Origin of the sequence: Nocardia rhizosphaerae, assembly GCF_042650365.1 — a bacterium.
Lineage (GTDB): Bacteria > Actinomycetota > Actinomycetes > Mycobacteriales > Mycobacteriaceae > Nocardia > Nocardia rhizosphaerae.
Window position 1 is genome coordinate 665 of the sequence record NZ_JBHSBA010000007.1, and the last position, 461,373, is coordinate 462,037.

Annotated in this window: 402 protein-coding genes, 3 tRNA genes, 2 pseudogenes and 1 riboswitch; of the genes and pseudogenes, 262 read left to right on the forward strand and 145 right to left on the reverse strand. The window is 69.0% G+C overall.

Going from position 1 to position 461,373, the window contains the following annotated elements; translation table 11 throughout:
- Positions 1 to 319: 319 nt before the first annotated feature.
- The 4 genes from ACFOW8_RS14890 to ACFOW8_RS14905 all read right to left on the reverse strand — a co-directional run bounded on the left by ACFOW8_RS14890 (position 320) and on the right by ACFOW8_RS14905 (position 2,585).
- On the reverse strand, positions 320 to 727 hold the full coding sequence (locus ACFOW8_RS14890; protein WP_378552010.1) for an FkbM family methyltransferase: 408 nt from the start codon (positions 725 to 727) through the stop codon (positions 320 to 322).
- Positions 634 to 1,008 (reverse strand): FkbM family methyltransferase, encoded by a 375-nt coding sequence (locus ACFOW8_RS14895; RefSeq protein WP_378552012.1) that lies wholly within the window; start codon positions 1,006 to 1,008, stop codon positions 634 to 636. The genes ACFOW8_RS14890 and ACFOW8_RS14895 overlap by 94 nt, the downstream gene beginning before the upstream one ends.
- A 311-nt stretch (positions 1,009 to 1,319) precedes the next feature.
- The gene (locus ACFOW8_RS14900; RefSeq protein ID WP_378551210.1) at positions 1,320 to 1,853 is read right to left on the reverse strand and encodes a hypothetical protein; all 534 of its coding nucleotides are present in this window, start codon (positions 1,851 to 1,853) and stop codon (positions 1,320 to 1,322) included.
- A gap of 30 nt (positions 1,854 to 1,883) precedes the next feature.
- The gene (locus ACFOW8_RS14905) at positions 1,884 to 2,585 is read right to left on the reverse strand and encodes a hypothetical protein (protein ID WP_378551211.1); all 702 of its coding nucleotides are present in this window, start codon (positions 2,583 to 2,585) and stop codon (positions 1,884 to 1,886) included.
- Between the two features lie 115 nt (positions 2,586 to 2,700).
- Between ACFOW8_RS14905 and ACFOW8_RS14910 the strand changes: the two are divergent.
- Positions 2,701 to 4,340 (forward strand): annotated as a pseudogene (locus ACFOW8_RS14910) (IS1634 family transposase).
- Between the two features lie 994 nt (positions 4,341 to 5,334).
- On the opposite strand, the gene ACFOW8_RS14915 reads toward ACFOW8_RS14910, so the two are convergent.
- The 6 genes from ACFOW8_RS14915 to ACFOW8_RS14940 all read right to left on the reverse strand — a co-directional run bounded on the left by ACFOW8_RS14915 (position 5,335) and on the right by ACFOW8_RS14940 (position 13,056).
- Positions 5,335 to 6,759 carry a cutinase family protein gene (locus ACFOW8_RS14915; RefSeq protein WP_378551212.1) on the reverse strand — a complete coding sequence of 475 codons (1,425 nt, stop codon included), beginning with the start codon at positions 6,757 to 6,759 and terminating at the stop codon, positions 5,335 to 5,337.
- Between the two features lie 28 nt (positions 6,760 to 6,787).
- On the reverse strand, positions 6,788 to 7,792 hold the full coding sequence (locus ACFOW8_RS14920; RefSeq protein WP_378551213.1) for a C40 family peptidase: 1,005 nt from the start codon (positions 7,790 to 7,792) through the stop codon (positions 6,788 to 6,790).
- A gap of 7 nt (positions 7,793 to 7,799) precedes the next feature.
- Positions 7,800 to 8,816, reverse strand: a complete 1,017-nt coding sequence (locus ACFOW8_RS14925) for a replication-relaxation family protein (protein WP_378551214.1) — start codon at positions 8,814 to 8,816, stop codon at positions 7,800 to 7,802.
- A gap of 64 nt (positions 8,817 to 8,880) precedes the next feature.
- Positions 8,881 to 11,361 carry a type IV secretory system conjugative DNA transfer family protein gene (locus ACFOW8_RS14930; protein ID WP_378551215.1) on the reverse strand — a complete coding sequence of 827 codons (2,481 nt, stop codon included), beginning with the start codon at positions 11,359 to 11,361 and terminating at the stop codon, positions 8,881 to 8,883.
- Complete coding sequence (locus tag ACFOW8_RS14935; RefSeq protein WP_378551216.1) at positions 11,358 to 12,365, reverse strand: TRM11 family SAM-dependent methyltransferase; 1,008 nt, start codon at positions 12,363 to 12,365, stop codon at positions 11,358 to 11,360. Before ACFOW8_RS14935 ends, ACFOW8_RS14930 begins: the two co-directional genes overlap by 4 nt.
- 49 nt (positions 12,366 to 12,414) lie before the next feature.
- Positions 12,415 to 13,056: a hypothetical protein gene (locus ACFOW8_RS14940; protein WP_378551217.1), complete on the reverse strand. Its 642-nt coding sequence runs from the start codon at positions 13,054 to 13,056 to the stop codon at positions 12,415 to 12,417.
- A 475-nt stretch (positions 13,057 to 13,531) separates the two neighbouring features.
- Between ACFOW8_RS14940 and ACFOW8_RS14945 the strand changes: the two genes are divergently transcribed.
- From ACFOW8_RS14945 to ACFOW8_RS14960, 4 genes are read left to right on the forward strand one after another with little or no spacing between them, the layout of a single operon-like run.
- Positions 13,532 to 14,458, forward strand: a complete 927-nt coding sequence (locus tag ACFOW8_RS14945; protein WP_378551218.1) for a hypothetical protein — start codon at positions 13,532 to 13,534, stop codon at positions 14,456 to 14,458.
- A complete protein-coding gene (locus ACFOW8_RS14950; protein ID WP_378551219.1) occupies positions 14,455 to 14,853 on the forward strand; it encodes a pilin in 399 nt (132 codons plus the stop codon). Before ACFOW8_RS14945 ends, ACFOW8_RS14950 begins: the two co-directional genes overlap by 4 nt.
- Positions 14,854 to 14,888: 35 nt before the next feature.
- The gene (locus ACFOW8_RS14955; protein WP_378551220.1) at positions 14,889 to 16,739 is read left to right on the forward strand and encodes a hypothetical protein; all 1,851 of its coding nucleotides are present in this window, start codon (positions 14,889 to 14,891) and stop codon (positions 16,737 to 16,739) included.
- Positions 16,736 to 19,576, forward strand: a complete 2,841-nt coding sequence (locus ACFOW8_RS14960) for a TraG/VirB4 family ATPase (RefSeq protein WP_378551221.1) — start codon at positions 16,736 to 16,738, stop codon at positions 19,574 to 19,576. Before ACFOW8_RS14955 ends, ACFOW8_RS14960 begins: the two co-directional genes overlap by 4 nt.
- A 151-nt stretch (positions 19,577 to 19,727) precedes the next feature.
- On the opposite strand, the gene ACFOW8_RS14965 is transcribed toward ACFOW8_RS14960, so the two are convergent.
- The gene (locus tag ACFOW8_RS14965) at positions 19,728 to 20,108 is read right to left on the reverse strand and encodes a hypothetical protein (RefSeq protein WP_378551222.1); all 381 of its coding nucleotides are present in this window, start codon (positions 20,106 to 20,108) and stop codon (positions 19,728 to 19,730) included.
- Between the two features lie 568 nt (positions 20,109 to 20,676).
- Here ACFOW8_RS14965 and ACFOW8_RS14970 point away from each other — a divergent pair.
- Together ACFOW8_RS14970 and ACFOW8_RS14975 are read left to right on the forward strand one after the other, a co-directional pair.
- Positions 20,677 to 21,201, forward strand: a complete 525-nt coding sequence (locus tag ACFOW8_RS14970) for a hypothetical protein (protein ID WP_378551223.1) — start codon at positions 20,677 to 20,679, stop codon at positions 21,199 to 21,201.
- 209 nt (positions 21,202 to 21,410) lie between these two features.
- Positions 21,411 to 22,718 carry a serine/threonine-protein kinase gene (locus tag ACFOW8_RS14975; protein WP_378551224.1) on the forward strand — a complete coding sequence of 436 codons (1,308 nt, stop codon included), beginning with the start codon at positions 21,411 to 21,413 and terminating at the stop codon, positions 22,716 to 22,718.
- A 193-nt stretch (positions 22,719 to 22,911) separates the two neighbouring features.
- On the opposite strand, the gene ACFOW8_RS14980 is transcribed toward ACFOW8_RS14975, so the two are convergent.
- Both ACFOW8_RS14980 and ACFOW8_RS14985 read right to left on the reverse strand, forming a co-directional pair.
- Positions 22,912 to 23,454, reverse strand: a complete 543-nt coding sequence (locus ACFOW8_RS14980; protein WP_378551225.1) for a hypothetical protein — start codon at positions 23,452 to 23,454, stop codon at positions 22,912 to 22,914.
- A gap of 367 nt (positions 23,455 to 23,821) precedes the next feature.
- Positions 23,822 to 24,796 carry a hypothetical protein gene (locus ACFOW8_RS14985; protein ID WP_378551226.1) on the reverse strand — a complete coding sequence of 325 codons (975 nt, stop codon included), beginning with the start codon at positions 24,794 to 24,796 and terminating at the stop codon, positions 23,822 to 23,824.
- A gap of 305 nt (positions 24,797 to 25,101) precedes the next feature.
- Between ACFOW8_RS14985 and ACFOW8_RS14990 the strand changes: the two genes are divergently transcribed.
- Positions 25,102 to 25,446 carry a helix-turn-helix domain-containing protein gene (locus ACFOW8_RS14990; RefSeq protein WP_378552013.1) on the forward strand — a complete coding sequence of 115 codons (345 nt, stop codon included), beginning with the start codon at positions 25,102 to 25,104 and terminating at the stop codon, positions 25,444 to 25,446.
- Between the two features lie 69 nt (positions 25,447 to 25,515).
- Complete coding sequence (locus tag ACFOW8_RS14995) at positions 25,516 to 26,769, forward strand: hypothetical protein (protein ID WP_378551227.1); 1,254 nt, start codon at positions 25,516 to 25,518, stop codon at positions 26,767 to 26,769.
- Between the two features lie 423 nt (positions 26,770 to 27,192).
- On the opposite strand, the gene ACFOW8_RS15000 is transcribed toward ACFOW8_RS14995, so the two are convergent.
- Together ACFOW8_RS15000 and ACFOW8_RS15005 are read right to left on the reverse strand one after the other, a co-directional pair.
- Positions 27,193 to 27,423, reverse strand: a complete 231-nt coding sequence (locus ACFOW8_RS15000) for a hypothetical protein (protein WP_378551228.1) — start codon at positions 27,421 to 27,423, stop codon at positions 27,193 to 27,195.
- Complete coding sequence (locus ACFOW8_RS15005) at positions 27,420 to 28,079, reverse strand: class I SAM-dependent methyltransferase (protein WP_378551229.1); 660 nt, start codon at positions 28,077 to 28,079, stop codon at positions 27,420 to 27,422. Before ACFOW8_RS15005 ends, ACFOW8_RS15000 begins: the two co-directional genes overlap by 4 nt.
- Before the next feature lie 87 nt (positions 28,080 to 28,166).
- On the opposite strand from ACFOW8_RS15005, the gene ACFOW8_RS15010 reads away from it, so the two are divergent.
- The gene (locus tag ACFOW8_RS15010) at positions 28,167 to 28,799 is read left to right on the forward strand and encodes a TetR/AcrR family transcriptional regulator (RefSeq protein WP_378551230.1); all 633 of its coding nucleotides are present in this window, start codon (positions 28,167 to 28,169) and stop codon (positions 28,797 to 28,799) included.
- A gap of 324 nt (positions 28,800 to 29,123) precedes the next feature.
- On the opposite strand, the gene ACFOW8_RS15015 is transcribed toward ACFOW8_RS15010, so the two are convergent.
- Positions 29,124 to 29,555: a hypothetical protein gene (locus tag ACFOW8_RS15015; RefSeq protein WP_378551231.1), complete on the reverse strand. Its 432-nt coding sequence runs from the start codon at positions 29,553 to 29,555 to the stop codon at positions 29,124 to 29,126.
- A 197-nt stretch (positions 29,556 to 29,752) separates the two neighbouring features.
- On the opposite strand from ACFOW8_RS15015, the gene ACFOW8_RS15020 reads away from it, so the two are divergent.
- The 8 genes from ACFOW8_RS15020 to ACFOW8_RS15055 all read left to right on the forward strand — a co-directional run bounded on the left by ACFOW8_RS15020 (position 29,753) and on the right by ACFOW8_RS15055 (position 37,662).
- On the forward strand, positions 29,753 to 31,006 hold the full coding sequence (locus ACFOW8_RS15020; RefSeq protein ID WP_378551232.1) for a helix-turn-helix domain-containing protein: 1,254 nt from the start codon (positions 29,753 to 29,755) through the stop codon (positions 31,004 to 31,006).
- A 381-nt stretch (positions 31,007 to 31,387) separates the two neighbouring features.
- Positions 31,388 to 31,972 carry a toll/interleukin-1 receptor domain-containing protein gene (locus tag ACFOW8_RS15025; protein WP_378551233.1) on the forward strand — a complete coding sequence of 195 codons (585 nt, stop codon included), beginning with the start codon at positions 31,388 to 31,390 and terminating at the stop codon, positions 31,970 to 31,972.
- Positions 31,962 to 32,306 (forward strand): hypothetical protein, encoded by a 345-nt coding sequence (locus ACFOW8_RS15030; protein ID WP_378551234.1) that lies wholly within the window; start codon positions 31,962 to 31,964, stop codon positions 32,304 to 32,306. The genes ACFOW8_RS15025 and ACFOW8_RS15030 overlap by 11 nt, the downstream gene beginning before the upstream one ends.
- A gap of 32 nt (positions 32,307 to 32,338) precedes the next feature.
- Positions 32,339 to 32,623: a LuxR C-terminal-related transcriptional regulator gene (locus ACFOW8_RS15035; protein ID WP_378551235.1), complete on the forward strand. Its 285-nt coding sequence runs from the start codon at positions 32,339 to 32,341 to the stop codon at positions 32,621 to 32,623.
- 93 nt (positions 32,624 to 32,716) lie between these two features.
- Positions 32,717 to 33,397, forward strand: a complete 681-nt coding sequence (locus ACFOW8_RS15040; RefSeq protein ID WP_378551236.1) for a vWA domain-containing protein — start codon at positions 32,717 to 32,719, stop codon at positions 33,395 to 33,397.
- Positions 33,397 to 34,389 (forward strand): protein phosphatase 2C domain-containing protein, encoded by a 993-nt coding sequence (locus ACFOW8_RS15045; protein WP_378551237.1) that lies wholly within the window; start codon positions 33,397 to 33,399, stop codon positions 34,387 to 34,389. Before ACFOW8_RS15040 ends, ACFOW8_RS15045 begins: the two co-directional genes overlap by 1 nt.
- A 10-nt stretch (positions 34,390 to 34,399) precedes the next feature.
- Complete coding sequence (locus ACFOW8_RS15050) at positions 34,400 to 36,421, forward strand: hypothetical protein (RefSeq protein ID WP_378551238.1); 2,022 nt, start codon at positions 34,400 to 34,402, stop codon at positions 36,419 to 36,421.
- Between the two features lie 14 nt (positions 36,422 to 36,435).
- Complete coding sequence (locus ACFOW8_RS15055; protein WP_378551239.1) at positions 36,436 to 37,662, forward strand: serine hydrolase domain-containing protein; 1,227 nt, start codon at positions 36,436 to 36,438, stop codon at positions 37,660 to 37,662.
- Here ACFOW8_RS15055 and ACFOW8_RS15060 read toward each other — a convergent pair.
- A complete protein-coding gene (locus ACFOW8_RS15060) occupies positions 37,629 to 38,861 on the reverse strand; it encodes an acyltransferase family protein (RefSeq protein ID WP_378551240.1) in 1,233 nt (410 codons plus the stop codon). The two genes, ACFOW8_RS15055 and ACFOW8_RS15060, sit on opposite strands and share 34 nt — an antisense overlap.
- 5 nt (positions 38,862 to 38,866) lie before the next feature.
- Complete coding sequence (locus ACFOW8_RS15065; protein ID WP_378551241.1) at positions 38,867 to 39,727, reverse strand: SGNH/GDSL hydrolase family protein; 861 nt, start codon at positions 39,725 to 39,727, stop codon at positions 38,867 to 38,869.
- Between the two features lie 846 nt (positions 39,728 to 40,573).
- Here ACFOW8_RS15065 and ACFOW8_RS15070 point away from each other — a divergent pair.
- The 3 genes from ACFOW8_RS15070 to ACFOW8_RS15080 all read left to right on the forward strand — a co-directional run bounded on the left by ACFOW8_RS15070 (position 40,574) and on the right by ACFOW8_RS15080 (position 42,293).
- Positions 40,574 to 41,008, forward strand: a complete 435-nt coding sequence (locus tag ACFOW8_RS15070) for a hypothetical protein (protein WP_378551242.1) — start codon at positions 40,574 to 40,576, stop codon at positions 41,006 to 41,008.
- Between the two features lie 294 nt (positions 41,009 to 41,302).
- Positions 41,303 to 41,449, forward strand: coding sequence for a hypothetical protein (locus ACFOW8_RS15075; protein WP_378551243.1), 147 nt, complete (start codon positions 41,303 to 41,305; stop codon positions 41,447 to 41,449).
- Positions 41,442 to 42,293, forward strand: a complete 852-nt coding sequence (locus tag ACFOW8_RS15080; RefSeq protein WP_378551244.1) for an RNA polymerase sigma factor — start codon at positions 41,442 to 41,444, stop codon at positions 42,291 to 42,293. Before ACFOW8_RS15075 ends, ACFOW8_RS15080 begins: the two co-directional genes overlap by 8 nt.
- Positions 42,294 to 42,341: 48 nt before the next feature.
- On the opposite strand, the gene ACFOW8_RS15085 is transcribed toward ACFOW8_RS15080, so the two are convergent.
- On the reverse strand, positions 42,342 to 42,548 hold the full coding sequence (locus tag ACFOW8_RS15085) for a hypothetical protein (RefSeq protein WP_378551245.1): 207 nt from the start codon (positions 42,546 to 42,548) through the stop codon (positions 42,342 to 42,344).
- 374 nt (positions 42,549 to 42,922) lie between these two features.
- Here ACFOW8_RS15085 and ACFOW8_RS15090 point away from each other — a divergent pair, with 374 nt between their 5' ends.
- Positions 42,923 to 43,228, forward strand: a complete 306-nt coding sequence (locus ACFOW8_RS15090; protein ID WP_378551246.1) for a hypothetical protein — start codon at positions 42,923 to 42,925, stop codon at positions 43,226 to 43,228.
- A gap of 175 nt (positions 43,229 to 43,403) precedes the next feature.
- Complete coding sequence (locus ACFOW8_RS15095; protein ID WP_378551247.1) at positions 43,404 to 43,826, forward strand: hypothetical protein; 423 nt, start codon at positions 43,404 to 43,406, stop codon at positions 43,824 to 43,826.
- Between the two features lie 37 nt (positions 43,827 to 43,863).
- Here ACFOW8_RS15095 and ACFOW8_RS15100 read toward each other — a convergent pair whose 3' ends face one another.
- Positions 43,864 to 44,208: a hypothetical protein gene (locus ACFOW8_RS15100; RefSeq protein WP_378551248.1), complete on the reverse strand. Its 345-nt coding sequence runs from the start codon at positions 44,206 to 44,208 to the stop codon at positions 43,864 to 43,866.
- Positions 44,209 to 44,530: 322 nt separating this feature from the next.
- Here ACFOW8_RS15100 and ACFOW8_RS15105 point away from each other — a divergent pair, with 322 nt between their 5' ends.
- Genes ACFOW8_RS15105 through ACFOW8_RS15115 form a run of 3 tightly spaced genes read left to right on the forward strand, consistent with a single transcriptional unit; the run spans position 44,531 to position 45,700 of the window.
- Positions 44,531 to 45,001, forward strand: a complete 471-nt coding sequence (locus ACFOW8_RS15105; protein ID WP_378551249.1) for a polymorphic toxin type 33 domain-containing protein — start codon at positions 44,531 to 44,533, stop codon at positions 44,999 to 45,001.
- Positions 44,998 to 45,396, forward strand: a complete 399-nt coding sequence (locus ACFOW8_RS15110) for a DUF4279 domain-containing protein (protein WP_378551250.1) — start codon at positions 44,998 to 45,000, stop codon at positions 45,394 to 45,396. Before ACFOW8_RS15105 ends, ACFOW8_RS15110 begins: the two co-directional genes overlap by 4 nt.
- Positions 45,397 to 45,406: 10 nt before the next feature.
- Entirely contained in the window at positions 45,407 to 45,700 is a 294-nt protein-coding gene (locus ACFOW8_RS15115; protein WP_378551251.1) for a hypothetical protein, read from the forward strand.
- A gap of 164 nt (positions 45,701 to 45,864) precedes the next feature.
- Here the strand turns inward: ACFOW8_RS15115 and ACFOW8_RS15120 are convergent, their stop codons facing one another.
- Positions 45,865 to 46,581, reverse strand: coding sequence for a histidine phosphatase family protein (locus ACFOW8_RS15120; RefSeq protein ID WP_378551252.1), 717 nt, complete (start codon positions 46,579 to 46,581; stop codon positions 45,865 to 45,867).
- Positions 46,582 to 46,812: 231 nt separating this feature from the next.
- On the reverse strand, positions 46,813 to 48,135 hold the full coding sequence (locus ACFOW8_RS15125; protein ID WP_378551253.1) for a lactonase family protein: 1,323 nt from the start codon (positions 48,133 to 48,135) through the stop codon (positions 46,813 to 46,815).
- Between the two features lie 77 nt (positions 48,136 to 48,212).
- On the opposite strand from ACFOW8_RS15125, the gene ACFOW8_RS15130 reads away from it, so the two are divergent.
- The 4 genes from ACFOW8_RS15130 (at position 48,213) to ACFOW8_RS15145 (ending at position 57,002) form a co-directional block, all read left to right on the forward strand.
- Entirely contained in the window at positions 48,213 to 49,097 is an 885-nt protein-coding gene (locus ACFOW8_RS15130; protein ID WP_378551254.1) for a LysR substrate-binding domain-containing protein, read from the forward strand.
- An 89-nt stretch (positions 49,098 to 49,186) separates the two neighbouring features.
- The gene (locus ACFOW8_RS15135; RefSeq protein WP_378551255.1) at positions 49,187 to 49,408 is read left to right on the forward strand and encodes a hypothetical protein; all 222 of its coding nucleotides are present in this window, start codon (positions 49,187 to 49,189) and stop codon (positions 49,406 to 49,408) included.
- 363 nt (positions 49,409 to 49,771) lie between these two features.
- Positions 49,772 to 50,713 carry a methionyl-tRNA formyltransferase gene (locus ACFOW8_RS15140; protein WP_378551256.1) on the forward strand — a complete coding sequence of 314 codons (942 nt, stop codon included), beginning with the start codon at positions 49,772 to 49,774 and terminating at the stop codon, positions 50,711 to 50,713.
- A gap of 73 nt (positions 50,714 to 50,786) precedes the next feature.
- Positions 50,787 to 57,002 (forward strand): amino acid adenylation domain-containing protein, encoded by a 6,216-nt coding sequence (locus ACFOW8_RS15145; RefSeq protein WP_378551257.1) that lies wholly within the window; start codon positions 50,787 to 50,789, stop codon positions 57,000 to 57,002.
- Here the strand turns inward: ACFOW8_RS15145 and ACFOW8_RS15150 are convergent.
- Positions 56,942 to 58,024, reverse strand: a complete 1,083-nt coding sequence (locus ACFOW8_RS15150; protein ID WP_378551258.1) for a GlxA family transcriptional regulator — start codon at positions 58,022 to 58,024, stop codon at positions 56,942 to 56,944. The two genes, ACFOW8_RS15145 and ACFOW8_RS15150, sit on opposite strands and share 61 nt — an antisense overlap.
- A 340-nt stretch (positions 58,025 to 58,364) precedes the next feature.
- On the opposite strand from ACFOW8_RS15150, the gene ACFOW8_RS15155 reads away from it, so the two are divergent.
- From ACFOW8_RS15155 to ACFOW8_RS15175, 5 genes are all read left to right on the forward strand, one after another.
- Positions 58,365 to 59,900, forward strand: coding sequence for an MFS transporter (locus tag ACFOW8_RS15155; protein WP_378552014.1), 1,536 nt, complete (start codon positions 58,365 to 58,367; stop codon positions 59,898 to 59,900).
- A 48-nt stretch (positions 59,901 to 59,948) separates the two neighbouring features.
- The gene (locus tag ACFOW8_RS15160; protein ID WP_449289772.1) at positions 59,949 to 60,971 is read left to right on the forward strand and encodes a fatty acid desaturase family protein; all 1,023 of its coding nucleotides are present in this window, start codon (positions 59,949 to 59,951) and stop codon (positions 60,969 to 60,971) included.
- Positions 60,972 to 61,207: 236 nt separating this feature from the next.
- Complete coding sequence (locus ACFOW8_RS15165; RefSeq protein ID WP_378551259.1) at positions 61,208 to 61,591, forward strand: DUF1304 domain-containing protein; 384 nt, start codon at positions 61,208 to 61,210, stop codon at positions 61,589 to 61,591.
- Between the two features lie 419 nt (positions 61,592 to 62,010).
- Positions 62,011 to 62,475: a hypothetical protein gene (locus ACFOW8_RS15170; protein WP_378551260.1), complete on the forward strand. Its 465-nt coding sequence runs from the start codon at positions 62,011 to 62,013 to the stop codon at positions 62,473 to 62,475.
- 214 nt (positions 62,476 to 62,689) lie between these two features.
- Entirely contained in the window at positions 62,690 to 63,379 is a 690-nt protein-coding gene (locus tag ACFOW8_RS15175) for an LppP/LprE family lipoprotein (protein WP_378551261.1), read from the forward strand.
- On the opposite strand, the gene ACFOW8_RS15180 is transcribed toward ACFOW8_RS15175, so the two are convergent.
- Positions 63,360 to 64,481, reverse strand: a complete 1,122-nt coding sequence (locus ACFOW8_RS15180) for a metallophosphoesterase (protein ID WP_378552017.1) — start codon at positions 64,479 to 64,481, stop codon at positions 63,360 to 63,362. The two genes, ACFOW8_RS15175 and ACFOW8_RS15180, sit on opposite strands and share 20 nt — an antisense overlap.
- A 139-nt stretch (positions 64,482 to 64,620) precedes the next feature.
- On the opposite strand from ACFOW8_RS15180, the gene ACFOW8_RS15185 reads away from it, so the two are divergent.
- On the forward strand, positions 64,621 to 65,481 hold the full coding sequence (locus ACFOW8_RS15185) for an extracellular catalytic domain type 1 short-chain-length polyhydroxyalkanoate depolymerase (protein WP_378551262.1): 861 nt from the start codon (positions 64,621 to 64,623) through the stop codon (positions 65,479 to 65,481).
- A gap of 323 nt (positions 65,482 to 65,804) precedes the next feature.
- Positions 65,805 to 66,956: an alpha/beta hydrolase gene (locus tag ACFOW8_RS15190; RefSeq protein WP_378551263.1), complete on the forward strand. Its 1,152-nt coding sequence runs from the start codon at positions 65,805 to 65,807 to the stop codon at positions 66,954 to 66,956.
- Between the two features lie 237 nt (positions 66,957 to 67,193).
- Here ACFOW8_RS15190 and ACFOW8_RS15195 read toward each other — a convergent pair whose 3' ends face one another.
- The 3 genes from ACFOW8_RS15195 to ACFOW8_RS15205 form a co-directional block, all read right to left on the reverse strand.
- Positions 67,194 to 71,057 (reverse strand): arabinosyltransferase domain-containing protein, encoded by a 3,864-nt coding sequence (locus ACFOW8_RS15195; protein WP_378551264.1) that lies wholly within the window; start codon positions 71,055 to 71,057, stop codon positions 67,194 to 67,196.
- 178 nt (positions 71,058 to 71,235) lie between these two features.
- Positions 71,236 to 72,126, reverse strand: coding sequence for a serine hydrolase (locus ACFOW8_RS15200; RefSeq protein WP_378551265.1), 891 nt, complete (start codon positions 72,124 to 72,126; stop codon positions 71,236 to 71,238).
- Positions 72,123 to 72,998, reverse strand: coding sequence for a LysR family transcriptional regulator (locus ACFOW8_RS15205; protein WP_378551266.1), 876 nt, complete (start codon positions 72,996 to 72,998; stop codon positions 72,123 to 72,125). Before ACFOW8_RS15205 ends, ACFOW8_RS15200 begins: the two co-directional genes overlap by 4 nt.
- A gap of 281 nt (positions 72,999 to 73,279) precedes the next feature.
- Between ACFOW8_RS15205 and bla the strand changes: the two genes are divergently transcribed.
- The 8 genes from bla (at position 73,280) to ACFOW8_RS15245 (ending at position 79,992) form a co-directional block, all read left to right on the forward strand.
- Positions 73,280 to 74,146: a class A beta-lactamase gene (bla, locus tag ACFOW8_RS15210; protein WP_378551267.1), complete on the forward strand. Its 867-nt coding sequence runs from the start codon at positions 73,280 to 73,282 to the stop codon at positions 74,144 to 74,146.
- A gap of 102 nt (positions 74,147 to 74,248) precedes the next feature.
- Entirely contained in the window at positions 74,249 to 74,461 is a 213-nt protein-coding gene (locus tag ACFOW8_RS15215) for a hypothetical protein (protein ID WP_378551268.1), read from the forward strand.
- A gap of 223 nt (positions 74,462 to 74,684) precedes the next feature.
- Positions 74,685 to 76,115, forward strand: a complete 1,431-nt coding sequence (locus ACFOW8_RS15220) for a sensor histidine kinase (RefSeq protein WP_378551269.1) — start codon at positions 74,685 to 74,687, stop codon at positions 76,113 to 76,115.
- Positions 76,112 to 76,522 carry a roadblock/LC7 domain-containing protein gene (locus ACFOW8_RS15225; protein ID WP_378551270.1) on the forward strand — a complete coding sequence of 137 codons (411 nt, stop codon included), beginning with the start codon at positions 76,112 to 76,114 and terminating at the stop codon, positions 76,520 to 76,522. The genes ACFOW8_RS15220 and ACFOW8_RS15225 overlap by 4 nt, the downstream gene beginning before the upstream one ends.
- Complete coding sequence (locus ACFOW8_RS15230; RefSeq protein WP_378551271.1) at positions 76,519 to 76,863, forward strand: DUF742 domain-containing protein; 345 nt, start codon at positions 76,519 to 76,521, stop codon at positions 76,861 to 76,863. The genes ACFOW8_RS15225 and ACFOW8_RS15230 overlap by 4 nt, the downstream gene beginning before the upstream one ends.
- Entirely contained in the window at positions 76,844 to 77,458 is a 615-nt protein-coding gene (locus tag ACFOW8_RS15235) for a GTP-binding protein (RefSeq protein WP_378551272.1), read from the forward strand. Before ACFOW8_RS15230 ends, ACFOW8_RS15235 begins: the two co-directional genes overlap by 20 nt.
- Entirely contained in the window at positions 77,455 to 78,699 is a 1,245-nt protein-coding gene (locus tag ACFOW8_RS15240) for a cytochrome P450 (protein WP_378551273.1), read from the forward strand. The genes ACFOW8_RS15235 and ACFOW8_RS15240 overlap by 4 nt, the downstream gene beginning before the upstream one ends.
- Before the next feature lie 69 nt (positions 78,700 to 78,768).
- Entirely contained in the window at positions 78,769 to 79,992 is a 1,224-nt protein-coding gene (locus tag ACFOW8_RS15245) for a cytochrome P450 family protein (RefSeq protein WP_378551274.1), read from the forward strand.
- 116 nt (positions 79,993 to 80,108) lie between these two features.
- Here ACFOW8_RS15245 and ACFOW8_RS15250 read toward each other — a convergent pair whose 3' ends face one another.
- The 3 genes from ACFOW8_RS15250 to ACFOW8_RS15260 form a co-directional block, all read right to left on the reverse strand.
- Positions 80,109 to 81,254 (reverse strand): acyl-CoA dehydrogenase family protein, encoded by a 1,146-nt coding sequence (locus tag ACFOW8_RS15250; RefSeq protein ID WP_378551275.1) that lies wholly within the window; start codon positions 81,252 to 81,254, stop codon positions 80,109 to 80,111.
- Positions 81,255 to 81,271: 17 nt separating this feature from the next.
- Positions 81,272 to 81,877, reverse strand: coding sequence for a QsdR family transcriptional regulator (locus ACFOW8_RS15255; protein ID WP_378551276.1), 606 nt, complete (start codon positions 81,875 to 81,877; stop codon positions 81,272 to 81,274).
- 118 nt (positions 81,878 to 81,995) lie between these two features.
- A tRNA-Glu gene (locus ACFOW8_RS15260) sits at positions 81,996 to 82,068 on the reverse strand.
- Positions 82,069 to 82,305: 237 nt separating this feature from the next.
- On the opposite strand from ACFOW8_RS15260, the gene ACFOW8_RS15265 reads away from it, so the two are divergent.
- Both ACFOW8_RS15265 and ACFOW8_RS15270 read left to right on the forward strand, forming a co-directional pair.
- Positions 82,306 to 83,256, forward strand: coding sequence for a DNA polymerase domain-containing protein (locus tag ACFOW8_RS15265; protein WP_378551277.1), 951 nt, complete (start codon positions 82,306 to 82,308; stop codon positions 83,254 to 83,256).
- Positions 83,257 to 83,341: 85 nt separating this feature from the next.
- Positions 83,342 to 83,926 (forward strand): hypothetical protein, encoded by a 585-nt coding sequence (locus ACFOW8_RS15270; protein ID WP_378551278.1) that lies wholly within the window; start codon positions 83,342 to 83,344, stop codon positions 83,924 to 83,926.
- Positions 83,927 to 83,950: 24 nt separating this feature from the next.
- Here the strand turns inward: ACFOW8_RS15270 and ACFOW8_RS15275 are convergent, their stop codons facing one another.
- On the reverse strand, positions 83,951 to 84,511 hold the full coding sequence (locus ACFOW8_RS15275; protein ID WP_378551279.1) for a GlcG/HbpS family heme-binding protein: 561 nt from the start codon (positions 84,509 to 84,511) through the stop codon (positions 83,951 to 83,953).
- 214 nt (positions 84,512 to 84,725) lie between these two features.
- On the opposite strand from ACFOW8_RS15275, the gene ACFOW8_RS15280 reads away from it, so the two are divergent.
- The 3 genes from ACFOW8_RS15280 (at position 84,726) to ACFOW8_RS15290 (ending at position 87,013) form a co-directional block, all read left to right on the forward strand.
- The gene (locus tag ACFOW8_RS15280) at positions 84,726 to 85,892 is read left to right on the forward strand and encodes a sensor histidine kinase (protein WP_378551280.1); all 1,167 of its coding nucleotides are present in this window, start codon (positions 84,726 to 84,728) and stop codon (positions 85,890 to 85,892) included.
- 163 nt (positions 85,893 to 86,055) lie between these two features.
- Positions 86,056 to 86,688: a response regulator gene (locus tag ACFOW8_RS15285; protein ID WP_378551281.1), complete on the forward strand. Its 633-nt coding sequence runs from the start codon at positions 86,056 to 86,058 to the stop codon at positions 86,686 to 86,688.
- A 70-nt stretch (positions 86,689 to 86,758) separates the two neighbouring features.
- Positions 86,759 to 87,013, forward strand: a complete 255-nt coding sequence (locus ACFOW8_RS15290; RefSeq protein WP_378551282.1) for an anti-sigma factor family protein — start codon at positions 86,759 to 86,761, stop codon at positions 87,011 to 87,013.
- Between the two features lie 8 nt (positions 87,014 to 87,021).
- Here ACFOW8_RS15290 and ACFOW8_RS15295 read toward each other — a convergent pair whose 3' ends face one another.
- Entirely contained in the window at positions 87,022 to 87,528 is a 507-nt protein-coding gene (locus tag ACFOW8_RS15295) for a DM13 domain-containing protein (protein ID WP_378551283.1), read from the reverse strand.
- 418 nt (positions 87,529 to 87,946) lie between these two features.
- Here ACFOW8_RS15295 and ACFOW8_RS15300 point away from each other — a divergent pair.
- A pseudogene (locus ACFOW8_RS15300) lies at positions 87,947 to 88,270 on the forward strand (transglycosylase family protein); the annotation flags it as partial.
- A 91-nt stretch (positions 88,271 to 88,361) separates the two neighbouring features.
- Here ACFOW8_RS15300 and ACFOW8_RS15305 read toward each other — a convergent pair.
- Both ACFOW8_RS15305 and ACFOW8_RS15310 read right to left on the reverse strand, forming a co-directional pair.
- Positions 88,362 to 88,856: a DoxX family protein gene (locus ACFOW8_RS15305; protein ID WP_378551285.1), complete on the reverse strand. Its 495-nt coding sequence runs from the start codon at positions 88,854 to 88,856 to the stop codon at positions 88,362 to 88,364.
- Between the two features lie 145 nt (positions 88,857 to 89,001).
- Positions 89,002 to 90,243, reverse strand: coding sequence for a PucR family transcriptional regulator (locus ACFOW8_RS15310; protein ID WP_378551286.1), 1,242 nt, complete (start codon positions 90,241 to 90,243; stop codon positions 89,002 to 89,004).
- Positions 90,244 to 90,434: 191 nt separating this feature from the next.
- Between ACFOW8_RS15310 and ACFOW8_RS15315 the strand changes: the two genes are divergently transcribed.
- Both ACFOW8_RS15315 and ACFOW8_RS15320 read left to right on the forward strand, forming a co-directional pair.
- On the forward strand, positions 90,435 to 91,595 hold the full coding sequence (locus ACFOW8_RS15315) for an esterase/lipase family protein (protein WP_378551287.1): 1,161 nt from the start codon (positions 90,435 to 90,437) through the stop codon (positions 91,593 to 91,595).
- Positions 91,592 to 92,914, forward strand: coding sequence for a lipase family protein (locus ACFOW8_RS15320; RefSeq protein ID WP_378551288.1), 1,323 nt, complete (start codon positions 91,592 to 91,594; stop codon positions 92,912 to 92,914). Before ACFOW8_RS15315 ends, ACFOW8_RS15320 begins: the two co-directional genes overlap by 4 nt.
- Before the next feature lie 467 nt (positions 92,915 to 93,381).
- On the opposite strand, the gene ACFOW8_RS15325 is transcribed toward ACFOW8_RS15320, so the two are convergent.
- Both ACFOW8_RS15325 and ACFOW8_RS15330 read right to left on the reverse strand, forming a co-directional pair.
- Positions 93,382 to 94,359, reverse strand: a complete 978-nt coding sequence (locus tag ACFOW8_RS15325) for a cation diffusion facilitator family transporter (protein WP_378551289.1) — start codon at positions 94,357 to 94,359, stop codon at positions 93,382 to 93,384.
- A gap of 171 nt (positions 94,360 to 94,530) precedes the next feature.
- The gene (locus ACFOW8_RS15330) at positions 94,531 to 94,857 is read right to left on the reverse strand and encodes a hypothetical protein (RefSeq protein ID WP_378551290.1); all 327 of its coding nucleotides are present in this window, start codon (positions 94,855 to 94,857) and stop codon (positions 94,531 to 94,533) included.
- A 222-nt stretch (positions 94,858 to 95,079) separates the two neighbouring features.
- Between ACFOW8_RS15330 and ACFOW8_RS15335 the strand changes: the two genes are divergently transcribed.
- The 3 genes from ACFOW8_RS15335 to ACFOW8_RS15345 all read left to right on the forward strand — a co-directional run bounded on the left by ACFOW8_RS15335 (position 95,080) and on the right by ACFOW8_RS15345 (position 98,615).
- Entirely contained in the window at positions 95,080 to 95,607 is a 528-nt protein-coding gene (locus ACFOW8_RS15335) for a sigma-70 family RNA polymerase sigma factor (protein ID WP_378551291.1), read from the forward strand.
- A 177-nt stretch (positions 95,608 to 95,784) separates the two neighbouring features.
- Entirely contained in the window at positions 95,785 to 97,491 is a 1,707-nt protein-coding gene (locus ACFOW8_RS15340; RefSeq protein ID WP_378551292.1) for an N-acetylmuramoyl-L-alanine amidase, read from the forward strand.
- 92 nt (positions 97,492 to 97,583) lie between these two features.
- Complete coding sequence (locus ACFOW8_RS15345) at positions 97,584 to 98,615, forward strand: CobW family GTP-binding protein (RefSeq protein ID WP_378551293.1); 1,032 nt, start codon at positions 97,584 to 97,586, stop codon at positions 98,613 to 98,615.
- Between the two features lie 3 nt (positions 98,616 to 98,618).
- On the opposite strand, the gene ACFOW8_RS15350 is transcribed toward ACFOW8_RS15345, so the two are convergent.
- The 3 genes from ACFOW8_RS15350 to ACFOW8_RS15360 are packed head-to-tail and all read right to left on the reverse strand — an operon-like array spanning position 98,619 to position 101,288.
- Positions 98,619 to 99,050: a molybdenum cofactor biosynthesis protein MoaE gene (locus ACFOW8_RS15350; protein ID WP_378551294.1), complete on the reverse strand. Its 432-nt coding sequence runs from the start codon at positions 99,048 to 99,050 to the stop codon at positions 98,619 to 98,621.
- Positions 99,043 to 100,086, reverse strand: a complete 1,044-nt coding sequence (gene moaCB / locus ACFOW8_RS15355) for a bifunctional molybdenum cofactor biosynthesis protein MoaC/MoaB (protein ID WP_378551295.1) — start codon at positions 100,084 to 100,086, stop codon at positions 99,043 to 99,045. The genes ACFOW8_RS15350 and moaCB overlap by 8 nt, the downstream gene beginning before the upstream one ends.
- Positions 100,083 to 101,288 (reverse strand): molybdopterin molybdotransferase MoeA, encoded by a 1,206-nt coding sequence (locus ACFOW8_RS15360; protein WP_378551296.1) that lies wholly within the window; start codon positions 101,286 to 101,288, stop codon positions 100,083 to 100,085. The genes moaCB and ACFOW8_RS15360 overlap by 4 nt, the downstream gene beginning before the upstream one ends.
- 142 nt (positions 101,289 to 101,430) lie before the next feature.
- Between ACFOW8_RS15360 and moaA the strand changes: the two genes are divergently transcribed.
- From moaA to ACFOW8_RS15375, 3 genes are read left to right on the forward strand one after another with little or no spacing between them, the layout of a single operon-like run.
- Positions 101,431 to 102,489 (forward strand): GTP 3',8-cyclase MoaA, encoded by a 1,059-nt coding sequence (moaA, locus tag ACFOW8_RS15365; RefSeq protein WP_378551297.1) that lies wholly within the window; start codon positions 101,431 to 101,433, stop codon positions 102,487 to 102,489.
- Positions 102,482 to 102,724 (forward strand): MoaD/ThiS family protein, encoded by a 243-nt coding sequence (locus ACFOW8_RS15370; RefSeq protein ID WP_378551298.1) that lies wholly within the window; start codon positions 102,482 to 102,484, stop codon positions 102,722 to 102,724. The genes moaA and ACFOW8_RS15370 overlap by 8 nt, the downstream gene beginning before the upstream one ends.
- A gap of 4 nt (positions 102,725 to 102,728) precedes the next feature.
- The gene (locus tag ACFOW8_RS15375; protein WP_378551299.1) at positions 102,729 to 102,908 is read left to right on the forward strand and encodes a hypothetical protein; all 180 of its coding nucleotides are present in this window, start codon (positions 102,729 to 102,731) and stop codon (positions 102,906 to 102,908) included.
- Positions 102,909 to 102,911: 3 nt separating this feature from the next.
- Here ACFOW8_RS15375 and nadE read toward each other — a convergent pair whose 3' ends face one another.
- Together nadE and ACFOW8_RS15385 are read right to left on the reverse strand one after the other, a co-directional pair.
- Positions 102,912 to 103,736: an ammonia-dependent NAD(+) synthetase gene (gene nadE, locus ACFOW8_RS15380; protein ID WP_378551300.1), complete on the reverse strand. Its 825-nt coding sequence runs from the start codon at positions 103,734 to 103,736 to the stop codon at positions 102,912 to 102,914.
- A 6-nt stretch (positions 103,737 to 103,742) separates the two neighbouring features.
- On the reverse strand, positions 103,743 to 104,390 hold the full coding sequence (locus ACFOW8_RS15385; RefSeq protein ID WP_449289773.1) for a TetR/AcrR family transcriptional regulator: 648 nt from the start codon (positions 104,388 to 104,390) through the stop codon (positions 103,743 to 103,745).
- 93 nt (positions 104,391 to 104,483) lie between these two features.
- Here ACFOW8_RS15385 and ACFOW8_RS15390 point away from each other — a divergent pair, with 93 nt between their 5' ends.
- The 4 genes from ACFOW8_RS15390 (at position 104,484) to nrdE (ending at position 108,315) form a co-directional block, all read left to right on the forward strand.
- Entirely contained in the window at positions 104,484 to 105,053 is a 570-nt protein-coding gene (locus ACFOW8_RS15390; protein WP_378551302.1) for an NAD(P)H-dependent oxidoreductase, read from the forward strand.
- A 393-nt stretch (positions 105,054 to 105,446) separates the two neighbouring features.
- Positions 105,447 to 105,680: a redoxin NrdH gene (locus tag ACFOW8_RS15395; protein ID WP_378551303.1), complete on the forward strand. Its 234-nt coding sequence runs from the start codon at positions 105,447 to 105,449 to the stop codon at positions 105,678 to 105,680.
- A 23-nt stretch (positions 105,681 to 105,703) separates the two neighbouring features.
- A complete protein-coding gene (gene nrdI / locus ACFOW8_RS15400) occupies positions 105,704 to 106,174 on the forward strand; it encodes a class Ib ribonucleoside-diphosphate reductase assembly flavoprotein NrdI (RefSeq protein ID WP_378551304.1) in 471 nt (156 codons plus the stop codon).
- Between the two features lie 59 nt (positions 106,175 to 106,233).
- On the forward strand, positions 106,234 to 108,315 hold the full coding sequence (gene nrdE, locus ACFOW8_RS15405) for a class 1b ribonucleoside-diphosphate reductase subunit alpha (RefSeq protein ID WP_378552018.1): 2,082 nt from the start codon (positions 106,234 to 106,236) through the stop codon (positions 108,313 to 108,315).
- A 51-nt stretch (positions 108,316 to 108,366) separates the two neighbouring features.
- Here the strand turns inward: nrdE and ACFOW8_RS15410 are convergent, their stop codons facing one another.
- Positions 108,367 to 108,816 carry an RDD family protein gene (locus ACFOW8_RS15410; RefSeq protein WP_378551305.1) on the reverse strand — a complete coding sequence of 150 codons (450 nt, stop codon included), beginning with the start codon at positions 108,814 to 108,816 and terminating at the stop codon, positions 108,367 to 108,369.
- A gap of 130 nt (positions 108,817 to 108,946) precedes the next feature.
- Positions 108,947 to 110,413: an endoglycoceramidase I gene (locus ACFOW8_RS15415; RefSeq protein WP_449289774.1), complete on the reverse strand. Its 1,467-nt coding sequence runs from the start codon at positions 110,411 to 110,413 to the stop codon at positions 108,947 to 108,949.
- A 258-nt stretch (positions 110,414 to 110,671) separates the two neighbouring features.
- On the opposite strand from ACFOW8_RS15415, the gene ACFOW8_RS15420 reads away from it, so the two are divergent.
- From ACFOW8_RS15420 to ACFOW8_RS15435, 4 genes are read left to right on the forward strand one after another with little or no spacing between them, the layout of a single operon-like run.
- Positions 110,672 to 111,211 (forward strand): redoxin domain-containing protein, encoded by a 540-nt coding sequence (locus ACFOW8_RS15420; protein ID WP_378551307.1) that lies wholly within the window; start codon positions 110,672 to 110,674, stop codon positions 111,209 to 111,211.
- 9 nt (positions 111,212 to 111,220) lie between these two features.
- The gene (locus ACFOW8_RS15425; RefSeq protein WP_378551308.1) at positions 111,221 to 112,111 is read left to right on the forward strand and encodes a cytochrome c biogenesis CcdA family protein; all 891 of its coding nucleotides are present in this window, start codon (positions 111,221 to 111,223) and stop codon (positions 112,109 to 112,111) included.
- Between the two features lie 12 nt (positions 112,112 to 112,123).
- Positions 112,124 to 112,441: an alkylmercury lyase gene (locus ACFOW8_RS15430; RefSeq protein WP_378551309.1), complete on the forward strand. Its 318-nt coding sequence runs from the start codon at positions 112,124 to 112,126 to the stop codon at positions 112,439 to 112,441.
- 60 nt (positions 112,442 to 112,501) lie between these two features.
- On the forward strand, positions 112,502 to 112,705 hold the full coding sequence (locus ACFOW8_RS15435) for a hypothetical protein (protein WP_378551310.1): 204 nt from the start codon (positions 112,502 to 112,504) through the stop codon (positions 112,703 to 112,705).
- Positions 112,706 to 112,707: 2 nt separating this feature from the next.
- Here ACFOW8_RS15435 and ACFOW8_RS15440 read toward each other — a convergent pair whose 3' ends face one another.
- On the reverse strand, positions 112,708 to 113,373 hold the full coding sequence (locus ACFOW8_RS15440) for a TetR/AcrR family transcriptional regulator (RefSeq protein ID WP_378551311.1): 666 nt from the start codon (positions 113,371 to 113,373) through the stop codon (positions 112,708 to 112,710).
- A gap of 86 nt (positions 113,374 to 113,459) precedes the next feature.
- On the opposite strand from ACFOW8_RS15440, the gene ACFOW8_RS15445 reads away from it, so the two are divergent.
- The 3 genes from ACFOW8_RS15445 to ACFOW8_RS15455 all read left to right on the forward strand — a co-directional run bounded on the left by ACFOW8_RS15445 (position 113,460) and on the right by ACFOW8_RS15455 (position 115,665).
- The gene (locus ACFOW8_RS15445) at positions 113,460 to 114,437 is read left to right on the forward strand and encodes an NAD(P)-dependent alcohol dehydrogenase (protein ID WP_378551312.1); all 978 of its coding nucleotides are present in this window, start codon (positions 113,460 to 113,462) and stop codon (positions 114,435 to 114,437) included.
- 94 nt (positions 114,438 to 114,531) lie between these two features.
- Entirely contained in the window at positions 114,532 to 115,053 is a 522-nt protein-coding gene (locus ACFOW8_RS15450) for a helix-turn-helix domain-containing protein (protein ID WP_378551313.1), read from the forward strand.
- Positions 115,054 to 115,062: 9 nt separating this feature from the next.
- A complete protein-coding gene (locus tag ACFOW8_RS15455; protein ID WP_378551314.1) occupies positions 115,063 to 115,665 on the forward strand; it encodes a PIN domain-containing protein in 603 nt (200 codons plus the stop codon).
- Here ACFOW8_RS15455 and ACFOW8_RS15460 read toward each other — a convergent pair.
- Positions 115,608 to 116,600 carry an LLM class F420-dependent oxidoreductase gene (locus ACFOW8_RS15460; protein WP_378551315.1) on the reverse strand — a complete coding sequence of 331 codons (993 nt, stop codon included), beginning with the start codon at positions 116,598 to 116,600 and terminating at the stop codon, positions 115,608 to 115,610. The two genes, ACFOW8_RS15455 and ACFOW8_RS15460, sit on opposite strands and share 58 nt — an antisense overlap.
- On the opposite strand from ACFOW8_RS15460, the gene ACFOW8_RS15465 reads away from it, so the two are divergent.
- Both ACFOW8_RS15465 and mgtE read left to right on the forward strand, forming a co-directional pair.
- On the forward strand, positions 116,587 to 117,192 hold the full coding sequence (locus ACFOW8_RS15465; RefSeq protein WP_378552019.1) for a TetR-like C-terminal domain-containing protein: 606 nt from the start codon (positions 116,587 to 116,589) through the stop codon (positions 117,190 to 117,192). The genes ACFOW8_RS15460 and ACFOW8_RS15465 overlap by 14 nt on opposite strands.
- A 115-nt stretch (positions 117,193 to 117,307) precedes the next feature.
- Positions 117,308 to 118,768 carry a magnesium transporter gene (mgtE, locus tag ACFOW8_RS15470; protein WP_378551316.1) on the forward strand — a complete coding sequence of 487 codons (1,461 nt, stop codon included), beginning with the start codon at positions 117,308 to 117,310 and terminating at the stop codon, positions 118,766 to 118,768.
- Between the two features lie 31 nt (positions 118,769 to 118,799).
- Here the strand turns inward: mgtE and ACFOW8_RS15475 are convergent, their stop codons facing one another.
- Positions 118,800 to 119,744, reverse strand: a complete 945-nt coding sequence (locus tag ACFOW8_RS15475) for a peptidase (RefSeq protein ID WP_378551317.1) — start codon at positions 119,742 to 119,744, stop codon at positions 118,800 to 118,802.
- A 237-nt stretch (positions 119,745 to 119,981) separates the two neighbouring features.
- On the opposite strand from ACFOW8_RS15475, the gene ACFOW8_RS15480 reads away from it, so the two are divergent.
- Together ACFOW8_RS15480 and ACFOW8_RS15485 are read left to right on the forward strand one after the other, a co-directional pair.
- Entirely contained in the window at positions 119,982 to 121,526 is a 1,545-nt protein-coding gene (locus ACFOW8_RS15480) for a sodium-dependent transporter (protein WP_378551318.1), read from the forward strand.
- Entirely contained in the window at positions 121,526 to 121,627 is a 102-nt protein-coding gene (locus ACFOW8_RS15485; protein WP_378551319.1) for a methionine/alanine import family NSS transporter small subunit, read from the forward strand. Before ACFOW8_RS15480 ends, ACFOW8_RS15485 begins: the two co-directional genes overlap by 1 nt.
- A gap of 5 nt (positions 121,628 to 121,632) precedes the next feature.
- On the opposite strand, the gene ACFOW8_RS15490 is transcribed toward ACFOW8_RS15485, so the two are convergent.
- A complete protein-coding gene (locus ACFOW8_RS15490; protein ID WP_378551320.1) occupies positions 121,633 to 122,580 on the reverse strand; it encodes a hypothetical protein in 948 nt (315 codons plus the stop codon).
- Between the two features lie 123 nt (positions 122,581 to 122,703).
- The gene (locus ACFOW8_RS15495; RefSeq protein ID WP_378551321.1) at positions 122,704 to 123,702 is read right to left on the reverse strand and encodes a hypothetical protein; all 999 of its coding nucleotides are present in this window, start codon (positions 123,700 to 123,702) and stop codon (positions 122,704 to 122,706) included.
- Positions 123,703 to 123,994: 292 nt separating this feature from the next.
- Here ACFOW8_RS15495 and nrdF point away from each other — a divergent pair, with 292 nt between their 5' ends.
- Complete coding sequence (nrdF, locus tag ACFOW8_RS15500) at positions 123,995 to 124,987, forward strand: class 1b ribonucleoside-diphosphate reductase subunit beta (RefSeq protein ID WP_378551322.1); 993 nt, start codon at positions 123,995 to 123,997, stop codon at positions 124,985 to 124,987.
- A gap of 234 nt (positions 124,988 to 125,221) precedes the next feature.
- A complete protein-coding gene (locus ACFOW8_RS15505; protein ID WP_378551323.1) occupies positions 125,222 to 131,134 on the forward strand; it encodes an amino acid adenylation domain-containing protein in 5,913 nt (1,970 codons plus the stop codon).
- A gap of 60 nt (positions 131,135 to 131,194) precedes the next feature.
- Here ACFOW8_RS15505 and ACFOW8_RS15510 read toward each other — a convergent pair whose 3' ends face one another.
- Positions 131,195 to 132,781 carry an AMP-binding protein gene (locus ACFOW8_RS15510; RefSeq protein WP_378551324.1) on the reverse strand — a complete coding sequence of 529 codons (1,587 nt, stop codon included), beginning with the start codon at positions 132,779 to 132,781 and terminating at the stop codon, positions 131,195 to 131,197.
- Positions 132,782 to 132,831: 50 nt separating this feature from the next.
- On the reverse strand, positions 132,832 to 134,109 hold the full coding sequence (locus tag ACFOW8_RS15515) for a lipase family protein (RefSeq protein ID WP_378551325.1): 1,278 nt from the start codon (positions 134,107 to 134,109) through the stop codon (positions 132,832 to 132,834).
- A 95-nt stretch (positions 134,110 to 134,204) separates the two neighbouring features.
- Between ACFOW8_RS15515 and ACFOW8_RS15520 the strand changes: the two genes are divergently transcribed.
- Complete coding sequence (locus ACFOW8_RS15520; RefSeq protein ID WP_378551326.1) at positions 134,205 to 134,882, forward strand: TetR/AcrR family transcriptional regulator; 678 nt, start codon at positions 134,205 to 134,207, stop codon at positions 134,880 to 134,882.
- A 9-nt stretch (positions 134,883 to 134,891) separates the two neighbouring features.
- Here ACFOW8_RS15520 and ACFOW8_RS15525 read toward each other — a convergent pair whose 3' ends face one another.
- From ACFOW8_RS15525 to ACFOW8_RS15560, 8 genes are all read right to left on the reverse strand, one after another.
- Positions 134,892 to 136,568, reverse strand: a complete 1,677-nt coding sequence (locus ACFOW8_RS15525; RefSeq protein ID WP_378551327.1) for an outer membrane protein assembly factor BamB family protein — start codon at positions 136,566 to 136,568, stop codon at positions 134,892 to 134,894.
- A gap of 268 nt (positions 136,569 to 136,836) precedes the next feature.
- On the reverse strand, positions 136,837 to 137,928 hold the full coding sequence (locus ACFOW8_RS15530; protein WP_378551328.1) for an iron-siderophore ABC transporter substrate-binding protein: 1,092 nt from the start codon (positions 137,926 to 137,928) through the stop codon (positions 136,837 to 136,839).
- A 49-nt stretch (positions 137,929 to 137,977) separates the two neighbouring features.
- Positions 137,978 to 138,790: an ABC transporter permease gene (locus tag ACFOW8_RS15535; RefSeq protein ID WP_378551329.1), complete on the reverse strand. Its 813-nt coding sequence runs from the start codon at positions 138,788 to 138,790 to the stop codon at positions 137,978 to 137,980.
- Positions 138,787 to 139,605 (reverse strand): ABC transporter permease, encoded by an 819-nt coding sequence (locus ACFOW8_RS15540; protein ID WP_378551330.1) that lies wholly within the window; start codon positions 139,603 to 139,605, stop codon positions 138,787 to 138,789. Before ACFOW8_RS15540 ends, ACFOW8_RS15535 begins: the two co-directional genes overlap by 4 nt.
- Positions 139,606 to 139,756: 151 nt before the next feature.
- Positions 139,757 to 140,746, reverse strand: a complete 990-nt coding sequence (locus tag ACFOW8_RS15545; protein ID WP_378551331.1) for an ATP-binding cassette domain-containing protein — start codon at positions 140,744 to 140,746, stop codon at positions 139,757 to 139,759.
- Positions 140,743 to 154,149, reverse strand: a complete 13,407-nt coding sequence (locus ACFOW8_RS15550) for an amino acid adenylation domain-containing protein (RefSeq protein WP_378551332.1) — start codon at positions 154,147 to 154,149, stop codon at positions 140,743 to 140,745. Before ACFOW8_RS15550 ends, ACFOW8_RS15545 begins: the two co-directional genes overlap by 4 nt.
- A gap of 147 nt (positions 154,150 to 154,296) precedes the next feature.
- Complete coding sequence (locus ACFOW8_RS15555; RefSeq protein ID WP_378551333.1) at positions 154,297 to 154,695, reverse strand: AMP-binding protein; 399 nt, start codon at positions 154,693 to 154,695, stop codon at positions 154,297 to 154,299.
- Between the two features lie 183 nt (positions 154,696 to 154,878).
- Complete coding sequence (locus ACFOW8_RS15560; protein WP_378551334.1) at positions 154,879 to 155,682, reverse strand: VOC family protein; 804 nt, start codon at positions 155,680 to 155,682, stop codon at positions 154,879 to 154,881.
- 318 nt (positions 155,683 to 156,000) lie between these two features.
- Here ACFOW8_RS15560 and ctaD point away from each other — a divergent pair, with 318 nt between their 5' ends.
- The 9 genes from ctaD (at position 156,001) to ACFOW8_RS15605 (ending at position 165,070) form a co-directional block, all read left to right on the forward strand.
- Positions 156,001 to 157,743 carry an aa3-type cytochrome oxidase subunit I gene (ctaD, locus tag ACFOW8_RS15565; RefSeq protein WP_378551335.1) on the forward strand — a complete coding sequence of 581 codons (1,743 nt, stop codon included), beginning with the start codon at positions 156,001 to 156,003 and terminating at the stop codon, positions 157,741 to 157,743.
- Positions 157,744 to 157,830: 87 nt separating this feature from the next.
- Positions 157,831 to 159,060: a phosphoserine phosphatase SerB gene (gene serB, locus ACFOW8_RS15570; RefSeq protein ID WP_378552021.1), complete on the forward strand. Its 1,230-nt coding sequence runs from the start codon at positions 157,831 to 157,833 to the stop codon at positions 159,058 to 159,060.
- Between the two features lie 62 nt (positions 159,061 to 159,122).
- Positions 159,123 to 159,905 (forward strand): peptidyl-tRNA hydrolase, encoded by a 783-nt coding sequence (locus tag ACFOW8_RS15575; RefSeq protein WP_378552022.1) that lies wholly within the window; start codon positions 159,123 to 159,125, stop codon positions 159,903 to 159,905.
- A 139-nt stretch (positions 159,906 to 160,044) separates the two neighbouring features.
- A complete protein-coding gene (locus ACFOW8_RS15580) occupies positions 160,045 to 160,203 on the forward strand; it encodes a hypothetical protein (RefSeq protein WP_378551336.1) in 159 nt (52 codons plus the stop codon).
- 18 nt (positions 160,204 to 160,221) lie between these two features.
- On the forward strand, positions 160,222 to 161,055 hold the full coding sequence (locus ACFOW8_RS15585; protein ID WP_378551337.1) for an ABC transporter ATP-binding protein: 834 nt from the start codon (positions 160,222 to 160,224) through the stop codon (positions 161,053 to 161,055).
- Between the two features lie 175 nt (positions 161,056 to 161,230).
- Positions 161,231 to 162,037, forward strand: coding sequence for an NUDIX hydrolase (locus tag ACFOW8_RS15590; protein WP_378551338.1), 807 nt, complete (start codon positions 161,231 to 161,233; stop codon positions 162,035 to 162,037).
- Between the two features lie 9 nt (positions 162,038 to 162,046).
- Positions 162,047 to 162,823, forward strand: a complete 777-nt coding sequence (locus ACFOW8_RS15595; protein ID WP_378551339.1) for an enoyl-CoA hydratase-related protein — start codon at positions 162,047 to 162,049, stop codon at positions 162,821 to 162,823.
- 87 nt (positions 162,824 to 162,910) lie between these two features.
- Complete coding sequence (locus tag ACFOW8_RS15600) at positions 162,911 to 163,888, forward strand: class I SAM-dependent methyltransferase (RefSeq protein ID WP_378551340.1); 978 nt, start codon at positions 162,911 to 162,913, stop codon at positions 163,886 to 163,888.
- Positions 163,889 to 165,070 carry a THUMP-like domain-containing protein gene (locus ACFOW8_RS15605; RefSeq protein ID WP_378551341.1) on the forward strand — a complete coding sequence of 394 codons (1,182 nt, stop codon included), beginning with the start codon at positions 163,889 to 163,891 and terminating at the stop codon, positions 165,068 to 165,070.
- Positions 165,071 to 165,183: 113 nt separating this feature from the next.
- Here the strand turns inward: ACFOW8_RS15605 and ACFOW8_RS15610 are convergent, their stop codons facing one another.
- From ACFOW8_RS15610 to ACFOW8_RS15620, 3 genes are all read right to left on the reverse strand, one after another.
- Positions 165,184 to 165,852, reverse strand: coding sequence for a Uma2 family endonuclease (locus tag ACFOW8_RS15610; RefSeq protein WP_378551342.1), 669 nt, complete (start codon positions 165,850 to 165,852; stop codon positions 165,184 to 165,186).
- 47 nt (positions 165,853 to 165,899) lie between these two features.
- On the reverse strand, positions 165,900 to 166,439 hold the full coding sequence (locus ACFOW8_RS15615; RefSeq protein ID WP_378551343.1) for a DUF1697 domain-containing protein: 540 nt from the start codon (positions 166,437 to 166,439) through the stop codon (positions 165,900 to 165,902).
- Between the two features lie 69 nt (positions 166,440 to 166,508).
- A complete protein-coding gene (locus ACFOW8_RS15620) occupies positions 166,509 to 167,246 on the reverse strand; it encodes an acyltransferase (RefSeq protein WP_378552024.1) in 738 nt (245 codons plus the stop codon).
- 146 nt (positions 167,247 to 167,392) lie between these two features.
- Between ACFOW8_RS15620 and ACFOW8_RS15625 the strand changes: the two genes are divergently transcribed.
- Positions 167,393 to 168,685, forward strand: a complete 1,293-nt coding sequence (locus ACFOW8_RS15625; RefSeq protein WP_378551344.1) for an outer membrane protein assembly factor BamB family protein — start codon at positions 167,393 to 167,395, stop codon at positions 168,683 to 168,685.
- A 2-nt stretch (positions 168,686 to 168,687) separates the two neighbouring features.
- Here ACFOW8_RS15625 and ACFOW8_RS15630 read toward each other — a convergent pair whose 3' ends face one another.
- Positions 168,688 to 169,689, reverse strand: a complete 1,002-nt coding sequence (locus tag ACFOW8_RS15630) for a polysaccharide deacetylase family protein (RefSeq protein WP_378551345.1) — start codon at positions 169,687 to 169,689, stop codon at positions 168,688 to 168,690.
- Positions 169,690 to 169,806: 117 nt separating this feature from the next.
- On the opposite strand from ACFOW8_RS15630, the gene ACFOW8_RS15635 reads away from it, so the two are divergent.
- On the forward strand, positions 169,807 to 171,147 hold the full coding sequence (locus ACFOW8_RS15635; RefSeq protein ID WP_378551346.1) for a putative glycoside hydrolase: 1,341 nt from the start codon (positions 169,807 to 169,809) through the stop codon (positions 171,145 to 171,147).
- Between the two features lie 2 nt (positions 171,148 to 171,149).
- Here ACFOW8_RS15635 and ACFOW8_RS15640 read toward each other — a convergent pair whose 3' ends face one another.
- The 4 genes from ACFOW8_RS15640 to ACFOW8_RS15655 all read right to left on the reverse strand — a co-directional run bounded on the left by ACFOW8_RS15640 (position 171,150) and on the right by ACFOW8_RS15655 (position 175,283).
- Positions 171,150 to 171,512, reverse strand: coding sequence for a SpoIIAA family protein (locus ACFOW8_RS15640; RefSeq protein ID WP_378551347.1), 363 nt, complete (start codon positions 171,510 to 171,512; stop codon positions 171,150 to 171,152).
- A 179-nt stretch (positions 171,513 to 171,691) separates the two neighbouring features.
- Positions 171,692 to 172,945: a glycosyltransferase family 4 protein gene (locus ACFOW8_RS15645; RefSeq protein ID WP_378551348.1), complete on the reverse strand. Its 1,254-nt coding sequence runs from the start codon at positions 172,943 to 172,945 to the stop codon at positions 171,692 to 171,694.
- Entirely contained in the window at positions 172,942 to 174,498 is a 1,557-nt protein-coding gene (locus tag ACFOW8_RS15650) for a 1,4-alpha-glucan branching protein domain-containing protein (RefSeq protein ID WP_378551349.1), read from the reverse strand. Before ACFOW8_RS15650 ends, ACFOW8_RS15645 begins: the two co-directional genes overlap by 4 nt.
- Complete coding sequence (locus ACFOW8_RS15655; RefSeq protein WP_378551350.1) at positions 174,495 to 175,283, reverse strand: class I SAM-dependent methyltransferase; 789 nt, start codon at positions 175,281 to 175,283, stop codon at positions 174,495 to 174,497. Before ACFOW8_RS15655 ends, ACFOW8_RS15650 begins: the two co-directional genes overlap by 4 nt.
- A gap of 195 nt (positions 175,284 to 175,478) precedes the next feature.
- Between ACFOW8_RS15655 and ACFOW8_RS15660 the strand changes: the two genes are divergently transcribed.
- Together ACFOW8_RS15660 and ACFOW8_RS15665 are read left to right on the forward strand one after the other, a co-directional pair.
- A complete protein-coding gene (locus tag ACFOW8_RS15660) occupies positions 175,479 to 176,264 on the forward strand; it encodes an electron transfer flavoprotein subunit beta/FixA family protein (RefSeq protein WP_378551351.1) in 786 nt (261 codons plus the stop codon).
- A gap of 41 nt (positions 176,265 to 176,305) precedes the next feature.
- Positions 176,306 to 177,262, forward strand: coding sequence for an electron transfer flavoprotein subunit alpha/FixB family protein (locus ACFOW8_RS15665; RefSeq protein WP_378551352.1), 957 nt, complete (start codon positions 176,306 to 176,308; stop codon positions 177,260 to 177,262).
- 126 nt (positions 177,263 to 177,388) lie between these two features.
- Here the strand turns inward: ACFOW8_RS15665 and ACFOW8_RS15670 are convergent, their stop codons facing one another.
- A complete protein-coding gene (locus ACFOW8_RS15670) occupies positions 177,389 to 177,832 on the reverse strand; it encodes a GNAT family N-acetyltransferase (protein ID WP_378551353.1) in 444 nt (147 codons plus the stop codon).
- Between the two features lie 84 nt (positions 177,833 to 177,916).
- Between ACFOW8_RS15670 and ACFOW8_RS15675 the strand changes: the two genes are divergently transcribed.
- Positions 177,917 to 179,062, forward strand: coding sequence for an aminoglycoside phosphotransferase family protein (locus tag ACFOW8_RS15675; protein WP_378551354.1), 1,146 nt, complete (start codon positions 177,917 to 177,919; stop codon positions 179,060 to 179,062).
- On the opposite strand, the gene ACFOW8_RS15680 is transcribed toward ACFOW8_RS15675, so the two are convergent.
- Positions 178,959 to 179,813: a LysR family transcriptional regulator gene (locus ACFOW8_RS15680; protein WP_378551355.1), complete on the reverse strand. Its 855-nt coding sequence runs from the start codon at positions 179,811 to 179,813 to the stop codon at positions 178,959 to 178,961. The genes ACFOW8_RS15675 and ACFOW8_RS15680 overlap by 104 nt on opposite strands.
- Positions 179,814 to 179,946: 133 nt before the next feature.
- Between ACFOW8_RS15680 and ACFOW8_RS15685 the strand changes: the two genes are divergently transcribed.
- The 4 genes from ACFOW8_RS15685 to ACFOW8_RS15700 all read left to right on the forward strand — a co-directional run bounded on the left by ACFOW8_RS15685 (position 179,947) and on the right by ACFOW8_RS15700 (position 189,847).
- Positions 179,947 to 181,254 (forward strand): NAD(P)/FAD-dependent oxidoreductase, encoded by a 1,308-nt coding sequence (locus ACFOW8_RS15685; RefSeq protein WP_378551356.1) that lies wholly within the window; start codon positions 179,947 to 179,949, stop codon positions 181,252 to 181,254.
- Between the two features lie 271 nt (positions 181,255 to 181,525).
- Positions 181,526 to 182,344: a GNAT family N-acetyltransferase gene (locus tag ACFOW8_RS15690; RefSeq protein ID WP_378551357.1), complete on the forward strand. Its 819-nt coding sequence runs from the start codon at positions 181,526 to 181,528 to the stop codon at positions 182,342 to 182,344.
- A 5-nt stretch (positions 182,345 to 182,349) separates the two neighbouring features.
- Positions 182,350 to 183,297 (forward strand): lysophospholipid acyltransferase family protein, encoded by a 948-nt coding sequence (locus tag ACFOW8_RS15695; protein WP_378551358.1) that lies wholly within the window; start codon positions 182,350 to 182,352, stop codon positions 183,295 to 183,297.
- Positions 183,298 to 183,760: 463 nt separating this feature from the next.
- Positions 183,761 to 189,847: a non-ribosomal peptide synthetase gene (locus ACFOW8_RS15700; protein WP_378551359.1), complete on the forward strand. Its 6,087-nt coding sequence runs from the start codon at positions 183,761 to 183,763 to the stop codon at positions 189,845 to 189,847.
- Positions 189,848 to 189,892: 45 nt separating this feature from the next.
- Here ACFOW8_RS15700 and ACFOW8_RS15705 read toward each other — a convergent pair whose 3' ends face one another.
- The 6 genes from ACFOW8_RS15705 to ACFOW8_RS15730 all read right to left on the reverse strand — a co-directional run bounded on the left by ACFOW8_RS15705 (position 189,893) and on the right by ACFOW8_RS15730 (position 198,550).
- Positions 189,893 to 190,744: a 3-hydroxybutyryl-CoA dehydrogenase gene (locus ACFOW8_RS15705; protein ID WP_378551360.1), complete on the reverse strand. Its 852-nt coding sequence runs from the start codon at positions 190,742 to 190,744 to the stop codon at positions 189,893 to 189,895.
- Positions 190,745 to 190,909: 165 nt separating this feature from the next.
- The gene (locus ACFOW8_RS15710) at positions 190,910 to 192,403 is read right to left on the reverse strand and encodes an APC family permease (protein WP_378551361.1); all 1,494 of its coding nucleotides are present in this window, start codon (positions 192,401 to 192,403) and stop codon (positions 190,910 to 190,912) included.
- Positions 192,400 to 193,491 carry a Glu/Leu/Phe/Val dehydrogenase dimerization domain-containing protein gene (locus ACFOW8_RS15715; RefSeq protein WP_378552026.1) on the reverse strand — a complete coding sequence of 364 codons (1,092 nt, stop codon included), beginning with the start codon at positions 193,489 to 193,491 and terminating at the stop codon, positions 192,400 to 192,402. Before ACFOW8_RS15715 ends, ACFOW8_RS15710 begins: the two co-directional genes overlap by 4 nt.
- 99 nt (positions 193,492 to 193,590) lie before the next feature.
- Positions 193,591 to 197,067: an indolepyruvate ferredoxin oxidoreductase family protein gene (locus tag ACFOW8_RS15720; RefSeq protein ID WP_378551362.1), complete on the reverse strand. Its 3,477-nt coding sequence runs from the start codon at positions 197,065 to 197,067 to the stop codon at positions 193,591 to 193,593.
- Between the two features lie 199 nt (positions 197,068 to 197,266).
- Positions 197,267 to 197,752: an Lrp/AsnC family transcriptional regulator gene (locus tag ACFOW8_RS15725; RefSeq protein WP_378551363.1), complete on the reverse strand. Its 486-nt coding sequence runs from the start codon at positions 197,750 to 197,752 to the stop codon at positions 197,267 to 197,269.
- 114 nt (positions 197,753 to 197,866) lie between these two features.
- Positions 197,867 to 198,550 (reverse strand): TetR/AcrR family transcriptional regulator, encoded by a 684-nt coding sequence (locus ACFOW8_RS15730; protein WP_378551364.1) that lies wholly within the window; start codon positions 198,548 to 198,550, stop codon positions 197,867 to 197,869.
- Between the two features lie 101 nt (positions 198,551 to 198,651).
- Between ACFOW8_RS15730 and ACFOW8_RS15735 the strand changes: the two genes are divergently transcribed.
- Complete coding sequence (locus ACFOW8_RS15735; protein WP_378551365.1) at positions 198,652 to 200,217, forward strand: MFS transporter; 1,566 nt, start codon at positions 198,652 to 198,654, stop codon at positions 200,215 to 200,217.
- On the opposite strand, the gene ACFOW8_RS15740 is transcribed toward ACFOW8_RS15735, so the two are convergent.
- Entirely contained in the window at positions 200,188 to 201,375 is a 1,188-nt protein-coding gene (locus ACFOW8_RS15740) for a PucR family transcriptional regulator (protein WP_378551366.1), read from the reverse strand. The genes ACFOW8_RS15735 and ACFOW8_RS15740 overlap by 30 nt on opposite strands.
- A gap of 286 nt (positions 201,376 to 201,661) precedes the next feature.
- Here ACFOW8_RS15740 and ACFOW8_RS15745 point away from each other — a divergent pair, with 286 nt between their 5' ends.
- Both ACFOW8_RS15745 and ACFOW8_RS15750 read left to right on the forward strand, forming a co-directional pair.
- Positions 201,662 to 203,377 carry an aldehyde dehydrogenase family protein gene (locus tag ACFOW8_RS15745; protein ID WP_378551367.1) on the forward strand — a complete coding sequence of 572 codons (1,716 nt, stop codon included), beginning with the start codon at positions 201,662 to 201,664 and terminating at the stop codon, positions 203,375 to 203,377.
- A 22-nt stretch (positions 203,378 to 203,399) separates the two neighbouring features.
- The gene (locus ACFOW8_RS15750; protein ID WP_378551368.1) at positions 203,400 to 204,974 is read left to right on the forward strand and encodes a GMC family oxidoreductase; all 1,575 of its coding nucleotides are present in this window, start codon (positions 203,400 to 203,402) and stop codon (positions 204,972 to 204,974) included.
- Positions 204,975 to 205,061: 87 nt separating this feature from the next.
- Here ACFOW8_RS15750 and ACFOW8_RS15755 read toward each other — a convergent pair whose 3' ends face one another.
- The 9 genes from ACFOW8_RS15755 to ACFOW8_RS15795 all read right to left on the reverse strand — a co-directional run bounded on the left by ACFOW8_RS15755 (position 205,062) and on the right by ACFOW8_RS15795 (position 214,270).
- Positions 205,062 to 206,366: a wax ester/triacylglycerol synthase domain-containing protein gene (locus ACFOW8_RS15755; protein ID WP_378551369.1), complete on the reverse strand. Its 1,305-nt coding sequence runs from the start codon at positions 206,364 to 206,366 to the stop codon at positions 205,062 to 205,064.
- A 113-nt stretch (positions 206,367 to 206,479) separates the two neighbouring features.
- Entirely contained in the window at positions 206,480 to 207,517 is a 1,038-nt protein-coding gene (locus ACFOW8_RS15760; protein WP_378551370.1) for an NAD(P)/FAD-dependent oxidoreductase, read from the reverse strand.
- A gap of 94 nt (positions 207,518 to 207,611) precedes the next feature.
- The gene (locus ACFOW8_RS15765; RefSeq protein ID WP_378551371.1) at positions 207,612 to 209,051 is read right to left on the reverse strand and encodes an amidase; all 1,440 of its coding nucleotides are present in this window, start codon (positions 209,049 to 209,051) and stop codon (positions 207,612 to 207,614) included.
- A 308-nt stretch (positions 209,052 to 209,359) separates the two neighbouring features.
- Positions 209,360 to 209,899 (reverse strand): cupin domain-containing protein, encoded by a 540-nt coding sequence (locus tag ACFOW8_RS15770; protein WP_378551372.1) that lies wholly within the window; start codon positions 209,897 to 209,899, stop codon positions 209,360 to 209,362.
- Positions 209,900 to 210,039: 140 nt separating this feature from the next.
- Positions 210,040 to 211,449, reverse strand: a complete 1,410-nt coding sequence (locus tag ACFOW8_RS15775; RefSeq protein WP_378551373.1) for a cytochrome P450 — start codon at positions 211,447 to 211,449, stop codon at positions 210,040 to 210,042.
- Between the two features lie 10 nt (positions 211,450 to 211,459).
- Positions 211,460 to 212,653 carry an MAB_1171c family putative transporter gene (locus tag ACFOW8_RS15780; protein WP_378551374.1) on the reverse strand — a complete coding sequence of 398 codons (1,194 nt, stop codon included), beginning with the start codon at positions 212,651 to 212,653 and terminating at the stop codon, positions 211,460 to 211,462.
- Position 212,654: 1 nt separating this feature from the next.
- The gene (locus tag ACFOW8_RS15785; RefSeq protein WP_378551375.1) at positions 212,655 to 213,167 is read right to left on the reverse strand and encodes a hypothetical protein; all 513 of its coding nucleotides are present in this window, start codon (positions 213,165 to 213,167) and stop codon (positions 212,655 to 212,657) included.
- Positions 213,168 to 213,176: 9 nt separating this feature from the next.
- Positions 213,177 to 213,596, reverse strand: coding sequence for a hypothetical protein (locus ACFOW8_RS15790; RefSeq protein WP_378551376.1), 420 nt, complete (start codon positions 213,594 to 213,596; stop codon positions 213,177 to 213,179).
- Between the two features lie 5 nt (positions 213,597 to 213,601).
- Entirely contained in the window at positions 213,602 to 214,270 is a 669-nt protein-coding gene (locus tag ACFOW8_RS15795) for a hypothetical protein (RefSeq protein ID WP_378551377.1), read from the reverse strand.
- A 311-nt stretch (positions 214,271 to 214,581) separates the two neighbouring features.
- Here ACFOW8_RS15795 and ACFOW8_RS15800 point away from each other — a divergent pair, with 311 nt between their 5' ends.
- The 6 genes from ACFOW8_RS15800 (at position 214,582) to ligA (ending at position 221,375) form a co-directional block, all read left to right on the forward strand.
- Positions 214,582 to 215,235, forward strand: coding sequence for a hypothetical protein (locus tag ACFOW8_RS15800; RefSeq protein WP_378551378.1), 654 nt, complete (start codon positions 214,582 to 214,584; stop codon positions 215,233 to 215,235).
- 195 nt (positions 215,236 to 215,430) lie between these two features.
- Positions 215,431 to 216,657 (forward strand): cysteine desulfurase family protein, encoded by a 1,227-nt coding sequence (locus ACFOW8_RS15805; RefSeq protein ID WP_378551379.1) that lies wholly within the window; start codon positions 215,431 to 215,433, stop codon positions 216,655 to 216,657.
- Complete coding sequence (mnmA, locus tag ACFOW8_RS15810) at positions 216,657 to 217,751, forward strand: tRNA 2-thiouridine(34) synthase MnmA (protein ID WP_378551380.1); 1,095 nt, start codon at positions 216,657 to 216,659, stop codon at positions 217,749 to 217,751. Before ACFOW8_RS15805 ends, mnmA begins: the two co-directional genes overlap by 1 nt.
- Positions 217,752 to 217,771: 20 nt before the next feature.
- Positions 217,772 to 218,029: a hypothetical protein gene (locus ACFOW8_RS15815; protein ID WP_378551381.1), complete on the forward strand. Its 258-nt coding sequence runs from the start codon at positions 217,772 to 217,774 to the stop codon at positions 218,027 to 218,029.
- 83 nt (positions 218,030 to 218,112) lie between these two features.
- Positions 218,113 to 219,144 carry a methionine synthase gene (locus ACFOW8_RS15820; RefSeq protein WP_378552028.1) on the forward strand — a complete coding sequence of 344 codons (1,032 nt, stop codon included), beginning with the start codon at positions 218,113 to 218,115 and terminating at the stop codon, positions 219,142 to 219,144.
- 113 nt (positions 219,145 to 219,257) lie between these two features.
- Positions 219,258 to 221,375, forward strand: coding sequence for an NAD-dependent DNA ligase LigA (ligA, locus tag ACFOW8_RS15825; protein ID WP_378551382.1), 2,118 nt, complete (start codon positions 219,258 to 219,260; stop codon positions 221,373 to 221,375).
- 8 nt (positions 221,376 to 221,383) lie between these two features.
- Here the strand turns inward: ligA and ACFOW8_RS15830 are convergent, their stop codons facing one another.
- On the reverse strand, positions 221,384 to 221,737 hold the full coding sequence (locus ACFOW8_RS15830) for a hypothetical protein (RefSeq protein ID WP_378551383.1): 354 nt from the start codon (positions 221,735 to 221,737) through the stop codon (positions 221,384 to 221,386).
- Positions 221,738 to 221,976: 239 nt separating this feature from the next.
- Between ACFOW8_RS15830 and ACFOW8_RS15835 the strand changes: the two genes are divergently transcribed.
- Genes ACFOW8_RS15835 through ACFOW8_RS15845 form a run of 3 tightly spaced genes read left to right on the forward strand, consistent with a single transcriptional unit; the run spans position 221,977 to position 224,136 of the window.
- Positions 221,977 to 223,158, forward strand: coding sequence for an AAA family ATPase (locus ACFOW8_RS15835; RefSeq protein ID WP_378551384.1), 1,182 nt, complete (start codon positions 221,977 to 221,979; stop codon positions 223,156 to 223,158).
- 52 nt (positions 223,159 to 223,210) lie between these two features.
- Positions 223,211 to 223,558 (forward strand): hypothetical protein, encoded by a 348-nt coding sequence (locus tag ACFOW8_RS15840; protein ID WP_378551385.1) that lies wholly within the window; start codon positions 223,211 to 223,213, stop codon positions 223,556 to 223,558.
- 59 nt (positions 223,559 to 223,617) lie between these two features.
- Positions 223,618 to 224,136, forward strand: a complete 519-nt coding sequence (locus ACFOW8_RS15845) for a GNAT family N-acetyltransferase (RefSeq protein WP_378551386.1) — start codon at positions 223,618 to 223,620, stop codon at positions 224,134 to 224,136.
- Here the strand turns inward: ACFOW8_RS15845 and ACFOW8_RS15850 are convergent.
- Positions 224,129 to 224,779: an amino acid-binding protein gene (locus ACFOW8_RS15850; RefSeq protein WP_378551387.1), complete on the reverse strand. Its 651-nt coding sequence runs from the start codon at positions 224,777 to 224,779 to the stop codon at positions 224,129 to 224,131. The genes ACFOW8_RS15845 and ACFOW8_RS15850 overlap by 8 nt on opposite strands.
- Before the next feature lie 300 nt (positions 224,780 to 225,079).
- Here ACFOW8_RS15850 and gatC point away from each other — a divergent pair, with 300 nt between their 5' ends.
- Positions 225,080 to 225,376 carry an Asp-tRNA(Asn)/Glu-tRNA(Gln) amidotransferase subunit GatC gene (gene gatC, locus ACFOW8_RS15855; RefSeq protein WP_378551388.1) on the forward strand — a complete coding sequence of 99 codons (297 nt, stop codon included), beginning with the start codon at positions 225,080 to 225,082 and terminating at the stop codon, positions 225,374 to 225,376.
- Complete coding sequence (gene gatA / locus ACFOW8_RS15860) at positions 225,373 to 226,860, forward strand: Asp-tRNA(Asn)/Glu-tRNA(Gln) amidotransferase subunit GatA (protein WP_378551389.1); 1,488 nt, start codon at positions 225,373 to 225,375, stop codon at positions 226,858 to 226,860. The genes gatC and gatA overlap by 4 nt, the downstream gene beginning before the upstream one ends.
- Positions 226,861 to 226,917: 57 nt before the next feature.
- Here the strand turns inward: gatA and ACFOW8_RS15865 are convergent, their stop codons facing one another.
- Positions 226,918 to 227,352 carry an SRPBCC family protein gene (locus tag ACFOW8_RS15865; RefSeq protein ID WP_378551390.1) on the reverse strand — a complete coding sequence of 145 codons (435 nt, stop codon included), beginning with the start codon at positions 227,350 to 227,352 and terminating at the stop codon, positions 226,918 to 226,920.
- A gap of 40 nt (positions 227,353 to 227,392) precedes the next feature.
- Positions 227,393 to 228,133, reverse strand: a complete 741-nt coding sequence (locus ACFOW8_RS15870; protein WP_378551391.1) for a hypothetical protein — start codon at positions 228,131 to 228,133, stop codon at positions 227,393 to 227,395.
- A 166-nt stretch (positions 228,134 to 228,299) separates the two neighbouring features.
- Here ACFOW8_RS15870 and ACFOW8_RS15875 point away from each other — a divergent pair, with 166 nt between their 5' ends.
- Positions 228,300 to 229,463, forward strand: coding sequence for a sensor histidine kinase (locus tag ACFOW8_RS15875; RefSeq protein ID WP_378551392.1), 1,164 nt, complete (start codon positions 228,300 to 228,302; stop codon positions 229,461 to 229,463).
- Positions 229,464 to 229,541: 78 nt separating this feature from the next.
- On the forward strand, positions 229,542 to 230,207 hold the full coding sequence (locus ACFOW8_RS15880; protein ID WP_378551393.1) for a response regulator: 666 nt from the start codon (positions 229,542 to 229,544) through the stop codon (positions 230,205 to 230,207).
- A gap of 10 nt (positions 230,208 to 230,217) precedes the next feature.
- Here ACFOW8_RS15880 and ACFOW8_RS15885 read toward each other — a convergent pair whose 3' ends face one another.
- Complete coding sequence (locus tag ACFOW8_RS15885) at positions 230,218 to 231,114, reverse strand: hypothetical protein (RefSeq protein WP_378551394.1); 897 nt, start codon at positions 231,112 to 231,114, stop codon at positions 230,218 to 230,220.
- Between the two features lie 196 nt (positions 231,115 to 231,310).
- Here ACFOW8_RS15885 and ACFOW8_RS15890 point away from each other — a divergent pair, with 196 nt between their 5' ends.
- Positions 231,311 to 234,322 carry a protein kinase domain-containing protein gene (locus ACFOW8_RS15890; RefSeq protein ID WP_378551395.1) on the forward strand — a complete coding sequence of 1,004 codons (3,012 nt, stop codon included), beginning with the start codon at positions 231,311 to 231,313 and terminating at the stop codon, positions 234,320 to 234,322.
- A gap of 44 nt (positions 234,323 to 234,366) precedes the next feature.
- Here ACFOW8_RS15890 and ACFOW8_RS15895 read toward each other — a convergent pair whose 3' ends face one another.
- The 3 genes from ACFOW8_RS15895 to ACFOW8_RS15905 are packed head-to-tail and all read right to left on the reverse strand — an operon-like array spanning position 234,367 to position 237,932.
- Complete coding sequence (locus ACFOW8_RS15895) at positions 234,367 to 236,859, reverse strand: FtsX-like permease family protein (protein ID WP_378551396.1); 2,493 nt, start codon at positions 236,857 to 236,859, stop codon at positions 234,367 to 234,369.
- The gene (locus ACFOW8_RS15900) at positions 236,856 to 237,548 is read right to left on the reverse strand and encodes an ABC transporter ATP-binding protein (RefSeq protein WP_378551397.1); all 693 of its coding nucleotides are present in this window, start codon (positions 237,546 to 237,548) and stop codon (positions 236,856 to 236,858) included. The genes ACFOW8_RS15895 and ACFOW8_RS15900 overlap by 4 nt, the downstream gene beginning before the upstream one ends.
- A gap of 60 nt (positions 237,549 to 237,608) precedes the next feature.
- A complete protein-coding gene (locus tag ACFOW8_RS15905) occupies positions 237,609 to 237,932 on the reverse strand; it encodes a hypothetical protein (protein WP_378551398.1) in 324 nt (107 codons plus the stop codon).
- 157 nt (positions 237,933 to 238,089) lie between these two features.
- Between ACFOW8_RS15905 and ACFOW8_RS15910 the strand changes: the two genes are divergently transcribed.
- The 10 genes from ACFOW8_RS15910 to gatB all read left to right on the forward strand — a co-directional run bounded on the left by ACFOW8_RS15910 (position 238,090) and on the right by gatB (position 251,967).
- Positions 238,090 to 239,403, forward strand: a complete 1,314-nt coding sequence (locus ACFOW8_RS15910; RefSeq protein WP_378551399.1) for a sensor histidine kinase — start codon at positions 238,090 to 238,092, stop codon at positions 239,401 to 239,403.
- Complete coding sequence (locus tag ACFOW8_RS15915; RefSeq protein ID WP_378551400.1) at positions 239,400 to 240,089, forward strand: response regulator; 690 nt, start codon at positions 239,400 to 239,402, stop codon at positions 240,087 to 240,089. The genes ACFOW8_RS15910 and ACFOW8_RS15915 overlap by 4 nt, the downstream gene beginning before the upstream one ends.
- A 91-nt stretch (positions 240,090 to 240,180) precedes the next feature.
- On the forward strand, positions 240,181 to 243,609 hold the full coding sequence (locus tag ACFOW8_RS15920) for a serine/threonine-protein kinase (protein WP_378551401.1): 3,429 nt from the start codon (positions 240,181 to 240,183) through the stop codon (positions 243,607 to 243,609).
- 222 nt (positions 243,610 to 243,831) lie between these two features.
- Entirely contained in the window at positions 243,832 to 245,016 is a 1,185-nt protein-coding gene (locus ACFOW8_RS15925; RefSeq protein ID WP_378551402.1) for an FUSC family protein, read from the forward strand.
- A 9-nt stretch (positions 245,017 to 245,025) separates the two neighbouring features.
- On the forward strand, positions 245,026 to 245,934 hold the full coding sequence (locus tag ACFOW8_RS15930; RefSeq protein ID WP_378551403.1) for a LysR family transcriptional regulator: 909 nt from the start codon (positions 245,026 to 245,028) through the stop codon (positions 245,932 to 245,934).
- A gap of 130 nt (positions 245,935 to 246,064) precedes the next feature.
- On the forward strand, positions 246,065 to 246,874 hold the full coding sequence (gene fdhD, locus ACFOW8_RS15935) for a formate dehydrogenase accessory sulfurtransferase FdhD (RefSeq protein WP_378551404.1): 810 nt from the start codon (positions 246,065 to 246,067) through the stop codon (positions 246,872 to 246,874).
- 109 nt (positions 246,875 to 246,983) lie between these two features.
- The gene (locus ACFOW8_RS15940) at positions 246,984 to 247,865 is read left to right on the forward strand and encodes a hypothetical protein (protein ID WP_378551405.1); all 882 of its coding nucleotides are present in this window, start codon (positions 246,984 to 246,986) and stop codon (positions 247,863 to 247,865) included.
- Positions 247,866 to 247,893: 28 nt separating this feature from the next.
- Positions 247,894 to 248,928 carry an ATP-dependent 6-phosphofructokinase gene (locus ACFOW8_RS15945; RefSeq protein ID WP_378551406.1) on the forward strand — a complete coding sequence of 345 codons (1,035 nt, stop codon included), beginning with the start codon at positions 247,894 to 247,896 and terminating at the stop codon, positions 248,926 to 248,928.
- A gap of 30 nt (positions 248,929 to 248,958) precedes the next feature.
- Positions 248,959 to 250,338, forward strand: a complete 1,380-nt coding sequence (locus ACFOW8_RS15950; protein ID WP_378551407.1) for an alpha/beta hydrolase family protein — start codon at positions 248,959 to 248,961, stop codon at positions 250,336 to 250,338.
- A 117-nt stretch (positions 250,339 to 250,455) separates the two neighbouring features.
- A complete protein-coding gene (gatB, locus tag ACFOW8_RS15955; RefSeq protein ID WP_378551408.1) occupies positions 250,456 to 251,967 on the forward strand; it encodes an Asp-tRNA(Asn)/Glu-tRNA(Gln) amidotransferase subunit GatB in 1,512 nt (503 codons plus the stop codon).
- 19 nt (positions 251,968 to 251,986) lie between these two features.
- On the opposite strand, the gene ACFOW8_RS15960 is transcribed toward gatB, so the two are convergent.
- On the reverse strand, positions 251,987 to 253,111 hold the full coding sequence (locus ACFOW8_RS15960) for a PQQ-dependent sugar dehydrogenase (RefSeq protein ID WP_378551409.1): 1,125 nt from the start codon (positions 253,109 to 253,111) through the stop codon (positions 251,987 to 251,989).
- Between the two features lie 179 nt (positions 253,112 to 253,290).
- On the opposite strand from ACFOW8_RS15960, the gene ACFOW8_RS15965 reads away from it, so the two are divergent.
- The 6 genes from ACFOW8_RS15965 (at position 253,291) to ACFOW8_RS15990 (ending at position 257,295) form a co-directional block, all read left to right on the forward strand.
- On the forward strand, positions 253,291 to 254,139 hold the full coding sequence (locus ACFOW8_RS15965) for a DoxX family protein (protein WP_378551410.1): 849 nt from the start codon (positions 253,291 to 253,293) through the stop codon (positions 254,137 to 254,139).
- 926 nt (positions 254,140 to 255,065) lie between these two features.
- Positions 255,066 to 255,518, forward strand: coding sequence for a hypothetical protein (locus ACFOW8_RS15970; RefSeq protein WP_378551411.1), 453 nt, complete (start codon positions 255,066 to 255,068; stop codon positions 255,516 to 255,518).
- 30 nt (positions 255,519 to 255,548) lie between these two features.
- Entirely contained in the window at positions 255,549 to 256,214 is a 666-nt protein-coding gene (locus ACFOW8_RS15975; protein ID WP_378551412.1) for a phage tail tube protein, read from the forward strand.
- Positions 256,215 to 256,237: 23 nt separating this feature from the next.
- Positions 256,238 to 256,390 (forward strand): hypothetical protein, encoded by a 153-nt coding sequence (locus tag ACFOW8_RS15980; RefSeq protein ID WP_378551413.1) that lies wholly within the window; start codon positions 256,238 to 256,240, stop codon positions 256,388 to 256,390.
- Between the two features lie 105 nt (positions 256,391 to 256,495).
- Positions 256,496 to 256,846, forward strand: coding sequence for a hypothetical protein (locus tag ACFOW8_RS15985; protein ID WP_378551414.1), 351 nt, complete (start codon positions 256,496 to 256,498; stop codon positions 256,844 to 256,846).
- A gap of 167 nt (positions 256,847 to 257,013) precedes the next feature.
- The gene (locus ACFOW8_RS15990) at positions 257,014 to 257,295 is read left to right on the forward strand and encodes a hypothetical protein (RefSeq protein ID WP_378551415.1); all 282 of its coding nucleotides are present in this window, start codon (positions 257,014 to 257,016) and stop codon (positions 257,293 to 257,295) included.
- An 8-nt stretch (positions 257,296 to 257,303) separates the two neighbouring features.
- On the opposite strand, the gene ACFOW8_RS15995 is transcribed toward ACFOW8_RS15990, so the two are convergent.
- The 3 genes from ACFOW8_RS15995 to ACFOW8_RS16005 form a co-directional block, all read right to left on the reverse strand.
- Positions 257,304 to 257,615, reverse strand: coding sequence for a hypothetical protein (locus ACFOW8_RS15995; RefSeq protein ID WP_378551416.1), 312 nt, complete (start codon positions 257,613 to 257,615; stop codon positions 257,304 to 257,306).
- A gap of 364 nt (positions 257,616 to 257,979) precedes the next feature.
- The gene (locus ACFOW8_RS16000; RefSeq protein WP_378551417.1) at positions 257,980 to 258,888 is read right to left on the reverse strand and encodes a hypothetical protein; all 909 of its coding nucleotides are present in this window, start codon (positions 258,886 to 258,888) and stop codon (positions 257,980 to 257,982) included.
- Positions 258,889 to 259,482: 594 nt separating this feature from the next.
- Positions 259,483 to 260,616 (reverse strand): hypothetical protein, encoded by a 1,134-nt coding sequence (locus ACFOW8_RS16005; protein WP_378551418.1) that lies wholly within the window; start codon positions 260,614 to 260,616, stop codon positions 259,483 to 259,485.
- A gap of 1,338 nt (positions 260,617 to 261,954) precedes the next feature.
- Between ACFOW8_RS16005 and ACFOW8_RS16010 the strand changes: the two genes are divergently transcribed.
- Genes ACFOW8_RS16010 through ACFOW8_RS16055 form a run of 10 tightly spaced genes read left to right on the forward strand, consistent with a single transcriptional unit; the run spans position 261,955 to position 271,621 of the window.
- Positions 261,955 to 263,268, forward strand: coding sequence for a hypothetical protein (locus ACFOW8_RS16010; RefSeq protein ID WP_378551419.1), 1,314 nt, complete (start codon positions 261,955 to 261,957; stop codon positions 263,266 to 263,268).
- A gap of 30 nt (positions 263,269 to 263,298) precedes the next feature.
- On the forward strand, positions 263,299 to 264,177 hold the full coding sequence (locus tag ACFOW8_RS16015; protein ID WP_378551420.1) for a phage tail protein: 879 nt from the start codon (positions 263,299 to 263,301) through the stop codon (positions 264,175 to 264,177).
- A complete protein-coding gene (locus ACFOW8_RS16020; protein WP_378551421.1) occupies positions 264,174 to 265,841 on the forward strand; it encodes a Gp37-like protein in 1,668 nt (555 codons plus the stop codon). Before ACFOW8_RS16015 ends, ACFOW8_RS16020 begins: the two co-directional genes overlap by 4 nt.
- Positions 265,842 to 265,865: 24 nt before the next feature.
- A complete protein-coding gene (locus tag ACFOW8_RS16025; protein WP_378551422.1) occupies positions 265,866 to 266,282 on the forward strand; it encodes a phage gene 29 protein family protein in 417 nt (138 codons plus the stop codon).
- Positions 266,279 to 267,826 carry a hypothetical protein gene (locus ACFOW8_RS16030; protein ID WP_378551423.1) on the forward strand — a complete coding sequence of 516 codons (1,548 nt, stop codon included), beginning with the start codon at positions 266,279 to 266,281 and terminating at the stop codon, positions 267,824 to 267,826. The genes ACFOW8_RS16025 and ACFOW8_RS16030 overlap by 4 nt, the downstream gene beginning before the upstream one ends.
- The gene (locus tag ACFOW8_RS16035) at positions 267,823 to 269,469 is read left to right on the forward strand and encodes a hypothetical protein (RefSeq protein WP_378551424.1); all 1,647 of its coding nucleotides are present in this window, start codon (positions 267,823 to 267,825) and stop codon (positions 269,467 to 269,469) included. Before ACFOW8_RS16030 ends, ACFOW8_RS16035 begins: the two co-directional genes overlap by 4 nt.
- A complete protein-coding gene (locus ACFOW8_RS16040) occupies positions 269,466 to 269,657 on the forward strand; it encodes a hypothetical protein (RefSeq protein WP_378551425.1) in 192 nt (63 codons plus the stop codon). The genes ACFOW8_RS16035 and ACFOW8_RS16040 overlap by 4 nt, the downstream gene beginning before the upstream one ends.
- Positions 269,658 to 269,659: 2 nt before the next feature.
- The gene (locus ACFOW8_RS16045) at positions 269,660 to 269,989 is read left to right on the forward strand and encodes an LtfC-like domain-containing protein (RefSeq protein WP_378551426.1); all 330 of its coding nucleotides are present in this window, start codon (positions 269,660 to 269,662) and stop codon (positions 269,987 to 269,989) included.
- Between the two features lie 53 nt (positions 269,990 to 270,042).
- Complete coding sequence (locus ACFOW8_RS16050; protein WP_378551427.1) at positions 270,043 to 270,405, forward strand: phage tail fiber protein; 363 nt, start codon at positions 270,043 to 270,045, stop codon at positions 270,403 to 270,405.
- A 16-nt stretch (positions 270,406 to 270,421) separates the two neighbouring features.
- Positions 270,422 to 271,621 carry a hypothetical protein gene (locus ACFOW8_RS16055; RefSeq protein ID WP_378551428.1) on the forward strand — a complete coding sequence of 400 codons (1,200 nt, stop codon included), beginning with the start codon at positions 270,422 to 270,424 and terminating at the stop codon, positions 271,619 to 271,621.
- Between the two features lie 154 nt (positions 271,622 to 271,775).
- Here the strand turns inward: ACFOW8_RS16055 and ilvD are convergent, their stop codons facing one another.
- Both ilvD and ACFOW8_RS16065 read right to left on the reverse strand, forming a co-directional pair.
- Positions 271,776 to 273,617, reverse strand: coding sequence for a dihydroxy-acid dehydratase (gene ilvD / locus ACFOW8_RS16060; RefSeq protein ID WP_378551429.1), 1,842 nt, complete (start codon positions 273,615 to 273,617; stop codon positions 271,776 to 271,778).
- Between the two features lie 211 nt (positions 273,618 to 273,828).
- A complete protein-coding gene (locus ACFOW8_RS16065) occupies positions 273,829 to 274,584 on the reverse strand; it encodes a PH domain-containing protein (RefSeq protein WP_378551430.1) in 756 nt (251 codons plus the stop codon).
- Between the two features lie 319 nt (positions 274,585 to 274,903).
- On the opposite strand from ACFOW8_RS16065, the gene ACFOW8_RS16070 reads away from it, so the two are divergent.
- From ACFOW8_RS16070 to ACFOW8_RS16095, 6 genes are all read left to right on the forward strand, one after another.
- A complete protein-coding gene (locus tag ACFOW8_RS16070; RefSeq protein ID WP_378551431.1) occupies positions 274,904 to 276,841 on the forward strand; it encodes an acetolactate synthase large subunit in 1,938 nt (645 codons plus the stop codon).
- Positions 276,838 to 277,341 carry an acetolactate synthase small subunit gene (gene ilvN, locus ACFOW8_RS16075; protein ID WP_067493262.1) on the forward strand — a complete coding sequence of 168 codons (504 nt, stop codon included), beginning with the start codon at positions 276,838 to 276,840 and terminating at the stop codon, positions 277,339 to 277,341. Before ACFOW8_RS16070 ends, ilvN begins: the two co-directional genes overlap by 4 nt.
- Before the next feature lie 76 nt (positions 277,342 to 277,417).
- Positions 277,418 to 278,419, forward strand: coding sequence for a ketol-acid reductoisomerase (gene ilvC, locus ACFOW8_RS16080; RefSeq protein WP_378552030.1), 1,002 nt, complete (start codon positions 277,418 to 277,420; stop codon positions 278,417 to 278,419).
- A 231-nt stretch (positions 278,420 to 278,650) separates the two neighbouring features.
- Complete coding sequence (locus tag ACFOW8_RS16085) at positions 278,651 to 280,015, forward strand: DUF2252 domain-containing protein (RefSeq protein ID WP_378551432.1); 1,365 nt, start codon at positions 278,651 to 278,653, stop codon at positions 280,013 to 280,015.
- 55 nt (positions 280,016 to 280,070) lie between these two features.
- Entirely contained in the window at positions 280,071 to 280,952 is an 882-nt protein-coding gene (locus tag ACFOW8_RS16090) for an AAA family ATPase (protein WP_378551433.1), read from the forward strand.
- Positions 280,939 to 282,351: a vWA domain-containing protein gene (locus tag ACFOW8_RS16095; protein WP_378551434.1), complete on the forward strand. Its 1,413-nt coding sequence runs from the start codon at positions 280,939 to 280,941 to the stop codon at positions 282,349 to 282,351. The genes ACFOW8_RS16090 and ACFOW8_RS16095 overlap by 14 nt, the downstream gene beginning before the upstream one ends.
- A 333-nt stretch (positions 282,352 to 282,684) precedes the next feature.
- Here ACFOW8_RS16095 and ACFOW8_RS16100 read toward each other — a convergent pair whose 3' ends face one another.
- Together ACFOW8_RS16100 and ACFOW8_RS16105 are read right to left on the reverse strand one after the other, a co-directional pair.
- Positions 282,685 to 283,122, reverse strand: coding sequence for a nitroreductase family deazaflavin-dependent oxidoreductase (locus ACFOW8_RS16100; RefSeq protein WP_378551435.1), 438 nt, complete (start codon positions 283,120 to 283,122; stop codon positions 282,685 to 282,687).
- Positions 283,123 to 283,157: 35 nt separating this feature from the next.
- Positions 283,158 to 283,613 carry a carboxymuconolactone decarboxylase family protein gene (locus tag ACFOW8_RS16105; RefSeq protein WP_378551436.1) on the reverse strand — a complete coding sequence of 152 codons (456 nt, stop codon included), beginning with the start codon at positions 283,611 to 283,613 and terminating at the stop codon, positions 283,158 to 283,160.
- A gap of 175 nt (positions 283,614 to 283,788) precedes the next feature.
- On the opposite strand from ACFOW8_RS16105, the gene ACFOW8_RS16110 reads away from it, so the two are divergent.
- Complete coding sequence (locus ACFOW8_RS16110; RefSeq protein WP_378551437.1) at positions 283,789 to 286,290, forward strand: tetratricopeptide repeat protein; 2,502 nt, start codon at positions 283,789 to 283,791, stop codon at positions 286,288 to 286,290.
- Here ACFOW8_RS16110 and ACFOW8_RS16115 read toward each other — a convergent pair.
- Complete coding sequence (locus tag ACFOW8_RS16115; protein WP_378551438.1) at positions 286,253 to 286,780, reverse strand: DinB family protein; 528 nt, start codon at positions 286,778 to 286,780, stop codon at positions 286,253 to 286,255. The two genes, ACFOW8_RS16110 and ACFOW8_RS16115, sit on opposite strands and share 38 nt — an antisense overlap.
- A gap of 89 nt (positions 286,781 to 286,869) precedes the next feature.
- Here ACFOW8_RS16115 and ACFOW8_RS16120 point away from each other — a divergent pair, with 89 nt between their 5' ends.
- Positions 286,870 to 287,829: a helix-turn-helix transcriptional regulator gene (locus ACFOW8_RS16120; protein WP_378551439.1), complete on the forward strand. Its 960-nt coding sequence runs from the start codon at positions 286,870 to 286,872 to the stop codon at positions 287,827 to 287,829.
- Positions 287,830 to 288,193: 364 nt separating this feature from the next.
- On the opposite strand, the gene ACFOW8_RS16125 is transcribed toward ACFOW8_RS16120, so the two are convergent.
- Together ACFOW8_RS16125 and ACFOW8_RS16130 are read right to left on the reverse strand one after the other, a co-directional pair.
- Positions 288,194 to 289,468, reverse strand: coding sequence for a hypothetical protein (locus ACFOW8_RS16125; protein ID WP_378551440.1), 1,275 nt, complete (start codon positions 289,466 to 289,468; stop codon positions 288,194 to 288,196).
- Positions 289,465 to 289,680, reverse strand: coding sequence for a hypothetical protein (locus ACFOW8_RS16130; RefSeq protein WP_378551441.1), 216 nt, complete (start codon positions 289,678 to 289,680; stop codon positions 289,465 to 289,467). Before ACFOW8_RS16130 ends, ACFOW8_RS16125 begins: the two co-directional genes overlap by 4 nt.
- A 248-nt stretch (positions 289,681 to 289,928) precedes the next feature.
- Between ACFOW8_RS16130 and ACFOW8_RS16135 the strand changes: the two genes are divergently transcribed.
- Both ACFOW8_RS16135 and ACFOW8_RS16140 read left to right on the forward strand, forming a co-directional pair.
- The gene (locus ACFOW8_RS16135) at positions 289,929 to 291,455 is read left to right on the forward strand and encodes an ATP-binding protein (RefSeq protein ID WP_378552031.1); all 1,527 of its coding nucleotides are present in this window, start codon (positions 289,929 to 289,931) and stop codon (positions 291,453 to 291,455) included.
- The gene (locus ACFOW8_RS16140) at positions 291,452 to 294,388 is read left to right on the forward strand and encodes a Z1 domain-containing protein (RefSeq protein ID WP_378551442.1); all 2,937 of its coding nucleotides are present in this window, start codon (positions 291,452 to 291,454) and stop codon (positions 294,386 to 294,388) included. Before ACFOW8_RS16135 ends, ACFOW8_RS16140 begins: the two co-directional genes overlap by 4 nt.
- Positions 294,389 to 294,541: 153 nt before the next feature.
- Here ACFOW8_RS16140 and ACFOW8_RS16145 read toward each other — a convergent pair whose 3' ends face one another.
- The gene (locus ACFOW8_RS16145; RefSeq protein ID WP_378551443.1) at positions 294,542 to 295,192 is read right to left on the reverse strand and encodes a hypothetical protein; all 651 of its coding nucleotides are present in this window, start codon (positions 295,190 to 295,192) and stop codon (positions 294,542 to 294,544) included.
- Positions 295,193 to 295,590: 398 nt separating this feature from the next.
- Between ACFOW8_RS16145 and ACFOW8_RS16150 the strand changes: the two genes are divergently transcribed.
- From ACFOW8_RS16150 to ACFOW8_RS16160, 3 genes are all read left to right on the forward strand, one after another.
- Positions 295,591 to 296,265: a hypothetical protein gene (locus tag ACFOW8_RS16150; protein ID WP_378551444.1), complete on the forward strand. Its 675-nt coding sequence runs from the start codon at positions 295,591 to 295,593 to the stop codon at positions 296,263 to 296,265.
- Between the two features lie 105 nt (positions 296,266 to 296,370).
- Positions 296,371 to 297,753, forward strand: a complete 1,383-nt coding sequence (locus ACFOW8_RS16155) for a transcriptional regulator (RefSeq protein ID WP_378551445.1) — start codon at positions 296,371 to 296,373, stop codon at positions 297,751 to 297,753.
- 50 nt (positions 297,754 to 297,803) lie between these two features.
- Positions 297,804 to 299,591 (forward strand): DEAD/DEAH box helicase, encoded by a 1,788-nt coding sequence (locus ACFOW8_RS16160; protein WP_378551446.1) that lies wholly within the window; start codon positions 297,804 to 297,806, stop codon positions 299,589 to 299,591.
- A 14-nt stretch (positions 299,592 to 299,605) separates the two neighbouring features.
- Here ACFOW8_RS16160 and ACFOW8_RS16165 read toward each other — a convergent pair whose 3' ends face one another.
- Positions 299,606 to 300,382 (reverse strand): NgoMIV family type II restriction endonuclease, encoded by a 777-nt coding sequence (locus ACFOW8_RS16165; RefSeq protein WP_378551447.1) that lies wholly within the window; start codon positions 300,380 to 300,382, stop codon positions 299,606 to 299,608.
- 64 nt (positions 300,383 to 300,446) lie between these two features.
- Positions 300,447 to 300,833, reverse strand: a complete 387-nt coding sequence (locus ACFOW8_RS16170) for a very short patch repair endonuclease (RefSeq protein WP_378551448.1) — start codon at positions 300,831 to 300,833, stop codon at positions 300,447 to 300,449.
- Between the two features lie 183 nt (positions 300,834 to 301,016).
- On the opposite strand from ACFOW8_RS16170, the gene ACFOW8_RS16175 reads away from it, so the two are divergent.
- Positions 301,017 to 302,357: a DNA cytosine methyltransferase gene (locus ACFOW8_RS16175; RefSeq protein ID WP_378551449.1), complete on the forward strand. Its 1,341-nt coding sequence runs from the start codon at positions 301,017 to 301,019 to the stop codon at positions 302,355 to 302,357.
- A gap of 359 nt (positions 302,358 to 302,716) precedes the next feature.
- Here the strand turns inward: ACFOW8_RS16175 and ACFOW8_RS16180 are convergent, their stop codons facing one another.
- Together ACFOW8_RS16180 and ACFOW8_RS16185 are read right to left on the reverse strand one after the other, a co-directional pair.
- Positions 302,717 to 303,361, reverse strand: coding sequence for a hypothetical protein (locus ACFOW8_RS16180; protein ID WP_378551450.1), 645 nt, complete (start codon positions 303,359 to 303,361; stop codon positions 302,717 to 302,719).
- 166 nt (positions 303,362 to 303,527) lie between these two features.
- Positions 303,528 to 304,823: a hypothetical protein gene (locus ACFOW8_RS16185; protein WP_378551451.1), complete on the reverse strand. Its 1,296-nt coding sequence runs from the start codon at positions 304,821 to 304,823 to the stop codon at positions 303,528 to 303,530.
- 228 nt (positions 304,824 to 305,051) lie between these two features.
- Between ACFOW8_RS16185 and ACFOW8_RS16190 the strand changes: the two genes are divergently transcribed.
- Positions 305,052 to 305,255, forward strand: coding sequence for a cold-shock protein (locus ACFOW8_RS16190; protein ID WP_378551452.1), 204 nt, complete (start codon positions 305,052 to 305,054; stop codon positions 305,253 to 305,255).
- On the opposite strand, the gene ACFOW8_RS16195 is transcribed toward ACFOW8_RS16190, so the two are convergent.
- Positions 305,252 to 306,034, reverse strand: a complete 783-nt coding sequence (locus ACFOW8_RS16195; RefSeq protein ID WP_378551453.1) for an MHYT domain-containing protein — start codon at positions 306,032 to 306,034, stop codon at positions 305,252 to 305,254. The two genes, ACFOW8_RS16190 and ACFOW8_RS16195, sit on opposite strands and share 4 nt — an antisense overlap.
- A 393-nt stretch (positions 306,035 to 306,427) precedes the next feature.
- Between ACFOW8_RS16195 and ACFOW8_RS16200 the strand changes: the two genes are divergently transcribed.
- Positions 306,428 to 306,631: a cold-shock protein gene (locus ACFOW8_RS16200; protein ID WP_019048280.1), complete on the forward strand. Its 204-nt coding sequence runs from the start codon at positions 306,428 to 306,430 to the stop codon at positions 306,629 to 306,631.
- A gap of 237 nt (positions 306,632 to 306,868) precedes the next feature.
- Here the strand turns inward: ACFOW8_RS16200 and ACFOW8_RS16205 are convergent, their stop codons facing one another.
- The gene (locus ACFOW8_RS16205; RefSeq protein ID WP_378551454.1) at positions 306,869 to 307,678 is read right to left on the reverse strand and encodes a nucleotidyltransferase domain-containing protein; all 810 of its coding nucleotides are present in this window, start codon (positions 307,676 to 307,678) and stop codon (positions 306,869 to 306,871) included.
- A gap of 134 nt (positions 307,679 to 307,812) precedes the next feature.
- Here ACFOW8_RS16205 and serA point away from each other — a divergent pair, with 134 nt between their 5' ends.
- The 3 genes from serA (at position 307,813) to ACFOW8_RS16220 (ending at position 311,348) form a co-directional block, all read left to right on the forward strand.
- Positions 307,813 to 309,411, forward strand: coding sequence for a phosphoglycerate dehydrogenase (gene serA, locus ACFOW8_RS16210; protein WP_378551455.1), 1,599 nt, complete (start codon positions 307,813 to 307,815; stop codon positions 309,409 to 309,411).
- 119 nt (positions 309,412 to 309,530) lie between these two features.
- A complete protein-coding gene (locus ACFOW8_RS16215) occupies positions 309,531 to 310,538 on the forward strand; it encodes a 3-isopropylmalate dehydrogenase (protein WP_378551456.1) in 1,008 nt (335 codons plus the stop codon).
- A 207-nt stretch (positions 310,539 to 310,745) separates the two neighbouring features.
- Positions 310,746 to 311,348, forward strand: coding sequence for a Uma2 family endonuclease (locus ACFOW8_RS16220; RefSeq protein WP_378551457.1), 603 nt, complete (start codon positions 310,746 to 310,748; stop codon positions 311,346 to 311,348).
- 40 nt (positions 311,349 to 311,388) lie between these two features.
- Here ACFOW8_RS16220 and ACFOW8_RS16225 read toward each other — a convergent pair whose 3' ends face one another.
- Positions 311,389 to 312,522, reverse strand: coding sequence for an MFS transporter (locus tag ACFOW8_RS16225; protein ID WP_378552033.1), 1,134 nt, complete (start codon positions 312,520 to 312,522; stop codon positions 311,389 to 311,391).
- A gap of 331 nt (positions 312,523 to 312,853) precedes the next feature.
- On the opposite strand from ACFOW8_RS16225, the gene ACFOW8_RS16230 reads away from it, so the two are divergent.
- From ACFOW8_RS16230 to ACFOW8_RS16245, 4 genes are all read left to right on the forward strand, one after another.
- Positions 312,854 to 313,627 (forward strand): fumarylacetoacetate hydrolase family protein, encoded by a 774-nt coding sequence (locus ACFOW8_RS16230; protein WP_378551458.1) that lies wholly within the window; start codon positions 312,854 to 312,856, stop codon positions 313,625 to 313,627.
- Between the two features lie 18 nt (positions 313,628 to 313,645).
- The gene (gltX, locus tag ACFOW8_RS16235) at positions 313,646 to 315,121 is read left to right on the forward strand and encodes a glutamate--tRNA ligase (protein WP_378551459.1); all 1,476 of its coding nucleotides are present in this window, start codon (positions 313,646 to 313,648) and stop codon (positions 315,119 to 315,121) included.
- Positions 315,122 to 315,309: 188 nt separating this feature from the next.
- A tRNA-Gln gene (locus ACFOW8_RS16240) sits at positions 315,310 to 315,381 on the forward strand.
- Positions 315,382 to 315,409: 28 nt separating this feature from the next.
- Positions 315,410 to 315,482 (forward strand) — tRNA-Glu (locus tag ACFOW8_RS16245).
- A gap of 43 nt (positions 315,483 to 315,525) precedes the next feature.
- Here ACFOW8_RS16245 and ACFOW8_RS16250 read toward each other — a convergent pair.
- Positions 315,526 to 316,227: an IclR family transcriptional regulator gene (locus tag ACFOW8_RS16250; protein ID WP_378551460.1), complete on the reverse strand. Its 702-nt coding sequence runs from the start codon at positions 316,225 to 316,227 to the stop codon at positions 315,526 to 315,528.
- Positions 316,228 to 316,290: 63 nt separating this feature from the next.
- Between ACFOW8_RS16250 and leuC the strand changes: the two genes are divergently transcribed.
- The 3 genes from leuC (at position 316,291) to ACFOW8_RS16265 (ending at position 319,189) form a co-directional block, all read left to right on the forward strand.
- Positions 316,291 to 317,715, forward strand: coding sequence for a 3-isopropylmalate dehydratase large subunit (leuC, locus tag ACFOW8_RS16255; protein WP_378551461.1), 1,425 nt, complete (start codon positions 316,291 to 316,293; stop codon positions 317,713 to 317,715).
- Positions 317,716 to 317,745: 30 nt separating this feature from the next.
- The gene (gene leuD / locus ACFOW8_RS16260; protein WP_378551462.1) at positions 317,746 to 318,354 is read left to right on the forward strand and encodes a 3-isopropylmalate dehydratase small subunit; all 609 of its coding nucleotides are present in this window, start codon (positions 317,746 to 317,748) and stop codon (positions 318,352 to 318,354) included.
- Positions 318,355 to 318,511: 157 nt separating this feature from the next.
- Positions 318,512 to 319,189, forward strand: coding sequence for an HU family DNA-binding protein (locus tag ACFOW8_RS16265; RefSeq protein WP_378551463.1), 678 nt, complete (start codon positions 318,512 to 318,514; stop codon positions 319,187 to 319,189).
- A gap of 125 nt (positions 319,190 to 319,314) precedes the next feature.
- Here the strand turns inward: ACFOW8_RS16265 and ACFOW8_RS16270 are convergent, their stop codons facing one another.
- The 3 genes from ACFOW8_RS16270 to cofC all read right to left on the reverse strand — a co-directional run bounded on the left by ACFOW8_RS16270 (position 319,315) and on the right by cofC (position 323,174).
- Positions 319,315 to 320,235, reverse strand: a complete 921-nt coding sequence (locus ACFOW8_RS16270; RefSeq protein ID WP_378551464.1) for an NUDIX hydrolase — start codon at positions 320,233 to 320,235, stop codon at positions 319,315 to 319,317.
- 17 nt (positions 320,236 to 320,252) lie between these two features.
- Positions 320,253 to 322,421, reverse strand: a complete 2,169-nt coding sequence (locus tag ACFOW8_RS16275; protein WP_378551465.1) for an RNA degradosome polyphosphate kinase — start codon at positions 322,419 to 322,421, stop codon at positions 320,253 to 320,255.
- A gap of 72 nt (positions 322,422 to 322,493) precedes the next feature.
- Complete coding sequence (gene cofC / locus ACFOW8_RS16280) at positions 322,494 to 323,174, reverse strand: 2-phospho-L-lactate guanylyltransferase (protein ID WP_378551466.1); 681 nt, start codon at positions 323,172 to 323,174, stop codon at positions 322,494 to 322,496.
- A gap of 31 nt (positions 323,175 to 323,205) precedes the next feature.
- On the opposite strand from cofC, the gene ACFOW8_RS16285 reads away from it, so the two are divergent.
- Together ACFOW8_RS16285 and ACFOW8_RS16290 are read left to right on the forward strand one after the other, a co-directional pair.
- Positions 323,206 to 324,201, forward strand: a complete 996-nt coding sequence (locus ACFOW8_RS16285) for an NAD(P)H-dependent glycerol-3-phosphate dehydrogenase (protein WP_378551467.1) — start codon at positions 323,206 to 323,208, stop codon at positions 324,199 to 324,201.
- 43 nt (positions 324,202 to 324,244) lie between these two features.
- On the forward strand, positions 324,245 to 325,339 hold the full coding sequence (locus tag ACFOW8_RS16290; RefSeq protein WP_378551468.1) for a D-alanine--D-alanine ligase family protein: 1,095 nt from the start codon (positions 324,245 to 324,247) through the stop codon (positions 325,337 to 325,339).
- A 79-nt stretch (positions 325,340 to 325,418) separates the two neighbouring features.
- On the opposite strand, the gene ACFOW8_RS16295 is transcribed toward ACFOW8_RS16290, so the two are convergent.
- Positions 325,419 to 326,159, reverse strand: a complete 741-nt coding sequence (locus ACFOW8_RS16295; RefSeq protein WP_378551469.1) for a DUF3515 domain-containing protein — start codon at positions 326,157 to 326,159, stop codon at positions 325,419 to 325,421.
- Between the two features lie 96 nt (positions 326,160 to 326,255).
- Between ACFOW8_RS16295 and ACFOW8_RS16300 the strand changes: the two genes are divergently transcribed.
- From ACFOW8_RS16300 to ACFOW8_RS16310, 3 genes are read left to right on the forward strand one after another with little or no spacing between them, the layout of a single operon-like run.
- The gene (locus ACFOW8_RS16300; RefSeq protein WP_378552034.1) at positions 326,256 to 327,260 is read left to right on the forward strand and encodes a thiamine-phosphate kinase; all 1,005 of its coding nucleotides are present in this window, start codon (positions 326,256 to 326,258) and stop codon (positions 327,258 to 327,260) included.
- 11 nt (positions 327,261 to 327,271) lie between these two features.
- A complete protein-coding gene (locus tag ACFOW8_RS16305) occupies positions 327,272 to 327,955 on the forward strand; it encodes a uracil-DNA glycosylase (RefSeq protein WP_378551470.1) in 684 nt (227 codons plus the stop codon).
- A gap of 49 nt (positions 327,956 to 328,004) precedes the next feature.
- Positions 328,005 to 328,256: a hypothetical protein gene (locus ACFOW8_RS16310; protein WP_378551471.1), complete on the forward strand. Its 252-nt coding sequence runs from the start codon at positions 328,005 to 328,007 to the stop codon at positions 328,254 to 328,256.
- A 116-nt stretch (positions 328,257 to 328,372) separates the two neighbouring features.
- On the opposite strand, the gene ACFOW8_RS16315 is transcribed toward ACFOW8_RS16310, so the two are convergent.
- From ACFOW8_RS16315 to rpmB, 3 genes are all read right to left on the reverse strand, one after another.
- Positions 328,373 to 329,161, reverse strand: coding sequence for an enoyl-CoA hydratase/isomerase family protein (locus ACFOW8_RS16315; protein ID WP_378551472.1), 789 nt, complete (start codon positions 329,159 to 329,161; stop codon positions 328,373 to 328,375).
- Between the two features lie 9 nt (positions 329,162 to 329,170).
- The gene (locus ACFOW8_RS16320; protein ID WP_378551473.1) at positions 329,171 to 329,644 is read right to left on the reverse strand and encodes a GNAT family N-acetyltransferase; all 474 of its coding nucleotides are present in this window, start codon (positions 329,642 to 329,644) and stop codon (positions 329,171 to 329,173) included.
- Between the two features lie 69 nt (positions 329,645 to 329,713).
- A complete protein-coding gene (gene rpmB / locus ACFOW8_RS16325; protein ID WP_011210730.1) occupies positions 329,714 to 329,905 on the reverse strand; it encodes a 50S ribosomal protein L28 in 192 nt (63 codons plus the stop codon).
- A 287-nt stretch (positions 329,906 to 330,192) separates the two neighbouring features.
- On the opposite strand from rpmB, the gene ACFOW8_RS16330 reads away from it, so the two are divergent.
- Together ACFOW8_RS16330 and recG are read left to right on the forward strand one after the other, a co-directional pair.
- Entirely contained in the window at positions 330,193 to 332,034 is a 1,842-nt protein-coding gene (locus ACFOW8_RS16330) for a DAK2 domain-containing protein (RefSeq protein ID WP_378552036.1), read from the forward strand.
- On the forward strand, positions 332,035 to 334,299 hold the full coding sequence (gene recG, locus ACFOW8_RS16335) for an ATP-dependent DNA helicase RecG (RefSeq protein ID WP_378551474.1): 2,265 nt from the start codon (positions 332,035 to 332,037) through the stop codon (positions 334,297 to 334,299).
- Between the two features lie 38 nt (positions 334,300 to 334,337).
- Here recG and ACFOW8_RS16340 read toward each other — a convergent pair whose 3' ends face one another.
- Complete coding sequence (locus ACFOW8_RS16340) at positions 334,338 to 335,762, reverse strand: short-chain fatty acyl-CoA regulator family protein (protein WP_378551475.1); 1,425 nt, start codon at positions 335,760 to 335,762, stop codon at positions 334,338 to 334,340.
- Between the two features lie 156 nt (positions 335,763 to 335,918).
- Positions 335,919 to 338,189 carry a 5-methyltetrahydropteroyltriglutamate--homocysteine S-methyltransferase gene (gene metE / locus ACFOW8_RS16345; protein ID WP_378552037.1) on the reverse strand — a complete coding sequence of 757 codons (2,271 nt, stop codon included), beginning with the start codon at positions 338,187 to 338,189 and terminating at the stop codon, positions 335,919 to 335,921.
- A 131-nt stretch (positions 338,190 to 338,320) separates the two neighbouring features.
- Positions 338,321 to 338,518, reverse strand: a riboswitch (cobalamin riboswitch).
- A 251-nt stretch (positions 338,519 to 338,769) separates the two neighbouring features.
- Here metE and ACFOW8_RS16350 point away from each other — a divergent pair.
- The 3 genes from ACFOW8_RS16350 to coaD are packed head-to-tail and all read left to right on the forward strand — an operon-like array spanning position 338,770 to position 343,216.
- Complete coding sequence (locus ACFOW8_RS16350) at positions 338,770 to 342,168, forward strand: pyruvate carboxylase (protein ID WP_378551476.1); 3,399 nt, start codon at positions 338,770 to 338,772, stop codon at positions 342,166 to 342,168.
- Positions 342,165 to 342,728, forward strand: coding sequence for a 16S rRNA (guanine(966)-N(2))-methyltransferase RsmD (gene rsmD / locus ACFOW8_RS16355; RefSeq protein WP_378551477.1), 564 nt, complete (start codon positions 342,165 to 342,167; stop codon positions 342,726 to 342,728). Before ACFOW8_RS16350 ends, rsmD begins: the two co-directional genes overlap by 4 nt.
- 2 nt (positions 342,729 to 342,730) lie before the next feature.
- Positions 342,731 to 343,216, forward strand: coding sequence for a pantetheine-phosphate adenylyltransferase (coaD, locus tag ACFOW8_RS16360; protein ID WP_378551478.1), 486 nt, complete (start codon positions 342,731 to 342,733; stop codon positions 343,214 to 343,216).
- A gap of 10 nt (positions 343,217 to 343,226) precedes the next feature.
- Here coaD and ACFOW8_RS16365 read toward each other — a convergent pair whose 3' ends face one another.
- A complete protein-coding gene (locus ACFOW8_RS16365; RefSeq protein ID WP_378551479.1) occupies positions 343,227 to 343,691 on the reverse strand; it encodes a GtrA family protein in 465 nt (154 codons plus the stop codon).
- 299 nt (positions 343,692 to 343,990) lie between these two features.
- Here ACFOW8_RS16365 and ACFOW8_RS16370 point away from each other — a divergent pair, with 299 nt between their 5' ends.
- From ACFOW8_RS16370 to ACFOW8_RS16415, 10 genes are all read left to right on the forward strand, one after another.
- Positions 343,991 to 344,764 (forward strand): DivIVA domain-containing protein, encoded by a 774-nt coding sequence (locus ACFOW8_RS16370; protein WP_378551480.1) that lies wholly within the window; start codon positions 343,991 to 343,993, stop codon positions 344,762 to 344,764.
- Positions 344,765 to 344,851: 87 nt separating this feature from the next.
- Positions 344,852 to 345,535, forward strand: coding sequence for a YceD family protein (locus ACFOW8_RS16375; protein WP_378551481.1), 684 nt, complete (start codon positions 344,852 to 344,854; stop codon positions 345,533 to 345,535).
- A gap of 2 nt (positions 345,536 to 345,537) precedes the next feature.
- Positions 345,538 to 345,720 carry a 50S ribosomal protein L32 gene (gene rpmF / locus ACFOW8_RS16380; protein ID WP_067988453.1) on the forward strand — a complete coding sequence of 61 codons (183 nt, stop codon included), beginning with the start codon at positions 345,538 to 345,540 and terminating at the stop codon, positions 345,718 to 345,720.
- 3 nt (positions 345,721 to 345,723) lie between these two features.
- Positions 345,724 to 346,455: a ribonuclease III gene (gene rnc / locus ACFOW8_RS16385; protein ID WP_378551482.1), complete on the forward strand. Its 732-nt coding sequence runs from the start codon at positions 345,724 to 345,726 to the stop codon at positions 346,453 to 346,455.
- Between the two features lie 31 nt (positions 346,456 to 346,486).
- Positions 346,487 to 347,347 (forward strand): bifunctional DNA-formamidopyrimidine glycosylase/DNA-(apurinic or apyrimidinic site) lyase, encoded by an 861-nt coding sequence (gene mutM / locus ACFOW8_RS16390; RefSeq protein ID WP_378551483.1) that lies wholly within the window; start codon positions 346,487 to 346,489, stop codon positions 347,345 to 347,347.
- Between the two features lie 63 nt (positions 347,348 to 347,410).
- On the forward strand, positions 347,411 to 347,992 hold the full coding sequence (locus ACFOW8_RS16395; RefSeq protein ID WP_378551484.1) for a dihydrofolate reductase family protein: 582 nt from the start codon (positions 347,411 to 347,413) through the stop codon (positions 347,990 to 347,992).
- 3 nt (positions 347,993 to 347,995) lie between these two features.
- On the forward strand, positions 347,996 to 349,033 hold the full coding sequence (locus ACFOW8_RS16400; RefSeq protein ID WP_378551485.1) for a PHP domain-containing protein: 1,038 nt from the start codon (positions 347,996 to 347,998) through the stop codon (positions 349,031 to 349,033).
- A 90-nt stretch (positions 349,034 to 349,123) separates the two neighbouring features.
- Complete coding sequence (locus tag ACFOW8_RS16405; protein WP_378551486.1) at positions 349,124 to 350,728, forward strand: PstS family phosphate ABC transporter substrate-binding protein; 1,605 nt, start codon at positions 349,124 to 349,126, stop codon at positions 350,726 to 350,728.
- 284 nt (positions 350,729 to 351,012) lie between these two features.
- Positions 351,013 to 352,182, forward strand: a complete 1,170-nt coding sequence (locus tag ACFOW8_RS16410; protein ID WP_378552039.1) for a glycosyltransferase family 4 protein — start codon at positions 351,013 to 351,015, stop codon at positions 352,180 to 352,182.
- Positions 352,179 to 354,320: an amylo-alpha-1,6-glucosidase gene (locus tag ACFOW8_RS16415; protein ID WP_378551487.1), complete on the forward strand. Its 2,142-nt coding sequence runs from the start codon at positions 352,179 to 352,181 to the stop codon at positions 354,318 to 354,320. Before ACFOW8_RS16410 ends, ACFOW8_RS16415 begins: the two co-directional genes overlap by 4 nt.
- 56 nt (positions 354,321 to 354,376) lie before the next feature.
- On the opposite strand, the gene ACFOW8_RS16420 is transcribed toward ACFOW8_RS16415, so the two are convergent.
- Genes ACFOW8_RS16420 through kdpF form a run of 4 tightly spaced genes read right to left on the reverse strand, consistent with a single transcriptional unit; the run spans position 354,377 to position 359,155 of the window.
- Complete coding sequence (locus ACFOW8_RS16420; RefSeq protein ID WP_378551488.1) at positions 354,377 to 355,246, reverse strand: potassium-transporting ATPase subunit C; 870 nt, start codon at positions 355,244 to 355,246, stop codon at positions 354,377 to 354,379.
- 2 nt (positions 355,247 to 355,248) lie between these two features.
- Positions 355,249 to 357,396: a potassium-transporting ATPase subunit KdpB gene (gene kdpB / locus ACFOW8_RS16425; protein WP_378551489.1), complete on the reverse strand. Its 2,148-nt coding sequence runs from the start codon at positions 357,394 to 357,396 to the stop codon at positions 355,249 to 355,251.
- The gene (gene kdpA / locus ACFOW8_RS16430; protein WP_378551490.1) at positions 357,396 to 359,069 is read right to left on the reverse strand and encodes a potassium-transporting ATPase subunit KdpA; all 1,674 of its coding nucleotides are present in this window, start codon (positions 359,067 to 359,069) and stop codon (positions 357,396 to 357,398) included. The genes kdpB and kdpA overlap by 1 nt, the downstream gene beginning before the upstream one ends.
- A complete protein-coding gene (gene kdpF / locus ACFOW8_RS16435) occupies positions 359,069 to 359,155 on the reverse strand; it encodes a K(+)-transporting ATPase subunit F (protein ID WP_378552041.1) in 87 nt (28 codons plus the stop codon). The genes kdpA and kdpF overlap by 1 nt, the downstream gene beginning before the upstream one ends.
- A 371-nt stretch (positions 359,156 to 359,526) precedes the next feature.
- Between kdpF and ACFOW8_RS16440 the strand changes: the two genes are divergently transcribed.
- From ACFOW8_RS16440 to smc, 10 genes are all read left to right on the forward strand, one after another.
- Entirely contained in the window at positions 359,527 to 359,682 is a 156-nt protein-coding gene (locus ACFOW8_RS16440) for a hypothetical protein (RefSeq protein ID WP_378551491.1), read from the forward strand.
- On the forward strand, positions 359,679 to 362,210 hold the full coding sequence (locus tag ACFOW8_RS16445) for a sensor histidine kinase (RefSeq protein ID WP_378551492.1): 2,532 nt from the start codon (positions 359,679 to 359,681) through the stop codon (positions 362,208 to 362,210). The genes ACFOW8_RS16440 and ACFOW8_RS16445 overlap by 4 nt, the downstream gene beginning before the upstream one ends.
- Positions 362,197 to 363,018: a response regulator gene (locus ACFOW8_RS16450; protein WP_378551493.1), complete on the forward strand. Its 822-nt coding sequence runs from the start codon at positions 362,197 to 362,199 to the stop codon at positions 363,016 to 363,018. Before ACFOW8_RS16445 ends, ACFOW8_RS16450 begins: the two co-directional genes overlap by 14 nt.
- A gap of 93 nt (positions 363,019 to 363,111) precedes the next feature.
- A complete protein-coding gene (locus ACFOW8_RS16455) occupies positions 363,112 to 363,540 on the forward strand; it encodes an OsmC family protein (protein ID WP_378551494.1) in 429 nt (142 codons plus the stop codon).
- 61 nt (positions 363,541 to 363,601) lie between these two features.
- The gene (locus ACFOW8_RS16460; RefSeq protein WP_378551495.1) at positions 363,602 to 363,883 is read left to right on the forward strand and encodes an acylphosphatase; all 282 of its coding nucleotides are present in this window, start codon (positions 363,602 to 363,604) and stop codon (positions 363,881 to 363,883) included.
- A 31-nt stretch (positions 363,884 to 363,914) separates the two neighbouring features.
- The gene (locus ACFOW8_RS16465) at positions 363,915 to 364,616 is read left to right on the forward strand and encodes a hypothetical protein (protein ID WP_378551496.1); all 702 of its coding nucleotides are present in this window, start codon (positions 363,915 to 363,917) and stop codon (positions 364,614 to 364,616) included.
- Complete coding sequence (locus tag ACFOW8_RS16470; RefSeq protein WP_378551497.1) at positions 364,616 to 365,779, forward strand: glutathionylspermidine synthase family protein; 1,164 nt, start codon at positions 364,616 to 364,618, stop codon at positions 365,777 to 365,779. Before ACFOW8_RS16465 ends, ACFOW8_RS16470 begins: the two co-directional genes overlap by 1 nt.
- A 31-nt stretch (positions 365,780 to 365,810) precedes the next feature.
- Entirely contained in the window at positions 365,811 to 366,266 is a 456-nt protein-coding gene (locus ACFOW8_RS16475) for a DUF350 domain-containing protein (protein WP_378551498.1), read from the forward strand.
- A gap of 33 nt (positions 366,267 to 366,299) precedes the next feature.
- Positions 366,300 to 366,848 (forward strand): DUF1707 SHOCT-like domain-containing protein, encoded by a 549-nt coding sequence (locus tag ACFOW8_RS16480; protein WP_378551499.1) that lies wholly within the window; start codon positions 366,300 to 366,302, stop codon positions 366,846 to 366,848.
- A gap of 218 nt (positions 366,849 to 367,066) precedes the next feature.
- Positions 367,067 to 370,693, forward strand: coding sequence for a chromosome segregation protein SMC (smc, locus tag ACFOW8_RS16485; RefSeq protein ID WP_378551500.1), 3,627 nt, complete (start codon positions 367,067 to 367,069; stop codon positions 370,691 to 370,693).
- A 59-nt stretch (positions 370,694 to 370,752) separates the two neighbouring features.
- Here the strand turns inward: smc and ACFOW8_RS16490 are convergent, their stop codons facing one another.
- Positions 370,753 to 371,142, reverse strand: coding sequence for a DUF2237 family protein (locus tag ACFOW8_RS16490; protein WP_019048221.1), 390 nt, complete (start codon positions 371,140 to 371,142; stop codon positions 370,753 to 370,755).
- A 155-nt stretch (positions 371,143 to 371,297) separates the two neighbouring features.
- On the opposite strand from ACFOW8_RS16490, the gene ftsY reads away from it, so the two are divergent.
- From ftsY to ffh, 6 genes are all read left to right on the forward strand, one after another.
- Positions 371,298 to 372,833 (forward strand): signal recognition particle-docking protein FtsY, encoded by a 1,536-nt coding sequence (gene ftsY, locus ACFOW8_RS16495; protein ID WP_378551501.1) that lies wholly within the window; start codon positions 371,298 to 371,300, stop codon positions 372,831 to 372,833.
- Positions 372,834 to 373,126: 293 nt separating this feature from the next.
- Entirely contained in the window at positions 373,127 to 374,431 is a 1,305-nt protein-coding gene (locus tag ACFOW8_RS16500; RefSeq protein WP_378552042.1) for an ammonium transporter, read from the forward strand.
- 4 nt (positions 374,432 to 374,435) lie between these two features.
- Entirely contained in the window at positions 374,436 to 374,774 is a 339-nt protein-coding gene (locus ACFOW8_RS16505; RefSeq protein WP_378551502.1) for a P-II family nitrogen regulator, read from the forward strand.
- Between the two features lie 85 nt (positions 374,775 to 374,859).
- Positions 374,860 to 377,304, forward strand: coding sequence for a [protein-PII] uridylyltransferase (locus ACFOW8_RS16510; protein ID WP_378551503.1), 2,445 nt, complete (start codon positions 374,860 to 374,862; stop codon positions 377,302 to 377,304).
- A 136-nt stretch (positions 377,305 to 377,440) separates the two neighbouring features.
- Positions 377,441 to 377,755, forward strand: coding sequence for a hypothetical protein (locus ACFOW8_RS16515; protein ID WP_378551504.1), 315 nt, complete (start codon positions 377,441 to 377,443; stop codon positions 377,753 to 377,755).
- 55 nt (positions 377,756 to 377,810) lie between these two features.
- Positions 377,811 to 379,373 (forward strand): signal recognition particle protein, encoded by a 1,563-nt coding sequence (gene ffh / locus ACFOW8_RS16520; RefSeq protein WP_378551505.1) that lies wholly within the window; start codon positions 377,811 to 377,813, stop codon positions 379,371 to 379,373.
- A 53-nt stretch (positions 379,374 to 379,426) separates the two neighbouring features.
- Here ffh and ACFOW8_RS16525 read toward each other — a convergent pair whose 3' ends face one another.
- The gene (locus tag ACFOW8_RS16525; protein ID WP_378551506.1) at positions 379,427 to 380,218 is read right to left on the reverse strand and encodes a 3-oxo-5-alpha-steroid 4-dehydrogenase; all 792 of its coding nucleotides are present in this window, start codon (positions 380,216 to 380,218) and stop codon (positions 379,427 to 379,429) included.
- Positions 380,219 to 380,323: 105 nt separating this feature from the next.
- Here ACFOW8_RS16525 and ACFOW8_RS16530 point away from each other — a divergent pair, with 105 nt between their 5' ends.
- The 7 genes from ACFOW8_RS16530 (at position 380,324) to trmD (ending at position 385,342) form a co-directional block, all read left to right on the forward strand.
- A complete protein-coding gene (locus ACFOW8_RS16530; RefSeq protein WP_378551507.1) occupies positions 380,324 to 381,139 on the forward strand; it encodes a nuclear transport factor 2 family protein in 816 nt (271 codons plus the stop codon).
- Between the two features lie 224 nt (positions 381,140 to 381,363).
- Positions 381,364 to 382,458: a metal-dependent hydrolase family protein gene (locus tag ACFOW8_RS16535; RefSeq protein ID WP_378551508.1), complete on the forward strand. Its 1,095-nt coding sequence runs from the start codon at positions 381,364 to 381,366 to the stop codon at positions 382,456 to 382,458.
- 205 nt (positions 382,459 to 382,663) lie between these two features.
- Positions 382,664 to 383,248, forward strand: coding sequence for a Uma2 family endonuclease (locus tag ACFOW8_RS16540; RefSeq protein WP_378551509.1), 585 nt, complete (start codon positions 382,664 to 382,666; stop codon positions 383,246 to 383,248).
- A gap of 205 nt (positions 383,249 to 383,453) precedes the next feature.
- Positions 383,454 to 383,891 carry a 30S ribosomal protein S16 gene (gene rpsP / locus ACFOW8_RS16545; RefSeq protein ID WP_378551510.1) on the forward strand — a complete coding sequence of 146 codons (438 nt, stop codon included), beginning with the start codon at positions 383,454 to 383,456 and terminating at the stop codon, positions 383,889 to 383,891.
- Positions 383,891 to 384,133 (forward strand): RNA-binding protein, encoded by a 243-nt coding sequence (locus tag ACFOW8_RS16550; RefSeq protein WP_019048210.1) that lies wholly within the window; start codon positions 383,891 to 383,893, stop codon positions 384,131 to 384,133. The genes rpsP and ACFOW8_RS16550 overlap by 1 nt, the downstream gene beginning before the upstream one ends.
- A complete protein-coding gene (gene rimM / locus ACFOW8_RS16555; protein WP_378551511.1) occupies positions 384,134 to 384,655 on the forward strand; it encodes a ribosome maturation factor RimM in 522 nt (173 codons plus the stop codon).
- Positions 384,656 to 384,658: 3 nt separating this feature from the next.
- On the forward strand, positions 384,659 to 385,342 hold the full coding sequence (gene trmD, locus ACFOW8_RS16560) for a tRNA (guanosine(37)-N1)-methyltransferase TrmD (protein WP_378551512.1): 684 nt from the start codon (positions 384,659 to 384,661) through the stop codon (positions 385,340 to 385,342).
- Between the two features lie 3 nt (positions 385,343 to 385,345).
- Here trmD and ACFOW8_RS16565 read toward each other — a convergent pair whose 3' ends face one another.
- Positions 385,346 to 385,714 carry a VOC family protein gene (locus ACFOW8_RS16565; protein WP_378551513.1) on the reverse strand — a complete coding sequence of 123 codons (369 nt, stop codon included), beginning with the start codon at positions 385,712 to 385,714 and terminating at the stop codon, positions 385,346 to 385,348.
- A 315-nt stretch (positions 385,715 to 386,029) separates the two neighbouring features.
- Positions 386,030 to 386,881 (reverse strand): helix-turn-helix transcriptional regulator, encoded by an 852-nt coding sequence (locus tag ACFOW8_RS16570; RefSeq protein ID WP_378551514.1) that lies wholly within the window; start codon positions 386,879 to 386,881, stop codon positions 386,030 to 386,032.
- Positions 386,882 to 386,976: 95 nt separating this feature from the next.
- On the opposite strand from ACFOW8_RS16570, the gene ACFOW8_RS16575 reads away from it, so the two are divergent.
- From ACFOW8_RS16575 to ACFOW8_RS16645, 15 genes are all read left to right on the forward strand, one after another.
- Positions 386,977 to 388,605, forward strand: a complete 1,629-nt coding sequence (locus ACFOW8_RS16575) for an AMP-binding protein (RefSeq protein WP_378551515.1) — start codon at positions 386,977 to 386,979, stop codon at positions 388,603 to 388,605.
- Positions 388,605 to 390,218 (forward strand): AMP-binding protein, encoded by a 1,614-nt coding sequence (locus ACFOW8_RS16580; protein WP_378551516.1) that lies wholly within the window; start codon positions 388,605 to 388,607, stop codon positions 390,216 to 390,218. Before ACFOW8_RS16575 ends, ACFOW8_RS16580 begins: the two co-directional genes overlap by 1 nt.
- Positions 390,219 to 390,265: 47 nt before the next feature.
- A complete protein-coding gene (locus ACFOW8_RS16585; RefSeq protein WP_378551517.1) occupies positions 390,266 to 392,638 on the forward strand; it encodes a Tex family protein in 2,373 nt (790 codons plus the stop codon).
- A 22-nt stretch (positions 392,639 to 392,660) separates the two neighbouring features.
- Positions 392,661 to 393,551 (forward strand): hypothetical protein, encoded by an 891-nt coding sequence (locus ACFOW8_RS16590; protein ID WP_378551518.1) that lies wholly within the window; start codon positions 392,661 to 392,663, stop codon positions 393,549 to 393,551.
- Positions 393,552 to 393,715: 164 nt separating this feature from the next.
- Entirely contained in the window at positions 393,716 to 394,057 is a 342-nt protein-coding gene (gene rplS / locus ACFOW8_RS16595) for a 50S ribosomal protein L19 (RefSeq protein ID WP_378551519.1), read from the forward strand.
- Between the two features lie 85 nt (positions 394,058 to 394,142).
- The gene (lepB, locus tag ACFOW8_RS16600; protein WP_378551520.1) at positions 394,143 to 394,916 is read left to right on the forward strand and encodes a signal peptidase I; all 774 of its coding nucleotides are present in this window, start codon (positions 394,143 to 394,145) and stop codon (positions 394,914 to 394,916) included.
- Between the two features lie 28 nt (positions 394,917 to 394,944).
- Positions 394,945 to 395,649 (forward strand): ribonuclease HII, encoded by a 705-nt coding sequence (locus tag ACFOW8_RS16605; RefSeq protein WP_378551521.1) that lies wholly within the window; start codon positions 394,945 to 394,947, stop codon positions 395,647 to 395,649.
- Between the two features lie 46 nt (positions 395,650 to 395,695).
- Positions 395,696 to 396,001: a DUF2469 domain-containing protein gene (locus ACFOW8_RS16610; RefSeq protein WP_011210678.1), complete on the forward strand. Its 306-nt coding sequence runs from the start codon at positions 395,696 to 395,698 to the stop codon at positions 395,999 to 396,001.
- 111 nt (positions 396,002 to 396,112) lie between these two features.
- Complete coding sequence (locus ACFOW8_RS16615; RefSeq protein WP_378551522.1) at positions 396,113 to 396,469, forward strand: YraN family protein; 357 nt, start codon at positions 396,113 to 396,115, stop codon at positions 396,467 to 396,469.
- The gene (locus ACFOW8_RS16620) at positions 396,469 to 397,977 is read left to right on the forward strand and encodes a YifB family Mg chelatase-like AAA ATPase (RefSeq protein ID WP_378551523.1); all 1,509 of its coding nucleotides are present in this window, start codon (positions 396,469 to 396,471) and stop codon (positions 397,975 to 397,977) included. The genes ACFOW8_RS16615 and ACFOW8_RS16620 overlap by 1 nt, the downstream gene beginning before the upstream one ends.
- Entirely contained in the window at positions 397,974 to 399,134 is a 1,161-nt protein-coding gene (gene dprA, locus ACFOW8_RS16625; RefSeq protein WP_378551524.1) for a DNA-processing protein DprA, read from the forward strand. Before ACFOW8_RS16620 ends, dprA begins: the two co-directional genes overlap by 4 nt.
- A gap of 150 nt (positions 399,135 to 399,284) precedes the next feature.
- Positions 399,285 to 400,208, forward strand: a complete 924-nt coding sequence (locus tag ACFOW8_RS16630) for a tyrosine recombinase XerC (protein WP_378551525.1) — start codon at positions 399,285 to 399,287, stop codon at positions 400,206 to 400,208.
- A gap of 244 nt (positions 400,209 to 400,452) precedes the next feature.
- Complete coding sequence (locus ACFOW8_RS16635) at positions 400,453 to 400,818, forward strand: YidH family protein (RefSeq protein ID WP_378551526.1); 366 nt, start codon at positions 400,453 to 400,455, stop codon at positions 400,816 to 400,818.
- Positions 400,815 to 401,123: a DUF202 domain-containing protein gene (locus ACFOW8_RS16640; protein WP_378551527.1), complete on the forward strand. Its 309-nt coding sequence runs from the start codon at positions 400,815 to 400,817 to the stop codon at positions 401,121 to 401,123. Before ACFOW8_RS16635 ends, ACFOW8_RS16640 begins: the two co-directional genes overlap by 4 nt.
- A gap of 190 nt (positions 401,124 to 401,313) precedes the next feature.
- Positions 401,314 to 401,682 (forward strand): hypothetical protein, encoded by a 369-nt coding sequence (locus ACFOW8_RS16645; RefSeq protein ID WP_378551528.1) that lies wholly within the window; start codon positions 401,314 to 401,316, stop codon positions 401,680 to 401,682.
- A gap of 78 nt (positions 401,683 to 401,760) precedes the next feature.
- Here the strand turns inward: ACFOW8_RS16645 and ACFOW8_RS16650 are convergent, their stop codons facing one another.
- The 3 genes from ACFOW8_RS16650 to ACFOW8_RS16660 form a co-directional block, all read right to left on the reverse strand.
- On the reverse strand, positions 401,761 to 402,273 hold the full coding sequence (locus tag ACFOW8_RS16650; RefSeq protein ID WP_378551529.1) for a DUF1990 family protein: 513 nt from the start codon (positions 402,271 to 402,273) through the stop codon (positions 401,761 to 401,763).
- 62 nt (positions 402,274 to 402,335) lie between these two features.
- Entirely contained in the window at positions 402,336 to 402,821 is a 486-nt protein-coding gene (locus ACFOW8_RS16655; RefSeq protein WP_378551530.1) for a M23 family metallopeptidase, read from the reverse strand.
- A gap of 235 nt (positions 402,822 to 403,056) precedes the next feature.
- Positions 403,057 to 403,458, reverse strand: a complete 402-nt coding sequence (locus ACFOW8_RS16660; RefSeq protein ID WP_378551531.1) for a hypothetical protein — start codon at positions 403,456 to 403,458, stop codon at positions 403,057 to 403,059.
- 406 nt (positions 403,459 to 403,864) lie between these two features.
- Here ACFOW8_RS16660 and rpsB point away from each other — a divergent pair, with 406 nt between their 5' ends.
- From rpsB to ACFOW8_RS16685, 5 genes are all read left to right on the forward strand, one after another.
- Positions 403,865 to 404,728, forward strand: coding sequence for a 30S ribosomal protein S2 (gene rpsB, locus ACFOW8_RS16665; protein WP_378551532.1), 864 nt, complete (start codon positions 403,865 to 403,867; stop codon positions 404,726 to 404,728).
- A gap of 252 nt (positions 404,729 to 404,980) precedes the next feature.
- Entirely contained in the window at positions 404,981 to 405,805 is an 825-nt protein-coding gene (gene tsf / locus ACFOW8_RS16670; RefSeq protein WP_378551533.1) for a translation elongation factor Ts, read from the forward strand.
- Between the two features lie 194 nt (positions 405,806 to 405,999).
- Positions 406,000 to 406,728 (forward strand): UMP kinase, encoded by a 729-nt coding sequence (pyrH, locus tag ACFOW8_RS16675; RefSeq protein WP_378551534.1) that lies wholly within the window; start codon positions 406,000 to 406,002, stop codon positions 406,726 to 406,728.
- Between the two features lie 50 nt (positions 406,729 to 406,778).
- The gene (frr, locus tag ACFOW8_RS16680; RefSeq protein WP_378551535.1) at positions 406,779 to 407,336 is read left to right on the forward strand and encodes a ribosome recycling factor; all 558 of its coding nucleotides are present in this window, start codon (positions 406,779 to 406,781) and stop codon (positions 407,334 to 407,336) included.
- Between the two features lie 110 nt (positions 407,337 to 407,446).
- Positions 407,447 to 408,343, forward strand: coding sequence for a phosphatidate cytidylyltransferase (locus tag ACFOW8_RS16685; protein WP_378552044.1), 897 nt, complete (start codon positions 407,447 to 407,449; stop codon positions 408,341 to 408,343).
- A gap of 1 nt (position 408,344) precedes the next feature.
- Here ACFOW8_RS16685 and ACFOW8_RS16690 read toward each other — a convergent pair whose 3' ends face one another.
- On the reverse strand, positions 408,345 to 408,713 hold the full coding sequence (locus ACFOW8_RS16690) for a LapA family protein (protein ID WP_378551536.1): 369 nt from the start codon (positions 408,711 to 408,713) through the stop codon (positions 408,345 to 408,347).
- A 113-nt stretch (positions 408,714 to 408,826) separates the two neighbouring features.
- On the opposite strand from ACFOW8_RS16690, the gene rlmN reads away from it, so the two are divergent.
- Positions 408,827 to 409,936 carry a 23S rRNA (adenine(2503)-C(2))-methyltransferase RlmN gene (rlmN, locus tag ACFOW8_RS16695; RefSeq protein ID WP_378551537.1) on the forward strand — a complete coding sequence of 370 codons (1,110 nt, stop codon included), beginning with the start codon at positions 408,827 to 408,829 and terminating at the stop codon, positions 409,934 to 409,936.
- A gap of 216 nt (positions 409,937 to 410,152) precedes the next feature.
- Here the strand turns inward: rlmN and ACFOW8_RS16700 are convergent, their stop codons facing one another.
- Positions 410,153 to 410,956 carry a transglutaminase-like domain-containing protein gene (locus ACFOW8_RS16700; protein WP_378551538.1) on the reverse strand — a complete coding sequence of 268 codons (804 nt, stop codon included), beginning with the start codon at positions 410,954 to 410,956 and terminating at the stop codon, positions 410,153 to 410,155.
- 139 nt (positions 410,957 to 411,095) lie between these two features.
- Between ACFOW8_RS16700 and ACFOW8_RS16705 the strand changes: the two genes are divergently transcribed.
- The 4 genes from ACFOW8_RS16705 (at position 411,096) to ACFOW8_RS16720 (ending at position 415,557) form a co-directional block, all read left to right on the forward strand.
- Positions 411,096 to 411,518: an uL11 family ribosomal protein gene (locus tag ACFOW8_RS16705; RefSeq protein WP_378551539.1), complete on the forward strand. Its 423-nt coding sequence runs from the start codon at positions 411,096 to 411,098 to the stop codon at positions 411,516 to 411,518.
- A 122-nt stretch (positions 411,519 to 411,640) separates the two neighbouring features.
- Entirely contained in the window at positions 411,641 to 413,266 is a 1,626-nt protein-coding gene (locus ACFOW8_RS16710) for a protein kinase domain-containing protein (RefSeq protein ID WP_378551540.1), read from the forward strand.
- 97 nt (positions 413,267 to 413,363) lie between these two features.
- Complete coding sequence (locus ACFOW8_RS16715) at positions 413,364 to 414,539, forward strand: protein kinase domain-containing protein (protein ID WP_378551541.1); 1,176 nt, start codon at positions 413,364 to 413,366, stop codon at positions 414,537 to 414,539.
- Positions 414,540 to 414,582: 43 nt separating this feature from the next.
- The gene (locus ACFOW8_RS16720; RefSeq protein WP_378551542.1) at positions 414,583 to 415,557 is read left to right on the forward strand and encodes a LysR family transcriptional regulator; all 975 of its coding nucleotides are present in this window, start codon (positions 414,583 to 414,585) and stop codon (positions 415,555 to 415,557) included.
- A gap of 72 nt (positions 415,558 to 415,629) precedes the next feature.
- On the opposite strand, the gene ACFOW8_RS16725 is transcribed toward ACFOW8_RS16720, so the two are convergent.
- The gene (locus ACFOW8_RS16725) at positions 415,630 to 415,899 is read right to left on the reverse strand and encodes a DUF2631 domain-containing protein (protein ID WP_378551543.1); all 270 of its coding nucleotides are present in this window, start codon (positions 415,897 to 415,899) and stop codon (positions 415,630 to 415,632) included.
- Between the two features lie 134 nt (positions 415,900 to 416,033).
- Between ACFOW8_RS16725 and dxr the strand changes: the two genes are divergently transcribed.
- The 5 genes from dxr (at position 416,034) to ACFOW8_RS16750 (ending at position 422,538) form a co-directional block, all read left to right on the forward strand.
- Positions 416,034 to 417,176 (forward strand): 1-deoxy-D-xylulose-5-phosphate reductoisomerase, encoded by a 1,143-nt coding sequence (dxr, locus tag ACFOW8_RS16730; RefSeq protein ID WP_378551544.1) that lies wholly within the window; start codon positions 416,034 to 416,036, stop codon positions 417,174 to 417,176.
- Between the two features lie 112 nt (positions 417,177 to 417,288).
- Positions 417,289 to 418,485 carry a M50 family metallopeptidase gene (locus ACFOW8_RS16735; protein ID WP_378551545.1) on the forward strand — a complete coding sequence of 399 codons (1,197 nt, stop codon included), beginning with the start codon at positions 417,289 to 417,291 and terminating at the stop codon, positions 418,483 to 418,485.
- Positions 418,486 to 418,603: 118 nt separating this feature from the next.
- Positions 418,604 to 419,758 (forward strand): flavodoxin-dependent (E)-4-hydroxy-3-methylbut-2-enyl-diphosphate synthase, encoded by a 1,155-nt coding sequence (gene ispG, locus ACFOW8_RS16740; protein WP_378551546.1) that lies wholly within the window; start codon positions 418,604 to 418,606, stop codon positions 419,756 to 419,758.
- A 71-nt stretch (positions 419,759 to 419,829) separates the two neighbouring features.
- On the forward strand, positions 419,830 to 420,684 hold the full coding sequence (locus ACFOW8_RS16745) for a GNAT family N-acetyltransferase (protein ID WP_378552045.1): 855 nt from the start codon (positions 419,830 to 419,832) through the stop codon (positions 420,682 to 420,684).
- Positions 420,685 to 420,747: 63 nt separating this feature from the next.
- Complete coding sequence (locus ACFOW8_RS16750) at positions 420,748 to 422,538, forward strand: penicillin-binding transpeptidase domain-containing protein (RefSeq protein WP_378551547.1); 1,791 nt, start codon at positions 420,748 to 420,750, stop codon at positions 422,536 to 422,538.
- On the opposite strand, the gene ACFOW8_RS16755 is transcribed toward ACFOW8_RS16750, so the two are convergent.
- Both ACFOW8_RS16755 and ACFOW8_RS16760 read right to left on the reverse strand, forming a co-directional pair.
- Positions 422,532 to 422,723, reverse strand: a complete 192-nt coding sequence (locus ACFOW8_RS16755) for a hypothetical protein (RefSeq protein ID WP_378551548.1) — start codon at positions 422,721 to 422,723, stop codon at positions 422,532 to 422,534. The two genes, ACFOW8_RS16750 and ACFOW8_RS16755, sit on opposite strands and share 7 nt — an antisense overlap.
- Positions 422,724 to 422,982: 259 nt before the next feature.
- A complete protein-coding gene (locus ACFOW8_RS16760) occupies positions 422,983 to 423,480 on the reverse strand; it encodes a peroxynitrite isomerase (RefSeq protein ID WP_378551549.1) in 498 nt (165 codons plus the stop codon).
- A gap of 163 nt (positions 423,481 to 423,643) precedes the next feature.
- Between ACFOW8_RS16760 and ACFOW8_RS16765 the strand changes: the two genes are divergently transcribed.
- The 3 genes from ACFOW8_RS16765 (at position 423,644) to ACFOW8_RS16775 (ending at position 426,556) form a co-directional block, all read left to right on the forward strand.
- Positions 423,644 to 424,906 carry a TIGR03118 family protein gene (locus tag ACFOW8_RS16765; RefSeq protein ID WP_378551550.1) on the forward strand — a complete coding sequence of 421 codons (1,263 nt, stop codon included), beginning with the start codon at positions 423,644 to 423,646 and terminating at the stop codon, positions 424,904 to 424,906.
- Positions 424,907 to 425,066: 160 nt separating this feature from the next.
- A complete protein-coding gene (locus ACFOW8_RS16770) occupies positions 425,067 to 425,549 on the forward strand; it encodes a hypothetical protein (RefSeq protein WP_378551551.1) in 483 nt (160 codons plus the stop codon).
- Positions 425,550 to 425,602: 53 nt separating this feature from the next.
- Positions 425,603 to 426,556, forward strand: a complete 954-nt coding sequence (locus tag ACFOW8_RS16775) for a thioesterase domain-containing protein (protein ID WP_378551552.1) — start codon at positions 425,603 to 425,605, stop codon at positions 426,554 to 426,556.
- Positions 426,557 to 426,666: 110 nt separating this feature from the next.
- Here the strand turns inward: ACFOW8_RS16775 and ACFOW8_RS16780 are convergent, their stop codons facing one another.
- Positions 426,667 to 427,548 (reverse strand): helix-turn-helix domain-containing protein, encoded by an 882-nt coding sequence (locus ACFOW8_RS16780; protein ID WP_378551553.1) that lies wholly within the window; start codon positions 427,546 to 427,548, stop codon positions 426,667 to 426,669.
- A gap of 364 nt (positions 427,549 to 427,912) precedes the next feature.
- Here ACFOW8_RS16780 and ACFOW8_RS16785 point away from each other — a divergent pair, with 364 nt between their 5' ends.
- Positions 427,913 to 428,272: a DUF4254 domain-containing protein gene (locus tag ACFOW8_RS16785; protein ID WP_378552047.1), complete on the forward strand. Its 360-nt coding sequence runs from the start codon at positions 427,913 to 427,915 to the stop codon at positions 428,270 to 428,272.
- 4 nt (positions 428,273 to 428,276) lie between these two features.
- On the opposite strand, the gene ACFOW8_RS16790 is transcribed toward ACFOW8_RS16785, so the two are convergent.
- Positions 428,277 to 429,002 carry a GntR family transcriptional regulator gene (locus ACFOW8_RS16790; RefSeq protein WP_378551554.1) on the reverse strand — a complete coding sequence of 242 codons (726 nt, stop codon included), beginning with the start codon at positions 429,000 to 429,002 and terminating at the stop codon, positions 428,277 to 428,279.
- A gap of 97 nt (positions 429,003 to 429,099) precedes the next feature.
- Here ACFOW8_RS16790 and ACFOW8_RS16795 point away from each other — a divergent pair, with 97 nt between their 5' ends.
- The 6 genes from ACFOW8_RS16795 (at position 429,100) to ACFOW8_RS16820 (ending at position 435,218) form a co-directional block, all read left to right on the forward strand.
- A complete protein-coding gene (locus ACFOW8_RS16795) occupies positions 429,100 to 430,227 on the forward strand; it encodes a TIGR03364 family FAD-dependent oxidoreductase (RefSeq protein WP_378551555.1) in 1,128 nt (375 codons plus the stop codon).
- Between the two features lie 8 nt (positions 430,228 to 430,235).
- Positions 430,236 to 430,919 carry a phosphonatase-like hydrolase gene (locus ACFOW8_RS16800; protein ID WP_378551556.1) on the forward strand — a complete coding sequence of 228 codons (684 nt, stop codon included), beginning with the start codon at positions 430,236 to 430,238 and terminating at the stop codon, positions 430,917 to 430,919.
- 93 nt (positions 430,920 to 431,012) lie between these two features.
- Positions 431,013 to 432,059 carry a 2-aminoethylphosphonate ABC transporter substrate-binding protein gene (locus tag ACFOW8_RS16805; RefSeq protein WP_378551557.1) on the forward strand — a complete coding sequence of 349 codons (1,047 nt, stop codon included), beginning with the start codon at positions 431,013 to 431,015 and terminating at the stop codon, positions 432,057 to 432,059.
- Between the two features lie 27 nt (positions 432,060 to 432,086).
- Positions 432,087 to 433,277, forward strand: a complete 1,191-nt coding sequence (locus ACFOW8_RS16810; RefSeq protein ID WP_378551558.1) for an ABC transporter ATP-binding protein — start codon at positions 432,087 to 432,089, stop codon at positions 433,275 to 433,277.
- 253 nt (positions 433,278 to 433,530) lie between these two features.
- Entirely contained in the window at positions 433,531 to 434,418 is an 888-nt protein-coding gene (locus ACFOW8_RS16815; RefSeq protein ID WP_378551559.1) for a 2-aminoethylphosphonate ABC transporter permease subunit, read from the forward strand.
- A gap of 2 nt (positions 434,419 to 434,420) precedes the next feature.
- On the forward strand, positions 434,421 to 435,218 hold the full coding sequence (locus ACFOW8_RS16820) for an ABC transporter permease (RefSeq protein WP_378551560.1): 798 nt from the start codon (positions 434,421 to 434,423) through the stop codon (positions 435,216 to 435,218).
- A gap of 21 nt (positions 435,219 to 435,239) precedes the next feature.
- On the opposite strand, the gene ACFOW8_RS16825 is transcribed toward ACFOW8_RS16820, so the two are convergent.
- Entirely contained in the window at positions 435,240 to 435,713 is a 474-nt protein-coding gene (locus ACFOW8_RS16825; RefSeq protein ID WP_378551561.1) for a winged helix-turn-helix transcriptional regulator, read from the reverse strand.
- 53 nt (positions 435,714 to 435,766) lie between these two features.
- Between ACFOW8_RS16825 and ACFOW8_RS16830 the strand changes: the two genes are divergently transcribed.
- From ACFOW8_RS16830 to ACFOW8_RS16840, 3 genes are all read left to right on the forward strand, one after another.
- Positions 435,767 to 436,570 (forward strand): acyl-CoA thioesterase, encoded by an 804-nt coding sequence (locus ACFOW8_RS16830; protein WP_378551562.1) that lies wholly within the window; start codon positions 435,767 to 435,769, stop codon positions 436,568 to 436,570.
- 16 nt (positions 436,571 to 436,586) lie between these two features.
- Complete coding sequence (locus ACFOW8_RS16835; RefSeq protein WP_378551563.1) at positions 436,587 to 438,011, forward strand: DHA2 family efflux MFS transporter permease subunit; 1,425 nt, start codon at positions 436,587 to 436,589, stop codon at positions 438,009 to 438,011.
- A 389-nt stretch (positions 438,012 to 438,400) separates the two neighbouring features.
- Complete coding sequence (locus ACFOW8_RS16840) at positions 438,401 to 439,000, forward strand: DUF4126 domain-containing protein (protein ID WP_378551564.1); 600 nt, start codon at positions 438,401 to 438,403, stop codon at positions 438,998 to 439,000.
- Positions 439,001 to 439,182: 182 nt separating this feature from the next.
- On the opposite strand, the gene ACFOW8_RS16845 is transcribed toward ACFOW8_RS16840, so the two are convergent.
- Positions 439,183 to 440,193: an LLM class flavin-dependent oxidoreductase gene (locus tag ACFOW8_RS16845; protein ID WP_378551565.1), complete on the reverse strand. Its 1,011-nt coding sequence runs from the start codon at positions 440,191 to 440,193 to the stop codon at positions 439,183 to 439,185.
- A gap of 260 nt (positions 440,194 to 440,453) precedes the next feature.
- Here ACFOW8_RS16845 and ACFOW8_RS16850 point away from each other — a divergent pair, with 260 nt between their 5' ends.
- The 4 genes from ACFOW8_RS16850 to ACFOW8_RS16865 all read left to right on the forward strand — a co-directional run bounded on the left by ACFOW8_RS16850 (position 440,454) and on the right by ACFOW8_RS16865 (position 446,441).
- Positions 440,454 to 442,739 (forward strand): FdhF/YdeP family oxidoreductase, encoded by a 2,286-nt coding sequence (locus ACFOW8_RS16850; protein WP_378551566.1) that lies wholly within the window; start codon positions 440,454 to 440,456, stop codon positions 442,737 to 442,739.
- Positions 442,740 to 442,796: 57 nt separating this feature from the next.
- On the forward strand, positions 442,797 to 443,660 hold the full coding sequence (gene map, locus ACFOW8_RS16855) for a type I methionyl aminopeptidase (protein WP_378551567.1): 864 nt from the start codon (positions 442,797 to 442,799) through the stop codon (positions 443,658 to 443,660).
- 91 nt (positions 443,661 to 443,751) lie between these two features.
- Positions 443,752 to 445,482, forward strand: coding sequence for a cobyric acid synthase (locus ACFOW8_RS16860; protein ID WP_378551568.1), 1,731 nt, complete (start codon positions 443,752 to 443,754; stop codon positions 445,480 to 445,482).
- Positions 445,483 to 445,877: 395 nt separating this feature from the next.
- Positions 445,878 to 446,441 carry an alpha/beta hydrolase gene (locus tag ACFOW8_RS16865; RefSeq protein WP_378551569.1) on the forward strand — a complete coding sequence of 188 codons (564 nt, stop codon included), beginning with the start codon at positions 445,878 to 445,880 and terminating at the stop codon, positions 446,439 to 446,441.
- A gap of 20 nt (positions 446,442 to 446,461) precedes the next feature.
- On the opposite strand, the gene ACFOW8_RS16870 is transcribed toward ACFOW8_RS16865, so the two are convergent.
- Positions 446,462 to 447,505: an alpha/beta hydrolase gene (locus tag ACFOW8_RS16870; RefSeq protein ID WP_378551570.1), complete on the reverse strand. Its 1,044-nt coding sequence runs from the start codon at positions 447,503 to 447,505 to the stop codon at positions 446,462 to 446,464.
- A 230-nt stretch (positions 447,506 to 447,735) separates the two neighbouring features.
- On the opposite strand from ACFOW8_RS16870, the gene mqo reads away from it, so the two are divergent.
- The 7 genes from mqo (at position 447,736) to ACFOW8_RS16905 (ending at position 457,474) form a co-directional block, all read left to right on the forward strand.
- The gene (gene mqo / locus ACFOW8_RS16875; RefSeq protein WP_378551571.1) at positions 447,736 to 449,265 is read left to right on the forward strand and encodes a malate dehydrogenase (quinone); all 1,530 of its coding nucleotides are present in this window, start codon (positions 447,736 to 447,738) and stop codon (positions 449,263 to 449,265) included.
- A gap of 12 nt (positions 449,266 to 449,277) precedes the next feature.
- Positions 449,278 to 449,727: a GNAT family N-acetyltransferase gene (locus tag ACFOW8_RS16880; RefSeq protein ID WP_378551572.1), complete on the forward strand. Its 450-nt coding sequence runs from the start codon at positions 449,278 to 449,280 to the stop codon at positions 449,725 to 449,727.
- A gap of 188 nt (positions 449,728 to 449,915) precedes the next feature.
- Positions 449,916 to 452,051 carry a magnesium chelatase subunit D family protein gene (locus tag ACFOW8_RS16885; protein ID WP_378552048.1) on the forward strand — a complete coding sequence of 712 codons (2,136 nt, stop codon included), beginning with the start codon at positions 449,916 to 449,918 and terminating at the stop codon, positions 452,049 to 452,051.
- A gap of 466 nt (positions 452,052 to 452,517) precedes the next feature.
- Positions 452,518 to 453,132, forward strand: coding sequence for a cob(I)yrinic acid a,c-diamide adenosyltransferase (cobO, locus tag ACFOW8_RS16890; protein WP_378551573.1), 615 nt, complete (start codon positions 452,518 to 452,520; stop codon positions 453,130 to 453,132).
- A 103-nt stretch (positions 453,133 to 453,235) separates the two neighbouring features.
- Positions 453,236 to 454,765 (forward strand): cobyrinate a,c-diamide synthase, encoded by a 1,530-nt coding sequence (locus ACFOW8_RS16895; RefSeq protein WP_378551574.1) that lies wholly within the window; start codon positions 453,236 to 453,238, stop codon positions 454,763 to 454,765.
- 277 nt (positions 454,766 to 455,042) lie between these two features.
- Complete coding sequence (locus tag ACFOW8_RS16900; protein ID WP_378551575.1) at positions 455,043 to 455,480, forward strand: cobalamin biosynthesis protein; 438 nt, start codon at positions 455,043 to 455,045, stop codon at positions 455,478 to 455,480.
- Between the two features lie 398 nt (positions 455,481 to 455,878).
- Positions 455,879 to 457,474, forward strand: a complete 1,596-nt coding sequence (locus ACFOW8_RS16905) for a TROVE domain-containing protein (protein WP_378551576.1) — start codon at positions 455,879 to 455,881, stop codon at positions 457,472 to 457,474.
- Between the two features lie 89 nt (positions 457,475 to 457,563).
- Here ACFOW8_RS16905 and ACFOW8_RS16910 read toward each other — a convergent pair whose 3' ends face one another.
- Together ACFOW8_RS16910 and ACFOW8_RS16915 are read right to left on the reverse strand one after the other, a co-directional pair.
- Positions 457,564 to 458,673 carry a hypothetical protein gene (locus ACFOW8_RS16910; protein WP_378551577.1) on the reverse strand — a complete coding sequence of 370 codons (1,110 nt, stop codon included), beginning with the start codon at positions 458,671 to 458,673 and terminating at the stop codon, positions 457,564 to 457,566.
- A 12-nt stretch (positions 458,674 to 458,685) separates the two neighbouring features.
- Entirely contained in the window at positions 458,686 to 459,798 is a 1,113-nt protein-coding gene (locus ACFOW8_RS16915; protein WP_378551578.1) for a phosphotransferase family protein, read from the reverse strand.
- A 193-nt stretch (positions 459,799 to 459,991) separates the two neighbouring features.
- Here ACFOW8_RS16915 and ACFOW8_RS16920 point away from each other — a divergent pair, with 193 nt between their 5' ends.
- The gene (locus tag ACFOW8_RS16920) at positions 459,992 to 461,344 is read left to right on the forward strand and encodes a DoxX family protein (RefSeq protein WP_378551579.1); all 1,353 of its coding nucleotides are present in this window, start codon (positions 459,992 to 459,994) and stop codon (positions 461,342 to 461,344) included.
- Positions 461,345 to 461,373: the final 29 nt, after the last annotated feature.

Below are 461,373 nucleotides of genomic sequence, written 5' to 3' on the forward strand. Positions count from 1 at the left end.
GTTTCTGTGCGTATGGGGGCTACTTGGTGCGGTCGATGGCCTGGATGATCCAGTCGATCAGCACGGCGACGGCCTGTCGTTGCCGCTGGCGTCGAACCGGGCTGTGTGACTGTTCTGGGAGCCCGTAGAGGCGGTGCCCGTGTGGTGTCCGGTGCGCCTGCCCCGGCTGTAGCGGAGTAGTTCTGGGTCAAGTTGGGGACCGCACCACCGACCACGTGCGGGCGGCTCGGTGCTGCGTATTACAGGGCTCGGTCCGGTGACCGTGGTGGGCGAGCGCGGTTGCTCGGCGAAGAACGTCGCGGGACTCGGCCCGGCCACGTCACGCGGTGAGGCGGCCGGCCTCGCGGGTGAGCAGCACATCTGTTTGGGCGGTGATCGGTTCGACCAGCGGCGCGAGCCGACGCGGGTGCGCGAGAAACGCCACCACATCGGGCGGATCATAGGGATTCGGGATCACGAATCCGCGAAAACCCTTGTGTAGAAACGGAGCAAGCAACGCGGCGATGGTTGCCCCGGGAGAACGCCCGGCCGGGGTGAGCTCCACCAGTCGCTCGCAGCGAGGGTGTAGGCGCGGGATCAGAGCCGCGATGTAGGCGAGCACGATGTGCTCGGCGCCTTCGACATCGATCTTGATCAACCCCGTTCGGGCCACTGTGTCCTCGTCGAGGATCTGGGCGAGCGGCAGCCCGTCGACCTCGTAGCGCGAGCTGTGTGACGCGGGGCGGATCGTGGTGGTCGCTGCGGCGTTTCCCTGGTCCGGGTCCACAACGTCGCCTGACCCGCAGCCTCGGTGACCGCTGCCGCGATCACCGACATAATCTCAGTGTGACCGTTGAACGCGAGGTTGCGTGCGCGCAGGTCACGAGCTGGAGGCGCGGGTTCGACGGCCACGACTCGCCCGGTCGGGCCGACCACGCCCGCGGCGAGGACGCTGTTCCAGCCTCCGGCGGCACCGATGTCTACGAATACCTCACAGGGGGCGAGGTCTTCGGTGATGACCCGCGAGATCTCCGGCTCTCACACTCCGTGGCAAGTAGATGGTGCTTGCGATGAAATCGAGAGTGTCGTCCACGTGAAAACGGCCGCCGTCGCGGGTTGCGAGGACCAGGTTCCTACGAGGACGCTGGCGTAGGTCGACATTGAGCCGTTGCCGCACGAGTCGGCGGTTGAGCGCGGCGCCCGGTCCATTGCGGACCTTCGGCAGGTCGCGAGCAGCAACACCTTTCAGGGTTGGCGACGCTAAACTGTGTGCTGCTAGAGATTCTGGGGGTGCGGACGCGGCTCAGCGCTCCTCCAGGTCGAACTAGGGCTGCTCGATTTCATCTCGGTAACTGTTTCAGGGCTGCAACTGACCAAACCTCGATATTCTTCAGGTAGGCTTTATCTGGATTATTTCGCTCTGCCTTCTCCTTGGCGGCGGAATGGTCGGTGAGGAATCTGGTGAGGTGTTCTACAGAGGCGTCGTCGCGAAGTTGCGCGCGCAGGCATCCGAACCGCGTGTTTTCTAGCTCCATTGCAAGGTTGCTCCAGTCGTAGACACGTTGGTCGGCCTCCTGCGGGGCGACATCCATCCCAAATTTTACCTTTGCAACTTCCGTGCGCAGTGCAATTACTGATCCAAAGCAGGTGGTCTGTGCTTGCCTCGCGTTGTTTGCCGAGTTTATCGACCATGGCAGGTATATTCCGGCCCCGATGAGTGCGGCCAATGCGACGGCCAAAGTGGCGGCGACTTCTGTTGCTGGCCCGACAGTGGCTCCGAATTTTGATTCAATTGCTTTTATGGTAGCGAGAAGGAGGGCGAAAGCCGCGACAGTTGAGGCCAGTGTAATCGAGACCCAGAGGGCTATTTCCAAGGTAGGTTTTCCTTTGGCGCTGAGCGCGAGCTATTGATTTGGCCCGAGGACTGCAATGCTTAACGGCTGGCCCGAAATGCTGCCATTCTGTGTATCGACCTTTACTTGAAGGTTGGGACTGAGAAACAGCCTTCCCTTCTCCCAGTTGTGCGGATAGGTAGCTTCGAGTGATGGCCGGTCGCAGACCTTGAGCTGGAATTTCAAGTATGCGGTGCCGTCAGGGGCAAAAGCGCCGAGATTGAGTAGCTGTCGCGTACTGGCTACCCTTTCCCATTTCCCGTCGGTAGCGCTGGTGGCGACCTCCACGCTTCCGGGAACTAATGAGGTGCATCGAGGCAGGGCATCGAATCGGAACAGAACATCATTTTGCTGCACACTCCCAGTGTTCTTATATTTAGCTTTTACGGTGACAACTGATTCTGGTTTGACGTCGGCGCGTATCTTCGGCTCTGTGTTGCGATCTGGGTCGCTTATCCAGTTCTCGGCCGTGAAACGTGGCTGATCGGCGACGAAGTCGAAGGATACAGTCCTGTAGCAGGCTGTTCCTTCCAGCTCCCCATCTAGTTCATCGCAGCCGAGAAGCGCGCCATCGGTGCCAAGTTCGGCGATGTCCAGCTTCCTGCCGTTGGCTTTTCCTGGCGTGTGCAGAACTGCGGTTTCCGGGATGAACCGAAGTGCGATGCCGGTCTTTTCTGTAGGTAGAGTCAACACAACGGTATCCCAAACTTCCATCGGACCTGAGTTGGCTCACGTCATCTCGGTTGGCGGGTTTGCGGGTCGCTGACCTGGAGTGATGTTGATGGTTGGTGCCTGTTTCAGGCACTAACGGGGTCGGTAGTCTCGGGTGGTGGCGTGGATTCGGCGGGTGCGGACGGGTTCGGGTGCGACGGCGGTGCAGATCGCGGAGTACTCCGGCGGCCGGCGGCGGATCGTGGCTCATGTGGGGTCGGCCCATACCGAGGCCGAGCTCGGGATCCTGCTGGAACAAGCCCGTGACCTGCTAGAAGACGCTGCGCAGGGAGTGCTGGACCTGGGGGTCGATCCCGCCGCGCGGGTCACCGCGCTCGCGGGTCGGCGTGAAGACGGCATGCTGTTCGATGCCGGCGGCGCTGACGGGCGGCCCGCCGAGATGGTGGCGGCGGGCCGGGTGACGGGCACGAGTTCACAGATACTGTTCGAGGCGCTGGCCGGGGTGTATGACTCGTTGGGGTTCGACACGGTGGCCGATGCTGTGTTCCGGGACTTGGTGATCGCCCGGGTCGTGGAACCGACGAGCCTGCTCGACACCGGTCGTGTCCTGAAAGACCTTGGGCAACAACCGGCTTCCTACGCGACGATGAAACGCACCCTGGCCCGCTGCGCTGGTGGCCGCTATCGTGACCAGCTCGCCGATCTCTGCTTCCGTCACGTATTGACCAGCGGTGATGTGTCGCTGTGTTTGTATGACGTGACCACCCTGTATTTCGAGGCGGAGAAAGAGGACGGCCTGCGCAAGGTCGGCTATTCCAAGGAACGCCGCGTCGACCCGCAGATCGTGGTGGGCCTGCTGGTCGACCGGCACGGGTTCCCCCTCGAAATCGGTTGCTGGGAAGGCAATAAGGCCGAGAAGCACACGATCGTGCCGATCATCACCCAGTTCCAGGCCCGGCATCGGATCGAAAGCATCGTCGTGGTCGCCGACGCGGGCATGTTGTCGGCGGAGAACCTGACTGCGCTCGACGAGGCGGCTATGCGGTTCATCGTCGGCTCACGGGTGATCAAGGCCCCGATCGATCTGGAGTCCCATTTCCGCTGGCATGGTGAAGTATTCACCGATGGTCAGGTCATCGACACCCTCACCCCGAAACGCGGCGCCAACCTCGATAACAACACCGCGGTCCGAGCCGAACCGGTCTGGGACCCCGACACCCATCCCGGATCATGGCGGGCGGTCTGGGCCTACTCGACCAAACGCTACGTCCGAGACAACCGCACCCTCAACGCCCAGGAAGCCCGAGCTCGCGAAGTGATCGACGGGACCAAAAGCGCTCGGACTCCACGGTTCGTCACTACCAGCAAGGGCCACACCGCCCTCGATGAGGCGCCGCTCTGACCCGCGCCCGCCGCCTGGCCGGTCTGAAAGGCTACGTCACCAACCTGCCTGCACACCTGATGCCCGCCGGCCAGGTGATCGCCAGCTATCACGACCTCTGGCACGTCGAGCAGTCGTTCCGGATGTCGAAGACCGATCTTGCTGCCCGGCCGATGTTCCACCGCACCCGCGACGCGATCGAAGCACACCTGACCATCGTGTTCACCGCCCTGGCCGTCGCCCGCACTGCTCAATCCCGCACCGGCGCAAGCATCCGCGCGATCGTGCGGCAACTCCGCGTCCTACGCTGCGCCACCATCGCCATCAACGGGACCGAGCAAACCTTCCCACCAGCCATCAACCCCGAACAACAGGCACTCCTCAACGCCCTCACCCACCACAACGTCAGGCACTAACCGAATGAGCCAACTCAGGTCGGATACGAATTGTCGGCCGAGAGTCGAACGGGCAATTGTGCCGATCCTACTACCGTTGACGGAAATTGCAGCTTCAATCTCAAATTCTTGGTCTTCGAATCAGTGCCGCCGGGTTGGGCGGAGTTGCTGAAATGGACCAATCCGGTCAGCCTCTCCATGCCTTCAATGTCCAAGGTATCCGTAAAGGCCGTGTGTTGATCCTGTGTCCGTTTAACTTGGAAGAAATTTCGCTCGTCACCGTAATGTGGATGGTTCGAGAAGGAATTGAGCGATACGCGTTGACCAGGATTCTCGTAAGAAAGCATGGTCCGGTCCGGCCCCCATGCATTTTGGGCTTGATACGGCCTTTGGTCGGGATCCCCGATTGCGTGATTCTCTGGTGCGTTTCTGCTACAAGCGGCACTATATAGTAGCGCAGCAACAACTGCCAGGATGAATATCTGGACTTGAGCTGTCCTTCTCATTCGAATCTCCGATCGTGGCGAACTCGCCTGTGCCGCAAGGGATCCATCCCGCAACGCTGCGGGATGACAGTATCAGTCCGCGCTCTTCCTGAGACCGTGTTGCGAAGACGCAGCTCCGACATGGGGCGAAGGTGTCCTGCCAGCATGATGAAGTGACGGTGCCCGGGTTATCGGACTGGAATCAGCGAGTGTGGGCGAGGTAGCCAGAGTCGTTGCCACCGTGACTGCAAGCCCTCAGCGCGCAAATCGCCGTCCCGCAGGATCTTCCAGGTCTTCGCCTGGGTACAGCGCGTTCCGCGCGAGCACAGACCTTGTGATGGGACTCCCTGTGTACCTGTCCTATTCCGGCAGCTCGACGCCTGTCCGGTTCCGCCGCATCAGCACCCTGGCCGCATCGACCGCACCCGTTGTGCCGCCGCTCATTTCCTGCCCCACCTATCTACTGAAACGGCCGGTGGTGCCGAGCAATCCGCTGACATCACCGGCCGTTCGGGCACGCACAGGCTCGGCTAGCTGGTGTGGTCGATGGTCTGCGTGATCCAGTCGGTCACCACAGGGGCGGCGGTGTCGTAGCCGGTGGCGTCGAACGTGGCTGTGTGGCTGTTCTGGGGAGCCGGATCGGTAGTGCCCGTGCCGGTGTCTATTCCGGCGGTGGTGGCGGTGTAGGTCTGGGCCAGGGTGGGGAACGTGGTGCCGGTGAACGCGGTGGCGGTGGTGGCGAGGAGGTCGGCGGCGATCGGGGCCAGCCCGGTCAGTGCCAGCACCGCCGCGACGGGGTCGCCGTAGGCGAGGGTTTCCACGGCGGTCCAGGCGATCTCCTGAGCGCGCCCGGCGTCGGTGGCAATGCGGGAGATGTCGAGTCCGGCCAGGACACCGACGATCTCGGCAGCGACCAGCGCGACCCCTGTGGTGTCGAAGGGCGCGGCCAACCGCAGTGCCTGGGACACCAGGCGCAGGTCGAGTCCGTCGACCATTTCGACCAGTGGGTTGAACTGGTTGTTCAAGTCACCCGAGACACGGTGCACGCCCTTCAGGTCCCCGGCGGTGATCAGGCCGGGTAGCTGGGCGAGGCCGTCGATGATGGCGGGCACGTTCGCGGTGAAGCTGGCGAGCCCGCGCAGGACGGTGACGACCTGGGCGAGGACCTGGGAGGCACTGATCGGCCCGATCGAGGCCGAGTCGATGGTGGTCGGAGTGGTTGTGGTGGTGGGTTGCGCTGTGGTGGTGGGCGAGGCTGTGCTGGCCGGAGCCGGGATGGAGGTGGTGGCCGAGGTGGCGGTGGTAAGAGCGCGGCTCACCGCGGCGAGGACCGGAGAGGATTCGGGGGTGGTCGAACAGTAGCTGTCCCCTTCGAGGCACAGCGTGCGGACTCGGTCGGCCAGTTCGCCGAAGCCCTGCGAGCGTGGCCCGGTGACACCCTGCCCGGAGACCGGGGTGCCGAGCTGGGCGGTGGCCGGGTCGCGGCGCGGGTCCGAGACGAGCGCGACGGCGACGACGCGGGAGGCCGGGATCGGGCCCCTTCGGTTGCCGAGGGTGGTGGCGAGGTCGCCGGTGACCTCGGCGCTCTGGCCGTAGCCGGCCAAAACGACTCGGGTGTCCGAGCACAGCCCCTTCACCGCCGCGGTGAGGTCGGCTTGGCTCACCGACCCCTCGCCGGAGGAAGGCACGAGGGTGCGGACCTCGATGTCGGAGCCGTATCGGGCGGTGAGCGATTCCCCGAGCTGGGTGAGGATCCCGTTCGTGGCCTGTCCGGTGGTGGGCGTTGTCTCGTAGGTGCCCGGTGCCAGTAGTGCGGTCCAGCGCGGGCACTGGGTAGCGGTGCGGTCGGGTGTGGGTTCTGCGGCGGCGACACCGGCCGTCACGGTGGTCGCGGCGATGGCCGCGCACAGTGCCGCGCGGGCGGTGCGGTGGAGCGGGGAGTTGTTGCGGTGCATGGGGTTCTCCGTTCGGGCGAGGGGTTGATCAGGAGGCGGCGCGGGTGTCGTCGTGGGCGGGTGTGGGTCTGCGGGCGGCGTAGTAGTCGTCGCCGTTCCACCGGTAGGGCGAGACTTGGACTGGCTGGTTGAAGGTGGGTGCGTGCACCATCTGGCCAGCGCCGAGGTAGATCCCGACGTGGTGGACGTCAGCGCTGGTGCCGTAGAAGACGAGGTCGCCGGGAGTGAGCTGGTCCTCGGACACCGGTGTGCCGGTGTGGATCTGGTCGTAGGTGGTGCGGGGGATCGAGATCCCTGCGGCGCGGTAGGCGGCCTGAGTGAGTCCCGAGCAGTCCCAGCCGCCGTTCACCTCGGGCCCGTTGCCGCCCCACACATACGGCAAGCCGAGCTGCGCGCAGGCGAACGAGATCACCTGCGCCGCAGCGGAACTCGGAGGGGAGGCGGTGGTGCAGTCGCCGCCGGAGGTGTCGGGCATGGTGGCTCGATAGCGGGCGGCCTGGTCCAGGACGTCGCGGACATACCAGTCGGCGTGGTTGTAGGCGAAGATCGCGCTGTACATGTCAGCGGGCGCACCCGAGTCGCACAGATAGAACGCGGCAGCGTGTACCGCGTCGGAGGCGTTGTAACGCGAGGGCGGGCTCGCCCCACCGGCGGGCAACGGATGCCGGGAGACGACGGAGTCGAACGTCGGGGCCAGGAATTGCATCGGCCCACCAGCTCCGGAAGCGTTCTCACTCGAGGAGACGCCCGGCAAGGTGGAGCGGCCGTGGTCGGTCTCGATCTTGCCGATCGCGGCGAGCACCGACCAGTCCAGACCGGGACAGTCCCCGGCGGCAGCCTGGTAGAGCACGAGCATCTCGGCCGGGATGTCCTGCTGGGCTTCGGTACTCGGGGTCGAGCCGGTGCCGGTCGAGCCCCCTGGGGCGGGAACGAGCGCGCTATCGAACACGACCACGGCGCTGACCACCGTCGCGATGACGACGGTGAGGAACACGAACCCCGCGAAGCCCGCCCCGAGGGACTTGACCAGCATCGCTACCTCACCACGACTCGGAAACCGGCGGCTGGGGTGGCGGTGGGGCGAGGGTGATGATGCCGCCCAACGCAGTCGGTTCCGGGTCGATCTCCTCGGCCGGTGGCGTGCGTCCGGGCCACAGGTCGGCGAGGTGGTGCAGGCGTTTGCGTTCGGTGTCGGTGCCCAGCGGCAGCCACACCTGCTCGGCGGGGCTGGCCTCAGTGCTGGGGGAGACGAGTTCGGCGGCAGCGGTCGCCACCGGCACGGCCTCCGGGTCGGGCAGCCGCTCCCACGTCCGGCGCAGCGCCGCGCGGGTTCTTGTCTCGCGGGCGAGGGTCGGTACCCAGAACAGGACCGGGGTGATGACGCCGGTAGTGCGGGCCAGCTCAGCGAAGCCGTTCAGTTTGGCCGCGACCTTGGACAACCCTCGGGTGGTGTCGAGGTCGTATTCGAGAAAGAAATCGAGGGTCGTCTCGGCGTAGGTGTAGCGGCCGAAGGCGTCGGGGTGGGCGAGGTCTCCCCACAAGCGCTCGCAGCGGGTCTGGGACCACCACGCCCGCACCTGGGAGGGTTCGCCGCGCTGGTCGTGGGCGGGGTAGGCGATCAGGGCGGTGAACCAGTCGGCCACGCCGAGGGTGTGGGCCAGGTGCAGGCTGTGGGAGACGGCCAGGGCGCGCTGGTGGTTGTAGCCCAGCTCGCGCACCGTGATCCCGGCTTCCGCGGCGAGCACCCCGGCACCGGCTGGGGCGAGTACCCAGTGCATCGGGGCGCTTCCCCGAGTCCGCAACGGCCGGAACCTGTCCACAACGCCGTAGCGGTGCAGCAGAGTCAGACGCCGCAACGCGATGGCAGGGGTCGGGAAGGCGAGGGCGGCGAGCTGGTTGGTGGTCAGGACACGGTGCTCGTGCAGCATCCGCAGGATCCACCGGTCCCGCTCGGTCAACTTCCCGACGAGCGCGGTCAGGTCGAGCGGTCGGGGGCGGGGCCGGTTGTCGGGTCGGGGTCGGCGGCTGTCGGCTTGCTGGGCGGGGCGGGAAAGCATCTGTGGCACTGCCTTTCTCGGTACAGATGGAAGGGGGTAAGGGTTGGGTGGCGGGAGGGCTGAGTCAGTCGGTGGGCGCGGGGCCAGGCGTGGATGCTGGGGCGGCCAGGCGGGCACGGGCGGCGGCAGCGATCTCACGAGCACGGCCCGGGATCGGCGGGTCGAGCGGGCGGGTGGTGAGGGTGAAGGGGCGGTCGTTGCGGCCGTCGACCAGCAAGCGGGCGGCGGCGTGGAAGGCGTCCAGATGCGACAGGTCGTGCTCGGACAGCCACGGATCGGTGTGACGGGCCAGATCGCGCGCGTCATCGGGTGACACGGCGAAGATCACCTTGTTGCGGGCGTTGGCCGAGATGCCGTCACGTAGCTCCCGGGAGAGCTGGCCGAGGTTCTGGTGTGCCAGCAGAAGCGATAGGCGTAGTCCTCGGGCTTCGGCGAGCATGTCCTCGATCGGCGTGCTCAGGTTCAAGAAGTTCTGAGCCTCGTCGAGCACGAGCGCGGCGTCAGGCCGATCGGCAGAGGGCACCCGGGCTCGTGCGGTCACCGCCTGCCAGGTCCGTGCCACCAACAGCGATCCGACCAGCCGTGAGGTTTCTTCTCCGAGCGAGCCTTTGGGCAGGCGCGCGAGGCAGATGCCGCCGTTGTCGAGGATGTCGGCGAACTCGACGGTGCTGGGGCCGCCTGCGATGGCCGACCGCACGAACGGGCGTAGCAGGAACGCGCGCAGCTTGTTGAGCAGGGGGCCGGTGAGTTGGGCGCGGCCGGTGTCGGAGAGTTGCTCGTAGGCGTCCCAGAACCCGCGAAGCACAGGGTCTTTGGTGGTGCGGGTGACTCGGGATCGGAACGCGGACTCGGTGAGCAGGCGGGGTAGGTCGGCCAGGGTCGCGGTGCCTGGTTGGGCGCAGAGGGTGAGCAGGCTGGCGCGCATGATGTCGTCGGTGCGTGGTCCCCACCACTGGTGAAAGATGCGGTGGAAGACGGTGACGAGGTTGTCGACCGCGAGATCGGTTCCCGCGCGCCCGATCCGGCCGATGTCGAGGGGATTCACACACGGCGGAGGGGCCGAGGAGTCGGCATCGAAGAGCACCACTCGATCGGCCATGCGGGAAGGCAGCCGGGACAGCACGTCGGTGACGAGGTCGCCTTTGGGGTCGATGACGATCACCCCGCGCTCGGCCTCGGCGTCATCGAGGATCGTGCGCGCGAGCAGGGTGGATTTGCCGACGCCGGTGGGGCCGAGGATGTGCAGGTGGTGGCGAGCGTCGGAGATCTTGACCGCGACCGGGCGGCGAGTCCCGGTGTCGGCCATCCCGAGTGGTTTCGTGAACTCGCCGCCGACCGGGATCTCCGGGGCAGGCGACAGGGCGCGGGCTCCGGCGCGTTGCAGGCCGGGTAGTCCGTCGTCGGTGGGTAGATGCGCGATCGTGGCCAGTTCGGGTACCGACAGCACGTCCCCACGTCCGAGACGCCGCTGCCGGATCAGCCGTTCGAGGCGGAAGGGTCGACGGCGACGCCGGTAGTAGTTGTGGTCGGTGCAGGCCCCGAACACCGTGGCCAGCGCATCGGCGCGCCCGCGCGCCACCGCCCGCGCTTCGCCGTTCGAGTTGATCTCGTCGGGGTCGGTGGAGACCGGGATCGAGGCGGCGTAGCGGACCACCGTTTCCCAGTGCGCCCCTCGGGCTTTCGCGGCTGCCGCGCGGGCGGCTGCGCTGTACTCCAGCGACATCGGGCGGTCGGCGGCCTGCCCACCACCCACTCCGCCGGTGGCGGAGCGGGAATCGCGTGCCGATCCCGTGCCTGGCGTGAGCAGGTTCAGCGCCTCACGCAACAGACCCACCACGATCCCGGCGCGGCTGCTGGTGCTCGCCGCGGCGCGGGTGGCTCGGGCGACGCGGCGGCCGGTGACCGGGCGGGCGAGGACCTGCACGCACACGGCCTGGCCGGGGGCGAGGTCGTCGGCGGCGGTGATCAGGTTGCGCACCAGATCCCCGGAGTGATCGGTACTCAACGGGAGCCCCTCGCGGCGCCCGAGACGTAGCTCGCCTCCGGCGACAACCCGCCGCACGCCTTTCACCGGGGTCGGCAGCGGGGGCCGGGCCGGTTCGACGGTGTCGGTGTGCGCGCCGGGCCACGCCGAGGCGATGGCGCGTTCGATGAGTCCGGGTGGGATCGCGCCGGGAACCCAGAGCCGGATCGCGGCCCCGCCCTCGGGGGTGACGGTGTACTCGAACCCGAGATGCGGTTGCCCCAGCAGGGTTCTCGCCCAGGCGGGTCGGAGTTGCCCGATGAGGTGGGCCCAGAAGCTGAGTGCGCCTTTGGCGTCGACTTCGGGTGGGGTGAGCACGGTGATCTGGCGAGCACGCGCACTCAGCCGGCCTCGCCGCCACCGAACCGCGAGCCGTACTGCGGCGAGCACCGCGACACCGGCCGCGAACAGAATCAAGGCGTCGGTAGACACGAGTGCGTGTTCGAGGGTTTCGCGGAGGTCGGCCAGGGCCCGGCCGGGCGCGAGGAGCGCCCGGCCGAGCCATCCCTGCTCGGGATTCACGCGGCCACCGATCCCGGGCCGGTGACCTCGGTGTTCGGCAGAGTCGCCGCGCTGCCGAACGGAAACCGGCCCACGCGGCGGCGTTCGCTCGCCTCGTCGGTTTCGGGCTTGCGCAGGATGATGACGTCCTCGTGGGCGATCAGGTGCATCGGCAGCCCGGCCGCGCGTTGCTTGACGATGAAGTCGCGCTGGAAGAACGAGCTGCGGGCGATGAGTTCGCCCTCGCACAGGCGACCCAGCAACGCCACGCACCGCTCCACCGGCACGAGTCCGGCCAGTTCGCCGCAGGTGTAGAGGTGGGCGGGCAGTGGCACGAGTTCGGCGTGCTGCCGCCATGGTCGCGCGGTGATCACCACATGCCCGCCGGGAGCGAGGTATTCGGCGGCTCCGGCCAGGATCTTGGTGAACCCCGACAGCAGGCGGCCGAGGCCGACGTTGGCGAGGTTGCCGCGATCCAGCACCGCGCCGTAACGGTGGTTCCTTTTCAGCACGGGATCTTTGCGGTTGGCGCGCACGTGCCCGTGCAAGCTGTCGCCGTAGGGCGGAGAGGTGATGACCAGCTTCGCCTGACCACGTAGATCGGCCGGGATCAGCTCGCCCAGCTTGCGGGCGTCGCCGTGGTAGACGTCCGCGGCGAGATCGATCCCGGCCTCCCGCGCGAGCTCGATGTTGGTGCGCGCCAGCTCCGCCCACCGTCCCTCGTACTCCACACCCACCGCGCGGCGACCCAGGTGCAGGGACTCGACCAGGGTGGTGCCGATCCCGCACATCGGGTCCAGCACGAGGTCCCCGGGGCTCGTGTAGGTCGCGACGGCGTGGGCGACGATGGCGGGGAACATCTTCGCGGGATGGGCGGTGCTGTCAGGGTGATAGCGGCCCCGACGCTGCGCGGTGGGCGCGGTCTGGGCCGTCGCCCACACCGACACCGGCGCAGGGGCCAGGACCGGCTGTGCGGGGGTGCCGGAGGCGACGTCGGTGGCGGTGGCGGTCGGTTCGAGAGTCATTCGGGTGTCCTTCGCGTGAGAGTTCCGGTGGGGCAGCGGGTGTGCGGGGTCAGCCATGTGCGGGCTGGAGGAAGACGAAGACGTCGGTGTGCGCGACGGTGTGACGCGCGTTGCCCGAGGGGGCCGGGGTGGGAGTCGCGGTGATCTGGTGGCCGGAGATCGGGGCGGCGATGATGTGCTGGAGGTAGAGCAGATCGGCGGCTTGGGCGGCGGCCACGACTGATCCGGCAGGGTCGAACAGGGCCCCGGAGTCGCTGTGTCGGCAGCGAGAGAAAACGACCAGCAACCCACCCATCGCCAGCACCTCGGTCGCGAGCGCGGTGATGTGTTCGGCGGCGGCGATCGGGTCGAGATGATCGGCGAGCAGACTCGCGACGACCAGATCCACCGGCTCACCGGCCCACGTCCGGTCGGTGGGTGTGTCGAGTCCGTGGCGGCCCAGATCCCCGATCGTGGACAGGGCGGCGGCGGTGTCGGGCTCGATGATCCGCAACGCCCCTCGCGAGACGGGGGCGGGCCAACTCAGCAGCATCACCCGTGCGCCGGGGGCGGAGAATTCGGTGATCGTGTGGACCAGAGCCCGGTCGGGCCAGCGGTCGTCGGGATCGAGGGGCTCGGTCCCCAGCGCCCACAAAGTGGAGGGGACGCGCACGGCGGTGGAGGTGGAACGGCGTCGGGAAGTGGCGGGCATTGCGGCCTCCTGAGCGAGAGAGCGGTGTACTCGCTTACTTCCGCCAAAAGCCCGAAATCGGGACACGGCCGTCCAATATTTTTTCTGAGAATTTCCTGAGGCCGAAAATATGCCCGGAGGCGGCTGTCGGTTTCGTAGAGGTGGAAGAACTTTTTTTAGAATTATTTTCGCGAGGTTGCCGACGCTGTTCACCCGCTCTATCCGGAGACTATCTGAAACATATTCGGTTCATATCCTGGGGATATCCGCGACTTCACAAGCGCAGGTAGGCACGTATATCTGCGTGGATATCCTGCGGCTCGGTGGCGGTGCTACGCGGGGTTGCGAAATATTCGCCAATCCACCCAGGATATGACTTGGATATGTTTCAGATATGGTTTGGGTGTGGTTTGGATAGGGTTTGGGTGCGTTTCGGATATGGGTGCGAGGTGTCCTTGCGAGGTCGGAAGTTCTCGATCGAACAAGGAGATCTGTAGTGACGAATTCACACGTCGCGACATATGTGGGACCGGGCGGAAAGCCGGACTCGCCGCTGGCAGTGGTGTGGGCGGGCTTCGACCGGATGACCGACGAGAACCTGCCCGTCGACCCGGGCCCGGTGCCCGCATCCCAGTCCGGACCCACCGTCCCGGTGTCGACGTGGGGGCAGTTGCGTGAGCGGCTGTGGCACCCGGCGACCCCGATGGCGGAGATCGACGCGATCTGGGCGTGGCTGCTCAACCGAGTCCGCGCCCAGGAAGCGGACGCGATGCTCGTCTGCGCCGGGCTGGCGGCGCCGATGCTGTCGCGCACCGCCAGCGAGTGCGTCACCTCGATCCACACCGCCCGCCATGACATCGAGTCCGAAATCCTGACCGCGTTTCTGACGCACCTCCCGCGCGTCGGCTTGGACGAGCCAGGGGTGTGGCATCGGCTGCGTTGGGGTGCTTACCGCGCGGCTCTCGCATCGGCAAATGGTCAGCGAACCGGCGTGACCCTGGTCGGAGACCTCGACCGTGACCTGGCCCCACTGGGGGAGCGGGGGCAGGCGATGATGTCGGGGCCGGGGCATCCGGAGACGGTGCTGGCCGATGCCGTGGCCGCTGGAGTGATCTCCGCTGACGCGGCCGAACTCATCGCCGCTTCGCGGTGGGAGGGCCGGTCGCTGACCGCGCTGGCGGCCGAACGTGGTGTGTCGCTGTGGAAGTTGCGCAAGCAGCGGCCCCGCGCCGAACGCGCTCTGCTCGCATGGCTGAACGACCGTGCTCGCGACCTCGACCCGGAGCGGACCAGCCCGGTCGAGATGGCGGCGGTCACTGGCCTCGCACCACCGGATCGGTCACCGCGGCGAGGTCGCCGACCACACCGGCACTCGGTCACCCCGGCACCGTCGAGCACCGAGCACGGGCAGGTGGCGGCATGAACACCAACCAGGGACATCGCACCCACACAACGCCACCGTCGGCACGGCGCGCCCGGCACTGGATGCGGGTGCTCGCGGCGACGGCGACGAGCGTGGTGCTGCTGGTACTGCTCGCCGGATCGGCCTCGGCCGCACCACCACACACCGACGTGCTGGCGGTCGCCTCGTCGCTCGATGAGGTGATCGACAACGCGCGCAACTGGATCGTGGGCATCCTGGCCGGGTTGGCGACGTTGTTCTTGACCATCGCCGGGGCCCGCTATCTGCTCGGCGGCGGCGATCCAGCCGAGGTCGAGAAGGCCAAGACCGCGTTCCGCGCCGCCTGCCTCGGCTACGCGTTGGCGATGCTGGCACCGGTCTTCGTCGCCATCCTCAAGTCCATCATCGGAGCCTGACCGTGAACACCCCGGCCCAGGCCCCACTCGCATCCGTGCCCGTCAAGTTCTCGCCGCTCGCGCGCACCGCTGCCGCGAGCGCGGCGGTGGTGCTCGCCGCGGTTCTGATCGCGCTTCTCGGCGTGGTCGGTGCCGCCGCCCAACCCGAGACGCCGACACCGACCGTGCCGGTCACCCCGACCTCCGGCGCGCCTGAGCCGCCGACCCCACCTCCGGCCACGACTCCGCCGAGCCGGTGGGTGACCCCACCTTCCACCACCGCTCCGAGTCCGGCCTCACCCACCCCGACCACACCCGGCACCCAGACACCGACGCCTGGTTCGGGGTCTGGGTCGGCCGAGTGCGGGGTGACCAACATCAACGGGTGCGTGGAGAACGCGGTCGACGGGTTCTTCCGCCGGGTGATGGAGACCTCACTCAACCCGCTGCTCGAGCTGCTGTCGAAAACTCTGCTCACCACACCGGAGCCGGGGCAGATACCCGAGATCGGGGTGCTGTGGAATCAGTCGTGGCAGATCGTGCTCGCCGTCTACGTCCTGGTAGTCATGGCCGCCGGGGTGCTGTTGATGGCACGCGAGACCCTGCAGACCCAGTGGTCGATCCGCGAACTCGCGCCCCGCTTGGCGGTCGGGTTCGGTGCCGGGGGACTGTCGATGATGATCGCCACGGCCGGAATCGGTTTCGCCAACGCCCTCGCCGGTGCGCTCGCCGGAGACGGTGTCGACTCCGGATCGGCCGCCAACGCTCTGACCGAGCTCGCGGTCCACAGTCCCCAGAGCGTCGGTGTTCTCGTGCTGTTGCAGCTGGCGCTGGCGGTGATGCTGCTCGTGCTCATCATCAGCTACGTCGTGCGAGTCACGATCACGATCCTGTTGATCGTGGGCGCACCACTGGCATTGATGTGTCACGCGCTGCCGGGCCTGGACGGCATCGCCCGCTGGTGGTGGCGATCCTTCGCCGCGTGCCTGGCGATCCAGGTCGTGCAATCACTGATCCTGGTGACCGTCCTGCGGGTCCTGCTCACCCCCGGCGGATGGCGCATCTTCGGCCCCGACGCCAACGAGATCGCAGACCTCACTGTCGCTTTGGCGTTGATGTTCGTATTGATCAAAACACCGATGTGGCTTCTGTCGGTCCTCAAGATCGGGCAAGGCCGCAGCTTCGCCGGGTCGATCGTGCGGGGGTTCATCGCCTACAAGACCCTCGGGCTGTTGAAGGGTGCGACCACGAGCAGCGCCCGAACCGCCGCCTCGGCCGCACCTTTTCACCGAGCGCCGCGACCCGCGCGTGCCCCGCGCGCGCAGCGCACCGCCACTAAATCCGGACCTGCTGACCCTTACGCGCGGGTCCGCTCGACGCGAGACGGGCAGTTGATGCTGCCGCTGGAAGGTGTGCGCCGGGTCGCGCGGCAACCCAGCCCGACACCGGCCGAGACGACAGGTACCCCGCCGCCCCGCCCCGCCCGCAGACCAAGGGGACGCCAGCTCGCGTTCGACTTCACGCCACCGGACCCCTACCGGGGCATCCGCGCTGGGGCCGGAGGCCAGTACCCGCTCCCGATACCGGTGCGCCGAGTCCGCCCGACACCACCGGCACCAGTGCCCCCGCCCGAGCGTTCCGGCCGCCGGGCAACACCGCAACAGCTCGCCTTCGATTTCACCGAGCCCGCCCCTGCCGACCCCTATGCGCGTCTTCGGCCGAACCGCAGCGGCCAGTACGCGCTGCCGTTCCCCGTCACCCGGGTCAAACCTGTTCCGCCCCCGCCGAACCCGCCACAGCCACCCGCACCGGCGCGCCCGGCGGAACGGCAGCTGCACCTGCCCATGCCCGACCTACCCGTGCGCCGCCGCGCACCCCGCACACCGAGAGGAGGCACCCCGCGATGAGCACCATCGTGCGCATCCCCGCCGACGTCGACCGCTCCGACCGACTGCTGGGACCGTTCACCGCCCGCCAACTCGCCGTCCTGGCCACCACCGGACTACTGCTGTACTCGGCCTGGACTGCCACCAGAACAGTGATCTCCCCGCCGGTGTTCGCCGCCGTCGCGGCCCCGGTCTTCGTCGTGGTCGTGGTCGCGGTCCTGACTCGCCGCGACGGCCTGTCGGCCGACCTGTTGCTCGTCGCCGCTGTTCGCCATCGCCTGCGCCCACGCCACCTCGTCCGGTCACACGGCAATACCCGGGCTCAGGCACCGCGCTGGATCACGACTCGCACCAAAGGTCGACGTCCTCGGTCGCCGGTGCCTTCAGAACTGTCGGCGAGCCAGGCGCGGTTGCCCGAGTCGGTGTCGAGCAGTGGCAGCGGCGGGGTCGGGGTGATCGACCTCGGCGCCGAGGGCCTCGCCGCCATCGCCGTCGCGGGCACTCTCAACCTGTCGTTGCGGACCCCGGCCGAACAAGACAGCCTCGTCGGCCAACTCGCGGGCTGGCTGCACACCCTGCGCCAACCCGTCCAGATCCTCATCCGCTCGGCCCGCCTCGACTTGACCGAACACATCACCGGCCTGCACACCGCCGCGCAACAGATGTCACCCGACCTCGCCGCGGCAGCACTGGACCACGCCGACCACCTCACCGAGCTGGCCGGCCGCGAGGACCCAGTCCACCGGCAAGTGTTGCTCGTGTGGCGTGAACTTACCGAGGCTCTGCCGACCAGCGGGCTGCGTGCCCGGTTACCCGGGGGGCGCCGAGCGCGGTCCACGCTGTCGGGTGGTGTGCGCCGGGCGGCGGAGTCCCGGTTGCTGCGCCGGATGAACGAGGCCGCCGATGTGCTGTCCCCGCTGGGGATCTTGGTGACCGCCCTGGACCACGACGCCGCCACCGCTGTGCTGGCCAGCTGCACCAACCCCGAGGCACTGGTCTCCGCCGCCGCCGACATCAGCACGGCCGACACCGTCATCACCACCGACCCCGACACTCGAACACCGAACCCGTTCGCCGGAGAGGGGCTCGACCGGTTCGCCCCGGAGTCCCTCACCATCGGCACCCGGCACCTCGAAATCGGGTCCGACTGGAGCGCGACCCTCGCGGTCACCGGCTACCCGCGCGAGGTGACCGCCGGCTGGCTCGCGCCCCTGCTGTCCCACCCCGGCAGAGTCGAGGTCGCCGTCCACGTCGAGCCTGTCGACCCGGCCACCGCCGCGAGCCGGCTGCGGCGCCAGCAGGCCCGCCTCGAGTCCTCCCGAATGCACGACCTCGGCCGAGGCCGTCTTACCGATCCGCAGGTCGACGTCGCGGTGGAGGACGCCGCTGACCTGTCGGCTCGCGTCGCGCGGGCCGAGGCCAGGTTGTTCCGCGTTGGGGTCTACCTCACCGTGCACGCCGGGACGGAATCCGAGCTGGCCGACGAGGTCGCCGCTGTGCGGGCGTTGGCGGCGAGTCTGCTCGTGGACACCTGCACTCTGTCTTATCGGGCGGCGCAGGCGTGGGTGACGACCCTCCCGCTCGGTGTGGACCTGATCCGGGTCCTGCGTACCTTCGACACCACCGCCCTCGCCGCGGCGTTCCCCTTCGACTCACCCCAACTACCCGCCGCCGACCCCGCCCGAGCCGATCGGCCCCAGGGTGTTCTCTATGGCCGCGACGCCGCCTCCGGGTTGTTGTTCGTGGACCGGTTCGGCCCCGAGGCCCACAATCACAACCTCGTCGTGCTTGTCCGCTCCGGCGCGGGCAAGTCCTACCTGGTCAAAACCGAGATCCTGCGGGCGCTGTATCGCGGGATCGAGCAGGTCATCATCGACCCCGAGGACGAATACCGACGCCTGTGCGAGGCCGTAGGCGGTGCCAACATCCGTCTCGGCGCACCGAATGTGCGGCTCAACCCGTTCGACCTGGAAGTCCACACCCGAGCCGACGGTCACCGCAGCGCCCCCGCCGACGCCCTCGTCCGCCGCAAGCTGTTCCTACACACCCTGATCCAGGTCCTGTTGGGGGACCAGACCGCCGCGCAACGGTCCGCGCTGGACACCGCCCTGGCCGCCACCTACACCGCCGCCGGGATCACCGACGACCCCGCCACCTGGACCCGACCCGCGCCCACCCTGAGCAACCTGCGCGACCAGCTCAACCAGTCCGGCACAGCCGCCGTCGAGCTGGCCGCCGGACTACACCCCTACACCGGCGAGGGAGCCTACGCCGGGCTGATCGACGGGCCCACGACCACCGAGCCCGAGGGCGGGATGATCGTGTTCTCGCTGCGGGAACTCCCCGACGAGCTGAAAACCATCGGCACCCTGCTCGTGTTGGACGCGACGTGGCGGCGGGTATCCAATCCTGGTCAGCGGCGGCCTCGCATGATCACCGTGGACGAGGCATGGCTGCTGCTGCGCCAGCCCGCCGGAGCGGCGTTCCTGTTCCGGGCGGCCAAGAGCTTCCGCAAGCACTGGGCGGGACTGACTGTCGCCACGCAGGACTGCGCGGACGTGTGCTCCACCGAGCTGGGGCGCGCGATCATCTCCAACGCCGCCACCCAGATCCTGCTGCGCCAGGCACCTCAGGCCATCGACGAGGTCGCCACCGCCTTCCACCTCTCCGACGGCGAGCAACAGTTCCTGCTCTCCGCCGCACGCGGTTCGGGATTGCTCGCCGTCGGCGGCACCGACCGCGCGGTGTTCGGATCTCTCGCCTCACACACCGAGAACGCACTCATCACCACTTCTCCTGAGTTCCTCGCTTCTGTCGAGAATCCCGACGAGAACTCCGTGACGGTCGAGGTGCTGTGATGGGAACACCTATCCCGGAGTTCGTTGAACATCGCTGAACGGTCAGCGGCCGTCGTTGTCCAGACGGCTGAGGGCGGGGTGGTCGAACACCGTCGTGCAGCAGAAGGCGCCAGCGATGGAAAGGCCGGATAGGTCGCTGAGGCGTCGAAGGTCACCGCCGGTGGCGTGGGCTTGATCGAAGACGCGGTCCACGCGGATCGACTGAGCGAGCATACCGAGCCGTTTGCGGGTCCAGCACGGTGTCGTCGAGGTGGTGATGTGCGCGATGCGGTAGTGAATGAACAGGTGCGGATTCGCCGTGGCGGGCCCAGCTCTGCTGCCGATAGTCGAGGTAGGCGTTCATGCGTTGGCGGACCGGTTCGGCGAGGGGAACAACCCGGTCGGACAAGTCCAGGCGGCCGTCGTGAACGTCGGTCAGTTGTAACGCGATCAGTTGGCGTACGCGCACGGCGTGGAAGGCCAGCACCCCGGCCAGTACCGCGCATGCAGGATCGGGCCTGTCCACCGCGCACCGCTGCTTGTCGAGGTCCATCGGGCTAGGCGCGCTCGGGTGGGGCGTCGCGACGCTGACACGAGCGGACGGGTTGACGAAAACGATCTTGCGCCTTGAGGATTCGGAAGATCAACCGCAATCTTTTCAGCACGTGTGCACGGGCTCGCGCTTCGACGGTCAGGGCAGCGAGCACGTCGTCGCGACCGATTTCTCGCAGCGGTTCGTGCGCGGTCGCCCAGGAGCGCAGCGTCGGCAGCGCGGACCCGAGCTCGGTTTGACAGTGGCAATGTCAAGGTTCTGGCGGCGCTGAGCTGGTCACAGATCGCTGCGCCAGCTGGGAAAGCGCGACCCCGTGCGCGACTCGAATCAATTGAACACCTACGGATTCGCGCACACACTACGGCCGATTCTGCGCGCGAGTAGGCCCGGGAATCGCCTACCGGTGACGCACCAGACACAAGATCTGGGGAGAATTCGCCATCTAGCTTCAACATCTTGCCTTCAAGCAATGCTGAGCAGTGCTTCGAGGTGGATTGGGCGAATCCAAACGAATCCAAACTTGACATGGGTTGCTACGTTTCCGTCTCGATGTGCTACGATGTTGCCCATGCCCGAAAGTAAGGTGGACGCGATCGTGGAGGAGCTGCGCGAGTATCAGCGCTGGCTCGCCTCCGAGACTCGGCGCGTAGACCGAGCGCTCCGCGCGTTATCTGACGATGACGACGACGAGTCTCGGTCTACAAATGAGATGCTGCTCGATGCCTTCTTGAAGGCGAAGAGGCCGCTCAGTATTCAGGATGCTCTGGCGATGGTGCGGAAGGCGGGATGGACGACGGACTCCAAAGATCCGGCGAACGTGATCCGGGCCGCGCTGGCTCGCATGGCGTCGAACGGCGAGTTGCGACGTGTCTCGGACAAACGCGGCATCTATGCGCTTCCGTCGGACGATCCGTTCGCGGACGAACCACCGGACTCGACCTTCGACGACGCACCGCCTTGGGAGTCCAAAGTTCAGGACGATTCTTGGGGCTCTTCGTCGAGGGCGAATCCGTTTGAGAGCGGCAAAAAATCGCCCGGCACCTTCACCCGGCCGAAGACTCGACCAAGAGAGGAGGACGAACCGCCGTTCTGAAAGAACAAGTCTCGGAACTGCACAAACTTGGCGGTTACGACAGCTCCGAGACTTCACCATTTGCGCCCTGACGGGCGCATCAGGCTGTACAAGAGAGCCTATCCGAACTGTGCCAATTAGCAAGAGTGACACGGATGACAGCGCTCCCAGACAGCCATCGAAAGCACTACCAATTGGGGCAGGTGGCTGTCCAGGAATGAGCTATCACTGTGCGTTACAAGTGTATTCGGCAGCTTGACTGCCACAACAACGGCCAGGGCGTCATCTGGGAAGCCCGCACTGACCCCGGCGGCGAACGCGTTGCGCTCAAGTTCATGAAGCATGACCCCAATGATCCTGATCCCGTCACCACGATGGCCCGGTTCCTGCGAGAGATCCGTTGCCAGAGTCTCCTTCTGCATCCGAACATCGTGAGTGTTCTTGGGTCCGGCACGAACGAACAGCGCGGCCCCTGGTATGCGATGGAATGGGCGGACGAGTCTCTGCGCGATATCCTCGTGAAGAACCCTGGCGGACTGTCGGAACAGGAAGTCAATCGAATCTTCACTCCGATCGTCGAGGCGATGGCGTACGCCCATCAGGAGGGCGTGCTTCACCGCGATCTGAAGCCCGAGAACGTGCTGTTCTTCAATGGTGTTCCGCGCCTTGCCGACTTCGGGTTGGGGCTTCGGCTGACGAGCAACAGTCTCCGGATCACGCAGTCCCACCTTGGCCTGGGCACTCTGGCGTATATGGCACCCGAGCAGTTCAGCGACGCGCACACCGTCGGGCCTGCGGCCGATGTCTTCTCACTGGGCAAGATCCTGTTTGAACTGATCACCGGGATTTTCCCCAACTTCCTTCCGGATCTCAGCAAGGCGCCTGGCAAGTACCGGTACATCTTGCACAAGTGCCTCGAGCAGGACCCCGCCAAGCGGTATGTAAACGCGGGTCAGCTCGCACAGGCGCTCTCGCTGGTCAGCGCTGAGGAGACGCTTCTCTCTCCGCCTGAAGGGCAGGCCGAGCAAGCCCTCGCCCGAGTCCTCGCGGGTGACGAGTCGGGACTTCACGAACTCGCCGAGGTGCTGATGCGGAACCCCGCCGACGCCAAGTTGTACCTGCAGTTCGTCCCACTGCTCCCGGCTAACGTCGTGAAGGCGCTGGGAAAGAACACGCCTACGGAGTTGGCACAGATCCTGACGAACTTCGATGAGTTCGCATACAGCAACCATCCGTTCTCGTTCTGTGACACGCTCGCTGACTTCATGGCCGTTGCATACGACTCCACGACGGACCTCGCGAGCCGCCGTTTGTTGCTTGCGCGGCTGCTGGAGCTGGGCGTGAGCCACAACAGGTACTACGTGCGCGACGTCTTTGTGAGCGTCGTCGTGAAGGCAGTCAAGGCACCCGGCTACGCGCAGGTTGTCGCAGACGTCCTGCGCGCTAGCGGGAGCGAACGCGATTTCGTGAAGAATGCTCTTCGGCAGCAGTCTATGCCGCAGATCGTTCTCGACGCGCTCGAGGCAGACGCCGCGTAAGGCTTTCCGAGAGCCGTGGCCCGGTCGTCCGCAGCGGGCGACCGGCCAAGACCGTTTCGTAGTCCACTACGCCGAGTCACCGCGCAGCGAGGCCCGCGACTGCCACTCTCCGCCGGGACGACGATAGGCTGCGGTAAAGGCGGCGCGTGGTCTCGCGGTCGATCAGTCGGCAGGCACGGGCAAGGCCTGGGTTCTATTCTCGACGGCAGCGGCGAACTCGCTCTTCGCTCCACCCGACCAACTCTGCGATGTCTTGGTCGGAGGTCAAGGTCGAACCGATCCAGTCGGCCAGCGCCTCTCCAAGACTCTTCGGGATCCCTGCGGTTACGGGGAGCGGTGGAACCTCAGGGCATACGTGGTCGATGTGGAACCAGGTGTCATAGTCGTCCAGGCGCTCGACGGCTGCATCGTAACCTTCCAGTCCATCGGAGCCGCTAGCGATGATCTCACCTGTTCGCCAGTCGGTGATGTCCCATTCGTGTTGGGAGATCTGGCCGCCGCTAACGATGCGGTGCCCTTGTTTCTCCAGCTCCTCGATACGTGCGTCTCGCCCCTTCGCGTCATCGTCCAGGTCCGACAGCAACGCTCGAAGGTGTGAGCGGACCAAGTCGGTGCTGTTGTGGCTGGTCCGAGACTCCGCGCTGCCTGTCTCGCGTGCAGCGCGCGTGTAGTTCGTGTTGTTCTCGGCCATGTACTGGCGCACTGCACGATTGCGCGCCCTGTTCGATTTGGTCATTGATGTACTCCCGCCAGGACTCCCACGCTGCCCATCGGAGGTCGACAACACCGGATGGCACGCTGCGTCGGAGACTGCTTGTCCTCGGTTGCTGGTACGGCGTGGGCGCGTCAGCAAGGAGTCGGGCAGGCGGACCACCACGCGACATGCTACACCGATGCGTGCCGACACCGGTTGCTCACCAGGGGGACTCGCTTGGCGCCGGTGCCCGCCAGCGGACCAATGATCTGCCTGTAATCAAGAGCCTGGTGACAGGCGTCGATGTCTCTGCACCGGGCAATGGCAACTGCCACATCTCTGTCACGATGCCATCCGTACGGCCTCAAGAGGTGCGGTTAACGCGCCCCGCCGACGTTGTACTCGGTGATCAACGCGAGGGCCCCGCGGTTGAACCTGGGTTACGCCACGGTGATTGTTGTCTGTCGTGGTGGACACCGTCGGCGGCGAGGAAGCAGACCAGCCGGTGGTCGTTCACGTGGAACTTCGCTGGGTCTGTGGGGTTCTGGTTGCCGAGGAAGAAGGCCCAGCAGCCCGCCTGGCTGCCCGGTGAGTATCGCTGCCTGCCCTCGCTGCGAGCATGCGTCACTTCCCGGGTGACTGAATTGCGTTGGCGGGGACTCCATTGCTTCCAGCCGATGATGAGTTGATACGGATTAACCAGTCCGAGTAGCCCGCTGGGGTCGTTGTCACCGCAGTACAGGTCGATAGTGAGTGCTCGAGGTGTTTCGACAGGTTCTGCTGACCACCGGATGGGCGCGTAGAAGATGCGCTGTTCGGTATAGCGACGGACCTCGAACCGCTCCAGGCGACGGAACCCGGTCGCGTACCGGGTGGCGTCAACGCCGGGGACGTCGAGTCGCATAGCTGCCCGCAGCTCCGGCGGGTTGTGCAGGAACGTGCTGCACAGGGTGCGAATCGTGCGGCATGTCCCGAGCCTCATGGCTCTTTGATCGGTGACCGGGGTCGACGGTGGCTCGGAGACTGACTCCAATTCATCGGAGTCGGCCGGCGGTTGCGGGGACTGGATACGACGAACATCGGACAAGACCAGCTTGGCCACATACCCGGCGACGACCTCGAGGGGTTCGGGATCGTCGGACCGCTCCGGCGGATCCACCAGCTTGACCCGGCCGTCGACGTCGCACCCGGCGGCATGACCCCATCTGGCGGAGAAGTACGGCCTCACCTTCTGGCCAGGACGCCACGCGCACGCGGCGAGCTTCGCACTGCACAGAGTTGACGGGCACGTGAAGTCGGAGCGCTCGACCAGAGCTGCATCCCACGCCAAAAGATCTGTCGCATCCACGATCTCGTCGGTCGCCGCGATCCGAGCCTGGTCCATCAGTCCACCCCTCCCTGCGAAGCGACGCAGTCCACCCCTGGCCTGGTCGCTACCACTCCAGGGTAGGGGCAGCCCCCGACAGGGGTGGTCGATAGCGAGGTGTGACGGATTGCACACGGCGGCGGTGTCCTGAATCGGCGGTTTTTCCGGAAGTAGGTGAGTACACCAGTCCGTCTGCGCAGTCTGGAGTTACCGCGATGACCCGACCTCCTGCCGAACCCTCCCAGCCCCCGCAATCCTGTGACGGCACGAGCTCGTCGAACACGACGCCAGTCAGCACCGGCCAAGCGGGCGGCGCACTACCTATGCGCCGGACATGCCGATCGCCTGCCGATCACAGCACCGGCAACACCGGAAATGTCGGCAGATCCAAAAACAACTCGACCAAACCGCTTGACCGTGAACCGGATTCGAGCGTGAATGTAGTCCCGTCGCCAGGAAATGTACGAATTCAGAATTCGGTGGCGGACCGTTGGTTCAGCACGCAGGAAGTATCTCAACGATTACAAATCCCTGAGAAAACCCTTGCGAACTGGGCCTCGCTCGGAAAAGGTCCGCGCTTCGCTCGAATGGGCAGATATCGGAGATACCGATTCAGCGACCTCCTTGCCTGGGAGGAAGCCCAAATCGGCCTCGGGAAAAGCGCGTGAGCCGACTGAATCGAAATCGAAGAACAGATATAGAAAGGTGCTCGAGAGATGCCTCGGCAGGCGTTGGTCATGGGAACGCACGGCAGGATCAGCTGCACGAAACTGGGAACACGGCAATACCGGGCGCGAGCCCGATACCGCTCCTACAGTGGGGAAACCGTCCGGATCGAGGGATGGGGAACCAGCAAGTCCGGCGCAGAGAACCGGGTCAGAGAAGTCGTTCAGGAACGGGTCAAGTCAGAGGGGCGTACGAACAGCGGCGCTGTCACTCGATACACGCTGATTCCCGCCCTGGCGGACCTCTGGCTCGAAGAACTGGAACTAGACGAGACAACGCTCCCGCAAACGCTTCAATGGTATCGAGAGGAGATCGAACCATCCGATGATCCACGTGCCCGCAAAGACACTGTGAAGATCAAGACGGCGATGAGCGGCGTACGGCTGTTCGAGGCAGACACTTCCTACCTCGACGCTCACCTGAAGATGATCCAGAAGAACGGGCACACCCGTAAAGCGCAGTGCCACAAGATCATCCTCACCGGCATGATGAGCCTCGCCGTTCGCCACGGGGCAATTCGCGAGAACCCGATGCGCGAAGTCGGCAAGATCAAGCGCAAGAAGACGAAACCGAAAGCGATGGACGAGACCACCCGCAACGGGCTACGCGCCCAGCTCGAAACGTGGCTCGCAGGAGAAGCGATCCCCGGCACACCCGCCTACACACGCGGCCCGGCACGCGACCCCGACATCCTCAACGCCGCCGACATACTCCTGGGCACCGGAGCCCGGCCTGGCGAATGCCTCGCGTTCCGTCGCTGCGATGTCGACACCTCCTCGACCCCGTGGGAGATGACCATCAGCGGCACCATCGTCCGCGTGACCGGAGTCGGTCTATACCGGCAGGAGTGGACGAAAACCGATGCCGGGTACCGCACCGTCGTGCTGCCGACCTTCACTATCGAGACTCTGCGGGCACTCGGCGCCGATGACTGGGATCCCGACGACGAAACTCCACTGTTCCCCTCACGGCGCGGTGGGTGGCGCGACCCCCACAACTTCGGCCGCACCTGGCGCTCCGCGCGCGGCACCACCTACGCCTGGATCACCCCCAAGACTTACCGCAAGACGAACTTGACGGCTGTGGCCGAAGAGTTCGGAGCCGATCAGGCCAAGCGGCAGGCCGGGCACCGCAACAGCGCCACTACCGAACAGCACTACATCGACCGGCCCGCGCTGGCGCCCGATTCCACCGCCGTTCTCAACCAACTGGCACCACCGGTCTCCGGCACCGGCCAGGACAACCGTGGGAACCGCGATGGTTAGCAACCCGCGAAAACCGAACAAACGTCGCGCTGCCGGGCACACGGGGCGGCACACGCCCCACAGTGCAACGGGGCCGTACGGCGCACGCCGCAGGGCAGCGTGCAAATTTGACCAGCCCCGCACTAACCCCCCGGTTTGAACGGGTGACCACGGGAATCAATGGGAAGCGACGGGACGAACGTCCGCGCCGATGTCGCAGTTCACGGGCTATTTCGGGAAGTGACGGGAACCACGAGAGATCTAGAACCCCTGCGTGGGGGTCAGGGGTTCGAGTCCCCTTAGCTCCACTTAAATAGCAGGTCAGTCCCGGTCAACGACCGGGACTGACCTGTTTTCGGTCGTGGCCCCCGTAAGCCCCGTTTGATGGATGCCCTGTCTTTCCCGGGGACATGGGCGGATTGGCGTAGTACGCCACGTGTTGAGTCATCGTTCCGGCTGACGGCTGGCTGGGCTCGCAGGCTCGGCCCCGGGTGTCGAGCGTCGGTCGCGGTGCCGCAGCCAGCGGCTGCCGAGTGCGGCGACGGCGACGTGGACGCCGAAGCCGATGCCCGCGACAGCGAGTCCGGCCATGCTGCCCAACCACAGGTGCGCGGCGATGCCGCCGACGATCAGGGGCAGGGCGAGGATCCGCAGCGGGCCGATCGGGTGATTCATTCGGCCGCTCCGGGCTTCGCGGCGGTGACGCAGCGGATCCACGGGTGCATGTCGGTGGATCCGACCCGCTCGAATCCCGCGTGTGTCACCATCGGTGCCAACTCGTCGATTGGATTGTGCGCCATGGCCGGACCGGTCAGTACCCTGACGAGATGGCGGCCGATCGGATTCGCCGGAGGTCGGAACTCGCCGATAAGGAGCCGGCCGCCGGGCCGCAGCACCCGCCGCATCTCGGCCAACGCGGTCGCGCGCAGCTCGTGCGGCAGGTGATGCAGCATCAGGCAGTTGTCCACCACATCGAACGAATCATCCTCCGCGCTCAGTGATTCGGCGACACCCACGGTGTAGGTGCAGTTCGGTTCGCCGGTGATCCGGCGGGCGCGGTCGAGCACGATGGCGGACGGGTCGAGTCCGACCACGGTGCCCGTGCCGACGAGCGCGGCCATTCGGCGCGTCAGATAACCGGTGCCGCAACCGATGTCGAGCACCTGGTCGCCAGGCTTCGCGCCGCTGAGTTCGGCGAGCCTGCGGTAGACGCGGTCGCGGCGACCGCCGAAGAACACCGCGCCGAATGCGTCGTAGCTACCGCCGTGGTCGATGGTGAGCCCTGGGGTGCCCGGGGTGGAGTTGTGATGCAGCAGATGTCCGAGGCCCATGGCCCACTCCATAACTTAGTGATGACTAAGATGTGTCTAACTTAGTAGCAACTAAGTTAGAACTCAAGGGTGGATACGATGGTGGGTATGGTTCACGCATCGCCCGCCGACTCACGGCGAACCCGTATGCGCGCCGCGGACCGGCGGGCGGCCATCATCGACGCCGCCACCGCCGTGTTCGCCGAATCCGGGTTCCAGCGCGCCACGATGGCCAAGATCGCGGCGCGGATCGGGGTCACCGAACCCGTGCTGTTCCAGAACTTCGGGTCCAAGCCCGCCCTCTATGCTGCCGTCGTCGACCACGCCTCCGCGCAGATGACCACCATGCTGCGCACCTTTGCCGCCGAGGCCGGCTCCACCGCCGCCTTTCTCGCGCACCTGCTCAGCCCTGGCCACGTCGAGGAACTGCACGCGCCCGGCTCACTCGGCGTGATCTTCGCCGACGCGATGACGCTGACCGCGGAACCCGCCGTCGAGGCGGCGGTCCGTGAACATATGGGCGAACTCGCCGACGCACTGACCGAGATCGTCACCCGAGGGCAGCACGCTGGCGAGCTGCGCGCCGATCTCGACCCGCAAGCCGCCGCCTGGATGATCCTGTCGTTGCTGTCCGCACACCGCTTCCGCAGCGCCGTCATGCCCGACCGCGCACGCCTGGAAGACCACATCGGCGCCATGACATTGCGTGCGCTCGTCGAACCGGCGCCACCTGCGCCCTGACCGGAACCGGTCCCGATCCGGCGATCTACCGCGACCGCAACGCGGTCGGCGGAACGTCGACTCGGTCGTCCATTGCGGCGGTGCCGCGACCGCTCTCCCACCGCAACTGTCCACCACGGCATAGGTCCCTGACCCGTGGCCGCACGCAGGCGGTCAACGGTTCCGATTCGACGCGACTGCGCACCGCACGTGTCGATGGGGTGATCGTCGGCGCGCTGACGCTGAACACGTGGCCAGAGGTCCGGCCCTGGCCCTTGTGATCCTCACCCCATGAGCCGCGACGTAGCCACGAGTTGTAGAAGAGGAAGACGGCGTGGCCGCCTGTCAACCTGTGACGACGAGGAATGTCCAGTATCCGAGAATCAACGCCGTGAGGACTACGGGGATGGCCGCGACACTCGGGGCGGTGGCCCCACGAACGAGGTCGCGCAGCGGGTGGGTGGACTCGGCCACCATGTCGAACGGGAGTGGCCCGGAGTCCGACGGGGTCTGCAGTTGTCGTGCCACCGAGGCGAACAGGCGCCGGTAGCGGCGTTCCAGATTCAGGTAGTACCCGTCGAGCCCCCAGAAGATCCACGTCGGTGCCAGAGCCAGCAGGATCAACTCGGATCGGTGCTGGGACTGAGCGCTCAGCAGTGCGAAGATCACCGACACGAGGGTCACCGACCACCCGCGTACAGTGAAGGACTGCTGACTCAGTCGCGCGATGATCGATTGCAGCATCTCGAGATGTTTGATTCGGTAGTCGGTAGTCATACTGGGTCGATCACTCTCTTGCACAGGGATATTCGATCGAGTTCGAATGCCGGGGGCGGGATTCGTCGGTACACTCACGGAAACCGGGTAGTTGCTGAGTGCGGCACTCTCGGGCATGTCCGGGCGGCGCGGCTCGAACTTAGGTTGTTGTCGTGCAGGAAGTTCCGCGGCCGGAGACGGTGGTTCTGGGGAAGATCATGACACGAGCTGAATTCGGTGGCGAGCTGCGCCGACGGCGAATCCGACAGGGGTTGACCCTCGGCCAGCTGGCCACGCTCGTGCACTACAGCCGTAGCCATCTGAGCAAGATCGAGAACGGGCACAAGACTCCCTCCGTGCAACTGTCGCGCAAGTGCGATGCGGTGCTGTCCGCAGGAGGTGAGCTGCACGCGCTGGTGTCGGTGTCCTCCGGGGCGGACTACGATGCCGGTTCCGGGCTCGTCGCCGGCGAGGATCCGTTCCCGAATTGGAATCTCCGTTTGCGCTCCGACGGATCCGGAGCATTCGAGATCGGCGAAACCGGCACGCCCACGGTGACCGAACTGCCGCAGTCCGCCGCGCCGTCCGCGGACACTCTGCCCGGACTGGCCGCCCTGTTCGAGGAGACGAAACGACTCGGCCGCACCAGCAGTCCCAGCATGGTGCTGCCGGTGGCGATCACCCAGGCGCACGTGGCGATCTCCGCTGCTGGGCTGAGCGCAGGCCGCGATCGGCGGGACATGCTGCGGCACGCTGCCCGCACCGCCGAGTTCGCCGGATGGATGGCACAGGAGGGCGGTGACGACCGGGGATCGCTGTGGTGGACCGACCGCGCGGTCAAGTTGGCCTCGGCCGCAGGCGACGAGGAGATGGCAAGTTACACACTCGTCCGCCGTGCGGTGGTGAGTCTGTACCGCGGCGACTCCTCCGCGACAACAGGATTCACCGAGACGGTGCTGACCGACGACACCATCCACCCCCGTATCCGCTGGCTGGCCGCACTCGGTGCCGCGCAGGGGTACGCGATCGGCCTGGACCACGCCGGTGCGATGCGTGCCCTCGACACCGCGGCGAGCCTGTACGAGCAGGCGCGCGGTCTCGAAGGGGAGGCGCATCTGGGGCCCTCGGCTCTGCATGGTCGACCCCTCCTCATCGAGGCGTGGTGCCAGTACGACCTGGGTAATCTCGCCGCGGCTGCGGCGCTCTTCGAGCGGGCGATGTCGCTGCCGCTGCCCTCGGATCGCGATCGCGCGCGATTCGGTACCCGTCGCGCGCTCGTCCATGCCGCGCTGGGTGATCCGGACCGGGCGAGTGAGCTCGTCGGGCCGCTGCTCGACATCGTGTGCTCGGTCGATTCGGCGACGATCCGCGCCGACCTGCGCGACTTCGCGCGCACGATCACTCGTTTCCGTGGACACCGCGGGGCGCATGAGATCCAGCCTGCCCTGATGGCGGCGCTGACGAAGCGCTGAACCACGTGTTGTCCGTTGTCGGCTGACCAGACAACGGACAACCGGTTCCGGGCTACGGTCGATTGCCGGATGCTGGAAAGTGAGTTTCGGCGGGCGAGTGACCTGCTTCCGTACATAGGAGTTCGCCGAGCTCTGCCCGGAGTTCAGTGCCCGAATACGAAACAAATTTGTTCGACACACGAATTGATGTACGTACCAGTAAGGATGCTATTGAATGAATGGCGGCGGCATCGGTGACCATGTTCGGTCGGCAAAATATTGGCTACTGGTGCAGAATGGTCTGGAAGCGAACCACTTCGAGAGGTAGCGAACTGGTCGCCCGCTCAAATGCGCGGGAGGTTTTCGCGCGGAAAGATGCCGTCCCGAGGGGTTGCCCGCTAGATGAGAATATTCCTGAACTACCGCACTATCGACAGCGTGTATGCCGTCGGCCAGATCTCGAAGCAGATGGCGCGCCATTTCGGTCGGGTGCACGTCTTCCGCGATCAGGACTCGCTGTCGCTGGGCGCGCTGTACGCCCGGCGTATCCGCGCCGCACTCGATGAGAGCGACGTCGTGGTGTCGGTGATCGGCACGCACTGGCTCGATGCTCGTGACAAACGAGGGGTACGGTGCATCGACAACGAGCGTGACTGGGTGCGCATGGAACTGCGGATCGCGTTCGAGCGTGGGATCCCGGTCGTCCCAGTGCTGTTGGACGATACGATGCTGCCGGTGCCGGACAGTCTGCCGGACGATATCCGCGGCCTGACGCTGTCGCAGGGCTGGCGTATCCGGCACCAAACGCTCGAAGACGACATCGACGGGCTCATCCGGCGGCTCACGCCTGGCGCGACGAAGCCTGGTTCGTCGGCAGGCGCGCAGCCGGCGGCGACGCAGCGCAATTCCGCGACCGGTCACGGAATTGTGGTTGCGAACCAGAACGGAACCCAGAATGTCACGCTGAACGATCCGCGTGGGAGGTGACGTGCGCCTCTTCCCTTGGTCGAACCGAAGTTATTCTGGGCAGAATCAACTGAACATCGCGAAACGCGGCGGTACGGTGGTGTCCAATCAGAACGGATCCCAAACCGTCAACATCGTCCAGCAGCAGGCAGTTCGGCGGGTGCGTCTCTGGTACGTGCTGGCCGCTCTCATCCTGGTCGACATCGTCTTCATCTGGTATGCGCAGGCCGTCTACACGGCGGTGCCCGGCGACGGTGGCGATCAGCTCCGTTCGGCGACCGGTCTGCTGCTGCTCGCGGCCACGTTCATTCTGGCGCGGCGATGTATTCGCGACCTGCTCGGCCAGTGGAAATAGACGCGAATTTTTCTTCCCGAAGGAATTAGTTCATGAGCATCACGTTCGATCACGAGGACGAGCTGCAGACCACTACGAGCGTAGCACCTGGACGACCGGCGCTGAGTAGTCGCGAGATCGAGGTACTGCTGGCCTGGCTGGCTTCGGACTCGAAGGTGGAAGTCGGTCAGCGCCTGTACATCTCGCCGGGCACGGTCAATACGCATCTGGCCCGGATCAGGGACAAGTACGCGGCCGTCGGCAGGCCGGCGTCGACCAAGGCCGCACTCGTCGTCCGTGCGCTACAAGACGCCCTCATCGGTATCGATGACCTGTAGTTCTCGGTGGGCTGTCCGTCGAATGGCAGACAGTGAAATCCATGGGCGGACTGTAGCGTTCGATGTGCTCGGGCGAAGCGAAAACGATGAGGTGTGAGCTGGATGAACGAACCAAAGGCAACTGTACTGCCGGTCTATTTCGTCGCGGATGAATCGTATTCCATGGTGAACGACGTGGCAGATCTGAACACCGGGCTGGTCACCCTGTTCGACACCCTTCAGGGTGAATCGATGGCCGCCGCGAAGGTCCGGTTCTGCGTCATCGGATTCTCCGACGACGCGATCTGCTATCTGGAGCCGAGCGACCTGCGGCAAGTGGATGGCGTACCACAACTGCGCGCCCGCGGTTCGACGTCGTTCGCCGCGGCGTTCGCGGAATTGAGCAGCCGGATTCCGAGCGATATCAAGTCGTTGAAGTCCGAAGGCTATCTGGTGAATCGCCCCGCGGTCTTCTTCCTGACCGACGGCGCCCCCAATCCCGGCGATGGCTGGGAAGCGGCACACTCGCAGTTGATGAGTTTCCCGGCACGCCCGAACATCCTGGCCTTCGGTATCGGGCAGGCGGACGCCGACGTTATTCGCCGGGTGGCGACCAACCCGCAATACGCGTTCATCACGGCGGCGGGAACCGATACCGGCGGCGCGATCTCGAAGTTCGTCACCGCGCTCACTCAATCGGTGATCAACTCGGGCACTGCGCTCGCGACCGGGCAGGCGTCGTTGCAGGTGGAAAAGCCCGCCGATTTCGTCTGCCTCGATGTGGACACCGTCTGATGCGCTGGACGACCCGGCGGGACAAGAACACCGAACCCGACGATGGCACCACGTCACCGGCGGCGTCCGCGCCCGGTGCCGACTCGGCAGAACTCGGGTCGACGACCATCGGGTGGCCGCCCGGTGCGCCGATCGTCGTGGGGACGCCGACACCGGTGTTCGAACCCAAGGTAGTGGACCGGGAGTTCGGCAAGGTGCCCTACCGGCCCGACACCGTTGTCGACGGGTGGTCCAGCGGCGCATTCACGGTCCGGGCGGCCTCGGTGCGCGGATATCTGCACCGCTATGGTGGGGCGCCGCGCCAGGACGATTTCGCTCTCGCTGTCGACGCGGAGCGCGACCGGCTTACAGTCGCTGTGGCCGACGGGGTTTCGTCGGCCAAGCACTCCCATATCGGATCCTCCACGGTGGTCCGTTACGCCACCCAGTGGCTCGACGAGGCCCCGGAGTCGCTCGACGACGGCGGTTGGCACACCCTGTTCAAGAGCGCGGCGTGGACGCTGACCCAGCATGCCGCGACGGTGCTGGCGTTGCCGGAAGCCGATGCCGAGCAGGCGGAGCGGATGCTGGCCACGACTTTGACTTGCGTGGTGTGCACGCCGCTGCCCGATGGCGGTTTGTCGGCCGTCGTCGCCGGAGTCGGCGATTCCGGTGCTTGGCTGCTGGCCGACGGGAAGTTCGTCCCGGTGCTCGGCGGCAAGCAGGCCTCAGCCTCCGGCCTGTCCTCGTCGGCCGTGGTCGGCTTGCCGAGGGTGCCGAATACCGTGACGCCATTCCCGGTCATCGTCGAGCCCGGGCAGGTGCTGCTGGTCGGAACCGATGGGTTCGGGGATCCGCTAGGCGGCGGCGAAGGGAGCGTCGGGGCGTTGTTCGCGGAGCTGTTGGGGGATCGGGTGCCCTCGCAGCTCGAGTTCGCGCACGCATTGGACTTCTCCCGGGAGACCTTCGACGACGACCGCACCCTGGTGGCCATCTGGCCACGGAACAGCTGATGGAGCCGCGGTGGCGCAGCAGCGTTTGAAACGTGGCCGCCTGGGAGTCACGACGAAGTTGGCGGCGGGTGGCCAAGGCGTCGTCTATCTCGCCCCGCGTGCGCAGATGCCGCACGCACGGGCAATGGTGTTCAAGGAGTACAAAGCTCAGGTCCTGCCCAGCGTCCGGGTTGATGTGCTCGAGGAAATGCCCGCCTACCTGGAGTCGCTGCCGGGTGTTGATGGGATGGAGTTGCTGAATCGGGCGGCCTGGCCGTGCCGGTTGGTCGAGGAAGACCACTCGACCACCGTGGTCGGTTTCGTGATGCCGTCCATTCCAGGCGAGTTCTTCATCGACATGACGATGACTTCGTCAGTACAGCGCAAGACTGCGGAGTTTCAGCACCTCCTCAACGACGATGTCTTCCTGGCCAAGCGCGGGATCCCACTGTCGGATCGGTACCGCTACGAGCTGCTCTCCGATGCCGCGGCAGCGCTGGCCCTGCTGCATCGCCACGACATCGCGGTCGGTGACATGTCGCCGAAGAATCTCCTCTTCTCGCTGCGACCGCGGCGGCAGGTGTACTTCATCGATTGCGATGCCATGCGGTTGTGCTCCCGATCAGTCACCGACCAGGTCGAGACACCTGATTGGGAAGTCGTGACAGCCCATCCCGGTGAGGAATTGGCCACTGCGCAGTCCGACGCCTACAAGTTCGGGCTGTTGACGCTGCGCCTACTGGCTGGTGATCAGGCCACGCGGGACCCGAGCAAGCTTCCAGCGGCTGTGCCAGGTCCGGTCCGGCAGCTCGTCCACGCTGCGGTGTCCGCTCCGGCCGGGCAGCGCCCCGCTCCGGCGGACTGGATCCAGGCGTTCGACGACGCCGCGACGGCTGCGGGTACGCGCGCTCCGGTGGCTCCGGCGCGTCGAGCGCCTGTCCCGACCGTGCCGACCCGGACACAGCAATCGGTCGGCGGGCACCGTCCCTGGCGGCAGCGAATCCCGCTGCGTCTCCGGGTCATCGGCGCTGTCGCCGCTGCGTTGATCGTCGCCGGAATGCTGATGAGCACGACATCCGGCGATGACGAGTCGACCCCTTTCGCCGGGTCGGTGTCCCGGACTGCGCCGAGCACGGTGAGCACGACGATCCCGGTCGGCGCGCAGCCGTGGGGGGTGGCCGCCGACGCGGCGACCGGTAGCGTGTTCACTACCAACAGCCTGGCCAACTCGGTGTCGGTGTACGACATCGAAACCGGCGCGACCACGTCGATCGCCTCGCCGGATCTCTCGAAACCAACTGCAATAGCGGTGGATTCGGCATCGGGCCTGGCGTATGTCACCAACGCGGGAAACAAGTCGGTCTCGGTCATCGACACGCGTGGCCGGGTCATCGTCGACCGGATCGCAGTCGGCGCCGGACCCTACGGGATCGCCGTCGACCCGGCCGGGCACACCGCTTATGTGACGAACTTCGAGGCCGACACGATGTCGGTGGTGAACCTGCGCGCGAGGGACGTCGTCGCGACGGTTCCGGTCGGTAGTCGCCCCTACGGCATCGCTCTCGATCCGGCAACTGGCAGCGTATTCGTCGCGGTCGCGGGACTTCCCGAGGCACCCGATCGCCGGGTGGCCGTGGTGGACACCGGCACGCTGTCGGTGGTGTCCATGATCAGGGTCGGCAATCAACCGTGGGGCGTGGCGGTCGACACCGACACCGAGACGGCCTATGTGACCAATCACGCGGACGGCACGGTGTCGGTGATCGACACGCGGACGCGCGCGGTCACCGCGACCGTGCGCGTCGGCGTGGGTCCGGTCGGCGTCGCGGTGGATCGGGTGAGCCGGACGGTGTACGTCACCAATCACGGGCTCGACGATGCGCGATCCGGCAATTCCGTCTCTCTGATCGACGCAGATACGCGCGTGGTCACCGCGACGGTCCGGGTCGGCGTCCGGCCGCATGGAGTCGCGGCGGGTCCGGTCGCGGGTGAGATGTATGTATCGAACTTCAACGGTGGAACCTTGTCCGTTATCGGGAACAGGGGCACATGAGCTTGTCTCGCTACATGACACGACAGTGGACGCGGTTGGGAGCTGTCGTCGTCGTGTGCTCGGTGTTGGTGTCCGGTGGCGGCACCCCACCCGACCGGACCTCCGCCGGTCCGGCCGCGATCGACCGGACCGCCGAGTTGTCAAGGGCGCTCGGTCGACTTGCGGAACCGGTGGTGCGCGAGATCCTCGACGCGATGCTCGTTCCCGGGGCGGTGGTGTACATCCGGACTCCGGATGCCCACTGGCAGTGGGCATTCGGTACTCGCGTACTCGGGCAGGACGATCCGGTGCTGGTGGAGGACTTCTTCCGCGTCGGCTCGACCACCAAGACCATGGTGGGCACTGTCGCGCTTCAACTGGTCGGACAGGGCAGGCTGGCACTCGACGACCCGGTGTCGCGCTACCGCGCGGGTGTTCCGAACGGCGACGACATCACGATCGCCGACCTACTGAACATGCGTAGTGGTCTGTTCAGCTACAACGAGAATCCGTCGTTTGCCGCGACGATGGACGACGATCCAGGCCGCGTGTGGAAACCGGACGCCCTCCTGCGGGTCGGATTCGCCACCGAGCCGCACTTCGCGCCGGGCGCCGAATTCCGGTACTCGAACACGAACACGATTCTGCTGGCCGCCGTTCTCGAGCAGATCACCGGGCAGGACGTCGGATCGCTGCTGGCGAATCGGATCTTCCGCCCGCTCGGTCTGTCCAAGACGTTCTATCCCGAACCCGGCGATGCCTCGTTGCCCGCGCCGTCACCGCGCGGCTACCTCTACGGGACCAACACCTCGGCCCTCACTTCGGCGGTTCTGCCCGCCGCCCAAGTCGCGGCAGCGCGCACCGGCGAGTTGGTGCCCATTGATGTGACGAACCTCGACCCGTCCTGGATCGGCGCGGCGGGCGGCGTGATCTCGACCGCGCAAGACCTCGCGACCTACGTTCGCGCCCTGGTCGGCAGCGACGAACTGATCGGCTCCGAGCTGCAGCGGGAGCGCCTCGCCAGCGCGGCCCCGCTGGACCGGCGTGACCCCGCCGGTATCCGCTACGGACTCGGGCTCGAGTCGTTCGGCCCGATGCTCGGCCACGACGGTGCCATTCCCGGCTTCCAGACCTTCATGGGGTACGACCCCACCACCGACATCACGATCGTGGTGCTCTGCACGCTGCGCGACGGTCCCGCGGGCGGGCGGCCGGCGAACGAGATCGCCTACGGCTTGGTCAGGGCATTGATCGCGGAATGACCCTCGCGCGGTGCGGTCCGCCGGTCCGGCGGTGGGCGGTGCGCGAACCGACGCATGAGCGGCTTGTCGATGCCGTGGTAAATGGCGGCCGCGGCGAGGATCGAAGCGGCGAGGCTGACGGTGGTCCACAGTGCCCAGCCGCCGACCGAGTACTGCCGACCGCCGATGAACAGCCGGGTGACTATCACCATCACCGGGAACTGGATCATATAGAACGCGAAGGAGATGTCGCCGAGCCAGATCATCGGCCGGGTGCTGTTGATGCCGCTGATCCCCGCGAGATCACGGGTGGCCAGGGTCGCCACCACGGCGGCCATCGGGGCGATCAGTAGCGCCGACATCTTGTAGTTGATCGGCACGAGCCAGGTCGCGGCATAGCAGAGCGTCAGCGCTGCCAGCGGTGTGGCCAGTCGCGTATTGCGCCACACCCCTTCTGCGACCATTCGAGCCGCGAGCACGCCGACGTAGAACTCGGGGAGCCGGGACAACGGAAACAGGTAGCTGAGCCAGTACGACGCCGGGATGGGGATGTCGGACTGCGCGAACCACTGTGGTGAGACGTGTATTTCGAACTCGGGCGAAACCGCGCCTGGCAGCAGTCGGACCGCGAAGACGTTGGCAGTGTCCTTGGGTCCTTCGGTCCACAGATGAAAGCCGGTGTGCAGCAACAGGATAGCGATTATCATGCCGACGATAGCCCACCACAGTCGATGGCGGGGGATTCGGGCCAGCAGTGGCAGCGCGAGCGGGAAGCTCAGGTAGAAGAGCAATTCCGCGCACAGCGACCACGACGGCACATTGAGCCCGCCCAGTGTGGTCCATCTCGGCACCCAGGTGTGCACGAGCATCAGATTCGGCAACCACGCCACCGGCCGGGTCAGTGGTACGGCGACCACGAGAATCAGCACGAGGGCGGCGACCAGGTGGGTGGGATAGATCTTGAGCAATCGTCGCAGGTAGTAGCCACGCACGGACATCCCGTGGCGGAACGACCAGCAGATCACGAAACCGGACAGGACGAAGAAGAAGGTCACCCCCGCCGCGCCCTGCTGCATCGGCACGAGATCGTGGATGACGCGGAACAGTTCGGACTTCTGGAAGGGATAGACCGGCAGAAACACCAGCGCGTGCAGGACGAAAACCGCGGCGGCCGCCCACCATCGGGCACCGGTGAGCGCGGGCAGCTTCGTGGTGGGCACCGTTTTCAGAGCCCGAACCGCTCGCGCACCTGCGCTGCGACAGCGCCGTTGCCCTGGGCGTTCGGATGGATGGGAGCACCGTCGAACAGCGAGGTCGCTCCGTCGAGTCCGCTGACCCACGGCTGGTCCGTGCAACTGCCGTGTCCTGTGGTGACCGCCCGGACATCGACGAACTCTGTTCCGAGCAGGTGGGCCGCCTCCCGCTGCGCTTCCTGGATCCGGTCGAGGTAGGCGATGTAACCTTCCGCACGTGGCTGCACGATCCGGCCGACGCCGGCCAGGTCCATGCAGGCGGTCGGCTGGCCGGACGGGAACACCTCCGGGTAGCCGACGAAGGCCACCCTCGCGCCCGCCGCGTAGTACCGGACAAAGGTGACGACCTCGCGTACGCGGTCGGCGTAATTCGCTCCGCTGACGGCGCGATAGTCGGGCAGGCGGTGTTGCTCGGTGGCATCGAATCCGCATCCAGCGACTACGTTGAGCAGGCAGTCTGTGGATGGGAACGCTGTCCCGGTGGATGCGCCCCACACGTCGTTCAGTCCCACCTGGATCAACACAACGCGGGTGCCCGTGCCGAAGGCCCCCAACGCGGATGCCTTGCGTGCTTGGTGGACCAGTGTCCAGCCGTCCCCGGTATCGATCGTGCCGCCGTTACAGGACACATCGACGAACTGCGCAGACCCGGCAAGGCGGGTGTCGCGCGCGAGCTGATTCGGCCAAGATGACGGTGAACGGGTGCACCCGTCGTCAGCGTGCCCGAGGACGGGTGCGGTCGCGGTGAACGAATCCCCCAGGACGACCACCTTCGCGCCGGTCGGGGGGTTGGCCGCCACCGGCGCGGCCATCGGCGCGGCGGCCAGCACCATCGCGGTCAACGCCACAGTAGCCGAGGAACACGCCCGGCGGAATCTCATGGGTCTCCAATCACTTTATGGCACAAGATGGTTCAGTTGCTAGACAGCTCAGTATTGCGCCGCGACGACGGTGACGGTGTCGGTCGAACGGATGACGGCGGCCCTTCTGGCACGCGACTACTCTTACGCCGTGCCCGTTATAAGATGTCGAAGTCGCTGGGTCGCGGTCACGCTCGGCCCGGCCGTTCTGGTGCTGATCGGCTGCGGTGGGAGTCCCGAATCGGCGCCTACGGGATCGCCCGCGGACACTACGAGTCCGGCTGTCAGCGTGACGCCGATACCGGTCGCGACGGTGGCGCCGCAGCATGCACAGTCGATCGTCACGGCCGTGCCGGAAAGGCCGACGGCGACCCCGGAATCCGCAGTGCCGGATAGTGGTGCCGCGGCTCCCACAGGAGTGCCGTTTCCGGCACCGCGCAGTGTTCCGCAGCAGCAGGCGCCGACGGTGCAGCCGGCTGCGCCGCCGGAGCTGCCCGACCCTGGCTTCGAACCGCGCGCCGGTTACTGAGAGCCGAGCCTGAGCCGCGACAGCGGCGGCTCATTCCACAGATGTGGTCCGGGAACCCCGACTGGCGGTTTATACCCATCCGTCGAAGTAGGCGTTGTCTTTCATCGTCGGAAAGGTGCGAGTGGTGGCTCGCCGCAAGAGAAATCGAACGCTCGCGAACTTGCTGCGCTGGTTGGATCCGGTGCTGTGAGGCTGGTGAAACTACTTCCTTTCACGGAGTGTCGTCGCGACCTTCGGCTACATCGATCACTACGCCGTTGGCGGATCATCGGCTGGCTCCGCAAACGTCGGTGTTCGATGTCGCGCTTGCTCGCACGTACGCCGAGAGCGGCGACCATCGCGCCGCCCGGGAGACGCTGCGCAGGGTAGAGCCGTGGCTGACGGCGGCCACGACGACGGAGTTACCACGCTGGCTGTCGCTGTTCTGCCCGAACAAAGCGCCTATCGGCCGCCAGGCGTCGAAGGCGTTCGCCGCACTCGGTGACCTGAGCGAGGCCGAGCGACACCTACACCTGAGCGCGGCAGCCTGGAACCCCGAGTCACACACCCGCATTCGGGCGCTGAGTGAAATCGAGACCGGGCTACTGCGCTGGAAACTCGGACAGCATGAGGACGCCGCCAAGCTGTGGCGGTCGGCGCTGCCGGTGGTGGCCGGTGTCGACTCGGACCGCACCCGCAAGGCTGTGGCGAAGGTGGCCGCCGTCGCGCCGGAGATGGCCGTCTGACGACGAAACGACCCCGGCCCTGCGCGCTGGGGTTCCAGGTGTTGCCAAGGAGTGGCGGGAGTCACAGCGATCGGGTTGTCACACTCGTGCCACTGCGGGTCTCTCACCTGGTGTCGAAATCATCAGATCACTGGAGGAGATCCGAATGACAGTCATGGAGTTGGCCCGTTTCACCGTCGATCCGGCCGATGCCGAGGCGATGCTGGCCACCCGTCCGGCGATGCTGACCGCATTGCGCGCCGCCTTCGACGGTTTCGTTCGCTGCGCCTGGTCCGCATCGACGAATACACCTGGATGGATGTGGTGCAATGGCGGGACCGGGCCGCCGCCGACACCGCGGCCGCGGGTATCGGCGCGGTGCCGGAATGCGCCGCGTCCTTCGCGTTCATCAAGGAGATGGTGTCGATGGAACACGCGACCGTCGAGTTCGCCGATGCCTGAGGCGACCGGCAGGCCAGACCTCGAAGGTCTGGCCTGCCGCGCCGTCGCCGGTGAGGTGGACGCGCTCGATCAGTTGTGCCGCGCGCTGCGCGATCACATCTACCGGCTGGCGCTGCGGTTCAGTTCCGATCCCGAGGCCGCGGCCGACGCCACCCAGGAGATCCTCATCCTCGTGGTGACCCACCTGTCCGAGTTCGAAGGCCGCTCGAAGCTGACCACCTGGGTGTACACCATCGCCTCGCGCCATCTGTTGCGCACCGCGCGCGGGCCGGTGGAGCGCAGCGTGGCGGGGCCGGAGCCGTTCGCGGACTGGATCGACCGCAATCTCGCGCCCGCCCCGCCGGATCGCTTCGACGAGGCGGAGTTCCGCGTGCTCGCCGGGGAGGTCCGGCTTGCCTGCACCTACGGCATGCTGCTCGCACTGAGCCGGGATCTTCGCATCGCCCACCTACTCGGCGATCTCGTCGGCCTGCCCGACTCCGAAGGCGCACAGGCACTGGCGATCACCCCCGCCGCGTTCCGGCAACGGCTCGCCCGCGCCCGCCGCACCATGCGCGCGATCATCGCCGACCGCTGCGGGCTGATCGACGGTCGCAACCCCTGCCGTTGCGACCGCCAGATCGACGCGAGCATCGCCTACGGCATTCTCGACCCGACCCAGCCGGTATTCAGCCGCCTGGCCGGAGCGGGCCCGCCGATTCCGACGGGCACGATCGACGCGGCGGCCCGACAACTCGACACCGCGACCGCGATCGCCGAGATCTATCGATCCGATCCCGAATTCCATGCACCGCACAGCATTTGGGAGACTTTGCAACGCGAGTGTCCCGCCCTGACCCGCTGAAGTCCACCAGCGGTCGAGATTCGCTCAGCACAGCAAGCACGCTGGCGTTCAGCTGTGCTGAGCACACCACCATTTGGCGAGGTCGAGCGCTTCCAGGTCGGTGAGGTCACCGTGAACTTCACCATTGGACAGTCGCACCGCGAACAAATCGAACTCGATCTCGGTAGACCGGCCATCCTCGTCCACGATCGCTACTTCGATACAGGCCGGGCTCGGCTCGATGAGAGCGAACCGGTTGTCGATCGTCAGGTTCATCCGCTGAACCGCGCGGGCAACCCGAACCACCTGAGCTCGATCTTGTTCTGCCACCGCAGGAACGCTAGTCCCGCCGGTGCGGCTTGCCGAGTGATTCGGCCGATGCTTGCCCGCAGGACCAACAAACCGGCACTGTGAGGCAAAAGCCTTTCACGAACGCGCGAGCCCATCGAATCGCAAGACCTCCCGCGGGCTGATCAATGATCAGCCCGGACCTCGACGGTGTGCGCCGCGAGGAGAGTCGTCACCGGCAGCGTCACGCCGGGATTCAACGGCGTAGTTCGGACCGGTTGGTCCGAACTGGATCGCTACGATCTGGGTAGCGCCGCTGGCACCGAGGTGGCGCCGGGTAAGGAACACGCGGAGGGGACGCTGTGGCGAGAGCGTGGGTCATCGCGCAGGTCGTGCATTACGACGAGAAGACGTTGCGAGAAATGCCGGATTCGCCGGGTGGGCGCACGCTCAAGCAACTTCGAGAGCAGTTCGGTGGGGACACCGGCACGATCACGACAGGCAACGGCCGTACCATCGAGTTCCCGCTCACCCCACTCGAGGGGCTGTCCGAGTACTCCTATATCAGCATCGGCTTCCTCGCCTCACAAGACGACAGCATTCCCCGGACGGTACTGGGTGATGAGGTGCATCTGCTCGTCGAGATCGATGGAGACGCGGGATTCTGACCCCGATTCGGTCCGGCTTGTCGACGATCTCCAGCCCCGACATGGATGGTGGGAACCAGGGGCAAGCCCTGGATTTTCGGGGTACCAGGCCTGCGAAGACTCTGGAACACTACGGCTCACGAGCGGTCACGGCCGAGTGCCGGGCCCACCACATCGAGGTAGGGATCACCGACCCATGCGATTCGCAGGACTGACCGCTCTCGCGGCGGGCGCACTCGTTCTCCCGGCCATCCTGGCCCCCACCGCCTCGGCGGAGGTGGAGGACATCACCATCTACGCCTGGGGTAACAGCGAAATGCCCGTCGCCTGTGACTACGTGGGCGCCAACTGCACCGTCATGGCCCGGATGTTCGGCGCCGACTATGCCCTGCCCGCCTCCCTGACGATCAATGGCGCCGAGCTCGCCTCGGCCGAACGCCTGGACTACCCGGACCGCGAGCGCAGCGCGCTGCGCGGCACCTGGCGCCCACCGGCCAAGGGCACCTACACGATCGTGGCCACCCAGGGCTCGTCCACGAAAACCCTCGTCATCGAGGTCACCGGTGACGCGCAGCTCGGCAGCGGCTCGGCGGGCCTGCTGCCCGGCAGTTCCAGCTAGCCGCCACGCAGAATCGTTGCGACGCAGGAAGTCGATTTCAATCGAAGTCGAGCAGGAAGTCTCCGATGCCGTGGACAGCGGCCACCGGGGTACCGGCGGCCACGAGAGCAGCCATCCCGGTACCGGTGCGGTGGGCAGTCGCACCGCCGAGCGCGAGCCAGGGCGCATAGATCGTCTCGTGTTCGGCCACTGGCGCGCCTGCTATCCGGGATACCCCGTGCGCCACGCGCTCGATCGCGCCGACGCCGCCATCCGAGACAGCTGCTTGCGAGCGACACCGGTAGTGGCAGCCTGAGGGGTCGTGAACAGCCTGAGCGGTCGTGAACAGGCCCCACCGCTGCTCCGCGATGACACTCAGCCGCTCTAGTGGCGCATCCGCCACGACAACGATCGTTCCCCTTCAAGGGGACAAACGTTGTCACCGATCTCCTGTGTAGCCACATGCGCTGCCACGGTCTGTCTCGCCAACGCCCTACGCCGCTACGGCGATGTGCTCGAGGCGACCGGCTACAACTGGTGGCATTCCAACCGCACCACGGCCTCGGGCAGCGCACCAGCACGTCCCAGCGAGTCTGAACCGCTCTACGGCTCGGGCATGGCATTGCCGGTGACCGCCAAAGGCGACAACGGTGCCGGTCTGACCGAGGAAGGCGCGGTCGGCCTGCTAGAGCGAGTCAGCGGGTGCCGCAGCGGGTGGTGCGGTGGTGACGGTCGAGATCGTCGCGGCCACTGCGGTTGTCATCAGAAACGCGGTATCGACGAGCCGACTTGTCATGGGCATCTTCGCGGCGGCGACGGCGGCGGCAGCTATTGGCGCTGCTACCAAGGACGGCCCGTTCGTCGCCGTCCCCGATCTTACCGAGGCGGGTTCAAAGGCTGCGGTCACCGCGATCGCGGCGATGGCGGTGTACGTCGTGGCAGAGGAGGCAGGGGAGGCCGCTGACGACGAACCCGTCTGGGATAGCACCGAAGAACGTAGCCGCAACCCTGCACAAGATAAGATCCTCACCGACAAGGACATCAAAGAACTGAAGTCCCGTGGACACGATCCACACGATATTAAGCCGGAACCACCTTCCCGCTATGACCTATACAAAGATGGAAAGGGAAACGTGTATATCAAGCCTAAAGGCGGAAAGGGTCCTGGTGATCCGACGGGGATTAGGCTGCAATGACGATTGGCGAATATTTCGAGGTCGCTGTGTCGCTGCGGTTGACAGGCGCGTTCGAACCAGACAATGTGACAGCGGCCCTTGGTATAGCCCCGTCCACGCAGTGGCGGACCGGGCAGCCCGGCGCGGCTCCCAAGCTTCGGAGAAGTTCCGACGGATGGGTTCTGAAGCTAGTGGACAATGTTGGGCGAGTTGATGATTCGGTGCACGAGGCCATTGGTCGACTCGAGGAGATCGATGGGCGGCTGCGGCCGATCCTCGCTGATCCGAATATCTCTGGCTTCCTAGCCGTCTCCGTCGACGCCCCAGCGAACTGCTGGCCGTCGATCTCTCTTTCCAGCTCGACGCTGAGCTTCCTTGCGGACACGGGACTTTCGTTTGATATCGACGTCATGTAGGAGCAATTCGTTGGAAGAGCAGAACGACGACCCCACACCTGAGATTCGGTGCGAAGCAGGAGGGTTCGTTAGCATCACATCGACTTGGGATCTCGATGCGGCACTCGATGCGTTCCTCGATGGGCTGGGGGCTGCCGCGCGACAGACCGATAGTTCGAACCGGGATGTTGTCGTAACGGCGGCATTAGCGGATCGTAGTTTTCCCTCCATGCACTTCGACTCGCGTATTTTAAACCGTCTCGCGGTAGCGGGCGTGTCGCTTCGAATCGTGACGGGTCCGCGCACAACACTCGAACTTGAATGAACCCCAGCGAAGGCAGCATCCGCTTCGATCGCCTAGGACTGGGTCTGACCAGCGAGTTCTGCGCTCCGTCGCGAGGCGTTCATGCGCGCGACCGCGCTCCGATCGGAGCGCGGTCGGCGATGTAGGCCGGATTTCCGACGACCGGGCGCTACCCGGCTGCCCGCTCAGGCGACGGCATGTCCGTCCCAGGAGACGAGCTTCCAGCCCTTGGCCGGGCTGCCCTTCACGACCACTCGGCCGGTGTTGTGCAGCGGATCGTTCTGGATCTTGCTCATGTCGGGGTTGCCGACCGACATCAGCGCCCAGATCATGATGGCGCCGCCGTGGGAGAAGATCACCGCGCGCTTGTCGCCGCGGTCCTTGACGTCCTGGATGGAGTCGTCCATGCGCTTCTTGAACTCGTGGCCGTTCAGGGAGCCGGGGATGCGGGCGTCCAGGTTGCCCTGCAGCCACTGGATCGGTGCGGCGAGGTAGCCCTCGCGTGCGTCGGCCTCCGGCGTGCCCTCGTAGATGCCTGCCTCGATCTCGTGGAACCCCTCCTCGACGATGGTGGGAAGACCGCACCGCTGCGAGGTCGGCGCCGCCGTCTGCTGGGTACGGACCATGGTCGAGGCGTAGACCCCGTCGAACTTGCAGTCGGCGAAGAACTCGGCCACCGCGGCGGCTTGCTGCTCGCCCTTGGCGGTCAGATCGGGGCCGGGGACGGAGGTGTCGATCAGGCCGGAGGCGTTGCCTGCCGATTCGGCGTGGCGGACGAACGTGAGGAACATTTCACCGGTCTGCGGGGCGGCGACCGCGCTCCCCCCGCCGGCGGCGATGAGCGCCACCACCGCGATGATCGCTCCGATCACCGCGGAGAGGCGAGACTTCATCAGACGCATAAGGAACTCCTTCGTGGCTATGCATGTGAGCCGGGACACTAAGCTCGACCCGACCCCGCTCCGCCACGGTCTCCCGGTGACCGGGACACCTCACCGCCGTTCCTTTCTGTACCCGGCGAAGTCTGCTACCCGGTGTGACGAGACCGGCGTCTCCTCGCACGGAGGCGCGAATTCCGGCAGTTCACGCGGCAGCCGAGATGGCGTCGGAACACCGGCGATCGCACCTTCGCATCACCCCACCGCCACGTGGTGCACACCGTGCGGTAGCGGGACGCGGTGGATGGGGGTCAGGCCGGGGTTTTCGTCGGGGCCCACGCGGAAGATCTGGAGGCCGGCGCCGGGGGTGTCGGGGGTGCGGGCTTCGAAGACGGTGGCGAGGAAGTAGGTGCCGGAGGGGTCGAAGGAGCCGCCTTCGGGGAGGATGCCGTCGAGGGGGTAGTCGCCGATCTTGGTCAGGGTACCGGTGTCGGGGTCGAGGCGGAGCAGGGTGACCGTGGCCGATTCGGCCTGGCCGGGGGTGCCGGGTGGGAAGACGGTGCCGCGCATGTTGACGGTGGCTATGTGGCGGCCGTCGGGGGAGATGGCGATGCCTTCGGCGGAGATGTCGGATTCGGCCGGGGTGAGGGAGCGGTGCCCGTCGGGGCTGTCGAGGTCGGCGAGCCGGATGACGCCCACCGTCGAGCGGGTCGACGGCAGGCGTTCGGCGAGGTCGGTGGTGTGCAGGTTCCGGCCCCAGTCGGAGGTGACGTAATGCCTGCCGTCCGGGGTGAATCGGCCGACGAAGGGATCGGTGCCGGTGGGGACCGGCGCGCCCCACGGACGGACCTGCGGCGCGCCCGACGGTGTGATGTCGACGCGGAAGAACGCGACCCGGTCCTGCGTGGTGATGTTCACCGCGAGCGCGCGGCCGCTCGGATGCCACTGCACATTGGTGGCGAGGACGCCGCCGCGCGGGCTGTCGAGCTCACCGGTGATGCCGAGGGCGGCGAGGTCGTAGCGTGCCGGATCGCCGAATTCCGTGCCGTCCCACGGAACGAGCTGCAGCACACTGGCTTCCGGCGGGTTGGCGACCACGGCGACATGCGATCCGGCCGGGTGGACCGCGAGTGCCTCGGGGGTGGTGGCGATGGTCGCGGTGTCGATCAGGGTCGGCTCGCCGGATTCCGGCAGTGCGAGGGCGAAGAGCCGATCGCCCGGCGCCAGGTCCGTGGCTCTGGTGTCGCCGGGTTCGCGTTGCCGGAGTCGTTCGGTGACGAACGCGGTGCCGCCGTCGGGCGCCAGGGCGAGCACCTCGGGTGCCGACGTCACCGAGTTCGATACCTCCGCATGCCGGATTTCCGCTTCGCCGTTGCGGATCCGGATCGTGCTGAGCAGGTCTCGGTAGTGCGCGTCGGCGGGCGCGAGGGTCGAGTCCCGGTAGGTGCTCGCCAGATAGTCGCCGTCGGAGATGGTGACGATGCCGTCGATCGTCAGGCCGGTATCGGGTTCGGGCGCACCGCACGCGGCCAGAAAGGTGACCGCCGCACACGCCGAGATTGTTCGCAATCCGCTCATAGGGCCAGTTTCGGTGCGCGGGTGATCGTGGATCAATCGGTATATCGGAGGCTGTGATCGCGAAGTACGATCACCGGGTGGACCTGCGCTCGATCGAATGCTTTCTCCGCGTGGCCGAAACACTGCATTTCGGCCGCGCGGCGGAAGAACTGCATCTGAGCCAACCGGCGCTGAGCCAGCGCATCCGCACGCTGGAACGCGATGTCGGTGCCGTGCTGCTGGAGCGCAATCGTCGCGGGGTCCGGCTCACGGCGGCGGGCCGCGCGTTCCTCGCACCGGCCCGCGCCAGCATCGCCCATGGCGAACAAGCCGTCGAACAGGCCCAGCGCGCCGCGCGCGGGTTGCACGGCAGGTTGCGGCTCGGCTTCACGGTGGTCGCCTCCTACACCGCGCTTCCCCAGGCGGTGCAGGAGTTCCGCAGTCGCTACCCGGAGGTGGTGGTTGACCTCACCGAAATCAACTCTCCGGCAGTGGAAGACGCACTCGATCGAGGCGAGATCGATCTGGGCGTTCTGCATCCGCCGCTGGAACGCGCCCGGCTGCACACCATGGCATTGCCCGCCGAGCCGTTGCTGCTGGCCGTGCCGGTCGGCCACCGGCTCGCCGCCGAGTCGAGCGTGGCCTTCGCCGACCTGGCGGGCGAGTCGATGCTCGTTCCGCCGCGTAGCGTGGGGCCGGTCCTGTTCGACAAGCTGCTGGCCTGCTTCCGCGAGGCGGGTGTCGAACCGCGCGTGGTGCAGGAGGCGACGCCGGTGACCACGGTCGCCGGTCTGGTGGCCGCGGGCGCCGGCATCGGTTTCGTCAGCCGCGGTGTCGCCGACTCCACCCGGCCGGGCGTGGTGTTTCGCGAGGTCCCCGCCGCGCCCGCCATTCCGATGGCGGCGGCCTGGTTGCCACCGGGTCCCGAACCCACCGGGCGTCGATTCCTCGAGCTTCTCGGCGCGCACCTCGGGAGGAGTTGAGGCCCCCTGACATTGGGGGCTCGGCAGGGTCTGCGCCGTAAGTACGCTGACCTCGGGGGCGAACCGGATCCCCGAGGGAGGAGTATCAGATGAACAAGGCACTCGCTGTCGGCGTGCTCGCGCTGGTTGTAAGTGGGATCTTCGGGGCCGCGCCGGCGATGGCGTCGGCGGGGCTTCCGCTACAGCCCGCACAGCCCGAGTCTATCGTCGAAAGTCCGGCGGGACAGCCGGTCTCGACACCGCAGGGTATCGCGGGTCTGCTGGGTTCGCTGTCGGCCGAGGGGCCGTGGGACGGCGGCATCGACTTCTGAGGAACCGATCCGAAGGCCCGGTCGAAGCGCCGGGCCTTCGGTCGTTGTGGCCCGGTCCAGGGGGTGCCGGAGTGGAGCGCGGCCGACTATCAAGTGGTCGGTGACGCCCAGCCGTGGTCGCGCAGCAGAGAGACGGCGAGTTCGGCGAGCGCGGCGGTCCGCGGGTGTGGGCAGGGAGATGTCGAGGAGTGCGGGGGAGGCTACCCGCCAACCTTACGAGTGTGAACCGATGCGGGTCGGTGCGTGCGAACGGGGCTGGGCACCGTGATGTCGGTTATCGGGCGCGCGGTAGGGGCCGGGCCGGTTAGCACATTTCCAGCTATGTAAGGTAAGCCTAAATATAGGCTAGGTGAGGGTAGGTCCATGCGTATCGTGTCGTTCGGTTTTCAAACGTGGGGTCGCAAGACCTTGCAGGCTCTGATCGACTCGGAGCACGAGGTGGTCCTGGCGGTGACGCATCCGGCGGCGGAGTCGTCCTACAAGGCGATCTGGAACGACTCGGTCGAGGAACTGGCCACGGCGAACGGGATTCCGGTCCACCTCACCGAGCGAGCCGACGCGGCCACGATCGACCTGGTCAAGCAGGCCGAGCCGGACGTGATCGTGGTCAACAGCTGGTACACCTGGATGCCGGCGGAGCTCTACGACATGCCGCCGCACGGCACCTTGAACCTGCACGATTCGCTGCTGCCGAAGTTCACCGGATTCTCGCCGGTGCTGTGGGCGCTGATCAGCGGCGCCGAGGAGTTCGGGCTCACCGTGCACCGCATGGACGAGCAGTTGGACACCGGCGACATCCTGGTCCAGAAGCGGCTGCCGATTCCGCCCGGCGCTACCGGCACCGAGCTGGTCCTGGCCGGGATGGAGCTGATCCCGGGCGCCGTACACGAGGCGCTCGCCGCGCTGGCGAACGGCACCGCGGTGTGGACGCCGCAGAACAAAGCCGAGCGCACTTACTTCCACAAGCGCTCCGATCGGGACAGCCGCATCGACTGGTCCCTGGACGCGGTCGATCTCGAACGGTTCGTGCGGGCGCTGTCCGAGCCGTATCCGCGCGCCTACTCCTACTATCGCGGTGAACGCGTCGAGATCCTCGACGCGGTGATCTCCGAGGCGCGCTACGGCGGCACTGCGGGCCGGGTCATCGTGCAGGAAGGCGGTGGTGCGGTGGTGTGCGGTGCGCAGTCGCATCGCGGTGAAAACCACGCATTGGTCATCACCCGCGTCCGTACCGCGGCCGGTGACGAGCACACCGGGGCCGAGTTCTTCTCTCGCGGTGGCTATCTCACCGACGCTGCCGCCTGAGGCGGCATGACGCGGCGCCCGGCCCTGCCGGGCGCCGATCAGCCTTTCTCCCTTTCTCAGCTTTCGAGGCACCATGACTTCCCAGGGTTCGACCACTGCTGTCCGTCCGCTCACCGCGGCACAACGCGAGGTGTGGTTCGCGCAGCAGCTTCTCGGGCCGGTGCCGCTGACCACCGCCCAGTACGTCGACGTGCGCGGACCGCTCGACCTCGAGCTGTACGGGCGCGCGGGCAGGCGCGCGGCGCGTGATCTGGGCGCCTACATGCGTTTCCACAGCGTCGACGGACAGCCGGGTCAGGTGCTCGACGACGAGATCGACGACCACATCGCCGTCGTCGACTGCGGAGGGGAGGCCGACCCGGCCGCCGCGGCTCTGGCGTGGATGCGGGCCGACCAGGTCACGCCGTTCGAGCTGGGCGCCACCCCGGCCATCGTCAGCACGATCCTGCGGCTGAGTCACGACCATCACCTGCTGTATACCCGCGCCCACCACCTCGCCCTCGACGGGTTCGGTGCGATCCGCATGTACCAACTGCTCGGCGAGCATTACACGGCGTTGCTGGCGGGGGACGAAATATCCTCTGCGCCAGTCGATTCGACGGCTGTGCTGGCCGCAGCCGAAGCGAGCTACCTGAGTTCGCGGCGCGCGGAGACCGACCGCGAGTACTGGCGTGCGCGGCTCGGCGCGCTGCCCGACCCGGTCACCCTCGCGACGCGTCCCGGTGATCCCGATCCGCTCCCCATCCACGCGCGCGCCGAACTGCCGGAAACGCTTGTCGCGCAGTTGCGTTCGCGGGGGGAGTTCCCCGGTATCGCACCGGTCCTGGTGGCCGCGTTCGCGGCGTTCCTCGGCAGGCTGACCGACACCGACACGGTCGCCCTGAGCCTGCCGGTCACCGCCCGCACCAGCGCCGCGCTGCGTGCCTGCGCCGGGATGACCTCGAATATCGTGCCGCTGTGCTGCGGCGGCGAGACCGTCGGCACCGCCATCGCCGGTGCCCGCGCCGAGCTGAGCGGCGCGCTGCGGCACCAGCGCTATCGTGGCGCCGACATGGTCCGCGACAGCGGTCGGCAGGCGCAGTCGCTTGGCTTCGGACCCGCGGTCAACATCATGAACTTCCACACCGAACTGGCGCTCGGGCAGGCGCGCGGCACCATTCACTTGCTGTCCACCGGACCGGTGGACGATCTCGCGCTCAATGTGTATCCGGTGGCCGAGACCGGGTTGCGGATCGAGTTCGAGGCCAACCGCAACCGCTACACCGAGGCCGAGGTCACCGCGCATCTGCACCGGTTCACCGGGTTCCTCGCCGCCTTCGCCGCCGCGGACGACGAGGTTCCGGTCGGGCAGCTGCCCGCGCTCACCGAAACCGAAGCGCAGCTGCTTGTGCCGTGGCGCGGACCGCGGGCCCATACCTCGGCCACCCTGGCCGAGCTGATCGCCGCGGCGGTGGCGGCGAATCCGGACGGAACTGCCGTCGTCTACGGCGAGAAGCGCTGGACCTACCGCGAATTCGACGCGTGGACCGACCGGCTCGCCGGTGCCCTCCAGGCCGCGGGCGCCGGTCCGGAAACACTGGTGGCGATGGTGATGGAACGGTCAGCCGCCTCGGTCGGCGCGATCTGGGCGATCGCCAAGACCGGCGCCGGTTTCGTGCCGATCGACGTGGGCTATCCCGCCGAGCGCATCGGCCACATCCTCGGTGACTGCGGCGCCACGCTCGGCGTCACCGGCGTCGACCATCCCGCCGACCTGCCGGACTCGGTCACCTGGACGGTCGTCGACCCCGACGCGCCGCCGGTCGCGGAGCTGGCACCGGTCCCCGCCAGGCCCGCGCACCCGGCCTACCTCATCTACACCTCCGGGTCGACCGGTGTCCCCAAAGGCGTGCTGGTGACCCACGGCGGCCTGGCGAACCTCGCCGCCGAACGCCGGGACCGGTACGCGCTGCGGCCGGGCGCGCGCACCCTGCACCACGCTTCACCGGGCTTCGACATGGCGGTGGGGGAGATCCTGTGTGGGCTCGCCGGTGCGGCGACGCTGGTGGTGGCCCCGCGGTACGTGATGGCAGGGCCGGATCTGGCCGAGCTGATCCGGCGCGAACGGCTGACCAACGCCATCATCACCCCCGCGGTGCTCGCCACGCTCGACCCGGAGACACTGCCCGAGCTGCGTGTCCTCGGTGTCGGCGGGGAGGCGATCCGCCCCGACCTGGTCGCGGCCTGGTCGCGAACCCGGTTGATGCGCAACGGATACGGCCCCACCGAGGCCACCGATATCGCGACCATCGCCGAGCTGACGCCGGACCGTGCGGTGACCATCGGCGCACCGCTGCGCGGATTCCACGCGCTGGTGCTGGACGCGCGCTTGCGTCCGGTTCCGCCCGGTGTCATCGGCGAGCTGTACATCGGCGGCCCCGCGCTGGCCCGCGGCTATCACGGACGGCACGCGCTGACGGCGGGCAGGTTCGTCGCCGATCCGTTCGGCCCGCCCGGCGGGCGGGTGTACCGCACCGGCGACCTGGTGACCATCACCCCCGGCCCCGACCCGGAGCTGATCTATCACGGCCGCAGCGACTTCCAGATCAAGGTGCGCGGCCACCGTATCGAGCCGGGCGAGATCGAAACCACCCTCACCGGGCTTCCCGGCGTCGACCAGGCGGCCGTCATCGCCCATCAGGACGCGCGGGGCACCCACCTGGTCGCCTATCTGGTGCCGGACGGACACCTCGACGTGGAGCGGGTGCGCGGCCGGCTCGCCGATCTGCTGCCCGCGTATCTGCGGCCGAGCGCCTACGTCGTCCTCGACACCTTGCCGCTGACCCCCAACGGCAAGCTCGACACCCGTCGCCTGCCCGCACCGGTCTTCGGCCACCAGGGGTCCCGGCCCGTCGCGACCGACGCCGAACGTACGGTCGCCGCCGCCTTCGGCGACCTGCTCGGGACCGACGTGACCGGCGCCGACATGGACTTCTTCGAACTTGGCGGCACCTCGCTCACCGCGACCGCGCTGGCCGCGCGCCTGGGCGTCGGTGTGCGCACCGTCTTCGACGCACCGACCGTCGCCGCCCTTGCCTTGCGGCTCCCAGAGGCCGGTGACCAGGACGCACCGGCACCACAGCCACGGCCCGCACGGCTGGCGCCCGCACCGGCGCAGCTGCGGATGTGGCTGCTCAACCAGCTCTATCCGGACTCCGCCGCGTACCACCTGCCGATCGCGTTGCGGCTGTCCGGACCGCTCGACGTGCCCGCGCTCGCCGCCGCCGTGCGGGACGTGGTGGACCGGCACGAGGTGCTGCGCACGGTGTACCCGGACACCGGTGCCGGGCCGCAGGTGCGCATCATGACGGCCGACGAAGTCCTCGGCAGCACACCACTGTCCGCTCGTGCGCTCGACGCGGAGGCGGCCGTGGGGGTTGCGTCGGTGTCTGCTTGTGCGCTCGACGCGGACGTGGCTCTCGGTGATGCGTCGGCGTCCGCTGGCGCGCTCGACCCGGAAGTGACGCTCGGTGATGTGCCGTCGTCCGGCCGCGTACCCGACCTCGCCGCGGAACTGGCGGCGCTGGTCACCGCGCCGTTCGACGTCACTGCCGATGCGCCGATTCGCGTGGCGCTGTGGCGATTCGGAGCCGATGAGCACGTGCTCGCGCTGGTCGCGCATCACATCGCCGCCGACGGCTGGTCGCACGGTCCGCTGATGGCGGACCTGTCCGCGGCGTACACCGCGCGGGCGGACGGACAGCGCCCCGGCTGGGAGCCCCTGCCGCTGCAGTATGCCGACTACACCCTGTGGCAGCACCGCCGACTCGGCGACCGGCATGATCCGGAGTCGACGGCGGCCCGGCAACTGGCGCACTGGGTGCGCGCGCTCGACGGCGCGGCCGACCGGCCGCCGCTGCCTGCCGATCGGGTCCGCACTCCCGGTTCCGGCGGGCCAGGTGGTGGTCGGGGCGCGGTGGTCGAGTTCGAGATCGCCGCCGAGACCGCTTCGGCGCTGGCCACGCTGGCCCGCAGCCACAACGCGACCCCGTTCATGGCCGGCTACGCGGCCTTCACCGTGCTGCTCGGCGCGTTGGCCGGGACCACGGACGTGACGGTCGGAACCCCGGTCGCGGGCCGCGGGCATCCCGCGCTCGACCGCCTGGTCGGCATGTTCGTCAACACCCTGCCGTTGCGCCTGACCTTCGATCCGCAGGACCGGTTCGCCGCACTGCTGGCCCGAGCGCGCGAGGTGTCGCTCGCCGCGCTCGACCATGCCGATGTCCCGTTCGACCACATCGTCGAAGCGGTGAATCCGCCACGCGACACCACCAGACACCCGCTGTTCGATGCCGTGTTCTCTTACGAGAACCTGCCGGACGTCCCAGCGCTCGAGCTCGGCGAACTGACCGTCTCCACGCTCGATATCTCCTGGGAGAGCACGCATTTCGACCTCGCGCTCACCCTGCGCGAGCAGCCGGGAACCGGCGGTCTCGCCGCGAGCCTGCGCTATGCGACCGACCTCTACGACGCGGCGACCGTCACCGGCGTCGCCGCCCGGTTCCGCGACCTGCTCGCCACTATCGCGGTGCGGCCCGAAGCAACCATCGCGCAGCTCTCGGAGACAACTGGGCGCAGCCGGTCCGATGCGACGGCTGCGGGGGTCTCGGACATTGCCGGGCACTTGCGGTCCGACACAAACGTCGCGCAGCACTCGGAGCCGACGGGGCACTTCCGGTCCGAGGTAGCCGCTGCGGAGGTATCGGACGCGACCGGGGTCTCCCGGCCGGATGCGACTGCCGCCGAATCGCCGGTCGCGCCCGAATCGTCCCGGCCCGATCAGCCCGTGCCGGATATCGACATCAAGGGCGACGATGCCGAGGCGACCGTGCGTGAACTGGCGGTCGCGCGGGTATTCGCCGATGTGCTGGAACGGGATTCGGTCGAGGTCGACGACAGCTTCTTCGAGCTCGGCGGAACCTCGCTGCTGGTCTTCACGCTCCGTGCCGAGCTGCGGACCCGGCTCGGCATCGACGCCGATCCGCGGCTGCTGTTCGAGGCGCCAACCCCGCGGGCAGTCACGGCGGCGGTCACCGCCGAAGCCGGTGCCGCGGCGGCCGGGAACTGGACCGCGATGCTCACCGCCGACGCCGTGCTCGATCCCGCGATCACGGTGCCCGCGGACTTCCCGGCACCGCCGATCGCGGCGACCGAGGTGTTTCTCACCGGCGCAACCGGTTTCGTCGGCATCCACCTGCTGCGCGAACTACTCGACCGCACCTCGGCGCGGGTCTGGTGCCTGGTCCGCGCCGAGGATGCCGACGCCGTGCGCCGCCGTCTCGGCGCGACGCTGGAGCGGTACGGGCTCGGTATCGACGGTCTCGCCGACCGAGTCGTGCCGGTGCCCGGCGATCTCGCCGCACCCCGCTTCGGGCTCACCCCGGAGGATTGGACCGAGCTGGCCGTGCGGATCGAGGCGATCTACCACAACGGCGCCAAGGTGAATCACCTGGATTCCTACGAGTCGCTGCGCCCGGCCAATGTCGCGGGCACCGTCGAGATCCTGCGGCTGGCGGTCGAGACCAGGGTGAAAGCCCTGCATTTCGTGTCCACCGTGTCGGCGGCGGTCGGGGCCGGGCATACCGGTGTCGTCACCGAGCAGTCGGCGATCACCGCCGCCGAGGTGCCACGCAACGGCTACCTGGCCACCAAATGGGTTGCCGAGCAACTGGTCCTGGCTGCCGCCGGACGCGGACTTCCGGTCGCCGTGTACCGGCCGGGGCTGGTCGCCGGATCCATCGGCGGCGGCGCGATCAGCGCCGACGACGCGTTCTGGACCCTCATCCGCTCGGCCGCCCATCTCGGTGTCGCACCCGATATCGAATCCGCCGACGTCACCTTGGCTCCGGTCGACTACGTGGCAGGCGCGCTGGTGGTGCTCGCCACCGGACGGCACCCGGACTCCGCGATATACCACCTGGTCAACAGCGCGCCCACCAATGTCGGCGACATCTTGAACATTCTGCGGCGCAGTGGTTTTCCCGTGGAAACGGTGTCGGTGGCCGAGGCAGCCGATCGGCTCGCCGGGCAGATCGCCGCGCACGCCGACCTCATGCGCGCCGCCCTCGTCGCCGACAACTACCTCAACGGCGGCGGTGACGCCCTCCTCGTCGACGACACCGGCACCCGCGCTGTGCTCGCCGCATCCGGCGTGCACTGCCCGCCGATCGATGACGCCGTCCTGCAACGCTATATCGACGGCTTCATCACCGCGGGCCTGCTCCCCGCCCCGGTACCCGACCGCGCCTGACCGGATCGGGAGCGATCGCCCTCGGTCCGGTCTCGCCGAGGTTCGTCCTGGGCCGACGGCGCCGCGGCGGTTCGCGCCGTGAATCGGGTGCGGTAGCGGTGCGGGGAGATGCCCACTTCCTGGGTGAAGGTGGCACGGAAGGTGACCGGGGAACCGAAGCCGACCTCGGTGGCGATGTGGTCGATCGGGTGATCGGTGGCCTCGAGGAGGGCCCTGGCGGCGGCGATGCGTTCGGCGGCGACCCAGCGCATCGGTGTGGTGCCGACATCGCGGGCGAAGCGGCGGGCGAGGGTGCGGGGTGCGGCGTTGGCGGCGCGGCCGAGGTCGCTCAGGGTGATCGGGTCGGTGAGGTGGGCGCGCAGCCAGGTGCGCAGGTCGTCGAGCCAGGACGCGGCGTCGTCGAGCGGGTCGGCGTGGACGTACTGGGCCTGATCGCCGTCGCGGTGGGCGGCGATCACCAGATTGCGGGCGATGGTGTTGGCGGCGCGTTCGCCGTGGTCGTGGCGGATCAGGTGCAGGCAGAGATCGAGGCCGGCGGCCGAACCCGCGCTGGTGAAGACGCCGTCGTCCTCGAGGTAGATCGCGCGGGCGTCGACATCGATCTCCGGATACATCCGCGCGAGCAGCGGGGCGTGCCGCCAGTGCGTGGTCGCCCGGCGACCGTCGAGCAGTCCCGCCTCGGCGAGGGCGAACGCGCCGGTGCACATGGCCGCGATCCGCGCACCACGCTCGGCCGCGCTGCGCAGTTCCCGCACGAGCGGTTCGCCGACCGGGCGTCCGGGCGGCACTGCGGGCACGAGCACCGTGCCCGCCGTCGACAGCGCGCGCAACGGCTGTTGTGGCCGCAGCCGGGCACCGGTGTGGGTGCGCACGCCGCGCAGGTCACCGCACAGTGTCACGTCGTAGAGCGGCGGGGCGCCCCGGTCCCAGTCATAGCCGAGCGCTTCCAGCGGCATGCCGATCTCGAAGAGTGTCATCCCGTCGATCAGCGGGACGGCGACGGTGTGCCGAGACGAAACCACGATGGCAAAATCCAATCGGTTTCTGTCGATCCTGCCACTCCCGTCGACGCTTGTCCACTGCGATCGTTGAGCCATGTCAGTCATCGCGCAGCCCGGCTCCGCGCCCCGCGGTCGGGCACTCCGGTCCTTCGTTCGTCAACTCGTCGGCGGTGTCGACGCGTTCTCGCGGCTGCGGCACGGAGTGCCGGTCCCGCCCGGCCACCCGTCCCGCTGGCGGCAGGCCATGTCGGATGGGTGAACATCGGCCGTATCGCCGTTGACAACTTGCCTTTTCGGGCGGCAGGCACAGCGAGGTTCGGCGGTGGAACCGACGCGCCAGTAACCTGAGGCCGTGGTTCAGATGGACAAGGCGCCGGCCCGGCCGGGAGTCGCCCTTGCGGCCGTTGTCACCGTGGTGTTCGTGACCTTCCTCGACACCACCGTGGTCAGCGTCGCGCTCGGTGACATCCGCAGCGAGCTCAGCACCGATGTCACGCTGCTGCAATGGGTGGTCAACGCCTACACGGTGGTGTTCGCCGGGCTGATGCTGGCAGGCGGTTCACTCGGCGACCGGTGGGGCCGCAAGCGAGTGATGATGGTCGGGCTGGTGATCTTCTGCGCCGGGTCGGTGGTGTCGGCCATGGCGAGCAGCGTGGCCCTGCTCATCGCCGGTCGCGCGATCATGGGGCTCGGTGCGGCGGCCTCGGAACCGGGCACGCTGTCGGTGCTGCGGCACGTGTTCCCCGGCGAGCGGTCGCGGGCCAAGGCGGTCGGGGTGTGGGCGGCGGTCTCGGGGCTCGCGCTGGCCGCGGGTCCGGTGCTCGGTGGTGTGCTGGTCGACGCCTGGGGCTGGCGTTCGATCTTCTGGTTCAACCTGGTGATCGGTGCGGTCGCGCTGGTGGTGGCGCTGTGGTCGGTACCGGAGAGCGCCGATCCGCAGCCGGAGCCGTTCGACTGGGCCGGAGCCGTGCTCGGCGCAACGGCTTTCGGGCTGTTGGTCTACGCCGCGACTGCGGGCCAGGACCGCGGCTACACCTCGGTGCCGGTGCTGCTGATGTTCGCACTCGGCGCAGTGGCCATGGCCGCGTTCGTCGCGGTGGAACGGCGGGCACGCGCGCCCATGCTCGACTTCACCTACCTGCGGTTACCCGCGGTCCGCAGCGCGCTGGTGGTGGCCTTCGCCGTCTACTTCGGTATCTTCTCGATCTTCTTCTTCACCGCGCTGTATCTCCAAGTGATGCAGTCGTATTCGGCCGCGCGCACCGCGGCGGTCTTCGCGCCGATGGCGGGCGCGATCGTGCTCGGCTCGCTGGTGGCCGGGTTCTGGGTGAGCCGCAGGGGCGCGCGCATACCGTTGATCCTCGGCTGTGTCCTCGGCGCGGGCGGCATCCTGCTGACCCGCCAGGCGCTGTCGGGGACCCTGCACGATCCGTGGCTGGCCGCCGCGATGGCGGTGGCCGGATTCGGGTTCGGCGTGTCGGTGGTGCCGTTGACCTCTGCCGTGATGTCGGGTGTGCCCGCCGAGCATTCGGGCATGGCGGCGGCGGTGACGAACACGATGCGGCAGGTCGGCTCGGCCTTCGGTGTCGCGGTACTCGGCGCGCTGGTGAGCGCGTTCCTTTCGGCGGACCTGAAGGCCAGGATGACCGAACTCGGTCTGCCGACCACCCTGCAACCCGACGCCATCGGGGCGGTGGAGCGCGGCCGCATCCCCGAAGGGGTCGATATCGGCCCGTACCTGCGGTACCTGTCGAAGGTGAACGAGGTGCTCGCCACCGGCAAGACAGCCTTCCACCACGGGCTCGACGTGGCCCTGCTGGTCTCGGCGATCCTGATCCTCGCCGCTGCCGCGTTCACCGCCCTCGACACCGAACGTCGTGCGGCGAAGGTGAACTAGTTCGGTCGAGTTCACCTGGTGGTGGCTTCGGCCAGGCATGCTGGACGGGTGGCAGTCGCTGATGTCGCGCCGGTGCGCGGCAGTGAGTTCTCGATCCTGATGCGCCGGGTGCGGGCGGCGGGTCTGCTCGACCGCCGGGTGCGCTACTACGTGTGGGCGAGTGCGCTCACCGCGGCCGCGTTCGTGGCGGGCTGGGTGGTGTTCGTGCTGCTCGGCGATACCTGGTGGCAGCTGGCTGTCGGCGCCTTCCTCGCCCTGGTGTTCGCGCAGATCGCGTTCCTCGGCCACGACGCCGGGCACAAGCAGATCTTCGCGTCCCGCCGGGCCAACTACCGGTACGGGTTGATCGCGGGCAATCTCGCGATCGGGCTGAGCATCGGCTGGTGGACGAGCAATCACAATCGGCACCACGCGCACCCGAACACCGAAGGCGCCGACCCGGACGCGATGGGCGTGCTGGCCTTCTCCGGGGAACGGGCAAGGGCCGGACGGGGAATCCGGCGCCTGATCTTCCGGTATCAAGCCTGGCTGTTCTTCCCGATGCTGTTCCTCGAGGGCGGCAGCCTGCACCGGGCGAGTGTGCGCGCGGTGCTGCGCTGGCCGATCCCGAATCGGGTGCTCGAGGGCGCGTTGCTCGCGACGCACGCCGCCGCCTATCTCGGAACCGTGTTCCTGGTGCTGCCGCCGGGAAAGGCGTTGGCGTTCATCGCCGTTCAACAGGGGCTGTGGGGGTTCTACATGGGGTGCACGTTCGCGCCGAACCACAAGGGGATGGCGGTGCTGCCCGAGGGCGACAACACCGACTTCCTGCGCCGCCAGGTCCTCACCTCCCGCAACGTCCGCGGCGGCGCCATGACCGATCTCGGGCTCGGCGGCCTGAACTACCAGATCGAGCACCACCTCTTCCCGTCCATGCCGCGCCCCAATCTCGTTCGCGCCCAGCCGATCGTGGCCGGGTTCTGTGCCGAGATCGGCGTGCCGTACCACGAGACCGGCCTGTTCGAGTCCTACGCGGAGGCCATGGCCCACCTCGACGAGGTGGGCCGCCAGGCGAGCCTGCGACCCGCCTGAGTCACAGCCGCGGATCGGTGGGAACCGACTCCATCGCCAGGAACCCCAAGTCGGTCGCGGGAGTGTGGGTGGTGGAGATCGTCAACAGCCCCCGTCGATCCTGTCACGGCCCCGCCGGCGATTTTCCGCACCGCCCGCGGCGTTCGATTCCGCGCGTCCTGCGTCACAGTGGGGCGCCGCGGCGGATAATCGCGCCACCGACCCGGCGACCGCCGGGCGCTTCGAGAGGTGCCGCCATGACGGTGTTCGCGCTGGTGTTCGTCGGGATCGCTGTGCTGTTGCACGGGTACATCTTCGTGCTGGAGTCGTTGTGGTGGACGCGGCCACGGACCAGGGCGACGTTCGGGACCTCCGTGGCGGCAGCCGCCGCCACCGAGGAGATGGCCTTCAATCAGGGGTTCTACAACCTGTTCCTCGCGATCGTGGCGGCGGTCGGCATGGGGTTCGTCGGGTTCGGTGACCCGGGGATCGGCGTGGCGCTGGTGCTGGCCGGGGCCGGATCGATGGTGGCGGCGGGGACCGTGCTGCTGATCTCCGCGCCGGACAAGGCGCGGGCCGCGCTCATCCAGTTGGTTCCGCCGCTGATCGGCTGCGTGGCGCTGCTGCTCGCGCGGCCATGAGCCGCCGAAGATCGGACCGGTCGTGAGCACGCCCGCCGCGGCCCAGGTGCCGCAGACCGGGGCGTAGCGGGTCTGCCAGGGTTCCAGGTCCGCGAAACGGTGTGTGCCGCGCAGGAATCCGGCGCCGAGGCGGGCCGACCAGACGAGGTTCACCAGCAGGATCACGTTCAGGCCGAGTGCGACGATCTTGTTGGGCGACGACCCGCATCGCACTCCTGTACCTAGAACCGCTAGGTCATAACCCAGCGGAGCTAGGTATGAGAGGTTTGCTTACTTCCGGTAACGATGTGTGCCGGTGATCGATACGGTGAGTGGAGGGCGCGCCGGTTGTGGCGCGCACATTCCCGGGCTTCCCGGTGTCCGGCGGTGCGTTGCGCGGATTCGTGGGGCTCGGGTGTTACCAGTGGAAGGGGATCTATATGACTGTGCGTGCGAAGGTCGCGGGCATCGCGGCCGGGGTGGCCGTGGCGGCCGGGACGATGGTGGCCGGCGCCGGTACGGCGAATGCCCTGCCGAGCTATCTGGTGGGGATCGACTGCATGGGGATCAGCCCCAATATCGTCGACGTGCCCTACAGCAACCAGGTGATCGTGTCCTACCTGTACGACCGCTCGGGGCTGCCGACCTTCACGGTGCACTCCGGCGCCAGCATCTGGGGCTACCAGAGCAGTCCCACGCTCACCTGGACCAATCTGGCCACCGGTGCCTCGGGTTCGCTGACCGGGCACACGAACATCTCCTCGATGTTCGGCACCGGCGGCACCGTCTACTTCACCGATGTGCCCACCGGGGCCGGGCCGGTGCGCATCGACCTGTCCGTGGTGAACACCGGCCTGGTGCCGGTGCCGCCGGTGACCTGCTCGGGAACCACCGACATTCACTGAGCTCGGACCGCCGATCCGGCCGGGTACGCGTGGCGTACCCGGCCGAATTTCGTATCTGGTTGGGGCACAAGGCATTTCGTTCTGATTGCGGAAGGGTGTGAATATTCCACACCTAGGGTGATGATTGCCGGAATACGCCTAACGGCCGTTTCGGCGACCCCGATGGACTGAGCAGAACGCGCGACCGGCGCGGGGGACAGGAATCGAGGAAGTCATGAAGAACGTAGTGCGGATGAGTGCGCTGATCGCCGTCGCCGCGGCCGCGGTGGTCGGCTGCACGGGCGACGGCGGTTCGACGGGCTCCGCGCCCACGTCGGCGACCACCTCGGTCACGGCGGGCACCCCGGCGCCCACCGGTGGACAGCAGCCCGGCGGCGAGCAGGAGACGCCGGGCCAGGGGTCGACGGACGGACAGGGGTCGACCGGCGGTCAGGGGTCGACCGGCGGACAGACAGCGGTGACGCAGGAGCCGACCACGCCGGCGGGCGACGACCTCAGCGGACCGGGCAAATGCATCGACCCGAGCTCGACCGGCGTGCGGAATGCGCTGGCCCGGCTCGGCGACGGCTGGCATGCCCAGCGCGCGTCGAACGATATCCCCGGCCAGTGCGCCGAACTGCTCTGGGTGCAGGCGGTCGGCGGCAATTCCGCGGGGGCGCCGATCCACGTGCTGTTCTTCCACGACGGGCAGTGGCTCGGCACGGCCACCGCCGAGCCCTACGCGTTCACCTCGGTGGTGGGCTACACGAAGAACGAGGTGAGCGTGGAGTACAAGTGGCTCGCCGGTGACGAGCCGTTCGCCACGCCCCAGGGCGGTCCGGTGGCCATTCACTACACGTGGAACGGCTCCGAGGTCGTGATGAGCGGACCGCTTCCGGACGAGGTCACCCAGCCGCACCGCTAGGGCGCAGCACCAGCACGGTGACCTCGCTCGGCGCGAACACCCGCAGCGGCGGGCCCCAGAAGCCGGTGCCGCGACTGGTGTAGAGCTGGGTGCCGTTCGCGTGGCGGCTCAGCCCGGCGACCACCGGCTGATCGAGCCGGACCAGATAGTGGAAGGGCCAGATCTGGCCGCCATGGGTGTGGCCGGAGATCTGCAGCGCCACCCCCGCCGCCGCGCTGTCGGTGATCTGCTTGGGCTGATGGGCCAGCAGCAGCACCGGCAGCGTGGGGTCGGCGCCCGCCAGTGCGGCGGGCAGGTCGGGGCCGTGACCGGGCAGACCGACGCCGGTCGGGTCGTCGATGCCGGCGACGACGAGCCGGTCGCCGTCGCGGTCGACGGTGCGGTGCGCGTTGTGTAGCGGCTGCCAGCCGAGCCCGGCCATATGGTCGATCCAGCCCTGTGCGTCACCGAAGTACTCGTGGTTGCCGGTGATGTAGAAGCGGCCGAGCGGGGCCTGCACCCGGGCGAGCGGGTCGACCTGGGCGCTGCGCCTGGCCACCGATCCGTCGGCGAGGTCACCGGCGTGACAGGCGATATCGGGACGCTGGGCATTGACGAGGTCGACCACCCGCTCCGACCAGCGTTGCCGGTTCAGCGCGGCGTAGTGCGTATCGGTGACGACCACCACCCGCAGACCGTCCAATCCCGGTGCCAGGCCACGGATCCCGACGTCGACGGTGCGGACCCGTGGCAACCGGCGCGCCTCGTAGTACCCCCAGCCGATCAGCGCGACCGAGATCACCAGCACCCCGAGCGCGACGATCCGCGCGGCGACGGTGCCGTCGACCCCGGCCACGGCCAGCGCACCACGGGCGACGAGGCCGAGCGACGACCAGGAGAAAACCACCCACAGGATGCCGAGCACGGCGTCGCCGACGATCACCGCCGGATCCGATTGGGTGGGGCCGTGGCCGAGGAACAGCGCGGCGGGCAGGCTCAGATAGCCGAGCGCGCACACCGCCGTGCCCACCCAGAACAATGTGCCGGTGCCGCCGGTCGGTGCGGCTACCAGCGTCCACCAGGGCAGGGCGAACAGGACAGCCGGAATCAGCAGGATCACTATCAGTCGTACGGCGAGTCTCAACGGGTTCCGTCCTGCGCAGGGCCATCCGGTGCGGTGGCCACGAATCGGCCATCCAGCCTAGCGCGACCACCGCGACGAACCGCTTGCCCCGCGGTGGAAGGTCCGGTTCACTGGTGCCATGCGGATCGCCCTGCTCGCCGCGGCAGCTGTCCTGCTCGTCGGCTGCGTGGCGGCGGGCGACGAGCAGGCCGGCGCCACGCCCCAGGTCGGCACGAGCGAGTGGACCCTCGACCACGACGGGCACGCCCGCACCTATCGCCTCTACCGGCCCGCCGCACTCGACGAACCGGCGCCGCTGGTGGTGGTGCTGCACGGTGCGCTCGGTACCGGCGCGCAGGCGCAGCGCGCCTACGGGTGGGACGCCATGGCCGATGCCACCGGTTTCGCCGTCGCTTATCCCGACGGCGTCGACCGCGCCTGGAACACCGAGGGCGACTGCTGCGGCACCCCAGGCCGCACCGGCGTCGACGATGTGGGCTTCCTCGCCGCCATGATCAATGAGATCGGTGCCGCGGTGCCCGTCGACCGCGACCGGATCTATCTCACCGGAATGAGCAACGGCGCCATGATGTCCTACACCATGGCCTGCCGGACCTCGGTCGCCGCCGCGATCGGCCCGGTCGCGGGAACTCAGCTGGGCGACTGCGCCGATCCGGCGCCGACCTCGGTGATCCATGTCCACGGCAGTGACGACGCGAATGTCCGCTACGACGGCGAGCCCGGCATCGGCATCGCCCGCATCGACGGACCACCGGTGCCGGAGCTGCACGATTTCTGGCGCGCCGTCGACGACTGCGCGGCATCGGAATCGACGACCACCGGCCAGGTCACCGTCGCCGCCGCGAACTGCCGCGACGGACGCGCGGTCCGGCTCGTCACTGTCGCCGGTACCGGGCACAGCTGGCCTGGCACCCGGTCCGGCGATCCCCTCGACGCGACAGCGGTCATCTGGGAGTTCTTCGCCACCAGGCAGCGCTGATCCGCCCCAACCCAATTCTGCGGCAGTGGAATCGGACTATCCACTGCTGTGCGCGGTACCGAACCGGCGATCGTGTCGGCGGGGGAGTGGGTGCTTCGCGGAGGAGGTCGTCACCGTTCGCTGCGTCACCAGGGTCGACCCCGCTGTCTGAGCGAAGCGAACTGGCTCACATCGGTTTTCGGTATGCCCGCCGTCGCCCCGGCAGGCTATGCTGCCCGGCAGGAGCCGCCCGCAGGCTGTGAGTGCCGCGGTCGGGTGGAGTGGGGACGCGGCGGCAGCCGCACAACGGAAAGGCCTGAACAGCGATCATGCGTGGGGTAACCATGGGAGGGGCGCTGCGGCGCCGACACGGGTCGAGCCGGATCCGGCGCGGCATGGCGGTGGCGGTCGCCGCGGCGGTGCTTCCGCTGTGCGTGTCGGTGGCGCCCGCGGCCGCGGACGAGAATCCCGATGCGATCGACTTCCGCGTCGATTCGTCGATGGGCACCATCAACACCCGCATCCTGCGGGCGGCCGACGGCAACACCGACCGGGTGGTCTATCTGCTCGACGGCGAGCGCGCCGAGAACGACCTCAACGGCTGGGAGAAGCACACCGATATCCCGGCCGAGATGGCGAAGTTCAACATCAATGTGGTGATGCCGGTCGGCGGCCAGTCCAGTTTCTACGCCGACTGGGACCAGCCGAGCAGTTTCAACGGCTTCAACCCCGACGGGTCGGCACTGCCGAGCGCGGACTCGGGCTCGGCCGTCGGCGGCTGGGAGGACACCAACGGCAAGACCACCACCTACAAGTGGGAAACCTTCATCACCGAAACCCTGCCCGCGGCACTGAAGTCGCGGCTCGGGTTCAGTGACACCCGCAACGGCGTGGTAGGCCTGTCCAGCGGTGGCGGCGCGGCGCTGATGATGGCGGCCTACCATCCGGAGCAGTTCACCTACGCCGGTTCGCTGTCGGGCTATCTGCACATGTCCATGCCGGGGATGCGCGAGGCGCTCGGCGCGGCCATGATCGCCAGCGGCGGCTACAACATCGAGGCGATGGCGCCCGCGGGCAGCGAGAAGTGGCAGCGGATGGACCCGTACGGGTTCGCCGAGACGCTGGTCGCCAACAACACCCGGCTCTACATCTCCGCGGGCAGCGCGACGCCCGCCGACCAGGACCTGTCCTCGGTGGACGCGATCACCCAGGGCATGCCGCTCGAGGCGATCGCGCTGGCCAATACCCGCTCCTTCGAACAGCGGATCACCGAGCTCGGCTACACCAACGTCAGCTACGACTACCCCGAGATCGGCATCCACAACTGGGGCACCTGGGAGCAGGTCGCCATCCGGCTGATGCCGGACATGGCCCGCAATATCGGCAAGCCGCTGCCCCCCGGCGCCACGCCGCCCGCCGGGGGTGAGCCGCCCGCCGGTGCGCCGGGCCAGCCGCCCGCCGGTGAGCAGCCGCCCGGTGGCGAGCCGCCGAAGTAAGTCCGCGCCGCTGAGACCGCCGCTTCCCGTTGGGGGCGGCGGTTTCGTTTGTTGTGCTGCCGGTCGCCGGTCGCCGGGGGTCGGCGCCGCCCGGTGGCCCGCGGCCGGGTGGCTCGGTCCCCGCGCCACGCTGCGTGTCCACCTATCTCAGTTGTTGTCGTGATTCGTGCAAGTGCGGCGAAAAGTGTGTGGTCGGCGCGGGGCCGGACACCCCACACTTGCTGGGTACGGGGGTGCTCAGCCTGTCCTGATCGGGCTTTCGCCGGTCCAGCCCCACACACTGGCCCTGCGGACCTCGAGCTCCGCCGGGGGTGCGGTGATCAGGCGGCTGAGGCGCTGGAGCTCACCCCAGTCCCTGGTCCAGTCGTCGGCCAGGTAGGCGGGGATCGTGCGGCTCCGCATGAGCAGGCCGGTCCAGCCGAGCGGGCCGCCGCCGGTCTCGCCCTGCCAGGTCTCGGAGACCTGCGCGTTGAGCTTGTCCGGCTGGATCCGCCACAGCGGCATCTCGGCCACCCCGGAGCGGTGATCGAACGGACGCTGACACGGGAACGCCAGCCCCACATGCCAATCCGCGAGCACCGGATCGCGGGTGCCGACCACGGTGTTCAGTGTCGACAGTTTCGGCAGACGTGGGGGTGTGACGGCCAGCCATTGCATGGGGTCGGGTTCGCCCTCGGCGATCAGGCGCACCGCCGTCGTGCCGGTGGGCAGGGTGTCCAGCGCGAGCGGCAGATTCCGCCAACCGGGTGCGCCACCCACGTTCGGCGGCACGAGTTCGCCCAGCGGGGTGAAGGTTCCGTCGTCGCCACGGCGCGCGGACTCCACCCGCAACCGCTGCCCCGGCATCCGCGTGCCGTCCGGTGCCACCGACTCGATCCGGCCCGCGACGGTGAGCACCACCACTCGATACGCGGGATCCCGCTGCGCCGCTGCGAGATCCAGGTCGTACCACTGCGTGGTCAGCCGGGTGCGTTGCGGTGCGCCGGTCGAGTAGCTGCCGAGCACCGGCGTCCGCTCCGGGACCAGCCCGAACGGCAGCGCTGCGGTGCTCCCGTTGACACCGGTCGCGGCGGCAGGCCCGCCAGGCCCCGGCCCGCCCTGCCCTTGACTCCCGCCGGGAGCCGAGCCGCCCGGCCCGTTCCCGGACCTGTCACCGGGTACGGTGCCACCGGGGGCGGCAGAATTCTGGCCACCCGGAGAGTTTGGGGCCGATCCACCAGGTGTACCGGAACTGGATCCACCGGGCGGTGTGCCGTTGTTTCCCGGTGCGCCGCCGGGTGTGCCGAGGCTCGATCCACGGGGACCCGTGCCGTCGGTTCCCGGTGTGCCGGAGCTCGATCCGTCTGAAGGGCCGCCGCTGTGATGCAGTCCTCCGGGGGCGGTCGACGGGGTGGCACCGGGGCCCGCGCCGCTGGGAGGACCATCAGGGAGCGCGCCGTTCGGGGGGCCGCCGGGGCCCGCGCCGCCGGGGGCAGGGCCGGAACCCGATGGTGGGGCGGCGGATCGGCCGGGGCCAGGGTCCGGGGCGAGGCTGCCGATGCCGTTCGGGGTGAAGCCGGTGTTCTCGGCGGCGAGCCCGTCGGCGACGGCGCCGGTGACGGGGATGAGCAGCGAGTTGGCGGTGTTGGTCTCGACGAGCACGTCATCGGCCATGGCGCAGCGATCCCCGGCCAGGGTTCGCAGGTTCGACAGGCCGACCGAATACGCCGGATACTGCGAGATCGCCGCCGAGGCCAGCGATCCCACCTCGAACAGCACCATCGCGGCCGCGGCCAGCGTGAGCGGCGTGACCACCGGCAACCGGTATCGCCGCGACACATCGTCGACAGGGATCTGCCCTGTCCTAGCCGTGTCGCGCTCGCCGGTGGTGGCGGCGATGTCTGCTGTTGCAGAGCCGGTGGTGTCCGCCGGCCCTGCGCTGGTGCTGTTCGTCCGCTGCCGCCGCAGGGTATTCGGCGCGCGGTAGTACTGCGACAGGGCGATGAGCAGGGTGAGAGCGGTGGCGGCGAGGAACAGGGCCGAGACGTCGACACCGCCTACGGTGGGGGCGCGGTCCGGCCAGGGGACGCCGTAGCCGGAGACGTACCAGTAGCCGTTGGATCCGGTACAGCAGACGGCGAGCAGGAACAGGACCGCCGCGCCGAAGAGCGACCGGAGCCAGGGAGCACGGAGTGTGCCGCGGCGCAGGGCGATCGCGGTGACGGCGGCAAGGGCGGCGGCGAGACCGGCGTAGACGCCGAAGTGATGGGTCCACTTGGTGGGGGTGAACATCATCAGCAGCAGGGCAAGGAATGTCACCGCGAGCATCCGCGTCACCGGGCCGCGTGCGGTTGCGGCGATCCGGCCCGCGCCACGCACGGTCGCCAGCACACCGACGATCAGGCACAGCAGCATCGCGAGCACACCGAACCGGCGGGTCAACGAACCGTCCGGGTTCACCGAGAGCAGTGAGTCCCAGCGGGTGCGCTCCTCGAACCAGGACAGGTCGGGGCCGACGAGCCGGCGCACCCGGGTGGCCTCCAGCACGCTCGCCCAGCTCTGGTCGGCGAACACGACGACGAGTACCAGCGTGCCCGCGGCCGCGATCGGTGCCAGCACCGCCGCGTACCGCAGCACCGCGGCGCCGGCGCCGGTGCGCGCGCGGGCGATGATCGTGTGCACGACCGGGCGCGAACCCGCGAGCAGGGCACCCACACAGATCAGGCCGGTGGGTCCGGCGGCGAGGCAGAACGCGGCGATCAGCACCGCCAGCGCGGCGGGCAGCAGGCGCCGGGTGGCGATGGCGCGTTCCATCGAGCACCAGGTGAGCAGCACACCCATCGCGATCAACGGTTCGGGGCGAAGGCCGTTGTTGTACGGCAGCCAGATCGCGAGGAACACCAGTGCGGCGGTCCAGCGCGCAGGCGAGCTCGCCGCGACACCGGAACCCAAGCGCGGCAGCACTTCCCGGCTCAGCACCAGCCAGCACACCAGACCGGCGAGCAACGCGGGCAGCCGCATCCACAGTCCCGCCTCGCCGAACCTGGTCAGCAGCGCGAGTACCTCGTAGGGCCAGCCGAACGGCGCCTCGGCGACCTGGAACCACCGGTAGTAGTTGGCGGTGTACCCGGCCTCCCGCGCGGCGCGGGCCATGGTGAGGATGTAGCCGTCGTCGGAGCTGTTCGCGCCGACCACATGCCACACCAGCAGGGTTGCGGCGACCGCGCCGTCGAGACCGGTGAACCGCCACCAGCGCGCGGGCAGCACGCGCCGCGACCGGCGTCCGTCCCTGATATCGCCGCGGTGCAGGCAGCTCAGGGCGACCACGGTGCACAGCACCGCACCGAGAATGCCCGCCAGCTTCCAGCCGGTCGGGCTCGACGCGAACCGCGCATCGATCTCGGCCCGCAGCCACGCATCGCCCATCCGCTCGCGATCCAGCTCGGAGTACACGCCGACGAGCTGCGGGCGCACATCACCGTCGACCGTCGTCCGCATCGGCGACCCGTCCGCCGCGGTCAGGCCCACGAGTTCCGCGGTGGTACTCGTGGCGGTGGAGGTGATGGTCAGTGCGGTGCACGCGGCAGCGGGCGTGTCCGCGCCTGCGGGAATCCCGGTGCCCGGCGGTGGTGCCGATGAGCCTGGCGGCCCATCCCCGCCTCGTCCGGGAGGCGAACTATCCGGTCTCGCGGGTACCGGGCCACCGGGGGACGGGATACCCGCGCCGGCCGGTGGGGCCCCGATGTCGGCGACCGGGACGCTGAGCAGCAGCCGATCACGCAGGACGACAGCGAGAGTGCGTCCGGTGTCGGGGCGGTCTTCGATCCGGGCGACCAGGCCCTTCGAACCGGCGCGTGGGGCCTGCGGGGGCACGGTCGACAGCACGGTGCCGCCGGTCGTGTCGCGCAGCGCGGTACACGGCACGTGCGCATCCAGGGTCAGCGGCACATAGTGCACCAGCGGCGCACTCAGTTGCAGCGCCTGCGGTTGCGGCCAGTTCAGGCTCACCCGTTCCTGGCTGACCGGCAAGAACGGCGTCGCCACCGCCAGCACGATCCCGAGGACCCCCGCCACCACACCGATCAACCGCACCCGGCCGAAACCGGAAGAATCTCCACCCACGAGCACCGATGCTAACCATCACCACCCGGTTCGGGCGCGTCGGTGTGGGAACCCGATTCTCGCGCATCGTGTTCGGCGGCATGCGTCCACTCGGCCCTGGCCTCGGCGGCGTGCTGGAGCGGCACCATTCGCGATCCACCCCAGACGGTCGCCACACACGACCGGGTGGGTGGTCCGATCACCGTGGGCGGCGCAGTTCGGTGACCGCGATACGGGCTGCTTCGCCGATCGCCGCATCGACCACCGGCAGCGTGGGATCCGCGCGCGCGGCACGGGTGAACACCGCGACAGCGACCGAGGTTTCGCCGGGGAACTCGATCACCGCCACCTCGTTGCGGATCACGCCGATGGTGCCGGTCTTGCCGGCGACGAGCACACCACGGTGCGGGAACCCGGCGGCGATCCGGTGTGGCCAGAGCTGCTTGCTCATCACCGCGCGCACGAATTCGGTTCTCTCTCTGGATAATACGGTCCCAGACCAGAGCAGCCGCAGGAATCTGGTCATCTCCTCAGGGGTGGTGGCGCTGGCGTAGGACGGGTCGTAGGCGGAGACGGTCCAGGCCTCGTCGTTGTCGGCCAGCGCGGCGAAGGCTTCCGCGGTGGTGTGGGTGTCGGTGTCGCGGACCAGGCTGCGGTGCTGGTCGGCGGTGCCACCGACGACGCGCGTCGCGGTGAGGCCGAGTTCGGCTACCAGATCGGTGACGGCGGCCAGCCCGAGTTCCCCGAGCAGCACATCGGCGGCGGCATTGTCCGACACCGTCATCATGGAGGTCGCCAGGTCACGCCTGCTCAGCGTGACCGGATCGTGCAGGGCGGCAAGCCCGGTCGGTCCCGGCGTGCACTCGGTGGGGTCGACGGTGATCCGGGTGCCGGGATCGAGGCGGCCGTGGTCGACCTCCCGGCAGAACGCCGCGAACAGCAGCAGCTTGTACACCGACGCGATGACCACCCGCTCGTGCCCACCGACACTCACCTCGGCGGCGGACTCATCGCAGCGGCGGGCATGCAGCCACCCGGTGCACCCGGCATCGGCGAAAACCGCGCGAATGCGGTCCACCGTCGGACTCATCGCAGTCGTTCCCGGTAGAGCACACGGTCCAGCGCTGCGGCTCGGTCGGCGGCATCTTTGCGGCGAATGACCCTGACCCGCAACGCCACCGACCGCGGCGCCAAGGTGAGCCAGGCAACGCCGGGCGTCGGGATCGGTGGCGTGGTGGTGAGGCCGAAACTGGTGCCCGCGGCGACCGCGGCGAGCAACGCGCGGTCATCGGGCGCCGCCAGCACCGGGACGTCGAGTCCCCGTTCGCGCAGCAGGTCGAGCACGGTGTCGAACGCCGGTGGGTTGGCCGCCCGCGCGGGATGGGCGAACTGGAGTCCGGCCAGCATCGGAAAGGTGGGGCGTTCGGTGGTGGTGGTGCGATGCTCCGCGGGCACGACCAGCCAGCGGGGCAGCTTCAGTACCGGTCCAGCGTCCACTCCGTCGACCAGCGCGGGATGTTCGATCACCGCCACCTCGCATACCCCGGCCCGCACCTGTGCCACGACATCGACGGTCGATCCGAGCACGGTGGCCACTGCGGCACCAGGCGTGCGCAGCGCCGTGACACACGCGGCGACCAGCCGATCCGGCAGGGCCACGGTCGCCGCGAACCGCACCGTCCCACCGCGCTGCCCGATCCGCTCCGCTTCCGCCCGTAACCGGTCGGCATCGTCGACGAGCAATCTGGCCCGCGGCAACAACTCCCGCCCCGCGGCCGTGAGCAGCGCGCCGTGACTGGTCCGGTGGATGAGCTCGAGCCCGAGGTGCCGCTCCAGCCGCCGCAACCCCTGCGACAGCGGCGGCTGCGTCATCTCCAGTACGGCCGCGGCCCGCCCGAAATGCCCCTCGTCGGCGACCGCGACGAAGAACCGAAGATGGCGCAACAGATCCATGTCGGCCATTGAACCAGCGCCACTCACTCCCACACCCCCTCTCTGCCGCAACTCGCGCGCGGACCCCTGGCGGGCCGGAGCGAACGATCACGCAGCGCATCGGGCTGGTCGGAGCGGACGACGGGGCAGCTCGAACTCCCGGAATGTGGGCGCTTGCGGCGCGCTGAACTGCGTTGATATCGATGGCGACTGGAGCGGGCCCGGCGCGGGTATTGGCGGTGCGGTCGGGGCGGTGGTGTTCTGCGGTGGTGACCGCCCTTCCGATACCGCTTCGCCACCGCATCGCCGCTGTGGCGATTGTCCTGTTCGCCCTTCCTGGCTGCTCGAACGCCGGGCAGGCAGTCGACCCGCCCGCACCGAGCGCGGCCGAGGTATCGGCGCCCCTCTTCGCCGATCTGGCGGCGAAATATGATGCTCGGCTTGGTGTTTCGGTGATCGATACCGGGTACGGAGCGACGGTGGACTACCGCGCCGACGAGCGGTTCCCGATGGCATCGACCTTCAAGGGGCTCGTCTGTGGCGCGTTGCTGCGGGATCATCCGCTCGACACCGGGTACTTCGATCAGGTCATCCACTACACCGCGGCCGACCTCGTGGTGTACTCCCCGGAAACCGAGAAGCACGTCGACACCGGGATGACCGTCGCCGCGCTCTGCGATGCCGCGATCACCCTGTCCGACAACACCGCGGGCAATCTGCTGCTCCGGCTGGTCGACGGCCCGGCGGGATTCACCGCCTTCCTGCGCGAGATCGGCGACTCGGTGTCTCGCCTCGATCGTTGGGAACCGGAACTCAACACCGCCGTACCCGGCGATGAACGCGACACCACCACCGCCGCCGCGCTGGCCGCCGACTACCGTGCCCTCGTCCTCGGCGACCTGCTCGGCGAGGCGGAACGCGCCAAGCTGGCCGCCTGGCTGCAGGCCAACACCACCGGTGCGAAGCGCATCGCGGCCGGGCTGCCCGCGGACTGGACCGTCGGTGACAAAACCGGCACACCCGCGTACGGCTCCGCCCTCGACGTCGCGATCGCCTGGCCCCCGAACCGCGCCCCGCTGGTCCTCGCCGTGCTGACCACCAAGACGACCGCGGACGCCGACCCGTCCGACGAACTCGTCGCCGAGGCCGCGAAACACGCGGTGGCCGCCCTCAACTGACCCGCCAACCCGCCGCCACCGACCGCGCACACCGCACCGGTTCGTCGCCCGCAGCCACGAACAGTGCGGTGGGAATCGGGACACCGTTGCCGAGCGCGGTCGGTGGCAGCGGGCGGTCGCGACCGGGTCACGCACCGGATCGTCGGTGTCGGGGACCTCGCCCAGCCGCGTTGCCGGCCGGGTGAACCCCTCCTGCCTGACCGCGCGCTCGATCAGCATCGACCGGACCGCCGGATCTTCACTCTGCTCGGTGTCGCCGCGCTCGGCGAACCGGATCTGCTGGTCGAGGTCGAGGCGACCGCGGTGCTCGACTGACCTGACTGTGCCCTCGCCCGGACGCCTGCGAGATACAGAGCGTATAACCGCAGTTCGATTCCTTGACGGCATCCCGATTGGGTAACGAAATGCATACGAACAGATCATGAAAACCTCGCTGCTCGAGTGGCAGCAGTAGCGAGGGCTCGATATGCTCCCCTGCGTAAATCGAAACGGGCTCTCGTGCCGTGTGATTGGTTCGACGATGGGTGGTTGGGGGCCGGTGAGTACTGCGGAAGTCGAGCCGAAGGCGCAGGTCGCGCCGGATAGCGGCACCCCCGAATCCACCGCGGAGAGCGCCGGATACGTGGTGCTCGGTGTGGGAATCGCCGTCGCGGTGATCGCGGGTATCGCCGTGGTCATGGCGCCGCCGCTGATCGGGTTCCCGGTGCTCGCGGGAGCGCTCACCTTCACGCTGGTGGCCTGCCCCGCGATCTTCGTCGCGCTGCGGCAGCGGGCCGCGGCCAGGAACGCCGCCGAGGTCACCCGACGCGCCGAACAGCAGGTGGCCGCGACCATCGCCGAGGCGAGTCAGCGGATCGCCCAGGCCGAGGACCACGCCACGCACTACGCTTGGGAGGCACAGGAGAACGCTCGCCGCGGCGCCGCCGCGCTCGCCGCCTTCGCCGGTGCCGCGGGCCGCATCCAGGCCATGACCACCTCGATGCTGGCCGAACTGCGCGAGATGGAACACCGCCATGCCGACCCGCGCGTGCTCACCGACCTGCTCCACATCGACCACCGCACCGCCCAGACCGGGCGACTCGCCGACAGCATCGCGGTGCTCAGCGGTGCCCGTACCGGTCGCCGCTGGGCCAAACCCATTGCGATGGAATCGATTCTGCGCGGCGCCATGGGACGCGTCGCCGGCTACCAGCGCGTGCGGCTGCGGGCCGTCGCCGAGGTCGGCATCGTGGGGCACGCCGCCGAAGGCGTGATGCACACCCTCGCCGAACTCCTCGACAACGCCTGCAACTTCTCCCCGCCCACCACCGAGGTGCACGTCTACGCCGCGGAAGTGCCCGCGGGCGTGGTGATCACGATCGAAGACAGCGGCCTGGTGATGAGCGAGTCCGCGCTGCGCCGCGCCGAAGCCGCCGTGAGCGGACGCGACCACAAGGGCAAGGGCACCGACCTGACCTCGTTGTCGGGCACCCGGCTCGGCCTCGCGGTGGTCGGCCACCTGGCCCGCAAACACGAACTCACCGTCTCCTACCGGCCGTCGGCGATCGGCGGCACCGCCGTCGTCGTCGTGGTCCCGCGCGAGCTCACCGCCCGCGCCGAACGCCGCAGCCGTGGAACCACCGGAATGTCAGCGCCGACACCGCGTTCCACCGAACCTCAGCTCACCACGCTGAACCCGTTCGACTCCCTGAGCCAGTTCGACCCGCCGACCCCACGCGAGCGACACGCCAGGACCGCCGACACCAGGGGAGCGCACGCGGCCGACACCGCCGCGCCCACGGTGTCCACCTCACCCGCTCTGCCCAAACGACGCAGAGGCGACACGCTGGCCAAGGTCCACCCCGACGGGCTGTCCACCACCCCGGTCGCCGACACCGCGCCGGCCAAACCGGCTGCCCTCGGTGCCTTCCAGCGGTCGGCGCCGAGCCGAGGGCAAGCCCCAGCTCCCCACCCAACGGAGGACCGATGACCACCATAGCCTCGACGAATCTCGGCTGGCTGCTCGAGAAGCTGATCGCCCGCACCCCACGCGCCAGGCACGCGCTGCTGCTGTCCGGCGACGGCCTCAAGATCTGCCACACCCCCGAACTCGACATCGATCGCGCCGACCAGCTCGCCGCGATCGCCGCCGGGTTCCAGAGCCTGGCGCACGGGGCCTCCGTCGAGTTCGGTGACGGGCGTGGCGGTGTGCGCCAGTCGATGACCGAGTTCTACGGCGGCATCCTGTTCGTGGTCGAGGCGGGGCGCGGCGCGCACTTGGCGGTCGTCACCGCCGAAGACGCCGACGCGGGCCTGGTCGGGCACACCATGCACGAGCTGGTCGAACAGCTCGGCGAGCATATGGCCGCCCAGCCGAGACGCGGAGCGCCGAATTGACCAGGCCCGGCCGCGACGACGACCCCGACCGGTTCTATACGCTGACCGGCGGCCGGGCACCCGCCACCGACGAATTCGACCTGGTCACCCTGATCGTCACCGAATCGGGTCCGTCGGCGGGGATGTCCTCGGAGCAGGTCGCGATCCTGGACATGTGCCGGGCACCGACCGCGGTCGTGGAGATCGCGGCGGAGCTGCGGGTGCCGGTCGGGGTCGCGACGGTACTGCTCGCGGACCTGCAGCACATGGGCAAGATCACCGTCCGGCCCCCGCTGTCGGCGGCGATGTCGCTGAATGCCTCCACCCTCGAGAAGGTGCTCGTTGGACTTCGCAAGCTCTGATTCCGCGCCGGAGCGGTCGCTGGCACCGCTGCACAGCACGGCACAGCACGGGTTGAAGATCGTCGTGATCGGCGGATTCGGCGTCGGCAAGACGACATTGGTGCGGTCGGTGAGCGAGATCCGGCCGCTCGACACCGAGGCGACGATGACCGATATGTCGGTCGGTGTCGACGATGCCGGTGCGGTGCCTGGCAAGTCGAGCACGACCGTCGCCTTCGACTTCGGCCGCATCACTCTCGACGACGAACATGTGCTGTATCTGTTCGGCGCGCCGGGGCAGCAACGGTTCTGGTTCCTGTGGGACCGGCTGTTCACCGGCGCGCTCGGCGCCATCGTGCTGGTCGATCAGCGCCGGATCAGCGACTCCTGGTACGCGATCGACCGGCTCGAACATCAAGGCACCCCGTTCGTGGTGGCCTGCAACGACTTCGGTGACTCGCATCCGCCGCAGCAGGTGCGCGATGCGCTGGATCTCGATCCGGCGGTGCCGCTGCTGATGTGTGACGCGCGTTCGCGCGAATCGAGCAAACAAGTGCTCATCGCGCTGGTAGAACACCTGTATTCCGCTGTACCGCAAGGGGAGACCATCGCATGAGTACACCCACCGGTGCCTGCCCGATCACCGGCGCCGTGCCGTTGAGCGGACCCGAGTTCCATATCGAACCGCACGAGGTCTATCGCCGGATGCGGCGCGAGCACGGCCCGGTGGTCGCGGTGGAACTGCCGGGCGGGTTCCCCGCATGGCTGGTCATCGGCTACCGCGAACTGCATCAGGTGACCAGCGATCCGCTGCTGTTCCCGCGCGATGTGTCGCTGTGGAATCAGTGGGGGCGGGTGCCGGAGGACTGGCCGCTGCTGCCGATGGTCGGGCGTCCGATGCCGTCGATCTACTTCACCGCCGGTGCCGAGCATCGCAGGCACCTGGCCATGGTGGAACCGGCACTGGACGCGGTCGATCACTTCGAATTGCGCCGCGCCTGTGAGGAGCTCGCCGACGGGCTGATCGATCGCTTCTGCGGTCGCGGCACCGCCGACCTGGTCGCCGAATTCGCCGAGGCGCTGCCGGTTCTCGCGCTCAGCCGGATTCTCGGCCTCGCCGATGCCGACGCCGCCGACCTGGTCCAGGTCATGAAGGCACTCGCTGACGGCGGCGCCGACGCCCACCTCGGCCACGCGCGATTCGCCGAACACATGGCGCGCCTGGTCGCGGTGAAGAAGGCGCGTCCCGCAGGCGATCTGGTGTCGCTGATGCTCGCCGATCCCGAGTCGTTCACCGACGAGGAGTACATGAACGACCTGATGGCGATCATGGCGGCGGGCCAGCTTCCGACGGCGGACTGGATCGGCAGCGCCATGCGGCTGATGCTGGTCGACGACCGCTTCGCCGCCGCCCTCGGTGGGGGACGGCGCAGCGTCGGTCACGCCATGAGCGAGGTCCTCTGGGAAGAGGGCCCCACCTCGATCCTGGCGGGCCGGTGGGCCGCCCGCGACACCAGGCTGGGCGACCAGACCATCCGCGCCGGTGACATGCTGCTGCTCGGCCTGGCCGCCGCCAATCTCGACCCGCACGTCCGCCAATCGTTCGCCGACGGCGACACGGTGCCCACCGGCAACAACGCCCACTTCGCGTTCAGCTACGGCGAATACCGCTGCCCGTTCCCGGCGCAGCAGATCGCCGAGATCATCGCGCGGACCGGAATCGAGGTGCTGCTCGACCGGCTCCCCGATGTCGACCTCGCGGTGCCCGTCGACCAGCTCACCCGCCGACCTTCGGCTTTCCTGCGTGGCATGACCGCGCTGCCCGTTCGTTTCACCCCGGTCAGACCTGTCGGGTAGGCAGTCGTGAAGAGGCCGCACTGCCAGGCAGTTTCGTTGCACACCAGTTAGACCCGTCGGAGGTTCCTCGTGAGTTCGCAATGCCCATTCGCCATCGATCCCATGGTCGGTGACCTCGACGGGGAGACCGCGCGGCTGCGCGCCCAAGGCCCGCTCACCACGATCGACCTGCTCGGTGTGCCCGCGTGGACCGTCACCGATCACGCCATCGCCCGGCAGCTGACCACCGACACCAGGCTGGTCAAGGACATCAACGCCTGGAAGCTGTACACCGACGGCGTGGTCACCGACCAGTGGCCGCTGATCGGCATGGTCGATGTCGATCGCTCGATGTTCAACGTCGACGGTGCCGAGCATCGCAGGCTGCGCCTCAAAACCGCGCAGGCGCTGGCGCCGCGGCGGCTGGAGGAGCTACGTCCGAGCATCGAGCGGCTCACCGCCGAACTGCTCGACGATCTCGAAGCCGCGGGTGCGGACGGCACGCCGGTCGACCTCAAAGCGGTCTTCGCCTATCCGCTGCCGATGCGCGTGGTCGGTGACCTGATGGGCGTCGCGCGCGAGGATCACGCGCAGCTGCTCGACTGGTACAAGAAGTTCTTCTCGGTGATGACGCCGCAGGACGAGCGCCTGCGCGTGATCGGCGATCTCGACGTGTACTTCACCGATCAGGTGCGCCGCAAGATCGCGAACCCCGGTGACGACCTCACCTCGGCGTTCGTCGTCGCCGACGCCGAAGGTGGTGAGCCGCTCACCGAGGAGGAGGCGATCGGCAATATCAAAGCCCTCGTCGCCGCCGGGCACGAAACCACGGTGAGCCTGATCGTCAATACAGTGCGCGCACTGCTCAACGAACCCGAGCAGCTGGCGAAAGTCCTCGCCGGCGATGTGGAATGGAAGCAGGTGATCGAGGAGTCGCTGCGCTGGGACGGCCCGGTCTCGCACCTGCTGATGCGCTTCGCCACCGAGGACATCACCGTCGGCGACACGGTGATCGCCAAGGGCGACGGTGTGGTGATGTCCTACCGCGCCATCGGCCGCGACACCGCCGTGCACGGCGACACCGCCGACGAGTTCGACGTGACCCGCCCGACTGCCAACCGGCACCTGGCCTTCGGCTACGGCCCGCACATCTGCCCAGGCGCCGCGCTGTCCCGGCTCGAGGCCGCCATCGCGCTGCCCGCGCTGTTCGCCCGCTTCCCGAACCTGCGGCTCGCCGTGCCCGACAGTGAGCTCGGCAATCTGCCGGTGCTCACCCAGAACGATCTGGCCGCGCTGCCGATCATCCTGAACTGACCGGCGTCGCGTCGCGCCCGGTGGTCTACTCGCCGGGCGCGACGCACTACCTCGACGCGCGCCGACTCCCGGTGGCCCTGCGCGGTCACGCGTGGGGCCACCGGGTCGGCGGCGTCCTAGAGGCCGAGCTCGCGGCCGATGAGTTCCTTCATGATCTCGTTGGAGCCCGCCCAGATCTTGGTGACGCGCGCGTCCATCCACGCCCGCGCGACCCGGTACTCACGCATGTACCCGTAGCCGCCGTGCAGCTGCACGCAGGCGTCGAGGATCTCGTTCTGCACCTGCGCCGACCACCACTTGGCCTTGGCGGCGTCGACCGCGGAGAGCTTGCCTTCGGCGTGCGCGGCGATGCCCTGATCGACGAACGCCTGGGTCACTTCCAGTTTCGTGACCAGTTCGGCGAAGAGGAACTTGTTGTACTGGAAGCTGCCGATCTGCTGTCCGAACGCCTTGCGCTCCTTGGCGTAGGCCAGGGTCTCGTCCAGGATGGCCGCCGCGTGCGCGGTATTGGAGATCGCGGCGCCGATGCGTTCCTGCGGCAGGCGTTCCATCATCGCGATGAAGCCGCGGTCGGTTTCGCCGATCCGGTTGGCGTCGGGGACGCGGACGTTGTCGAAGAACAGTTCGGCGGTGTCGGATTCGGGCTGGCCCACCTTGTCGAGCTTGCGGCCGCGGGTGAAGCCGGCCATGCCGGTCTCGACCGCGAACAGGGTGATGCCCTTGGCCTTCTTCTCCGGGCTGGTGCGCGCGGCGACGATCACCAGGTCGGCGTTGAAACCGTTGGTGATGAACGTCTTCGAGCCGTTGATGATCCAGTCGTCGCCGTCGCGCACCGCGGTGGTCTTCAGCGCGGCCAGGTCGGATCCGCCGGACGGTTCGGTCATGCCGATGGCGGTGACGAGCTCGCCGGTGCAGAACTTGGGTAGCCACCGCCGCTTCTGCTCGTCGGTGGTGAGTTCCACCAGGTAGGGGGCGCAGACGTCGTAGTGGATGCCGAACGAGGATGCCACCGCGGCGCTCGCCTTGGCCAGTTCCTCGCCCAGCACCGCGGCGAAACGGTAGTCGCCGGCGTCGCTGCCGCCGAACTCCTCCGGCACACCGAGCCCGAGGTAGCCGAGTTCGCCTGCCGCCAGCCAGGTTTCGCGATCGATCGCCCGTTCCTCGATGAACCGTTCGGCGTTGGGCTCGATCGAGCGCTTGACGAATTCGGCGACGGAGGCGCGGAAGGCCTCGTGGTCCTCGGAGAAGATGGTGCGCTGCATGGTTTTCCTTTCGGTTCCTACCGGTCGGGCCGTTCGCCCAGCAGAACCAGCGACGCCTGGACGACCTTGGCCGCGTCGGGTTCCTCGCCGCTGATCACATCGGCGTAGATGAAGGTCTCGGAGATCCGCGCCAGCAGCAGCGCCGCTTCCGGCACCGGCAGCGGCGGATCGAGGGTGCCCGCGGCGATCTCGGCGGTGAGCAGGTCGGCGATGAGCACGACGAAGCGGCGCTGCACCGACCCGGCCTGGGTGGTGAGCAGCCGCAGCGCGCGTTCGGGCTCGCGGCGCAGGAATTGGCGGAACGCATCGGAGGTGTTGACCGCCTGCGCGAAATCGCCTAGCACAGCGGCGATCCGGTGGGCGCCGTGTCCGGGGTTGGCGGCGATCGCGCGGCGCAGCGTGGGCTCGGCGACCGACCAGATCACCTCGGCGAGCAGTTCGTCGCGTCCGCCGACCCAGCGGAACAGCGTCGCGCGGTTGACCCCGAGCTCGTCGGCGAGCTCCTTCATCTCCAGCCTGCGGCCCGCGAGGAACCCCGATCGGGCGGCCTTGAACGCGGTGATCGCGTCGGGGCGGGCGGCCAGATCGTCGAGCCGCTTGCCCAGCGGGGTCTGCTCGGTCATGACACCTCCCTGCTGCAACGTTTCCCACAGTGTATGGAGAACGCAACATCTGTCAATATGTTGCATGGGCGCGGACATGAAAAAACTCCCCGGTCACGATGACCGGGGAGTTTCGACGTAGCCCCGACGGGATTTGAACCCGCGCTACCGCCTTGAGAGGGCGGCGTCCTAGGCCGCTAGACGACGGGGCCAGAACTGCGATCCACTGGGTGAACCGCGCCGTCATACGATAGCCGACGACCGGGCGTTCAACCAAAACGGCTGGTCACCGGCTGTCGGTGAGCGGATCGCGCCGCCGCTGCGCTGACCTCGGGTCGCGTCGGTCGACCGTGGGCGCGGCGGTCGATCCGCTCGAACGGGGAACCCGCTGTTGCGCTCCAGGCGGGTGACGACCTCCCGTGCCGCCGGGATCGGACTACGGTGGAGCGATGGCGGGCGAACTGCGGCACGGTGTCGAACTGTCCAATCTCGAGCAGCCGTTGTTCGACGGTGCCGAGGCGACCAAGCGCGATCTGATCGACTACCTGGAGTTCGTGGGGGAGCGGTTGCTGCGGGTGCTGCGGGGACGGCCGCTGTCGGTGGTGCGGGTACGGCCCGGCCAGGAACCGTTCGTGCAGAAGAATCTGCCGAAGTACACGCCGGAATGGGTGCCACGCACGACCGTGTGGGCGGAGAGTTCGCGGCGCCGGATCACCTATGCGCTGTGTGACGACCTGCCGACCTTGATCTGGTTCGGCAATCAGCGCGCGGTCGAATATCACCCGACGCTGTACCGCGCGGAGTCCGCGCCCGAACCGACCCATCTGGTCCTCGATCTCGATCCCGCGCCGGGGCAGACCTTCGCCGACGCCGTGGCCGGTGCCAGGTTGATCCAGGCGGCGCTGGCCGCCGATGGACTCTCCGGTGCGGTGAAAACGAGTGGTTCCAAGGGTTTACACGTCTTCGTCCCGGTGGTGCCCGGCACCGATGTGGAAGACGCGGCCGCGGCCACCCGCGCGGTGGCGGCGCGGGCCGAGCGGATCGATCCGTCGGTCGGCACCACCGCGTTCATCCGGGAAGACCGGCACGGCAAGGTCTTTCTCGACGCCACCCGCGCGGGCGGCGCCACCGTCGCCGCGGCCTACAGCCCACGCGTCCGCCCCGGCGTCACCGTGTCCTGCCCGCTGCGCTGGGCGGATCTCGATGACGTGACCCCCGCCGATTTCACCGTGCGCACCGCACCGGACCTACTGGGCGGTGCCGACCCATGGGAGTCGGAAATGCCCGCACCACAGCGGCTTCCGGCTGACCTGGTAGCGGAGGGGCATACCATTCCGGTCGCACGAGTGCAGGCCATGCACGAAGGCAAGCGGCGGGCTCGCGCGCGACGAGCGGAATAGCGGACGGGTCGCGTGGCGATGGATTTCGGCAGCGAAACGATGGTGGAACCGATAGGATTTCGGGGTCGGACACTGGAGGGGAAACTTGAACTCGGCCGAATCGTCTGCAGCGCGAACCCCGAAACGTCGAAATCTGTGGATCCTGCTCGGTAGCGCGGCCGGTGCGCTGATCGGACTGACGCTGGCCGGCGGTGGCCTCGCGCATCTGTGGACACCGTCCGGTACCGAGAGCCGCGCGGTGCGATTGACCGAACCCGATGCGCTCCAAGGTATTCCGCGGATCTCCGATCCGGCCACGCTCGGTGAGCTGGCGGCCGTGCAGCGCGGCTACGGCGAAGACGTCGATTCGGTGGTCGCCATCTACGGGCACTCGCGTACGCAACCCGAGCTCCTGGTGCACGTGGTGGCCTCGGGTTTGAAGAATCCCGAGTCCAATGTGGAGCTGCTGCTGTCGGACACGGTCGGGACGACACCGCAGGACGTGACGTCGATCGATGCGGGACCGCTCGGCGGCATCGCGCGGTGCGCCACAGCGGTCACCGATCAGGGGCCGTCAGCTCTGTGTTCCTGGGTTGCCGACAACAGCTTCGGCAAGATCGTCTGGGTCGGCGTGACCAAGGCCGACATCGCCCGCGACTTCGTGGCGATTCGTAGCCAGCTGGAAAGCTGACCCGCGGCGCGGGCACCGGCCGGGCTACTCGCCGAGGGCGGCCACACCCGCTTGGGCGAACTTCTCGTCCAGATCACCGCTGGGGGCGCCTGCCACGCCGATGCCTGCGATCGGGGCGCCATCGGCCTTGACGGGGGCGCCGCCGCCGAGGAAGAGGGTGCCGTCGATGTCGGCCAGCTGGGGGGCCGACTCGAGGCGCTTGGCGAGTTCGGTGGTCGGGGTGTTCCAGGAGACGGCGGTGTAGGCCTTCTGCTGGGCGGCGTCGTAGGACTGCGGGCCCGCGCCGTCGCCGCGCAGGGTGACGATGACATTGCCGTTGCGGTCGACCACGGCGACGCTCACGCGCTGGTTCTCCTTCGCCGCGGCGTCCAGGGCGGTCTGGGCGGCCTTGGTGGCGGCCGCGATCGACAGGTGGGTCGACTGGGTCAGGTTGGCGTCGGCGGCATCGGCCACCACGGGGGTGCGGGTGGCGGGGTCCGGGTTCTGCGCCTGCACGGTCACCACGCCGACGACGCCTGCGGCGATCACACCGGTGGCGGCGCCGGCGACGATGAGGCGGTTGCGGGTGCTCGGCTTGGTGGTCATCTGCTGCTCCTGATCGGATCTCGGCCGGCTCGGTGCCCTGGCCTGTCGATATCCATCCTGTTCGGCCGACGGCTGCGGCGAATCGACGAAGTGGCTGTACTTCTGCGGCCGGATCGGATCACCCGGGTGTCGACCGATCGGATGACCCGCGGCGGCCGGCCGGCGGGAGAGAATGGGGCGGTTTGCCGATCGCGAACATGGACGGAGGTAGCCGATGCGCAGCACGCTCGGCGAGCAGCCCGACGACACCCGGCTGCTCCCGGTCATCGTGTACAGCGCGTTCTACGTGCTGCTGAGCGCCTCGCTCCTGCGCTGGCTGATCCGGCACGGCGAGACCAGCTCGACCCCGCTGGTCGTGTCCCTCGCGCTGTCCCTCGCGGTGCTGTACGCGATGAGCGAGCTGCGGCATTCGCATCGGATCGTGTGGTTCGCGCTGCTGGTGGCCACCTGGTCGGTGCTGGTGGTGCTCGCGCCGAGTTTCGCCTGGTGCGCGGTCCCGCTGGTGTACACCGGGCTGCGGATCCTGTCGGTGCGGGTGGCGGTGACGCTGGTCGTGGTGCTGACCGCGCTGGTCGTGGTGAGCCAGGTGCGCATCGCGGGCTGGCTCGACCCGAACCTGGTGCTCGCCCCGCCCGCGGTCGCCGCGGTGACGACGGTGCTGTTCATCGGGATGCGCAGGCAGACCGAACGACAGGCCGCGCTCATCGACGACCTGGTCCGCACCAGACAGGAACTGGCCGACACCGAACGCAGGGAAGGCACCCTCGCCGAACGCGAACGACTCGCCATGGAGATCCACGACACCCTCGCGCAGGGCCTGTCCAGTCAGCGCATGTTGTTGCAGGCCGCCGACCTGGTGTGGGACACCGATCCGGAGCTGGCACGCACCCATCTGCGCTCGGCCGCCGAGATAGCCGAACGCGACCTCGCCGAGGCCCGCCGTTTCGTGCACGACCTGGCACCCGCCGACCTGGCCGCAGGCGGCTCGCTCGCCGCGGCACTCGGTGCTCTCGCCGCCCGCGAGACCACCGACCGGCTCACCGTGCGCTGTCACGTCGAGGGCGTGCCGGGCCCGCTGCCGCAGCGAGTGGAAGCCACGCTGCTGCGGGTCGCGCAGGGTGCGCTGGCCAATGTGCGTGAACACGCCGAGGCGACGATCGCCACCATCACGCTGACCAGCCTCGACGACCAGATCGTGCTCGACGTGGCCGACGACGGTCGCGGCTTCGACCCCGCTCGCCGCGCCACGCCCGCCGGGCACCGGGGCCACGGGCTCCCCGCGATCCGGGCCAGGGTTCACCAGCTCGGTGGTAGCTGCGCGATCGAATCGGCTCCGGGTGACGGCACCGTGCTGTCGGTCGCGATCCCACTCGGGGGATGAACCGCGGCCACACCGGCCGCTCTGCCGGTGGTAGGGAGCGTGTCGGGCCCCGCTCGCCCGGTCGGTCGACGTCGTGAGCGGCGCGGGCCGTGGCCGAGCGCAGGCCGGTGGTGCCGTGCCGGGTGGCCGGGAATCATCGGTGGGCGCGCTAGCATCGGCGCTTGTGAATCCCCCCGTGCGCCTGGTGATCTGTGACGATCATGCCGTCGTCCGTGCCGGACTGCGCGCACTGCTGTCGAGCGCACCCGAGATCGAGGTGCTCGGTGAGGCGGCCGACGGCCCATCGGCGGTCGCGCTCGCGGCGAGCCTGCGGCCCGATGTGGTGCTGATGGATCTGCAGCTCGGCGGTGACATGGACGGCGTAGAGGCGACCCGGCGGATTACCACCCAGCCCGCTCCCGCACCGCACGTGCTCGTGCTGACCACCTATGACACCGACGCGGACATCACCCGCGCGATCGAGGCGGGCGCCACCGGCTATCTGCTCAAGGCCGAACGGCCGGAGGAGCTGTTCGCGGCCATCCACGCCGCCGCGAGTGGGCAGACCACGCTGTCGGCACCGGTCGCGGCGAAGGTGATGGCCAAGATGCGCAATCCGGGCCCCACCCTCACCGCTCGCGAGCGCGACATCCTCGGCCAGCTCGCCCAGGGCCTCGGCAATCGCGAAATCGCTCGCGCATTGCACATCAGCGAAGCCACGGTCAAGACCCACCTGGGTCGCATCTACGACAAGCTCGGCGTCGACACCAGGGCGGCGGCGGTCGCGGTGGCCACCGAACGGCGCCTGCTGGCCTGACCGCGTAACACCGTGGCGGCCGCGGGCTCTGAAAGGACGAGGCCACAGCGTGGATATGCTGGGTGAAGCGATGCGAGAAGGGCTGGTTGGCATGGATTGCGACGAATTCGTCGAGCTGGTCACCCGCTTCCTCGACGGCGTCCTCGACGACGAGACCGAGCGGCGGTTCCGCACCCATATCGGCGAGTGCGACGGCTGCGAGGTGTACCTGGAGCAGATCCGCCGCACCAGCCGTGAGCTGGGTGGGCCGGCGCCCGAACACCTCACCGGTGAGATGCGTGCCACCCTGCTCACGGCGTTCCGGGACTGGCACCGTCCCGCCTGAATCCCCGCTCAGGCCGTGGTGAGGGTGGCGGCGCCGAACGACACGTGGAAGCGCGCGCACCAGATGCTCACCGACTTCAGCGTCGACAGATCGGTACCGGCGGGCAGTTCGTAGTTCTGGTTGCCCACATTGCCCTTCAGAGTGCCCAGGTCGACGTACGCGCCGTCGTCGAAGTTGTGCCAGTCGTCGGCGATCACGGGCTGATCGGTCAGCCAGACCCGCAGCGCCGGTCCGTCGGAGGTGCGCAGATCGCTGATCCGCAGCACCAGGGTGCCCTCCGCGGTGCGCTGGATCTGCACCGAACCGGAGGTCTCGTGCTCGTGCGAAAGGAACTCGCCGGTCGCCAGCACGGGGGCGGGGGTACCGCCCACCGCGGTCGCGATCGGTGCCTCGTCGACGGTGGTCGTGGTGAACAGCCGCCACGGCTGGAACAGGTACAGCCCGACCGCGAGCGCGGCGACGAGCCCCACCGCGAGTACGCCGAGCACGGTCCTGCGGATACGACGCTGAGCCATGGTTGTCTCCTTCTCTCCCATATGCGGATCGTTCCCCGGCCCCCGGCAGGCGTTACACCCGCAGGCGGTGCCCGAATTGCCGGAAACAAAACGTGACTGGAGCCACTATTTCTGGGTGATCCCAGTCACATTACGGCACTATAACGACAGTAATGTCATTACGGATTTGTAACGGCAGACCTGCGCGGAACAGTGTTCGTTTGGGCAATGGTTGCTACAGAACGCTGCGTGATCAGGATGTGATCTCGGGTCGTGGACCCGCTACATTCGTTCACGGCTTGCACAACAACCGAGCCGAATCGAATCGACGAACACCGGAAAGCCTGCTCCGCGATTCGAGGATCCCCGACATTCCTGAGGGGCAGGGACGCGGTGGTATTTCGGACACCGAGCCGGTGGGCACAGGCAGGAAAAGCTTATGTCTTTCAACCGCAAGTTCACCCGTACCCTCGGTTTCGCCGCTGTCGCGGGCGCCATGATCGCCGTTCCGGCCGGTCTGACCACCGCCACCGCGTCGGCGAACAACTGGGACGCCGTGGCGCAGTGCGAGAGCAGCGGCAACTGGAGCATCAACACCGGTAACGGCTACTACGGCGGCCTGCAGTTCTCGCAGAGCACCTGGGAGGCCTACGGCGGCACCGGCTACGCGCACAATGCGAGCCGCGAGGAGCAGATCCGCGTCGCCGAGAACGTGCTCGCAGGCCAGGGCCCCGGCGCCTGGCCGACCTGTGGCGCCTACCTGTAAAGCGCGCCGCGTCCAGACTTTCCTTGTCGGGAAACGGAATACCCGCTATTCGGAGCACACGCCGAATAGCGGGTTTTTTCGTTGTCCGTCAATTACGGATGAGCAATGTGATACCGGCCGCGACAAAGGCGAGCACAATGGCGCCGACGCCATAAGCGAGCTTGTAGTCGCGCAGCCCGAGGAACCGGTCGAACGCGAAACCGCCTGCGCCGGTGAGGGCCAGACCGCCTGCTGCCGTAGCGAGGACCACTTCGTACTCGATACCTTTCGGCAGGAAGAAACCGGCGCCCCATTTCACCGACATCGCGTTGAGCATCACGCCGAGGATCGCCGCCGCGGCGAGCGGGGTGAACAGGCCGAGAATCAGCCCGATGCCGCCGAGCGTCTCACTCAGCCCGGCCAGTACCGGGAAGAACTTGCCCGATGGGTAGCCGCTCGCGGTGAAGAAGCGGTCGGTGCCGTCGAGGCCGCCGCCGTCGAACCAGCCGAACAGTTTCTGGGTGCCGTGCGCGGCCATGGTCGCGCCGACGCCGACGCGCAACACCAGCAGGCCCGCGTCGGTGGGGAGGGTCGATGTCGTCATGGCGAGTCCTTTCGCGGCGGTGATCACCCGCACGTGGTGGAGGAAACCCGCCGCCGTCGACGACGACGCGCTCGGCGCGCAGCGGGCAGCAACCGGCCCGCCTCCATCAGGTCCCGCGGCTCCAGTGTAGGACTCCGCGGACCGGCTAGTCCTGCTCGTCGGGTCGCGGTGCCGCGTCGAGCCGATGCACCGTGAGCGCGGCCGCCAGCATCCGTGAATCCTTCGGATCGGCCGGATCCAGGCCGGTGAGCTCGGCGATCCGGCGCAACCGGTAGGTGAAGGTGTTGGGGTGCACGTGAATACGCCGCGAGGCTGTCTTGCGGTCGGCGCCGTGCCGCAGATGCGCTTCCAGTGCCTCGATCAGGTGTGGGCTGCCGAGCAGCGGAACGACCCGCTGTGCCAGGCGTACGCGCGCCGGGCCGGGGCGCGTGAGCTGGTATTCGAGCAGCAGGTCGTCGAGCCGATAGCAGCCGCCTGGCCTGCCGCGCAGACGAGCCAGCTCGGTCAGTTCGATCGCGTCCTTCGCGGTGGCCGGAATCGTCTCGCGGGCCACGCCGGAGAACTCGGCCAGATACACCGGAACGCCGAACTGCTCGGCCAGCCGGGCGGCGAGCTCGTCGAACCGCGCCGGGTCGAGCACATCGGTCTCGGAGCTGCTGCTCAGCAACGCGATGCCGTTGGACCCGTCGAAGGTGGCCGGGGTGGTGGTGCCGGTGAGTTCGTCGAGCGCGCGCTGCAGCACCCTGATCCGGCGCCTGGTCACCAGGTTGGCGGCGGATCCGGTGCGGGCCGGCTCGCTGAGATGGATCGCCAGCACCGTGTACTGGTCGGCGAGCACGGTGTCGGCGCGGGCGGCGAGCTCCTCGGCGGGTAGCCCGCGAACCAGGGCCGAACACAGCTCCCTGCGTGCCTCGCGCTCGGCGTGATAGATCGACTGCTCGACTTCGGTGTAGGTCTCGACCACGGTCATATTGATGTGGCGCAGCAGTTCGAGCAGCCTGCTGCCCACCAGGATCAGCTCGTCCATCTCGGTCGGCTCGGCCAGCGCCGACGCCTCGGCCAGCACCGACTGCGCCGATCCGTGGATGGCGCCCATCAACATCGGCAGCGGCAACCGGTCCTCGGCGTGCCGCTCCGCGACCGGCGCGACGAAGGTCGCGACCTCGGCCTGAGTGAACTCGCGTTCGGCGGCGATCGCCTCGAGCACGGCCCGGCCACACGCGTAGATGGTCGGCAGTACCTCCGCGGTGAAATGGCCAGGTGGCAGCTCGGCGGGTGCGGTCGCGCCGAGGCCATCGGCGAGCATGCGTTCGGCGATCTGGGGCCAGCGGGTCAGCAGTCGAGCGGTCAACGCGGGTGGTGCGGAAACGGGGTGTTCGGCGAGCATGACTCGATTGTGTCCGAGAACAGGGCCCGATGGGCGACTCCGGTCGAGAACGCACAGAACTTGGTTCCCGCGCCAATCGCCCGCCCGTTTTCTCGGTGCAGCGTGCAGTGACAGTGGTGTGGCGCCGGTCATAGATTCGCAGAGCGCGTCCGTGCCAACGCCGGCCGACGCGGTTCGACGGAAGTGAACACATGATCGCAACGACGCATCCGCTGCGCCGCACCCTGTGCGGACTCGGCATCGCCGCGGGACTCACCGTGGCCTCGGTCATCGGGACCGGCACCGCCGCCGCGGAGCCGACCCTGGAACCGACCATCGCCTCCATGGCCGAATACCTCGACGCCACCGTGACCGCGACGCCGGACGGCCGCAGGCCCACCGTCATCGCCGATACCGGCAGTGCTTCCGGCTCCAGCTCGGGTTCCGCGGGCAGCCGCGCCTCCGATGCCGTCGGGGAGGGGCCGGAGATGTCGGCCTATCTGCCTGCCTTCGCCTACGGGCTGTTGCACCCCGACGCGGCGCCGCCCGGCGCCAACCGCTGGAACTGTAAGCCGAGCGCCGAACATCCGCGTCCGGTGGTGCTGCTGCACGGCACCTGGCTCAACGCCTACGACACCTTCTCCTATCTTTCCCCGCGGCTGGCGCAGGCCGGGATGTGCGTGTTCACGCTGAACTTCGGTAAGTCCGGGTTGCTGGAGGGCGGTGGGATCGGTGCGGTGCTGCCGGGACGTTACGGAGTCGGTCCGATGGCCGATTCCGCGGGGCAGGTGGCGGCGTTCATCGAACGTGTGCGCGCCGCGACCGGGGCCGAACAGGTCGACATCGTGGGCCACTCGCAGGGCGGCACCATCGCCAACCACTACCTCAAGTTCGGGGGCGGGCAGGACAAGGTGGGCAAGCTGGTCACCTTCGGCGCCACCCACCACGGCACCTCGCTGCTCGGCATGGCCACCCTCGGCCGGATGATCAACAACGCCGGCATCGACATTCTCGGCTTCTACCGGCCGATCGTCGGCGTCGCCAATATCGAGCAGGCCGTCGGCTCGGAGTTCTACACCACCCTCAACGCCGCGGGCGACACCGTGCCCGGCGTCGCCTACACGGTGGTCGGCTCCCGCTATGACGAGGTGATGAACCCGCTCGAACTCGGATTCCTGCACGCGGGGCCGGAGGCGACCGTCGACAACATCACCCTGCAGGACGGCTGCGAGCAGGACATCTCCGACCACCTGACCATGATGTACTCCCCGCGCGCTGTCTCGCTGGCGCTGCGCGCGCTCGACCCGGAAGGCGGCCACGCCGTGACGTGCACATTCAATCCCTGGTTCTTCGGTGGTGGCGGCAGTCTATGACCATCGCCGCCCCCGCGCTGACGCACTGGAGTCGCGCGCCGCTGCTCCCGCCCGACGACGCGTTCTACCGCACCCCGCCGGATCTGGCCGAGCTGGCGCCGGGCACTGTGGTGCGCACCCGCCCGGTCGAGCTCGCGCTGTTCGGCCTGGTGCCGCAGCGGATCACGGCCTGGCAGCTGCTGTACCGGACCTGTGATCTGGACGGGGAGCCGGAGGTGGCGGTGACGACGGTGCTGCTGCCGTGGGGCGCCGACCCCACCCGGCCGCGGCCGCTGGTCTCCTTCCAGTGCGCGATCGACGCGGTGGCGCCGCAGTGTTTCCCGTCGTACGCGCTGCGGCGCGGAGCGAAGACCGCAGGGTCCATCGCGCCGCTGGAACTGCCGATCATCGCGATGGCGCTGCGGCAGGGCTGGGCGGTGTCGGTGCCCGACCACGAGGGCCTCGGCGGCCGGTTCGGCGCGGCGCGGGAGCCCGGCTATCGCGCGCTGGACGGGATCAGGGCCGCGCTGGGTTTCGCGCCGCTCGGCCTGTCGGCGGCGGCCGCGGTCGCGCTGTGGGGGTATTCGGGGGGTGGACTCGCCACCGCGTGGGCGGCGGAACTGGCGGCCGAGTACGCGCCGGAACTGAATATCGTCGGGGCCGCGGCCGGATCGCCGGTCGGGAACCCGGCCGCGGCGTTCGTGCGGCTCAACGGCGGCTGGTTCGCCGGGTTCCCCGCGGCGTTCGTCGCCGGGTTGCGGCGCGCCTACCCGGAGCTGGACGCGGTGCTGAGCGCGCACCTGGACGCCACCTATCGCGCCCTGCTCGGTGAGGCCGAGGAGCGCACCACCTTCGCGCTGCTGTGGCGGTTCGCGCGGCGCGATGTGGCCAGGCACCTGCGCGAAGGCATGGCCGGGCTGCTCGCCGAACCCGAGCTGCGCCGGATCCTGGCCGATATCGAGCCGGGTACCAGGGCGCCCGCTGCGCCGCTGCTGGTGGTGCAGGGCGTCCGGGACGAGGTGATCGCGGTCGCCGATATCGACGGCCATGTCGCGCGCTACCGGGCGGCCGGTGCCACCGTCGAGTATCTGCGGGTGCGCCGCGGCTCGCATCTGCCGCTGGAGTTCCTCGTGGTGCCGGTGGTGCTGGACTGGCTGAGCGACCGGTTCGCCGGGCGGCCGGTGCGGCCGGGCACCAGCACCGTGGTCTCGGTCGCCCGCAGCGCTGCCGCGCTGCACGCGCACCTGGACTTCCTCGTGCTGGTGGCGCGGATGGTGGCTGGGCGGCCGGTCAGCGGCACGGAAATAGGTGAGACCGTAAGTAACATTATCAATCCGTGATTGGTATTCGCCTTCTCCTGGTATCGGAAATCCTGGCTTATCGGATGGCTCAGTATATTTCTCACGGAGTTCTCAGAATTTCCTCAGGACTATCGGGTAGGAGGGTATAACCGCAGGTAGTGATAGGTTTATCCGAGTTACTGTTAGCGCTGTCACTAATGCGGAATTTCCGTAACCCGAGGCGATCGGGTGTCGATACCTCCTCTGTAAGCCAGCTCCGGCTGGGACCGAAGAGATTAGAGGAATTCTTATGATCCCCGTTATCATCGACACCGGTAGCGCCGCCCTGAACGGCCTTTTCGACACCCTGGGCGCCGCCCTGCACGGGCTGGTCGACACCCTGTGGACCGGTTCCTTCGGCGGCTGAACAAGCCCCATCGGTCGATGAGACGACCGGGTCTGCGCTGACGCGAGACCGACGAGAAGGCCCCGCACCGTTCGGTGTGGGGCCTTCCCTCCTCTCCGGGTCAGTGCGTGTGCGCGGCGTGCGTCCTGGGTACGTGCCGAGGCCCGTGCGCCTCGCCGCAGTGGTTCTCGGGCTCGGTGGCGCCGATCCCGATGACGGTCGGCCTGGCGTGGTCGACCTGCAGGGTGACGTGCTCGATGTGGTGCTCGTGGTCGAGCATGTGCGCGACATCCTCGCGCACCGCGTGGCAGTCGTGATCGGGCTCGACCAGCACGTGCGCCGAGAGCGCGGGGGAGCCGGAGGTGATCTCCCAGATGTGCAGGTCGTGCACCTCGGTGACGCCCTCGCGGGCGGCCATGTCCCGGCCGACCTGCTCCGGGTCGAGGTAGTCCGGTGCGGCCTCGAGGAAGATCCGGCTCGACGCGCGGATCAGCCCGATGCCCGCCTTGACCATCAGGGCCACCACGATCAGGGTGGCGACCACGTCGGCCTGCACCCAGCCGGTCAGGATGATGACCAGGCCGGCCACGGCCGTCGCGATGAAGGCGAACAGGTCGTTGAGGATGTGCTGATAGGCGCCCTCGATATTGAGGCTCGACCGGTCGGCGCGGCTGATCATCCAGGTGGCGAGCACGTTCACCGCGATGCCGATCAGTGCCGTGATCAGCACCAGCGCGCCGTGCACCTCCGGCGGTTCGAACAGCCTGCGGATCGCCTCGTAGCCGAGCCAGGCGGCCAGCAGTAGCAGTGTCAGGCCGTTGGCCTGGGCGGAGAGGATCTCCACCCGCTTCCAACCGAAGGTCATCCGGCCGGTGGCCGGCCGTGCCGCGAGCCGGATCGCGAGCAGGGCGAGCACGATGGACGCGGCATCGGTGGTCATGTGCGCCGCGTCGGAGAGCAGGGCCAGCGAATCGGCCACGATGCCGACGATCACCTCGCCGATGAGGAAGGTGACGATCACCGCCAATGCGCCGGCCAGCCAGCGTCGATCGCTGTCGGCCGACACCTTGTGGTGGTCGTGTCCGTGCCCTGCGCCCATCGCGTCATCCCTATCCGTGCGGTTCGATCCGTCGCAATAGTATGCACACATCGCTATGTATGCAATTCGTTCTTGATCACTCCGTGCGAGAAGGGGGTTGTGGCTGGTCAACGGCCTGCGCCCCGCTCGGCCCCCAGCCTAGACGCGCGAGCGGCTCCGTAGGGATGCTGCCTATTCGTCCTGCTCCGGCCAGCCGTCCGCGACCACGACCCGCCGGGCGGCGTACAGCTCGGCGATCACCGCGCAGGGATAGCTCGGCCAGAACGACACCGCGCCGGTCGCCCGGTCGATGACGTACACCGAGCCGCCGACCGGCTGCGCCCGGCCCGCCGCGGCGCGCTGCGGCCTGGCGTCGTACACGACGAAACCGGTGTCGAACTCGGCGACATGTCGCTCGGTCCACGGCGCAGGCGCCGGTAGCTCGGCCGCGGCGAGGCGGGTGGCCTCGGTCTGATCGACCGGCGTGCGCGCGTCGGTCGGATATGCATGGATGTCCATGTTTCTCGCTCCTCGCCCGCGATTGTCGTCGCCTGAGGGCCGCCCGCGTCGTGGATCGGCCGAGATCAGGAAAATGAGCGAGCCCGGCGGCCCTGCTCCCCCCTCCTGGAGCAGGCCCTGGCCGGGCTCGCGAAAAGAGTGTCGCGTGGCGGGCCAGCAGGATCCTGAAGAGTCGCTTAAGGCCACTGTTGTCATCGGGGTGGTCGTGCGCGATGTCCCCATATGACCGACGAAACCTGCGGTGCGCACTGTGCGCGACTGTGTACCACCGACGGATTGGCCAGGGTGCTGGCCGCCGACCGCGGGCTACTGCACTGGCGGGCGCTGCGTGGCCTCGGCGATCCCGGCCTCGCCGAGCATGCCGTACAGGAGACATTGCTGCGTGGCTGGCGCGCGTGCGGTGATTTCGACGAGCGCAAGGGCAGTGTGCGGACCTGGCTGCTGGCGATCGAACACAATGTCGTCGTCGATATCGTGCGGGCGCGCGCGGTCCGGCCCGGTGATGTCGGCTGGGACGAGCTCGTCGAGGTGGGGTGCCGCGATTTCGTGGACGGGCTCGTCGACGGGCTGCTCGTCGATCAGCTGCTCGCCCGGCTCTCCGAGGCGCACCGCGCGGCGGTGGTCGAGGTGATCCTGCGCGATCGCGGGTATCGCGAGGTCGCCGCCGATTTCGGTGTTCCGGTCGGCACGGTGAAGACTCGGGTGCACTACGCGCTGCGTTCGCTGCGGCAACTGCCCGACGTCGCGTGACCGGCCCTTCTCCCGCTCATTTGGGCACCTGACCAGCGCTGATGCCGCACCGGACCTGCCGTCACAGTTCGATAACGGCGCTTGCTCTGCGATTGCTCGTGTTGCAAGAGTGAACCACTGGGTTTGGTGTTACCAATGGGAAGGGAGGGGCGCCCCGTTCCGGAGCGCCGACCGAACATGCAACCAAACATCATCAAGGCCGGTCTCTGCTCCACCGTCTCCGCCGCGGTCGTCCTCTCGCTGACGGGTCTCATGCCCCAGCAGGCCGCGGCCGCGCCCGAACCGGCGGGCAATCAGCTCGCGGGCAAGACGATCTTCCTCGACCCAGGTCACCAGGGGCCGGGGCATTCGGAGAACCTGGCCCGCCAGGTCGACAACGGTCGCGGCGGCACCAAGGACTGCCAGACCACCGGCATGGTGTCGCGCAACGGCGTGCCAGAGCACACCATCAACTGGCAGGTCAGCGAGCTGGTGCAGGCATCGCTGCAGGCCCTCGGCGCCGATGTGGTCCTCAGCCGCGCCGACGACACCGGCTGGGGCGGCTGCATCGACGAGCGCGCGCAGGCCGCCAATGCCTCCGGCGCCGCCGTCGCGGTAAGCATCCACGCCGACAGCGCACCCGCCGACCAGCGCGGCTTCCACCTGATCGTGCCCGAACTGCCGATCCCCGATCCCGCCGCCGACGCCGCCCAGTCCGGCGCGGGCCGCGCGGCCTCGGCCGCCGTCCGCGACGCCTACCTCGCCGCGGGCTTCCCCGCCGCCACCTACGCCGGTGTCAGCGATGGGCTGCAGACCAGGGCCGATGTCGCGGGCCCCGCCCTGACCAAGGTTCCGCTGGTGTTCGTGGAGATGGGCAACGGCGCCAACCCCGAGGACGCCGCCCTCCTCGAATCCCGCGAGGGCCAGCTCGAACACGCGATCGCCATCACGACCGGCGTCGTCGGCTTCCTGCTGAACAAGCCGGTCGTGGCCACCGGGGACCGGCCGGTCGACGCGGCGGACACCACCGGAACCCCCGAACCGGCCCAGGCCGTCGACCCGAACGTGCCTGCACCCATGTACTCCGGGTCGGCCGGCGACCGGCCCGCCGTCTTCGCGCCCGCCCCGGCCGAGTTGCCGGTGTCACCACCCGGCCCCGTCGACCCGACGACGGAGCCGACCCCTGTCCCCGCCGAACCGGCCACAACGGGGGAAACCACGCCGACTCCGGCGCCCACCGAGTCTGCTGGATCCGGTGACCCCACGCCGACCCCCGCACCCGCCGATCCGGCCGCAACGGATGGCGCCACGCCCACCCCGGCGCAACCACCGGAGCCCGACGGCGCGGTGGCTGATTCGTCCACCTCGCCGACCGGCACTCCGGCGCCGACCACAACGGCTCCAGCCGCAGGCGACTCGAGCAGGCAGGGCCCGGCGTCCCAGGAACCCACCACGCCACAACTCGTGGCCCCGGCGGGAACCCCGGTGTCCGCCGATCCCGGACTGCCGAGCGGGTCGAGCGGGCATTTCACCATGCCGGGCGGTGAGCCCGCGCCGGCCGATCCCGAACCCGCCCAGCAGCGACCGGCCGCACCCATGCCGCCGACCGGTTCGGGCGCTCACCTGACCTTCCCCGACGTCACCGAAGTGCGTACCGCGCCGCCGGGAGCGGCTGAGGCCCCCGCGCCGCGCAGCCGCACCGTGGAACCCGAGGTCGAGTCCCCGGACGAACCGGAACTGGATCTCGGTTCGCTGAGCAGCGCGATGGGCGGCCCGGTGCGGTTGGTCATGGAACTGCTGATGCCGCTGGCCCAGGCACTCGGCGCGGACGACACCGTCATCACCAACCAGCTGATCAATCTCGCGTACACCCTGGTCGGCCTGGTCTTCGGCCCGGCGGAGTAGCGCGGCGGTACCGGAGCCGCCCGGCGCGACCGGGCGGCTCCGTCGTGTGCGGAGCCGGGGGCCCGTGCGGCCCGTCGTCGCGGCGAGGCAAGATGGCAACGGTGATTCCTGTGGTGATCGTTGCGGGGTTTCTCGGGGCGGGGAAGACGACCCTGCTCAACTATCTGCTGCGCAACAACCGGGGTACCCGGATCGGGGTGGTGGTCAACGACTTCGGTGCGGTGAACATCGACGCGATGCTGGTGGCGGGGCAGGTCGACGCGATGGTGTCGCTCGGCAACGGATGCGTGTGCTGCGCGGTCGACGTGTCCGAACTCGACGACCTGTTCGGGCGCCTCGCCCAGCCGCGCAGCGCCGTCGACGTGATCGTGGTCGAGGCCAGCGGCCTGGCCGAACCACGGAATCTGATCCGCATGGTGATCGCCAACCCGAATCCACGCATCGCCTACGGTGGGCTGGTCGAGGTGGTCGACGCCGAGCTGTTCGGCGAAACCAGCGAGCAGCACCCGGAACTCGTCACCCACCTGCGGTTGGCTGATCTGGTGCTGGTGAACAAGGCCGACCTGGTGCCCGCCGCGGAGCTGGCCGCGCTACGGGCGCGGATCGGCGAGTGGGTCGGTCAGGTCCCGGTGTACGCGACCACGCACGGCCGCGTCGATCCAGGGCTGCTGTTCGACGAACGTGTGCGCGCGGAACCGAAGGTCGCCCAGCAGCTGAGTTTCGACGCGCTGCTCGACGACCACGACCACGACGACCCCGACCACCGGCACCTGCACGACGAGTACGTCTCGGTGTCGTTCACCAGCAAACGCCCGCTCGACCCGCGCGCCCTGATCGGCTTCCTGGAAGACCCACCGACCGGCCTGTTCCGGGCGAAGGGTTGCGTCGCGTTCGCCGTGGCGGGGGAGCGGCGCAAGTTCGAACTGCACCTGGTCGGCAGGCATGTGGTGTTCACCGCCGGACCATGGGCGCGCGGGGAGGAACGGGTGTCGAACCTGGTCCTGATCGGCGCAGGTCTCGATCAGGACGCGGCGCTGGATCGGCTGCGCGGCACGGTCTTCGACGGCGACGAGCCGATGGATGAGCAGGCGATGCTCGGCGTCTGGCGCTACACCACGGAGTGAGGCTCAGCCGCAGGCGTTGACCCATTCGGAGAGCCCGTCGGCGAACAGCTGCCGCTTCCAGATCGGCACTTCGTGCTTGATCCGGTCCACCAGTTCGGCACACACGGTGAAGGCCTCGGCCCGATGCGGTGCCGCGACCGCGACCACGATCGCCAGATCGCCGATCGTGAGCGAGCCGATCCGGTGCGTGGCCGCCACCGGGAGTCCGTGCGCGGCAGCGACTTCGGCGCAGACCGCCTGCAGGAACCGCTCGGCCTGCGGATGCGCCGAGTACTCCAGCGCGGTCACCGCCTGCCCGTCGTCGTGGTTGCGTACCTTGCCGGTGAACACCACGACGGCACCGAATTCCGGTCCGTCGACGGCATTTTCGACGGCGACCGGGTCGAGATCCCGGTCGCTGATCGCGGTCAGGCGCACCGCGCCGTTGTCACTCATGATCGCCGCCTCCGGCTACTTGCGCGAGCAGATGGTTCAGCAGAGGTTCCAGGACGGCGATCCCGTCCTTCACCCCGCCCGGCGAACCGGGCAGATTCACCACGATGGTGGACCCGGCCAGGCCGGCCACCCCCCGGCTCAGGGCCGCGAGCGGGAACTTTGCGGTGCCGCGCTGCCGGATCGCGTCGGCGACGCCGGGCAGTTCCCGATCGAGCACAGCCCGTGTCGCCTCCGGGGTGGAATCGGTGGGCGAGGCACCGGTGCCGCCGGTGGTGATCACCAGCGCGGGGCCGTCGAGCAGCGCGTCGGCCAGGCCGGTGCCGATCTCGGCATCGGGGTACACCAGGGGGCCGCGCACCGAGAAACCCTGGGCGGCAAGCCATTCGGTGATAGCGGGACCGGTGGTGTCGGCGCGGGTGCCCGCCGCGGCACGGGTGGACGCGACAAGGACCACGGCGGAGCGCGAATCGCGATCCGGATGAGGACGCGGCGCGGCCACCGGCGCGCCGTCGCTACCCGAGGTCGGGTCAGCCGCGGCGCGCCCGGCCGCGGTGCTTTCCACGTGCTCCGGCCGCGTCCAATGCCCGTGTTTGCCACCCTCTTTGGTGAGCAGCCGCACATTGTTCAGCACCGCCGCCGGATCGACCGCCTTCACCATGTCGTGCAGCGTGAGACCCGCCACCGCCACCGCGGTGAGCGCCTCCATCTCCACCCCGGTCTGCCCGGTGGTCTTCGCGCTCGCCTCGATGGTGATCGCGGTATCGGTGAATCCGAACTCCACCTTCACCGACGACAGCGCCAGCTGATGACACAGCGGGATCAGCTCGGAGGTTTTCTTGGCGCCGGAGATCCCGGCCAGCCGGGCCGTGGACAGCACGTCGGCCTTGGGCATGTCGTCGGCCCTGACCAGCGCGATCACCTCGGCGGTCGTGCGCAGTTCGCCCGCGGCCACCGCGATCCGGGTGGTCTCGGCCTTGGCGCTCACATCGACCATGCGGGCCCGGCCTTCGCGATCGACATGCGACAACTCACTCATAGGGTCAAGATTCGCACAGTGGCACCGGCGGGCAGCGCGGTGACCTCGGCGGGCACGTCGACGAGCACATCGGCCCAGGCCATCCCGGCGATGAGATGCGAACCCGGGCCCGAGATCACCTCGACGCCGTCGTCGGTGCGCAGCCCGCGCAGATACTGGCGCCTGCCCGCGGGGGAGCGCACCGGCGTGCGCAGGATCACCTCGGCGGTGTCCGGGGCCGGCAGCCCGCCCAGCGCACGCACCACCTCCCGCGCGAACACCACATACGACACCGTGGTGCTCACCGGATTCCCCGGGAAACTCAGTACCGGCACCCCGTCGACGACGGTGTACCCCTGCGGCCCGCCCGGCTGCACCGCGACCGCGCCGAACACCCCACCCAGCGGCTGCAACACCTCCTTGACGACCTCGAAGTCGCCCTTGGACACCCCGCCCGAGGTGAACACGAGGTCCGCCGCCGCCACCGCGGCCCGGAGCACCAGGGTGAACTCGTCCGCGTCGTCGCTGCTGTGCGCGACCTCGACCACTTCCACCCCGTCGGCCCGCAGCGCGGCCGCCAGCGCGATCCCGTTCGAGTTGTAGATCTGTCCCGGCGCCAGCTCGGCACCGGCGGGACGCAGTTCGTCACCGGTGGTGAGACAGACCGCGCGCAGGCGGCGCAGCACCGGCACGGTGGCCAGCCCGACCGCGGCCAGCGCCGCGATATGCCGGGGCGCGAGCACGGTCCCGGCCCGCGCGACCAGCGCGCCGGCGCGCACGTCGGTGCCCGCCTCGCGCACGAACTCACCCTCTGCGCGTCCGCGCTCGACCACGATGCGGTCCTGGTCGGCCCGCACGTCCTCGACCGGAACCACGCAGTCCGCGCCCGGCGGGATGGGCGCACCGGTCATCACCTTCATCGCCGACCCGGCAGGCAGCGGCGTCGTGCCCGGCCTGCCCGCCGCGACCACGCCGGCGACCGGCAGCGTCACCGGTGTGACGGCCACCTCGGCGGCGCGCACCGCGTATCCGTCCATCGCCGAATTACGGAACACCGGCAGATCGATCGGTGAGCGCACCTCGGTGGCCAGCACCCGGCCCAGCGCGTCCGGGACGGCCACCGATTCGGCGGGGCGGTCGGCGAGCGGGGCCAGCAGCGCGGCGACGGTGTCGCGGTAGTCGTCGACGCTGCGCGCCGACGCGGTGGCGTGCCGGTGGTTCATGGTGTCAGCCTAATGGCGTCGTCCCTGCCGCGAGCGCGCCGCACGGCTCACCGCCGCCACCCCGCCACGGTGAGCTGACGAGCTGGTGACGGATCGGCGATCCGGGCCGTGCCCGACCGCCCGTCCGGGGCATACTGAAGGGGTGACGCTGGTCGAAATGGGGATTCCCGCTGTGCGATCGGAGCGGCCTTCCCTGGACGGCCGGCCCGAGACGCCGTTCCTCGTCGACCGCTTCGGCCGGATCGCCCGCGACCTGCGCGTCTCGATCACCGAGAAATGCTCGCTGCGCTGTACCTACTGCATGCCCGAGGAGGGCTTGCCGCCGATTCCCCGCGACGAGCTGCTCGGTGCCGACGAGATCATCCGCCTGGTCACCCTCGCGGTGCGTGAACTCGGAGTACACGAGGTGCGCTTCACCGGCGGTGAGCCGCTGATGCGCCGCGAGCTCGAGCAGATCATCGCGGGCTGCCACGCCGCGGTGCCCGATGTCCCGCTGGCCATGACGACCAACGCCGTCGGCCTCGAACACCGTGCCGCCGCGCTCGCCGCCGCCGGACTGTCCAGGGTCAATGTCTCCCTCGACACCGTCGACCGGCTCGATTTCGCCCGCCTCACCCGCCGTGACCGGCTCGAGTCGGTGCTGCGCGGCATCCGTGCCGCCCGCGACGCCGGCCTGGCCCCGGTGAAGGTGAACGCCGTGCTGATGCGCCAGAACCTGGCAGGCGCCGCCGATCTGCTGGCCTGGTGTCTGGCACACGAGTGTGAGCTGCGGTTCATCGAGGAGATGCCGCTCGACGCCGACCACGAATGGGCGCGCGAGAACATGGTCACCGCCGCCGATCTGCTCGAGGTGCTCGGCGAACGCTTCACCCTCACCGCGGCCGGTCGCGCCGACCCCTCGGCGCCCGCCGAGAAATGGCTGGTCGACGGCGGCCCGGCGACAGTCGGCATCATCGCCACCGTCACCCGCAAGTTCTGCGACAGCTGCGACCGCACCCGGCTCACCGCCGACGGCATGCTGCGCTCATGCCTGTTCAGCGACCAGGAATTCGACGTACGGACCGCGCTGCGGGCAGGCGCGGGTGACGACGAGATCGCCGAGCTGTGGCGCGGCGCTATGTGGCAGAAATGGGCGGGCCACGGCATCGACGCCGCCGGCTTCGTCCCCCCGGAACGCACGATGGGAGCCATCGGTGGTTGAGGTCCGCTATTTCGCCGCCATCGCCGACGCGGTCGGCAAGAACACCGAAGCGCTCGACCTGCCCCCCGGCGCGACCGTCGCCGACCTGCGCGCCACCCTCGCCACCACCTACGGCCCCGAGGTCGACTCGCTCGTCGGCGTCTGCGCCTTCCTGATCGGCGACGAACTCACCCGCGACCCGTCGACCGCGCTGCGCGACCGCGTCGACGTGATGCCCCCGTTCGCGGGCGGGTAGCCCGATGGTGCAGAGCGCGGCTCTGCTGCGCGCCGATGTCCGCGACGCCTTCGCCGATCGGCTGGCGAGCCACGACATGGGCAAGGGCTGGCTGCGTTTCCGCGACCCGGCGAAGATCGACTACGACCTGCTCCGTGACCTGTCGCGCGCCACCGCGTTCGGCGACGGCGCCGTCATCTGCTGACGCTCAGCGCCACCAGGTGTCGAGCGGGGTGACCGGCACCGTGCGCTTGTGCCTGGTGTTGGTGAAGATCGACTCCACCTTCGCGGCGACCTCGGCGGTGACCTGCTTGCCCTCGAGGTAGTCGTCGATCTCGGCGTAGCGAAGGCCGAGTGCTTCCTCGTCGGGCAGTGCGGGACGGTCGTCCTCCAGATCGGCGGTGGGGACCTTGGACCAGATGCTCGACGGCGCGCCGAGTTCCTGCAGCAGTGCGGCGCCCTGGCGCTTGCTGAGGCCGGTGAGCGGGGTGAGGTCTACGCCACCGTCCCCGAACTTGGTGAAGAACCCGGTGACCGCCTCCGCCGCGTGATCGGTGCCGACGACCAGCAGATTCTCCTGCCCGGCCAGGGCATACTGCGCCACCATCCGCTCGCGGGCCTTGATGTTGCCGCGCACGAAATCGCGCAGCCGCTCGTGATCGAGCGCGCCCGCGACCTCGACGGCCATCGCGTCGGCGCCGGGGCGCACGTTCACCACGACCGACCGGTCCGGGTCGACGAAGTTCAGCGAGACCTGCGCGTCGTGCTCGTCGGCCTGCACGCCGTAGGGCAGCCGCACCGCGAGGAAGCTCGCCTCGACGCCCTCGGCACGCAACTCCTCGACGGCGAGCTGGCACAGCCTGCCTGCCAGCGCGCTGTCCTGGCCGCCGCTGATGCCGAGCACGAAGCCCTTGGCCGGGGTGGACTTCAGGTAGTCCTTGAGGAAGTCGACGCGGCGGCGGACCTCCTGTTTCGGCTCGATCTCCGGCAGCACGCCCAACTCGGCGATGATCTGTTCACGCAGTGTCCCCATGCCGTCTCACTCTACTTGCGCGGCAGGCGAAACGACCCGGCGAACGAGCCATTCCCAGTTGTCGCCGAGCTGAGCGCGGGTGTAGCCGAGGATGTCCACCTGATGAATGACCAGTGCCGCCGACAGCGCCGACATCAGGCTGTCGGCGATCAGCGGCAGGTTCCCGTCGACGCCTGCGGCCCGCAGCAGCAGGGTGATGTGCGACTTGTGCAGGGCATAGGGCCCGGCGCCGAAGCGGCCCTTCTCCTCGGCGGCCCGGTGCAGGTCGCCCTCGATCTCGATGTCGAGCAGCCGGGTCCGCCCGAACGCGATCAGCCGCTGGACCGGGTCGGCCTCCGGTCCGAGTGGACCGGGCCCGAACATGAACGCGGCCTGGAACTTCTGCTCGGAGTGGTCGAGCAGCGCCAGCATCAGCCCGGTGCGGTTGCCGAACCGGCGGAACACGGTGCCCTTACCGACTCCGGCCCGCTTGGCGACCGCGTCCATGGTGAGCCCGGCGACGCCGTGCTCGCGCACCAGCTGCTGGGCGGCGTCGAGCAGCAGTGCGCGATTGCGGGCGGCGTCGGCGCGTTGCGTCGGCTCGGCGGTACTCGGCTGCGTCGGCCCGATACGCAGCAGCGGGGCACCGTCCGGGCTTGGTGTGCTGTAGCTCACGCCGTTCACACGTCCTCTGTGGGAAGTAATCGGACTGCAGTCCGGTTGTCGTATTCGAACTTCGATACCCCATTGAGTACACCAGGAGACGACATGACCGAGACCCGCATCCTCACACTCGTCGGTAGCCTGCGCGCGGGCTCGATCAACCGCAGGCTGGCCGAGACCGCGGCGCAGACCGCGCCCGCCGGTGTCGACATCGCTCTCTACGAAGGCCTCGCGGAGATCCCGTTCTACAACGAGGACCTGGATGTGCCCGGCTCGGTGCCCGCGCAGGCAGAGGCGCTGCGCGCCGCCGTCGCCGCTGCCGACGCCGTGCTGCTGGTCACCCCCGAATACAACGGCACCCTGCCCGCTGTTCTGAAGAACGCCATCGACTGGGCCTCGCGTCCGTATGGCGCCGGTGCTGTCAAGGGTAAGCCCGTCGCCGTGGTCAGCGCTTCGATCAGCCCGCGGGCGGCCGAGTGGGCCCATGGCGACGCGGTCAAGGCCGTCGGTGTCGCCGGTGGGGTCGTGGTGGAGTCCGCGCACGCGCGTTTCGGCACCATCGGTGAGCGTTTCGGTGAGATCCACCCGGCCCAGGACGCCGAGGCGCTGACCCAGCTCGGTGCCACCGTGCACGAGCTCGTCGCCGCGGCGAACGGCACGCTCGTCACGGCGTAAGCTGGTCACCGGCACCCGAAGGGGCGTCGCTTCCGAGGTGGAGGCGACGCCCCTTCCGCGTGTCGTCGAAGGTTTGCTGGAGACTCGCCGGGATGCAAAATCGTGATCTGGGCCACTATTTCCCCAGCGTGTCGAGCGTGCGTCCTGGGACTTACCGCGTCGGAATTACATCTGTGCGACTCGCAACACCTTGTGTTGTTCCCATCTGTCGGCCACTAGGTGTAGTGTCTTCGGTACTGGAAGACGGTGTGGAGCCACCACTGATCGGACCCAAGGGAAGGGGTTACGAGCAGGGCTTTCTTCGCCAGATCCAGGAGTTTGCGCAGCAACACCGTTCGTGCACTGCATACGGATCACAGGCTGTGGATCAGGCATAGGAGAGAGGGACTCTAGATGACCATCACCGTGTACACCAAGCCCGCTTGCGTCCAGTGCAATGCCACCTACAAGGCCCTCGACAAGGCCGGGGTGGACTACGACATCATCGACATCTCCGAGAACGCCGAGGCGCGCGACTACGTCATGGCGCTCGGATACCTGCAGGCGCCGGTCGTCGTCGCCGGTGACGATCACTGGTCGGGCTTCCGTCCCGACCGCATCAAGTCGCTCGCGGTCGCCGCGGCCTAGGACGTCGCCGGAAGGAGGCACCCGTGCCCGAGCGGATCACTCCGGGCGGGCTGGTCTACTTCTCCAGCGCTTCGGAGAACACTCATCGTTTCGTCGAGAAGCTGGGTCTCCCGGCTACTCGGCTTCCACTGCACACCGCTGACTCGCTGCGCGTCGACGAACCCTACGTGCTGATCACCCCCACCTACGGGGGTGGTCGGCACGTCATGGGTGGCCAGCGGTCCGACAAGGACCTCGTCCCGCGGCAAGTCGCCAAGTTCCTCAATGACCCGCACAACCGCGCGCTGCTGCGCGGGGTGATCGCGGCGGGCAACACGAACTTCGGCGACACCTATTGCGCCGCAGGGGAAATCATCTCGCGCAAATGCGGGGTGCCCTACCTGTATCGCTTCGAACTCATGGGAACCGCTTCCGACGTCGCGCGCGTCCGAGAGGGATTGGGATTGTTTTGGCAACAGCAACCACCGCACCGGCCGGTAAGTCTGCCCGCCTAGAGCAGGCCGCCGCACGCGGCGAAGCGGGCGAGGTCCTCGACTACCACGCCCTCAACGCGATGCTGAACCTGTACGGCCCCGACGGCAAGATCCAGTTCGACAAGGATCGCGAGGCCGCCCACCAGTACTTCCTGCAGCACGTCAACCAGAACACCGTCTTCTTCCACAATCTGGACGAGAAGCTGGACTACCTGGTCGAGGAGAACTACTACGAGTCCGAGGTGCTCGAGCAGTACAGCCGCGAGTTCATCAAGAGCCTGTTCCAGCAGGCCTACGCCAAGAAGTTCCGGTTCCCCACCTTCCTCGGCGCGTTCAAGTACTACACCTCCTATACCCTCAAGACCTTCGACGGTAAGCGCTACCTGGAACGGTTCGAGGACCGCGTCGTCATGGTCGCGCTCACCCTCGCCGCAGGCGACGAGGTGCTGGCCCGTCAGCTGGTCGAGGAGATCATCGACGGCCGCTTCCAGCCGGCCACCCCCACCTTCCTCAACTCGGGCAAGAAGCAGCGCGGCGAGCCGGTGAGCTGTTTTCTTTTGCGCATCGAGGACAATATGGAATCCATTGGGCGATCCATCAATTCGGCGTTGCAGCTGTCCAAGCGTGGTGGCGGTGTCGCGCTGCTGCTGAGCAATATTCGTGAGCACGGGGCGCCGATCAAGAAGATCGAGAACCAGTCCTCCGGTGTCATCCCGATCATGAAGCTGCTCGAGGACTCGTTCTCCTACGCCAATCAGCTGGGGGCGCGGCAGGGTGCGGGCGCGGTGTATCTGCACGCGCACCACCCCGACATCTACCGCTTCCTCGACACCAAGCGTGAGAACGCCGACGAGAAGATCCGGATCAAGACCCTCTCGCTCGGTGTGGTGATCCCCGACATCACCTTCGAACTGGCGAAGAAGAACGAGGACATGTACCTGTTCTCGCCGTACGACGTGGAACGCATCTACGGCAAGCCGTTCGCCGATATCGACGTCACCGAGAAGTACTACGAGATGGTCGACGACAAGCGCATCCGCAAGTCGAAGATCAAGGCGCGCGAGTTCTTCCAGACCATCGCCGAGCTGCAGTTCGAGTCGGGGTACCCGTACATCATGTTCGAGGACACGGTGAACCGGGCCAACCCGATCAAGGGCAAGATCACCCACTCGAACCTGTGCTCGGAGATCCTGCAGGTCTCCACGCCGTCGGAATTCAACGACGATCTGTCGTATTCCAAGGTGGGCAAGGACATCTCCTGCAACCTGGGTTCGCTCAATATCGCCAAGGCGATGGACTCGCCGGACTTCGGCCAGACCATCGAGACCTCGATCCGCGCGCTCACCGCCGTCTCGGACCAGACCCACATCTACTCGGTGCCCTCGATCGAGCAGGGCAACAACGAGTCCCACGCCATCGGCCTCGGCCAGATGAACCTGCACGGCTACCTGGCGCGCGAGCGGGTCCACTACGGGTCCGAAGAGGGTGTCGACTTCACCAACATGTACTTCTACACCGTGGTCTACCACGCGATCCGGGCCTCCAACCTGATCGCGAAGGAGCGCGGTACCGCCTTCGGTGGGTTCGCCGAGTCGAAATACGCCAGCGGCGAGTACTTCGACAAGTACACCGAGCAGGTGTGGGAACCCAAGACCGACAAGGTCCGTCAGCTCTTCGCCGACGCAGGCGTGCACATCCCCACCCAGGACGACTGGCGCGAGCTGAAGGCCGCGGTGCAGGAGTTCGGCATCTACAACCAGAACCTGCAGGCCGTCCCGCCGACCGGCTCGATCTCCTACATCAACCACTCCACCAGCTCGATCCACCCGGTGGCGTCGAAGATCGAGATCCGCAAGGAAGGCAAGATCGGCCGCGTCTACTACCCGGCCCCGTATCTCACCAACGACAACCTCGACTACTACGAGGATGCCTACGAGATCGGCTACGAGAAGATCATCGACACCTACGCCGCCGCCACCCAGCACGTGGACCAGGGCCTGTCGCTGACCCTTTTCTTCAAGGACACCGCCACTACCCGTGATCTGAACAAGGCCCAGATCTACGCCTGGCGCAAGGGAATCAAAACGCTCTACTACATCCGGTTGCGTCAGATGGCGCTGGAAGGCACCGAGGTGGAGGGCTGTGTCAGCTGCATGCTATGAGCTTGGCTAACGATCGGTGGTGGTCTCCCGCGGGGGACCACCGCTGTCGTGTCAGTTGAGGCCGCCGAAGATGTCGAAGCAGGACCAGCCGCTCTGGAACCACTGGACGATCAGTCGCCACGTGGTGGGGTAGGTGCCGTCGGGGTGGCGGAGCCGGAGGCCGAACGAGCATTTCCCGATCGTGGTCCTGGTGAAGCGCTGCACGACCACGCGGTGCAGAAATGACGCCGACAGCCAGGCGAGCAGACCGAACCCGACGGCGGTCGGGCCAGGGGCCAGGTGCCACACGGTGGCGCCGATCGCCAGATGCAGCGACATGTCGACGAGGAAGGCCGCGATGACCCCGGCCTCCGAGCCGTCGGCAGTGCGTCCGATGAGCGGATCGCCGCGCTCGGGTGTGGGATCGCCCTTGTCGAGGGAGGCCGATGTCGGGTGACCGTCGGCGTCGCGCTCGTATCGGCCGTTCGATGCGGCGCGTCGGGGCGGTGCTGTGTAGGTCATGTGGATCAGGGTGGGGGACAGTGCTTAACAGACACCTGGTGTCGCGGTTGTGGCGAGGTTTTGCTCGGGCGCGGACCGGCGCAGACCACCGAATGCGCGCAGGCAGCGCTACGCCAGGCCTGCCCGAACCTCAGCCCGCAGACCCGGTGGACCAGGGGAAGCCGGATGCCGATCCGGTGCCGGACCCACTCCCGCTACCGGAGGGCAGGTCGGCGCCGGCCGATCCAGGCCGGTGGATGTGGACGGTGACGGGTTCGGTGCTGTCGGCCACCACGGTGACGATGCGCGCACCCGGGGCCGACGTCACCCGTCCACCAGTCACCCGGACCTCGTAGTCGTCGGGATGGAACAGGTCGGAGACGTAGATCTCGGTCGGCGCCGAGGCGGCGCGTGGCCGGTAGCGGTAGGCGAAATCGCCGGTGCCGGAATCGAAGATCATCGCCTCCGGGGTGCCCGCCGTGGCTCGCGGGTAGGTGCGGACCAGTTCCCGGCCGAGGTCGCCGCGGAACGGGTCGCCCTCGCCGGCGCTGTAGTGCCAGTAGTGCCAGCCGATGAACCGTTCGTCGGCGCGGGTGGTGGTGTTGCGCAGCACGGTCGGGTCGCCGTCGCCGAATTCGGTGACGAGGGTGGGGATGTCGGTGCGGTCGGTGAACGCGTCGATATTGGCCCAGGTCTTGTCCTGCTGCACCGGGCAGACCGCGCGCAGTTCCTCCGGCAGGTCGAGGTAGATGGCGAGCTGGCTCGGAATGCAGTAGTCGTGTGGTGAGAACACGATATTCGGGCTGGTGATGGGTGGATTCTTGCCGAGGTGGCTCGGCATGGTCTCGTTCCAGGTGACGTTCGGTTCCCAGAACACCGGCACGGTCGCGTTGCGGGCGCGTACGGCGTCGGTGAGCTTCTGCAGTGCTCGTTGGTATTTTGCGTCGAAGTCGGGGCACCCGTTCGGAAAGCAGGTGAGAAACGGAGTGCCGGGCCACGGTTCGTTGAGCAATTCGATCCCGAGCACGCCTGCGCGTCCGTTCATCCGCTCGGCCAGGGCACCGAGCGCGTTCCCGAGGTGATCCAGTACGCCGTACGTGTCGTTCCACACCTCGTCCCAGCCGGCGTTCATGCTGGGCATCAGGTAATAGAGCGGAAAGCCCGGATTGGGCTCGTCGTCGCCCGGTCTCGCCCGGATCGCCCATTCGGGAAAACCGTTGCCGCCCCAGATCTTCGAGAGCCCGTCCTGGTGATTGTCGAGCAGGGTGTAGATCCCGTGGGCGGCGAGGGTGTCGACGACGGCTTCGACGCGGTCAAGATAGCCGGTGTCGACCACGCCTTCGGTCGGCATCAGCCCGTCGAACGACACGCCGAGCCGGACCGTGTTGAACCCGTGCCGGGCCAACACCGCGGCCGAGGCGTCGGTGAGGGTGAACCCGTCACCGGGCGTCAGGTAGGGCGCGTCCTTGTCGACATTGTTCACTCCGTGCAGCAGCACGGTTCGTCCGAAGCCGTCGACCAGGGCGGCGCCCTCGGCTCGCAACGGAGTCAGATCGGTCCCAGGATCGGCGCCGACCGTTCCGCCGGCGGCCGCGATACCGACGATCAGCGCCGACACCGCCAGCCATCGTGCCGCTCGACTAGCCTGACGTGGTCGCCCCGACCGAATCCCTGTGCCCGCCATGTGCTTCCCTCGATCCGCAGGTGGACGAACGTCCATTTGAACGTGTGTCCAGATCTGTTGGCGAGAGACCATAGCGGGCGTGATGTGGTGTGGTCAAGGACACATGCTGCTGGAACGTGGGCCACCTGCCAGAGTGAGCGGAGTACAGATCGATCCATCGAGAATCGGAGGTGGCCGATGCGGATCGGCCGGATGATCACTGTTGTGTGCACGACCGCACTGCTCGCCGTCGGCTGCGGTGGCACCGACGAAGCGGCCCCGCCTGCCGCGACGACAACGATGTCGGTAACCGCGGCCGAGGCGCCCCCGCAGCCCGGTGCGCCAGTACCCGAGCAGCTGAACTTCACCGCGCGGACCGTCGACGGCGCCGAGTTCGCCGGGGCGAGCCTGGCCGGAAAGCCTGCCGTCCTGTGGTTCTGGGCGCCGTGGTGCCCGACCTGTCAGCGGGAGGCGCCCGGCGTCGCCGCGGCGGCGCGGGCGAATTCCGACGTGCGGTTCGTCGGTGTCGCCGCCCTGGATCAGGAACCGGCGATGCGCGCGTTCGTCGGTGACTACGACCTCGGCTTCTTCCCGAACCTGGCCGATGTCGACGGGCAGGTGTGGCAGAAGTTCGGGGTCACCGCGCAGCCCGCCTACGCGTTCGTCGGTGCCGACGGCGAGGTCGAGGTCTGGCGCGGCACCCTCGACGAGGCGGAGCTCGCGTCGAGGATCGCGCAGCTCGACCGTGGCTGACCTGATCGGATGAACAGTCAGACACTGGGATTCGCGCTGGCGGCCGGGCTGGTCGCCGCGCTGAATCCCTGCGGTTTCGCCCTGCTGCCCGGCTATCTGAGCCTGGTGGTGTTCGGCACCGACGGCGTCCGCACCCGCACCGCCGCGCTCGGCCGCGCGCTCGCCGCCACCGGAGCCATGGCGGCCGGATTCCTGCTCGTGTTCGGGATGTTCGGGCTGGTGATCGCCCCGCTCACCAGCGCGGTACAGCGCTACCTGCCCGCGATCACCGTGCTGATCGGGATCGCCTTGATCGGACTCGGCGCGTGGCTGCTCACCGGCCGCGAACTCACCGTGCTGCTACCGAAATCGGGTCGCGGTGCGCCGACGGCCCGGCTCGGTTCGATGGCAGGCTATGGCGTCGCCTACGCGATCGCCTCGCTGTCGTGCACGATCGGCCCGTTCCTCGCGGTCACGAGTTCCACCTTCCGCAGTGGTTCCGTGCTCGGCGGCGTGGCCGCCTACCTGGCCTACGCCGCCGGAATGGCACTGCTCGTCGGCACGTTGGCGATCATCGTCGCCCTCGCCGGGGCTGGTGCGATGACGACGATGCGCAGGGTGCTGCCGCACGTGTCCCGGATCAGTGGCGTTCTGATGGTCCTGGCCGGCCTCTATGTCGCCTATTACGGCGTGTACGAACTGCGCCTGTTCTTCGGTGACGGTTCGGCCGACGACCCGGTCGTCGACGGCGCGGGACAGGTGCAGCAGGTCTTGCAGCGCTGGGTCGACGAGCTCGGTGCGGGTGTGCTGTTCGGTGTCGGCGTGCTGCTGATCGCGGCGGTCGTCGGTGTCGGCGCCTATCGCCGCAGGCGCGCGGCGCAGGTCGAGCGCAGACTGGATAGCACGGATCTCGCGGAGTGAGCGGAGTGGCCGATGAATACCTCGCAGGGTCGCCGGGCCGGTGCGGTCCGGCATCCGTCGATCGAGATTCTCGGCGTCGCGGATTGCCCGAACGTCGCGGCGGCGGCGCGCAGGGTGGCGCGCTGTCTGGATCGGCTCGGTCTCGCGATCGCCGTCGAGCACCGGATCGGTGACTTCCCGTCGCCGACAGTTCTCGTGGACGGGGTCGATGTCACCTCGGCGCCGGTCTCGGCGGTGGCGGCTTGCCGTCTCGACCTGCCGACCGAGCAGATGATCGCGACCGCGATCGAGCGCGCCGCCGGGATCGACGTGTCGGCGCGGCACCCATGATCCGGCCGGCCCGACGGCAGGGACGGCCCACGTGGCGCACGAACTGGATACGCTGCGGACATGACGCGATTGAAGGTCGGTGACCAGGTGGCACCGGAGGTCCTGACGGCCATCGATGGGCGCACAGTGGCGCTGGGCGACTCGCCCCGCCCGGTGCATCTGCAGTTCCGCCGGTTCGCCGGCTGCCCGATCTGCCATCTGCACCTGCGGTCGGTGGTGCAGCGCCACGACGAGATCCTCTCGCCGGCAGCGGAATCGGACTGACGCTAGCGCCCGTCGCGCAGGCGCTCCAGCCCGTCGAGGAGCAGATCGAGCGCGAAGCTGAACTCGTCGCCGCCGCCGGGATGGTCGAGGTGATGGCGGATGTGGGCGGCCAGGTCGGGGTATTGCTCGGTGGGGAACCCGCGTAGGTAGCGTGCGCCGAGTTCGGCCAGGTCGGTGGGGTCGAGCGGGAGACCGAGGGCTTGCATGGCGTGGCCGACGATGTGGTTCTCGATGGCGTGATAGGTGCGATCGAGCAGGTCGCCGGTGAATCCGGCTTCGCGCAGGCTGCGCAGGGCGCGATCCATGTACCGCATGCGTGCGGGGCCGAGGTCGAGGCGCGCGGTCCACATGGCGGCGGCCCATGGGTGGCGCAGCAGGACGGTGTGGGCGGACACCGCCCGTCGCCGGGTGTGCAGGCGCCAGTTCGGGCCGGGTTCGCTCGTGGGGAATTCGATCTCGTCGGCGATGTGGTCGAGCATGCCGTCGAGCAGGTCGTCCTTGTTGGCGATGTGGTTGTACAGCGCCATCGCCTCGACGCCGAGTGTGCTGCCGAGCTTGCGCATGGTGACGGCGGCGATGCCATCGGCGTCGGCCAGCGCGACGCCCGCGTCGAGCACGCGGGCGCGCGTGAGCGGAATGCGGGTCTTCGACTGATCGGGCTCCGGCAACCCTGGGCTCCTTCTGTTGACGAACAGCTCGTGGCATCGTAACTTACGTCGTATATTTACTTTGTAAGTCAATCCTGGGAGTGGAGATGAAAGCCATCGTCGCGCGGCGCTTCGGGGCGCCGGAAGAGGTGCTCGAGATCGCCGAGGTCGAACGGCCGCGACCCGGCATGGGAGAGGTGCTGCTGCGGGTGTGCGCGTCGTCGGTGAACCCCGCCGATCTGCTCGGCCTCGCGGGGCGGCCGTATGTCATGCGGCCGGTCATGTTCGGTTGGCGTAAGCCCAAGTATCCGATTCCCGGGCATGACGCGGCGGGCATCGTGGCAGAGGTCGGTGCCGGGGTGACGACCTTTCGCCCCGGCGACGAGGTGTACGGCGAAGTGCCCGGCGGGGCGTACGCCGAGTATGTGACCGCGTCCGCGGACAAACTCGCGGCCAAGCCCGCGAGTGTCGGATTCGCCGAGGCGGCGGCGGTTCCGATCGCGGGAGTCACCGCGCTACAAGGGATTCGGGATCGAGGCGAGGTCGACGCGGGGCAGCGGGTGCTGATCAACGGCGCTTCCGGTGGTGTCGGCACCTTCGCGGTCCAGCTGGCCAAGGCGCGCGGGGCGCACGTGACCGGTGTGTGCGGAAGCCGCAATATCGAGGTGGTGCGCGCCGCCGGGGCCGACGAGGTGATCGACTACGCCGTCACCGACTGCACCCGCGGCCCTGATCGCTACGACGTCGTGTTCGATCTGGCGGGCAACCACCCGAGTTCGGCGTATCGGCGGGTGCTCGCGCCCGGCGGCACCTACGTCAGCGGCAGCGGCAAGCCGGGCGGTCCCGTCCTCGGGCCACTGCCCTTCATCCTGCGCGTGCTCCTCGGCGGGTTCCGCCCCGGCCCCCGCATGAGGGTGCTCGCCGCGGCACCGAACCCCACCGACCTCACCGAACTCGCCGAGCTCATCGACGCGGGCAAGGTGACCCCCATCATCGACCGGACCTATCCCCTGGCCGACGCACCCGCCGCCCTCGCCCGCCGCGCCGCGGGCGAGGGCCACGGCAAGACGATCATCACCTGCTGACCGAGCGACCTGCGGGGGCAACCCCGCAGGCCTTCCGTTCAGCGCCTGGCATCGACGAATGCGCAAAGGATGTCGGATCGCAGTCGTCGGATAGTTGCTCGAAGAACGCACGTTCCTTCCCGACGACGGCGGTCGGCTTGCCCCGGTGATGAGCTTCCTGGAAGCGCATGAACGACGGTGGGGGGCGGCCGCCAAACCCAGCTATGCGCTGGTCGGCACCGACGAGGGTGACCGGATCGAATTGCCTCCCGATGTGCACCAGGCGTTGAAGCAGGTAGTCGCGGCATTGCTGGCCGGTCGGGCGGTCACCATCGCGCCGCGCAGCCTGACTTTGACGTCTCAACAGGCCGCGGACCTGCTCGGTGTGAGCCGTCCGACGGTCAAACGGTTGATCGAGAAGGGTGAGCTCCCAGCGCAACGAATCGGCACGCGGCACCGGCTAGCGCTCGATGATGTCCTGGATTATCGCGAAGTCCGTCGCCGCCGTCAGTACGACGCGCTGGCGGAGACCGCAGTGGACTTCTCGATCGCTGACGATCCCGCAGATGTCGATCGTCACCTGCGCGAGGCTCGGCGGGTGGCGGCAGAGCGGGCCGAAGGTAGGCGTGACAACTGAGGGGGTTCGGTGTTCGCGGTTCTGCTCGATACATGTGTGCTGTGGCCGAGCCTGCAACGAGACTTCCTGCTGTCCCTTGCGGTTGAAGGACTCTATCGCCCGATGTGGTCCGATCGAATCCTTGTCGAACTGGAGATCGGTGAACGTGCGAAGCTCATCGCGCGTGGCGACGACGAGGTCGACGCTACGAATCGAGCACATCGGCTCGTCAGCGTTCTGGCCACGCGGTTCGATGATGCACTGGTGCGGAACTGGGAACCCCACGAGGGCACGTTCGGTCTCCCCGATCCCAACGATGAGCACGTCGTCGCGGCAGCTGTTGTCGGTGGGGCCGGAGCGATAGTCACGAACAACCTCCGTGACTTCCCACATGACCGTGTGTCGGATTGCCTGGTAGTGCGCACCGCGGCGCAGTTCGCCGCCGACACGGTATCGGTGTCACCGGATGCGGCGGTACTCGCGCTGCGGACGATGCTAGGTCGCTCTGACCGAGCAATTGCGGCAGACCCTGCCGAACCCGGCCTTCCGGTCGGCAGGGTGGTCTGGCAGTTCGGTCAGCGCAGGGCGGGGATGACTTCGCGTTCGAAGAGTTCGATGCCGGAGGTGTCGTAGGCGGCTTCGGGGAAGTTGAGGATGGCGTAGGCGAGGCCGAGGTCGCCGAGTTCGGTGAGGCGTTCGACGATCTGTTCGGGGGTGCCGACGGTGGCGCTGGTATCGAACTGTTCGTGTAGATGGGCCTTGGCCTCGTCGGCGCCGAGGTAGGGGGTGTAGCGGTCGATGATGGTCGAAAGACGTTCCTGGACTTCGGATTCGGTGCTGCCGACGATGGTGTTGAAGTTGGCGCTGCGGGTGATGGCGGCGAAGTCGGTGCCCACCTCGGCGCAGTGCGCGCGCAGGATCTCCGACTTGCGGGTGAACTCCGTCGGCTCACCGGAGAAGTTGGTGTAGTCCGCGTATTTCGCGGCGATGCGCAGGGTCTTCTGTTCGCCGCCACCGGCGATCCAGATCGGGATTCCGTTCTCCTGCAGCGGTTTCGGTGCGACGATGGCGCCATCGACCTGGTAGTACCTGCCGTCGAGCGTGGCCCGGCCGGTCTGCCAGGCCTGACGGAAGATCTGCACGCCCTCGTCGAGACGGCCGAGTCGCTCCCCGGCAGACGGGAAGCCGTAACCGTAGGCACGCCATTCGTGTTCGTACCAGCCGCCACCGATCCCCATCTCCACCCGCCCGCCCGAGATCAGGTCGACGGTGGCGGCCACCTTGGCCAGGTAAGCGGGGTTGCGGTAGCTCATCGCGGTGCACATCTGGCCCAGCCGCACGCGCGAGGTGCCGGCCGCGAACGCCGACATCAACGTCCACGCCTCGTGGGTCGCCTCGTCGGTCGGCACCGGCACGGTGTGGAAATGGTCGTACACCCAGATCGATTCCCAGTCGGTCCCCGCGTCGAACCGCTGCGCCAGTCCGCGCATCACCGACCACTGGTCCACGGGGTCGATGCCGACCAGGTCGAGCCGCCAGCCCTGGGGGATGAAGATGCCGAAGCGCACGAGTTTCTCCTCGGGGTGTCGACCTGCCGGAACCCCACGAACGATAGCTCTCGCGGAGCCGGGGTGGTTCGCCGTCGCCTTCTTCGGCGCGGGTGACGCCTCGCCGGAATCGGTCCGCGACTCGCCTGCGTATCTGGCCCTGGCCGACGCGCTCGACATGATGTTCCACATCGGTGACCTCGATCCGGCCGCGCGGCAGGCCGCGACCTGGAGTTGCTGGTCGACTGTGCACGGCTTCGCCGAACTCGCCCTGCGTGGACCGCTGCGGCACCTGGCTCACGCCGAACTCCAGCCCCTACGCCGAGCAGGCAGTGGACACCATCGTGGCGGGGCTTCCCCGTGTGATGTGATCGAGGTCACTGTGACCAGTGGTACGCCCGGTAAAGATGAAACCTCGGGGGACCGCATGTATCCTGCAGGTGGAAGGGTGTGCCCGAGTGGGTACTCCATACGGTCTGCATCGGCGATGACCTGCAGCGACGACGAGGAGGTGGTGTTGCCATGCGCAGCGAACCCCCCAGTCGAAGGCCGCGCGGCGTCGCCCCTTCGTCCTCGCACTGATTTCCGGCCGACGAGTTCCGGCCGTGCGTGACGGTCGTCGTGGTGGACGCCCGCGGTGTGCCACACCGTTTCCCGATCCACTCTCGTAGCATCCGCGGCCCTGCCGCGGCTATGCGTACGACGCACTCGCGCCAGAGGACCGTTCCATGTCGCAGATCGATCTCATCGAAGCACGTCACGTCACCGCCGACACCGCAGCGCCGACCGGCGAACCGCCGCGTCCCGATCCCGCTCCCGTTGTCGCCGAGGATCATTCGGTGACCGAGGCATTGGAGATCCTGTCGGATTCGGTGCGCGACATCGTCGAGACCCATCGGGTCGACGGCGCCATGGACTGGCTCGACAACCGTCCGCCGCACGTCATCGCCGATGCCCTGGCCCGGATGGACGCCATGCAGGCGGGCGTGGTGTTCCGGCTGCTCGACAAGGATCGTGCGATCACCGTGTTCGAGGAACTCGAGCCGGTGGATCAGCAGCAGATCCTGCAGGGACTGCGCGAGAAGAGCTTTCGCGATCTGGTCGAGGCGATGGACCCCGACGACCGCGCCCGCATGCTGCACGAGGCGCCGGCCAAGGTGGCCAAGAAGGTACTGGCCGGGCTGAGCCCGCGCGAGCGCCGGATGACCGCCGCGCTGCTCGGCTACCCCGAGGGGTCGGTCGGCCAGTACATGACGCCGGAAGTCGTTGCGCTGCCGGACAATCTGACCGTCGCCCAGGCACTCACCTGGGTTCGGGCCAAGGGTGCCAACGCCGAGACGGTCTACACGCTGCCGGTGGTCGACGGCGGCCGCAAGCTCACCGGCATCGTCGAACTGCGCGAACTGGTGCTGCACGCGCCGGAGGCGATGGTGTCGGAATTGGTCGTCACCGAGCCCGCGTTCGTGCGCGCCACCGATTCGGCCGAGAAGGCCGCGCGCCTGATGAGCTCGACCAACGACATCAACCTGGTCGTCGTCGACAGCGAGGACCGGGTGGTCGGACTGCTCACCATCGACGACGCGATGGAGGTGCTCGAGGCCGCCGACAGCGAGGACGTGGCCAAGCAGGCCGGTTCGGCGCCGTGGGAAGGTCACTACATGGCCGCCAAGGTGTTCCAGTTGGCGCGCTACCGGGCGCTGTGGCTGATGCTGCTGCTGTTCGCGGCCACTCTCACCGTGAGTGTCACCGATGTGTTCTCGGCGACGCTCGAGCAAGCGGCGAGTCTCGCGCTGTTCATTCCGCTGCTCATCGGCGCCGGTGGCAACGCGGGCGCCCAGGCGGCGACGGCGTGTGTGCGCGCGCTTGCGGTCGGCGAGGTGCGGGTGTCGGATCTGTTCAAGGTGATCTGGCGGGAATGCCGGGTGGGGCTGGTGCTCGGCAGCATGCTCGCCGTGGCCGGGCTGGCCATCGGCACCCTGTTCGTCGGCCCGAAGGTCGCGATCGTCGTTGCCGTCACCCTCGTCGTCATCTGCGGCTGGGCGGCCACCATCGGCGGCACGATGCCGCTGCTCGCCAAGAAGTTCCGGATCGACCCCGCGGTGGTGTCGGCGCCCATGGTGACCACGCTGGTCGATGCCACCGGGCTGATCATCTACTTCACCACCGCCAAGGTCGTACTGGGAATCTGACGGAACCAGTGCCTGCGTCGAACCCGGCATCTCACGGCGGCCCGAACAGCACCAGGATCTGTCCCATCACGTCGCGGCCGACCTCGTCGGTGGCCGCGGTCACCTCGACGATCGGCACCCGCGCGCCGAAAACGGTACTTCCGGAGGGTAGTTCGGGGCCGACCGCGACCGTGTACATCGGGATGCTGCTGTCGTAGACCGAGACCGACCGATGCACGGTGCGGTCACCGAACTTCTCCTCGGTGCTGCGCGCGGCCAGATACTCGGGCACCCGGTACTCGTAGCTCACGGTGATGCCCTCGCCGCGATACTCGAACAGGCACTGCGTGAGCCGTTGCGGCCGGGTCTCGACCGTGCCTGTCAGCAGCGACCGGACCTCACAGGGGTCGGCGCCGAGCAGCACCGTGCCGACGGTGTCGGGCGAGGTGCCCTGTGGCGGTGCTTCGCGCCATCGCGCCAGCATTCCTGGCAGCAGCCCATCGGCCACCACGCACGGGTCCTGCTCGGGTGGGGTCGACAAGCCGAGGTAGAAGGCGGCACCCGCCGGGAACCGCGCCGTCGCTCCGCAGGCCCGCGGCGGGCCGTCGTCGCGGTCCGGAATCAGGCGCACCTCGACGTCGCCGACCTGCTTGTGCACGCCGCGGCCCTGGGTCAGCGGGGGCAGCAGGGTGGCGTGCCAGGTGAGCGTGGTGCCATCACCGGGTGTGTCGCTGCCGAGCACGGCGCGACACGAATCCAGGCCCACCGTCACGCCCTTCACCTCGGCGATGTCGTCGAGCGTGTCGCGGGGCAGCAGGGCGCACACATCGATCTGCCTGGTCGCTTGCGCCACGGTTGCCCGCTGCTGTTCGGTCTCGGCGGGGGCCGACCAGAATTCCGGGGGCGGGGCGGGGATCGACGGGGTGGGCGGCGTTGGTCCGGTCGGCTCGGATTCGCTGTCGCCGCAGCTCAGCGCGGCCAGCAGGGGGACGGTCATGAGTGCGAGCCAGCGATACATTCTCACCCCTGCCCTCGAGGTCGCGGGCGGTGTCGGCGCCCGGGCAATCGAGTCTGCCCGTAAGGCAACTGCCGCGCAAACACCCGCCGACGTGGAGTGCGGGGAAATCGGGTCCCGATCGTCATCGGGGCGACATCTTTTCGGACGGGCCAACGCTGTCCGATTCCTACACTAAGATCATCGCGCAATCGGACGAGCGAGCGGATGGAGAGTGCGATGACAGCACCGCCCCGGGAACAATGGGGGACCAGGGCGGGCTTTCTGCTCGCCGCGATCGGCTCAGCCGTCGGGTTGGGAAATATCTGGCGCTTCCCCTACATCGCTTACGAGAACGGTGGCGGCGCGTTCCTGCTGCCGTATCTGATCGCGCTGCTGTCCGCCGGTATTCCGCTGCTCATCTTCGAGTACACGATCGGCCACAAGTTCCGTGGCTCACCGCCGCTGGCGCTACGCCGGCTCTCGCGACCGACCGAGGCCATCGGCTGGTGGCAGGTGGCCATCTGTTTCGTCATCGCCGTGTACTACGCGGTGATCATCGCCTGGGCCATCCGCTACGTCGGATTCTCGGTGGATCAGCAGTGGGGTGCGGACGCCGAGACGTTCTTCTCCAACGATTTCCTGCACGTCGCCGAGCAGCCCGGGTTCGCCGCGCCGTTCGTGCCCGGTGTGCTGTGGCCGCTGATCGCGGTGTGGGTGGTGACGCTGGTCGTGCTGGCGCTCGGTGTCCGTAAGGGCATCGAGATCGCCAACAAGGTCTTCATCCCGCTGCTGGTGGTGCTGTTCCTGGTCCTGGTGGTGCGGGCGCTGTTCCTGCCCGGTGCCGCCACCGGCCTCGACGCGTTCTTCTCGCCCGACTGGTCGAGTATCACCGACGGCAAGGTGTGGGTGGCCGCCTACGGGCAGATCTTCTTCTCGTTGTCGGTCGGCTTCGGCATCATGATCACCTATGCCTCCTACCTGCGGCGCAAGGCCGATCTGGGTGGATCGGCGCTGGTGGCCGGCTTCGCCAACAGCTCGTTCGAGATCCTGGCAGGCATCGGCGTGTTCGCCACCCTCGGCTTCATGGCCCACCAGACCGGGGTGGCGGTGAGCGAGGCCGCCACCGCGGGCCCCGGTCTGGCATTCGTGGCGTTCCCGACGATCATCTCCGAATTGTCCAGCGGCGCGGCCTGGTTCGGCATCCTGTTCTTCACCTGCCTGGTGCTGGCCGGGCTGTCCTCGCTGATCAGCATCGTCCAGGTCATCATCGCCTCGGTGCAGGACCGTACCGGGATGGCGCGGGTGCCCGCGGTGCTGATCGTCGGCGGACTCACCGCGATCGTGTCGATCGGGCTGTTCCCGACCCGTAACGGCCTGTACCTGCTCGACGTGGCCGATCACTTCATCAACCAGTACGGCATCGTGCTGGCCGGCTTCGTCGCGGTGGTCGTCGTCGCCTGGGTGCTGCGCAAGCTGGGCATGCTGCAGGAGCACAACGACACGGTGGCCAACTTCAAGGTCGGCAAGGTGTGGCTGGTGCTGCTCGGCGTGGTCACGCCGCTGGTGCTGGTCTGGATGATGATCGACAGCCTGCGCCAGGAATTCGCCGAGACCTACGGCGGATACACCACCGGCTACGTGCTGGCCGCCGGCTGGGGTGTGGCCGGTGCGGCGATCCTGTTCGGTGTGATCATGGCGTTGCTGCCGTGGCACCCACCGGCCCTGCCCGATGACGAGGACGGCGCCGCCCCGGCGCAGTCGACCGAGGAGGTGAAGTCCTGATGTCGGCTGGTGCGATCACGATGCTGATCATCTCGATCGTGGTGGTGTGGGGTGGGCTGCTCGCCTCGATCCTGCTCTTCCGCAGGCATCCCGAAGACTGAGGGTGCTATGGCACCAGCGGCAGCGCCGCGCGCATGACCTGCTCGGCGACCGCGGAGCCTGCGGTGACCGACACCGTCGGCACCCGCGGCCCGAGCATGGCATCGGCCTGGCCCGGCGCCATGTTCGGGCCGACCACGGCCGACAGGGTGGCGATCCCGGACGGACCGCCACCGTCGAACCGGTACACCTGGCGATCCTCGACCGTGAAGGCCGGGGTGTCATCGGTGATCGTGGCCGCCACGTTGTAGTCGTAGGTGACGATCGCCTGCTGACCGTCGACGGTCAACCTGCAGGTGGTGATTCCCTGGTCGGCCGCGGGCACGCGCACCCCGAGCAGCGGCGCGACCGCGCACGGGTCACCGCCGGTGATCACCGTGTTGTCCGAATCCGGCGAGGTGCCCTGCGGTGGCTCCGCGCGCCATTCGACCAGCGCGATCCGCAGCAGCGACTCCGCGGTCGCGCAGGCGTCGCCGGGTGCCCGCACGCTCAGTGACAGATCGGCCCCGCTGGCGAAACGCGCCCAGGCCTGGCAGCTGCCGCGCACCTGCGGATCGTCCGACGTGCGCGGCTCCTCGTCGAGCAGCACGCGGACATCGCCCATGGTCAGCTCCCGGACCGGCGCGTCCATGGGCGGCTCCCCGGAGAACATCACCCCGGTGCTCCAGGTCGCGTCGATGCCGGTCAGATGGCCGTCGACGGCGATATCGAGCCTGCACCGATTCGGATGCACGTTCTCGATATCGCGCACCTTTCCCAGCGCCCCCAGCGCCACTCGCGGCATCAGCGCGCACACGTCGAGCGTGCGAACCTTGCGCACCACCGTGATCCGGTCCTGGTCCGAGACCGCCTCCGTCGACCAGAACCCGCCGCGTGGCATCGAATCCGAGGCGGGTGCGCTCTGGCACGCCGACAGGGCGAGTGCCACGGCAACGAACGGCAGCGCGCGTCGCACGGCGCCTCCTTCCTGAACGGGGATGCGGGGGGAGAAGGCCGTCGACGACACCCACCACCGCGTCCACGGTACCGCCGCCGCGCCGGTCTCCTGCGGGGAGGAAGGGTGTCGCGGTGGCTGACGCTAGGTTGCCGGGAACAGGCCGGTCGCGGTCCGCAGCACTTCCGTGAGCACGGCCCGGTCCGTGCCGAAAACATCGACAGTCGGGATATCGGCGCCGAGGAACCTTTCCGGGTCGGCGCCGGGCAGCGCGGGACCGACCGCCGCCGTGAAGAACGCCGATTCACCGTCGTTGTCGTCCCCGTAGGCGTGGTGGCCGTTGACGGTGAAGATCGGCTCACCCCGGCGCACGAGTTGCTCGCTCTGGTAGTCGTACTGCACCTGGACCTCGTCACCGCGGAAGGTGAACCGACAGGTCCAGACCCGGCGCTCGATGGCAGGGGCGTCGGCGCCGAGAACCTCCGCGACCTCGCACGGATCCTTGCCGAGCAGTGCGGTGGGCGGCGTGTCGGGTGAGGTGCCGCGCGGCGGTTCGACGGCGAGATTTGTCATCGCCCTCGCCAGCGCCGCTTCCGCGATCGGGCACGGTTCGGTGCCGAGCGGGGTGTTCACTGTCACCGGCAGGGTCGTGGTGTTGCCGAAGGCCGCGACGGCCAGGCAGGTCCGATGCGGCGGGCGGCTTTCCGTGGGATTCGCGGAGTCGGCGTCGCTTACCGTCCCGATGGTGATGCCGTCGACCGTTCGGCGTTTCGCCGCACCCCAGGTGTAACCCTGCGGTGCGGCGCCGAGAGACCAGCTGATCGATGTGCGCTCCTCGATCTCGGTGGACCCGAAGGTGGCCTCGCACCCTCCCGGCTTGGAGTTCTCGACGCGCAGTGGCTCGCCGAAAGCAGCGAGAGCGGCGCGGGGAATCAGCGCGCAGGGATCGACCGCGCGCAGGCGGGCGAGGAGTTCGATCCGCGCGGTGTCGGAGGCGGGAGCGGTCTTCCAGTACGTGGGCACGGCGGCCGCGGCCTCGGCCGGCGCTGCCGGTTGCGCGGCAGGCGGCTGTTCCTGGCAGGCGGTGGGAGCCAGCACGGTGACGGCGAGTCCGGCCAGTACCACGACGCGACTGATCCGCATGACGATAGATCCCCCCTCGGTGGCTGCCCCGATGGCGTGGCCAGGTTGTCCGATGCACAGTGTGCCGGAGGCCGGTGGTCGGCGCGATCGCCGGGTGCGCGTGACGCGTCGACGCGGAATCACGGGCGATGCGATGCGATGCGGGGCCGGGGGCCGGTGTGGCGCACAATGGGTGCCGCGTAGGTGGCGTGGATGGCCGGTCGAGGTGGCCGGACTCATCGCGTCGCAACACAAGCTGTTGTGCTCCGCCGGGTTGTCACCCACTACGAGTAGTGTTCAAGGCGAAGCGGTCATGGATCTGGCGGAAAGGTGTGGAGGCGGAATGAAGCTCATCGATCGGGTGTCGGCCATCAACTGGAATCGGGTAACCGATGAGAAGGATGCCGAGGTCTGGGATCGGCTCACCGGCAACTTCTGGCTGCCGGAGAAGGTGCCGGTGTCCAACGACATCCCGTCGTGGAACACCCTGACCGCCGACGAGAAGCAGCTCACCATGCGGGTCTTCACCGGCCTGACCTTGCTCGACACCATCCAGGGCACCGTCGGCGCGGTCTCGCTCATTCCCGATGCGCTCACCCCGCACGAGGAAGCGGTGCTCACCAACATCGCGTTCATGGAGTCGGTGCACGCCAAGAGCTACAGCTCGATCTTCTCCACCCTGTGCTCCACCAAGGAGATCGACGAGGCCTTCCGCTGGTCGGAGGAGAACCGCAATCTGCAGCGCAAGGCCGAGATCGTCCTGTCGTACTACAACGGCGAGGACCCGCTCAAGCGCAAGGTCGCCTCGACGCTGCTGGAGAGCTTCCTGTTCTACTCCGGCTTCTACCTGCCGATGCACTGGTCCTCGCGGGCCAAGCTCACCAATACCGCGGACATGATCCGGCTGATCATCCGCGACGAGGCGGTGCACGGCTACTACATCGGCTACAAGTACCAGAAGGGCTTGGAGCTGGTGTCGCAGGCCGAGCGCGACGAGCTCAAGAACTACACCTTCGAGCTGCTGTTCGAGCTCTACGACAACGAGGTCGACTACACCCAGGACCTCTACGACGAGGTCGGCCTCACCGAGGACGTCAAGAAGTTCCTGCGCTACAACGCCAACAAGGCGCTGATGAACCTCGGCTACGAGGGTCTGTTCCCGAAGGACGAGTGCGAGGTGAATCCGGCGATTCTGTCGGCCCTTTCACCCAATGCCGACGAGAACCACGACTTCTTCTCCGGTTCGGGCTCCAGCTACGTCATCGGCAAGGCCGTCAACACCGAAGACGAGGACTGGGAGTTCTGATCGGTCGGTGCCCGGCGCGCCGGGCACTCACGCCGCCCGTCCGTTGTGCTGCCGGTTCCTGGTGCGCGGCGGGCGGGCACCGTCGTTTCGGCGGGCCATGAGTGCGGGCGGCACCATCGGCCTCGGCCAGTTGTCGACTGACGCCGCGCACGAGCCCGCAGAGCGACTGATTCCCCGTTCTGCCCCTGGAAATCGGGCTTTTCCGATCCGCGGCGGTCCCGATCTAATCGGAGCATGACCGTGATCCGACAGCAGGCCACCTTCGGCGACATCCTCGGTCGTGGCGGCGCCGGGAACGGGATCGCGATGGTCGAGGGCGACCGGAGCTGGACGTACGCCGACACGGCCGCGGCGGTGCACCGGCTCGCCAGGGAACTGGTCCGCTGCGCGGTGGGACCGGACACGGTGGTGGCGCTCGCGCTGCCGCGCTCCGCCGAACTCGTGCGCGCGGTGTGCGCGGTCGCCGCGACCGGGGGCGCGGTGCTGCCGGTCGATCTGCGCCAGCCGCCGTCGCGCCGTCGCTATCTGCTTGCCGATGCCACCGCGACGGTCGGCGTCACCACGAAGACCATGCGCGCCGAGCTGCCGGACTGGATCACCTGGCTGGTCCTCGATGACGGCGAGTTCGCGCACCGGTGCGCCGCCAACGATCCGGCCCCGCTCACCGATGCCGACCGCCTCGCCCCCGTGCATCCCGACCAGCTCGCCTACGTGCTCTACACCTCCGGGTCCACCGGCGCCCCGAAGGCGGTCGAGGTGACCCACCGTGGCCTGGAAGCCCTGCTCACCGGGGTGTCGGCCCACCTCGCCGTGGGGCAGGGGGCGCGGATAGCGCAGCTGGCCGCACCGGGTTTCGACCTGTTCGTCGGCGAACTGCTGCTGGCGTTCGGCACCGGTGCCACGCTCGTGCTGGTGCCGCCGGAGATCACCGGCGGCGCCGAACTCGACGAGCTGATCGCGGGCATGGCGGTCACCCACGCGGTGATCACGCCCGCCGTGCTGGCGACGCTCGACCCGCACCGGCACCCCGGGTTGCGCGGACTCGTGGTCGCCGGTGACGCCTCCGACCCGGCGCTGGTGGCCAGATGGGCGGCGGGCCGGACCTACCTCAACGGCTACGGCCCGACCGAGGCGACCGTCCTGGTGAGCGCGGCGCCCCTGACCGCAGGGGGTCCGGTGGTGCTCGGGACGGTATTCGACGGGTGGTCGGCGCTGGTGCTCGACGACCGGCTGCGCCAGGTGGCGGTGGGAGAGCCCGGCGAGCTGTACCTGTCCGGGCCGGGTGTCGCGCGCGGATACCGGGCCGCGGCGGGGGCGACGGCGGCGAGGTTCGTCGCGGCTCCGTCGGGTGCGCGGATGTACCGCACCGGTGATCTCGTGCGGGTATGTCCCGGTGCCGGACGCGGCGCCGCCGGTGGGCAACCCGGTGTCGGCCCTGGCACGCTGGAGTTCCTCGGCCGCACGGATTTTCAGCTCAACGTACTTGGCGTCCGGGTGGATCCGGGGGAGATCGACGCGGTGCTCACCGCGCACGACGACGTCCGTTCCGCGGTGACGGTCGGTCGGCGAAACCTCGCGGGCAGGCTCGTCCCGGTGAGCTATGTCACCGCGAAACCAGGCCGGGCCGTGGTGGTTTCGGTCCTGCGGGCCGCGGTGCGTGACCGGCTCGCCGCCCACGCGGTGCCCGCCGTCGTGACGGTGCTCGACGAACTGCCGTTGACCCCGGTCGGCAAGATCGACCGGGCCGCACTGCCGGACCCCGTGTTCACCACCCGCGGTGGTCGAGCTCCGGTCGATGCCGTGGAGCGCCTGGTCGCCACGGTGATGTCCGGGCTGCTCGGCGTGGATTCGGTGGCCGCCACCGACGACTTTTTCGCCCTCGGTGGAAACTCGCTGCTCGCAGCACAACTCAGCGCCCGACTCGGTGCGGCGACCGGAAAGCACATCCCGGTGCGCGTCCTCTTCGAGGCCCCCACCGTGACACGGCTCGCCCAGGCGATCCGGCAGCTGCCCACCACCGCGCCGCAGCCCGTGCTGCCCCGCCGTCCCCGGCCGGAACCGTTGCCTCTCGCCCCGGCCCAGCGCAGGCTGTGGGTACTCAACCGGATCGATCACCGGTCCCCGGCGGACAATATCGTGCTGGCGGTGCGATTGCGCGGGCCGCTCTCGGTCGCCGCGCTGCGGGCGGCCGTCGCCGATGTGGTCGAACGGCACGAGCCGCTGCGCACGGTATACCCGGAAGTGGACGGCGTCGGGGTGCAGCGAGTGATCCCGGTCGAAGTGGCCGGACCCGCTGACGTGGCCCCCGCGGTATCCGCGTCTGCCGTGGTGGGCCGTGGTGTGTCGGATGAACCTGGCGTCACACTGACGACTGTGGCGGTCTCCGCCGGCGAGTTGCTCCATGCGGTAGCGGAATTCGGTTCCGTGGGTTTCGATCTCACGGCCGAGCTGCCGGTGCGTACCCGGTTGTTCGCGCTCGGCGGTGACGATCACGTGCTTGCCGTGGTCGTGCACCACATCAGTGCCGACGGCTGGTCGCTCCAGCCGCTGTTGCGAGATGTGCTGGCCGCCTACACCGCCCGGCGCCGGGGCCAGGTGCCCGAGTTCGCGCCGCTCACCGTCGCCTACGCCGATTACGCACTCGCCCGGTGCGAGACAGGCGAGGCCGACGCGAGGTCGGAAGGGCAGCTGCGGTACTGGCGGGCCAGGCTGGCCGGACTGGCGCCGCGGATCGAGCTGCCGGTGGACCGGCCGTATCCGGCGGTCGCCTCGGGGCGGGGCGCGATGCTGCGGTGCGGATTCGATGCCGAGCTCACCGCTGGGCTGCGCAGGCTCGCCGCGGCGCACGGCGCGACCCAGTTCATGGCGGTGCACGCGGTGCTCGCCGTGGTGCTTGCCCGGTCAGGGGCCGGAACGGATATCGTCGTCGGCACCCCGGTCGCCGGTCGTGGTGGTTCCGAACTAGACGAGCTGGTCGGCATGTTCGTGAACATGGTCGTTCTGCGCGCCTGGGTCGAGCCGGCGGATTCGTTCACCACATTGCTCACCCGCGTCCGCGACCTCGACCTCGGTGCGCTGGCGCATTCCGAGCTGCCCTTCGAACGGGTCGTCGAGGCAGTCGATCCGCCGCGTAGCCGGGCACATCACCCCCTGTTCCAGGTGGTGCTCACCGCCGCCACCTGGATCGGACCGATCGAAAGCACGCAGAGCGAATTGGCGGTCGAACCCGTCGAGCCGCGAACCTGCCCGGCGAAATTCGATCTGCAGCTGACGATGTCGGATCCGGCCGCGGCCACGATCGACCTGGCGATCACCTACGCCACCGACCTGTTCGACGCTGCCACCATCGAACAGCTGGCGCGGGGAATGGAGACGATCGCGCGTGCGGTGGTCGCCGACGCCTGTTGCCCGGTCGGCGATATCGGGCTCGCCGCCACGGCTCCGGCACCACGCGCGCGCCCGGACAGCCGCACCCTGGCCGACCTGTTCGAGATTGCCGCACATCGTCATTCGTCCGCGGTGGCGGTGCGCGCGGGCTCGACCTCGCTCACCTACCGCGACCTCGACGAGCGCAGCGCGCGCCTGGCCGCGGAACTCGTCGCCGCCGGAGCCGGACCCGAACGCCGGGTCGCGGTGTCGCTGCCACGATCGGCCGACCTGATCGTCGCCATCGTGGCCGTGATCCGCAGCGGGGCCGCGTATGTCCCGGTCGATCCCGCCTACCCGCGCGAGCGTATCGAATACCTGCTGGCCGACGCGCGGCCGGTGTGCGTCATCGGAGCGGAGCTGACGGTCCGGTCGGCCCGCGCGGCGAGCACCGGTCCGGCCGGGGCCGCGCCATCGGTCGCCTGCGGTTCCGATGGATCGCCGCGCGGGCCGCTGCGATCAGTAGCGCGCCGGCTGGTCGGGCGGGAGGGCGCCCGCGCGGAGAACGTCGCGTACGTGATCTACACGTCCGGCTCGACGGGCGCACCGAAAGGTGTCGCGGTCGAGCATCGCCAGGTCGTCGCCTTGGTCGAACAAGCCCGCCGGACTCTGGCCACCCGGTCCACCGATGTGTGGGCGCTGTTCCATTCCACCTCGTTCGACTTCTCGGTGTGGGAGCTGTGGGGTGCGCTCGGCGCGGGGGCGACCCTGGTCGTGGTCGACGACGAGACCTCGCGTGCCCCCGAACAGCTGCGGGAACTGCTCGTCCGGGAACGGGTGTCGATCCTGGGCCAGACGCCGTCGGCGTTCGCCGGACTCGACGACGCCGACGCGATCGCCACCGACGCGCCACTCTCCTTGCGCCGCATCGTCTTCGGCGGTGAGCCACTCGAGCCGCGCACGCTCGCCCGCTGGTTGGAGCGGTACGGCGCGTCCGGACCCCGGCTGGTCAACATGTTCGGCATCACCGAGACCACCGTGCACGTCACGCACGCCACGATCACCGACGCCGAGCACACCAGGGCGGGCAGCCCCATCGGGGAGCCGCTCGACGGTCTCGCCGTGCGCGTGCTCGACCGCCGATTGCGGCCCGTCCCACCGGGTGTCGTCGGGGAGATCTATGTGGCGGGCGCGCAGGTGTCTCGGGGATACCTGCACCGGTCCGGCTTGACCGCGACCCGGTTCGTCGCCGATCCCGGCGCGATCGGCGGCATCATGTACCGCTCGGGTGATCTCGGGCGCTGGACCAGGGCGGGCACCCTGGAACACTTCGGGCGCGCGGACCGGCAGGTGAAGATCCGCGGCTACCGGATCGAGCTCGCCGAAGTCGAAGCGGCCCTGCTGGATTGCCCCGGCGTGGTCGCCGCGGCCGTAGTCGTCCGCGATGGTCCGGTAACCGGCACCCAGCTCGTCGGCTATGTCGTGCCCGCCGTCGCAGTCATGGGCACCCCGGCCCGGCATCATCCTGCCGGTCCCGCGAATTCCGGCGCCCGCCCGCTCACCGGTACGCGCGTGCGCACACGGCTGCGTGCTCGGTTGCCCGGCCATCTCGTTCCGGCGGCGGTGGTCGTGGTCGACGCGCTGCCGCTCACGCCGAACGGGAAGCTCGATCCGGCCGCGCTGCCCGATCCGAGCTTCGGTTCGAGTCAGACCTACCGTGCGCCGGACGGCCCGGTGCAACGGCGGATCGCGGCGGTGTACGCCGATGTGCTCGGGGCCGACCTGGTCGGTGCCGACGACTCGTTCTTCGATCTCGGCGGAAATTCGGTGGTCGCCCTGCGGCTGGTCGCGCGGCTGCGCACCGAACTCGCCGTCGAGATACCGCTGACCTGGCTGTTCAGCGACCCGACGCCCGCCGGCCTCGCCGCCCGCGTCGCCGCGGGTGGGGGTGAGGGTTCCAGCCTGGCGCCGGTGCTCACCCTGCGTGCGGACGGGCACGGCGCGCCGCTGTTCTGTGTGCCGCCCGTGGTCGGCCTGTCCTGGAGTTTCGCCGGGCTGGCCGCCGCGCTGGACTGTCCGGTCTACGGTCTGCAGTCACCGGCGATCACCGAGGACGCTCCGCACCCGGAATCGCTCGACGCCCTGGCGGCCGACTACGTGGCGCGGATCAGGGCGATCCAGCCACACGGCCCGTACCGCCTGCTCGGCTGGTGCGTCGGCGGTGTGGTGGCGCACGCCATGGCGGCTCAGCTGCAGGAGCTGGGAGAGCGGGTGGAACTGCTGGCCATGCTCGATTCCTTCGTCGGTGCGGTGGGGTACGTCAGCGAAACGCCGGTCACCGTCGGCGATCTGCTCGGCCAGTTCGGCACCGAACACGAACTCGCCACTCCCATCACCGAGTTCACCGCCGACGATGCGGTCGATCTGGTGTCGAATCTGTCCGGTCCGTTCGAGGAGCTCGGCGAAGAGCGGGTGCGTCGCCTCTTCGACGGCATCATGCACACCCAGGTGATCGGCGCCGCCCACCGAGTCGGGGTCGTCGACGGCGACCTGCTGTTCTTCACCGCCGACCGCGACGATCGCGGCGCCGGGCGCGCGGCCGCCGCCTGGCGCGACCACCTCACCGGCGCGGTCCACAATGTCGCCGTCGATGCCACGCACTGGGAGCTCACCACGCCCACCGCGGTCGCCACGATCGGTCCGGCGCTGGCCGCGGCCCTCGCAGGCCGGGAGCTCGCGCCGTGGGCCGTGACCCTGCCCGCGGTCTCGAGGTCTCGCTGATCGATGTGCAGTGCGCGACCGGTGCGACGGCGGCGACTCCGCACCGCCGCCGTCGCGCGGTCACCGCAGCGCGGCCAGGCCGCGCCGGTCGATCTTGCCGGTGGGAGTGCGCGGGAGCTCGTCGACGAACACCACCTCTCGCGGTGACTTGAACCGGGCGAGGTGGGCTTTCACGTAGTCCTGGACCGCCGCCGCGTCGAGGTGGTCCGCGCCGACCACGAACGCGGCCAGCCGCTGCCCGAATTCGTCGTCGGGGACGCCGATCACGGCGGCCTCGGTGATCGCGGGATGCCGGTACAGCAGGTCCTCGACCTCGCCGGGGAAGACGTTCTCGCCGCCGGAGACGATCATGTCGTCGTCGCGGCCGTCGACGAAAAGCCGACCTGCCGTGTCGAAGTGGCCGAGATCGCCGGTGCTCATCAACCCGCCGCGCAGCTGCTTGGAGCCGCCGCCGGAGTAGCCGTGGAAGGCGATGGCGTTGCCGACGTGCACGGTGCCGACCCGGCCCGGCTCGGTGACCAGGTCGTCGCCGTCGTAGAGCGCGACGGTGATGCCGACCGGTGGCTTGCCGACCGTGCCCGGCGCGGCCAGCCAGTCCGCGGGGGTGGCGACGGTGGCGGTGCCGGTCTCGGTGCAGCCGTAGAAGTTGTAGAGCACCGGACCGAAGACCTCGATCGCCCGCGTTCCCAATGCCGACGGCAGCGCCGCGCCCGCGGTGAACACGATCCGCAGCGCGCTGGTGTCCGCGTCGGCCAGGACAGCGGGCCCCAGATCCAGGATGCGGCGCAACATCGTCGGGACGAGCACGATCATGTCGGCCCGGTGTTCGGCCAGCTGGGCGAGGGCGCGCGCCGCGTCGAACTTCCCGTGCAGCACCACCGTCGACCCCAGATTGAGCGCGAGGACGAACTGCGACAGCGCGGTGCCGTGGAACAGCGGCGCGCACAGCAGCACCGTCTGCTCCCGTCGCAGCGGCACCCGATCGACGAATTGCGCACCGGCCAGGGGTGATTCGACCCGACGCGGTGCTCCTTTGGGTGTTCCGGTCGTGCCACCGGTGAGCAGGACGAAGCCGCCTTGTTCCGCAGGGGCGGGCAATGATGTTGCGGGACAAGCTGTCTCGCTCCGTCGTCGGGTGCGCGATCGGATGCCGAGCCGGTCGACATCGGGGGATGGGCTCGGGTCGAGCAGAGTGATCGCCGTCGGCAGGGTGTCGGTCGGCGGTGACGTCGCCGGGTCGAGGACGAGGGCGCCGACCTGCTCGCGGAGCAGTACATCACGCAGCTGCGCGGCACCGAAGCCGGTATTGAGCAGCACCAGCCTGCTGCCGAGTTTGGCCGCGGCGGCCATGGTTTCGACCAGCATCAGCCCGTCGGGCGCGAGTACCCCGATGGTATCCCGAGCGCGCAGGCCCTCGGCATGCCAGCGCGCGGCGATGGCGTCGGTGCGCCGGTCGAGCTCGCGATAGGTGACCCGGCGCGCGCCGTCGACGAGGGCGACGCGATCCGGTGTCCGGCGAGCGGTGGCGCGGATGCCGCCGGCGATCGGTCCGAGGGCACGCATCGTGCGCGCGGTGCGCAGGACCAGGTCCGGGCGTCGCAGATCGATCAGCCCGGCCCGTTGCAGGACGGCGAGCTGGCGCGACATCGTCAGCGCCGAACGGATTCCGGGCGATCCCGTCCGGGAGAAAGCGTCGCTCAACATACCCGCGGCCCCGGATCGGCACCGGCGGTCACCGCGAGCAGCCAGGCCACCGTGCCCAGTTCGGGCACGATCTCGGCGCTGATGTGCTCCGACATCGGTACCCGGAACATGCGCAGGTTCACCCCGCGCGCACAGTAGGCGGCGGCGATCTCGTCGATGGCCAGCTCGGCGGGCAGCAGCTGATCGGTGGTGGAATGCCACATGAGCAGCGGCATGTCGGGCGTGTTCTCGGGACGGCCGAAGCTCGCCGCCGACAGCGCCTCGTGCGCGGCGGCCAGCCCGGCCTGCGGATCGGTCAGATAGTCGGCGACCGGCCGCAGCAGCGTGGTGGCGACCGCGGTGTAGAGACACCGGTTCGCCAGATCGGCGGCGACTCGCTTGCCCTCGGGCGTCAGGTAGCGCTGCAGCGCCTGATCGAACTCGGGATATTCGCGGGCGAGACCGAGAATGGCGAGCCAGCCGGTGAAGTTGGCCTGCGGCTGCTGACCGGAGATGGCGAACGGCGCGATGGCCACCTTGTCGCCGGGAATGCCGCCCTGCGCACTGCCCTTGATGTCGAGTTCGGGGGCGTAGTGCTGGCGCTGTTCGGCCGCCGACGCCGAGGAGTTGCCGCCGCCGGAATAGCCCCACAGCCCCACCGGCGCCGCCTCGAGCCCCAGCCCTGCGCGTTTGGCGGCGCGGATACCGTCGAGCACCATCCGGCCTTCGGCGGGCGACATGATCGTATTGCGTTTGCCGTCGAAGTCGGTGACCACCACCGCGGCACCAGCGGACAGGAACTGCCCCATCAGCGCCACTTCCTTCTGGATGCCCGCTCGCAGCGTGTACGAGGGATTGCACTGCTGGCCGAGGCTGTCGATCGCCTCCTGATACGAGATCAGCGGGCGCGGGCCCGGACCGAGCCACGGAATGCCGGGCACCAGCACGGTGGTCGCGGTGACCAGCGGGTTGTCGTGCGCGTCGGTGCTGCGGAACAGCAGCTGGGTGGTGTGCACCGGGACCGGGATGCCGAGCGCGTAGGTCTGCACCTCGCGGCGGCGGATCACATCGCCGTTGCCGTAGGCCGCGAAATCGGCCGGATCGGCGTACCAGGGATCCTGCTGCGGGGTCGGCAGCGGGACGACCGCCGGATAGACCTGCTCCTCGTTCGGCAGGGGCGGGAGCTCGAGATCGGCCGTGGCCGGTCCGGCGGTGAATGTCAGCACGACGGCGCTGAGCAGGGCGGTGGCGCCGAGGCGCCGGGGTCGTTGGGTGGCCGTGCCGCGGTGCATGGCATCTCCTTCGGTAGGTGATCCTGATTACAGCAGGTTCTCTTGTTAGTAACAAGAGCTCTTGTTGTAAATGGGTGATCGGTACGCTGAGCTGCGTGACGTCGACCGACAAGAGTTCTGTGCGCGCCCGGCGCATCCAGGGGCTGGACGCCGAACAGCGCCGTGCCCGTCGCCGCGAGCAGATCCTGGCCGCCGCGTTCGAACTGATCGCCGCCGAGGGCTATGTCAACACCGCGATCGAGCAGATCTGCCAGACCGCGTTCGTCGGCAACAAGGCCTTCTACGAGCTGTTCGACAGCAAGGAGGACTGCTACCTGGCGCTGCTGCAGCAGCTCAGCGAACGCGCGCAGGCCGAGGTCGCCGCCGCGCTGGCAGGCGCGGGTGAGGACCGCGACGAGGTGGTGTCCACCGTGCTCGCCGCCTTCGCGCACGCTCTCGTCGACGATCCCCGCGTCGCCAAGGTGACCTTCGGCGAAGCCAGCGGCATCTCCGCCCGAGTCGAACAGCAGCGCCGCACCAACCGCCGCTGGGCCGCCCAGTTCCTCGAAACACTATGGCGTGACTACGGATTCGTACCAAGCGGCGGAACCGTCGTCGACCTGCACGCGCTCGCGGTCGCGACGATCGGGGGATTGTTCGACACGGTGGCCGATTGGCTGCACCGCACCGACGCCGGCACCACCGGTGAGATCGACACGCTCGTCCGCGATCTCACCGGCTTCACCCGGATCGTGCACCTGGGGTTGGCGGCCGCGGGCGACACGAACTGTTGAGCGCGGCCGTCACGGGCGGAACACGACGATCGTCTGCATGCTCCCCGCACCGGTGCCGCAGACGACGAAGGTCCGGCCCGCCGCGCGGACGAGCCGGGTAGGCGTGCACGACACCAGACGGCGCGCGGCGGTCGTCTCCACGAGATCGGCGCGCCGCCAGGTACGGATGACGTCGGTATCGATCGTCATGATCTCGTCGGCTGTGAGGATGGGCTTCCCGGCGTAATCCCAGTTCCGCTGCCAGCCGGGGATCTCGCGGACGAGGTTCGCGGCGGGCTCGTGGAGAACTAGCGTCTGGCCGCCTGCGGGACGGCTGATGGTGTCACCGTCAGCGGCGGCGACCACGTGCACCCGTTCGGTCAATGCCGCGCTCTCGAGCTGCCGCACCGAGCCGAATCGCAGTTGGCTCGGCTCGTCGGAACCGAGAGCCCAGGTGATCGCTACTGCGTCATCGACAACAGTGACCTGCGGGGGTGTCCGCGCCGGTACCGCGATTTCCCTCCTGGCGAGTGTCTCACCGGTGGCGGGTGACATGGCCAGCACAACAGTCACCACCTCGTCGCCGGGGCAGTGCGCCACCAGGTAGACCGCCGTCGGCGTCATGGCGAACGTCGGGATCGACGAGCACGGGCTATCGGCCTTCGTCACCTGCCACAGGCGCTGCCCGGTGCGGGCGTCGTACCGGGCGAGAACTCCGTCTTCGCCACGCGCCGGAAATGGTGCGCCGAACTGGTCGGGCAGTACCCGGCCGAATCGGCCACTGTCCCTGCTGAATTCCGACTCGGTCCACAGCACTCGACCGGTCGAGGTGTCGAAGGCCTTCCAGCCGAGTCGATGCCAGTAGGTGAGCAGCACGTTCTCCGCCGGGAAGTGCCGCATCGAATCGGTGTTGTGCCCGACAGTGTCCTCGGTGGCGTCCGGACGCAGATGGTGCCAACGCGGGGTGCCGTCGGCGTTGTACGCGGTAACGCCTTTCGACGAGCCGACGAAGTATCCGTGGCCGCCGAAAATCACCCGGTCGTCGGCGGCGACGGTGAACCGGGAGCGCTCGGTCCCCAGTCGGTGCGGTGCGGACGGCGCCACCGCGTCGGCCGCCGTGCTCGCGTCGACGAAGCGGCTGTCGTCACCGAGATAGAGCGCGGATGCGGCCACGACCGCACAGACCAGCACGCCGCTCCCTGCGGCGATGGCGGCGGGCCTGCGTTCGACCGTCCACACACGCGGTGGTGCCAGCGCGGTGCCCAGGCAGAGGACGGTGCCGACGAGGACCAGGATCCACGCGGCGACGGCGGTGGGGAGCTGTGGGAACGCCGCGTGGGTTTCGATGAGTCGGCTCGCTGTGCTCAGCACGCGCAGCTTCCAGGTCACCACTACCCAGGCGACCAGCAGCACCGGTGACAGCACCGCGGCCGGATTGCCGAGACCAGCGGCTCGCGCCCGCCGCGACCAGCACAGCGTTGCCTGCAACAGCAGGACCGCCGTACCGAATCCGATCGCGAACCGGCCGAGGGTGCCAGGCAGATCGGCATCCGAACCTGTTGGCAGGTAAGGATTCCCGGCCGCGACGAACACGCTGTAGGCCCCGAGCAGCACGCCGCCGAGGAGCAGGACCACACCCGGTATGGCGGCAAGGGTCACCGGCCGCGAGTAGTCGGGCAATCGCGGCAATGGCGCGCTGCTGGTCATCGACCCCCCAAGCTCGAGTATCGCGATTCGTCGTTCCACGACCGCGACGACGATAGCCGATGCGGTAGGCATCCGCGATGCCTCACGCCGCCGCGGACAGGTCGGCGCTGTGGGTGGGCGCCGTCGGGCCGACTGCCAGGAAAGCCGGTGCCGGACTGGGTGTTCGGACTGCGACGGCGTTCAGTACCGGTCGGCGTCTGGCCGGTGCTCGATGTCGTCGCTGATCACGACGCGGTGTTCGGGGCGTCTGCGGTGACGATCGGCTGGATCAGTCGGTGACGTAGCCGTTGAGACTGTTGCGCAGGTCGGTGAGGACGGCGCGGGCGGCGGTGAGGCCGGTGGTGTGCCAGATGGTGTCGTCGACGGCGAAGACGCGGCGGTCGGTGGCGGCGCCGAGGGCTTCGAACTCGTCCGAGCGCATGATCTGCCTGCCGTGGTCCTCGCCGGTCTCGCCGGCGAACATGACGTAGACGATGTCGCCCTCGGCCAAGGTGGCGAGCTCGTCGGTGGCGACGTCGAAGGACGTGCCGCGCTGGGCGGTCGGGCGTTGCACGCCGACATCGGCCAGGATCTGGCCCGCGAAGGTGTCGGAGCCCTGGACCCGGGTGGTGTCGGCGGTGAAGCGCAGGACCGATGCCTGGGACTGACCCGCGTTGAGGGCGGTGCCGAGGTCGCGGGCTTCGGTGCGGTAGTTCCGCAGCGCCGATTCGGCGGCGTCGCGCCGGTTGAGCCCGGCGGCGTAGGCCATGAAGTCGGACTGCCAGCTCGCGCCGGACCCGATCAGCACGGTGGGCGCGATCGCGCTCAGCGCCGCGTAGTCACCGCCCGCGGGCGCGACATCACCGAGGATCAGATCGGGCTTCAGCTCGGCGACGCGCGCGGGATCCGGTGCGCCGATCGGGCCGATGCTCGGCACCTCGAGCACGCCGTAGCCGAGGTACATCGGCTGTGGGCGCGGGCCGTCGAGGGTGACCGCGCCCGCCACCCGCTCCCACAGCCCGACCGCGCACACCGCGTCCAGCGCCGAACTGGTGAGCACGACGATGCGCTGTGGATCGGCGGGCACCTCGGTGACCCCGGCGACGTGGGTGACCGAGCGGGTGGCGCCCGCGCCCGCATCGGGTGCGCTCGGTTGCGGGCAGGCGGTGGCGGTGTCGCGATCGGCGCCGACCACTCCGGCACCCGCGATATTCGTGGTGGTGCGGACGATGCTGCTCGCGTCGTCGGTCTTGTCCGCACAGCCCGCGGTGACCAGGGCGGCGCACAGCAGTGCGGCGACGGCGACGGCCCCGCGCGAGCGGGCGGGGCCCGGCTCGGCGGTGCGACGGAATCGGGTGCGATCGGGGGCGCTCACCGGCATGCGCACGAGGGTACTGCGTGGCCTCCGGCGTGCGGGTCGCGGGCCGAGCTCATCGGCGGCTGGCCCGCCGGAAGCCGATGGCGGCGGGGATCGCGAACAGCACGACCGCGCCCGCGCACCAGATCAGGGTGAGGGTGAGCGGCCGGGCGACCGGTCCTGAGTCGGCGAGCCCGCGCATGGCGTCGACCGCCACCGACATCGGCTGGTTGCGCACCACCGGCTGGATCCAGGTCGGAAACGCGACCAGCGGCACGAAACCGGTGCTGAAGAACATCATCAGCGAGGTGATGATCGTGATGCCCTCGACCAGGGTGGCCTTGGCGGTGTAGACCGCGACGGCGGTCACGATGGTGGCGAAGGCGAGCCCGAACACGACCGGAACGACCAGGAACACCAGCGCGGCGACCGGGCCCTGATGGAAACGGAAACCGAGCACGAAGCCGACGAGCACCACGGCGATGGTGCCGAGGAAGATCCGGCAGCCCTCGGCGAGGATGCGCGCGGCCAGCCCGGAGGCACGGTGCACCGGCAGCACCCAGAACCGGGCGAGCAGCCCGCTGTCGCGTTCCCTGCCGAGCAGCACACCACCGGCGACCGCGCCGGACAGCGCACCGACGATGGCCACCATCGGCACCGAGCCGTACAGGGCGTCCTCGCCGGTGAAACGCTGGATCTGGCCGCCGACCACGATGTCGAGCATGAGGAGCAGCAGGCAGGGGATGAGCAACGTTTCCAGCAGCGTGATCGGGTTGCGGGCCCAGCGCACCAGCAGCCGCTCGGTCTGGATCGCGGTGTGGCGCACCAGGGCACGCGGGGAATTCTCCGGCTCGGGCGCGGTGCGCGCGGCGAACAGCGTCATCATGCCCTCCGCGCACTCAGCCGCACGGCCAGCGGCGCGCACAGCACCAGGATGCCCAGCGCCCACAGCAGCGGCGGGCCCATCAGCGACCAGCTCACCGTGCCCGCGTTGCCCGCGGTGTCCCCGGCGAGCGCCCGCAGCCCGATCGCGAACTGCGAGACGGGCTGATTGCGGACGAACCACTGGATCCAGCTGGGGAACTGGCCGGCCGGTGCCAGCCCGGTGGACAGCATCCCGAAGATCAACGGCGGCAGCACCAGGGCCTGGGAGGTGGCTTCCGGGCTGCGCGAGACCGTGCCGATCACATCGGCGCCGAGCGTGAGTGCGATGCCGATGAGCAGCGCGAAGGCGAGGAACCCGAAGGTGTGCACGGCATCGAGGCGGAACCGGAACCCGATGACGTACCCGCTGACGAGCGCGGCGGCAAGGGCGATGAGCAGCCGGAAGACATTGGCCGACATGCGCGCGCCCACCGGAACCAGCGGCCGTACCGGCATGGCGCCGAACCGGCGGTTGAGGCCGGCGACCGAATCGGTGGCCGCCCGGAACGCCGCCGAGATGGCGGTGAACGCGCAGGCCTGCAGGATCACCAGCGGCATCATGTACTGGGCGTAACTGCTGAAACCGTTGCCGGAGAACATCATCACCGTCTTCAGCGGGATGTAGAAGCTGGCGGTGAACGCGGCGGGCGCCACCACCGAGGCCAGCACCTCCCCGGATTTCACCGACGGCACGATCAGCCGGGTGGTCAGCACCCACCACTGCTGCACGGTGTCGGGAGCAGCCCTGACGTGTGTCTGCCAAGTAGCCGCGGTCATGCTGTGCCTTTCTGCGCATGCCCGCTCGGCCCTCCGTGGTGACGCGGGCTGCCTCCTCCGGGCCGTGACGCGGTCATGCTGTGCCTTATTGCGCATGCCCGCTCGGGCCCTCCGTGGTGACGCGGGCTGCCTCCTCCGGGCCGTGACGCGGTCATGCGAAGGCCTTCGACGGCTCGGTCTCCGCGGTGGCCAGATGGCCGGTGAGCTGGAGGAACACATCGTCGAGCGAGGGTCTGCGCAGGGCGATGTCGACCAGGTCGATCGCTGCGTCGTCGAGCCTGCGCAGCGCCTCGGCCAGGGTCTTGGCGCCATCGGGGGCGGGGATGGCGATCCGGTCGGACTCCGGGGTCAGCGCCGCGAGCTGATCGGCGGGCAGCAGCGGACCGAGCGCGGCGACGATGGCGGGCAACTGCTCGAGATCCAGCGGCACGATCTCGCAATAGCTGCCGCCGGTGCGCTGTTTGAGCTCGTCGGCGGTGCCGGAGGCGATGACGACACCGTGGTCGATGACGATGATCCGGTCGCTGAGCGCGTCGGCCTCCTCCAGATACTGGGTGGTGAGCAACGTGGTGATGCCCTCGCCCGCGAACCCGCGCACCAGATCCCAGACACCCTGCCTGCTGCGCGGGTCGAGGCCGGTGGTCGGTTCGTCGAGAAACACCACGTCGGGCCGAACCACCAGCCCGCAGGCGATGTCGATGCGCCTGCGCATGCCGCCGGAATAGGTGCCGACGCGGCGGTTCGCGGCGCGCTCCAGATCGAACACGGCCAGCAGTTCGCGTGCCCTGGTCTTGGCGACGGGTTTGCGCAAGCCCATCAGCCTGCCGAACATGACGAGATTCTCGTAGCCGCTGAGCATGTCGTCGAGCGCGGCGTACTGGCCGGTGAGCATGATGGCCGCGCGCACCGCGGCCGGATCGGCGACGACATCGTGTCCGGCCACGACCGCGCGGCCGCGGTCGGGGGTGATGAGTGTCGACAGCACGTTCACCATGGTGGTCTTGCCCGCGCCGTTGGGGCCGAGGATGCCGAGTACGGCCCCTGGCGCCGCCTCGAAATCGACGCCACGCAGGGCGTGGACCTCGCCGAAGGACTTCTCGATACCTTCGACGAGCACGCCGCCGGAGTTCTCTGCGCTCATAGCCGGTCTCCTGCTTCCATCTGGTCGTCGAGCACCGGCGAGATCACCGACAGTGCATGGGGATTGGTCATGTCGTCGTGCCGGACGTCGACCTCGCAGGTGACGATCTCGCCGGTCACGTACGGGCGCCAGCCGTCGGGCCCCATCCACTCCGAGGGGTCGACGGTGGCGGTGAAGTACAGAATGTCGCCCGCGTACACCGGGCGCCGGTAGCCGGTGCGGGTGCCCGCCGAGGCGTTGTAGGAGGCCGCCATGCGTGCGATGGTGGCGGCGTCGACGAGTTCGACGCCGCCCATCGTCGCGCTGATCAGTGCCGCCGCCTCGTCGGCGGTGGCGTCGGCGGGGACGTTGTCGATGCCGAAGATCGAGCCGAAGGTGTTGATGAACGCGCCGGGGGTGAGCCGCTCGATGGTGGCACCGTCGATATCGGCGGTGTCGGTGTCGAGCAGCGCCACCACCCCGACCCGTTGGCCCGCCGCGGTCAGCTGCACGGCCATGGCATGGGCGATCAGCCCGCCGAACGACCAGCCGAGCAGGTGGTAGGGGCCGGTGGGCTGGACGGCGCGGATCTCGCGCACATACCGCCGGGCGAACTCCTCGATCGACCCCGCCGAGGGCTCGCGGCCGCTGAGATCGGGTGCCTGTAGCCCGTAGATCGGGCGATCCGGCCGCAGCTTCTCGGCGAAACCCAGGTAGCTCCAAGACATGCCGGAGGAGGAGTGCACACAGAACAGGGCGGGTCGGTGGCCGCCGGGCCGGATCGGCAGCAGGACGTCGAGGCCGAGTCCGGCCGGTCCGGCGGCCGGTGCGGCAGCGGCGGCGGCCAGTGCGGCGGTTTCCTCGGCGGCCGCGGCGCCCGCGGCCGGGCTGTCGGCGAACCGCGCGGCCGCGCCGAGCGCCTCGGCCCACAGCTGGGCGAGTTCGGCGACATCAGCGCGGTCGAGCAGCTGCTCCGGGTAGCCGAAGTCGGCGCGCAACCGGTCGCCGACCACGACGGCGTGGATGTCGATCGCCTGCGTGACGGGGACGTCGGGATGTTCGTCGGCGGGCAGGTCGCCCAGATCGTCGGTGGGCAGCCAGCCGAGCCCTTCGAGGCCGGGTGGGACCTCGGCGGTGGTGTGCCTGCCGAGGTAGTTCAGCAGGATCTGACCGGGAATACGTTGCGGCAGTATTGGATTCAGCGCGCGCAGCAGACCGTAACCGATGCCCTTGTCCGGTACCGCGAGCAGCTGGTGTTTGACCGTGCGGATCGCGGTGCCCATGGCGGGGCCGCCCGCCAACGCGTCGTCGACATCGATGCCGGCCAGGTCGAGTCGCACCGGGTACAGCGAGGTGAACCAGCCGATCGTGCGCGACAGGTCGGCGCCGGGCACGATGTCCTCCTGCCTGCCATGGCCTTCCAGTCGCAGCACGGCGCAGCGTTCGTCCACCTGGCGCCGGGCCCGCCAGCGCAGCAGCGCCAGCGCCGAAGTGGCGAGCAGGGCATCGGTCACGCTGCCGTGGAACAGCCGGGGCAGGGTGGTGAGCAGCGCGTCGGTGACCTCGGCGTCGACCTCGACAGCGAGGCGGCGCACGGTGCCCATCCGGTCGATCGCCGGATCCAGATCCCGGTCGCCGAGCAGCGGGTCGGGGCTGTCGATCACCTGTTGCCAGTACCCGGCCTCGGCAACCCGTCGCGGCGTATGCGCCTCGTCGGTGAGCGCGTGCGACCAGCGCCGCATCGATGTGCCGACCTCGGCGAGTACCGGCGTAGTGTCCGTCGACACCTGCGCCCACGCCGCGATCAGGTCAGGCACCAGAATTCGCCACGACACGCTGTCGATGCACAGATGGTGGGCGACGACGATCAGCAGGCCGGGCCTGGTGCGCGTCCCGGCCTCGCCGATCGGGTCGAGCCAGACGAACTGCAGCACGACCCCGGCGGCCGGGTCGAGCCGGTTCATGGCGGCGTCGAGTTCGATCCGGGCGTATTCGCGCAGCTCGATCGTGTCGGGGGTGCTGAACTCGGTCCGGTGCACGAGGGCGTCCACATCCACCGAGCCGGGGTCGGCCACCCGGATCAGCCACCGGTCCGCGTCCCGGCACAGGCGGGAGCGGAGCATGTCGTGCCGGTCGACGACGGCGGTGAGCGTGTCGACGAGCTGCTGCCGCTCGATGCCGGCCGGCAGTCGCAGTACCGCCGTCTGCGCGAACCGGTCGAAGGTGCCACCGCGGTCGATCAGGTACCGCACGATCGGGGTGATCGGCAGCTCGCCGACACCACCGCCGGGCAGTTCCTCGAGCACCGCGACCGTGTCCGTGGCGTCGACCGCCGCCGCGAGCGCGGCCACCGTGCGATGCTCGAACACCTGCAGCGGTGTGCAGTGCACCCCGGCCAGTTTCGCCTGCGTCACCAGCTGGATGGCCAGGATGCTGTCGCCGCCGAGCGCGAAGAACGAATCGTCGACGCCCACCGTCTCGCGACCGAGCAGTTCGGCGTAGATCGGGGCAAGGAGCTGTTCGGTCGGTGTCGACGGCGCCCGATACGGGGTCTCCTCGACCGCGAACACCGGTTCCGGTAGGGCTTTGCGGTCCAGTTTGCCCACCGCGTTGATCGGGATCTCGTCCAGCACGACGAAGGCCGCCGGCACCATGTAGGCGGGCAGGATGTCGGCGACCTCGGCCCTGATCCGGGCGATATCGAGCTCGGCGCCGGGCACCCGCACCAGATAGGCGGCGAGCGCGGTCGCCCCGGTGGGGTTGCGAACACCCAGTGTCACCGCGACATCGACGCCGTCGAGGCCACTGAGCGCGGCATCGATCTCGCCGAGCTCGATGCGCTGGCCGCGGACCTTCACCTGGAAGTCGGTGCGCCCCAGGTATTCCAGCGTGGTGCCGTGCCGGGTGCTGTCGGTCCAGCGCACCAGATCGCCGGTGCGGTAGAGGATCTCGCCCGGCGCGCCGAACGGGTCGGCGACGAAACGGGCCGCGGTCAGGCCGGGACGCGCGTGATAGCACCTGGCGGTGGCCGTACCGGTGAGGTAGAGCTCCCCGGCGACCCCGACCGGCACCGGCCGCAGCCGGTCGTCGAGGACGAGGGCGGCCGCACCCCGGATCGGCGTGCCGATGGTGACCGGCTCATCGGCGGACAGCGGCGCCGAACCGGTGGCCCAGATGGTGTATTCGGTCGGCCCGTACAGATTGACCATCGTGCGTCCCGACGCGCCGCCGCACCACCGCGCCACCAGATCGGGGCCGACCGCCTCGCCCGCCACCGCGAGCACCCGCACGCTCGACACCTCGGCCGGGTCGATGGTGGCCAGCGCCGACGGGGTGATCACCATGTGGGTCACCCCGTGCGCGGCGATCAGCTCGGCCAGCGGCGCGCCGCCGAAGACCTCGGGTGGCGAGATCACCGCGGTGCCGCCGCAGCCGTAGGCCATCAGCGCCTCGAAGATCGACGCGTCGAAGCTCGGTGACGCCACCTGCAGCACCATGGCCTGTTCGTCCAGGCCGAGGTCGGCGCGCTGGGCGGCCACCAGATCGGCGAGGCCGCGGTGGGTGACCGTGACGCCCTTCGGCGTGCCGGTCGACCCGGAGGTGTAGATCATCCAGGCGGGCTGGGTCAACCGGATCGGTGTCGGCAGGTCGGCCGGGGTGAGCGGCGTGTCGTCGGTGGCCCGCAGCTGTTCGGCCGTGCCCGCGTCGTCGAGGACGATCCAGTGCGTGCTTCCGGGCAGGTTCGCCCGGAACTCGGCGAGGGTGATCCCCACGCGCGCACCGGAATCGGTGAGCATGTGGTCGATACGGTCCACGGGGTGTTTCGGGTCGACCGGCAGGAACGCCGCGCCGGCCTTGGCGGCGGCCCACAGGCTCAGGTGCAGGTCGGGGCAGCGGGGCAGGCCGAGCGCCACCACGGACTCGGCGCCCGCACCGGCGGCGAGCAGGAGCCGGGCGAGCTGATTGGACCTGGCATCGAGGGTCCGGTAGGTCATCGAGCCGGTGCCGTTCGACTCCGGCCGCGGCATCGTCGAGCGCGGTACCGGGCGTGCGGTGTCACCGGACACGACGGCCGTGCGGTCAGGGAAGGTAGCCGCGGTCCTGGTGAGCAGCGCGGACAGTGTCGTCGACCCGGCAGTGGCCGGGCCGGACACCGGAACCAGTTCCGCGCGTTCGGATTCGGTGAGCAGGTCGACATCGGCGATGCGGCGTCCCGGCTCGGCGAGAACCGCTGAGAGCACCTGCCGCCACCGGCGCGTGAGCGCATCGGCGGTGGATTCGTCGAACAGGTCGGTGGCGTAGGTGAGGACGCCGTCGATCCCGGCGGGGCCCGCGTCGCTGAACCGCTCGCGCAGGTCGAGGGTGAGATCGAAGGCGGAGGCACCGCGCTCGAAATCCTCGACCTCGATCCGCAACCCTGGCAGTTCGAGCACTGGTGGCACGAAGTTCTGCAGCGACAGCGAGACCTGGAAGATCGGGTGGTGCGCGGTCGAACGGGCCGGGTCGATGGCCTGCACGAGCTGTTCGAACGGGACATCGGCATTGGCGAAGGCGTCCAGGTCGGTTCCGCGCACCTCGGCGAGCAGGCCGCGGAAGTCCGTGCCGGGGTCGACGCGGGTGCGCAGGGCCAGCGTATTGACGAACATGCCGACCAGCTCGTCGAGTGCCGCCTCACCCCGCCCTGCCACCGGGGTGCCGATCACGATGTCCTCGGTGCCGCCGAGCCGGGCCAGCAGCATCGCGAGCGCGGCGTGCACCACCATGAACACGCTCACCGCGTTCGCTCCGGCGAACTCGACCAGCTCCCGGTGCGTCCGATCGTCGATCGCGAAGCGCACCTCGGCGCTGCGCATCGACTGCACCGCGGGCCGCGCCCGATCGGCGGGCAGTTCGAGGACGTCCGGCGCGTCGGCCAGGACCGCACCCCAGTGCCGGATCTGCCGCGCGGCCACCGAGTCGGGATCGGTCGCGGCACCGAGCAGTTCGCGATGCCACAGCGCGAAATCGGTGTACTGCACGGGCAACGCCGCGCGCTCGGCCACCGTTCCCGCCGCGCGCGCCGAGTACGCGGCGACCAGATCGGCCGCCAGCGGCGCCATGGAGGCGCCGTCGGCGCTGATGTGGTGCACAACGAGGACGATCACGTGCTCGCGGCCCGCGCTCGAATCGGCGCAGGCGCCATGGACTCGGCCGGGGCCGGTGGCAGGGTTCTGCGGCGTGCTGGCGGGCGGTACCCCGCCGGTGGGGCAGGCACCCAACCGGAACAGATGGACGCGCAGCGGGGCCTCGCGGGTCAGATCGAACCCGCTGTTCGCCAGCGCGGTGATCCGATCGCGCAGCGGGGCGCCGTCATCGGTGTCGGTGACGGTGAAATCCGGTGTGGCGGTGGCGGTGTCGAGGACTACCTGGCGTGGGCCGTCGGCATCGGCCGGGTAGCGGGTGCGCAGGGTCTCGTGGCGGTCGACCACATCGGCGACAGCCTGGCGCATGGCCGCGATATCGAGGTCGCCGGTGAGGCGGAGGGCGACGGCGATGTTATAGGCCGAGGATTCGGGGTCGAGCTGGTTGAGGACCCACATGCGCTGCTGGGCGGGGGAGAGCGGGACGCGGTCGGGGCGCAGCCGTGGTGCGAGGGCCAGGCGAGCCGGCCCGCTCTCGGCGGTGGTGACACGGGCGGCGAGCTGGGCGGCGCTCGGCGCGTCGAACAGGTCGCGCAGCGCGATGGTGGAGCCGAGCGCCGAATTGACCCGTGCGACCACCTTGGTGGCGCTGAGCGAATTGCCGCCGAGCTCGAAGAACGACTGGTCGACACTCACCCGCTCGCTACCGAGCACCTCGGCGAACACCACGGCGACGGCGTCCTCGGCCTGCGTGCGCGGCGCGAGATACGGCCGCTGCGCAGCCGAGAAATCGGGGACAGGAAGGGCTTTGCGGTCCAGCTTGCCGACCGGAGTGAGTGGAACCTCGTCGAGCACGACGACATAGCCGGGCACCATGTAGCCGGGCAGTTCGGCGGCCACCGCGGCCCGCACCCGCTCGGTATCCAGCTCGGCACCCGGCACCGGCAGCACGTACGACACCAGCACGGTCGCTCCTGCCGGCCCGGCGCGGCCGATGGTCACCGCGTAGTCGATGTCCGCGCTCCGGGTGAGTACCGCGTCGATCTCGCCGAGCTCGATTCGCAGCCCGCGGATCTTCACCTGGAAGTCGCTGCGCCCCAGGTATTCCAGCGCGAGACCGTCCGGGGCCTCGACCCAGCGCACCAGGTCGCCGGTGCGGTACATGCGTTCCCCGTTCGCGCCGAACGGGTTGGCGACGAACCGGCTCGCGGTCATCGCGAATCGGTGGAAGTAGCCGCGCGCCAGCGCCGGTCCGGCCAGGTACAGCTCACCCTGAATCCCCATCGGGACCGGCCGCAGCCAGGTGTCGAGCACCACGACCGCGGCGCCGCGGATCGGTGCGCCGATGGTGATGGGCCTACCCGGCACGAGCTCGGCCGGACCCGTCGCCCAGATGCTGAACTCGGTGGGGCCGTACAGGTTCACCATCCGCCGTCCCGGTGCCCACTTCTCGATCAGCTCCGGGGTCGCGGCCTCACCGGCCACCGACAGCACCCGCAGCGCGTCGAGCCCGTGCGGTTCCATGGTGGTCAGCGCCGACGGCGTGATCACCGCGTGCGTGACCCGCTCCGCGCGCAGCAGTTCCGCCAGCTCGCCGCCGCCGTACACCTCCGGCGGCGATACCACCAGCCTGCCACCGGCGGCGTGCGCGGTGAGCATCTCGAACACCGAGGCGTCGAAACTGGGCGAGGCCACCTGCAACGCGCTCGCCGACGGGTCGAGCGAGAGAGTCTCCTGTTGGGCGGCGGTGAGATTGGCGACGCCGCGATGACTCAGCAGCACCGCCTTCGGTTTGCCGGTGGAGCCGGAAGTGTAGATCAGGTAGGCGGTGTGGTCGAGGTCGATCGGGCCGCCGCGTTCGTCATCGGTGATCGGCGCGTCCGACACGAGCATGGCGCGGCGCAGGGTGTTCAGGTCGTCCAGCAGTAGCCAGTCGATGGTGCCGGGCAGGGTCTCGCCGATCGCCGTCACGGTCACCCCGATCGGCGCCTCGGAGTCGGCGAGCATGTGCTCGATCCGTTCCACCGGGTAGCTCGGGTCCAGCGGCATGAACGCCGCGCCCGTCTTCACCAGTGCCCACACCGCGACCACCGACTCCAGCGAGCGGGTGAGCGCGAGCACCACGAACACCTCCGGCCCGATCCCACGCCGCAGCAGTACCCTGGCGAACCGGTTGGACCAGGCATCGAGTTCGCGATACCGCATGCTCAGCTCGCCCGCGGTGATCGCCACGGCGTCCGGGTCGATGCGCGCGCCCGCCGCGAGAATATCGGGCAGCGTCCGCATCGGCAGTGCCGCGGGCCCGTGCACCGGCGCCAGCGCGGCCAGTTCGGCGTCGTCGCACGGCCGCACCCGCGACACCGGCGCGTGTGGGTGCTCGGCGAGCTGACCGAGCATCCGGATGAACCGCTCGAGCAGCGCCTGTGCCGCGGGCGGCGCCAACTGGCCGGGCAGGAACTTCACGGCGATTCGCAGCGAATCGCCCGCCGGGCCGCGCACCGGGATCACCATCAGATTCAGCGGATACGGTGTCGCGTCGGTGCCCTCGACATCGAGCACCCGCATGCCCGCGATGTCGAGCGCCTGCGACAAGGCCTCACGGTCGATCGGGTAGGACTCGAAAACGGTGAGGGTGTCGAACAATTCGGCCAGCCCGACCGCGCGGTGGATCGCGGCGAGCCCGACATGCTGGTGATCGAGCAGCCGGGCCTGCTCGGCCTGGACCCTGGCCAGTAGCTCGCTCACCTTCTCCGCCGGGTCGAGCGTCACCCGTACCGGGACGGTATTGATGAACAGGCCGACCATGTCCTCGACGCCCGCCAGCTCCGGCGGGCGCCCGGACACGGTGGCACCGAACACCACGTCGGCCCGGCCGGTGAGCACGGCAAGCAGCAGCGCCCACGTCACCTGGATCAGGGTGTTCACCGTGGCGCCCGCTTCCCGTGCCGCCGCCTCGAGCACGGCGACCCGCTCGGCGGGCAGTTCGTCGCTGAGCATCGCGGTTTCCGACGACTCGATGCCGGCCAGGGTCGGGACCGCGCGCGTCGGCGTGTCCACCCCGGCCAGCGCCTGTTGCCAGGCCGCGACGGCGGCCTGATCGTCCTTGGCGTCGAGCCAGGCCAGGAACTCCCGATACGACCGCGCGGGCGGCAGTACCGACGTGTCGCCCTCGGTGACATAGAGCGTGAGCAGCTCACGTACCAGCAGCGGCGTCGACCAGCCGTCCAGGATCAGGTGATGGTTGGTCATGATCAGCCGGAACTCGCCGGGCGCGGTGGTGACCAGGGTGAAGCGCAGCAGCGGCGGCCTGGTCAGGTCGAACCGGGTGCGCGCGTCGAGCGCGATGACCCGGTCGAGTTCGCGCGCCGACGCGGCCGGATCGGTGATCCCGGCGAGATCGATGTCCTGCCAGCGGATCTCGGCGGCGGCGAGTACCAGCTGGCGCGGTCCGTCGTCGGTCTCGACGAAGGCCACCCGCAGGTTCTCGTGCCGGTCGATCAGGCCTTGCGCCGCGCGCCGTAGCCGGGCCGCGTCCACGGTGCCGGCGAGGGTGAGCAGGGACTGGACCGTGTACCCGTCGGCGGTGTCGGAGTCGTAGAGCGCGTGGAACAGCAAGCCGTACTGCAGCGGCGACAGCGGCCAGACGTCGGCCAGGTCAGAATAGGTGTGTTCCCAGCGGTCGAGCTGCGTTTGCGCGACGGCGACGAGCGGGAAGTCCGACGGGGTGTGGCCACCGGCGTCGGTGCGGCTCGCGTGCGCGACCAGCGCGTCCAGGGCCAGCGCCCACAGCTCGGCGAGCTCGCGCACCTGTGCGGCATCGAGCAGCCTGCTCGCGTAGGCCCAGGTGACCTCGAGACCGGCGTCGGTGCGCACCGCGTTGATATCGAGCACCGCGGCCAGCGGCGCGAGGTCGTCGTTGGTGGCGGCGAACCGGCGTGGCACCCACGCCCCGTCCGCGCCTGTCGCCGCGCGGCCGAGATAGTTGAAGCTCAGCTGCGGCACCGGCGCGGCGACCAGGGTTTCGGCGGCCGCCCCACCGAAGTAGCGGAGCAGACCGAAGCCGATACCGCGGTCGGGCAGCGCGCGTAGCTGCTCCTTGGTCGTCTTGATCGCCGAGCCGGCCGCGGGGCCGGCGGCGAACGCGTCGTCGAGGTCGAGGCCCGCCAGGTCGACCGCCACCGGGTAGACGGTGGTGAACCAGCCGACCGTCCGGCCGATATCGGCGCCGGGCAGCAGCGATTCGCTGCGCCCGTGCCCCTCCAGCGTCAGCAGGGCCGCCGTGCGCGCGCGCCACCGGCACACCGCCATGGTGAGGGCCGTGAGCAGCACATCGTCCGCCCCGCAATGGAACAGCTCGGGCAGCGTGGTGAGAACGGTATGCGCGGTGTCGGCGGGGACGATCGCGCGGTGCTCGGCCATGGTGGCGACCGTGTCGAGCGACGGATCGAACGGCGCGCGCCCGAGCGCAGGGTCCGGCGTCGCGAGAATCCGCTCCCACACCGGCAATTCGGCGATCCGGTGCCGCGCCCGCGCGGGCTGGTCGTGCGCCCACCGGCGGAACGAGGTGCCCACCGGCTCCAGCGCGCCGCCGTACGCGGCGGTGGCGAGGTCGGGCAGCAGGATGCGCCACGAGACACCGTCGGTGACCAGATGGTGCAGCACCAGCCAGCACAACGGTGGGCCGTCCTTGCGCTCGATCAGCACGTAGCGGGCGACCACACCGGAGGCGGGGTCGAGCTGGTCGGCGGCTTGCGCGAGCGCCCGGTCGAGCACCGCGTCGGGTGGGGTGGTCGCGGTGCGGTCGGGTTCGTCGGGGCGCGGGTCCGCGGTGGTCCGCGCCGAGGTGCCGTGGTCGGGTGCCGGTGCCGCCAGGGCAAGGCCGGACTCCGCCCTGGTCACGTCGATCAGGTTCGCCGCGTCGACCGACCCGCGGTCGGCGACCACCCATTCCCAGCTGCCATCCCGCTCGCGCAGGGTGGAACGGAGCAGGTCGTGGTGGTCGGTGACCACCTGTACGGCCACCGCGAGAGCTGACTGATCGGTGCCGTCGGGCAGCTCGATCAGGACCGCTTGCCCATAGCGTCGCCACGGCTCGCCGTGCTCGAGCATGGCACGCACGATCGGGGTCAGCTCGACGGGACCGACACCCCCACCGGGCAATTCGTCGACCACGGTGGCCGCGGTGTCGGTGGCGACGGCCGCGAGCGCCGCGACGGTCTTGCGTTCGAACACGTCCCTGGCGGTGAAGGCCAGACCGGCCGCCTTGGCGCGGGAGACCAGCTGGATGGAGACGATGCTGTCCCCGCCGAGGGCGAAGAAGCTCTCGTCCACACCCACCGCGTCGAGGCCGAGCACCTCGGCGAACAGCGCGGCGATGGTCTCCTCCCGCGGCGTGGACGGTGCGCGCACCGCGGCCGGGCGAGCGCTGAAATCCGGTGCGGGCAGCGCCTTGCGGTCCACCTTGCCCAGCGGAGTGAGCGGCACCCGGTCGAGCACGGTGACCACCGCGGGCACCAAGTAGGCCGGCAGCCGTTCCCCGACCGCGGCTTTCACCGCCTCCGGGTGCACTTCGGCGCCGGGTGCCGCCGTCACGTAGGCGGCCAGCGCGGTCGCGCCGGTGGGGGAGTCGACACCGAGGGTGAGGGCGAAATCGACCTCGGGCAGGGCCTGCAGCGCGGCGTCGATCTCGCCGAGCTCGATCCGGAACCCGCGCACCTTCACCTGGAAGTCGCTGCGGCCCTGGTACGCGAAGCCGACCCGCTCGCCCGCGCTGGTCCAGCGGACCAGGTCACCGGTGCGATACATCCGCTCGCCGGGCGCGAGCGGATTCGCGACGAACCTGCTCGCGGTCAGGCCGCTGCGCCGGTGATAGCCGCGCGCCACCCCCGGCCCGGCGAGGTACAGCTCGCCCAGCGTGCCCGGTGCGACGGGCCGCAGCCACGGATCGAGCACCAGCCCGGTGACCCCGCGCACGAGACTGCCGATCGTGACCGGCGCACCGGGGACCAGTGGGTCGCTCAGGGTGGTGGTGATCGTGGTCTCGGTGGGGCCGTAGCCGTTGAGCAGTACCCGATCCGACCACGTCGACACCAGCTCCGGCGGACAGGCGTCACCACCGACCACCACCGTGCGCAGCTGCGGTAGCGACGCCGGATCCAGCGAGCCGACCACCGCGGGGGTGACATCGAGGTGGGTCACCCGATGCGTGCGCAGCACCTGCGCCAGCTCCTCGCCCGCGTACGCCGACGGCGGAACGATCGCCAGCGTGGCACCGGCGGCGAGGGTCACCAGGATCTCCTCGACGGAGATGTCGAAGCTCGGCGATACCGCGTGGGCGACAACGGAATCCGAGTCGATGCCGAATCCCGCCCCCGAGCTCGCCACCAGATTCGCCAGGCCGCGATGCGAGACGAGCACGCCCTTGGGCAGGCCCGTCGATCCCGACGTGTAGATGACGTAGGCCACCTGATCGAGCCGGACGGCGCCGCGTCGCTCGGCGTCGGTGATCGGGTCCGCCTGCTGTTCGGCGATCCGCCGCATCGTGGCCTCGTCGTCGAGGCACAGCCAGGAAACGCTGTCCGGCAGCGACTTCCGTGATCCGCTCACGGTGAGCCCGCGGCGCACCTCGCTGTCGGTGACCATATGCTCGATCCGCTCCGCGGGATAACCGGGATCGATCGGCACGAACGCGGCGCCGGTCGCGGCCACCGCGATGGTCGCCAGTACCGACTCCACGGAACGGGGAATCGACAGCGCCACAAGCTGTTCCGGACCGGCACCGGCCGCGATCAGCACCCTGGCGAGCCGATTCGAGTACTCGTGGACCTCCTGGTAGCTCAGTGTCCGGTCCGTACCCCACCGCAGCGCCACCGCGTCCGGATCCAGCGCGGCACCCGCGGCCAGGATCTCCGGCAGGGTCAGCGGTTCGACCCCGGCGGGTCCGCGCACCGGCACCGACAGCCGCTGCTCGGCGGGCGTGAGCACCGGCACCGCCGACAGCGGCGCCTGCGGCCCGGCGGCCAGGAAGCGGTGCAGAAACCGCAGGAACCGCTCGTGGTGCGCCGCCAGATCCGCCGCACTGTACAGATTCCCGTTGCCCTGCAGGTCGATGTGAGTGCTCTCGCCACCGACACCGGGATACAGATTGACGAACAGATCGTCGATGAGTCCCGAGGTGAGCACATGCAGCCGGCCGACGACCTCGCCGAGCGCGATCCTGGTGTCGACCATCATCAGGTTCACCGCCGGACCGAACGACACGGCCTCGTCCATCGACCGGCCCAGATCGCGGACGATGTCCTCCTGCCGGTACCGCTGGCGGCGCAGCGCCCCGGTCAGTTCGCCCTGCACGGCCAGGATCGCCGCGCCCACCGTCGTCGCCGGGGTGAGCGAAATCCGCAGCGGCACGACATTGGCGAGCATGCCACCCGAGCGGCGCAGCGTCGCCGAGGTCCGGGCCGAGACCGGCAGGCTCAACACCACCTCCGCGGCGCCCGTCATGGCGGCCAGATAGGCGCCGAACGCGGCGACTACCGTCGGCGCGACACCCGAATTGATCTCCGCCGCAACGGTATCGAGCAGATTCGCGGTGTCGGCGGGCAACGCGCCGGAAACCCGGACCGGATGCGCGTCCACCGGTGCCGCGCGACCGGCCAGCGTCACCGGATCGGCCATCCCGGCCAGATGCGCACGCCAGTACGCGCGGTCGGCCTCGAAGCGCGACGAGGTCCGATACGCCAGATCGGCGTCGACGATCGCGGCCAGCGGCTCCGCCTTCGCCGGCGACGGCTCCCGGCCCGCGACCGCCGCGTCGTACAGCTCGCCGGTGCGCTGTACCAGTGCCAGCGCGCCCATCCCGTCGAGCACGATGTGGTGCATCCGCGAGTACCAGAACCAGCGCCGCTCGCCCACTCGCAGCATCGCCACCCGGACCAGCCGGTCGCGCATCATGTCCAGTGGGGCGGAGTACTCGGCGCGCATCCACGCGTGGGCGGCCGCCGCCGGATCCGGTTCGGCCCGGAAATCCAGCTGGTCGACGGTGTCGTCGAGCGTGGGATCGACCAGTTGGTGCGGCGCGCCGTCCACCTCGACCAGTCGCACGTATCCGGTGCCGAACTCCCGGCCGGTGCGGCGCACCGCCTCGGTCAACGCCGCGTGATCGACCGGCCCGGTCAGTTCGACGTACTGGGCGATGGAGATGGGGACCTCGCCCGCGATGTGCTGGGCGAACCAGATGCCACGCTGTGCGGCGGAGAGGGGAAAGGTGGCGTCGACCGCCGACGCACGCGAGGAAGTCTGAGTCATGAGCAGACCTGTGTTCTCATGTCTGGAGCTCGGTATTCACCATGGGTCCCCGACCGTCGGGTCGCTACCCGCTCGGTAGTTACCCGCCGCTGCGTACTGGGTTGTCCATTCATTCTGGACCCGCGGGGACCGGACCGGAATACGTCTTCAGGAAACCGCGCGCAGATCCGTGTCGGACAGCGGCGCGTCGGAGCTCACCAGGTAGTGGCGCAGGGTCGAACGGTCGTCGAGCACCAGCCAGTCCACCTCGGCATCGAGATCGGCAAGGCGGGCCCTCGTGGTGATCCCGACCGGCGTTCCCTCGGCCGACCGCACCGGGATCGCGCCGATCTTGCGCACCGCCGCCGCGGCCACGATCGCCTCGGTCCGCGGCTCGACCGCCAGCGCGATCCGCATTCCCGCGGTCGCGCCGCGCTCGAGCAGCAGGCGCGCCAGCCGGTTGGCCCAGCGGTCCAGATCGGGGTCGGACAGCTGCCCCGTCGGCAGGATCCGCCCATGCAGCGGGATGACGGTGGCGGTGGCGGTCGCGGTGCGCTGGGAGGTCATGTCGGTGATCCCTTCTCGGCCGGTCGGCGGGGTTTTTCGATACCTCCAATCTCGTCGCCGACCAGGCGATTCACTAGCGACCCCAGCGTTGGCCCCCGCACTCCGAGGGTGCTCGATCTTCACCCAGGGGTGGTGCACCGGCGCGCCGGTGGCGGCTCAGGCCGTGGCCACCACCGCGCCCGGTCAGCGGGCGTTGCCGCCGATGCTGAAATGCGCGCCGGTCGGGTCGGTCAGACCGGCGAGACGCCCGTACGGGGTGTCCATGGGCTCGAAGACGACCCCGCCGCCGAGCGCCTTCGCCTGCTCGACGGTCTTGTCGACGTCCTCGGCGCCGAAATACACCGTCCACGCGCCGGGCACCCCCTCGGGCAGATGCCCGGAACCGTCCATGACACCGCCGAGCATGGGCGAGGTGGCGTGGATGGTGGTGTAGCGGAACTCGGGGGTGTCGCCCACGGTGAAGGTGTCGTTCCAGCCGAACACCTCGCGGTAGAAGGTCAGCGAGGACTCGTAGGCGCGGGTCATCAGCTCGAACCACGACGGCAGCCCGGCGTGGTCGGTCCAGGTGCCGTCGGCGACGTGGCCCATCGCCTCGAAACCGGGGAACCGGTCGGCCTGCCATACCCCGACGCCGACGCCGCCGACGTCGGCCAGCACCGCCATCGTGCCCAGATCGCCGACCGCCATCGGTTCGACGAACACGTTCCCGCCCCCGCTGCTCGCCCGCTCGACGGTCGCGGCGGCATCGGGGGAGGCGAGGTACACCGTCCAGCGATCGGGGTAAGGATCGCCGGGATCCGGCATCCGGCTCATCGCGCCGGCGACGGCTTTCCCGTCCTTGAACAGCGTGGTGTACCCGCCGAACTCCGGGCCGCCGTGTTCGGCGGTCCAGCCGAACAGCTCGCCGTAGAAGGCGATGGCGCGGTCGAGATCGGCGGTGTAGAGATCGACCCAGGTGGGATCACCGGGCCGGCGTGGTACGGACATGACGACTCCTCGGCTGTGTGGACTGGCGCGACAGAGGCGGTGGCGGACACGCCCACCGTCATCGATCATGACGCCCCGATGGGCCGAAAGTCATCGCCGACAACCGTTGCACCCGCGCGACCTGCGGAGGAAGATCGACAGCGGTGTCGGTTCGACACGCCGTGAGATGTCTACGGCGCGCTGAATACGACACAGAGTAGGACCCGCGCGTGCCGCTGCGGCAGCACGGTTTACGATTCACTCCAGCGCATGTCTGCTGCCCTTCACCGAGGCGCGGTCGGCTCTGCGAGTGACGTACAGGCATCTTCAGGAGGATCAGTGACTGCGGTAGAGCCCAGGCCAGTCCCTCAGTTGGAAGCGACTCGACCGTATCCTGCTCGGACCGGGCCCAAGGGCTCGTTCCTGTACAAGGCGGTCACCACCACCGACCCCAAGGTGCTCGGCACCATGTACCTGGTGACGGCGATCAGCTTCTTCCTGGTCGGCGGCCTCATGGCGCTGCTCATGCGCGCCGAGCTGGCGCGCCCGGGTCTGCAGTTCCTCTCGCCCGAGCAGTTCAACCAGCTGTTCACCATGCACGGCACGATCATGCTGTTGTTCTACGCGACGGCGATCGTGTTCGGCTTCGCCAACATCATCCTGCCGCTGCAGATCGGCGCCCCCGACGTCGCCTTCCCGCGACTGAACGCGTTCAGCTACTGGCTGTACCTGTTCGGCGGCACCATGGCGACCGCGGGCTTCGTGACCCCCGGTGGCGCGGCGGACTTCGGCTGGACGGCGTACGTGCCGCTGACCGACATCCTGCATTCGCCCGGTGTCGGCACCGACCTGTGGATCCTCGGCCTCGCCGTCTCGGGTCTGGGCACCATCCTCGGTGGCGTCAACATGCTCACCACCGTGGTCTGCCTGCGCGCGCCCGGCATGACCATGTTCCGCATGCCGATCTTCACCTGGAACATCGCGGTGACCTCGGTCCTGGTGCTGCTGGCCTTCCCGCTGCTCACCGCGGCGCTGTTCGGTCTGGCCTACGACCGCCACCTCGGCGGCCACATCTACGACCCGGCCACCGGCGGCATCCTGCTCTACCAGCACCTGTTCTGGTTCTTCGGCCACCCCGAGGTGTACATCATCGCGCTGCCGTTCTTCGGCATCGTCTCCGAGATCTTCCCGGTCTTCAGCCGTAAGCCGATCTTCGGTTACACCACGCTGGTCTACGCCACCCTCGGCATCGCCGCGCTGTCCATCGCGGTGTGGGCGCACCACATGTACGCCACCGGCGCCGTGCTGCTGCCGTACTTCTCCTTCATGACCTTCCTGATCGCGGTCCCGACCGGTGTGAAATTCTTCAACTGGATCGGCACCATGTGGAAGGGCCAGATCACCTTCGAATCGCCCATGCTGTGGTCGATCGGCTTCCTGGTGACCTTCCTCTTCGGTGGTCTGTCCGGCGTCATCCTGGCCTCGCCGCCGCTGGACTTCCACGTCACCGACTCGTACTTCGTCGTCGCGCACTTCCACTACGTGCTCTTCGGCACCATCGTGTTCGCCACCTTCGCAGGCATCTACTTCTGGTTCCCGAAGATCACCGGCCGCATGATGGACGAGCGCCTGGCGAAGTGGCACTTCTGGACCACCTTCGTCGGCTTCCACACCACCTTCCTGGTGCAGCACTGGCTGGGCGCCGAGGGCATGCCGCGTCGCTACGCCGACTACCTGCCCAGCGACGGTTTCACCACGCTGAACACCATCTCCACCATCGGTGCCTTCATCCTCGGCTCGTCGATGCTGCCGTTCGTGTGGAACACCTTCAAGAGCTACCGCTACGGCGAGGTCGTCACGGTGGACGATCCGTGGGGCTACGGCAACTCGCTCGAGTGGGCCACCACCTGCCCGCCGCCGCGGCACAACTTCTACGAGCTGCCGCGCATCCGTTCGGAGCGTCCCGCGTTCGAGCTGCACTACCCGCACATGATCGAGCGCATGAAGGCCGAGGCGCACGTGGGCTGGGGCTCGGGTAAGCACGCCACGCACGTCAGCGAAGGCGCGCTGGCGAAGAAGTAGAGTAGAACCGCCGTATACAAGGGGTGTGCACCAGCTGGGTTCACCAGCAGGTGCACACTTCTTTTTGTGGGTAATCGAACGGAGCAGATCGACTTGGCCGACACCACAGTTCTCGTGACCGTGACGGGTCCCGACCGACCCGGCGTCACGTCCGTGTTGCTGACGGCACTGTCCAAGCATCAGGTGCACCTGCTCGACGTGGAACAGGTCGTCATCAGGGGCCGCCTCACCCTCGGCGTACTGGTGTCGTGTCCCAACGACCCCGAGGCGCTGCAGGACGACCTCGAAGAGGCGATGAACACCGTCGGCATGCAGGTCGACGTCTCCGTCGACGCGCAGATCGGCAAGCCGCCGATGTCCACGCACGCCGTCGTCGTGCTCGGCGCCCCCGTGACCGCGCACGCCTTCAGCGCCATCTCGCGCATCCTGGCCGCCCTCGGCGCCAATATCGACACCATCCGCGGTATCGCCGACTACCCGGTGACCGGCATGGAACTGATGGTCACCGCGACCGACACCGGCGCCGACACCGACTCCCGGCTGCGCACCGCCCTGGCCGACGTGGCCGTCGCCGAACAGGTCGACATCGCGGTCGAGCGGGCAGGCCTGGCTCGCCGAGCCAAGCGGCTCATCGTGTTCGACGTGGACTCCACCCTCATCCAGGGCGAGGTCATCGAGATGCTGGCCGCGCACGCGGGCGTCGAGGACCAGGTTCGCGAGGTCACCGAGGCCGCGATGCGCGGCGAACTAGATTTCGCTGAGTCGCTGCGCCAGCGGGTCGCCACTCTGGAAGGTCTCGACGAATCGGTGATCGAGGAGGTGGCCGAGCGCATCGAGCTCACCCCCGGCGCCCGCACGACCATCCGCACCCTGCGCAGGCTCGGTTTCCGCTGCGGTGTCGTCTCCGGCGGGTTCCGGCAGGTCATCGAGCCGCTCGCGCACGAACTCGAACTCGATTTCGTCCAGGCCAACACTCTCGAGGTGGTCGACGGCAAGCTCACCGGCCGGGTGCTCGGCGAGATTGTCGACCGGGCCTTCAAGGCCACCGCGCTGCGCAAGTTCGCCGCCGAGGCAGGCGTGCCGATGGAACAGACGGTCGCCGTAGGTGACGGCGCCAACGACATCGACATGCTCAATGCCGCGGGGCTCGGCGTGGCCTTCAACGCCAAGCCCGCGCTGCGCGAGGTGGCCGATACGGCGCTGTCGCACCCGTACCTGGACGCGGTGCTGTTCATCCTGGGTGTCACCCGCGACGAGGTCGAGGCCGCCGACGCCCGCGACGGTGGCGTACGCCGGGTGCCGCTGCTCGGGCGGTAGTCCACCGGCGCCGACTAGGCTTGGCCGCTGTGGTGGCGTCGAGCGAATCGGGTGTGGTCGGCATGGGTAGCGCGGAACTCAGCGGCGTGGGGACCGATCCGGAGATCCGCGATGACCAGGCCGCCTTCGCGGCCCGCCACGCCGAGCTGGCCCGCGGCTACGGCGGCAGTGGCGATCCCGACGACCCGGCCATGGTGCAGGCCATGCAGATGGTGCTGCACATCCCGAAGTCCGACCCGCCCGCCCGTAGCGCGCTGCTGGAAGCGGCGGCCGCCGCCGCGGTGGCGGTCTGTCTCGATCCCCGTTCCGGTCCCGGCGGCGAGTGGGAATCGCGGTATCTGGCGTGGAAACGCGCCAGGATCAGGAAGGTGGCCCGGCGAGCGCGCGGGGCACAGTGGGTCGGCGCGGGCGAGGTCGACGGGGTGACCGTCGACGTCGACGGCGCGCAGGCGCGTGCCTTCGTTCCCGGCCCGGTCGGCGCGATCGACCAGCGGATCCGCAAACTCCAGATCGGCGGCACCGATCTCGAGCACGACGAACCCGGACCGCCCGACCCCGACCTGCCGGTGCTGTGGGTGAACGCGGCGCTGGAGATGTCGGTCGGCAAGGCCGCCGCCCAGGTGGGGCACGCGAGCATGCTGCTCGCCGGTGCGCTGCCGGTCGCCGCGGCCGCACGGTGGGCCGAGCGCGAGTTCCGGTGCGCGGTCCGCGATGCCGAGCCGCGGCAGTGGTCCCACCTGGTGGCCGAGGTGGCGGCCGGGCGCGCGGTGGCCGTGCGCGACGCGGGTTTCACCGAGGTCGCGCCCGGCTCGATGACCGTGATCGCGGTGCCCGCCCCGCGGTGACACCCGCGCCACGCGCGCCCCGAATCCGACGGTTTCGTTGCGGTTTTCCCGATCCACGAGGATAAAGGAGTATCGAAGGAGAACCCTGGGGTACGGGTATTCCGATGGCTGGGGCATCGACGCACAGGGAGGTTCCGCGATGGTGACGACGATTGTGGTGATCCTGATCGTGTGGGTGGTGCTGTCGATCCCGGTGTCCTTCCTCGCCGCCAGGATGCTGCGCGACGAGCCGGGGCAAGGCCGGGAACACCTGCCGACCAGCCGCGACGAATCCCATCGGGGCCGGTCGTTCCACTGACGGCCCCGGTGGGCCAAGATGGAGCGCGTGTCGCAACCCGATCCCGATCTGCTCATCGACTTCTCCGAGGTGACCATCCGCCGTTCGGGCCGAACGCTCGTCGGCCCGGTCACCTGGCAAGTCGAACTCGACGAACGCTGGGTGGTGCTCGGCCCGAACGGGGCGGGCAAGACCTCGCTGCTGAGAATGGCCGCCGCCGAGGTACATCCGACCTCCGGCGCGGCGAACCTGCTCGGCGAAACCCTCGGTCGCGTCGACGTCACCGAACTGCGGCCCCGCATCGGGCTGTCCTCGGCAGCGGTGGCCAGCCGCATTCCCGTCGACGAGAAGGTCAGTGACCTCGTCGTCTCGGCGGGCTACGCGGTGCTCGGCCGATGGCGCGAACGCTATGACGACATCGACACCGAACGCGCCATCGACATGCTGGAAACCCTGGGCGCCGAACACCTTTCCGACCGCACCTACGGCACCCTGTCCGAAGGTGAGCGCAAGCGGGTGCTCATCGCACGCGCCCTGATGACCGACCCGGAACTGCTGCTGCTCGATGAACCGGCCGCCGGGCTCGACCTGGGCGGGCGCGAGGAACTCGTCGAGCGGCTCGGCTACCTGGCCGCCGATCCCGACGCGCCCGCCATGGTCCTGGTGACCCATCACGTCGAGGAGATCCCGCCCGGCTTCACCCACGCCCTGCTGCTGCGGGAGGGCGAGGTGGTCGGTCAGGGGCTGCTCGAAGACGTGCTCACCGCCGAGAACCTCAGCGCCGCCTTCAGCCAGTCCATCGCGCTGGACCGGGTCGACGGGCGCTGGTTCGCCCGCAGGGCCCGCAGAGCGGGACAGCACCGGCGCGCCTGATACCCGCTCAGCGGGAACCAGCGGCGCCGCCGGGGTGATTGTTTCCCTGGCGAACCAAGCGGGCGTTAGGGTGCTGACAGGCCGGGTGACTACCGCGACGGTGCGGGAGTGAGCGGCCTGGTGGCTCGGCGAGCCGCGGGTCAGCGGTGTTCGCCTGGTGGTCGAGAGGAACGGTATGAGTGAGTCCGGGGTGCCCGTGCGGGCCGCGTCGACGGTGATCCTGATTCGCGACGGCGAGTCCGGTATCGAAGTGTTCCTGCAGCGCCGGGTGCGTGGGATGGCCTTCGCCGGCGGCGTGACGGTCTTTCCCGGCGGTGGCGTCGATACCGCCGACGGGGTCGCCGACATCGCCTGGTCGGGTCCAGAGCCTGCCTGGTGGGCCGAGCGTTTCGCGACCGACGAGCAGTCGGCGCAGGCCCTGGTCGCCGCCGCGGTGCGGGAGACCTTCGAGGAATGCGGTGTGCTGCTGGCGGGTCCGACCGCCGATACGGTCGTCGCCGACTCGTCCAGGTACCACCGAGCCAGGGGCAGGCTGGAGCGCCGTGAACTCTCGCTGGCCGAGTTCCTCGCCGCCGAGGGGCTGGTACTGCGCGCCGACCTGCTGCGCCCGTGGTCGAACTGGATCACCCCGGCAGCCGAACCGCGCCGCTACGACACCCACTTCTTCGTCGCGGTGCTGCCGCAGGGCCAGATCGCCGACGGCGCCACCTCCGAGGCGGCCCAGGTCGGCTGGGCGACACCGGCGGCGGCGCTGGCGAGCTGGCGCGCCGGCGAGCACATCCTGATGCCACCCACGTGGTCGCAGCTCGACGCGCTGCGTGGATTCGTCGACACGGCGGCCGCGCTGGCCGCCGAACGCGTCATCACGCCGATCATGCCGAAATACTCACCCGGTACCGAAGGCAGGCCGCTGTCGGACTTCCCCGACAACGAACGGTACTTCGCCGATCTCCCGGCGCACGCCGGATTCGGCGGCCGGTAGGTTGGCCGCATGGCCGAATTCGTCACCGTCGAGCTGCCCGCGCAGGCGTCCACCCGCGGCGTCGCGCTGCTGCGCATCGATCGTCCGCCGCTGAACCTGGTCGACGCCCAGCTGGCCCGTGAGGTCGCCGCCGCGGCGGCCACGGTGGCCGCGCATCCCGACGTCGCCGCGCTCATCGTCTACGGCGACGAGCGGGTGTTCAGCGCGGGCGACGAGATGCGCGAACTCGCCGAACTCGATGCCGGGCAGGCCGCCGCGATGGCCGCCGATCTGCAGGCCGCTCTCGGCTGCCTCACCAAGGTGCCGCAGCCGACGGTCGCCGCGATCACCGGCTACTGCCTCGGGGCTGGCCTGGAGCTGGCGCTCGGCGCCGACCACCGGATCGTCGGCGACAATGTCAAGCTCGGATTGCCTCAGATCAAGGCGGGGCTGATCCCGCTCGCCGGCATCCGCAGGCTGTCGCAGCTGATCGGCGCGAGCCGCGCCAAGGACCTCGTCTACAGCGGACGCTTCGTCGACGCCGAGGAAGCCGCCGGACTCGGCCTGGTCGACGAGGTCGTGGCGCCCGACGACGTGCTCGCCGCCGCCCGCCGCTGGGCCGAGCAGTTCGTCGGCGCCGCCCCACGGGCACTGGCCGCCGCCAAGGCGGTCTTCGAGGCGGGCCCACACGGGCACTCCACGGCCGTCACCGAATGGTCGGCCCTGTTCGACACCGACGACGCCCGCACCGGCACCCGTGCTTTCGCCGCGGACGGTCCGAACAGCGCGGTTTTCACCGGACGGTGACCCGAGACCGGTCAGCCGACCAGTTCTCGCGGGCCGAAACAAGACCGCCCATTGCGTGCTGAGGGTCTCCTATTACTCTTGGCGGTTATGACGGTCTACCCCGATGACCCGGCGCCGAACCCGCACGCCACCGAGGCCGAGGTCGAAGCAGCGCTCGAGGACACCAAGCTCGCCCAGGTCCTGTATCACGACTGGGAAGCCGAGACCTACGACGACAAGTGGTCGATCTCGTACGACGAGCGCTGTATCGACTATGCCCGTGGCCGGTTCGACCTCGCCGTCGGCCCGGCCCCGCTGCCCTATGAGCGGGCCCTCGAGCTCGGCTGCGGTACGGGGTTCTTCCTGCTGAACCTGATGCAGGGTGGGGTCGCGAAGACCGGCTCGGTCACCGACCTCTCGCCGGGCATGGTGAAGGTCGCGCTGCGCAACGCCGAGCACCTGGGTCTGGACGTCGACGGCCGGGTCGCCGACGCCGAGACCATCCCCTACGAGGACGACACCTTCGACCTGGTGTGCGGCCATGCCGTGCTGCACCACATCCCCGACGTGGAGCTGGCGCTGAAGGAGTGCCTGCGGGTGCTCAAGCCCGGCGGGCGATTCGTGTTCGCCGGTGAACCGACCACGGTCGGCAACTTCTATGCCCGCAAGCTCGGCCAGGTGACCTGGAAGGTGACCACCGAGGTCACCAAGCTGCCGTTCCTGTCCGGCTGGCGGCGTCCGCAGACCGAACTGGACGAGTCCTCCCGCGCCGCCGCGCTCGAGGCCGTCGTCGACCTGCACACCTTCGACCCGAGCGAGCTGGAGAAGATGGCGTCCTCGGCGGGCGCGGTCGATGTGAAGGCCACCACCGAGGAGTTCGCGGCCGCCCTGTGGGGCTGGCCGGTGCGCACCTTCGAAGCCGCTGTACCCGAGGAGAAGCTCACCATCGGGTACCGCATGGCCCAGTACAAGGCCTGGCTGGCCCTGAGCCGCCTGGACGAGACGGTGCTGCGCCACATCGTGCCGCGCCAGTTCTTCTACAACGCGATGATCACCGGCGTGAAGCCGGGCGCGGCCAAGAAGTAGGTGGGCTACCGCTTCGGCCGTGACGACGTCGCCTATCTCGGCAGCGCGGCAGGCCGTGCCGCGCTCGCCGAGGTCGACCGGCTGGAGTTGACTCCCGCGACGCACCTGCGCGATCTCGAGCAGGTGCGTCGGGCGCATCCCGAACATGCCGCCGCGTTGATCGAAACCGTGCGGCTGCGGCGCAAGGCCGTGGCGAAGCTGCCCGCGGCCGCCGGGTGGCTGTTCACCGACGACGCGCTGCAGCAGGCGACGCCCGCCTTGGTCGCGCGGCATCGGGCCGCACGCCTGGCGGGCCGCGCGGTGCACGATGTCACCTGTTCGATCGGCGCCGAGCTGGCCGAGCTGTCGGCCGTCTGCCCGGCTGTGGTCGGCAGCGACCTCGACGAGGTCAGATTGGCGATGGCCGCCCATAACCTGGTCGCGGCGCCGCTGAGCGAGCGTCTCGTCCTGCTGGCCAGAGCCGACGCGCTCGTCCCGATCACCCGCGACACCGTGATCATCGCGGACCCGGCCCGCCGCGCCGACGGCCGCCGCACCTACGATCCAGCGAAGCTCCAACCCCCGCTGCCCGACCTGCTGGCCGCCTACGCGGGGCGCGATATCGCCGTGAAGTCCGCACCCGGCCTGGATTTCGACCGCCTCGGCTGGGACGGCGAGGTGGAGATCGTCTCCCTCGACGGCGCGGTCCGCGAAGCCTGTCTCTGGTCACCCGGGCTGACCGACCCCGGCATCACCCGCCGCGCCACCGTCCTCGATTCCCGCGGCGGCGCAACCACTCTCACCGACGCCGACCCCGACGACATCCCCGAGCGCGCCCCCGGCACCTGGATCATCGACCCCGACGGCGCTATCGTCCGCGCCGGCCTGGTCCGCCACTACGCCGCGAAACACGGTCTCTGGCAACTGGATCCACACATCGCCTACCTCACCGGCGATACCGTCCCGCCGGGTATTCGCGCCTTCCGCATCGAAGACCGGTTCGACCTGCGCGAGAAGACCCTCCGCCAGGAACTTGCCCGCCGCGACTGCGGCTCCCTGGAAATCCTGGTACGCGGCATCGACATCGACCCCGACGCCCTGCGCAAGAAGCTCAAGCCGCGTGGTTCCACCCCGTACACCCTGGTGATCACCCGCATCGGCCGCGTGGGCGTCGTCTTCCTGTGCACGGCGGTGGCGCCGTAACCCACGACCACCAACTCGCCGAGAACGCTCACGAAATCAGCAGGCCGCGAATCGCGGTCGCTGCCGTGATCCGGTCGACGATCCGTCACTCCGTAGGTCCCTGATCCGGAGCGTCAGAACGCCAGATCGGTCCAGGGGATGTCGATCGTGAACGGGTGCGTCGTCTGCACTCCGGTGTGCTCGTCGGCAATCCACTCGCCGGTCAGGATGTAGTTGGCTCGCCGTAGCGGAGTCACCCCCTGCGGCAGCCGGACCTCGTCGGTCGACAACGCATAGGCACGCACGACGGCAACGCGCCGGGGGTTCGGCGCGAGCTCCACCTCCCAGTACCAGGCAATCCCGCCTTCGGCGTAGCGACGCTTCTTCTCCTCGATGGATTTCGGTGTGTTCGCGGGCGACAGCACTTCACCGGCGAGCAGGACATCCTCGGCGAACACCCAGCCGAATTCGTCACGCAGACAGCGGAAGATCATGAAGTCAGGAGTGAGGAAGCTCGACTTGTCCGGTCGGAAGAAGACATTCGTCTCCTGATCGACCTGCCAGCAGACATCGTGATCGGTGGACATGTGGGCCCGGGCTTCCCGTTCGAGCGCATTGGCGAAGCGCCGGCTGTAGCGCTGATGTTCGGCCGGGCCGTGGCGAAGCAACACCTCGTCGGCGATCCACACCGGGGTTCCGTCACGCAGCTCGACGAAGTCGGCGACCTCCGGCGGCAGTTGCCCGAGTTCCTCCCACGTCATCGTCGACGGGAGCTCGGGGCGTTCGACATGCGGGGTCGGCATGGTCCAATGCTAGCGATTCAGCATGTCAACGGTCTGCGGCTGCGCTGCTACGCCTCCATCTTCTTCACGACCCGCTGCACCGTGAGCCAGGTGCGGGTGGTGATGTCCTTGCCGTAGGTCTTCTCGAGGCGGGCCATGAAGTCGGGTGTGGAGCCGGTGCTGTTGTCGATGACGGTGAGGAACGCGCGGGCGTCGTGGTCGAAACCGATGACGCGGGTCAGTGGGTCGTCGTCGAACGAACCCAGGTCGGCCTCGCGGATCTCGTGCTTGAAGAAGGTGACCGTGAGATACGAGCCGCGTTCGTGGGTGAGGCCTGCGAACGGGTCGCGGTCGAGCAGGGCACGCAGGGTGGCGTGGCCGCGGATGATGGTGCCGCCAGGAATGCCGAGTTCGGCCGAGAGCGCCTCCTGGATGCGGTCCTCCAGGTCGGCGGGGTCGTCAGCGGTGCGGAACACGATATTGCCGCTGGTCAATGCCGAGGCGACTCGCTCGAAACCGAGCCCGTCGAATACCGCGCGCAACTTCTCGTTCCGCATGTTCGGATTGGTGGGCATGATGCCCCGTAGCAGTGCCGCATAGCTCTCCACACAGCCGACCGTACCGGCAGGCACCGACACGCTGCCGCCGAACCGCGCCGGTCCGGCGGCCGAGGAAGATCACGCCTGCGCGGCGGCGTTCTTCTTCCGCTCGATATCGGCCAGCGCGGCCAGGTACGCCTCGCGCTCCTCGGCGCTCGCGTCCCAGGCGACCTTGCGGTTCTTCACGACCTTGGCGGGCGCGCCGACCGCGATGCTGTAGTCGGGCACATCGCCGCGCACCACCGCATGCGCGCCCAGCACGCAGCCGCGGCCGATCCTGGTATCGCGCAGCACGGTCACCTTGGCAGCGATCCAGGTATCCGGCCCGATCCGCACCGGGCTCTTCACGATGCCCTGATCCTTGATGGGCAGGGTGATGTCGTCCATCTTGTGGTCGAAGTCGCAGATGTAGCACCAGTCGGCGACCAGGGTGGACTCACCGATCTCGATATCGAGATAGGTGTTGACGACGTTGTCCTTGCCGAACACCACCTTGTCGCCGATGCGCAGCGAACCCTCATGGCAGCGGATGGCGTTGCCGTCGCCGATATGCACCCAGCGGCCGATCTCCATCCGGGCCAGCTCTGGGGTCGCGTGGATCTCCACATCGCGGCCGAGGAACACCATGCCGCGCAACACGATGTGCGGATTGGCGAGCCGGAACTTCGCCAGCCGGTAGTACCGCACCAGGTACCACGGGGTGTAGGCCCGGTTGGCGAGCACCCAGCGCAGCGATTCCCTGGTCAGAAAGCGTGCCTGTTGCGGATCGCGGCGGCGGGATCCACGCCAGCGCGCGCTCAGCGGCGCGCCCCACATGCTCGTCACGAACTACTCTCCCGTCGTGAACCGCCGGGCCTGGCACCCGGGGAGTCGGTCATCGGGTAAACAGAGTACTTTCGGAGCGCACAGTAACCGTGCGATACCCCGAACCTCGGCCTCGAACATCACAGGGAGAACAGCAGGTGCGAACTCGGACTCGGATCGCGGCCGCGTTCGCCGCCGCCGGTGTGGTGGCACTGGCCGGTTGCGGTACCGACGTCGACGACATCACCGTCGGCGACGGAAAGGGCTGGCCCGCAGCGCATCACGACGGCCGCAACGGCGGAGCAAGTCCGGTGACCGGCGCCGACGCGGTGACGTTGAGCTGGTCGCGTCCGGTGGGCGGGCCGATCGCCCAGCCGCTGACCATCGGCCCCGACGGCCAGATGTTCGTGACGACCAGCGTGGGCAACTGCGCGATCTTCTCCTTCCAGATGCCGACCGGGCGCAAACGCTTCTGCAACCAGCTCGGGCCCTCCACGATCGAGGCGCCGACCGTGGTCGACGGGACCACCAACGTCTACGTCGGCGACGACGGCGCGGTGAACTCCTTCAACTACCTCGGCCAGCCGCGCTGGCGCACGCCGGTGGCCGGGGTACCGGTGGCGATCCAGTTCACCGGCGACGGCAACGTCCTCACGATCACCCAATCCGGCCAGGTCGACGTGCTGAGCAGGCAGACCGGCGGCCGCGAGGTGCCGACCCTGCAGCTGCTCGGCGAGCCCGACTTCCTGAAATACCCCGGCCTGACCAGGCCCGCCTCCGGCGACGGCCTCGCCGACTGCGCGACCGGCGGCCCGCGCTGCGCGGTCGCCAACTCCACCGCGGTCGACCCGGAGACCGGCCGGTTCTTCGTCACCGTGTGGGAACCGGGCAAGTCCGCCGCCTCGCTGCGCGCGCTGCGCTACGCCGACGGCGCCGTCACCCCGCTGTGGAGTGCCGATCTGCTCACCGGCGGCAGCGCCACCAGCCCCACCCTGTCCGACGACGGCGCCACCGTCTACGTGGGCGACAACAGCGGCAGGCTGATCGCGGTGAACGCCGAGGACGGGCGGACCCGCTGGACCTACGCGCTCGGCTGGACCCCCGACGGCGCCATCTCCCTCGTCGACGACTTGATCATCCCCGCGGGCGACGACGGCTACCTGATGGCCCTGCGCGATGGCGGCGACCGCCCCGAGACCGCGTGGGAACGCAAGGACCTCGCGCTGCGCGGTACCCCGGCCCAGACCGCGGGCGGGATCGGCTACACCACCGCCGCCATCGGCGCAGGCCTGAGCCTGATCACCTTCGACACCGCCACGGGCAACACCATCGACTCCGATCCGCTGCCCGGCGCCACCGGAACCACCACCGGTACCTCCATCGGCCCGGAAGGGGAGGTCGTCGTGGCCACCCGGCTGGGGGAGATCTTCACCTTCGCCCCCGAGCGCTGAGCTCAGTAGGGGAAGGCCCGGTCCGACCAGCGCGGGGCGAGCTCGGCCGCCAGCCGGCGGGGAAACGAGACGCGGGTCGGGTCACCGTCGGCGGTGTAGCGCTGCGTGGGATCCGCGGCCAGTGTGTCGAGCCAATAGCCCGAGTCGAACCGAACCTGTCCGCGGCCCGACCGGATGCGCGGCACCCCGGCGGGATCGACCGCGGCGAAGGGCGAAGGGGCCGGATTCGCGCCGACCAGCATGACGGCTTCGAAGCGGTATCCGGTGCCGTCCCAGCTGCCCGCGGTGGCGAGCGCGCGATCGCGGGGCGCGATCCCGAGCGGGAGCGCCATGGTGCGCACGGTGGTGCCGGGCGCGGCCGCGGTCACCGCGCGCACGTTCTGCACCAGCTCGCGCTGTACCCCGTCGGCGTCCAGGCTCGCCAGGTGGGCGTGGGTGGCGGTGTGCGCGCCGATCTCGTGGCCGTGGGCGAGTAGCCAGGGAAGCGCGCGCGGGTCGCCACCGAAGGGCTCGTTGTTGACGTAGAACGTGGCGACCGGCCGGAAGTCCGGATAGCGGGAGCCGAACTCGGCGAGGATGCCCGCGGCGCTGTCCGGCTCGACCGCACCGGCATCGGTGAACGAGAGCTGGCTGCGGGTGGAATCGTCGAAGGTGAGCACCACCGGGTGGGTGCCCGCGGGCAGATCCAGGTCGCCGGAGATGTATTGGGCGGCGGTCACCGGCCGGTAGCCCTCCCGGTACAGCCGTTCCAGTTCGTCGCGGAACTCCGCCGGTGTCTGGTCGTACTCGCCCGCGGGATCCGGGGCGATCTGGTGATACATCAGGATCGGCACGAGGCCGAGTTCGTTGGCGCCCACAGCCGCCGGATCCGGCGGTGCCGCAGTGGTTGTCGCTGTCGGCGCCGCCACCGGAGGGGTCGGCTCCGCCGCCGCGCAGGCCGTGAGCGCCACGGCGAGCACCAGCGCGGGCACGAGTGGTGACACTGCCTTCGAACCGCCTACCATCGCGGCAATGTTACGCGGCGGCATAGGTTTTCCGTCGATCTTGCGATAATCGGCAGTCCACCCGCACCGACTGCGCCATAGTTGCCTGGCAACACGTAGTGGAAGTTGGTGCGGGCGTTGGGATTGCGGATTCAGTCGGGCGATCGGCGGCGGTGGGCGACGATCGCCGCCGGTGCCGCGGTCGCGGTGGTGGTAGTGGCGCTGGTGGCGGGGTTCGCGCTCAGCCGATCCGCGGGGGAGGCGTCGGTGGCCGATACCGTGGCGCCGGTGCTGCGGATGACCTCGCCGGAGCCGGTGCGCTCATACCGTGATCCGGTGGTGTTGCGCGGCACCACCGTCGACGCCGTGTCGGTCTCGGTCGGCACCGACACGGTGACACCGGCCGCTGACGGCTCCTTCGAGCTCTCGGTGCCGTGGGCGCCCGCCGTCGAGGTGGTCGCGGCCGACGCGGCGGGCAATCTCAGCAGCGTCGTCGTCGTCACCTCGTTCGCGTTACCGCGGATGCGGGCCGTGCACGTCACCGCGCACGCCTGGTCACACGACGGCCTGCGCGAAGCCGTGCTCGATCTGGCCCGCGCGGGGCGCATCGATACCGTGCAACTCGACATCAAGGACGAGGACGGTGTCGTCGGCTACGACTCGCAGGTGCCGCTGGCTCGCGAATCCGGCGCCGCCGCCGGGATCTACGACGCACCGGCGGCGCTGCGCCAGCTGCACGAGCTGGGGTTGCGGGTGGTCGGTCGCATCGTCGCCTTCCGCGATCCGGCGCTTGCCTCGTGGGCCTGGCGGTCCGGTCGGACCGACTGGGTGGTCCAGAACCCTTCCGGGCAGCCCTATTCCAGCCACTACGGTCCGATCGCGTTCACCAATGTCGGCCATGCCGACGTGCGAAGATACAACATCGACCTCGCGGTGGAGGCGGCTCGGCTCGGCTTCGACGGGGTCATGTACGACTACGTCCGGCGGCCGGACGGCAGCCTGTCCAGCATGCATTTCGCCGGCCTCGCCGGGACGCCGACCGACGCGGTCGCCGGGTTCCTCGCCGAGAGCCGCTACCCGGTGCACCAGGCCGGAGCGCACCTGAGCGCCGCGGTCTACGGCATCGCCGCCACCCGCCCCGACCAGATCGCCCAGGACATCCCCAGGATGGCCCGCAACGTCGACTTCGTCGCCCCGATGCTCTATCCCTCGCACTGGAACTCCGGCGAGTACGGCGTCGCCGACCCCAACGGCCAGCCCTACGACATCATCTTCCGCTCACTGCAGGACTTCGCGACGAGCACCGCGGGCACCACCGCCCAGGTGGTGCCCTGGCTACAGGACTTCTCCCTCGGCGTCACCTACGGCGACGCCGAGGTCCGCGCCCAGATCGACGCCACCCGCGACGCGGGCATCGACAGCTACTTCCTGTGGAACGCCGCCACCCGCTACCACGGCGGCGGCCTTCCCGCCGGGTGATCTCACCCCGCCCAGGCGATGGCGTCGGATTCGGCGGTGACCGGGAAGACGCGGACTTCGGCGGGGATGAGGAAGCCGAAGAGGTGGACGGCTTCGCCGAGGGCTTTGTGGTCGGTGACCAGCGCGATGCGGCCCCATGCGCTGCGCGGGACGGTGACCAGTTTCAGGTCCTGCCACATGGCGTCGAGCGAGTAGCGGTCGAAGTCGGGGCCGAGTACGTAGACCACGTTGACCGGCTGCTGGTGTTGCAGGGCCGATTCGATCGCCGGGTTCAGCTGCTGGGTGTAGTCCTCGGCGGTGACGGTTCCCGAGGCGCGGAAACCGATGGTGGCGGCGGGCAGGTCGGGGATCGGCTGGAGAGGCATGGTGCGCTCCTTCGTCGTCGGTCTCGGGGACGGTCGGTCGACCGTCGCGGAACCCCAAGCGACGCTATGGCGTCCGCGACCGGCGCGCTTCACACGTTCAGGGTGAGACGCGGCGAATCCGGGGTCGAGCCGGTGCCACGCGAACGTGCCTGTTCGATCTCGTTGATGCGGGTCTCCGGCTACTTCGGGTCGCGCTCCGGCAGCGGGCGTTCGACGATGTCGGGGCGGCCGAGGGAGGTGCGGACGCGGCGTTTGGCGGCCGAGTAGACCTGGGCGGTCTCGGCGGCGACCACGTCCCAGGAGAAGTCGGCGGTGAGGCGTTCGCGGGCGTTGTAGGCGCGGTCCTGGGCGGCGGCCGGGTCGTCGAGGACGGCGCGGGCGGCGTCGACCAGGCCGTCCACATCGGCCGGTTCGAAGGAGGCGCCGGTGACGCCGTCGATGACGGCCTCGCCGAGTCCGCCTGCCGTGGAGGCGATGAGCGGGACACCGGCGGCCGCGGCCTCGAGTGCGACGATGCCGAACGGCTCGTAGCGGCTGGGCAGTACGATCGCGTCGGCGCCGTGCAGCCAGCCGAGCAGCTCCGTGTGTCCGAGGCTGCCCACGAAATGCACGGCCCTGGCCACCCGGTGCACCCGCGCCCGCTCCCGCAGCCACTCGAACTGGGTGCCGACACCGGCGACGGTCAGCGTGGTGCCGGGGTGGGCGCGGCGGATGCGGGGGAGCGCGGCGATCGCGTCCTGCACGCCCTTCTCGTATTCGAGCCGCCCGACATAGAGCAGCTTCGGCGGCCCGCTGCGCGGGGCACGCGGCCGGAAGGTCCATGCGCTGACATCGATGCCGTTGCGGATCACCGTCACCGGTGCCAGCTCGGGCCCGTAGAGCCGCTCCACCTCGTCCTGCATCGAGGTCGAGCAGGCGATGAGCTGGTCGGCCTCGTTGCTCAGCCACCACTCCACCGAATGGACCTGCTTGTTGACCCGCCCCGAGACCCAGCCGCTGTGCCGCCCGGCCTCGGTGGCATGGATGGTCGCCACCAGCGGCACGTCGTAGAACTCGGCCAGCGCGATCGCGGGGTGCGCGACGAGCCAGTCGTGCGCGTGCACCACATCCGGCGTCCAGCCCTCGCCGACACCGGGCTTGCCCAGTGCCACCCCGGCGCGGACCATCGCGTGACCCATCGCCAGGGTCCAGGCGAGCATGTCCTCGCCGAAGTCGAAGCAGGGCGGATCCTCGGCCACCGCGACCACGAGTACGCCCTCGGCGATGTAGGAGTGCGTGGGATGGGTGATCGAGTCGGTGCCCGTCGGCCTGCGCGCCAGCACGACGACCTCGTGCCCGGCCGCGGCCAGCTCGACGGCCAGGTGATGGACATGCCGACCGAGCCCGCCGACCACCACCGGCGGGTACTCCCACGACACCATCAAAATCTTCATGCGAATCCTTCACGGGCAGCCGACGGGACAGCGGTCGGCAACCGCCGCGCGTCCAGACCAGGGAAGAATCCGTCGGCCGCGTTCCATCCTGCCGCGAGACGGGCCGCTTTGGCGAACTGTCCGGCCCCGATCGCCTCGGCGAGTTCGCGTACGGCATGGGCGTGCTCGTGCGCGCGGTCGCGAGCGTAGCCCGCCGCGGAGTCCTTGCTGACCATGAACGCCCAGTCGCTCGACACGGTCAGGATGGCCTCGCGCAACAGCTGATCGGCCACCGGATCGCGCAGCGAACCGTCGCGGCGCACCTTGTCCAGGGTGTCCAGCGCCAGCCGGACGACGTCGGCGTTGAGCGCGACGAGATCGGCGACCTGGTCGCCCGCCCACACCCGCCAGTCCTTGCCCGAACCCCACGACGAGTCGTTGAGCTGCACGGGTTCGCCCACATACCCGTTGTCGCGGGCGTCGGCCAGGGTGCCGACGCGCACGCCCGCCTCGGGCAGGGCGCGCAGCACCTGCTCCAGCCACTGCGGTCCCTCGTGCCACCAGTGCCCGAACAATTCGGTGTCGAACGCGGCGACGACGAGGGCGGGCCGCCCGATCCGCGCGGACTCCTCGAGCAGCCGGGCGCGCACCGTCTCGACGAAGTCGGCGACATCGCGGGTGACCGCGGCCGCGGCGAGCTCGGGATCGTAAGGGGCCTTGTCAGGGCCGGCGACGGTCTTGCCCGTCACCCGCGCGGGTTTGAGGCCCGTCGCATGGTCGTAGTGATGGAAGTCACGGTAGGCGCTCTGTCCCGGGTAGCCCTGCTTCGGCGACCAGACCCGGTAGCTCACCTGCAGATCGCGTCCGAACGCGACGACATCGGATTCGCGTACCGGTCTGCCGAGGGTGGTGTCACCACGCAGCGAGGGGCCGTCGACCATGAAATGCGTCACACCAGCGGCGGCGTAGTTCCGCTCCATGCCGGGGGTGTAGCCGCACTCGGGTGCCCAGATCCCGGTGGGGGTGGTGCCCCAGCGCAGCCGTGCGTCGGCAAGGCCCTCGGTGAGCTGGAACTGGCGCAGCCGCTCGTCCAGCAGGGGCTGGAACGGATGGGCCAGTGGGCCGCCGAGCAATTCGATCGCGTCGGCGTCGATCAGCGAGCGCCACACCGGCGCGCTGCCGTGCCGCCAGTCGCGTTCGAATTCGCGTAAAGCTGTTGCGGCGAGCCGATGTTCGTGGCGGCCGAGGGGCACATTGCCCGCCATCGCGGCCTCGTCGGCACGCAACTGCCAGTTGCCGAGCCAGTGGTGCATGCCCGCCAGGCTGTGCGGATCGTCGAGCTGGGCCGCGAGCACCGGGGTGATGCCCAGGCTCAGCAGCCGGGTACGGCCTTCGGCCGCGAGATTTTTCAGTACCCGGACCACGGGCAGGTAGGACGCTGCCCAGGACTGGTAGAGCCACTCCTCGCCGACCGGCCAGCGCCCGTGATGGGCCAGCCAGGGCAGGTGGGAGTGCAGAACGAGCGTGAACTGGCCCGGCACGGAACCGGACCGGGCGGAGCGGGAATCTGTCAACGCCGTGCCTTCTGCGCGATCGCGACCAGGTCGAGGCTCGCGTCGATATCGCCTTCGCGCAGGTCGAAATCGTCGATGGTGACCGCGGCGACGTCGGCGGTGAGGTCGGCGGGCCATGGCTCACCGGCCAGCGCGCGCTCGATCTGGGCGTCGATGAACGAGCCGCCGTGCTTGGCATCGAGCGCGCGCAGGCTCGCGCCGTGGTGCACGCCGAGCATCTCGGTGACCTCGAAACCGGCCTCGATCAGGAGTTCGGTGAGCTCGGCTGCGTTGAGTTCGCGGGTGTGGAACGGGTTGAGCGGAGTGTCGCGGCCGGGGGAGAAGGTGATCCGGTTCGGGGTGCTGATCAGCAGCTCGCCGCCGGGTCGCAGCACCCGCAGGCATTCGCGCAGGAACTGCGCCTGATCCCAGAGATGTTCGATCACCTGGAAATTCACGACGACATCGACGGAGGCGTCGTCCAGCGGCAGCGCGGCGAGGTTGCCCTGGATCATCTCCACTCGCGGGTAGCGCGCGCGCACGTGCGCGACGGCGCTCTCGTCGTAGTCGACCCCGATGACGTGCGCGGCGACACCGGCGATCATGTCGGCGCCGTAGCCTTCACCCGACCCCGCCTCAAGCACGGTCTTTCCGGTGCAGCGCTCGAGCAGGCGGGCATAGGCGATCTCGTGCCTGCGGAACCAGTAGTTCTCCTCGGCGATGCCGGGCACGGTCCGCTCACCGGTCAGCGGCAGTGGTTCATGTGTGGCGGCCACGGGTGCGGCAGGGATCACAGCCTCGCTCATTGTTCCGACGTTACTGGTACCGCCGGTTCGGCACGGTGCCGGGGACCGGTTGGGAAGGTCTTGCGCGAGTAGGTTACCCACGAGTAACTTAGCGTAGGGTAGTGTTCCGCCCTGAGCAGTTTTCTCACCCGGACGTACGGCTCCGCTCGTGCGGCCATCACACACGTGTACTCAGAAGGAGGTCGACGGAGACCGATGCCGAACATCGTCGTACTCATCAAGCAGGTTCCCGACACCTGGTCCGAGCGCAAGCTCTCCGATGGTGACTTCACCCTCGATCGCGAGGCCGCCGACGCCGTCCTCGACGAGATCAACGAGCGCGCCGTCGAGGAAGCGCTGCTGATCAAGGAGGCGCAGGGCGGCGAGGTCACCGTGCTGGCCGCCGGTCCGGATCGGGCCACCGAGGCCATCCGCAAGGCGCTGTCCATGGGTGCCGACAAGGCCATCCACATCAACGACCCGGCGATCCACGGCTCCGACGCCGTGCAGACCGCATGGGTGCTCGCGGGCGCGCTCGGCCAGGTCGAGGGCGTCGAGCTGGTCATCGCGGGCAACGAGGCCACCGACGGCCGCGCCGGTGCCGTTCCGGCGATCATCGCCGAGTACCTCGGCATCCCGCAGCTGACCCACCTGCGCAAGCTGACCGTCGACGGCGACAAGATCACCGGCGAGCGCGAGACCGACGAGGGCGTGTTCAAGCTGGAGGCCTCGCTGCCCGCCATCGTCTCGGTCACCGAGAAGATCAACGAGCCGCGCTTCCCGTCCTTCAAGGGCATCATGGCCGCGAAGAAGAAGGAAGTCACCGTCTTCACCCTGGCCGACCTCGGCATCGACCCGTCGACCGTCGGTGTCGCCAACGCGGGCACCCAGGTCACCGGGTCCACCCCGAAGCCGCCGCGCACCGCGGGCGAGAAGATCGCGGACGAGGGCGAGGGCGGCAACCAGATCGCCACCTACCTCATCGGTCAGAAGATCATCTGATCCGGCCCGAGCCTGCTGAGACTTTTCGAGGAGAAAGAACAATGGCTGAAGTACTTGTGCTCGTCGAGCACGCCGACGGTGCCGTGAAGAAGGTCAGCACCGAACTGCTCACCGCCGCCCGCACCCTGGGCGAGCCCGCCGCCGTCGTCACCGGCCCGGCCGGTACCGCCGAGAAGCTGGCCTCCGCGCTGGCCGCCGCGGGCGCCGAGAAGATCTACGTCGCCGAGTCCGACGACGTCGACGGCTTCCTGGTCACCCCGAAGGTCGACGTGCTCGCCGGTCTGGTCGAGTCCGCCTCGCCCGCCGCCGTGCTGGTCGCCGCCACCGCCGAAGGCAAGGAGGTGTCGGGCCGCCTCGCCGCGCGCATCGGCTCCGGCCTGCTCGTCGACGTCATCGGCGTCAACGCCGACGGCTCGGCCGTGCACTCCATCTTCGGTGGCGCGTTCACCGTCGACGCCAAGGCCACCGGCGACGTGCCGGTGATCTCGATCCGCCCCGGCGCCGTCGAGGCGGCCGCGCAGGCCGGTGCGGGCGAGCAGGTCGCCGTCGCCGTGCCCGCGCAGGAAGAGGGCGTGGTCAAGGTCGTCTCGCGCGAGCCGATCGTCGCCGGTGACCGTCCGGAGCTCACCGAGGCCGGCATCGTGGTCTCCGGTGGTCGCGGTGTCGGTTCCGCCGACAACTTCGCGGTCGTCGAGGCGCTGGCCGACTCGCTCGGTGCCGCCGTCGGCGCCTCGCGTGCCGCCGTCGACTCGGGCTACTACCCGGGCCAGTTCCAGGTGGGTCAGACCGGTAAGACGGTCTCCCCGCAGCTCTACATCGCCCTCGGCATCTCCGGCGCCATCCAGCACCGCGCCGGCATGCAGACCTCGAAGACCATCGTCGCGGTCAACAAGGACGAAGAGGCCCCGATCTTCGAGATCGCCGACTACGGCATCGTCGGCGACCTGTTCAACGTCGCCCCGCAGCTGACCGAGGCGGTCAAGTCCCACAAGGGCTGATCGGTCTTTCGCGCCGGATCCGGGCCGGTCGTGCGGCGAACGCCGCGCGACCGGCCCGCGCCGTTGCGGGACGGCGGTTGCTCGCCGCGATGAGCGACCGCTGATACTCCGCCGCGGCGACCGGAACTATTCGCGCGCCTTGATCATCCAGATATCGGTGGACTCCGGACGTCGGAAGCCGAACTTCGCGTAGAGGCCGTGAGCGTCGGCCGTCGCCAGCATGACGCGGCGCAGGCCGAGCGGCGCCAAGTGCGCGTCGACGGCGGCGATCAGCGCGGTGCCGAGGTTCTTGCCGCGGACCGCGCGGTCGACGTAGACGTCGCAGAGCCAGGCGAAGGTGGCGGTGTCGGTGACGACCCTGGCATAGGCCACCTGAGTTCCCGAAACCTGCTCGTACAGCCCGAAGTTGAGCGATTCGGCGATGGCGCGGTCTTGGCGGTCCCTGGAGATGCCACGTGCCCAGTACGAGTCGGTGGACAACCACGCGTGCACGCGGGCGGCATCGATGCGGTGAGGATCGGTGGAGACCTCGTAGCCGTCGGGGCAGGTGTGGGGATCCTGGGCGGTCATCTACGTACGCTCGCAGGTCCGGTGGTCGGCTGTCCAGTGGATATGGCGTTGCGGACCGCGGCGGCCTCGGGGCAGGGTGGGCTGATGTCGCTGGGACGGATGCCGGTGGTGCTGCCGGACACGGTCGAGGAAACGGTGCGCGAGGTGTTCGGCGCCCAGGGGCAACAGTGGATCGGGGAGTTGCCCGAGCTGGTGATGGGACTGGCGCAGCGGTGGGGACTCGCCGACTTCTCCGCCCCGTTCCACGGCGGCACCCATGCGTATGTGGCCCGAGTACGCCGCGGCGACGGGTCGGGTGCGGTGCTGAAGGTGCCGATGGTCGACGAGGAGAACGTCGCCGAGGCCACCGCGCTCCACCTGTACGCGGGCTACGGTGCCGTCCGGCTGTACGAGTACGCCGCCGACAGCGGTGCGATGCTGCTCGAATGGGCCCGTCCCGGCACGGAACTGCTGACCCAGCCGGGTTTTCCGAGCCTGGAGGGCCTGCCCGAACACGCGGACAAGGTGGCTTCGGCCGGTGCGCTGTACCGCCGACTCCGCCGCCCGGTCCCGGAGGCACCGCCCGGATTCCCACCGCTGCCGCTCGCCACCGGCATCCCGCTCGCGCTCGGCGCGCGCCTGCGCGACCCGGAACCCGAACTGGCAGCGCTCCTTTCCCCCGCCCTGCGTGACCGCGCCGAATCCTGGTGTGCGGCACTGGCCTCCACGGACGGCCCCGCGCTGCTGGTGAACCGCGACACTCACCTCGGCAATATCGTCGCCGCCGAACGGGAACCGTGGCTGCTGATCGACCCGAAACCCTGCCTGGGTGAGGCGGCATTCGACGCGGGCTTCCTGCTGATGATCCAGACTCAGGTCCAGCCGACGCGCGAACACGCCGACACCGTGGTCGCCGCCACCGCGGCGGCCCTCGACGTCGACCCCGAGCGCGCCCGCGGCTGGGCACTCGTGCGCGCGGTCGAGGAGATGACCTGGGCGATCGAGGACGAGGATCCCGAGATGCTCGCTCTGCACACCGCCGTCGCCTACGCGCTGGGGGGGGTGACTGCCCACGCTGAGCCTTCACACACCGCGCTCGTGGCAGGAAAATCGACTGTTCGAGCGATATGTGGCGGTTCAGCGTGGCCTACCGCCGGTGCAGCGCGTCCAGCAGGGTCTTCACGATGGGATTCTCGCGCGCGTCCTCCCGGAGCACGGCCGAGACCGGGATGCGCAGGCGGTGATCGGTGAGGTCGAGCGTGAGCAGCCCTCTGGTCGGGCCCTCGTAGAGGATCGTCCAGGATTCCGGCCGGTTGAGCAGCTCCATGGTGGCGGTGTGGTCGGGCGGGATCGGCGGGCCGAAGGTGGGCCCGGTCGGCAGGTCGGCGAAGGCGGTGCGGATCAGGGTGTGCAGCAGGACCTGTTCCTGTTCGGGCGGGAGGAGCAGGGGGTAGGGCGCGAGGTCGGCGAGGGTGACCGCGCCGCGTCCGGCCAGGGGATGACTGCTCGAAATGGCGATCACCAGGTCCTCGACCCAGAGCTGCTCCACGGCCAGGCCTGGCTGGTCGACGCTGCCGCGGATCAGCGCCAGATCGCAGTCGCCGTCGGCGACCGCCGTGATCCGCTGACGGAACGGTTTGATGACGTACTCGATCTCGGCATCGGGGTGCGCGGCGCGCGCGGCGGCGATCGCCGAGAGCGAGCGCGCCGCGAAGGACATGTTCGCGGCCAGTCGGATGCGTGGCCCGGTGGTGCGCACCGCGGCCCGGATCGCCGATTCCAGGCTCAGCATCTGCTTGGCCAGCGGTAGCAGCCGAAGCGTGGCGTCGGTGGGGACGACGGCTCTGGTGGTGCGCTCGAACAGCTGGGCGCCCAGGTCACGTTCGAGTCTCGCGATCTGGTGGCTGATCGCGGATTGGGAGATGAAGCAGCGGCTCGCGGCACGGCTGAAACTGAGCTCCTCGCAGACCGCCACGAAATACGCCAGCTGGCGAAGTTCCACCAGGTCCCTCCTATTTATTAGTCATGCAGATAAGAGTCATCTTCAGTATGCGCCCAAACACTGGAAACATCTGCGTTCCGCATCGCGTTTACTCATATGAAAGGACTCATTACCGATCTTGGAGCGCGCGATCATGGAACACACGGATGTCGTCATCGTCGGTTCGGGCTTCGGCGGACTCGCCGCTGCGAAGCAACTGAGCAAGTCACGAATCAACTACGTCCTGATCTCGAGCACGCCCGAGCACCTGTTCCAGCCGCTGCTGTACCAGGTGGCTACCGGCGTGCTGGCGCCCGAGGAGATCGCCCCGCCGATCAAGAACGTACTGCGCCGCTACCCCGGCGCCGACGTCCGGCTCGGCAAGGTCACCGGTATCGACGCCGAGGCCGCCGTCCTCACCTACGAGACCGCCGAGGGTACCCGCCGGATCGGCTACGGTTCGCTGATCGCGGCCACCGGCGCCAGCCAGAGCTACTTCGGGCGCGACGACTTCGCCGAGAAGACCTTCTCGCTCAAGACCATCGACGACGCGCAGCGCCTGCGCGACCAGATCGCCTCGGTATTCGCCGCCGCCGCGAAGGCCGACCCGGCCACCAGGCAGAAGCTGCTCAGCTTCGTCGTCGTCGGCGCGGGCGCGACCGGCGTCGAGGTGGCGGGCCAGATCAAGGAGCTCGCCAAGCGGCACTTCCACCAGGCGGTCTCGGTCACCCTGGTCGAGGGGGCGGGCGAGGTGTTGCCCCCGTTCGGCGGCGGACTCTCGGAATACGCGAAGCGTTCGCTCACCGACAGCGGCGTCGAGGTGCTGCTCGGTACTTTCGTCACCGATATCGACGAGGGCAAGGTGACCGTGCGCGACGCCGATGGCATCGAGCGCGGTATCGCCGCCGAGACCGTGGTGTGGTCGGCCGGCGTGCAGGTGGGCGGGTTCGCGAAGCTGCTGGCCGAGGCCACCGGTGCCGAGACCGACCGCGCGGGCCGCCTGCTGATCAACCCCGACCTGACCGTCGGCGGCCACGCCGACATCTACGCCATCGGCGACATGACCTCGCTCAACGGCTACCCCGGTCAGTCGCCGGTGGCCATGCAGGAGGGCCGCCACGCCGCCGACATCATCCGCCGCAAGAAGGACGCGGGCACCCCCTTCGTCTACTGGGACAAGGGCAGCATGGCCGTGATCAGCCGGTTCAGCGCGGTGGTGAAGCTCAACGAGCGCATCACCTTCCGCGGCACCATCGCCTGGGCGATGTGGCTGGCCGTGCACCTGCTGTACCTGGTCGGCTTCCGCAACCGCTTCGCCGCGGTGGCGTCGTGGCTGGTCGCCTTCGCCGGTACCGCGCGCCCCGGCTTCGACGAGGCCGAGCGGGTTCCGGTCGGGGCCGAGGCTCCGGCACCCGCGGGCGAGGTGGCCGAGCCACCCGTCCGCGAGCGAGCGGCCGGCTGAGATTTCCTGTCGACCCGCCGCCCGCGCGGCGGGTCGACGCGCGTCACGTGGCGCGCTGGAAGAGACGCGAAACGTGGTCCGCCGAAACGGATCACACGGACTGATCAGGCCCCGTTCTCGGTGTTGTCCGGCCGGAAACCCGCAGGTGAGCGAACGATGGGCGGCGCCGCGGTAAACGCGTGGTGTGACGGGTATCTCGTTCACCGAACGGGCATCGACCCGTCACCACGGTGTCGCTCCGATGCCAGCTCGGGCTGGCTTCATCAGCGGTATGAGAAATACGTCCGTGTTGACCGCCCCGGCGCCGGACACCGGGGTGGGGAAGTCTCGGTACTCCTTGGTCGTGGCCTCCGACGCCGATCATCGCGAGGCCGCGCAGCGTCTGCGTTTCCAGGTCTTCGCGTCCGAGCCGGGCTTCCAGATCCCTGACACCGGCACCGGTCTCGACGCCGACCGTTTCGACGAGCACTGCGACCACCTGCTGGTGCGCGACGAGTTCACCGAGCAGTTCGTCGGCTGCTACCGGATGCTGCCGCCGGACAAGGTGGCCGCGGCGGGCGGGTACTACACCGCGACCGAGTTCGATCTCGCCCAGCTCGACCCGGCGGGCTACCGGATCGTCGAGATGGGCCGCGCCTGCGTGGTTCCCGATCACCGCAACGGCTCGGTTCTCACCCTGATGTGGGCGGGGATCCTGCACTACATCCAGCTCACCGGCTACGACTGGGTGATGGGTTGTGTGTCGGTGCCGATGCAGGACGGTCCGGCCGACCCGGCGGGAGTGAACGTGCGCGGCGTGCGTGACATGTTGCTCGGCCGCCACGCGTGCGACCCGGAACGCCGGGTGCACCCGTACAACCCGGTGGTCGTCGACGGCATGACCCTGGATGAGCTGACTCCGCCGAGCCGCCCCAAGTTACCGCCGCTGCTGCGCGGCTATCTGCGGCTCGGCGCCGAGATCTGTGGCGAACCGGCGCACGATCCCGCGTTCGCGGTCGCCGACTTCGTCGCTCTGCTCGGCATGGAAACCATCAACACCCGGTACCTGGAGCGGCTGCAGAGCGCGGCCGCCAATCTCGACGGGAAGTAACCGCCATGGTGTTCGACGCGCCGCCCGCCACCCATTCGCACTCGTGGATGCCGTCGAGCCCCTGTGGTTCCGGCTGCATCGAGCCGATCGACAAGGTCGGCACCGCCAGGATGTACGCCCGCCTGGCGGGCATGCTCGGACTGGTCCTGAGCTTCCCGGTGTTCACCGCGGCCACCCCGAAATCGCGGCGGGAGAACCTGCAGCGCCGCTATGCCAAGGCGGCGCTCGGCTGCCTCGGGATGCGCCTGCGCATCGTCGACAACCGGCCCGCCGAGCAGGCGGCGACGGCCGGATTCGCCGATCCCGGGTCGCCGGTGCTGGTGGTGACCGGGCATATCGGCTGGTCCGATGTGGTGGCATTGGCCGCGGTGCAGCCGGTGAGTTTCGTGGCGAGGGCCGATATGCTCGAGTGGCCGGTGCTCGGCAAGCTGGCTCGGCTCACGCGGGTGATCCCGATCGAGCGGGCCAACCTGCGCGAATTGCCTGGTGTGGTCGGGCAGGTCGCGCAGCGCCTTGCCGACGGGAACCGGATCGCGCTGTTCCCCGAGGGCACCACCTGGTGTGGCCGCGCCTACGGTTCGATGCGGCCTGCCATGTTCCAGGCCGCGATCGACAGTGCCACCCCGGTGCAGCCGGTGCGGCTGCGCTACCTGGACCGGCATGGAACGCCCTGCACGGTGCCGGGTTTCGTCGGCGAGGACACCTTCGCCGATTCGGCCGAGCGGGTGCTGCGCAGCAAGGGTATGGTCGTGGAGATCGTGCTGGAACCGCTGGAGCAGCCCGGTTCGGACCGCCGCGAGCTGGCGCGCCGGTGTGAGGCCGCGGTGCGCGGCACCGACCGTTCCCGGCACGGTGTGCTCGATACCGAATGGATCGAAGCGGGCGCCACTCGCGTCCAGGATCCCTCGCTCGATCGGCGCCAGGACGAGGTCGTCGCGGCTACCGCCTGGTAACCGATCCCGCAGTTCCACTCCGCCGACCGGAGGCCGCCGATGCGGTCTCCGGTCTTCGCGTTTTCCCCAGGGGTAGCGGTGAATTCGCAGGTCACCGGTACCGGTGCGGATTGCGGAAGAATGTGAAACACCTCCATCCAGCAGAAGCATCGTTTGTCCTGCATATGGCCTGCGTATGACCGGGATTACAGACCGAGCAGTTGGCTATTCCCGGAAGGTCGCTGGTCAAACCATCGAGTTGGCTATGTTCCGGAATTGATGCGATATTTCCGGTACCGTCACGCGGGATTTTCCCGATACTCCTGGCAGGTCGCGAGTCCCAGCGACGGTCGTGCAGTGCGATATGCATGGGTTTCCATGGTGAAGGGGAGCGTTAACGGTGTCCGAGCAAGCTTCTGGCGTCCATCCTCGTGCCCAGCGCCGTCCGCGGCGAAAGATTTTCACCACGCTCCCGAATCTGCTCATGGCCGCGGTCGAGCGCGCACCCGAGGCCGAGGCCGTCCGCTTCTCGGGCCGTTCGCTCACCTACACCGAACTCGACCAGCAGTCCTCCCAGCTCGCGCGGCTGCTGATCGGACGCGGTGTCGGGCCGGGCGATCGGGTGGTCTTGGCGCTGACCCGGTCGCTCGACTCGATCGTCGCGCTGTGGGCCGTCGCCAAGACCGGCGCCGCCTTCGTCCCCGTCGACCCGCGCTACCCGGCCGAACGCGTCGCGCACATGCTCACCGATTCCGGGGCGGGCTTCGGCATCGCCCTCGCGACCGACACCGAACGGCTCGGCGCCGGGCTGTCCTGGCTGGCGCTGGATTCCGAGCCGACCAGGGCGGAGTTGGCCCAGCTCACCGACACCCCGGTGACCTCCGCCGACCGCACCCGCCGACTCTTCGGCGCCGACCTCGCCTACCTCATCTACACCTCGGGCTCGACCGGCATGCCCAAAGGCGTCGCGGTCACCCACACCGGCCTTTCCGGGCTGTGCACCGAGCAGATCCGCCGCTTCGGGATCACCGGCACCTCACGCACGCTGCACTTCGCCTCGCCCAGTTTCGACGCCAGCATCCTGGAACTGCTGCTGGCCGTCGGCGCCAGCGCGACCATGGTGATCGCCGCGCCCGACGTGTACGGCGGCGACGAGCTCACCGACCTGCTGCGCACCGAACGGGTCACCCACGCGTTCATCACCCCCGCCGTGCTGGCGGCCGCCGACCCGTCGGCACTGCCGGATCTCACCGCACTCGCCGTCGGCGGCGAGGCGCTGCCACCGGACCTGATCAGCCGCTGGTCGCCCGGCCGCCGGTTCCACAACGTATACGGCCCCACCGAGACCACGGCCATCGTCACCATCAGCGACCCGCTCACCCCCGGCGACCCGATCACCATCGGCGCGCCGATCGCGGGCATGAAGGCCGTCGTTCTCGATCACCGGTTGCGGCCGGTCCCGGACCGGGTGCCCGGCGAGCTGTACCTGGCCGGGCCGGGCATGGCCCGCGGCTACCACGCGCGGGCCGGGCTCACCGCGGCCCGCTTCGTCGCCGATCCGGTCTCGGGTGGACGCCTCTACCGCACCGGTGATCTCGTCCGCTGGGAGCGGGCGGGCCGCGACGAACCGCAGCTGGTGTTCCTCGGCCGCACCGACTCGCAGGTGAAGCTGCGCGGCTTCCGCATCGAGCTCGGCGAGATCGACGCGGTGCTGGCCGCGGACGAATCCGTGCGCAGTGCCACCACGCTGGTGCGCACCCTGCCCAGCGGCGCCGACGCCCTCGTCGCCTACGTGGTGCCGGTGCCGGGCGCGCGGATCGACCAGGACGCCCTGACCGCCCTGGCCGAACGACAGCTGCCCCGCCACGCCGTGCCCGCCGCGATCGTCGCGCTCGACCGGCTGCCGCTGACGCCCGTCGGCAAGGTCGACCACCGTGCCCTGCCCGAACCCGAACTCACCGCTCGCGCGTTCGCGCCACCACGACCGGGCACCGAGGAAACCGTGGCCGCCGTGTTCGCCGAACTGCTCGGCACCGCGCTCGTCGGCCGCGACGACGACTTCTTCGCCCTCGGCGGCAATTCGCTGCTCGCCACCCGGCTGGCCGGGCGGCTCGGTGCCGAGATCGCCGTCCGGGTCCCCGCCCGCACAGTCTTCGAACACGGCACGGTCGCCGACCTGGCCGCCGCGCTGGACGCCCTGGCAGGCGACGCTGCCGCGCGGGTGCCGCTGACCCGGCGTGCACGCGGTGAGCGGGTGCCGCTGTCGCTGGCCCAGCAGCGGATGTGGTTCATGGCGCGCCTGGATCCCGGTGCCGCCACCTACAACGTCCCGGTCGCGTTGCGGCTGTCCGGGCAGCTCGACACCGCCGCGCTCACCGCCGCCCTCGACGATGTGCAGCGGCGGCACGAGGTCCTGCGCACCGTGTACCCCGAACACGACGGCCAGGGATGTCAGCGCGTGCTCGAGGTGGCCGAGGCCGGCCTCGACGTGGCCGTCACCGCGATCGCCGAGCACGAACTGCGCACGGCACTGGCCCGGCTCACCGTCGGCGGCTTCGACGTGTGTGCCCGGGTTCCCGTGCGGGCGGCCGTGTTCCAGCTCTCGGCGACCGAACACGTGCTCGCGGTGGTGGTGCACCACATCGCTACCGACGGCTTCTCGCTCGGCCCGCTCACCCGCGACCTGATGACCGCCTACGCCGCCCGCGCCGCGGGGACCGCGCCGCAGTGGACGCCGCTGCCGGTGCAGTACGCCGACTACACCCTCTGGCAGCAGGAGGTGCTCGGCGCGGCCGACGATCCCGGCTCGCTGCTGGCCACCCAGCTCGGCTACTGGCGCGACACTCTCGCCGGTGCCCCCACGCTGCTGGAACTGCCGACCGACCGGCCGCGTCCCCCGGTGGCGGGCAGCCGTGGCGCCCTGCGGCACTTCACGCTCGACGCCGACCTGCATCGGGAACTGGAGGAGCTGGCGCGCGCACACAACGCCTCGCTGTTCATGGTGGTGCGGACCGCGCTGGCGGTGCTGCTGGCCCGGGTGGCAGGCACCGCGGACGTCACGATCGGCGCCCCGGTCGCGGGCCGCGGCGAACCCGAACTCGACGATCTGGTCGGCATGTTCGTCAACACGGTGGTGCTGCGCACCCGGATCGACGCGGGCGAATCCTTCGCCGCGCTGCTGGAGCGGGTGCGTGAATCCGATCTGGCCGCCTTCGCCAACGCCGATGTGCCGTTCGAACGCCTCGTCGCCGAGCTCGACCCACCGCGTACCCAGGCCCACCACCCGCTGTATCAGGTGGCGCTGTCGTTCCAGAACTTCGGCGGCGTGCGGCTGGAACTGCCCGGCCTCGTGGTGTCGGCGGTCGACCTGGGCGAAGAGGTCGCCCCGGTGGACCTGCAGCTCACCGTCGTCCCGCACGAGGATACCGACGGCCCGGCCGGGCTGCGCTGCTCCTGGCGCTACGCCACCGACCTGTTCGACGAGTCCACGATGGCGGCCCTCGGCCTGCGCCTGACCGGCCTGCTCGCCGCGGCCGCCGCCGCGCCCCGCAGACCCGTCGGTGACCTGCCGCTGCTGATCCCGGCCGAGCGGACCGAGCCCGCGGGGCACCAGCGCCCGGTGCCCGACCCCACCCTGCTCGATGCCTTCGCGGCCCAGGCACGCCGCCGCCCGGACGCACCAGCGGTCACCTTCGGCGAGCGCACCCTCGGTTACGGCGAACTGGCGAGCCGGGTGAACCGGCTGGCCCGCTTGCTGGTGGCCACCGGTGTCGGTCCCGGCAGTACGGTCGGGGTGGCGATCCGGCCCTCGATCGACCTGGTCGTCGCGATGTACGCGGTGTTCGCCGCAGGCGGCGCCTACGTGCCGATCGATCCGGACGCGCCCGCCGAGCGCCGCGCCGACATCGTGGCGGTGGCCGCGCCGGTCTGCGTGCTCACCACCGCTGCCGACACCGTCGCGGTCGAAGGGCCGCCGGTGATCGCGGTGGACCTGGTGTCGAGTTCCGGTGCGCTGCAAGCCTTCCCGGACACGTGGCTCACCGATTCCGATCGCCTGCGGCCGTTGCGCGGCCAGGACCTGGCCTACGTGATCTTTACCTCCGGCTCCACCGGCAAGCCCAAGGGTGTCGGGGTACCGCACGCGGCGATCGTCAACCAGGCGGCCTACATGGTCGGCGAGTACGCGGTCACCGAGTCCGACACGATCCTGCAGTCGATCCCGTTCACCTTCGACGCCTCGATGATCGGGTTCGCGACGCCGTTGCGCGCGGGCGCGCACATGATCGTGGCCGCGTCCGCGCGGCTCACCGATCCGGGCTACCTGGCCGGGCTGATCGCCCGGCACCGGGTCACCGGCACCACCATCGTGCCCTCGGTCCTGCAGTTGCTGCTCGACGCGGCGCCCGCGGGCAGCCTGCGCTCGGTGCGCGCGGTGTGGGTCGGCGGCGAGGCGCTGCCCAACGCCACCATCGCCCGCTTCACCACCGCCACCGCGGGCAGGCTGCACAATCTGTACGGGCCGACCGAGGCGACGGTGTCGATCACCGCGGCCGATGTGACCGAGGTGGGCGACGGGATCGTCCCGATCGGCACGCCGCACTGGAACTCCCGCGCCTACGTCCTCGACGCCAGGCTGCGGCCGGTGCCGGTCGGCACGCCCGGCGAGCTGTACCTCGCCGGTGCCCAGCTGGCGCGCGGCTACCTCGGTAGCCCGGACAAGACCACCGAACGTTTCGTGGCCGACCCGGCCGGTCCGCCCGGCGCGCGGATGTACCGCACCGGCGATCTGGTCCGCAGGCTGGCCTCGGGCGCGCTGACCTACCTCGGCCGCACCGACGTGCAGCTCAAACTGCACGGCCTGCGCATCGAGCCGGGTGAGATCGAGGCGGCGCTGCGCGCCCATCACGGGGTGGCGGGTGCTGCGGTGACGGTGCACCACGAACAGCTCGTCGGTTACGTCATCGCCGCGACCGACCGGACCGTCGATGTCGCCGACGTGCACGCGACGATCCGCACCCTGTTGCCGCCGTACCTGATTCCGCATCGTCTGCTGGTACTCGACGAGTTCCCGCTCGGCGCCACCGGCAAGCTCGACCGCAAGGCGCTGCCCGCACCCGAGCTGGAGGTGCGCGAGTACCGGGCGCCCGCGACCGCCGACGAACAGGCGGTGGCCGAGGTCGTCGCCGACGTGCTCGGCCTGGACCGGGTGGGGCGCGACGACGACTTCTTCGTCCTCGGCGGCACCTCGCTCTCGGCGATCCGAGTGCGCGCGGCCCTGGCGCAGCGCCTCGGTATCGAGGTTCCGCTGCGGCTGCTGTTCAGCTATCCGCTGGTCAGTGACCTCGCGCTGGCGGTACGCGACGAGTCGGCGGCCGCGGGGGCAGGCCCCGACCCGGCGGCCGACACCGTGCTCGATCCCGCCGTCGACCCGGCGGGCTGCGCGCCGGGCAGGCAGGGCGAACCGGCCACGGTCCTGCTCACCGGCGCCACCGGTTTCCTCGGCAGCTTCCTGCTGCGTGAGCTGCTGCGCCAGACCGGAGCCACCGTGTACTGCCTGGTCCGCGCCACCGATGCGGCAGGCGCGGTGGATCGCGTCCTGGCCACCGCGGCGTCCTACCACCTCGACCTGCGCCCGTACCTGTCCCGGATCGTCGGTGTGCCAGGCGATCTCGCGCAGCCGCGGCTGGGGCTCGAGCCCGCGCGATTCGCCGAGCTCGCCACCGAAATCGACGCGATCTATCACAACGGCGCGCTGGTGAATCACCTCGAGCCGTACGCCAGGATGCGCGAGGCGAATGTCGGCGGCACCACCGAGGTGCTGCGGCTGGCGACCACCGGCAAGCTCAAACCGGTCCACTACGTGTCCACGCTGTCGGTGCTGGCCGGCATCCCGCAGGCGGACGGGGTACCGGGTGGGCTGCCCGGCTACGCGCTGACCAAATGGGTCGCCGAGCAGCTCGTACGGGCCGCGATCGAGCGCGGCGTGCCGATCGCCGTCTATCGTCCCGGCCTGATCACCGGTGACTCGCGCACCGGCGTCGCGCCCGCCGAGGACGCCTGGTGGACCATGCTGCGGGCCATGCTCGTGCTCGGTGTGGCCGTGGATGTGCGCACGATCGGGGTGGCCATGGCGCCGGTCGACCAGGTCGCCGCCGGGATCGTCGGCCGCTCGCGCGAGGTGGACGCGCTCGGCGGCATCCACCGGGTCGCGGGGGCGGAAGTGTCGCTCGAGCTGGTGCATGCGGAAATCGTCCGTCGCGGTTACCGATTCGACTTCGTCGACCCGATGGAATTCGGCATCGCACTGAGTACGGCGGCCGAACTCGCCGACGCGGACCCGATCCTGGCGCGTGCTTCCGCGCTGAGCGGCAACTACGCGGCCGCCGTCGCCGCGGCCTCACCGGCCACGGTGCTCAGCGCGGTGGAGTCCAGCGCCCCGGCGGCACCGGATCGGGGGCGGCCGATCCGGTTCCCCGCGGTGGATGCCACGGTCATCAGCCGGTATTTCGATCACTACATCGAGGTCGGCTTCTTCCCCGCACCCGGTGCGGGCCAGCTCACCCCGGCGTGAGGCGTCGCCGTGGGAGCCGGGTGCTCGCTCCCACGGCGTGCTCGCTCAGCTCGCGTAGTCGTAGAAGCCGCGGCCGGTCTTGCGGCCGAGGCGGCCCGCGTCGACCATGCGGCGCAGCAGTGCGGGCGGTGCCAGGTGCGGCTCGGCGAACTCGGCGTACAGCGACTCCGAGGCGGCCAGCGCGATGTCGAGGCCGACGGTGTCGAGCAGGGTCAGCGGGCCCATCGGGTAGCCGCAGCCGCCCTTCATGGCCGCGTCGATGTCCTCGGCGGTCGCGTAGCCGGACTCGAGCATCCTGATCGCCGAGCACAGGTACGGGATGAGCAGTGCGTTGACGATGAAGCCGGAGCGGTCACCGGCCTGTACGGTCAGCTTGCCGAGGGTGTTCTTGGCGTAGTCGGTGACGGCGGCGGCCGCCTCCGGCGCGGTGACCAGCGTCGAGATGATCTCGACCAGCGGCATCACCGGAACCGGGTTGAAGAAGTGCACGCCGACGACCCGCTCGGGCCGCTCGGTGGCACCGGCCACCTTGATCACCGGGATCGAGGAGGTGTTGGTGGCCAGAATGCCCTCGGGCTTGACGATCTTGTCCAGCTTGCCGAAGATCTCGTACTTCACCGACTCGATCTCCGGCGCGGCCTCGATCACCAGGTCACGGTCGGCGAACTCGTCGATGTCCAGGGTGACCCGCACGCGCGCGATCGCCGCGTCGGCCTCCTCTTGGGTGATCTTGCCGCGGGCGACGCCCTTGCCGATGGATCCGGCGATGCGCTGCTGCGCGGCATCGGCGAACTCCTGCTTGGTCTCGAGCACGAGCACCGAGCTTCCGGCCTTGGCGCACACCTCCGCGATACCGGCACCCATGGTGCCGCCACCGATCACTCCGATCAACTCCACTGCAGTACTCCCAACATCGCCTTGCCCTGGTTGTCGGAGGGAATTATTTCACCCGATCTGGCACTGAGTGCCACGGGCTGCCGTAAGCGCTGGTCGGCGCCTCGGTCGGCCCAGGCCAGGCGGGCCCCGCTCGACCGCGGAGCGGGGCCGCCCAAGGGATCTCGGCTACCGTGCCGTCGTCAGCTCCGGCTCGGCCACCGGCTCCCGCCGTCGACCGAGCACCGAGTGCGCGCGGCCGTAGGCGAAGTAGACGACGACACCGAGGGCCATCCAGATCACGAACCGCAGCCAGGTCTCGATCGAGAGGTTGAGCATCAGCCACAGGCAGGACAGCGCACCCAGGATCGGGACCACCGGGACGAACGGCACCCGGAAACCGCGGGGCAGGTCGGGGCGGGTCCGCCGCAGCACCAGCACCCCGACCGACACCAGCACGAACGCGACCAGGGTGCCGATATTGACCATCTCCTCCAGCGTGCCGAAGTCGACGAACCCGGCGAGCAGCGCGCACACCACACCGACGAGCACGGTCAGCCGGACCGGCGTGCCCTTACCGCTGGTCTTGGCCAGCCCGCGGGGGAGCAGACCGTCGCGAGCCATCGCGAACAGCACCCTGGTCTGCCCCAGATACATCACCATGACCACCGTCGACAGTCCGGCCAGCGCCCCGACGGCGATCACGTTCTTCACCCAGGTCGCGCCGTTGAGCGCGAAAGCCGTGGCCAGGGTGGCATTTCCGCCTGCCAGCTCGGTGTAGTGCACCATGCCGGTGAGGATCAGCGAGACCGCGATGTAGAGCACCGTCACGATGGCCAGTGACCCGAGGATGCCGCGCGGGATGTCGCGCTGCGGGTTGCGGGTCTCCTCGGCGGTGGTGGCCACCACATCGAAGCCGATGAACGCGAAGAACACCAGGCTGGCCGCCGCGAGCAGGCCGTACCAGCCGTAGCTGGTGCCGCCGGATCCGGTGAGGAACGCCAGCAGCGACTGCCGCAGTCCCTCGGCCTGCTCCGACGGTTGCGCGGGCGGAATGTAGGGGGTCAGGTTCGACGCCTTGAAGTAGGTCGCGCCGACCACGAGCACCAGGGCGATCACGCCGAGCTTGATCGCGACGGCGATCGCCGACACCCGCGACGACAGCTTGGTGCCGGTGGCCAGCAGCACCCCGACCACCGCGATGATCGCCACCGCGCCCCAGTCGAACCGTACCGAGCCGAATTCGAGCACCGGCGCGGAGGTTCCGAGGAGATCGCCGAGATACTGCGACCACCCCTTGGCGACCACCGAGACCGCGAGCGCGAACTCGAGGATCAGATCCCAGCCGATGATCCAGGCGATCACCTCGCCGAAGGTGGCGTAGGCGAAGGTGTACGCGCTGCCGGCCACCGGCACGGTGGAGGCGAATTCGGCGTAGCACAGCGCCGTGAGCCCGCAGGCGACGGCGGCGAGCACGAAGGCGAGCGAGACCGACGGTCCGGCCACCGAGCCCGCGGTGCGCGCGGTGAGCGTGAAGATGCCCGCACCGATCACCACCGCGACACCGAAGACGGTGAGATCGCGGGCGGTCAGATCCTTGCGGAGCTTGGCATCCGGTTCGTCGGTATCGCGGATCGACTCCTCGACCGATTTGGTACGGAACAGGCCGTTCGTGCCGATCATCGGTGCGACCTCGGAATCGCGTCGAGACGGCGCTCGGCGAACCGGTTGGCGGCGGCGCCGGTCCCGATCCCCTCGGTCACGCCGTCGGCGATGATCTCGCGGCAGCGCCGGTAGATCTCGGTCACCTCGGCCTCGACCTCGGCCGGGCCGGCGCCGCGCAGCTCGCCCGCCACCTGGATGAGACCGCCGCCGTTGGCGACGAAATCGGGCACCCAGGTGATGCCACGCTCGGTCAGCGCCTGCTCCACGTCGGGGGTCGCGAGCTGGTTGTTGGCCGCGCCGCAGATCAGCTTCGCCTCGATCGTCGCCGCGCTCGCCGGGGTGAGCGTGGCTCCCATCGCGCACGGCGCGTACACGTCGACCGGCGCGGTGGACACGGTCGACAGCAGCCGCACGGCCGGCTGTTCTTCGGCGATGCGGCGCAGCGCCACCTCGTTCACGTCCGTCACGCAGACCTCCGCGCCGTCGGCGAGCAGCAGCGCGGTGAGCTCGCGGCCGACCTTGCCCACCCCCTCGACACCGACCGTGCGACCGGCCAGGGTCGGCGCGCCCCAGACGAATTCGGCACCGGCTCGCATGGCGTGGAAAACCCCGAGCGCGGTCAGCCGGGCACTGTCGCCGCTGCCACCCACGGCGACGCTGCGGCCGGTGACATGGCGGGTGTGCTTGCCGATGACGTCCAGATCGTCGGTGTCGGTGCCAACGTCACCCGCGGTGATATAGCGGCCGCCGAGGGTGTCGACGAAGCGCGCGTAGGCGGCGAGCAGCTCCTCGCTCTTCATGGTCGCGGGATCACCGATGATGACCGCCTTGCCGCCACCGAGGTCGACCCCCGCCGCCGCTGCCTTGTACGTCATGCCCCAGGACAGCCGCAGCACATCCTGCAACGCCGCGGACTCATCGGCGTACGGGTAGAAGCGGGTTCCGCCTAGTGCCGGGCCGAGCGCGGTCGAGTGGATGGCGATGATCGCCTTCAGCCCCGACCTGTCGTCCTCGCAGAACACCACCTGCTCGTGGGCGCGGGCGCTCAACTCGTGCGATCGGCCGAAGACGCCTGCCTCGGAGTGCGCAAGGGTCACTGTCTCGATTCCTTTCCGGTGGCCGCCGCGATCCGGGTTGTGCCAGGGGCGACGGTGTGGTGCCGCGGATGTGCGGCGGATTGTGGTGTGCCGCGGGGGTGCGGCGGGTCAGCCGGCGAGGCCGAGCTCACGCAGCCGGGCGCGGTACAGCTCGACATTGCCGAGTTTCACGTCCTCGTAGCCGCGCACCACATCCGGCAGCGCGGCGGCTTCGACGGCCGTGTCGTAGTTCTGCGGCCGCAGGTCCCCGGCCAGCCTGCGCACCATCGCGGTGTAGTCGGCCAGCAGTTCCCGCTCGACCTTGCGCACATGGGCGTAGCCGAAGGGGTCGAGCTTGGTGCCGCGCAGCACCTTGCCCTTGGCCAGCACCTTCAGCGCCAGGTGCGAGCGCGGGCCGAGGCCGATCTTCTTGCGCCTGCCCATGGCCCGCAGGATCGGCGGGTGCAGCTTGTAGGTCAGTTTCTCGCCGCCGGGAACCTGTGCCTGCACCTCATCGAGGAAGGCCGGGTCGACCAGCAGCCGGGCCACCTCGTATTCGTCCTTGTAGGCAGTGAACTTGTACAGCCCGCGGGCAACCGCCGCGCTGAAGTCCGTGCGGTCGGTGACCGAACGTTCCGCCGCCCAGGCGAATTCGACGGTATCGACGTAACGCCTGGCCACCTCGAGGTTCTGGTAGTCCACCAGGTTCGCCGCCCGCAGCTGCACCAGCCGCCGGACCTCGCCCTCGAAGCCGGTGTGCGCCAGCAGTTCCGCGGGGACCACCGGCGCGCGACGGCGGGGCTGTCCCGCGGTCACCGCCGCGGCGAACGTGGTCGGGTCCGCGACGGCGAGCCGCCCCCAGCGGAAGGCGGCGATATTGGCATCCACCGCGACACCATTGATCCCGATCGCCTCCTCGACCGCGGCGACCGGCAGGCGCAACCCACCCGACTGCACGGCCGCACCGACGATCAGGAAGTTGGCTGTCGCCGTATTGCCGAACAGAGTCTGTGCCGCCGCGAGCGCGTCGAAGTGCTCGACGGTCCGCGAGACCGCCGCGACCCGGTCCAGCAGCAGCCCGGTCTCCGGGTAGCTGGTCGACTTGTCGTAGACCATGTCGCCGGTGGGGGTCTGGCTGGTCGAGGCGATGGTCACCGTGCTCGCCGCGTCCCCGTAGGGCAGATAGCGGGGATCCGCGGCGGTGAGCAGGTCGATCGCGAGCACGCAGTCGGCGCTGCCAGGGGTGAGCCGGTTCGACGGTTCCAGCGCGCCGCAGGCGAACCGCAGATGTGAGACCACCGGACCGGCCTTCTGGCTCATGCCGATCTGGTCCAGGCTCTCCACCTCGTATCCGGCGCGCAGCGCGGCGGTGGCCAGCACTTGGTTCACGGTCACGATGCCGGTGCCGCCGATGCCTGCGATCAGCACATTCTGGGTGCGCCGCGGTGTGCCGAAACCTGGATCGTCCACCGACGGCGGCTCGATTACCGTGCGGCGCTTGACTTTCGGTGACTTGCCCGGAACGGTTTCGACGGTCACGAACGACGGGCAGTCACCGTCCAGACAGCTGTAGTCGGTATTGCAGGAGGTCTGATCGATGCGGGTCTTGCGCCCGAACTCGGTGTCCACCGGCTGCACGGACAGGCAGTTCGACTTGGTGCCGCAATCGCCGCAGCCCTCACACACGGCCTCGTTGATCACCACCCTGGTATTACGGACCGGCAGCGCGCCCCGCTTGCGCTGCCTGCGCGCGTCGGCGGCGCAGTGCTGGTCGTAGATCAGTACGGTGACGCCCTCGATCTCGCGCAGCAGGCGCTGGGCCTCGTCGAGCCGGTCGCGATGCCACAGCAGGGTGCCCTTGGCCAGCGCGCGCTTGCGGTGCCGTTTCGGCTCCTCGGCACACACGATGATCTGCCGCACGCCCTCCAGGGTGAGCTTGTGGGTGAGCTCCGCGACACTGAGAATGCCCTTCACGTCTTGGGCGCCGGTCATCGCGACGACCTCGTTGTAGAGCAGTTTGTAGGTGATGTTCACCCCGGCCGCGACACACGCCTGCACCGCGAGCTGCCCGGAGTGGAAGAAGGTTCCGTCGCCGATGTTCTGGAACAGGTGCGGCACGTCGGTGAACGGCGCCTGTCCGATCCACTGGCTGCCCTCGCCGCCCATCTGGGTGAGTCCGGTGACCGCGCTGTCGGCGCGGCCCGACAGGGTGACCAGTGTGTGGCAGCCGATCCCGCCGCCGCCGATCGAGCCCTCCGGCAGCGCGGTGGACCGGTTGTGTGGGCAGCCACTGCAGAAGTACGGGGTCCGTTCGGCGGACAGCACCTCCAGCGGAAGTGCGGGCGGCGCAGCCCTTTTCAGCTCCACTCGGTCGCGCAGCACCCGGCGCAGTGGGCCGAGCAGACGGCCGGGGGTGAGTTCGCCGTCGGCGGGCATGAGCCTGCCCCCGCGCTCGTCGTGCTTGCCGAGGATGCGCGGCGCGTTCGCGGTGCCGTAGAGGATCTCGCGGATCTGGGTCTCGACGAACGCGGTCTTGTCCTCCACCACGATCAGCTGCTCGAGTCCGCGCGCGAACTCGGCCACCTTGGCCGGTCCGACCGGATACGGCATTCCGATGCGCAGCAACCGGATTCCGGCACGGTGCATGGCCGCGTCGTCGACACCGAGGTCGAGCAGGGCTTGCCGGACCGCGTCGAAAGTCGTTCCGGTGGCGGCGATCCCGACCTTCGCTGTCGCGGGGTCCACCTCGATGACATCGAGTGCGTTGGCCGCGCCGAAGGCCCGCACCAGCTCCCACCGCGGCCCGTACAGATCGGCCTCGGCGATCACGCTGTCACCCGGTGCCGCCATCGGCCGCTGCCGGTAGACGAACGGCTTGCCCTCCCACCGCACTTCGGGCACGGTGAGGGAGAGTTCGGCCACGCTGCCGTCCACGGTCCATGCGCCGTCGGCGACATCGGCCACGATCTTCAGCGCCACCACACAGCCCGAGGCCCGCGACAGCGCGATGCCCCGCATGCCCAGCGTGACGACCTCTTCGGCATTGCGCGGGAACAGCACCGGGACGCCCATCGCGGCCAGTGAACGCTCGCTCACCGCTGGCACCGTCGACGACTTGGAGGCCGGATCGTCACCGACCAGCAGCAGGACCCCGCCGCGCGGATTCACGCCGTACATGTTGGCGTGGCGGATGGCGTCGGTCGCCCGGTCGACACCCGGCCCCTTGCCGTACCAGACGCCGACCACACCGTCGTGGGTCGGCCGTCCAGCGGGCAGGTCGGCCTGGCTGCCCCACACCGAGGTGGCGGCCAGTTCCTCGTTGAGGCCGGGCACGAAGGTGATGTCGTGCTCGGTGAGCACCGCGGGCATGTCCAGCAGCATCTTGTCCACGCCGCCCAGCGGGCTGCCCTGGTACCCGGAGACGAAGGTCGCCACCCGGCGACCGGCCCGCAGATCGCGCACGTGCTGCTCCACGAGCAGCCGGGCGATGGCCTGCACCCCGGTGAGCAGCACCGGGCCTGCGCCGGAGCGGTAGCGATCGGCCAGATCGTAGGGCGCGACCGGCTCGGCCTGCGGTCGGGAGGTTGGACAGACGACGGTGGTCATGGACGCCTCACCACACTTTCCACAACCCAGATCGTGAGCTGCGCAACGAAGGAACTTGCTCTCGGTGCTGCGAAATGTGCCGTGAAGTGGCAATCGGTGTCAACAGTCGGTCAAAACATTGATCAGACTGCTCAAAAGTGATCTGGACCACTGCGGTGGATGCGTCAATCTGCTCGAGTGGGCAGAGACCTGCGTCACATCAGGGTGCGGGTGGCTGGGTCGTCAGATGCTCGACCAGGGGGAGGCTGCGATATCCGATCGGGGTGGCCAGCGCGAGCATGGTCTCGGTGTGATTCACCCCGTCGATGGCGTGCACCCGCTGGATGATCTCCAGCAGATCCTGCTGCGAGCGCGCCGCGACCCGGACCAGCAGATCGGCCCGCCCTGTGGTGGCGTGCACCTCCAGCACATGCGGAAACCCGCGCAGTGTCTCGATGATGGGGTCCATCTTGTTCTGATCGAGTTCGATTCCGAGAAACGCGTGCACCGCGAGCCCGATCGCCTGCAGATCGATATCGGGCGGATACCCACGCACCGCCCCCGACGACTCGAGCCGTTTCATCCGCGCCTGCACCGTATTGCGCGCGATCCCGAGCCGCTGCGCCAGCTCGAGAATCGGCACCCGCGGATCCTGGGCCAGCTCGGCCAGCAGGGCGGCATCGAGTGCGTCGAACTTGATGGTCATCGGCGCATTCTGGCACGTCGGAACCCGGCCGTACCGGCTCCTGGTGGGGAGTTGATTCCGTGCCGCCCTTCGCTTGCCCGCGCCGGGTGGGTGGGCGGCTCGCCGGCGCACGGACTATCGCGGTAGGTCGTGCGGCTCGCCGAGGCGCACGTGGTGGGTACCCGCCTCGTCGATGTGGTCGCCGTCCATGGCCAGGCTGTGTGCGAGCAGCGCATCGTAATCCACCGCGGCGCCGCGCATGACGGTCTCGATCGCGCGTTCGGCGTCGTCGTCGTCGAGGTGCTCGCCGAACAGGGCGCGGTAGTGCACGAAGGCGGCGACGATGTCGAGCAGTTGATCGATATCGGCGTCGTCGCGGAGATCGCCGCGGTCGACGGCGCGGCGCAGCATCGCGCCGACTGCCGTCCGCGACGGTTCGATGACCGCCTCGCGGTAGCGCCGGTGCAGCGCGGGGTCGGTGACGCATTCGGCGTACAGGGCGCCGAATACCTCCGGCCGGATGGTGCGATACGCGCCGAGGAAGATGGCCAGGCCCTCGGCCATGTCGCAGAGCGTGCACCCGGTATCCGGTGGTAGCGGAGTGTCGAGGCGGCTTTCGACGGCGGCCAGGACGAGCGCGGGTCGACCGGACCAGCGCCGGTAGATCGCGGGCCGGGAGGTGTGGGCCCGGCGGGCCACCTCGCCGACGCTCACCGCCGGGTAGCCGCCCTCGGCCAGCAGATCGAGTGTCGCCGCCGTGATCGCGGGGTCGAGTCCGGTGTCGCGGGGGCGTCCGCCCGGCCGGTGCGCATTCGGCATGTCAGCCATTCTAGACAAACGTTACGTTCCGTCCTGTAACTGCAGCTGCTACGCTCGATCTCGCATAACGTGACAGGCTGTAACGAATCTCGGGAGTCATCGTGGATACCGCCACACCGACTGAAACCATCCCAAGGGCGACCGTCCGCGAGTGGCTGGGGCTCGGCCTGCTCCTGCTGCCGATGCTCGCGCTCGCCACCGACCTGACCGTGCTGTTCTTCGCTCTGCCCGCCATCAGCGCCGACCTGCACCCCAGCGCCTCCCAGACGCTGTGGATCACCCACGTCTACGGCTTCCTGATCGCCGGATTCCTGGTCACCGCGGGACGTCTCAGCGACCGCATCGGCCCGCGAACGCTGTTGCTGTTCGGGTCGGCCGGATTCGCGCTGCTGTCCGCGGTGGCTGCCTTCTCGACCTCGGCCACCGGCCTGATCCTCGCCAGGGCGGCGCTCGGCATCGTCGGCGCGACCCTGATGCCCGCACTGTTCTCGTTGCTGCGCACCATGTTCCGCGACGACACCCAGCGCCGGATGGCCATCGCGATCGCCTTCAGCGCCTTCACCGTCGGTGGTGCCGTCGGCCCGGTACTCGGCGGTCTGCTGTTGGAGTACTTCTGGTGGGGCGCGGTGTTCCTCGTCAATGTCCCCCCGTTGGTCCTGCTGGTCGTCGCCGGTCGGTGGGTGCTGCCGGAACGGGTGGAACGCAATCGGCTGCGCATCGATCCGATCAGCGTCGCGCTGTCGGTGGCGGGCATGCTGGTGATCGTCTACGGATTGCAGGACCTGGCCGCCGGTCACGCCGCGGACGGTGGCGCGGCCTGGCCGCCGGTGCTGTGCGTGCTGCTCGGCCTCGGTGTGCTCGCGCTGTTCGCGCGGCGCCAGGCGCGCATCCCGGAGCCGCTGTTCGACCTGCGGCTCCTCGGCCACCGTCCGGTGCGTGTCGCGCTGCTGACCCTGCTGCTCATAGGCGTCGCGGTGACAGGGATGTTCTACCTGTTCACGCAGTACCTGATGCTGGTCGGTGGGCTCTCACCGCTCGTGGCCGGCTTGTGGACCCTGCCCTACATTCTGCTGAACGTCGCCGGTGCGATGTCGGCGCCCGGACTGGCCCGCCGGTGGCACCCGGCCAGGGTGGTCGCGGGCGGAATCGCGGTCGCCGCGGCCTTCGCGCTCGTGCTGGCCGTCCTGGCGGGCGCGCAGGCGCCGCTGCCGTTCGTCGTCGCGACGATCGCCCTCGTCGGGCTCGGTCAGGGACTGGCGGGTGCCCTGGTGAGCGATCTGATCATCGCGAGCGCGCCAGAGGAGAAGACCGGGTCGGCCGCGTCCGCGCAGGAGGTCGGCGGTGAGCTGGGCGCCGCCCTCGGCATCGCGGCGGCGGGGGTCGTCGGCATCCTCGCGTACCGGCATCGGCTGTCGACGCATCTGCCGGACACACTCGACGATTCGGTCGGTGCGGCGCTGCGGGCCGGCATCCATGAGGGGGTCGCTTTCGCCGACAGGCTCTCGGTCACCGATGCCACGGTCTCGGCGACCGTGCACCAGGCGATCGGTGCCGGGATGCTGGCCTACGCCGGTCTCGGTGCTGTCGTCTTGGCCGTGACCGCCGTGCTGGTCGTGCGCTCCGGCGCGGACCGGACCTCAGTGGTCGAGCAGGGTGACCGCGCGTAGGGCCAGGTGCAATTCGGCGGACTGTACCGGGTCGGCGGTGTCGCGGCCGGTGAGGTCGCGGATCTTACGTAGCCGGTAGCGCACGGTATTGCGGTGGCAGTGCAGTTCCGCCGCGGCCGCTGCGGTGGATCCGTGGCAGTGGTACCACGCGTCGAGGGCCGCGAGCAGGTCCGCGCGTTCGGGTGTGGGCAGCCGGAGCACGGGGCCGAGGATCTGCCGGGTGGCACGCTGGGCGGCCTCGGGCACGGTCACGAGCAGGTGGGCGAGCGGCTGGCTCCCGAAACGGATCGTCGTGCGGGTGCCGGGGCGCGCGCTGCGGGCGGCCAGCCTGGCCTCGGTGAGCGCGCCAGGGATGGCGGCGGGTCCGGTGAAGGGCGTGCTCAGGCCGATCCGGCCGTCGACGAGGCCGGTGAGCTCGGCGGCGGCTCGTTCGAGTGCCGCCGGGTCCGCCGCGGACAGGAGCCCGGTGTGTGAGTCGATCTGGGAATCCCACACCGACCTGGCGCCGAGATCGAGCAGGCCGCCGGTCAGGGTGCTCGGCAGCGTCGTGCCGGGTTCGGTGGGCTCGATCGAGACCACGGTGAAGGTGCCGGATTCGGGCAGCCCGAGCAGGCGCAAGGCGGTCAGCGTGCGGACGGGATTGTCGGCGTGATCGTCGAAAAGCGTACGGATCAAACGATTCTGGGCTTGCGCGTCGACCTGGGCGAGCAGGACCTCGGTCTCGCGATAGGACTCTACCGCCGCATCGGAGAACGTGTCGATGAGTTCCCACAGTCCGGTGGCGAGCGCGTGCAGCCGCGGGTCACCGGGGCCGCTCGACCGTGCGGTGAGCTCCTCCCAGAGCAGTCGTCCGCCGAGCCGGAAGGCGTGCAGCAGCGCGGCGATCGGCACGCCGCGTTCGGCTTTGAGCCGTCCGACCGCCCGCGCGGGCTGGAGCCGGGGTGACCCCCCGTCGGCGAGGGCGCTGATGATCGCGGTGAGATTGGCCAGGCACGCCCGGTGCAGCTCGTCGGCGGTGAGCAGCCCCGGATCGGCGTAGGAGCGGTCCGCGTCGGTGATGCGGGCGACCAGTTCGGTGGTCAGCGCCTCGACCACGTCGAGCAGGCCCGCTGTCGGTTCGGCAGGCGTCGAGGTGGTTGTCGTCGGCCGGGCGGTCACCACCACAGCGTAGATCCTGGACGTGAGCCACGCCACCCTTAGGTTGTGCGCGGACACATTGCTGATTCCTGGGTTGTCTCCATAGGCTGCGGAAGCAGGGGTGTTGACGCAGGTTCGACGGTGCTGCTGATCGCGCGAGCGAAGCTGCTTTGTGCTCGAGCACAACGACGCCCCGGGTCAATCCACAACCCGCGCACATGGTGCCCGGTGTGACCTGCGCGACAGAATCGAGGTGGACGCCCGTGGTTCCGGCGTCGCCAGTCCGGACAGTTGTGGAGGATCGAACGTGGTGACCAAGAAGGCCCCGTCCGCGCAGACCGCGGTCGACGTCGCATTGGCCGAGCTCGTCGAGGGCGAGCGCAGGTGGGCGGCCATCCCGCTGTCCGGGCGGCGCGCCCTGCTCGACCAGGTGCGCGCGCTGACCGGACGGCACGCACAGCGGTGGGTGGACGCCGCCGCCGGGATCAAGGGGCTCGCGCCGTCGTCGCCGCTGATCGGTGAGGAATGGCTGTCCGGCCCCTACGTTTTCGCCGCCGGACTCGGTGCGCTGTCGGCCACCCTCGAGGTGCTCGAGCGCGGCGAAAGTCCGCTCGACAAGGCGCGATTCGGTCGCGCGGGCGACCGGGTGACCGTCGATGTGCTGCCGACGAGCCCGTTCGACATGTTGCTGCTCAACGGGTTCAGCGCCGAAGTGTGGCTACGCCGCGGCGTCAGCCCCGCCGCGGCGAAGGCGAATGCCGGACTGGCTCAACGGGAACCGAGCCGGACCAACGGAGTCGGCGCGGTGCTCGGCGCGGGCAACATCACCTCGATCGCCCCACTGGACGTGCTCTACGAACTGATCGCCCACAACCGGGTCGTGGCGCTCAAACTCAATCCGATCACCGATCCGCTCCTGCCGGTGCTGGCCGACATTCTGGCCCCGCTGGTCGAGGTCGGCGCGGTGCGACTGCTCACCGGCGGCGCCGAGGTTGGTGGCTATCTGGTCGAGCACAACTCCGTCGACCACGTGCACATGACCGGAAGCGCCCGCACCCACGACGCGATCGTCTGGGGCACCGGCGCCACGGCGGCCGAACGCAAACTGGCTGGAACACCGAAGCTGACCAAGCCGGTCACCAGCGAACTGGGCGGTGTCTCGCCGACGATCGTGCTGCCCGGACAGTGGAGCGCGGCCGACATCGCCTTCCAGGCCGAGCACGTCGCGACCCAGCGCCTGCACAACGGCGGCTACAACTGCGTCGCCGCGCAGGCCGTGATCGTCGCCGCCGACTGGGCGCAGAAGGACGAGTTCCTCGCGGCCCTACGCGCCGCACTCGCACAGGCGCCCGCCCGCCACGCCTACTACCCGGGCAGCGACGATCGGGTGGCGCAGGCCGCCGAGGCCTATCCGCGCGCCGAACGCCTCGGGCCGACCGGCGAACGGTTGCTGATCACCGGGATCACGCCATCGCCCGCCGAACCGCTGCTCGCCGAGGAGTCCTTCGCGCCGGTCCTCGGTGTGGTGGAGCTGCCGGGAACCGGCGCGGAGTTCACCGCCGCCGCGGCCACCACCGCCAACGAGGCGTTCGCCGGGACACTCGGCGTCAATATCATCGCCGCGCCCGCCACGATCACCGAACTCGGCTCGGCCTTCGACGAGCTGGTCGAGAACCTGCGCTACGGCACGGTGGCGATCAACGCCTGGACCGGCGTCGGCTACCTCACACCCACCGCCGCGTGGGGTGCCTACCCCGGCCACACCATCGCCGATGTGCAGAGCGGCATCGGCGTGGTGCACAACGCCTGGCTGATCGACCGGGTGGAACGCACGGTGGTGCGCGGCCCGTTCCGTCCGGCACCGCGCGCGCTGTTGCACGGCGAGTTCGCCCTCTCCCCGAAGCCACCGTGGTTCGTCGGCAACAAGACCGCCGCGAACACCGGCAGGCTGCTGGCCGGCTTCGGCGCCGACCCCGGCTGGCTGCGGCTGCCCGCGATCTTCGCCTCGGCTCTGCGCGGCTGAACCCGAAACCCAGGAGATTTCGATGAACGACACCATCGCCGATTACGTCGTCGTCGGCACCGGCTCGGCGGGCGCCGTGCTGGCCGCGCGGCTGAGCGAGCGTTCCGGCACCAGCGTCATCGCGCTGGAAGCCGGTCCAGAGGACAAGAACCAGGCCGTGCACATCCCGGCGGCGTTCTCGAAGCTGTTCCAGACCGACCTCGACTGGAACTACCTCACCACCCCGCAACCCGAACTCGGCGACCGCCAGATCTTCTGGCCACGCGGCAAGATGCTGGGTGGATCCTCGTCGATGAACGCCATGATGTGGGTACGCGGTTTCGCCGCCGACTACGACGCCTGGGCCCGCGCGGCCGGGGACGGCTGGTCGTTCGCGAACATGGTCGAGTACTTCCGCCGTATCGAATCGGTCGAGGACGCGGCCGAGCCGGACGAGGGCCGGTCCGGGCCGCTGCGGATCTCGCATCAGCGCAGCGCCCGCCGCTGGACCGAGGACTTCCTCGCGGCGGCCGAACACGCCGGGTTCAAACGTGAGCGCGCCAATCTGCCCGAACCCGAAGGGTTCTCGCAGACCATGGTGTGCCAGCGCAGAGGCGCGCGCTGGAGCACCGCCGACGCCTACCTGAAGCCCGCGCGTTCGCGGTCGAATCTCACCGTGCTCACCGGCGCGCAGGCCACCAGGGTGCTGTTCGACGGCACCCGCGCCGTCGGTGTCGAGTACCTGGCCGGCGGCACCACCCACACCGTGCGTGCCCGTGCGGAGGTGGTGCTGTGTGGCGGGGCGATCAACAGTCCGCAGCTGCTGCAGCTGTCCGGGATCGGTGATCAGGAAGAGTTGCGCCGCCACGGCATTCCGGTCGTGCACCACCTGCCGGAGGTAGGCCGCAACCTCACCGACCACCTGATCTCGCTGCTCGGTTTCGCCGTCGACGGCGACACGCTGTTCGCCGCCGAGAAGCCGACCGAGCTGCTCAACTATCTGCTCCGGCGCCAGGGCATGCTCACCTCCAATGTCGGTGAGGCGTACGGCTTCGTGCGCAGCAGGCCCGAACTGGAACTGCCGGATCTCGAGATCATCTTCGGCCCCGCCCCGTTCTACGACGAGGGAATCGGCGTCCCGCCCGGCCACGGCATCGCGCTCGGCCCGATCCTGCTCCAACCCCACAGCCGCGGCACGATCACCCTCGCCTCCGCCGACCCCACCGCCAAGCCGCTGATCGACCCCAGATACCTCTCCGATCCCGAGGGCGCCGACCGCGCCGCGCTACTGGCCGGTCTGCGCATCGCCCACCGCATCGTCACCGCCGCACCGCTCGGCGCCCGGATCGGGCACTTCCTGCAACCCAAACGCGAACAGCCGACCATCGAGGAAACCCTCGCCGACGCCCTCACCTGGCACTCGCACACTCTCTACCACCCGACCAGCACCTGCCGGATGGGCACCGACCCCGCCGCCGTCGTCACTCCCGACCTGAAGGTCCGCGGCGTGGCGGGCCTGCGCGTGGCCGACGCCTCGGTGATGCCGACCATCATCCGCGGCCACACCCACGCCCCATCGGTGGTCATCGGGGAGAAGGCGGCCGATCTGCTGCGCTGAGCCCCGGCACCGACCTGGCCCTGGTGCCCGCGCTCACCTGGCGGGCACCGAGAGTGGGTCATCCGGGCCTGCCGGGCACCAGGCGGCTCATCCGGGTCCTTCGGTTCCCGGTGCCGGCACTGCCCCGCTGAGGACTGCATCGAAACCCCCTGCGACGCAATCACTGAGCGTGCGCACGTCGGGGACCGCCGCGGTGTCGGCGTTGAGGCCGATGCAGCAGGTTCCGGCGTGGGTGGTGAGGGTGACATTGAACGAGGCGCCCAGGGTCGGGCTGAACGCGTACAGTCGCTCGATCCGCGCGCCGGCGAGATATTGCGGTAGCGGCGAGCCGGGAACATCCGAGGCGACGAAGTCGATGTGTTCCAGCATGCCGGAGATCAGGGGGACCGGGACCCGGCTGAGCACGGCGGCGACGGCACCGGAGAACGGAATGGCCGGTTCGTTGCGCTGGGCGCCGACCACCGTGTCCACCGCGCGCATCAGGGCCGTCGGGTCGGCGATATTCAGTGGAACGACGAAGCGGGCCAAGCTGATCCGGTTGCCGCCGAGCGGATCGTCCGCGCCGCGCAAGCTGATCGGCATGGTCACCCGCAACCGATCGACGGACGCGCCGTGCCCGAGGTGATAGCGGCCCAGACCGAGCAGGACCGCGGTGAGGAAGGCGTCGTTCATCGTGCACCCGGCGGCGTGCGCGCTGTGCCGCAGCCGGTCGGCGGGGATGTCGAGCACCGCGAGCGCGCGCCCGACACCACGTTCGGTCATGACCGGTGACAGCGTCGTGACAGCCGGCCGCACCAGCCGGGCCAGCGAGCCCACCGTGGCGGCACCGCCGCGCACCGACCGGAGCGGACGGGCCGGGGCGGCGCTGCTCGGCGCGGGGTTGTGGCGGCGTTCGCCGGGCGGCGCGGGTGCGGTGCCCGCGCGGCCCTCCGCGCACATCGTCGCGAGCATCCGGATGCCGCCGACACCGTCGGTGAGGCAGTGATGGACCGTCAGCACCAGCGCGGCGCGCCCGCCACCGCGGCTCGCGAGCAGCCGCGCTCGCCACAGCGGACGGCCGGGATCGAACGCCGTCATGGCCTCGACGCCGGCGAACTCGAGCACCGAGGTGAGCTCCACCGGGCGAGCCTGCTCGTCGCATCGCACATGCCAGGCCAGGTCGAACGCCCGGTCCGGCACCCAGCGTGGCGGGCGAAGACCGGCACGTCCCCCGACCAGCAGACCGCGGAACTCCGGCACCGCGCGGGTGCCGCGCTCGATCGCGGCGGCCAGACGATCTCGATCGGGGGCGGCGTCGAGCAGCAACACCGCGACGATCGTCGGCCGCAGGATCGGGTTCCGCTGGAGCCGCCAGGTGAGGAAGTCGGTCTGGGAGAGTCGGGATCCGCGCATGGGCGTCTTCTGTCGTCGTTTCGGGTCGATCACCCGAGCCTCGTCGCTCCCTGGGCGAACAGGCCAGGGCCGCAGGTCCCGTCCGGTGAGGACTTCCGTCGGCGGACGTCGAGCTACAGGCCGTGGCGGGATTCGGCACCGACGGCGTCGTGCACCCTGCGTTCGGTGGCGGCGTCGAAGGGCGGGTGGGTGTCGTGGTGCCGCGCCGCGGTCGACAACGCCCGCTCGACGTCCCGGTCGAGGAGGTAGCCGTTGATGGCGATCGCCGCCGCCGAGCCCGCGCCGGCAGCGGTGATGACCTGGGCTCGGGGATCGACCACATTGCCCGCCGCCCAGACGCCGGGGACGCTGGTGCGGCCTGCGGCGTCGACCGCGACCAGGCCACCGGGAGCGACATCACAACCCAGCTGCGTGAGCAGCGCGTCGTGCGGGACGAAGCGCGGGGCGACGACGAGCGCGGCGCGCGGCACGGAGCGGCCGTCGGCGAGTTCCACTCCCGCGAGCCGGTCGCCCGCGATGGCCAGCGATGTCACGGTGCCGTCATCGATCACGACTTCGCGGGCCGCGAGTTCGCGGCGTTGCCGGTCGGTGAGTTCGTTGCCGTTGGCGAACAACACGACGTCGCCGGTCCATTGCCGCAGCAGCAGCGCTTGATGGACCGACATGGCCGGGTTGCCGCTGACCAGGACGCCGAGGGGTTGGTCGCGGACCTCGTAGGCATGGCAGTAGGGGCAGTGGAAGATGTCCGCGCCCCAGCGCTCGCGGATGCCGGGCAGTTCCGGGAGTTCGTCGTGGAGACCGGTGCTGACCAGGATGGTGTCGGCGAGCAAGGCGGTGCCGCCGTCGAGTTCGACGGTGAATCCGGCCTCGGCGCCGCGCCAGCGCACCGAGTTCACCACACTGTCGACGAACTGAACTCCGTAGTGGGCGGCTTCCGCGCGGCCGGTGGCCAGCAGCTCGGCCGGTGCCATCCCGTCGCGGGACAGGAAGCCGTGCATGTGTGCCGCCGGGGCATTGCGAGGACGGCCGCTGTCGACGACGACGACATCGCGGCGTGCGCGACCGATTACCGTCGCCGCGGTCAATCCGGCCGCGCCGCCGCCGATGACGATGGTGTCGACGACCGTGGGTTGGTATTCGAGTGAGGACATACCCAGAGAGTGCCGATCGTTCTGCGGCGGCGGCAACTATCGTTGCCGATTCCGCAACGACAGCGCGCGTCCGGGGCGACGTTCTTCGATGCCGTCAGGCGAAATGGGTGGTGGTCGACGGTGACTCGGCATCGATGCCTGCCCACGGTGCCGCCTGTTCGAGCTCGAAGGCCAGCTCCAGCAGCGTGCGTTCGTCGCCGACCGCGGCGGAGAAGTGCGCCGCCAGGGGAAGCCCGGACCGCGTCCGGTGCAGTGGTAGCGCGAGAGCGGGCGTGCCGGCGATATTGTCCAGCGGCGCGAAACAATCGTAGGCGGCCAGTCGTTCGCGCCATGATTCGTAGGATTGACCGGGGGCCAGGTGCCCGAGTGCCGGTGTCGGGTGCGCCACTACCGGTGCGAGCAGCACATCGAACGTGTCGAACACGGACCTGAACCGGTGCTGCACCTGCCGAAGGCGATGGAGGACCAACGGGGTCAGGGCCGCCGCGCGCAGGTACTCGTCGCGGAGGCCACGGGTCGTCGCCTCCAGGTCACGCGGGGTGGGTCCGGCGGCGCCCCTCGTCATCGCGCCCGCGGTGATCGCGGTGACCAGCAGACCCATGTAGCGCAGATAATCGTGCAGGTAGTCCCGCGATACCGGGAGCCTCGCCTCGGTGACCCGGTGCCCCATCGACTCCAGCAGCTCCGCGGTGGCACGGACCGAATCCTGGGTTTCGGTGCCGATCGGCGTTCCGGTCGGCGAGTGCAGCAGCACGCCGATGTCCAGCCGGGTGCTGCTGGGCCCCAGCACCTTCCGGATGGGGCGAAGCCGAGGGTTTCGGTGGCGACGCTCGGCCTCGAACAGCAGGTGGGCGGTGTCGCGAATCGATCGGGTGAGTACACCTTGAACGGCGATGCGGTGCGGCATCACCTTTTCCGCGACATCCTGGACGATCCTGCCGCGGGACGGCTTGAGTCCGACCAGCCCGCACGCCGCCGCCGGGATGCGGATGGATCCACCGGCGTCGGTGGCGTGGGCGATCGGCACCACACCCGCCGCGACCAGCGCCGCCGCACCACCCGAGGATCCGCCTGCGGAGTAGTCGAGGTTCCACGGATTCCGGACCGGCTCCTCGAGCGTGTACTCGGTGGTGACGTTGAAGGCGAACTCGGGCAGGCGGGATTTCCCGATGGGGACCATGCCCGTATCCAGCATCTGCTCCACGAACCGTCCGTCGGCGGTGGGACTGGCGAGCGAGGACGACGAATGACCGAATCGCATCGGCAGACCTGCCAGCGCGGTGTTGTCCTTGATCACCGTCGGTACTCCCGCGAACGCGCCGTCGCGGCAGGCCGCGCCGGCCGACAGCGCGCGATCGAAGTCCGTGCAGGCGAGCCCGTGCACCACCGGATCGAGTTCTCGGGCTCGTTCGATCGCTGCCCGTACGGTCTCCTGCGCCGAGACCTCGCCCGCGGCGACGCGGTCGGCGACCCCACAGGCATCCAGTCGACCGAGTGCGTCGTCCCGGAACGTGTGCACGCGTTGTGTCTTCATCTCTCGAGCCTCATCTCGCGCCGTGCGCGTTCCGTCCGCGGGGCCGACGTGAACTCGCTTGTGGAGCAACTCCTTCGGGTGTTGCTTGCGAGAATGGTGCAGGGGAGGACCGGGCAGGACAATTAAGCTTGCCGTTTCCGGGACGGGTGGGCCGCGAGGGAGAAACTGCCGGACGGGGCGAGGGGCCGAGCCTCGCAGCCGCCGGTCGGCTGCGAGGCTCGGCCCCTCGGTTCGTACAGGTGGTCAGCGAGGCGCGCGCGGCAACGGTTCGTGCTGTCGCGGCACCTGATCATCGGCCGCCCGGACTGTCACCTGGGCGGCAGATCATAGGGCAGGACGCTGATTCCGTAGCTTTCCGCGAGGATCGGGCATTCGCCACCTCCGGGCGGCGCCTCCTGTGCGGGATCCTCGAGGACTATGCCGTCCTCGAGGAACATCTTCTCCAGGCCCGACGGCGCCTCGAGGATCAGCATGCGAGCATCCCGCTCGGTCTCGTTGCGGAACCCACGAACCACACCCGTGGAGGCATTCACGAAAGTCCCGGCCACGGCCGGGACTCGGCCGGATTCGGTGTAGAAGGCGACTTCGCCGTCGAGGACGAAGAACCCCTCTTCCTCGCGGCTGTGCACATGGAACGGCGCTCCTTCGCCGGGGCGCAAGGTGGCCTCGAACAACGCGTACTTGCCATTGGTCTCGGACCCGGTCGCCAGGTAGCGGTACACGATTCCGCCGGAAGCGACGCGAAGTCCTTCCGTCGACGTGCACACTGTGGGAAGCCGTAGCTCCTCGGCTGTTGTCGTTCCTTCGCTGGAGCCGGGCAGTTCATGGAAGCTGTCATCTGGTCGCATGGGTCGAGCGTGTCGGCGCCGACGTGCCACCGGCAACTTTCCTTGCCGTTTTCGGGACGGGCCGAGCCGGTGGTTTGCCGCTGTGTGGACGGCCGGGTCGCGGGCGACGGTGGCGAATCCAGCGTGTCGAGCGGTGGCGACTACCCGCGACGGGCCACCCGGAGCCGGAAACCTCGCGGCTTGAGGGTGATCTGCTCGGCGATGTCGAGCTCGTAGCCGGGATCGTGCTCGAAGTCGAACTGGTGCAGGAGATAGGTCAGCGCGAGCATGATCTCGTGGTAGGCGAATTGGCGGCCGATGCAGGCGCGCAGACCGGTCCCGAAGGGTTTGTAGACGCGGCGGTTGTCGGTCTCGGCGAGGTTGGTTCTGAGCCAGCGGTCGGGCTCGAACCGGTCGGCGTCCGCACCCCACGCTCTCTTGTCGCGATGGGCCTGCAGCGTGAGGACGAAGACCCACTCGCCGGGCTTGAAGTGGTACCCGTCGCCGATCGTGACATCGGTGACCGCCTCGCGGAAGTACCCGGGCGCCACCGGCCAGAGCCGGAGCGTTTCGTCGACGACGCGGCGGACCGAACGCAACTTGGCCACGTCCTCGAAGGCGATGTCAGGCCGGTCGCGGCCCGGGAATCGCTGGTCTATCTCGGCGCGTACCTTCGCCGCGGCGTCCGGGTTTCGCGCCAGTTCGTAGAGCGCGAACGCGAGGATTCCGGCGCTGGTCTCATGACCCGCGACGAGGAACGTAAAGATCTGGTGCCGGATATTGGCATCGGAGAGCCGCTCGCCGGTATCGGGATCGGCCACGGTGAGCATGCGATCGAGCAGGTCGCCGTGCGAGCCGACGGTGCCGCCGGCTTTGCGGGCCGCGATCACCTCGTCGACGATCCGCTGGGTGGTGGCGATATCGAGTTTGTGCTGCGCGGCTGCCCTGCGCCCGACTGTCTTCTCCAGGAACATCGGCAGATTGGCATAGCTGTTGATGTAGCGCAGTGAGCGCAGCATCGCCGCGACGAAGGGATGGGGGGTATCCCGGCCGAAGGATTCGAAGTCGTAGCCACCGAAACCGGCGCGCGCGATCACCTCCAAGGTGAAGCGGTTCATGTCCTCGGCGATGTCGATCCACTCGCCGGTCCGATCGCCCCAGTGGTCTAGCAGTTCGTCGGCGACCCCGCACATCGTGTCGTGATAGCCGCGCATCGACTGCGCCGTGAAACTCGGTGCCAGGATATTGTGCGCCTTGTGCCAATTCGGCTCGTGGTTGTAGGCCGTGAACAGACCGTCCCGAGCGATCGGCCGGAGCTTCTTGAACAACACGCCGACGTGTTTGGTCCAGTTCTTCTCGTCGTTGACCTCGTTGATCAGATCGGTGCCCGACACGACGACCATCGGCCAACCCATGATCCTGCGCTCGAAGATGTCACCGAGGTTCCGCGCGTCACGCCACGACATCTGAACAGGTTTGACCGGATCGGTGGTCAGCAGGTCGCCGAACCACGGCAGCCGGAACTTCGGGTGGGGCAGGGCACGGCGGGGCACCGAGGTGGTGTCGACCATGGGGTAGCTCCTATCTGGCCACAGACCGGTCGAGACGGCTGTGGTCGTGGGTGGTGAGCAGGCTGCGGGCGCGTGGCCATTCGTCGGCCAGCGCTAGCAGTTCCATCAGCTCCGCGGTGAGATCGTGTGCTCCCAGGCGGATTTCGGTGCGGGGGGACGTGCGGTTGATCCGCGGCGTGCGGCCACCTGCTTTGGCGGCGATCGCCGCCGCGATCCGCCGCGCGTTGTCCACCGCGCCGCCGCCGGCAGGCCGAAGTTCCTCGCCTGCACCGGTGTAGCGCTCGAGGTCGAGCAGGCTGTCGCGGATCTCCATGGTCATGCGGTGTAGCAGGACCGCCGGGTCGATCTCGCCGCCGCGACCGCTTGGCAGATCGAGCACAACCTGGGGCACCGCGGCAGTCAGATCGGCCCACAGCGGGTGGAGGCGCCGCCGGTACCGGCTGACGCGGTCCCAGCCGAGCCTGACGAGAAGAGCACCGGCCAAGGGGATGACTGTGATGCCGACGAGCAGGACCGTCGCGGCGACGAACGTCACTGCGTCTCTCCGCATCTCGGGATCAGAGATCGGCTGTTCGGTCAGGACACAGGTGACCGCTTCGACAACGCTGAAGGTCATGTCGGCACAAAGTCCGACGCCGGTGAGCACGATGACGGCGAAGACCGCGCGTTCGTGGCGGGTCGCGTCGCGCTGACGCATCTCCCGGATACAGATCCGCATGAGCAACGTCATGGCGGCCGCGATGGGGAGGCAGTACACGATCAGGAAGACCACCGCGGGCCAGCCGAGGAACTGATCGATGAGCAGGTTCGCCCGCCGCGCGGGTGTCCCGGCGATCAAGAGGATTACGGTGCAGGCGACAACGAACAGGTCGTAGCGGCGTTGCCGTCGCCAGGCTGTCGCGGTGTCAGCGCCTCCCCACAGCTCGGCTATCCCGTAGAGGCTGGACACGATCAGCAAGACCGGGCCGTGCGACACCTGGCGGGCCAGGTTCACGACATTGTCGTCGTCGCCGGGCAGGATCCAGGCCAGGCCGTGCTGGAACCATGACTCGCGCAACAGCATGCCGACCAGCGCGGCGGCGATCGCGCGGTTGATCAGCCGGTCCACCGTGGTCTCGTTCAGCAGCAGAGTGCGCCCGGTGAGGGTGACGATGATGCCGACGATGATCGGCACACTCAGCGCAGTCGGAAGGTGGGAGGTCATCTCACCGATGCCGAGACCGGAAGAACGTCGAACGGATTCGGCTCGGTGTTCGTTGGGGGAGCATGGCGTGGACCATCAGGAGGTCGGCGAAGGTCTCGGCATCGCGCTCGCGGTCGGTGCTGTAGTCCTGTCGTCGGAGCACGCTGCGGATGCTTTCCGTCGACAGGGAAGGCATCAAGTCGTGCAACGGCAGCGCGTCGGTCGCCTCGATCGAGCCGGTTGCGGCCTGGTCGTGCCCGAGCAGCATGTGCCCGATCTCGTGGGCGATGATGTGGTAGGCATGCGACTCGGTCGCGCCGCCGTACATGACGACGTCGTCGTGTTCGCGGGCGATCCACAACCCGCTCCCGGTTCCACATCCGGTACCGGCCAGCGCCTGTGGGTCGATCGGGCACAACACGATCGGGCGCCCGCGGTGCTCGGCGACGCGATTGACGTACTCGACCGGATCCCAGGGGTAGGGGATCGGTGCCGCGCGCGTCAATTCCTCGAACATCTGCTGGTCGATCGTCACTCGGGCCGCCTACCGCTTCTCGTCGAGCTCGGCCAGCCGCGCCAGCACTGCGGTGAGCTGCCCGGAATCGACGCCGGCGCCCCTGAGCGCGAGGTGCTTGACCCCCGCATCACGCGCCGCGGCCAGCAATCGCAGGTCCTGATCGATACCGGCCACGACCTGCGGCTCGGTATTGCCCAAATAGATGCCCGGCACCGAGAAATGCTGCGCGACACCGGAAAGGAGGTCCGGGTCGGCGGTGCCGTCGTCGTGGTCGCCCGCCCGCAGGCGGATGAGCTCGACGTCCTCGACGTCTCTACGGATGAGGTCGCTGACAGACCGCGCGACGAACTCCACCGATTGTTCGGGTTCCGATCCCGAATGGAAGGTCCTGAACAGCTGGTCGACCCTTGCGCTCAAGGGAGGTAGCGATGCGCTGTCACCCGGCATGCCTCTCACCTCCTGTGCTGCTCGGCCCGACGCTCGAACATCTGCCGCAAGTCCGCCGAGAGACCGTCGGCGAATCTACCACCGGCGAGGTAACGCCGGTACAAACGATCCTCGACGTTCGGGTCGTCGCTCGCAACGGGAGCCGACAACGATTCCCCGAGAACGACTTCCAACCCAGTATGGATGGCACCCTGAGATCGGTTACGCGCCATGATATCCGAGATCCATTGCCCGACAATCAGGTTGACCTCGTTATCGAGACGCGCAGCGACCTCGCGCAGAACGGCGGGTTCGGAGCCGCCGTCGAGTGCGGCGTGGAGATCGGCTTGGATCTCCATCAGTCCCGAGATCCGCTCCAGCGGAACCTCGATGGCGCCGCCGGTCAGTCGCAGCGGCTCGCTGCCTCGCCGCTCGTCCTCCAGCCGGACCGGCTCGGCTGCCTGCCAGTAGGCGGCCGCTGCCGAGCCGGATGCCCACCGCAGCGATCTGTCGAGGCGGTCGAAGGTCGTCGTCTTGGGGTTGCTGATCTTGCCCGCCTCGATCTTGACCATCGTCGGCTTCGACGGCCCACCTGCTGCCGCGACAGCGGCGAAGGACATGTTGAGCTGTCGCTCGCGGCGTTCCCTGACGAACCCCGCGAGGATCTCGGCATGTCCTCCTGGCATGGGCCACATCGTAGCGATAATTGACCGGTTTCTTGCCAATCCCACCCATCGGCTCCCGTTGGATGAAGAGTTTACGGTCATTTTTAACCAAAAATTATTGCCCATGGCCGCTGCGGTTGGCTAGGCTCGGCCGTGTCGCCCGCGGCCGGCTAGGCGGATCGTGGACACCGAAGGGGGGTGTCCACGATCCGGACTGTCGAGAGCGTCTCGGAGTTGGTTGTCCTTCGCGACCCCTACGATCGATGCACACGACATGATCACGGAGATCACGTCATCGCACTGCGCGGGCGTCGCGGTCCGCAAGAAGGGGGAACGATCGTATGGTGCGCTCTGCCCTCGAGATGCACGCGTACTTGATCGGCCAGGTCAACAGCATGGTGCGCCGATTGGGCATGTACGGCGGGGAGCCTGCTTTGTGGACACTCTTCGACCACCTCTTCTATCTCGAGGACGACGGCCAGGGGATAGCGGATATCTATCAGTCGTGGCGCGATCGAAACGCCTTCACTCCCACGGGTGCCCAAGGAGCCCTCAGGCGCTTGCTACCGCACGACCTGAAGTCGGCATTGCCGTCAATGTATGCCGAAGCCGCCCGGAACCGCGGCTGGCTCAGACTGGATCGGACGTTGACGCAGGACGAGTACGCCGAGGTGCGCACTTCGATCGAACCCTTCGCCGAGAGAGACCGCACCTGGAGCGATATCGTCGACGCCTTCGGTCGACCCAGCGTGCTGTTCGGTGGGACGAACCCGCTATACGAGAAGACGCTTGCGTACGCGACCGCTGACTCGTCGGACCCGATGGTGATCTTCCATCTGTGGAACGGTGTCGACACCGACACACAACCACGTTGGCCGCCGAAGTACGCCGACCCGATGCTGCTCGCGATCCGCTGCGGCACCGGTTCGCTGGCCGATTCCTTCGTCTTCACCCCCGAAGGGAACCGGCGTCGTCCCGCGGAGCATGTGGCCTGAACTCGGCGTAGCGCGCTAGTGTCCGGCCCGGTCGTCCAGACGGGACGGTGAGCGCGGAACGTGGGGGATGTTCCGCTCGGGAACCAGGAATACGGAGAGATGATCCACGTGTTGACCCTCCTGGGTTCGATCGTGTGCAGGCGGCGGTGGACCCCGAAGATGTGCAGGTCAGCGGTGGGATAGGCTTATCCGGTCATGAAGTCGGCTTATACGGGCCCGGTCAACGGTGCGCCCAGGACGGTCTACCTCGACCACGCGGCCACCACTCCGATGGTGCCCGCCGCGGTCGAGGCGATGACGGCTGCGCTGATGACGGTGGGTAATGCCTCGTCGCTGCACGGGTCGGGGCGGGCGGCGCGGCGGGCGCTGGAGGAGGCGCGGGAGTCGATCGCGGCCGATCTGGGGGCGCGGCCGTCGGAGGTGATCTTCACGTCCGGGGGCACCGAGAGCGACAATCTGGCCCTCAAGGGCATCTTCTGGGGGCGCAGGGCCGATGATCCGCGTCGTACCAGGATCGTCACCAGCGCGATCGAGCACCACGCCGTGCTCGACGCGGTGGAATGGCTGGAGAAGCACGAGGGCGCGCAGGTGAGCTGGCTGCCCGTCGACGCCGCGGGGATCGTGTCGCCGGACGCGCTGCGCGCCGAGCTGGCCGCGCATGCCGACGAGGTCGCGCTGGTCAGCGTGATGTGGGCCAACAACGAGGTCGGCACCGTCCAGCCGATCACCGAATTGTCCGCCGTGGCAGCGGAATTCGGGATTCCCATGCACAGTGACGCGATCCAGGCGGCGGGGCAGCTGCCACTGGACTTCGCCGCGAGTGGCCTGGCCGCACTCAGCGTCGCCGGGCACAAGACCGGCGGGCCGCACGGTGTCGGGGTGTTGCTGCTCGGCAGGCAGGTGCCGTGTGTGCCGCTGGTGCACGGCGGCGGGCACGAGCGCGACCTGCGCTCGGGTACCTCGGATGTGGCCGCGGCGGTCGGCATGGCCGCGGCGCTGCGCGCGGTGACCGCCGACCTGGCCGCGCGGGCCGAACAGCTGCGCGTGCTGCGTGACCGGCTGATCGCGGGGGTGCGGGAGGTGGTGCCCGACGCGGTGCTCAACGGCCCCGCCGACTCCCGCCGCCTGCCCGGCAACGCCCATTTCACCTTCCCCGGCTGCGAGGGTGACTCGCTGCTCATGCTGCTCGACGCCGCCGGCGTCGAATGCTCCACCGGCTCGGCCTGCAACGCGGGCGTCGCCGCACCGAGTCATGTACTGATCGCGATGGGTGTGGAGCCGTGGCTGGCCCGCAGCTCGCTGCGGTTCTCCCTCGGTCACACCTCGACCGAGACCGATATCGAAACATTGCTGACCGTGTTGCCGCAGGTCATCGAACGGGCCAGGGCCGCGGGCCTGGCCGGCGCTAGAGGAGGTGCCTGATGCGAGTACTCGCCGCGATGAGCGGTGGCGTCGATTCGGCGGTGGCCGCGGCGCGGGCCGTCGACGCGGGTCACGACGTGGTCGGGGTGCACCTGGCGCTGTCGGCGAACCCGGGTACGTTGCGCACCGGGTCGCGCGGCTGCTGCTCCAAGGAAGACGCCGGGGACGCCCGCCGCGCCGCCGACGTGCTCGGCATCCCGTTCTACGTGTGGGATTTCGCCGACCGCTTCAAGGAAGACGTGATCGACGACTTCGTCGCCGCCTACGCGGCGGGCGAGACGCCGAACCCGTGCCTGCGCTGCAACGAGAAGATCAAGTTCTCCGCGCTGGCCGATCGAGCCGCCGCGCTCGGCTTCGACGCCGTGGTCACCGGCCACTACGCCCGGCTCGAAGACGGTGTGTTGCGCCGCGCGGTCGACGCCGACAAGGACCAGTCCTATGTGCTCGCGGTTCTCACCGCCGAGCAGCTCGCGCGGGCGATGTTCCCGGTGGGTGACACCCCGAAGCCGCGGATCCGCGAGGAGGCCGCCGAGCGTGGTCTCGCCGTGGCGAACAAGCCCGACAGCCACGACATCTGCTTCATCCCCTCCGGGGACACCCGTGCCTTCCTCGGCGCCGAGATCGGCATCCGCCCCGGCGCGCTCGTCGACTCCGACGGCACTGTGCTCGGGCAGCACGAGGGTGTGCACGGATTCACCGTCGGCCAGCGCAAGGGCCTCGGTCTGACCCACACCGCCGCTGATGGCAAACCACGCTATGTCACCGGGATCGATCCCGATTCGGGCACGGTCAAGGTGGGCTCGGTCGAGGACCTGCAGGTCGACGTCGTCACCGCTGATCGTGCCATCTGGACCTCGGGCGTGCGCCCGGACGGCCCGGTCGACTGCGTGGTGCAGGTCCGCGCCCACGGCGGCACCGCACCCGCGGTGGTCGAACCGGTCGGTGACGGTCTCCTCGCCCGGCTGCGCGAACCGCTCACCGGTGTCGCCAAGGGCCAGGCGATCGTGCTGTACCTGCCCGATCCCGAGGCAGGCGACACCGTGATCGGCAGCGGCACCATCAGCGGCACCGACCGCGCCGCGGCCAACGCCTGAACCGGCCGGAGGGAGACGGCGTGACCGGTCGGCCCGAGCTGTGGGAGGTCCGGCTCGGCATCGTGGCGACCGAGGCCGACCTGCGACGGGTGACCGCGGCGATCGAGACGTTGCTGTGCCCCGACCCGGAGCACGCGCCGCCGTGCCCGATTCCGTGGGCACTGAGTGTCTGCGCGGGCGACGACCTCGATGACGCCGAGCGCGCCACCTACGACGATGTCGTCGAGCAGTACCGGATCGAAGCCGGTTCGACGAGTGGAGAGGAACCGAGCCGATGACGCGGTGGCCGAATGCGGGTGATGCTTCGCCGGAACTGGTGGTGCCGGTGCGGGGTCCGTCTCCCGATCAGGGGAAGACGGTCGTGCGGGGCGAGCTGCTCGTCGGCGGCGTCGCCACGGGCATCGGTTCCTGGCCGGGGACCGACCCGCGCGAGGCCGCCGCGACGATCATCGGCGAGCTGCCCGATCTCCCGCATCTGGTCGAACTGCCCGAGCGTGGTGTCGGGGCGGACATGATCGGGCGGGTGTCGGCGCTGCTCGTCGACCTTCGATTCGATTCAACGACACGTGGATACCGGTTGGCGGCGCGGCCGGGCGCGGTGTCGCGGCGGGCAAGGGATCTGCTGCGGACCGACCTCGACGCGATCGAAGAAGCTTGGGAGACAGCGGGTCTGGCTGGTACCGGTCGGGTGGTCAAGGTTCAGGCGGCGGGGCCGCTGACCCTGGCCGCCGAGGTCGAGCTGCCCGGCGGGCATCGCCTTCTCACCGATTCCGGTGCGGTGCGCGATCTTTCGGAATCACTCGCCGAAGGGTTGGCCCGGCACGCCGACGAGGTTCGCCGACGGCTCGGTGCCGAGGTCGTCGTTCAGCTCGACGAACCACTGCTGCGCGCGGTACTCGACGGTTCGCTGCGCGGTCCGAGCATCCTGAACACCATCGCCGCGCTGCCGGAGCCGGAGGCACTGCACATCCTCGATACGGTGATCACCGCCCAGTCCGGTCCGGTCCTGGTCCACACCTGTGCCGCGCGCCCCGCGCTGGCCACCCTCGGCCGCACGGCCGCGGCGGGGATCGCGTTCGACGCGTCGACCGTCACCGCCGCCGACTTCGACGCGCTCGGCGAGATCGTCGACCGCGGCACGAAGGTCGCGCTGGGACTGACCCCGACCACCGCACCGGCGACCCCGCCCACCTGGCGCGCGCTCGCCGAACCCGGTGTTCGCCTGATCGACCGGCTCGGCTTCCCGCGCCGGGTGCTCGCCGAGCAGGTTCTGGTCACCCCGGCCTGCGGTCTCGCGGGTGCGCCGCTGTCCTGGGCGCGCCGGGCACTGGCGCTCGCGGTCGAGGCCGCGCGAGCCATCGCCGAGGAACCGGAGTCGATCACCGTCGAGTGACAGGAGCCCGCGACGGGTCAATCCCCCGGCTCGAGCTCATCGCCCCGGAATGAGCCCGCGACGTGCGGGAACGGTCGCAGGAAGTGTCGGCGGGCTCGACTACCCTTCGTCAGGTGAGTGACAGCGTGGTTTCCGGGAGCGCCGAGCAGGCGGGCGCGACCCCCGAGCAGCGGGTGCGGTGGCAGCAGCTGGCGGACGAGGTGCGCGAGCACCAGTTCCGCTACTACGTGCGCGATGCGCCGATCATCTCCGACGGCGAGTTCGACACCCTGCTGCGTGGGCTGGAAGCGCTCGAGGATGCCCACCCCGACCTGCGCACCCCCGATTCGCCGACCCAGCTCGTCGGCGGCGGCTTCGCCACCGACTTCACCGCCGTCGACCATCTCGAGCGCATGCTGTCGCTGGACAATGTGTTCGACTACGACGAACTGCGCGCGTGGGCGAGCCGGGTCGAGGCTGAGACGGGCTCCGCGTTGCACTACCTGTGCGAAGTGAAGATCGACGGTGTGGCGCTGAATCTGGTGTACGAGCGGGGCAAGCTGGTCCGCGGCGCCACCCGCGGCGACGGTCGTACCGGGGAGGACGTCACCCTCAACGCCCGCACCATCACCGACATCCCGGCCGAGCTCACCCCGAGCGCGGAATTCCCCATCCCGGAACTGCTCGAGGTGCGCGGCGAGGTGTACTTCCGGCTCGCGGACTTCGAAAGCCTCAACGCCCAGATCGTGGCCGAAGGCAAACCGCCGTATGCCAATCCGCGCAACACCGCGGCGGGCTCACTACGCCAGAAGAACCCGGCCGTCACCGCGCAACGCAGGCTGCGGATGATCTGCCACGGCTTCGGCCGCATCGAGGGATACCGGCCGGAATCGCTGCACGAGGCCTACCGCGCCCTCGCCGCGTGGGGCCTGCCGGTATCCGCACACACCCGGCTGGTCGAGGGCATCGACGCCGTCATCGAACGGGTCGGCTACTGGGGCGAGCACCGCCACGACATCGAACACGAGATCGACGGCCAGGTGATCAAGGTCGACGAGACGGCGCTGCAACGCCGCCTCGGCGCCACTTCCCGTGCGCCGCGCTGGGCGATCGCCTACAAATACCCGCCGGAAGAGGCGACGACCACCCTGCTCGATATCGAGGTCAATGTCGGCCGCACCGGCCGGGTCACGCCGTTCGCGGTGATGGCGCCGGTGTCCATCGCCGGTTCCACCGTCGCCATGGCCACCTTGCACAACGCCTCGGAGGTCAAGCGCAAAGGCGTGCTCATCGGCGACACCGTCACCATCCGCAAGGCCGGTGACGTGATCCCTGAGGTGCTCGGTCCGGTCGTCGACGCGCGCACCGGCGCCGAACGCGAGTTCGTGATGCCGACCCACTGCCCCAGTTGCGGGACCGAACTCGCGCCGGAGAAGGAAGGCGACGTCGACATCCGCTGTCCCAACCAGCGGCACTGCCCGGCGCAGCTGCGCGAGCGCGTCTTCCACCTGGCCGGTCGCGGCGCCTTCGATATCGAGGCGCTCGGCGACAAGGGTGCCGACGCCCTGCTGCGGGCAGGCGCCATCATCGACGAGGGCGATCTGTTCGAGCTCGACGAAACACGCCTGCGCACCGTCGCGCTGTTCACCACCAAGGACGGTGACCTGTCGGCCAACGGCAAGCGCCTGCTGGAGAACCTGCTCGCGGTGCGGGACCGCCCGTTGTGGCGGGTGCTCGTCGCGCTGTCGATCCGCCATGTCGGCCCTACCGCCGCCAGGTCGCTGGCCGCCGAATTCGGCAGCCTCGACCGCATCGAGGCCGCGGGGGTGGCCGAACTCGCCGCCACCGACGGCGTCGGTCCCACCATCGCGGCCGCCGTCGTGGAATGGTTCACCGTCGACTGGCACCGCGCCATCGTCGAGAAATGGCGCGCCGCGGGCGTGCGCATGGCCGACGAACGCGACGAGTCGATCGAACGCACCCTCGAGGGGCTGTCGATCGTCGTCACCGGATCGCTGCAGAACTTCACCCGCGACGGGGCCAAGGAGGCGATCCTGGTCCGCGGCGGCAAGGCGGCGGGCTCGGTGTCGAAGAAGACCGCGTTCGTGGTGATCGGTGACGCGCCCGGCTCCAAGGCCGCCAAGGCCGAGGAACTCGGCGTCCCGATTCTGGACGAGGACGGCTTCCGGTTGCTCCTCGACGGCGGGCCGGATGCCGTCGGCCCGGCCGCGGAGACCGACGACGACGGGTAGCAGCGGCGTCAGTTCGGGGTGACGGTGACGGTGTTGCCGATCTGGGTGCGCATATCGAAGCTGCGGCACTGCCCGTTGCTGATCTCGACATGCCGCGTCGAGTTCTTCCGCGCGTTGGTCTCGATCGTGATGGCCACATCGGTGCTCGACATCGAGCACACCTTCGACACCGGCGCCACGGTGTAGGACACCGATCCGGCGCCCTGGCAGGTGCTCGTCGCATTGCCGAGGAACACCCGCGCGGTGCCGTTCGGGCACGGGTCGGCTGTCGCGGCGGGCGCGGCGAGCAACGTGATCGGCACGGCCGCACCCGCGGTCACCGCCGCGACGACAACACCGCGAACCATCTTCCGGATCGTCATTCTGCGCACCCATCCTCGTCGTGGACCTCGCGTCGCGACCGACCCGGCCGCGATGCCCTGCATGCTAGTCCCCGAACGACGATCCGGCAGGGCGTCGTCGACGTGGCCACCCGCCTCACGCTGGTGGCCGTGCTCCGTCGTGGCGCCCGCGGCGGTGCGCCCATGCCTCGGTGCCGCATCGTCGCCTACGCTGACCGGGAATCTCGGAGAGGCGGATCAGAGTGCTGCGTAGTTTTCAGGTGACCAATCACGGATCGCTGGCGCAGGCGCAGCAGTTGCGGTTGAGCAAGGCGGTCAGCTCGGTGGCGGTGCCGGTGACGGCGGTGCACGGAGTGGCCGCCGCGGGGAAGACGAGCCTGATCGACGCGCTCGCGCAGATGCGCGACGCGGTGCTGAACTCGGTGCACGGCTGGGATCCCTACGCCGGGCCGGTGCGCCGTCCGCATCTCGGATTCACCGGGCAGCCAACGGAATTCGTGGCCGGGTTCGTCGCCGAGGGCGTGCCGTACACCTACGGATTCCGGCTCGACAACGCCGACGTGCTCGCCGAATGGCTCTACACCCACCCGCGCTCGCGCAAGCGGATCGTCTTCGAGCGCAGCGGTGAGCAGATCAAGATCGGACCGATGTTCGAGGCGGCTCGGTACGGGGTGAGCGCCCTGGTGCCGCTGGTGCGGCCGAACGCGCTGCTGCTGAGCCTGGCCGGCCAGCTGTACGCCGAGGCCCTGGTGCCCGCGTACCGCTGGTTCGCCGCCGACCTGCGGGTCCAGCAGGGGGAGATCGACACCGACACCCTCGCCGCCGATCTCGGCAGCCACATCTCCCGTTCGCCCGACAACGCCGCGCGCCTGCTCATGCTCCTGCGCACCGCCGACCTCGGCATCGAAGACCTGCTCGTCGCCGAGCACGACCCGATGTACGCCGACTACCTGCGCGACCTCGACGCCGAAATCGGTGCGCTGGCAACCCGGCTCGACCAGGGCGGCGACGACCCGATCCTGGTGGCGCGCGAACTGAGCACCGTGCGCGCCGCCCGCGACGCGCTCTACAGCCGGATGGTCGAGCGCCGGGGGACCGGCCTGAGCCTGGTGCACACCGGGGTGGACGTTCCCTTCGAACTCGCCGACGAGTCCACCGCGACCCGTGCCTTGTTGCGGGTGCTGCCCGCCATGCTGGAGGCGCTCGACACCGGACAGGTGCTCGCCGTCGACGACCTCGGTGCCGGGCTCCCGGTGGAGGAGACCGACCGGTTGGTGCAGCTGTTCCAGAACCCGGAGACCAATGCCCGTGGCGCGCAGCTGATCTACACCACCGCCAACCGTGCGCTGATCGATCGCACCAACGGCCGCTCCCAACGCACCCGCACCGCGGTCTGGCAGCTGCGCCGCGAGAAGGGCATCAGCGAGCTCACGCCACTGTGACCCGAGCCGACGGGCGCGCCGCCGACCGCGCGCCGGGCCTACCATGGGTGACATGCTCGAAGTGGTGATGGCGGCGGCCATGGTGACGATGTTGGTCGTGACGCTCGGCGCCGTATTCGCGCACCGGTTCGGGCGCGGCGGTATCACGAATCTGGAGCATGGATCGCTGGCGGTGACCGGTGTGAGCCCGCTGCCCGCCATGACCGGCGAGCACTACGTGACCATCACCGGCACCCTGGTCGGGCCGTCGGTGCCGGGGCAGGTGGTGTACCGGCGGTTCGCCTGGGACGCCGCGCAGTGGCCATCGATCGGCGAGCAGCTCGTCGTGGTGTACCCGCCGCGCAACCCCGACCGGTGGGTCGCCCAGCATCCGGGACTGCGTTCCTATCTCGGTTCCTGAACCCTCCCGCGGGGGCCATATGGTGCACCTCACAAACGGGCGAATGGGATCATGCGGATATGCAGGGCAATTTCCAGACCACCGCGAACGGGCTCCTGATCCGCACCGCCGATCCGGCCGACTACGACGCCGTCGACGCGCTGACGGTCGGGGTATACGTGGGCGACGGCTACGTCGACGCGGACGACGCCTATGTGCGCGAGCTCGGTGATGTGGCGCGCCGGGCCGTCGACGCGGAGGTCCTGGTGGCCGAGCACGACGGCGGCATCGCCGGTTCGCTCACCATCGCCGCGCCCGGCACGCCGTACGCCGAGATCGCCCGGCCGGGCGAACTCGAGTTCCGCATGCTCGCGGTGTCCAAGCGTGCCCGCGGCCTCGGGGTCGGCACGGCGCTCGTGCGCGCGGTGATCGACCAGGCACGGGCGAGCCGATACGCGGCGGTGGCGCTGACCACCATGGGCAGCATGACCGACGCCCACCGCATCTATCAGCGACTCGGCTTCGTCGGTGTGCCGGAACGCAACTGGGCCACCGACGACGGCATTCCACTGTATGTGATGCGGCTCGCGCTCAGCTGAGCACCGTGGCGACGATCCCGGCCAGGTAGCCGAGCCGCGCCACCTCCGACGGCCGGAAATCCGGCCCGCCCGGACGCCCGAGCAGCAGTGACTTGCCGGTGTTGCCCAGCGGCGCCGCCGCCAGCTTGGTGTCCATGTCCCGCCAGATCTGCGGCACCCAGTCGGCTTCCCCGTCGAGCCAGGACGGCTTCTCCAGCGGCATCCACGGCGCCGAACCCGCCTGCGTCTCCGGCGCGCTCTGGCTTCCGACGACCCGGTACGCGCCGCCGGGGCCCATCCCGATGATCGTGGACCAGCCGACCCGCAGCACGCGCGGCACCCCGTCGACGAGCACCTGCATCCGGTCGTCGCGGGCACTGGCGACCTGGTCGATCAGCTCGAGCTCGCGATGGGTGTCGAGCACGCCCGAGTAGGGCCGGATGGAGTCGACGCTCACATCGCGCACGGATTCGGCGGCGGTGATGAGCGTGTCGGGTAGCGCGCCGGTGGGCACCTCGACGACCAGATCGTCGACGGCGAATCCGGCGCCGCGTTCCACCACGTCGAGCGAGAGGATGTCCGCGCCGACCCCGCCGAGGGCGAGTGCGAGGGAACCGAGGCTTCCCGGTCGATCCGGAAGTTGCACGCGGAGCAGGAATGACACGTGCGTTCCTTTCCTAGGGCCGGGTTGTCCGAGACGAATACCCGGTGACGCCATACTTACACCCTCGAACGCGGGTTCTCGACTCGAAGTATGCGCCCAACGATGCGACATGTGCGAACTTTCGGTGTGAGGGACAGTGCGGCCGGGCTGCGGGTACGAGGGCAGTGCGGCCGGGCTGCCGGGTCCGAGGGGGACAAGCGGTCGGCCCCTGCCGGGTCCGAGGCGGGCGCAAGCGTGAGCCGACCCGCTGACTAGGCTGTACCCATTACCGACTGTTCCGAAGCCGAAAGGGGTCCCGCGGTGCCCGCAATCTCCCGCGACGAGGTGGCTCACCTCGCCCGGCTGTCCCGGCTGGCGTTGACCGACGCCGAACTCGACCAGTTCGCCGGTCAGCTGGATTCGATCCTCAGCCACGTGCGGACCATCTCCGAGGTCGCCGCCGATGTCCCCGCCACCGCGTCGCCGAACCCGACGACCAATGTGACCAGGCCCGATGTGGTCGTGCCGTGTCTGACCCCCGAACAGGCGCTGGACCAGGCCCCGGCCGTGGAAGAGCAGCGGTTCATGGTTCCGCAGATCCTGGGAGAGGGCGAATGAGTGAGTTGACGCGGCTGTCGGCGGCCGAGCTGGCGAGCCGGATCCACGGCGGCGAGGTGTCCTCCACCGAGGTCACCCAGGCGCACCTGGATCGCATCGCCGCGGTCGACGGCGAGCTCAACGCCTTCCTGCACGTCGCGGGGGACGAGGCGCTGGCCGCGGCCGCCGTTGTCGACGCCGCGCTGGCCGCAGGCGAGACCCCGGTCTCGCCGCTGGCGGGAGTTCCGTTGGCGCTCAAGGATGTTTTCACTACCACCGACATGCCGACCACCTGCGCCTCGAAGGTGCTCGAGGGCTGGATGTCGCCGTACGACGCCACGGTCACCTCCCGGCTGCGCGCCGCGGGCATCCCGATCCTCGGCAAGACCAATATGGACGAGTTCGCGATGGGCTCCTCCACCGAGAACTCGGCCTACGGCCCCACCCGCAACCCCTGGGACACCACCCGCATCCCCGGTGGCTCCGGCGGCGGTTCGGCCGCGGCGCTCGCCGCGTTCCAGGCGCCCCTTGCCATCGGCACCGACACCGGTGGGTCCATCCGGCAGCCCGCCGCGGTGACCGCGACGGTCGGCGTGAAGCCCACCTACGGCACCGTGTCCCGCTACGGTCTCGTGGCGTGCGCGTCGTCGCTGGACCAGGGCGGTCCGTGTGGGCGCACCGTGCTCGACACCGCGCTGCTGCACGAGGTGATCGCCGGACACGACCCGCGCGACTCCACCTCCCGTGACGTGCCGGTGGCTCCGGTGGTCGCGGCCGCGCGCCAGGGTGCCAACGGCGACCTGACCGGCGTGCGGGTGGGCGTGGTCCGCGAATTGCATTCCGACAGTTACCAGTCCGGCGTGCTGGCTTCCTTCGATGCCGCGGTCGCGGTGCTGAAGGAACTCGGCGCCGAGGTGATCGAGGTGTCGTGCCCGAACTTCGAGTACGCGCTGTCCTCGTACTACCTGGTGATGCCGTCGGAGGTGTCGTCGAACCTGGCGCGCTTCGACGCCATGCGCTATGGCCTGCGCGTCGGTGACGACGGCACCCACAGCGCCGACCAGGTGATGTCGCTGACCCGCGAGGCCGGTTTCGGCCCCGAGGTCAAGCGCCGCATCATCATCGGCACCTACGCGCTGTCGGCGGGCTACTACGACGCCTACTACGGTCAGGCGCTCAAGGTCCGTACGATGATCGCGCACGATTTCGACGCCGCCTACGAGAAGGTCGACGTGCTCGTCTCACCGACCAGCCCGTTCACGCCGTGGAAGCTGGGCGAGAAGGTCGACGACCCGCTGGCCATGTACCTGTCGGACCTGTGCACGCTGCCGACCAACCTGGCCGGGCACTGCGGCATGTCGGTGCCGTCGGGGCTGTCCGCCGACGACAATCTGCCGGTGGGTCTGCAGATCATGGCGCCCGCCCTCGCCGATGATCGTCTGTATCGGGTCGGCGCGGCCTACGAGATCGCCCGCGGCGCGCTGCCCGCAGCTGCCGCGGTCTGACCGGCGAGACAACAGCGGGGTGCGCTCGGGCCGAAACGGCCTGGCGCACCCCGTTTCTCAGATTTCGGTAGCCCGCTTGCCGACGCCCGCCGTCATCGCGGTGAAGCCGGCACGCAGGTGCTTGCCAAGGGCCAGGTTCACGACCGGGCTGAGCCAGCCCGCGAGGGTGAAGCGGGATTCGTAGCGGCAGCGGTCGGCGCCGAGCGGGACCACGGTGTGCGAGCGCAGGCTGTGCAGGGCGCCGAGCGGCACCGGCTTCATGGTGTAGCTGAACTCGGAGCCGGGTGTGTGGCTGCGGATCCATTCGCGCTGGGGCCGCTTGTTGCCGCCGAGGTCGACCTTCATGTCGATGGGCGCGCCCGGCTCCAGCGTGCTCGACGCCTCGTAGCAGAAGGTGTTCCATTCGCCGTAGCGCGCGAAATCGGTGAGCACCTCCCACACCTTGGCGGCGGGGGCGTCGATCTCGATCGTCTCGTCGATTGTCAGAGCCATGGGTGAAAACTAGGACATGTTCTAGTTTTCGGCAAGCGGATCACACCGGGCGGCGGCGCCGTTTGCGCAGCGCATCGATGATCACCGCCGAGGCAGCCGTGGCCGCGAACAGCCCGAGCGCCGTTCGGGCCAGCGGCCACAGGTTCGGGCGGTCGGCCGGATCGGTCTCGGCGAAGACGTTCTCCACCACCGGGGCACCGTACTCCTGCCTGCGCGAGTTCACATCGACGGCGGTGAACGCGATATCGGCCATCACTCCGCAGCGAGCACGGGAGAAATCGTCCTCGCGTTCCTCGCACGCGGCGTGGATGCGCCGGTTCAGCGCCGCGTCCACCGCGCGCCTGGCCCACGGCCCCAGCGGTTCGTCGACCCGTTCGGCGTAGCGCAGCATGTCGTAGCCGAGGTCGTGTGCCTGGCAGGCCGAGGCGAACTCGGCGGGCAGGGTCACCGGTGACGAGCAGCTGCCGTTCGGATTCACCAGCAGCCCGTCCCGTGGCGCCGGGTCATAGCCGAACTTGTAGCCGAAATCCCACGGAACGAGCGCGGTGCTGTCCGGGGCGTCGTCGGAGAGCGCGCGGACCACGTCGGCCGCGACCGCGTTCTCGACGCCGTCGGGGGCGGTGCCCATCGCGCCGGGCGCCGACATGACGACCGCGGCGGCCATGGCGAGCCCGGCCGTGCACAGCGCGACACCACTGCGGCGACGGGGGACCGGATCGGCGGCGGAGACTGCGGTACGGGCCGGACGAGTGGCGGGTACCTGGCGAAGCGGGGTGTTCATGGCCTCCGACGGTATGGAGCGGGTGGTGCGGCGGGCATCCCGCTGCGGAGCGGTTCGCCGCGGCGCGCGGGCGGGGGCCCCGGCGCTCGGGTCACACCAGGGTAGGGGGTGGGATGTGGCACGTGGGTATGAGGTCCGGCGACCGGGCGGTTCGTAGGCTCGAACCATGTCCACACAGCTGCGCCCCGCCGCGCGCCGAATCGCCGCGCGCACCTGGTTCGATATCTCCACGGTCGCGGTGGCGCTGATCCTCTACAGCATCGCCTGGCCGACGCTGTTCGTCACCCACGAGGTCCCCGCCGCGGCGGCCCCGCTGCTCGCGGCGCTCGCGGTGTTCCCGATCCTGTTCGTGCGGATCAATCCGGCGCTGGGCTGGGCGCTGTCGGCGGGATCGGCGCTGCTGGTCTCGGTGGGGCTGTCCTCGACGCCGGGCAACGACTTGCCGTTCCAGGTGGTGCACGTCATCGTGCTGTTCGTGCTGCTGTTCGCGGTCGCGCTGCGGGCATCGATGCCGATCGTCGTGGTCGCTTGGGCGGCGCAGTCGATGCTGTTCGCCACCACCATGCCCGGCTCGGCCGATGGGCCGCTGTGGGGCTGGCCGATGGGGTTCGGCGCGCTGGCGCTGGTCGGCTATCTGCTGCGCACGGTGCTGGCCTCCCGGCGCAAACTCGAACACCAGGAGGAAGCGACCGAACTCGAACGTGCCCGCAGGGCGATCCTCGAGGAGAAGGCCCGCATCGCCCGTGACTTGCACGACGTCGTCGCCCACCACATGTCGATGGTGGTGGTGCAGGCCCAGACGGCGCCGTACCGGATCGCCGATCTCGATCCCGCGGCGCGCACCGAATTCGAATCCATCGGCGCCACCGCCCGTACCGCGCTCAACGAGATCCGCGGGATGCTCGGCGTGCTGCGCAGCGACGGACAACTGCCAGAGCACGCGCCCCAACCGCGCGCCACCGACGTGCCGGAGCTGTGCGCCTCGGCTCAGCGCGCCGGGCTGCCGGTCGAGTGCACCGTGACCGGGGCGCTGGAGTCGGTCCAGGAGACCACCGGGCTCACCGTCTACCGGGTGGTACAGGAATCGATGGCCAACGCGGCCAGGCACGCGCCGGGCGCGCCGGTGCTCGTCGCGGTGGCGGTCGGGCCGGACGCGGTCACGGTGACCGTGCGCAACGCGCCGTCGGCCACCGTGCCGCGCCCAGGAGTCGGCGGTGGACACGGCATCGACGGCATGCGGACCAGGGTCGCCGCGGTCGGCGGCACGCTCACCGCAGGCCCGACCGGTGACGGTGGCTTCGAGGTCTCGGCGAAACTGCCCACTCGCTAGGCGTGCCTGGCGCGATGGCTGCGGCCGTGCGCGAAACACCGGCGAACGCTTCGCGTCTGCGCACATTAGGGTGGTTGGGTGGCTATTACCGTTTTGATCGCCGACGACCAGGCGATGGTGCGGCAGGGTTTCGGCGCGTTGCTCGCCGCGCAGCCCGACATCAGCGTCGTCGGCGACGCGGCCGACGGCCGGATCGCGGTCACCGAGGCCAAGCGGCTGCGCCCGGACGTGGTGCTCATGGACGTGCGCATGCCGCAGATGAACGGCCTGGAAGCCGCCCGCGCGATCCTGGCGGCCGGGTTCGATCCGCCGGTGCGGGTGCTCATGCTCACCACCTTCGACATCGACGACTACGTGTACGAGGCGCTGAGCCTCGGCGCGAGTGGCTTCCTGCTCAAGGACGCGCCCGCCGAGGAGCTGGTCCGGGCGGTGCGGGTGGTCGCCGACGGTGAGGCGCTGCTCGCGCCGACCATCACCCGCAGGCTGATCGCCGATGTCACCCGCAGGCGCAGCGTCGCCCGCACCCCCGCGGCGCCCGCGCTGAACACCCTCACCCCCCGCGAGCGGGAAGTGCTCGAGCTCGTGGCCAAGGGGCTGTCGAACACCGAGATCGCCGCCGCCCTGTTCGTCGCCGAGCAGACCGTGAAAACCCATGTCTCCAAAGTCTTCTCGAAGCTCGGTCTGCGCGACCGGGCCCAAGCCGTCGTGCTCGCGTATGAATCCGGCCTGGTCGTTCCCGGCTGAGCCGGGGCGCTCAGCGGGGGCAGACGCCGCCGCGCAGCTCGGGCAGATGCCGGGCGAGCAGCATCGCCATCCGGTCGAGCAGCGCGGTGGTGTCGGTGAAGGAGCCCGAATCCGCCTGCGCGGCAAGGGCTACCGCGAGCAGTCCGCTGCCGACGGGCACCAGCCCGAACTGGCGCACCGTGTACACGCCGGTGTCGTCGTCGGGGCCCCAGCCGCCCTTGAACTCGGTGCCGTCGAGCAGGCCGAGGCCCCAGCTCTGCTCGGGCGTGATCTCGCCCATGAGCTCGGTGACGAGTTCGGTCCCGGCCAGACACGGCAGCCGGGAGGCGAACCGCACCTGATTGGCCAGCGACCACTCGGTGCTGCCGAAGGAGGTGTGATCGAGCTCGGTATGCGGGCCGTACTCGCCGACGGCCGCGGCATCGGCTTCGTCGAGGACCTGCTGCACGGCCGCGGCGGCCTGTCTGCCGGTGCCGAGCGAGTACCACAGGTCCGCGGCGGCGTCGTTGTCGGACACCGTGATCGCGGCGCGCACCATCTCGAAGATCGACCGGTCCTGATCGTGGCGCAGCGCGGCAACGGCCAGCGGCACCTTGATCGTCGACCAGGCGATGCCGGTGGTCCAGTCGCCGTAGATCGTCATCCGCTCGCCGCCGACCGGCATCAGCGCCATCCCGACCTTGCCGGGCAGCTGCGCCTGCAACTGAGTGAAGCCCGCGGTCAGCGAATCCGGCCGCATGATGGACAGATTGGGCCGTCGGGCATCGTCGCTGCTCACCGCGACAGTCGGCGCGCGCACCGCGGCGGGGGCGTCCGCCATCGCGCACGAGGTGGCCAGTGCGGCCGACACGAGCACCACACCGCACAGCAGTCCACGCGCTACTGCTGCTCTCCCTATGGACTTCACCACCGAATCCTCCCCACCACCCACTGCGCGTCGGCGCGGTGCTCCGGCGGTGCACACTTCTTGTCGAGCGCGTCCGGACGATCTCGGACGACTGGAGAAAAGTGTCACCGATTTTCGGTGAGAATTCGAATGGAAGTGGTCACCCCGGCTCCGGGGTGCCATGCTGGTCCGCCACGGAGGCCGGAAGGGGGCCGCAGTGCTCGAGATCGGTGAGGTGTTCGCCGGGTTCACCGTCGAGCGGATGCTCGGCCAGGGCGGGATGGGCACCGTGTATCTGGCGCGCCATCCCCGGCTGGACCGGCTGACCGCGCTCAAGCTGCTCAACCGGGATCTGTTCGCCGACGCGCGGATTCGCGCGCGATTCGAGCGGGAGGCCGATCTGGCGGCCGGGCTGGATCATCCCGCCATCGTCACCGTCTTCGACCGCGGCGCCGAGGGCGAGCAGCTGTGGATCAGCATGCAGTACGTCGACGGCATCGACGCCGCCACCGTCGACCCGATGACCCTGCCACCGGAACGGGCGGTGCAGATCGTCGACGGGGTGGCCGACGCGCTGGACTACGCGCACGGCAGGGGAGTGCTGCACCGGGACGTGAAGCCGGCCAATATCCTGCTCGCCAGGTCCGGCGGCGGCCAGGGGGAGCGGGTGTTCCTCACCGACTTCGGGATCGCTCGCCTGCGCGCCGACTCCACCCACCTCACCCAGCAGGGCATGTTCACCGCGACCCTGGCCTACGCCTCGCCCGAACAGATGACCGGTGCCGAACTCGACCACCGCTCCGACCAGTACTCGCTGGCGTGCGCGCTGTACTGGCTGTTCACCGGCATCGCCCCGTTCGACTCGCCCGACCCCAACGAGATCATCCGCGGCACCCTGCACCTGCCCCCACCGCCGCTGTCCCTGCGCCGTGCCGGCCTGCCCCCTGCCATGGACGCCGTCCTCGCCGCCGCCATGGCGAAACATCCAGCGGCCCGCTACGACTCCTGCGCCGCCTTCGCCAAGGCCGCCCGCAAGGCCCTCACTCCCAACACCCCACCCCTGCTGCCGAGGGCCGCGGGCTACTACCCGCCCGCACCCCAACCCGCCCCGACCCCGTATCCGCCCCATCAGGTCCCCGGCTATCCGGCCTCGCCGAGGCAGCAGGTCCCCGCGCCGCAGTGGCGCCCGCCCGCCCCGCCCCAGCCCCCGGCCGGATCCCCCGCGTCGCCACCCGGCTGGCAGGCTCCGCCGCCGCAGCCGGGGCAGCAGATCTCGGCGCAGCCTGCCGTTGCGCCGCAGCCCGCGCAGCAGGTCCCGGTGCCGCAGTCCCCGATTCCGTCGCCACCCGGAGTTACGGCCCACTCGCCGTCCGGTCGACTCGGCGATCAGTCGCACGTGGATTCCGCGTCGGGTGTCCAGCCGACGGGCGCGCCGACGCACGCGCCGGAAAGCGGCAGGTCGCCCGATCGTCCGGCACCACCCGCGCGCGACGAGCTGCGGATGGCCGAAGACGCTGCGTGGCGATCGGCGGCCGCGGGGCAGCCGGGAGCCGATGGGGCGGATGCGGCGGCGACCGATGTGGTGCCGATGCCGGAGTCCGCCCGGCTCGAACTGGCCAACGCGAACGCGCCCACCGACGTCGCGGCGATCGCTGATGCAGGCACCACCCACGATCCGGCGAGCGCGGGACCGGGATCTGCCGGGGGGAATCCGCCCACCGATTTCGCGAGTTCCGGTGCAGACCAAGGCGGTGCCGGGAGTACGGGAAGCAGTACCGGCGCCGTGACTGCCCCCGGTCCGGCGGAGGCCGGTAGACGTTCCGTAGGCACGGCCGGGCATGTGCCGATGGCTGGCGTGGTCCCCGGTGGGCCGCTCGATGTCAGCGCCGCGGAGGTGGAGCGTGACAGCGTCGCCAGTTCCGCTGACGGCGAGACGACCAGTGGCGCAGCAGGACCGGGCGCACCACGGTCAGGGGTGGAGACGGCGGCCGATTCCATGGACGCGTCGGCCGACAAGCCATTCGCGCTGGGGCACGCGGTGCTGAGCCCGTCGTGGCACGGTTCCGCGACGGGTAGCGGCTCGCCGGAGAACGGGCCCGCGTCGGTTGTTGACGCGTCGGCAGGTAGTCCGGCGCCCGGTGCCGACGCACCGGCTGGTGGTTCCGCTTCGAGCACCGGACCGTCGGACGGGAGTCTCGTGCCGGACACCGGCTCGCGCGGCGCGACCGGACCGGAGCCGGGGACCAGTACGCCTGGCGTGGAGCCTGATCCGGGCCCTCCGGCCACGCACCTCGGTGCGATGCGGACCGACCTGCCACCGCCGCCGCCCGCTGCCCGTCCACCCGGCGAGTCCGCCGATCGACCGCCGGAGGGGAGTGCGGCGCCTGGTGCGGGCCAGGCCCCGGACGCGGGCCGCCCCCACGGCGGATACGCGCAGGACAACGCGCGATCCGCCGCACCGGCACCGTCCGTCGGGCACCAGGGTGCCGCGGTCCAAGGACCACCTCAGGGACACGGGTGGCCCGGTCGACGCAGGCCGGTCGCGCGGCGGATATCGGGCGTGCACCGCCTCGGCTGGTTGATCCTGGCAGCCCTGGTCATGGCGCTGGTCGCGCTGTTGGTGGCGCTGATCGTCGTCGTCGCGCCCGATGACGACGAGACGAAACCGGCGGTGGCCGCGCCGAGCGGGGCGGCGACCACCAGCTCCACCGTGGCGGCGGATGGTTCGTTCGCGGCCGGCCGGAGAGTGTTCCCGACCCTGGTACCGCAGGGGGTGACGGCCGAAGGCGCCGGATATCGCGGCGCGCACTGTTTCGCGGTGCGGTCGGTGAGCGAGCTGGAGTGGAAAGAGCCCGCACTGCAATGGAATCCGATCACGGTGGGTTGGCAGTGCGAGCGGACCGGGAACGGTCAAGGAGCGGTGAGCTATCTCGTCCTGGAGTACGCGACCCCGGCCCAGGTGCGGTCGGTGGTGGACGCGATGCCCAGCGATATCCGGTATCCCGGAGACAAGGAAGGCATCCCGTTCGACCTGCGCCGCTGGGTGGTTCCCGATCCGTCGAGCAGCCGCATCCACACCGCGCACCAGGTGATCAGTTTCCCCGGCGACCCCGAGCGCGCGAACTATCTGCTCGCGGTGAGCCGTCGTGGCAGCAGCGGCGAGGGGGGCGCGCCGCGCCCGTCCGCCCAGGAAGACGTGATCGCCTGGTGGGCGGACGTGCGACTCTGATCGGCCGCGGTGCTCGTGATCCGGCGGGCACCGCGGCCGAACCCTCAGTCCACCGCCAGCGCCGCCACGATCGGCATCCGCGCGGCCCGCAGCGCGGGCGGGATCGACCCGAGCAGGGCGAGGCCGAGCGCGACGATGCCGTACACCAGCAGCAGCGGACTCGGCCGGTACACGATGTCGATCGTCATGGCGTGCCCGATCGCGACCGTGCCCAGATATTGCACGGCCGCCCCGATCACCAATCCGATGGCGGCACCGATGAATCCGATGCCTGCGGCCTCGGCGAGCACCGACCGCAACAGGAACTTGCGGTTGGTGCCCATGGCCCGCAGCACGCCGAGTTCCCTGCGCCGTTCCAGCACCGACAGCATCAGCGTGTTGAGCAGCGCCACCGTCGCCACCAGGACGACGATCCACAGGATCATGGCGCTCATGGCCGCGCCCTGCTGCACGCTCGACGAGATGGCGGCGAGCATGTCGGCACCGGTGTCGACGTGGATTTCGGGCGGCACCAGCTCGCGCACGGCGGCCCGGACCGTGGCCGGGTCGGCGTCGGGGGCGTACTGCACCGACAGGATGGTCTCACCGGGTCGCTGATACCACTCGCGCATCTGATCGATGTTCATCATCACCACGCCGGACACCGCGGTGAAATACGGAATCACCTGCAGCACCTGCACTCTGCGTTCCCCCGACGGGGTCGGCATGGTGATCTCGGCGCCCGCCGAGAGGTCCATCGACCTGGCCACATCGCGGGTGACGACCACACCCTCGCCGCGGCTCATCCGTTCGATCACCGCCGGGTCGACCGCGCCGAGCCTGGCCTCCTCACTGGTCGCCGGATAGCCCTGCAGCATCACCCGCCCGGTACCTGCCGTCGCGAACGCCATCTGCCCAGGCCGCACCGACGCGACCCCCGGCACCGCGGCCACCTGGTCGAGCAGCTCCGGCGGCAGCACCGGCCCGGTCGGGAACTGTTCGGCCGGGCTCGCGCTCACATACAGGTCGGCATCGCCAAGGCTCTCGAACGATTCGGTGGCCGAGTCGACCATGTTCGCCGAGGCCCCGCCGAGCGCGACAACGGCCGCGACCCCGATCATCACCGTCATCGCCGTCGCCCACACCCGCCGCGGTGCCCGCTTGAGAGTGGTGGCGCCGAGCGCGCCGGACGCCCCGAACCAGCGGGCGATCCCGGCGGCGCCGCGCACGATGGGCCCGGTCGCGGCGAAGCACAACAGTACGGCGGCGGCGAACGAGGTGGAGATCGCGCCCAGCGAGAGCCTGCCGAGGTCGAGGAAGGCGAGCGCGATCGCCACCCCGACCAAACCGAGGCCGCCTGCCAGCGCCGCGTAGCGCAGCACCCGGCTGTTCGCACCCGAATCGGTGGCCTCCACCGGTGCCAGCGCCTCCACCGGCGCCACCTTGTAGACCTGCCGCGCCGCGATCGCGGCCGCGAGCACCGTGGCGAGCACGCAGGCCGCGATCGCCACGGGCACGGCGTAATCGGGCACCATGAACTCGGTGCGCGATTCCACCGACTGCACGATCGCGGCGGGCAGCCGGTCGATCGCGAACCGGCCCATGGCGGCGCCGATCACCGCCCCGATCGCACCACCGATGAGCCCGAGCAGCGCCGCCTCGACCAGCAGATCACGCACCATCGGCCCGCGTTTCCCGCCGATCGCGCGCAGCAGCGACAGCGTCGGCCTGCGCTGGGCGACCGCCATGCTCATCGCGTTGTAGATCAGGAACGCCGACACCATCAGCGCGGCCGCCGACGACATCAGCGTGGAGTAGCGCATGATCTGGATCGCCCCGCCCGCCTGGGCGGTGCGCAGGCTCGGTTCGGCGACCACCGCGCGCCCGTCGACCACCGTGGTGAGCGCGGCGCGCAGCTCGCCGACGTCGGTGCCCGGCGTCGGCAGGATCTGCACCGAATCGAGCTTGCCGACCCGGTCGGTGAGCAGCTGGGCCAGCGGTAGCGGCGCCGCGATCAGATGACCGCCGTTGAGCCGGTTGCTCGCCTCGTCGTCGAGTACCCCGGCGACGGTGGCGGTGCCCCAGCCGATGGGCACGCTGTCGCCTTCCCGGTAGCCCATCGCCGCGCCGACCAGCACGCCGCGCGGGGTGCTGACCAGCTTGCGGGTGTGCTTGTCCATCGGCGCGGCCAGATCGCCCCCGAGTTTCGCGATGGTCTGATCGGCGCCGATGAGCAGCGCTCGATCGGGGCCGGTGCCGATGCCGGCGCGCAGCATCGGCACCGCCGTCGCCACGCCGGGGGTGGCGACGATCTCGGTCAGCAGCGATTGTTCGAAGCCGGCATCGGTGATCCCGGTGATCTCCAGCTCGGCCACCCCGGCCAGGCCCTTGGTGAGCCGGTCCACCGACCCGGTGACCGAACCGGAGATGCTGAGCACGGCCACCAGCAGCGCCGCCGACACCGCCATCACGGCCGTCGACATGACGGTGCGGCCGGGGTGCCGGATCAGTTCTCCGATATTGAACAGCCGCAACCGATCCCACGCCGCGGCGATCATGCCCGCACCCGCGCTGCCACGATGTCGTCGGCGCCGATCCGCCCGTCCTGCAGGGTGATCACTCGGTCGCAGTGGTCGACCGCACCCATATCGTGGGTCACCATCACCACCGAATTGCCCTGTGCGGTGATCTCACCCAGCAGTTCCAGAATCGCCGCGCCGGTCTTGGAGTCGAGATTGCCGGTGGGTTCGTCGGCCAGGATCAGCGGCGGATCCATGATCAACGCGCGGGCCACCGCGACCCGCTGCATCTGTCCGCCGGACAGCTCCGCGGGCCGGTGCTTGGCGCGGTCGCCGAGTCCGACCAGCTCCAGCAGTTCCAGCGCCCGCGGCTTGGCCTTGCGTAATCCGGTGCCGTCGAGCAACTTCGGCACCGCGACGTTCTCCCATGCCGACAGGGTGGGCAACAGGTTGAAGAACTGGAAGACGAAACCGACCTGTTGCAGCCGGAACGCGGCCTGGGCGTCCTCGCCGAGGTCGCCGATCTCGGTGCCGCGGAAGCGAATCGAGCCCTCGTCAGGGGAGTCGAGCGCGCCGAGCAGATGCAGCAGGGTGCTCTTGCCCGAGCCCGACGGCCCGATGATCGAGGTGAACTGGCCCGCCTCGATGCGCATGCTCACCTCGTCGAGCGCGCGCACTCTTTCCTCGCCGATGCGGTACTGCTTGACCACTCGCGTCAGCTCCAGCATCGGCGAATCGTTGTCCGGCATGTCTTTGGCCCCCAGGGGATTTCGATCGGATAGGAAATTTCAGCGCACCAGGGCGCCGGCACGGGTAGTCTGCCCGGTCGTGGCGTGCGCGTCGAGAAGCGCTCGTAGCGCCGGCTGTTCGGCGGCCAGTTCCAGATAGGCCTCGACCGCGGTATGGCCTTCTATCTCAGCCTGTTCCAGCTTGGCGCGCAGATGGTTGCTCCAGCGGTAGGCCAGGGCGTTCAGGAGACCGTCGACCCCGCCGAAGAGCCGGTCCAGCCCGGGTAGCGCGGTGAACAGCTCGGGGTCACGCGGGTCGATCGCCGCCCGGTCGAGGACGGTGTGCACGATCTCGGTGCGTCGGTGCTGATCGGTCCAGGTCATGGGCTTCACCTTCCGTGAACGATGTGATTCACGCTACGGGCGACCGGCAGCGGAAACGTCGTGCCCGGGACCCGACTTGCCCTCCTACCGTGGTAGGAGGGTCGCACCGATTCCGGGACGATGACTCGGCGCGTACCGTGCGGCTAGCCTGGGACACATGGATGTGGTCAACGCCATCCCCGGCGCGGGCACCGGCCGCAGCGGGGCACTGGCGCGGCCGCGAGCGATGCTGCGGCGGCTGCTCGACGCCGCGCGGGTTCGCATGGAGGCGCTGCCCTACGACTATCCGCCCGCCGTCATCGTGGCCGCCGACATCGCGCTGCTGGTGGTGACGGTCGCCGCGGTGATCCAGCGCCACTCCTACTTCCCGACCGTGCTGCCGATTCTGGCGATGCTGACCGCGTTCCTGCCGCTGCCGCTGTACGGGATCTTCAAGGTCAAACCCCACCCGGTGCTGCTGAAAGCATGCGGGATGGTGTCGTGCGCGCTGTTTCTCGTGCAGCCGGTGACCGCCGATTTCGCGCCGTTCGTGCTGGTGATCATCGCCGGGGAGGTGGCGGCCATCGCCACCCGCGGGATCACCATCGGCTTCAGCCTGCTCGCCATCGCCGAGCTGGTCGCCTTCGATCTCGCCGGGCATCTGCTCTGGGGCGAGTCGGGGGTGCGGCTGGAAGGGCTGCCGATGTACACCCTCGGCATCCTGCTCGGCACCTTCTGCGGTGTGATGCTGCAGTATCAGCGCCGGTTCCTGTATCAGGAGCGGGAGAACCAGAGCATCCGCGCCATGCAGGCCGCCGACGAGGAACGGCGCCGGATCGCGCGCGAGGTGCACGACGTGATCGCGCATTCGCTCTCGATCACCCTGCTGCACCTGACCGCGGCGCGGCGCGCCCTGCAGACCGACGACGATGTCACCGAGGCGGTGGACGCCCTGGTCGACGCCGAACGTCTCGGCCGACAGGCGATGGCCGACATCCGCCGCACCGTCGGCATGCTCGACGCCAGTCCTGCCGTGCTGGCACCCGAACCGGGCGCGGGCGATATCGACGAACTCGTCGGCGACTTCCGCAGGGCCGGGCTCACCGTCGACTACGCCCGTTCCGGCGACCTCGCCGCCGTCGAGGGCACCGTCGGGCACGCGCTGTACCGGATCGGCCAGGAATCGCTGGCCAATGTGGCCAAGCACGCGCCGGGCAACGCGGCGACGGTGCGCCTCGAGGTCACCGGCAGGGCGGCGACCCTGCTGGTGCGCAACCCGCTGCCGGTCGGCCCGCCGCCACGCGTCGACGCGGGTATGGGCCTGCGCGGCATGCGGAAACGCACCGAACTGCTCGGCGGCCGGATCAGCGCGGGCGCGGCCGACGACGGCTGGACCGTGCGCGCGAGCTTTCCCCTCAAATCCACCGGGTGCGCGACGATCACCGCGATCCTGCCCGGACTGCTGGAGCCCAAGCCCAAGGAGGACATGTGACGGCCGCAGCGCCGATCGACAACCCGGTGACGGTGCTCGTCGTCGACGATCAGGAACTCGTCCGCGGCGGCCTGCGCCGGATCCTGCGCCGCCGCGACGGCTTCGTCGTCTGCGAATGCGCCGACGGTGACGAAGTGGTCGCCGCGGTGGCCGCCGAACGCCCGGACGTGGTGCTGATGGACCTGCGGATGAAACGGGTCGGCGGCATCGATGCGACCCGGTTGCTGCGCGCACGGTCCGACGCGCCGCCGGTGCTGGTGCTCACCACCTTCGACGACGATCAGCTGCTCTCCGGCGCGCTGCGCGCCGGAGCCGCCGGGTTCCTGCTCAAGGACTCGCCCGCCGAGGACCTCATCCGCGCGGTGCGCACGGTCGCCGCGGGCGGAGCCTGGCTCGACCCGTCGGTGACGGGCCGGGTACTCACCGCGTATCGCACGGTCCGACCAGCCGGAACGCGCGGCGATCAGCGGCTGCGCGAACTCACCGCACGCGAGTACGAAGTACTCGAACTGATCGGCCGCGGCCGGGTCAACAGCGAGATCGCCGCCGAACTCGGCATCTCGGAAGTCACCGTGAAAAGCCACGTCGGGCATATATTCGGCAAGCTGGACCTGCGCGACCGGGCCGCGGCGATCGTGTTCGCGTTTGACCACGGCGTGGTGGCACCGGGAGAATCCTCCTTCTGACGAGCAGGTCTTCGGACCTGCCAGAAGTGGGAGGCGGACGCTGGTGGAGGCACCTGGGTCACGGACAGGGAGCAGATTCGGCCCGTACGAGTTGCGGTCGTTGCTGGGCAAGGGCGGCATGGGCGAGGTCTACGAGGCCTACGACACCGGCAAGGACCGGCTGGTCGCCCTGAAGTTGCTGGTGCCCGAGCTCGCCCAGGATCCCGCCTACCAGGTCCGGTTCCGGCGCGAGTCGCAGGCAGCGGCGAAACTGGCCGAACCGCACGTCATCCCGATCCACGACTGGGGTGTCATCGACGGGGTGCTGTTCATCGACATGCGCCTGGTACCCGGCACCGACCTGCGCACCGTACTGCGCGCCGGTGGGCCGCTGAACCCCGACCGGGCCGTCGCCGTGGTCGAGCAGATCGCCGCGGCCCTGGACGCCGCCCACGCGGGCGGGCTGGTTCACCGCGACGTGAAACCGGCCAACATCCTGGTGACGCCCGCCGACTTCGCCTACCTGGCCGACTTCGGTATCGCGCACACCGAGGGCGACAGCGCGGTGACCCAGGCCGGCATGGCGATGGGCTCCTACATCTACATGGCCCCCGAACGGTTCGATGTCGGCCCGATCTCGCATCGCGCCGACGTCTACTCGCTGGCCTGTGTGCTGCACGAATGCCTCACCGGTGCGACGCCGTTCCCGGCCGCCAGCATGAGCGTGCTGATCCGCGCCCACCTCTCCGAGGCCCCGCCCCGCCCGAGCACCCTGGTACCGGGGATCCCCCCGAGTCTCGACGAGGTCATCGCGATCGGCATGGCCAAGGACCCCGCCGAGCGCTATCCGAGCGCCGGTGCGCTGGCGGTCGCCGCGCGCGACGCGCTGGCCGCGGTCGTCCATGGCGCGGTGCCGCCCGCCGGTGCGGTGCGTGGCCCGGCCGGTGGTCCGGGCCAGGGCCGGGAGGCCGCCGCGACCGGGCTCGGTGTGCCCGGACCAGCGCAGGGAACCCCCGGCGGGCCGAACCCCAGGATGGCGGGTGCCCACAGCGAGTCGGCCGCCGCGGTTACCGGCTACCCGGGTCCGGCACCGACCGGTGAGCGCGCCCTGCCGGGGTCCGCGGGTGGCAGGTCGATGCCGGGAGGTGCGGTCGCCGGCGGAGCGGGGGCAGCGGGAGCGGCCGGCTTCGCAGGCCCCGGCTCCACCGGTGAGCGTGGTTTGCCCGGTGCCGTCGGCGGTCGTGCGGTGCCCGGTGGCCAGTCCGCAGGCGGGCGTGGTGGTTCCGGCGGTGGGCGTGGTGATTCCGGCGCGGCGCAAGCAGGCGAGCGCGCTGTGTCGGGTGTACGGAATGCGGGTGGGGTTGTGGCCGGTGGTGGACGGGACGTCGACGGTGCAGGCGCGGCGAAGGACAACGACGCGGCGCCGACACCGACCGGGGAGTTCCGCGTCGTCGGTGCGGTGACCGCGACCGGCGGCATCGAGACCTCGCGCAGCCAGTCGGCGGCGACCGGTGCGCAGCCGACCCTGATCATCCGGCCGCCCGCCAACCCCGGCCCCGAGACGGCCGGCTTCACCCGTGTTCCGGCGGAGGGGACGGGGGAGATCTCCGTGCCCGCGGTGATCCAGCCGACCGGCCCCACCGAGATCCGCCCCGACGACGTCCATTTCACGCCCCTTCCCCCGGCGGACGCCCCCGCCGCGCCGCAGCCGCGGCCCGCGTACACCCCCGACCAGGGCCTGCCGAAGATGCGCCCGTTCCCGGACGCCCACCTGTACGACAACGCGACCCAGGGCGAAACCTCCTCCCCGGTACCTCATTCCGCGCCCTTCCCCGCGCCGACCGGCTTCGGCCCACCGCCCCCGGCGGGGCCCCTCCAGCAGCGTTCGGCACCCACCGAACACCGTCCGGGCGGGTACCACGGCCCGGCCGCCTACGTCGACTCGGGCCGCTCGAACCCGACCCCCCGCTTCGGCCCCGGCGCGGATGGCCCGGACTCGCCGGGTGGGTCCGGCCCGGTCCCGTTGGTCGGGGGGACACCGGAGGCAGGTTCGGGTCCGGTTCCCTTGCCGCCACGGCCTGCTCATGGCGGGCCAGGCCAGCTGCCGCCGCGTTCCGCGCCGACCGAGCGCTATGGCGGTGATCCGCAGAGTCCGGCCGGATTCCCGGACTCGGGCCGTTCGAACCCGAACCCGCGCTTCGGACCGGCCGCGCCGCACGAGTTCCCGGACGACGGGTCGGTCCCGCCGCGTCCGGTGTTCGCCGATGCCGGTGACGCGCACGGCCCCGCCACCGAATACCTCGACACCGGTCGTTCGAACCCGAACCCCCGGTTCGCGGGTGAACCGCCGGTTGATCCCGGCGGGTTCGGTGCCCCGACAGAGTATTTCGAGGCGCGTCCGCCGTTCGGTCCTGATGACCGGGAACCCGCGCCCGGCGACCCGTTCGCGGCGGGTCGGAACGCGCGCTTCGCCTCTCCCGCGGGCGATGTCGACGGAGCCGGTAGCGCCGGGCACGGCGACCTGCCCGGCCGCGCCGGGCCGACCAGGAAGTTCGATGGTCTCCCCGTGGCGGGCGGCGAGGCCGGGGGTGCCGCGCGCTTGCCCGGCCCGGACGACGGATTCGTCGCTCCGGCAGCACCATTCGGTGCAGGTGAGTTCGCGGGCCCCACCGAGCAGTACACCGATCTGCCCCCGAATGCCGACGACCCCCAGCGCTATGCCGCCACCCAGCACTACGGTGCCGGTCCGAACGCACCCGCCACCGAGCGGTACGACCAGGCGGGTTTCGACGCGCATCGGTCGGCGCCGACCCGGCAGTTCGGCGACGACCCGGATCCGCAACGGGCACAGGCGACTCGGCAGTACCGCGGCGGTGCCGCGCCGTTCCCCGCGCACCACGCCCCACCGGAGGATCCGGCACCGCACTACGAGGCCTACGCCCAGTACGACGACGCCAACGACGCCTACGGCGATCACGCCTACCGTGATCCGGCCTACGGTGCCGACCCGTACGGCCCGGAGCCGGGCTACGCGGATCCGGCCTGGCAGCACCAGGAGCCGCGCCGCAACCGGTCTCTGCTGCCGATCCTGGTCGGCGTCCTCGCCGTGGTCGTGCTCGCCATCGGCGGTGCGATCGGCTGGCGCCTGATGTCGGGTGGCGACGAAGCCCCGGCCACCACCGCCGCGCCCACCTCGGCACCGGCGGGTGGTGGCGTCGCGCCGACCACGGCCCCACGCCCGACCACCGCCGCGCCGACCACCACCGCGGGTCCGGTGATCCTGCCCGCGAGCGCTCGACCCTGCGAATCCGCCGCCACCGGTGGCATGTTCAGCCAGGCCGCGATCGGCACCACCGTCACCAGTTGCGGTTTCGCCGAAGCGGTCCGGGCCGCCTACGCCGCGGGTGGGGAAAGCTCCGGCCCGCGATCGGTGGTGGCGGCGAGCCCGGTGACCGGCCGCACGTACACCATGACCTGTACCCCGGACGGCGCCCTCGTCACCTGCACCGGCGGCGAGAACGCGGTGGTCTACGTGTACTGATCCGATCCAGTGTCGGCCAGACCTACCAGTCCTGTCCAAGACCAACTTCCGAACCTTTGACAGGTTCTGCCTATCACGGCCGGTGGAACCCTAAAAGGGTGCTCTCACCTGCGAATATGACGTTTGACAGCACCCGCTGGCCTCGGCGACGATGACCCGGCATATCGACCCGCCGGAGGACTCTTGCCGCTCACCCGAACCCGGGCACGCCCGCCGATTCGGGTGTCCGGCACCGACCATCTGCCCGCCGCGAGAGTCTTCGCCGGACTCGCGATCCCCGGTCTGCTGCTGATCGCGGCAGGCCGCCCCGACCTGCTGCTCTACGCGGTACTCGGCTCGTTCACCGGTATGTACGGCTTCGCCGAGGCGCCGCGGCAGCGGCTGTTCCACCAGCTGCAGGCCGCGATCATGCTGGTCGGTGCGACCGGCGCGGGCCTGCTGCTCGTCGCGCTGCACGCCCCGCCCGCCGTCCTGGTCGCCGCGGTCGCGGTGTTCGCCGCGCTCGCCTCGCCGGTCACCGACCGGCTCGGGCTGCGGCCGGAGGGGCCGTTCTTCGGTGTCCTCGCCCTCGGCACGGTCGCGCTGGTCGGCGCGAACCGGTCCGATCCGGTGGGGGCACTGTCGATCTGCGCGCTCACGGCGGCACTATGCGTGCTCGTCGGCTACTTCGACTGTCGGCGCACGGCGCGCCGCGACCGGTCCGACGTCGTGCCGAGGGCGATCGCGCCGCACCGCACCGGTCACGCGTCGCTGGTGCAGGCCGGTCGCTACGCGGTGGCGATCTCGGTCGCCGGCGGCATCGGGATGCTGCTCGGCGTCGGCCACGCCAACTGGGCGATGACCGGTGCCGCGGTGCCGCTGGCCGCCGCCACCTCGCGCGACCGCATCGCGCGCGGCATCCACCGGGTGCTCGGCACCGTCCTCGGTCTCGCCGTCACCGCCCCGCTGCTGCTGCCACGGCCGGAGCCGACCGTGCTGGCCGTGGCGATCATCGCGCTGCTGTATCCGACCGAACTGTTCATGGCCCGCCACTACGCGCTCGCGCAGGGCTTCTTCACGCCGCTGATCATGTCCATGACCGAACTCGCCGCGCCGACCGAGCCGGTCGTGATGCTCACCGAGCGCGCGCTCGACACGGTGCTCGGCGTCGCGGTCGGGATCGCTGCCGCGCTGCTGATCCGGGAATCGGCGCCGAGGTTCGCGGCGCCGGTATGCGAACCGATGCATACTGGCGGCATGGCTGATGACGAACAGTGGTACTACTGCATGAAGCATCACAAGGCCGAACTCGGCAAGCAGTGCTGGTACGGCGACCGGCTCGGGCCCTACCCGGACCAGGCGACCGCCGAGCGGGCGCTCGAGATCGTCAAGGCGCGAAACAAGGCCGCCGACGACGAGGACGACTGACCGGAGGCCATGTTCCGTCAACTCGAGTACTTCGTGGCCCTCGCCAGGGAACGGCACTTCGCCCGTGCCGCCGCGGCCTGCTATGTGTCGCAGCCCGCGCTCTCGGAGGCCATCCGCAAACTCGAACGCGAGCTCGGTGTCCCGCTGGTGCGGCGGGGGCGAACCTACGAAGGACTCACCCCGGAGGGCGAGCGGCTCGTCCTCTGGGCACGACGCATCCTTGCCGACCGCGACGCGCTCGAACACGAGGTCAGCGCGCTGCGGACCGGCCTCACCGGCGACCTGCGGATCGGGGTCGTCCCCGGTGCGTCCGGCACCGTCACCCCGCTGACCGATCGGCTCTGCACCGCGCACCCGCTGGTGCGGGTGCACGTGGAGACCAGTCTGCGTTCGTGCGAGATCGTCGAACGGATCCGCCGGTTCGAACTCGACGCCGGGGTCGTCTACGCCGACGGAGTCGACACCGGCGGGCTCACCGTGACCCCGCTCTACGCGGAGCGGCACGTGCTCGTCGTCGGCGCCGAGCTGCTGGCGGGCCGGACCGCGGCGCTCTCCTGGGCGGAGGCGCTGGAACTGCGAATGTGCTTGCTGCCCAAGGGGATGCTGGGCCGGGAGCTGGTCGACTCCGCGCTCGCGACCCGCGGTCTCGTCGCCACTCCGCAGCTGGAGAGCGATTCGGTGGCGACGCTGCTCGAGCACGCGCGCACCGGACGCTGGGCCTGCATCGTGCCGCACACCTGGGTGCCCACGCTCGGGCCCGCCGCGCGGGTGCGCGTGGTCGAGCTCGCCGATCCGGCCGTCACCGCCCGGATCTCGCTGGTCACCACCGCCGTCGAACCCGCGTCGGTGCTCATCACCGCACTCACCGACTGCGCGCGCGAGACCGAGTTCGCCGCCGACGACCGAAGCCGGCTATGACCGGGCAACCCTTCACTACGATGCCCTGGTACGGCCCGCCGGTTGTCGCGATCGGTTCCCGCCCGGTCGGTCCTCGCCGGTCTCGCGACCGGACGAGGCGATCCGGCCAACCACACGATCGGCAGGCACGATGAGCAGAGTCACCGCGCGGCGCAAGACCACCCGGCTGAGCGCGGGGGCGCGAATCCAGCGGCCCGATACCCTCGCGGTGGAGGAGCCGCTCGAGATCCGGGTCGACGGGCAGTCGCTCACCGTCACGATGCGCACGCCGGGCAACGACATCGACCTCGTGCACGGATTCCTGTTCGGCGAGAACATCATCGGCTCGGCGCAGGACCTGGTCTCGGCCCGCTACTGCGCGGGCACCGACGCCGACGGCCACAACACCTACAACGTGCTCGACATCCGGCTGCGCACCCCGGTCCCGCTGCACACCCGCAATTTCCTCACCACCGGCGCCTGCGGGCTCTGCGGTAAGACCGCGCTCGACGAGGTCCGCACCAACACCCGCCACCCGCTGCGGCCCGACGCGGGCACCGTCGCTGTCGACACTCTCGCCGAACTGCCGGGAAAACTGCGCGCCGCGCAGAAGCTCTTCGACATCACCGGCGGCCTGCACGCGGCGGGTCTGTTCAGCACCGACGGCGCGCTGCTTGCGGTGCGCGAGGACATCGGCAGGCACAACGCCGTGGACAAGGTGATCGGCTGGGCGGTGCGCGAGCACCGGATCCCCGCCGCCGAGCTGATGCTGGTGGTGAGCAGCCGGGCCTCGTTCGAACTCGCGCAGAAGGCCGTCATGGCGGGCATCCCGGTGCTCGCGGCGGTGTCGGCGCCGAGCTCGCTCGCGGTTGATCTCGCGATCGAATCCGGGCTCACCCTCGTGGGTTTCCTGCGCGGCGAATCGATGAACATCTACGCGGGTGAACACCGTCTGACCTGAGCGTTTCGTACTCGCGGTGGGCGATCGGCAATACTGCCCAGTACGGTGTCGGGACCGCCACCCGGCGCCGAAGCCCGGGGGGAGTCTAGAAACGAAGATGCTTCACATGATGACGAACAACCGGCGTCGCGGCCGGATCGCGCTCGCCGCGCTGCTCGGGACCATCGCCCTGCTCGCCGCGGGCTGTGGTGGGGATCCGGCACCGGAACAGCCCCAGCCGACGGGCACGACCGTCGCGGCCGATCCCGGCGGTGGCGCGGGTACCTTCTCGATCGCGCTGCCGGGCAGCCTTGCCGCCGATTTCGCCACGCTCGAACAGGGTTTCCGCGGCAACGCCGGGTTGGCGATCATGCCCGTCGGCGGCACCGAGATGGTCACCTTCGGCACCTGGACCTCCGGGCCTGCCTGGTCGACGATCAAGGTGCCGCTCGCGATCGCCGCGCTGCGCAACAGCTCCGCCTACAACGCGACGGCGAGTTCGGCCATCACCGCGTCCGACAACGGCGCCGCCGACACGCTGTGGCAATCGCTGGGCGGGGGCGCGGCGGCGGCCTCGGCGGTGGAAGGGGTGCTGCGCGAGGGTGGTGACACCGTCACCGCGGTGCCCACCGTGCGCACCCGCTCGGACGCGTCGATCTACGGCCAGGCCGAGTGGACGCTGGCCGACCAGGTGCGTTTCGCCGCACAGCTGCCGTGTCTGCCGCAGAGCGAGCGGGTGGTCGGGCTGATGCAGCAGATCGTGCCGAGTCACCGCTGGGGGCTCGGCGCGTTCGGCAGCGCCGAGTTCAAGGGTGGCTGGGGGCCCGACCCCTCGGGCAACTACCTGGTCCGCCAGTTCGGCCTCATCGATTCGCCCTCGGGCCGGATCGCGATCGCCTTCGCCGCGCAACCGGATTCGGGGGCGTTCAGCGACGGCATGGCCATGCTCGACAAGATGGCGACGCTGATCTCGGGTCACCTGAGCGAACTGGCCGGAGGTCACTGCGCCTGACGGGCGCCGGTGCGGCAAGATGAACGCCATGCGCATCGGAGTCTTGACCGGAGGCGGAGACTGTCCAGGGCTGAACGCGGTGATCCGGGCGGTGGTCCGCACCGCGAACGGCCGCTACGGCGACGCGATCGTCGGGTTCGAGGACGGGTGGCGCGGCCTATTGGAGGACCGCAAGATCCGCATCCACAACGACGACCGCACCGACCGGCTGCTGGCCAAGGGCGGCACCATCCTCGGCACCGCGCGCACCAATCCCGACGTGCTGCGGGCCGGTCTCGGCCGGATCAAGCAGACCCTCGACGACAACGGTATCGACGCCCTCATCCCGATCGGAGGCGAAGGCACCCTCACCGCGGCCAGCTGGCTCGCCGACGAGGGCGTGCCGGTGGTCGGCGTGCCCAAGACCATCGACAACGACATCGACTGCACCGATGTCACCTTCGGCCACGACACCGCCCTCTCGATCGCCACCGAGGCCATCGACCGCCTGCACACCACCGCCGAATCGCATCAGCGAGTGATGCTGGTCGAGGTGATGGGCAGGCACGCGGGCTGGATCGCCCTGAACTCCGGGATCGCCGCCGGCGCGCACCTCACCCTGGTGCCGGAGGAACCCTTCGACGTGGCGCAGGTGTGCGACATGATCAAGAAGCGATTCCAGCGCGGGGACAAGCATTTCATCTGCGTGGTCGCCGAAGGCGCCCATCCGGCACCGGATTCCGGGTTCGCCCTGCGCGAAGGCGGCATCGACGAGTTCGGCCACGAACGCTTCACCGGGGTGGCCCAGCAGCTCGGCGCCGAGATCGAGCGCCGGATCGGCAAGGAAGTCCGCACCACCGTGCTCGGCCACGTCCAGCGCGGCGGCAGCCCGACCCCCTACGACCGCATCCTGGCCACCCGCTTCGGCGTGCACGCGGCCGAAGCGGTGCACGCCGGGCACTTCGGGCAGATGGTGGCGCTGCACGGCACGGCCATCGGGTTGGTGCCGCTGTCGGAGGCGACCAAGCAGCTCAAGCGGGTGCCCGCCGAACGGCTCAGCGAGGCGCAGGCGTTCTTCGGCTGAGCTGTCGGTGCGGGTCGGTACCGTGGCGGTATGCGTCCCGGTCGAGTGCTCGTTTCGGTTCTGTTCGTCGTCGTCGCCCTGGTAGCGGGGTGCTCGCAGGCCGCCGAGGAGAAGGCGGAGCCGACCGTCTTCGGGCAGTGGCACGGTGATATCGCCGGGCCGGGCCAGCCCATCGCGGTGGGGGTCACCTTCGCCGAGGACGGCTCGGCCACCATCGACATCCCGCTGCAGGGCGTGCGAGCGGCGCCGCTGAAAGACGTACGCACCGAACCGGATCGGGTGGAGTTCACCATGCCCGATGTGCCGGGCGACCCGGCCTTCCACGGCAAGCTCGACGGCGAACAGCTCACCGGGGAGTGGGCGCAGTCCGGGCAGACGGCGCCGCTGGTGCTGAGCCGCGGCCCGGTACCGGGGACGGCGCGCCCGCAGGATCCGGTGCCGCCGTACCCCTACCGCAGCGAGGACGTCAGCTACGCCAGTGGCGACATCACCATCGCGGGCACCCTCACCGAACCCGAAGGGGACGGCCCGTTCCCGGCGATCCTGCTGATCACCGGAAGCGGCCCGCAGGACCGCGACGAGAGCCTGATGGGCCACCGCCCGTTCCTGCTGCTGGCCGATACCTTCACCCGCGCCGGGTACGCCGTGCTGCGCACCGACGATCGCGGTGTCGGCGGCACCGGCGGCGATCTCTCCCAGTCCACCTATCCCGAGCTCGCCGACGATGCCGCCGCAGGGGTCGCCTTCCTGCGGGCGAGGCCCGAGATCGACCCGGCGAAGATCGGCCTGTTCGGACACAGTGAGGGCGGCTACCTGGCCCCGCTACTGGCCGCCCGCCCCGACAGCGGGGTGGCCTTCGCGATCCTGATGGCAGGCCCGTCGGTGGTCGGCGCCGACGTGCTGATCGAGCAGAACAAGATCATCATGGCCGCCGAGGGCGCACCGCAGTCCGAGATCGATGCCCAAGTCGACTACCTCACCCGCTGGACCGGCCTGCTGCGCGCGGGCGACACCGCGGGCGCACAGGCCTTCGCCGAGCAGCACAACCAGACCCTGCCCGAAGACCAGCGCGCACCGCAGGAAGCCATCGACTCGTTCAACACCCCGTACATGACCGCGTTCGTCACCTACGATCCGCAACCGGCGCTCGCCGCGCTGCGCATCCCGGTCCTCGCCTTCTTCGGCGGCAAAGACCTCCAGGTGCCAGCCACCCAGAACGAGGGCCCGATGCGCGCGAACCTGGCCGCCGCCCCTGCCTCGACCGTGCACACCTTCCCCGGCCTCAACCACCTCATGCAGCCCACCGAGACGGGCAAGCCGAGCGAATACGCCACCATCGAGACCACCATCGACCCGACCGTGCTCACCTACGTCACCGACTGGCTCACCGAGCACGTCCCGGTCGGGTAGGTCGTAGGTTCCGCTTCAACGCGTGACTCGCATCTCGGGGGTCTCCCTCGTTGCGTGCGGCTCGGAGCGCCGTGCCGGACTGAAACGCGTCGCGGGCGGTCAAATAGACTGCTGACTATGAGTGCACCCACGGTCGAGTTGATGGATTACGCCGATGTCATCTCCCGGTACGAGCCGGTGCTCGGCATGGAGGTCCACGTCGAGTTGTCCACGGCGACCAAGATGTTCTGCGGTTGCCCGACCGAGTTCGGCGCCGAACCGAATACGCAGGTGTGCCCGGTGTGCCTCGGGCTGCCGGGCTCGCTTCCGGTGGTGAACGAGAAGGCGGTCGAGTCGGCCATCCGGATCGGGCTGGCGCTGAACTGTTCGATCACCCCGTGGGGCCGGTTCGCGCGCAAGAACTACTTCTACCCCGATCAGCCGAAGAACTACCAGATCAGCCAGTACGACGAGCCGATCGCGACCGAGGGCTACCTCGACGTGATCCTCGACGACGGCACCACCTTCCGGGTCGAGATCGAGCGCGCGCACATGGAGGAGGACACCGGGAAGTCGCTACACGTCGGCGGCGCCACCGGCCGCATCCACGGTGCCAGCCACTCGCTGCTCGACTTCAACCGCGCGGGTGTGCCGCTGATCGAGATCGTCACCAAGCCGATCACCGGTGCGGGGGAGCGGGCACCCGAGGTGGCCCGCGCCTATGTCACCGCGCTGCGCGAGGTGCTGCGTTCGCTGCACGTCTCCGACGTGAAGATGGAACAGGGCTCGCTGCGCTGCGATGCCAACGTCTCGCTGATGCCGATCGGCGCGAAGGAGTTCGGCACCCGCACCGAGACCAAGAACGTGAACTCGCTCAAGAGCGTCGAGGTGGCGGTGCGCTACGAGATGCGCCGCCAGGCCGCGGTGCTCACCGCCGGTGGCGAGATCATCCAGGAGACCCGGCATTTCAACGAGGCCGACGGGTCCACCTCCGCGGGCCGCCGCAAGGAGACCGCCGAGGACTACCGGTATTTCCCCGAGCCCGATCTCGAGCCCGTCGCCCCCTCCGCCGACTGGGTCGACGAGCTGCGCGCCACCATCCCCGAGTACCCGTGGCTGGTCCGCGCGCGCATCCAGGCCGAGTGGGGCTTGTCCGACGAGGTCATGCGCGACCTGGTGAACGCGGGCGCGCTCGATCTGATCATCGCCACCGTCGAGGCAGGTGCCCCGGCCAACGAAGCCCGCTCCTGGTGGGTCGCCTACCTCACCGAGAAGGCCAAGGAACGCGACGTCGCCCTCGCGGAGCTGCCGATCACCCCCGCCCAGGTGGCCGCGGTGATCGGGCTGGTCGAAGCCAAGACCGTCAACAACAAGGTCGCCAAGCAGGTCGTCGACTTCGTCCTCGCGGGTGCGGGCGAGCCCGCCGCCATCGTCGAAGCCAAGGGCCTCGGCATGGTCAGCGACGACTCCGCCCTGCAGACCGAGGTCGACAAGGCACTGGCCGCCAACCCCGATATCGCCGACAAGATCCGCGCGGGCAAGGTCCAGGCCGCGGGCAAGATCGTGGGCGATGTCATGAAGGCCACCCGCGGCCAGGCCGACGCCGCCAAGGTCCGCGAACTGGTGCTCGCGGCCTGCGGGGCGGCCTGACCCGTTTCGACGGTCGGGTCTAGTCCGGGCCGCCCGCTCCGCCCTGCGGCGGCGGGATCCGCACGACGCGGTCGTCGAACTCGCCGGGGGCGCCGCCGCTCTTGTTGACGGTGGTCACCCACACGCTGCCGTCGGCGCCGCCGGTCGCGCCGAGGAGACTGCCGTACTTGTCCTGGGCGATGAGGGTGGGCTCGGTGGTGACGGCGAACGTATTGGCGTCGGCGCCCACCGCGGCCAGCGCCTTGCCTTCGCTCAGCGCGATCGCCACGCCGTCGCCGGTGGCCGCGCACCCGCCGACGCCTGGCCGGTCCGGCCAGGTCCAGGCGACACTGATCGTGCCGTCGGTGCCCAGATGCTGGAGCCGGTCCTCGGCGGCGGTGCGATCGGTGAGCCACATGCCGTCGCGGCCGTCGCGGCAGATGTCGCCGACCGAACCGATCCCGGAGGCCACCACCTCCGGGACGTTCGTGCCCGACGACGGGGACTCGAGCCGAAGCAGTTTCCCGCCGAGCGAGCCGGGATCGGCGGCCGCGCCGGGGTTTCCGGCATCCCCGGTGAGCACCATCAGCTGCGTGGGGGTGGCCCATTCGATCGCGCCGCGATTCCCGCTGGCGCCCTTGGGGATTCCGGTCAGGATGGTTTTGGGTGCCCCGCCGTTCTTGGACAAGCGGACCACCCGGTTGTCGCTGCCGGTGGTGATGTAGGCATACATCAGCCCGTCCTCGCCATAGGTCGGCGAGAGCGCGATATCGGAGATGCCGCCGTCCCCCGAACCGTCGACCGCCAGGCTGGCGATCTCCACCGGGGGCGGCTGCGGAGTGCTCGCGTCGACCGGGGTCACCTGCAGGATGCGGCCGGTCTGTCGCTCCGCCACCAGTGCGCCGTCACCGAAGGGAATCAGACCGGCGCCCGGTTCCAGACAGGTGGCGATCACATTCGGGTCGGGATCGATGCACGGCCCGGTCGGTCGCGGCACCTGCGGGGGCGCGTCGTCCGGCTTGTTCGGTTGCGCGTCGGACCCGCCGAGGGCGGGTTCGGTGGTGAACGGGCTCGACGCCGACTCGTCGAAGCGGGCGCACCCGGCGACCAGTACGGCGCCCAGCGTCAATCCGACTGCCACGCGTCCCGCGAAAACCGAACTCATGGAACAGACGTTACCGGCTGTCGAGTGGGCCGGACACGCCTGATCCGGGGAAGGCCGACACGGCGCGACTGCTCGTCATAAGGTGAGGCGGTGAGCGACCGTAGCGAGCGTCAGCGAGTGAATCATCGACACAGCGCGCCCTCGCGCCCGACACAGACGAGCGCCAGCGAGGTGGACGAGTGAGCGACAAGCCGAACGACAAGCCCGACGCAGACGAGCCGTCGCCGACCGAAGCGCCGGCGTCGTCGGCGGGCAGCCCGGTGACCAGCCCGTACGATTCGCCGACCGCGCAGATGCCCAAAGCGGACCTGCGCAAGGACATTCCCCGCACCGACGAGGACCTCGGCCTCGATCCCGGCGACGAGGTGCCCACCGCGAGTTCGGCCGCGAGCGAGAGCGGGGGCGAGGACTACGGCTACGCGTCCATCCCGCCCGCGGCCGCCGCCTCGGCGGGCACGGTGCGGCTGCAACGCCGCAACCGGGAGCCGCGCCGCGGCACCCTCGACCTCGGCCTGTTCGTGCTGCGCCTGGTCGTCGGCTACACGTTCATCTATCACGGCCTGCAGAAGCTGACCGGCTGGTTCCACGGCCCCGGCCTCGACGGCACCAAGACCATGATGGAAGGCGGCGGCTGGGACTATCCCACCCTCGCCACCGCCCTGGTCATCGCGGGCGAGCTGGGCGGCGGCATTCTGCTCGTCCTCGGTCTGGCCACCCCACTGGCCGGCGGCGCGGTGCTCGCCACCATCCTCACCGCCTGGATGTGGAAACAGGGCCTGGTCCCCGGCCTGCAATACAACGCGGCCACCCCCACCGGCGTCGAACTCGACTCCATCCTGGTCGGCGCGTCGGCCGCGATCATCCTGACCGGCCCCGGCCGCTGGTCCTTCGACCGCGGGCGCGGCTGGGCCACCCGCCCGGCCTACGGCTCGTTCACCGTCATCGTCCTGGCGATCGCCGCCGCCATCGGCACCTACTGGTTCCTGCACGGCGGCAACCCGCTCACGGGCATCGGGCCATTCAGCTGAGTCCCGCTCAACCGAGCGCACTGTAGCCGGTGCATCTGTGCCGAACTCCCCGAACCGGCGGACTGCGGGTCCGGGGAGTTCGGCATTTGTCGCTCACGACACCTGACCGACGGCGCCCTCGTGGCCGGACCTAGCCCTGCAGGGCATCGGACTCTTCTCGCCGGCCGACACGCGCGGAGCACGGCCGGCTTGGCAGTCGACCCATCCCGGAAATCCTTACGCCGTAGCCGTTTCTGTGCTGAGAGTGACGTATCCGCCACGCCTGCCATCGGCTGTGATCTGCGGTTTCACGGAATATTCAAGGGAGTCTTGACAATTCGCACATAGTGCTTCCCGCTAGTCACAGCGGGCATTCGCATGCCCAAGCGGCGAAATCGGCTGATTCGCACCCCCTTCCCACGATGCCCCGGACGCTCGGGTATTCGCGCGGTGTCAGGATTCCGTAGCGCGCCTGGGCAGTTCGCCTGCTCCAACAATTCTGGCGATGACCTGCCTTTCGCCCCGTAGGGTGCGCCCCGACAACCGAACAACGACCCAAGACCCCGATCCATGGCGGATCGGGGTCTTGTCGTCGATGCCCTGACCCGGAAAGGAGGTACTCATGCGGTTGGCTCCCGGGAGGATTGCGACACGATTCGCCGCTTGCGAGCCTGCCGCATGGCCCGCCCTGATCTCGTCAGCGCGCCCCGTCGCCCGCAGGTGGTGTGCGGTCGCAGACGCCGCTGCTGCGCGACGGGACCAGGGCGCCTCGGTCCCGCCCCCGAACTCCCTCATCCCGGGGGCGGGACCCTTGACCCATTACCCGCCGTGCCGGGGTAAGTCCCGGCAGAACGGACTCACCGAGTGGAGAGAATCATGACCGCGGAACATCATGACGAGGACTCCGTCGGCACTGGAGCCCTGCATGTCGACATCGAGGTGAAGCAGTGACTTCACCCTATCCGGTGCCGGGGGAATTCCCCGATTTCGAACGATTCCTGATCGACCTGTATTCGCCGATCACGACGACCGTCGCCGAACTTCCGGCCACCGGAACCGAACTCGACAGCGTGTTGCCGATCCTCTGGGTCCGGCAGCTCGACGGCAGTCTCGACGAGAACGCGATCACCTACGTCGCCGAGGTGCGGATCGTGGCCATGGCCGCCGATCGCGCCGCCGCGGCACAGCTCGCCGCGCAAGCGCGGGAGGCCTTGCTCGACGCACCCGGAACCGATGTCAACGGAGTGTTGATCGACTGGGCGAGCGAAAAGGCACCCGCCCGCATCCCGTACCGCGCGACGACCCTGCAGCGCAGTCAGGGAACCGCGCAGTTCCCGGACCTGGACCCCCTCGGCCCCATGGTCGAACTCGGGTTCACGCTGCACGCCCGCCGCCAGTAGGCGGCAACCCCTCGAAGAAATGGAGAATCCATGCCCGCCACCGATCTGACCACATTGAAGGACGCCCAGCGTGAACTGCTGCTGAAGCCGCTGGACGCGGCGGTATTCCTGGCGCCCTGGTACACCGCAGTGCCCGCCGCCTTCACCGACGCCACCGGCGCGCTGCAGTCGCTGCCCGCCGAATACAAGTCGGTGGGCCTGATCGACAAGAAGACCGGCGTTGCGTTCGCCCGCAAGCAGACCAACGCGTCGATCGAGTCCTACGGTGAGCTGCAGGCCACCCGCGACGACATCACCAGCGATATCACCACACTGGAGTTCGAGCCGCAGCAGACCAATGCGATGACCCTCGAACTGACCACCAGCGCCAACCTGGCCCAGGTGGAGGCGGCCGCCGATTCCGGTGAGGTGTTCTTCGCTCAGCCGACCTCGGAACAGGTCACCTACTATTCCGCGATCGTGATCGGCAAGGACGGCAACGAGGCCGCCCCGATCTACGTGTTCAAGGTGATGCCGAAGGTCGCCGTCACCAAGTACGCCGGCGAGCAGTGGACTCCCACCAACGTGCTGTCGCAGAAGCTCACCCTCACCGCGTTCAAGGACGACACTGCCGGCTACGCCGTCGCGCACGGATTCGGCGGCGTCGGCTGGAAGAACCTGCTGGACAAGACCGGTATCGCGGTCGCGACCGCCTGATCACGAGAAAAGGAGACAACATCATGATCCCCACCCAGTTCCCGGTCACGATGACCGATGGCACCACCGAGTACCAGGTGCACGATGCGAGCGGCTACGTGAATGCCGTGTACTCGCTGGGCCACCGTCCCAAGCGCACCGTCCGCCCGACGACTGCCAAGAGCAGCAACAAGTAGAAGTAGTCCGGGCCGGGGTCCGATCCCGATCATCGGTCGGACTCCGGTCATCCGGAAACGGGATGCGGCAGCGCATCCGCCACGACACCACCCGGAGCATCATCCATGGCAACTCAGCGAAAGACCCCGGCGACCACCGCCACCAAGCCCCGCGTCAGCGACGAGGGCCGGTTCTACGAGATCCAGCAGGAGCTGGCCGCTAAACGGCGCGGCCCGTACCACCTGACCGAGGACATCGTGATCCAGCCGATGACCCGCCGCCAGGCCAAAGCTCTGCGCACCACCGAAGACGAGGAAGAACAGCTCGCCGTCCTGCTCGGCGATCAGTTCGACGCGGTCGAGGAACTCTTCGACGACCGTCCGCTCGACGAGTGGATCGCCTTCCAGGAAGACCTCTATGCCCACTTCTTCGGTGCGGGCGCCACGGAGCTGCCGGGGGGATCCGAGGGCTCGTAGCGTTCTGGGACCGCTTCGGTGCCGCGCTCGACTACGACCTGCTCGAGCGTGGCATCGATGTCCGGGACTGCTTCGGGCCCGCCCAGCTGCGCACCCGCGACTGGCGAACAATCTGGCGTTTCAAGGACCGGCTTCCCCGCGGATCGCAGTACAAGACCGCCGTCGCCATGGACCGGGAACTCGCCGAGCAACTCCTGGCCCTCGAGGGCCGCGATGAAACCGTCGACAGCGTGGCCACCCCCGAGGGCTACACCCTCGACACCTACTTGCTGCTGACCCTCATCGATGCGGTCCAAGGCGTTCAAGCGGCCGTCATCGCGGCCGCGGGAGCCGACCCGCCGGCCTTCGATCCGATGCCACGGCCCGAAACGGCGCTGGATCTGGTCCGAGAGGAAAACCGGCGACAGTCGATGGAACGTCTGATCGCCGAGTTCACCCACCCCGGATGAGCTGCCGGCTACTGGGTTCCGAAAAGGCAGAACATCTCGACAGACGCCGCACCCGAACCGGTTCCGCCGGTCTGGCAAGGGCGGTTGGGATCGTTGGTCTGCAGGTACAGGGCGTAGTAGTAGTCCCCGGTGGACTGGTTCGGCGAGGTGGCGCTGCACCGGTAGCCAAGGACCTCACCGTGCAGCTGCGCCTTACCCGCACTCTCACACGCCGCCCGCGTGGGATAGGAGCCGGCATCGATCGTCGCCGCCGATGCCGAGCCGATGGTGAAACCGGTGGCGGCGGCGCCGGCGAGAGCCAGCGCGAGGATTCGCTTCACGGTGAAATTCCCTTCGTTCCAACCTGATTCGATCGTCAGGAGGTGAATCGGAACGTATCAGCACTACCCGGAGACGACAACCCGCCGCACCTGATTCGCCGAGTACATCAAATCGATTCCAGCACAACGAATTTCCGGCACCTCGAACCTCTGCAGTCTCGGTGCTACCGCTCTACTCAGCTCCGACACCGGTCAAACTACGCGACGATGTGGTGATCTCATCGCTAGCCGGGTGCGGACATCGACCCGATCTCGTCCTGGACGGTCTCTGGGATTTGGCAATGGTCGACAAAGCGTGTTCGGCTTCTTCTGTTCGAATTTTTGGAATTCCAGATCGGTCGAATCTTCTGCTTCTGCTTTCAGTCTAGGCTTTGTCATATGACTTGGGTGCAAAAGCCTTTAAAGTTTCGACTTGTCCTGTCGAAATTTCGACGAGCTCCCGTATCGCTATCGTGACTGAATTGACACGGTCCGGGATACGATGCGTGGAGTCATCGGACTGGATCTTGTGCAGTGTAGTTATTTCGATCAAATCGCGAGCAACCTCCTCCGCGCGAGATGCGGCGAGTGAGTATGACAGCTCGTGATCTAGCTCAATTACTGCGCGTTGAAGTGCTTCGAATGCGACAATGCGGGAGGTGATCTCGAACCAGAGGATGGAGAGTAACTCGATGGCGCCTTCCCACTCTCGTATTGCAAGGCCGGCGGAAGGTCCTGATCCACTCGGCCGGGGGCCTAGTTGCTGTTCTTTGATGTGCAGGCCGACGATATCGCAAACGATTTCAACCCATGTGCCTCGAACATCGAATTCCTCCCTGGTGGAGGCCAGGTAGGTGCTCGACCAAGCTGCTGACTTAGTGGCAGAGGTGTATAGATGAGTCGCTGTCGCAATGGAATCCCCGCAGTGGCATAGGAGCTTATCGAAATGAAGCCGATTCGGTTCACGAACCTGGCCGAATTCGAGTTCCTCGGTTGCGCGTTGGATGGCGCGCACTTCACTCTCCCGGAGAGCGGTTGGTGCACGCCAGCGGCGGTATCGTATTAGAATGGCAATGATTGCATATAGGCAGGTAACGGTGATGCTGACTAGCCCGGCTCCGAGCAGAACGAAATCTCGCCATCGACCGGAATTCTCCGTGAGTTCGGAGATATTCAATGCATCCGGGATGATCACCGCTGCTAATGCCGTGGCAATGAGCGTCCCGACCCCGATCCCCCTTAAGATGTCCCCATCCAGCTTCGCTGGATGGGGACAAATCTCTGTGGTATCCACTGACTGCTTCCCTTGGTGGGTTCTAGCCTCGATTTTGTTGTAGATATCATCTGGAGTTTTGTAGTAATTGACGTACCGTACTACTTTCCGGTCTAGGTATATCACTAGGTCCGGCGCTGAGCGGGGCGGTTGCATGCGTCAAGTATGTCCTTCTGCGCGTTTGCGACAATCTCTTCGTGCGGAATCCTACTGATGATAGAAGTGAGCTAGGAATGGCAACAGGGTGTGATATTGCGAGGATTTATGTAAGCGGAGAACGGCTGGTTATCGAGATTAATCTTCAGGTCGGGAACATGCTCGTACATCCCCATAGTATGTGCGATATTGCCTGGGGGAGCAAGGCGAATCATCTGGATAAACGGCCTCGGCTGACAATTGCACAGGACTGTGAATCTAAGATGATGTTTGCGTTTCGTGTTCAGCTCGCTAACTGACGATAGGTTTGAAGATGCTGCAGGAATGCCCACCGAAGCTACTGCTATTTTAAGCGCGAATGGCGACAGGTCGTGAGAATCCTGTGGCTGCATTGGGTTGTGTCCAAGCGGTCCTTTTCGGCAAAAAGACCGTGTCGACCTTCGTGGGTAAGTCGCCCATCTAGTCCTGGTGGGGTGTCTCGGGTGCAAAAGCTTTCAAGGTCTCCAGGCGGTCCGGTGAGTGTCTTACCAATTCATTGATTGCTGAACTTATTGCTGTCACGTGTTCAGCGTGCGCGGCTGTCTCGAACTCGGATTTCCGGTAGGCGATGTCGTAGGCGCCTGATTCGGCAAGGCGTCGGCCGAGTTCTTCGGCCCGTGACGCCGTAGTGGAATATGCAAGGTCCTGGTCGAGATTGTGGACAGACTCGTAGAGCGACTCAATTGCTGCTACTTGTTTGCGTAGTCCATCCCAGATCCGCGTGAGCGCGGCATTCGTCATGTCCCATTCACGCTGGGCAAGCTCCGCTGAAGTGGAGTTGCCGACTGGGCGAGATCCGAGATGCTGTTCGATGGAATGAAACTCTACAGTTCGCTGGACGACGTCGAACCACTCCTGCTGTATGTCAATTTCGTTGCGAACGTTGATGAGAAACCGGCTGGACCACGCGTCGCTACGTGTCAAATTATCGAACAGGCTGTGCGCAATGGCAAGTAGGTCCCCGCATTGGCAGTAACCGTCTGTCCGCGATAGGTCGTCTAGGGTAGTTGTGGCACTGAACTCGATAATTCGGGTGCCTGAATGCATCAACTCCCTCTCCGGGTCGGTTAATCTCAACTTGTCTGAAGTGATCCCTATCCGTTTGGTCAGTCTTATGAGGATGTAGACGGCAGGAGCGATCAGGAGGATCAGTGCTATGCATACCTGACGCATGGTATCCGGGCCGCTGTTGTCGGTCTGAGATTCCGTGATGCTGGACGCGAGAATTGAGCCGAGCAGTCCTGCCGGGAAAAGCCAGAGGCCAGCAATGATGCTTGCGGATACAAGGATGCCTGAAACTCGTTCGGGGGTCTTGTCGCGGTTATCGATGCAGGAGCGACCATTTCTCAGGCGGGCCCGTACCTTGATTCGGACGTCGTCTGGAAGCGCGGCGGAATCTAGGTATATTACGCTGTCGGGATTTCGCCGGAAGGCGAAGTCAGTCTGATATCCACGTGAGCTCACCATCACATTGTCGCCGATGGATTGACTCAAAGCAATAGGCGTCTTGCTCGGCATCTCCCGTTTGCTGTTGCCGATAACCCACTCATCCATTCTTTGATAGCGAGGAACTATCACATGAATTTGGTCCAGAATCAGAGCTCCCTGATGTTGTCCATGGATTCCCCTGCGATGGCAACGCTCGAGACGCTCTCGTCTGCGTTGAAGACTCTGTCCGAGACAGGCTTTTGGGCGGAATCTGGGTTTCCGGCAGACTCGGAGAGATTTGGTCTTCTCTATGCCAAGGTGTCCGACACAAAAGACCTTATCGGTGATATCAGGTCTGCGTTAGAGAAGGGTGCCCTAGGTGGGAGCTCTAATCAGCCCTCGTTGGCTGGTGGTGGTTCGTCGGCGTTCGGCAGGAATGTTGAGACTGCGCACGATGGGTTCCTCGGCATTTCCGATGTGGGATTGGCTGCCGCTGACCTCCGGGATAATCTATCGAAATTCGACGAGCTGGACTACAGTACGTTCGAAGGGTTGGCCAATGCTGTATTTCTTGCAGGAGGGGTTGCTTCCTCGATAACTACTGCTTTGAAGGGCTTGGGTGACGTTGCGTCTATGAGGGAGCTCTTCCCTTTCGGGAGGGGAGGCGGTCATACGGAGCATCAGGGTCGGGGTTCGGGAGGCTCAGAGCTGTTTCCGTCGGACGTTATGGGTGGCCAACATCGGCGAGAGGACGGTGGAGGTGCAAGCGCTGGTGGTGGATCGGGAAGCGCCCCTATAGCTTCGGGGACAGGTTCTGCGCGGCCGGGTGCCGACGCTAGCCGGCGTACTCTTGGAAATCGGATGAATTCCGCAGGCTCGGAGATCGGGCGTCGGTGGAATCAGGTCCGCGTGGGAGTTGGCGGCGTCCCCGGTCGAATAAGGGGCGGATGGCAGTCAATTAGGTCAGCCAATCGTGCTGAGCAGGATTTCGTGGCTAGGCGTCCGGAATTCGATCGCATAGACGACAGCCAGTCAACGGGCCGTAGAAGTCTCCGTGACCGGTTGGACTCGATGGTTTCCTCGCCGCGTGACGCTTTGGATCGAGTTAGACGAAGGAATCGACGCGAAGAGAACGAAGATGGTGGTAGTCCTGACGTGAAGAAGCCCCCGGGCAGGCTTCGCAGGGGTATCGTATCTACTCTCGCCGCTGGAGCTATTGTGGCGAGTACTCTCGGAATCGGGGCCGGCAATGCGGGGGCGCAAGCTGCAACTGTGCCGATGCCACCGGCGGCTACACAGGTCATGTCCGCGAATTCGATCGGTAGCGGTGTAACGCAGCCCGGTGCGGGTGCAGCGGCCGTTGCCGGCATGTCAACTCTGAGTGGGGCGGCGGCAGGACGTGGTCGGACCCGAGGGATTGGTGGCTCGCCTTCGGCCAGGGTAGCCAGTAGTGCCGGTGGGGGCGTGGATAGTGCACTGGCCAACCGGCTGAAAGCGACGAAGGACTTCTCTAAAGCGGCAGCGGACGCTGACAAGGCGCAGCAGTCGCTGGACAAAACGGTGAAGAAGTCCGCGGGCTCGCAGAAGTCGGCGACCTCGGCTACGAAGAAGGCGACGATTGCGACCAAGGCGTTCAACTTCGCGACGCGAATGAACCCACTAGGCCTGGTGGTTACCGCAGTTGAGTTGCTGATCTCCAACTGGGGCAAGCTGGGCAAAGTCTTCGACAAGGTCAAGAAGAAGATGCTGGATCCGCTGGCAAAGTGGGTCAGCACGATGTGGAACGAGAAGATCATGCCGATCTTGCGGGCTTCCACGGAGAAGATCGGCGGCTTCTTCACGTCCATGGGCAGCACTGTGAAGGGTGCCTGGGACGGGATCGTCAACAAGATTCGGGATGTGGTCGGCTTCGTCGCCAACGTGCTGGACAAGGTCGCGAGCGTCGCGTCGTACATCCCGGGGGCACCGGACCTGAGCGGGGTTGTCGGCAAGCTGCGGGACTTCGCGAACGGCGGGCAGAAGAAGGCAGATGGCGGACTTCTTCGCGGACCGGGCGGGCCGCGCGACGACCTCATTCCGGTGATGGCGTCCAACGGTGAGTACATCGTGAACGCCGCGGCCACCGCCGAGAACCTGCCGCTGCTGGAAGCCATCAACAGCGGCGAGCTGTCCTGGTTCGCCGGTAGCGACCGGATCGGCGAGTACTCATCCTGGTCGGACTGGGCAGGCAGTGATGTGAAGTCGGCCGCGATGCGTGCCTTCTTCGGCGGCAAAGGCGATGCACCCGACCTGGAGCAGATCAAGGATCCGATCGAGAAGGCGCGGCAGGAGGCGCTGGTCGGGGGCAAGACAGCGATCTCCGAAGCGCTGGGCACCGGTGCGAGTGGCTTCCTCGGTGACGCTCTCGGCGTCTTCGGCGTAGACCGCGTACCGCCGCTCGTGCAGGCGGCGATGAAGGTGCACAACGCCATGATCGACCAGCGTGAGGCCGCGAAGGAGGCCTCGGCTGGTTCCGAAGCTGAGCTCGTTTCGGCTGCGGCGCAGTCGAACAATTCGCTCCTGGCGTCGGTGAGCCGGGACGCCGCCGGTCTGGCGGGCCTCGAGGGCCTACCGCCACTGCGTCTGCCTGCGCTGTCCGCGGCAGGCGGGCGCGGGAATTCCTCGGTGGACCAGTCGATGAACATCACGCTGTCCACCCCGGATATCGACACCGCCTTCAACAAAGCGAAGACCTGGGAGGCGCAGCGGGCGCTGACCTATACGGCCCGCTGGAACTGAAACTCCCGCTCGAATCGAGGTGATGAGATCGTGGCCGAAGCCGCGTTGATCGAAATAGAAGGTGTCGACGGGTCCCTGTGGACGCTGTCCGGCGCCGGCCAAGGAGCGGAGGGGGTAGAACTGGGGACTACCCCGGTCGGACTCTACGACGCTCCGGTGACCACGATCTGGAACTCGTCGGCGTTCCAGATCGGCGCCAGCTACGGCGGCGCCGACTGGCTCAAGCGCGATGTCGTGTTCGGGGTGAACATCTTCGGAACCGAATCGGCTACCTGGGAGTCGGTGGATTCCGCTTGGCGCAAGGCCTGGGCCTACGACCGTGACACCAAACTGACCGTGACCACCGAATACGGTTCGCGCAGCCTGCATCTACGGCTGGCGCAGCAGCCGGACTTCAAGTCCGCCAAGGACCCACATCTGAAGCGGTGGGGTCAGGTCACCATGACCTGCACGGCAGGTATCCCGTGGTGGGTGGAGGAGGACGCGACCGCAGCCGTGGTCTCGACCACCGACACCACCGGCGAAGGCGAATCGGAAACGATGTGGCTGCCGGTGTCGAACCCCACCGATCAGCCGCTGTGGCTGAAATGGGTGGTGACCGCGCCGGGCATCTGGACGCTGCCGGACTTCTCCTGGGCGGAGGACGAGAACCGGGAGCGGGTGATCACCCTGCCGGTGCTGGCGGCCGGGCAGGACGCAACCGTCGATACCGATCCGATGGAGGAGATGATCGTCGCCGCCGACCGTAGTTCGCTGTGGGCGCGGATGAACGGCGTGATGTTCGTGCATCCGGTGCCGGCGTGGACGCCGGAGACGATGGTCCCGGTGACGGTGCGCGGTGCGGCGCCGGGGGCGGCGGTGCAGGTGCGCTGTCCGCGCAACTGGTCGCGGCCGTGGGGGCTGCAATGACCGTCGACCTGGACACGGTCTACCGGGATGCGGTGGCGGTGCGGCGGGCTCGCAAGAGCAAGCGGATCGAACCGCCGCTGGTCCGGTTGTGGGACGGCGACTGGAATCTGCGCGGTATCTGCCGCGCGGAGATCTCCGCCGACTTCACCTGGCTGCTCAACGAATCCGGTACCGGGCAACTGGCGCTCCCGGCCGATCACTACCTGGCCGAATGGGTGATGGACGCTTCGGCGCGCAGCACCCAGAACGTCCACATCACCGTCGACAAGGACGGGGCCCGGTGGAGCGGCCGGATGAAGACGGCGACGCTGCGCAAATCCGAAACAGGACTGCAGACGGTGGTCCTGCAGTTCATGCACGACTACGAAGAGCTGAAATGGATCCAGGCGTGGAGCAATCCGTTCCTGCCCGCGATCTTCCAATTCCCGCGGGTGTTCATGCTTGCCGGCCCCTCGGTCTGGTGCCTGAAGCTGGCGCTGTTTCTGAACGTGCTGCGCAAGGAAGCCAGCCTGTGGGCGCTGCCGGACGACCCCCTCGACCCCGAACAGTGGTTCGATCTGGACCAGTCGAACTGGTCGATGGTGGTGGCGCCGAGCGACTTCCTGTCCGACACCTCGATCTGGACGGTCATCTCGTCGCGCTGGAAGACCTGGCACGAGATGGCCCAGGGCACCCTGGAAGACGCCCAGCTGATGGTCACCTGCCGACGCTATCTGAGCGGTGACCCGCCGCCCTGGCCGGGCGCCGAGCTGCGGCACGGCTGCCTGGTGTTCGACATCGTCGACAAATCCGGCTACTTCACCGGGACCTCCGAGGGCGGCACCGCGCTGGATGGACTGGTGCATACGGTCCAGCAGTTCGTCGGTGACTTCGAGGAGCAGGAGCCGAACATCCTGCCCGACCCGAACACCCCCGAGGAGTACCACGAACCGGACTGGCTCGGCACCCGGCCGTCCAATCCGTGGGTCGTGTACCGCGAGGCGGAGCACACCGGCATCCAGACCTCCGAGTTCACTATCTCGCCTGCGACGGCCGTGCAGATCAATGCGGGCGGCCACAGCATGCCCGGCGTGAACGAGGTGATCTCCGCCGTCGTCCAGATGGTCGGCAACCTCACCTCCACGGTGACGCTGAGCATCCCGGGCATCGGCGGTGCCGGGGTGAGCCTGCCGCCGCTGGGTGGACCACTGGACGCCTTCCTCAAACCGCTGTACGAGGACACGGTGCTGGCCTGGATGTCGTTCAAGTCTCCGCTGCGGCCACCGAAGATGGGCTGGTCGCACTATTTCGAGTACTTCCAGTCCGGTGCCGACAAGGCCTACACGCTGTCCTCGCTGGTCGCGATCCGAGCCGGATTGTGGGCGACCCGCGGGTTCACCTCGCACAAGGTCACCGTCGCCGATGGCGCCCCGTACCTGATCGGTGAGAACGGTCGCGGGCACTTCTTCCTCGGCGACCGGATCGGCGCCACCGTGGCGGGGCTGCCGAAGGGCCAGATCTTCGTCGAACAGGTGACCGAACTGAACATGTCCTGGTCCCGCGGCGTCACCCCGGCCTGGCATATCACCATCGGTACCGACAAGGCCCGGGAGGACCCGGTGGCCAAGGCACTGCGCCACGTCCAATCGATCATGGGCGACCTGCAACAGCTGGGTGTCATGTGAACCACCCCTGAAACGGAAGAAATCATGCCGCTTCCCCTGCAACACGAATGCAATCCGAACGACCCCGAGGACGCCTTCCTGTGGGCACTGGTCGGCCTGCCAGGTCCGCGCAACGGACCGCTCCTGGTCCCGCAGCAGGTGCTTGGAAAATGGTCGAAACACCTGTGGGATCTGGGTTTCCGGCACCATCCGGAGGAACAGACCCTCGAATACCATCCGGCCGACCCGGCCGGTGAGCACTGGCTCGCCCAGTCGGGCAACTGGGTGCCGGTGGGCACTCCGCGGCCGGTGCGGGAATCGGTGCCCACCATCCGGGACCTGCCGGTGGCCGCCCGCCGGGAACTGGTCCGGCAGCTGCGGGAGGCCGGTGACCTGGCCGAACCGGTCCCGGACAGGACCGACGGGGCACAGGCCGGCAGCTACGAAGCCGGCACGCCATGACCAGCCCCGATCGGATCGTGCCGGATGGCGCCCTTTCCGGCGGTATCGGGATCCCGCAGCCGACCGAGGACGCGGCCCGCTCGGCGATGGCCGCACCCGTCGTCCGCTCGTTCTCGAATGTCGCGATCAACTTCGGTGCGGTGATCGAGGCCGGGGTCAAGGACTTCCTGGCCGACCTGTGTGATGCGATCACCGGCGCGACCGGCGGATTCATCGATCTGAGCGGTTGGGCGCGCACCCTGCGGGCCGACGCCGATCAGGCACTGAACGACTCCGTCACCGCTCAGCAGACCGCCTCCGGTGCGCAGTCGGCGGCCGACAACCAGACGGTGGTCCTGGAAGCCACCAACTCCAAGGTGCAGGTGGTGATCGACGGGCTGCCGGTCAAACCGTACTGGGAGACGATGAACCTCACCGAGGAGTCGTCGTTCCCGCGCACGATGCTCGACCGCTCCGTGCGCGCGATCTCGGTATCGGGTTCGGTGGTCTCTGTGCAGTACGACCCGGCCTTCGTGCCGCCGGCGAACACGCTGACCGGCGCGTTCATCCGATGTCTGTACAGCGGTGGCCGCAAGGTGGTGAGCTACATCCCGGACCAGGTGTCCTCGCCGGGCGCGCTGCATCTGGTGGTCGGCCGGATGCTGCCGTCGGGTGATGTCCGGATCGAATGGGTTTCGCCCGACCAGACCCCGGCGATCACGAACAACCGGGGCGAGCGCACGGTAGAGCTGCCTACCGAACTGGTTTTCGAGCAGGGAGAGACCGCCTTCGTCGGCGTGCACCAGCTCGGCTCGGGCAACCGGCGTCCACTGCTCGGAATCGAAGCGGCGGATATCCCTCGGCCGCCGACGGTGTGGCCCCCGCAGCTCAACGCCGAGTTCGCGGCATCGGCACCACTGGTGGCGGGAACGGCGTTGGCCGCCGGCACGCTGGACTTCGGTTCGCGGCGTATCCCGTACGTCTCGTTCGGGAAGTCCTCGGTCACCGGCGATCCGGTGCAGTTGCGCTTCTTTGAAGACTTCGAATCGGGAATGCCGACGGCAATGGTGCGGTGCTCGGCCCGCTACGCGACCGTGTCCGGTGGTGTGTTCGTGGTGTCCGGGCTCGACGACGGCATTCGCCGGTACCTGTACGGGCAGACGCTGAACTATGACGACCAACTGGTCTCCGGCCGGATCCGTAACCCCAGCAGTCAATATGCCCGCCTGCTGATTCGGTCCAACGCGGCCAACACGGACTACGTGACGTTGTCGGTGAGCAGCAGCGCTATCGGCATGTACCGCTGGACCGGCGGATCGTCGGTGGAACTGGCCGCATTGAACACCGCGGTCGCCGACGAGGACCGGTTCCGGATCCGCGCGGCGGGCAACGTGTTCTCCGCTGAACGGCTGGTGGACGGCGAGTGGGTGGTGGTACTCAGCCACACCGACGTCGACGACGTCATTCCGCGCGGAGCCGGCTACCGGTACACCGGGCTCGGCGTCACCCGCCAATCCTGGACGGACAGCGGCGGTTGGGGCGATTGGAAGGCGGAAGACCTGTGACCAGCCCCGACCACCTGGTACCCGATGGTGCCTACAGTGCGGCGTCACAGGGCAATTCGCTCGCCGGGCTGCCCGGGGTCACCCAGCGGCAGATCGAGGAGCGGGTACGCGGACAGATGGTGCGCAGCTTCGCCGCGATCCCCGTCAATCTCGCCACGGCGGTCCGGGTCGGCCTGCACGAGTTCGCCGCCGACTTCTGCGAAGCGGTCACCGGATTCACCGGTGGCTTGGTGAATCTGCAGGGCTGGGCGCAAGTGTTGCGGGAGAAGGCCGCCGAGGCGCGGGCATCGGCCGGCGACTCCCAGCGCGTGGCCGACCTGGCCGAACGGATGGTCACCGAGAGCGGTGACGGGCTGGCGGCGACGAACTCGCGGGTGCAGGTGGTGATCGACGGGCTGCCGATCCGGCCGTATTGGGCGGCGATGAATCTCGCCGAGGAATCCTCGATTCCGCGGGCCATGCTGGTCCGTAAGGCCTGGGACGTCGTTTACGGAACCAAGCCCGGATACGCCGCCTACACCTATACCTATATCGCCTACTACGACAGCAATGGCCTGCCGGTCTACTCGACGCAAACGTTCTCCGTCCGGTGGACTCCGGTGTCCACACCGCCCGCGAATGCGCTGGCGGGCGCGTATATCCGGTCTCGGTTCGACGGCGGCCGGCAACTCGTCACCTACATGGTCGACGCGGCGCCGGGCGATCCGTGTGCGCTGTACGTGGTGGTGGGCCGGGTCCTGGAATCCGGGGACATCCGGATCGAATGGGTGTCCGCCGACCAGACCCCGCTGATCACCAACTCGCGGTTCGAGCACTCCGTCGAGATGCCCGTCGACCTGGTCTTCGACACCGGCGAATCGGTGTTCATCGGTGTGCATCAGTGCGGTCCGGGTGCCGTGCGCCCGCTCCTGGGCATCCCCGCCACGGAGTCACCGCGACCCGCGACCGCTCAGCCTGCCCGGGCTGCGGCCACGTTCGCCGCGGCCACCCCACCGGCCGTAGGCGAGAGGCTGGCAGAGAGCACCCTCGACTTCAGCTCCGGCGACATCCCGTACGTGGGCTTGAGCAAGAAACTGCTCGGTGGAGACCCGCCGAAACTGATCCGGTACGAAGGGTTCGACCGGGGCGTGATCCCCACCTCGTTCGCCCGGATGACGGCCTTGCCGGCGGGCGTCGCCGCAGGTGTCTTCGTGGTGTCCGGCGGGACGGACGGCGTGCGCCGATACCTGTACGCGAGGTCGATGAACTACGACGACCACATGGTCACCGGCTGTGTCATCGACCCCACCGTGCGGCACGCCTGGCTGATGCTGCGGTCCGGCCCCGGCAACACCGAGTTCGTCTCGCTGAACGTGGTGCAGAACTCGATCGCGATCTACCGGTACGCCGGTGGCACCTGGACCCAGCTGTCCGCGGTCGAGACCACGGTGAACAGCGGTGATGTGCTGCGCATCAAAGCAATCGGAAATGTCTACCTCGCCCAGCGCCGGATCGGCGGCGACTGGGTGGACGTAGTCACCTATATCGATGCCGACGGCATCCTGCCCAGCGGGCGTGCGCACCGATACGCGGGACTCGGAAACGAACGGGTGTCGTGGGTGAACGGCGGCGGCTGGGATTTCTGGAAGGTAGAGGATCTATGAGCAAGTCAGTCGCAATCGGAGGATTCGACATCGAACTGGAGGTGAACCAGGACACCTTGTATGTGTCCACTATTTCAGAGGGGGTGTCGCGGCGGCGCGGCAGTATCTTTCTCGGCACGCTGGACCCCGTCCCGGAACCGGTATTCGTCGAACCGGACCCGGTCGCACCCACCGCTGAGGTGAGCTGATCATGGCCACGGCAAAGCAATTGGGCCACGACCCGACGAACCTGACCCTGGTCCTTTCCAAAGGCGCCGACTTCGTCCACACACTGGCACTTCCCGCAGGTTCGGTCTTCCCGAGCGGTAGTGCGGTCCGCATCGTCGTGCTCGACAACGGCGACAACGAGATCGCGAACTGGCAGGCGGTGCTCACCGAGACCGAAGCTCGTTTCGTGGTCCAGGCCGAATTGGCCGACATCGTGCCGGCCGGCGCCAAATACCGCCTGTACGTCTCCTATCCGACCACACCGAGCACCGAATATCTCTGGTTCTTCGGCGCCGTCCGCCGCAAGCAGTAAAGCGCTGCGGCGCCCTTCATTTCATTTCACATCTCCCCAGGAGGATTTCCATCATGGCTATTGCTGTGTCCGCGACCCGGCAGGCCCTTGCCGATGCCTACAAGAACATCGGCGGCTCGAATACCGCGTTTGTCAGTGTCCACACCGCAGACCCCGGCACCACCGGCACCAACGAGGCCTCCGGCGGCACTCCGGTCTACGAACGGAAGCAGACCACCTGGACCTCCGGCACCGGTGGTGTCGTCACGGGTGCCCAGGTGACCATCGATCTGCCCGCCGGTACCTACACCTACGTGGGGCTGTGGAAGACCGCGACCGGCGGTGAGACCGACTTCATCGACAAGGTCGCCATCAGCTCCACCACCCTCGGAGCACAGGGGCAGCTGCTCATCACCCCGACCTTCACCCAGTCCTGACGAAAGGGGACCAAGCATGGCCACGCAACGGATCACGACGCGTGCCGTGCCACCCTCGGAACCGGCATCGGCCGTGACCCGACCGGTGGACCTGGTCCACCAGGCCGTGTTGCCGGCCCCCGGGCTCTCCCGCCTCGATGTCGACGTGCCGGTGATCGAACCGTATTCGGTGGCCGCGTTCGGTGGCGGGGGCGGCGTGGCCGCCGTCGTGGACGCTGCACGCGCCACCGGTGCGGCCGAAACCGGCGGGGAGGGGACGCTGCACGCGTCGAAGTCGTGGCGGTCGACCGCGCGGCCGCAAGGGGCGGGTGGCGGCACGCCCGTCGCCGCGGTGGCGATCCGGTCCGGTGGTGCGGTGGTGGTGGCGCCGTTCGCCGCAACTGGCGGTAGCTCCGGTGTCGTCGACCTCGGCACGACTGGTGCCGGTAGCGCGATCGGGACGGCTGGGATCTCGTTCGAGGCCGTGGCAACGACGTCGGCGTTGTTCCGTGGTACCGGCCGCTACTCCGGCCTTGCGCCCGAGGACGCGCTCGGTGGTGCCGAAGGCGCCGCGACCGCGGAAGTGGTTGCCGTCGGCTCGGTGATGCGGCCGGCCGTTTTCACTGGTGCGGCGGCGCCAGGAGCTGACCTCGGGCAGCGGGCACGGCGGACCGGCAGCGGCACCCTGTCGGTGCGAGTAGGCAACCCGGCCGGTGCGTCGGGCGTCGGTGCGCTGTCGGCCGGGCAAGAGCCCCGCGCGGCTGCCGCGGCGGGAGCTGCCGGAGCGGGAACGCTGGAAGTCGCCTACCGGACGGCGTTCAGTCCGTCCGGCATGGTCAAGATCGGCAGCTGGCCGGATATCACTACCACGTGGACCACGGTTCCGGGGTGGGCCGCGGATGCCGCGGACTTCCCGGGAAGCGCAGTCTCCGGCGACGGTCTGGTTGTGCAAACGGGCTCGGTGGGCGCGGCCATCTCCGCCGGCGCGACGTTCACCGCCAGCAGCATCTTCACGGTCGACGTGACGCTGCGGCTGCTGGTCGATGGTGTGGTCGTGGCAACTGGATCGGTCACCGAGGTGCCTGCGAACGGCTCGGCCACGGCCACGGTGTCGACGTCGCTCGATCTGAGCACGGGCGCGGTCGTCACTGTGCAGGCCGTGAGTAATCAATCGTTGTCGGCCTACACCCCGTCACTCGATCCTGGAGTCGGTACCTATGTGCGGGTGACACGTTGACCGAGTTCGGTCGCCGAGCCACACCCGGTCGGTTCTGGTGGACCTGAGCCACTGCCGGGAGCTACCTCATCGAGGTAGCTGACTGCCCGCGAAACAACAGCGCCGACCTCGAATCCTGATCTCGGATTCGGGGCCGGCGCTTTTGTTGTTTCGATCAGGGCACCTGGCGAACCGCACCCTTGTCGGCGGAAGTCGCCAGTGCTGCGTAGGCGCGCAGGGCGGTGGTCACCGGGCGGTCCCGGTTCACCGGCTGCCACGGACGTTCGGAGGCTTCCATCTTCGAGCGGCGTTCGGCGAGCACGTCGTCGGAGACCAGCACTTCGAGCGCGCGGGTGTGCACGTCGATGCGGATGCGGTCGCCGTTCTCGATCAGGCCGATCACGCCGCCCTGCGCTGCCTCGGGAGAGATATGGCCGATCGACAGGCCCGAGGTGCCGCCGGAGAAGCGGCCGTCGGTGATCAGCGCGCACACCTTGCCGAGGCCGGCGCCCTTCAGGAATGCGGTGGGGTGCAGCATCTCCTGCATGCCGGGGCCGCCGGAGGGGCCTTCGTAGCGGACGACGATCACGTCGCCGGGCTGGATCTTCTTGCCAAGGATCAGCGAGACCGCTTCCTCCTGCGACTCGACCACCACGGCCGGGCCCTCGAAGGTGAACAGGTCCTCGTCGATGCCGGCGGTCTTGAGGATCGCGCCGTCGGGCGCGATATTGCCGCGCAGCACGCACAGGCCGCCCTCGACGGTGTAGGCGTGCTCCTTGTCGCGGATGCAGCCGCCCGCGGCGTCGGTGTCCAGCGAGGACCAGCGGTTCGAGGTGGAGAACGGCTCGGTGGTGCGGACCCCGCCGGGCGCGGCGTGGAACAGTTCCAGCGCTTCCGCGGAGGCCTTGCCGGAGCGGATGTCCCAGGTGTCGAGGTACTCCTCGAAGCTCGCCGCGTGCACGGTGTGCACGTCGGTCTCGAGCAGGCCAGCGCGGCGCAACTCACCGAGGATGGCGGGGATACCACCGGCGCGGTGCACGTCTTCCATGTGGTAGTCCGAGTTCGGCGACACCTTCGACAGGCAGGGCACCCGGCGCGAGATCTCGTCGATGGTGCTCAGATCGAAGTCGATCTCGCCCTCCTGCGCGGCGGCGAGGGTGTGCAGCACGGTGTTGGTGGACCCGCCCATCGCCACGTCGAGGGCCATCGCGTTGCGGAAGGCCTTGGCGTCGGCCACATTGCGTGGCAGCACGGAGGCGTCGTCCTCGCGGTACCAGCGGTTGGCGATGTCGACGATCACCCGGCCCGCGCGCTCGAACAGGGCACGGCGCGCGGTGTGGGTGGCCAGCGTCGAGCCGTTGCCCGGCAGTGCGAGGCCGAGTGCCTCGGTGAGGCAGTTCATCGAGTTGGCGGTGAACATGCCGGAGCAGGAACCGCAGGTCGGGCAGGCCGACCGCTCGACCTCGTCGAGACCGTCGTCGGACACCGACGGGTTGGCGCTGGCGGAGATCGCGTGCACCAGGTCGAGCGGGGCCTGCGCGACACCGTCGACGACCACCGCCTTACCGGCCTCCATCGGGCCGCCGGAGACGAACACCGCCGGGATGTTCAGGCGCATGGCGGCATTGAGCATGCCGGGGGTGATCTTGTCGCAGTTGGAGATACACACCAGCGCGTCGGCGGTGTGCGCGTTGGCCATGTATTCCACCGAGTCGGCGATGATCTCGCGCGAGGGCAGCGAGTAGAGCATGCCGCCGTGGCCCATGGCGATGCCGTCGTCGACGGCGATGGTGTGGAACTCACGCGGCACGCCACCGGCGGCGCGCACCGCCTCGGCCACGATGTCGCCGACATTCTTCAGGTGCACGTGGCCGGGAACGAACTGGGTGTAGGAGTTCGCGATCGCCACGATCGGCTTGCCGAAGTCGGAGTCGGTCATCCCGGTGGCGCGCCAGAGCGAGCGGGCGCCCGCGGCATTGCGGCCGATGGTGGTGGTGCGTGAGCGAAGCGGTGGCATGGGGGAATCCTCGTGTGTCGCTGGGGGGCGTCCGAGCGTGCGCGCAGGGGGCTGACCTGCGTCCGGCAAACGTGCACGTTACTCCGGCGGGCGGTGGTCGCGTCGCGCCGGTGGTGCGGACAGGGGGTGGCTGGAACCGGGCCGGAGGGGGAGTGCCGTCCTCGCCAGGTGTCGCCGCGGTGGTGCCGTCGGCGCGGGGTGCCCGATGCCGTCAGCTTACCGGGTCGGTCGGCTCGTCCTCGACACGTTCGGCGTTGCTACCGGCTTCGGCCCGCTCGGCTTCGGCCCGCTCGACTCGAGCCCGCTCGGCTTCGGCCTGTTCGGCCGCGGCGAACACATCGGGCAGCCGCCCGCCGGACGCCTCGATCAGCTCGCGCAACCGGTCGTAGCCCACCGCGGGCAGCTTCACCTCCGTGTCGTCGACCAGCCGGGCCCGCACGTACCCGCGCTTGGGGATGCTGATGCCCTTGACCTGTGCCCAGTCCAGGTGCCGCTTACCGAACAGCGAGCTGAGCTCGAGTCCCGCGTCCGAGAGCGTGGTGTGCGTCCTGATGACCCACACGATCGCGATCACCGGGAGCGACAGCAGCCACCACAGCCCGGCGGGCCAGCCGACGAACGGGAAGAACACGCTGAACGCGAGCACGAGCACACCGATGTACGCCAGTCGCGGCACGCCGATCACGTGCACGCCCGGTGTCGGGGCGCTCTCCCTGCGCGGCAGCAGCAGCCAGACGATGACCGCCACTGGCACGATCAGGCCGATCCGCAGCCCGAGCGAGGTGTCCTGCGCGGTGCCGACGACGACGAAGGCGAGGTACGCCAGGATCACCACGGCGATCGCGGTGAGCCTGCCCTTGCTCACCGCCCGCAGGCCGCCGGGGCGCGACGGGCGACCCGTATCGGTTCCCGCCGCGGCGGTGTGGGACGATTTAGCCGGTGGCACGGACTGATGCGGTGATGACACCCTCCTATCCTCGCATCCTGGTACACGGACCCACGCAACCACTCGTGTCCCACATAATGGGATGCAGAGAGTAGTCTGTTTGACTCTTCGGTTCACGCGCGCATAACGTCGTGTGCGTGATCAGAAACGAGTTGCTCGTAATCGGCCGGCGCGTCCAGCGTTGAGCCTGACTACCTGAGTCGAATACGTCAGCTCGCGTTGCGACGCGCCACCCTCGAACAGCCCTGGCTGGTCGGGGGATTTTTTATGTCAAAGGCACCGCGTGTCAGGCACGCCTGTGTTGTCCGGGGTCAGAACGACAAAGTAAGGAACGAAGACGGTGAGTGCACCTACCGCACGGCCCGGGCCCTCCGCCCGCAGGTCAGCGCCTTCGGCTGGTCAGCCTTCGGCTGGCAGCCCGGCGACCAACCCCACCCGCCGACAGGTCGCGCCCGAGCGCGTCACCGGCGCGCAGTCGGTGGTCCGGTCCCTCGAAGAGCTCGACGTCGACACCGTATTCGGCATTCCCGGCGGCGCGGTCCTTCCCGTCTACGACCCGCTCTTCGACTCCACCAAGGTCCGCCACGTCCTGGTGCGGCACGAGCAGGGCGCCGGTCACGCGGCGACTGGGTACGCCCAGGCCTCCGGCAAGGTCGGTGTGTGTATGGCCACATCCGGCCCCGGCGCCACCAACTTGGTGACCCCGCTGGCCGACGCCCAGATGGATTCGGTCCCGATCGTGGCGATCACCGGTCAGGTGCCGTCCAGCCTGGTCGGCACCGACGCCTTCCAGGAAGCCGACATCTCCGGCATCACCATGCCGATCACCAAGCACAACTTCCTGGTGAAGGACCCGATCGACATCCCGCGCATCCTGGCCGAGGCGTTCTACCTCGCCGCCTCGGGTCGTCCTGGCGCGGTCCTGGTCGACATCACCAAGGACGCGCTGCAGGCCCAGACCACGTTCTCCTGGCCGCCGGAGATGCGGCTGCCCGGCTACCGTCCGGTGACCAAGCCGCACGGCAAGCAGGTGCGTGAGGCCGCGCGGATGATCATGGAGTCGAAGGCTCCCGTGCTCTACGTCGGCGGCGGCGTTATCAAGTCCGACGCCTCGGCCGAACTGCTCGAGCTGGCCGAGCTCACCGGCATCCCGGTGGTCACCACGCTGATGGCGCGTGGCGCGTTCCCCGACAGCCACACCCTGAACATGGGCATGCCGGGTATGCACGGCACCGTCGGCGCCGTCGCGGCACTGCAGAAGTCGGACCTGCTGATCACCCTCGGCGCCCGCTTCGACGACCGTGTCACCGGTCAGCTGGACTCGTTCGCGCCCGACGCGCGCGTCATCCACGCCGACATCGACCCGGCCGAGATCGGCAAGAACCGCCACGCCGACGTCCCGATCGTCGGTGACGCGCGTGAGGTGATCGTCGAGCTGATCGAGACCCTCAAGGCCGATCCGCAGGCCGGTGCCGCACCGCTGCTGAACCTCACCGAATGGTGGGCCTACCTCGGTGGGATCCGCGACCACTACCCGCTGGGCTGGAAGACCCCGACCGACGGTTCGCTGTCGCCGGAGTTCGTCATCGACGCGCTGGGCCGCCTCGCCGGTCCGGAGGCCGTGTACTGCGCCGGTGTCGGCCAGCACCAGATGTGGGCCGCGCAGTTCATCAAGTACGAGAACCCGCGCACCTGGCTCAACTCCGGTGGCCTCGGCACCATGGGCTACGCCGTTCCGGCCGCCATGGGCGCCAAGATGGGCGCCCCGGACAAGGAGGTCTGGGCGGTCGACGGTGACGGCTGCTTCCAGATGACCAACCAGGAGCTGGCCACCTGCGCCGTGGAGGGCGTGCCGATCAAGGTCGCGCTGATCAACAACGGCAACCTCGGCATGGTCCGCCAGTGGCAGACGCTGTTCTACGAGGAGCGTTACTCCAACACCGATCTGGGCACGCACACCCTGCGCATCCCCGACTTCGTCAAGCTGGCCGAGGCGCTGGGTTGCGTCGGTATCCGGGTGGAGAAGGAAGAGGACGTCGAGGCCGCCATCCGGCAGGCCCAGGCCATCAACGACCGCCCCGTGGTGATCGACTTCATCGTCGGCAAGGACGCCCAGGTGTGGCCGATGGTCGCCGCGGGCACCAGCAACGACGAGATCATGTTCGCCCGCGGCATCCGTCCGCTCTTCGACGAGGACGAGCAGGTCTCCGAACCGGCCGTCATCCACGAGGCGATGGAGCGCGAGCAGGCGGCATTCGAGAAGGGTTCCCACGAATGAGCACGACCCACACGCTGAGCGTCCTCGTCGAGGACAAGCCGGGCGTGCTGGCCCGCGTCGCGAGCCTGTTCTCGCGCCGCGGCTTCAATATCGAGTCGCTGGCTGTCGGTGGCACCGAGATCCCGGAGATCTCACGCATGACCATCGTCGTCACCGTCGACGATCTGCCGCTCGAGCAGGTCACCAAGCAGCTCAACAAGCTGGTCAACGTCATCAAGATCGTGGAGCAGGACGCCGACGCCTCGGTGGCCCGCGAGCTGATCCTGGTGAAGGTGCGCGCCGACGCGTCGGTGCGCACCCAGGTGATCGAGGCCGTGCAGTTGTTCCGCGCCAAGGTGATCGACGTCTCGCCCGACGCGCTGACCATCGAGGCCACCGGCACCCGCTCCAAGCTGGACGCGCTGCTGCGCATGGTGGAGCCGTACGGCATCCGCGAGATCGTGCAGTCGGGTGTGGTGGCTGTCGGTCGCGGGCCGAAGTCCATCACCGCCACCCGCTGAACCGCGCGCAGCAACCTCCGCGATAACTTCTACTGACCGAATACATCAGAAGGGACCAACCAAAGTGGCAGTCGAGATGTTCTACGACGACGACGCTGACCTGTCGATCATCCAGGGCAAGAAGGTCGCCGTGATCGGCTACGGCAGCCAGGGCCACGCGCACTCGCTGAGCCTGCGCGACTCCGGTGTCGACGTGCGCGTCGGCCTGGCTGAGGGTTCGAAGTCGCGCCCGAAGGCCGAGGAGGCCGGGCTGACCGTCGGCACTCCCGCCGAGGTCGCCGCGTGGGCCGACGTGATCATGGTGCTGGCGCCCGACACCGCGCAGGCCTCGATCTTCACCAACGACATCGAGCCCAACCTGAAGGACGGCGACGCGCTGTTCTTCGGCCACGGCCTCAACATCCACTTCGGTCTGATCAAGGCGCCCGCCAACGTCACCGTCGCGATGGTCGCCCCGAAGGGCCCCGGCCACCTCGTGCGCCGTCAGTTCTCCGACGGCAAGGGTGTTCCGGCTCTGATCGCCGTCGACCAGGACCCGACCGGCGAGGGCCAGGCCCTGGCGCTGTCCTACGCCAAGGGCATCGGCGGCACCCGCGCCGGCGTCATCAAGACCACCTTCAAGGAAGAGACCGAGACCGACCTCTTCGGTGAGCAGGCCGTGCTCTGCGGTGGCACCGAGGAACTGGTCAAGACCGGTTTCGAGGTCATGGTCGAGGCCGGTTACGCGCCGGAGATGGCCTACTTCGAGGTGCTGCACGAGCTGAAGCTGATCGTCGACCTGATGTACGAGGGCGGCATCGCGCGGATGAACTACTCGGTGTCGGACACCGCGGAGTTCGGTGGCTACCTGTCCGGTCCGCGCGTCATCGACGCCGACACCAAGGAGCGCATGAAGGCGATCCTGAAGGACATCCAGGACGGCACCTTCGTCAAGCGCCTGGTCGCCAACGTCGAGGGCGGCAACAAGGAGCTCGAGGGCCTGCGCAAGGCCAACGCCGAGCACCCCATCGAGGTCACCGGCGCCAAGCTGCGCGGGCTGATGAGCTGGGTCGACCGCCCGATCACCGAGACCGCGTAAGTTCTCGCTGTTCGCCGCAAGGGCCCATTCGATCCCCGGATCGGATGGGCCCTTCGCGTTCGGCCGGGTGCGCCGCTCGGAGACTCCGTCGGCCGACCGTCGCTCCGCTTCGCATGAACCCGGCCTGATCTGCGCGTGCCGTTGTCGACTGAGCTGGTTCTTCGGTGTTTGCCGTTGCTCGATGCGGCGCGGGTTCTTGCTGTTGGGGCAGGGTAGCGCGAGACTTGCTCGATGACGAAAGAGACGGTGGCCGACTTCGCGGGCGAGGCGGCCGAGCAGGGGAAGGCCGCACGCAAGCGGGTCTCGCGGTCACAACTGGGGGAGTGGGGTGCGGGGCCGGATCGGGAGGATCCGGTGTCGATTCTGGAGCGGCAGGCCGCGACCAGGGTGCCGGAGCTGGTGCCGATCCGGTACGCGCGGATGCGGCAGTCGCCGTTCACCTTTCTGCGCGGTGCCCCCGCGATCATGGCCGCCGATCTGGCGCAGGGCCCGAACACCGGCCTGACCGTGCAGCTCTGCGGTGACGCGCACCTGTCGAACTTCGGGCTCTACGCGTCGCCGGAACGCAATCTCGTGTTCGACGTCAACGACTTCGACGAGACGCTGCCAGGTCCGTTCGAATGGGACGTCAAACGCCTGGCCGCCAGTGTGGCGGTGGCCGCCCGCGACAACGGCTGCGACGACGCGCGCGCGGCCTCCGCCGTTGAGGCCGCCGGGCGCGGGTACCGTGAGACGATGCATCAACTGGCCGGGACCGACAGCCTGACCGTGTGGTACGAGCTCGTCGACGTCGACCAGGTGGCCGAACTGATCCAGAAGCCGAAGGTGCGCAAGCGGTTCGACAAGACGGTCAGCTCGGCGCGCGGCAGGACCAGCTTGCAGGCGCTGAACAAGCTCACCGAACCCGACGCGAACGGTGTCCCCCGGATCAAGAATCAGCCGCCCCTGCTGGTGCCGATCGAGTCGGCCGACGGCAAGGAGGTCGACGACGTGTTCGCCGATTTCCGGCGCAGCCTGCCCGATGAGCGCCGTACCCTCATCGACCGGTACCGCGTGGTCGACCAGGCGATGAAGGTGGTGGGTGTCGGCAGTGTCGGCACCAGGTGCTTCATCGTGCTCATGATGGACAAGGAATCGGGCAGCCCGCTGTTCCTGCAGGTGAAGGAGGCCGAGGCCTCGGTACTCGCGGCGCATCTGAAGGCGAGCAAGTATCACCATCAGGGCCACCGGGTGGTGGTGGGTCAACGGCTGATGCAGTCGGTCAGCGATGTCTTCCTCGGCTGGGCGACGGGTCCGGCCGGCCGGTTCTTCTATTGGCGGCAGCTGCGTGACATGAAGGGATCGGCCGATATCGCGAACCTGGCGCACCGCGAGCTCGCCCAGTACGCGGGCCTGTGTGGTTCGGTGCTCGCCCGTGCGCATGCCCGCTCCGGCGACCGTGTCGCCATCGCCACCTACCTCGGCACGAGCGACCGGTTCGATCGGGCGATGGGCGAGTTCGGTCTCGCCTACGGCGATCAGACCCACGCCGATCGGCTCTCGTTGCTGGCGGCGATCGAGTCCGGCCGGATCACCGCGGCGGCGCAGGCGTACTGAGCGCGCGGCCCTCGGTGCGGTGCGTCGATCGGGCCTGCGCCTACACTGGTTACCGATGAGTAGGTTCTTTGACTCGGTGGACCAGGTGACCGACCGGCTGACGGCAGCCGGGTACCTGCCGTCCCTGGACATCGCGACGGCTGTCTTCCTGGCCGACCGGCTCGGCAAACCCCTGCTGATCGAGGGCCCGGCCGGTGTCGGCAAGACCGAGCTGGCCAAGGCCGTCGCCGCGGCGGCCTCGGCCGAGCTGATCCGGCTGCAGTGCTACGAGGGCATCGACGAGGCGCGGGCGCTCTACGAGTGGAATCACGCCAAGCAGCTGCTGCGCATCACCGCCACCTCCGGCGAAGGCTGGGAGGACACCCGCGAACACGTCTTCACCGAGGAATTCCTGCTCGCCCGGCCGCTGCTCGCCGCGATCGGCAACCCCGAGCCGACGGTCCTGCTGATCGACGAGCTCGACAAGGCCGACGTGGAGATCGAGGGCCTGCTGCTCGAGGTGCTCAGCGACTACCAGGTGAGCATTCCCGAGCTGGGCACCGTCACCGCGGTCCGCAAACCGTTCGTGCTGCTCACCTCCAATGCGCACCGGGAGCTGTCGGAGGCGCTGAAACGACGCTGTCTGTTCCTGCACATCGACTATCCGACGGCGGAGCTGGAGAAGGCGATCGTGCGGCTGAAGGTGCCGGAACTGGACGCCGCGCTGGCCGAGCCGGTGGTGACGACGGTGAGCGCCCTGCGTCAGCTGTCGCTGCGCAAGGCGCCGTCGATCGCCGAGACCGTGGACTGGGCGAAGACGCTGGTGGCCTTGGGCACTCGCTCGCTGTCGGCGGGAGTGGTCCGTTCGACACTCGGTGTGCTGTTGAAATACCAGTCCGATCATCGTGTCGCGATCGAGCGGCTCGCACTCGATGGACGCGATGATGGTCCGCGCTGAGAGCTTCGGCGGACGCGATCGTCGCTCCACCGAAGACGCGACACCCACGCCGACCGCAGACCGGCTGGTCGACTTCGTGGGTCTGCTTCGCGAGCACGGCATTCACGCAGGCCCCAGCGAAACCGTCGACGCCGCCGCGGCGATCGTGGCGCTCGGCACCGCCGACCTCGCGATGCTGCGCTCCGGTCTGGCCGCATGCCTGCTGCGCCGCAACGGCCAGCGCTCGGTTTTCGACCAGCTTTTCGACCTGTTCTTCGGTGGTGGAAGACCGATGCGGCGCGCTGCGGCCGATCCAGGTTCGGTGCGGGAGCGGGTGACCGCGGCGCTGGTCGCGGGCGAGGACACCGCCGAGCTGGCCCGGGAAGCACTCGACACCTTCGGCGCGTACGGCGGCGCCGGGGAGACCGCGGGCCGGGTGAGTGGCGCCTCGGGTGCGGGCTGGTCCTCGTACCTGACCATGAAATCACTGCGTCCCGACCAGATTTCCGAGGAAGTGGCCCAAACACTGGGCGGAGCAGGACAATTCGACGCTGCGGTGCACTCGATAGAGGCCCGCCGCCGGGTCGACCGCTTCCGGGCCGCCGTCCAGGCGGAGGCCAGGCTGCGATCGGCCGAGCTGCGCGGCATCGAGCAGATCGCCCGGCGCGGTGTCGAAAGCGCAGGCGACAGTCTCGATTTCCTCGGCGCTCGCTCGCAGGACCTGGCCGAGATGCGTCGCCTCGTGCATCCGCTGGCCCGTAAGCTCGCCACCCGCCTCGCGGTGCGCAGGAAGCGAGCCGTGCGCGGGCAGATCGACCTGCGCCGCACGCTGCGCCGGTCGATGGGCACCGGCGGGGTGCCGATCGATCCGGTGCTGCGTGCCCGCAGGCATGGCCGCCCGGATCTGGTCGTGCTGGCTGATGTCTCGGGCTCGGTGAGCGGGTTCGCGGAGTTCACGCTGCAGCTGGTGCAGGCCCTGCAGGACCAGTTCAGCCGGGTCCGCAGCTTCGGCTTCGTCGACACCTGCGCCGAGATCACCGGCTACTTCACGCCGGGTGAGCCGCCGGTGCCTGGTTTCGCCGAGGACATCGTGCGCGAGGCCGGCGTTGCCCGATTCGGCTCCAGCAACTACGGAGAGGCACTGCAGGGATTCGTCGACCACTACCTCGACGCGGTGGGCCCGCGCACCTGCGTATTGATCCTCGGTGATGCGCGCACCAATCGAACCGACCCGAATCTTGCTGCGCTGGAATCGGTCTCCGAGCGTGCGAAGGCGGTGTACTGGCTCAACCCGGAGCCGTCGCGGTCGTGGAACACCGGTGATTCCGCCGCCGAGGCCTACACGGAGGTCGTCACCATGCACGAATGCCGCAATGTGCGGCAGCTCGCCGAGGTGATCGGCAGGTTGTTGCCCGCCTGAACGGCATCTGGCCGGGCTGTGCCGGAGCGGGCTCACCGATTCGTCGCTGTGCGTCTGCTTCGGCTCGAATCCCCTGTGCGAGTTGACGGTGTTCGGGGCCGTTGCCCACGCACAGTTCCCCGGCCGCCGACCTGACCCGACCTCGAGCTGCCCTGATCGGGTCTGCGGCGAGCTCTCAGGGCGGCTGGTGTTTCCCGCGGTGAGCTGCCACAGGTGTCGGGAGCGTCCAGGTGAGCCGTCACCGGCGCCGGGTGCTGCCCAGGCGAGCGGTCACGGGTGTCGGGTGCCGTACGGGTGGGCTGCCCAGGTCTGGGCAGCCCACCGTCGCGCTGGTCATCGCGGGGTCAACCGCACGACCGCGTACTCGTGCTCGCTCTTGGCCTGGTACTTGGCATACCGTGGCTGCTCGGCGGTGATGGCCGCCCACGCGGTGTCGCGCTCCTGGCCGATCAGGACCTGCGGTGCCACCGGTCGCGGCTGCTCGCCGGGCAGTTCGATGGTGGCCTGCTCGGGGTGGGCCAGCAGGTTGCGCTGCCAGTCCGGTGCCCCGTTCTTGCCGCCGGAGGCGACGAGCAGCCAGGCGTCGTCGTCGCCGGGAAACCAGGAGATGGGGGTCTGGCGCGGTTCGCCGCTGCGGCGCCCGACCGTGTTCAGGATCAGCACGTTCATGCCCATGAAGGTGCCCTTGCCCTTGCGGATCTTGCGGTTCATCCGCGCGTTCATCGTGTGCTGCATCCAGCGGGAGAAACCGCCGTGGGAGTTCTCGGCCATCGGAAGTGGTCCTTTCGGAGTCGGTGTTCGGGTGCTCAGCCCCAGGCGCCCGCGATCTGGCGGGTGGTCGCGTTGAGCCGGTTGAACATGTTGGTGACGCCGATCATCAGCACGATAGCGGCGAGCTGGCGCTCGTCGAAGTAGCTGGCGGCCGCGTCCCAGACCTCGTCGGTGACGGCACCCGGCCGGTCGGCCATGCGGGTGGCGGCCTCGGCGAGCTCGAGCGCGGCGCGCTCCTCCTCGGTGAAGTACGGGGTCTCGCGCCAGGCCACGACGGTGGCGAGCCGGTCTTCGCTGACGCCGGCCTTGCGGGCGGTCTTGGTGCCGCCGTCAACGCAGGCGCTGCAGCCGTTGATCTGGCTGACCCGCAGATGCACCAGTTCCAGGATCTCGCCGTCGACTCCGCCGGTCTGGACGGCCTTGAGCACCTGCTGGATCGGGCCCATCGCGTCGGTGAGGACCATGGCGGGGTTCTGCATCCGGGACTGCATGACGTTCTCCTTCGTTCGGGATGTTCTCCGCTGTTCGCGGTGTGTCTCCATAACAGCCCGCCCAGCGCGGGAAAACGATGGCTGTGGGACACTGTGGGACAGTGGAAAACGGCCCTGACCTCCCGATTGTTCACACTGAACTTTCCGTTCCGGGCCGGGACAACGGAGTGGAACGGTGGTAGTGCAACAGCGGACGCGGGCGTACCCGCCAGACGAGCTGGCCGCGCGGCTGCGCATGATCCAGGAGCTGTCCGGTCGCGGCGTGCGCGCGCTGGCGCGCGATACCGGTCTGAGCTCGTCGTCGCTGTCGCGCTATCTCAGCGGTCAGACGGTGCCGCCCTGGCCCGCGGTGGTGGAACTGTGCCGGTTGGTCAAACGCGATCCGCGGCCGTTGCGGCCGCTGTGGGAGCGGGCGGGCAGCCCGCTGCCCGCGCCGCCGAAGACCAGCCGCCAGGTCGCGCCGCCGAGCCCGCCCGCCGACGCCCCACCACCGCCGCGCAACGATCTGCCCCGCGACGTCCCCGACTTCACCGGCCGCGACCAGGCGCTCGCCGACGTGCTGGCTGCGGTCGGTTCGCACCGGGTGGTGGCCGTCGACGGCATGGCCGGCGTCGGCAAGACCTCGCTCGCGGTGCACGCCGCGCACCGGCTCACCGCCGACTATCCCGACGCCCAGCTCTACCTCGACCTGCACGGATTCACCGACGGCCGTCAGCCGCTCGACCCCGATGCCGCGCTGCGTGCCCTGCTCGCCGCATTGCAGGTGCCCTCGGAGAAGGTGCCGCAGGACGGTGGGGTGGAGCTGCGGGCGGCCTGCTGGCGCTCGGAGCTGGCACGGTTGCGGGCGGTGATCGTGCTCGACAATGTCGCCGACGCCGCGCAGGTCAGCCAGTTGCTGCCGGGGGCGGGGGAGTCGGTGGCCATCATCACCAGCCGCAACCGGCTGCTCGAACTCGACGAAGTGCCGCCGGTGACCCTCGATGTCCTCACCGCCGAGGAGAGCGCCGAACTGCTGGCCCGTGCCAGCGGCGATTCCCGTGGACCCGACGGCAGGCTCGCCCGCGAACCGGAACACGCCGCCGAGGTGTTGCGGCTGTGCGGCAACCTGCCGCTGGCGTTGCGCCTGGCCGCGGCCCGGCTGCGGCATCGTCCCGGCTGGTCGGTCGGGATCCTGGTGGAACGCATGGCCGAGGGCGCCACCGAATTCGACACCGCGTTCGGGATGTCGGTGCGTCAGCTCAAGCGCGATCAGCGCCGCCTGTTCCGCCTGCTCGGGCTGATCCCCGGTTCCACCTTCACCGACTACGTCGCGGCCGCCGTCGCCGACGTACCGCTGCGGGCGGCCAGGACCATGCTCGAGGATCTGCTCGACGCGCATCTGGTCCAGCAGCCCGCCGAAGGACGGTACCGGTTGCACGATCTGGTCCGTCAGCACGCCCGCACGGCCGCCTTCGCCGAAGACTCCGATACCGATCGGGCCCGCGCGCTGGGGCGTGTCCTCGACTACTACGTGCACACCGCGGCCGCCGCCGACGCGGCGATGCCGTTCGTGTCACCGACCCGTCCGGTGTCGGCGGGCTCGCCGCCAAGGGACCTGCCGTCGTTCTCCGGTCGCGACGCGGCGTTCTTCTGGTTCGTCGCCGAGTACACCAACCTCATGGCCGTGTTCTACACCGCGGTCGAGGCCGGTGCCGACGTGCACGTCTGCGAGCTGCCGCGCTTCATGCGCACCTTCTTCGCGAGACGTTGCGGCACCACCCATCTCAACGCCCTGTTCGAACAGTCGCTGACGGCCGCCGAACACCTCGGTGACCCGCGTCAGCTCGCCGAGGCGCACAGCGACCTCGGTTTCGCCCGCTACAACGCCGGCCGGATGACCGAGGCCGCCGACGCGTACGCCGCCGCCGCATCCCTGATCGCCGCGGTCGGCGACCCGCTGCCACGCGCCGAGTTGACCATGCGTCGCGCCCACCTGCGCTGGGACGAAGGCGATACCGAGGAACCGCTCGAGCTGTTCCGCCTGGCCCGCGACCTCTACGCCACCAGCGGCTGCCCACGCAGCGCCGCCGACGCGCTGGCGGGCGAGGCATGGGCGGTGCTGCGCTTGGGGCAACCCGAGCGTGCCGCCGAGCTGGCCCGCGAGGCGCTGGCCATCACCGCCGACGACCCGTCGTGGCCGCCGTCGCTCCAGGCCGAGATCACCCTCGGGGTCGCCATCGCCGCCGAGGCGCCCGAGGAGGCACTCGAACACCTCGGCGGCGCACTGGAATCGGCCCGCGCCGACGGTCACAAACACAACGAGGCCTGGTGCCTGAACTGTCAGGGCGTCGCCTTGCGGCGCATGGGCCGCTACCCCGAGGCCCTCGCCGCCCATCGCGCCGCCTTCGCCCTCCTCGACGAACTCTTCGAGGAACACTGGAAGATCCACTTCCTCAACGGATACGCCGAAACCTGCGCGCTGGCCGGGCAGACCGCCGATGCGCTGCGGCTGTATCGCGAAACCCTCGCCCTCGCACCGGGACTCGGCTACCGGTTCGAGGAGGCGACCGCCAATCACGGCATCGCCGACGTGCTCGAGGCCACCGACCCGGACGCCGCGGCGCACCATCGCGCCGCGGCGGAGGCGATCCTGGCCGACCTCAGCCCATCGACTTCGCGCCGTCCAGTGCTTCCCTGATGATGTCGGCGTGGCCGGAGTGCTGCGCGGTCTCGGTGACGATGTGCAGCAGCGTGCGCCGCGCGGTCCAGCGCACCCCCGGCTCGAACCACGGAGCTTCGGGCAGCGGGTGACTGGCGTTCAGGTCGGGCAGTGTGCGCACCAGTTCGTCAGTGCGGGCCGCCACCCGCTCGTACTCGGCGAGCAGGCCGGCCAGGGTTTCGCCCGGCAGCATCCGGAAGTTGTCGCCCCACGCGGCGATATCCGCTTCGCTCATCGACGCGGAGTCGGGGATCGGGCCAGGGCCTTCGACAATGAAGTTCGCCCAGTTCGACTCCACCTCGGTGACGTGCTTGATCAGCCCGCCGAGGCACAGCTCGCTGACGGTGGTGCGCTGCGCGGCCTGTTCATCGGTCAGCTCGCGGGTGGTGAACCGGAGGAAGTGGCGGTGCTTGGCCAGCAGGTCGAGCAGATCGGTGCGTTCGGCGTCGAGGAGCGTGGGGGTGGTCATCAGCGGAGTCCCTTCGTTGTCGGTGTGAAACCCAAGGTAGCGGCCATTGCGGCCAGTTTCTGTCCGCAATGTGCGGGAGAATGGCGAACATGGCCGACACGAGCGCACGCACCCTCCGTCTGCTGTCGCTGCTGCAGACCCACCGCTACTGGCCGGGCACCGAACTGTCCGAGCGGCTCGGCGTTTCGGCGCGCACGCTGCGCCGCGACATCGACCGGTTGCGCGAGCTCGGCTACCCCGTGCACGCCCGGCCCGGTGTCGACGGCGGCTACCAGCTCGCGGCGGGCGCCGCGCTCCCGCCGCTGGTCCTCGACGACGACGAGGCCGTCGCGATCACCGTCTGCCTGCAGGCAGGCTCCCAGGGCACCGCCGACGGCCTGGCCGAACCGTCGGTGCGCGCCCTGGCCAAACTCGTCACCGTCCTGCCCACCCGGCTGCGCCGCCGCGTGGACGCCCTGCGCGCCATGACCGTCTCGACCGGCTGGAACGCGGTCCCTCTGGCCGACCTCGACCCCGCCGTCCTCACCGACCTGGCCATGACCTGCCGCACCGAGGAACGCCTGACCTTCGCCTACACCGCCGCCGACGGCCGCGCCTCCACCCGCGAGGTCGAGCCGCATCGCCTGGTCTCCCTCGGCCGCCGCTGGTATCTGGTCGCTTACGACCTCACCCGCCACGACTGGCGCACCTTCCGTGTGGACCGTCTCACCGACTCGCGCACCACCGGCATCCGGTTCCGCCCCCGCGACCTGCCCGCCGCCGACGCCGCCGCGTTCGTCCGCGCCGGAATCGGCACCCGCCGTAGCGGTTTCGACGTCACCGCCGAAATCGACGCCCCCGCCGACGAGGTGACAGCCCGCGTCGGCCGCTGGTGCACGGTGACCGCTCTCCCCGACAACCGCTCCCGGATCACCATGACCGTCGACGACCTCGATTGGCCCCTGTTCCTGTTGGCCCGCACCGAGTCGGCGTTCGCCATCCTGTCTCCACCCGAACTGGTTTCCCGAGCGGGTGATTGGGCGACGCGTCTCGGGGCGGCTGCCCGGTGAAACGCTCGCCGGACCGCTGGCGCTACCTCGGTCCGTGGTGCGGTGGCAGGGCCGGATGACTGCGCGGCGCTCCGTATCCCGGCATGCCCCGCGGAGGTGCCTGCATCGGTCGCATGGCAGGCTGGGGGTGCGCGCCATGGTGCATGCCGTCGGTCTACGGCGCCGAAGGAGACGGACGAGGGCCGTCGTGCGCCGGCGCCGCGTCGACGGCAGCGGCGCGAGCACGAAGGTGAGCGCCGGGAACACCTTCACCAGCAGCGAGACCGCCCAGGGGATATCGAGGTCGGCACCGAGGACGTTGTCGACGGCGGAATGGCCGAGCGCGATGACCAGAACCCGGTACCCACCTATCCCCGCCGCGGGGTCAGCCGTTGCGGTGCCGCTGCCGCCGCCGACGCTGGAAGAACAGCTGATCGACCGCCACCGGCGCCACCATCGCGGTGATTTCCGCGAGCCTGGTGTCGTAGTGGTGCTCGGTGATGCAGCGGTGCAGATGCGCTCGCCGCTCCGGCCCCAGCCCAGCCCAAACGGTGCCGAACCGGGTGCGCGCCAACGGCCCCGAGGCCGCGACCAGATCGAGAAGTGCGGGCCAGCACGCGGTTTCGGTGGCCAGGGCGGGCAACGCGGCCACCGTGGAATCCGACAGCCCCGCCAGCGTCTGACCGACGACGGCCTTCGCCTGGCCGTCCATGCGTGCGGCGAGCGTGAACAGTCCACGCCAGCTGGCGGTATCGTCACCGTCGTTCAGCGGCACGACCAGCCCGGTCGCCACCGCAGGCTCGTCGAACACCGGATTGCCGACCAGCGACCACAACCCGAGTGGCGTGAGATGCCCGGTCATGGTGAGGAACTCGGGCACCGCCCCCACTCGCAGCGCCGTCGCAACCAGGTTCGCGACATCGGCCGGTCGCGCATTGCCGAACAGCACGTCGCCCACCCGGCCGATCACCTCGGGCGAACACCGCGAGAACACCGACAGCGCGGCATGCTGCAGCGCCGGCCGCCCCGCCAGCACCGTCTGCGCCATCCGCGGAATCCGCCGGTACGGCCCGTCGAGCAGCTGGCGCAGCACCGCGCTGAGAATGTCGGCGTCATAGGCGTAGGCCGCCGAATGGATCAGCCCCGCGTCGTCGTGCACGCCAGCCTCGACCGCCGCGATCAATTCCGGTGTGGCACAGGACAGGAACGGCCCCGCTGTCACATAGTCCCGGCGCCGCAGCAGCTCGTTGACGATCTCCACCACCGGCCCCGTCGGCGCCACATCCGAGATCTGCTCGATCGCCCGCGGATCCAGATACGGCGCGCAATCGGCCGCATACCGCGGATCGAGCATCAGCAGGGTCTCCGCCGCCTTCGCCGGATGCTCGACCCCCACCGCGCCCGCCGCCCGCCCCGTCGTCATCGGCGGAACCAGCTTCTGTACCAGCGGAATCGAGATCGACAACGGAATGAACGGCACCAGCGCGCTGATCCGCCGGAATGTCTCGGTGTGCTGATCGAACAGCACCCCCGAGATCTGCTGCTGCAGCTCGTGCAACCGGTCCGCTCCGAGGTGTCGCAGATGATCCACCCGCTGCGGATGCACATGCAGCGTCCTGGCCAGCAGAATCAGCTGCGCCCGCGTCGTCAGATCGCTCATCGCCCGCCGAACATGATCCGCTTGGTCACCGCCCGCAACGGTCGCGGCAACGCCCCCACCATCGAATCGATCGACTTGTCCAGTGCCTTGGCCTCGAACGTCACCGCCGCCCGCATCAAGTCGAACAGATCCCTCGCCTCGTCCGCGGGCAACCCCTGCAAAGCAGGCAACACCCCCGGCGCGCCCCCGCCCCGGTCACCTCGTCCCACCATGTGACTCCTGAACAACGCGCGAATCTCGACTTCCGAGCATGACGGGTCCGCGCCGCGCCCACCAGCAGTTCACTGATATCTGTGCACACATACGAATTCGATGACCCAGATACGTGTGAATCGATGTCCTGATCCCGGTCTGCCCACGGGATCCGCTGCCAACCGGCTGTAACAACACTGCGAACGTGCCGATCAACGACGAAGAGAGCTCTATCCTCAACAGCGCGCGCAAAGGATTCGGGGTGGCGATGACGGCTGACTGGCAGTTCGACGTGCCGACGGTAGGACACAAATACCTGCCGCCGGACGCTCGGTACATGGAAGCGCTGACCAGCCAGGGGTACGGGTTCGAGGCGGCGGTCGCCGACCTGGTGGACAACTCGATCGACGCGGGCGCCAACGACGTCGTCATCCACTTCCTGCGCGATGGTGACGATCTACTGAGCCTGTTGATCATCGACGACGGGCGCGGGATGGCGGAGGACGATCTCGATGTCGCCATGACCGTCGGCGGCCGCCGCGACTACGCTCCCGACGCCCTCGGCATGTTCGGTACCGGCCTGAAATCGGCCTCGTTGAGTCAAGCTGCCGCGCTCACCGTGGTGAGCAGAACCCGCAAGTCACGGCCGGCGGGCCGCCGGTGGGCGATGGAACGAGCCCGCGCGGATTTCCAGTGCGACATCGTCGAATCGGGGTATGCCCAGTCGCTGATCGACCGCTACCACGGCTGTCCCATCACCTGGCAGGGCACGGTGATTCGCTGGGACGGGGTGAAGGATTTCCCGCGCAATGTCGGGGTGGCCCAAACCGGCCGCTACCTCGACCGCACCATCGCCCGGCTCGGTCTGCACCTGGGCGTTCAGCTGCACCGCTTCCTGCTGCGCGACGACTTCAACATCACCATTGCCGTCGAAGACGTCCGCACCGGCGACATCTTCGCCAATTTCGGTGTGGTGGCGCTGAATCCCTTCGGCTATCCGGTCTCCGGCCACCCGGACTACCCCCGGACCTTCACCGCCGAGCTGACCGGGGCGGGCCGGGTAGAGCTGACAGCGCACATCTGGCCGCCGAAATCCTCGCGGAGCGAATACAAGGCCTTCGGCAGCGTGCTGGACAGGCAGGGTTTCTACTTCTATCGCAACGGCAGGGTGGTCCAAGCCGGCGGCTGGAACAACGTCCGCCAGCCCGAGCAGCACCTCGCCCTGGCCAGAGTCGATGTGAATCTGCCCGCCGACGTCGGCGACACCTTCCGGCTCACGGTGAAGAAAGAGGGCGTGGAGGTCTCGCCGGAGTTCACCGAGGCGCTCGAGCGCGCCGTCGACGCGCAGGGTCGCACCTTTGCCGACTATCTCGCCGATGCCAAGCAGGTCTATCGGGAGGCGCGCCGACGTGCGGGCGCCACCAGGAAGCCCGTGATTCCTGCAGGCCGGGGCTTCGCCGACCTGGTGCGCGAAACGATCGACGACGAACTGCCGTCGTTGCCCGGAGAGGACCCGATCACCATCGAGTGGCGCAAACTCACCGACGACGTGTTCTTCGACATCGACCGCGACACCCGCACCATCGCGCTGAACCGGCGCTACCGGTCGGCCATGAACGGAGGTCGGCGTGGCACGGTCGACGATGCCCCGATGCTGAAGGCTCTCATGTACTTCCTGTTGCACGACGTCTTCGGCAAGGAGTTCAGCGGGCCGCGGACGAAGGACAATCTGCAGCTGTGGCAGTCGGTACTGCTGGCTGCCGCGCGCACGGAGTTCGAGCAGGCCGACGCATGAACTCGCTGCGGCTGCTTCTGCACCAGGAGGTGCTCGGCGAGATGGCGGGCACCCGGCCGCGCAACCTGGTGTCGTCCATGCGATATCAGGCCGAGGACATCGACGGGGCCTTGCCGTTCGCCACGGAGGAGGACTTCCGTGACGCCCTGCTGTTCGTCTCCGACAATCTGGCGCTGGTGGAGATGTGGCGAACCCAGCTGTACCAGTGGGACTTCGAGTCCGCGCCGACCTGGTCGGACGCCGAGCCGCGCACACCGGAGCGGCGTGCCCACATCTGCCTGCGACTCGGCATCGACCTGGCCACAGCCAAGCTGCTGGAAGCCAACGCACCGATCCCCGCCTTGCCGAAACCAGTGGTGATCGGCACCAGATTCGAACCGTGGTACCACGCGCGTTCCCTCCGCTTCTCCCGGCACGGCCGCGAGGGGTACTGGAACAACTACCGGCTGCTGCTCGCCCGCAAGCACTGGTCACCCGAGGCGGTCGCCGACCTCGACGCCGCGACCGACGCGGTGGTCGAACGGCTCGCCGATCCGAGCGCGCCAACCGCCTACCAGTCCAAGGGGTTGGTCGTCGGCTACGTCCAATCGGGCAAGACCGCCAACTTCACCGGGGTCGTGGCAAAGGCGGTCGATGCCGGGTACCGGCTGGTGATCGTGCTGTCGGGCACCCTGAACCTGCTTCGCGCCCAGACCCAGCGTCGTCTGGACATGGAACTCGTCGGCCGTGAGAACATCCTGCGCGGCGCCGCCGAGCACGACTCCGACTACCGTGACGACCCCGCCTGGATCGAGCGCCGCTTCCTGTCGTTCGGCGATCTCCCCTCGGTGCAGGGCTGGTTCGACATCCACCGTCTCACCACCCGCGACAACGACTACCGCAGCCTCCAACAGGGCATCTACGCGCTCGAATTCGAAAAACGCGAGCCCGCCCTGCCGCTGTACGACCCGGTCAATCTGCATCGCGCCGCCGCCCGCCTGATGGTGGTCAAGAAGAACAAGACCGTCCTGACCCGGCTCGTCAAAGACCTCCGCAAGATCAAGACGCCGCTGTCGGAGATTCCGGTTCTGATCATCGACGACGAATCCGACGAAGCCTCGGTCAACACCACACGGGTCAAACCCGATTCCGAGCGCACCGCGATCAATCAGTCGATCTCCGACCTGCTCACGATGCTCCCGCGCGCCCAGTACCTCGGCTACACCGCGACTCCCTACGCCAATGTGTTCATCGACCCGTCCGACACCGCCGATGTCTTCCCGAAGGATTTCCTGCTCTCCCTCGAGCGGCCGCACGGCTACATGGGCGCCACCGATTTTCACGATATCGACGCCACCGTCGCGGAATCCGAACGCACCTACGCCAACTCCAACGAGAAGGCGCACGTGCGCGATGTCGTCGTCACGGACTCCGATGACACCGCTGCCCTGATCAGTGCCGTCGACATGTTCGTCCTCGCCGCCGCGATGAAGATCTATCGCGAGGACCACGGGCTCGGCGACGGCTTCTTCACCCACCACACCATGCTGATCCACGAATCCAGCTTCGTCGCCGATCATCGTGAACTCCTGGCGCGGGTCTCCGAAGTCTGGTGGAACGCCGACTATTCCGGGCCGTCGGGCCACGCTCGCCTGCGTGAACTCTTCGACACCGACGTCGCCGCGGTCAGTGCCGCGCGAGCCGAAGGCTATGCTGTGCCCGCGGCGTTCGACGAGCTCCGCCCCTATATCGGCCCTGCCGTCTTCCGCATCGGCGGCGACCAGAACCCGATCATCGTTGTCAACGGCGACACAGCTCTGGAAACCGGAGCGGCGGATTTCGACCGGCGCCCGATCTGGAAGATCCTCATCGGCGGCCAGAAGCTGTCGCGCGGTTTCACCGTCGAGGGACTGACCGTCTCGTACTTCCGCCGGCGCGCGGGCAACATGTCGGCACTGATGCAGATGGGCCGCTGGTTCGGTTTCCGTCGCGGCTACCGCGACCTCGTCCGGCTCTATATCGGCCGCGAGGAATCCGGGCCGGGAAAGCGTACTTTCGACTTGTACCAGATGTTCGAAGCCATCTGCCAGGACGAGGACGCGTTCCGTCAGGAACTGCGCCAGTACGCCACCATGGTCGACGGCGAACCCCAGGTGACCCCCGCCCAGGTCCCGCCGCTGGTCTCCCAACATCTCCCGCTGCTGCCGCCGACCAGCAAGAACAAGATGTACAACGCGCGGCTGGTGGAGGTGCGCTCGCCGGGCCGATGGCGCGAGCCCACCGCCTATCCGACCCTCGCCGCCGACCTGCGCCACAATGTCGATGCCTGGCTCCCGATCATCGACGAACTCTCCACCGAACCACTCGAATTCGCCTACCACTTCCCCGACGGTGCCGCAGGCCACGAGATGACCGCGCTACACGCGACGGTGTCCGCCGACCGGATCCTCGCCGTCCTGGAATCCGTGCGCTGGCGCGCCGAACGCCAATTCGCCCCCGACCTCGAATACCTGCGCTCGATCACCGCCGACGGCGACGTCACCGACTGGGCCGTCCTGTGCCCCTGCCCCAACCGCAGCGCTCCCCACCTCTCGATCGGCTCCCGCACCGTCCCCCGCTGGGACCGCACCCGCCGCCGCGACCCCCTGTTCGGCGCCATCAGCTACAACTGGCACCGCACCATCGCCCGCCGCATCGCCGGCGCCCTCCCCGACTCCGGCGACCCCCACACCGAATCCTTCCGCACCGCCCGCCGCGGCGCGATCCTCCTCCACCCAGTTGTCGAACCCGCACACCTGACCGACATTCGCCCCGACGGCAGCATCGACCCAGGCCACCTCGCTCTCACCTTCGGTTTCATCGCGCCATCTACCGCGATAGGGCGGGATTCGCGGGTGGTGCGGTTCGAGACTACGGATTCGTCGACGGAGAGTGCGATCGTGGAAGCGGAATGAGGCCGATGTGAGGTTCGGCCAGTTCTTGCACTGTCGGATCGCCTGTGGCGCACTGCGGAGCGTAATGTGCAGCCCTCAGAACTCGACGGCGTAGATGCTTGTGAACCGACTTCTTGCCGGGATTGGGGCGAAGGCGGAACCAGCCGTGAGCTGCTAGCGTTGCCCTCCGGCGGAAAGTGCCCGGTCCAGCAACGCGTCGGCATCTGCATGTCGTTCGTGATCAAGCAGTGGGCGAAGGATCTGAAGTATCTCGCGATCCTCCCGCCGTCCCGCATAGCTGATAATCGCAGCTACTGCATCCATCAGGTCCAGATCGCGGCAGGCGATGACCGCGTTTGCGGCTTCGTCTGGAGTGGCGTCCGTCCCAACGTGATGGATCATTCGGCTCGAATTCTCCAGTTGGCCAGCCACGATGTAGCCCGCGAGTTCGGATGCCGGCGCCCATAGAAGTTCGCGGCTCGGCCACGCGATGTCGGCGTTGATGTGCCGGTCCCCCTCGCTCAGGGGGACCGGCACATCAACGGCGCCTCTACCTTCCTCAGCGTCAGCCTCCTGTGCGGTCAGGTCGGCCGGCTCAGCAGGAGCGGATGTCCCGCATTGGGGGCACGCGACAGCGGCCTTCAGTCGAGCAGCGTCGGCAATGCCGCCTAGACTGATAGCGATATCGCGCCGGAGCTGGCGAAGGTACTCCCAGGTGATGAGGTCCTGGTCCTTGTCGATCGCCGACGCCGCGAAGTTGTAGATCTGCTGCAGAGTCGACTCTCGTGGACCGAACTTGTACTGGCCAGCGAGCAATTTGGACACTGTGTCCTTGCTGACGTTGGCCCTATCGCTCAGCTGGCGATGAGACGTGCGAGTGCAGCACATCAGCTTGCGTACTTCGAAGTAGAACCGCCGCTGGCCGAATGACCAGGCCTGTCCGAATCCGTAATCCGAGCACGTAATCAATTCAGGTCTCCCCCAGGACGGGTGGCACACGACCAGGACGGGTGGCACACGACCAACCCATTGTGACCGGTGGGATCCGGAAGGTGAATAGATCTGCTGTCCTGACTTTCCGTGCAAACTCGGCGGCAAAGTCAGGACAGCAGATAGGTTTCCACGCCCTAGATCTTGCTGTTGACTCGATGTGGCCAGGCCGCTGGACCAATCCGGATCGGCGATCTCTTCCTGGAACGTCGACGCGAGAGGACGGATTGCTGATGGCTATGCCTACCTGGAATGACCCGAAGCTCGGAACCATGAAGGCTTGTGCGCTGTGGTTGGTGCAGGAGGTCGGTGTCGGCGGCCTCTTCACGAAGGGGCAGCTGAGAGATGCGTTTCCGGACAAATCCCAGGTGGATCGACGGATGCGCGACCTCCGCGACTTCGGCTGGCGGATCGACACCAATCGCGAGGATGCATCGCTGGGCCCGCATGAGCAACGGTTCGTCGAGCAGGGCATAGCGGTGTGGGAACCGGGCAAGGCCACGCGGCCGGCCGGTGCAACGATCACGGCCGCCGAACGCTACGAGGTCATGGCGAAGGACGGGCGTAAGTGCCGTTCATGCGGTATCGGTCCGGGCGAGACCTACGCTGGCACGTACATCGCATCACAACTCGACGTTGCCCGCCGCACGGTGAGGCTGCCCAGTGGTGGAACGTCGGTGCAGATGGTGCTCGAGTGCAGCCGATGCCGTATCGGTGGCCGCGACTCAGTTGCTGATCTCGGCGACATACTGGCCAGAGTCGATAAGCTGACCGCCTATGAGAAACAGATGCTGAGTCAGTGGATCGAGCGGGATACACGGGGTTTCAGCGAGGCGGAAAACCTGTGGGCGCTGTACAGGACGCTTCCGGCGGAATCCAGGGCCGAAGTCCGGGACCGCCTGAAGTAGTTGCAGGGGCGGTACGGCCCCAAGTTCACAGATATTTGATCGAGAGAGACCATAGGAATGTTCACAGACTTTGGAGTTCCTCCCACAGCAGACGCTGTTCGTGCAATGGTGGCGCAGCGCCTCGGGGACCTCGACCAGAACGGTGGGGTCGCCGAGACTCTGACGCTGGAGTGGCGCGATGCCCCGCTCCACGTTCAGGTCATCGACATGCCGATCAACGCGTTGTACTACAACCCCGGTACGCACCGGATTCGGGCGCAGCGCAGTCTGGAGCCGGTCCGTGACGCAGCACTGTCGGATGATCCGTGGAGTCAGGAGAGCCAGGACTATCTGAAACATCTGCTCACTCGCCGACCGGCGGACACAACGCAGCCTGACCCTGAATTCGATAAGCTGGCGGAGCATCTCGAACAGTTCGGCCAGATCGAACCCGGCTTGATCACCCGCGAAGGTATCCTTGTCAACGGTAATACCCGTTGCGCTGCGCTGCGAGCTGGGTCAAAGGCCACCAGCATGCGTGTCGGGGTGCTGCCGGCGTCGTGCACGTGGGACGATATCAATGCTGTCGAGGTCTCCCTTCAGTTGCGACGGGACGAACGACGCAACTACTCGTATATCAATCGACTGCTTGCGCTGGAAGAACAGCGGGATCAGCTTCATCGCCCGACATCGGTCATCGCGAAGACATTTCACACAACTGTAAATGTCGTCGAGCGGGACTTCTGGGTATTGGCTGAACTGCGGAACTGTATTGAACGCAGCCGAACTGAGGGCCAGGAGTCGATGCGCCTCGTGGACTTCGAACAGTCTCAGGAGAAATTGGCTGAGCTCTACCGTGCATATCAGGACGAGCACAAGAAGAACAAGGAGCGAGCGGAGCTACTGAAGGAGTCCCGGCTCGCAGCGATCGTGCTGGACTACGCCAAGACTGATGTCCGGTTCGTCGGCACCGACTTCCAGGAACGATATCTGGACAAGGGGTTGATCGAGGAGTTCGGGGGGACGGAGTCCGGCGTCGGCGAGGCCGTTGCGATTCCTGGTCTAGGTCGCAGCGTCAAGGCATCCGGGCCTGATGTTTCTGCCGCACGGGCGATCACTGACAAGCTCCTGCAGGCGAAAGCTGTTGAAGCTGCAGGCGATGCCGCTGGCGAGCCTGCCAAAACTGCAGCCAGCAAGCTGATTTTGACCTATAAGGATGCCTTCGACACCGCGATCACAGTCGCTGGTCGCGACGCGATGATCCGGAAGAAGCGCCTCGCTGCGCCCGACCGGGTTGTGGCGGCCTGTAAGGACCTCGAGCAGGCTGTCAATGATGTTGTCTTGGCGAGAGGCAACTCCAGTCTCGATGAAGGCGCGTTCGATGACGCACTGGTTCAACTGCATACTGTGCTGGAGCAGCTCGCGATAGAGGCGCAGCGATCGGTCGCGATTCCCGGTAGCGGCCTCGACTGGCTCGTGGGGGCGGTCGAGAGCAGGGGCCGGCTGTAATGACCAATGCTCAGAATCCTTCGCTCCGTTTGCGGTTCGGAATGACCCGCATGCGCGTGGAGCTGCTCACTACACCGGACTTCCAACCGGAATTTCAGCAGCTGGTATCCCGTCTCAGTACTTCTGGCGCGAGGGGCCCTCTGTCCGCGGAAGTCGATCTCGATGATTTTCTTGTCAATTTGGGCGAGCTAGGTGGCTGGTCCCATCCTGACGTAGCGTGGGCCGACGATCTGAGGGTGCTCGTCACCGGGGTTCTCGACGACACCGAAGCTGTCGAGCGAAACCTCGATGGGACGACGGAGAACTCGGCGGATGCCGTTCATCCGGACTCGGTCGCCGACCTGCTCGGCAACGACTGGACCGGCGAGCTCACGGCGTTCCAGCAGCGGGACATAGCCAGGCTCCTGTCGCTGCGCCATGGAGCGAACTTCAGCGTTCCTGGTGCAGGGAAAACGCGGGTGGCACTGGCTGTATACGCTGCGGCACGTGCGCAGGGGGAGGCGGAGCAGCTGCTCGTCGTCGGTCCGAAGTCGGCATACGAGTCCTGGGAGTACGAGAGCTCGTACTGCTTCACGGAGCCACTTCGCAGTGCGGTAGCCGGCCGCTCCACCGATCCACTCGCGGAACTCTGCATCGTAAACTACGAACGCCTCGATCCTTCGCTGGATACCTTGGCAACCTGGCTCCGGGCCAAGCCCTCGATGATCGTGCTGGACGAGGCGCATCGCATCAAACTGGGTGCGCGCGGCACTTATGGCTCGGCTGCTCTTGCCCTCGGTCCGTTGGCGAATCGTCGCCTGATTCTCACCGGGACGCCGGCGCCGAACGGCGCCCGTGACTTGGAGAGTCTGCTTTCGTTTGTGTGGCCCGGGCATGGTAAACGGGCGGTGATCGAGGCTGTCGACGGTGGAGATCTCGCGCGGGCCAGTGCCGTGCTTCGGCCGCTGTTTACCCGCACGACGAAAGATGAACTCGGGCTACCCCCGTTCGAGCCGAGGATCAGGTATGTGGACATGCCTCCTCTACATGCGGAAGTTTACGAAGCGCTCAAGGGGAACTACTCGGCACGCGCCGAGAGTTCGCGAGGGAGTATCGAGGCACTCGGGCGGGCGATGCTGCGGATGCTGATGGCTGCGACCAGTCCGGCCCTGCTTCTCGAAGGTACGAGCCGATACGAGCCGCTGGAGTACCAGCTTCCCCCGCTTCAGCCTTCGCCGGGCGACTCGCTGTTCGACCTGCTCCAGAATCTCCCCAGCATCGAGTTGTCACCCAAGTACCAGGAAGCTGTCAAGATCGTCGCCGACAATGCGTCGGCCGGCCGAAAGACCCTGGTGTGGACGACTTTCGTCCGTAGTTTGACCACGCTAGAGAAGCTGCTCGAGAACTTTGGCCCAGCGACGGTTTACGGTGGTACCCCGGACCGGGACGAGCAGTTGCGGCGATTCCGGGAAGACCCAGACTGTCACGTCCTCATTTCCAACCCGGCGACGCTTGGCGAAGGCGTAAGTCTCCACTACGTCTGCCACGACGCGGTCTATGTCGACAGGGACTTCATGGCTGGCCGGTTCCTGCAGAGCCTGGACCGTATCCACCGGCTCGGGCTTGCGCCGGGCACGGAGACACGAGTGACTGTCCTTGCCACTCGCGGCACCGTCGACGAAGTGGTTCGCCTTCGCCTGGACGCGAAGCTGAAGTTTATGGCGGCGATTCTCGACGATCCAGATGTCCAGCAACTGGCCGATCTTGAAGAAGAGCCTGCCGCTGGCGCCGGTATGGACGCTGCCGACGTACGTGCACTGCTGCGGCACTTCGATGACGTGGTGGCTCCGGCCGAGTAGCAGGTCCCGCCGGGTTACCAGGTAGCGAGCGCCGCAGCGAGTTGCGTGTAGTCAAGCAGACGTCCCTGCTCGGTGACCTCTGCCCACGCGTCCTGTTGTTCGCCAGTTCCGACCGCCGCCACTGCCTGGGCCATGGCGGGATATGCCAGGTGGTAGGTGGCGTCGACCTCGCCGGTGCCGCGCGCGATGGATGCGAGCCGCGTCGGCAACGGTTCTGCGGTGATGGTCACCAAATGAGGCAGGCGTCCCCGCCGATGCCGGATCATATTGCCGTTTTCGTGACGGATGTTCTGGACCCGGTCGGACCGAATTGTCCATTTGCAGGCAAGCGCTGCATGCAACCAAGGATGTTTGCTCGTCGTCGGGGTGTTGAGAAGACCCACGAGGACATCCGGCTTGATCAGGTAGTCGGTCCCGAGGGTGACGCGAAGGTTCGGATCATTCGCGATCGCGCGGTCCATCGCGGCCAGATGCTTGTACTGCGCATAGTTGACGATGCTCTGCCCCTTGCGGACCTCCCACTGGCGTTGTGGATCCAGCAGCGGAAGCGCGGTGGCGAGGTCAACCGCGACCTGGGTTTCTAGCAGCCCACCTGGGTTGTCGGGAGGTTCGGCTGGATCGGATGCGCCGCCGTTCGGATTCGGGGCGCCCAGATACTCGAGCACAGCCGCCGATAGCCGGAGGCTGGACACGTTGTCGGTGTCGGCGGTATTCGGTACCCACTGCCAGCCGAGCTTGTTCTTGCGGCTGCGCTTCCACCCCAGCAGATCCGTTCCGAATGTCATCCCCATGCCGATCAACTTAGCTCTGCCGGTGGGTTGCCGTGACCTCAGCTACCTGATCACCTACGATCGCTCATATGTTCGGGTCCCGATCGAGTTCGTCGACCACAGTGGTCAGTGCCGATACGACCGGTTCGTGCTCCCAGACCCTGACTACCGTCCACCCAGCCGTCGACAATGCGGCGTCCGCTTCTCGATCTCGCGCAACGTTGCGGCGGAGCTTCGGTGTCCAATACCACTCGTTAGTGGTCGGCGCCCTGCCGTGCTCGGGGCATGCGTGCCAGAAGCAGCCATCGACGAAAACCGCAACCCGGCGAGCCGTGAACACGATGTCTGGTCTGACCGGTTTGCGACCCTCTACCGCGATCGGGAAGTCCTTCCGGAACCGGTACCCGAGCCGATGCAGCTCGCTCCGCAGCTCGATCTCTGGCTTGGTGTCGGTACGCCTGATCGCCCGCATGTTGCGCCCACGGCCGGGCGATGATGCCGCCGGTACGCTGCTTCGGCTACTCGGCTTCGGTGGCGACAAGTCTTCTCGGTCCATCCACTACCCAGCTTTCGACTGGCCTCTGATTACACGGCATGATAGTCATCCGCGTCCCACAGGATCGCTCGATACATCACTTCGCAGAAGGGACACCGTGTGACCGAGCTCAGCGTCATCGAGATTTGCGCCGGGGCAGGCGGCCAGGCGCTTGGGCTCGAGCGAGCAGGCTTCGACCACAAGCTGGCTGTCGAACTCGACCAAACTGCTGCGGATACGATCCAGCGTAACCGCCCGCACTGGAAGGTCGAGGTCGGTGACGTGGCCAACCCATCGGTGTTCAACCCGAAGGCCTTTGCTCCTGATGCCGAAGGACAAGGCGGACGGCAGATAGATTTGCTGGCGGGCGGCGTTCCTTGCCCTCCGTTCTCCATCGCAGGAAAGCAACTCGGCGCGAATGACGAGCGGGACCTGTTTGCGTGGGCCGTCGAGCAAGTTGATGTTGTGAAACCCCGTGCTCTGCTCCTTGAGAACGTCCGTGGCTTGAGCATGCCACGCTTCGCTGGTTACCGGCAGCACGTGCTGGACAGGCTCAGCAAGTTCGGCTACTCGGCAGAGTGGCGCCTTATCCAAGCATCCGACTACGGCGTGCCTCAGCTGCGGCCCAGATTTGTACTTGTTGCCATGGTGTCCGAGGATTTCCGGTACTTCAAGTGGCCTGAGGCGACCGGCGAAGTCAAGACAGTCGGGGAGACGCTACTGCCGTTGATGACGGAACGTGGCTGGAAGGGTGCAGCTGCGTGGGCCGCGAAAGCAAACGGCATCGCTCCGACAATCGTCGGTGGATCGAAGAAGCATGGCGGTGCTGACCTGGGTCCTACCAGGGCGAAGCGAGCATGGGCGGAACTCGGGGTTGACGCCTACGGTGTGCACGACACCGCGCCGCCGTACGACAAGCGCCCGATGACGGAGTTCGGCCCGAAACTGACGGTCGAGATGGTCGCACGCATCCAAGGATGGGTCCTCGCCAAGGACGAAGCACATCGGTCCGAGCTGGAGGCTGCTGGGGACGGAGAGTTTGCGTGGATCTTCACGGGCAAGAAGACAGCACAATACCGACAGATTGGCAACGCGTTTCCACCTCCGGTTGCCAAAGCGATCGGGCAGTCGATTTCCCGCGCGCTTCGCCACGTCGGTGAGCCGATCGAGCGCAACGACGATCCACACACCGATCCTATCTACAAGGTTCTGCGTGACCAGGCGATACGGGATCCGGACACCTTCCTTACCGCAGCACAGATCACTGATCGCGCGAATCTCTCCATCGGTGATCCCGAAATCGACCGTCGAATCTCCCAGCTAGGTAAAGATTTTGAGATAGTCAAAGCCGAGAGATCTGGCGGTCTGGCATATCGAATGGGGGAGTTTCGGGCATTTACGGGTCAGGGAGATCACATTCGGCACGAATACTATCGGAACCATATTTCGAGAGTGAGCTGAGCCGCCCGCGTCGGCTCGAATGTTCTGGTGCTGGTACGAAGGATCCTCCGGTTCTGGAACTTCGGCTGATCCGACTAACCCTACCCAGATGGTGACGAAGTGGCTGTGGCGCGACGACTGGATCACGTGATGCTGCTGGATGGACATAGGAACCTTTGCGACAGGTGCGAACCTCGAAGGTGCCACCATCGGGGCATTGCGTATGTTGAGGTTCCCCCGCTAACTCGGAGTAGCTCTCCGAGAAACCGGGGGAACCTCTTGTTGGTCAACGAGCGAAGTCTGGGCCAGCCGCGCCCGACCAGATTCTGCCCTCGCAACCGATTGGCGGACCGGATGGCGGCTGCGGGTGCCTTCTTGATTCAGCCGGTCGCGCGCACCTTGATCGCATCGCGGGAGATGATGACGTCGTACTCTCCGGGAGTGGCGATCACCGCGTTCCCGTAGGCTGACCGCACGAACGGCGATGTATACCAACTCTTCTCGTTCATGTCTTCGAAGAAGTCGCGATCCCCACCGTTGAGGAAGATGTGGTCCTGCCGGGTGGCTTTCCCGTCGAGACGCTGTCCGTAGAGCCGGGTGATCTTGTAACCGGAGTGGAACCCAAGGGCGTTGACCCACGGGTGGAGTTCGACGATGTTGGCTTGCAGGACCCAGAGGTTGCCTTCGATGCGCTGGGTGGTCCGGGTGTCGACGGCGCCTTCGTCGTCGTAGAGGGTGAGCTCCACTTCGAGTTGATCGGATTGGTCGGCAACGGGTTTCGCGACTACGTGGGCGGCGGTGATCTCGCCGGTGAGGCCGAGGTAGGTCTGGAGGAGGGTGGCGATCCAGAGTAGGAGGGTGGCGACGAGGAGTAGGGCCAGGCCGGGGACGGCGCGGCCGAGGACGGCGGTGGCGCCGCGGCGGCGGCGGAACGCGAGCGCGGCCCAGACCAGCAGGGCGATCGCGAGGGCGAGCAGGGCGAGCAGACCGATCTGGGCGAGCCCGAAGGTCACCGGGAAACTCATGTGACCGGTATACCCCGAATCGGGCTGCGGCAGGGGTGGTCTCGCGGTTCTGCCTACAGCGTTCGCGTGAACGGATACCGGGTGTTCATCCGGTGCGCGAGGTGATCCGTAGGTAGGGAACGCGCGATGGTCGGTCGGGAGCGGGAACCCGGCCTCGGTGGAAGGGCTACTCGGCGGGGGCCGGTCGGTACCGGTGCAGCAGTGCGATGACCGCGGTGCAGCTCACGGCGATGCCGACGGCGATCGCTGCCGGGATGGGGCCGCGATCGACGTCGGCGGTGCGGTACCACGACGGGGAGTAGGCGAGATTGCCGAAGAGATTGTCGCTCAACGCGACTCCGAGGGAGGGGACGAACAGGATGGACAGGCCGACGGTGGTGGCGGCGGGACTGTGCGGGACAGCGGCGCCGACGCAATAGCCACAGACCGCGCCCAGAGCCAGACAGCCGACGGCGGCGTTGGGCGCGGCGGGTGGGTCGAAGAGGTCGGTGAACAGGACGAACAGCGACAGTGCCAGCACACAGGCTGCGGCGACCAGCGCCCGCGGTGCGCGCAGGCCGATGAGCACACCGGCACCGACGGCGAGCACGGTGCCCACATCGATCAGACCGGAGCGGGGCAGGGTGAGTACCAGGCTGCCCGCCACGGCGAACGCGGTCATCAGCAGGAGCAGGACGCCGTCGCGGCCGGGCAGGATCAGCGCGGCGACGGTCGCCGCCGCGACCACGACGACGGCGCCGATCAGCGCGGGCGGGAGCGAGATGGCGCGGACCGACACCGCCAGCGACGTGCCGAGGATCGCCGAGAACGCGACGATCGCGGCGAACACGGGCGCCAGTGGGATCGCGGTGTCGAGCGTCGCGGGCGGGTGGATGGTGGTCGTGGCGGCCAGGTAGCCGAGGGCGAGGACGCTGGCCGCGATCACCCACAGCGGCAGCGAGCCGCCGAGGAAGCCGTCGAAGCCTGCCGAGTCCGCGTCGGCGGGAGACTCGGTGATGTCGCCGAGGATGGTGGCGGCGGGCACCGCGAACAGATACACCGCTCGCAGCTGCGGCTCGTGCCACACCGCGACGGCCAGCGCGCCGACCACCATTCCGGCCAGCAGGGCGTCGACGAAGTTGAGGGTCGGCAGCGACAATCCGGAGAAGTCGGTGCTGTCGACGTCGGGGGCGAGCAGCAGGTGGCTCAGCAGGATGCCCGCCAGGCCGACCAGCGCGGTCCACCAGGCCGCCCGCGCGCTGCCGACCGCCATGGTCACCGCCGCGGTGAGCACCGCGACGAACGCGCCGCCGGTCATCGCGCGCGGGACATTGAATACCAGCAGGTCGACGTGACGGGATTCGGCGAGATCGGCGAAGCTGATCGGCAGCATGATCGCCAGCACGGCGACCGAGGCGGCCACGAACACCGTCACCGCCTCGGCGGCGGTGCGGAACTCGGTGGCGGTCGGCTTTCGGCTCATCGGCAGGCGTCAGCGCGTCGGTCCGGTGCCTGCGGGCCTGGCTCGATGGGCGCGTGCACCGGCTCTCCGTTCTCGCGAATCGGCCGGCCCGGGCGGGCCTACCAGGAGTTTATCCAGTACCACCGCCGGTCGACGGGCATCGCGCCGCCATGGCCCGCGTGTCGCGGGCCGTGGCATGCGACGATGGACGAATCAGCATGTCAGGCAAATGATTCGGAAGGCTGGTTGATGCCGAGCGGCGTGGTGAGCTGGTTCGACAGCGGCAAAGGGTTCGGGTTCATCACCCCCGACCAGGGCGGAGCCGAGGTTTTCGTCGAGTACACCGAACTCGTCGGCGAGGGATTCCGGACCCTGCGGGCCGGTGAGCGGGTGGAGTTCGGGGTCAGGGAGACCCGGCGTGGGCCCGAAGCCCACCACGTGCGGACGCTCTAGTTCTGGCCGCTCGGCCAGAAGCGGCTGGCGCGCTGGCCGTGGACCGGGCGGGTGAGGTTGGGGTCCTCGGCCTCGGTGATGCCTACCTGCATGAGCAGGATCATGGTGACCATGCTGATACTCACGATCAGCGGGGTGAGCAGCTGCGATGCGGTGGCGCCCGAGGCATGGGCGACGTGGGCGCTGGTGTGCGCGCTCATCGAGAACATGCCGGTGTAGTGCATGCCGCACACGGCGACACCCATCAGCATGGCGGCGCCTATGGTGGCGAGCAGGCCGTGGATGTGCAGGGCGAACCACAGCGCGGCCGTCGCGGCGACCACCGCGATGACCATCGAGACGGCGACCACGACCGGGTCGTAGACGATCTCGATATCGGTCTTCATCGCGTACATGCCGGAATAGTGCATCGCGCCGACCCCGAGCCCGGTGATGGTGCCGCCGACCGGCAGCGCCGCGCTGTCCCAGCCGCGCCGCACCACGATCGATAAGCCGAGCCACACCACGGCCATCGCGATGGCGGCGCTGAACAACGTGATCGGGACGTTGTAGCGGATGGTGGCGCCGTGGACGGAGAAACCGAGCATGGCGATGAAATGCATGACCCAGATGCCGGTTCCGCCGAGCGCGATAGCCGCGGCGGTGAGCCAGCCGCCGTGGTTACCGGACGCGCGCGAGCGAACCATGCACCGTAGTGCCAGCATCGAACCGAGGAACGACATGAGATAGGCCAGTACCGGGGTGGTCCAGCCGTAGGTGAAATGGTTGATGTCCAGCACGTTCCACTCCTAGCGCGTTCTCCGCGAGGCGTCCGATGCCCGCATGTTCACGGAAAGTACGCTGGTAGTGAATTTGCCGTACTCGATTTCCGTAAATTTCTAGGGGCGCTGACGGCGGCCGTCCTCCGGGTTGCGCCGGGTTCCGCGATGGTTCTGGACGGTTGGTTCATAAGGTGGGATCGCGGCGCTCCGGCATCCCTCGGGCAACCATCTCGGCATACTCCGAGCATCCGGCAGTGGCTGTGTGACGGCACCAGACGCCGTCGGGCCGGGGTTGGGTTCCTCACAGTCGGCGAAGACGGGTGTGGCTGAATTCGTCGGATCATGGCATTGTTGATGGCGAGACCGGGACCGGACTATTAGGACCTGGCTCGTCTACAGGAAAGTTTGGAAATGGCTCAGGGCATTGTGAAGTGGTTCAACAGCGAGAAGGGCTTCGGCTTCATCGCGCAAGACGGCGGCGGGCCCGACGTCTTCGTGCACTACTCGGCTGTCAGCGGCTCGGGCTTCCGCTCCCTCGACGAGGGGCAGCGCGTGGAGTTCGAGATCGGTCAGGGCCAGAAGGGCCCGCAGGCGCAGGACGTTCGCGTCATCTAGCGTCCCTCGGGAGAATCGCCAAGCCTCGTGCCGGTACACCGGTACGGGGCTTTGCTGCGTTCGGGGCCGGTGACGGTTGTCGCGGTCGCGGCCACGCGATGTGGTTGCACCTCGTTTGCCGGTGCGGCCCGGTGTGCGCGACACACCCGACCCCGACCCGCCATGGACCCCATGCCGCCCGGAATCGGCGCCTAGGGTCCATAGGTGCGACGGAGGAGTTCCGGCGTTGCCTGGTCTTCACCCCGCGGCGAGTGCCTCGGCGCGGAAGAATTCGTCGGTGATCGCCCGCGCCGCGGTCAGGTCGCGCGGTTCCTTGGCCGAGAACACCGTGGCCGCCTGCTCGAACTCGGTCGTCACGAACTCCGCGATCGGTGTCGGCAGGGCACCGGTGCCCATCTCCCTGGTCCGCGACTTCAGCTCGGTCAACTCGGTCACCGCGTCGCGCAGCTCCGCGGACAGATCGCATTCGGCCAGCAGCGTCGGCAGATGCATCGGCGCCACCGCGGCGCCGGGATGCTCACCCAACCAGCGCAGCGCCATCGCGGGTCGCAGCGCGTAGAACACCTTCTTCAAGCCGCCGGTGCGCCTGTACAGCGCCCACTGCCGTGAGCCCAGGTGCAGATAGTGCCGCGCGACCCGGTCGCGATCGGCCACCGCCACCGCCACCTCGCGCAACCGGGCGCGGAACGCCTCGTCGCCGCGGTAGACGATGGGTGACATCAGCCACTCGATGAGCACGGCATTGCCCTGCACCAGCAGTCGCAGCGCCTTGGCCAGATCCCAGCCGTTCACATCGAGCAGGCCGACCAGCGGCGTCTCGATGACATCGCGGGTCCGCCACGGCGACAGGTAGGTCGACAGCCCGGCCACGTAGACGAACCGGCAGTCGTAGTCGGAATCGGGGGATGGGAAACCCCAAGCGCGGCTGCCGCTTTCGATGGCCAGCCGGATGGTGACACCGTGCTCGCCCGTCACCCGGTCGAGCTCGGCGTCGACGGCGGCCACCGCGGCCGGATCCATCGAGTCGGGGAGGGAACGCAATGACATGCGGTGATGTTAAGGGCGGTGGCGTCGAGGGTTCATCCGGTTTTCGGGCAGGGGGGTAAGGGCACCCGAACCCCGGCGACTATTCTTGGCGGCGGTAACTGCCGACCCCCTTTCTTCCCCAGGAGTACCCCACAGTGAGCCAAGCAGGCCGTCCTGTTGTTCTGATCGCCGACAAGCTCGCCCAGTCGACCGTCGACGCGCTCGGTGACGGTGTCGAGGTTCGCTGGGTCGACGGCCCCGACCGCCCGGCCCTGCTCGCCGCGGTCCCCGAGGCCGACGCGCTGCTCGTGCGTTCCGCCACCACCGTCGACGCCGAGGTGCTCGACGCGGGCAAGAAGCTGCAGATCGTCGCCCGTGCCGGCGTCGGCCTCGACAATGTCGACGTGCCCGCCGCCACCGAGCGCGGCGTGATGGTCGTCAACGCGCCGACCTCCAACATCCACACCGCCGCCGAGCACGCGGTCACCCTGCTGCTCTCCGCCGCCCGTCAGATCCCGGCCGCCGATGCGACCCTGCGTGAGAAGACCTGGCAGCGCAGCAAGTTCAACGGTGTCGAGATCCTCGGCAAGACCGTCGGCGTCATCGGCCTCGGCCGCATCGGCCAGCTGTTCGCGCAGCGCCTTGCCGCGTTCGAGACCAAGATCGTCGCCTACGACCCCTACACCTCGCCTGCGCGCGCCGCCCAGCTCGGCATCGAACTGCTGAGCCTGGACGAGGTGCTCGAACGGGCCGACTTCATCTCGATCCACCTGCCCAAGACCCCCGAGACCAAGGGCATGCTCAACGCCGAGGCGCTGGCCAAGACCAAGCCGGGCGTCATCATCGTCAACGCCGCCCGCGGTGGCCTGATCGACGAGCAGGCACTGGCCGACTCGATCAACTCCGGCCACGTGCGTGCCGCTGGCCTCGACGTGTTCGAGACCGAGCCGTGCACCGACAGCCCGCTGTTCGACCTGCCGCAGGTCGTGGTGACCCCGCACCTGGGTGCCTCCACCGCCGAGGCGCAGGACCGTGCGGGCACCGATGTCGCCAAGTCGGTGCTGCTGGCACTGGCAGGCGAGTTCGTGCCGGGCGCGGTGAACGTCACCGGCGGCGCCGTCAACGATGTCGTCGCCCCGTGGCTCGATGTCGTGCGCAAGCAGGGCGCGCTGCTCGGTGCCATCGCCAACGAGCTGCCGGTCAGCGTCGAGGTGCAGGTGCGCGGTGAGCTCGCCGCCCAGGACGTGGCCGTACTGGAGCTCTCGGCGCTGCGTGGGGTGTTCTCGGCACTGGTCGAGGACCAGGTCACCTTCGTCAACGCCCCGGCGCTGGCCAAGGACCGTGGCATCACCGCCACCGTCACCACCGCCACCGAGAGCCCCAACCACCGAAGCATGGTCGACCTGCGCGCCGTGTTCGGCGACGGCACCACCCTGAACGTGGCGGGCACGCTGACCGAGCCGAACCTGGTCGACAAGATCGTCAACATCAACGGCCGCAACTACGACATGCGCGCCGAGGGCCTGAACCTGGCCGTGCTGAACTACAGCGACAAGCCGGGCGCCCTGGGCAAGATCGGTACCAAGCTGGGCGAGGCCGAGATCGACATCCTGGCCGCGCAGCTGAGCCAGGACGTCGACTCCGAAGGCGCCACCGTGGTTCTGCGGGTCAACCGCGAGGTGCCCGCCGAGGTGCAGACCGCGATCGCCGAGGCGGTCGGTGCCGCCAAGGTCGTGCTGGTCGACCTGAGCTGAGTTGTGACGTCCCGCTCGCCGGGACATCGGCAGCTGCGCGCCGTCACCTCGCGGTGACGGCGCGCACCTGTATCCGTGGCGCGGCCCGCCCCCGCCCCGACTTCGAACGGAGCTTGTTCATGAAACTCGCAGTCATCGCCGGTGACGGCATCGGTCCCGAGGTCATCGCCGAGGCGCTCAAGGTGCTCGACGTGGTCGTTCCCGGCGTCGAGAAGACCGAATACGACCTCGGCGCCGCCCGCTACCACCGCACCGGCGAGATCCTGCCCGAATCGGTGCTGCCGGAGCTGAAGCAACACGACGCGATCCTGCTCGGCGCGATCGGCGACCCGTCGGTGCCCAGCGGTGTGCTCGAGCGCGGACTGCTGCTGAAGACCCGCTTCGCGCTGGACCATCACGTGAACCTGCGGCCCTCGCGGCTGTTCCCCGGCGTCACCAGCCCGCTGGCCGGCAACCCCGACATCGACTTCGTGGTCGTCCGTGAGGGCACCGAGGGCCCCTACACCGGAACCGGTGGCGCGATTCGCGTGGAGACCCCGCACGAGGTGGCCACCGAGGTGTCGACCAACACCCGCTTCGGCATCGAGCGCGTCGTGCGCTACGCCTTCGCCACCGCGCAGGCCCGCCGCAAGCACCTGACCCTGGTGCACAAGAACAACGTGCTCACCTTCGCCGGGTCGCTGTGGCAGCGCACCGTGACCGAGGTCGCCGCCGAGTTCCCCGAGGTGCAGACCGCCTACCAGCACATCGACGCCGCCACCATCCACATGGTGACCGACCCGGGCCGCTTCGACGTGATCGTCACCGACAACTTGTTCGGCGACATCATCACCGACCTCGCCGCCGCCGTCAGCGGTGGCATCGGCCTGGCCGCCTCCGGCAACATCGACGCCTCCGGCGTCAACCCGTCGATGTTCGAGCCGGTCCACGGCAGCGCCCCCGATATCGCGGGCCAGTCCAAGGCCGACCCGACGGCCGCCATCCTGTCGGTCTCGCTGCTGCTCAACCATCTCGGCAACACCGAGGGCGCCGCGCGCATCGAATCCGCCGTCGCCAAGGACCTGGCCTCGCGCACCGGCACCGCCTCCACCCTCGAGGTGGGCGACCGGATCGCCGCCATCGTCTGAGGACGCCGAAACTCGAGGGCCCGCCCCGGATCGCACCGGGGCGGGCCTTCGCTGTCCAGTCGGAGGCCTCGCGCGTCGATCAGCTGTCTGTGCGAGAGGTACCAAGAATCTTGGTACCTCGCTCTAGGATGACAACAGACCAGTGACACTGTCAGGCCAGTGGCGACGCGTCGTCCGGTACCGAACGGCCGCAGATCTGGAGGCGAGATGACCGTGGACCGCGCAGTCGGTGCTAGCGGTTTCGGCCCATACACTGTTCTCGATCTGCACGAACTTCCCGAAGACGGCAAAGGCTTCGAACTCGAGGACGAGTGGCTGATCGAGGTGGCTGCGGGGGCTCGGCACCACTGGATCGCCAGGCGTCTGAGCCGAGTTCTGCAGGAGGCCGTGCCCGATGACTCCCTGGTGGTGCTCGACGGAGGCGAGTGGGAAGTCAGCACGCCGAACGGAGTCCGCAAGCCCGACATCCTCGTCGTTCCGCGGGATGTCGCGCGAACGGTGATCATCGACGAAGTGCCGAAGCTGCTGCCGGGTCTCGATCTGCCGCTCGCCGTCGAAGTAGTTTCCTCGGGAACCGGTAGCGAGCGCACCGACCGGGTTCGGAAAGTCCGTGAGTACGCGGAGCTGGGTATCCCGGAATACTGGATCGTGGAGCATCGTGCCGACGTTCGCGTTCTCCGCCTCCGGCTCGATGCCGGATCCTATCGCGCGGATCCACCGGTGAGTGCGGGTGCGATCTTCACCGCCGAAGTCCCTGGCGTTGACGGCGCACGGGTGGAGTTCGACCCTGCCCAGCTGATCGAGTTCTGACCGGCGCCGCGGCGGATCAGCGAAATGCGGTGCGGTACCTTCATTTTCCGGTGGACCGTGGCACGAGTGGGACCGCTGCGGCAGCTGTGATCGCGGCGACTGCGAAAGCGGCCGGAAACCCGGTGGCCGCGATCAGGGCGCCGAAAACCGGTGGGACGGCCGCGATGGCCAGGTTCTGACCGGTGTTCTGAATACCGAGCCCGCGCCCGCTCCAGAACGGGCCCGCGATCTCGGCCACGGCGGTGAAGGCCAAGCCGTTGTCCGACACCGAGATCACCGAGGCGGCCACCATCAGCGGGACGGCTAGCCACCACCAGTCGGTCCACGCCGTCACCGTGAGCGCGGTCATCGCGATGACGGCGGCGATCGCCACCTGACGCAGCGGACCCAACCGGCTGCCGACTCGGTCCGACCAGGCGCCCGCCCCGATTCGCCCGGCGGCGCCGAGGAACTGGGTCACCGTCATCAGCGCGCCCGCCGCCGCCAGTGACCAGCCCAGGTCGCGGTGCAGCCACAGCAGTGCGAAGGTCCACAGGGTGGCCTGCGGGAACACCAGCAGAATCGAGACGATGTGGATGCGCCACAGGGTCGCGTTGCCCCGGTACGGGTTGGCGCGGTCGGCCGCCGCGGCCGGTGGACGTGGCGGATCGATGATGCCGATCAGGCAACCGACGGCGGCGACTCCCGCCATCAGCGCGGGAACCAGCAGGGCCGCGGGAATACCGTGCTGCCCGGCGACCCAGGGAATGCTGAGCGCGGCCAGCCCGACACCGAGCGGCTGGGCGGTCTGCCGGATGCCCATGGCGAGGCCACGACGGTCCGGCGGGAACCAGCCGACGATGACCCGGCCGCTGGCACCGTTGGAACTGGCCGCGCCGATCCCGCCGAGGAACAGCAACGCGCCGAACGCGAACGGATCGTCCACCAGGGCCGCCGCGACGCCGGCGACGAACATCAACGCCGTGCCCGCGACCAGGACCACCCGCTCGCCGATCCGGTCCACCACATAGCCCCAGGCGATCAGCGTGCACACCAGGCCGACGGTGGGCAGGGCCACCAGCGCGCCCGCCGCGACCAGCGAATCGCCGCGGGCGGTGAGCGCCGGCAGCAGGAACGGGGTGCCGTGGATGAAGATCGAGCTCGCCGTCTGGGCGAACACGCCGAGCGCGAGCATCAGCCAGCGCCTGCCGTCACCGATCCCGGTCGTCGCGGCCGTCGGCCGTACCTCAGTCACGTTCCCACCTCGCCGGATTGCACGATTGCATCTCAATATTTGAGATTGATGTCTCATAAACTGAACATTGAGATCACGGTACACCCGTGACGCCGGATTGTTCGCCCCCGATCAGGTGTCTGACAGGTCACACTGGGCGGCGTCGGCGCGGATGGCGAATCTCACACGCGGACACCGGCTTCGAATCACATCGGTGTGAGCCCGCCGGGCCCGCGGACCGCGCTTCCCTGCCGCGTTCGGGCAGGTGGGCGTGCCTCGATAGACTCCGGGCATGCGCTTAGGTCGAGTTGCCAGTCCCGATGGAGTCGCGTTCGTCAGCATCGACGGCGACGGAAGCGACGCCGTCGCCAAGGAGATCGCCGAACACCCGTTCGGCACCCCGACGTTCACCGGGCGGAGCTGGCCGCTGGCCGATGTGCGCCTGCTGGCGCCGATCCTGGCGAGCAAGGTGATCTGCATCGGCAAGAACTACGCCGCCCACGCGGCCGAGATGGGCGGCGAAGCGCCGGTCGACCCGGTGATCTTCATCAAGCCCAACACTTCGATCGTCGGTCCCAACGCGCCGATCATCCTGCCGCCCAGCTCTTCCCAGGTGGACTACGAGGGCGAACTGGCCGTGGTGATCGGCAGGCCGTGCAAGGACGTGCCCGCCGCCAAGGCCGCCGAGGTGATCCTCGGCTACACCGTCGCCAACGACGTCACCGCCCGCGACCAGCAGCGCCACGACGGGCAGTGGACCCGCGCCAAGGGTTACGACACCTTCTGCCCGCTCGGCCCGTGGATCGAAACCACGCTCGACCCAGCCGATCTGGAACTGGTCACCGAGGTCGACGGCGAGATCCGCCAGCGCAGCCGCACCTCGCTGTTCCTGCACGACATCCCGAAGATCATCGAGTGGGTGTCGGCCGTGATGACGCTGCTGCCCGGCGATGTGATCCTCACCGGCACACCTGAGGGCGTCGGCCCGCTCGGCGCCGGACAGAACGTCTCGGTCACCGTCGAGGGCATCGGCACCCTCACCAATCCCGTTGCCACCAAGCGCTGATACCGCGGAGAGAGAGTCATGACTGAAGTACGGGTCCGTTTCTGCCCGTCGCCGACCGGCACGCCGCACGTCGGCCTGATCCGCACGGCGCTGTTCAACTGGGCGTACGCGCGCCACCACGGCGGCACCTTCGTCTTCCGGATCGAAGACACCGACGCCGCACGCGATTCCGAGGATTCCTACCGCGCGATCCTGGACGCGTTGCGCTGGCTGGGACTGAACTGGGACGAGGGGCCCGAGGTCGGCGGACCGTACGAGCCGTACCGGCAGTCCCAGCGCCGCGATCAGCACCTCGAGATCGTGCGCAAGCTGGTCGAGGCGGGCGAGGCCTACGAGTCGTTCTCGACGCCGGACGAGGTGGAAGCCCGCCATCGCGCGGCGGGACGTGATCCGAAACTCGGCTACGACAATTTCGATCGCGACCTGACGGCCGAGCAGATCATGGCCTACAGGGCCGAGGGCAGGCCCGCGGTGATCCGGTTGCGGATGCCCGACGAAGATCTCAGCTGGAACGATCTCGTACGCGGAGAGACCACCTTCAAAGCGGGCACCGTGCCGGACTTCGCGCTTACCCGCGGTAATGGCGATCCGCTCTATACGCTGGTCAATCCGGTCGACGACGCATTGATGCGGATCACGCATGTTCTGCGCGGTGAGGATCTGCTCTCGTCGACGCCGCGGCAGCTCGCGTTGTATGCGGCGCTGCGGCGGATCGGGGTCGCCGAGTTCACACCGCAGTTCGGGCATCTGCCATTCGTGATGGGGCAGGGCAACAAGAAGCTGTCCAAGCGTGATCCCGAATCGAATCTGTTCGTCCACCGCGACCGTGGATTCATCCCTGAGGGTTTGCTGAATTACCTCGCGCTGCTCGGCTGGAGTATCGCCGAGGACCGCGATGTGTTCTCCATGGCGGAGATGGTCGCCGCGTTCGACATTTCCACGGTGAATTCGAATCCGGCCCGCTTCGACCAGAAGAAGGCCGACGCGATCAATGCCGAGCAGATTCGCTTGCTCGATCCGGGTGATTTCGGCCACCGGCTGCGTGAGTACCTCACCGGGCTGGGGCATATCGGTGCCGATATCGACGAGAAGACCTTCCTCGCCGCCGCCGACCTCGTGCAGACCCGCATCGTGGTGCTCGGCGACGCCTGGGACCTGCTGAAATTCCTGTTCGTCGCGCCCGCGGACTTCGCGATCGACCAGGCGGCCGGGTCCAAGAATCTGGGCGCCGACGCCGATCCGGTGCTCGACGCTGCCATCGCGGCGGTGGAGCCGCTGGCCGAGTGGACGACCCCCGCGCTGGAAGAGGCGCTGAAGCAGGCGCTGATCGACGATCTCGGGCTCAAGCCGCGCAAGGCCTTCGCGCCGGTGCGCGTCGCCGTGACGGGCTCGCACATCAGCCCGCCGCTGTACGAGTCGATGGAACTGCTCGGCCGCGAAGTGTCGCTGGAACGCCTGCGCGCCGCGCGCGGTTGGATGCCCGCGGCCGAATGAGCGCGTCCGGGGCGGTCCGCGGTGGGTCCGCGGCCGCCCCGGCAGGTGGGAAACAGCGAAAAATAGGCATCTGACCAGGCGATTTGTAGTTTACCCCACTGTGTTTGGTAATCTTCTCCTCGCCGCGGAACACGGCCTCGCAACACCGACAACCAGCCGGTGAGACGCAGGCCGGGCGTTTCCATCCTTGGGGTATGGTGTAATTGGCAACACAGCTGATTCTGGTTCAGCCATTCTAGGTTCGAGTCCTGGTACCCCAGCAAGATTTCGCTTCGGTGAAATCGTCCTGGTCCCGTCGTCTAGCGGCCTAGGACGCCGCCCTCTCAAGGCGGTAGCGCGGGTTCAAATCCCGTCGGGACTACAGTGCAGACCCCCGGTCGCTCGCGGCCGGGGGTCTTTCTCGTTCACAGCCGCTTGTGTAGCGCCTCGGCCGCCGCCACCAGATCGGCCGCCCAGCGTGCGCCTGGCCGTCTACCCATCCGATCGATCGGGCCCGACACCGACACCGCGGCCACCACCGCGCCCGCCGCGTCACGCACCGGCGCCGAGACGCTCGCCACGCCCTGGGCCCGCTCGGCGGCGCTCTGCGCCCAGCCTCGCTTGCGCACCTCGGCCAGCGCCCGATCGCCGAACACCGCGTCGGCCAGCACCGTGCGCTGCAGCTCCGGATCGGCCCACGCCATCAGGACCTTCGCCGCCGAGCCCGCGGTGAGCGGTAGCCGGGAACCGACCGGCACGGTGTCGCGCAGGCCGACCGGTGGCTCCAGGGCCGCCACGCACACCCGCGCGTTGCCGTCCCGGCAGTACAGCTGGACACTCTCGCCGGTGATCTCGCGCAGGCGGGGCAGAATGGCCCCTGCGGCTTCCACGAGTGGATCGCTGGCCCCCGCCGACAGTTCGCTGAGCGCAGGCCCCGGCCGCCACAGCCCGTTGCCGTCCCTGGCGAGCAGCCGGTGCGTCTCCAGCCCGACCGCGAGCCGGTGCGCCGTGGCGCGGGGCAGGCCGGTGCGGGTGCACAGGTCGTTGAGACCGCATGGCTCGTCCGCGACGGCGTAGAGCACCGCCACGGCTTTGTCGAGGACACCGATACCGCTATGCTGTCTCATAGAACGATACTAACTTCTCATATGTTGAGATACCAAGTATGTCCGTCGAAAGGTGATCAAGCAATGGCCGAGCGCGCTCGCACACTGGCCGAGAAGGTGTGGGACCAGCATGTCGTCGTCCCGGGCGGCGGCGACGGTTCCGCCCGCGAACCCGATCTGATCTACATCGATCTCCACCTCGTGCACGAGGTGACCAGCCCGCAGGCCTTCGACGGGCTCCGCGCGGCGGGCAGGCCGGTGCGCCGCCCCGACCTCACCATCGCCACCGAGGACCACAACGTCCCCACCGTCGACATCGACAAGCCCATCGCCGACCCGATCTCGCGCACCCAGGTGGAGACGCTGCGCCGCAACTGCGCCGAGTTCGGCGTGCGGCTGCATCCGATGGGCGATGCCGAGCAGGGCATCGTGCACGTGGTCGGTCCGCAGCTCGGGCTGACCCAGCCGGGGATGACGGTGGTGTGCGGCGACAGCCACACCTCCACCCACGGCGCGTTCGGCGCGCTGGCCATGGGCATCGGCACCAGCGAGGTCGAGCACGTGCTCGCCACCCAGACGCTGTCGCTGCGCCCGTTCAAGACGATGGCCATCACCGTCGACGGCGAACTGGCCCCTGGCGTGACGAGCAAGGACCTGATCCTGGCAGTGATCGCGCAGATCGGCACCGGCGGCGGCCAGGGCTATGTGCTGGAGTATCGCGGCGAGGCGATCCGCAAGTTGTCGATGGAAGCGCGGATGACCATCTGCAACATGTCCATCGAGGCGGGCGCGCGAGCGGGCATGATCGCGCCCGACGAGGTGACCTACGAATTCCTGAAAGGCCGTCCGCACGCACCGCAGGGTGCCGACTGGGATGCCGCCGTGGCCGCCTGGGACGCGCTGAAGACCGACGAGGGCGCCGTTTTCGACGCCGAGGTCCACATCGACGCGAACGCGCTCACCCCGTTCGTCACCTGGGGTACCAACCCCGGCCAGGGGCTGCCGCTCGGCGCGAACGTGCCTGATCCGGCCCAGATCACCGACGAGACCGAGCGAGAGGCCGCCGAGAAGGCGCTGCACTACATGGACTTGACGCCGGGAATGCCGCTGCGTGAGGTCACCGTCGACACCGTATTCGTCGGCTCCTGCACCAACGGGCGGATCGAGGATTTGCGCGCGGTCGCCGATGTTTTGAAGGGACGCCACGTCGCCGAGGGCGTGCGAATGCTGGTCGTACCCGGGTCGATGAAGGTGCGGGCACAGGCGGAAAAAGAAGGACTCGGCGAGATTTTCACCGCCGCGGGCGCGGAATGGCGCCAGGCCGGCTGCTCGATGTGCCTCGGCATGAATCCCGATCAGCTCTCGCCCGGCCAGCGCTGCGCCTCCACCTCGAACCGCAATTTCGAAGGTAGGCAGGGCAAGGGTGGCCGTACCCACCTGGTGTCCCCGCCGGTCGCGGCCGCCACCGCGGTCCGCGGCACCCTGTCCGCGCCCGCCGACCTGGCCTGACCAGCCCGCCACGATCGAAGGAGAATCGTTATGGAAGCCTTCACTGTTCACAAAGGCATCGGGGTACCGCTGCGCCGGTCCAATGTCGACACCGACCAGATCATCCCGGCGGTTTACCTGAAGCGGGTGACCCGTACCGGTTTCGAGGACGGGCTGTTCGCCGGGTGGCGGGCCGATCCCGACTTCATTCTGAACACCGAGCCGTACTCGCGCGGCAGCGTCCTGGTGGCCGGACCGGATTTCGGGACCGGGTCCTCCAGGGAGCACGCGGTGTGGGCGCTGTCGGACTACGGCTTTCGGGTCGTCATCTCCTCGCGTTTCGCCGACATCTTCCGCGGGAATGCGGGTAAGGGCGGCCTGTTGGCCGCGCAGATGTCACAGAACGATGTCGAAATGCTGTGGAAGCTGATCGAGGAACAGCCGGGTCTGGAATTGGTTGTCGACCTCGCGGCACGCACGGTGACGGCGGGAACCGTCGTGTTGCCGTTCGATATTGACGACTACACGCGGTGGCGTCTGCTGGAGGGTTTGGACGACATCGGGCTCACGCTGCGGCAGGCCGACACGATCGGCGAGTTCGAAAAGGCTAGGCCGTCTTGGAAACCCGTGACCCTGCCGGAGCCTATTTCGCAGGCGTAATCACCTCGGGCGATTGGCGGCGCATCCCCTGGGGGCGGTAGCTGGACGTGTGCTAAACCACATGAATTTTGGCGTGGCACATAGACTCTTGCTCAAACTGGGTTTACCGTGGTACCTAGTCGGTCCGACGACGGGCCATTAGTCTGCGGAGGATTCAATGAACAAGGCGGAACTGATCGACGTTCTGACCGAAAAGTTGGGTACGGACAGGCGCACGGCTACTGCGGCTGTCGAGAACGTGGTCGACACCATCGTTCGCGCCGTGCACAAAGGTCAAAGCGTCACGATCACCGGATTCGGTGTGTTCGAACAGCGCAAGCGTGCCCCCAGGGTTGCCCGCAACCCGCGCACCGGCGAAACCGTGAAGGTGAAGGCGACTTCGGTGCCTGCCTTCCGGCCGGGCGCTCAGTTCAAGGCGGTGATCGCGGGTAAGCAGAAGCTGGCCGCGACCGGCCCCGCCGTCAAGCGTGGCGTGAACGCGCCGGTGGCGGCGAAGAAGGCAGCGGCCAAGAAGACGGCGGCCAAGAAGACCGCCGCCAAGAAGGCCACGCCGTCGAAGGGTCCGGCCAAGACCACCGCCCGCAAGGCCGCCACCAAGGCGCCCGCCGCCAAGAAGACGACGACGGCGGCCGCGAAGAAGGCCACCGCCGCGAAGAAGACCACGGCGGCAAAGAAAGTGACCGCGGCCAAGAAGGCGCCTGCCAAGAAGACCACGGCGGTGGCCAAGAAGACCACGGCCGCCAAGAAGGCGCCGGCGAAGAAGACCACGGCCGCCAAGAAGGCCCCCGCGAAGAAGACCGCTGCGAAGAAGACAGCCACCCGTCGTGCTCGTTGATCCCGCCGCAGCGGGATCGGGTCGGGGAATGTGCACGTAACAGGCCGCATCACCCACCACTGGACCGAGAACGGCCCCGGGGAAACCGGGGCCGTTTCGGCTGTTTCGCCGCCTGCCGCGAGCGGTCAGCCGGTGACGAATCCCGTCGTGAGAGTCCGGTCCAAATGGTCGGCAGCGACTAATCGGTCGCCGGTGAAGGACAATGCCCAGACGCTGCCCTTGCGATTGCGGGCCGGGGGTACGCTCAGCCCGCCGCGCTCGGCGAGCCATTGCACGAGATCGGGAATCACCCCGCCCTGACTGCATACCACCGGAACGTCACGATCGGTCACCAGCGACAGGAATCGTTGTCGCGCAGCATCTTTCGCTGAATCGTAGCCTTTCTCGGAAAACATTGGCTCGCAATTGATCTCGACGTTCAGCGCATCGGCCAGTGGGGTCACGGTTTGGATACAGCGCAGCGGATCGGCCGAATGCACCTCGGATGCGCCGAACGCCAGCAGATTCGGTGTCAATGCCTGCGCCTGCTTGTACCCGGCGGGCTCGAGCGGACGCTGCTCGTCGGGGCCGTCGAACCGCGCGCGCTTGCCCGCCTTGGCGTGCCGCACCAGCAGCACGGTGCTGGTGCGGGCGGGCACCCGGGCGAACATCCGCACGACCTGCCGGTCCATCGGATACGACAGCTGGTCCATCACCTCGTCGAGCGGATACCAGCGCAACTGGTCGACCTCGGCGTTGACCGCGAACTCGCCGTCGCTCGCCTCGGCCGCCCAGTAGTAGACCCGTTTCAGCTGCCGGTGCCCCGGAATCGGATAGGTGATGTGCCCGAGAAACCGGCCCAGTGTGACCGGTAGCCCCGTCTCCTCGCCGACCTCGCGCACCGCGGCGACGATCGGTGTCTCGCCGGGGTCGAGTTTGCCCTTGGGCAGTGACCAGTCACCGTATTTCGGCCGGTGGACCACCGCGATCTCCGGTCCGGCGCCGCCCGCGCGCCACACCAGCGCGCCTGCGGCGTAGATATTGGCCCGGACTCGGGGGTCATGCATGGTGCGGGCGCCGTTGTTCACTGCTGATCGGGACGACGCAGCCGCATGAGGAACTGCTGGTGATCGCGAACCTGGCTGGCCTCGGCATCGGTCGGGCTGGCCTGCCAGGTGCCGTCGGGTAACAGTTCCCAGCACCGGGTCATCGGGTCCAACGCCGAATCGAACACCACCGAGAGCCGTTCGGCCAGGCGGGGGTCCTTCACCTGCACCATCACTTCGACCCGGCGGTCGAGATTGCGGTGCATCATGTCGGCGCTGCCGATCCAGGTCTGTGCCTGCGCGCCGAACTCGATCACCCTGGAATGTTCGAGGAACCGGCCGAGAATCGACCGCACCTCGATGTTCTCGCTCAGACCCGGCACGCCGGGGCGGAGGCCGCAGATGCCGCGTACCACGATCTGGACCGGCACCCCGGCCTGCGAGGCGCGGTAGAGCGCGTCGATGATCTGCTCGTCGACGATGGCGTTGGCCTTGAGCCGCACCCTGGCGTCGTGACCCTGCTCGGCCAGTTCGATCTCGCGGTCGATCCGCTCGATGATGCCGTCGCGGACGCCGAGCGGCGCGACCATCAGATTGCGGTAGTCCTCCTTACGGGAGTACCCGGTGAGCGAATTGAACAGGTCGGTCAGATCGGCGCCGATCTCCGGTGCCGCGGTGAACAATCCGATGTCCTCGTACAGGCGCGCGGTCTTCGGGTTGTAATTGCCGGTGCCGATGTGGCAGTAGCGGCGGATGGTCGAGCCCTCGCGGCGCACCACCAGACAGGTCTTGCAGTGGGTCTTCAGCCCGATCAGGCCGTAGACCACGTGCACACCCGCCTGCTCCAGCGCGCGTGCCCATTTGATGTTGGCCTGTTCGTCGAAGCGGGCCTTGATCTCGACCAGCGCGACGACCTGCTTGCCCGCCTCGGCCGCCTCGATCAGCGCGTTGATGATCGGGGAGTCACCGGAGGTGCGGTACAACGTCTGCTTGATCGCCAGGACCTGCGGGTCGGCGGCGGCCTGTTCGATGAAGCGCTGCACGCTGGTGGAGAACGAGTCGTAGGGGTGGTGCACGAGCACATCGCCCTCGCGCAGCGCCGAGAAGACATTGCGCGGTGTCTCGCGTTCGCCGAAGGCCGCCGGGGTGGCCGGAACATACGGCGCGTCCTTGAGATCGGGCCGGTCGACACCGTAGACCTGCATCAGGCAGGACAGGTCGAGCAGACCTGGCACCTGGATCACATCGGCTGGATCCACCTCCAGCTCGCGCAGCAGCAGCTCGAGCATGTGCTCGGTCATGTCGTCGGAGACCTCGAGCCGCACCGGATTGCCGAACCGCCTGCGGGCCAGCTCGCGTTCCATCGCCTGGAGCAGGTCCTCGTCGCGGTCCTCGTCGACCTCGAAATCGGCGTTGCGGGTGATCCGGAACGAATGCGTCTCCAGCACGGTGAGACCGGGGAACAGCAGATCCAGGTGGGCGGCGATGAGATCTTCCATCGGCAGGAACGCCGCGATGGCCGACGGCGCCGCGGTGCGCCGCACCCGCACGAACCGGTCGACATTGTCGGGGACCTTCACGCGGGCGAAGTGCTCGCCGCCGGTATCGGCATCCTGCACCGTCACAGCCAGATTCAGGCTCAGGCCGGAGATATAGGGGAACGGGTGCGCCGGGTCGACGGCCAGCGGGGTGAGCACGGGGAAGACCTGGTCGGTGAAGTAGCCGGACAGGCGCGCCCGCTCGTCGTCGTCGAGGTCTGCCCAGCCGATGATGTTGATGCCCTCGGCGTCGAGCGCCGGCTCGACGTGGTCGAGGAACACCCGCGCGTGCCGCCCGGCCAGTTCCTGGGCGCGCGCGGTGATCAGCTCCAGCTGTTCCGACGGTGAGCGACCATCGGCGGACCGCACCGACAGGCCGGTTTCGGCACGGCGTTTGAGCCCGGCGACGCGGACCATGTAGAACTCGTCGAGGTTCGAGGCGAAGATCGCCAGGAATTTCGCGCGTTCGAGCAGCGGCAGGGACGCGTCCTCGGCGAGGGCGAGGACACGGGCGTTGAAGTCGAGCCAGCTCAGCTCGCGATTGAGGTAGCGATCCCGGGGCAATCGCCGGGCGGTGGTATCGGTGCCCACGCCGTTGGCGGCCGCGGGTGGCGGGGAAATCGGGGCCTGCTGCTTGATGGTTTCCGTATCGCTCACGGTGTCAATCATCCCCTACGATCCGGCCGGTCCGCAGTATGACCTCTCCGGTTTCGTACCTTTCGGTCCAGAGGTGGCGATCTGCTAGCACACCGTGCGAATCCGCGCACCGGTCCGTGCGGAGAAGCCGAACGTGCCAAGGATGTGGGCGGTGTGCGGGCCGACGCCGAGGGCACGGACGGCGTCGAGGTCCGCGGGCGTGTCGACATCGTGGCGCAGGCCCGGCCAATGCCCGGCGAGCGCGTGCGCGCCGTCGTCGCGGTGGGCGCGCGCGGAATCGGTGCCGAAGCGTGGCGCGAGGTCGGCGGACGTGTCGCGGACCAGTAGCGCGGCGGTCCCGGTACCGGTGTGGTCCACGATCACCGAGCGGACACCGTCGGGCGCGACCGTGAGCAGATCGGTGAGCTCGGCGGGCCGCAACGCGGGCAGGTCCGCCTGCAGGGCGAGCAGGTGCGCCGGACCGAAACGGTCGCGCACGGCTGCCGCGCCGGTGGTGAGTGCGGCGTTGAGCGGATCGGGCGCGCCCGCCGGTTCGTCGAGGACGTGCGCGCCGAGTTCGGCGGCCCGCGCCGCCACGGCCGGATCCGGGGTGACCACCGTCAGCGACAACACCTCGGGCACCGCGGTGGCCGCGGCGACGGTGTCGGCGAACATGGCCAGCACGAGCAGGCCACGCTGCTCGGGCGTCAGCAGACCCGCGAGTCTGCTCTTGGCCCGATCGATGTGCTTGACCGCCATCACGGCGTGCACGGTGTGCGGACGCATGCGTCCAATCCTTGCATGGCATATTGAGCAGATGACGAGGGCGGCGGTGATGGGCGCGGGGTCGTGGGGAACCGCGTTCGCGAAGGTGTTGGCGGAAGCGGGGACCGAGGTCACGATCTGGGCCAGACGCGACGAGGTGGCCGAGGCACTGAACCGCGAGCACCGTAATCCGTTCTATCTGCCCGGTGTGCAGTTGCCGCCGGTCCGGGCGACCGCCGATCACCGGGCCGCGCTCGACGGTGTCGATCTGGTGGTGCTCGCGGTGCCGTCGCAGTCGTTGCGCGCGAATCTGGAGCAGTGGAAGGGCGATATCGGACCGGACGCGACGCTGCTCAGCCTGGCCAAGGGCATCGAGACCGGCACACTGTTGCGGATGAGCCAGGTGATCGCCGAGGTCACCGGTGCCGAGGAGGGGCGGATCGCGGTGCTGTCCGGGCCGAACCTGGCCGGGGAGATCGTGGAACGGCAGCCGACGGCGACGGTGATCGCCTGTAGCGATTCCGAGCGGGCCCAGGTGGCACAGCGGGCATGTGCCACCGGCTATTTCCGGCCGTACACCAACACCGATGTGATCGGGTGCGAGATCGGCGGTGCGTGCAAGAACGTCATCGCGCTTGCCTGCGGCATCGCCTCGGGAATGGGTCTCGGCGACAACACCGTCGCCAGCCTGATCACCCGCGGTCTCGCCGAGGTGATGCGGCTCGGCGTCGCGCTCGGCGCCCAGCCGGTGACCCTGGCCGGGCTGGCCGGCGTCGGCGATCTCGTGGCAACCTGCACCTCACCGCTGTCGCGCAACCGGTCCTTCGGCGCGGTGCTCGGCGCCGGTGGATCCATGCAGGCCGCGCAGGAGGCGACCAACGGGCAGGTCGCCGAGGGTGTGAAGTCCTGCACATCGGTGCGGGCACTTGCCGCCGCGCATCAGGTGGAGATGCCGCTCACCGACGCCGTGCACCGGGTGTGCCACGAGGGACTTTCGGTGCGCGAGGCGGTCGACAGCCTGCTGGGCAGGCGGATCAAGCCCGAGTAGGGCGATCGCGCCACCGGCCGGTCAAACGGCTACGGTGACGGGCATGACGAACCGGATCAGGGTGGCCGTGGTGTTCGGCGGGCGCAGCAGCGAGCACGCCGTCTCGTGTGTGTCGGCGAGCAGTGTGCTGCGCAACCTCGATCCCGCCCGCTACGAGGTGGTGCCGATCGGGATCACCACCGCGGGTGGCTGGGTGCTCGCCGATGGCATCGGTGACCTCGCGCTCGGCCACGGCAGCCTGCCCGCGGTCGACGCGGCGGGCACCGCGCTCACCCTGGCCGCCGATCCGAGCCGCGCCGGTGCGCTGGTCGCGCTCGACGATCCGTCCGCCGCGCTCGGCCGGGTCGACGTGGTGTTCCCGATCCTGCACGGACCCTTCGGGGAGGACGGCACCCTGCAGGGCATGCTCGAGCTCGCCGGTGTGCCCTATGTCGGGGCCGGTGTGCTCGCCAGCGCCGCGGGTATGGACAAGGAATTCACCAAGAAACTGCTCGCCGCCGAGGGACTACCGGTCGGCGTGCAGGTCGTCTTGCGCCCTGGCACCGCCACGCTGACCGTGCCGGAGCGGGAGCGGATCGGGCTGCCCGCATTCGTGAAACCGGCCCGTGGTGGGTCATCGATCGGCATCACCAAGATCACCGACTGGGCCGAGCTGGACGCCGCCGTGGCCGCGGCGCGCGAACACGATCCCAAGGTGATCGTGGAAGCGGGCATCGTCGGCCGCGAAGTCGAGTGCGGTGTCCTGGAATTCGCCGACGGCCAGGTGCGGGCCAGCGTGGTGTCCGAGATCAGGATGCCCGACGCCGATGTGGCCGCGCCCGAGTTCTACGACTTCGCCACCAAATACCTCGACGACGTGTGCGAGTTCGATGTTCCCGCCAAGCTCGACGACGACGTCGCCGAGCAGATCAGGGAACTGTCGGTGCGCGCCTTCCGCGCCCTCGACTGCCAGGGGCTGGCACGGGTCGACTTCTTCGTCACCGCGGACGGCCCGGTGATCAACGAGATCAACACCATGCCCGGCTTCACGCCGATCTCGCAGTACCCGCGCATGTGGGAGGCGACCGGGATCGACTATCCCGCGCTGGTGTCGACGCTGATCGATACGGCGATCGCGCGCGGTACCGGCCTGCGCTGAGCGCGAGCCGCCGCGGGGTCTTCGGCGGCGAGGCGGCCGAGAACGAGCTGGATGCGGGTCTTGGTGGCGGTTCCCGTGATCACAGCTCGCCGGGGGTGGGTTCGCGAGAGGGCAGCGTCGCGGCGACGACGTCGGACACCGTCTGGATCGCCCCGGCGCCGGAGCCGTCGGGGATGGTGAGCGCGATATAGGTTTCGCGGTCGACGGCGAACCAGGTGCCGACCTTGCCCACCTCATCGCGAACCTGGAACCACTGCACGCCGTTGACTTCGGTCAGCGGCGACGCGCGGTTGAATTCGAGCGGCCGGTCGAGCCCGCACCGCAGTACCACCGGCTCGCCGCCGTCGGGATGCTGCCAGGCACGGGTGGCCGGCGGGGCGGGTTCGACCAGCGTGGATTTGGTGTAGTCGCCGAGATCGGCGGGCAGCGCGGGCAGCAGCGCCAGGCAGGCCGGGCCTTCGGCGGCAGGCGCAGGGACCGGACCGAGGGCGAGCGGTTCGCGTTCGACCGGGGCGCGCAGGGCGATGAAGGCGGCGACGAGGACGCCGACGATCAGGATCACCGGCAAGGCGACCGCGGTGGCGATCAGCGCGGGGGAGTAGGGGGTACTCGCGGCTTCGTCGGCTGGGGCGGGTGCGTCGGTCGCCTCGTCGATGTCGACGGCGGGGCCGGGTGTGCTCGGCGGCGCGGCACCGGCACCGGGTACGGCCGAGGACTCCTCGGCCGTCGTGTCTCCGTGCGCCGCGAGCGAGGACGGGTCCGCCGGTGGGGTGTCGTCCCGGTCGTTCGCCGCTGTCGGGTCCGACGAATCCGCCGCCATAACCGTGTGGTCCTCTCCGTTGTGTCCTCTTCGCCTCCGAAAGGGTACCGTCGGGGCGATTTCGTCGGTTGACAGCACAGTGGGAAGGGGCCGGTCATCAGCGAGGACAGCCGCCCGCGGACGGTGCGTGAGCTGGGTGAGTTCGCGCTGATCGACCTGATCAACGCGGGCAGGGAGCAGGCGGCGCAGGTGCTGCTCGGCCCCGGCGACGACGCCGCGCTGCTCGCCGCGCCCGACGGCAGGTTCGTGGTGAGCACCGACATGCTCGTCGAGGGCAGGCACTTCCGGCTGGACTGGTCGGCGCCCATCGAGATCGGTCGCAAGGCCATCGCGCAGAACGCCGCCGACATCGTCGCCATGGGTGCGCGGCCGTCCGGCTTCGTCGTCGCCCTCGGTTGCCCGGCCGACACCCCGGTCGCGGTCGTCACCGGTCTCGCCGACGGGCTGTGGGCCGAGGCGGGCCGGGCAGGCGGTTCCATCGTGGGCGGTGACCTCGTGCGCAGCGATCACCTGGTGATCTCGGTGACGGCCTTCGGCGACCTGGGTGGGCAGGCGGCGATCACCCGCGCGGGCGCGGGTATCGGTGACACGGTCGCGGTCGCGGGCGAGCTCGGGTGGTCAGCCGCCGGGCTGGCCGCGTTCACCGGCGGTGCCGACCTTTCCGCTCCGGCCTTCGCGCATGCGCTTGCGGCACACCGGGTTCCGCAACCGCCGTACGCCGCCGTGCTCGACATCGCCGGTGGTGCCGCGCCGACCGCGCTCACCGACGTCTCCGACGGACTGCTCGCCGATCTCGGGCATCTCGCCGCGGCCTCCGGCATCGCCATCGACGTGCACAGTGCCGCCCTTGCCGACCCGGAGCTGACCGCGCTGGCCCGGCTGCTCGATGCCGATGCCGCGCAGTGGATTCTGGCCGGCGGTGAGGACCACGCCTTCGCGGGAACCTGGCCCGCCGGTGCCGGGCTGCCCGCGGGGTGGCGGCCGATCGGGGTCGTCGGCGCAGGCAGCGGGGTCACCGTCGACGGTGCGGTGCCCGCCGGTGGCACCGGCTGGGAATCGTTCCGTGGGGCAGATAGCACATCCACCGGCCGGAACCGCTAGGTTGTGCGGTCATGGGTGCCAAACCACTGTCGGAGATCATCGATCCGGGCTGGGCCCGGGCACTGGAGCCGGTCGCCGAGCGCATCAGCGAGATGGGCGAATTCCTGCGAGCGGAGAACGCGGCCGGTCGCGGCTACCTGCCCGCGGGGGAGAACGTGCTGCGCGCGTTCGGGCGGCCGTTCGACGCGGTCCGCGTGCTGATCGTCGGCCAGGACCCCTACCCGACGCCGGGACATGCGATGGGTCTGAGTTTCTCGGTGGCGCCGGAGGTTTCGCCGGTGCCGCGCAGCCTGGCGAACATCTTCGCCGAGTACAGCAAGGACCTCGGGTTCGACACCCCGCGCTGCGGTGATCTGAGCCCCTGGTCGGATCAGGGTGTGTTGCTGCTGAACCGGGTCCTCACCGTGACACCTGGCACGCCCGCCTCGCATCGCGGCAAGGGCTGGGAAGCGGTCACCGAGCAGGCCATCCGCGCGCTGGTCGCCAGAGACGAGCCGCTGGTCGCCGTGCTGTGGGGCCGCGACGCCGGATCGCTGAAGCCAACGCTGGTCGAGGCCGAGATCCCCTATATCGAATCGGCGCACCCCTCCCCGCTGTCGGCCTCGCGCGGATTCTTCGGTTCGCGGCCCTTCTCCCGGGTCAACGAACTGCTCGACGAACTCGGCGCCGAGCCGGTCGACTGGCGGCTGCCCTGACCCGGGGCGTCGCCTCGCAAGAAGGAAAATGATGAAGGAGCACAACCCGATGCACATCACGACCGTTCGCGCCGCCGTCGCGACCGCCGCCGTCGCCGCCGCCCTGACCGCGGGCGCCGCCTCGGCCAACGCGGCCGGACTCGCGCTCGAGCCCTACGACGAGCAGGCCGCTCCGGTGGCTACCACCCAGGTCGGCGAGGAATGGACCTCCACCGGCACCTCCACCATCTCCTCCGGTGTGAACGCGAAGGTGACCTGCCTGCTGCAGAACACCTTCAGCGCCCTCGGCGCCCAGTGCTAGTTCGCGGCCGGCGCCGCGGGGTTTCGGCCTCGTAACCTCGCCGCCGACGGGCCGATACCGCGCCTGCGGCGTTGCGTCTCGCCCCTCGGCGACGAGGCGGCCGAAACCGTGGTCGATCAGTTGAGCCCGAGGTAAGCAGGCTTGCGCTTGCCGACGAAGGCATCCACGCCTTCCCTGCCGGTTGCGCCGTTCGCCGCGGCGGCGATGCTGTCGCGTTCGGCGTCGAGCTGCTGGTCCAGTGTCGCCGTCGGCGATTGGGCCAGCAGCTTTCTCATGGCCGCGTAGGTGGTGCGGGGACCGCTGACGAAGCCCTGCGCGACCCGCAGCGCCTCGGCGCGCACCTCGTCGTCGGCCACGGTGCGGCTCAGGATGCCGAGGCGCACGGCCTCCTCCGCGCCGAGGACGGCATCGGTGAGCAGGATCTCGGCGGCCCGGCTCTTACCGACGATGCGCGGCAGCAGCCACGACATGCCGCCGTCGGGGCTCAGTCCGATGCCGGGATAGGCCGGACGCATCTTGGTCGACGGGCCACCGATCGCGATATCGGCGGCGCACACCAGGCTCATGCCCGCTCCCGCGGCCCAGCCGTGCACCGAGGCGACCACCGGAACGGGGGCGGCGACCAGGGCGCGCACGAAGTCGTGCAGTTCCGACGCCAGCTGGTGCAGGTACGCGCCACGATCCTCGGCGGCGGCGAAGTGCATGACATTGCCGCCTGCGCAGAAGTTGGCGCCGGTGCCGGTGAGCAGGATGGCGCCGACCTCGGGATCGAGGGCTCGCAGGGCGTCGGTGCCCGCGTTGACCAGGTCGAAGTTCATCGAGGTGCCCGCGGCGGTGGTGGCGATCGGCAGCTGCAGCACGCCGTCGACGACCGTGACGGCGGTAACCGGTTCGGTGGTACTCATGGCGTCACCCTAGCGAGCGTCGCGCCGCCACCGCTGTTCGGGCAGCAGGGTGAACGGGTCGATCCGGCGGACGCCGGTGTCGGCGAACCCGTGTCTGCGGTAGAAGACATGCGCACGGGGATAGTCGCCGAATACCCACAGCGTGCACGGTGATCGGGGGACCGCGGCCTCGATCAAGGCATCGGCGACACCGGTGCCGTGCCAGGCGGCCCGCACGTACAGCGCTGCCAGTTCGGTGCCGGAGGCGGCGGCGAAGCCGATCAGCTCGGGACCGGCCAGCGCGATCGGCATCCGGTAGGTGCCCGCGGCACGACGGCGCTCCCAGGTGATCGCGGACCGGTCGAGGTCGAATCCGTCGAGGACGGGACCGGGGACGAGCGCGGCATAGGACTCGCGCCAGCTCGCGATGTGGCAGGCGGCGAGCTCGGTGACCCTGGCCGCTGTCAGCGGGGTGATCCGCCAGTCAGGCACAGGGGTACCCACCGACGACAAAACCCCGGACCACCCACGAGGGGCGCCGGGGCACTGTCGGCAGAATGTACGGGCTGAGAATCAGCCGCGGACGACCTTGCCCGCCTTCAGGCAGGAGGTGCACACGTTCATCCGGCGGGTGTTGCCAGGGGCAACCTGCGCACGCACGGTCTGGATGTTCGGGTTCCAGCGACGGTTGGTGCGCCGGTGCGAGTGCGAGACCGACTTCCCGAAACCGGGGCCCTTGGCGCAGACGTCGCAAACGGCAGCCATGTCGCGAGCTCCTTCATGTCATAAGCGGTCAGCGCGCACGGATGCCCGCTGAGCCGGAAACTGATGTCGTCAATGCCTTGCCGACTGACGTCGGCCAGCGCAGACCGGGTTCGGCCGCGCGAGGCAACCCTGCAAGGGTAGCTGGCCGGGCCGTGAACTTCCAAACCGGGTGTCCCGGCCGACACGCCGGGTTCGGCCCGGATGAGGGCCCGTCCGCGCTCAGCATACCGCTGTCGGCGGCTGCCGCTAACCTGGCGTGCGTGCCCGGCGGGCGGGCGTGGCAAACAGTGAGCGAGGTGGCGGTGACGCAGGTGCGGGAGGCGCTCGACGGCGCCGGGTTGCTGGCATGGGCCCGGACCTGCCGCACCGACCTGGAACATCGCCGCGCCGAGATCGACGCCCTCAATGTCTTCCCGATCGCCGACTCCGACACCGGAACGAACTTGCTCGCCACCATGCGGGCCGCCGTCGCCGCCGCCGACGTGGACGAGGCGGACCCGGCCGGGCAAGCGCGCGCGCCCTCGGCACATGCCGTCGCCGAGGCGCTGGCTCGTGGCGCGACGACGGGGGCGCGCGGGAACTCCGGGATCATCCTGTCGCAGGTGTTGCGGGGAATCGCCGAGGCGGTGACCAGAGGACCGCTCACCGGGGAGCGACTGCGCGCGGCGCTGCGGCGGGCGGCGGTGCTGGTGCGCAAGGGGTTGAGCACGCCGGTCGAGGGGACGATCCTGACGGTGCTCGACCGGGCGGCCGTCGCGGCCGCCGACGCCGCCGATGCCACCCTCGCCACGGTCGCGCGCTCGGCCGCCGACGGTGCCGCCCTCGCCCTGAACGAGACGCCGACCCAGCTCGGCGTCCTGCGCGCGGCAGGCGTGGTCGACGCGGGCGCGCGCGGACTGCTCGTCCTGCTCGACTGCCTGGTCGCCCAGGTCTGCGGGAACGCACCGATCCGGGGCAGCTATCTGCGCGGCTCCCATGGCACCGCGCCGGACACCGCACACCGCGACGATGCTCACCACGCCTCCGGCACCGAGATCGCGTCCAGGCACGAGGCGGTGTCAGGTAACGGTGTGGTCGATGTCCGCGACGAGCAGCGTGAGCAATCGCCCGACCCGCATTTCGAGGTCATGTACGTGATCGACGGGGCCGACGAGGGCGCGGCGGATGCGTTGCGGGACCGGCTCGGGGTGCTCGGCGATTCGGTGGTCGTGGTCGGCGACGGTGGCACGACCTGGTCGGCGCACGTGCACTGCCGCGACGCGGGGGCGGCGATCGAGGCGGGGCTCGCGATCGGGCGGCTCACCGGAATCCGGATCGAGAGCTTCGCGGTGACCGCGCCGCACGGCCATGCCGATGGTCATCCAGCGACCGGCTCCGCGCACACCGGAACTCCCGCCGCGCTCGGCCTGCGTATCCCGGACCACCCGGTGGCCGACGCCGTCCACCGGCACGGCGCGGCCGAGCACCACCGCGCCGACCGGGGCATCCTCTCCGTCGTCGACGGCGCCGCCGCGGCGTGCCTGTTCGAGGACGCGGGCGCGGTGGTCCTGCACGGTGACTCCCAGCTCGACACCGCCGCGCTGCTGGCGGCGATCCGAGCCATGCCGCACCGGGAAGTGCTGGTGCTGCCCAATGGCGCGCTGCCTGCGCAGGACCTGGTCGCCGCGGGTGTCGCCGCGCGTGACGGGTCGCGCGATGTGCTGCTGCTGCCGAGCGCGTCGATGGTACAGGGGCTGGCGGCGCTGGCGGTGCACGATCGGGGGCGGATCGCGGTCGACGACGCGTTCGCGATGTCGGAGGCGGCCGCGACCACCCGGTGGGGCGCGCTGCGGGCGGCGCGGGTTCGCGCGCTCACGATGGTCGGGATGTGTTCGCCCGGTGACGGTCTCGGCCTGGTCGGCAACGACGTCGTGGTCATCGACCCCGACGTGGTCGGCGCGGGCCGCATCCTGCTGGACCGGATGCTCGGTCTCGGTGGGGAACTGGTGACCCTGCTGATGGGCGCCGCCGCGGGACCGGAACTCGGCGCGATCCTCGCCGAGCACGTGACAGCCGGTTTCCCCGGTGTCGAGGTGGTGGTGTATTCCGGTGGGCAGCAAGCGGATCTGGTGCAGATAGGGGTCGAGTAGATGGCGACATTGCAGGACCGGCTCGATCACGTGCTCGGCGTGAAGGCCGCCGACCGGTTGACCGAGGCGTTCGACATGACGACGGTCGAGGACCTGCTGCGTCACTACCCGGTGCGCTACGCCACCCAGGGGCAGCCGCTCACCGAGGAGGAACCGGAGGAGAGCGCGCACATCACCGTCATCGGCCGGATCACCAAGACCGAACTGCGCCCGATGAAGAACCGCCGCGGCAACCTGCTGAAGGTGCAGCTCGACACCGGTGCCGCCCGCCCCGTCGAGGCCACCTTCTTCCATGGCGACAAGGTGCGATACCTGGTGAAAGAGGGTGCGCGGGCGATGATGTCGGGCACCGTGCACTGGTGGCGCCCGGATCGCTGGAACCTCTCGCACCCCGACTATCTGATCCTGCCCGACACGCCCGAGGCCGGTGTGGAGGAGCTCACCGCGGTGCGTGGCAGCGGCGCGCTGCGGGGACTGGCGCAGAGCGCGAAAGGCGCGGGCGGCGTCGACGCGTCGTTCTTCGAACGGGAGTTCGTTCCGGTCTACCCGGCCACGGCCAAGGTGCAGAGCTGGGATCTGCTGGCCTGCATCCGCCAGGTCCTCGACCAGCTCGACCCGATCGACGACCCGTTGCCCGCCGACCTGCGTGCCGAACGGCAGCTGGTACCGGTCTCCGACGCGCTGCGCCTGATCCACCTGCCCGAACACCGGATCGATATCGAGAAGGCGAGGGACCGGCTGCGTTTCGACGAGGCGCTGGCGCTGCAGCTGGTGCTGGCCGAACGGCGACACGAGGTGGAGGGCCGGACCGCACCGGCCTGCCCGCCGAGCGCGGGCGGTATCGCGGACGCCTTCGACGACCGGTTGCCGTTCGAACTCACCGAGGGGCAGCGGCAGGTGATCGACGAGATCGCCGCCGACCTGTCGCGCACCCGCCCGATGCACCGCCTGCTGCAGGGCGAGGTGGGATCGGGAAAGACCATCGTGGCGCTGCACGCCATGCTGCAGGTGGTCGATGCCGGACGGCAATGCGCGCTGCTCGCGCCGACCGAAGTCCTCGCCGCCCAGCACTATCGGTCGCTGCGGGGCATGCTCGGTGATCTCGGGACGGCGGGGGAGCTCGGCGCGGCCGAGCGGTCGACCAAGGTGGTGCTGCTCACCGGGTCGATGTCGGCGGCGGGTAAGAAGGCGGCGCTGCTGGACGCGGTGACCGGTGAGGCGGGCATCGTCATCGGTACCCACGCACTCATCCAGGACGCGGTCGAGTTCTTCGACCTCGGCCTGGTGATCGTCGACGAACAGCACCGGTTCGGTGTCGAGCAGCGAGATGCGTTGCGAGCGAAGGCGAAAGACGGCATCAGCCCGCACCTGCTGGTGATGACGGCGACGCCGATCCCGCGCACCATCGCCATGACGACCCTCGGCGATCTGGAGACCTCCACGCTCACCCAGCTGCCTCGTGGCCGCTCGCCGATCGTGTCGCGGGTGGTCGCGCGCAAGCTGCATCCGGGCTGGGTGGACCGGGCTTGGGAACGCATCATCGAGGAGGTCGGCCAGGGCAGGCAGGCGTACGTGGTGTGTTCGCGGATCGGCGAGGATCCCGACGCGCCACCGGCCAAGGGCAAGAAGGCGGCAGCGGAGAAGGAGGCGCCGAGCACCGCGGCCGCGGTCGAGCTGTACGAGACGCTGAGCACTGGACCGCTGGCCGGCGTGCGGGTGGGGCTGTTGCACGGGCGGCTGCCGTCCGACGAGAAGGACCACGTGATGCGCCAGTTCAACGACGGCGCCATCGACGTGCTGGTGTGCACCACGGTCGTCGAGGTCGGTGTCGACGTGCCGAACGCGACGGTCATGGTGATCGTCGACGCCGACCGGTTCGGCGTGAGCCAGCTGCATCAGCTGCGCGGCCGGATCGGGCGTGGCGAGCACGCCGGGTTGTGTCTGCTGATCACCGACGCCGCCCCCGGTGGGACGGCGATGGCCCGATTGGAGGCGGTCGCGGCGACCACCGACGGATTCGAGCTGTCGGTGCTGGACCTGCGGCAGCGCCGGGAGGGCGATGTGCTCGGCGCCGCCCAGTCGGGCACCGCGAAATCGCTGCGGCTGCTTTCGCTGCTCGACGACCTCGAGGTGATCACCGCCGCGCAGGAGCTGGCGCGCCGGGTGGTCGACGAGGATCCCGGATTGATGCGGCATCCGGGGCTGGCCGGCATGATGCGGGCCGCGGTCGACGGCGAACGCATCGAGTACCTCGCCAAGTCCTGACGCCGAACGTCACGAGCCGCGACCGCTGTCGCGGGGTGTCAGCGCGGCAGGCGCGGATACGGCAGGTCGGTGCTGGTGTGTTCGGCGATGGTGAGCGGCCGTCCGATCTGCGGGAAGGCCCGCTGTGGGCACGCGGCGCGCTCACACACCTTGCATCCGGCTCCGATCGGCACCGCCACCTGCGGGTCGTCGAGCTGCACGCCCTGGGAGTACACCAGCCGGTCGGCGTATTCGATATCGCAGCCGAGGCCGATGACGAAGTTCTTCGCCGCCGTCCCGAATCCCTGTGGCGTAGCCGGGGTGGTGCGGGCGATCCACAGGTAGCGGCGCCCGTCGGGCATCTCGGCGATCTGGGTGAGCGTGCGGCCGGGATGGGCGAATGCTTCGTGAGTCACCCACAGCGGGCAGCTGCCGCCGACCCGGGAGAAGTGGAACGCGGTGGCGGACTGGCGTTTCGAGATATTGCCCGCCCGGTCGGTGCGGACGAGAAAGAACGGCACGCCCCGCTGACCCTGCCGTTGCAGGGTGCTCAGCCGATGGCAGACGGTCTCGAAACCGACCTCGAAACGCAGCGCGAGCAGGTCGACGTCGTAGCGCAGTTCCTCGGCCGAGCGCAGGAACCGCCCGTACGGCAGGACCAGCGCGCCCGCGAAGTAGTTGGCGAGGCCGACCCTGGCAAGCGCCCGCGATTCCCCGGTGGGCACCCTGGATTCGGCCAGTACGGTGTCGATCTCGGTCCCGTAGAGCAGCAGGCCGAGCGTTCCCGCGATCTGGAAGGCGCGCTGGCCGGGCCGCAACCGCCGGGCCAGGGTGAGGGTGCGGGTGTCGGGGTCGTAGTGCCGTTTCGGGATGGCGGGGTCGGCGCCGTCGCCGCGCACCAGCACGGTGACCCCGGCGCGTTCCTCGGCGATCCTGGCCAGCTGCCGGTCCAGGGAGCCGATGCTCAGACCCGATTCCTCGAACAGCTGCTCGGCGGCGTGGTCGAGAGTGGCGATGTGATTGCGGTGGTCGTAGAAGAAGTCACGCACGTCCTCGTAGGGCATCGGGGTTCCCGGCTCGCCCGCCGAGGTGTCCACCCGCGACGACAGCAGATCGAGCTGATCGGTGGCCGCGCGCAGCCGCCGGTGCATGGCGATCACGATCCGTGCCACCTCGGGCAGCCGGGTCGCGAGCTCCTCGACCTCGGTGATCGGGGCGGTGTCGCCGCCGCCCGCGGCCTCGACAAGGACTTCGTGCAGGTCCGAGACCAGCCGGGCGTCGGAGTCGGCGGCGAAGAACTGGACGTCCAGGTCGAAGGTCGAATTCAGTTTCAGCAGAACGGGAATGGTGAGCGGGCGTTGGTCGCGCTCCAGCTGGTTGAGATAGCTGGGGGAAAGGTCGAGCGATTTGGCCAGCGCGGCCTGGGTCATCCGGCGTTCTTCCCGCAGCCGTCGCAGCCGGGCCCCCGCGTACATCTTGCGCACGAGGCAGATCCTAACGCTCCGCGTTCGCAATGTTCGCTCGAACCGTGGAATGAGTGGGCAGAAGTCCAGTCCTGCAAGGGTTTCTCGCTGCGACTACCCGTGCGTAACGTGCGAAGCGGCCCCGAGCGGTCCGTCCGCCCGGGGCCGGGGTTCAGCTCATCGCAGCGCGGCGGCCGCGGTGACCAGATTGCGCAGCGAGGCCTCGACCTCCACCGGTCCGCGGGTCTTGAGGCCGCAGTCGGGGTTCACCCAGAGCCGTTCGGCCGGAACCGCCTTCAGCGCCGCCGACAGTGCGGTGGTGATCTCCGCCACCGACGGGACACGCGGGGAGTGGATGTCGTACACGCCAGGGCCGACGCCGAGTGCGAAACCGGCCGCGTTCAGGTCGTCGAGCACCTCCATGTGCGAGCGGGCCGCCTCGATCGAGGTGACATCGGCGTCCAGCCCGGCGATCGCGGAGATCACCTCGCCGAATTCCGAGTAGCACAGATGGGTGTGCACCTGGGTGGTGTCGGCGACCCCCGCGGTGGCGAGGCGGAACGAATCGACCGACCACCGCAGGTAGGCGGGCTGCTCGGCGGCGCGCAGCGGCAGCAGCTCGCGCAGCGCAGGCTCGTCGACCTGGATCACCCTGGTGCCCTGGGCCTCCAGGTCGACCGTCTCGTCCCTGATGGCGAGGGCGACCTGGCGGGCCGAGTCGCCGAGCGGCTGATCGTCGCGCACGAACGACCAGGCCAGGATGGTGACCGGTCCGGTGAGCATGCCCTTGACCGGCTTGGTGGTCAGCGACTGGGCGTAGCCGATCCACGACAGCGTCATCGGTTCGGGGCGGGAGACGTCACCGAACAGGATCGGTGGGCGCACGCAACGGGTGCCGTAGGACTGCACCCAGCCGTTCTCGGTGGCGGCGAAACCGTCGAGGAGTTCGGCGAAGTACTGCACCATGTCGTTGCGTTCGGGCTCGCCGTGCACCAGCACATCCAGGCCGAGCTTCTCCTGCAGCGCGATCACGTCGGCGATCTCGGCGCGCATCCGGCGCACGTACTCGGCCTCGTCGATCTCGCCCTTGCGCAGTGCGGCGCGGGCCAGCCGGATGGCCGAGGTCTGCGGGTAGGAGCCGATGGTGGTGGTCGGCAGCACCGGCAGGTCGAGGTGTTCGCGCTGCATAGCGCGTCGTTGGTCGGCGGGTAGGCGGGTCAGCGACGTGTCGTCCAGCTCGGCGAGGCGGGCGCGGACCCGCGGGTTGTGCAGCCGCGGATCGTCGCGGCGGGATTCGGCCGCGGCGCGGGCCGCGGTCAGTTCGGCGGCGGCGGCGTCGGTGCCGTCGGTGAGCGCGGTCGCGAGTACCCGGATCTCGGCGACCTTCTCGGCGCCGAAGGCCAGCCAGGAGCGCAGCCGCTCGTCCAGCCCGGTCTCCGGGGTCAGCGAGTAGGGCACGTGCAGCAGCGAGCACGAGCTGCTCACCGCCACCGAGCCCGCGCTGCCGAGCAAGCTGCCGAGGGTGCCGAGCGCGGTGTCGAGATCGGTGCGCCAGATATTGCGGCCGTCGACCACACCGGCGACCAGCAGCTTGCGCGACAGCGCGGGCACGGCGGCCACCGCCGCGACGTCGGTGCCCGCGGTGAAGTCGAGGGCCACACCCTCGATCGCGGTGTCGGCCAGCGCCGCCAGCGCGGCATCGGTGTGCCCGAAGTAGGAGGCGACCAGGATCGCGGGCCGGTCCTGTGCGGCCGACAGGGCCGTGTAGGTGTCGCGGACCCGGTCGATCTCTGCTTCGGTGAGGTCGGTGACCAGCACCGGCTCATCGATCTGCACCCACTGCGCACCGGCGTTCGCCAGCTGGGCCAGCAGGTCCAGGTACAGCGGGAGCAGTTCGGGCAGCCGGTGCAGCGCCGCGCCGCCCGCGGACTTGGCCAGCTTCAGGAAAGTGAGCGGACCGATCACGACCGGACGGGCAGGCACGCCCAGTTCGATCGCCTCGGCCAGCTCCGCCAGCAGCTTCTCGGGGTGCAGGCCGAACTCGGTGGCCGCGTCGAGCTCGGGGACCAGGTAGTGGTAGTTGGTGTCGAACCACTTCGTCATCTCGAGCGGGGCGACGGTGTCGGTGCCGCGCGCGGCCGCGAAGTAGCGGTCCAGCGGGTCGGCGATCCCGGCGACCCGCGGCGGCAGCGCGCCGAACAGCACCGCCGTGTCGAGCATCTGGTCGTAGTAGGAGAACGTGCCGACGGGAACCGAGTCGAGTCCGGCGTCGCGCAGGTCGGCGAGCTGGGCGAGGCGCAGGTCGCGGGCGACGTGGTGCAGCTGCGCGGCGTCGACCCGGCCCGCCCAGTAGGACTCGGTAGCGCGCTTGAGTTCCCGGTTCGGGCCGATCCGGGGTAGACCGAGGACCGTTGCGGTGAACGGGGAGTGCGAAACAGTCACGGAGATTCTCCAGTGTCGTGCGGGGAGACCCTCACCCTTTTCCGGACGCGGGCGACACTCGGTAGACCTGTCGGGACACGACAGGTCGCACTGGGTGGTCGCGCGCCCGATCCACGAGGCGGTGGCCGCCGGATACGGCGTATCCGGCACAGTCGGCAGGTCTTCGGACTCGCGGGCACCGGTCGTGATCGACCGACCTACTGGCCGTCGCTTCCCGGGCATCGGGCCCAGTGCTGATGACGGCGGTCGTTCCTGCATACCGCTGCGGGACAGTCCCGGATTCCCACCGGGTTCCCTCTTCACCCGGCGCGGAGGCCTCCACGCTCGGGTTTCGACGCCGGCGCGGGAGGTCGGGGCTCCGACTCTTCCACCGCGCAGGCGAACCAGCTGCGCCGTCCAGCATACGGCCTCCCGTGCGACCGTCGCCACACTCCTGCTCGGCCCACGGCCGCGACCTGCGCGGACGGTGGCCTGATGTGACGGTTCGATGAACACGACATCGCAGGTCCGCGGCGTCCGAGGTGAAGATTGTGGCGAAGCGACCTGCGTGTTCACCGCCCGATCTAACGCCGGGTACCGTGTTCCAATGTTCTCGAAAGTCTTGGTCGCCAATCGTGGTGAGATCGCCATTCGCGCTTTCCGCGCGGCATACGAGCTAGGCATCGGAACGGTCGCGGTGTTTCCGCACGAGGACCGCAACTCCGTGCACCGGTTGAAGGCGGCCGAGTCCTATCAGATCGGCGAGGAGGGGCACCCGGTCCGGGCGTACCTGTCGATCGAGGCCATAGTCGAGGCCGCCAAGAGTGCTGGTGCCGACGCCATCTACCCCGGTTACGGGTTCCTGTCGGAGAATCCCGATCTGGCTGCCGCGTGTGAGCGGGAGGGCATCACCTTCATCGGTCCGTCGGCCTCGGTGTTGGAGATGGCGGGTAACAAGGCCACGGCGATCGCTGCTGCCAAGGCAGCCGGGCTGCCGGTGCTGAGGTCGAGTGAACCGAGTGCCGATATCGATGCGTTGCTGGCCGCGTCGCGGGAGTTCGAGTACCCGATCTTCGTCAAGGCGGTGGCCGGTGGCGGTGGCCGTGGGATGCGGCGGGTGGCCGCGCCCGAGCAGCTTCGTGAGTCGATCGAGGCGGCGTCGCGGGAGGCGGAGTCGGCGTTCGGTGATCCGACGGTGTTCCTCGAGCAGGCGGTGGTGAATCCGCGGCATATCGAGGTGCAGATCCTGGCTGATCAGCACGGCAACGTGATGCACCTGTTCGAGCGGGATTGTTCGTTGCAGCGGCGGCATCAGAAGGTGATCGAGCTGGCGCCCGCCCCGAATCTGGATCCCGCACTGCGGGAACGGATTTGTGCGGACGCGGTGGCTTTCGCTCGGCAGATCGGGTACATCAACGCGGGCACGGTGGAGTTCTTGCTGGATGAGCGCGGCAATCACGTGTTCATCGAGATGAACCCACGTATCCAGGTGGAACATACGGTGACCGAGGAGATCACCGATGTGGATCTGGTGCAGTCGCAGTTGCGGATCGCGGCGGGCGAGACCCTGGCCGAACTCGGGCTGAGCCAGGACACGGTGGCGATTCGTGGTGCGGCACTGCAGTGCCGGATCACGACCGAGGATCCGGCCAACGGCTTCCGGCCCGATACCGGCCGGATCACGGCGTATCGCACGCCGGGTGGTGCCGGTATCCGACTCGACGGCGGCGCCAACCTGGGCGCGGAGATCGGCGCTTACTTCGACTCGATGCTGGTCAAGCTCACCTGCCGGGGGCGGGACCTGCCCGCCGCGGCGGCGCGCGCCCGGCGTGCGCTGGCCGAGTTCCGCATCCGTGGCGTGACGACCAATATCCCGTTCCTGCTCGCGGTGCTCGACGACCCCGACTTCCAGGCGGGCCGGGTCACCACTTCGTTCATCGACGAGCGCCCCGAACTGCTCACCTCGCGCGGATCGGCCGACCGCGGCACCAAGATCCTGAGCTATCTGGCCGATGTGACGGTGAACAAGCCGCATGGTGACCGCCCGACCACCGTCTACCCCTACGACAAGCTGCCCGCGATCGATCTGTCGGTGCCGCCGCCGGCGGGGTCGCGGCAGCGGTTGCTGGCGTTGGGGCCCGAGGGTTTCGCGCGTGCCTTGCGTGAGCAGAAGGCGCTGGGTGTCACCGATACGACCTTCCGCGATGCGCACCAGTCGTTGCTGGCGACGCGGGTGCGGACGAATGGTTTGCTGGGTGTGGCCGGGCATGTGGCCCGGTTGACCCCGGAGCTGTTGTCGATCGAGGCCTGGGGCGGGGCGACCTATGACGTGGCGCTGCGGTTCCTGCACGAGGACCCGTGGGAACGGCTGGCAGCGCTGCGCGAGGCGGTGCCGAACATTTGTCTGCAGATGTTGTTGCGTGGCCGCAACACCGTCGGCTACACCCCGTATCCGGAGCAGGTCACGCGGGCGTTCGTGCAGGAGGCCACCGATACCGGGATCGACATTTTCCGGATCTTCGACGCGCTCAACAACGTCGACCAGATGCGCCCGGCGATCGCCGCAGTGCGTGAGACCGGGACCGCGGTCGCCGAGGTCGCGCTGTCCTACACCGGTGACTTGTGTAATCCGGACGAGCAGCTCTACACCCTGGACTACTACCTGAAGCTGGCCGAGCAGATCGTCGACGCCGGCGCGCATGTGCTGGCGATCAAGGACATGGCCGGGCTGTTGCGCGCTCCCGCGGCGGTGAAGCTGGTGACCGCGTTGCGGTCGAACTTCGACCTGCCGGTGCACGTGCACACTCACGACACCCCCGGCGGTCAGCTCGCCACCTACCTCGCCGCCTGGCAGGCCGGTGCCGATGCTGTCGATGGTGCGTCGGCGGCGATGGCGGGTACGACGTCGCAGCCGGCGTTGTCGGCGATCGTGGCCGCGGCCGCGCACACCGAACACGACACCGGCCTGAACCTGCAGAACGTATGCGACCTCGAGCCGTACTGGGAAGCCCTGCGAAAGGTGTATGCGCCGTTCGAGTCCGGGTTGCCTGCCCCGACCGGACGGGTCTACACCCACGAGATTCCGGGTGGCCAGCTGTCGAACCTGCGTCAGCAGGCCATCGCGCTCGGGCTGGGTGACCGGTTCGAGGAGGTCGAGGCCAAGTATGCGGCCGCCGACCGGCTGCTCGGTCGTCTGGTCAAGGTGACTCCGTCGTCGAAGGTGGTCGGTGACCTGGCTTTGGCGCTGGTGGGTAGCGGGGTCGATATCGAGGCGTTCGCTACTGATCCGGGGCGATATGACATCCCGGATTCGGTGATCGGGTTCCTGCGCGGTGAGCTCGGCACCCCGGCGGGTGGTTGGCCCGAACCGTTCCGCAGCAAGGCGTTGGCCGGCCGGAGCGAGCCGAAGCCGGAGACCCCGCTCACGGCGGCGGATCAGGCCGGGCTCGACGGCACTTCCCTGGAGCGTCGGGACACGTTGAACCGACTGTTGTTCCCCGGCCCGACCGCGGAGTTCGCCGCGCACCGCGAGAAGTACGGTGACACGACCGGGTTGTCGGAGAACCAGTTCTTCTACGGCCTGCGTCGTGGTGAGGAACATCGGGTGCAGCTGGAGAAGGGCGTCACCCTGCTCATCGGTTTGGAAGCGATCTCCGAACCCGACGAGAAGGGGATGCGCACGGTCATGTGCATCATGAACGGGCAACTGCGCCCGGTCGCGGTGCGTGACCGCTCCATCGCCTCCGAGGTCCCCGCCGCGGAGAAGGCCGACAAGAACAACCCCGGCCACATCGCGGCACCGTTCGCCGGCGTCGTCACCCTGGCGGTGTCCGAGGGCGACGAGATCCACGCGGGCGACACCATCGGCACCATCGAAGCCATGAAGATGGAAGCCGCCATCACCGCACCGCGCGGCGGGATCGTCGGCCGGATCGCGACCGCCAAGGTGCAGCAGGTCGAAGGCGGCGATCTGCTGGTGGAACTGGCTGCGCGCGAGTCGGAATGACCCGCATCGTCGCGGGCACCGCGGGCGGGCGGCGGCTGAAGGTGCCGCCCGCCGGGACCCGGCCCACCTCGGACCGGGTCCGCGAGGCCCTTTTCAGCGCCATCGACGCCCGCCTCGACCTCGACGGCGCCCGCGTCGCCGATCTGTACGCCGGTTCAGGCGCGCTCGGGCTGGAGGCACTGTCGCGCGGTGCCGCGCACGCGCTGCTGATCGAGTCCGACCGCACGGCCGCCGCGGTCGTGCGCGCCAACATCGCCGAACTCGGACTGCCGGGTGCCGATCTACGCCTCGGCAGCGTCGCCGCGGTGCTCGCGCAGCCCGCCCCCGCGGCCTACGACCTGGTCCTGTCGGACCCGCCCTACGACGTGAGCACCGACGACGTGGTCGCCGATCTCACGGCACTGGCGGCCAACGGCTGGCTGGCCCCCGACGCGCTGGTGATCGTGGAACGCTCCATCCGCTCACCCGAAATCATCTGGCCCGCAGGCTATGCGCCGCTGAAACCGCGCAAGTACGGGGAGACCAGAATCGAGCTCGCCGAATACGGTGCTAGCGTCTGAGCATGGCTGCAGCACTGTGCCCCGGCTCCTTCGACCCGGTCACCAACGGTCACCTCGACGTGTTCACCCGCGCGGCCGCGCAATTCGACGAGGTGATCATCACCGTCATGGTCAACCCCAAGAAGCAAGGCATGTTCACCGTCGACGAGCGGATGGAATTACTGCGCGAATCGGTCACCCACCTGCCCAATGTGCGGGTCGCGTCCTGGCAGGGCCTGCTGGTCGACTTCGCCAAGCAGGAGGGCGTCGGCGCCATCGTCAAGGGTCTGCGTGACGCTGGTGACTTCGGCTACGAACTGCAGATGGCCCAGATGAACCACAAACTGGCCGGCGTCGACACCTTCTTCATCGCCACCAACCCGTCCCTGAGCTTCCTGTCCAGCTCCCTGGTGAAAGAAGTCGCGGCCTACGGCGGCGACGTCAGCGACATGCTCCCGCCTGCCGTGCACAAGCGCCTGCTGGCCCGCCTGGCCGAACGGCGCGCCTAGAAAACCGCGCCTAGAAAACCCAGCCGCGCAAGGCCAGGAAGCGCATGCCGCCGACGGCGGCGGTGATGGCAAGCACGGCCAGCGCCTGCACGGTGTCACCGAGTCCTGGCGCCCACACTCCGAGGGCGGCCAGGCCCGCGGTGGTGATGCCGAGGCCGAGTAGCGCCAGCCCGCCGCCCTCCCACTGCGCGGTGAACCAGCCGACCCGGTCCGCGGCCTGGAAGGTGAGCTGGCGGTGGAGCTCGTTGGCGATCACCGTGCTCACCGCCGACCCGGCGACATTCGCGACCAGCGGACCGACGCCGTACATGGCGAAGAACAGCAGCACATAGGCGAGGTTGCTGAAGCCGCCGACCAGCGCGAATCGGATCAGCTGCGGGAGTGCGCGATCGCCGCGCAGGAAACGCAGGGTCCGGTCGAAGCGGCGTTTGCGCGCGGTGCGAACGGGGAACGGAGCGACCCAGGGTGTGACCATGCCCGGAAGGTGCGACACCGACATTCTCGGTGTTTCCAGAACGGTCATGGTCGACTCCGATCGCAATGAACGAGCGTCGAGGAGTACAACAGCAGAAAACGTGCAGTGCTTCCCGGCGGACGGCGTTGTCGTGCCTCCCGATGGTAACGGAAGTGGAGGGTCGCACTCCACTTGAAACCGATGCGATCTAGGACACTGTCGCGACACACCGCGCCGACATTCGGAACACACGCCACCGGCGGGCAGACTGGGCCACGACGGCAGTGGTCTCGCCGGGATTCAGCAGGAGGGTAGTGAGCATGTATCGCGTATTCGAAGCACTCGACGAACTGGTCGCCATCGTCGAAGAGGCACGCGGCATCCCGCCGACCCGCAGCTGTATCGTGCCGCGCGGCGACGTCCTGGAATTGCTCGACGACGTCCGCGACGCCCTGCCCGGCGAGCTCGACGACGCCCAGGACGTCCTCGATCATCGCGACAAGATCGTCGGTGACGCCCGCACCGGCGCCGAGGCCACCGTCACCGCGGCCGACGAACAGGCACGCACCACGGTCGAGAAGGCCCGCGCCGAGGCCGACCGCATCCTCGCCGACGCCAAGGCGCACGCCGACCGCATGGTCGCCGAGGCCACCGCACATGCCGACCGCCTCGTCTCGACCGCGCAGACCGAGGCCGAGCAGATCGTCGCCGACGGCAACGCCGAATACGAGGAACTCACCGGTCGCGCCCAGATCGACGCCGACCGGGCCATCCAGGCAGGTAAGGACTCCTACGAGCGCTCGGTCGCCGACGGTAAGGCCGAGCAGGCCCGCCTGGTCGCCCAGACCGAGGTCGTGCGGGCCGCGCACGCCGAGTCGGCCCGCCTGATCGACACCGCCCAGGCCGAGGCCGACCGGGTCCGTGCCGAATGCGACGACTACGTCGACGAGCGGATGGCCGATTTCGGCGGCAGGCTGGCCGAGATCGAGGAGACGCTCAACACCACCCGGCGCACCATCACCCGCGGCAGGCAGCAGATGCGCGGTGGTCCGGCGCCGGAATACCCCGAGTACGCCGCCGAGCACCGGCGCTGAGCGGTCGGCGCGTTTTGGGATCCGGCGGGGTCCTGCCGTACTGTTGAGTGGTTGCCCAAAATCCCCTCAGACGTAAGTGAGTCAGTGATGTCCGCCGCTTCCGGTTCGCCGTCGCGTTCGCACAAGGCCAATGGCCCGGTGTCGGACGCGGGTTTCGTGCTGGACGTCCGCAGTCTCGGCCGCAGGCCGGGCACCATGCGGGAAGTGCGGCGCACCGTCACCGAGCACGAGCGGCTGGGTCTCGACCTGATCGCCATCCCGGCCGACGCCGCGGTGGAACTCGACCTGCAACTGCAGGCGGTCTCGGAGGGCGTTCTGGTCACCGGCACGGTGTCCGGGCCGACGACCGGGGAGTGCTCGCGCTGCCTCGAACCGTTCGACGATCGGGTGGAGATTCGTCTCACGGAGCTGTTCGCGTATCCGGACAGCACCACCGAGCAGACGACCGAGGACGACGAGGTCTACCGCATGGCGGACGACCTCATCGACCTCGAGCCGGTGGTTCTCGACGTCATCGGGCTGGAGCTCCCGCTGCAGCCACTGTGCACCCCGGACTGTGCGGGCCTGTGCCCCGAGTGCGGTGTGCGGATGGCGATTGCGGGTCCTGATCATGGGCATGAGATACTGGATCCTCGCTGGGCCAAGTTGGCGGATTTCGCCGCCGAGGCGCCCGGCACCGGCGACCCCGCCGAGGGTTCCACCACCCCAGACCGATCCGCTCCCGCGGCAGCCGATGCCCGCGTGGATAGCGAAAACACAGAGGAGAAGTAGCCGTGGCTGTTCCCAAGCGCCGGATGTCCCGTTCCAACACCCGGTCGCGGCGCAGCCAGTGGAAGGCCGCCGCGCCGACCCTGGTCACCTGCCCGAACCGTGCCTGCGGTGAGAAGACCCTCCCGCACATCGCGTGCCCGTCCTGCGGCACCTACAAGGGCCGCCAGGTCACCGCTGCTGTCTGATTCGTGACAGCCAGCAAGGAAACCGCAGGTGCGGCCGATCACGCCGACCTGCTCACCGCCCTCGGTGTCGACGTACGACCGGAGCTGCTGCGCCTGGCGCTGACGCACCGGTCGTACGCGTACGAGAACGGCGGCTTACCGACCAACGAGCGCTTGGAGTTTCTCGGCGACTCGGTCCTCGGCCTCAGCATCACCGAGCGCCTGTACACCGAGCACCCGGAGAAGTCCGAGGGTGAGCTCGCGAAGCTGCGCGCCAGTGTGGTGAACATGCACGCGCTCGCCGAGGTGGCGCGTGGTCTCGGCGACGGCGGACTCGGCAAGCATCTGCTGCTCGGCAAGGGCGAAGAGCTCACCGGTGGCCGGGACAAGCCGAGCATCCTCGCCGACGGTATGGAGTCGTTGCTCGGTGCCGTGCACCTCGAGCACGGCATCGAGGTCGCGCGTGGCGTCGTGCTCCGCCTGTTCGCCGAACTGCTCGAGCGCGGCCCGAGGATGGGTGCTGGCCTCGACTGGAAGACCAGTCTGCAGGAGCTCACCGCCGAGCGCGGGCTCGGCGTGCCCAGCTATGAGATCACTTCCACCGGCCCGGACCACAACAAGGAGTTCACCGCGACCACGGTGATCGCCGGTCGGCCGTACGGGGAGGGTGTCGGCCGTTCCAAGAAGGAAGCCGAGCAGAAGGCCGCAGGCACCGCCTACAAGGCGCTCACCGACGAAACCGCCACCGACGCGTGACGACCGAGCCGCGTCAACGGACGGTCTGACCGTGCCCGAACTGCCCGAAGTCGAGGTGGTGCGGCGCGGCCTCGCCGACCATGCGGTCGGTCGCGTGATCGATGCCGTCCGGGTAACCCATCCGCGGGCCGTGCGCAGGCACGTCGCGGGCGGTGCCGACCTGGCCGCCCGGCTCACCGGGCGCAAGATCGAGGGCGCGCAGCGCCGTGGCAAATACCTGTGGCTCACTTTCGACGAGCCGGATACCGCGCTGGTCGTCCATCTCGGGATGAGCGGGCAGATGCTGGTGCAGCCCGCGGGCGCGCCGGTCGAGAAGCACGCACACATCCGGGCCGCGCTCGGTGACGGCAGCGAGTTGCGGTTCGTCGACCAGCGCACCTTCGGCGGGTGGGCGCTGGCCGATCTGGTCGAGGTCGACGGCACCGTGGTCCCCGACGCGGTCGCCCACATCGCCCGCGATCCACTCGATCCCCGCTTCGACCGCGAGACCGTGGTCGCGGCGATGCGCGCCAAGAACACCGAGATCAAGCGGGTCCTGCTGGACCAGACCGTGGTCTCCGGCATCGGCAACATCTACGCCGATGAGGCGCTGTGGCGGGCCGGGCTGCACGGCACCCGGATCGCCGCCGACCTCACCAGGCCGGTCGTGCGCACCCTGCTCGACGGAGTCAGCGCGGTGATGTCCGAGGCGCTTGCCGTCGGCGGCACCTCCTTCGACGCGCTGTATGTGAACGTCAACGGCGAGTCCGGGTACTTCTCCCGGTCGCTGGCCGCCTACGGGCGGGCCGACGAGCCTTGTGACCGGTGCGGCACGCTGTTGATCAGGGAACAGTTCATGAATCGTTCGTCGTTTTCGTGCCCGAAGTGTCAGCGGAAGCCGCGCCGCCGCTGATCAGGGCGCGCTAACGTTTGTGCTGACGGGTCGAACCGGACCGGGTCCGTGCAGGAGGACGTTATGCGCAAGCTGACATATTTCGTGGCATCGACGATCGACGGGTTCATCGCCGCCGAGGACGGCACCGTGGACTTCTTCCCGGTCGGTGGTGATCACGTGCCGGCGATCACCGCCCAGTACCCGGAGACACTGCCCACCAAGGTGCGGGAGGCGCGGGGGATCGCGGCGGGCAACATCTACTTCGACACCGTGATCATGGGCCGCAAGACCCACGACTTCGGGGTACGCACCGGCACCGCCAGCCCGTACGAGCATCTGCGCCAGTTCGTGGTGTCGACCACGATGCCGGAATCACCGGCCCCTGGGGTCGAGGTGATCGCCGACGATCCGGTGGCCACCGTGCGCGCGCTGAAACGCGAACCGGGGCTGGGGATCTGGCTGTGCGGCGGCGGTGAGCTGGCCCAGAGCCTGCTGCCCGAGATCGACCAGGTGTTCCTCAAACTGTTCCCCGTGGTCCTCGGCACCGGCAGGCCGCTGTTCGGCGGCGGCGCGAAACTGCCGACGCCGGAACGGTTCCGGGTGATCACCAGCCGGGTGTACGCCGACGGGGTCGCCTTCCTCAAGTACGGCAGGATCGCCTGACCCATGAGCGCGGCGTCGAGTCCGGGCCCGGTCGCGGCATTGCGCGAGATCGGGTTCTGGCTCGAACGGTCCCGCGCCGAAACCCATCGGGTGAAGGCGTACCGGCGGGCCGCCGATGTCGTCGCCGGGCTCACCGAGGCCGAACGTGCCGATCGCGCCCGCGAGCACAGCTGGCGCGAGCTGCCCGGCATCGGCCCCAAGACCGCCGCGGTGATCGAACAGGCCTGCGCGGGAGCGGTTCCCGACTATCTGGCCGAATTGCGCGGTGCCGCAACGCCCATCGGGCCCGCCGGTGACCCGCTGCGTGCCCGGCTGCGCGGCGATCTGCACACCCATTCGGACTGGTCCGACGGCGGCAGCCCGATCGCCGAGATGATGGGCGTCGCGGCGGCGCTCGGACACGAATACTGCGCGCTGACCGATCATTCGCCCCGGCTGAAGGTGGCCAACGGGCTGTCCGCCGATCGCCTGCTGCGCCAGCTCGACGTGATCGCGGGCCTCAACGAGGATCTCGCGCCGTTTCGTATTCTCACCGGCATCGAGGTCGACATCCTCGACGACGGCGCCCTCGATCAGCGCGCCGACCTGCTGGAGCGCCTGGATGTCGTGGTGGCCAGCGTGCATTCGCGCCTGCGCGACGACAGCGCCACCATGACCGAGCGCATGGTCTATGCCGTCGCGAACCCGAATGTCGACATCCTCGGCCACTGCACCGGCCGCCTCGTCGAGGGTAATCGCGGCACCCGCCCCGAATCGAGCTTCGACGCCGAACTAGTCTTCGAGGCCTGCCGCAAGTACGGCACGGCGGTGGAGATCAACAGCCGCCCCGAGCGCCGCGACCCGCCGAGCAGACTGATCGGCTTGGCCGTGGAAATGGGCTGCTATTTCAGCATCGACACCGACGCGCACGCGCCCGGCCAATTGGCCTGGCAGGGTTATGGCTGCGAACGCGCCGTGGTCAACGCGGTCCCCGCCGAACGGGTGATCAACACCTGGCCGGTCGACGACTTGCTCGCGTGGTGCGTGGCGACACCGGGGTGAAGACTCGCCGAACTCCGGGTGTCGGCCGCCACTTTGCCGGATTCGCCTGATAGACAGTCGGATACGGCATCGGGGTAGCAGGGGGAGTTGATGGGCGAGTTCCCGGTCGAGATCGTGTTGTCCGTGCTCGGCTTGATCGTCGCGATCGCCACCTTCCTGCGCGAGTACGTTTTCGTCGGCCGCAAACGGCTGGGCTATCGCGTGCAGATGAACACCCCGGCTCGCTCGTGGGTGTCGCGGGAGAACGGATCGGCCGCACCGGCGTCCGAGGCGGTAGCGTCGGCTGTCGGTGCCGCGTCGAACGCTGATCCCGCGCAGTCGAATACCGACTCCCCGGCGCAGTCTCAGGCAGCGGGGGAGCAGGCAGCGGGTGCTGCGGCGCCGGAGCCCGCCGACCGGACGACCTCGCTGATGCTGATCCGGATCGAGAACGATGGTTCGACCTCGATCGAGGACAGCGACTACCAATCGACCGAAGTACCGGTCCTCGCGTTCAGGGCGCACACCATCGAGTCGGTCGAGGTGACCGAGCGGGTCACCCGCGGCCAGGAATCGGTCGCGGTGTCCAGTGCGGCACTGCTCGGTGTGTCGCGGAGTGTCGGCCCCGGCGGGGTGGATCAGATTGTGCTGCCCGCGGTACCGCTGGATCGGGGGGAGCACTACAAACTGCTGGTGGTGCTCGTCGGTCCCAAGCCAGAACCCCTCGATGTCGATGGAAAGAAGGTCGTCAGCAAGGAGGGTTGGCTCAAAGGCGGCCGGTTCGAGGAGACCACCAGCCGCTCCCGGCGCGAACCCGCCCTGCTCGGCCTGAGCGTGCTGCTCGCCCTCGTCGTGATGGCGCAACTGCTGGCCGTCGTGCTGCGCGGCGATCCGCCGCCGCGCGACTGCGCCGCGAGCGGGCTGACCATCGTCGGGTCCACCGCCATGGCGCCGATGATCCGCGCGGCCGCGCAGGACTACGAGAAGACCTGCACCGGAGCGCGATTCGCGTACGACTTCACCGGTACCGAACCGGGATTGCGCACGCTGGCCGCGGCCGGTCCCACCCAGGGGGTCCTGGCGATCGGGGACGGTTCGACGGGAACCTCGTTCGCGATGCTCACCGAGATCCCGCTGGCCGTGTCCTCGTTCGCGGTGATCACCCATCCCGGTGTCGGGCTGAAAGATCTGTCGACGCAGCAGGTCCGGGATCTCTATCGCGGAAACATCAGGAACTGGAACCAGATCGGCGGACCGGACCTGCCGGTCGTCCTGATCGACCGCACCGCCGGATCCGGCACCCGGCGCGCACTCGAGTCGCAACTGCTCGAGGACAACCGCAAGGTGTTCCGCTACACCAGCTGTATCGGGATGGCGGCCGGTGGCGAGCAGTGCGAGGTCGACCTCACCGAGGAAGTGGCAACCTTCGTTGCCAAAATCGCGGGCGCGGTGGGGTATTTGGAGACCTCCGCCGTCGGCGCCGAGGTGGCCGCGGTGTCGATCGACGGGGTGCTGCCGACCCCCGACACTCTTCGCTCCGGCGATTACCGGTTCACCGGTGTCGAGTACGCCTACACACACGGACCGATCGCCGGTGATTCGCTGATCGCTCAGTTCCTGGACTACCTGATTCGGGGTAAGGCCAGGCTCACCATGATGGAGTTCGGCAACATCCCATGCGTCGATCCGGTCGAACCGAATTTCTGTACACCGTAGACCGGCTGTGACGGCGGAATCTCCTGTCCCCGCTGGCATTCGCCGACGCGAAATGCCAGCAACCCACTGGTTTACTCCGCGGTAGCGGGGTACTTTCCTCTATGGCCCCTCTGTTCAGGCGGGCGCCGAAGTGGCGCGCTCCACGCCTGACCAGGCCAACCAAGCCCCATGGACGGCGGTGCAGCTCTCGTCTCCACCCCCGCCGAGGCGGCCATCTCTTGTTCGCGCAAGTGTTGCGAGGTTGTGTCCCTGGAAGGAAGGTCATGAGTGCAGAAATGCCGGCAATGTCGCCGGTCGGGTTCTCCACGTCCGATCTCTACGCGATCGAGCACAACGGCGGCCCACTGCGGATCGCGATGGTTGTTCCACCGTATTTCGATGTCCCTCCCAAGGCGTATGGCGGCGTCGAGGCCGTTGTCGCCGATCTGGTCGATTCGCTGTGTGAGCGCGGCCATCACGTCACCCTGTTCGGTGCGGGCGAACCGGGTACCAAGGCGGATTTCGTCCCGCTGTGGGACCGGATCGTCCCGGAACGTCTCGGCGATCCGTTCCCCGAGGTGGTGCACGCGCTGCGGGTGCGCCGCGCGATCGAGCGGCTGGCCGAGACCGACGGTATCGACCTGGTCCACGATCACACCTTCGCGGGCCCGCTCAACGCGCCCGCCTACGCCGATCTTGGCCTGCCGACCGTGGTGACCGTGCACGGTCCCGTGCAGGACGACTGCTACCGGTACTACAAGGAGCTCGGCAAGGAATGCTCGCTCGTGGCGATCAGCGATCGGCAGCGTGAGCTCGCGCCGGATCTGTCGTGGGCGGGCCGCGTGCACAACGCCCTGCGCCCGGAAACGTGGCCGTACCTGGAGCGCAAGAAGGACTACGCGCTGTTCCTCGGTCGCTTCAGTGCCGACAAGGGAGCCCACCTTGCCCTCGACGCGGCGCACGCGGCCGGGATTCCGCTGATCCTGGCGGGCAAGTGCGCGGAGCCGCCGGAGAAGGCCTACTTCGAGGAGTACGTGCGACCGCGGATGACGGCCGACGATCACATGTTCGGGCTCGCCGACGCGACCGCGAAGCGTAAACTCTTGTCCGAAGCGCGGTGTCTGCTGTTCCCCATCCGCTGGGAGGAGCCGTTCGGCATGGTGATGATCGAGGCGATGGTGTGTGGCACACCGGTGGTCGCCCTGCGCGGGGGTGCGGTGAGCGAGGTCGTCGTCGACGGGGTCACCGGGCGGATCTGCGACGATCCGGCCGAGCTGCCCGCCGCCATCGCCGAGGTCGGCGCGTTCGACCCGGCGGCCTGCCGGGCCCACGTCGAGGCGAATTTCGGTGCCGAGACCCTCGGTGGCGGTTACGAGCGGGTGTACCGGCAACTGTTGGCCGACACCACGATCGGGTACGGCGACGCGTTCGCGATGCCGCTGCCGGTCGGGGCGGCGATCAGTGGGCGCGTATGACGGTGGACAACGCGTCGTCGCCGAGCCCGCTCAACGCGGGGGAACCCGCGGGGCTCGGCGGCAACGGGGGCAATGTCACCCTGGTCGAGGGCGGCACGTTCAGCCTGTCCGACCGGCTCGGCGACATGGAACCGAGCAAGCCACAGGGTCTGTTCTTCCGCGATGCCAGGGTGATCTCCCGCTGGGAACTGCTGATCGACGGGAAACGGCCGGAGCCGCTCTCGGTGCTCAGTCCCGAGGCGTTCGCGGCCAGGTTCGTGCTGCGCAGGCCGCCGCAACAGGGCCGGGCCGACAGCACCCTGCTCGTGGTGCGCGACCGGCTCGTCGCCGAGGGCATGCACGAGCTGATCACGCTGGAGAACATGAGCCGCGAGGCCACCGCGGTGGTGCTCGAGCTGCACGTCGACGCCGATTTCGTCGACCTGTTCTCGGTGAAGGAGGGCCGGATGGGCGGCCACCGCGCGGAGATGACCACTTCCGACGGTGAACTGCTGCTCCACGATCGCGCCGACCTCTCGCGCGGTCTCGCCCTCACCTCCACGGTCGAACCGATGGTGTTGCCGGGCACCATGATCTGGCGCGTCGTGGTTCCCGCCGGTGGCCGCTGGCAGACCGAGATCACTGCCCAGCCCGCAGGCGCGGCCCAGCGTCCACAGACCCAGGGCACCCCCGGTGAGCGCTACCGGGCCAGTGAGCCGGTGCGCAAGATCCAGGCGTGGCGGGCCACCGCCACCGACATCACCGCCGATTCGGGGCTGCTCAACCGGATCCTGCGCCGCACCGAGAGCGATCTCGGCGCACTGCAGATCCACACCGATTCGGGAACGGGCAGGCCGTTCGTCGCGGCGGGCGCGCCCTGGTTCATGACGCTGTTCGGGCGGGACTCCCTGCTCACGGCCTGGATGTCGCTGCCGCTGGAAACCGACCTGGCGCTTGGCACCCTGCAGCAGCTGGCCGAATTGCAGGGACAGACGGTGGATCCGCTGGTGGAGGAGGAGCCGGGCCGGATCATGCACGAGATGCGGCGCGGCCCCGCCGTCGGTCAGGTGCTCGGCGGGCAGATCTATTACGGAACCGTCGACGCCACCCCGCTGTTCGTGATGCTGCTCGCCGAATGCCTGCGCTGGGGAGCCGAACCGGCCGCCATCGCGACCCTGCTGCCCGCGGCGGACGCGGCGATCGGCTGGATCACCGATTTCGGTGACCGCGACGACGACGGTTTCGTCGAGTACGTGCGCGCCACCGACCGCGGCCTGATCAACCAGGGCTGGAAGGACAGCTTCGACGGGATCAACGACGCGGCGGGTCATCTCGCGCAGGCGCCGATCGCGCTGTGCGAGGTGCAGGGCTACGTGTACGCGGCCTACCTGGCCAGGGCGGAGCTGGCCGACGCGTTCGACGATCCGGCGCTGGCCGCCCGGATGCGGGAGCGGGCTGCCGAGCTGCGCACCAAGTTCGCCGAACAGTTCTGGCTACCCCAATGCGGGTGGTACGCCGTGGCGCTCGACGGCAGCAAACGTCAGGTCGACGCGCTCACCAGCAACGCCGCGCACTGTCTCTGGTCCGGCATCGCTACCGACGAGCACGCCGAGATCCTGATCGGGAACCTGGCCAAGGCGGAGATGGATTCCGGTTTCGGTCTGCGCACCCTGGCCTCGAACATGGGCGCCTACAATCCGATGAGCTACCACTGCGGGTCGATCTGGCCGCACGACACGGCCATCGCGGTCGCGGGGCTCATGCGGTACCAGCATGTGCCGGGCGCGGTGGAGCTGGCGACCAAGCTGGCCGGTGGTCTGCTCGATGCCGCCGCCGCCTTCGACGGCCGATTGCCCGAGCTGTTCTGTGGGTTCCCGCGTGCGCGTTTCGCGGCGCCGGTGCCGTACCCCACCTCGTGTTCGCCGCAAGCGTGGGCGAGCGCGGCGCCGCTGCTGCTGGTGCGGTCGTTCCTCGGGCTCGATCCCGATGTCCCGGCCAAGACCCTGACGATTCGGCCGCGAGTGCCGGAGCGGTGGGGTTGCGTGCGGATGTCGGAGTTCCGGCTCGGCACGGCCACCGTGGGGCTCGAGGTGTGTGGGTCGGCGGTGACGGTGACGGGCCTGCCCGACGGGTGGGCCCTGATCACGGACGAGGCATAAACGCACGGGGCCGGATCCGCGTCACGCGGATCCGGCCCCGATCGTCGCGCTGTGGGTCAGCCGCGCATCGGGAACCGCTCGTCCAGTGCGAGATTGAGCTCGACGACGTTCACCCGCGGCGCACCGAGGACACCGAAGGTGCGCTGCTCGGTACGGTCGGCCAGCACCGCCCGGACCTGGGCTGTGGTGACGCCGCGTGCCCGTGCCACCCGCTCGACCTGGATGGCCGCGTACTCGGGGGAGATGTGCGGGTCGAGGCCGCTGCCACTCGCGGTGACCGCGTCGGCGGGAACGGCGGGTTCGGCCGGTGCGTCACCGCGGATCGGCACGATCCGGCCGATGGCGTAGTCCGCACCCTCCTTGGCGCATTCCACCGCGACACCGCGGAAGGTGGTGACGAACGGCTGGGCAGGGCACAGCTCGTTGACGCTGACCACCCGTTCCGGCTGCGCGACCTCGCCCTTGGCATCGCGTGGTCCGATCACCGAAAGCACTGCGCCCACACCGCCTTCGGTGCAGAACGGGCGAGAGCCGTCGACCCCCTCACGGTCGCCTACCTGCTTGGAACGCGCGCACACGGTGGTGAGCAGGCTGGTGCGCGCGGCGGTGTCGACGATGTCCTCCGGGCCGAGGTTGCTCGCCGAGGTGGACATCGGGTCGTAGCCGTCGCCCGCGGCCGATGGCCTGCTCTGGAAGTACTGCACCATGGCGGCGCCGTCGGAGTCGGTGAAGGACTGCCCGATCAAGCTGGAGCCCACCAGCTTTCCGTCGCGCTCGAGCAGCGAACCGTCGGCCTTGTCGTCCAGGCCGGGCAGCTGCGCCACGGCGAATACCGCGGCGGGATAGACGAATCCGGTGATCACGGTCAGCACCAGCAGCGCGCGCACGGCGGCCAGGTGCTGGCGGATCCACGTTGACATACGCATTTCTAGGCCATCCCGGGGAGGAGTCGGACGAGCAGGTCGATGATCTTGATGCCGACGAACGGCGCGATGATGCCGCCGAGGCCGTAGATCGCCAGATTGCGGCTCAGCAGCGTCGAGGCGTCGCTGGGCCGGTAGTTCACGCCGCGCAGGGCGAGCGGGATCAGCGCCACGATGACGATCGCGTTGAAGATCACCGCCGACAGGATCGCCGACTGCGGGCTGGCGAGCCGCATGATATCGAGCGCGTCCAAGCCGGGGAACAGGCCGACGAACAGCGCCGGAATGATCGCGAAGTACTTGGCGATGTCGTTGGCGATGGAGAACGTGGTGAGCGCGCCACGGGTGATCAGCAACTGTTTGCCGATCTCGACGATCTCGATCAGCTTGGTCGGGTCCGAGTCCAGATCGACCATGTTGCCCGCCTCTTTGGCGGCCGAGGTGCCGGTGTTCATCGCCACACCCACATCGGCCTGGGCCAGTGCGGGCGCGTCGTTGGTGCCGTCGCCGGTCATGGCGACCAGGCGGCCGCCGTCCTGTTCCTTCTTGATCAGGGCCAGCTTGTCCTCCGGGGTGGCCTCGGCGAGGAAGTCGTCCACGCCTGCCTCCTCGGCGATCGCCCTGGCGGTCAACGGGTTGTCGCCGGTGATCATCACCGTGCGGATGCCCATGCGGCGCATCTCGTCGAAGCGTTCCCGCATGCCGTCCTTGACCACATCTTTCAGGTGGATCACGCCGAGCAGCCGGGCCGTACCGTCGCTGACCTCACCGACCACCAGCGGCGTGCCGCCGGACGCGGAGATGCCGTCGACGATCTGCGCGGCCTGCGGTGGCACCGAACCGCCCTGGGCGCGCACCCATGCGGTGACCGCACCGGCTGCCCCTTTGCGCAGCTGGTGACCGTCGGCCAGGTCGACTCCCGACATGCGGGTCTGGGCGGTGAACTCCACCCAGGTCGCGCCCGGCAGCTCGCCCGCGGTGCGTTCGCGCTTGTTGAACACCTGCTTGGCGAACACGACGATGGAGCGTCCTTCCGGCGTCTCGTCGGACAGGCTCGACAGCTGCGCGGCGTCGGCGAGTTCGTCGTCGGGAACGCCTGGCATCGGGACGAATTCGCCGGCCTGCCGATTGCCGAGGGTGATCGTTCCGGTCTTGTCGAGCAGCAGTGTGTTCACATCGCCCGCGGCCTCGACCGCACGGCCCGACATGGCGAGCACATTGCGCTGCACGAGCCGGTCCATACCCGCGATGCCGATGGCCGACAGCAGCGCGCCGATGGTGGTCGGGATCAGGCACACCAGCAGCGACACCAGCACGATGCCGGTGATGCCGTTCACGTCGAGTGCCGCGGTGTCGGGCACTCCGGGATTGTTCGACTTGGCGAAGATCGTCAGCGGCTGCAGGGTGGTCACCGCGAAGACGAAGATGATGGTGAGCGCGGCCAGCAGGATGTTCAGCGCGATCTCGTTGGGTGTCTTCTGCCTGCTGGCGCCCTCGACCAGGGCGATCATCTTGTCGATGAAGCTGGCGCCCGGTTCCTGGGTGATCCGGACGACGATCCGGTCCGACAGCACGGTGGTACCGCCGGTGACGGCCGAGCGGTCGCCACCGGATTCCCGGATGACGGGTGCGGATTCGCCGGTGATGGCGGATTCGTCGACCGAGGCGATGCCCTCGACGACGTCACCGTCACCGGGGATCACCTGGCCCGCCTCGACCACGACGATGTCGCCGCGGCGCAGCTCCGAGGCGGCGATTCGTTGTTCGACGATCCGGCCGCCGGGCGTCGGGTCGGCCAGCTTGCGGGCGACGGTGTCGGTCTTGGCTTTGCGCAGGGTATCGGCCTGTGCTTTGCCGCGCCCCTCCGCCACGGCTTCGGCCAGATTGGCGAAGAGCACGGTGAGCCAGAGCCAGCCGACGATCGCCGAGGCGAAGAAGCTCGGATCGGCGATCGCCAGCACGGTCGACCACACGGCGCCGATCTCTACGATCAGCATGACCGGGTTCTTCCACAGCGTGCGCGGGTCGAGTTTGCGCAGGGCCGCCGGCAGCGAGCTGAGCAGCAGTTTCGGATCGAGCACGCCCGCGCGGACGCCCGTGCTCCGGTGCTCGGGCCGCGGTGTCGCGGGGGATTCGATGGTGGGAACGGTCATCAGGAGTGAATTCCTTCGGCGAGCGGCCCGAGCGCGAGCACGGGCAGGAAGGTGAGCGCGACCAGGATCACCGTCACGCCGACGACCATGCCGACGAACTGCGGCCGGTGCGTCGGCATGGTGCCGATCGACGCGGGAGTGGTGCCCTGCCTGGCCAGCGAGCCGGCCAGCGCGAGCACGAGGATGATCGGCAGGAACCGGCCGAACACCATGGCCAGGCCGAGCGCGGTGTTGAACCACTCGGTGTTGCCGGTGAGGCCGGCGAAGGCCGAACCGTTGTTGTTGGCGGCGGAAGTGAAGGCGTACAGCACTTCCGAGAGCCCGTGCGGGCCACCGTTGAGCATGCTGGCCCGCTGTCCCGGCATGGCCATCGCCAGCGCGGTGCCGACCAGCACGATCACCGGGCTCACCAGGAAGTAGCTCGCGGCCAGCTTGATCTCGCGCGGCGTGATCTTCTTGCCCAGGTACTCCGGGGTGCGCCCGACCATGAGACCCGCCACGAACACGGTGATCACGGCCAGGATCAGCATCCCGTAGAGACCGGAGCCGACGCCACCGGGAGCGACCTCGCCGAGCTGCATGTTCAACAGCAGCATCATCCCGCCGAGACTGGTGTAGGAATCGTGGAACGAGTCGACCGCGCCGGTCGAGGTGAGCGTGGTCGCCGCGCCGAAGGTGGCCGAATTCGCCACTCCGAAGCGGGTTTCCACGCCTTCCATCGATGCGCCGATCGCCGTCGGGACCGTGCCGTGGTGCTGCAACTGGAACAGGTTGGTCATGGTGATGCTGAACAGGGCGATCGTGCCCATCACCGCCACGATCGCGTAGCCCTGCCCGGTCGAGCCGACCATTCGGCCGAAGGTGCGCGGCAGCGAGAACGAGATCACCAGCAGCAGGAAGATCTCGAGGAAGTTCGTCCAGGTGGTCGGGTTCTCGAACGGATGCGCCGAGTTGACGTTGTAGAAGCCGCCACCATTGGTGCCGAGTTCCTTGATCACTTCCTGGCTCGCGACCGGTCCGCCCGGCAGTGTCTGGGCGGCGCCGCCGAGGGTCTGCGCGACCTGGTCGTGCACGTGGAAGTTCTGGACCACGCCACCGGCCACCAGCACGATCGCGAAGACGAACGCGATCGGCAGCAGGATGCGCAGGGTGCCGCGCACCAGGTCGACCCAGAAATTGCCGAGCTCGCCGGTGTGCCTGCGCGCGAACCCGCGCACCAGCGCCACCGCCACCGACATGCCGACCGCGGCCGACACGAAGTTCTGCACCGCCAGCCCGGCCATCTGCACGAGATGACCGTGCGTGGATTCCCCCGAGTAGTTCTGCCAGTTGGTGTTGGTGACGAAGCTGATCGCGGTGTTCCACGCCAGCGCCGGGGTCAGCTCGGTGCCGGGGTCGGCCAGGCTCAGCGGCAGCGCACCCTGCGCGAGCTGGAAGAAGAACAGGAACAGGATGCCGATCGCCGAGAACGCCAGCACGCTGCGGGCATACACGCCCCAGGTCTGCTCGACCTCGGGATTCGCGCCGATGGCCCGGTAGATCAGACGTTCGGCGCGGGCGTGTTCGGTGCGGTTGTAGACCCGGTACATGTAGTCGCCGAGCGGCACATGGACCAGGGCAAGGGTGATGACCAGGGCCGCAACGAAGGCGATCCCCGCGGTAGTCGTGTTCACTAGAACCTCTCCGGGAAGAGCAGCGCCGCAACCATGTACCCGGCGACTCCGATGGCCAGGACGAGACCGATCAGGTTCGCGGTCACAGCCTCTCCACCCCCCGCTGGAGTACGCCCAGCAGGGCGAAGACCGCCACGGTGAGCACCGTGAACACCACGAAAGACATTGTTCGAACCTCCTCGCGCTCCGCGGTGGAGCGCCTGAGCCGAGTAAAGGTCCCTTTCGGGCCGTGGCGTTGTTTCCTTACGACTCTTTAGCGTCCGAAGGCGTAGCCTTTGCGGATCATTGACGCGATCCGGCCGCTGCGCGGAAGGAAGCTGTCAAGGTCGGTGGCAACTCCGTCAACACGCCGTAAAGATCGAGGTCGAGCGTGGCATTCGGCGGTAGAAAGTGGTGCGCCGGTGCACGGACCTCGTGGCCGGGTCCCTTCACGGAAAGAGAGAACGTGGTGTCTGCAGTGACCATTGCGGTGCTGGTCGGCTTCGTCGGCACGCTGTTGCTGATCCGGGCGCTCGGCCGCTGGAACGTCGCGCCCGCACCGGTACCGGTGCTGCGCACCGTGACGGCACGCCCCACGGTCCAGGCGCGGCAGCACGCGATGATGGACAGGTGAAACGCGGTCGACTACGCATCTACCTCGGTGCGGCGCCGGGCGTCGGCAAGACCTACGCGATGCTCGGCGAAGCACACCGGCGGCTCGAACGCGGCCGCGATGTCGTTGCCGCCGTCGTGGAGACGCACGGGCGGGCCAAGACCGCCGCGCTGCTCGACGGTATCGAGCGGATCCCGCCGAAACCGGTGGCCTACCGGGGCACCGAGCTGCCAGAGCTCGACGTCGCGGCGGTGCTCGCCCGCAAGCCCGCCGTGGTCCTCGTCGACGAACTCGCGCACACCAATGCGCCGGGCAGCGTCAACGCCAAGCGCTGGCAAGACGTGGAACAACTGCTCGACGCCGGAATCGACGTGATCTCGACGGTGAACGTGCAGCACCTGGAGAGCCTCAACGACGTGGTCGAGCAGATCACCGGCATCGAGCAGCGCGAGACCGTGCCCGATGCGGTGGTGCGCGGCGCCGATCAGGTCGAACTGGTCGACCTGACCCCGGAAGCGCTGCGGCGCAGGCTCTCCCACGGCAATGTGTACGCCGCCGACAAGGTAGACGCGGCCCTGCGCAACTACTTCCGGCCGGGCAATCTGACCGCGCTGCGCGAACTCGCCCTGCTGTGGCTGGCCGACCAGGTGGACGCGGCGCTCGCGAAGTACCGGGCCGACCATCAGATCACCGACCTGTGGGAGACCCGCGAACGCGTCGTCGTCGCGATCACCGGCGGGCCGGAATCGGAGACCATCGTGCGCAGGGCCGGCCGGATCGCGGCCAAGTCCAGCGCCGACCTCGTCGTGGTGCACGTGGTGCGCGGGGACGGACTGGCCGGGGTGTCCACCGAGCGGATGGCTACGCTGCGTGGGCTCGCGGCCGGGCTCGGCGCCGCGCTGCATACCGTCACCGGTGACGATGTGCCCACCGCCCTGCTCGATTTCGCCCGCGAGGTCGATGCCACCCAGCTTGTGCTCGGTACCTCCCGGCGCTCGCGCTGGGCACGCATGCTCGACGAGGGGATCGGCGCCACCGTGGTGCAACGCTCCGGCAAGATCGACGTGCACATGGTGACCCACGAGCAAGCCCATCGCGGGCTGCGCACCCAGTGGCTGCGCCCGCGCAGGCCGGTGGTGTCCTGGCTGGCGGCGATCGTGGTTCCGGTTCTGGTCAGCGTGCTCTGCGGCTGGTTGCTCGACGACAGGCTGCAGCTCGGCGGACTCAGCGCGATCTTCGTCGTCGGTGTCGTCGCGGTGGCACTGTTCGGCGGCGTCGTTCCCGCCGGGCTCTCGGCGCTGCTGTCGGGGCTGCTGCTGAACTGGTTCTACACCGATCCGCGCTACAGCTTCACCGTCGCCGAACCGGACAACGCCGTCACGGTGGCCGTGCTGCTCATCGTCGCGGTGGCGGTCGCGGCGCTGGTGGATGTGGCGGCCAAGCGAACGCTTCAGGCGCGCAAGGCATCACGGGAAGCGGAACTGCTGACCATGTTCGCGCGGTCGGTACTGCACGGCGCCGACCTGCCGCGGCTGCTCGAGCAGGTGCGCGAGACCTACGGGCTGCGGGCGGTGAGTCTGCGCTGTGGCGAACGGGTGGTCGCCGAGGTCGGGCCTGCTGCTCCGGCCACCCCGGCCGCGGCCGAGACCGTCATCGAGGCGGGCGACGGCCGCGGCCACCTGCTGCTGGCGGGCCGGGCGATCAGTGCTGCGGACCGGCCGGTGCTCAACGCGGTGGCCAATCAGGCAGTGGGACTGGTACGTCAGGCCGAACTGGCCGAGGAAGCGAGCGCCGCTGCCGCGCTCCTCGAGGCCGACAGGTTGCGCCGGGCGCTGCTCTCGGCGGTCAGCCACGATCTGCGTACCCCGCTGGCCGGTGCCAAGGCCGCGGTGTCGAGCCTGCGCAGCGACGAGATCGAATTCTCCGCCGCCGACACCGCCGAACTACTGGAAGCCATCGAGGAATCGGTCGACCAGCTCACCGCGCTGGTCGGCAATCTGCTCGACTCCTCGCGCCTCGCCGTCGGCGTGGTCACCCCGCAGGCGCGGCAGGTGTACATGGACGAGGCCGTGCATCGCGCGCTGGTCAGCGTGGGGATGGGCACCCGTGGTCTGCGCCGGTCGGCGATGGACCGGGTGAAGGTGGAGGTCGGCGAGGTCGCCGTGCTCGCCGACAGCGGGCTGCTCGAGCGGGTACTGGCCAACCTGATCGACAACGCGCTGCGCCACTCCGGTCGCGACACGCCGGTACGGGTGACCGCCGAACACGACGGGGCCCGGGTCTCGATCGCCGTCGTCGACGTCGGCCCCGGTGTACCGGCAGGCACCGAGGAGCAGCTGTTCGAACCGTTCCAGCGGCTCGGCGACCGCGACAACACCACCGGCGTCGGGCTCGGCCTCTCGGTGGTCCGCGGTTTCGTGGAGGCGATGGGCGGCAGCGTGCACGCCGAACCGACACCGGGTGGAGGACTGACGATGCTCGTCGATCTGCCGACCGGAACACCCCAGAGGGCCGATCGCGCGGCAGGAGACGACAGTGCTGGACAATAGTGAGGACATGGCCGATCTCTCGGGCACCGGTGAGCCGGGCCGTACCCGCGACAGCACCACACATCCGCGACACGGCGGGGAGCCGACGGCCAGGAGCGCCGCCGACGCGGACGGCCCCGCCGAGACCAAGGTTAAGGTTCTGGTGGTCGACGACGAGCCGCAGATCGTGCGGGCCCTCCGGATCAACCTGTCCGTGCGCGGCTACGAAGTGATCACCGCGGGCAACGCCGCCGCCGCCCTGCGCGCCGCCGCAGAGAAGCATCCTGACGTGGTGATCCTCGATCTCGGTCTGCCCGATATGGACGGCATCGAGGTGCTCGCCGGCCTGCGCGGCTGGACCTCGGCGCCGGTGCTGGTGCTCTCGGCACGCACCGATTCCGCCGACAAGGTCGAGGCACTGGACGCGGGTGCCGACGACTACGTCACCAAACCGTTCGGGATGGACGAACTGCTGGCCCGGCTGCGTGCGGCCGTCCGGCGCGGCGCGACCGCGGTGGAGGCCGTGGACCCGGTGGTGGCGACCGACTCGTTCACCGTCGACCTGGTCGCCAAGAAGGTCACCAAACACGGCGAATCGGTGCATCTGACCCCCACCGAGTGGGGAATGCTCGAGATGCTGGTCCGGCACCGCGGGAAGCTGGTGGGGCGCAAAGAACTCCTGCGTGAGGTATGGGGCCCTTCCTACGCCACCGAAACCCACTACCTGCGGGTCTACCTCGCCCAGCTACGGCGCAAGCTCGAAGACGATCCCGCGCACCCCAAGCACCTGCTGACCGAAGCGGGCATGGGCTATCGCTTTCAGGAATGAAGGGTGCGCCCGATCACATCACCGGAATGCCGGAGTCGGCCCAGGTGTTGCCAGGCGTACCTCGTCCCCGATACGAATGGCAGGATCTCTCCCATGGCTGAGCAGAATGTGACCACCGAACTGTGGGTCGAGCGCACCGGAACGAGGGCCTACACCGGGCGCAGCTCGCGTGGCGCCGAGGTGCTGATCGGCTCGCAGGGTGTCGAAGGTGTGTTCACTCCCGGTGAGCTGCTGAAGATCGCGCTCGCCGCCTGCACCGGGCTCAGCTCCGATCTGCCGCTCTCGCGCCGCCTCGGCGACAGCTTCGACGCCACCATCCGGGTCTCCGGCGACGCCGACCGCGAGAACGAGCTGTATCCCCAGCTCGACGAGGTCATGGAGCTGGACCTGTCCGAGCTCGACGAACAAGCGCGTGAACGACTCCTGGTCACCGTGCAGCGCGCCGTCGACAAGGTGTGCACCGTGGGGCGCACCCTGAAGACGGGGACCAAGGTGACACTCGAGTTCGACATCGACGCATGAGTGGGCGGGTCAGGCGACAGCACCTCGTCGGCACCGACGGCCGACGGCTGGGCTGCACGGGATGAGCGCCGCGCCGGTCCGGTTGAGCGCCTGGGTGCACGGGATGGTGCAGGGTGTCGGTTTCCGCTGGTGGACGCGCTCGCGCGCACTGGAACTCGGGCTCATCGGGTACGCGCGTAATCACAGTGACGGGCGGGTACACGTGGTTGCGGAGGGGCCGCGAAGCGCGGGCGAGAAACTGCTCGACCTGCTACGGTCCGGCCATGCGCCTGGTCGGGTCGACCTGGTTGTGGAAAGCTGGGAGCCCGCGCGGGGCGACATGACGGGATTCGAGGAGCGCTAGTGGTGACTACGGGGGTCAGGGGGCGGCAGCGGTGAGCACGAACAACCCTGGTCCGCCCGACCAGCCGGGACCTGGCGGCCAATCGCCCTGGCAGCCACCCGACCCCGGTGCGGGCTGGCCGCCGATGCCGCAGCAACCACCGGAACCGCCGCAGCAACCACCGGGCCCGCCGCAGCCGCAGGGTCCGCGGCCGGGGCGGATGGCGCGGCAGGAACCCGGCGTCACCGAACCACGTCCGCCGACCGTGGCCGAGGCAAGGGCGCGGGACAAGGCCCGCAGGCAGGCCGCGCAGGCCCAGCGCGCGGCGGCGGAGGCCGCGGATGCCAAGCGGCGCACCAGGAACCGGGTGATGATGGGCGGCGTCGCCGTCGTCGGTGTCGCCGCGCTTGTCGGCGGCGGCTACCTGGCCTACCGTGCGCTCGCCGCGCCGGAACAGGTGACGGCCTCGTGCGTGCAGATCGACGAGAACGGCAACGAGGTCGTCGTCGACGACGATTACTGCGGCGATGGCAAGACCAACTTCCGCAGCGACGGCTACGGTGGTGGCGGCAGCTTGATCCTGCTCGGCTGGCCACAGTATCGGTATCACTACGGCGGCACGCCGACCATCGGCAAGCCGCCCGTCGGGGGGAGTTCGGTGAAACCGCGCAACGCGACCATCACCACCAAGAGCGGCACCACGATCCAGCGAGGCGGGCTCGGCAGCAAGTCGACCGGCGGGAGCGGGTCCTAGTGCGGCGGCTGGCGAGCACGCCGCGACCGGGCTGGCAGCAGATCATCGAGAGTCAGGGTCTGGTCTACGGCATTCCGGGGCGCGATGCCAGCGGACAGCCGCGGCCGTACTGGGACGAGTCGGTGCACTACGAGTTCACCATGGACGAGATCCTCGCCCTCGAAGCCGATGTGGAACTGCTGCAGTCGATGTGCCTGCACGCGGCCGAGCATGTGGTGCTCACCGAGCGGTACGCCGATTTCGGGCTGCCGGAATGGAGTTGGGGCCCGATCGCCGAATCCTGGCGGCGCGGCGACCCGTACGTGTACGGGCGTTTCGACCTGCGTTACGACGCCCGCCGCCCGGCCAAGCTGCTCGAGTACAACGCCGACACCCCCACCTCGCTGCTCGAGGCCGCGATCATTCAGTGGCATTGGCTGCAGCAGGTGTATCCCGATGGTGACCAATGGAATTCGCTGCACGAGAAACTGGTGGAACGCTGGGGGCAGTTGCGCGACGTGCTCCCTGGCAGCGAGCTGCACTTCACCTGGTCCGGGGCCGACGCCACCGGTGAGGACAACGTCACCACAGCCTATATGCAGGAGACGGCGGCCGAGGCGGGTTTCGACACCGTCGCGCTGCCGATCGAGGAGGTCGGCTTCGACATCGAGCTGAACCGGTTCGTCGATCTGGCCGAAGCGCCGATCGAATCGGTGTTCAAGCTGTACCCGTGGGAGTGGATTCTCGACGACGACTTCGGCAAGCGCGTTGTCGCCAGTATCCCGGCGACGGCGTGGGTCGAGCCGCTGTGGACCACTCTGCTCAGCAACAAGGCGATTCTGGCCATCCTGTGGGAGATGTACCCGGGGCACCCGAATCTGCTGCCCGCCTACCTGGACGCCCCCAACGAGCTCACCGAGTACATCCGCAAGCCCAAGCTCGGCCGCGAGGGCGCCAACATGACGATCGTCGGTCCCGGCATGGAGACCGCGACCGGCGGCGTGTACGGCGCCGAGGGCTTCGTCTACCAATTGCTCGATCCACTCCCGGAATTCGACGGCATGCGGCCCGTGCTCGGTGCCTGGGTCGTCGGTGACACCGCGGCAGGCCTCGGCATCCGCGAGACCGCCGGGCTGATCACCGACGACGGCGCAGCCTTCGTCCCCCATCGCATCGTCGACTGACACCTGACCAAACCGTTTCGAAAGGACCACCATGACCGCCCTCGCCCTGGAATCGGGTTATTGGAGTGCGCTCGGTGAAGGCGTCGGCGCCATCATCCTGTACTGCCTGATCGGCCTGGTGCTGATGCTCATCGGCTTCTTCGCGATCGACCTCACCACACCGGGCAGGCTGCGCGAGCTGGTCGTCGCAGGCAAGCCCAACGCCCTGATCGTGTCGGCGTCGGGCATGGTGAGTATGGCGTTCATCGTCGTGTTCGCGGTGCTGGCGACGGGTGGGGTGAACAAGCTGTCGGAGGGGCTGATCGCGGCGATCGTGTACGGCCTCGTCGGCATCGTGGCGCAGGTGATCTCGGTGCGGGTGCTCGAGAAGGTCACCGGCATCGACATCGGCCGCACCCTGCACGCCGACGCCTACACCCCCGAGGTGCTCGTGGTCGCCGCCGCGCACTTCGCGCTCGGTCTCGTGGTGGCTTTCGCGATCCTGTGACCCGCCACCGGGGTTGACATTACACAGTGGAGGGTGGACGCTGGAGTCAGCAGTTCGACGGTGGTCGGTGAACGAGAGGACGTCGGCATGGACATCACCCCTGGTACCCGCGCGTCCGACGCCGAGCGCGACGAGATCGTCGCCCAGCTGAGCACCCACCTGGCCGACGGGCGTCTCGACCTGGCCGAATACGACCAGCGCGTGGCCAAGGTCTACGCCACCACCACCCGCGACGAACTCGCCGTCGTGCTGTCGGACCTGCCGCAAACGACCAAGCCGCAGGCTGCCACGGCCCGCCGCAAGCCGCCGCGCATCCCCGTCTGGCAGCGCATCGAAGCGGGCAGCTGGCTGGGTGTCAGCATGATCGTGGTGGTGATCTGGGGTCTGATCTCGCTCACCGCGGGCGAACTCACCTACTTCTGGCCGATGTGGGTCATCGGGCCGTGGGGCGCGGTGCTGCTGTTCCGGGTGATCACCGGCTGGGAGGCCGAACCGGGTACCGAGACCCACCTGCGTCAGCTCCAGAAGCAGGCGAGGCACATCCAGCACATGGACCCGCACAACCCGCACCGCCCCCACTGAGCGGCTGCTCGACGGTTGCCGGGGTGCCGCGCTGCCCGGTCTGTGTGCCGTGTGCATCCGAACTACGTCGGCGAGGTCCGATAGTCTGACGCGAGCAGCTGGGTAACTCGTCGGGTACGGGCTCACCCGAAGCACAACATCTCGGTCGCCTACCTCGGTCTCCCTGCACCTGGGCCTGGCCGGAATCGCGGGGAAGCGGATGAGGGAGGCGGCGCGGCGTGCACCTGAAGAGCTTGACGTTGAAGGGGTTCAAATCCTTCGCGTCCGCGACCACGCTGCGCTTCGAACCCGGTATCACCTGCGTGGTCGGGCCCAACGGATCGGGCAAATCCAATGTCGTCGACGCCCTCACCTGGGTGATGGGCGAACAGGGCGCCAAGGCGCTGCGCGGCGGCAAGATGCAGGACGTCATCTTCGCCGGGACCAGCGGCCGGGCGCCGCTCGGGCGCGCCGAGGTCACCCTGACGATCGACAATTCCGACGGCGCGCTGCCGATCGACTACGCCGAGGTGTCCATCACCCGGCGGATGTTCCGTGACGGTGCAGGCGAATACGAGATCAACGGCAGCAGCTGCCGGCTGATGGACGTGCAGGAGCTGCTCTCGGACTCCGGGATCGGCCGCGAGATGCATGTCATCGTGGGTCAGGGGCAGCTCTCGGCGATTCTCGAATCGCGACCGGAGGACCGGCGCGCGTTCGTCGAGGAAGCCGCCGGGGTGCTCAAACATCGCAGGCGCAAGGAGAAGGCGGTCCGCAAGCTCGACGCGATGCAGGCCAACCTCGCCCGGCTCACCGACCTCACCACCGAGCTGCGCCGTCAGCTCAAGCCGCTGGGCCGCCAGGCCGAGGTGGCGCGACGCGCGCAGACCGTGCAGGCCGACCTGCGCGACGCCAGGCTCCGGCTGGCCGCCGACGATCTGGTCACCCGGCGCGGCGAGCTGGAATCCCAGCTCAGCAAGGAGGCCTACGCGCGCGAGCAGCAGATCAACGTCCAGTCCGAACTAGACGCGGCCAACGCCGCCCTCGCTCAGCAGGAGTTCCAGCTGTCGCGGCTGAGCCCGAGCGCCGAGGCCGCGGGGCAGACTTGGTTCCAGCTGTCGGCGCTGGCCGAGCGGGTCAACGCGACCATCAGGATCGCGCAGGACCGCGCCAGGCACCTGCACACCGAGGCGCCGGTCGGCGCCGGCCGCGACCCCGACCAGCTCGAGGCCGAGGCCGACCGCATCGAAGCCGAGGAAGCCGAACTGCGGTACGCGGTGGAGATGGCTGCCGAGACGCTGGACGCGGCCCGCGAGGCGCTCGCCGACCGCGAGCACGCCGCCAAGGCCGCCGAGCAGGCGCATCTGGCGGCGGTGCGGGCGATCGCCGACCGGCGCGAGGGGCTGGCCCGGCTCTCCGGCCAGGTCGAAACCCTGCGCACGCGGGCACAGTCGGTGGACGCCGAGATCGCGCGGCTGTCGGTGGCCATCGCCGATGCCAGGCATCGCGGCGAGGCGGCCCAGGCCGAATACGACACGGTGCAGGACGAGCTCGGTGAGCTGGACGCGGGGGAGAAGGGGCTCGACGCCCAGCACGAGCACGCGGTCGCCGCGCTCGAGCTGGCCGACGACCGCGTGCGTGAACTGCGCGAACAGGACAGGGAGGCGAGCAAACTGGTCGCCCGGCTCGGCGCCCGCATCGAAGCGCTCGGCATGAACCTGGCCCGCAAGGACGGCGCGGCCTGGTTGCTCGAACACGGGGTGAGCGGGCTCGGCGACCGGGTCTCGGCCCAGCTGCGGGTCGAGGCGGGGTTCGAGGCGGCCATGGCAGCGCTGCTCGGCCCACTGGCCGACGCGATCACCGCCGACACCTCCACCGCCGCCGACGCGGCCGTGCGAGAACTGCGGTCCGGCGACGGCGGCCGGGTGGCCTTCGTCTTCGCCACCGACGGCGTCGTCCCGGCCGAGCGCGGCCCCCTGCCCGCAGGCGCGCGCTGGCTCGCCGACGTGGTCGACGGTGCCGCGGCGGTGCGGCCCGCGCTGGCCGCGCTCACCGCGGGCGTGGTGGTCGTCGACGACCTGGCCACCGCCACCGAGCTCGTCGCGCTGCGCCCGGAACTGCGGGTGGTGACCCGCGAAGGCGATCTGGCCGGATCGGGCTGGATCGTCGGCGGGTCGGAGCGGATGCCGAGCCAGCTCGAGGTGCAGGCCGAGATCGACGCGGCCACCGCCGACCTGGCCGCCGCGCAGCGCCGCGCCGAGGAGCTGGAGGCGGCGCTGGCCGGCGCGCTGGCCGAGCAGGCCGACCGTAAGGAATCCGCCGATCACGCGCTGCTTGCGCTGCACGAATCCGATCAGGCGCTGCTGGCGATCTACGACCGGCTGGCCCGCGTCGGGCAGAGCGCCCGCACCGCGCAGACCGAGGGGGAGCGGCTGGCGGGTCAGCGGGCCGAAGCCGAGGCCGCGCGGGAGAAGGCGCTGGCCTCGCTGGCCGAGCTGGAGGACCGGCTGCGGCACGCGGAGAGCGAACACGACGGCGGCGACGCGGACTTCGGCGCCGCCGGGACCGAAACCGCGGGCCGGGAACGCGAGGAGGCCGCCGCCGCGCTCGCCGAGGCGAGGACCATGGAGGTCGAAGCGAGGCTGGCGGTGCGCACCGCCGAGGAACGCGCGGAATCGGTACGCGGCAAAGCGGATTCGCTGCGCCGCGCCGCGCGCGCCGAACGCGAGGCACGGGCGCGCGCGGAACGGGCGCAAGCCGCGCGCCGCCAGGCCGCCGCCGTGGCCGCCGCGGTCGCCGAATCCGGTACCAGGATCGCGCGCGAGCTCGAGCAGGTCGTCGCCGCCGCGGCAGCCCGCCGCGACGAGCTGGTCCGGCGGCGCGGGGAATGCGCGGCCGAGCTCGACCAGGTGAAGGAGCGCGCGCGGGCGCTGACCACCCAGCTGGCCCAGCTCACCGACGCCGTGCACCGCGACGAGGTGGCCAAGGCGCAGGCGGCGCTGCGCATCGAACAGCTGGAGACCACCATTTCCGAGCAGTTCGGCATCGCCCTCACCGATCTGGTGGCCGAGTACGGTCCCGATGTCGCGCTGCCGCCCTCGGCGCTGGAGATGCAGGAGTACGAGGCCGCCAAGGAGCGCGGCGAGCAGGTGAGCGCTCCGCAGCCGATGCCCTACGACCGGGCCTCCCAGGAGCGCCGGGCCAAGCGCGCGGAGAAGGACCTCACCACGCTCGGCAAGGTGAACCCGCTCGCGCTGGAGGAGTTCGCGGCGCTCGAGGAGCGCTACAACTTCCTCGCCACCCAGCTCGAGGACGTCAAGAACGCGCGTAAGGATCTGTTGGACGTGGTCGCCGAGGTCGACGCGCGGATCCTGCAGGTGTTCACCGAGGCCTACGCCGACGTGGAGCGCGAGTTCGTCGGTGTGTTCGCCAAGCTGTTCCCCGGCGGCGAGGGCAGGCTGGTGCTCACCGATCCCTCCGACATGCTCACCACCGGCATCGAGGTGGAGGCGCGGCCGCCGGGCAAGAAGGTGAAGCGGTTGTCGCTGCTCTCCGGTGGGGAGAAGTCGCTGACCGCGGTCGCGTTGCTGGTGAGCATCTTCCGTGCCCGTCCATCGCCGTTCTACGTGATGGACGAGGTCGAGGCGGCGCTGGACGACACCAACCTGCGCAGGCTGATCGGGCTGTTCGAGCAGCTGCGGGAGAAGAGCCAGCTGATCGTCATCACCCACCAGAAGCCGACCATGGAGATCGCCGACGCGCTCTACGGCGTGAGCATGCGCGGCGACGGCATCACCCAGGTGATCTCGCAGCGGCTGAACCGGGCCGAGGTGTCCGAGGCCGAACCGGTGGGCGCGTCGACCTGAGTTTCGTTCGTCACGATGATGAACGACAGCCCGTCGGCGAGGGAGAGCGTCGCTAGCGCCTACAGCAGATCGCTGACGTCGTCGGGCACGTCGACGGCGTACTTGCGCAGGATGTCCATGGAGATGACCTCCAGGGCGTTCTCGTGGGTGGCGGCCAGCACCACCGGTGCGGCGACGCCGTCCTCGTGCGCGTGCAGCCAGCGGACCGCGACCACGCACCAGCGGTCGCCCGGTTGCAGGCCGGGGAAGTTGTTCTCCGGTCGCGGGGTACTGAGGTCGTTGCCGATGGATGCCTGATGCTCCAGGAATTCCGCCGTCACGACGGTGCACACGGTGTGGCTGCCGAGATCCTCCGGACCGGTGCTGCAGCAGCCGTCCCGGTAGAAGCCCGTGAGAGGATCGGTGCCGCACTCTTCCAGCGGCCCCCCAAGCACGTTTCGATCGGTCACCTCGCCGATCCTATGGGGCGAGCGCCAGAAGTTCCGCAGGACAACGAATCTGTAGTGTTTCCCCGGCGTGCCGACCGGCCACGGATCGGCGGTCCGACCCGCCGCGACGACGCCGCCGACGTGCCGCGATCCGCCGCCCGAATAGACTCGGCCGGGTGAGTTCGCAAGCGTGGATCCTGATCGCCGCGATCGCCGCCGTCTTGGTGGTGGCGCTCGTCGCGGGTTTCGTCCTGTACAAGCGACGCCGGATTTCCCTGGCCCCGCCGGAACCGGACAAGGAGCTGACGGATCGCTCCGGTGGCTATACCGCCTCGGGTGGTTTCAGTTTCAGCCAGGGCGGTTCGGCGGACACGGTGGCGCGTCCCGAACCGGTCGAGCGCACCGATGACGAGGGCCAGCCGCACGTCGGTGACGACGCCGCCGTCCCACGCGACGCGCCCCGTCGCGGCATCACCGATGTCCCGCTGCCGGAGACCGATGTGCGGGCCGAACCCGTGGTGGTCCCCGACGACCTGAGCTCGCTCGACACGGGAGTCGCGCCGACCGAGACCGCGCCGACTGAGACCGCGCCGACTGAGACCGCGCCGACCGAGACCGCGCCGACCGAGACCGCGCCGACCGAGACCGCGCCGACTGAGACCGCGCCAGCCGACACCGCGCCGGCCGACACCGCGCCGGCCGACACCGAGCCGGCCGCCGACGTCGCCCCGACCGACTCCGCACCCGCTCTCACCGACACCGTCGCCACCGAGATCGAGCAGATCGATCCGACCACCGGCCGCCTCGAACGGCTGCGCGGCCGCCTGTCCCGATCCCAGAACGCGGTCGGCAAGAGCCTGCTCGGCCTCCTCGGCGGCGGCGACCTGGACGAGGAGTCGTGGGAGGAGATCGAGGACACCCTCGTCCTCGCCGATATCGGCACCGCGAGCACCGCCAAGATCGTCGAGCGGTTGCGCGAGGAGATGGCGACGCGCAGCGTGCGCACCCCGGAGCAGGCCCGCGCCACTCTGCGCGACGTCCTGATCGAGGCACTTCGCCCCGAACTCGACCGGTCCATTCACGCGCTGCCGCACGCCGCTCACCCGGCGATCCTGCTGGTCGTCGGCGTCAACGGCACCGGCAAGACCACCACCACCGGCAAACTGGCCCGCGTACTCGTCGCCGACGGGCGCCGCGTGCTGCTCGGCGCGGCCGACACCTTCCGCGCCGCCGCCGCCGATCAGCTGCAGACCTGGGGTGAGCGGGTCGGTGCCGAGACCGTGCGCGGCAAGGAAGGCGCCGATCCGGCCGCCGTCGCCTTCGACGCGGTCACCGCCGGTATCGACCGCGGTGTCGACGCCGTGCTCGTCGACACCGCGGGCAGGCTGCACACCAAAACCGGCCTGATGGACGAGCTGGGCAAGGTCAAGCGGGTGGTGGAGAAGAAGGCCGAGGTCGACGAGGTGCTGCTGGTCCTCGACTCGACCGTAGGCCAGAACGGGCTGATGCAGGCCAGGGTGTTCGCCGATGTCGTCGACATCACCGGGGTCGTTCTGACCAAGCTGGACGGCACCGCCAAGGGCGGCATCGTGTTCCAGGTGCAGCACGAACTCGGCGTTCCGGTGAAGCTGGTCGGCCTCGGTGAGGGCGCCGACGATCTGGCCCCGTTCGAACCCGGCGCGTTCGTCGACGCGCTGCTCGGCGGCGCGTAGCGGTAGATCCACTACGGTGCCCGCCCGATCCACCCCGATCGGGCGGGCACCGCCGTTTTCCACCCCCCAATCCCCAGGTCGGCGCGCACATCGACGTCGACCTCACGGTGAGCACAGACCTCGCGGTCTACGGTGTGAAACGCAGCGGAAACACAACCGCGCAATCCGTTCACGCAGGTGAAACACCTGGGCTCAACGGATGAAACACCGAGTGAGGAACCTTCTAGGCAGGCCTTCGTCGTACTCGGCGGGGCCCGAGATGAGGAGGACTTAAGGTGGTGGATCCCGTACTCCTGGCGGGCGCCGAGATCGGTGCACCCGACACAGGTGACACGGCCTGGGTGTTGACCAGCGCAGCTCTCGTGCTGCTGATGACACCCGGACTGGCGTTCTTCTACGGCGGCATGGTCCGTAGCAAGAACGTTCTGAACATGATCATGATGAGTGTCAGTGCCATGGGCCTGATCGGTGTCCTGTGGGCGCTGTACGGCTATTCGATGGCATTCGGCACCGACAAAGCGAGCCTGATCGGCGACCCGACCGAATTCTTCGGTCTGCGCACGATGTTCGACGGCTTCGCCGAGGACTCGGCCGGTGTGCCGTTGTCGGGCACCATCCCGGTGCTGGTGTTCGTCGCCTTCCAGGCGATGTTCGCGATTATCACGGTGGCCCTCATCTCGGGCGCGGTCGCCGACCGGATGAAGTTCAGCGCCTGGCTGATCTTCGCCGGCGTGTGGGCCACTGTCGTGTACTTCCCCGTGGCGCACTGGGTCTGGGGTGGCGGCTGGATCATGGAGAAGGTCGAGGCCATCGACTTCGCCGGTGGTACCGCGGTCCACATCAACTCCGGCGCGGCCGCGCTGGCGCTGGCGCTGGTGCTCGGTAAGCGCAAGGGCTGGCCGCAGACGCCGTTCCGTCCGCACAACCTTCCGTTCGTCATGCTGGGTGCCGGCCTGCTGTGGTTCGGATGGTTCGGTTTCAACGCCGGTTCGGCGCTCGGGGCCAACGGCACCGCCGCCGCCGCGTTCGTCACCACGCTGGTGGCCACCGCCGCCGCGATGCTCGCCTGGCTCGTGGTGGAGAAGTTCCGTGACGGCAAGCCCACCTCGCTCGGTGCCGCCTCTGGCATCGTCGCCGGTCTGGTCGCCATCACCCCGGCCTGTGCCTCGGTCAACGTGGTCGGCTCGCTGGTCATCGGTGTCGTCGCCGGTGCGGTCTGCGCCCTCGCGGTCGGCCTGAAGTTCAAGTTCGGCTACGACGACTCGCTCGACGTCGTCGGCATCCACCTCGTCGGTGGTGTGCTCGGCACGATCCTGATCGGCTTCGTCGGTGCCGCCGAGGCGCCCACCGGTGCCGCGGGTCTCTTCTACGGCGGCGGGTTCGACCTGCTGTGGCGGCAGGCCGTCGGTGCCTTCGCGGTCCTGGCGTACTCGCTGGTCATCGCGGCGATCATCGCCCTCGTGCTGAAGGCCACGATCGGGCTGCGGGCCAGTGCCGAAGAGGAATCTGCCGGCATGGACGAGTCCGAACACGCTGAGACGGCATACGATTTTGCTGCTGTGAGTGGCACGGCACGGGCTGCCGTCAAGGAGGCATGACGTAATGAAACTCATTACCGCTATCGTCAAACCGTTCACCCTGGAGGATGTCAAGACCGGACTCGAGCAGGCGGGCGTGTTCGGGATGACCGTCAGCGAGGTTCAGGGGTACGGCAGGCAGAAGGGCCACACCGAGGTCTACCGCGGCGCGGAGTACTCGGTGGACTTCGTCCCGAAGGTTCGGGTGGAGGTCGTGGTCGACGACGCGTCGGTCGAGAAGGTCGTCGAGGTGATCGTCGAGGCCTCGCGCACCGGCAAGATCGGTGACGGCAAGGTGTGGGTGACCCCCGTGGACACCATCATCCGCGTCCGCACCGGCGAACGCGGAACCGACGCACTGTAATTCGGTAACGCCGCCATCCGGCGGCGCACGATCGAGCGGCGGCCCCGCTCCCACCGGCAGGACCGGTCGGGGCGGGGCCGCCCGCATGAATGGCGGTGGGACTGTGACACGACAGAACGGCGGTATTCAGCACAATGGGGCGGCCGACCTGGTCAAGGCGAGAACGCAATTGCTCGAGGGGGCGGGCACCCGCAATCCGCGGCTCGATCCGGAAGGGCTGCGTTCGGCCCTGGTCGACCTGTTCGAACTCTGGCTGACCAGCAAGGGCAACGAACTCGGCATCACCCCCGACAGCGGACTCGCCGTCGTCGCGGTCGGCGGACTCGGTCGCCGCGAGATGCTCCCGTACTCCGATCTCGACCTGGTGCTGCTGCACGACGACGTCGACCCGGCGATCGTCTCGGAAGTGGCCGACCAGCTCTGGTACCCCCTGTGGGACGCCCACATCAAGCTCGATCACAGCGTGCGCACCGTGCCACAGGCCCTGCGGGTCGCCGCCGACGACCTGATCGCGGGCCTGGGCCTGCTCGAGGCCCGCCACATCGTCGGTGACGAGGACCTGACCAACCTGCTCATCGGCGGAGTCCGCCGGGAATGGCGCACCGGCATCCGGTCGCGTTTCGACGATCTGATCGCCCAGACCAAGGCCCGCTGGCAGCGCAGCGGCGAGATCGCCCACCGGGCCGAACCCGATCTGAAGAACGGCCGCGGGGGCCTGCGCGATATCCAGCTGCTCGACGCGCTCGCCGTCGCCCAGCTCACCGACGCCATGCCGGGCCTCGGCCCGGACGTTCCCGGTGGCGGCCTGAAACAAGCCCACCGCAGACTGCTCGACGTGCGCACCGAACTGCACCGCGTCGCGGGTCGCGCGCGTGATCAGCTGCGCGCGCAGGACGCCGACGAGATCGGTGCCGCGCTGCGGATCGGCGATCGGTTCGACCTGGCCCGTACCCTGACCGATTCGGCCCGCACGGTGAGCTATTCCACCGATGTCGGCCTGCGCACGGCCGCCAACGCACTGCCTCGGCGCGGCCTGGCGCGGCTGCGCCGGATGCCGGTGCGCCGACCGCTGGACGAGGGCGTCGTCGAACACTCGGGAGAGGTGGTGCTGGCCCGTGACGCCAGGCCGCAGCGCGATCCCGGCCTGATCCTGCGGGTGGCGGCGGCCTCGGCACAGACCGGATTGCCGATGGCGGCGACCACGCTCAACCGGCTCTCCGAGGACGCGCCCGAGCTGCGTGAGCCGTGGCCGAAGGACGCGCTCAACGATCTGCTCGTGCTGCTCGGCGCAGGCCGCGGCAGCATCGACGTGGTCGAGGCGCTGGACCGGACCGGGTTGTGGGGCAGGCTCTTTCCCGAATGGGGTGCCGTGCGCGACCTGCCGCCGCGCGACGCCATGCACACCTGGACCGTCGACCGGCACCTGATGGAGACGGTCACCTACGCCGCCGGGCTCAGTACCAGAGTCGCCCGGCCCGACCTGCTCGCGCTCGGCGCGCTGTTGCACGACATCGGCAAAGGCAGGACCGGCGATCACAGCATCGTCGGCGCCGAGCTCGCCCTGCATATCGGGCGCAGGCTCGGCCTGTGGCCCTCGGACGTGCGCACGCTCAGCGCGATCGTGCGCCATCACCTGCTGCTGCCCGACACCGCGACGCGCCGCGACCTCGCCGATCCCGAGACGGTGCAGTTCGTCGCCGACGCCCTCGGCGGCGATGTCGGCCTGCTCGAACTGCTGCACGCGCTGGCCGAGGCGGACTCCCTGGCCACCGGCCCCGGCGTGTGGGGTGACTGGAAGGCCTCGCTCATCGGCGACCTGGTCCGCCGCTGCAAGCTGGTGATGGCGGGGGAGCCGCTGCCGCACCCGGAGCCGATCGATCCGGTGCTGCTGGACAAGGCCGCGGCCGGCGGCGTGCACGTCACCCTGACGCCGGGGGACAGCAAGCACACCTTCGTCGTCACGGTCATCGCCCCCGACGAGCCGGGCCTGCTCTCGGACTCGGCCGGGGTACTGGCCCTGCACGCGCTGCGGGTCCTGTCCGCGGATGTGGGCGCCGCCGGGGAGTCGGCGGTGAACACGTTCGTGGTGACACCGAAGTTCGGCGATCCGCCGGACGCGGGCCTGCTGCGCCAGGAACTGATCCGCGCGACCTCCGGTGCCCTGAATCTGCCCGCGCTGCTCGCCAAACGCGAGACCGAGGCGGTGGGCGCCGGACCTGGCCGTTACGCGCTGGCCACCCCGCGGCTGATCTGGATTCCCGCGACCGCACCGGGGCAGGTGATCCTGGAACTGCGCGCGGAGGACCGGGTCGGCCTGCTCAGCAGGCTGGCCGGCGTCTTCGCCACCGCGGGCGCGAATGTGCGGTGGGCCAAGGCGGTGACGATGGGTTCGGCCGTGGTCGACGTCTTCTGCCTCGACCTCGGCGACGTCGACAGTCCGCAGCTGCGCGACCGCATCGCCGAGGCGGTCATGGACGTGGTTCCGCAACCGCCACCCCCGCCGCCACCCGGCGAGGACACCGAGGGCTGACACGCCAAGGACACGGTTTCACCACCGATTGCTATCAGGTTGCCCTGCAAACCGCCCGCGCTGCCTGATCAGTCGCGGCTGGACCTATAGCATTCGAGACGTCTGGCTGTCACCCGCTGTCGAGGGGAGCAGATCCGTGGCTATCGAAGTCGTGTCCGCATCGATGATGACCAGCGACGCGACCGCGCACATCGCGCGGTGCGTCGGCGGTGACCTGTGGGTGGTTTCGTGGCTGCCGGGACGCACACTCTCGGGAGCTCAAGCGCTGGCGGCGATGACCATCGCCTCCACCACCGCACACCACCGCGACAGCCCCGATGCCGAATGGGAACGCATCGAGGCGCTCGCGCGTGAGCTCGGCCTCACCGGGCGCGAAGCGGTGTACCTGGTCAACATCGAGAATCACGAGTTGCGCCGCACCGCGCCACCGCACGTGCGCCACCGGGAATAACACCCATTACCCTGGGAGGGCAATAGACGTCCCTTTCAGATCAGGAGCGCGATCGGTGTTCGAATCCCTGTCCGACCGGCTTACCGGTGCACTGCAGGATCTGCGCGGTAAGGGGCGGCTGTCACCGGCCGACATCGATGCCACCGCGCGCGAGATCCGCCTCGCCCTCCTCGAAGCCGACGTGGCGCTGCCGGTGGTGCGCGGCTTCATCGCCAACGTCAAGGAGCGCGCCAAGGGTGCCGAGGTCTCCGCGGCGCTGAATCCGGCGCAGCAGGTCGTCAAGATCGTCAACGAGGAACTCGTCGGGATCCTCGGCGGCGAGACCCGCAGACTCGCCCTCGCCAAGAATCCGCCGACGGTCATCATGCTGGCCGGTCTGCAGGGTGCCGGTAAGACCACCCTGGCGGGCAAGCTCGCCAAATGGCTCAAGGGCCAGGGCCATCAGCCGATCCTGGTCGCCTGTGACCTCCAGCGCCCCGGCGCGGTCACCCAGCTGCAGGTCGTCGGCGAGCGGGCCGAGGTCCCGGTGTTCGCCCCGCATCCAGGCACCTCCATCGGTGGTGGCGAGAACCCGCTCGGCATCTCGGCGGCCGACCCGGTGGCGGTGGCCAGGGCCGGTGTCGAAGAGGCCGAGGCCAAGCAGTACGACGTGGTGATCGTCGATACCGCGGGCCGCCTCGGCATCGACGCCGAGCTCATGCGTCAGGCCGCGGGCATCCGCGACGCCGTGCAGCCCGACGAGACGCTGTTCGTGCTCGACGCCATGATCGGACAGGACGCGGTGTCCACCGCGGAGGCGTTCCGTGACGGCGTCGGCTTCACCGGCGTGGTACTCACCAAGCTCGACGGTGACGCCCGCGGTGGTGCGGCGCTGTCGGTGCGCAACGTCACCGGCGCGCCGATCATGTTCGCTTCCACCGGCGAGAAGCTGGAGGACTTCGACGTCTTCCATCCCGACCGGATGGCCTCGCGCATCCTCGGCATGGGCGACGTGCTCACCCTGATCGAGCAGGCCGAGCAGGTCTACGACGCGCAGCAGGCCGAGGCCACTGCCCGCAAGATCGGCAGCGGCGAGCTCACCCTGGAAGACTTCCTCGACCAGATGCTGGCCATCCGCAAGATGGGCCCGATCGGCAACCTGCTCGGCATGCTGCCCGGTGCGGGCCAGATGAAGGACGCCCTCGCCCAGGTCGACGACAAGCAGCTCGACCGGGTGCAGGCCATCATCCGCGGCATGACCCCCGCCGAGCGTGACAACCCGAAGATCATCAACGCCTCCCGCCGCCTGCGCATCGCCAACGGCTCCGGCGTGCAGGTCTCCGAGGTCAACCAGCTGGTCGACCGCTTCTTCGAGGCCAAGAAGATGATGGCCATGATGGGCCGTCAGATGGGCCTGCCCGGCGCGCGCCGCGGCAACACCAAGAAGGGCAAGAAGGGCAAGAAGGGTGGCCGCGGGCCGACCCCGCCGAAGAACCGCGGCGGTTTCCCCGGCATGCCCGCCGGGATGCCAGGACTGCCGCCCGGCATGGATCTGTCGCAGATGCCGCCTGGGCTCGACCAGCTGCCGCCGGGCCTGGAGGGCATCGACCTGTCGAAATTCAAGTTCCCCAAGAATTGACAGCGAGGGCGGCCGATCCGTTCGGCCGCCCTTTCGGCGTGCTGGTCCCCGGCTCAGATCAGGCCGGGGATCAGTGCTTTCCGGTCGGCGGGGTAGTCGGCGAACTTCTCCCGGTACCAGCGGTGGGTCGCGAAGGCGCGCGGTACCAGATTGCCCGCGGTGATGAGGAAGATCGCCACGCCGGCCAGGGACCAGGTGAGCAGGGCGAAACCGGCCCAGGCGATCAGCTCGCCCAGATAGGCCGGGCTGCTGACGAACCGGAATCCGCCGCCGAACGGGATCCGGTACTCGGCCGCGCCGGGATCGTTCTTGTCGCGCAGGTTGCGCACGATCGCCTCCGAGCGCACCAGCAGCGCGAAACCGCCGAGGTACACGACCAGCCCGAGCAGGAACCGCGGGTCGGTGAACCAGTCGGTGCTGTACTGGTTCTTGTAGTCGTTGCTGAAGAACGCGCCGTTGAGATAGCCGTGCAGCGCCGTCACGAACACGCCAGCGGCGACCACCGACACATTGAACGTGCTCTTCTTCCCCGGCATCTGGCGGATCGACAGCGGGAAGAACCACCCGCGATTGCCGTAATGCAGGACCCAGATCGCCGCGAGCACCAGCGGCACCGGCTCGAACCGGTCCGGCCCGCTGAGATAGAACACCGCGAACACGACCGTTGCCGGCAGTTCCATCAACCACCAGCCGAGCCTCGGGTCGAGATTGAAGCCGACCGAGGTCGAGGCGAAGCGGCCGTACGGGCTCTGGGCGAACAATCCACCGATGATCACGAATGCGGCGAAGCCGAAGGCGATGGCCAAGACCGTGTCGTAGGTGGTGTTTCCGGTGTACCAGTCCATCGAGATCCTTTGTCCGACTGGGCGCTGGGCCAGATCCCCGGCGCAAAACTAGAACACGTTCTATCATGGATCGCGGGGCTGAAGCGCGAATTACGGAGGACTTGTATGCCGGTGGACCGGACCGCTGACGACCTGCTGGCCGCCGTGCGGGCCTCCCCGCGAGCGGTGGCCGCGCACGACAAGGACGCCTGGGTCGGCCTGTTCGTCGGCAACGCGGCGGTGCACGACCCGTACGGCTCGCGGGAACACATCGGCCGCGACGCCATCTCCCGCTTCTACAACGTCTTCATCGCGCCGAACTCGATCGTCTTCCAGGTCGACCGCGATCTGGTGACGGGCCGCACGGTCGTCCGTGATCTGCGCATCGCCACCACCATGTCGACCGGCGCCACCGTCACCGTGCCCATGCACCTGCGCTACGACCTCGTGGAATCCGGCGGAGCATGGAAGATCGCGCGCCTGGCCGCGCACTGGGAACTGGCGGTGATGATCCGCAGGCTGCTCGGAACCGGCGTGGCGGGGATGCTGGCGGGGGTGAAACTCGGACCGCAGCTGGTCGCCGAACTCGGTGTCGGCGGTGCCATGGGCATGATGCGGGCACTGCGCGGGGTCGGCCGACCGGGCAAGCGTGTCGTCGGCAGGCTGTTCGGCGCGGCTGCCCAGAGTGACGCGGACCGGATGGCGGCGCTGTTCGACGCCGGCGCGGCGCTCGAGCTACCCGCGGGGCAGCCGGTCGGTATCGCCGAGTTCGCCGCGCTGGCTCGCGGCATGCGGTGGGAGAAACTGATCGCGGCGGGCCGCACGGTCAGCGCGAGCGTGCGGATCGGTGCCGCCCGCGGGGTGGCGTTCGTCGACTTCGCGGCGACGTCGCCGCAGGTCGTGGCCGTGACGGTATTCCTCGACAGGCCCATCGCCGAGTAGCCGGAGCATCGGCCACGGCCCGGAGTTGTCCCGGTCGCATGTCCGGGACGGGCGGCGCGTTACCCCGGAAGTTCGCCATGATGCCCGCCGCATGTGCACGGTGGCGAGAGGTTTTCGGCCCGGGTCGAACGGTCGCCGGGTAAGGGGTCGGTAGTCGCGGCGAGTGTACGGGCGGCCGGGCCGGGCGGTAGGTTCGGATCGAAGGCCGACGTCTGGAGGTTCGTGTGCATCTGCGTGGTGTGGTTCTCCCCGGTGCCGAGGAACGCGACCTGTGGGTGGTCGACGGCACGGTCACCTTCGAGCCGGTGGCCGGGGCCGAAACCCTGTGCCGCGCAGGATGGATCGTGCCCGGCCTGGTCGACGCCCACTGCCACGTCGGTATCCGCTACGGCGGCGGTGACGAGACGCGCGACGGTGCGATCGAGCAGGCCGAGACCGAACGCGACGCCGGCGCGCTGTTGCTGCGTGACGCGGGCTCGCCGATCGACACGCACTTCATCGATGAGCACCCCGACCTGCCACGGATCATCCGCGCCGGCAGGCACATCGCCCGGCCGAAACGCTACATCCGCGAACTCGGCATCGAGCTCGACGACGAGCGCGAGCTGCCGGAGATCGTTGCCGAGCAGGCCCGCTTCGGTGACGGCTGGGTCAAGATCGTCGGCGACTGGATCGACCGCTCCGTCGGCGACCTGCGTCCGCTGTGGAGCGACGACATCCTGAAGCAGGCGATCGACGCCGCCCACGCCAACGGAGCCCGCGTCACCGCCCATGTCTTCGGTGAGGACGCCCTGCCCGGCCTGATCAACGCCGGCATCGACTGCCTCGAACACGGCACCGGCCTCGCCGACGACACCATCGAGCTCATGGTGGCAGGCGGCACCGCCCTCGTCCCCACCCTGATCAATATCGACACCTTCCCGAGCATCGCCGACGGCGCGGGCAAGTTCCCCGTCTACGCGGCCCACATGCGCGACCTGCACCGCCGGGTCCGCGACACCGTCGGCAAGGCACACGAGGCGGGCGTTCCGATCTACGCGGGCACCGACGCGGGTGGTGGCATCCGGCACGGCCGCATCGCCGACGAGATCGCCGCCCTCACCGGCGCAGGCCTGTCCCCGCACGACGCCCTCGGTGCCGCCTCCTGGAACGCGCGCACCTGGCTCGGCCGCGAATCCGTCAGCGAAGGCGCCCCCGCCGATTTCGTCGTCTACGCCGAGGACCCGAGATCGAACCCCGCCGCCCTCCTCGACCCACAGTGGGTGGTCTTGCGCGGCGCGGTGGTGAAGATCCCGAACCCGGTCACCGGCCACCGCTGAACCGAAGAGTCAAGCCGGACGCCACCGAATCGGTGCGTGCAACGGGCTGCTGGGGGTCCGACCGGCAGGTCGGCTGTGGTTTTGTGCAGGTCAACCCAGGCGCTCGCTACACTTGACAGTGCCCCGTGCCACAGGTACTCATGCCGTGGGAAATGCCGGAGCAGTTCGAGTGGCCATTGAATGGTGCACAGGGAGGTCGGACGGAATGACCGCGAGCGCCGAGGTTTCGATGATCCACCCGTTGGGCCCGAACACTGTTGAAGACTGGCTTGCCGCTGAGCAGCCGGACGATGGATCGCGACTCGAACTCATCTGGGGGTACCTGCACATGACGCCGCCGCCTGGTGGTCCGCATCAGTTCGTGACGTTCAGGCTGGCTGTGGTGCTGAATGAGGCGCTGCGCGTGGCCGCGCGCTCGGACCTCACGGTCTTGCCGGGTGTCGGTGTGCGAATCAGCACCCCGTTCCGGACGGGCGTCATCCCTGATATTTCGGTGGTGACCGGTGGCTTCGAACACACCAGTTTCAGCCCGGAGAACGTGGTCCTGGCCGTGGAGATCTGGTCTCCGGGCAACACCAGAGAAGAGCGCGACACGAAGATCGCCGCGTTTGCCTCGGCGCGGGTGCCCTACCTCTGGATCGTCGAGCTGCCAGTTGGTAGGCCGGTGAAGTTCGAAGGCTACACCTTGGGTGAGTCGGGATACCGCCAGGAGGTGTATGCCGCCGACGGAGAGACGGTGAAGGCACCGAGTCCGGTCCCCGTGCTGGTCGACACCGCGCAGTTGCGGTGACATAGCGCGGCGATAGCGGCAGGCGATTTCGGCGGGAACACACCGGTCTGGCACAATGGTCAACCGTCCTTGCAGGACAGTGTCAGCCCGTCTCCGGTTCCGTACCGCGCGGCGGTCACGCACTTCATGCGCGAAACCGGACTCGCAGACCATGCGGGTCGCCGAATCGCGCGGTGACCACACCTATCGAAAGAGGCAGATCAGCATGGCTGTTCGCATCAAGCTCACCCGCCTGGGCAAGATCCGCAACCCGCAGTACCGCGTCGTCATCGCGGACGCCCGCACCCGTCGTGACGGCCGGGCCATCGAGTCCATCGGCAAGTACCACCCGAAGGAAGAGCCCTCGCTCATCGAGATCGATTCCGAGCGCGTGCAGTACTGGCTGGGCGTCGGCGCGCAGCCGACCGAGTCGGTGCAGCGTCTGCTGGAGATCACCGGCGACTGGCAGAAGTTCAAGGGCCTGCCGGGCGCCGAGGGCACCCTCAAGGTGAAGGCCGCCAAGCCGTCCAAGCTGGACCTGTTCAACGCCGCGCTGGCCGCCGCCGACAACGAGCCGGTCGCCGAGGCCGTCACCCCCAAGAAGAAGGCCGCCAAGAAGGACGAGGCCGCCGCTGAGGAAGCCGCCACCGAGGCTGCCGAGTAATGACTGCCGTTGTTGCCGATGCCGTCGAACACCTGGTTCGCGGCATCGTCGCCAACCCCGATGACGTCCGCGTCGAGCTGATCACCGGCCGCCGCGGACGTACGGTCGAGGTGCACGTCCACCCTGAGGATCTGGGCAAGGTGATCGGTCGCGGTGGTCGTACCGCGACCGCGCTGCGCACCCTGGTCGCCGGTATCGGCGGCCGCGGTATCCGGGTCGACGTGGTCGACACCGACGCCTAGATGGAACTCGTCGTAGGTCGGGTCGCCAAGTCGCACGGCGTGCGCGGCGAACTCGTCGTCGAAGTGCGCACCGACGAACCGGAGCTCCGGTTCGCGCCGGGTGCCGTACTGCACGGTCGCCTGCCCAAGGCGAAGACGACCACCGACTACACCGTGAAGTCGGCCCGGGAACACTCGGGCCGGCTTCTGGTGTTCGTCGACGGCGTCGCCGATCGCACCGCGGCCGACGCGCTGCGCGGCATGCTGTTCGTGATCGACAGCGACTCGCTGCCGCCCTCGGACGACGACTCCTATTACGACCACGAGCTGGAGGGTCTGACCGTCCGGCTCGGCGACGGCACCGTCGTCGGAGAGGTCACCGAGGTACTGCACTCGGCCGCGGGCGAACTGCTGTCGGTGCGCGCCGCCGACGACGGCCGCGAAATCCTCATTCCCTTTGTCACCGCCATCGTGCCGACCGTGTCGATCGCCGACGGACTGGTGGTCATCGATCCGCCCGAGGGCCTGCTCGATCCGGAGTAATTCGTGCAACTCGATGTCGTCACGATCTTCCCGGAGTATCTGGAGCCGCTGCGGACCGCGCTGCTCGGCAAGGCCGTGGACAAGGGCCTGATCTCGATCGCCGTGCACGATCTGCGGGACTGGACCAGCGACGTGCACAAGTCGGTCGACGATTCGCCCTACGGCGGCGGTCCCGGCATGGTCATGAAGCCCACCGTCTGGGGCGACGCGCTCGACGAGGTGTGCCCCGACGACGCGCTGCTCGTCGTCCCGACCCCGGCGGGTGTGCCGTTCACCCAGGCCACCGCCCAGCGCTGGTCCACCGAGCGGCATCTCGTCTTCGCCTGCGGCCGCTACGAGGGCATCGACCAGCGGGTCTTCGACGACGCCGCCCGCCGGGTCCGCGTCGAAGAGGTGAGCATCGGCGACTACGTGCTCATCGGCGGCGAGGCGGCCGTGCTGGTGATGACCGAGGCCGTGGTGCGCCTGATTCCGGGCGTACTCGGCAATCAGCAATCCCATCAGGAGGATTCGTTCTCCGACGGGCTGCTGGAGGGCCCGAGCTATACTCGCCCGGTTTCCTGGCGTGGTCTGGACGTGCCACCGATCCTGCTGTCCGGTGACCACGCGAAGGTGGCCGCCTGGCGCCACGAGCAGGCGCTGGAACGGACCCGCGCGCGGCGCCCGGATCTGCTGCCGGAGCGATAGCCGCTACGACGTCGTGGTCCGCGCGGTGATGCAGAACGGGTGCCCGGCCGGGTCGAGCAGCACCCGCCAGCGCGGATCCTGCTGCACTGGAGCGAGTTTCGCGCCGATCGCCAGGGCGTGCTGCTCGCACAGCGCCAGATCGGTGTCGGCGGCCAATTCCAGCTGCACGGTGGCGCTGCCCGGCCACTGCGGCGGATAGTAGTTCTCGACGCGTTGCGCGGCGACGGTCAGCCCGGACGGGATGCGGATGCCCACGCTGTGCGCGTCGTTCCACAGCACCCGGCCGCCGAGCAGCCCGAGATAGAAGCGGGCGAGGGTTTCTGGGTCGTCACAGTCGAGCGAGACACCGGCCAAGTGGAAAGGCTCCGTCATCGGACCGACGGTACCGGTCCCGGCGCCCGGCGAGACTGGTTTGTCCCAAAGGCAATCGGGTAACCAAAGGGGTTGTTCGCTGTGCCGATGTACAGGACGGGGATTGCTCGTTCCATGCGGAAAGTGTTCCGTGGCCTCGCGGTTCGCCGCGTGTCCGCGGTGACGATCCAAGTGCCCAGCACAGCGCCTGTGCGCCTGCGGAATTCGGCGGTCGAACAACGGGCGTGCTCGCGGCACGGGAGGAACCAGACATTCCGGATGGAACTTCACGCGAGGCGCACCACGCCGGATCGGCGAGTACCGGCGTGACAGATCTCACGGCAGCAGGCGATGTCGACGCGCCAATGCCACCGCCTCGTGCCTGGTCCGCGCGTCCAGTTTGCTCATCGCCTGCCGCAGGTAGCTCTTCACCGTCTCCTGACCCAGCGACAGCCGCGCCGCGGTCTCCTGATTCGTGCACCCGAGCGCGACCTGGGCGAGCACATCGAGCTCGCGCGGTGACAGCCTCGGCGCCGAGTCTGCGGATTCACCGGTGAGGACTCCGGTCAGCCGCGCGCACACCCCGGCGAGCCGGTCGCGCAGCGCCGTGTCGCCGGTAGCGGTCGCCGCGGCGCGCAGCTCGGCATGGATCTCGCGCAACTCCTCGGTGGTGGCCGTGGCCGTCGCCGGTGCGGGCGCGGCGAGTTCGAGCATTCTGACCCGCCGGTCCACCTCGTCGCGCACCGCGATCTCGGCGGCCAGCCGCCTGCTCGCCTGCACGATCACCTCGGCCGTCCGATCGCCGAGCGGGCCGACCGCGCGAGTGGCCGCGTAGATGACCGCGCGGGCCCGGTCGGCGACCACGACGGGCACCGCGACCACCGACCGCAGCCCCTCGGTGGTGACCGGTCCGTCGTAGTGGTGGGTGATGGTCGACGCGCCGCGGTAGTCGGCCACCGCCGCGGGGCGGCGCAAGTCGATCACCTGCCCGCCGAGCCCGGAGGCGCGCAGCACCGACAGGCCGCGCAGCCCGGTGGTGACGGTGCCGAAGAACTGGGTGAGCAGCAGTGTGTCGGCCTCCACCGGGCCGCCGAACACCACCGGAACCTGCGCGAGGCGGGCCACCCGGCGGATCTCGGCGCGCAGGGCGTCGTCGTCGCGGGGACGCAGCAGAGCAGTGGCCATCATGGGTCACCCCTTTTCGGGGGTAGTAGCGATCGTGAGCTGTGCCACATTCTAAGGGAGCCCCTGGCCGACCGGTCCGGGTGTGGAGGAGAACCGCGATGAGTACCGACCTGGACGCGCGCGTGCGCGATCTGCTCGACCAATACGACGGAGCAACGGCCTGTGCGGCCGAGCTGCTGTGTGATCGGCATCCGGCCGAGCGCATCGCGTTCACGGTCGTGGAGTCCGATCTGCGCGCGTATGACCTGACCTACGGCGAGCTGCGCGAGCGCTCGGCCCGGTTCGCGGCCGCGCTGGCCGAGCTCGGTGTCGGCCCCGGTGACCGGGTGGCGACGCTCATGGCCAAGTCGGCCGATCTGGTGGTCGCCCTGCTCGGCATCTGGCGCCGCGGTGCGGTGCACGTGCCGTTGTTCACCGCCTTCGCCCCGCCTGCCATCGGCTTCCGGCTCACCGCGAGCCGGGCGAAGGTGGTCGTCGTCGACGCCGACCAGGCCGCGAAACTGGCCACGGGCACCGACATTCCCGCCGACCGGGACCGCCGGATCATCGTTGTCGGCGGGGGCGAGTCCGCCGACGCGCTCGACTTCGACACGCTGCTCACCGCGCACGCGGCGGACGACCCGCGCGCAGCCCCGGTCGCGGTCGGAGGTGACGGCCTGCTGGTCCAGCTGTTCACCAGCGGCACCACCGGAACACCCAAGGGCGTCCCGATCCCGGTGCGCGCGCTCGCCTCGTTCCACGCCTATCAGGAGTTCGCGCTGGACGTGCGGCCCGACGACGTCTACTGGAACGCCGCTGATCCTGGCTGGGCCTACGGGCTCTACTACGCGATCCTGGCGCCGCTGGCCTCGGGAGTGCGCAGCCTGCTGCTGCACGCGGGTTTCTCCGCGCCGCGCACCGTCGAGGTGCTGCGCCGGTTCGGTGTCACCAATTTCGCCGCCGCGCCGACGGTCTACCGTGCGCTGCGCGCCGGGGAGGTGCCAGCGGGGATCACGCTGCGGCGGGCGTCGTCGGCGGGCGAGCCGCTCACCCCCGATGTGGTGGCCTGGTCCGAGCAGGCGCTCGGGGTCGCGGTGCGTGACCACTACGGCCAGACCGAACACGGCATGGTCATCTGCCACGCCTGGCACCCCGACCTCGACCGGCAGGCCCCGCTCGGCTCGATGGGTGCCCAGCTGCCCGGCTGGACCTGCGCGGTCCTTTCCCCGGACGCCGATGTCGAGGCCGCGCCGGGCGAGGTCGGCCGCGTCGCCATCGACACCGACCACAGTCCGCTGCTGTGGTTCCTCGGCTATCTGGACGCGCCCGAACGCACCGCGAGCCGCTTCACCGCCGACGGGCGCTGGTACCTCACCGGCGATGTCGGCGCCCGCGATGCCGACGGCTTCTTCCACTTCAGCTCGCGCGACGACGACGTGATCATCATGGCCGGGTACCGGATCGGCCCGTTCGAGGTCGAGAGCGTGCTGGTGCTGCACGAGCAGGTCGTCGAGGCCGCCGTCGTCGGGATGCCCGACGAACTGCGTGGCGAGGTGCTGGAGGCGTTCGTGGTGCTGCGCGACGGCGGCACCGGCGGTGACGCGCTGACCGCCGAACTCCAGCAGCTGGTCAAGGACAAATTCGCCGCGCACGCCTACCCGCGCCGGGTGCATTTCGTGCCGAGCCTGCCCAAGACCCCGAGTGGCAAAGTGCAGCGTTTCGTGCTGCGCGGCAAGGAGACCCGCTGATGCCCGAATCCAGTTACGCCTGCGGCCTCGCCGACACCCCGCTGCGCGGTGACACCATCGGCGCCGACCTCGACCGCACCGTCGCGGCGTTTCCCGACCGGGACGCGGTGATCGACCGCCCATCCGGGCGCCGCTGGACCTACCGTGAACTCGGTGCCGTCGTCGACGCCGTCGCGACCGGCCTGGCGCAGCTCGGCGTCGAGGCGGGCGATCGGGTCGGGATCTGGGCGCCCAACTGCGCCGAATGGCTCTTCGTCCAGTACGCGACCGCCAAACTGGGCGCGATCCTGGTCAATATCAACCCCGCCTACCGCACCAGTGAACTCGCCTATGTGCTCGGGCAGGCCGGGGTGCGGTTGCTGATCGCGGCACCGGAGTTCAAATCCTCGAACTACGTGGCGATGATCGACGAGGTGCGGCCGGAGTGTCCCGCGCTCGAACAGGTGCTGATCCTCGGCAGCGAGCCGTGGCAGCGGGTGGCGGCCACCGAACCGGACGCAGCGCGGCTGGCCGCCGTCGGCGCGACCCTGTCGGCCGACGACCCGATCAACATCCAATACACCTCGGGTACCACCGGATTCCCGAAAGGCGCCACGCTCAGCCACCACAACATCCTCAACAACGGCTTCTTCGTGGGCGAGCTGTGCGGCTACACCGAGGCCGACCGGATCTGTGTGCCGGTGCCGTACTACCACTGCTTCGGCATGGTGATGGGCAATCTCGCGGCGACCTCGCACGGCGCGGCCGTGGTGATCCCGGCACCCTCGTTCGATCCGGCCGCGACCCTGGCCGCCGTCGCCGCCGAACGCTGTACCTCGCTCTACGGGGTGCCCACCATGTTCATCGCCATGCTGGCCGAGCTCGACGCCGGGGCAAGCGTCGACCTGTCGAGCCTGCGCACCGGCATCATGGCGGGCTCGCCGTGCCCGGTGGAGGTGATGAAGCGGGTCATCGATCAGCTCGGCATGACCGAGGTGTCGATCTGCTATGGCATGACCGAGACCTCGCCCGTGTCCACCCAGACCCGCAGCGACGACAGCATCGAGCGCCGCACCGCCACCGTCGGCCGGGTCGGCCCGCACCTGGAGGTGAAGATCGTCGACCCGGCGACCGGCGCGACGCTGCCGCGCGGCCAGGCGGGCGAACTGTGCACCCGCGGCTATTCGGTGATGCTCGGCTACTGGGACCAGCCGGACAAGACGGCCGAGGCGATCGATGCCGCTTGCTGGATGCACACCGGCGACATCGGCGTGATGGACGACGACGGCTATCTCTCGGTCACCGGCCGGATCAAGGACATGGTCATCCGGGGTGGCGAGAACATCTATCCACGGGAGATCGAGGAGTTCCTCTACACCCACCCCGATATCGTCGACGCACAGGTGATCGGCGTCCCCGACGCGAAATACGGTGAGGAACTGATGGTCTGGCTGCGTCTGCGCGAGGGCGCCGCCGTGCTCGACGCCGCCGCCGTGCGTGACTTCTGCACCGGCAGGCTGGCGCACTACAAGATTCCGCGCTACGTCCACGTCGTCGACGAATTCCCGATGACCGTCACCGGGAAGGTACGCAAAGCCGAGATGCGCGAACTCGCCGAGGGCCTGCTGGGTTGACCTGGGAGTCCGCCGGGTGTCGGGCAGGAGCTGTAGTCTCTGCGGTCGTGACGACAGCTCCCGAGACCGACACACCGACCATCCTCGCCAGCGTGGGCAGGCGGATCGCCGACGAATTGGGGGTGCGCGAGACCCAGGTCCGTGCCGCCGTCGAACTGCTCGACGGCGGCTCGACCGTGCCGTTCATCGCGCGCTACCGCAAGGAGGTCACCGGCGGCCTCGACGACGCCCAGCTCCGTCAGCTCGACGAACGTCTCGGGTACCTGCGTGAACTCGACGAGCGGCGTGGCGCGATCATCGAATCCATCCGGGGCCAGGGCAAACTCGATCCGGCGCTGCATCAGCAGATCATGCTCGCCGAGACCAAGGCCCGGCTCGAGGACATCTACCTGCCGTACAAGCCCAAGCGCCGCACCAAGGCCCAGATCGCCCGCGAGGCCGGGCACGAACCGGTCGCCGACGCCCTGCTGAACGAGCCGACCACCGATCCCGCTTCCTACAGCGCCGAACAGCTCGACGGTGCCCGCGCGATCCTGGTCGAGCGCTTCGCCGAGGACGCCGACCTGGTCGGTGAACTGCGTGAGCTGATGTGGAACCGAGGCCAGGTGACCTCGACCGTGCGCGCGGGCAAGGAGGAGGCCGGGGCCAAATTCGCCGACTACTTCGAGTTCAGCGAGCCGTTCCGCAAATTGCCTTCGCATCGGATCCTCGCGCTGCTGCGCGGTGAGAAGGAAGAGGTGCTCACCCTGCACCTCGAACCCGACACCGAGGAGCCCGCGCCCGGCGAACGGTCGATCTACGAGGGCCGCATCGCGGTGGCGTTCGGCATCGCCGATCAGGGCCGCCCAGCCGACTCCTGGCTGCTCGACACCGTGCGCTGGGCCTGGCGAACCAAGCTCCAGGTGAGCCTCGGCATCGATACCAGGATGCGGCTGCGGCAGGCGGCCGAGAAGGACGCCGTCGACGTCTTCGCCGCGAACCTGCGTGATCTGCTGCTCGCCGCGCCCGCGGGCACCCGCGCCACCATGGGTCTCGACCCCGGCTACCGCACCGGCGTCAAGGTCGCCGTCGTCGACGCCACCGGCAAGGTCGTCGCGACCGAGGTGATCTACCCGCACAAGCCGCAGGGGCAGACCGAGAAGTCGCTGGCCGTGCTCGGCGCGCTGGTGGCCAGGTTCGGCGTCGAGCTCATCGCCATCGGCAACGGCACCGCCTCCCGCGAAACCGATGCGCTCGCCGCCGAACTCATCGCGCGCATCCCCGAGCACAAGCCGACCAAGATCGTGGTGTCGGAGGCGGGGGCGTCGGTGTACTCGGCGTCGGCCTACGCCTCGGCGGAACTGCCCGATATGGATGTCTCGCTGCGTGGCGCGGTCTCCATCGCCCGCCGCCTGCAGGACCCGCTGGCCGAGCTGGTGAAGATCGACCCCAAGTCGATCGGCGTCGGCCAGTACCAGCACGACGTATCCGAGACCCTGCTCGCCCGCTCGCTCGGCGCGGTGGTCGAGGACGCGGTGAACGCCGTCGGCGTCGACGTGAACACCGCGTCGGTGCCGCTGCTGTCCCGCGTGTCCGGCGTGTCCGGTTCGGTGGCGGAAAGCATTGTGGCGCACCGCGACCAGCACGGCCCGTTCCGCAGCCGCACCGCGCTGCTCGATGTGCCGCGCCTCGGCCCCAAGGCCTTCGAGCAGTGCGCGGGGTTCCTGCGCATCCGCGGTGGCGACGACCCGCTCGACACCTCCGCGGTGCACCCGGAGGCCTATCCGGTGGTGCGGCGCATCCTCGAGCACACCGGTAGGCCGGTGGCCGAGGTGCTCGGCGACACCGGCGCCTTGCGCGCACTGCGGCCCGCCGATTTCACCGACGAGAAGTTCGGTGTCCCCACCGTCACCGACATCATCACCGAGCTGGAGAAGCCGGGCCGCGATCCACGCCCGGAGTTCAAGACCGCGGAGTTCGCCGCCGGGGTGGAGAAGGTCGCCGACCTGAAGCCGGGCATGGTGCTCGAAGGGGTGGTCACCAATGTGGCCGCGTTCGGCGCTTTCGTCGACGTGGGCGTGCACCAGGACGGGCTCGTGCACGTCTCGGCCATGTCGCACAGCTTCGTCAAGGATCCGCGCGAGGTGGTCAAATCCGGTGACGTGGTGAAGGTGAAGGTGCTCGAGGTCGACGTCGCCCGTCAGCGGATCGGGCTGAGTCTGCGGCTCGACGACGAGCCGGGCAAGCCCGCACAGGGGGACAATCGAGGAGGCGGCGCGGCGCGCGGCCAGAGCCGGGGTCAGGGACGTCCGCAGGGCGGCCGTGGCCAAGGCGGGAAGGGACAGGCGCAGGGGCGCGGTGGCAACCAGCGCAAGCCCGCGTCCGCACCGACCGGATCGATGGCCGACGCATTGCGCCGGGCAGGATTCGGCGGCAAGTAACTCCGACCAGCAGGCGGGCGGCATGCGACGGTGGCTCGAAGACGATGTGATCGCGCACGGCCGCCTGCCCCTGCTGTGCTTCCTGCTCGGGTTCATCCTCGGGTTCGTGGTCATCCGGATCAGCGTGCGGCTGATCCGGGCGAACGTGCGGTGGTGGCCGGGCAACATCAAGGCAGGCGACACCCACATCCACCACATGGTGTTCGGCGTCGTCACGGTGTTGCTGTCGGGGATCGGGCTGATCGCCACCGCCGAGGACTCCACCCAGGTCACCTCCAGCGTGCTCGCCGCCGTATTCGGCGTCGGCGCCGCGCTGGTGCTCGACGAGTTCGCGCTGATCTTCTACCTGCGCGACGTCTACTGGGAGGAACAGGGCCGCACCTCGGTCGACGCGGTCTTCGTCGCGCTCGCGGTCACCGGTCTGCTGCTGCTCGGGGTGCAGCCCGCGACCTTCCTCGACTACGACGACTTCCGCGAATCGCGCGGGATCGGGGTGCGCCTCGCCCTGCTCGCCACGCTGGTGCTGAACCTGCTGCTCGCCGCGGTGGTGATCGCCAAGGGCAAGATCTGGACCGGGCTGTTCGGCATGTTCTTCACACCGCTGCTGCTGATCGGCGCCATCCGGTTGAGCCGTCCCGGCGCGCCGTGGGCCCGCTGGCGCTACGGCGACCGGCCGCGGACCATGGCACGGGCGCTGGCCCGCGAACGCCGGTACCGGCGGCCGGTAATCCGCGCCAAGATCTTCATCCAGGATCTGATCGCGGGCAAACCCGACGTGCAGCACGCCAAGTCGGCCGCCGAGGCCGAGTTGCGGCGCAGGGTGGTCGCGGCGCCGCCCGCCCCACCACCACATCCGCACCTGCCGCATCTGCGGCGGATCGAACCACCGGTGGACGAGCACGTCGATTCGTGACCGAGACCGCCCGATTTCAGCCGTGGCTTGCTGGTCTGGCACAATGAACCGGTTGCCTTGGACGAGTCGTGTCCGAGCGCACTCCTGTTCTGAGCATGAACCGGTCGAGCGCGCGAGCGCCGCCAGGTTCCTCTGTTCGCGCACTGAACCCGTAAAGGTGGAAAATGAACACCCTCGATTTCGTCGACGAGAAGTCGCTGCGTAGCGATGTCCCCGAGTTCCGTCCCGGCGACACCCTGAACGTGCACGTGAAGGTCATCGAAGGCTCGAAGGAGCGCATCCAGGTCTTCAAGGGCGTCGTCATCCGGCGTCAGGGCGGCGGCATCGGCGAGACCTTCACCGTCCGCAAGGTGTCCTTCGGCGTCGGTGTCGAGCGCACCTTCCCGGTGCACAGCCCCAACATCGACCACATCGACGTCGTGACCCGCGGTGACGTGCGTCGCGCCAAGCTGTACTACCTGCGCGATCTGCGCGGTAAGGCCGCCAAGATCAAGGAAAAACGCTGATCTCGCGGTAGCTGATTCCAGCACAGAGTTTTCCGGTGGCCCGGCGCTCCGACTTCGGTCGGGGCGCCGGGCTACTCTGTTCGGCGTGGCAGACGAAAGTGGGTCGGTGTCGGTGTCCGATTCGGGCGACGAAGGTGGGCGGCGCAGACGCGCGCGCGGCGCGAAGAGTGCGAAGAAGCAGCGCCCGTTCTGGCAGGAGCTGCCGATACTGATCGTGATCGCCGCGGTGATCGCCGCGCTGATGGTCACCTTCGTCGGGCGGCCGTACGTGATCCCCTCGCAGTCGATGGAGAACACGCTGCTGATCGGCGACCGCATCTACGTCGAGAAGATCAGCTACTACGGTTCCGACCCAGGGCCCGGCGATGTCGTGGTCTTCGTCGGTCCGCCGTCGTGGAACGGGCACTACAAGTCGATCCGCTCCGACAACACCGTCATCCGCGGTGTGCAGAACTTCCTCTCCTACTTCGGGCTGGTCCCGCCGGACGAGAACGACTTGGTCAAACGGGTCATCGCGGTGGGTGGCCAGACCGTGCAGTGCTGCGATCCGCAGGGCAGGGTGATGGTCGACGGCAAGCCGCTCGACGAGCCCTACATCAAGAAGGACTACCCGTGGTTCACCGACCGGCCCAATGCGGTCTACCCGGCGGGTCGGGTGTTCGGCCCGGTGCAGGTGCCCGAGGGGCATCTGTGGGTGATGGGCGACAACCGCAACGAGTCGGCCGATTCCCGCGCCCACGTCAGCGACGATCTACAGGGCACGGTGCCCGAGGACAATGTGCGCGGTAAGACCGTGTTCAAGATCTGGCCGCCCGGCCGGATGGGGCCGGTCAAGAGCGAGAACGCGCAGGACAACTGAAACGACGAGACGCGGGGACAATCGAACTGTGGGGCAGGATCGGACCAGCTGGCCGCCGCGGGTGGTGATGCGCAGAGCCGGGGGACTACGCACCCTGGAGGCGGCACTCAACCGCGGTGGCCTCGGCCCGGTGGCGGGCGTCGACGAGGCGGGGCGTGGCCCGTGTGCCGGCCCGCTGGTGATCGCGGCCTGTCTGCTCGCGCCCAAGGCCTACGACAAACTGGCCGGGCTCGACGACTCCAAGAAACTCACCGAAGCGGCAAGGGAGGAGCTGTTCCCGGTGGTCCAGCGACTCGCGCTGGCGTGGAGCGTTGTGGTGGTGCCCGCCTGGGAGATCGATTCCATCGGGATCCACGTCGCCAATATCGAGGGCATGCGCCGGGCAGTGGCCGGGCTCGGCCGCACCCCCGGCTACATCCTGACCGACGGTTTCAAGGTGCCGGGGCTGCCTGCCCCCTCGCTGCCGGTGATCGGCGGTGACGGTGCCGCGGCCTGCATCGCCGCGGCCAGCATCCTGGCGAAGGTCACCAGGGACCGGATGATGGTCGAGCTCGACGAGCAGCTGCCCGGATACGGGTTCGCCGCGCACAAGGGCTACAACACACCCGAGCACACCGCGGCGTTGCGCGAGCTCGGACCGAGCACCGAACATCGCCGTTCCTGGCGCAATGTGCGTGAGCTGGAAGCGCCCGGCGGTAGCCGGGTGGCTACCGGCGCGGCGCATGCGCGATGATGTCACCTATGAACGCGGCGCTGCGAGAAGGAGGACGTCCCACCCGATGAGTGCTGAGGACCTCGAGAAGTACGAAACCGAGATGGAACTGTCGCTGTACCGCGAGTACAAGGACATCGTCGGCCAGTTCTCGTACGTGGTGGAGACCGAACGTCGCTTCTACCTGGCCAATTCTGTCGAATTGCGGCCGCAGAACGCCGACGGTGAGGTCTACTTCGAAGTGCGGATGAGCGATGCGTGGGTGTGGGACATGTACCGCCCGGCGCGCTTCGTCAAGCACGTGCGGGTGATCACGTTCAAGGATGTGAACATCGAGGAACTGGAGAAGCCGGACCTGCGGCTGCCGGAGTGATGCCGCACCGCCCGCCGGTGGTTGTCCACAGGCGGGCGGTTGTCCACAGGTTTGTTGTTCGCCCAGGTCGGAGCCGGGGCGCCGATGCCGCGGCGCGGCACGCTGGCAGCCATGGCAGACAAGCAGGCGCTCGGCGCATACGGGGAGCAACTGGCCGCGCAGTTTCTGCGTGAGTCCGGGATGGAGATCGTCGCCCGCAATTGGCGGTGCCGCTACGGCGAACTGGACCTGATCGTCCAGGACCCGTCGGTCACGGCGTTCGTCGAGGTCAAGACCCGGTCGGGGTTGGGGTACGGGTCTCCCGCCGAGGCGGTCACCTTCACCAAACAGCAACGCATCCGGCGGTTGGCGCTGCTGTGGCTGACCGAGCAGGACGGGCCGTGGCGGCGGATCAGGTTCGATGTGGTGTCGGTCCTGGTCGCCCGCGGGCACCGCCCGGTCATCGACCATCTGGCCGCGGCGTTCTGATGGCGCTCGGACGGGCGTTGTCGGTGGCGGTGACCGGGGTCGACGGTCAGCTGGTGGAGATCGAAGCCGATATCGGTCAGGGTCTGCCATCGGTGAATCTGGTCGGCCTGCCCGACACCGCGCTGCAGGAATCACGCAATCGGGTCAGGTCCGCGGTCGCCAACACGGGGGAGAAGTGGCCGGATGGCAGGGTGATCCTCGCCCTGTCCCCGGCCACGCTGCCAAAAGTGGGCAGTGTCTACGATCTGGCGCTCGCGGTGGCGGTACTCGACGCCTCCGGCGCGGTGCCCGGCGAGCGGTTGGCCAAGACCGTGCTGCTGGGCGAGCTGGCGCTCGACGGGCGGGTACGGCGGGTGCGCGGGGTGCTCCCCGCGGTGATCGCCGCCCGCGCGGCGGGCGTGCCGACCGTGGTGGTGCCTGCGGACGCGGTGGCCGAGGCCGGACTGGTCGAGGGGATCGAAGTGCTCGGCGCCGTCAGCCTGCGGGCCGTCGTTGCCTGGTTGCGTGGCGAGGGCACCCTGCTCGAACCGGACGGGTCGCTGCCCGGCGCGCACGCGTCGTGCGGTGATCTCAGCGATGTCGTCGGCCAGGACGAGGCCCGCTGGGCGCTGGAGGTGGCCGCGGCCGGCGGGCACCACCTGCTGCTGACCGGTCCACCCGGGATCGGCAAAACCATGCTGGCGCAACGTCTTCCCGGCCTGCTGCCGCCGTTGACGGAGGCGGAGTCGCTCGAGGTCACCGCGATCCATTCGATGGCAGGCTCGCTGTCGGCCGAACAGCCGTTGCTCACCCTCGCTCCGTTCGTCGCGCCGCATCATTCGACCTCGGTCACCGCGATGATCGGCGGAGGTTCCGGGATGGCGCGACCGGGCGCGGTGAGCCGGGCCCACCGGGGCGTGCTGTTCCTCGACGAATGTGCCGAGATCGGCACGAAAGTGCTGGAGGCGCTGCGTACCCCGCTCGAGGAGGGTGAGGTGCGCATCGCCCGGCGCGACGGTGTCGCGCGCTACCCGGCCCGGTTCCAGCTCGTACTCGCCGCCAATCCCTGTCCGTGCGCTCCAGCCCGCGATGTGGACTGCATCTGCGCGCCACTGGCCCGGCGCCGCTACCTCGGCAAGCTGTCCGGGCCGCTGCTGGACCGCATCGACATCTGGGTGCGGATGCACGGCCAGGCGGGCGCCACCTTCAGCGATACCGAGGCCGAGACCAGCGCCACCGTGGCGGCCAGGGTGGCGCAGGCCCGCGCGCTGGCCGCGCAGCGCTGGAGCGCCGACGGCTGGGCGACCAATGCCGATGTCCCTGGACATGTACTGCGGCAACGGTTCCGGCTGCCCGGCGAGTCGATCGCACCGATCGATACCGCGCTGCGGCTCGGCCGGATGTCGGCGCGCGGTGCCGACCGGGCGATCCGGGTGGCCTGGACGGTGTGCGATCTGCGTGGCGGCGAGGTGCCGAGCGTGCAGGATGTGCTGTCGGCCTTGAACTTCCGGCAGCGGAGCGCCCAGTGACCGGCCTGGTCGATCTCGATGGCGACGCCGACGCCCGCAGGCTCGCGTGGGTGTATCTGTCGCGTGTGGTGCAGGGACCGTGTGCTCCGTTGTCGGCGTTGATCGCCTCGGTCGGGGTGTGCGAGGCGGCGCGGGCCGTCCGCGAACACGAACTGCCCGAACCGCTGCGCGGCCCGACCGCCGCGCGCCGCGCGGTCGACTCGGCCGCAGCCGATCTGGCGGCGATCGCCCGGCTCGGTGGGCGGGTCATCACGCCGGACGACCCGGAATGGCCGGCCTGGCGCATGCTCGGCCTGAACCAGCTCGACACCGACCGTGACCGCGAGGCAGCGGTACCGCTGGTGCTGTGGGCGCGTGGGCCGCTGTCACTGGCGAGCGCCTCCGAACGTGCTGTCGCCGTGGTGGGTTCGCGCTGCAGCACCGGCTACGGGGTGCAGGTGGCCGGTGAGATCGCCTGCGAGCTGGCGGGTCGGGGTTGGACGATCGTCTCCGGCGCCGCGTTCGGCATCGACGCGGCCGCGCACCGGGCGGCGTTGGCCGTCGGCGGCCGCACCGTCGCGGTGCTCGCCTGCGGCGTCGACCGCCCGTACCCCGCCCAGCACGACCGGCTGCTCGCGGCCATCGCCGAGACCGGGCTGGTTGTCAGCGAGTACCCGCCGGGCACCCCCGCGCAGAAGCACCGGTTCCTCGCCCGCAACCGGTTGATCGCCACCCTCGGTGACGGTGTCCTCGTCGTCGAGGCGGGCCTGCGCAGCGGGGCACGCAACACCGTGAAATGGGCCCGCCGCCTCGGCAGGCCCGCCATGGCGGTGCCGGGTCCCGTCGGCTCCGCGTCCTCGGCGGGATGTCACCGCATGATCCGCGAGGGCGAAGCCCTGCTCGTCACCGGAGCCGAAGACATCGTCGACGAAGCAGGGCCCCTGCGCCTGCCCGTCGCCGACGACACCACCGACCCGGCCGCCCACCTCCGCGGCGCCGAGGCCGACATCTACGCGACACTGCCGGCCGTCGGCTCCCGGCTACCCCGCGACCTCGCCCAGCAATCCGGCCTCGACCTACCCACGGTCCGCGCCGTCCTGGTCGGCCTGGAACTCTCCGGACTGGTCGGCTGTGACTCCGACGGTTGGTTTCGCACGCGAGGCAGGCGGCCGGGGTGAGCGACGCCGGTCATCGGGGTGCAGGAGCCGCGCCGCTGCGGCGGGTTCATCGGCCGTGCGGTGCGACGCAGCGGGAATCACCGTCTCCTCGCTGAGGGACCGATGGCGTGGCGGGTTGCGCGAGGTGGGTATTGAGGTGACGGTGGGAAGATGGACGTGTTGCCCGAGGACCTGACCGCGCTGATCGCCGAGTTCGGGCGGCATCTGCGGTTGGGGCGGAATCGGTCGGCGCATACGGTGCGGGCCTATCTCGGAGACGTGCGGTCCTTGCTCGAGCACCTGTACGCGCGGTCGGCGGATTCGGCGATCCGGGAGGTGGATCTGTCACTACTGCGGTCCTGGTTGGCCGAACTCGCGGCGCAGGGTGCCGCGCGGACCACCCTGTCGCGACGAGCCTCGGCCGCACGGACATTCACCGCTTGGCTCACCGAGACCGGTCGGCTGACAGTGGATCCCGGGCTCCGGCTGCAGGCTCCGAAAGCGCACCGGGTGCTGCCCGCCGTGCTAGCGCGGGGTCAAGCGGCGCAGGCCATGGATGCCGCGGAATCCGGTGCTGCCCAACAGGATCCGATGGCGCTGCGGGATCGGCTGATTGTCGAACTGCTGTACGCCACCGGGATCAGGGTCAGCGAACTGTGCGGTCTCGACGTCGACGACATCGACCGGGAACGGCGGCTCGTCCGGGTGCTCGGCAAAGGCAACAAGGAGCGGTCGGTACCGTTCGGCGGTCCCGCGGACGTCGCGCTCGACGCCTGGCTCCGAGCGGGCAGACCCGCCCTCGTCAACGACCGGTCGGGACGGGCCCTGCTGCTCGGGCAGCGCGGCCGCAGGCTCGACCAGCGTCAGGCCAGAACCGTCGTGCACGAGACCGTCGCCGCCATCCCCGGTGCCCCCGCCATGGGCCCGCACGGCCTGCGTCACACCGCCGCCACCCACCTGCTCGAGGGTGGCGCCGACCTGCGCGTCGTCCAGGAACTCCTCGGCCACGCGAGCATGGCCACCACCCAGCTCTACACCCACGTCTCGGTCGAACGATTGAAACGAGTCCACGACCAGGCCCACCCACGCGCATAGCCCGCGTGCGGGCCGAGCGCCGCTCGCAGCGATGCACCTCCAGACGTCACCGCCCGCCAGCACTGAACACCCGGCCCCACACCACGGCCCCGCCCGCTTCCCGGCCGGCACCGTCGAGTGACCCGCATCGACGGCACCGCGGCGAGGGCAGTCGCTCCGCATCCCGGCGCAACCTGTACGGGTTCGGCGCGTTGCGGTAGCGGGATCGGGTGGGGCGGCAAGATGGGTGGTGGAGGTGGTGGTGATGGCATTGCCCGAGGTCGGGGGTGAATCGGAGGACGGGGAAGGGGAGGTGGACTATCGGTTCACGCTGGCGAACGAGCGGACCTTCCTGGCGTGGATACGGACCGCGCTCGGCCTGCTCGCCGGAGGCGTCGCGGTGCACACGCTGGTACAGCCGTTGCGGCTGGCCGGGTTCGGTGGACTGATTGCGCTGTGCTGCCTGATCATGGCGCTGGCGGTGGCTCTCGGCGCGCTGCGGCACTGGCGACGTGTCGACGTCGCCATGCGTGTGGGCCGCCCCCTGCCCGGCACGATCCTGGTTCCCGTGCTCTCCGCCGGAGTGGCGATCGTCGCCGCGCTGGCCTGTCTGGCGGTGTTGCTGTCGTGACGGCGCCGACCCTCGCCGCGGAACGCACCGCGCTGGCCTGGCGGCGGACCGCGCTCGGCGCGGCGGCGTGTGCGCTGCTGTTCGTCCATGCGGTCACCCTCGACGACTGGCCCACCCTGGCCCTTCCTCTCACCGCCGCCGCGATCGCGTTACTGCTGAGCGTGATCGGCTGGGCCCGTGGCCGGGCGCTGCACCACGGGCGGGTGAGCACCGGGCGCGTCCTTGTCCCGCTCACCACATGCGCTGTGGTCGCCGTCGCGGCGATCGCCATCGGCACACTGCTGATCGATCGGTTGTCGACCTGACCGGGCGCCGTCGGGCGCCGGCCGATGGCACGCGATGCGACCGCCGTCGCTCATGGTCCGCGATATCCGTCTCGCAACCGGTCGCGACGTCGGGCGCGGACTGTCGGGACCGCGACGCGAGCGGATTGCCGGGCGGCGTGCCACGCAATTCGCTCGACTCCGGCGAACCCCCGGAATATCGTCGGCGGCCATGAACCATGGGATGCCGGACGAGCAGGAGACTCCCGTGCGCGAGCGGCTGCGCGCGGCGCTGAAGCCGGCGCTGAAGTCACGGGATCGCAGCGCGGTGTCGGCGCTGCGGACAGTGCTGGGGGCGATCGACAACGCCGAGGCGGTCGACGCGAGTGACACGCGGGCCGGCGCGCTGGAAGACAGCGCACTCGGTCTCGGGGCAGCCGAGGTGAGCCGCCGCGACCTCACCGAAGACGACATCCTCGCGATCGTGCGCCGCGAGATCGACGAAAGGCACACCGCCGCTGCCGAATACGACCGGCTCGGCGCCACGGACCGCCGCGACCGGTTGATCGCCGAGGCCGCGGCACTGTCGGCGGTGCTCTGACCTCGGCACCGCGGCGGGCCGTTCTTCTCCGGCTGGTGGGCGACCAGCGTTGTCACCGCGCGGAGGCACGATCAGCGCTCAGTTGCTGGTCGGCAGCGTGTTCAGATAGCGGTGGGCGATCCAGCGCTGGACTCCGTGGACAAGCGGTCCACCGAGGCGCGTGTACCAGGCTCCGGGGCGGGAAAAGGCGGTGACCAGGCCGTGGACGGAGTCGTCGGTCGGGTCGTATTCGACGGCGAACAGTTCCTCGCCGATCTCGGGATGGCCGGGCAGGGTGCCGTAGGCGAAACCGCGGCGATCGGGCTCGTGCAGGACATAGACGACGCGACAGGGCGCGCTGATGCCGATCGAGCCGATCCCGAGCCGGACCGTCAGCTCGGTACCCGCCTCGGCGGTCTCGGTGTCGGCGTGCTCGAAGATGCCGACGCCCTTTTGCATTCCGAAGGCGAAGATGTGCTCGGCGGCTTGCTCGAACAGATCGCGGCCGTGCCCGATCCCCCGGCGATGCCGCAACCGCTGGTATCCGGCGGGAAAGGTCGTGCGGGTGGCGCCCACGTCGGGATAGGTGAACGCTGTTCGTTTCTCGGCCACCTCCCGATTGTCGTCCCGTGGGAGAGGCGGGTGCCAGCCGCCCGCCCGAGTGTTTCGTCACCTCACGCCGTCATCGGCAGCAATCGCACCGGCACCTCGTGCAGCAGGCCGAGCGGATCGACGTACTCGCGTCTGCTGTGCGCGCCTGCCTCGCGGCGCGCACCCCAATGCAGACACGCCGCGGCCGGACACCCCTCGTGCCCGGCCGACAACGTCCCGATCGGCGTGCCCCTGCGCACCCGCGTACCCACTGCCACCTGAGCGCGCACGGGTTCGTAGGTCGTCCGCAGCCCGCCGGCGTGCTCGATCGACACCACCGGCTTGCCCGCCACCATCCCGGCGAACACCACGATCCCGGCACCGGCGGCGAGCACCGTCTGTCCCACGCTCCCGGCCAGATCCACTCCGCGGTGCCCGGGCAGCCAATTCCGTTCCGGCTTGTCGAAGTACCGTTCCACCGCAGGCCGCGGCCGCAACGGCCATCCGAATTCACCGCCGCGGCTCCCGGCCGCCTGCACGTCACCGACGAGCGACAGCACCAACCCCATGCAGGCCACCCCACACCGGGCCGCCATCCGGGCCCGGTTGCCGGTCCGGCCGCGCCGGAGCATCGAGTCGCGCCGATACGTCGAGCGTGCCCCTCGCCCGGATCGGCGCCGATGACCGGGAGCCGACGCTGCACGTGCGCCTCGTCGACCGTGGCAAGCCGGATCAGCACCCGCTCGGCGAGGCCGAAGTGCCGCAGATCCATTACCCGCTCGATGCTCGCCGTTGCGCCTCATGTCAGCGATGTGGCCGCGGTGCCTGCACCCGCTGCTGGGCGAGCAGCGCGCCGACCAGGTCACGCAGGGCGGCGGGGAGCGCCGTCGCCGAACCGCCTGCCCTTTCACCACGCAGCACGATCTCGACCTCGACCGGTCCGGACCGGTCCGCGGCCACGTGGGGAGCCGATGTCAGGTCGTGGACCGTGATGCGGACGGGCACCGGCGCGGGCGATGGTGTCATCGGACCGGCGGCATCGTGCCGTTCCGGGGGCGGCGCGGGGACAGTGGGCGTCTGCCCACCGGAACAGACCGGCGCGATGGCAGCGCCGCCGCCGTGGTCGGCGCCGACCGGTGCGGCCATGACACCGGCCGCGCACAGCAGCGGAATCGTGACGATCAGGGCTCGGGAGAAGATGTTCATGCCCCCACTTTCGGCGGTGTATTCCGTCTTCGGGGGCCGCGTTTCGCGATTGTGGACAACATCGGCCTATGTGGATATCGCGCACTTCACCGCCGGAACGGGCCTGCGTCGCGAGGGGCGATTTCGGCGACGGCCCAGGTCCGCGTAGACTGATCACGCGGTTTGTGCTCAGCCATCTGCGCACGGCATGAACCGACTTCGCGCGCCACCCGTGCTCGTCCATCCGGTCGTCGCTCGCAACGCAGACGTCCTCAGGGCAGATCAGCGCGAGTTCTCCAGCGGATGAACGATGAAATCGTCGGCTGGTCCCGGTTCTTGTGATCGGGTCCGGCGGTTTCGGTGGCGCCAGGGCAGTCGATCGCCGATCGGCTGCGGCAACCGGCAACGAAAGAGAGATACGGGAGCTATGGCTGTCGTAACCATGAAGCAGCTGCTCGACAGCGGCGCGCACTTCGGGCACCAGACCCGGCGGTGGAACCCGAAGATGAAGCGGTTCATCTTCACCGACCGCAACGGCATCTACATCATCGACCTGCAGCAGACGCTGACCTACATCGACAAGGCCTACGAGTTCGTCAAGGAGACGGTCGCCCACGGTGGCACCGTGCTCTTCGTCGGTACCAAGAAGCAGGCACAGGAGTCGATCGCGGCCGAGGCGACTCGCGTCGGGATGCCCTACGTCAACCAGCGCTGGCTGGGTGGCATGCTCACCAACTTCTCGACCGTCCACAAGCGCCTGCAGCGCCTGAAGGAGCTCGAGGCCATGGAGCAGACCGGTGGCTTCGAGGGTCGCACCAAGAAGGAAATCCTCATGCTCACGCGTGAGATGACCAAGCTGGACCGCACCCTCGGCGGTATCCGCGACATGGCCAAGGTGCCCTCGGCCATCTGGGTCGTCGACACCAACAAGGAGCACATCGCCGTCGGCGAGGCCCGCAAGCTGAACATCCCGGTCATCGCGATCCTGGACACCAACTGCGATCCCGACCTGGTCGACTACCCGATCCCGGGTAACGACGACGCGATCCGTTCCGCCGCTCTGCTCACCAAGGTCGTCGCCTCCGCGGTGGCCGAGGGCGTGCAGGCCCGCGCGGGCCAGGCTTCCGGCGACGCGAAGCCCGAGGCCGGCGCAGGCGAGCCGCTCGCCGAGTGGGAGCAGGAGCTGCTGGCTCAGGCGACCCCGGCTGCCGAGGCCGCCACCGAGACGCCGGCCGAGGCCGCTGCCGAGGTCAAGGCCGACCCGGCGCAGCACACCCCGGCCGACTTCTGAGCTGATCAGTAGTCGACTGTTCACCTTGCCGGCCCATCTGAATTCAGATGCGGTCGGCAAGGTGGCGTAATACCCAGAACACCACAGCAGGGCCTACGGCCGAGGTCGTTATTCTTCCCCGTTCTCGGCCGCCTCGATCTGGACTGACCGGAGGGTGCGACGAAGGAGTACCCGTAGGGAGGGAAGATCGAGGCCGAAAGGCCGAGAACCCGCGGCGCCCGCGCCGCCAGAAACACAGGAGGCTCGCCCCCGATGGCGAACTACACCGCTGCTGACGTGAAGCGGCTCCGCGAGCTCACCGGCTCCGGCATGATGGATTGCAAGAACGCGCTGGCCGAGTCCGACGGCGATTTCGACAAGGCCGTCGAGGTGCTGCGCATCAAGGGCGCCAAGGATGTCGGCAAGCGTGCCGAGCGCGCCACCGCCGAGGGTCTGGTCATCGCCAAGGACGGCGTGATGGTCGAGATCAACTCCGAGACCGACTTCGTCGCCAAGAACGCGGAGTTCCAGGAGCTGGCCGACGCCATCGTCACCGCGGCCGCCGCCGCCAAGCCCGCCGACCTGGAGGCGCTCAAGGCGCTGAAGCTGGCCGACACCACCGTCGACGAGGCCGTGCAGGCACTGGCCGCCAAGATCGGTGAGAAGCTGGAACTGCGTCGCGTCGTCGCCTTCGACGGCCCGGTCGCCACCTACCTGCACAAGCGTGCCTCCGACCTGCCGCCCGCCGTCGGCGTGCTGGTCGAGTACGAGGGTGAAGGCGACGCCGCCGCTGAGGCCGCGCGCGCCGCAGGCATGCAGGTCGCCGCACTCAAGGCCAAGTACCTGACCCGCGACGAGGTGCCCGCCGACATCGTCGAGAACGAGCGCCGCATCGCCGAGCAGACCGCGCGCGAAGAAGGCAAGCCCGAGGCCGCGCTGCCGAAGATCACCGAGGGTCGCGTCAACGGCTTCTTCAAGGACGTCGTGCTGCTGGAGCAGTCCGCCGTCACCGACTCGAAGAAGACCGTCAAGGCCCTCCTGGAAGAGGCCGGTGTCACCGTGAAGCGCTTCGCGCGCTTCGAGGTCGGCCAGGCCTGATCCGCCGGTTCGAGAGCCCCTCGGGAGCAGCGCACGGCTGCACCCGAGGGGCTCTCGCCGATTCGTAGCGGCAGCCGGGGGGTCTTGTACGGTGGCAGAATCCGGATAGGGCAGGATAGATGCCGCTTCGCCTAGTTGTGCGGCCGCTTGCCGTGCCCGCGTTCGACCGACCTCGCCGAAGGAGACGACCACCCATGACCGACCCGGGTTACGACCGCCCTGGATACCGCCGGGTGCTGCTCAAACTGGGTGGGGAGATGTTCGGCGGAGGTGGTGTCGGCCTCGACCCCGACGTCGTGCAGACCGTGGCCGAGCAGATCGCCGAGATCGTCGAGACCGGCGTGCAGGTGGCCGTGGTGATCGGCGGCGGCAACTTCTTCCGCGGCGCCGAGCTGGAGGAGCGCGGCATGGAACGCGCCCGCTCGGACTACATGGGCATGCTCGGCACCGTGATGAACAGCCTTGCGCTGCAGGACTTCCTGCAGCAGCAGGGGGTGGACACCCGCGTGCAGACCGCCATCACGATGGGCCAGGTCGCCGAGCCGTACCTGCCGCTGCGCGCCAAGCGGCACCTGGAGAAGGGCCGCGTCGTGATCTTCGGCGCGGGCATGGGCATGCCCTACTTCTCCACCGACACCACCGCAGCCCAGCGCGCGCTCGAGATCGGCGCCGATGTGGTGCTGATGGCGAAGGCTGTCGACGGGGTGTTCGACGCCGACCCGCGGGTGGACGAGAACGCGAACATGTACACCGAGATCACGCACAAGGAAGTGATCGAAAAGGGGCTGAAGGTGGCCGATGCCACCGCGTTCAGTCTCTGCATGGACAACCAGATGCCGATTCTGGTGTTCAATTTGCTGACCAAGGGCAATATTGCCCGGGCAGTCGCCGGTGAGCACATCGGCACCCTGGTTCGGTCCTGATCCCGCTCCCGCGACAGGACGACGATGACGACGCTGTGGAGGAACCGGTCGTGATTGATGAAGCGCTCTTCGATGCCGAAGAGAAGATGGAGAAAGCCGTCTCGGTGGCGAAGGACGACCTGGGCACCATCCGGACCGGCCGCGCCAACCCCGGCATGTTCTCGCGCGTGGTGGTCGACTACTACGGCTCGCCGACCCCGATCACGCAGATGTCGAGTATCACCGTGCCCGAGCCGCGCATGGTCGTGATCAAGCCTTACGAGCAGAGCCAGCTCGGCCCGATCGAGAACGCGATCCGTAACTCCGATCTGGGCGTGAACCCCACCAACAACGGTGACATCCTGCGCATCACCGTGCCGCAGCTCACCGAGGAACGTCGCCGCGAGATGGTCAAGATGGCCAAGAGCAAGGGCGAGGATGCCAAGGTCTCGATCCGTAACGTCCGCCGCAAGGCGATGGACGAGCTGGGCCGGATCCAGAAGGATGGCGAGGCGGGTGAGGACGAGGTCGGGCGTGCCGAGAAGGAGCTCGACAAGACCACCGCCAAATACGTGGGCCAGATCGACGAGCTGGTCAAGCACAAGGAAGCCGAACTGCTCGAGGTCTGAGGCAGATCGCACGAGTCCCGCTCGGGCGGGGGATGAACGGAACGAACGAGTTGAGCGACGGGACAATCGTGGCCGAAGACGCCGCCGCCACCGGAGCGGCACCGGAGCCGATGCCGGATCGGGTCGAGCAGACCGACGCGGCGACGCCGACCCCGCATGTCGAGGTGCCTGCCGAACCGCAGGCACCCGCCTCGCGCGCGGGCCGGAATCTGCCCGCCGCGCTGGCGGTCGGTCTCGGTCTCGGTCTGTCGCTCATCGCGATCCTGCTGTTCGTCCCCAAAGTATTCATCGGCGTCGCCGGTGCCGCTGTCGGCGTCGCTACCTGGGAGGTCGCCAAGCGGCTGCGCGAGGCCGATGTGCTGGTGCCGCGGATCCCGCTGCTGCTCGGCGGGCAGGCGGTGTTCTGGCTGGGCTGGCCGTGGGGCGCCAAGGGCGTGGTCGGCGCCTTCGCGGCGACCGCGCTGGTCTGTATGGTCTGGCGCCTGTTCGACCACGGCCTGAACACCGCGCCGAAGAACTTCCTGCGCGACACCGCGATCGCGCTGTTCACGCTCACCTGGATCCCGCTGCTCGCCTCGTTCGCGACGTTGCTGCTGCTCGAACCCGACGGCAACCTGCGGGTGCTGACGTTCATGATCCTGGTCGTCTGCTCCGACGTCGGCGGCTATGTGGCCGGTGTGTTGTTCGGCAGGCACCCCATGGTGCCCGCGATCAGCCCGAAGAAGTCGTGGGAGGGGTTCTGCGGTTCGCTGGTGTTCAGCGTGATCGGCGGCCTGCTCACCGTCACCCTGCTGCTCGAGGCGAATTCGATGATCGGTGTCGTCCTCGGCATCGGTCTGGTGGTGGTGGCGACCTGCGGTGATCTGATCGAGTCCCAGATCAAGCGCGAACTCGGCATCAAGGACATGGGCACCATGCTGCCCGGCCACGGCGGCATCATGGACCGCTTGGACTCGATGCTGCCGTCGGCCTTCGTGTCGTGGCTGGTGCTCAGCGCGCTGCTGTAGGTCAGGGTTTCTTCGCGGCGTGCCGTAGCTGCAGGATGCGCACACCGCCGACCAGCCCCATCACCAGCGCGCCCGCGATCACCGAAAGCAGCACCGTGATGCCGAGCGGCAGCGAGAAATCCCAGAACAACAGGTTGACGTTGGCCTGGTCGAGATTCTGGATGATGAAGATCAGCAGGACGATACCGATGACGGCCGCAGCGAGCAGCCCGATCCAGGTGTAACCGGTCCGCGAACCATGGACGCCCTTCGGGGTGGTCCGTTTGGCGGGAACCTGCTCACCGCGCCGATGCTTGGGCGCGGGCGGCTCGGGAGCGGGCGGTACCGGTTCGTGTTCGGCGGAGGCGCCGGATTCGGCATTGGTGGACATGGTTCGATCATGGCCGACAGCTATCACGGGTGCACGCATCTTCTCGATAACAGCGTTCGGCGTGGCGGCCCGGCCATCGACGGCCCGGCATCGTTTGGGACAATGGTGGAATTATGGCCACCTCCCTGCCCCTTGTGTTCGATGCCCCGCGTCGCGGTATGCCGCCGCGCCACCTCGCCGATCTCGACGCGGACGAGCGCAAGGCCGCGGTGCAGGACCTCGGCCTGCCCAAGTTCCGGGCCGACCAGTTGGCCCGCCAGTACTACGGCAGGCTGCAGGCCGATCCGGAACAGATGACCGATCTGCCCGCCGATGTGCGCGCGAAGGTCGGCGAGACGCTGTTCCCGCCGTTGCTGTCGGTGGTCCGCCATCTCGCCTGCGACGAGGGCGACACCCGCAAGACCCTGTGGCGCGCGCACGACGGCACTCTGCTGGAGAGCGTGCTCATGCGCTACCCCGACCGCAACACCCTGTGTATCTCCAGTCAGGCCGGATGCGGCATGGCCTGCCCGTTCTGTGCGACCGGGCAGGCGGGGCTCAACCGCAATCTGTCGACCGCCGAGATCGTCGACCAGGTGCGGGCCGCCGCGGCGGCGCTGCGCGACGGTGAGGTGCACGGCGGTCCGGGCCGGCTTTCCAATATCGTGTTCATGGGCATGGGTGAGCCGCTGGCCAATTACAAGCGAGTGGTGAACGCGGTGCGTCGGATCACCTCGCCCGCGCCTGATGGGCTCGGGATCTCCCAGCGGTCGGTGACGGTGTCGACGGTCGGCCTCGCACCCGCGATCCGCAAGCTGGCCGACGAGGACATGTCGGTGCGGCTGGCGGTGTCGCTGCACACGCCTGATGACGAGCTGCGTGACACGCTGGTGCCGGTGAATAATCGGTGGTCGATCGCCGAGGTGCTCGATGCCGCGCGGTATTACGCGGACAAGTCGGGTCGGCGGGTGTCGATCGAGTATGCGTTGATTCGTGATGTCAACGATCAGCCGTGGCGGGCGGACATGCTGGGCAAGAAGTTGCACAAGGCGTTGGGCCCGTTGGTGCACGTGAACCTGATCCCGCTCAACCCGACCCCGGGCAGCGAGTGGGACGCCAGCCCCAAGCCGGTCGAGCGCGAGTTCGTGCGTCGGGTGATCGCCCAAGGTGTGTCGTGCACGGTGCGTGACACGCGTGGGCAGGAGATCGCCGCTGCGTGTGGGCAATTGGCAGCCGAGGGCTGATCGAGTTCTGGCACGGATTTCGGTCGCTCGGGGGCGGAACCGGCATCTTCTTCTCCGACGAGAACACCTGCCGGGGGCCGCTGGGAGTGATGACCGACTTCGCCGGTCCGATCGACCTCTTTCGCCTGACCACGGTCAGGCTGCCGACGACCAGTTGACACACGGCGGTGACGGCCCGATGCCGCCGGTGGGCTCGGTGCCCAGGCGACGACGCACCTATTCGATGCGGACGGGCTGGGTGAAGTCGTCGTAGGGGAGGGGGCCGTCGACGAAGGCGTTGATCGTCATCGAGGTGAGGGTGATGTCGCCGCCGTGGTTGTCGAGGAAGGCGATGTCGGAGGCGTCGCGGCCGGTGGCGATGCGGACGAGGCTGGGGCGCGGGGCGAGGCAGGTGGGGTCGAGGGTGTGCCACATGCCGTCGACGTAGGCTTCGGCGACGGCGTGGAAATCCATCGGGACGCAGCCGGGGGCGTAGACCGCGGCGACCCTGGCGGGGACGCCGACCGCGCGGAGCAGCGCGACCACGAGGTGGGAGAAGTCGCGGCAGACCCCGGTGCCCGACAGCAGGGTTTCCACCGCGCCGTCGATCGGCGCGCTGCTGCCCGCGACGTAGGAGATCCGTCGGCCCACCCATGCCGCGACGCGCGCCGGCATGCCGGGGTCGACGATGCCGTACCCGAATTCGGCGGCCGCGTAGCCGAGCAGCTTGTCCGATTCGGCGTAGCGGCTCGGTCGCCGGTACAGCGCGATCTCGTAGTCGGTGGCCGGTTCGGGGATCGCGGTGCCGAGCACGGTCGCCTGGTAGTCCACCCTGAGGGTGCCCGCGGGGGCGTCGAGCACGTGCAGCCGGGTGTGGTGCGGGCCGATGACTTCGCGCGGGGTGAGGTGGACGCCGTCGAGCACACAGGTCATGGATTCGGTCAGGTCGATGCCGGGTTGCCTGGCGACGGCGATCTGCCATTGCAGGACCGTGTCGGCATGGACCGTGATCTCCATGGCGGCGGAGACGTCACGTTTCACGCCTCCAGCGTGACAGGCGAAGGAGCCTACGGCGACCCGAACACGCCCAGCGCGGTGCTCCGGTGTGCGCGGCCCACGTTGCCGCCGAGGTGTTACCCGTGTGGGACCACAACGATGCGGGCATCCGAGATCGTTGACTATGGCGCGCGAAACAGCCTCTGTCACAGTTACTCTCGAGCTCGAAGCGGGCAATGCCTCGCTGATGATGCTCGGCAAGATGCTCGGCCCCACCGGAATCCCGCCCTTCGAGGTGAAACGCCGCTACGATGCGGCGACCGCGGACCAACGGGGCGACATCGTGCCCGCGGTCATCACGATCGACGCCCGCAAACGGTGGACCATGCGGCTCAAGACGCCGCCGACGGCCTCGCTGATCAAGAAGGTGCTCGGCACCGCGGGCTCGCCGCAGCCAGGGCACAAGCGGGTCGGCTCGATCTCCCGGGAACAGTTGCGCCGCATCGCGATCCGCAAGCTCCCCGATCTCAACACGACCGATGTGGCGGCGGCGATGCGGATCGTCGCGGGGACCGCGCGGTCGATGGGTGTGCGCGTCGAGGACTGAACCCGCCGCCCGAACCGCCGGCACCGAGGCGCACACGGTGGGGAGGGCGCTAAGTTGGTGTCGGCCGTTCGGCACCTGGCGTGCCGACGGCCGGACCGACAGTGCGGAACAGCGGGGGATACATGCTTGCGACGGGTGAGGTCTTCGCCGGGTACGCGATCGAGCGGCAGTTGGGTCAGGGCGGGATGGGGTCGGTGTATCTGGCCAGGCATCCCCGGCTGCCGCGGCGGACCGCGTTGAAGCTGCTGAACGCGGAGTTGTTCGCCGACAACGAGATCCGGGCCAGATTCGAGCGCGAAGCCGATCTCGCCGCGCGGCTGGAACATCCGAATATCGTCACGGTGTACGACCGCGGGGTCGAGGACGGGCGGCTGTGGATCAGTATGCAGTACGTCGACGGTGTCGACGCCGCGGCGATCGACCCGCCGGTGTCCGCGGAGCGCGCGCTGCACATCATCGATGGCACCGCCGCCGCGCTCGATCACGCGCACCGCAACGGCGTGCTGCACCGTGATGTGAAGCCCGCCAATATCCTGCTCGCCGAATGGGACGGCGGCGAGCGGGTCCTGCTGACCGACTTCGGCATCGCCCGCCCGCGCGAGGACACCCAGAACCTGACCCAGACCGGCACTTTCACCGCTACCCTCGCCTTCGCCTCGCCCGAGCAGCTCACCGGTGCGCCACTGGATCATCGCGCCGACCAGTATTCGCTGGCGTGCACGCTGTACTCCCTGCTGACCGGGATCGCGCCGTTCGAGGCGACGAACCCGGTGCTGGTGATCCAGGGGCACCTGCAGCAGCCGCCGCCCTCGCTGCGCGCGCACCGCCCCGAGCTGCCGCCCGCCGTCGACGCGGTGCTGGCGCGAGCGTTGGCCAAACGGCCCACCGACCGCTTCAATTCGTGCGCCGAGTTCGCCGCCGCGGTTCGGCACGCGCTGTACGGAACCGGTTCCCGACCCACCGCTTTCTCGGGAAGTGGTCCGCACTCGCTGCCGACCGGTCCCGCACCCCGGCGTGAGCCTTATGTTTATGCCCCGGCGGCGCAGCAGCGGGCTCCGCACCCGCATCCGGCGGCTGTGCGCCCGGCAAACGATGTCGTCGCTGCGGCGCCTGCCCGGACGGGACGCCCCGGGCGGCGCCGGGCTCCCGCGGTTCTGTGCACGGTCGCCGCCGTCGTTCTCGGGGTCGGGTATTGGGGTTGGCAGGACGAGAGCACCTTCGTCTCGGAGTTGCTGAACCGTTCGCGGGCGCACCGCGACATCGCCGCGATGTCGTCGGCCTTTCCCCAACTGCTGCCGCCGGGCGAGCTCGATGGGCTCAGCTACGACAACCCGTTCATCGAAGGCACCGGCCACGGCGGTCGCACCTGTTCGGCATACGTCAACACCATTACCCGCAACCAGCTGATGTGGGAGCGGACATTCGAGGCGGCCGCTGCCACGTGGTCCTGCCGGGCCGCCGACATCGACGAGACCCATGTCGCGTTGTACGCGTTCCCCACCGCCGAGTCCGCCGCGGCGGCCGTCGCCGACTTCGCCGACAAGACCCGCAACGTGGGCCGTGGCGAGTCCGGCACCCGCCGCGACGACCACCGGATCGACGGCGCCGAGCAGGTCGGCCTGGTCGTGGTCTCCACGTTCAGCGATCCGGCGCGCGAACGATGGGTACTGGTGACCTCCCGGTCCTCGCACTCGGGGCAGGACTATCCGGCGTTGCTGAAAGACCTCGTCGCGCTTCCGATGAGCTGATCGTGGCACCGGGGCTTCGGCCGACGTCGGTCCCGGCACGATCGCCGTTTTGGTAGGGTCCAGCGCGTCGGACGACGAGCGAGATTCGGGGGTCAGAGTGGTTTCTGACGGGACGGTGTTCGCCGGATACACGATCGACCGGCAGTTGGGCCGCGGCGGCATGGGGTCGGTGTATCTGGCCAGGCATCCACGGTTGCCGCGCTGGACCGCGCTGAAACTGCTGAATCAGGAGCTGTACGCCGACGCCGAGATCAGGGCGAGATTCGAGCGGGAAGCCGATCTGGTCGCCCAGCTCGACCACCCGAACATCGTGACGGTGTTCGATCGCGGGGTCGAGGACGACCAGCTGTGGATCTCCATGCAATACATAGACGGGGTGGACGCCTCCACCCTCGACCACCGGACGCTGCCGCCGGATCGCGCGGTGCAGATCATCGGCGAGACCGCCGCGGCACTCGACTACGCGCACCGGGCCGGGGTGCTGCACCGTGATGTGAAGCCGGCGAACATCCTGCTGGCGCGCTCCAACAGTCAGGAGCGGGTCTATCTCACCGATTTCGGCATCGCCCGCCTGCGCGACGACTCGGGGCATCTGACCGAGACCGGTTCGTTCACCGCCACCCTCGCCTATGCCGCGCCCGAACAGCTCACCGGCGCCGCGCTCGATCACCGGGCCGACCAGTACTCACTGGCCTGCACGCTGTTCGTGCTGCTCACCGGCACCGCGCCGTACGAGGCGCCGAGCCCGGCCGCCGTGATCACCGGACACCTGCAGGCGCCGCCGCCGCCGATCAGCCCGCGGCGCGGTGGACTGCCGCCGGTGCTGGACGCGGTGATGGCGCGGGCGCTGGCCAAACGGCCGGCGGACCGGTTCACCTCCTGCGAGGAATTCGTCGACGCGGTCCGGCGGGCCATGCGCACCGGAACCACCGGTGCCAGGCCCGTCGCCCGGCCGCCCTCGGGGCCGCACGCTCAGCCGTTCGTCGGGATGAGCCCGATGCGCCCGGTCAGTGCCCCGAGCACGCCGGTCGCCCCGCGCCCGATGCCAGGCGTCGCGCCGCAGGCGATGCCACCGCGACCGGGGCCGCCGCCGTCGATGCCGCAGCGACCGGTCGCCCCCGCGGCCTGGCAGGTGCCGGGGCCGCGCCCGCCGGTTCCGCAACAGCCTGCCCCTTCGGGCGGCGGCTGGGGTTCGGTGCTCGTCACGTTGGCGATCGTTCTGGTGGTGGTCGTCCTGGTGATCGGTCTGCTCTGGGTGATCACGACCCTGTGAGCGGTGCGTCGGGGCGGGCGGCGGGTGCCATATTCTTGGCGGAATGAGCGACTTCGACGTCACCGCCGCCGACACCATCGACCTCGCCCGGTTGCGTCGTTTCGTCGCCGTCGCCGAGGAGTTGCACTTCGCGCGCGCCGCGAAGGGGCTGCGGATCTCCCGGCAGGCCCTCAGCGCCACTGTGATCGAGCTGGAGCAGGAACTCGGCACCAGGGTTTTCGTGCCCGGCGCCTCGCCGACCCAGCTCACCGAGGACGGTGCCGCGCTGCTCGTCCACGCCAGGGCGCTGATCAGCGCGCACGAACAGGCCGAGCGCGAGCGCATCCCCGAGGCGCCCGCGAGCCTGCGGGTGGGGTTCGTCCCCGGGGTGACCGTCACGAAATGGGCGCGGGTCTGGGACGAACGGCTGCCGGATCATCCACTGGAGGTCGTCGGGATCGCCCAGGCCGAGCAGGTGGCCGCGCTCCGCGACGGGCGGGTCGACCTGTGCTTCGTCCGGCTGCCGATCGAGCGGGACGGCATGCACACCATCGCACTGTGGCAGGAGACCCCGGTGGCCGTCGTGCAGAAGGACGACGCACTGTCACTGCTCGAGACGGTCACGCCCGCCGACCTGGCCGGTGAACGACTACAGGACAGCACCGATCTCGACCTGGCGGCCGAAACGCTCGCCCTGGTGGCGGCGGTCGGCGGTGTGAGTGTGGTCCCGCAGTCGATCGCCCGGCTGCATCATCGCCGCGACCTGGTGTATCGCCCGATCGCCGACACCCCGTTCACCGAGATCGCGCTGGCCTGGCCCACCGGAACGCACAGCGAACTGGTCGAGGAATTCGTCGGCATCGTGCGCGGCCGCTCGGCCAACTCCTCGCGCGGCACCGCGGTGGCCGAACCGGCGCGCCGGGCCACGGGGACACCGGCACGCAAACAGCGGAGCCGCACCGGGCAGGCGCGCAAGCCGGCCGCCAAGCAGCAGAGCGGGCAGGGCCGTGGACGCAAGAACGTCAGGCGGGGGCGCTGACCTACCCGGCAGACGAAAACGCCTGCGGCGCACGCGCAGTGCGACCGCAGGCGGGAACGTCGGTGCCGCGGACTATCGGGGGATCCGCCGGGTGAGCGAGTCGACGACCATGATCGTGGCCAGCAGGCCGGCCAGGCAGATGAGGTAGATGTCCTCCACGTGGCCGCTGTGGTTGCCGATCGTCATGCCGAGCAGGGCGATGACGACGAACCAGCCCGCGAACAGGAAGGTCTTGCGCGACTCGCCGCTCCAGCCCCACGCGGCCGAGGGCACCTCGGCGGGGTCGACGCTGGTGGCGACGGCGCGCTCGGTGCTGGCTTTTTCGAGGTCCGTGGCGGCCACGATCGCTCCTTAGGGCTCGAGTTCTGGTTGGGCGAGTAGGCATATCGTGGCATACGACCGTTCGTCGTAGCCAGCAGCCCTGCCACAATGGGCCCGTGTCCCACCCAGCAACGCGTGCCGCACACGGCCGTTCCATGTCCACCGACCGGGTGAAGGTGCTGCTCCTGGGCAGTACCGGGTCGATCGGCACCCAGGCGCTCGAGGTGATCGCCGCCAACCCCGACCGGTTCGAGGTGGTCGGGCTCGCCGCGCGCGGCGGCAACCCGGCCCTGCTCGCCGAACAGATGGCCGCCACCGGCACCCGCAATGTCGCCGTGGCCGATCCGGCCACGGCGCAGGCGCTCGACCTCGAACTCGGCGGCCCGGCCGCGGCCACCGAAATCGTGCGCCGCACCGAGGCCGACGTCGTGCTCAACGCCCTGGTCGGCTCGCTCGGGCTGGAACCGACCCTCGCCACCCTCGAACAGGGCACCCGGCTGGCGCTGGCCAACAAGGAATCGCTGGTCGCCGGTGGTTCCCTGGTGACACGTGCCGCCGTGCCCGGACAGATCGTGCCGGTGGATTCCGAACACTCGGCGCTGGCGCAGTGCCTGCGCGGCGGTCGCGCCGATGAGGTCGACCGGCTGATCCTCACCGCCTCCGGCGGGCCGTTCCGCGGCTGGACCACCGCGATGCTCGAATCGGTGAACCCCGCCGAGGCCAAGACCCATCCCACCTGGTCGATGGGTCCGATGAACACGCTGAACTCGGCCTCGCTGGTGAACAAGGGCCTCGAACTCATCGAGACCCACCTGCTCTTCGGCGTGCCCTACGACCGCATCGACGTCACCGTGCACCCGCAGTCGATCGTGCACTCGATGGTCACCTTCACCGACGGCTCCACCCTGGCCCAGGCCAGCCCGCCGGACATGAAGCTGCCCATCGCGCTGGCGCTGGGCTGGCCCGACCGCATCGCGGGCGCGGCCGCCGCCTGCGATTTCGGCACCGCCGCCACGTGGACCTTCGAACCGGTCGACGACAAGGTCTTCCCCGCGGTGCGGCTGGCCCGCCAGGCAGGCGAGGCAGGCGGCAGTGTGACCGCCGTCTACAACGCCGCCAACGAGGTCGCCGTGCAGGCCTTCCTCGACGGCACGATCACCTTCCCCGGGATCGTGCGCACCGTCACCAGGGCGGTCGAGGCCGCCGATCGCTGGCGCGCCGAACCCGATACCCTGGACGACGTCCTCGCGGCCGATCGCTGGGCACGGGAGTACGCGGCAGGAATCATCACGTCCTGACCGAGCACCTGCGCTACGCCCGGACACACCGACCGAACCGAACACCACGTGTTCGGCGGCGAGGTCACGAGGCCGAAAACCCGCGGCGCCAGCCGCCGAAAGGAAGAGCCTGATGGTATTCGCGCTGGGGTTCGCGCTGTTCGCCCTCGGTATCACGATCTCGATCGCGCTGCACGAGTGCGGGCACATGTGGACGGCGCAGGCCACCGGCATGAAGGTGCGCCGGTACTTCATCGGCTTCGGGCCGAAGGTGTTCTCCTTCCGCCGCGGCGAGACCGAGTACGGCCTCAAGGCGCTGCCGCTGGGTGGGTTCTGCGATATCGCGGGCATGACGGCGCTCGACGAGCTCGAGCCCGAGGACGTCGACCGGGCCATGTACCGCCAGGCCACCTGGAAGCGGATGCTGGTGATGTCCGGCGGCATCGCGATGAACTTCCTGCTCGGCTTCATCCTGCTGGTCGTGCTCGCGGTCGGCTGGGGCCTGCCGCAGCTGGAACAACCGCCTGCCACCGCGCTCGGCAACATGGGCTGTGTCGCGCAGGAGACGCCGGAGGGGAAGCTGGCGCCGTGTACCGGCGACGGTCCGGCACAGCGGGCCGGGCTGCAGCGCGGTGACGTGGTGAAGCAGGTCAACGGCGTCGAGGTCACCACCTGGGCGCAGTTCCAGGCCCAGACGCAGCAGCAGACCGGCACCTTCACCTACACCATCGAGCGGGCAGGCGAGACGAGCACCGTGACGGTCACGCCCGAACGGGTGCTGCGCTCGACCAAGGACGGTCCGCTGCGCGAGGTGAGCGCGGTCGGCGTCGGCCCCGACTACGCCGAACCGAAGCAGTACGGCCCGATCGCCGCGATCCCGGCGACGGTGTCGTTCACCGGTGACTTCTTCGTCGAGACGGTGAAGTCGCTGGCCAAGATGCCGCAGAAGGTGTCGGCGCTGTGGGAGGCCGTCACCGGCGGCGAGCGCGACCCGGAGACCCCGGTGAGCGTGTACGGCGCCAGCCGCATCGGCGGCGAGACCGCGGAGCGCGGCCTGTGGGGCATGTTCATCCTGGTGCTGGCGAGCCTGAACTTCTTCCTCGGCGCCTTCAATCTGCTGCCGCTGCTGCCGCTGGACGGCGGGCATATGGCGGTGGTCCTCTACGAGAAGGCCAGGGACACGATCCGCGGGTTGTTCGGCAAAGCCCCTGCCGGTCCGGTCGACTATCTGAAGTTGCTTCCCGTGACCTATGTGGCTGTGGTGATCGGCGGTGCGTTCATGCTGCTGACCCTGGCCGCCGACATCGTCAACCCGATCCGCCTGCCCTGAGCCGTCCCCGGCCCGCTGTCGCGCACCTCACCGGGCGGCGGGTCACCGGGCGCGACTAAGCTCGGACCCGAAACGACCGGTCATTCCGCGACCCGTACACGAAAGAAGGCAGCCGACCGTGACCAGCACCATCGGATTGGGGATGCCCGCCGCTCCCGCTGCTGTGCTCGCTCCCCGGCGCAAGACCCGCCAGCTGAAGGTGGGCAGTGTCGGTGTCGGTAGCGACTCGCCGATCTCGGTGCAGTCGATGACCACCACCAAGACCCACGACGTGAACGCGACGCTGCAGCAGATCGCCGAGCTCACCGCCTCGGGCTGCGACATCGTCCGGGTGGCCTGCCCGCGCCAGGAAGACGCCGACGCGCTCGCCACCATCGCCAGGAAGTCGCAGATCCCGGTGATCGCCGACATCCACTTCCAGCCCCGCTACATCTTCGCCGCGATCGACGCGGGCTGCGCCGCGGTGCGGGTGAACCCCGGCAACATCAAGGAATTCGACGGTCGCGTCGGCGAGGTCGCCAAAGCCGCGGGTGCCGCTGGTATCCCGATCCGCATCGGCGTCAACGCCGGTTCGCTGGACAAGCGGATGATGGAGAAGTATGGCAAGGCCACCCCGGAAGCGCTGGTCGAATCCGCGCTGTGGGAGGCGAGCCTGTTCGAGGAGCACGGCTTCGGTGACATCAAGATCTCGGTCAAGCACAACGACCCGGTGATCATGGTGGAGGCCTACCGCCAGCTGGCCGCGCAGTGCGACTACCCGCTGCACCTCGGGGTCACCGAGGCCGGTCCGGCGTTCCAGGGCACGATCAAGTCGGCGGTGGCGTTCGGCGCCCTGCTCAGCGAGGGGATCGGCGACACCATCCGGGTCTCGCTGTCGGCCCCGCCCGCCGAGGAGGTGAAGGTCGGCGGCCAGATCCTGCAGTCGCTGAACCTGCGTCCGCGCAAGCTCGAGATCGTCTCCTGCCCGTCGTGTGGTCGCGCCCAGGTGGATGTCTACACCCTGGCCGACGCCGTCGCGGCGGGCTTGGACGGCCTGGAGGTGCCGCTGCGGGTGGCCGTGATGGGCTGCGTGGTGAACGGGCCGGGCGAGGCCCGCGAGGCCGATCTCGGGGTGGCCTCCGGCAACGGCAAGGGGCAGATCTTCGTCAAGGGTGAGGTCATCAAGACCGTGCCGGAGGCGCAGATCGTGGAGACCCTGATCGAGGAGGCGATGCGGATCGCCGAGGAGATGGACGACCAGCCGGGCGAGGCGCCCGTGGTCACGGTCGGCTGACCATACCTCTGGATTCGGCGGTCTCCGTACCGCGTCGCGCGCTTTCGTGGCAGGCTGGTGCCGTGCGGAGTCTGCTGGAGCCGACGCGACGGTCCAAGACCACCCCCGCGCGCCCGGTGGCCGTGCGCGACCTGGGCGAGGTGCTCCGCGTCCTCGATGCCGACCCGGTCGCCTCGTGCATGATCGCGGCCAGGGTGCAGGAGTACGGGCTCGACGCCCGCTCCGGGCTCGGTGAACTGTGGAGCAGCGGCCGCCCGGCCGACTCGCTGTGCTTCTCCGGCGCGAACCTGGTGCCGTTGCGCGGCGACCAGCAGGCCATGCGGGCCTTCGCGGATCGTGCGGTGCGCTGGCCGCGGGTGTGCTCCTCGGTGGTCGGCCGTCGGGAATTCACCCTGCCACTGTGGGAGATGCTCGAACCCAAGTGGGGACCGGCCAGGGACCTGCGTGCCGAGCAGCCGCTGCTCGCGCTGGCCGCGCCCGCGCTGGCCCGCCCGGACAAGGCGGTGCGCCGGGTCAGGCCCGACGAGATCGACCGCTATCTCACCGCCGCGATCGCCATGTTCATCGAGGAGGTCGGGGTCGACCCGCGCGCCGGTGACGGCGGCCGCGGGTACCGGCGCCGGATCCACAGCCTGATCGAATCCGGCAGAGCTTGGGCACGTTTCGAGGACGGCGTGGTGGTGTACAAGGCCGAGATCGGCGCGCTGTCGCGGCGCACCGGCCAGATCCAGGGCGTCTGGGTGCATCCGGACTTCCGCGGCGCAGGTGTCGGCACGGCGGGCACCGCCACCGTCGCGAATGCCGTTGTGGCGACGGGACGTACGGCCAGTCTGTACGTCAACGACTTCAACCGGATCGCCCGGCGGGCCTACAGCCGGGTGGGTTTCCGGCAGATCGCGACCTTCGCGACGATCCTCGTCGACTGAATCCGGGCGTTACGGCGCCGTCATCCGGGGTTTGCCGGGCGGTCGCCGTTACCATCGGTGCCGATGAGGACACCGATGGTAACCACGTTCGCGGTGGCCGCCCTCATGGTGGCGGCGACCGCCTGCTCGTCGGGTCAGCAGGGGCCCGTTCCCGCCGCCGAGGCTTTCGCCGAGGCTTTCGCCGATCGCGACCTCGCCGCGGCCGCCGGACTGACCACCGCGCCCGAACAGGCCACCGCCGCACTGGAATCGACCTGGCAGGCGTTGCAGGCGGAGAACCTGGAGATCCGCACCGGCGACGCCAGGGTCGACGGCGACACCGCGACGGTCGACTACACCTACCACTGGACGCTGCCCAAGGGCCGTCAGTGGTCCTACACCGGCGAACTGCAGATGGGCCGCAGCGGTGGGCGCTGGCTGGTGCGCTGGACCTCCTCCGACATCCATCCGCGCCTCGGCGACACCCAGACCATGGAGTTGCGTACCTCGCCCGCCCCGCGGGCCAGGGTGAACGAGTCGGCGGGCAGCGATGTGCTGGTGCCGGGCACAGTGTCGCGGGTGCTGTTCGACGTGTCGAAGGCACCGGAGCCGGACCGAGTGGCGGGCGCGCTGGCCGCCGGGTTGAGCCGGATCGATCCGGTCGCCTACACCCCGCAGTCGATCCTGCGCGCGGCCCGCACGGCAGGCGGACCGTATTCGGTGATCCTGCTCACCGAATACGAGGCCGCGACCATCGGGCCCGAACTCATCGGACTGCCCGGTGTCACCCTGACCCAGGAGTGGGACATGGTGCCGACCGACCGCAAGTTCGCGCCCGACCTGCTCACCCAGGTGCGCAAGACGGTGATCGCCGAGGTCGACGGCAAGGCGGGCTGGAGCGTGGTCACCCGCAACGCCAACGGCGCGGATCTCGGTGTGCTGCACGAGGTTGCGGCCCAGCCCGCGCCGTCGTTCGCGCTGAGCATCGACCGGTTCGTGCAGAACTCCGCCCAGCACGCGGTGGACCTGCGCACCGAACAGACGATGATGGTGGTGATCCGCCCGTCGACGGGCGCGATCCTGGCCGTGGCGCAGAACAAAGCCGCCGATCGCGACGGTCCGGTCGCGACCAGCGGCCAGTACCCACCCGGCTCGATCTTCAAGACGGTGACCGCGTCCGCGGCGATGGCCGCCGGCATCGCGACACCGGACACGGTGCTGGCGTGCCCGAGCCGCACCACCATCGGCGAGCGCACGATTCCCAACTACAACCTGTTCACTGTCGGCGAGGTGCCGATGGCGACCGCCTACGAACGCTCCTGCAACACCACGTTCGCGCGCCTGGCCAGCCGGCTCGAGCCGACCGCGCTCACCGAGGCCGCCGCCCGGCTGGGCATCGGCCAGGACTACCGCGTGGAGGGATTGCCGACGCTGTCGGGGTCGGTGCCGCCCGCCGACGACATCGTGCAGCGCGCCGAGGACGGGATCGGGCAGGGCCGGGTGGTGACCAGCCCGTTCGGAATGGCGGTGATGGCGGCGACGGTGGCGAACGGGTCGGTACCGGTGCCATACCTGATCGCGGGCAGGCCGACCGAGATCACCGGTGACCGGCCCGCGATCGATCCCGAGGTGATCGACGGGCTGCGGGAGATGATGCGCATGGTGGTCACCGGCGGTACGGCCGAGCGGATCCGGGATCAGGGCGAGGTGTACGGCAAGACCGGTGAAGCCGAGGTCGATGGCGGGTCGCACTCCTGGTTCGTCGGCTACCGCGGCGACGTGGCGTTCGCGACACTGCTGGTCAAGGGCGGGAGCTCGGACAACGCCGTCGCCGTCACCAGGGACATGTTCGCCGCGCTGCCGCCCGGCTACTGAACCGCTGCCCAGACCACCGCGAGGGAACCGGTGCCGGAATGGTCGGTGGCCGTGCGATGCACGACCTCGTGACTGACGACGGGCTCTGGCGCGGCATTGGTACTCGCGCGGTCGAGCAGGTCGATGGCGGCCGCACCACCGACGATCATGCCTGCGGTGGTCAGGATCAGAGTGGAACGCCTCATGGTTCGTCTCCCTCGTTCAGGGCTTCGACGTGCTTTCCCGGGCAGCCTTTCGATGCGTCGGAATAATGTGTTCTCGGGTGAACCGTAGAACTGTGAGCGCGCCCGTGATAGTCGACAACAGCAAGCGTCACGCAATTGTTGCGTTATGTGCGGGCGTGTTCGAACACAACCGGTACCGCGCCGTGATGAAACGGTGAATGATCGGTATCGATGTGGCGAAGTCGCAGCTCAGCGGATAAATGATGGCATTCGGTCGCGGTTACGCGCGTTGCAGAGTCGCGGCCAGATGGTGTTGCAGGGATTCGCCGACGGCGGCCATGCGCAGCGTGTAGTCGATGGTGTCGCCGGTCACGTGGAAAGAACGGCCGAGTGCGGTCACCGGTTTCGCCGATCCGGTCAGCCCGATATTCGTGGAATTCAATTCGAGGCGGATACCGTCGACGGTTTCGGTGATCGTGCCCTCGCAGATCTCGGTGATCCCGGTGGGATGGGCGAGGACCAGCTCCACCCGGCCGGGGGCCGGACAGCGCAGGTAACCGGTCTCGGCGTGCAGCGGCCTGCCGTCGTCGGCGGCCCGCGTCCGCTGCCGGTAGGTGAGAAACGGCCTGCCCAGATGACCGAAGGCGATTTCCTCGGTGTAGTCGAACGGCGCGATGGTCGGGTACTCGCCGTGCCCGCGGCCGCGCCAGCTGCCGAGCAGCGGGGCGAGGGCGGCGATGTCGGGATGCGGGGCGACGGGAGCACTGGATTCGACCACGGGCGACAGCCTAGACCTACCCCCGCGGCACCGGTCACGCCACGCCGACGCCGCGGTCAGGCTAAGGTCAGCGTCGCCTGAAACGCATTCCGGCGCAGGTCGAAAGGAAAGATGGAACGTGAACGGACAGGTGCGGGGTACCCGCGGGGTACGGTCCGGGCTGATGCGCGGTGTGATTCTCGGCGCGGTACTCGTGCTCGGTACGGCGTGCTCGGGGGACGGCTCCGGCGGTGACGAGGTCGCCGCCGTCGACGGCAATCGATACAGCCAGACGAACCTGGCGGCGAACCGGGATTCCTATCACGCCCAGTTCACCTTCCCCGACCTGGTCGGCGTTCGTGGACTGGCGGACCGGCCCGGCGGCCATTTCTGGGTCGGCGCAGGCCCGAAGGCGTTCCAGTTCTACGGTGACGTGCACACCTCCGACGACCCCAAGCTGCGGAAGCTGGCGCAGGATCAGCTCAAGCTGGTAGGGGTGCCTGCGGGGGAGGTCACCGGCGTGGTGTTCAACCCGGCCCCGCTCAACTCCGATGTGTTCGCCGTGCGCGACCAGTGGGTGGACCTGGACGGTCTGCCGATCCCGCTCGGGGGTTCGTCGCGGTTCATCCTCGCCACCGAGACCGGTAAGCTCGCGGCCTGGACCGAGCAGGCGCCCGACGGTGCGGTCATCCGGCGTGACGGCGGCGCGAACCAGGTCTTCGACGGCTCGTCCCATGGCATGGCGTTCACCGGGATCGCGCTCGCGCCCGCCGGGGACAAGCTGCTCGCCGCAGACTTCGGCAGCGATCCGCAGCTGCGCACCTTCGACAAGTTCTGGCAGCCGGTGGCCACCTCCGGGTTCGCCAACCCGTTCGCCACCGGCGAGCTGATCGACCCGTCGACGCCGGAGAAGGGCAAGAAGGTCGTGCCTGGCGATCCGGCGCCGTACAACGTCACCACGCTCGGCAACCGGGTGTTCGTCACCTACGCGATCACCACACCGGACGACAAGGATCCCGAGAAGTTCGACAAGGGCGCCGCCGCCGCGCTCGACGCCGAGGCAGACGGGGCCGCAGCGGGCACCCCCGATCGCGGCAAGGTCGCCGAGTTCGACGCCACTGGCAAACTGGTGCGCATCATCGACGACGGCGGCAGGCTCAACGCGCCGTGGGGCGTGGCGATCGCGCCGTCGAATTTCGGTGCGCTGTCGGGCAAGCTGCTGATCGGCAACTCCGCCGGGCTCGGCCGGGTGCTCGCCTACGACGACACCACCGGCACCTTCGTCGACTATCTGCGTGACGCCGAGTCGGAACCGATCGAGATCCCCGGCCTGTCAGCGCTGCGATTCGGCAACGGTGACAGCCTCGGTGACGCCAACGCGCTCTACTTCACCGCGGCGCCGGACGACGCGGAAGACGGACTGTTCGGCAGCCTGCGCGTGCAGTGAGCCCGAAAAGGGGCGAATTCCTCCCGTCCGGCAGCGCGATGGGGGACAGTGGTGGCGGGATGATTGCCCGGTGCGCGCGACCCGTGCGGCGGAGGCGTCGTTCCGCCGCACGCGATGGCGCCCGCACCGGGGCGTCGTGCCCGATCGGGAGGTTGACCGGATGCAGATTTCGCACGATGACGTCGCCACTACCGTCGGCGCGCAGCATTCGGCGCGTACGAGCCTGCTCCCCGGTCGCGACGCGTTGCTCGCGGCGATTCGTGGTTTGCCACACGATGACCACCCCCTGCTCGACGCGGCGGGCGAGCTGGCCACCCTGCATCAACTGCGTGAGCGCACTCCGCTGAGCGAGGTGGCCACGCTCGACCGTCGCAGAGGTCAGCTCATGCGCGCGATCGACCGGTGGGCCATCCTGGCCGCGCCGGTGCCCTTCGCCGCCGCCGACGAGCACTGCGAAACGCTCGGCGGGCTCGTCGACCGGATCGCGGGCCACAGCGTCGCGGCGTTCGTCTCGCTGGCCGGTGCCCCCGATTCGGTCTATTACGACGAGTGGGTGCGGCTGGAGGATCTCGCGCGTACCTACCAGCGCCTCGTCGACGAGCTGTGGGCCGGTGTGCGCACGCTGCCCGCGCACGGCCACTGAGTGCCCCCGAAACTGTTGTCTCCGATCATGTTTCGTACGACGTATCATGTGGTGTGAGCACTGACGACGACCTCGACGGCGTGAGCTGCGCCTGGTCGCCCGCGCGGCCGGACGCCTGCGCGGCCGCGCCGGATGCCCACGTCGGTGATCCGGCAGTTCCTGCCACTGGTTCCGGTGGTGTCGTGTCGGGTGGAGGGGCTGGGTGGTCGGCGGTGCTGCCGATCCGGCCCATCGGCGGCCAGGTCGACCGCGCACCGCTGTTCTGCCTGCCCGGCGAGGCGGGCGCGGCGTGGAGCTTCGCAGGGCTCCTCGGACACCTCGACCCGCACACGCCGGTCTACGGCCTGCAAACTCCGATGGACGGCCCGCTCCCCGGCACTGTCGCCGAATCCGCGCTCCGCGGTGTCGCCGAGATCCGCCGCACGGCGCCGCACGGTCCTTATCGGCTGCTCGGCTGGTCGGCGGGCGGTTTCGTCGCGCACGAGATCGCGGTGCGGTTGCGGGCAGCGGGGGAGCGGGTCGAGGTGATCGTCCTCGGCGCCGACCCGGCCGGACGTGCCGCGATGGTGGGCCCGGGGTCCGCGGGAGAACTGGTGACCAGGTTCGGTGCGGTGTACGGCATCGAGGACGACCTCGTCGACCGCACCGCCGAGCAGGCCGCGGCGGCCGTGCGCGCGGCGATGGCCGGAACCGTCGAGGTGACCGGCGCCGAACTGGATCGGCTCACCGCCGCGGCCGCCGCCGCTGTGCTCACGACGGTAGATCATCGTCCGTCCCCGCTCTCCGGCGACCTGATCGTCGGGATCGCGGGTCGCGACCGTGACGGCACGCCACGCCCTGATCCGGATATGGTGCTGCGCAATTGGCGGCCCTACGTCGACGGCACGGTCTCCGGCGTCGTCTTCGACGCGGCACCCGACGAACTCGTCGACCCCGCGTCGATGCCGGTGATCGCCGACCTCCTCACCACCACCGCTACGGCCGCACCGGCGCGAACCACCTGCTGAGTCCGCAGCCGGCCGCGTCGCCCGCCGCCCTGCTGGATCGACTCGACGGTCGCCGCCGCGCCGCAGGAGTCCGGCCGTGTGGTGCCGTCGGCCGAGTGATCGAGGCGGCGCTACCCGGTGGACTCGGCGCGGGTCGCGATCTCGTCGCGTGCCTTCTGGATCAGCACCGCGGAGTCGCGTGGGCTCAGCGCCATCGCCCGTAGCTGGTCGAATATGACGCCGAATCGGCGGATCTCGGAGTGGCCTTCGACCAGGTCGTGCGCGGACATACTCTCGACGTACACCAGTTCCGGGTCGACCGGATTGCGGAAATCGAGCAGCGTGAACGAGCCTGCCATGCCGGGGTGAGCACCCGCGTCGAACGGCAGTACCTGCAGAATCACGTTCTTGCGCTTGGTCTCCTCCAGCAGCCGGTCGAGCTGGCCGACCATGGTGGCTGGTCCGCCGACGACCCTCCGTATCGCCGCCTCGTCCATCACCACCCAGAGTTCGAGCGGGTCGTCCTTGGTCAGGTTGACGGCGCGATCCATCCTCGCCTGCGCCCTGCTCTCCATCACCGCGGCGTCGAGCCGTGGCATCGAGGTGTCGATGACCGCGGCGGCGTAGTCGAAGGTCTGCAGCAGGCCGGGCACCGTCGATGTCTGGTACTGGCGGGCCGACAGTGCTTCCGCCTCGAAGTTGATGTAGGTGGCGTACACCTCGGAGACGGCGCCCTCGTACGCGTGTGACATACCCGGTTTGAGTGCGTCGGTGAGCAGCGCGAGCGCTTCTTCCCGCATTTTGTCGCTGACCTGATACAAGTCGAGCATTGCGCCGAGAGTGCGGCGCTGTGGGCGGGCCTGAGCCATTTCGATCCGGTACAGCGTCGTGACGTTGATTCCGGTTCGTGCGCTGACGTCTTCCTTGCTCAGCCCAGCGGTTTCGCGCAACTCGCGGAGCATCGCGGCCAGCCTGCGCAGCCTGACCGTCAGTGTCGTGCGCTTGCCTGCCATGGTTCCCCTTCGCCTCTGGCGCGCTTCGTGATTCGCATTATTGCGCTGTCCGGCCGCGATGTCACGCGAACGCCCTGGATCGCCAGGATGTAACCGCAGGTTCTGTCAGGGTGGCTTTACCGCAGGAGTGACAACGCAATCTTGCGTTTCGCCCTGCGGGCGAGCATGATCCAGTTAGCCTGGTTGCGAGCAATCCGAACAGAAGACCGGGATAACCGAATCGAGAGCCAATCATGTTGGTACACAAATCTTGGGTGTCGGGTGAATTCGGGGCGAAGCGATGAGCGCGCCGGTGATGGGGGTACTTCCCACGGCGCCGCAATTGTTGTGCGCCTTCCAGGGCAGACGTTTTCAAGATCGGGAACTGTTGCGCTCGGCGCATGCGCTCGCCGAGCTGCACGAGCGGCGGGCACAGGTGCGTGACGCCGCGCTGATCGCCGAAATCGACTGCCGTCGCAGCGAACTCGTCGACGACATCAACGACTGGATCGTGCAGGAGATCCCGCTGCATCGCACCGGTGCCTCGCTGCACACCGAGAGCCTCGGTGCCGTCGTCGACCGCATGGCGCGCAGCTGGGTCGATGCCAATCAGGCCATCGATCTCGACGGTGTGCGCAGCGACAGCACGCACAAGCACTGGTATCACCTCGCCGAACTGGTCGACGGCTACACCGACCTGGTCACCGATGTGGCGGGCGGACGGCGGCGGCTGCCGGAGCAGTAGCCGATCACGTGCGCTCTGTTGACAGGATCGCCTCGAAGGCGATCCTGTCACCCCGGTACAGCGAGCGCACTCGTTCTATCGGTGCGCCGTCGGCGTCGACGCTCCTGCGGTGCAGCAGCAGCATCGGCAGTGCGGTCGTGCACTCGAGCAGGCCCGCCTCCCTCGGTGCGGCAAGCACGGTCTCGATCCGTTCCCGCGCACTGGCGAAGGTGATGCCGGTGGCGCGGATCGCGGCGTACAGCGAGGTGGTCGGGTCGTAGGCGCCGCGCAGTTCGCCGAAGCGGTGCAGCGGAAGGAACGTGCTCTCCAGTCCGATGCGCTCACCGTCGGCGAGCAGCACACGCTCGAGATGCATGACCGGCGTGCCGGGGGCCAGCGCCAGATCGGTGGCCGTCTCGGCGTCGGCGGCGACATCGGACCAGGTGACGACGATGCGGCCGGGTGTGCGGCCGAGGCTGAGCGCTCCCTCGGTATAGGAGCTAAGCGACAGCGGCTGGGTGAGCTTGGGCCGTGAGACCACCGTGCCCCGCCCTTTACGGCGAATCCGGCCCTCCACCAGCAGTTCTCGCAGCGCCTGCCGGACTGTTTCGCGCGCGACGCCGAAGCGGGCGGCCAGCTCGCGCTCGGACGGCACCGGATCGCCTTCGCCGAGCTCGGCCAGTATGGCGTCGATCTCGGTGCGAACGCGAAAGACCTTGGGAACGCGGGTCGTCGTGGGCGGTGCATCCATGTCCGCCAGCGTACCCGAATTGGTCTATACCAAACGTTAACCCAGTGTTCGCCCGCGGCACACCCATCGGTCTAGACCATTCGTCAGTATCAATGCCATGCGAATGGTCATCATCGGTGGCGGGATTCTCGGCACCGCACACGCGTGGACGGCGATCGCCCGCGGTCACGAGGTCGTCCAGCTCGAACGGGAGCGGGAGGCGCGCGGGGCGACGGTCCGCAACTTCGGTCTCGTCTGGGTGTCCGGCCGGGCGGCGGGGGAACTGGACCTCACGCTGCGCTCGCGCGAGCTGTGGGAGGAGATCGGCGGCCGGGTCGCCGGCGTCGGATTCCGGCCTGCGGGCTCGATCACGCTGGTCCGTACTCCCGCCGAACTCGCGGTCGCCGAAGCGGCAGCGGCGGGCACGACCGCGCGGCAGCGTGGCTTCACCCTGCTCGACCCGGAGCGGGTGCGCGCGCTGAACCCGGCGTTGCGCGGCAAGTACCTCGCCGGGCTGCACTGCTCGACCGACGCTGCGGTGGAATCGCGCCAGGCGCTGCCCGCGCTGCGGGCGCACATGGCCGCGAGCGGCCGCTACACCTTCCACGATGGCACCGAGGCACGCTCGGTTCTCGACACCGGATCCGGCGTTGTCGTCACCGACGACACCGGCCGACGGCACGCGGCCGACCTGCTTGTGCACTGCCCAGGCGCCGCCCACTCGGGGCTCACCCGCGAACTGGCCGGTGACCTGCCGGTGCGCCGGGTGCGCCTGCAGATGATGCAGACCGCCCCGCTGGGTGAACCACTCACCACCGCGATCGCCGACGCCGACAGCTTCCGCTACTACCCCGGCTTCGCCGGTCCGCAGCTGGACGCGCTGACCGCCGAGCAGTCCCAGGCCGCGACCGCCGCCGAGCACAAGATGCAGCTGCTGTGTGTGCAGCGCCTGGACGGCGGACTGACCATCGGCGACACCCACGAATACACCGAGCCGTTCGCCTTCGATGTCGACGAAGCGCCTTACGAGCACCTCACCGAGGTGACCGAGGAACTGCTCGGCCGCGCGCTGCCCCGGATCGTGCGCCGCTGGGCAGGCGTCTACAGCCAGAGCGTCGATCCCGACGCCATCGTCACTCGGGTGCAGGCCGATACCAATGTCTGGGTCGTCACCGGCCCTGGCGGTCGCGGCATGACCCTCGGACCCGCGATCGGCGAGCAAACCGCCGATCAGCTCGGACTGTGAGGAAAACCATGCCGGACAACCGCATTCAGCTCGCCGTGCTCGATATGGCAGGCACCACCGTCGCCGACGGCGGCCTGGTGCTGCGCGCCTTCGAACAGGCCGCCACCGCGGCCGGGATCGAGACCGAGGGCAGGCGCCGCGACCAGGCCCGCCGCTACGTGGTCGACACCATGGGCCAGTCCAAGATCGAGGTGTTCCGCGCGCTGCTGCGCGACGAGGACGCGGCACAGGCCGCCAATACCGCGTTCGAGCAGGCCTACGACACGCTCGTCGACGAGGCCGACATCGCGTCCGTACCCGGTGCCGTCGAGGCCATCACGGCGCTGCGCGATGCGGGCGTGCGAGTCGCGCTGACCACCGGATTCAGCCGCGGCACCAAGGACAAGCTGCTCGCCGCGCTCGGCTGGGCCGATCTGGTCGACCTCACACTCGCGCCCGCCGAGGCCGGACGCGGGCGCCCCTACCCGGACATGGTGCTCACCGCCGCTCTGCGCCTCGGCGTCGACGCGGTCGATCGCATCGCCGTGCTCGGCGACACCACCAGTGATATCGCCACCGGTCTCGCCGCCGGCGCCGGCATCGTCGCGGGCACGCTCACCGGCGCGCACACCGAGGCGCAGTTGCGCGCGGCGGGCGCCACCCACGTCGTCGCCTCGGTCGCCGGCTTCCCTGCCGTGGTGCTCGCCTCCTGATCCCACCGCTGCGGCAACCGCCGTCGCGTCGTCCTCCGATCCACCCGTCCCTGCGATTCACCCCTCGACAACGAGACGAAAGTTGCTGTAATCGTGCGTACTTCCTTCACCGCGCGCCGCCTGTCCAGGGCCGCGCTGCTGCTGGCCGGCGTCACCGCTGTCGCGTTCACCGCGGCCTGCGGCGGCACCGGCGCCGAATCCGCGGACGGCAAGACCGTCACCGTGTACTCCGCCGACGGGGTCGGTGGCTGGTACGCCAACCGGTTCGCCGAGTTCACCGAGCAGACCGGCATCGCGGTCAACCTGGTCGAAGCCGGGTCGGGTGAGGTGGTGAACCGTGTCGACAAGGAACAGTCCAACCCGCAGGCCGACATCGTGGTCACCCTGCCGCCGTTCATCCAGAAGGCCAAGCAACAGGGTCTGCTGCAGCCGAGCGGCATCGACACCACCGCCTTCCCGGACGCCGACAAGGACGTCGACGGCACCTTCGTCACGATGGCGGGCAACTTCCTGTGTTTCATCGCCAACCCCGCTGTCGACGCCTCGGCGCTGACCTGGGACGACCTGCTGAGGCCGGAGTACAAGGGCAAGCTGCAGTACTCCACCCCCGGCCAGGCCGGTGACGGTACCGCCGTGCTGGTGCTGCTGCAGCAGCTGCGCGGCAAGCAGGGTGCCCTCGACTACCTGAAGGCGTTGCAGGCCAACAATGTCGGCCCGTCCTCGTCGACCGGCAAGCTGCAGGCCAAGGTCGACAAAGGTGAGCTGCTGATCGCCAACGGTGACGTGCAGATGAACCTGACCACGGTCAAGGAGAAGGGCTCGACGTTCACCGTCTTCTTCCCGGCCGCCGACGGCAAGCGGTCCACCGTGTCGGTGCCGTACATGATGGGCCTGGCCAAGGGCGCTCCGCACAAGGACGACGCGACCGCGCTGATGGAGTTCCTGCTCGCACCCGATGCGCAGCGCAAGCTCGGCCCCGAGGCGTTCGCGGTGTCGTCGCGCACCGATGTCGACGCACCCGCCGACGGCGGCCCCGCGGCCACCATCGACGGCGTGGAGATCGTCGGGGTCGACTGGGACAAGGTACTCGCCGATCTGGACGCCGATCTGGCGGCGTACCAGCAGGCCACCGGCAGCTGAGGCCGGCGGAGCCGAGGGGAGCCGACGATGTCCGACGGTGAACTGCACATGACGAAGTCCGCGACCGCCGCCCCTATCGGGACGGCCGATGAACCCGCGATCGTGTTCGACCGGGTCGGCGTCAGGTACGGCAGGGGCCGCAAGGCCGCGGTCGCACTGACCGATTTCACCCTGCGCGTCGCCGTCGGCGAGACCGTCGCGCTCCTCGGCCCGAGTGGGTCGGGCAAGTCGACCGCGCTCAAGGCGCTGGCCGGCTTCGTCCGGCCCACCTCGGGATCGGTCCGCCTCGCCGGCCGAGATGTCACCGAGCTGTCCCCCGCCAAGCGGGGGATCGGTGTCGTCGTCCAGTCCTACGCGCTGTTCCCGCACATGAGTGTGCACAGCAATGTCGCGTTCGGGCTGAAATCACATCGGGTACCGCGGGCCGAGATCGGCGCGCGGGTGGTCGAGGCGCTGGAGATGGTCGGCATGGCCGGATATGCCGCGCGGCTGCCCCGCGAGCTGTCCGGTGGTCAGCAGCAGCGGGTGGCGATCGCGCGAGCGCTGGCGATCCGGCCCAAGGTCCTGCTGCTCGACGAGCCGCTGGCCGCGCTCGACGCGCAGCTGCGCCAGTCGATGCTCGGCGAACTGCAGCAGCTGCGACAGGCGTTGCCGGACACGGCGATGCTGTATGTCACCCATGATCAGGCCGAGGCACTGGCCCTGGCCGACCGGATCGCCGTCATGCGCGATGCCAGGCTGGTCGACATCGACACCGCCGAGAACCTGTGGCAGCGCCCGCCCACCGATTTCACCGCCGCCTTCCTCGGCGGCGCGAATCTGGTGCCGTGCACGGTGAATCACATCACCGGCACCGCCGCGCTGGTGACCGCGGGCACCCGGACGCTGCGCGCGGAGGCGCCCCGCCCCGGAGTGGGGCGTGCCGCATGGACCCCCGACGATCCCGCCCTGCTCTGCGTCCGCCCGCACACCGTGGCCGTCGGCGCGGTGGGGGAGCGCGACGCCATGCGGGCCACCGTGTCCAGCGTGGTCTGGCGTGGTGCGTCGACTCGTGTCGTTCTCACGGTCGACGGCCTGCCGGACGAACTGGCCGCCGACGTGCCAGGGCACTTCGACGCCGAGGTCGGCCGCGTCGTCGGGGTGAGGTTGCCGGATTCCGCGGGCGTGCTCATTCCCGACACCGTCGGGCAGGCGGCGCCGAGCGGGGAGTCGTCATGAGTCACTGTGCGGGACAGTCGAATAGCGGCTTCCCCGGTTCGACCGGATCCCGGACCGCCTGCGGCGCGCCCAGATATCGAGTGCGCGCGCGGCGCGGGCTGGTCCGGCATCGCCCGGATCTCGTCGGGGTGCGGGTAGCAGGCACCGAGGGTGTCGGTGCCGCATTCGTGGCGTCTGAGGGCGGCGGGTTCGTCTCGGGGCTGCGCAACCAGGCGTCGGGCGCCTGCCGTCGAACGGCCTTGGGGGTGCGGGCATGACCGTGGCGACCGCCCCACATCGCGACCCCGGATACAGTGCGACACAACGCTCCTGGCTACCGATCCTGTGGACGCTGCCACCGGTCCTGGTGGTGCTCGGGATCGCCGGGTACCCGATCGTGCGGGTACTCACCGAGTCGACCCGGACCCCCACCGGCCGCGGCACCGCGGTCTGGTCGGAGGTGCTCGGCTCCGCGGTGTTCCGGGATGCGTTGTGGCGCACCGTATCGATCGCGGTCTGCTCCACGCTGGGCTGCCTGGTCCTCGGCACGTTCCTGGCGGTTGTGCTCGCGTTCGTGCCGTTTCCCGGATCCGGGGTGGTCGGCAGGCTGATCGACACGATCCTGACCCTGCCCTCGTTCCTGATCACCCTCGCCTTCACCTTCCTCTACGGCACGGCGGGCGCGATCAACGCCCTCATCGCCGAACTCACCGGCGTTACCACCCCGGTGATCGACTTCCTCACCACCCCGCTGGGCGTGATCCTGGCCGAGATCACCTACTTCACCCCGTTCGTGGTGCGTCCGCTGCTCGCCGCCTTCGCGCAGTTGTCACGCGAACAGCTCGACGTGGCAGCGAGTCTCGGTGCCTCGCCGTGGCGGGTGCTGCGGCAGGTGGTGCTTCCGGAAGCCTGGCCCGCGCTCGCGGCGGGCGGCAGCCTGGTGCTGTTGCTGACCCTCAACGAGTTCGGCATCGTGCTGTTCACCGGCGCCAAGGGCGTGATCACGCTGCCCGCGCTGATCTACACCCGCGGCATCGTCACCTTCGACCTGCCCGGTGCCGCCGTGCTCGCCACCGTGCAGGTGCTGCTCTCCCTCACCCTGTACCTGACCTACCGGTTCGTCTTCTCCCGGTTCGCCCGGACCCGCTCCACGAAGGACTGATCATGCTGCTGTGGACCGCCCGGGGCAAAGCCCTGGCACTCGGAGTGTTCGCGCTGGTGGTGACGGTGGTGTTCGTCGCACCGATCGCCACCGTGGTCGCCGCCGCGCTGGCAGGCAGCTGGACCGGTCCGCTGCCCTCGGATCTCGGGTTCACCAATCTGGGCAACGCGCTCGCCGGTGAGCAGGCGGCCAGCCTTTCGGTGAGCCTGCAGACCGCGCTGCTGGCCGGTGGGGTGTCGCTGGTCCTCGGCACCTGGGCGGCACTGGCCGCCAGGGAAGCGCCCACCTGGCTGCGCAAGAGCACCGACGCGGCCTTCCACCTGCCGGTCGCGGTGCCATCGGTGGCTGTCGGGCTCGGCGTGCTGATCGCGTTCAACGAACGGCCGCTGCTGCTCGGCGGCACCGAGTGGATCGTGATCCTGGCCCACGCCGTGCTCGTTCTCGCCTACACCTTCAGCGCGGTCTCGGCGGCCCTCGACCGGCTCGACCCCGCTTACCGGCAGGCCGCCGAGTCGCTCGGCGCGGACCCGGTGCGGGTGCTGTGTCAGATCACGCTGCCGCTGCTGCTGCCCGCCCTCGGCGCCGCAGCCGGTTTGGCCGTCGCCCTGTCGATGGGTGAGCTCGGCGCGACCATCATGGTCTATCCGGCCACCTGGAAGACCTTGCCGGTGAGCATCTTCGCCCAGACCGACCGGGGTGAGGTGTTCGACGCAGCGGCCGGGACGACGGTGCTGGTGGCGGTGACCTTGGTGGTGCTGATGGTGCTCGGCCGGATCAGGGGTCGCGCGGCCCTGCGCTGAATCGCTGGTCGGGCGTGGTCGTCAGCGTTTCGGGAGCAGAGACACCGGCCCGGCTCCCGGACCGTCGATCGGGCGCAGGTCCCGGCCGAGTACCGGTTCACCGCAATGCGAGCACACCGGTTCGACGGTGGCGACGTGCCCGCAGCCGCGATGCACGGCCACGACCGGTGCGCCGTTGGGCGCGGCCCAGTCGTCGCCCCATTGCCGCATCGCGGTCACGACCGTCCACAGTGCGCGCCCTTTCGCGGTGAGCAGATAGTCGTAGCGGACCGGGTTGTCCTGATAGGGCTCTCTGGTCATGATCTCGTGCTCGACCAGGCCGTCGAGGCGCTGGGTGAGCACATTGCGCGCGATGCCGAGCCGGTCGCGGAACTCGTCGAAGCGGGTCACACCGAACAGGGCGTCCCGCACGATCAGCAGCGTCCACCACTCGCCGACCACCTCCAGACATTGGGCGAGGGAGCAGTTCATGTCCTCGAAGCTCGTGCGGCGCATCCCTCGAGTCTAGTTGGTTGCATGAAAGAACTCACCCGGCTAGCGTGAGTTGCATGATGAAACTCACTAGCTCGCTCGGTGCGGAATTCGCCCTGACCGCCACCGAAGCCGGGCATTGGCATGCCGTCGTCGACGATTCCTGGCGAGGCTGGACCGGCCCCCACGGCGGCGCGCTCGCCGGCCTCCTGATCGAGACCGCGCGGCAGGCGCGCACCCGAGACCAGCCCGTGCGCGCCGCCGACATCCGTTTCCTCGGCAGACCGGCGACCGGCGCGTTCACGCTGCACGCCACCGAGCACATCGTCGGTCGCGGCACGACCGTCCTCGACGTGGTGGCGCATCAGCACGGCGCACCGGTCGCCGCGGCCTCGGTCACCCTGGGCGCACCGGGCGAGACCGCGATCGCCGCGCACTCCGCCCGGCCCGCTCCCGTCGTCGCGGCCCCACAGGACTGCGCGCTGTTCCAGCTCCCACCCCAGATCGTCCCGGTCGGCGCGCATTTCGTGATCCGGCCCGCCGCGGGCCCGCTCCCGCTCAGCGGTGCCGACGAGGCGATGATGTGCGCCTGGATCGCCCTCGACCCCGCGCTGCCCCTGGAGCCACCGAGTCTGGCCGTCCTCGCCGACGCGCTACCGCCCGGCCTGTTCCCGCTGCTCACCGCGCCGGTCGCGGTGCCGACCGTCGCGCTGTCGCTGCACTTCCACGCCGACAGCACGCGACTCGACGGGCTGCCCGTGCTGGTCCGCGCCGCCGCGGTGAGCGTGGGCGAGGGCTGGGCGGTGGACGACACCGAGATCTGGGACAGCGACGGCGTCCTGCTCGTCACGGCCCGCCAAACCCGCCGTGTTCTCGGCTGACCGGAAGGACCCGCGCATGACATCCACCGCTACCGTGCGAAGCGCCGATCACCGGGTGGTCCTCGGTGTCGTCTCCGTCGGCGTCCTGCTGTCGAGCCTGGACCTGTTCATCGTCAATGTCGCCATGCCCGCGATGTCCGCCGATCTCGGCGCCGGACTCACCGGTCTGTCCTGGGTGCTCAACCTGTACGCGATCGTCTTCGCCGCGCTCCTCGTCCCGGCGGGCCGGCTCGGCGACCGCAACGGCAATCGCGAGATCTTCCTGATCGGTCTCGCCGTGTTCATCCTTGGTTCGGCGCTGTGCGCACTGGCCTGGGATGTCACCTCACTCGTCGGGTTCCGTGTCGTCCAGGCGATCGGCTGCGCGCTGCTGACCCCGTCGTCGCTGGCGTTGGTGCTGGCCGCGACGCCACCGCAGCGGCGCGCGGGCGCGGTCCGGCTGTGGGTCGCGGTCGGCGGTCTCGGCGCCGCCCTCGGACCGGTGATCGGCGGCCTGCTCGTCGAACTCGATTGGCGCTGGGTGTTCCTGGTGAATGTGCCGATCGGGCTGATCGCCCTCGCGATCGGTGCGCGCACGCTCCCACGAACGACCGCCGATCGCGGCCCGCTACCGGACCTGCTCGGCGCGGTCGCGCTGATCGGCGCGGTCGGCGCGATCATCCTGGCCGTGGTCCAGGGGCCGGAGTGGGGCTGGCGCTCGACGGGCGTGCTCGCGGCTTTCGCGACGTCGGTCGTGCTCGGCATCGTCTTCGTCGCGTCCTCGGCCCGCCACCACAGCCCAGTCGTTGACCCGGCACTGCTGCGAACCCCGAATTTCACTCTGGCGGGCGCCAATTCGCTCGTGTTCCAGATCGCGTTCGCCGGCATGCTGCTCTCGGTGACGCTGTGGGCGCAGAACGTGTGGGGATGGTCTGCCCTGCGCACGGGGCTCGCGATCGCGCCGGGACCGCTGGTGGTCCCCGTCGTGGCGATCCTCGCGGGCCGTCTCATCGCCCGATTCGGCGCCGGACCGGTGACCGCCGCAGGCGGACTGGCCTTCGGTGGCGGCTTGCTGTGGTGGGCGCGGTCGGCCGAGCTCACCCCGGACTACGCGTCCGGCCTGCTCGGCGGGATGCTGCTGACCGGCCTCGGTGTCGGTCTCACCCTGCCGACCGTATTCGCGGCAGGCACGGGAACCCTGCCCCCGCAGCGCTTCGCGACCGGGTCGGCGGTGCTGAGCATGACCCGCCAGCTCGGCCTGGCCATCGGCGTCGCCCTGCTCGTCGCCGTACTCGGCACCCCCGAAACCCCCGCGGCCACCCTCGACGCGTTCCAGCGCGCCTGGTACGTGACCGCCGCCGTCGCCGTGCTGGCCGGCCTGCTCGGCCTCGGCATCCGTCCCACCCCGACCCCGGCCGCCGCGGCACCGGAGGTCACCGAGCAGCCGACACCACGTTTGTGACACTTGGCCGGTGATTCGCCCGGCTCCGTGCCGAGAGGTTCGGCGGTCGGGATGAATCGTGTGGGCCGGCGGCGGTCCGTAGTGGGCGCCGCCGGTCTGTACTGCCGACCCTGGAAAGCGTTGCCGGTCAGCTTCTCGCCCAATCGGTTCCCGCGAATGCCTCAGCACGCGCGTCGCCTTGGCCTCGGCTTCCTCGGCGGGAGGATCAGGTCGCCAGTCCGACACGTTCGCAGAGGCCCCGAACCGCGGCCGCAGTCCCGGTCGGCGGCCCGGCGACGACGATCCTCCGGACCGCTCGGAGCCTGGAGACGGACTGCGTGCGATCGAGGGTGCTGCGAGGGAGTGTCAGGATCGGGCGCGATGTCGGAGGGTGGGCCTAGGCTGAACGTGTGTCGGTACTGCCTTTGATCTTCACCGCGGGCTGGGCCAGCGGGATCAACGCGTATGCGGTGGTGTTTCTGCTCGGGGTGTTCGGGCGGATCGGGTGGGCCGAGGATGTGCCGCCGGGGTTGGAGCGCACCGATGTGCTGGTGGCGGCGGGGGCGCTGTTCCTGATCGAGGCGGTGGCGGACAAGGTTCCGTATCTGGACTCGTTCTGGGATGCGGTGCATACGGTGGTGCGGCCAGCGTCGGGGGCGGTGGTGTCGGCGTTGATCGCGGGGCAGGACGACTCGCTGCCGACGTTGTTCGCGGCGGCGGTGGGCGGGACCACGGCGCTGGCGAGTCATATCGTCAAGGCGGGCACCAGGATGGCGATCAACACCTCGCCCGAGCCTGCCAGCAATATCGTGGTGAGCACCGTCGAGGATCTCGGCGTCGGTGCGGTGCTCACCTTGGCGGTGTTCTTCCCGGTGCTGGCCGCGGTGATCGCGGGTGTGCTGCTGGTGGTGGGGCTGTGGGTGGTGTACCTGTGCGCCAGCCGGATTCGGCGGTACCTGCGCCGCAGGCGCGAACGCCGGGAAGCGCGCGGGGCCGCCGTCCTCGGATAGCCGCTCGGCGACGTCGCGACCTGATCGGCGATACCGCGAGCGCCCAGCGGCGCTGTGATCCGGCCCGGCGATACCGCGAGCGCCCGGCGATGCCGCGAACCGGCCTGGCGGTGCCGTGAACTGGCTCGGTGATGCCGCGAGCGCCCGCCGCACCGGCTAAACGCGTAGCGCGGCCGAAGCTCTCAGCGCAACTGCGGTGCCACCTTCGTGCCCAGCAGATCGATGCTGTGCAGGACCTGTTCCGGTGGGAGGGTGCCCACGCTGGTGTGCAGCATGAAACGGTCGAGGCCGAGGGTGTCGCGGACCGTGGCGATCTTGTCGGCCACGTAGTCGGGGGTGCCGACGAACAGCGAACCGCTCTGCGAGCGCAACGCGTCGAACTGCTGACGGGTCATCGGGCCCCAGCCGCGTTCCCGGCCGATGGTCGACATGGCCAGCGCGTACGGCTCGTAGAAGTCGGCGACGGCCTGCGCGTCGGAGTCGGCGACGTAGCCGTGCGCGTGCACAGCCACCGGCTGCTTCTCGTGGCCGCCTTCGGCGAGCGCCCGGTGGTACAGCTCCACCAGCGGCGCGAACCTGGCGGGCTGACCACCGATGATCGCGATCGCCAGGGGCAGGCCGAGCAGTCCGGCCCGGATCACCGACTCGGGGCTGCCGCCCACCGCGATCCACACCGGCAGCGGCCGGTCGTCGGTGCGCGGGTACACCGTCGTCTCCCGCAGCGGGGCACGGAACCGGCCCGACCAGGTCACCGGCTCCGCCTCACGCAGGCGAAGCAGCAGGGCCAGCTTCTCCTCGAACAAGGCGTCGTAGTCGGACAGGTCGTAGCCGAACAGCGGGAACGACTCGGTGAACGAGCCGCGCCCGGCCATCAGCTCGGCGCGGCCGTTCGACAGGCCGTCCAGTGTCGCGAAGTCCTGGTACACCCGCACCGGATCGTCGGAACTGAGAACGGTGACGGCGCTGGTCAGCTGGATGCGCTCGGTCCGTGCCGCGGCGGCCGCCAGCACCACCGCCGGGGACGAGGCCGCGAAGTCTTTGCGGTGGTGTTCGCCCACGCCGTAGACATCGAGCCCGGCCGCCTCGGTCGCCACCGCCTCGTCCACCACCTGCCGCAGGCGCTGCGCGGCGGTCGGCGCGGGTCGATCACCGGCGGGATACAGCTCGGCGAAGGTGGTCAGGCCCAGTTCCATGAGTGCTCCTCGCGGTCGGGATGGTTCGGTCTCCGTTTAAACGGACCATGGTCCGAAGAGATTCCCCGATGGTGCGGTGGTGCCCGGTGGTGCGACGATCATGGCCTCCGTCGGATGCTGGTCGCACGATAGAATGCCCTGTTGCCGTGCGTTCAGCTGCCCGGCCTGCTCGCCCAGCTCGAGACGATGTCCCGAGCCCGGTGTGCGGGTGGGAGGCTGGTGGCGACAACGCGCACCGGTGCGGGAGGAAGAGGCCGAGCATGACCACGATGGACGACCCCGGCGACGACCTGCGGGTGACACCGCCCAAGACGTGGGCGGCAGGGGTCCCCGGTGTGGCCCACGCGCTCGAGTACGCCCTGGCACAGACCTCGCCCGCCCGCACCGCGCGCACCCTGCTGAACATCAATCAGACCAACGGGTTCGACTGCCCCGGCTGCGCGTGGCCGGAGCCGAAGCACCGGCACAAGAACGAGTACTGCGAGAACGGCGCCAAGCACATCGCCGACGAAGCGACCACCCGGCGCGTCACCGCGGACTTCTTCGCCGAGCACAGCGTGGCCGAGCTCGACGGCAAGTCCGACTACTGGCTCAACCAGCAGGGCAGGCTCACCGAGCCGATGGTGAAGCGGCCCGGCGCCACCCACTACGAGCCGATCGGCTGGGACGCGGCCTTCGACCTGATGGCCACGGAATTGCGGGGCCTGGCCTCGCCCGACGAAGCACTGTTCTACACCTCGGGCCGGGTGAGCAACGAGGCCGCGTTTCTGCTGCAACTGTTCGCGCGGGCCTTCGGCACCAACAACCTGCCCGACTGCTCCAACATGTGTCACGAGTCCAGCGGGTCGGCGCTGACCCAGACCATCGGGGTCGGCAAGGGCACGGTCTCGCTCGACGACATCCATCAGGCCGACCTGATCTTCGTCGTCGGCCAGAACCCGGGCACCAACCATCCGCGCATGCTGACGGCGCTGGAACAGACCAAACGCAACGGCGGCGCGATCATCGCGGTCAACCCGCTGCCGGAGGCCGGGCTCATCCGGTTCAAGAACCCGCAGGTCCCGCGCGGGGTGATCGGGCGCGGCACCGAGATCGCCGATCAGTTCCTGCAGATCCGGCCCGGCGGTGACCTCGCCCTGTTCCGGATGCTGAACCGGCTGCTGCTCGACGCCGAGGACGCGGCGCCGGGCACCGTGCTCGACCACGCCTTCATCCGCGAAAACACCAGCGGTTTCACCGAATTCGCCGCGCACGCCCGTGGTATCAGCTGGGCCGAGGCGCTGCGCGTCACCGGGCTCACCCGCGCCGAGATAGAGCAGGCGCACCGTCGCGTGCTCGGCGCGAAGAAGATCATCGTGTGCTGGGCGATGGGCCTGACCCAGCACCGGCACGGCGTGCCGACCATCCGCGAGATCGTCGACTTCCTGCTGCTGCGCGGCAATCTCGGCAGGCCAGGTGCCGGGGTGTGCCCGGTGCGCGGGCACAGCAATGTGCAGGGCGACCGGACCATGGGCATCTGGGAGCGGATGCCGCAGTGGTTCCTCGACGCGCTCGGCACCGAGTTCGGGTTCACCCCGCCCAGCCACCACGGCCTCGACTCCGTCGGCGCCATCCGGGCCATGCGCGACGGACAGGCCACGGTGTTCTTCGGTGTCGCGGGCAATTTCGCGCGGGCGACCCCCGACAGCGAGGTCACCGAGGCCGCGCTGCGCCGCTGCTCGCTCACCGTGCAGATCTCCACGAAGCTCAACCGCTCGCACACGGTGTGCGGGCAGACCGCGCTGATCCTGCCGACGCTCGGCCGCAGTGATCGCGATGTGCAGGCGTCGGGGGAGCAGTTCGTCACCGTCGAGGACTCGATGAGCGAAGTCCACGCCTCACGCGGGCGCCTCGATCCGGCCTCGCCGCGGCTGCTCAGCGAGGTCGCCATCATCTCCCGGCTGGCCAGGCGCACCCTCGGCGCCGACCCGGCGATCCCGTGGGCCGACTTCGAAGCCGACTACGGCACCATCCGTGACCGCATCTCCCGGGTGGTGCCCGGCTTCGAGAACTTCACCGAACGGGTGTCGGAGCCAGGCGGGTTGCGGCTGGTCAACCCGGTCAACACCGGCGTCTACCGGACCGCGAGCGGAAAAGCCGAGTTCACCTGCAACGAGCTGACCGCGCCCGAGGTGCCGCCGGGGCATCTGCTGTTGCAGTCGCTGCGCTCACACGACCAGTGGAACACCATCCCGTACGCGAACGACGACCGCTACCGCGGCATCCACCACGCGCGCCGGGTGGTCATGGTCAACCCGGACGATCTGGCCGAGCTGGGTCTGGCCGACCGCGACACCGTCGACCTGGTCAGCGTCTGGCACGACGGCGTCGAGCGGCGCGCGGAGAGTTTCGTCGTGGTGGCCTATCCGGCCAGTCGCGGGTCGGCCGCCGCGTACTACCCGGAAACCAATGTGCTCGTGCCGCTGGACAGCGTCGCCGAGATCAGCAACACACCGACCTCGAAGGGCATCGTCGTCCGGCTCGAGCGCGTCGCACCACCGACCTGACCGGCGGCCCGTCGACCAGCTACTGCGGTGGGCACGGCCATGGATACACTCGCTGACATGTCCGTGCGCACCCGTCAGCCACTCGTTCCCGGCACCCCGACGCCGATCCGGGACGTCCCGCGTTCCATCGAGCGTCCCGAGTACGCGTGGAAGAAGACCGCGGTGGAGGGCAACGAGCCGTGGGTGCAGACCGCCGAGACCATCGAGAAGATGCGAATCGCGAGCAAGATCGCCGCGCAGGCGCTCGACGAGGCAGGCAAGGCGGTGGCGCCCGGCGTCACCACCGACGAACTCGACCGGATCGCGCACGAGTACATGTGCGACCACGGCGCCTACCCGTCGACCCTCGGCTACAAGGGCTTCCCCAAGTCGTGCTGCACCTCGCTCAACGAGGTCATCTGCCACGGCATCCCCGACTCCACCGTGATCTCCGACGGCGACATCGTCAATATCGACGTCACCGCCTACATCCACGGCGTGCACGGCGACACGAACCGCACCTTCCTCGCCGGTGAAGTCGACGAGGAAGTCCGTCTGCTCGTCGAGCGCACCGAAGAGGCCACCAACCGGGCGATCAAGGCGGTCAAGCCGGGGCGCGCGCTGAACGTGATCGGCCGGGTCATCGAGGCCTACGCCAACCGCTTCGGCTACGGCGTCGTCCGCGACTTCACCGGTCACGGCGTCGGCCCCACCTTCCACAACGGACTGGTGGTGCTGCACTACGACCAGCCGAACATCGAGACCGTCATCGAGCCCGGCATGACCTTCACCATCGAGCCGATGATCAACCTCGGCGGCATCGACTACGACATCTGGGACGACGGCTGGACCGTGGTCACCAAAGACCGCTCGTGGACAGCGCAGTTCGAACACACCCTGGTCGTCACCGACACGGGTGCGGAAGTCCTGACGTTGCCGTGAGCCGGGGCAGGTCGAAGCTCACGTCGTCGGGTTGTCACCGAGGTCCAGACGTGTGTTCCGTCGATCTCGGTCCGTGCGAGTCGATTCCGGCATGAGCGCCGGTCTGCGTGGGGCGCTGCTGATCGCGGGGACGACCTCCGATGCGGGGAAAAGCGTTGTGGTGGCCGGCATCTGCCGGATGCTCGCGCGGCGCGGCGTGCGGGTGGCACCGTTCAAGGCGCAGAACATGTCCAACAATTCCGTGGTCACCCTCGACGGCGGGGAGATCGGGCGGGCGCAGGCGCTGCAGGCGCGGGCGTGTGGGCTTGATCCGAGCGTGCGGTTCAACCCGGTGCTGCTCAAGCCGGGCAGCGATCGCCGATCCCAGCTGGTGGTGCGGGGCACGGCGATCGGAACGGTCGGCGCGCGTGACTACTTCACTCGCAGGCAGCAGTTGCGCGAGCTCGTCGCGGCCGAACTCGCCTCGCTGCGGTCCGAATTCGATGTGGTGATCTGTGAGGGCGCCGGCTCGCCCGCCGAAATCAATCTCAGGGCAACGGATCTGGCGAACATGGGGCTGGCGCGGGCGGCCGATCTGCCGGTTCTCGTTGTCGGCGATATCGATCGCGGGGGAGTGCTCGCCCATCTGTTCGGTACCGTCGCGGTACTGGAACCCGAGGATCAGCAGCTCATCGCGGGTTTCCTCGTCAACAAATTCCGCGGTGACGTCGCGCTGCTGCGACCAGGTCTCGACCAGCTGACCGCGCTCACCGGCCGCCCGACCCTCGGCGTCCTGCCGTTCGCCGAGGAGCTGTGGCTCGACGCCGAGGACTCCCTCGGCACCGTCGCGGGCACCCCGGTGGGCCGCCCCGGCCCGCCGCACGGCACCGAATGGCTCACCGTCGCGGCCATCCGGCTACCGCGCATCTCCAACTCCACCGATATCGAAGCACTGGCCTGCGAACCAGGCGTCGCCGTCCGCTGGGCCGACGGCCCGGACCAGGTGGCCACCGCCGACCTGGTCGTGCTGCCCGGGTCCAAGTCCACCCTCGCCGATCTGGCATGGCTGCGCGCCACGGGGCTCGGCGAAGCGCTGCGCGCCCGCGCTGCGGCGGGCCGCCCGATCCTCGGCATCTGCGGTGGTTATCAGATGCTGGGCAGACGGATCGTCGACGGTGTCGAACACCGGTCACCGGTCGCCTCCGCCACGGTCCCCGCCGACGACGGGCGGCCGACCGAGTCGGATGCCGACGATGACCGGCCGCGGGCAATGGTGCGGGCAGACGAGGGAGACGACCGGGGCGCGGCGATGCGTGGCGACGGCGCACCGAGCACGAACTCGCCATGGGTCGTGCCCGGCCTCGGTTTGCTCGACCTGGAGATCGAATTCGCCGAGCCGAAGGTCGCCAGGCAAGTCACCGGGTCGGCGGGGCCGATCCCGGTGGGCGGCTACGAAATTCATCACGGCCGGGTGCGGCACAGCGGGGATTCCGCCTGGCTGACCGTCGCCGGAAACCCCGAGGGCAGTGTCCGCGAGTCGATCTGGGGGACGCACGTGCACGGGCTCCTCGAATCCGACGAGTTCCGCCGCACCTGGCTCACCGAGGTCGCCGCCCGCGCCGGTCGCGCCGGTTTCCGGCCGGCCGAGGACACCTCGGTGGCCACGATCCGCACCGCCCAGCTCGACCTGCTGGCCGACCTGATCGAAAAGCACGTCGACCTCGCCGCTCTCGACATGCTGATCGCGGGCGGCGCGCCCACCGGCCTCCCGGTCGTCCGCACCGCCGCGGCTCCCCACGCGACCGAGGCCGGTCCGCGCGGTGGACCTCAGCGCGTGGTGTGAACGTTCGAGCAGAGCTGGCCTCGGCCGTCGTCGCCTTCGTCACGTACCCGCAGGACCCGCGGGGGCCGGGTCGTCGTGCTCGACCTCGTCGATCCGCCGCTGGCACCTACCGAGGCCCTCTGGCTGCCGCACAACGTCTCGCCGCTCCGCTGACCACACAGTGGCCCACCGGCGTCCCGGACGGCCGGCGCGGCGACTGAGATGCCCGCCACTGCGGCGCCGTCGTCCGGCGTGTGTGGACACTCGCGGCGCACACGCCGGACGCCTCCCTTGTGACAGGTTCGGCAATTCGGTGGCCGACCGCTGGGAAACCGCAGGACAGCGGCGGAAACCGACCGGCCGAAGGGTTCGGAACACCCTGCCGTGTTCAGGCAGGACGTGTACCGTACTCCGGCATGAAATCTCGGCGGATCACGGTCGGTGACCGAGCTTGGACGGTACGGGTCGACGGCCCCAAGTCACGGCACAATGTGCTGTTGCTGCCCGGCGCGGACGACCCCGCGGACGTGTTCGATCAGGTGTGCGCGCGGCTGCACGAATCCGACCTGCAGACGGTCGTCCCGGAGTCGATCGAGGCGCTGGATCCGGCCGCGATCCACACCATGCTGGACGAGCTCGAACTGCCCTACGTCAATGTCGCGGGCCGTGGTGCCGGTGCGGCGCTGGCCTGGCGGTTGTGCGCGGGCCGTTTCGGCAGGTTCATGAGCCTGGTCGTGGCCGATCACGGCCATCCCGCCGTGCCCGATGCCGAAGGAAACGCGCCCGATCCGGCCTGCCCGCCGCTGGAGCTGCCGGTCACGATGCTCGTCACCAAGAGCCTGCCGCGGGCCACCGCCGATGCGTCGGGCCGCTTCGTCTACGGCGAATTCCGGGTGGTCCCGCTCGAAGTCGACAACATCGCCACCGAGGGCGCCCACGAGCTGGCCACCGAGATCGTGCTCCGCACCAGCCTCTGGTAGCCGACCGCGATCCGGGCCGACTACGGCTTGTGGTAGGTCGCCAGCCAGTCGAGCCAGTTGTCGGTTTCGGCGAAAGCGTTGGCGCGCACCGATTCCGAAGACAGGAACACGTCGTGGCGGGCGCCGTCGATCGGGACGATCGTGGTGCGCTCGCCCAGACAGCCGGCCCAGCGCTGGATCTGCTTGACATCGAGAACGGCGTCGGCCACGTCGACCGCGGGACTGTGCTCGCGGGCGAACCTGGTCAGCCGGGAGCGCAGGATCAGCGCGGGCACGCCGATCGCCAGCCCCTGGTGCAGACGGGCCTGCCCCTGCCGGATGGCGCGCAGCCAGCCCAGCCGCACCGGCTCACCGGCGAGCGGCTTCCAGTCCAGGTTGTAGTCCCATTCGCCGGCCTTGGTGTGGTGCAGGCTGTCGCCGTACGCGGTGCTCACACCCATCCCGGGGATCTGCGCGAAGGCCCGCAGCCTGCCGACGGCATTGATGATCGGGGTGCCGACCGTGCGGTAATAGGACGGACCTTGCAGATCGAACCAGGGGCTGTTGAGCACCACCCCGACGACACCGGCCCGCGCGCTGCCGCCCGCGGCTTCCAGCCGGTCCAGCCACAGCGACGCCACGAGGCCACCGGTGGAGTGCGCGACGACCAGCACGTCGGTGCCGGTCTCGGCGCGCGCGATCCGCAGCGCCTCGTTCAGTTCGGCGTCGTAGAGCGCCAGATCGCTGACATAGTGCGCGCTCTGCCCCGCCCGCCGTGAACGCCCACATTTGCGCAGGTCGAGGGCGTAGAAACGGTGGCCGCGGGCCGCGAAGTGCTCGGCCAGGTGCTCCTGGAAGAAGTAGTCGGTGAACCCGTGCAGGTACAGCACGGTCGGTTCGGTGGCCGGTGCGGCGGCCTCGGGCAGATAGCGCACCAGCGTGGCCACCACCTCGCCCTCGCCGTCCGGGTCGGGGCCGAGCGGCAGCGTCCGCTGCTGATAGTCGGTCCCGAGGACATCGGATTGCCACTGCTCATCGGTCCGCGCGGTGGGGGCGGCGGGATCGAGTGAGGTTTCGTTCGTCACACCGGTCAATCTATCGCGCGGTCAGCGCGACGTGCAGTGTTGGTTTAGATCACATTCGGCAGGTCGGTCTTAGTGCGCGAGATAGCTGAGGTGCACAATTGGGTTCAGGTGAACGACGGGTAACCTACCCCCGGCGATTCACCGCGAGTCGCACCAACACCCGAGCGCCCGCGCAAGCGACCTACCCCGCCAGGTGGGTGGCTGAGAAGGACAAGGAAGTCGATCTACCCGTGCCGAACGCTGCGAAGACTGAAAAGACCGATGTAGTTCTCATCGGCGCAGGCATCATGAGTGCCACGCTGGGCGCGCTGCTGCGGCAGCTGCAGCCGGAGTGGTCGATCTCGGTGTTCGAGCGGCTCGACGCTGCCGCCGCCGAGAGCAGCGACCCGTGGAACAACGCGGGCACCGGGCACTCGGCGCTGTGCGAACTGAACTACAGCCCGCAGAATGCCGACGGGTCGGTGGACATCGGCAAGGCCGTCGACATCAACGAGCGTTTCCAGGTCTCGCGGCAGTTCTGGGCCTCCGCGGTCGATAGCGGCGTGCTCGGCGACCCGTCCGGTTTCATCAACCCCATCCCGCACGTGAGTTTCGTGCACGGCGCCGACAACGTCGAGTACCTGCGCAAGCGCTACGAGGCGCTGGCGCCGCACCCGCTGTTCCGCGGCATGGAATACATCGACAGCCCCGACGAGTTCAGCGCACGGCTGCCGCTGATGGCCAAGGGTCGCGACTTCTCCGACCCGATCGCGCTGAACTGGACCGACGGCGGCACCGACATCGACTTCGGGGCGCTCACCAAGCAGCTGCTGGCCTACATCGGCTACTCCGGTGGCGAGATCGCCTTCGGCACCGAGGTCCGTGACCTCACCAAGCAGGCCGACGGTTCGTGGAACGTCACCGTCCGCAATTTGCGCACCTTCCGGTCGCGCACCATCAACGCCAAGTTCGTCTTCGTCGGCGCGGGCGGTGGGGCACTGCCGCTGCTGCAGAAGTCGGGTATCAAGGAGGCCAAGGGCTTCGGCGGATTCCCGATCTCCGGCCAGTTCCTGCGCTGCACCAACCCCGCGCTGATCGACCGGCACGAGGCCAAGGTGTACGGCAAGGCCGCGGTCGGCGCGCCGCCGATGTCGGTGCCGCACCTGGATACGCGCGTCATCAACGGCACCCAGGGGCTGCTGTTCGGGCCCTACGCGGGCTGGACCCCGAAGTTCCTCAAGGACGGCTCCAATGCCGACCTGTTCAAGTCGATCAAGCCGAACAACATCGGTTCGCTGGTCGGCGTCGGCCTCACCGAGATGGGCCTGACCAAGTACCTGATCAGCGAGCTGCTCAAGTCGGAGACCGGCAAGGTGGGTGTGCTCGAGGAGTTCATGCCGCGCGCGCAGGGCCGCGACTGGGAGCTGATCACCGCAGGCCAGCGTGTGCAGGTGATCCGCAAGAAGGGCGCGGGCGGCGTGCTCGAGTTCGGCACCGCGGTGATCTCCGCCGAGGACGGCTCCATCGCCGGTCTGCTCGGCGCCTCCCCTGGCGCGTCGACCTGTGTCACCGCCATGCTCGACGTCATGCAGCGCTGCTTCCCGCGCGAATACGCCGAATGGACCCCGCAGCTGAAGCAGCTGATCCCCTCGCTCGGGAGCAAGCTGTCGGAGAACCAGGCCCTGTTCCAGGAAGTCTGGGACTGGACCAGCAAGTCGCTCAAGCTGGACAGGGTGGCCGCCCCGGCGCAGGAGGACGTCGCGCACTACGCGCAGGTGTGATAGCAAGACGCGATGATGTCGACGGTCGCTCTGAAACGGGCATGGGCGGCGGATCTGGACGCCGCCACCCTGTACCAGCTGTTGAAACTTCGCGTCGACGTGTTCGTCGTCGAGCAGGAATGCGCCTATCCCGAGCTGGACGGGCGTGACCTGCTGCCGGACACCCGGCACCTGTGGCTCGACGACGGCGGCGCGGTCGTCGCCACCTTGCGGTTACTCGAGCAGCGGGTCGACGACGTGACGACCTTCCGGATCGGCCGGGTGTGCGCGGCGAAGACCGCCCGCGGTCGCGGCTACAGCGCCCGGCTGATCCGGGCGGCGCTGGCCGAGACCGGCGCTGCCACGGTTCGGCTCGACGCCCAGTCCCATCTGGTCGACATGTACGCGAAGTTCGGCTTCGTCGCCGACGGGCCGGAGTTCCTCGACGACGGGATTGCGCACGTGCCGATGCGGCGCGGGTGACTCGGCGGGGTTGACCCTCGGGGCCGTGCAGGGCGGTCACTTTCGCGCCGATCGGTCGCGATCAGTACCGATTCAGCTGTTGGTGTTGGTCCAGCGCGGCCCAGCCGGGGACGCTGTGCCGGTCGAGCGAACCACCGCCCGGCGATCACCGGTGCCCGGACCCCGCATACAGTGGGGATGTGCCTGGTATTGCTGATGTCGTCGCTGGTCCGCACACCGCCGCTCGGTCGGCGGGGGAGGCGGGTTTCCCGTTCTCGGCGGTCGTCGGACAGGAACGGCTGCAGCTGGCGTTGATCTTGTCGGCGGTGCACCCCGGCATCGGGGGCGTACTGGTACGTGGCGAGAAGGGCACCGCCAAATCGACCGTCGTGCGCGCGCTGGCGCAGTTGCTGCCGCCGGTGGTCGACGAGAGCGGTGCCAGGCCTGCGCGACTGGTCGAGCTCCCGGTCGGCGCCACCGAGGACCGCGTGGTCGGCTCGCTCGACCTCGAGCGTGTGCTGCGCGACGGCGAGCAAGCGTTCCGGCCCGGCCTGCTGGCCGCGGCCCACCACGGTGTGCTCTACGTGGACGAGGTGAACCTGCTGCACGACCACCTCGTCGATGTGCTGCTCGACGCGGCCGCCATGGGGCGGGTACATGTCGAGCGCGACGGCGTCTCGCACACCCACCCGGCGCGATTCGTGCTGGTCGGCACGATGAATCCGGAGGAAGGCGAACTGCGGCCGCAGCTGCTCGACCGGTTCGGTCTCACCGTCGACGTGGCCGCTTCCCGCGATGTCGACGTGCGGATGGCGGTGGTGCGCAGACGCCTGGACTACGAGGCCGACCCGGCCGGGTTCGCCGCCCGTTACGCCGACGCGGATCGCGGTGTCGCCGAACGGATCCTGACCGCCCGCGACCGCCTGCCCGAGGTCGCGCTCGACGACGGTGAACTGCGCCGGATCGCGGCGCTGTGCGCGGCGTTCGATGTCGACGGTATGCGTGCCGATCTGGTCGTCGCCAGAACCGCCGTCGCGCATGCGGCCTGGCAGGGACGCGACCGGGTCGGCGAGGACGATGTGCGGGTGGCGGCCGAACTGGCCCTGCCGCATCGTCGGCGGCGTGACCCGTTCGACGAGCCGGGGATCAGCTCCGAGCAGCTCGACGATGCCATGCGGCAGGCCGCCGACGAGGTCGAGAAGGGTTCGGCGGCCGACGAATTCGACGAGGGAGCGGGCGGCGCCCAGCCCGGCGACGAGGCGGGCGGTCGCGACCGGCGAGGTGGCGGCGGTTCGCCCACCGAGCCCGAATGCGGCCCGGCCGACGACGGTTCAGCGGGCGGCGTCGCCGGCGACAGCCCCGATGACCCGGCGTCCGATGATGGATCCGGCGACGGTGGACCAGACGGCGGCCAGGACGGTCCCGACGACGGTGGCCCGGACGATGGTGGCCCGGACGGTGGCGGGCCCGGTGGTGTTCGCCCGAATGGCGGCGGTACGCGTCCGATGGCGGAAAGCGTCTCCGGCACACCGGCTTCGGCGACCAGGCCCGCACCGCGCTGGGAGGTTCCCGGGATCGGTGAAGGCGCGCCGGGCCGTCGCTCCCGCGCGCAGACCCGTACCGGCCGCACGGTGCGCCCCGATACCGACACCGCCACCGGCCTGCATCTGCTCGGCACCGTCTTCGCCGCCGCCCCACGGCAATTCGAGCGCGGCAGGCTCAGCGGGCCACTGGCTTTGACCACCGAGGACCTGCGTGGGGCGTATCGCGAAGGGCGCGAAGGGAATCTGGTCGTCTTCGTGGTCGACACGTCGGGGTCGATGGCCGCTCGTGACCGGCTCACCGCCGTCACCGGCGCGATCGTCACGCTGCTGCGCGACGCCTACCAGCGCCGCGACAAGGTGGCGGTGATCGGCGTGCGCGGCGCCGAGGCCGAGCTCGTGCTGCCCCCCACTTCCTCGGTCGACATCGCGGTCCGCCGCCTGGCCGGCCTGCGCACCGGCGGCAAGACACCGCTGGCGGCCGGGCTGCTGAAGGCCCGCGAGGTGATCGCCCGCGAACACGTGCGCGACCCACGTCGCCGCCCGATGCTGGTGCTGCTCACCGACGGCCGCGCCACCGGCGGTATCGACCCGCTGCCGCGCGCTCGCACCGCCGCCCGCCTGCTGGCAGGCGAGGGACACACCGCCATGGTCATCGACTGCGAACGCGGCATGATCCGCCTCGGCCTCGCCGCGGAACTCTCCCGCGACCTGCGCGCCCGCTACCTGCGCCTGGACGAGCTCACCGGTGACTCGGTGGCGGACGCGGTGCGTGGCGGAGCTCCGATCGGCCGTGCGGCCTGATCGTGCTGCGGCGCAGTGCGATCCTCGGGCCGCCCGGCAGCCTGCGCAGTGGAGAGCGTTCCGGTGCCGTCGACACGGTGCGTGCTCCGACCAGTGGTGGCCGGGCGGGATGCTGTCGCGCAGTAGGGGCCACGTGTGGACGGTGCAGGCCTTGTCCCCGGCGACGTGCTCCAGCGCGGGTTGCGGGCATCACGGTGGACGCTCAGCGGTCGTGCGGATCGCGGGTTGCCACTGTTCCGCACCCCGCGGGCGGGCGAGCTGCTGACGTCCGGCGCCGGGTCGTCCGGCCCGGCGTCACGCAAACGCCGCGGCCTCGGGTCCGGGGCAGGAGCGCTTCGGTCGGCAAGCTCGGGGAGGGCCGTCGTCCGCGTTGGCCAAGGCACGGCGATCGACCGGGAGCGCACACTGATAGAACAGAGGTGGACTCGGCCGAGGCGGGCCGGGACACCGAGCAGAGGAGATGGTCGTGCCCAAGGGTGTTCCCGAGGTTGTGCCGGAGGACGGGCTGACCACCAGGCAGCGGCGTAATCAGCCCGTGCTCGCCGTGCACACCGGGCCGGGCAAGGGCAAATCCACCGCGGCGTTCGGGATGGCGTTGCGTGCCTGGAATCAGGGCTTCGACGTGGCGGTGTTCCAGTTCGTGAAGAGCGCCAAGTGGAAGGTGGGCGAGGAGGCCGCGTTCCGCACGCTCGGAACCCTGCACGAGCAGACCGGCGCCGGCGGCGCGGTCGAGTGGCACAAGATGGGGGAGGGCTGGTCCTGGACCCGCAAGCACGGGACCGAGGAAGACCACGCCGCCGCCGCGCTCGCGGGCTGGCAGGAGATCGCCCGCCGACTCGCCGCCGAACAGCATCGCTTCTACGTGCTCGACGAATTCACCTACCCGCTGAAATGGGGTTGGGTCGACGTGGACGAGGTCGTCGAGACCCTCGCCAGCCGCCCCGGCAACCAGCACGTGGTGATCACCGGGCGGGATGCACCGCAGGCCCTGATCGACGCGGCCGACCTGGTCACCGAGATGACGAAGGTGAAGCACCCGATGGACGCGGGCCGCAAAGGCCAGCGCGGTATCGAATGGTGACAGCGGTCCGCGCGCAACCGGCCGCCGCCTCGGTGCGGTGCGCGCCCGTGGTTCGCCGCGCGGGTCGAGCGACGGTCACCGCGACCCGGACGAGAGCGCGACGATGAGTGTGCCCGCGGTGGTGATCGCGGCGCCCGCGTCGGGGAGCGGGAAGACGACGCTTGCGACCGGGCTGATCGGGGCGCTGCGCCGGGTCGGGCATCAGGTCGCGCCGTTCAAAGTGGGGCCCGACTACATCGACCCCGGATATCACGGGCTCGCCGCCGGCAGGCCGGGCCGCAACCTCGACCCCGTGCTGGTGGGGGAGAACCGGGTGGTTCCGCTGTACCGGCACGGGGCCGCCGGCTGCGATATCGCCGTCGTCGAAGGCGTGATGGGCCTGTTCGACGGGCGGATCGACGAGAACAGGGCCGATGCCGTCGCCGAAGGGTCCACCGCGCAGGTCGCGAGCCTGCTCGGTGCGCCCGTGATCCTGGTGGTCGACGCGCGCGGTCACTCGCAGAGCCTGGCCGCGCTGCTGCACGGGTTCGCCACCTACGACTCCGGCGTCCGGCTCGGCGGGGTGATCCTGAATCGGGTCGGCAGCGAACGGCACGAACAGGTCCTGCGTGCCGCTTGCGACCGGGTCGGCCTGCCGGTGCTCGGCGCCCTGCCACGCCTGGCCGAACTGGAGGTCCCCTCCCGGCATCTCGGCCTCATTCCCGCCGTCGAACACGGCAGTGCCGCCACCACCGCCGTCGCTGCCATGACCGATCTCGTCGCCGCCCACATCGACCTGCGCGCGGTCGTCGCGCTCGCCACCGAATCGACCGCGGGGCCTGCTTGGGACCCGGTCGCCGAACTCGCGGCCGCCGGATCCGACCGGATGTCATCGACGTCGCGCACGCCCGACATCGGCGGCCGAGCGCGAGTCGGCGCCGGATCCAGCGGGCCGTCAACGGCTTTGCCCGCGCGCGGCGACGGTGATCGAATGCCGACCAGTGGCGGTACCGGAGTCGACCCGGCCGAATTCCACGACCGTGTGGGGCCGATCATCGCTATGGCGGGTGGTCCCGCCTTCACCTTCGGGTACGCCGAGCATCGTGAACTGCTCACCGCGGCAGGGGCACGGGTGGTGGTGTTCGATCCCTTGACCGACGAATTACCCTCGGGGACAGCGGGTGTGGTGCTTCCCGGCGGATTCCCGGAGGAACACGCGGCGCAACTGTCGGCCAATGTGGCCCTACGCTCGGCCATCGCCGAAGGCGCGCGGCGCGGCCTGCCGATCCACGCCGAATGCGCGGGCCTGCTGTACCTGACCCGCACCCTCGACGGCCACCCGATGGCGGGCGTCATCGACGCGGACGCCGAGTTCGGCCCCCGCCTCACCCTCGGCTACCGCGATGCCGTCGCCCTGCACGATTCGTCCCTCTGGCGGGCGGGCACCCGCGTCCGCGGCCACGAATTCCACCGCACCCGCCTCGTCCGCACCGCCGACGCACCCGCGGCCTGGGGGTGGCGGATCACCGAATCCACCACCGAGGGCGCGGTACTCGGGCAGGTCCACGCCTCGTACCTGCACACCCACCCGGCGGGTAACCCCGAGGCGATCGCTCGATTCGTCACCGCCGCGGCGGGATTCCAGCAGGCATGACCGCGCGTCGCGCACCAGGCGGTTCGCCACCCAGCCGCTGCCGGATCAGTCGGCGAGGAGAGTGCGCCGGGCAGCGGCTCGAGCCAGCGGCGACCGGCCTATGGTGGGTGCCGGTTCGGGCGGCTGCGGCCGACCGGCGAGGCAGGCGGTCGACGCCGGACATTCGAATCGGCCGACGGGCCCGGACCTTCGGGATCGCCTCGATCGCCGCAGCCGTCGGCCTTCGGGTGGGCGGCAGAGCTTCGCAGGCCGCACGCGGATCACAGCGGTGATGGGCATGCCTGATCCGACGGTCGAAGGCACCTGCCCGGATACCGGTCCGATGCCGGAGCGGGTGGTGATCGGGATCGGTGTGCGGCCGGATGTCCCGGCGTGCCGGATCGTGGCTGCGGTTCGGGCGTCGGCAGGGGACAGGGTCGTCGTGTGTCTGGCAACGCTGGACCGGCGCGCCACCGATCCGGGTATCCGTGCCGCGGCGACGGAACTCGGCGTCCCGGTGCGCGGATATCCGGCTGTGGAACTCGCCCGGGTCGAGGTCGACTACTCCTCGGATCGCACCGCCGCGGCGGTGGGTACGCCGAGCGTCGCCGAGGCGGCCGCGCGCCGGGCCGGTGCCGACGAGTGGGGAGCGGGTGACATCCGCTGTGCGCGAACAGTAATCGACGGGGTCGTGGTTGCCCTCGTGCGGCGGCGCTGGGCGGGTCAGGGAGCCTGAGGTGGCGGCCCAGGAAATAAATCACTGGGCAGGATCGGCGGCGCATCGTAATGTCTTCTCCAGCAGTCGCAGTGCGGACCGGATCTGATCGGTTATCACTCCAGATGAGGATGTCGCGGGTTCGAATCCCGCCCGCCGCCGTGTGCGGTGGCGGTAGCTCAGTTCGGTAGAGCGCCTATCGGTCGGGACACACACGCCCGCACCGCGACTGCCACGCAGACGAGCAGGACGGACCGGACTCGGTCGGTTATCTGGCATACGGGTTCGACTCCCGAGCGGAGAGAAATCTCCGTTCTCCCGGCCGTCACCACACGTCCGTCCGCTCGTCGCACACACATGTCCCGATGGGTCTCGGGACCGGATCAGCTACGCCGATACGAGTATCGGAGGGGGAAACCATGAACATTCTGTCGCGCTTCGCGCACCGTGTTACGCCGCAGACCAGGTCCGCCGATTCCCGGCAGGTCGAGAACAACGCCGGTGGCTTCGTCTTCGAGATCACCCCGCAGGCCCGGATCCGGCGCTTCCTCACCCTCGGCACCGAGGGCGGCACCCACTACGTGCGCGCGGATGCACTCACCGCCGAGAACGCCGAATTCGTCGTCGCCTACGCCGTCGCGCACACCGCCGAACTGGTGCGTGAGGTCGTCGAGATCTCCACCACGGGGCGGGCGCCGCGGGCGAACCCGGCGCTGTTCGCGCTGGCCGCGGCCGCCTCGGTCGGCGATGTCGACGGCCGCCGCGCCGCGCTGGCCGCGCTGCCGCTGGTCGCGCGCACGGGTACCCACCTCTTCCTGTTCGCCGGCTACGCCGAACAGTTCCGTGGCTGGGGTCGCGGCCTGTCGCGCGCGGTCGCCCGCTGGTACCTGGACAAGCCGGTCGCCGACCTGGCCTACCAGGTGGTGAAGTACCGGCAGCGGGAAGGCTGGTCACACCGCGACCTGCTGCGCCTGTCGCACCCGGCGAGCGCGGAGGACGAGCGGCGCAGGCTGTTCGACTGGATCTGCGGCCGGAGCCCCGACCTCGACGGTCTCGCCCTGGTCGAGGGCTTTCAGCGGGCGGCGACCGCGCCTGCCGATCAGGTGCCGGGGCTGGTGCGCGAGTACCGGCTCAGCTGGGACATGCTGCCCGACGCGGCGCTGAACGCGGCGCCGGTATGGGAAGCGCTGCTGGACAACGGCATTCCGCAGACCGCGCTGCTGCGTCAGCTGCCACGGCTGACCAGGCTCGGCCTGCTCGATCCGCTGGGTCCGCGCACCGCCGACATCTGCGCACAGCTCACCGATCCGGCGAGGCTGCGCAAGGCTCGGGTGCACCCGGTGGCGGTACTCATCGCACTGCGCACCTACGCGTCCGGGCAGTCGGCCAGGGGAGCCGGAACGTGGACGCCGTCGGCGCCGGTCGTCGACGCGCTCGACGCCGCGTTCTACGCCGCGTTCGAGACCGTCCAGCCGACCGGTCTGCGCCACCTGCTCGCGCTCGACGTGTCCGGCTCGATGACCAGCCCCATCGCGGGCCTGCCGATCTCGGCACGGGCGGCCTCGGCCGCGCTGGCGCTGGTCTGTGCGCGCACCGAGCCGCGGCACCAGATCGTCGGTTTCACCGATACGCACCGGTGGCGAGGCTCATCGGGGTTGTCGGAATTGTCGATCTCCCCGCGGCAGCGGCTCGACGACGCGGTACGGGCGGTGTCGAACCTGCCGTTCGGCGGAACCGACTGTGCGCTGCCGATCCTGCACGCGCTCGACAAGGGGATCGAGGTCGACGTCTTCTCCGTATACACCGACAACGAGACCTGGGCCGGAAAGGTGCACCCGCACCAGGCGCTGGCCCGGTACCGGCGCGAGGTGAACCCGCGCGCCAAGCTGGTGGTCGTCGGGATGACCGCGACTCGGTTCAGCATCGCCGACCCCACCGACGCGGGCATGCTCGACGTGGTGGGCTTCGACGCCGGGGTTCCCTCGCTGCTGGCCGACTTCGCGACGGCGGCCTAGCCGCGCAGGCGAGCGGGCCGTCACCACGGTCCGCTCGCCCCGGGGCATCGGCCGCCGCGACCTTGTTGTCGCGGCGGCCGGTCGCGGGGTCAGGGCGCGACCGCGGACCAGTCGGCGAAACCGGTGGGGTCGTGACGGCCCATCGAGGCGTGTTCGAACAGGCCCCAGCCCTCGGCGTCGCCGCAGCGGGCGTAGCCGATGTGGTCGATCACCCCGTAGGGGGTGCGCGCGACGATCGCGGGGTCGGTGAGGTCGTAGGAGCTCGACAGCGACCAGTCCCGGCCCATCCAGCGGCCGTGGGTCCAGTCCGGGTCGGGGCCGTAACCGCAGCCGACGTGCAGGGCGATGCCGGGGCGCGATTCCACCGTCACCTCCAGCGGCTCGCCGTCGGGGGTGGTCATGTCGAGACGTACCGAGACCGGATGCCGGGTGCCCGATTCGTACACGAAATGCATTCGTGGCCAGCCCAACTGCTCCTTGCGGCCGTCGTGCCAGATCCGCACCGCGTTGTTGAGGGTGCGGGTGCCGTCGGGGTCCTCCTGCACGATCACCACGATCGCGAACTCCTCGAATCGCAGCGGCGCGTACAGCCACCAGAAGCCGCCTGCCCCCTCGGCTGCCGCGCGTCCGGGCGGCTCGGGTTCGCCGGAGGGCCGGATCCCCCACGACCGGTCCCGGCTGCCGGTCCACGACCCCGGATCCACGGTGTAGTCGATGCCGTCGACGGCGAGGGTGCCCGCCCACGAACCCAGCTGCGCGAACCGGGAGGCCTCGATGATCGGCCTGGTCCCCGACAGGATCAGGTGCGGCTGCTCCTGCACCGCCGGATGCGCGCCGGTCCAGGTGAGGTCGAACCCGAGATCGGGGTGTTCACACACCACCCGCAGCCGCCGCAGCGGCTCGATCACCTCGATCCGGTAGCCGCCGACCGCCGTGGTGAGATCCCGTGCGCCGAGCGCGTCGGAGAACCGCACGGCCCGCTGCGTGCTGCCGTGACGCACGGTGGCGAAGGCGTCGACGACGCCGAGGTTCGGGTACACCCCGAACCCGGTGATCAGCATGGTGTCACCGGCCGGGTCGAAGGCGTTGAAGTAGTAGCGGTCGTAGAAGTTTCGGTCGCTGGTGGCCACCCTGGCCAGGGACAGCGGGGTCTGATGGACCGGGTACTCGTCCAGCGGGACGGGCATGATCGCGTTCATGGGGTCTGCTCCTCAGTCCCACTCGTAGGTGCCGTCGAGCAAGGCCTCGAGGCTGCGGCGATGCATCACGTAGTCGTCGGGATCGTCGGGCACGGTGTCCTCCCCGAAATGGATCATCCGGCATTTGATCCTGGCCATCACGATCGCGTGCCGCAGCGCCGCGTACACGATGTGGAAGTCCAGGTCGCGGACCGGGTGTCCGGTGAGCTCTTCGTATTTCGCGACCACGGCGTCGCGGCGCAGGAAATCGGGCAGTCCCGGCTGGTCGAAGCGGGTGGCGATGTCCTGGAAGAAGCGGTGGATGAAGATGATCCAGCCCAGGTCGAGTTCGCGCGGGCCGAGGGTGGCCATCTCCCAGTCGAGCACCGCAGCCGGGGTGAACCCGTCGAACAGGATGTTGCCGGGTCGCGCGTCACCCCAGTTCAGCACCTCGGGGCCGGCGGCGGCGGGCCAGTGCGCTTCGAGCCAGTCGAAGCTGCGCTCGATCAGCGGTACCCGCACGCCGTGGTCGGTCAGCGCCCACGCGTACCAGTGCCGCTGGGCCTGGAAGTGTCTGCGCAGCGCCGAACCGTCGCCGTCGAGCGAGGGAAACCGCCGGGCCGGGTCGTCGATGGCGTGCACCTGGGCGATCACCTCGACGGTCGCGTCGGCGATCCGGGCACGCTCGGCGGGGGTGGCGTCGAACAGCCAGCCGAAGAACACGTACGGCGGGTTGTCCGCGGGCGCGCGGCCCTCGACCCGCTCCATCACGAGAAATGGCGAGCCGAGCACGGATTCGTCGGTCTCGAGCCAGCGCAACGGCGGGACCGCGACCGTAGAGGCCGCGGCGACGCCGGACATCACCTCGTATTGCATCGGCAGGTCGTAGGACTCGAACACCGGGAAGGAGCTGTCCTCCGGCGCCATCCGCAGCACGAATGCGCCGCCGCCGTCCGCCCACCTGGCGTCGAACAGGACGGTGGTGCTCGACATCCCGCCCGTCGACGGCTTGCTGAGCTCGCCGACGGTCACCTCGGCACCGACCTTCCCGGTCAGCCACCGGGACAACTGCTCGGACAGCTCGTCCAGATCGCGGTCGCTGACGGTGAGCGACACCTGCGCGGCCGGGTCCTGATCTTCCGACATCTGTGCGGTACCCCAATCGACAAAATGTAACGTGTGTCACTTCTGGGTACCGGACGGCCGACCGGAACGTAAGGGTGGCATCGGTGAGCGAGATTCGGGGTTGACATCGCCGAAGATCAGGGTTTTCCCGGACGCGGTGCAGCCGGGAAACCGATTAGCTTGGCTAGCAATCGAACTCGACGAGGAGGCGTGGGTGGCCACAGCGACCGTAGAACGGACCGACGACGATCGTGCGGACCCCGCACCACCGGCACCCTGGCACCCGCTCACCCGGCTCGCGTTCCGGTTCACCGTTGCCTACCTCGGGCTGTTCTGCCTGTGGATGGCGCAGATCACCTTCGTGTTCACGGGAGTACTCGCCCCGCTGCTGCCGCCGGAGGCGGTCGCCTGGCAGATCGGCGCGCTCGGACCGGTGAGCGGCTGGGTCGGCACGCACATCCTCGGGGTGGACGCAGAACTGCGGATGAACGGCAGTGGCGACCAGGCCGCGATCTGGATCCAGTGCGGGCTGGTGCTGACACTGGCGATCGCCGTGACAGTGATCTGGTCGGTGCTCGACCGGCGCCGTCGCGCCTACCCGCGCGCCGCGAGCTGGTTCCTCACCGCGCTGCGGCTGTGTGTGGGCGGCCAGCTGCTGTTCTACGGCTTCGTCAAGCTGATCCCCACCCAGATGCCGGAACCCGCGCTCACCACCCTGCTCACCCAGGTCGGTGATCTGAGCCCGATGGCGATGCTGTGGAACCAGGTCGGCTCCGCGCCCGCCTACGAGATGGCACTCGGCCTGGCCGAGGTGCTCGCCGGGCTGCTGCTGTTCTGGCCGCGTACAGCGACCCTCGGCGCCATGCTCGGGGTGATCAGCATGGCCCAGGTGTTCCTGCTCAACCTCACCTTCGGGGTGCCGGTGAAGATGCTGTCCGGTCATCTCCTGCTGATGAGTCTGGTGCTGCTCGTCCCGCAAGCGCGCCGGCTGCTGAACTTCCTCGTCCTGGAACGAACGGCGGAACCGGCCAGGCAGCCTGCGCTGTTCGCCTCGGCGCGCGCGAATCGGCGGGCGGCGATGGTGCAGGTCGGGCTCGGCCTGTGGATCGCCGCCGGATGTGTCCTCATCGCCGTGCAGAACTGGCGTGACTACGGCGGCGGTGTCGCGAAGCCCGAGCTGTACGGGATCTGGGAGGTCACCGAGTACACCGTGGACGGTGACCCACTGCCGCCGTTGCGCACCGACGAGGTGCGCTGGCAACGTTTGATCATCGACACCGGGTCTGCCGCGTACCAGCGGATGGACGACACGCTCGTCCCGGTCGCCGCCGACACCGATCCGGCCGCGCCCACCCTGTCGCTCACCGTGCCCGGCGGCGAACCCGAGGCGGCGCCGGCACCCTACGCCGTACTCGTGGTCGAACGTCCGGCGCCGGACCGGCTGGTCCTGCGCGGCGAGGTCGACGGCACGGCCACCACGGTCACCATGACCCGAACCGATCTGGACGGTTTCGCGTTGCGCGGCACCGGGTTCCGGTGGGTGCAGAACACCCCGTACCTCGGCTGAGCCGGGCGGGCGCACCCGGCCGATGGCTG

Bases quoted from the DNA above. Each gene is read 5' to 3' on its own strand.
- ACFOW8_RS14905 (WP_378551211.1), bottom strand. From the start codon at position 2,585: ATGGAAGTTTGGGATACCGTTGTGTTGACTCTACCTACAGAAAAGACC.
- ACFOW8_RS14915 (WP_378551212.1), bottom strand. From the start codon at position 6,759: ATGCACCGCAACAACTCCCCGCTCCACCGCACCGCCCGCGCGGCACTG.
- ACFOW8_RS14920 (WP_378551213.1), bottom strand. From the start codon at position 7,792: ATGCTGGTCAAGTCCCTCGGGGCGGGCTTCGCGGGGTTCGTGTTCCTC.
- ACFOW8_RS14925 (WP_378551214.1), bottom strand. From the start codon at position 8,816: ATGCTTTCCCGCCCCGCCCAGCAAGCCGACAGCCGCCGACCCCGACCC.
- ACFOW8_RS14935 (WP_378551216.1), bottom strand. From the start codon at position 12,365: ATGACTCTCGAACCGACCGCCACCGCCACCGACGTCGCCTCCGGCACC.
- ACFOW8_RS14940 (WP_378551217.1), bottom strand. From the start codon at position 13,056: ATGCCCGCCACTTCCCGACGCCGTTCCACCTCCACCGCCGTGCGCGTC.
- ACFOW8_RS14950 (WP_378551219.1), top strand. From the start codon at position 14,455: ATGAACACCAACCAGGGACATCGCACCCACACAACGCCACCGTCGGCA.
- ACFOW8_RS14960 (WP_378551221.1), top strand. From the start codon at position 16,736: ATGAGCACCATCGTGCGCATCCCCGCCGACGTCGACCGCTCCGACCGA.
- ACFOW8_RS14965 (WP_378551222.1), bottom strand. From the start codon at position 20,108: ATGGACCTCGACAAGCAGCGGTGCGCGGTGGACAGGCCCGATCCTGCA.
- ACFOW8_RS14970 (WP_378551223.1), top strand. From the start codon at position 20,677: ATGCCCGAAAGTAAGGTGGACGCGATCGTGGAGGAGCTGCGCGAGTAT.
- ACFOW8_RS14980 (WP_378551225.1), bottom strand. From the start codon at position 23,454: ATGACCAAATCGAACAGGGCGCGCAATCGTGCAGTGCGCCAGTACATG.
- ACFOW8_RS14985 (WP_378551226.1), bottom strand. From the start codon at position 24,796: ATGGACCAGGCTCGGATCGCGGCGACCGACGAGATCGTGGATGCGACA.
- ACFOW8_RS14990 (WP_378552013.1), top strand. From the start codon at position 25,102: ATGCGCCGGACATGCCGATCGCCTGCCGATCACAGCACCGGCAACACC.
- ACFOW8_RS14995 (WP_378551227.1), top strand. From the start codon at position 25,516: ATGGGAACGCACGGCAGGATCAGCTGCACGAAACTGGGAACACGGCAA.
- ACFOW8_RS15000 (WP_378551228.1), bottom strand. From the start codon at position 27,423: ATGAATCACCCGATCGGCCCGCTGCGGATCCTCGCCCTGCCCCTGATC.
- ACFOW8_RS15005 (WP_378551229.1), bottom strand. From the start codon at position 28,079: ATGGGCCTCGGACATCTGCTGCATCACAACTCCACCCCGGGCACCCCA.
- ACFOW8_RS15010 (WP_378551230.1), top strand. From the start codon at position 28,167: ATGGTTCACGCATCGCCCGCCGACTCACGGCGAACCCGTATGCGCGCC.
- ACFOW8_RS15015 (WP_378551231.1), bottom strand. From the start codon at position 29,555: ATGACTACCGACTACCGAATCAAACATCTCGAGATGCTGCAATCGATC.
- ACFOW8_RS15020 (WP_378551232.1), top strand. From the start codon at position 29,753: ATGACACGAGCTGAATTCGGTGGCGAGCTGCGCCGACGGCGAATCCGA.
- ACFOW8_RS15025 (WP_378551233.1), top strand. From the start codon at position 31,388: ATGAGAATATTCCTGAACTACCGCACTATCGACAGCGTGTATGCCGTC.
- ACFOW8_RS15035 (WP_378551235.1), top strand. From the start codon at position 32,339: ATGAGCATCACGTTCGATCACGAGGACGAGCTGCAGACCACTACGAGC.
- ACFOW8_RS15045 (WP_378551237.1), top strand. From the start codon at position 33,397: ATGCGCTGGACGACCCGGCGGGACAAGAACACCGAACCCGACGATGGC.
- ACFOW8_RS15055 (WP_378551239.1), top strand. From the start codon at position 36,436: ATGACACGACAGTGGACGCGGTTGGGAGCTGTCGTCGTCGTGTGCTCG.
- ACFOW8_RS15065 (WP_378551241.1), bottom strand. From the start codon at position 39,727: ATGGTGCTGGCCGCCGCGCCGATGGCCGCGCCGGTGGCGGCCAACCCC.
- ACFOW8_RS15075 (WP_378551243.1), top strand. From the start codon at position 41,303: ATGGATGTGGTGCAATGGCGGGACCGGGCCGCCGCCGACACCGCGGCC.
- ACFOW8_RS15080 (WP_378551244.1), top strand. From the start codon at position 41,442: ATGCCTGAGGCGACCGGCAGGCCAGACCTCGAAGGTCTGGCCTGCCGC.
- ACFOW8_RS15085 (WP_378551245.1), bottom strand. From the start codon at position 42,548: ATGAACCTGACGATCGACAACCGGTTCGCTCTCATCGAGCCGAGCCCG.
- ACFOW8_RS15095 (WP_378551247.1), top strand. From the start codon at position 43,404: ATGCGATTCGCAGGACTGACCGCTCTCGCGGCGGGCGCACTCGTTCTC.
- ACFOW8_RS15110 (WP_378551250.1), top strand. From the start codon at position 44,998: ATGACGATTGGCGAATATTTCGAGGTCGCTGTGTCGCTGCGGTTGACA.
- ACFOW8_RS15120 (WP_378551252.1), bottom strand. From the start codon at position 46,581: ATGCGTCTGATGAAGTCTCGCCTCTCCGCGGTGATCGGAGCGATCATC.
- ACFOW8_RS15125 (WP_378551253.1), bottom strand. From the start codon at position 48,135: ATGAGCGGATTGCGAACAATCTCGGCGTGTGCGGCGGTCACCTTTCTG.
- ACFOW8_RS15135 (WP_378551255.1), top strand. From the start codon at position 49,187: ATGAACAAGGCACTCGCTGTCGGCGTGCTCGCGCTGGTTGTAAGTGGG.
- ACFOW8_RS15140 (WP_378551256.1), top strand. From the start codon at position 49,772: ATGCGTATCGTGTCGTTCGGTTTTCAAACGTGGGGTCGCAAGACCTTG.
- ACFOW8_RS15145 (WP_378551257.1), top strand. From the start codon at position 50,787: ATGACTTCCCAGGGTTCGACCACTGCTGTCCGTCCGCTCACCGCGGCA.
- ACFOW8_RS15155 (WP_378552014.1), top strand. From the start codon at position 58,365: ATGGACAAGGCGCCGGCCCGGCCGGGAGTCGCCCTTGCGGCCGTTGTC.
- ACFOW8_RS15165 (WP_378551259.1), top strand. From the start codon at position 61,208: ATGACGGTGTTCGCGCTGGTGTTCGTCGGGATCGCTGTGCTGTTGCAC.
- ACFOW8_RS15170 (WP_378551260.1), top strand. From the start codon at position 62,011: ATGACTGTGCGTGCGAAGGTCGCGGGCATCGCGGCCGGGGTGGCCGTG.
- ACFOW8_RS15175 (WP_378551261.1), top strand. From the start codon at position 62,690: ATGAAGAACGTAGTGCGGATGAGTGCGCTGATCGCCGTCGCCGCGGCC.
- ACFOW8_RS15185 (WP_378551262.1), top strand. From the start codon at position 64,621: ATGCGGATCGCCCTGCTCGCCGCGGCAGCTGTCCTGCTCGTCGGCTGC.
- ACFOW8_RS15190 (WP_378551263.1), top strand. From the start codon at position 65,805: ATGGGAGGGGCGCTGCGGCGCCGACACGGGTCGAGCCGGATCCGGCGC.
- ACFOW8_RS15200 (WP_378551265.1), bottom strand. From the start codon at position 72,126: ATGAGTCCGACGGTGGACCGCATTCGCGCGGTTTTCGCCGATGCCGGG.
- ACFOW8_RS15205 (WP_378551266.1), bottom strand. From the start codon at position 72,998: ATGGCCGACATGGATCTGTTGCGCCATCTTCGGTTCTTCGTCGCGGTC.
- ACFOW8_RS15225 (WP_378551270.1), top strand. From the start codon at position 76,112: ATGACCACCATAGCCTCGACGAATCTCGGCTGGCTGCTCGAGAAGCTG.
- ACFOW8_RS15240 (WP_378551273.1), top strand. From the start codon at position 77,455: ATGAGTACACCCACCGGTGCCTGCCCGATCACCGGCGCCGTGCCGTTG.
- ACFOW8_RS15250 (WP_378551275.1), bottom strand. From the start codon at position 81,254: ATGCAGCGCACCATCTTCTCCGAGGACCACGAGGCCTTCCGCGCCTCC.
- ACFOW8_RS15255 (WP_378551276.1), bottom strand. From the start codon at position 81,877: ATGACCGAGCAGACCCCGCTGGGCAAGCGGCTCGACGATCTGGCCGCC.
- ACFOW8_RS15265 (WP_378551277.1), top strand. From the start codon at position 82,306: ATGGCGGGCGAACTGCGGCACGGTGTCGAACTGTCCAATCTCGAGCAG.
- ACFOW8_RS15275 (WP_378551279.1), bottom strand. From the start codon at position 84,511: ATGACCACCAAGCCGAGCACCCGCAACCGCCTCATCGTCGCCGGCGCC.
- ACFOW8_RS15280 (WP_378551280.1), top strand. From the start codon at position 84,726: ATGCGCAGCACGCTCGGCGAGCAGCCCGACGACACCCGGCTGCTCCCG.
- ACFOW8_RS15290 (WP_378551282.1), top strand. From the start codon at position 86,759: ATGCGAGAAGGGCTGGTTGGCATGGATTGCGACGAATTCGTCGAGCTG.
- ACFOW8_RS15295 (WP_378551283.1), bottom strand. From the start codon at position 87,528: ATGGCTCAGCGTCGTATCCGCAGGACCGTGCTCGGCGTACTCGCGGTG.
- ACFOW8_RS15305 (WP_378551285.1), bottom strand. From the start codon at position 88,856: ATGACGACATCGACCCTCCCCACCGACGCGGGCCTGCTGGTGTTGCGC.
- ACFOW8_RS15310 (WP_378551286.1), bottom strand. From the start codon at position 90,243: ATGCTCGCCGAACACCCCGTTTCCGCACCACCCGCGTTGACCGCTCGA.
- ACFOW8_RS15315 (WP_378551287.1), top strand. From the start codon at position 90,435: ATGATCGCAACGACGCATCCGCTGCGCCGCACCCTGTGCGGACTCGGC.
- ACFOW8_RS15320 (WP_378551288.1), top strand. From the start codon at position 91,592: ATGACCATCGCCGCCCCCGCGCTGACGCACTGGAGTCGCGCGCCGCTG.
- ACFOW8_RS15325 (WP_378551289.1), bottom strand. From the start codon at position 94,359: ATGGGCGCAGGGCACGGACACGACCACCACAAGGTGTCGGCCGACAGC.
- ACFOW8_RS15330 (WP_378551290.1), bottom strand. From the start codon at position 94,857: ATGGACATCCATGCATATCCGACCGACGCGCGCACGCCGGTCGATCAG.
- ACFOW8_RS15335 (WP_378551291.1), top strand. From the start codon at position 95,080: ATGACCGACGAAACCTGCGGTGCGCACTGTGCGCGACTGTGTACCACC.
- ACFOW8_RS15340 (WP_378551292.1), top strand. From the start codon at position 95,785: ATGCAACCAAACATCATCAAGGCCGGTCTCTGCTCCACCGTCTCCGCC.
- ACFOW8_RS15345 (WP_378551293.1), top strand. From the start codon at position 97,584: ATGGCAACGGTGATTCCTGTGGTGATCGTTGCGGGGTTTCTCGGGGCG.
- ACFOW8_RS15350 (WP_378551294.1), bottom strand. From the start codon at position 99,050: ATGAGTGACAACGGCGCGGTGCGCCTGACCGCGATCAGCGACCGGGAT.
- moaCB (WP_378551295.1), bottom strand. From the start codon at position 100,086: ATGAGTGAGTTGTCGCATGTCGATCGCGAAGGCCGGGCCCGCATGGTC.
- ACFOW8_RS15360 (WP_378551296.1), bottom strand. From the start codon at position 101,288: ATGAACCACCGGCACGCCACCGCGTCGGCGCGCAGCGTCGACGACTAC.
- ACFOW8_RS15375 (WP_378551299.1), top strand. From the start codon at position 102,729: ATGGTGCAGAGCGCGGCTCTGCTGCGCGCCGATGTCCGCGACGCCTTC.
- nadE (WP_378551300.1), bottom strand. From the start codon at position 103,736: ATGGGGACACTGCGTGAACAGATCATCGCCGAGTTGGGCGTGCTGCCG.
- ACFOW8_RS15390 (WP_378551302.1), top strand. From the start codon at position 104,484: ATGACCGAGACCCGCATCCTCACACTCGTCGGTAGCCTGCGCGCGGGC.
- ACFOW8_RS15395 (WP_378551303.1), top strand. From the start codon at position 105,447: ATGACCATCACCGTGTACACCAAGCCCGCTTGCGTCCAGTGCAATGCC.
- nrdE (WP_378552018.1), top strand. From the start codon at position 106,234: ATGCTGAACCTGTACGGCCCCGACGGCAAGATCCAGTTCGACAAGGAT.
- ACFOW8_RS15410 (WP_378551305.1), bottom strand. From the start codon at position 108,816: ATGACCTACACAGCACCGCCCCGACGCGCCGCATCGAACGGCCGATAC.
- ACFOW8_RS15420 (WP_378551307.1), top strand. From the start codon at position 110,672: ATGATCACTGTTGTGTGCACGACCGCACTGCTCGCCGTCGGCTGCGGT.
- ACFOW8_RS15425 (WP_378551308.1), top strand. From the start codon at position 111,221: ATGAACAGTCAGACACTGGGATTCGCGCTGGCGGCCGGGCTGGTCGCC.
- ACFOW8_RS15430 (WP_378551309.1), top strand. From the start codon at position 112,124: ATGAATACCTCGCAGGGTCGCCGGGCCGGTGCGGTCCGGCATCCGTCG.
- ACFOW8_RS15435 (WP_378551310.1), top strand. From the start codon at position 112,502: ATGACGCGATTGAAGGTCGGTGACCAGGTGGCACCGGAGGTCCTGACG.
- ACFOW8_RS15445 (WP_378551312.1), top strand. From the start codon at position 113,460: ATGAAAGCCATCGTCGCGCGGCGCTTCGGGGCGCCGGAAGAGGTGCTC.
- ACFOW8_RS15465 (WP_378552019.1), top strand. From the start codon at position 116,587: ATGCCGAAGCGCACGAGTTTCTCCTCGGGGTGTCGACCTGCCGGAACC.
- mgtE (WP_378551316.1), top strand. From the start codon at position 117,308: ATGTCGCAGATCGATCTCATCGAAGCACGTCACGTCACCGCCGACACC.
- ACFOW8_RS15475 (WP_378551317.1), bottom strand. From the start codon at position 119,744: ATGACCGTCCCCCTGCTGGCCGCGCTGAGCTGCGGCGACAGCGAATCC.
- ACFOW8_RS15480 (WP_378551318.1), top strand. From the start codon at position 119,982: ATGACAGCACCGCCCCGGGAACAATGGGGGACCAGGGCGGGCTTTCTG.
- ACFOW8_RS15485 (WP_378551319.1), top strand. From the start codon at position 121,526: ATGTCGGCTGGTGCGATCACGATGCTGATCATCTCGATCGTGGTGGTG.
- ACFOW8_RS15495 (WP_378551321.1), bottom strand. From the start codon at position 123,702: ATGCGGATCAGTCGCGTCGTGGTACTGGCCGGACTCGCCGTCACCGTG.
- nrdF (WP_378551322.1), top strand. From the start codon at position 123,995: ATGGATCTGGCGGAAAGGTGTGGAGGCGGAATGAAGCTCATCGATCGG.
- ACFOW8_RS15505 (WP_378551323.1), top strand. From the start codon at position 125,222: ATGACCGTGATCCGACAGCAGGCCACCTTCGGCGACATCCTCGGTCGT.
- ACFOW8_RS15510 (WP_378551324.1), bottom strand. From the start codon at position 132,781: ATGTCGCGCCAGCTCGCCGTCCTGCAACGGGCCGGGCTGATCGATCTG.
- ACFOW8_RS15515 (WP_378551325.1), bottom strand. From the start codon at position 134,109: ATGCACCGCGGCACGGCCACCCAACGACCCCGGCGCCTCGGCGCCACC.
- ACFOW8_RS15525 (WP_378551327.1), bottom strand. From the start codon at position 136,568: ATGACCAGCAGCGCGCCATTGCCGCGATTGCCCGACTACTCGCGGCCG.
- ACFOW8_RS15530 (WP_378551328.1), bottom strand. From the start codon at position 137,928: ATGCCGGTGAGCGCCCCCGATCGCACCCGATTCCGTCGCACCGCCGAG.
- ACFOW8_RS15535 (WP_378551329.1), bottom strand. From the start codon at position 138,790: ATGATGACGCTGTTCGCCGCGCGCACCGCGCCCGAGCCGGAGAATTCC.
- ACFOW8_RS15540 (WP_378551330.1), bottom strand. From the start codon at position 139,605: ATGACCGCGGCTACTTGGCAGACACACGTCAGGGCTGCTCCCGACACC.
- ACFOW8_RS15545 (WP_378551331.1), bottom strand. From the start codon at position 140,746: ATGAGCGCAGAGAACTCCGGCGGCGTGCTCGTCGAAGGTATCGAGAAG.
- ACFOW8_RS15550 (WP_378551332.1), bottom strand. From the start codon at position 154,149: ATGACTCAGACTTCCTCGCGTGCGTCGGCGGTCGACGCCACCTTTCCC.
- ACFOW8_RS15555 (WP_378551333.1), bottom strand. From the start codon at position 154,695: ATGACCTCCCAGCGCACCGCGACCGCCACCGCCACCGTCATCCCGCTG.
- ACFOW8_RS15560 (WP_378551334.1), bottom strand. From the start codon at position 155,682: ATGTCCGTACCACGCCGGCCCGGTGATCCCACCTGGGTCGATCTCTAC.
- ACFOW8_RS15575 (WP_378552022.1), top strand. From the start codon at position 159,123: ATGGGTAGCGCGGAACTCAGCGGCGTGGGGACCGATCCGGAGATCCGC.
- ACFOW8_RS15580 (WP_378551336.1), top strand. From the start codon at position 160,045: ATGGTGACGACGATTGTGGTGATCCTGATCGTGTGGGTGGTGCTGTCG.
- ACFOW8_RS15585 (WP_378551337.1), top strand. From the start codon at position 160,222: ATGGAGCGCGTGTCGCAACCCGATCCCGATCTGCTCATCGACTTCTCC.
- ACFOW8_RS15590 (WP_378551338.1), top strand. From the start codon at position 161,231: ATGAGTGAGTCCGGGGTGCCCGTGCGGGCCGCGTCGACGGTGATCCTG.
- ACFOW8_RS15595 (WP_378551339.1), top strand. From the start codon at position 162,047: ATGGCCGAATTCGTCACCGTCGAGCTGCCCGCGCAGGCGTCCACCCGC.
- ACFOW8_RS15600 (WP_378551340.1), top strand. From the start codon at position 162,911: ATGACGGTCTACCCCGATGACCCGGCGCCGAACCCGCACGCCACCGAG.
- ACFOW8_RS15610 (WP_378551342.1), bottom strand. From the start codon at position 165,852: ATGCCGACCCCGCATGTCGAACGCCCCGAGCTCCCGTCGACGATGACG.
- ACFOW8_RS15620 (WP_378552024.1), bottom strand. From the start codon at position 167,246: ATGTGGGGCGCGCCGCTGAGCGCGCGCTGGCGTGGATCCCGCCGCCGC.
- ACFOW8_RS15630 (WP_378551345.1), bottom strand. From the start codon at position 169,689: ATGGTAGGCGGTTCGAAGGCAGTGTCACCACTCGTGCCCGCGCTGGTG.
- ACFOW8_RS15640 (WP_378551347.1), bottom strand. From the start codon at position 171,512: ATGCCTCTCCAGCCGATCCCCGACCTGCCCGCCGCCACCATCGGTTTC.
- ACFOW8_RS15645 (WP_378551348.1), bottom strand. From the start codon at position 172,945: ATGAAGATTTTGATGGTGTCGTGGGAGTACCCGCCGGTGGTGGTCGGC.
- ACFOW8_RS15655 (WP_378551350.1), bottom strand. From the start codon at position 175,283: ATGAGCGAGGCTGTGATCCCTGCCGCACCCGTGGCCGCCACACATGAA.
- ACFOW8_RS15660 (WP_378551351.1), top strand. From the start codon at position 175,479: ATGCCGAACATCGTCGTACTCATCAAGCAGGTTCCCGACACCTGGTCC.
- ACFOW8_RS15665 (WP_378551352.1), top strand. From the start codon at position 176,306: ATGGCTGAAGTACTTGTGCTCGTCGAGCACGCCGACGGTGCCGTGAAG.
- ACFOW8_RS15670 (WP_378551353.1), bottom strand. From the start codon at position 177,832: ATGACCGCCCAGGATCCCCACACCTGCCCCGACGGCTACGAGGTCTCC.
- ACFOW8_RS15675 (WP_378551354.1), top strand. From the start codon at position 177,917: ATGTCGCTGGGACGGATGCCGGTGGTGCTGCCGGACACGGTCGAGGAA.
- ACFOW8_RS15685 (WP_378551356.1), top strand. From the start codon at position 179,947: ATGGAACACACGGATGTCGTCATCGTCGGTTCGGGCTTCGGCGGACTC.
- ACFOW8_RS15690 (WP_378551357.1), top strand. From the start codon at position 181,526: ATGAGAAATACGTCCGTGTTGACCGCCCCGGCGCCGGACACCGGGGTG.
- ACFOW8_RS15695 (WP_378551358.1), top strand. From the start codon at position 182,350: ATGGTGTTCGACGCGCCGCCCGCCACCCATTCGCACTCGTGGATGCCG.
- ACFOW8_RS15700 (WP_378551359.1), top strand. From the start codon at position 183,761: ATGGCCGCGGTCGAGCGCGCACCCGAGGCCGAGGCCGTCCGCTTCTCG.
- ACFOW8_RS15710 (WP_378551361.1), bottom strand. From the start codon at position 192,403: ATGATCGGCACGAACGGCCTGTTCCGTACCAAATCGGTCGAGGAGTCG.
- ACFOW8_RS15720 (WP_378551362.1), bottom strand. From the start codon at position 197,067: ATGACCACCGTCGTCTGTCCAACCTCCCGACCGCAGGCCGAGCCGGTC.
- ACFOW8_RS15725 (WP_378551363.1), bottom strand. From the start codon at position 197,752: ATGACCATCAAGTTCGACGCACTCGATGCCGCCCTGCTGGCCGAGCTG.
- ACFOW8_RS15730 (WP_378551364.1), bottom strand. From the start codon at position 198,550: ATGCCGAATGCGCACCGGCCGGGCGGACGCCCCCGCGACACCGGACTC.
- ACFOW8_RS15750 (WP_378551368.1), top strand. From the start codon at position 203,400: ATGAACGACACCATCGCCGATTACGTCGTCGTCGGCACCGGCTCGGCG.
- ACFOW8_RS15755 (WP_378551369.1), bottom strand. From the start codon at position 206,366: ATGCGCGGATCCCGACTCTCCCAGACCGACTTCCTCACCTGGCGGCTC.
- ACFOW8_RS15760 (WP_378551370.1), bottom strand. From the start codon at position 207,517: ATGTCCTCACTCGAATACCAACCCACGGTCGTCGACACCATCGTCATC.
- ACFOW8_RS15765 (WP_378551371.1), bottom strand. From the start codon at position 209,051: ATGAAGACACAACGCGTGCACACGTTCCGGGACGACGCACTCGGTCGA.
- ACFOW8_RS15770 (WP_378551372.1), bottom strand. From the start codon at position 209,899: ATGCGACCAGATGACAGCTTCCATGAACTGCCCGGCTCCAGCGAAGGA.
- ACFOW8_RS15775 (WP_378551373.1), bottom strand. From the start codon at position 211,449: ATGGTCGACACCACCTCGGTGCCCCGCCGTGCCCTGCCCCACCCGAAG.
- ACFOW8_RS15780 (WP_378551374.1), bottom strand. From the start codon at position 212,653: ATGACCTCCCACCTTCCGACTGCGCTGAGTGTGCCGATCATCGTCGGC.
- ACFOW8_RS15790 (WP_378551376.1), bottom strand. From the start codon at position 213,596: ATGCCGGGTGACAGCGCATCGCTACCTCCCTTGAGCGCAAGGGTCGAC.
- ACFOW8_RS15795 (WP_378551377.1), bottom strand. From the start codon at position 214,270: ATGTGGCCCATGCCAGGAGGACATGCCGAGATCCTCGCGGGGTTCGTC.
- ACFOW8_RS15800 (WP_378551378.1), top strand. From the start codon at position 214,582: ATGGTGCGCTCTGCCCTCGAGATGCACGCGTACTTGATCGGCCAGGTC.
- ACFOW8_RS15805 (WP_378551379.1), top strand. From the start codon at position 215,431: ATGAAGTCGGCTTATACGGGCCCGGTCAACGGTGCGCCCAGGACGGTC.
- mnmA (WP_378551380.1), top strand. From the start codon at position 216,657: ATGCGAGTACTCGCCGCGATGAGCGGTGGCGTCGATTCGGCGGTGGCC.
- ACFOW8_RS15830 (WP_378551383.1), bottom strand. From the start codon at position 221,737: ATGACGATCCGGAAGATGGTTCGCGGTGTTGTCGTCGCGGCGGTGACC.
- ACFOW8_RS15840 (WP_378551385.1), top strand. From the start codon at position 223,211: ATGCTCGAAGTGGTGATGGCGGCGGCCATGGTGACGATGTTGGTCGTG.
- ACFOW8_RS15845 (WP_378551386.1), top strand. From the start codon at position 223,618: ATGCAGGGCAATTTCCAGACCACCGCGAACGGGCTCCTGATCCGCACC.
- gatA (WP_378551389.1), top strand. From the start codon at position 225,373: ATGAGTGAGTTGACGCGGCTGTCGGCGGCCGAGCTGGCGAGCCGGATC.
- ACFOW8_RS15865 (WP_378551390.1), bottom strand. From the start codon at position 227,352: ATGGCTCTGACAATCGACGAGACGATCGAGATCGACGCCCCCGCCGCC.
- ACFOW8_RS15870 (WP_378551391.1), bottom strand. From the start codon at position 228,133: ATGAACACCCCGCTTCGCCAGGTACCCGCCACTCGTCCGGCCCGTACC.
- ACFOW8_RS15875 (WP_378551392.1), top strand. From the start codon at position 228,300: ATGTCCACACAGCTGCGCCCCGCCGCGCGCCGAATCGCCGCGCGCACC.
- ACFOW8_RS15895 (WP_378551396.1), bottom strand. From the start codon at position 236,859: ATGATCGCCGCGGCGTGGGATCGGTTGCGGCTGTTCAATATCGGAGAA.
- ACFOW8_RS15900 (WP_378551397.1), bottom strand. From the start codon at position 237,548: ATGCTGGAGCTGACGCGAGTGGTCAAGCAGTACCGCATCGGCGAGGAA.
- ACFOW8_RS15905 (WP_378551398.1), bottom strand. From the start codon at position 237,932: ATGACCTGGACCGATCAGCACCGACGCACCGAGATCGTGCACACCGTC.
- ACFOW8_RS15910 (WP_378551399.1), top strand. From the start codon at position 238,090: ATGGATGTGGTCAACGCCATCCCCGGCGCGGGCACCGGCCGCAGCGGG.
- ACFOW8_RS15930 (WP_378551403.1), top strand. From the start codon at position 245,026: ATGTTCCGTCAACTCGAGTACTTCGTGGCCCTCGCCAGGGAACGGCAC.
- fdhD (WP_378551404.1), top strand. From the start codon at position 246,065: ATGAGCAGAGTCACCGCGCGGCGCAAGACCACCCGGCTGAGCGCGGGG.
- ACFOW8_RS15940 (WP_378551405.1), top strand. From the start codon at position 246,984: ATGACGAACAACCGGCGTCGCGGCCGGATCGCGCTCGCCGCGCTGCTC.
- ACFOW8_RS15945 (WP_378551406.1), top strand. From the start codon at position 247,894: ATGCGCATCGGAGTCTTGACCGGAGGCGGAGACTGTCCAGGGCTGAAC.
- ACFOW8_RS15950 (WP_378551407.1), top strand. From the start codon at position 248,959: ATGCGTCCCGGTCGAGTGCTCGTTTCGGTTCTGTTCGTCGTCGTCGCC.
- gatB (WP_378551408.1), top strand. From the start codon at position 250,456: ATGAGTGCACCCACGGTCGAGTTGATGGATTACGCCGATGTCATCTCC.
- ACFOW8_RS15960 (WP_378551409.1), bottom strand. From the start codon at position 253,111: ATGAGTTCGGTTTTCGCGGGACGCGTGGCAGTCGGATTGACGCTGGGC.
- ACFOW8_RS15975 (WP_378551412.1), top strand. From the start codon at position 255,549: ATGCCCGCCACCGATCTGACCACATTGAAGGACGCCCAGCGTGAACTG.
- ACFOW8_RS15980 (WP_378551413.1), top strand. From the start codon at position 256,238: ATGATCCCCACCCAGTTCCCGGTCACGATGACCGATGGCACCACCGAG.
- ACFOW8_RS15985 (WP_378551414.1), top strand. From the start codon at position 256,496: ATGGCAACTCAGCGAAAGACCCCGGCGACCACCGCCACCAAGCCCCGC.
- ACFOW8_RS15990 (WP_378551415.1), top strand. From the start codon at position 257,014: ATGGACCGGGAACTCGCCGAGCAACTCCTGGCCCTCGAGGGCCGCGAT.
- ACFOW8_RS16005 (WP_378551418.1), bottom strand. From the start codon at position 260,616: ATGGATGAGTGGGTTATCGGCAACAGCAAACGGGAGATGCCGAGCAAG.
- ACFOW8_RS16020 (WP_378551421.1), top strand. From the start codon at position 264,174: ATGACCGTCGACCTGGACACGGTCTACCGGGATGCGGTGGCGGTGCGG.
- ACFOW8_RS16025 (WP_378551422.1), top strand. From the start codon at position 265,866: ATGCCGCTTCCCCTGCAACACGAATGCAATCCGAACGACCCCGAGGAC.
- ACFOW8_RS16030 (WP_378551423.1), top strand. From the start codon at position 266,279: ATGACCAGCCCCGATCGGATCGTGCCGGATGGCGCCCTTTCCGGCGGT.
- ACFOW8_RS16040 (WP_378551425.1), top strand. From the start codon at position 269,466: ATGAGCAAGTCAGTCGCAATCGGAGGATTCGACATCGAACTGGAGGTG.
- ACFOW8_RS16045 (WP_378551426.1), top strand. From the start codon at position 269,660: ATGGCCACGGCAAAGCAATTGGGCCACGACCCGACGAACCTGACCCTG.
- ACFOW8_RS16050 (WP_378551427.1), top strand. From the start codon at position 270,043: ATGGCTATTGCTGTGTCCGCGACCCGGCAGGCCCTTGCCGATGCCTAC.
- ACFOW8_RS16055 (WP_378551428.1), top strand. From the start codon at position 270,422: ATGGCCACGCAACGGATCACGACGCGTGCCGTGCCACCCTCGGAACCG.
- ilvD (WP_378551429.1), bottom strand. From the start codon at position 273,617: ATGCCACCGCTTCGCTCACGCACCACCACCATCGGCCGCAATGCCGCG.
- ilvN (WP_067493262.1), top strand. From the start codon at position 276,838: ATGAGCACGACCCACACGCTGAGCGTCCTCGTCGAGGACAAGCCGGGC.
- ilvC (WP_378552030.1), top strand. From the start codon at position 277,418: ATGTTCTACGACGACGACGCTGACCTGTCGATCATCCAGGGCAAGAAG.
- ACFOW8_RS16085 (WP_378551432.1), top strand. From the start codon at position 278,651: ATGACGAAAGAGACGGTGGCCGACTTCGCGGGCGAGGCGGCCGAGCAG.
- ACFOW8_RS16090 (WP_378551433.1), top strand. From the start codon at position 280,071: ATGAGTAGGTTCTTTGACTCGGTGGACCAGGTGACCGACCGGCTGACG.
- ACFOW8_RS16095 (WP_378551434.1), top strand. From the start codon at position 280,939: ATGGTCCGCGCTGAGAGCTTCGGCGGACGCGATCGTCGCTCCACCGAA.
- ACFOW8_RS16100 (WP_378551435.1), bottom strand. From the start codon at position 283,122: ATGGCCGAGAACTCCCACGGCGGTTTCTCCCGCTGGATGCAGCACACG.
- ACFOW8_RS16105 (WP_378551436.1), bottom strand. From the start codon at position 283,613: ATGCAGTCCCGGATGCAGAACCCCGCCATGGTCCTCACCGACGCGATG.
- ACFOW8_RS16115 (WP_378551438.1), bottom strand. From the start codon at position 286,780: ATGACCACCCCCACGCTCCTCGACGCCGAACGCACCGATCTGCTCGAC.
- ACFOW8_RS16120 (WP_378551439.1), top strand. From the start codon at position 286,870: ATGGCCGACACGAGCGCACGCACCCTCCGTCTGCTGTCGCTGCTGCAG.
- ACFOW8_RS16125 (WP_378551440.1), bottom strand. From the start codon at position 289,468: ATGAGCGATCTGACGACGCGGGCGCAGCTGATTCTGCTGGCCAGGACG.
- ACFOW8_RS16130 (WP_378551441.1), bottom strand. From the start codon at position 289,680: ATGGTGGGACGAGGTGACCGGGGCGGGGGCGCGCCGGGGGTGTTGCCT.
- ACFOW8_RS16135 (WP_378552031.1), top strand. From the start codon at position 289,929: ATGACGGCTGACTGGCAGTTCGACGTGCCGACGGTAGGACACAAATAC.
- ACFOW8_RS16140 (WP_378551442.1), top strand. From the start codon at position 291,452: ATGAACTCGCTGCGGCTGCTTCTGCACCAGGAGGTGCTCGGCGAGATG.
- ACFOW8_RS16150 (WP_378551444.1), top strand. From the start codon at position 295,591: ATGGCTATGCCTACCTGGAATGACCCGAAGCTCGGAACCATGAAGGCT.
- ACFOW8_RS16155 (WP_378551445.1), top strand. From the start codon at position 296,371: ATGGTGGCGCAGCGCCTCGGGGACCTCGACCAGAACGGTGGGGTCGCC.
- ACFOW8_RS16160 (WP_378551446.1), top strand. From the start codon at position 297,804: ATGCGCGTGGAGCTGCTCACTACACCGGACTTCCAACCGGAATTTCAG.
- ACFOW8_RS16165 (WP_378551447.1), bottom strand. From the start codon at position 300,382: ATGGGGATGACATTCGGAACGGATCTGCTGGGGTGGAAGCGCAGCCGC.
- ACFOW8_RS16170 (WP_378551448.1), bottom strand. From the start codon at position 300,833: ATGCGGGCGATCAGGCGTACCGACACCAAGCCAGAGATCGAGCTGCGG.
- ACFOW8_RS16180 (WP_378551450.1), bottom strand. From the start codon at position 303,361: ATGAGTTTCCCGGTGACCTTCGGGCTCGCCCAGATCGGTCTGCTCGCC.
- ACFOW8_RS16185 (WP_378551451.1), bottom strand. From the start codon at position 304,823: ATGAGCCGAAAGCCGACCGCCACCGAGTTCCGCACCGCCGCCGAGGCG.
- ACFOW8_RS16190 (WP_378551452.1), top strand. From the start codon at position 305,052: ATGCCGAGCGGCGTGGTGAGCTGGTTCGACAGCGGCAAAGGGTTCGGG.
- ACFOW8_RS16200 (WP_019048280.1), top strand. From the start codon at position 306,428: ATGGCTCAGGGCATTGTGAAGTGGTTCAACAGCGAGAAGGGCTTCGGC.
- ACFOW8_RS16205 (WP_378551454.1), bottom strand. From the start codon at position 307,678: ATGTCATTGCGTTCCCTCCCCGACTCGATGGATCCGGCCGCGGTGGCC.
- ACFOW8_RS16215 (WP_378551456.1), top strand. From the start codon at position 309,531: ATGAAACTCGCAGTCATCGCCGGTGACGGCATCGGTCCCGAGGTCATC.
- ACFOW8_RS16220 (WP_378551457.1), top strand. From the start codon at position 310,746: ATGACCGTGGACCGCGCAGTCGGTGCTAGCGGTTTCGGCCCATACACT.
- ACFOW8_RS16225 (WP_378552033.1), bottom strand. From the start codon at position 312,522: ATGCTCGCGCTCGGCGTGTTCGCCCAGACGGCGAGCTCGATCTTCATC.
- ACFOW8_RS16230 (WP_378551458.1), top strand. From the start codon at position 312,854: ATGCGCTTAGGTCGAGTTGCCAGTCCCGATGGAGTCGCGTTCGTCAGC.
- gltX (WP_378551459.1), top strand. From the start codon at position 313,646: ATGACTGAAGTACGGGTCCGTTTCTGCCCGTCGCCGACCGGCACGCCG.
- ACFOW8_RS16250 (WP_378551460.1), bottom strand. From the start codon at position 316,227: ATGAGACAGCATAGCGGTATCGGTGTCCTCGACAAAGCCGTGGCGGTG.
- leuC (WP_378551461.1), top strand. From the start codon at position 316,291: ATGGCCGAGCGCGCTCGCACACTGGCCGAGAAGGTGTGGGACCAGCAT.
- leuD (WP_378551462.1), top strand. From the start codon at position 317,746: ATGGAAGCCTTCACTGTTCACAAAGGCATCGGGGTACCGCTGCGCCGG.
- ACFOW8_RS16265 (WP_378551463.1), top strand. From the start codon at position 318,512: ATGAACAAGGCGGAACTGATCGACGTTCTGACCGAAAAGTTGGGTACG.
- ACFOW8_RS16270 (WP_378551464.1), bottom strand. From the start codon at position 320,235: ATGCATGACCCCCGAGTCCGGGCCAATATCTACGCCGCAGGCGCGCTG.
- ACFOW8_RS16275 (WP_378551465.1), bottom strand. From the start codon at position 322,421: ATGATTGACACCGTGAGCGATACGGAAACCATCAAGCAGCAGGCCCCG.
- cofC (WP_378551466.1), bottom strand. From the start codon at position 323,174: ATGCGTCCGCACACCGTGCACGCCGTGATGGCGGTCAAGCACATCGAT.
- ACFOW8_RS16285 (WP_378551467.1), top strand. From the start codon at position 323,206: ATGACGAGGGCGGCGGTGATGGGCGCGGGGTCGTGGGGAACCGCGTTC.
- ACFOW8_RS16290 (WP_378551468.1), top strand. From the start codon at position 324,245: ATGACGAACCGGATCAGGGTGGCCGTGGTGTTCGGCGGGCGCAGCAGC.
- ACFOW8_RS16295 (WP_378551469.1), bottom strand. From the start codon at position 326,159: ATGGCGGCGGATTCGTCGGACCCGACAGCGGCGAACGACCGGGACGAC.
- ACFOW8_RS16305 (WP_378551470.1), top strand. From the start codon at position 327,272: ATGGGTGCCAAACCACTGTCGGAGATCATCGATCCGGGCTGGGCCCGG.
- ACFOW8_RS16310 (WP_378551471.1), top strand. From the start codon at position 328,005: ATGCACATCACGACCGTTCGCGCCGCCGTCGCGACCGCCGCCGTCGCC.
- ACFOW8_RS16315 (WP_378551472.1), bottom strand. From the start codon at position 329,161: ATGAGTACCACCGAACCGGTTACCGCCGTCACGGTCGTCGACGGCGTG.
- rpmB (WP_011210730.1), bottom strand. From the start codon at position 329,905: ATGGCTGCCGTTTGCGACGTCTGCGCCAAGGGCCCCGGTTTCGGGAAG.
- recG (WP_378551474.1), top strand. From the start codon at position 332,035: ATGGCGACATTGCAGGACCGGCTCGATCACGTGCTCGGCGTGAAGGCC.
- ACFOW8_RS16350 (WP_378551476.1), top strand. From the start codon at position 338,770: ATGTTCTCGAAAGTCTTGGTCGCCAATCGTGGTGAGATCGCCATTCGC.
- rsmD (WP_378551477.1), top strand. From the start codon at position 342,165: ATGACCCGCATCGTCGCGGGCACCGCGGGCGGGCGGCGGCTGAAGGTG.
- coaD (WP_378551478.1), top strand. From the start codon at position 342,731: ATGGCTGCAGCACTGTGCCCCGGCTCCTTCGACCCGGTCACCAACGGT.
- ACFOW8_RS16365 (WP_378551479.1), bottom strand. From the start codon at position 343,691: ATGGTCACACCCTGGGTCGCTCCGTTCCCCGTTCGCACCGCGCGCAAA.
- ACFOW8_RS16370 (WP_378551480.1), top strand. From the start codon at position 343,991: ATGTATCGCGTATTCGAAGCACTCGACGAACTGGTCGCCATCGTCGAA.
- ACFOW8_RS16375 (WP_378551481.1), top strand. From the start codon at position 344,852: ATGTCCGCCGCTTCCGGTTCGCCGTCGCGTTCGCACAAGGCCAATGGC.
- ACFOW8_RS16395 (WP_378551484.1), top strand. From the start codon at position 347,411: ATGCGCAAGCTGACATATTTCGTGGCATCGACGATCGACGGGTTCATC.
- ACFOW8_RS16400 (WP_378551485.1), top strand. From the start codon at position 347,996: ATGAGCGCGGCGTCGAGTCCGGGCCCGGTCGCGGCATTGCGCGAGATC.
- ACFOW8_RS16405 (WP_378551486.1), top strand. From the start codon at position 349,124: ATGGGCGAGTTCCCGGTCGAGATCGTGTTGTCCGTGCTCGGCTTGATC.
- ACFOW8_RS16410 (WP_378552039.1), top strand. From the start codon at position 351,013: ATGTCGCCGGTCGGGTTCTCCACGTCCGATCTCTACGCGATCGAGCAC.
- ACFOW8_RS16415 (WP_378551487.1), top strand. From the start codon at position 352,179: ATGACGGTGGACAACGCGTCGTCGCCGAGCCCGCTCAACGCGGGGGAA.
- ACFOW8_RS16420 (WP_378551488.1), bottom strand. From the start codon at position 355,246: ATGCGTATGTCAACGTGGATCCGCCAGCACCTGGCCGCCGTGCGCGCG.
- kdpB (WP_378551489.1), bottom strand. From the start codon at position 357,396: ATGACCGTTCCCACCATCGAATCCCCCGCGACACCGCGGCCCGAGCAC.
- ACFOW8_RS16455 (WP_378551494.1), top strand. From the start codon at position 363,112: ATGGCTGAGCAGAATGTGACCACCGAACTGTGGGTCGAGCGCACCGGA.
- ACFOW8_RS16460 (WP_378551495.1), top strand. From the start codon at position 363,602: ATGAGCGCCGCGCCGGTCCGGTTGAGCGCCTGGGTGCACGGGATGGTG.
- ACFOW8_RS16475 (WP_378551498.1), top strand. From the start codon at position 365,811: ATGACCGCCCTCGCCCTGGAATCGGGTTATTGGAGTGCGCTCGGTGAA.
- ACFOW8_RS16505 (WP_378551502.1), top strand. From the start codon at position 374,436: ATGAAACTCATTACCGCTATCGTCAAACCGTTCACCCTGGAGGATGTC.
- ACFOW8_RS16510 (WP_378551503.1), top strand. From the start codon at position 374,860: ATGAATGGCGGTGGGACTGTGACACGACAGAACGGCGGTATTCAGCAC.
- ACFOW8_RS16525 (WP_378551506.1), bottom strand. From the start codon at position 380,218: ATGGACTGGTACACCGGAAACACCACCTACGACACGGTCTTGGCCATC.
- ACFOW8_RS16530 (WP_378551507.1), top strand. From the start codon at position 380,324: ATGCCGGTGGACCGGACCGCTGACGACCTGCTGGCCGCCGTGCGGGCC.
- ACFOW8_RS16540 (WP_378551509.1), top strand. From the start codon at position 382,664: ATGACCGCGAGCGCCGAGGTTTCGATGATCCACCCGTTGGGCCCGAAC.
- rpsP (WP_378551510.1), top strand. From the start codon at position 383,454: ATGGCTGTTCGCATCAAGCTCACCCGCCTGGGCAAGATCCGCAACCCG.
- ACFOW8_RS16550 (WP_019048210.1), top strand. From the start codon at position 383,891: ATGACTGCCGTTGTTGCCGATGCCGTCGAACACCTGGTTCGCGGCATC.
- rimM (WP_378551511.1), top strand. From the start codon at position 384,134: ATGGAACTCGTCGTAGGTCGGGTCGCCAAGTCGCACGGCGTGCGCGGC.
- ACFOW8_RS16565 (WP_378551513.1), bottom strand. From the start codon at position 385,714: ATGACGGAGCCTTTCCACTTGGCCGGTGTCTCGCTCGACTGTGACGAC.
- ACFOW8_RS16570 (WP_378551514.1), bottom strand. From the start codon at position 386,881: ATGATGGCCACTGCTCTGCTGCGTCCCCGCGACGACGACGCCCTGCGC.
- ACFOW8_RS16575 (WP_378551515.1), top strand. From the start codon at position 386,977: ATGAGTACCGACCTGGACGCGCGCGTGCGCGATCTGCTCGACCAATAC.
- ACFOW8_RS16580 (WP_378551516.1), top strand. From the start codon at position 388,605: ATGCCCGAATCCAGTTACGCCTGCGGCCTCGCCGACACCCCGCTGCGC.
- ACFOW8_RS16590 (WP_378551518.1), top strand. From the start codon at position 392,661: ATGCGACGGTGGCTCGAAGACGATGTGATCGCGCACGGCCGCCTGCCC.
- rplS (WP_378551519.1), top strand. From the start codon at position 393,716: ATGAACACCCTCGATTTCGTCGACGAGAAGTCGCTGCGTAGCGATGTC.
- ACFOW8_RS16610 (WP_011210678.1), top strand. From the start codon at position 395,696: ATGAGTGCTGAGGACCTCGAGAAGTACGAAACCGAGATGGAACTGTCG.
- ACFOW8_RS16615 (WP_378551522.1), top strand. From the start codon at position 396,113: ATGGCAGACAAGCAGGCGCTCGGCGCATACGGGGAGCAACTGGCCGCG.
- ACFOW8_RS16620 (WP_378551523.1), top strand. From the start codon at position 396,469: ATGGCGCTCGGACGGGCGTTGTCGGTGGCGGTGACCGGGGTCGACGGT.
- ACFOW8_RS16630 (WP_378551525.1), top strand. From the start codon at position 399,285: ATGGACGTGTTGCCCGAGGACCTGACCGCGCTGATCGCCGAGTTCGGG.
- ACFOW8_RS16635 (WP_378551526.1), top strand. From the start codon at position 400,453: ATGGCATTGCCCGAGGTCGGGGGTGAATCGGAGGACGGGGAAGGGGAG.
- ACFOW8_RS16645 (WP_378551528.1), top strand. From the start codon at position 401,314: ATGAACCATGGGATGCCGGACGAGCAGGAGACTCCCGTGCGCGAGCGG.
- ACFOW8_RS16655 (WP_378551530.1), bottom strand. From the start codon at position 402,821: ATGGGGTTGGTGCTGTCGCTCGTCGGTGACGTGCAGGCGGCCGGGAGC.
- ACFOW8_RS16660 (WP_378551531.1), bottom strand. From the start codon at position 403,458: ATGAACATCTTCTCCCGAGCCCTGATCGTCACGATTCCGCTGCTGTGC.
- rpsB (WP_378551532.1), top strand. From the start codon at position 403,865: ATGGCTGTCGTAACCATGAAGCAGCTGCTCGACAGCGGCGCGCACTTC.
- tsf (WP_378551533.1), top strand. From the start codon at position 404,981: ATGGCGAACTACACCGCTGCTGACGTGAAGCGGCTCCGCGAGCTCACC.
- pyrH (WP_378551534.1), top strand. From the start codon at position 406,000: ATGACCGACCCGGGTTACGACCGCCCTGGATACCGCCGGGTGCTGCTC.
- ACFOW8_RS16685 (WP_378552044.1), top strand. From the start codon at position 407,447: ATGCCGGATCGGGTCGAGCAGACCGACGCGGCGACGCCGACCCCGCAT.
- ACFOW8_RS16690 (WP_378551536.1), bottom strand. From the start codon at position 408,713: ATGTCCACCAATGCCGAATCCGGCGCCTCCGCCGAACACGAACCGGTA.
- rlmN (WP_378551537.1), top strand. From the start codon at position 408,827: ATGGCCACCTCCCTGCCCCTTGTGTTCGATGCCCCGCGTCGCGGTATG.
- ACFOW8_RS16705 (WP_378551539.1), top strand. From the start codon at position 411,096: ATGGCGCGCGAAACAGCCTCTGTCACAGTTACTCTCGAGCTCGAAGCG.
- ACFOW8_RS16710 (WP_378551540.1), top strand. From the start codon at position 411,641: ATGCTTGCGACGGGTGAGGTCTTCGCCGGGTACGCGATCGAGCGGCAG.
- ACFOW8_RS16720 (WP_378551542.1), top strand. From the start codon at position 414,583: ATGAGCGACTTCGACGTCACCGCCGCCGACACCATCGACCTCGCCCGG.
- dxr (WP_378551544.1), top strand. From the start codon at position 416,034: ATGTCCACCGACCGGGTGAAGGTGCTGCTCCTGGGCAGTACCGGGTCG.
- ACFOW8_RS16735 (WP_378551545.1), top strand. From the start codon at position 417,289: ATGGTATTCGCGCTGGGGTTCGCGCTGTTCGCCCTCGGTATCACGATC.
- ACFOW8_RS16750 (WP_378551547.1), top strand. From the start codon at position 420,748: ATGAGGACACCGATGGTAACCACGTTCGCGGTGGCCGCCCTCATGGTG.
- ACFOW8_RS16755 (WP_378551548.1), bottom strand. From the start codon at position 422,723: ATGAGGCGTTCCACTCTGATCCTGACCACCGCAGGCATGATCGTCGGT.
- ACFOW8_RS16765 (WP_378551550.1), top strand. From the start codon at position 423,644: ATGCGCGGTGTGATTCTCGGCGCGGTACTCGTGCTCGGTACGGCGTGC.
- ACFOW8_RS16770 (WP_378551551.1), top strand. From the start codon at position 425,067: ATGCAGATTTCGCACGATGACGTCGCCACTACCGTCGGCGCGCAGCAT.
- ACFOW8_RS16780 (WP_378551553.1), bottom strand. From the start codon at position 427,548: ATGGCAGGCAAGCGCACGACACTGACGGTCAGGCTGCGCAGGCTGGCC.
- ACFOW8_RS16790 (WP_378551554.1), bottom strand. From the start codon at position 429,002: ATGGATGCACCGCCCACGACGACCCGCGTTCCCAAGGTCTTTCGCGTT.
- ACFOW8_RS16795 (WP_378551555.1), top strand. From the start codon at position 429,100: ATGCGAATGGTCATCATCGGTGGCGGGATTCTCGGCACCGCACACGCG.
- ACFOW8_RS16800 (WP_378551556.1), top strand. From the start codon at position 430,236: ATGCCGGACAACCGCATTCAGCTCGCCGTGCTCGATATGGCAGGCACC.
- ACFOW8_RS16810 (WP_378551558.1), top strand. From the start codon at position 432,087: ATGTCCGACGGTGAACTGCACATGACGAAGTCCGCGACCGCCGCCCCT.
- ACFOW8_RS16815 (WP_378551559.1), top strand. From the start codon at position 433,531: ATGACCGTGGCGACCGCCCCACATCGCGACCCCGGATACAGTGCGACA.
- ACFOW8_RS16820 (WP_378551560.1), top strand. From the start codon at position 434,421: ATGCTGCTGTGGACCGCCCGGGGCAAAGCCCTGGCACTCGGAGTGTTC.
- ACFOW8_RS16825 (WP_378551561.1), bottom strand. From the start codon at position 435,713: ATGCGCCGCACGAGCTTCGAGGACATGAACTGCTCCCTCGCCCAATGT.
- ACFOW8_RS16830 (WP_378551562.1), top strand. From the start codon at position 435,767: ATGATGAAACTCACTAGCTCGCTCGGTGCGGAATTCGCCCTGACCGCC.
- ACFOW8_RS16835 (WP_378551563.1), top strand. From the start codon at position 436,587: ATGACATCCACCGCTACCGTGCGAAGCGCCGATCACCGGGTGGTCCTC.
- ACFOW8_RS16845 (WP_378551565.1), bottom strand. From the start codon at position 440,193: ATGGAACTGGGCCTGACCACCTTCGCCGAGCTGTATCCCGCCGGTGAT.
- ACFOW8_RS16850 (WP_378551566.1), top strand. From the start codon at position 440,454: ATGACCACGATGGACGACCCCGGCGACGACCTGCGGGTGACACCGCCC.
- map (WP_378551567.1), top strand. From the start codon at position 442,797: ATGTCCGTGCGCACCCGTCAGCCACTCGTTCCCGGCACCCCGACGCCG.
- ACFOW8_RS16860 (WP_378551568.1), top strand. From the start codon at position 443,752: ATGAGCGCCGGTCTGCGTGGGGCGCTGCTGATCGCGGGGACGACCTCC.
- ACFOW8_RS16865 (WP_378551569.1), top strand. From the start codon at position 445,878: ATGAAATCTCGGCGGATCACGGTCGGTGACCGAGCTTGGACGGTACGG.
- ACFOW8_RS16880 (WP_378551572.1), top strand. From the start codon at position 449,278: ATGATGTCGACGGTCGCTCTGAAACGGGCATGGGCGGCGGATCTGGAC.
- ACFOW8_RS16895 (WP_378551574.1), top strand. From the start codon at position 453,236: ATGAGTGTGCCCGCGGTGGTGATCGCGGCGCCCGCGTCGGGGAGCGGG.
- ACFOW8_RS16900 (WP_378551575.1), top strand. From the start codon at position 455,043: ATGCCTGATCCGACGGTCGAAGGCACCTGCCCGGATACCGGTCCGATG.
- ACFOW8_RS16905 (WP_378551576.1), top strand. From the start codon at position 455,879: ATGAACATTCTGTCGCGCTTCGCGCACCGTGTTACGCCGCAGACCAGG.
- ACFOW8_RS16910 (WP_378551577.1), bottom strand. From the start codon at position 458,673: ATGAACGCGATCATGCCCGTCCCGCTGGACGAGTACCCGGTCCATCAG.
- ACFOW8_RS16915 (WP_378551578.1), bottom strand. From the start codon at position 459,798: ATGTCGGAAGATCAGGACCCGGCCGCGCAGGTGTCGCTCACCGTCAGC.